Annotated in this window: 396 protein-coding genes, 2 tRNA genes, 1 other RNA gene, 10 pseudogenes and 2 riboswitches (2 of these 411 only partly in view); of the genes and pseudogenes, 188 read left to right on the forward strand and 221 right to left on the reverse strand. The window is 63.5% G+C overall.

Annotation, left to right across the window (positions count from 1 at the left end; translation table 11 throughout):
- Positions 1-48, reverse strand: the beginning of a protein-coding gene (locus OU800_RS05145) for a GGDEF domain-containing protein (protein ID WP_268181705.1). It extends 891 nt beyond the left edge of the window; the window shows 48 of its 939 coding nt (coding positions 1-48); its start codon is at positions 46-48; its stop codon lies beyond the left edge, outside the window.
- 231 nt (positions 49-279) lie between these two features.
- Positions 280-939 carry an alpha/beta hydrolase gene (locus tag OU800_RS05150; protein WP_268181707.1) on the reverse strand — a complete coding sequence of 220 codons (660 nt, stop codon included), beginning with the start codon at positions 937-939 and terminating at the stop codon, positions 280-282.
- Between the two features lie 469 nt (positions 940-1408).
- Between OU800_RS05150 and OU800_RS05155 the strand changes: the two genes are divergently transcribed.
- From OU800_RS05155 to OU800_RS05170, 4 genes are all read left to right on the forward strand, one after another.
- Entirely contained in the window at positions 1409-2437 is a 1029-nt protein-coding gene (locus OU800_RS05155; protein WP_268181709.1) for an amino acid ABC transporter substrate-binding protein, read from the forward strand.
- 67 nt (positions 2438-2504) lie between these two features.
- Positions 2505-3683, forward strand: a complete 1179-nt coding sequence (locus tag OU800_RS05160; RefSeq protein WP_268181711.1) for an amino acid ABC transporter permease — start codon at positions 2505-2507, stop codon at positions 3681-3683.
- 10 nt (positions 3684-3693) lie between these two features.
- On the forward strand, positions 3694-4794 hold the full coding sequence (locus tag OU800_RS05165) for an amino acid ABC transporter permease (RefSeq protein ID WP_268181712.1): 1101 nt from the start codon (positions 3694-3696) through the stop codon (positions 4792-4794).
- Positions 4795-4803: 9 nt separating this feature from the next.
- Positions 4804-5568: an amino acid ABC transporter ATP-binding protein gene (locus OU800_RS05170; RefSeq protein WP_268181713.1), complete on the forward strand. Its 765-nt coding sequence runs from the start codon at positions 4804-4806 to the stop codon at positions 5566-5568.
- Positions 5569-6492: 924 nt separating this feature from the next.
- Here OU800_RS05170 and OU800_RS05175 read toward each other — a convergent pair.
- Entirely contained in the window at positions 6493-7437 is a 945-nt protein-coding gene (locus tag OU800_RS05175) for a GlxA family transcriptional regulator (protein ID WP_268181715.1), read from the reverse strand.
- A 130-nt stretch (positions 7438-7567) separates the two neighbouring features.
- Here OU800_RS05175 and OU800_RS05180 point away from each other — a divergent pair, with 130 nt between their 5' ends.
- The 4 genes from OU800_RS05180 (at position 7568) to OU800_RS05195 (ending at position 10130) form a co-directional block, all read left to right on the forward strand.
- A complete protein-coding gene (locus OU800_RS05180; RefSeq protein WP_268181717.1) occupies positions 7568-8038 on the forward strand; it encodes a nuclear transport factor 2 family protein in 471 nt (156 codons plus the stop codon).
- Positions 8039-8137: 99 nt separating this feature from the next.
- Positions 8138-8857 carry a phosphatidylcholine synthase gene (gene pcsA / locus OU800_RS05185; protein ID WP_268181719.1) on the forward strand — a complete coding sequence of 240 codons (720 nt, stop codon included), beginning with the start codon at positions 8138-8140 and terminating at the stop codon, positions 8855-8857.
- A complete protein-coding gene (locus OU800_RS05190) occupies positions 8854-9135 on the forward strand; it encodes a GIY-YIG nuclease family protein (protein ID WP_268181721.1) in 282 nt (93 codons plus the stop codon). The genes pcsA and OU800_RS05190 overlap by 4 nt, the downstream gene beginning before the upstream one ends.
- A gap of 62 nt (positions 9136-9197) precedes the next feature.
- Positions 9198-10130: a glutathione S-transferase family protein gene (locus OU800_RS05195; RefSeq protein WP_268181723.1), complete on the forward strand. Its 933-nt coding sequence runs from the start codon at positions 9198-9200 to the stop codon at positions 10128-10130.
- 230 nt (positions 10131-10360) lie between these two features.
- Here the strand turns inward: OU800_RS05195 and eutC are convergent, their stop codons facing one another.
- From eutC to exaC, 4 genes are all read right to left on the reverse strand, one after another.
- Entirely contained in the window at positions 10361-11170 is an 810-nt protein-coding gene (gene eutC / locus OU800_RS05200; RefSeq protein ID WP_268181724.1) for an ethanolamine ammonia-lyase subunit EutC, read from the reverse strand.
- A gap of 15 nt (positions 11171-11185) precedes the next feature.
- A complete protein-coding gene (locus OU800_RS05205; protein WP_268181725.1) occupies positions 11186-12580 on the reverse strand; it encodes an ethanolamine ammonia-lyase subunit EutB in 1395 nt (464 codons plus the stop codon).
- A gap of 217 nt (positions 12581-12797) precedes the next feature.
- A complete protein-coding gene (gene eat / locus OU800_RS05210) occupies positions 12798-14246 on the reverse strand; it encodes an ethanolamine permease (protein ID WP_268181727.1) in 1449 nt (482 codons plus the stop codon).
- A gap of 63 nt (positions 14247-14309) precedes the next feature.
- Positions 14310-15830, reverse strand: a complete 1521-nt coding sequence (gene exaC, locus OU800_RS05215; protein ID WP_268181728.1) for an acetaldehyde dehydrogenase ExaC — start codon at positions 15828-15830, stop codon at positions 14310-14312.
- Positions 15831-16163: 333 nt separating this feature from the next.
- On the opposite strand from exaC, the gene qhpR (OU800_RS05220) reads away from it, so the two are divergent.
- Positions 16164-17243 carry an AraC-like transcriptional regulator QhpR gene (gene qhpR / locus OU800_RS05220; protein ID WP_268181730.1) on the forward strand — a complete coding sequence of 360 codons (1080 nt, stop codon included), beginning with the start codon at positions 16164-16166 and terminating at the stop codon, positions 17241-17243.
- Positions 17244-17245: 2 nt separating this feature from the next.
- Here the strand turns inward: qhpR (OU800_RS05220) and OU800_RS05225 are convergent, their stop codons facing one another.
- Genes OU800_RS05225 through yejK form a run of 3 tightly spaced genes read right to left on the reverse strand, consistent with a single transcriptional unit; the run spans position 17246 to position 19417 of the window.
- The gene (locus OU800_RS05225) at positions 17246-17566 is read right to left on the reverse strand and encodes a glutaredoxin family protein (RefSeq protein WP_268181732.1); all 321 of its coding nucleotides are present in this window, start codon (positions 17564-17566) and stop codon (positions 17246-17248) included.
- Complete coding sequence (locus tag OU800_RS05230; RefSeq protein ID WP_268181733.1) at positions 17563-18408, reverse strand: polyphosphate kinase 2 family protein; 846 nt, start codon at positions 18406-18408, stop codon at positions 17563-17565. The genes OU800_RS05225 and OU800_RS05230 overlap by 4 nt, the downstream gene beginning before the upstream one ends.
- 1 nt (position 18409) lies before the next feature.
- Positions 18410-19417, reverse strand: coding sequence for a nucleoid-associated protein YejK (gene yejK, locus OU800_RS05235; RefSeq protein ID WP_268181735.1), 1008 nt, complete (start codon positions 19415-19417; stop codon positions 18410-18412).
- A 337-nt stretch (positions 19418-19754) separates the two neighbouring features.
- Between yejK and OU800_RS05240 the strand changes: the two genes are divergently transcribed.
- Positions 19755-21365 (forward strand): M28 family metallopeptidase, encoded by a 1611-nt coding sequence (locus OU800_RS05240; protein ID WP_268181736.1) that lies wholly within the window; start codon positions 19755-19757, stop codon positions 21363-21365.
- 71 nt (positions 21366-21436) lie between these two features.
- On the opposite strand, the gene OU800_RS05245 is transcribed toward OU800_RS05240, so the two are convergent.
- Both OU800_RS05245 and yjeH read right to left on the reverse strand, forming a co-directional pair.
- Positions 21437-22810 carry a TAXI family TRAP transporter solute-binding subunit gene (locus OU800_RS05245; protein ID WP_268181738.1) on the reverse strand — a complete coding sequence of 458 codons (1374 nt, stop codon included), beginning with the start codon at positions 22808-22810 and terminating at the stop codon, positions 21437-21439.
- A gap of 111 nt (positions 22811-22921) precedes the next feature.
- Positions 22922-24175, reverse strand: coding sequence for an L-methionine/branched-chain amino acid transporter (yjeH, locus tag OU800_RS05250; protein WP_268181740.1), 1254 nt, complete (start codon positions 24173-24175; stop codon positions 22922-22924).
- 125 nt (positions 24176-24300) lie between these two features.
- Between yjeH and OU800_RS05255 the strand changes: the two genes are divergently transcribed.
- The 11 genes from OU800_RS05255 (at position 24301) to OU800_RS05305 (ending at position 36552) form a co-directional block, all read left to right on the forward strand.
- Complete coding sequence (locus tag OU800_RS05255; RefSeq protein WP_268181742.1) at positions 24301-24720, forward strand: Lrp/AsnC family transcriptional regulator; 420 nt, start codon at positions 24301-24303, stop codon at positions 24718-24720.
- Complete coding sequence (gene sbcD / locus OU800_RS05260) at positions 24717-25946, forward strand: exonuclease subunit SbcD (protein ID WP_268181744.1); 1230 nt, start codon at positions 24717-24719, stop codon at positions 25944-25946. The genes OU800_RS05255 and sbcD overlap by 4 nt, the downstream gene beginning before the upstream one ends.
- Positions 25947-26060: 114 nt before the next feature.
- Positions 26061-26705, forward strand: a complete 645-nt coding sequence (locus OU800_RS05265) for a hypothetical protein (protein WP_268181746.1) — start codon at positions 26061-26063, stop codon at positions 26703-26705.
- A 102-nt stretch (positions 26706-26807) separates the two neighbouring features.
- Complete coding sequence (locus OU800_RS05270) at positions 26808-27932, forward strand: DNA cytosine methyltransferase (protein WP_268181748.1); 1125 nt, start codon at positions 26808-26810, stop codon at positions 27930-27932.
- Positions 27933-28275: 343 nt separating this feature from the next.
- A complete protein-coding gene (locus OU800_RS05275; protein ID WP_268181750.1) occupies positions 28276-28839 on the forward strand; it encodes a GNAT family N-acetyltransferase in 564 nt (187 codons plus the stop codon).
- 45 nt (positions 28840-28884) lie between these two features.
- Positions 28885-29493 (forward strand): HD domain-containing protein, encoded by a 609-nt coding sequence (locus OU800_RS05280; protein WP_268181752.1) that lies wholly within the window; start codon positions 28885-28887, stop codon positions 29491-29493.
- A 128-nt stretch (positions 29494-29621) separates the two neighbouring features.
- A complete protein-coding gene (locus OU800_RS05285) occupies positions 29622-30704 on the forward strand; it encodes a GGDEF domain-containing protein (RefSeq protein WP_268184198.1) in 1083 nt (360 codons plus the stop codon).
- 79 nt (positions 30705-30783) lie between these two features.
- Positions 30784-31152, forward strand: coding sequence for a hypothetical protein (locus OU800_RS05290; protein WP_268181754.1), 369 nt, complete (start codon positions 30784-30786; stop codon positions 31150-31152).
- 53 nt (positions 31153-31205) lie between these two features.
- Positions 31206-34640, forward strand: a complete 3435-nt coding sequence (locus tag OU800_RS05295; protein ID WP_268181755.1) for an AAA family ATPase — start codon at positions 31206-31208, stop codon at positions 34638-34640.
- A 2-nt stretch (positions 34641-34642) separates the two neighbouring features.
- Positions 34643-35185: an isochorismatase family protein gene (locus OU800_RS05300; protein WP_268181757.1), complete on the forward strand. Its 543-nt coding sequence runs from the start codon at positions 34643-34645 to the stop codon at positions 35183-35185.
- Between the two features lie 122 nt (positions 35186-35307).
- Positions 35308-36552, forward strand: coding sequence for an SLC13 family permease (locus OU800_RS05305; protein WP_268181759.1), 1245 nt, complete (start codon positions 35308-35310; stop codon positions 36550-36552).
- A 4-nt stretch (positions 36553-36556) separates the two neighbouring features.
- On the opposite strand, the gene OU800_RS05310 is transcribed toward OU800_RS05305, so the two are convergent.
- Genes OU800_RS05310 through hmpA form a run of 3 tightly spaced genes read right to left on the reverse strand, consistent with a single transcriptional unit; the run spans position 36557 to position 39170 of the window.
- A complete protein-coding gene (locus tag OU800_RS05310) occupies positions 36557-37732 on the reverse strand; it encodes an NnrS family protein (RefSeq protein ID WP_268181761.1) in 1176 nt (391 codons plus the stop codon).
- Entirely contained in the window at positions 37719-37970 is a 252-nt protein-coding gene (locus OU800_RS05315; RefSeq protein WP_268181763.1) for a transmembrane sensor/regulator PpyR, read from the reverse strand. The genes OU800_RS05310 and OU800_RS05315 overlap by 14 nt, the downstream gene beginning before the upstream one ends.
- A gap of 18 nt (positions 37971-37988) precedes the next feature.
- A complete protein-coding gene (hmpA, locus tag OU800_RS05320) occupies positions 37989-39170 on the reverse strand; it encodes an NO-inducible flavohemoprotein (protein ID WP_268181764.1) in 1182 nt (393 codons plus the stop codon).
- 194 nt (positions 39171-39364) lie between these two features.
- Between hmpA and norR the strand changes: the two genes are divergently transcribed.
- A complete protein-coding gene (gene norR / locus OU800_RS05325; protein ID WP_268181766.1) occupies positions 39365-40915 on the forward strand; it encodes a nitric oxide reductase transcriptional regulator NorR in 1551 nt (516 codons plus the stop codon).
- Between the two features lie 125 nt (positions 40916-41040).
- On the opposite strand, the gene OU800_RS05330 is transcribed toward norR, so the two are convergent.
- Genes OU800_RS05330 through OU800_RS05340 form a run of 3 tightly spaced genes read right to left on the reverse strand, consistent with a single transcriptional unit; the run spans position 41041 to position 42722 of the window.
- Positions 41041-41967 (reverse strand): class I SAM-dependent methyltransferase, encoded by a 927-nt coding sequence (locus tag OU800_RS05330; protein ID WP_268181767.1) that lies wholly within the window; start codon positions 41965-41967, stop codon positions 41041-41043.
- A complete protein-coding gene (locus OU800_RS05335; RefSeq protein WP_268181769.1) occupies positions 41960-42298 on the reverse strand; it encodes an FKBP-type peptidyl-prolyl cis-trans isomerase in 339 nt (112 codons plus the stop codon). Before OU800_RS05335 ends, OU800_RS05330 begins: the two co-directional genes overlap by 8 nt.
- On the reverse strand, positions 42291-42722 hold the full coding sequence (locus OU800_RS05340; RefSeq protein WP_268181771.1) for a group II truncated hemoglobin: 432 nt from the start codon (positions 42720-42722) through the stop codon (positions 42291-42293). Before OU800_RS05340 ends, OU800_RS05335 begins: the two co-directional genes overlap by 8 nt.
- Positions 42723-42933: 211 nt before the next feature.
- On the opposite strand from OU800_RS05340, the gene OU800_RS05345 reads away from it, so the two are divergent.
- Complete coding sequence (locus tag OU800_RS05345; protein ID WP_268181773.1) at positions 42934-45297, forward strand: DNA polymerase II; 2364 nt, start codon at positions 42934-42936, stop codon at positions 45295-45297.
- A 406-nt stretch (positions 45298-45703) separates the two neighbouring features.
- Here the strand turns inward: OU800_RS05345 and OU800_RS05350 are convergent, their stop codons facing one another.
- The 11 genes from OU800_RS05350 to OU800_RS05400 form a co-directional block, all read right to left on the reverse strand.
- Complete coding sequence (locus OU800_RS05350; RefSeq protein ID WP_268181775.1) at positions 45704-46231, reverse strand: DUF2878 domain-containing protein; 528 nt, start codon at positions 46229-46231, stop codon at positions 45704-45706.
- Positions 46224-47498 carry an SAM-dependent methyltransferase gene (locus OU800_RS05355; protein WP_268181776.1) on the reverse strand — a complete coding sequence of 425 codons (1275 nt, stop codon included), beginning with the start codon at positions 47496-47498 and terminating at the stop codon, positions 46224-46226. The genes OU800_RS05350 and OU800_RS05355 overlap by 8 nt, the downstream gene beginning before the upstream one ends.
- On the reverse strand, positions 47485-48285 hold the full coding sequence (locus tag OU800_RS05360) for a DUF1365 domain-containing protein (RefSeq protein ID WP_268181778.1): 801 nt from the start codon (positions 48283-48285) through the stop codon (positions 47485-47487). The genes OU800_RS05355 and OU800_RS05360 overlap by 14 nt, the downstream gene beginning before the upstream one ends.
- Positions 48282-49529 (reverse strand): NAD(P)/FAD-dependent oxidoreductase, encoded by a 1248-nt coding sequence (locus OU800_RS05365; RefSeq protein WP_268181780.1) that lies wholly within the window; start codon positions 49527-49529, stop codon positions 48282-48284. Before OU800_RS05365 ends, OU800_RS05360 begins: the two co-directional genes overlap by 4 nt.
- Complete coding sequence (locus OU800_RS05370; protein WP_268181782.1) at positions 49526-50281, reverse strand: SDR family NAD(P)-dependent oxidoreductase; 756 nt, start codon at positions 50279-50281, stop codon at positions 49526-49528. Before OU800_RS05370 ends, OU800_RS05365 begins: the two co-directional genes overlap by 4 nt.
- A complete protein-coding gene (locus OU800_RS05375; RefSeq protein ID WP_268181784.1) occupies positions 50278-50700 on the reverse strand; it encodes a nuclear transport factor 2 family protein in 423 nt (140 codons plus the stop codon). Before OU800_RS05375 ends, OU800_RS05370 begins: the two co-directional genes overlap by 4 nt.
- On the reverse strand, positions 50697-52136 hold the full coding sequence (gene phrB, locus OU800_RS05380) for a deoxyribodipyrimidine photo-lyase (RefSeq protein ID WP_268181786.1): 1440 nt from the start codon (positions 52134-52136) through the stop codon (positions 50697-50699). Before phrB ends, OU800_RS05375 begins: the two co-directional genes overlap by 4 nt.
- On the reverse strand, positions 52124-53080 hold the full coding sequence (locus OU800_RS05385) for a MerR family transcriptional regulator (protein WP_268181788.1): 957 nt from the start codon (positions 53078-53080) through the stop codon (positions 52124-52126). The genes phrB and OU800_RS05385 overlap by 13 nt, the downstream gene beginning before the upstream one ends.
- Before the next feature lie 4 nt (positions 53081-53084).
- Positions 53085-54035 carry a YbgA family protein gene (locus OU800_RS05390; RefSeq protein WP_268181790.1) on the reverse strand — a complete coding sequence of 317 codons (951 nt, stop codon included), beginning with the start codon at positions 54033-54035 and terminating at the stop codon, positions 53085-53087.
- Positions 54036-54301: 266 nt separating this feature from the next.
- A complete protein-coding gene (locus OU800_RS05395; RefSeq protein ID WP_268181792.1) occupies positions 54302-54532 on the reverse strand; it encodes a TIGR02450 family Trp-rich protein in 231 nt (76 codons plus the stop codon).
- Positions 54529-55509 (reverse strand): NAD(P)/FAD-dependent oxidoreductase, encoded by a 981-nt coding sequence (locus OU800_RS05400; protein WP_268181794.1) that lies wholly within the window; start codon positions 55507-55509, stop codon positions 54529-54531. Before OU800_RS05400 ends, OU800_RS05395 begins: the two co-directional genes overlap by 4 nt.
- Positions 55510-55852: 343 nt before the next feature.
- Between OU800_RS05400 and OU800_RS05405 the strand changes: the two genes are divergently transcribed.
- Positions 55853-56752, forward strand: coding sequence for a TIGR01777 family oxidoreductase (locus OU800_RS05405; protein WP_268181796.1), 900 nt, complete (start codon positions 55853-55855; stop codon positions 56750-56752).
- Positions 56753-56773: 21 nt separating this feature from the next.
- Positions 56774-57796 carry a ferrochelatase gene (gene hemH / locus OU800_RS05410; RefSeq protein ID WP_268181797.1) on the forward strand — a complete coding sequence of 341 codons (1023 nt, stop codon included), beginning with the start codon at positions 56774-56776 and terminating at the stop codon, positions 57794-57796.
- Between the two features lie 459 nt (positions 57797-58255).
- Here hemH and OU800_RS05415 read toward each other — a convergent pair whose 3' ends face one another.
- Entirely contained in the window at positions 58256-59230 is a 975-nt protein-coding gene (locus OU800_RS05415; RefSeq protein ID WP_268179870.1) for an IS110 family transposase, read from the reverse strand.
- A gap of 751 nt (positions 59231-59981) precedes the next feature.
- Positions 59982-60332: a hypothetical protein gene (locus tag OU800_RS05420; RefSeq protein WP_268181799.1), complete on the reverse strand. Its 351-nt coding sequence runs from the start codon at positions 60330-60332 to the stop codon at positions 59982-59984.
- A 212-nt stretch (positions 60333-60544) separates the two neighbouring features.
- On the opposite strand from OU800_RS05420, the gene OU800_RS05425 reads away from it, so the two are divergent.
- Positions 60545-61297 (forward strand): hypothetical protein, encoded by a 753-nt coding sequence (locus OU800_RS05425; protein ID WP_268181800.1) that lies wholly within the window; start codon positions 60545-60547, stop codon positions 61295-61297.
- 3 nt (positions 61298-61300) lie between these two features.
- Here OU800_RS05425 and OU800_RS05430 read toward each other — a convergent pair whose 3' ends face one another.
- Both OU800_RS05430 and OU800_RS05435 read right to left on the reverse strand, forming a co-directional pair.
- The gene (locus tag OU800_RS05430) at positions 61301-62026 is read right to left on the reverse strand and encodes a substrate-binding periplasmic protein (protein WP_268181802.1); all 726 of its coding nucleotides are present in this window, start codon (positions 62024-62026) and stop codon (positions 61301-61303) included.
- A gap of 92 nt (positions 62027-62118) precedes the next feature.
- Complete coding sequence (locus tag OU800_RS05435; protein WP_268181804.1) at positions 62119-62460, reverse strand: zinc ribbon domain-containing protein YjdM; 342 nt, start codon at positions 62458-62460, stop codon at positions 62119-62121.
- A 445-nt stretch (positions 62461-62905) separates the two neighbouring features.
- On the opposite strand from OU800_RS05435, the gene OU800_RS05440 reads away from it, so the two are divergent.
- Complete coding sequence (locus OU800_RS05440) at positions 62906-63706, forward strand: gamma-glutamyl-gamma-aminobutyrate hydrolase family protein (RefSeq protein ID WP_268181805.1); 801 nt, start codon at positions 62906-62908, stop codon at positions 63704-63706.
- A 26-nt stretch (positions 63707-63732) separates the two neighbouring features.
- On the opposite strand, the gene OU800_RS05445 is transcribed toward OU800_RS05440, so the two are convergent.
- The 10 genes from OU800_RS05445 to OU800_RS05490 all read right to left on the reverse strand — a co-directional run bounded on the left by OU800_RS05445 (position 63733) and on the right by OU800_RS05490 (position 78206).
- Complete coding sequence (locus OU800_RS05445; protein WP_268181807.1) at positions 63733-64206, reverse strand: LEA type 2 family protein; 474 nt, start codon at positions 64204-64206, stop codon at positions 63733-63735.
- Positions 64207-64258: 52 nt separating this feature from the next.
- Positions 64259-65104, reverse strand: coding sequence for a DMT family transporter (locus tag OU800_RS05450; RefSeq protein WP_268181809.1), 846 nt, complete (start codon positions 65102-65104; stop codon positions 64259-64261).
- A gap of 108 nt (positions 65105-65212) precedes the next feature.
- On the reverse strand, positions 65213-66019 hold the full coding sequence (locus tag OU800_RS05455; RefSeq protein ID WP_268181810.1) for an outer membrane protein OmpK: 807 nt from the start codon (positions 66017-66019) through the stop codon (positions 65213-65215).
- A 314-nt stretch (positions 66020-66333) separates the two neighbouring features.
- A complete protein-coding gene (locus OU800_RS05460; RefSeq protein WP_268181812.1) occupies positions 66334-66699 on the reverse strand; it encodes a DUF5064 family protein in 366 nt (121 codons plus the stop codon).
- Between the two features lie 13 nt (positions 66700-66712).
- Positions 66713-67639 carry a carbamate kinase gene (gene arcC, locus OU800_RS05465; RefSeq protein WP_268181814.1) on the reverse strand — a complete coding sequence of 309 codons (927 nt, stop codon included), beginning with the start codon at positions 67637-67639 and terminating at the stop codon, positions 66713-66715.
- A 146-nt stretch (positions 67640-67785) separates the two neighbouring features.
- Positions 67786-68796 (reverse strand): ornithine carbamoyltransferase, encoded by a 1011-nt coding sequence (locus OU800_RS05470; RefSeq protein ID WP_268181815.1) that lies wholly within the window; start codon positions 68794-68796, stop codon positions 67786-67788.
- 63 nt (positions 68797-68859) lie between these two features.
- Positions 68860-70110: an arginine deiminase gene (gene arcA, locus OU800_RS05475; protein WP_268181816.1), complete on the reverse strand. Its 1251-nt coding sequence runs from the start codon at positions 70108-70110 to the stop codon at positions 68860-68862.
- 16 nt (positions 70111-70126) lie between these two features.
- Entirely contained in the window at positions 70127-71554 is a 1428-nt protein-coding gene (gene arcD / locus OU800_RS05480; RefSeq protein ID WP_268181817.1) for an arginine-ornithine antiporter, read from the reverse strand.
- A gap of 1313 nt (positions 71555-72867) precedes the next feature.
- Positions 72868-76803 carry a trifunctional transcriptional regulator/proline dehydrogenase/L-glutamate gamma-semialdehyde dehydrogenase gene (gene putA, locus OU800_RS05485; RefSeq protein WP_268181818.1) on the reverse strand — a complete coding sequence of 1312 codons (3936 nt, stop codon included), beginning with the start codon at positions 76801-76803 and terminating at the stop codon, positions 72868-72870.
- Positions 76804-77297: 494 nt separating this feature from the next.
- A complete protein-coding gene (locus OU800_RS05490; protein ID WP_268181820.1) occupies positions 77298-78206 on the reverse strand; it encodes a LysR family transcriptional regulator in 909 nt (302 codons plus the stop codon).
- 79 nt (positions 78207-78285) lie between these two features.
- On the opposite strand from OU800_RS05490, the gene OU800_RS05495 reads away from it, so the two are divergent.
- Entirely contained in the window at positions 78286-78849 is a 564-nt protein-coding gene (locus tag OU800_RS05495) for a lipocalin-like domain-containing protein (protein WP_268181822.1), read from the forward strand.
- A 9-nt stretch (positions 78850-78858) separates the two neighbouring features.
- Here the strand turns inward: OU800_RS05495 and OU800_RS05500 are convergent, their stop codons facing one another.
- Positions 78859-79461 (reverse strand): LysE/ArgO family amino acid transporter, encoded by a 603-nt coding sequence (locus OU800_RS05500; protein WP_268181824.1) that lies wholly within the window; start codon positions 79459-79461, stop codon positions 78859-78861.
- Entirely contained in the window at positions 79461-79874 is a 414-nt protein-coding gene (locus OU800_RS05505; RefSeq protein WP_268181826.1) for an ACT domain-containing protein, read from the reverse strand. Before OU800_RS05505 ends, OU800_RS05500 begins: the two co-directional genes overlap by 1 nt.
- Before the next feature lie 94 nt (positions 79875-79968).
- On the opposite strand from OU800_RS05505, the gene OU800_RS05510 reads away from it, so the two are divergent.
- Complete coding sequence (locus tag OU800_RS05510) at positions 79969-80862, forward strand: LysR family transcriptional regulator ArgP (RefSeq protein WP_268181828.1); 894 nt, start codon at positions 79969-79971, stop codon at positions 80860-80862.
- Between the two features lie 35 nt (positions 80863-80897).
- On the forward strand, positions 80898-81896 hold the full coding sequence (locus OU800_RS05515) for an NAD-dependent epimerase/dehydratase family protein (RefSeq protein WP_268181829.1): 999 nt from the start codon (positions 80898-80900) through the stop codon (positions 81894-81896).
- Here OU800_RS05515 and OU800_RS05520 read toward each other — a convergent pair.
- Complete coding sequence (locus OU800_RS05520; RefSeq protein ID WP_268184200.1) at positions 81887-82174, reverse strand: hypothetical protein; 288 nt, start codon at positions 82172-82174, stop codon at positions 81887-81889. The two genes, OU800_RS05515 and OU800_RS05520, sit on opposite strands and share 10 nt — an antisense overlap.
- A gap of 348 nt (positions 82175-82522) precedes the next feature.
- Between OU800_RS05520 and OU800_RS05525 the strand changes: the two genes are divergently transcribed.
- On the forward strand, positions 82523-83371 hold the full coding sequence (locus tag OU800_RS05525; RefSeq protein ID WP_268181830.1) for an ATPase: 849 nt from the start codon (positions 82523-82525) through the stop codon (positions 83369-83371).
- A gap of 158 nt (positions 83372-83529) precedes the next feature.
- Here OU800_RS05525 and OU800_RS05530 read toward each other — a convergent pair whose 3' ends face one another.
- Complete coding sequence (locus OU800_RS05530; protein WP_268181831.1) at positions 83530-84579, reverse strand: alkene reductase; 1050 nt, start codon at positions 84577-84579, stop codon at positions 83530-83532.
- 28 nt (positions 84580-84607) lie between these two features.
- Positions 84608-84910: an ArsR/SmtB family transcription factor gene (locus OU800_RS05535; RefSeq protein WP_268184202.1), complete on the reverse strand. Its 303-nt coding sequence runs from the start codon at positions 84908-84910 to the stop codon at positions 84608-84610.
- A 126-nt stretch (positions 84911-85036) separates the two neighbouring features.
- On the opposite strand from OU800_RS05535, the gene OU800_RS05540 reads away from it, so the two are divergent.
- Positions 85037-85624: an acyl carrier protein phosphodiesterase gene (locus OU800_RS05540; protein WP_268181832.1), complete on the forward strand. Its 588-nt coding sequence runs from the start codon at positions 85037-85039 to the stop codon at positions 85622-85624.
- 188 nt (positions 85625-85812) lie between these two features.
- On the opposite strand, the gene OU800_RS05545 is transcribed toward OU800_RS05540, so the two are convergent.
- Positions 85813-88530 carry a cation-transporting P-type ATPase gene (locus tag OU800_RS05545; RefSeq protein ID WP_268181833.1) on the reverse strand — a complete coding sequence of 906 codons (2718 nt, stop codon included), beginning with the start codon at positions 88528-88530 and terminating at the stop codon, positions 85813-85815.
- A 146-nt stretch (positions 88531-88676) separates the two neighbouring features.
- Between OU800_RS05545 and OU800_RS05550 the strand changes: the two genes are divergently transcribed.
- Positions 88677-89525, forward strand: coding sequence for a universal stress protein (locus OU800_RS05550; protein WP_268181835.1), 849 nt, complete (start codon positions 88677-88679; stop codon positions 89523-89525).
- 64 nt (positions 89526-89589) lie between these two features.
- Here OU800_RS05550 and OU800_RS05555 read toward each other — a convergent pair whose 3' ends face one another.
- Together OU800_RS05555 and olsB are read right to left on the reverse strand one after the other, a co-directional pair.
- The gene (locus OU800_RS05555; RefSeq protein ID WP_268181837.1) at positions 89590-90372 is read right to left on the reverse strand and encodes a lysophospholipid acyltransferase family protein; all 783 of its coding nucleotides are present in this window, start codon (positions 90370-90372) and stop codon (positions 89590-89592) included.
- Between the two features lie 82 nt (positions 90373-90454).
- Entirely contained in the window at positions 90455-91186 is a 732-nt protein-coding gene (gene olsB, locus OU800_RS05560; RefSeq protein WP_268181839.1) for an L-ornithine N(alpha)-acyltransferase, read from the reverse strand.
- A gap of 162 nt (positions 91187-91348) precedes the next feature.
- Here olsB and OU800_RS05565 point away from each other — a divergent pair, with 162 nt between their 5' ends.
- The 8 genes from OU800_RS05565 (at position 91349) to OU800_RS05600 (ending at position 102191) form a co-directional block, all read left to right on the forward strand.
- Positions 91349-92239, forward strand: coding sequence for an acyl-CoA dehydrogenase family protein (locus OU800_RS05565; RefSeq protein ID WP_268181841.1), 891 nt, complete (start codon positions 91349-91351; stop codon positions 92237-92239).
- A gap of 66 nt (positions 92240-92305) precedes the next feature.
- Positions 92306-93091, forward strand: coding sequence for an MBL fold metallo-hydrolase (locus OU800_RS05570; RefSeq protein ID WP_268181842.1), 786 nt, complete (start codon positions 92306-92308; stop codon positions 93089-93091).
- A gap of 74 nt (positions 93092-93165) precedes the next feature.
- Entirely contained in the window at positions 93166-94284 is a 1119-nt protein-coding gene (locus tag OU800_RS05575; RefSeq protein ID WP_268181843.1) for a serine hydrolase domain-containing protein, read from the forward strand.
- A complete protein-coding gene (locus OU800_RS05580) occupies positions 94281-94601 on the forward strand; it encodes an amidase (protein WP_268181844.1) in 321 nt (106 codons plus the stop codon). Before OU800_RS05575 ends, OU800_RS05580 begins: the two co-directional genes overlap by 4 nt.
- A 208-nt stretch (positions 94602-94809) precedes the next feature.
- Entirely contained in the window at positions 94810-95958 is a 1149-nt protein-coding gene (locus tag OU800_RS05585; RefSeq protein ID WP_268184204.1) for a phospholipase D-like domain-containing protein, read from the forward strand.
- Between the two features lie 269 nt (positions 95959-96227).
- Positions 96228-98021 (forward strand): DUF1302 domain-containing protein, encoded by a 1794-nt coding sequence (locus OU800_RS05590; protein WP_268181846.1) that lies wholly within the window; start codon positions 96228-96230, stop codon positions 98019-98021.
- A 25-nt stretch (positions 98022-98046) separates the two neighbouring features.
- Positions 98047-99414, forward strand: coding sequence for a DUF1329 domain-containing protein (locus tag OU800_RS05595; protein ID WP_268184205.1), 1368 nt, complete (start codon positions 98047-98049; stop codon positions 99412-99414).
- Positions 99415-99584: 170 nt separating this feature from the next.
- On the forward strand, positions 99585-102191 hold the full coding sequence (locus tag OU800_RS05600) for a LuxR C-terminal-related transcriptional regulator (protein ID WP_268181848.1): 2607 nt from the start codon (positions 99585-99587) through the stop codon (positions 102189-102191).
- 96 nt (positions 102192-102287) lie between these two features.
- Here OU800_RS05600 and OU800_RS05605 read toward each other — a convergent pair whose 3' ends face one another.
- From OU800_RS05605 to OU800_RS05620, 4 genes are all read right to left on the reverse strand, one after another.
- Positions 102288-103631, reverse strand: coding sequence for a short-chain fatty acid transporter (locus tag OU800_RS05605; protein WP_268181850.1), 1344 nt, complete (start codon positions 103629-103631; stop codon positions 102288-102290).
- A 239-nt stretch (positions 103632-103870) separates the two neighbouring features.
- Complete coding sequence (locus OU800_RS05610; RefSeq protein WP_268181852.1) at positions 103871-105049, reverse strand: acetyl-CoA C-acetyltransferase; 1179 nt, start codon at positions 105047-105049, stop codon at positions 103871-103873.
- A gap of 128 nt (positions 105050-105177) precedes the next feature.
- Positions 105178-105834: a CoA transferase subunit B gene (locus OU800_RS05615; protein ID WP_003241428.1), complete on the reverse strand. Its 657-nt coding sequence runs from the start codon at positions 105832-105834 to the stop codon at positions 105178-105180.
- Between the two features lie 11 nt (positions 105835-105845).
- Positions 105846-106544 carry a CoA transferase subunit A gene (locus OU800_RS05620; RefSeq protein WP_268181854.1) on the reverse strand — a complete coding sequence of 233 codons (699 nt, stop codon included), beginning with the start codon at positions 106542-106544 and terminating at the stop codon, positions 105846-105848.
- 105 nt (positions 106545-106649) lie between these two features.
- On the opposite strand from OU800_RS05620, the gene OU800_RS05625 reads away from it, so the two are divergent.
- On the forward strand, positions 106650-107531 hold the full coding sequence (locus OU800_RS05625; protein ID WP_268181855.1) for a LysR family transcriptional regulator: 882 nt from the start codon (positions 106650-106652) through the stop codon (positions 107529-107531).
- Here OU800_RS05625 and OU800_RS05630 read toward each other — a convergent pair.
- Positions 107525-108502: a phosphotransferase enzyme family protein gene (locus OU800_RS05630; protein ID WP_268181856.1), complete on the reverse strand. Its 978-nt coding sequence runs from the start codon at positions 108500-108502 to the stop codon at positions 107525-107527. The two genes, OU800_RS05625 and OU800_RS05630, sit on opposite strands and share 7 nt — an antisense overlap.
- Positions 108503-108715: 213 nt before the next feature.
- Here OU800_RS05630 and fabG point away from each other — a divergent pair, with 213 nt between their 5' ends.
- On the forward strand, positions 108716-109489 hold the full coding sequence (gene fabG, locus OU800_RS05635) for a 3-oxoacyl-ACP reductase FabG (RefSeq protein WP_268181857.1): 774 nt from the start codon (positions 108716-108718) through the stop codon (positions 109487-109489).
- A 14-nt stretch (positions 109490-109503) separates the two neighbouring features.
- Positions 109504-110814 carry an aspartate aminotransferase family protein gene (locus OU800_RS05640; protein ID WP_268181859.1) on the forward strand — a complete coding sequence of 437 codons (1311 nt, stop codon included), beginning with the start codon at positions 109504-109506 and terminating at the stop codon, positions 110812-110814.
- Position 110815: 1 nt separating this feature from the next.
- Here OU800_RS05640 and qhpR (OU800_RS05645) read toward each other — a convergent pair whose 3' ends face one another.
- The 3 genes from qhpR (OU800_RS05645) to OU800_RS05655 form a co-directional block, all read right to left on the reverse strand.
- Positions 110816-111862 (reverse strand): AraC-like transcriptional regulator QhpR, encoded by a 1047-nt coding sequence (qhpR, locus tag OU800_RS05645; protein ID WP_268181861.1) that lies wholly within the window; start codon positions 111860-111862, stop codon positions 110816-110818.
- A 146-nt stretch (positions 111863-112008) separates the two neighbouring features.
- On the reverse strand, positions 112009-112872 hold the full coding sequence (locus OU800_RS05650; RefSeq protein WP_268181862.1) for an SDR family oxidoreductase: 864 nt from the start codon (positions 112870-112872) through the stop codon (positions 112009-112011).
- A gap of 12 nt (positions 112873-112884) precedes the next feature.
- Complete coding sequence (locus OU800_RS05655; RefSeq protein ID WP_268181863.1) at positions 112885-114273, reverse strand: flavin-containing monooxygenase; 1389 nt, start codon at positions 114271-114273, stop codon at positions 112885-112887.
- Positions 114274-114426: 153 nt separating this feature from the next.
- Between OU800_RS05655 and OU800_RS05660 the strand changes: the two genes are divergently transcribed.
- Positions 114427-115476 (forward strand): AraC family transcriptional regulator, encoded by a 1050-nt coding sequence (locus tag OU800_RS05660; RefSeq protein ID WP_268181865.1) that lies wholly within the window; start codon positions 114427-114429, stop codon positions 115474-115476.
- On the forward strand, positions 115397-116065 hold the full coding sequence (locus OU800_RS05665; RefSeq protein WP_268181867.1) for a tyrosine-type recombinase/integrase: 669 nt from the start codon (positions 115397-115399) through the stop codon (positions 116063-116065). Before OU800_RS05660 ends, OU800_RS05665 begins: the two co-directional genes overlap by 80 nt.
- Here the strand turns inward: OU800_RS05665 and OU800_RS05670 are convergent.
- Positions 116040-116615, reverse strand: a complete 576-nt coding sequence (locus tag OU800_RS05670) for a hypothetical protein (RefSeq protein ID WP_268181869.1) — start codon at positions 116613-116615, stop codon at positions 116040-116042. The genes OU800_RS05665 and OU800_RS05670 overlap by 26 nt on opposite strands.
- 150 nt (positions 116616-116765) lie before the next feature.
- Positions 116766-117157, reverse strand: a transfer-messenger RNA (tmRNA) gene (gene ssrA, locus OU800_RS05675).
- 127 nt (positions 117158-117284) lie between these two features.
- Between ssrA and OU800_RS05680 the strand changes: the two genes are divergently transcribed.
- Positions 117285-120197, forward strand: coding sequence for a hybrid sensor histidine kinase/response regulator (locus OU800_RS05680; protein WP_268181871.1), 2913 nt, complete (start codon positions 117285-117287; stop codon positions 120195-120197).
- An 11-nt stretch (positions 120198-120208) separates the two neighbouring features.
- On the opposite strand, the gene rtcA is transcribed toward OU800_RS05680, so the two are convergent.
- The 6 genes from rtcA to OU800_RS05710 form a co-directional block, all read right to left on the reverse strand.
- Entirely contained in the window at positions 120209-121234 is a 1026-nt protein-coding gene (rtcA, locus tag OU800_RS05685; RefSeq protein WP_268181873.1) for an RNA 3'-terminal phosphate cyclase, read from the reverse strand.
- A gap of 120 nt (positions 121235-121354) precedes the next feature.
- A complete protein-coding gene (locus tag OU800_RS05690; protein ID WP_268181875.1) occupies positions 121355-122143 on the reverse strand; it encodes a nucleotidyltransferase domain-containing protein in 789 nt (262 codons plus the stop codon).
- Positions 122144-122158: 15 nt separating this feature from the next.
- A complete protein-coding gene (locus OU800_RS05695; RefSeq protein WP_268181877.1) occupies positions 122159-122737 on the reverse strand; it encodes a hypothetical protein in 579 nt (192 codons plus the stop codon).
- A 9-nt stretch (positions 122738-122746) separates the two neighbouring features.
- Complete coding sequence (locus OU800_RS05700; protein WP_268184208.1) at positions 122747-123973, reverse strand: RtcB family protein; 1227 nt, start codon at positions 123971-123973, stop codon at positions 122747-122749.
- Positions 123974-124356: 383 nt separating this feature from the next.
- Positions 124357-124415 (reverse strand) — tRNA-OTHER (locus OU800_RS05705).
- Between the two features lie 229 nt (positions 124416-124644).
- Positions 124645-126195 carry a TROVE domain-containing protein gene (locus OU800_RS05710; RefSeq protein ID WP_268181879.1) on the reverse strand — a complete coding sequence of 517 codons (1551 nt, stop codon included), beginning with the start codon at positions 126193-126195 and terminating at the stop codon, positions 124645-124647.
- A 227-nt stretch (positions 126196-126422) separates the two neighbouring features.
- Here OU800_RS05710 and rtcR point away from each other — a divergent pair, with 227 nt between their 5' ends.
- The gene (gene rtcR, locus OU800_RS05715; RefSeq protein ID WP_268181881.1) at positions 126423-128024 is read left to right on the forward strand and encodes an RNA repair transcriptional activator RtcR; all 1602 of its coding nucleotides are present in this window, start codon (positions 126423-126425) and stop codon (positions 128022-128024) included.
- Here the strand turns inward: rtcR and OU800_RS05720 are convergent.
- A complete protein-coding gene (locus OU800_RS05720) occupies positions 128018-129850 on the reverse strand; it encodes an Lnb N-terminal periplasmic domain-containing protein (protein WP_268181883.1) in 1833 nt (610 codons plus the stop codon). The genes rtcR and OU800_RS05720 overlap by 7 nt on opposite strands.
- A 164-nt stretch (positions 129851-130014) precedes the next feature.
- Here OU800_RS05720 and OU800_RS05725 point away from each other — a divergent pair, with 164 nt between their 5' ends.
- The gene (locus tag OU800_RS05725) at positions 130015-130326 is read left to right on the forward strand and encodes a TraR/DksA family transcriptional regulator (protein ID WP_268181885.1); all 312 of its coding nucleotides are present in this window, start codon (positions 130015-130017) and stop codon (positions 130324-130326) included.
- On the opposite strand, the gene OU800_RS05730 is transcribed toward OU800_RS05725, so the two are convergent.
- On the reverse strand, positions 130319-131953 hold the full coding sequence (locus OU800_RS05730; protein ID WP_268181887.1) for a cation:proton antiporter: 1635 nt from the start codon (positions 131951-131953) through the stop codon (positions 130319-130321). The genes OU800_RS05725 and OU800_RS05730 overlap by 8 nt on opposite strands.
- 184 nt (positions 131954-132137) lie before the next feature.
- Between OU800_RS05730 and OU800_RS05735 the strand changes: the two genes are divergently transcribed.
- From OU800_RS05735 to OU800_RS05765, 7 genes are all read left to right on the forward strand, one after another.
- Positions 132138-134612 carry a Lon protease family protein gene (locus tag OU800_RS05735; RefSeq protein WP_268181889.1) on the forward strand — a complete coding sequence of 825 codons (2475 nt, stop codon included), beginning with the start codon at positions 132138-132140 and terminating at the stop codon, positions 134610-134612.
- 165 nt (positions 134613-134777) lie between these two features.
- On the forward strand, positions 134778-135131 hold the full coding sequence (locus OU800_RS05740; protein WP_268181890.1) for a PA4575 family protein: 354 nt from the start codon (positions 134778-134780) through the stop codon (positions 135129-135131).
- A gap of 139 nt (positions 135132-135270) precedes the next feature.
- Positions 135271-135765, forward strand: coding sequence for a TIGR00645 family protein (locus tag OU800_RS05745; protein ID WP_268181892.1), 495 nt, complete (start codon positions 135271-135273; stop codon positions 135763-135765).
- Positions 135766-135906: 141 nt separating this feature from the next.
- Positions 135907-136209 carry a DUF6482 family protein gene (locus tag OU800_RS05750; RefSeq protein WP_268181893.1) on the forward strand — a complete coding sequence of 101 codons (303 nt, stop codon included), beginning with the start codon at positions 135907-135909 and terminating at the stop codon, positions 136207-136209.
- An 8-nt stretch (positions 136210-136217) separates the two neighbouring features.
- Positions 136218-137753, forward strand: coding sequence for a cryptochrome/photolyase family protein (locus OU800_RS05755; RefSeq protein WP_268181895.1), 1536 nt, complete (start codon positions 136218-136220; stop codon positions 137751-137753).
- Positions 137750-137887 carry a DUF2256 domain-containing protein gene (locus OU800_RS05760; protein WP_268181897.1) on the forward strand — a complete coding sequence of 46 codons (138 nt, stop codon included), beginning with the start codon at positions 137750-137752 and terminating at the stop codon, positions 137885-137887. Before OU800_RS05755 ends, OU800_RS05760 begins: the two co-directional genes overlap by 4 nt.
- A gap of 149 nt (positions 137888-138036) precedes the next feature.
- Positions 138037-138666 carry an FKBP-type peptidyl-prolyl cis-trans isomerase gene (locus OU800_RS05765; RefSeq protein ID WP_268181899.1) on the forward strand — a complete coding sequence of 210 codons (630 nt, stop codon included), beginning with the start codon at positions 138037-138039 and terminating at the stop codon, positions 138664-138666.
- 220 nt (positions 138667-138886) lie between these two features.
- On the opposite strand, the gene OU800_RS05770 is transcribed toward OU800_RS05765, so the two are convergent.
- From OU800_RS05770 to OU800_RS05785, 4 genes and pseudogenes are all read right to left on the reverse strand, one after another.
- Positions 138887-139117 (reverse strand): PA4570 family protein, encoded by a 231-nt coding sequence (locus OU800_RS05770; protein ID WP_268181901.1) that lies wholly within the window; start codon positions 139115-139117, stop codon positions 138887-138889.
- 171 nt (positions 139118-139288) lie between these two features.
- Entirely contained in the window at positions 139289-142348 is a 3060-nt protein-coding gene (locus tag OU800_RS05775) for a multidrug efflux RND transporter permease subunit (RefSeq protein WP_268181903.1), read from the reverse strand.
- Positions 142349-142408: 60 nt separating this feature from the next.
- Positions 142409-143551, reverse strand: coding sequence for an efflux RND transporter periplasmic adaptor subunit (locus OU800_RS05780; RefSeq protein ID WP_268181905.1), 1143 nt, complete (start codon positions 143549-143551; stop codon positions 142409-142411).
- Positions 143552-144759: 1208 nt separating this feature from the next.
- Positions 144760-145381: pseudogene (locus OU800_RS05785) on the reverse strand (IS110 family transposase).
- Between the two features lie 169 nt (positions 145382-145550).
- Here OU800_RS05785 and OU800_RS05790 point away from each other — a divergent pair.
- The 3 genes from OU800_RS05790 to OU800_RS05800 all read left to right on the forward strand — a co-directional run bounded on the left by OU800_RS05790 (position 145551) and on the right by OU800_RS05800 (position 147307).
- On the forward strand, positions 145551-146441 hold the full coding sequence (locus OU800_RS05790) for a hypothetical protein (RefSeq protein ID WP_268181906.1): 891 nt from the start codon (positions 145551-145553) through the stop codon (positions 146439-146441).
- 132 nt (positions 146442-146573) lie between these two features.
- Positions 146574-146783, forward strand: coding sequence for a DUF6434 domain-containing protein (locus OU800_RS05795; protein WP_268184211.1), 210 nt, complete (start codon positions 146574-146576; stop codon positions 146781-146783).
- A 2-nt stretch (positions 146784-146785) separates the two neighbouring features.
- A complete protein-coding gene (locus OU800_RS05800) occupies positions 146786-147307 on the forward strand; it encodes a GNAT family N-acetyltransferase (protein WP_268181908.1) in 522 nt (173 codons plus the stop codon).
- A gap of 9 nt (positions 147308-147316) precedes the next feature.
- Here OU800_RS05800 and OU800_RS05805 read toward each other — a convergent pair whose 3' ends face one another.
- Both OU800_RS05805 and OU800_RS05810 read right to left on the reverse strand, forming a co-directional pair.
- A complete protein-coding gene (locus OU800_RS05805) occupies positions 147317-148123 on the reverse strand; it encodes an alpha/beta fold hydrolase (RefSeq protein WP_268181910.1) in 807 nt (268 codons plus the stop codon).
- A gap of 71 nt (positions 148124-148194) precedes the next feature.
- Positions 148195-149163, reverse strand: a complete 969-nt coding sequence (locus OU800_RS05810; protein ID WP_268181911.1) for a helix-turn-helix domain-containing protein — start codon at positions 149161-149163, stop codon at positions 148195-148197.
- A 200-nt stretch (positions 149164-149363) separates the two neighbouring features.
- Between OU800_RS05810 and OU800_RS05815 the strand changes: the two genes are divergently transcribed.
- The 3 genes from OU800_RS05815 to OU800_RS05825 all read left to right on the forward strand — a co-directional run bounded on the left by OU800_RS05815 (position 149364) and on the right by OU800_RS05825 (position 152882).
- Positions 149364-150737, forward strand: coding sequence for an aspartate aminotransferase family protein (locus OU800_RS05815; protein ID WP_268181912.1), 1374 nt, complete (start codon positions 149364-149366; stop codon positions 150735-150737).
- A 27-nt stretch (positions 150738-150764) separates the two neighbouring features.
- Positions 150765-152219, forward strand: coding sequence for an aldehyde dehydrogenase family protein (locus tag OU800_RS05820; RefSeq protein WP_268181914.1), 1455 nt, complete (start codon positions 150765-150767; stop codon positions 152217-152219).
- A gap of 96 nt (positions 152220-152315) precedes the next feature.
- Positions 152316-152882, forward strand: a complete 567-nt coding sequence (locus tag OU800_RS05825; protein WP_268181916.1) for a cytochrome b — start codon at positions 152316-152318, stop codon at positions 152880-152882.
- Positions 152883-152937: 55 nt separating this feature from the next.
- On the opposite strand, the gene OU800_RS05830 is transcribed toward OU800_RS05825, so the two are convergent.
- The 5 genes and pseudogenes from OU800_RS05830 to OU800_RS24215 all read right to left on the reverse strand — a co-directional run.
- The gene (locus tag OU800_RS05830; RefSeq protein WP_268181917.1) at positions 152938-154041 is read right to left on the reverse strand and encodes a DUF1513 domain-containing protein; all 1104 of its coding nucleotides are present in this window, start codon (positions 154039-154041) and stop codon (positions 152938-152940) included.
- Between the two features lie 3 nt (positions 154042-154044).
- Positions 154045-155109 carry an imelysin family protein gene (locus OU800_RS05835; protein WP_268181918.1) on the reverse strand — a complete coding sequence of 355 codons (1065 nt, stop codon included), beginning with the start codon at positions 155107-155109 and terminating at the stop codon, positions 154045-154047.
- Between the two features lie 10 nt (positions 155110-155119).
- Entirely contained in the window at positions 155120-156529 is a 1410-nt protein-coding gene (locus OU800_RS05840; RefSeq protein WP_268181919.1) for a di-heme oxidoreductase family protein, read from the reverse strand.
- A 171-nt stretch (positions 156530-156700) separates the two neighbouring features.
- Positions 156701-157585, reverse strand: a complete 885-nt coding sequence (locus tag OU800_RS24210) for a methyl-accepting chemotaxis protein (RefSeq protein WP_442964762.1) — start codon at positions 157583-157585, stop codon at positions 156701-156703.
- Between the two features lie 21 nt (positions 157586-157606).
- A pseudogene (locus OU800_RS24215) lies at positions 157607-158662 on the reverse strand (methyl-accepting chemotaxis protein); the annotation flags it as partial.
- Positions 158663-159409: 747 nt separating this feature from the next.
- Between OU800_RS24215 and OU800_RS05850 the strand changes: the two are divergent.
- The 4 genes from OU800_RS05850 (at position 159410) to OU800_RS05865 (ending at position 165200) form a co-directional block, all read left to right on the forward strand.
- Positions 159410-160861 carry an APC family permease gene (locus OU800_RS05850; protein ID WP_268181922.1) on the forward strand — a complete coding sequence of 484 codons (1452 nt, stop codon included), beginning with the start codon at positions 159410-159412 and terminating at the stop codon, positions 160859-160861.
- 83 nt (positions 160862-160944) lie between these two features.
- Positions 160945-162369, forward strand: coding sequence for an aldehyde dehydrogenase family protein (locus OU800_RS05855; RefSeq protein ID WP_268181924.1), 1425 nt, complete (start codon positions 160945-160947; stop codon positions 162367-162369).
- A 116-nt stretch (positions 162370-162485) separates the two neighbouring features.
- Positions 162486-163787, forward strand: a complete 1302-nt coding sequence (locus tag OU800_RS05860; protein ID WP_268184213.1) for an aminotransferase class III-fold pyridoxal phosphate-dependent enzyme — start codon at positions 162486-162488, stop codon at positions 163785-163787.
- Positions 163788-163919: 132 nt separating this feature from the next.
- A complete protein-coding gene (locus tag OU800_RS05865; RefSeq protein ID WP_268184214.1) occupies positions 163920-165200 on the forward strand; it encodes an alginate export family protein in 1281 nt (426 codons plus the stop codon).
- A gap of 75 nt (positions 165201-165275) precedes the next feature.
- Here the strand turns inward: OU800_RS05865 and OU800_RS05870 are convergent, their stop codons facing one another.
- Together OU800_RS05870 and OU800_RS05875 are read right to left on the reverse strand one after the other, a co-directional pair.
- A complete protein-coding gene (locus OU800_RS05870; RefSeq protein WP_268181925.1) occupies positions 165276-166340 on the reverse strand; it encodes an ATP-binding protein in 1065 nt (354 codons plus the stop codon).
- The gene (locus OU800_RS05875; protein ID WP_268181927.1) at positions 166337-167071 is read right to left on the reverse strand and encodes a response regulator; all 735 of its coding nucleotides are present in this window, start codon (positions 167069-167071) and stop codon (positions 166337-166339) included. Before OU800_RS05875 ends, OU800_RS05870 begins: the two co-directional genes overlap by 4 nt.
- Before the next feature lie 160 nt (positions 167072-167231).
- Between OU800_RS05875 and OU800_RS05880 the strand changes: the two genes are divergently transcribed.
- From OU800_RS05880 to OU800_RS05895, 4 genes are read left to right on the forward strand one after another with little or no spacing between them, the layout of a single operon-like run.
- Positions 167232-168386 carry an efflux RND transporter periplasmic adaptor subunit gene (locus OU800_RS05880; RefSeq protein ID WP_268181929.1) on the forward strand — a complete coding sequence of 385 codons (1155 nt, stop codon included), beginning with the start codon at positions 167232-167234 and terminating at the stop codon, positions 168384-168386.
- Positions 168387-168402: 16 nt separating this feature from the next.
- The gene (locus tag OU800_RS05885; protein WP_268181930.1) at positions 168403-171540 is read left to right on the forward strand and encodes a multidrug efflux RND transporter permease subunit; all 3138 of its coding nucleotides are present in this window, start codon (positions 168403-168405) and stop codon (positions 171538-171540) included.
- Positions 171540-172976: an efflux transporter outer membrane subunit gene (locus OU800_RS05890; protein ID WP_268181932.1), complete on the forward strand. Its 1437-nt coding sequence runs from the start codon at positions 171540-171542 to the stop codon at positions 172974-172976. The genes OU800_RS05885 and OU800_RS05890 overlap by 1 nt, the downstream gene beginning before the upstream one ends.
- A gap of 31 nt (positions 172977-173007) precedes the next feature.
- The gene (locus OU800_RS05895; protein ID WP_268181934.1) at positions 173008-174519 is read left to right on the forward strand and encodes an MFS transporter; all 1512 of its coding nucleotides are present in this window, start codon (positions 173008-173010) and stop codon (positions 174517-174519) included.
- 408 nt (positions 174520-174927) lie between these two features.
- Here OU800_RS05895 and OU800_RS05900 read toward each other — a convergent pair whose 3' ends face one another.
- From OU800_RS05900 to OU800_RS05935, 8 genes are all read right to left on the reverse strand, one after another.
- A complete protein-coding gene (locus OU800_RS05900; RefSeq protein ID WP_268181936.1) occupies positions 174928-175722 on the reverse strand; it encodes a hypothetical protein in 795 nt (264 codons plus the stop codon).
- Positions 175723-175899: 177 nt separating this feature from the next.
- Positions 175900-176931, reverse strand: coding sequence for a hypothetical protein (locus OU800_RS05905; RefSeq protein WP_268181938.1), 1032 nt, complete (start codon positions 176929-176931; stop codon positions 175900-175902).
- 2 nt (positions 176932-176933) lie between these two features.
- Complete coding sequence (locus OU800_RS05910; RefSeq protein WP_268181940.1) at positions 176934-177965, reverse strand: hypothetical protein; 1032 nt, start codon at positions 177963-177965, stop codon at positions 176934-176936.
- Positions 177962-181831 carry a toxin VasX gene (locus OU800_RS05915; RefSeq protein ID WP_268181942.1) on the reverse strand — a complete coding sequence of 1290 codons (3870 nt, stop codon included), beginning with the start codon at positions 181829-181831 and terminating at the stop codon, positions 177962-177964. Before OU800_RS05915 ends, OU800_RS05910 begins: the two co-directional genes overlap by 4 nt.
- Entirely contained in the window at positions 181828-182625 is a 798-nt protein-coding gene (locus OU800_RS05920) for a DUF4123 domain-containing protein (protein WP_268181944.1), read from the reverse strand. Before OU800_RS05920 ends, OU800_RS05915 begins: the two co-directional genes overlap by 4 nt.
- A complete protein-coding gene (tssI, locus tag OU800_RS05925) occupies positions 182622-184703 on the reverse strand; it encodes a type VI secretion system Vgr family protein (protein WP_268181945.1) in 2082 nt (693 codons plus the stop codon). The genes OU800_RS05920 and tssI (OU800_RS05925) overlap by 4 nt, the downstream gene beginning before the upstream one ends.
- 381 nt (positions 184704-185084) lie before the next feature.
- Positions 185085-185603: an Hcp family type VI secretion system effector gene (locus OU800_RS05930; RefSeq protein ID WP_003241180.1), complete on the reverse strand. Its 519-nt coding sequence runs from the start codon at positions 185601-185603 to the stop codon at positions 185085-185087.
- 315 nt (positions 185604-185918) lie between these two features.
- Positions 185919-186686, reverse strand: coding sequence for an IclR family transcriptional regulator (locus OU800_RS05935; protein WP_268181947.1), 768 nt, complete (start codon positions 186684-186686; stop codon positions 185919-185921).
- Between the two features lie 212 nt (positions 186687-186898).
- Here OU800_RS05935 and OU800_RS05940 point away from each other — a divergent pair, with 212 nt between their 5' ends.
- The 10 genes from OU800_RS05940 to OU800_RS05985 are packed head-to-tail and all read left to right on the forward strand — an operon-like array spanning position 186899 to position 197120.
- Positions 186899-188443 carry an acetolactate synthase large subunit gene (locus OU800_RS05940; RefSeq protein ID WP_268181949.1) on the forward strand — a complete coding sequence of 515 codons (1545 nt, stop codon included), beginning with the start codon at positions 186899-186901 and terminating at the stop codon, positions 188441-188443.
- 3 nt (positions 188444-188446) lie between these two features.
- On the forward strand, positions 188447-189937 hold the full coding sequence (locus OU800_RS05945; RefSeq protein WP_268181950.1) for an aldehyde dehydrogenase family protein: 1491 nt from the start codon (positions 188447-188449) through the stop codon (positions 189935-189937).
- A 24-nt stretch (positions 189938-189961) separates the two neighbouring features.
- On the forward strand, positions 189962-190756 hold the full coding sequence (locus OU800_RS05950; protein ID WP_268181952.1) for an SDR family NAD(P)-dependent oxidoreductase: 795 nt from the start codon (positions 189962-189964) through the stop codon (positions 190754-190756).
- A gap of 13 nt (positions 190757-190769) precedes the next feature.
- Positions 190770-191810, forward strand: a complete 1041-nt coding sequence (locus OU800_RS05955; RefSeq protein WP_268181953.1) for a YCF48-related protein — start codon at positions 190770-190772, stop codon at positions 191808-191810.
- A gap of 11 nt (positions 191811-191821) precedes the next feature.
- Positions 191822-192271 (forward strand): VOC family protein, encoded by a 450-nt coding sequence (locus OU800_RS05960; RefSeq protein WP_268181955.1) that lies wholly within the window; start codon positions 191822-191824, stop codon positions 192269-192271.
- A gap of 10 nt (positions 192272-192281) precedes the next feature.
- Positions 192282-192884: an amino acid synthesis family protein gene (locus OU800_RS05965; protein ID WP_268181957.1), complete on the forward strand. Its 603-nt coding sequence runs from the start codon at positions 192282-192284 to the stop codon at positions 192882-192884.
- 14 nt (positions 192885-192898) lie between these two features.
- Positions 192899-193747, forward strand: coding sequence for an alpha/beta fold hydrolase (locus tag OU800_RS05970; protein ID WP_268181959.1), 849 nt, complete (start codon positions 192899-192901; stop codon positions 193745-193747).
- A gap of 18 nt (positions 193748-193765) precedes the next feature.
- Complete coding sequence (locus OU800_RS05975) at positions 193766-195370, forward strand: bifunctional 3-(3-hydroxy-phenyl)propionate/3-hydroxycinnamic acid hydroxylase (RefSeq protein ID WP_268181960.1); 1605 nt, start codon at positions 193766-193768, stop codon at positions 195368-195370.
- Positions 195367-196128, forward strand: coding sequence for a 2-keto-4-pentenoate hydratase (locus OU800_RS05980; RefSeq protein WP_268181962.1), 762 nt, complete (start codon positions 195367-195369; stop codon positions 196126-196128). Before OU800_RS05975 ends, OU800_RS05980 begins: the two co-directional genes overlap by 4 nt.
- Positions 196129-196175: 47 nt before the next feature.
- Positions 196176-197120 carry a helix-turn-helix domain-containing protein gene (locus OU800_RS05985; protein ID WP_268181964.1) on the forward strand — a complete coding sequence of 315 codons (945 nt, stop codon included), beginning with the start codon at positions 196176-196178 and terminating at the stop codon, positions 197118-197120.
- Between the two features lie 53 nt (positions 197121-197173).
- On the opposite strand, the gene OU800_RS05990 is transcribed toward OU800_RS05985, so the two are convergent.
- The 9 genes from OU800_RS05990 to OU800_RS06030 form a co-directional block, all read right to left on the reverse strand.
- Complete coding sequence (locus OU800_RS05990; protein ID WP_268181965.1) at positions 197174-199135, reverse strand: methyl-accepting chemotaxis protein; 1962 nt, start codon at positions 199133-199135, stop codon at positions 197174-197176.
- 346 nt (positions 199136-199481) lie between these two features.
- Entirely contained in the window at positions 199482-200252 is a 771-nt protein-coding gene (locus OU800_RS05995) for an IclR family transcriptional regulator (RefSeq protein WP_268181967.1), read from the reverse strand.
- A 94-nt stretch (positions 200253-200346) separates the two neighbouring features.
- Complete coding sequence (locus OU800_RS06000; RefSeq protein WP_268181968.1) at positions 200347-201021, reverse strand: sarcosine oxidase subunit gamma; 675 nt, start codon at positions 201019-201021, stop codon at positions 200347-200349.
- A gap of 1 nt (position 201022) precedes the next feature.
- Positions 201023-203920 carry a 2Fe-2S iron-sulfur cluster-binding protein gene (locus tag OU800_RS06005; RefSeq protein ID WP_268181969.1) on the reverse strand — a complete coding sequence of 966 codons (2898 nt, stop codon included), beginning with the start codon at positions 203918-203920 and terminating at the stop codon, positions 201023-201025.
- Complete coding sequence (locus OU800_RS06010; RefSeq protein WP_268181971.1) at positions 203917-204225, reverse strand: sarcosine oxidase subunit delta; 309 nt, start codon at positions 204223-204225, stop codon at positions 203917-203919. The genes OU800_RS06005 and OU800_RS06010 overlap by 4 nt, the downstream gene beginning before the upstream one ends.
- Before the next feature lie 165 nt (positions 204226-204390).
- Positions 204391-205629, reverse strand: coding sequence for an FAD-dependent oxidoreductase (locus OU800_RS06015; protein WP_268181973.1), 1239 nt, complete (start codon positions 205627-205629; stop codon positions 204391-204393).
- A 5-nt stretch (positions 205630-205634) separates the two neighbouring features.
- Positions 205635-206510 carry a bifunctional methylenetetrahydrofolate dehydrogenase/methenyltetrahydrofolate cyclohydrolase FolD gene (folD, locus tag OU800_RS06020; protein ID WP_268181975.1) on the reverse strand — a complete coding sequence of 292 codons (876 nt, stop codon included), beginning with the start codon at positions 206508-206510 and terminating at the stop codon, positions 205635-205637.
- A complete protein-coding gene (purU, locus tag OU800_RS06025) occupies positions 206507-207373 on the reverse strand; it encodes a formyltetrahydrofolate deformylase (protein ID WP_268181976.1) in 867 nt (288 codons plus the stop codon). The genes folD and purU (OU800_RS06025) overlap by 4 nt, the downstream gene beginning before the upstream one ends.
- Positions 207374-207650: 277 nt before the next feature.
- Positions 207651-208088, reverse strand: a complete 438-nt coding sequence (locus OU800_RS06030) for a winged helix-turn-helix transcriptional regulator (RefSeq protein WP_268181978.1) — start codon at positions 208086-208088, stop codon at positions 207651-207653.
- An 87-nt stretch (positions 208089-208175) separates the two neighbouring features.
- Here OU800_RS06030 and OU800_RS06035 point away from each other — a divergent pair, with 87 nt between their 5' ends.
- On the forward strand, positions 208176-209057 hold the full coding sequence (locus OU800_RS06035) for an SDR family oxidoreductase (protein ID WP_268181980.1): 882 nt from the start codon (positions 208176-208178) through the stop codon (positions 209055-209057).
- Here the strand turns inward: OU800_RS06035 and OU800_RS06040 are convergent.
- Positions 209042-210334: an NAD(P)/FAD-dependent oxidoreductase gene (locus OU800_RS06040; RefSeq protein ID WP_268181982.1), complete on the reverse strand. Its 1293-nt coding sequence runs from the start codon at positions 210332-210334 to the stop codon at positions 209042-209044. The genes OU800_RS06035 and OU800_RS06040 overlap by 16 nt on opposite strands.
- A gap of 127 nt (positions 210335-210461) precedes the next feature.
- Between OU800_RS06040 and OU800_RS06045 the strand changes: the two genes are divergently transcribed.
- Positions 210462-211232, forward strand: a complete 771-nt coding sequence (locus tag OU800_RS06045) for an IclR family transcriptional regulator (protein WP_268181983.1) — start codon at positions 210462-210464, stop codon at positions 211230-211232.
- Between the two features lie 13 nt (positions 211233-211245).
- Here OU800_RS06045 and OU800_RS06050 read toward each other — a convergent pair whose 3' ends face one another.
- The 3 genes from OU800_RS06050 to OU800_RS06060 form a co-directional block, all read right to left on the reverse strand.
- Positions 211246-211632 carry a carboxymuconolactone decarboxylase family protein gene (locus OU800_RS06050; protein WP_268181984.1) on the reverse strand — a complete coding sequence of 129 codons (387 nt, stop codon included), beginning with the start codon at positions 211630-211632 and terminating at the stop codon, positions 211246-211248.
- On the reverse strand, positions 211610-212035 hold the full coding sequence (locus OU800_RS06055) for a MerR family transcriptional regulator (RefSeq protein ID WP_268181985.1): 426 nt from the start codon (positions 212033-212035) through the stop codon (positions 211610-211612). Before OU800_RS06055 ends, OU800_RS06050 begins: the two co-directional genes overlap by 23 nt.
- A 109-nt stretch (positions 212036-212144) precedes the next feature.
- The gene (locus tag OU800_RS06060; protein ID WP_268181987.1) at positions 212145-214091 is read right to left on the reverse strand and encodes a sigma 54-interacting transcriptional regulator; all 1947 of its coding nucleotides are present in this window, start codon (positions 214089-214091) and stop codon (positions 212145-212147) included.
- A 222-nt stretch (positions 214092-214313) separates the two neighbouring features.
- Here OU800_RS06060 and OU800_RS06065 point away from each other — a divergent pair, with 222 nt between their 5' ends.
- The 7 genes from OU800_RS06065 to OU800_RS06095 are packed head-to-tail and all read left to right on the forward strand — an operon-like array spanning position 214314 to position 220127.
- Positions 214314-214796 (forward strand): MSMEG_0572/Sll0783 family nitrogen starvation response protein, encoded by a 483-nt coding sequence (locus OU800_RS06065; protein ID WP_003461629.1) that lies wholly within the window; start codon positions 214314-214316, stop codon positions 214794-214796.
- Positions 214797-214847: 51 nt separating this feature from the next.
- On the forward strand, positions 214848-215828 hold the full coding sequence (locus OU800_RS06070; protein ID WP_268181989.1) for a Nit6803 family nitrilase: 981 nt from the start codon (positions 214848-214850) through the stop codon (positions 215826-215828).
- Positions 215815-216915: an MSMEG_0568 family radical SAM protein gene (locus OU800_RS06075; protein WP_268181991.1), complete on the forward strand. Its 1101-nt coding sequence runs from the start codon at positions 215815-215817 to the stop codon at positions 216913-216915. Before OU800_RS06070 ends, OU800_RS06075 begins: the two co-directional genes overlap by 14 nt.
- Positions 216916-216926: 11 nt before the next feature.
- A complete protein-coding gene (locus OU800_RS06080; protein ID WP_268181993.1) occupies positions 216927-217487 on the forward strand; it encodes an MSMEG_0567/Sll0786 family nitrogen starvation N-acetyltransferase in 561 nt (186 codons plus the stop codon).
- Complete coding sequence (locus OU800_RS06085) at positions 217480-218502, forward strand: sll0787 family AIR synthase-like protein (protein WP_268181995.1); 1023 nt, start codon at positions 217480-217482, stop codon at positions 218500-218502. The genes OU800_RS06080 and OU800_RS06085 overlap by 8 nt, the downstream gene beginning before the upstream one ends.
- A gap of 1 nt (position 218503) precedes the next feature.
- Entirely contained in the window at positions 218504-218821 is a 318-nt protein-coding gene (locus tag OU800_RS06090) for an MSMEG_0570 family nitrogen starvation response protein (RefSeq protein ID WP_268181997.1), read from the forward strand.
- 40 nt (positions 218822-218861) lie between these two features.
- Positions 218862-220127, forward strand: a complete 1266-nt coding sequence (locus tag OU800_RS06095) for an MSMEG_0569 family flavin-dependent oxidoreductase (protein ID WP_268181999.1) — start codon at positions 218862-218864, stop codon at positions 220125-220127.
- A 16-nt stretch (positions 220128-220143) separates the two neighbouring features.
- On the opposite strand, the gene OU800_RS06100 is transcribed toward OU800_RS06095, so the two are convergent.
- Entirely contained in the window at positions 220144-221118 is a 975-nt protein-coding gene (locus tag OU800_RS06100; protein ID WP_268182001.1) for a GlxA family transcriptional regulator, read from the reverse strand.
- A 107-nt stretch (positions 221119-221225) separates the two neighbouring features.
- On the opposite strand from OU800_RS06100, the gene OU800_RS06105 reads away from it, so the two are divergent.
- A complete protein-coding gene (locus tag OU800_RS06105) occupies positions 221226-221768 on the forward strand; it encodes a thioesterase family protein (protein ID WP_268182003.1) in 543 nt (180 codons plus the stop codon).
- Between the two features lie 10 nt (positions 221769-221778).
- On the opposite strand, the gene OU800_RS06110 is transcribed toward OU800_RS06105, so the two are convergent.
- Complete coding sequence (locus OU800_RS06110; protein WP_096825832.1) at positions 221779-222378, reverse strand: helix-turn-helix domain-containing protein; 600 nt, start codon at positions 222376-222378, stop codon at positions 221779-221781.
- A 244-nt stretch (positions 222379-222622) separates the two neighbouring features.
- On the opposite strand from OU800_RS06110, the gene glnT reads away from it, so the two are divergent.
- The 4 genes from glnT to OU800_RS06130 all read left to right on the forward strand — a co-directional run bounded on the left by glnT (position 222623) and on the right by OU800_RS06130 (position 227246).
- Positions 222623-223957: a type III glutamate--ammonia ligase gene (gene glnT, locus OU800_RS06115; protein WP_268182008.1), complete on the forward strand. Its 1335-nt coding sequence runs from the start codon at positions 222623-222625 to the stop codon at positions 223955-223957.
- A 124-nt stretch (positions 223958-224081) separates the two neighbouring features.
- Positions 224082-224984, forward strand: a complete 903-nt coding sequence (locus OU800_RS06120) for a class II glutamine amidotransferase (protein WP_268182010.1) — start codon at positions 224082-224084, stop codon at positions 224982-224984.
- Between the two features lie 160 nt (positions 224985-225144).
- Positions 225145-225828, forward strand: coding sequence for a protein glxC (locus OU800_RS06125; protein ID WP_268182012.1), 684 nt, complete (start codon positions 225145-225147; stop codon positions 225826-225828).
- Between the two features lie 92 nt (positions 225829-225920).
- Positions 225921-227246, forward strand: a complete 1326-nt coding sequence (locus tag OU800_RS06130; protein ID WP_268182014.1) for an FMN-binding glutamate synthase family protein — start codon at positions 225921-225923, stop codon at positions 227244-227246.
- A 167-nt stretch (positions 227247-227413) separates the two neighbouring features.
- Here the strand turns inward: OU800_RS06130 and OU800_RS06135 are convergent, their stop codons facing one another.
- Positions 227414-227734 (reverse strand): hypothetical protein, encoded by a 321-nt coding sequence (locus tag OU800_RS06135; protein ID WP_268182016.1) that lies wholly within the window; start codon positions 227732-227734, stop codon positions 227414-227416.
- A gap of 337 nt (positions 227735-228071) precedes the next feature.
- On the opposite strand from OU800_RS06135, the gene OU800_RS06140 reads away from it, so the two are divergent.
- Positions 228072-229331, forward strand: a complete 1260-nt coding sequence (locus OU800_RS06140) for an MFS transporter (RefSeq protein ID WP_268182017.1) — start codon at positions 228072-228074, stop codon at positions 229329-229331.
- On the opposite strand, the gene OU800_RS06145 is transcribed toward OU800_RS06140, so the two are convergent.
- From OU800_RS06145 to OU800_RS06155, 4 genes and pseudogenes are all read right to left on the reverse strand, one after another.
- A complete protein-coding gene (locus OU800_RS06145) occupies positions 229328-229780 on the reverse strand; it encodes a GNAT family N-acetyltransferase (protein WP_268182019.1) in 453 nt (150 codons plus the stop codon). The two genes, OU800_RS06140 and OU800_RS06145, sit on opposite strands and share 4 nt — an antisense overlap.
- A gap of 72 nt (positions 229781-229852) precedes the next feature.
- Positions 229853-230719, reverse strand: coding sequence for a methyl-accepting chemotaxis protein (locus OU800_RS24220; protein ID WP_442964763.1), 867 nt, complete (start codon positions 230717-230719; stop codon positions 229853-229855).
- Between the two features lie 42 nt (positions 230720-230761).
- Positions 230762-231820, reverse strand: a pseudogene (locus tag OU800_RS24225) (nitrate- and nitrite sensing domain-containing protein); the annotation flags it as partial.
- A 456-nt stretch (positions 231821-232276) separates the two neighbouring features.
- On the reverse strand, positions 232277-233479 hold the full coding sequence (locus OU800_RS06155; protein WP_268182021.1) for a GGDEF domain-containing protein: 1203 nt from the start codon (positions 233477-233479) through the stop codon (positions 232277-232279).
- A 417-nt stretch (positions 233480-233896) separates the two neighbouring features.
- Here OU800_RS06155 and OU800_RS06160 point away from each other — a divergent pair, with 417 nt between their 5' ends.
- From OU800_RS06160 to OU800_RS06190, 7 genes are all read left to right on the forward strand, one after another.
- Positions 233897-235201: an ammonium transporter gene (locus OU800_RS06160; RefSeq protein ID WP_268182024.1), complete on the forward strand. Its 1305-nt coding sequence runs from the start codon at positions 233897-233899 to the stop codon at positions 235199-235201.
- A gap of 352 nt (positions 235202-235553) precedes the next feature.
- Complete coding sequence (locus OU800_RS06165) at positions 235554-236099, forward strand: dimethylamine monooxygenase subunit DmmA family protein (protein ID WP_268182026.1); 546 nt, start codon at positions 235554-235556, stop codon at positions 236097-236099.
- A complete protein-coding gene (locus OU800_RS06170; protein WP_268182028.1) occupies positions 236096-237040 on the forward strand; it encodes a PDR/VanB family oxidoreductase in 945 nt (314 codons plus the stop codon). The genes OU800_RS06165 and OU800_RS06170 overlap by 4 nt, the downstream gene beginning before the upstream one ends.
- 58 nt (positions 237041-237098) lie before the next feature.
- Complete coding sequence (locus OU800_RS06175) at positions 237099-238127, forward strand: heme-dependent oxidative N-demethylase family protein (protein WP_268182030.1); 1029 nt, start codon at positions 237099-237101, stop codon at positions 238125-238127.
- Positions 238128-238230: 103 nt separating this feature from the next.
- The gene (locus OU800_RS06180; protein ID WP_268182032.1) at positions 238231-239361 is read left to right on the forward strand and encodes an aminomethyltransferase family protein; all 1131 of its coding nucleotides are present in this window, start codon (positions 238231-238233) and stop codon (positions 239359-239361) included.
- A 105-nt stretch (positions 239362-239466) separates the two neighbouring features.
- The gene (locus OU800_RS06185; protein ID WP_268182034.1) at positions 239467-239808 is read left to right on the forward strand and encodes a DMT family transporter; all 342 of its coding nucleotides are present in this window, start codon (positions 239467-239469) and stop codon (positions 239806-239808) included.
- A 10-nt stretch (positions 239809-239818) separates the two neighbouring features.
- Complete coding sequence (locus tag OU800_RS06190; RefSeq protein WP_268182035.1) at positions 239819-240505, forward strand: type 1 glutamine amidotransferase; 687 nt, start codon at positions 239819-239821, stop codon at positions 240503-240505.
- Positions 240506-240542: 37 nt separating this feature from the next.
- On the opposite strand, the gene OU800_RS06195 is transcribed toward OU800_RS06190, so the two are convergent.
- From OU800_RS06195 to OU800_RS06230, 7 genes and pseudogenes are all read right to left on the reverse strand, one after another.
- Complete coding sequence (locus tag OU800_RS06195; protein WP_268184217.1) at positions 240543-242198, reverse strand: methyl-accepting chemotaxis protein; 1656 nt, start codon at positions 242196-242198, stop codon at positions 240543-240545.
- Positions 242199-242776: 578 nt separating this feature from the next.
- The gene (locus tag OU800_RS06200) at positions 242777-244570 is read right to left on the reverse strand and encodes a methyl-accepting chemotaxis protein (protein ID WP_268182036.1); all 1794 of its coding nucleotides are present in this window, start codon (positions 244568-244570) and stop codon (positions 242777-242779) included.
- A 135-nt stretch (positions 244571-244705) separates the two neighbouring features.
- A complete protein-coding gene (locus OU800_RS06205; protein WP_268182038.1) occupies positions 244706-244885 on the reverse strand; it encodes a hypothetical protein in 180 nt (59 codons plus the stop codon).
- A gap of 59 nt (positions 244886-244944) precedes the next feature.
- Positions 244945-246312: an ammonium transporter gene (locus OU800_RS06210; protein ID WP_268182040.1), complete on the reverse strand. Its 1368-nt coding sequence runs from the start codon at positions 246310-246312 to the stop codon at positions 244945-244947.
- Positions 246313-246571: 259 nt separating this feature from the next.
- Positions 246572-247543: pseudogene (locus tag OU800_RS24115) on the reverse strand (methyl-accepting chemotaxis protein); the annotation flags it as partial.
- 597 nt (positions 247544-248140) lie between these two features.
- Complete coding sequence (locus OU800_RS06225; RefSeq protein WP_268182042.1) at positions 248141-250486, reverse strand: DUF1989 domain-containing protein; 2346 nt, start codon at positions 250484-250486, stop codon at positions 248141-248143.
- Between the two features lie 69 nt (positions 250487-250555).
- Positions 250556-251926 carry an NAD(P)-binding domain-containing protein gene (locus tag OU800_RS06230; RefSeq protein ID WP_268182044.1) on the reverse strand — a complete coding sequence of 457 codons (1371 nt, stop codon included), beginning with the start codon at positions 251924-251926 and terminating at the stop codon, positions 250556-250558.
- Positions 251927-252226: 300 nt separating this feature from the next.
- Between OU800_RS06230 and OU800_RS06235 the strand changes: the two genes are divergently transcribed.
- From OU800_RS06235 to OU800_RS06245, 3 genes are read left to right on the forward strand one after another with little or no spacing between them, the layout of a single operon-like run.
- Positions 252227-253333, forward strand: a complete 1107-nt coding sequence (locus tag OU800_RS06235) for an ATP-binding protein (RefSeq protein WP_268182046.1) — start codon at positions 252227-252229, stop codon at positions 253331-253333.
- Positions 253330-253980: a response regulator gene (locus tag OU800_RS06240; RefSeq protein ID WP_268182048.1), complete on the forward strand. Its 651-nt coding sequence runs from the start codon at positions 253330-253332 to the stop codon at positions 253978-253980. Before OU800_RS06235 ends, OU800_RS06240 begins: the two co-directional genes overlap by 4 nt.
- Positions 253977-254750: a PAS domain-containing protein gene (locus OU800_RS06245; protein ID WP_268182050.1), complete on the forward strand. Its 774-nt coding sequence runs from the start codon at positions 253977-253979 to the stop codon at positions 254748-254750. Before OU800_RS06240 ends, OU800_RS06245 begins: the two co-directional genes overlap by 4 nt.
- 481 nt (positions 254751-255231) lie before the next feature.
- Here the strand turns inward: OU800_RS06245 and OU800_RS06250 are convergent, their stop codons facing one another.
- Together OU800_RS06250 and OU800_RS06255 are read right to left on the reverse strand one after the other, a co-directional pair.
- A complete protein-coding gene (locus OU800_RS06250) occupies positions 255232-256206 on the reverse strand; it encodes an IS110 family transposase (RefSeq protein ID WP_268179870.1) in 975 nt (324 codons plus the stop codon).
- A gap of 754 nt (positions 256207-256960) precedes the next feature.
- Positions 256961-258298 carry an imelysin family protein gene (locus OU800_RS06255; protein ID WP_268182052.1) on the reverse strand — a complete coding sequence of 446 codons (1338 nt, stop codon included), beginning with the start codon at positions 258296-258298 and terminating at the stop codon, positions 256961-256963.
- Positions 258299-258527: 229 nt separating this feature from the next.
- Here OU800_RS06255 and OU800_RS06260 point away from each other — a divergent pair, with 229 nt between their 5' ends.
- Both OU800_RS06260 and OU800_RS06265 read left to right on the forward strand, forming a co-directional pair.
- Positions 258528-259100 carry a LemA family protein gene (locus OU800_RS06260; RefSeq protein ID WP_268182054.1) on the forward strand — a complete coding sequence of 191 codons (573 nt, stop codon included), beginning with the start codon at positions 258528-258530 and terminating at the stop codon, positions 259098-259100.
- Positions 259101-259102: 2 nt separating this feature from the next.
- Positions 259103-260008 (forward strand): GIDE domain-containing protein, encoded by a 906-nt coding sequence (locus OU800_RS06265; RefSeq protein ID WP_268182056.1) that lies wholly within the window; start codon positions 259103-259105, stop codon positions 260006-260008.
- A 40-nt stretch (positions 260009-260048) separates the two neighbouring features.
- Here OU800_RS06265 and OU800_RS06270 read toward each other — a convergent pair whose 3' ends face one another.
- From OU800_RS06270 to OU800_RS06310, 9 genes are all read right to left on the reverse strand, one after another.
- Complete coding sequence (locus tag OU800_RS06270; RefSeq protein ID WP_268182058.1) at positions 260049-262103, reverse strand: putative bifunctional diguanylate cyclase/phosphodiesterase; 2055 nt, start codon at positions 262101-262103, stop codon at positions 260049-260051.
- A gap of 319 nt (positions 262104-262422) precedes the next feature.
- Complete coding sequence (locus OU800_RS06275) at positions 262423-263004, reverse strand: superoxide dismutase (protein ID WP_003462535.1); 582 nt, start codon at positions 263002-263004, stop codon at positions 262423-262425.
- Between the two features lie 220 nt (positions 263005-263224).
- Positions 263225-264556 carry a DUF58 domain-containing protein gene (locus tag OU800_RS06280; RefSeq protein ID WP_268182060.1) on the reverse strand — a complete coding sequence of 444 codons (1332 nt, stop codon included), beginning with the start codon at positions 264554-264556 and terminating at the stop codon, positions 263225-263227.
- Positions 264553-265593 (reverse strand): AAA family ATPase, encoded by a 1041-nt coding sequence (locus tag OU800_RS06285; RefSeq protein ID WP_268182062.1) that lies wholly within the window; start codon positions 265591-265593, stop codon positions 264553-264555. The genes OU800_RS06280 and OU800_RS06285 overlap by 4 nt, the downstream gene beginning before the upstream one ends.
- Positions 265590-266771 carry a DUF4350 domain-containing protein gene (locus tag OU800_RS06290; RefSeq protein WP_268182064.1) on the reverse strand — a complete coding sequence of 394 codons (1182 nt, stop codon included), beginning with the start codon at positions 266769-266771 and terminating at the stop codon, positions 265590-265592. The genes OU800_RS06285 and OU800_RS06290 overlap by 4 nt, the downstream gene beginning before the upstream one ends.
- On the reverse strand, positions 266768-268333 hold the full coding sequence (locus tag OU800_RS06295) for a DUF4129 domain-containing protein (protein ID WP_268182066.1): 1566 nt from the start codon (positions 268331-268333) through the stop codon (positions 266768-266770). Before OU800_RS06295 ends, OU800_RS06290 begins: the two co-directional genes overlap by 4 nt.
- Positions 268320-269300 carry a stage II sporulation protein M gene (locus OU800_RS06300; RefSeq protein ID WP_268182068.1) on the reverse strand — a complete coding sequence of 327 codons (981 nt, stop codon included), beginning with the start codon at positions 269298-269300 and terminating at the stop codon, positions 268320-268322. The genes OU800_RS06295 and OU800_RS06300 overlap by 14 nt, the downstream gene beginning before the upstream one ends.
- Positions 269297-270022 carry an RDD family protein gene (locus OU800_RS06305; RefSeq protein ID WP_268182070.1) on the reverse strand — a complete coding sequence of 242 codons (726 nt, stop codon included), beginning with the start codon at positions 270020-270022 and terminating at the stop codon, positions 269297-269299. The genes OU800_RS06300 and OU800_RS06305 overlap by 4 nt, the downstream gene beginning before the upstream one ends.
- An 86-nt stretch (positions 270023-270108) precedes the next feature.
- Positions 270109-270918 carry a hypothetical protein gene (locus tag OU800_RS06310; protein ID WP_268182072.1) on the reverse strand — a complete coding sequence of 270 codons (810 nt, stop codon included), beginning with the start codon at positions 270916-270918 and terminating at the stop codon, positions 270109-270111.
- A 160-nt stretch (positions 270919-271078) separates the two neighbouring features.
- Here OU800_RS06310 and sbcB point away from each other — a divergent pair, with 160 nt between their 5' ends.
- Complete coding sequence (gene sbcB, locus OU800_RS06315) at positions 271079-272518, forward strand: exodeoxyribonuclease I (RefSeq protein WP_268182074.1); 1440 nt, start codon at positions 271079-271081, stop codon at positions 272516-272518.
- A gap of 326 nt (positions 272519-272844) precedes the next feature.
- On the opposite strand, the gene mvaT is transcribed toward sbcB, so the two are convergent.
- The gene (gene mvaT, locus OU800_RS06320; RefSeq protein ID WP_268182076.1) at positions 272845-273216 is read right to left on the reverse strand and encodes a histone-like nucleoid-structuring protein MvaT; all 372 of its coding nucleotides are present in this window, start codon (positions 273214-273216) and stop codon (positions 272845-272847) included.
- Between the two features lie 406 nt (positions 273217-273622).
- On the opposite strand from mvaT, the gene purU (OU800_RS06325) reads away from it, so the two are divergent.
- The 4 genes from purU (OU800_RS06325) to OU800_RS06340 all read left to right on the forward strand — a co-directional run bounded on the left by purU (OU800_RS06325) (position 273623) and on the right by OU800_RS06340 (position 276718).
- On the forward strand, positions 273623-274474 hold the full coding sequence (purU, locus tag OU800_RS06325) for a formyltetrahydrofolate deformylase (RefSeq protein WP_268182078.1): 852 nt from the start codon (positions 273623-273625) through the stop codon (positions 274472-274474).
- Between the two features lie 42 nt (positions 274475-274516).
- Positions 274517-274942, forward strand: a complete 426-nt coding sequence (locus tag OU800_RS06330; RefSeq protein ID WP_268182079.1) for a CBS domain-containing protein — start codon at positions 274517-274519, stop codon at positions 274940-274942.
- A 15-nt stretch (positions 274943-274957) separates the two neighbouring features.
- Entirely contained in the window at positions 274958-275131 is a 174-nt protein-coding gene (locus tag OU800_RS06335) for a hypothetical protein (RefSeq protein WP_268182081.1), read from the forward strand.
- A gap of 105 nt (positions 275132-275236) precedes the next feature.
- On the forward strand, positions 275237-276718 hold the full coding sequence (locus tag OU800_RS06340; RefSeq protein ID WP_268182082.1) for a helicase HerA-like domain-containing protein: 1482 nt from the start codon (positions 275237-275239) through the stop codon (positions 276716-276718).
- A 132-nt stretch (positions 276719-276850) separates the two neighbouring features.
- On the opposite strand, the gene OU800_RS06345 is transcribed toward OU800_RS06340, so the two are convergent.
- Positions 276851-277069 (reverse strand): hypothetical protein, encoded by a 219-nt coding sequence (locus OU800_RS06345; RefSeq protein WP_268182084.1) that lies wholly within the window; start codon positions 277067-277069, stop codon positions 276851-276853.
- Positions 277070-277782: 713 nt separating this feature from the next.
- Between OU800_RS06345 and OU800_RS06350 the strand changes: the two genes are divergently transcribed.
- Positions 277783-278538 carry a FadR/GntR family transcriptional regulator gene (locus OU800_RS06350; protein WP_268182085.1) on the forward strand — a complete coding sequence of 252 codons (756 nt, stop codon included), beginning with the start codon at positions 277783-277785 and terminating at the stop codon, positions 278536-278538.
- Positions 278539-278566: 28 nt separating this feature from the next.
- Here OU800_RS06350 and OU800_RS06355 read toward each other — a convergent pair whose 3' ends face one another.
- The 6 genes from OU800_RS06355 to OU800_RS06380 all read right to left on the reverse strand — a co-directional run bounded on the left by OU800_RS06355 (position 278567) and on the right by OU800_RS06380 (position 284278).
- Entirely contained in the window at positions 278567-279469 is a 903-nt protein-coding gene (locus OU800_RS06355; RefSeq protein ID WP_268182087.1) for an EamA family transporter, read from the reverse strand.
- Between the two features lie 139 nt (positions 279470-279608).
- Positions 279609-280889, reverse strand: coding sequence for a TRAP transporter large permease (locus tag OU800_RS06360; protein ID WP_268182089.1), 1281 nt, complete (start codon positions 280887-280889; stop codon positions 279609-279611).
- On the reverse strand, positions 280889-281416 hold the full coding sequence (locus OU800_RS06365; RefSeq protein ID WP_268182091.1) for a TRAP transporter small permease: 528 nt from the start codon (positions 281414-281416) through the stop codon (positions 280889-280891). Before OU800_RS06365 ends, OU800_RS06360 begins: the two co-directional genes overlap by 1 nt.
- 57 nt (positions 281417-281473) lie before the next feature.
- The gene (locus tag OU800_RS06370; RefSeq protein ID WP_268182093.1) at positions 281474-282448 is read right to left on the reverse strand and encodes a TRAP transporter substrate-binding protein; all 975 of its coding nucleotides are present in this window, start codon (positions 282446-282448) and stop codon (positions 281474-281476) included.
- An 81-nt stretch (positions 282449-282529) separates the two neighbouring features.
- Complete coding sequence (locus OU800_RS06375; RefSeq protein ID WP_268182095.1) at positions 282530-283405, reverse strand: SMP-30/gluconolactonase/LRE family protein; 876 nt, start codon at positions 283403-283405, stop codon at positions 282530-282532.
- 45 nt (positions 283406-283450) lie between these two features.
- Positions 283451-284278 carry an NAD-dependent epimerase/dehydratase family protein gene (locus OU800_RS06380; RefSeq protein ID WP_268182097.1) on the reverse strand — a complete coding sequence of 276 codons (828 nt, stop codon included), beginning with the start codon at positions 284276-284278 and terminating at the stop codon, positions 283451-283453.
- 468 nt (positions 284279-284746) lie between these two features.
- On the opposite strand from OU800_RS06380, the gene OU800_RS06385 reads away from it, so the two are divergent.
- Positions 284747-285904, forward strand: coding sequence for an L-talarate/galactarate dehydratase (locus OU800_RS06385; protein WP_268182098.1), 1158 nt, complete (start codon positions 284747-284749; stop codon positions 285902-285904).
- 200 nt (positions 285905-286104) lie between these two features.
- Here the strand turns inward: OU800_RS06385 and OU800_RS24230 are convergent, their stop codons facing one another.
- The 4 genes from OU800_RS24230 to OU800_RS06400 all read right to left on the reverse strand — a co-directional run bounded on the left by OU800_RS24230 (position 286105) and on the right by OU800_RS06400 (position 290517).
- The gene (locus OU800_RS24230; protein ID WP_442964764.1) at positions 286105-286359 is read right to left on the reverse strand and encodes a Mov34/MPN/PAD-1 family protein; all 255 of its coding nucleotides are present in this window, start codon (positions 286357-286359) and stop codon (positions 286105-286107) included.
- Positions 286360-286564: 205 nt separating this feature from the next.
- Complete coding sequence (locus tag OU800_RS06390; RefSeq protein ID WP_268182099.1) at positions 286565-288235, reverse strand: ThiF family adenylyltransferase; 1671 nt, start codon at positions 288233-288235, stop codon at positions 286565-286567.
- Between the two features lie 37 nt (positions 288236-288272).
- Positions 288273-289481: a CBASS cGAMP synthase gene (locus OU800_RS06395; RefSeq protein WP_268182101.1), complete on the reverse strand. Its 1209-nt coding sequence runs from the start codon at positions 289479-289481 to the stop codon at positions 288273-288275.
- The gene (locus OU800_RS06400; RefSeq protein ID WP_268182102.1) at positions 289474-290517 is read right to left on the reverse strand and encodes a CBASS cGAMP-activated phospholipase; all 1044 of its coding nucleotides are present in this window, start codon (positions 290515-290517) and stop codon (positions 289474-289476) included. Before OU800_RS06400 ends, OU800_RS06395 begins: the two co-directional genes overlap by 8 nt.
- Before the next feature lie 207 nt (positions 290518-290724).
- Here OU800_RS06400 and OU800_RS06405 point away from each other — a divergent pair, with 207 nt between their 5' ends.
- Positions 290725-291402, forward strand: coding sequence for a response regulator transcription factor (locus OU800_RS06405; RefSeq protein ID WP_268182103.1), 678 nt, complete (start codon positions 290725-290727; stop codon positions 291400-291402).
- On the forward strand, positions 291390-293492 hold the full coding sequence (locus OU800_RS06410; protein ID WP_268182105.1) for a sensor histidine kinase: 2103 nt from the start codon (positions 291390-291392) through the stop codon (positions 293490-293492). The genes OU800_RS06405 and OU800_RS06410 overlap by 13 nt, the downstream gene beginning before the upstream one ends.
- Positions 293493-293726: 234 nt before the next feature.
- Here OU800_RS06410 and OU800_RS06415 read toward each other — a convergent pair whose 3' ends face one another.
- The 5 genes from OU800_RS06415 to OU800_RS06435 all read right to left on the reverse strand — a co-directional run bounded on the left by OU800_RS06415 (position 293727) and on the right by OU800_RS06435 (position 298459).
- Entirely contained in the window at positions 293727-295247 is a 1521-nt protein-coding gene (locus OU800_RS06415; protein WP_268182107.1) for a tripartite tricarboxylate transporter permease, read from the reverse strand.
- A 9-nt stretch (positions 295248-295256) separates the two neighbouring features.
- Positions 295257-295763 (reverse strand): tripartite tricarboxylate transporter TctB family protein, encoded by a 507-nt coding sequence (locus OU800_RS06420; protein ID WP_268182120.1) that lies wholly within the window; start codon positions 295761-295763, stop codon positions 295257-295259.
- 66 nt (positions 295764-295829) lie between these two features.
- On the reverse strand, positions 295830-296807 hold the full coding sequence (locus OU800_RS06425) for a tripartite tricarboxylate transporter substrate binding protein (protein ID WP_268182122.1): 978 nt from the start codon (positions 296805-296807) through the stop codon (positions 295830-295832).
- A gap of 36 nt (positions 296808-296843) precedes the next feature.
- The gene (locus OU800_RS06430) at positions 296844-298238 is read right to left on the reverse strand and encodes an enolase C-terminal domain-like protein (protein ID WP_268182123.1); all 1395 of its coding nucleotides are present in this window, start codon (positions 298236-298238) and stop codon (positions 296844-296846) included.
- A gap of 56 nt (positions 298239-298294) precedes the next feature.
- Positions 298295-298459 carry a hypothetical protein gene (locus tag OU800_RS06435; protein ID WP_268182124.1) on the reverse strand — a complete coding sequence of 55 codons (165 nt, stop codon included), beginning with the start codon at positions 298457-298459 and terminating at the stop codon, positions 298295-298297.
- Between the two features lie 329 nt (positions 298460-298788).
- On the opposite strand from OU800_RS06435, the gene kdgD reads away from it, so the two are divergent.
- The 8 genes from kdgD (at position 298789) to OU800_RS06475 (ending at position 308403) form a co-directional block, all read left to right on the forward strand.
- The gene (kdgD, locus tag OU800_RS06440) at positions 298789-299700 is read left to right on the forward strand and encodes a 5-dehydro-4-deoxyglucarate dehydratase (protein WP_268182125.1); all 912 of its coding nucleotides are present in this window, start codon (positions 298789-298791) and stop codon (positions 299698-299700) included.
- Positions 299701-299815: 115 nt separating this feature from the next.
- Positions 299816-301165 (forward strand): glucarate dehydratase, encoded by a 1350-nt coding sequence (gene gudD, locus OU800_RS06445; RefSeq protein WP_268182126.1) that lies wholly within the window; start codon positions 299816-299818, stop codon positions 301163-301165.
- Between the two features lie 56 nt (positions 301166-301221).
- Positions 301222-302547 carry an MFS transporter gene (locus tag OU800_RS06450; protein WP_268182127.1) on the forward strand — a complete coding sequence of 442 codons (1326 nt, stop codon included), beginning with the start codon at positions 301222-301224 and terminating at the stop codon, positions 302545-302547.
- A gap of 22 nt (positions 302548-302569) precedes the next feature.
- Entirely contained in the window at positions 302570-304126 is a 1557-nt protein-coding gene (garD, locus tag OU800_RS06455; protein ID WP_268182128.1) for a galactarate dehydratase, read from the forward strand.
- 1 nt (position 304127) lies between these two features.
- Positions 304128-305546: an FAD-binding oxidoreductase gene (locus OU800_RS06460; RefSeq protein ID WP_268182129.1), complete on the forward strand. Its 1419-nt coding sequence runs from the start codon at positions 304128-304130 to the stop codon at positions 305544-305546.
- Between the two features lie 26 nt (positions 305547-305572).
- Positions 305573-306514, forward strand: a complete 942-nt coding sequence (locus OU800_RS06465; protein WP_268182130.1) for a 2-hydroxyacid dehydrogenase — start codon at positions 305573-305575, stop codon at positions 306512-306514.
- A gap of 201 nt (positions 306515-306715) precedes the next feature.
- Positions 306716-307645, forward strand: coding sequence for an ABC transporter ATP-binding protein (locus OU800_RS06470; RefSeq protein ID WP_268182132.1), 930 nt, complete (start codon positions 306716-306718; stop codon positions 307643-307645).
- Complete coding sequence (locus tag OU800_RS06475) at positions 307642-308403, forward strand: ABC transporter permease (protein ID WP_264145852.1); 762 nt, start codon at positions 307642-307644, stop codon at positions 308401-308403. The genes OU800_RS06470 and OU800_RS06475 overlap by 4 nt, the downstream gene beginning before the upstream one ends.
- Before the next feature lie 280 nt (positions 308404-308683).
- On the opposite strand, the gene OU800_RS06480 is transcribed toward OU800_RS06475, so the two are convergent.
- From OU800_RS06480 to OU800_RS06490, 3 genes are all read right to left on the reverse strand, one after another.
- A complete protein-coding gene (locus OU800_RS06480; RefSeq protein WP_268182135.1) occupies positions 308684-309076 on the reverse strand; it encodes a protease inhibitor I42 family protein in 393 nt (130 codons plus the stop codon).
- A 140-nt stretch (positions 309077-309216) separates the two neighbouring features.
- Entirely contained in the window at positions 309217-311613 is a 2397-nt protein-coding gene (gene lon, locus OU800_RS06485; RefSeq protein WP_268182137.1) for an endopeptidase La, read from the reverse strand.
- Positions 311614-311686: 73 nt separating this feature from the next.
- Complete coding sequence (locus OU800_RS06490; RefSeq protein ID WP_268182139.1) at positions 311687-312391, reverse strand: hypothetical protein; 705 nt, start codon at positions 312389-312391, stop codon at positions 311687-311689.
- Positions 312392-312629: 238 nt separating this feature from the next.
- Between OU800_RS06490 and OU800_RS06495 the strand changes: the two genes are divergently transcribed.
- Positions 312630-313379, forward strand: a complete 750-nt coding sequence (locus OU800_RS06495; RefSeq protein ID WP_268182141.1) for a helix-turn-helix transcriptional regulator — start codon at positions 312630-312632, stop codon at positions 313377-313379.
- Between the two features lie 130 nt (positions 313380-313509).
- Here OU800_RS06495 and lpcA read toward each other — a convergent pair whose 3' ends face one another.
- The 12 genes from lpcA to minC all read right to left on the reverse strand — a co-directional run bounded on the left by lpcA (position 313510) and on the right by minC (position 325860).
- A complete protein-coding gene (gene lpcA, locus OU800_RS06500) occupies positions 313510-314097 on the reverse strand; it encodes a D-sedoheptulose 7-phosphate isomerase (RefSeq protein ID WP_268182143.1) in 588 nt (195 codons plus the stop codon).
- Between the two features lie 16 nt (positions 314098-314113).
- Positions 314114-315403 (reverse strand): M18 family aminopeptidase, encoded by a 1290-nt coding sequence (locus OU800_RS06505; protein ID WP_268182145.1) that lies wholly within the window; start codon positions 315401-315403, stop codon positions 314114-314116.
- Between the two features lie 179 nt (positions 315404-315582).
- Complete coding sequence (locus tag OU800_RS06510) at positions 315583-317058, reverse strand: outer membrane protein transport protein (RefSeq protein ID WP_268182147.1); 1476 nt, start codon at positions 317056-317058, stop codon at positions 315583-315585.
- Positions 317059-317156: 98 nt separating this feature from the next.
- Positions 317157-317675 (reverse strand): alkane oxidation protein activator PraB, encoded by a 519-nt coding sequence (gene praB / locus OU800_RS06515; RefSeq protein ID WP_268182149.1) that lies wholly within the window; start codon positions 317673-317675, stop codon positions 317157-317159.
- Positions 317676-318281: 606 nt separating this feature from the next.
- Positions 318282-319547: an efflux RND transporter periplasmic adaptor subunit gene (locus OU800_RS06520; RefSeq protein WP_268182151.1), complete on the reverse strand. Its 1266-nt coding sequence runs from the start codon at positions 319545-319547 to the stop codon at positions 318282-318284.
- Positions 319537-321021 carry a TolC family protein gene (locus OU800_RS06525; RefSeq protein WP_268182152.1) on the reverse strand — a complete coding sequence of 495 codons (1485 nt, stop codon included), beginning with the start codon at positions 321019-321021 and terminating at the stop codon, positions 319537-319539. The genes OU800_RS06520 and OU800_RS06525 overlap by 11 nt, the downstream gene beginning before the upstream one ends.
- The gene (locus tag OU800_RS06530) at positions 321014-322228 is read right to left on the reverse strand and encodes an ABC transporter permease (protein ID WP_268182154.1); all 1215 of its coding nucleotides are present in this window, start codon (positions 322226-322228) and stop codon (positions 321014-321016) included. Before OU800_RS06530 ends, OU800_RS06525 begins: the two co-directional genes overlap by 8 nt.
- A complete protein-coding gene (locus OU800_RS06535) occupies positions 322225-322929 on the reverse strand; it encodes an ABC transporter ATP-binding protein (protein ID WP_268182155.1) in 705 nt (234 codons plus the stop codon). Before OU800_RS06535 ends, OU800_RS06530 begins: the two co-directional genes overlap by 4 nt.
- A 257-nt stretch (positions 322930-323186) precedes the next feature.
- Positions 323187-323822 (reverse strand): RluA family pseudouridine synthase, encoded by a 636-nt coding sequence (locus tag OU800_RS06540; RefSeq protein WP_268182157.1) that lies wholly within the window; start codon positions 323820-323822, stop codon positions 323187-323189.
- Between the two features lie 142 nt (positions 323823-323964).
- Positions 323965-324219 carry a cell division topological specificity factor MinE gene (minE, locus tag OU800_RS06545; RefSeq protein WP_159970531.1) on the reverse strand — a complete coding sequence of 85 codons (255 nt, stop codon included), beginning with the start codon at positions 324217-324219 and terminating at the stop codon, positions 323965-323967.
- A complete protein-coding gene (gene minD, locus OU800_RS06550) occupies positions 324216-325031 on the reverse strand; it encodes a septum site-determining protein MinD (RefSeq protein WP_268182161.1) in 816 nt (271 codons plus the stop codon). The genes minE and minD overlap by 4 nt, the downstream gene beginning before the upstream one ends.
- 100 nt (positions 325032-325131) lie before the next feature.
- Positions 325132-325860: a septum site-determining protein MinC gene (gene minC / locus OU800_RS06555; protein WP_268182163.1), complete on the reverse strand. Its 729-nt coding sequence runs from the start codon at positions 325858-325860 to the stop codon at positions 325132-325134.
- Between the two features lie 502 nt (positions 325861-326362).
- On the opposite strand from minC, the gene OU800_RS06560 reads away from it, so the two are divergent.
- Positions 326363-327295: a lipid A biosynthesis lauroyl acyltransferase gene (locus OU800_RS06560; protein ID WP_268182165.1), complete on the forward strand. Its 933-nt coding sequence runs from the start codon at positions 326363-326365 to the stop codon at positions 327293-327295.
- Between the two features lie 35 nt (positions 327296-327330).
- A complete protein-coding gene (locus tag OU800_RS06565; RefSeq protein ID WP_268182167.1) occupies positions 327331-328506 on the forward strand; it encodes a patatin-like phospholipase family protein in 1176 nt (391 codons plus the stop codon).
- 3 nt (positions 328507-328509) lie between these two features.
- Here OU800_RS06565 and OU800_RS06570 read toward each other — a convergent pair whose 3' ends face one another.
- From OU800_RS06570 to OU800_RS06585, 4 genes are all read right to left on the reverse strand, one after another.
- Positions 328510-329364 (reverse strand): pirin family protein, encoded by an 855-nt coding sequence (locus tag OU800_RS06570; protein ID WP_268182169.1) that lies wholly within the window; start codon positions 329362-329364, stop codon positions 328510-328512.
- A gap of 113 nt (positions 329365-329477) precedes the next feature.
- Complete coding sequence (locus tag OU800_RS06575; RefSeq protein WP_268182171.1) at positions 329478-330248, reverse strand: MlaA family lipoprotein; 771 nt, start codon at positions 330246-330248, stop codon at positions 329478-329480.
- Positions 330241-331539: a serine/threonine protein kinase gene (locus OU800_RS06580; protein WP_268182173.1), complete on the reverse strand. Its 1299-nt coding sequence runs from the start codon at positions 331537-331539 to the stop codon at positions 330241-330243. The genes OU800_RS06575 and OU800_RS06580 overlap by 8 nt, the downstream gene beginning before the upstream one ends.
- A gap of 198 nt (positions 331540-331737) precedes the next feature.
- Complete coding sequence (locus OU800_RS06585) at positions 331738-331962, reverse strand: DUF2061 domain-containing protein (protein ID WP_268182175.1); 225 nt, start codon at positions 331960-331962, stop codon at positions 331738-331740.
- Between the two features lie 201 nt (positions 331963-332163).
- Here OU800_RS06585 and OU800_RS06590 point away from each other — a divergent pair, with 201 nt between their 5' ends.
- From OU800_RS06590 to OU800_RS06615, 6 genes are all read left to right on the forward strand, one after another.
- Entirely contained in the window at positions 332164-332538 is a 375-nt protein-coding gene (locus OU800_RS06590; RefSeq protein ID WP_268182177.1) for a DUF2784 domain-containing protein, read from the forward strand.
- A 99-nt stretch (positions 332539-332637) separates the two neighbouring features.
- Entirely contained in the window at positions 332638-333450 is an 813-nt protein-coding gene (locus OU800_RS06595) for an SDR family oxidoreductase (protein WP_268182178.1), read from the forward strand.
- 124 nt (positions 333451-333574) lie between these two features.
- The gene (locus tag OU800_RS06600; protein WP_268184219.1) at positions 333575-334714 is read left to right on the forward strand and encodes an MFS transporter; all 1140 of its coding nucleotides are present in this window, start codon (positions 333575-333577) and stop codon (positions 334712-334714) included.
- Positions 334715-334787: 73 nt separating this feature from the next.
- Positions 334788-335216, forward strand: coding sequence for a hypothetical protein (locus tag OU800_RS06605; RefSeq protein ID WP_268182179.1), 429 nt, complete (start codon positions 334788-334790; stop codon positions 335214-335216).
- Between the two features lie 6 nt (positions 335217-335222).
- Positions 335223-335555: a YnfA family protein gene (locus OU800_RS06610; RefSeq protein WP_268184221.1), complete on the forward strand. Its 333-nt coding sequence runs from the start codon at positions 335223-335225 to the stop codon at positions 335553-335555.
- A gap of 166 nt (positions 335556-335721) precedes the next feature.
- Entirely contained in the window at positions 335722-336975 is a 1254-nt protein-coding gene (locus tag OU800_RS06615; RefSeq protein WP_268182180.1) for an OprO/OprP family phosphate-selective porin, read from the forward strand.
- A gap of 422 nt (positions 336976-337397) precedes the next feature.
- On the opposite strand, the gene OU800_RS06620 is transcribed toward OU800_RS06615, so the two are convergent.
- From OU800_RS06620 to OU800_RS06635, 4 genes are all read right to left on the reverse strand, one after another.
- Positions 337398-339911, reverse strand: coding sequence for a penicillin acylase family protein (locus tag OU800_RS06620; protein WP_268182182.1), 2514 nt, complete (start codon positions 339909-339911; stop codon positions 337398-337400).
- A gap of 98 nt (positions 339912-340009) precedes the next feature.
- The gene (locus OU800_RS06625) at positions 340010-340474 is read right to left on the reverse strand and encodes a DUF2489 domain-containing protein (RefSeq protein WP_268182184.1); all 465 of its coding nucleotides are present in this window, start codon (positions 340472-340474) and stop codon (positions 340010-340012) included.
- Between the two features lie 7 nt (positions 340475-340481).
- Positions 340482-340676 carry an SEC-C metal-binding domain-containing protein gene (locus tag OU800_RS06630; RefSeq protein WP_268182186.1) on the reverse strand — a complete coding sequence of 65 codons (195 nt, stop codon included), beginning with the start codon at positions 340674-340676 and terminating at the stop codon, positions 340482-340484.
- Positions 340677-340680: 4 nt separating this feature from the next.
- Complete coding sequence (locus OU800_RS06635; protein ID WP_268182188.1) at positions 340681-341178, reverse strand: LEA type 2 family protein; 498 nt, start codon at positions 341176-341178, stop codon at positions 340681-340683.
- A gap of 229 nt (positions 341179-341407) precedes the next feature.
- On the opposite strand from OU800_RS06635, the gene OU800_RS06640 reads away from it, so the two are divergent.
- Positions 341408-341944, forward strand: a complete 537-nt coding sequence (locus tag OU800_RS06640) for a hypothetical protein (protein ID WP_268182190.1) — start codon at positions 341408-341410, stop codon at positions 341942-341944.
- Positions 341945-342049: 105 nt separating this feature from the next.
- Here the strand turns inward: OU800_RS06640 and OU800_RS06645 are convergent, their stop codons facing one another.
- The 3 genes from OU800_RS06645 to OU800_RS06655 all read right to left on the reverse strand — a co-directional run bounded on the left by OU800_RS06645 (position 342050) and on the right by OU800_RS06655 (position 344232).
- Complete coding sequence (locus OU800_RS06645; RefSeq protein WP_268182192.1) at positions 342050-343171, reverse strand: hypothetical protein; 1122 nt, start codon at positions 343169-343171, stop codon at positions 342050-342052.
- Positions 343172-343249: 78 nt separating this feature from the next.
- Complete coding sequence (locus tag OU800_RS06650) at positions 343250-343729, reverse strand: YchJ family protein (RefSeq protein ID WP_268182194.1); 480 nt, start codon at positions 343727-343729, stop codon at positions 343250-343252.
- A gap of 5 nt (positions 343730-343734) precedes the next feature.
- Entirely contained in the window at positions 343735-344232 is a 498-nt protein-coding gene (locus OU800_RS06655; protein WP_268182196.1) for a DUF6231 family protein, read from the reverse strand.
- A 490-nt stretch (positions 344233-344722) separates the two neighbouring features.
- Here OU800_RS06655 and OU800_RS06660 point away from each other — a divergent pair.
- The 3 genes and pseudogenes from OU800_RS06660 to OU800_RS06670 form a co-directional block, all read left to right on the forward strand.
- Positions 344723-345079 (forward strand): annotated as a pseudogene (locus tag OU800_RS06660) (OmpA family protein); the annotation flags it as partial.
- A gap of 162 nt (positions 345080-345241) precedes the next feature.
- A complete protein-coding gene (locus OU800_RS06665; RefSeq protein ID WP_268182200.1) occupies positions 345242-345550 on the forward strand; it encodes a DUF1145 domain-containing protein in 309 nt (102 codons plus the stop codon).
- Entirely contained in the window at positions 345543-346304 is a 762-nt protein-coding gene (locus OU800_RS06670) for a collagen-like protein (protein ID WP_268182202.1), read from the forward strand. Before OU800_RS06665 ends, OU800_RS06670 begins: the two co-directional genes overlap by 8 nt.
- 39 nt (positions 346305-346343) lie before the next feature.
- Here OU800_RS06670 and OU800_RS06675 read toward each other — a convergent pair whose 3' ends face one another.
- A complete protein-coding gene (locus tag OU800_RS06675) occupies positions 346344-346808 on the reverse strand; it encodes a CopD family protein (RefSeq protein ID WP_268182204.1) in 465 nt (154 codons plus the stop codon).
- 130 nt (positions 346809-346938) lie between these two features.
- Between OU800_RS06675 and dinG the strand changes: the two genes are divergently transcribed.
- From dinG to pdxH, 4 genes and pseudogenes are all read left to right on the forward strand, one after another.
- Positions 346939-349083: an ATP-dependent DNA helicase DinG gene (gene dinG / locus OU800_RS06680; protein ID WP_268182206.1), complete on the forward strand. Its 2145-nt coding sequence runs from the start codon at positions 346939-346941 to the stop codon at positions 349081-349083.
- 95 nt (positions 349084-349178) lie between these two features.
- Positions 349179-350324 (forward strand): serine hydrolase domain-containing protein, encoded by a 1146-nt coding sequence (locus OU800_RS06685; RefSeq protein ID WP_268182208.1) that lies wholly within the window; start codon positions 349179-349181, stop codon positions 350322-350324.
- A gap of 68 nt (positions 350325-350392) precedes the next feature.
- Positions 350393-351019, forward strand: a pseudogene (locus OU800_RS06690) (OmpA family protein); the annotation flags it as partial.
- A 61-nt stretch (positions 351020-351080) separates the two neighbouring features.
- Positions 351081-351728, forward strand: coding sequence for a pyridoxamine 5'-phosphate oxidase (gene pdxH, locus OU800_RS06695; RefSeq protein WP_268182211.1), 648 nt, complete (start codon positions 351081-351083; stop codon positions 351726-351728).
- Between the two features lie 162 nt (positions 351729-351890).
- Here the strand turns inward: pdxH and OU800_RS06700 are convergent, their stop codons facing one another.
- Together OU800_RS06700 and OU800_RS06705 are read right to left on the reverse strand one after the other, a co-directional pair.
- Complete coding sequence (locus OU800_RS06700) at positions 351891-352865, reverse strand: IS110 family transposase (RefSeq protein WP_268179870.1); 975 nt, start codon at positions 352863-352865, stop codon at positions 351891-351893.
- A 594-nt stretch (positions 352866-353459) separates the two neighbouring features.
- The gene (locus tag OU800_RS06705; protein ID WP_268182213.1) at positions 353460-353897 is read right to left on the reverse strand and encodes a DoxX family protein; all 438 of its coding nucleotides are present in this window, start codon (positions 353895-353897) and stop codon (positions 353460-353462) included.
- Positions 353898-354114: 217 nt separating this feature from the next.
- Between OU800_RS06705 and OU800_RS06710 the strand changes: the two genes are divergently transcribed.
- Genes OU800_RS06710 through OU800_RS06730 form a run of 5 tightly spaced genes read left to right on the forward strand, consistent with a single transcriptional unit; the run spans position 354115 to position 358785 of the window.
- Entirely contained in the window at positions 354115-354768 is a 654-nt protein-coding gene (locus OU800_RS06710; protein WP_268182215.1) for a hydrolase, read from the forward strand.
- 1 nt (position 354769) lies between these two features.
- A complete protein-coding gene (locus OU800_RS06715; RefSeq protein WP_268182217.1) occupies positions 354770-355198 on the forward strand; it encodes an organic hydroperoxide resistance protein in 429 nt (142 codons plus the stop codon).
- A gap of 14 nt (positions 355199-355212) precedes the next feature.
- A complete protein-coding gene (locus OU800_RS06720) occupies positions 355213-356226 on the forward strand; it encodes an alpha/beta hydrolase (protein WP_268182219.1) in 1014 nt (337 codons plus the stop codon).
- On the forward strand, positions 356223-356828 hold the full coding sequence (locus OU800_RS06725) for an antibiotic biosynthesis monooxygenase (protein ID WP_268182221.1): 606 nt from the start codon (positions 356223-356225) through the stop codon (positions 356826-356828). The genes OU800_RS06720 and OU800_RS06725 overlap by 4 nt, the downstream gene beginning before the upstream one ends.
- Positions 356821-358785 (forward strand): amidohydrolase, encoded by a 1965-nt coding sequence (locus tag OU800_RS06730; protein ID WP_268182223.1) that lies wholly within the window; start codon positions 356821-356823, stop codon positions 358783-358785. Before OU800_RS06725 ends, OU800_RS06730 begins: the two co-directional genes overlap by 8 nt.
- A 130-nt stretch (positions 358786-358915) precedes the next feature.
- On the opposite strand, the pseudogene OU800_RS06735 reads toward OU800_RS06730, so the two are convergent.
- Positions 358916-359080, reverse strand: a pseudogene (locus OU800_RS06735) (hypothetical protein); the annotation flags it as partial.
- A gap of 1 nt (position 359081) precedes the next feature.
- On the opposite strand from OU800_RS06735, the pseudogene OU800_RS06740 reads away from it, so the two are divergent.
- A pseudogene (locus tag OU800_RS06740) lies at positions 359082-359252 on the forward strand (AraC family transcriptional regulator); the annotation flags it as partial.
- A gap of 259 nt (positions 359253-359511) precedes the next feature.
- Here the strand turns inward: OU800_RS06740 and OU800_RS06745 are convergent.
- Positions 359512-359928: a nuclear transport factor 2 family protein gene (locus OU800_RS06745; RefSeq protein WP_268182225.1), complete on the reverse strand. Its 417-nt coding sequence runs from the start codon at positions 359926-359928 to the stop codon at positions 359512-359514.
- Positions 359929-359949: 21 nt separating this feature from the next.
- Positions 359950-360198 (reverse strand): DUF2790 domain-containing protein, encoded by a 249-nt coding sequence (locus OU800_RS06750; RefSeq protein WP_100548216.1) that lies wholly within the window; start codon positions 360196-360198, stop codon positions 359950-359952.
- A gap of 190 nt (positions 360199-360388) precedes the next feature.
- Between OU800_RS06750 and OU800_RS06755 the strand changes: the two genes are divergently transcribed.
- Both OU800_RS06755 and OU800_RS06760 read left to right on the forward strand, forming a co-directional pair.
- A complete protein-coding gene (locus OU800_RS06755; RefSeq protein WP_268184223.1) occupies positions 360389-360895 on the forward strand; it encodes a sigma-70 family RNA polymerase sigma factor in 507 nt (168 codons plus the stop codon).
- Positions 360892-361644, forward strand: coding sequence for an anti-sigma factor family protein (locus OU800_RS06760; protein ID WP_268182227.1), 753 nt, complete (start codon positions 360892-360894; stop codon positions 361642-361644). Before OU800_RS06755 ends, OU800_RS06760 begins: the two co-directional genes overlap by 4 nt.
- Before the next feature lie 340 nt (positions 361645-361984).
- On the opposite strand, the gene OU800_RS06765 is transcribed toward OU800_RS06760, so the two are convergent.
- On the reverse strand, positions 361985-363445 hold the full coding sequence (locus OU800_RS06765; protein ID WP_268182229.1) for a YncE family protein: 1461 nt from the start codon (positions 363443-363445) through the stop codon (positions 361985-361987).
- A 19-nt stretch (positions 363446-363464) separates the two neighbouring features.
- The gene (locus tag OU800_RS06770) at positions 363465-363914 is read right to left on the reverse strand and encodes a DUF305 domain-containing protein (RefSeq protein WP_268182231.1); all 450 of its coding nucleotides are present in this window, start codon (positions 363912-363914) and stop codon (positions 363465-363467) included.
- A gap of 45 nt (positions 363915-363959) precedes the next feature.
- On the opposite strand from OU800_RS06770, the gene OU800_RS06775 reads away from it, so the two are divergent.
- From OU800_RS06775 to OU800_RS06790, 4 genes are all read left to right on the forward strand, one after another.
- Positions 363960-364211: a DNA-3-methyladenine glycosylase I gene (locus OU800_RS06775; RefSeq protein WP_268182233.1), complete on the forward strand. Its 252-nt coding sequence runs from the start codon at positions 363960-363962 to the stop codon at positions 364209-364211.
- A 309-nt stretch (positions 364212-364520) separates the two neighbouring features.
- Positions 364521-365054, forward strand: a complete 534-nt coding sequence (locus tag OU800_RS06780) for a ProQ/FinO family protein (RefSeq protein ID WP_268182235.1) — start codon at positions 364521-364523, stop codon at positions 365052-365054.
- A gap of 78 nt (positions 365055-365132) precedes the next feature.
- Positions 365133-366086 carry a GlxA family transcriptional regulator gene (locus OU800_RS06785; RefSeq protein WP_268182237.1) on the forward strand — a complete coding sequence of 318 codons (954 nt, stop codon included), beginning with the start codon at positions 365133-365135 and terminating at the stop codon, positions 366084-366086.
- 157 nt (positions 366087-366243) lie between these two features.
- Positions 366244-366615, forward strand: a complete 372-nt coding sequence (locus OU800_RS06790; protein ID WP_268182239.1) for a helix-turn-helix domain-containing protein — start codon at positions 366244-366246, stop codon at positions 366613-366615.
- 45 nt (positions 366616-366660) lie between these two features.
- Here the strand turns inward: OU800_RS06790 and ycaC are convergent, their stop codons facing one another.
- Together ycaC and OU800_RS06800 are read right to left on the reverse strand one after the other, a co-directional pair.
- Complete coding sequence (gene ycaC, locus OU800_RS06795) at positions 366661-367284, reverse strand: isochorismate family cysteine hydrolase YcaC (protein ID WP_268182241.1); 624 nt, start codon at positions 367282-367284, stop codon at positions 366661-366663.
- A 27-nt stretch (positions 367285-367311) separates the two neighbouring features.
- The gene (locus OU800_RS06800) at positions 367312-368919 is read right to left on the reverse strand and encodes an MFS transporter (RefSeq protein ID WP_268182243.1); all 1608 of its coding nucleotides are present in this window, start codon (positions 368917-368919) and stop codon (positions 367312-367314) included.
- Between the two features lie 495 nt (positions 368920-369414).
- On the opposite strand from OU800_RS06800, the gene OU800_RS06805 reads away from it, so the two are divergent.
- The 8 genes from OU800_RS06805 (at position 369415) to OU800_RS06840 (ending at position 380805) form a co-directional block, all read left to right on the forward strand.
- On the forward strand, positions 369415-370164 hold the full coding sequence (locus OU800_RS06805) for a winged helix-turn-helix domain-containing protein (RefSeq protein WP_268182245.1): 750 nt from the start codon (positions 369415-369417) through the stop codon (positions 370162-370164).
- Positions 370082-370366 (forward strand): response regulator transcription factor, encoded by a 285-nt coding sequence (locus OU800_RS06810; RefSeq protein ID WP_268182247.1) that lies wholly within the window; start codon positions 370082-370084, stop codon positions 370364-370366. Before OU800_RS06805 ends, OU800_RS06810 begins: the two co-directional genes overlap by 83 nt.
- A 48-nt stretch (positions 370367-370414) precedes the next feature.
- The gene (locus OU800_RS06815; protein WP_268182249.1) at positions 370415-370780 is read left to right on the forward strand and encodes a response regulator transcription factor; all 366 of its coding nucleotides are present in this window, start codon (positions 370415-370417) and stop codon (positions 370778-370780) included.
- Positions 370777-376164, forward strand: coding sequence for an AAA family ATPase (locus OU800_RS06820; RefSeq protein WP_268182251.1), 5388 nt, complete (start codon positions 370777-370779; stop codon positions 376162-376164). The genes OU800_RS06815 and OU800_RS06820 overlap by 4 nt, the downstream gene beginning before the upstream one ends.
- Positions 376165-376249: 85 nt before the next feature.
- Entirely contained in the window at positions 376250-376798 is a 549-nt protein-coding gene (locus OU800_RS06825; RefSeq protein ID WP_268182253.1) for a helix-turn-helix domain-containing protein, read from the forward strand.
- Positions 376799-376884: 86 nt separating this feature from the next.
- Positions 376885-378000, forward strand: coding sequence for a sugar diacid recognition domain-containing protein (locus OU800_RS06830; protein ID WP_268182255.1), 1116 nt, complete (start codon positions 376885-376887; stop codon positions 377998-378000).
- A gap of 245 nt (positions 378001-378245) precedes the next feature.
- Positions 378246-379613 (forward strand): GntP family permease, encoded by a 1368-nt coding sequence (locus OU800_RS06835; protein WP_268182258.1) that lies wholly within the window; start codon positions 378246-378248, stop codon positions 379611-379613.
- A gap of 55 nt (positions 379614-379668) precedes the next feature.
- A complete protein-coding gene (locus tag OU800_RS06840) occupies positions 379669-380805 on the forward strand; it encodes a glycerate kinase (RefSeq protein ID WP_268184224.1) in 1137 nt (378 codons plus the stop codon).
- Here the strand turns inward: OU800_RS06840 and OU800_RS06845 are convergent.
- Complete coding sequence (locus OU800_RS06845; protein WP_268182259.1) at positions 380779-381039, reverse strand: hypothetical protein; 261 nt, start codon at positions 381037-381039, stop codon at positions 380779-380781. The genes OU800_RS06840 and OU800_RS06845 overlap by 27 nt on opposite strands.
- A gap of 139 nt (positions 381040-381178) precedes the next feature.
- Here OU800_RS06845 and OU800_RS06850 point away from each other — a divergent pair, with 139 nt between their 5' ends.
- The 9 genes from OU800_RS06850 to OU800_RS06890 all read left to right on the forward strand — a co-directional run bounded on the left by OU800_RS06850 (position 381179) and on the right by OU800_RS06890 (position 388217).
- A complete protein-coding gene (locus OU800_RS06850) occupies positions 381179-381640 on the forward strand; it encodes a hypothetical protein (protein WP_268182260.1) in 462 nt (153 codons plus the stop codon).
- 289 nt (positions 381641-381929) lie between these two features.
- A complete protein-coding gene (locus OU800_RS06855; RefSeq protein ID WP_268182262.1) occupies positions 381930-384722 on the forward strand; it encodes a monovalent cation/H+ antiporter subunit A in 2793 nt (930 codons plus the stop codon).
- A 1-nt stretch (position 384723) separates the two neighbouring features.
- The gene (locus OU800_RS06860) at positions 384724-385053 is read left to right on the forward strand and encodes a Na+/H+ antiporter subunit C (RefSeq protein ID WP_268182265.1); all 330 of its coding nucleotides are present in this window, start codon (positions 384724-384726) and stop codon (positions 385051-385053) included.
- Positions 385050-386555 (forward strand): monovalent cation/H+ antiporter subunit D, encoded by a 1506-nt coding sequence (locus OU800_RS06865; protein ID WP_268182268.1) that lies wholly within the window; start codon positions 385050-385052, stop codon positions 386553-386555. The genes OU800_RS06860 and OU800_RS06865 overlap by 4 nt, the downstream gene beginning before the upstream one ends.
- A complete protein-coding gene (locus tag OU800_RS06870) occupies positions 386552-387055 on the forward strand; it encodes a Na+/H+ antiporter subunit E (RefSeq protein ID WP_268182270.1) in 504 nt (167 codons plus the stop codon). Before OU800_RS06865 ends, OU800_RS06870 begins: the two co-directional genes overlap by 4 nt.
- A complete protein-coding gene (locus OU800_RS06875) occupies positions 387040-387309 on the forward strand; it encodes a K+/H+ antiporter subunit F (RefSeq protein WP_037049014.1) in 270 nt (89 codons plus the stop codon). The genes OU800_RS06870 and OU800_RS06875 overlap by 16 nt, the downstream gene beginning before the upstream one ends.
- A 146-nt stretch (positions 387310-387455) precedes the next feature.
- Positions 387456-387788, forward strand: coding sequence for a Na+/H+ antiporter subunit G (locus tag OU800_RS06880; protein ID WP_268182275.1), 333 nt, complete (start codon positions 387456-387458; stop codon positions 387786-387788).
- Between the two features lie 21 nt (positions 387789-387809).
- Positions 387810-387950 (forward strand): hypothetical protein, encoded by a 141-nt coding sequence (locus OU800_RS06885; RefSeq protein WP_268182277.1) that lies wholly within the window; start codon positions 387810-387812, stop codon positions 387948-387950.
- 57 nt (positions 387951-388007) lie between these two features.
- Positions 388008-388217 (forward strand): hypothetical protein, encoded by a 210-nt coding sequence (locus tag OU800_RS06890; RefSeq protein ID WP_268182279.1) that lies wholly within the window; start codon positions 388008-388010, stop codon positions 388215-388217.
- A 44-nt stretch (positions 388218-388261) separates the two neighbouring features.
- On the opposite strand, the gene OU800_RS06895 is transcribed toward OU800_RS06890, so the two are convergent.
- The 3 genes from OU800_RS06895 to OU800_RS06905 all read right to left on the reverse strand — a co-directional run bounded on the left by OU800_RS06895 (position 388262) and on the right by OU800_RS06905 (position 391804).
- Positions 388262-389869, reverse strand: a complete 1608-nt coding sequence (locus tag OU800_RS06895) for an NAD(P)/FAD-dependent oxidoreductase (protein ID WP_268182280.1) — start codon at positions 389867-389869, stop codon at positions 388262-388264.
- 163 nt (positions 389870-390032) lie between these two features.
- Complete coding sequence (gene gap / locus OU800_RS06900) at positions 390033-391040, reverse strand: type I glyceraldehyde-3-phosphate dehydrogenase (RefSeq protein ID WP_268182281.1); 1008 nt, start codon at positions 391038-391040, stop codon at positions 390033-390035.
- A gap of 101 nt (positions 391041-391141) precedes the next feature.
- Positions 391142-391804, reverse strand: a complete 663-nt coding sequence (locus OU800_RS06905; protein ID WP_268182283.1) for a COG3650 family protein — start codon at positions 391802-391804, stop codon at positions 391142-391144.
- A 122-nt stretch (positions 391805-391926) separates the two neighbouring features.
- Between OU800_RS06905 and OU800_RS06910 the strand changes: the two genes are divergently transcribed.
- From OU800_RS06910 to OU800_RS06945, 8 genes are all read left to right on the forward strand, one after another.
- Entirely contained in the window at positions 391927-392808 is an 882-nt protein-coding gene (locus tag OU800_RS06910) for an RluA family pseudouridine synthase (RefSeq protein ID WP_268182284.1), read from the forward strand.
- A gap of 109 nt (positions 392809-392917) precedes the next feature.
- Entirely contained in the window at positions 392918-395377 is a 2460-nt protein-coding gene (gene tssI / locus OU800_RS06915) for a type VI secretion system Vgr family protein (protein ID WP_268182286.1), read from the forward strand.
- A 12-nt stretch (positions 395378-395389) separates the two neighbouring features.
- Complete coding sequence (locus OU800_RS06920) at positions 395390-397585, forward strand: phospholipase D-like domain-containing protein (protein ID WP_268184458.1); 2196 nt, start codon at positions 395390-395392, stop codon at positions 397583-397585.
- 43 nt (positions 397586-397628) lie between these two features.
- Positions 397629-398438, forward strand: a complete 810-nt coding sequence (locus OU800_RS06925) for a tetratricopeptide repeat protein (RefSeq protein WP_268182288.1) — start codon at positions 397629-397631, stop codon at positions 398436-398438.
- 40 nt (positions 398439-398478) lie between these two features.
- Entirely contained in the window at positions 398479-398895 is a 417-nt protein-coding gene (locus OU800_RS06930) for a tetratricopeptide repeat protein (RefSeq protein ID WP_268182290.1), read from the forward strand.
- On the forward strand, positions 398861-399286 hold the full coding sequence (locus OU800_RS06935) for a hypothetical protein (protein WP_268182292.1): 426 nt from the start codon (positions 398861-398863) through the stop codon (positions 399284-399286). Before OU800_RS06930 ends, OU800_RS06935 begins: the two co-directional genes overlap by 35 nt.
- Before the next feature lie 32 nt (positions 399287-399318).
- Positions 399319-399534: a hypothetical protein gene (locus OU800_RS06940; protein ID WP_268182293.1), complete on the forward strand. Its 216-nt coding sequence runs from the start codon at positions 399319-399321 to the stop codon at positions 399532-399534.
- 10 nt (positions 399535-399544) lie between these two features.
- On the forward strand, positions 399545-399916 hold the full coding sequence (locus OU800_RS06945) for a hypothetical protein (protein ID WP_268182295.1): 372 nt from the start codon (positions 399545-399547) through the stop codon (positions 399914-399916).
- 59 nt (positions 399917-399975) lie between these two features.
- Here the strand turns inward: OU800_RS06945 and OU800_RS06950 are convergent, their stop codons facing one another.
- From OU800_RS06950 to OU800_RS07005, 12 genes are all read right to left on the reverse strand, one after another.
- Positions 399976-401448 (reverse strand): right-handed parallel beta-helix repeat-containing protein, encoded by a 1473-nt coding sequence (locus OU800_RS06950; RefSeq protein ID WP_268182297.1) that lies wholly within the window; start codon positions 401446-401448, stop codon positions 399976-399978.
- Positions 401449-401462: 14 nt separating this feature from the next.
- A complete protein-coding gene (locus OU800_RS06955; RefSeq protein ID WP_268182298.1) occupies positions 401463-402569 on the reverse strand; it encodes a polysaccharide lyase in 1107 nt (368 codons plus the stop codon).
- Positions 402560-403963: an alginate O-acetyltransferase AlgX-related protein gene (locus OU800_RS06960; RefSeq protein ID WP_268182300.1), complete on the reverse strand. Its 1404-nt coding sequence runs from the start codon at positions 403961-403963 to the stop codon at positions 402560-402562. Before OU800_RS06960 ends, OU800_RS06955 begins: the two co-directional genes overlap by 10 nt.
- 49 nt (positions 403964-404012) lie before the next feature.
- Positions 404013-404657: an alginate O-acetyltransferase AlgF gene (locus OU800_RS06965; RefSeq protein ID WP_268182303.1), complete on the reverse strand. Its 645-nt coding sequence runs from the start codon at positions 404655-404657 to the stop codon at positions 404013-404015.
- Between the two features lie 12 nt (positions 404658-404669).
- Positions 404670-405764 (reverse strand): alginate O-acetyltransferase, encoded by a 1095-nt coding sequence (locus OU800_RS06970; protein ID WP_268182306.1) that lies wholly within the window; start codon positions 405762-405764, stop codon positions 404670-404672.
- 9 nt (positions 405765-405773) lie between these two features.
- The gene (locus OU800_RS06975) at positions 405774-407213 is read right to left on the reverse strand and encodes an MBOAT family O-acyltransferase (RefSeq protein ID WP_268182309.1); all 1440 of its coding nucleotides are present in this window, start codon (positions 407211-407213) and stop codon (positions 405774-405776) included.
- 17 nt (positions 407214-407230) lie between these two features.
- Positions 407231-408646: an alginate export family protein gene (locus tag OU800_RS06980; RefSeq protein ID WP_268182311.1), complete on the reverse strand. Its 1416-nt coding sequence runs from the start codon at positions 408644-408646 to the stop codon at positions 407231-407233.
- The gene (locus tag OU800_RS06985; protein WP_268182312.1) at positions 408643-410118 is read right to left on the reverse strand and encodes a sel1 repeat family protein; all 1476 of its coding nucleotides are present in this window, start codon (positions 410116-410118) and stop codon (positions 408643-408645) included. Before OU800_RS06985 ends, OU800_RS06980 begins: the two co-directional genes overlap by 4 nt.
- A gap of 7 nt (positions 410119-410125) precedes the next feature.
- Positions 410126-411268: a PilZ domain-containing protein gene (locus OU800_RS06990; RefSeq protein WP_268182315.1), complete on the reverse strand. Its 1143-nt coding sequence runs from the start codon at positions 411266-411268 to the stop codon at positions 410126-410128.
- Positions 411269-411285: 17 nt separating this feature from the next.
- Positions 411286-412791: a glycosyltransferase family 2 protein gene (locus tag OU800_RS06995; protein ID WP_268182316.1), complete on the reverse strand. Its 1506-nt coding sequence runs from the start codon at positions 412789-412791 to the stop codon at positions 411286-411288.
- 63 nt (positions 412792-412854) lie between these two features.
- Entirely contained in the window at positions 412855-414282 is a 1428-nt protein-coding gene (locus tag OU800_RS07000; RefSeq protein WP_268182317.1) for a mannose-1-phosphate guanylyltransferase/mannose-6-phosphate isomerase, read from the reverse strand.
- Positions 414283-414394: 112 nt separating this feature from the next.
- Entirely contained in the window at positions 414395-415705 is a 1311-nt protein-coding gene (locus OU800_RS07005; protein WP_268182321.1) for a nucleotide sugar dehydrogenase, read from the reverse strand.
- Between the two features lie 565 nt (positions 415706-416270).
- Here OU800_RS07005 and OU800_RS07010 point away from each other — a divergent pair.
- Positions 416271-418145 carry an MFS transporter gene (locus tag OU800_RS07010; RefSeq protein WP_268182324.1) on the forward strand — a complete coding sequence of 625 codons (1875 nt, stop codon included), beginning with the start codon at positions 416271-416273 and terminating at the stop codon, positions 418143-418145.
- A 57-nt stretch (positions 418146-418202) separates the two neighbouring features.
- Here the strand turns inward: OU800_RS07010 and OU800_RS07015 are convergent, their stop codons facing one another.
- On the reverse strand, positions 418203-419144 hold the full coding sequence (locus tag OU800_RS07015) for a bile acid:sodium symporter family protein (RefSeq protein WP_268182325.1): 942 nt from the start codon (positions 419142-419144) through the stop codon (positions 418203-418205).
- 336 nt (positions 419145-419480) lie between these two features.
- On the opposite strand from OU800_RS07015, the pseudogene OU800_RS24235 reads away from it, so the two are divergent.
- The 5 genes and pseudogenes from OU800_RS24235 to OU800_RS07030 all read left to right on the forward strand — a co-directional run.
- A pseudogene (locus OU800_RS24235) lies at positions 419481-420395 on the forward strand (methyl-accepting chemotaxis protein); the annotation flags it as partial.
- 198 nt (positions 420396-420593) lie between these two features.
- Entirely contained in the window at positions 420594-421298 is a 705-nt protein-coding gene (locus tag OU800_RS24240) for a methyl-accepting chemotaxis protein (RefSeq protein WP_442964765.1), read from the forward strand.
- Positions 421299-421698: 400 nt separating this feature from the next.
- Positions 421699-422580, forward strand: a pseudogene (locus OU800_RS24245) (methyl-accepting chemotaxis protein); the annotation flags it as partial.
- Between the two features lie 198 nt (positions 422581-422778).
- Complete coding sequence (locus OU800_RS24250) at positions 422779-423483, forward strand: methyl-accepting chemotaxis protein (RefSeq protein WP_442964766.1); 705 nt, start codon at positions 422779-422781, stop codon at positions 423481-423483.
- Between the two features lie 120 nt (positions 423484-423603).
- Complete coding sequence (locus OU800_RS07030) at positions 423604-424137, forward strand: REP-associated tyrosine transposase (protein ID WP_268182334.1); 534 nt, start codon at positions 423604-423606, stop codon at positions 424135-424137.
- A gap of 186 nt (positions 424138-424323) precedes the next feature.
- Here the strand turns inward: OU800_RS07030 and ggpS are convergent, their stop codons facing one another.
- From ggpS to OU800_RS07060, 6 genes are all read right to left on the reverse strand, one after another.
- Positions 424324-426582, reverse strand: coding sequence for a glucosylglycerol-phosphate synthase (gene ggpS / locus OU800_RS07035; RefSeq protein WP_268182336.1), 2259 nt, complete (start codon positions 426580-426582; stop codon positions 424324-424326).
- Between the two features lie 116 nt (positions 426583-426698).
- Positions 426699-427961, reverse strand: coding sequence for an MFS transporter (locus OU800_RS07040; protein ID WP_268182338.1), 1263 nt, complete (start codon positions 427959-427961; stop codon positions 426699-426701).
- Positions 427962-428363: 402 nt separating this feature from the next.
- A complete protein-coding gene (gcvT, locus tag OU800_RS07045) occupies positions 428364-429488 on the reverse strand; it encodes a glycine cleavage system aminomethyltransferase GcvT (protein WP_268182340.1) in 1125 nt (374 codons plus the stop codon).
- Between the two features lie 195 nt (positions 429489-429683).
- Positions 429684-432536, reverse strand: coding sequence for an aminomethyl-transferring glycine dehydrogenase (gene gcvP, locus OU800_RS07050; RefSeq protein ID WP_268182342.1), 2853 nt, complete (start codon positions 432534-432536; stop codon positions 429684-429686).
- Positions 432537-432545: 9 nt separating this feature from the next.
- A complete protein-coding gene (gcvH, locus tag OU800_RS07055; RefSeq protein ID WP_268182344.1) occupies positions 432546-432923 on the reverse strand; it encodes a glycine cleavage system protein GcvH in 378 nt (125 codons plus the stop codon).
- A gap of 529 nt (positions 432924-433452) precedes the next feature.
- Positions 433453-434970 (reverse strand): sigma-54-dependent transcriptional regulator, encoded by a 1518-nt coding sequence (locus OU800_RS07060; protein ID WP_268182347.1) that lies wholly within the window; start codon positions 434968-434970, stop codon positions 433453-433455.
- A 73-nt stretch (positions 434971-435043) separates the two neighbouring features.
- Between OU800_RS07060 and OU800_RS07065 the strand changes: the two genes are divergently transcribed.
- The gene (locus OU800_RS07065; RefSeq protein WP_268182349.1) at positions 435044-435250 is read left to right on the forward strand and encodes a hypothetical protein; all 207 of its coding nucleotides are present in this window, start codon (positions 435044-435046) and stop codon (positions 435248-435250) included.
- Positions 435251-435399: 149 nt separating this feature from the next.
- Here OU800_RS07065 and OU800_RS07070 read toward each other — a convergent pair whose 3' ends face one another.
- From OU800_RS07070 to OU800_RS07135, 14 genes are all read right to left on the reverse strand, one after another.
- Positions 435400-436098, reverse strand: coding sequence for an endonuclease I family protein (locus OU800_RS07070; RefSeq protein WP_268182351.1), 699 nt, complete (start codon positions 436096-436098; stop codon positions 435400-435402).
- A 111-nt stretch (positions 436099-436209) separates the two neighbouring features.
- Positions 436210-437661 (reverse strand): sodium:solute symporter family protein, encoded by a 1452-nt coding sequence (locus OU800_RS07075; RefSeq protein WP_268182353.1) that lies wholly within the window; start codon positions 437659-437661, stop codon positions 436210-436212.
- A 521-nt stretch (positions 437662-438182) separates the two neighbouring features.
- Complete coding sequence (locus tag OU800_RS07080; protein WP_268182354.1) at positions 438183-439316, reverse strand: mechanosensitive ion channel family protein; 1134 nt, start codon at positions 439314-439316, stop codon at positions 438183-438185.
- 299 nt (positions 439317-439615) lie between these two features.
- Positions 439616-441766 (reverse strand): hypothetical protein, encoded by a 2151-nt coding sequence (locus tag OU800_RS07085; protein ID WP_268182357.1) that lies wholly within the window; start codon positions 441764-441766, stop codon positions 439616-439618.
- A gap of 2 nt (positions 441767-441768) precedes the next feature.
- Positions 441769-442440, reverse strand: coding sequence for a hypothetical protein (locus OU800_RS07090; RefSeq protein ID WP_268182359.1), 672 nt, complete (start codon positions 442438-442440; stop codon positions 441769-441771).
- A 211-nt stretch (positions 442441-442651) separates the two neighbouring features.
- Positions 442652-442725, reverse strand: a tRNA-Gly gene (locus OU800_RS07095).
- 71 nt (positions 442726-442796) lie between these two features.
- Positions 442797-443684, reverse strand: coding sequence for an alpha/beta fold hydrolase (locus tag OU800_RS07100; RefSeq protein WP_268182361.1), 888 nt, complete (start codon positions 443682-443684; stop codon positions 442797-442799).
- A gap of 382 nt (positions 443685-444066) precedes the next feature.
- Entirely contained in the window at positions 444067-444759 is a 693-nt protein-coding gene (locus OU800_RS07105; RefSeq protein WP_268182364.1) for a pseudouridine synthase, read from the reverse strand.
- Positions 444760-444762: 3 nt separating this feature from the next.
- Positions 444763-444969 carry a cysteine-rich CWC family protein gene (locus tag OU800_RS07110; RefSeq protein WP_268182366.1) on the reverse strand — a complete coding sequence of 69 codons (207 nt, stop codon included), beginning with the start codon at positions 444967-444969 and terminating at the stop codon, positions 444763-444765.
- Positions 444969-446435, reverse strand: coding sequence for a sensor domain-containing diguanylate cyclase (locus tag OU800_RS07115; RefSeq protein ID WP_268182367.1), 1467 nt, complete (start codon positions 446433-446435; stop codon positions 444969-444971). The genes OU800_RS07110 and OU800_RS07115 overlap by 1 nt, the downstream gene beginning before the upstream one ends.
- 150 nt (positions 446436-446585) lie before the next feature.
- Positions 446586-450317, reverse strand: coding sequence for a 5-oxoprolinase/urea amidolyase family protein (locus OU800_RS07120; protein WP_268182369.1), 3732 nt, complete (start codon positions 450315-450317; stop codon positions 446586-446588).
- A gap of 200 nt (positions 450318-450517) precedes the next feature.
- Positions 450518-451153: an urea amidolyase associated protein UAAP2 gene (locus tag OU800_RS07125; RefSeq protein WP_268182370.1), complete on the reverse strand. Its 636-nt coding sequence runs from the start codon at positions 451151-451153 to the stop codon at positions 450518-450520.
- 10 nt (positions 451154-451163) lie between these two features.
- Complete coding sequence (locus OU800_RS07130; RefSeq protein ID WP_268182372.1) at positions 451164-451892, reverse strand: urea amidolyase associated protein UAAP1; 729 nt, start codon at positions 451890-451892, stop codon at positions 451164-451166.
- 68 nt (positions 451893-451960) lie between these two features.
- The gene (locus OU800_RS07135; RefSeq protein ID WP_268182374.1) at positions 451961-453028 is read right to left on the reverse strand and encodes a putative urea ABC transporter substrate-binding protein; all 1068 of its coding nucleotides are present in this window, start codon (positions 453026-453028) and stop codon (positions 451961-451963) included.
- A 67-nt stretch (positions 453029-453095) separates the two neighbouring features.
- Positions 453096-453195, reverse strand: a riboswitch (guanidine-I (ykkC/yxkD leader).
- A gap of 333 nt (positions 453196-453528) precedes the next feature.
- Here OU800_RS07135 and OU800_RS07140 point away from each other — a divergent pair.
- Positions 453529-454554, forward strand: a complete 1026-nt coding sequence (locus OU800_RS07140) for an isopenicillin N synthase family dioxygenase (RefSeq protein WP_268182376.1) — start codon at positions 453529-453531, stop codon at positions 454552-454554.
- Positions 454551-455483 carry a hypothetical protein gene (locus OU800_RS07145; protein WP_268182378.1) on the forward strand — a complete coding sequence of 311 codons (933 nt, stop codon included), beginning with the start codon at positions 454551-454553 and terminating at the stop codon, positions 455481-455483. The genes OU800_RS07140 and OU800_RS07145 overlap by 4 nt, the downstream gene beginning before the upstream one ends.
- Before the next feature lie 351 nt (positions 455484-455834).
- Here OU800_RS07145 and OU800_RS07150 read toward each other — a convergent pair whose 3' ends face one another.
- Together OU800_RS07150 and OU800_RS07155 are read right to left on the reverse strand one after the other, a co-directional pair.
- The gene (locus OU800_RS07150; protein ID WP_268182380.1) at positions 455835-456638 is read right to left on the reverse strand and encodes an ABC transporter ATP-binding protein; all 804 of its coding nucleotides are present in this window, start codon (positions 456636-456638) and stop codon (positions 455835-455837) included.
- On the reverse strand, positions 456635-457450 hold the full coding sequence (locus OU800_RS07155; protein ID WP_268182382.1) for an ABC transporter permease: 816 nt from the start codon (positions 457448-457450) through the stop codon (positions 456635-456637). Before OU800_RS07155 ends, OU800_RS07150 begins: the two co-directional genes overlap by 4 nt.
- Positions 457451-457636: 186 nt before the next feature.
- Positions 457637-457737, reverse strand: a riboswitch (guanidine-I (ykkC/yxkD leader).
- A 264-nt stretch (positions 457738-458001) separates the two neighbouring features.
- Here OU800_RS07155 and OU800_RS07160 point away from each other — a divergent pair.
- Positions 458002-458247, forward strand: coding sequence for a DUF1145 domain-containing protein (locus OU800_RS07160; protein WP_268182384.1), 246 nt, complete (start codon positions 458002-458004; stop codon positions 458245-458247).
- A gap of 78 nt (positions 458248-458325) precedes the next feature.
- Here the strand turns inward: OU800_RS07160 and mmsB are convergent, their stop codons facing one another.
- Positions 458326-459194, reverse strand: the 3' portion of a protein-coding gene (gene mmsB, locus OU800_RS07165; protein ID WP_268182386.1) for a 3-hydroxyisobutyrate dehydrogenase. 19 nt of this gene lie beyond the right edge of the window; 869 of the gene's 888 nt are visible here — the last part of the coding sequence; its start codon lies off the right edge, out of view; it ends in the stop codon at positions 458326-458328.

The following is a 459194-nucleotide window of genomic DNA, read 5'->3' on the forward strand; positions in this document are numbered from 1 at the left end:
CAGATGTTTGATCTGCTGCAGGTCGACCTGCCAGTGTGCCAGTTTCATCGAGGCTTCTTGGGGCTGGCGGGAGCGCACGGCTGTAGAGCCGGGCGAACGCTCCCTGTTCTTCTGGTTTCTTGATGACTCGACAGTATGCTCGGGGCGCACCCCTGACAATGCTGGGCGAAACCTGGCCCGACCAGCGGTTGAAGATTATTTCAAGACTGTTAAGCAGTGCGCGTCATTGCAATTTTTCATGTTGTAAGGCCTGCGGCCAGTTGCCTTCTGCGGTGCATTTCAGGCAGCGAGACGCTGCATCAGCCACTGGGCGATGTCGCCGATCTCTTCCGGCACCACCTCGTGGCTCATCGGGTAATCGCGCCACTCGACCGGCACCTGGCAGGCCTGCAGGCGCTCGAAGGCGGCGCGGCCCATGTCGGGTGTCACTACGTCATCGAAGCGACCGTGCAGGCACAGCACCGGCAGGCGCTGCTGGGTCGCTGTCAGGCGCATGTCAGCGCTGAAGGTCGGGGCATAGGTGGAAAGCGCCAGGACACCGCCAAGTGGGCCGTCGTAGCGCAGGAAGGCGCTGTGCAGCACCACCGCTCCGCCCTGGGAGAAACCCGCCAGCACGATGCGTTCGGCGGCGATACCGCTGTCGAGCTCGGCTTCGATCAGGGCGATCACCTGGGCGGCGGACTCCTCCATCTGCGCCTGGTCGATGGCCCGCGCCGGGCTCATGGCGAGGATGTCGTACCAGCTCGGCATGCTCCAGCCACCATTGATGGTGACCGGGCGGGTGGGAGCCTGCGGCAGGATGAAGCGGGTGCTGGGCAGACGCTCCTGCAGCATTTCCGCCACCGGCAGGAAATCGTAGCGGTCGGCGCCCAGGCCATGCAGCCAGATGACGGTGGCATCTGGGGTTTGCGGTGGCTGCAGAATCATGGGTGGGGTCATTGGTAGCTCCAGTGTGGTGCGCACGCTCGAAATTGGGGCGTCGCCTTTTTCAAAGGACGTCTAATCTGTGAACAAGTTGTCGCACGGGTGCAAATTTTGCTCTTGACCCTGATTTGTCCGGGCCAATGTCCAGTGCTGGTACGAGGCTTGCTAAAGCTGACTCGGACTGAGCGCAGGGTGCGGTAACGGTAACACTGTGCCATTAGTGTCGCGCAACAGGCAGGAATCCGCGGTGTGGGGTTCCTTTCCAACCGTGAAGGGCGGTCGCCCCAGCGGTATAAGAATGCGTCTTTGGCCCGTTCAACCAATGGGCAGGGTGGAGTGGGTTGGCCAATAGAGGGATTGCCGACCGGATTCGCCCGACGTTCGCGCCTCTCGTCGATCTCGCTGCTTGCAGCGAATCGCATGCCCCATAAGGGTTCAGAGGCAGGATGGAGACGCCAACACAACAAGAGCACTGGAGGTTTTGATGAAGATGGTGAAATCCACCCTGGCTGCCGTGACCACCGCAGTCGTACTCGGTGTCAGCGGTTTTGCCCATGCAGGCGCCACGCTGGACGCAGTCAAGAAGAAAGGCTTCGTGCAATGTGGTGTCAGCGACGGTTTGCCGGGGTTCTCGGTACCGGATGCCAAGGGTAACTATCAGGGGATCGATGTGGATGTCTGCCGCGCCGTAGCGGCTGCCGTGTTCGGTGATGCGAGCAAGGTCAAGTACAGCCCACTGACCGCCAAGGAGCGCTTCACGGCCATTCAGTCCGGCGAAGTCGACATGCTCTCGCGCAACACCACCTGGACCAGCTCCCGCGATGGCGGCATGGGCCTGATGTTCACCGGCGTGACCTACTATGACGGCATCGGCTTTCTGGTCAACAAGAAGCTGGGCGTCGCCAGTGCCAAGGAGCTCGATGGCGCCACCATCTGCATCCAGGCCGGTACCACCACCGAGCTGAACGTTTCCGACTACTTCCGTGCCAACGGCCTGAAGTACACCCCCATCACCTTCGATACCTCCGACGAGAGCGCCAAATCGTTGGAAGCCGGTCGTTGCGACGTGCTGACCTCCGACCAGTCGCAGCTCTATGCCCAGCGCATCAAGCTGGCCGCGCCGGACGAGTGGGTGGTGCTGCCGGAAGTGATCTCCAAGGAGCCTCTGGGCCCGGTGGTTCGCCGTGGTGACGAGGAGTGGTTCACCATCGTCAAGTGGACCCTGTTCGGTATGCTCAATGCCGAAGAGCTGGGCGTGACCTCGAAGAACGTCGAGGCCATGGCCAAGGAAACCAAGAACCCGGACATCGCCCGTATGCTGGGTGCCGACGGTGAATACGGCAAGGATCTCAAGCTGCCCAACGACTGGCTGGTCAAGGTGGTCAAGCAGGTCGGTAACTACGGTGAGGTCTTCGACCGCAACGTTGGTGCCGGCAGCGAGCTGAAGATCGAGCGTGGCCTCAACGCTCTGTGGAACAAAGGTGGTCTGCATTACGCACCGCCCGTGCGCTGATTGACCGACTTGTCGCCCGGCAGCCTCTGCCGGGCGATTTTCGTTCCGATATACCTGGGGCATTCCCATGCAGAAAAACATTGGCGCACCGCAAGGGTTCTCCCTTAGCGATCCACGTGTGCGTGCCTGGCTATTCCAGATCATCACCGTCGCGGCCGTGGTCGCGCTGGGCTGGTTCCTGTTCCACAACACCCAGACCAACCTGCAGAACCGTGGCATCACCTCCGGTTTCGACTTTCTCGAACGCAGTGCCGGCTTCGGCATCGCCCAGCACCTGATCAGCTACACCGAGGCAGACAGCTACGCGCGGGTCTTCGTCATCGGCCTGCTCAACACGCTGCTGGTGTCCTTCATCGGCATCGTCCTGGCCACCGTGCTGGGCTTTCTCATCGGTATCGCGCGGCTTTCGCCGAACTGGATGCTGAGCAAGCTGGCCACCGTTTATATCGAGGTGTTCCGTAACATTCCGCCGCTGCTGCAGATTCTCTTCTGGTACTTCGCCGTGCTTCTGCCGTTGCCGGGGCCGCGCAACAGCATCAGCGTCAACGACGCGTTCTTTCTCAGCAACCGTGGCCTGAACATGCCGGCGGCCACTGCGGCCGAGGGTTTCTGGCCGTTCCTCATTGGCCTCGTTGTAACGCTTGTGGCCATCGTGCTGATGGTGCGCTGGGCCAATCGTCGCTTCGAGGCCACCGGCGTGCCCTTCCACAAGTTCTGGGTCGGCCTGGCCATGATCCTGGGCATTCCCACTCTGGTTGCCCTGGTGTTCGGCAGCCCAGTGCATTGGGAGCTGCCGGTACTCCAGGGCTTCAACTACAGGGGCGGCTGGGTGCTGATCCCCGAGTTGCTGGCACTGACCATCGCTCTGACGGTCTATACCGCGGCCTTCATCGCCGAGAACGTGCGCTCCGGGATCAAGGCCGTCAGTCACGGCCAGACCGAAGCAGCGCGCTCTCTGGGGCTCAATACCAGCGTCACGCTGCGCAAGGTGATCATTCCGCAGTCGATGCGCGTGATCATTCCGCCGCTGACCAGCCAGTACCTGAACCTGACGAAGAACTCGTCGCTGGCTGCCGGTATCGGCTACCCGGACATGGTGTCGCTGTTCGCCGGTACGGTGCTCAACCAGACCGGCCAGGCCATCGAGGTCATCGCCATCACCATGAGCGTCTACCTGGCCATCAGTATCAGCATTTCCCTGCTGATGAACTGGTACAACAAGCGCATTGCGCTGATCGAGCGGTGAGGGCTTGCGCATGAGCACTACGCATACGTTCAAACCGGATCTGCCACCGCCGAGCACCAGTGTCGGCCCTGTGGCGTGGATGCGGGCAAATCTGTTCTCCAACTGGCCGAACACCCTGCTGACCTTCTTCGCCCTGTACCTGATCTGGCTGACTATTCCGCCAGTTCTGCAATGGGCGTTCATCGATGCCAACTGGGTCGGTACGACCCGCGCCGACTGCACCAAGGAGGGCGCCTGCTGGGTGTTCATCCAGTCGCGCTTCAGCCAGTTCATGTACGGCTTCTACCCCAGCGAGCTGCGCTGGCGGGTCGATCTGACCGCCTTCCTGGCCATCATCGGTGCCGCGCCGCTGTTCATCAGCCGCTTTCCGCGCAAGGCGCACTATGGCATCGCCTTCCTGCTGATCTACCCGCTGGTGGCCTACTGGCTGCTGCATGGTGGCTTCTTCGGCCTGCAGAACGTGCCGACCAGCCGCTGGGGTGGCCTGATGCTGACCCTGGTGATCGCCGCCGTCGGCATCGCCGGCGCACTGCCGCTGGGCATTCTGCTGGCACTGGGGCGGCGCTCCAACATGCCGGCGGTGAAGGTGGTCTGCGTGACCTTCATCGAGTTCTGGCGTGGCGTGCCCTTGATCACCGTGCTGTTCATGTCTTCGGTGATGCTGCCGTTGTTCCTGCCCGAGGGCATGAGCTTCGACAAGCTGATGCGCGCGCTGATCGGGGTGATCCTGTTCCAGTCGGCCTACATCGCCGAGGTGGTGCGTGGCGGCCTGCAGGCCATTCCCAAGGGGCAGTACGAGGCTGCGGCGGCCATGGGCCTGGGCTACTGGCGGATGATGGGCCTGGTGATCCTGCCACAGGCGCTCAAGCTGGTGATTCCGGGCATCGTCAACACCTTCATCGCCCTGTTCAAGGACACCAGCCTGGTGATCATCATCGGCTTGTTCGACTTGCTCAACAGCGTCAAGCAGGCCGCCGCCGACCCGGCATGGCTGGGCATGGCGACCGAGGGGTACGCCTTCGCGGCCCTGATCTTCTGGATTTTCTGTTTCGGCATGTCCCGCTACTCCATGCACCTGGAGCGCAAGCTGGATACCGGCCACAAGCGTTGAGGACCCAACATGAAAGAAGCAAGCAAAGCCCCCGGCGCGGCTGAAGGCATCATCCAGCTTACCGGTGTGAACAAATGGTACGGGCAGTTCCACGTGCTCAAGGACATCAACCTGAACGTCACCCAGGGCGAGCGTATCGTGCTCTGTGGGCCGTCGGGCTCGGGCAAGTCCACCACCATCCGTTGCATCAACCGCCTGGAGGAGCATCAGGAAGGGCGCATCGTGGTCGATGGTACCGAGCTGACCCGTGACCTGAAGAACATCGAAACCGTGCGCCGCGAAGTGGGCATGGTGTTCCAGCACTTCAACCTGTTCCCGCACCTGACCGTGCTGCAGAACTGCACCCTGGCGCCGATGTGGGTACGCAAGATGCCCAAGCGCCAGGCCGAGGAAATCGCCATGCATTTCCTCGAACGCGTGCGCATCCCCGAGCAGGCGCACAAGTATCCGGGTCAGCTCTCCGGCGGTCAGCAACAGCGCGTGGCGATTGCCCGGGCGCTGTGCATGAAACCCAAGATCATGCTGTTCGACGAGCCTACTTCGGCGCTCGACCCGGAGATGGTCAAGGAAGTGCTCGACACCATGATCGGCCTGGCCGAAGACGGCATGACCATGCTCTGCGTGACCCACGAGATGGGCTTCGCCCGCACCGTGGCCAACCGGGTGATCTTCATGGACAAGGGCGAGATCGTCGAACAGGCCGACCCCGAGAGCTTCTTCACCAATCCGCAGAACGAGCGCACCAAGCTGTTCCTCAGCCAGATCCTTCATTGATTCTGTCTGTTGTGAAAAGGGGAGCCTGCGGGCTCCCTTTTTTCATTGTGTTGGGAACTGTTTGATTGAGACTGGATTGGCACGTTTGTTTGATTTTGTCGTCTTGCGTCGGTGTTCTGGACGCCGCCTTGGGTGTTCTCAGAAATTCCAGGTTTCGCCCCCTCGGGCGACTCACTTTTCTTTGAAATGCGCAAAGAAAAGTAAGCAAAAGAAACGCACCCCCGCCATCCGGAACTAGGCGTCCCCGTCATGCTTCGCTCGACTTCCCTCACTCCGGCATCGCTCCGGGGTCGGCTTACAAGGGCCATCCCTGGCCCTTTAAGCCTCTCGCGGCATCCATGCCGCTCGCCCCCTGCGCAATGCCTACGTTCGGCCTCCTGAAGGGGAAGTTAGCGCGCCTGAACGTACATCGGTTCCGGGCATGCCCGGCGTGCTCTGGTAGCTGTGGAGCCATGACGTGGCCGCCGGGTTAAACCAAAACTTTCATTCGCATAGTTTCATGCGTTGAACAGCTTGCCGGCTTTCAGGTCAGCCCTAAGGCTGACCCATGTTCAAGCACTCCCCGCTAATTCTGGGTTACCTAGGGTTCAGGCGCGTGCAGAGCCCGCCCAGGAGGGCGAACGGAGTCGTCGTGGAAGAGGTTGAGCGACATGGATGTCGCGAGAGCCGCGATGGGCCAGGGATGGCCCACCGCGGCGGGCCTCTGGAACGGCGATGGAGTGAGCGAACCCTGGCGAAGCCAGGGCCGGATGACCGGGCGGAGGGTTTTGGTTACTTTTGCCCGTCAAAAGTGACTCGCCTGGGAGGGCGAAACCAAAACATCAGCAAAAACGCGGCAATACGGAACAGACACCAGAACAACTCACACCGTATTGCCAGTTCGGTTCACGACCGACTTCCCCTCCAATCCGTAATGAACCATTTTCAACCGCTACGCTGCATACGCTTGCGAAAGGCCCCCGGTGTCTCCCCACAGAGCTGCTTGAAACGCTTGGCGAAGGTGGCGCGATCGGCGAAGCCCACTGCGCTGGCGATGCGTTCCACTGACTGCCGCGAGTCTGCCAGGGCCTGCTGGGCGCGGCTGATGCGCAGACGCTGCAGGTAGTCGTTGGGCGTCAGGCCGGTAGCCGCCTTGAAGCGGCGCAGCAGGGTTCGGGGCGAGCAATGGGCCTGTTGTGCCAGGCGCTCGAGGTCGATGGCCTCGCCATGATGCTCTTCCAGCCACTGCAGCAAGGGCGCCAGCGCACTGTCACCGAGCGTCGGCAGCAGCGGGGCGAAGCGCGTCTGCAGGCCGCGCTGGCGTTCCACCACCAGGGCGGCGGCCACCTGCTGCGCCAGCTCCTCGCCGGCATGCCGGGCCACCAGATGCAGGCACAGGTCGAGCCCGGCCTGGGCGCCACCGGAACAGAACAGCGGGCCATCCTCGGTGAGCAGGCGTTCGCTGTGCAGGTGCACGCCTGGGAAACGTCGGGCGAAGGCATCGGCCAGGGCCCAGTGGGTGGTAGCACGGCGCCCTTCGAGCAGGCCGGCGGCAGCGAGCAGGAAGGCGCTGCTGCACAGGCTGGCGACCTGCTGCTGGCGCCGCTGCGCCAACCAGGGCAGCAGCGCGGCGTTGGCCTCTAGCGTGCGGGCCACGGCGCTGCCGGTGGCCGGCAGGATCAGCAGGTCGGCCTGCTCGGCCAGTTCCATGCCACCATCGACCATGATCTGTGCGAAATCCAGGCGTACCGGCTGGCCATCGAGGCTGAAGCGCTGGAGCTGAAAGCGCGGCGCGCCGGCCAGGTGGTTGGCCAGGCCGAAGGTGTCCTGGGCCATGCTCAGGCTGGAGCAGACGGTTTGTGGGCAGACGTAGAGGGCGATGCGTAGCATGACGGCACCTGTGATATAGATTGGCGATTATTGACATAAAGTTGTCCGTGTCGCCAGTCGCCAGCCCCTGCGCTCGGGGGCAGACTGGTCGACATCGATCATCACCGCCTGCCATCACCAGGAGCCATGCATGAGCCACCCCAATGCCGACTTGATCACCCGTTTCTACACGGCTTTCCAGAATCGTGATGCCGAGGCCATGGCGGCTTGCTACGCCGAGAACGTGCGCTTCTCCGACCCCGTTTTCACCGATCTGCATGGCGCCGAGGCCGGGGACATGTGGCGCATGCTGTGCAGCCGTGCGCAGGATTTTTCCCTGACCTTCGATGCAGTGCATGCCGACGATCACGCCGGTAGCGCCCACTGGGTGGCGACCTACCGGTTCAACGCGACTGGCCGTCAGGTGGTCAACCATATCCAGGCGCGCTTCGTCTTTCGCGACGGCCTGATCGTCGAACACCGCGATCACTTCGACCTGTGGAGCTGGACGCGGCAGGCGCTGGGGGCCAAGGGTGTGCTGCTGGGCTGGCTGCCCCCCGTGCAGAACGCCATTCGTCGACAGGCGGCACGGGGTTTGGCGCAGTTTCGTGCGTCGCGCTGAGGCGGACGAATGAACGCAGTGGTAGGCTAGCCGGTCTCAGCTTTCAATGAAGAGTGCGCACATGGGGTGCCGTAACTCCACTGCCAATCGAGACCTGCCGTGACCCAACTCATCGTAGCCGTAAAACAGGCCAAGGCCTGGGGCGTTCATGCCGTTACCGCCAGTGGTGTGATCCTCGCGCTGCTGGCTTTGCTTGCCGTCCTAGACGGCCAACCCAAGCAATGCCTGCTCTGGCTCGGCCTGGCCCTGCTGGTCGATGGCCTGGACGGTTCGCTGGCGCGACGCTACGACGTCAAGGGCGTGTTGCCGCATTTCGACGGCTCGACTCTGGATTTGGTCATCGATTACCTCACCTACGTGTTCATCCCGGCGATCTTCCTCTACCGCTTCATTCCGCTGCCGGATTACACCCCCTTGTTCGCCGTGGGGTTGATCCTGCTGTCTTCGCTGTTCTGCTTCTGCAACCTGAACATGAAGAGCCAGGACAACTACTTCGTCGGCTTCCCGGCAGCCTGGAACGTGGTGGTGCTGTACTTCTACATCCTCGATATCCACCCCTGGATCACCCTGGGCATGATCGTGCTGCTGGCCGGCCTGACTCTGACCAAGATGAAGTTCCTGCACCCCTTCCGCGTGCGTCAGTTCATGCCGCTGAACATCGTCGTGACCTTCGTCTGGATGCTTTCCAGTGCGCTGCTGATCCTCAAGTACCCGCACAATTCCGTGTGGCAACTGGGGCTGTGGTTCGCCGCTTCGGCCTATTTCGTCGGCATGTGCCTGTGGCGCTCGGCGCGTGAGTGGTTCCCAGCACGCGGATGACGGCGGCAACGGACAAACCCTGGTTCGTCTATCTGGTTCGCGCCGCCAATGGCGCCCTTTACTGCGGCATCAGCGACGATCCGCAGCGGCGCTTCGCCCAGCACCAGGCAGGCAAGGGTGCGCGTTTCTTCCATACCAGCCCGGCGCTGGCGCTGGCCTACGTCGAAGCCTGTGCCGGCAAGGGCGATGCCCTGCGCCGCGAGCGGGCGATCAAGCGTCTGAGCAAGATGGCCAAGGAAGCGCTCATTCTGGCCGTTGATGGAGGAGCATCAGCCTGAGGCGGTGTGCGCCTGCCGCCGCTGCGGTTAAGCTGAACGCTCAATCTGCCCTGGAGCGCGCCATGCACGAGCTGATCCTGCACCACTACCCGACCTCGCCATTCGCCGAGAAGGCCCGCCTGCTGCTGGGCTTCAAGCAGTTGTCCTGGCGCTCGGTGATGATCCCGCCGGTGATGCCCAAGCCCGACCTCACCGCCCTCACCGGCGGTTACCGCAAGACGCCGGTGCTGCAGGTGGGGGCCGACATCTACTGCGACACCGCGCTGATCGCCCGCCGCCTGGAGGCCGAGAAGGCCACCCCGGCGCTGTATCCCGAGGCGCAGGCGTTCAATGTGGCCACCTTCGCCCAATGGGCCGATTCGGTGGTGTTCCAGCATGCGGTGGCGCTGGTCTTTGCCCCCGAATCCCTCGCCGTGCGCTTCGCCAAGTTGCCGCCGGAGTTCGTCAAGGCCTTCCTGGCCGACCGTGGCGCGCTATTCGCCGGTGGTAGTGCCAGCCGCCTGCCGTTGGAGCAGGCGCGGCATCAGTGGCCGGTGATCATGGGGCGTCTGCAGCAGCAACTGCGCAGCGGTGGTGATTTCCTGTTCGGCGAGGCGAGCATCGCCGACATCGCCCTGGCGCATCCATTGTGGTTCCTGCGTGGCACCCCGGTGACCGCGCCGCTGGTGGACGATTACCCGGAAGTGGCGGCCTGGCTGGCACGGGTACTGGACTTCGGTCACGGCTCGTTGAGCGAGATGAGCGGCGAGCAGGCCATCGCCGTGGCGCGCGAAGCGACGCCGGCAGCCTTGCCGGACGAGGCGTTTATCGACCCCAATGGCTTCCAGCCTGGCCAGGCGGTGAGCATTGCCGCCGTGGATTACGGCGTCGACCCGGTGGAGGGCGAGCTGCTGTTTGCTGGGCGCGAGGAACTGATCCTGCGTCGCGAAGATGAGCGCGCCGGCACCCTGCATGTGCACTTCCCGCGTTTGGGCTTCCGTATCGAGGCGCGTTGATGCCTGGAGGACGCTTTTTCCAGCCACCGCTGTCCTCGTCGCTTGGTGGACGGGTGAAGCGTCGTCCACCCTACCTTCCGTATCGAGGCGCGTTGTCCGTAGCCCGGATGCAATCCGGGGCGGCGTGCCAGGGCTTCCCGGATTACATCCGGGCTACGTGGGTGGTCAGTGTGTGGATGACGCTCTTTTCATCCACACACGGTGTTCACCCTATGCGCTGACCAACCGTCTCAACGCTTGTCCGGCAACAGGAAATTACCCGGCCCGGCGTTGTCCAGCGTCGGCACTTCGGCTTCGTCCTTGAGCTCGACCCCCGAGAGCTGGCGACGGCAGGCTTCGCGCATCAGGTACATCAGGCGGAAGGTGGCCATGCCATAGCTCAGGCCTTCCAGGCGCACGTTGGAGATGCAGTTGCGGTAGGCGTCGTTGAGGCCAACCTTCGGCCCATAGGTGAAGTACAGGCCCAGGCTGTCCGGCGAGCTGAGGCCAGGGCGTTCGCCAATCAGGATCACCGTCATCTTCGCGCCCAGGCGCTGCCCCACTTCGTCCGCCACCGCCACTCGGCCCTGTTCCACCAGGGTGATGGGCGCCAGCGACCAACCCTCTGCCTGCACCTGCTCCAGCAAGCGTTCGAGAAAGGGCAGGCTGTGCTTTTGTACGGCCAGGGATGACAAACCGTCGGCGATGACGATGGCCAGATCGTAGCCGCGGCCGTGCTCTGCGGCGTAGTCATCAAGCAGTTGTGCGGCATCTTCGTGCAGGCGCCGCCCCAGATCCGGGCGTTGCAGGTAGGTGTGGCGGTCGGCGGCGGCGCTGTGCAGTAGCAGTGTCGGTATCTGGCGGTCATGCAGCGCTTCGCGCAGCGCGGTGTGGTCGAACGGCAAATGCACGGCGTCACGCGCCTGGGCGTGGGCGAACTGGAAGTCCAGTTGCGCAGCGGTCGGCAGGCTGGTGCCGGCGCGGCCCAGGGCAATGCGTGCCGGCGTCAGTTGGCGCAGGTGCTGCCAGGGATTTGCGGTAGCGGGGGACTTTTCGCTCATGACGGCCTCGACTGATCAGGACAACTGGGCCAGGGCCTGGCGAAATGCCGGCGGCAGTTCCTCGCCCATGCGCAGTTGCCCGCCCTGTTGCTGGAAAATCCCCATGCGCGCCAGCCAGGCCTCGAATTCCGGCGCAGCGTGCAGGCCGAGCACCTTGCGTGCATACAAGGCGTCATGGAAGGAGGTGGTCTGGTAGTTGAGCATCACGTCATCCGAGCCGGGAATGCCCATGATGAAGTTGATGCCGGCGGTGCCGAGCAGGGTCAGCAGGGTATCCATGTCGTCCTGATCGGCCTCGGCGTGGTTGGTGTAGCAGATGTCGCAGCCCATGGGCACGCCGAGCAGCTTGCCGCAGAAGTGATCCTCCAGCCCGGCGCGGATGATCTGCTTGCCGTTGTACAGGTATTCCGGGCCGATGAAGCCGACCACGGTGTTGACCAGGAACGGGTTGAAGTGGCGGGCCACTGCATAGGCGCGGGTTTCGCAGGTCTGCTGGTCGACGCCATGGTTGGCGTTGGCCGACAGCGCGCTGCCCTGGCCGGTCTCGAAGTACATCAGGTTGTTGCCCAGGGTGCCGCGCTTGAGGCTAAGGCCGGCTTCGTAGCCTTCCTGCAGTACCTTGAGGCTGACGCCGAAGCTGGTGTTGGCCGCCTCGGTGCCGGCGATGGACTGGAACACCAGGTCCAGCGGCGCGCCACGCTCGATGGCGGCGATGGAGCTGGTGACGTGTGTGAGCACGCAGGACTGGGTGGGAATCTCGTAGCGCTGGATCACTGCATCGAGCATCTCCAGCAGGGTGCACACCGCGCTCATGCTGTCGGTGGCCGGGTTGATGCCGATCATGGCATCGCCGTTGCCGTAGAGCAGGCCGTCGACCACGCTGGCGGCGATGCCAGCCGGGTCGTCGGTCGGGTGATTGGGCTGCAGGCGGGTGGACATGCGCCCGCGCAGGCCCTGGGTGTTGCGAAAACGGGTGACCACGCGGGTCTTTTGCGCCACCAGCACCAGATCCTGAATGCGCATGATCTTCGACACCGCCGCGACCATCTCCGGCGTCAGGCCGGGGGCCAGCGCTTTGAGGCTGGCCTCATCGGCGGCATCGCTGAGCAGCCAGTCGCGAAACCCGCCTACCGTGAGGTGGCTGACCGGGGCGAAGGCCTGGGCGTTATGAGTGTCGATGATCAGGCGGGTGACTTCGTCGCTTTCATAGGGGATCAGTGCCTCCTGCAGGAAGTGCTTGAGCGGCACCTCGGCCAACGCCATCTGCGCGGCGGCGCGCTCGGCGTCGCTGCTGGCGGCGACCTCGGCCAAGTAGTCGCCGGAGCGCGCCGGCGTGGCCTTGGCCATCAACTCGCGCAGGCTGTCGAAGCGCCAGTTCAGGTTGCCGATAGTATGGGTGAAGCTAGCCATATCAATCCTCCCGGGCACCTCTAAAAACTACCTCGGCTTTGGCTTCCTGCGTCGCTCTACCTCCTGCATCCATGCAGTCGTGCGTTGTCATCGCCGCGTTGAAAACAACCTCAGAATGCTCATTTACAGCTCGTAAACTGCGCATCTTCGGCTGTTTTCGCCTTGCGCTGACTGCCTCGCCTACGTTTTTAAAGGCGCCCTCATTGTCGTGGGCCTTTCAGCGCAGGGAGCGTTCGGCGGCCTGGATGGCGGCGAACTCTTCCTCCGGTGTGCCGGACACCAGGTGGTGACGGCTGTACAAGGCGAAATAGGCGATGAACAGAGCGTAGATGACCGCCGCACCGATCACGACCCGTGGGTCGACCAGGAAGCCGGCGACCAGCGCCACCGCTGCCAGCACCAGGGCCACCGAGGAGGTCAGCACACCACCCGGAGTCCGGTACGGACGCGGCATGTCCGGGCGGCGGATGCGCAGGGTCACGTGGGCGGCCATCATCAGCACATAGGAAATGGTCGCACCGAACACCGCCACCAGGATCAGCAGGTCGCCCTGGCCGCTCAAGGACAAGCCAAAGCCGATAATCCCAGGCACGATCAGTGCCAACACCGGGGCTTTGTTACGGTTGGTCAGCGACAGGCTGCGTGGCAGGTAGCCGGCGCGCGACAGGGCGAAAATCTGCCGCGAGTAGGCGTAGATGATCGAGAAGAAGCTGGCGATCAGCCCGGCCAGGCCGACCAGGTTGACGAACTGGCTCATCCAGGTGGAGCCGCCGTAGACCTTGTCCAGCGCCTCGACCAGCGGGTTGCCCGAGGCCATCAGCGCCTGCGCACCGGCGCCGCCTGGGCCGACCAGCAGGATCAGGCCGGCGAAGGCCAGCAGCACCAACATGGCGCCGATCAGGCCGCGCGGCAGGTCACGCTTGGGATTCTTGGTTTCTTCAGCGGCCAGCGGCACACCCTCGACCGCGAGGAAGAACCAGATGGCGTAGGGCAGGGCGGCCCAGATACCCAGGTAGCCGAATGGCAGGAAGGCGCTGGCGCCGGTTGCGTCGGTGGCGGGAATGTCGAACAGGTTGGCCACATTGAAGTGCGGCACCATGGCGACGATGAACACGCCCAGGGCGATGGCCGCCACGGCGGTGATGACGAACATCAGCTTCAGCGCCTCGCCGGCACCGAGGATGTGGATGCTGATGAACACCACGTAGAAGATCAGGTAGATGACCCAGCCACCGATGCCGAACAGCGACTCGCAGTAGGCGCCGATGAAGCAGGCGATGGCGGCCGGGGCGATGGCGTATTCGATGAGGATCGCCGTGCCGGTGAGAAAACCACCCCAGGGGCCGAAGGCGGTGCGAGTGAAACCGTAGCCACCGCCAGCGGTGGGGATCATCGAGGACAACTCGGCCAGTGAAAAGCACATGCACAGGTACATGGTGGCCATCAGCAGGGTGGCGATGAACATGCCGCCCCAGCCGCCCTGGGCCAGGCCGAAGTTCCAGCCGGCGTAGTCGCCGGAAATCACGTAGGCCACGCCGAGGCCGATCAGCAGGATCCAGCCGGCGGCGCCCTGCTTCAACTGGCGGTTGGCGAAGTACTCGGCGCTCACCGTTTCCGTTTCCACGCCGCCTGCCGAAGCGTGCGTGGCGAGGGTGTCTTTGCTCATGGGGAAAACTCCTTCACACCTCGCGGCCAGGCCGCGAGATGCTGTTGTCAGGGGAATGGCAGATCAGAAGAACCCCAGCGGGTTGATGTCGTAGCTGACCAGCAGGTTCTTGGTCTGCTGGTAGTGGTCGAGCATCATCTTGTGGGTTTCACGCCCGACCCCGGACTTCTTGTAGCCGCCGAAGGCAGCATGCGCCGGGTACAGGTGGTAGCAGTTGGTCCACACACGACCAGCCTTGATGGCACGGCCCATGCGGTAGGCGACGTTCATGTCGCGGCTCCACACGCCGGCGCCGAGGCCGAACTCGGTGTCGTTGGCAATCGCCAGGGCTTCGGCTTCGTCCTTGAAGGTGGTCACGCCGATCACCGGACCGAAGATTTCTTCCTGGAACACGCGCATCTGGTTGGTGCCCTTGAGCAGTGTGGGCTGGATGTAATAACCGCTGGCCAGGTCGCCTTCGAGTTTTTCCGCCGCACCGCCGGTCAGCACCTGCGCGCCTTCCTGCTGGGCGATCTCCAGGTAGCTGAGGATCTTGTCGAACTGCTGCTGCGAAGCCTGGGCGCCGACCATGGTCTCGGTGTCCAGCGGGTTGCCACGCTTGATCTGCTTGACCTTCTTCATCACCTCGACCATGAAGGCGTCGTAGATCGACTCCTGCACCAGGGCGCGCGACGGGCAGGTGCACACCTCGCCCTGGTTGAAGAAGCCCAGCACCAGACCTTCGGCCGCCTTCTCGATGAAGGCCGGCTCGGCGTTCATGATGTCGGCGAAGAAGATATTCGGGCTCTTGCCGCCCAGCTCGACAGTGGACGGAATGATGTTCTCGGCCGCGCATTTCATGATGTGCGAGCCCACCGGGGTGGAGCCGGTGAAGGCGATCTTGGCGATGCGCTTGCTGGTGGCCAGCGCTTCACCGGCCTCGCGGCCGAAGCCCTGGACGATGTTGAGCACGCCCGGCGGCAGCAGGTCGCCGATGATTTCCACCAGCAGGGTGATGGACAGCGGCGTCTGCTCGGCCGGCTTGAGCACGATGGCGTTGCCGGCGGCCAGGGCCGGCGCGAGTTTCCAGGCGGCCATCAGCAGCGGGAAGTTCCACGGGATGATCTGCCCGACCACGCCCAACGGCTCGTGGAAGTGGTAGGCCACGGTGCCGTCGTTGATCTCGGCGGTGCTGCCTTCCTGAGCGCGGATGCAGCCGGCGAAGTAGCGGAAGTGATCGGCGGCCAGCGGCACGTCGGCGTTCAGCGTCTCGCGTACGGCCTTGCCGTTGTCCCAGGTTTCGGCCACGGCCAGCAGTTCGAGGTTGGCTTCGATGCGGTCGGCGATCTTCAGCAGGATGTGCGAACGCTCCTGCACGCTGGTACGGCCCCAGGCATCGGCGGCGGCATGGGCGGCGTCCAGTGCCTTGTCGACGTCGGCGGCATTGGAACGGGGGAATTCACCGATCACCGAAGCGTCGACCGGGCTGGTATTGGTGAAGTACTGGCCGCTGAGCGGGGCCACGAACTCGCCGCCGATGTAGTTGCCGTAGCGCGGCTTGAGGGTGACGACGGCACCTGGGGTACCGGGTTTGGCGTAAATCATGAGCGTTCTCCGAAACGATGTTGTTGTAGTTGTACGTAGCAGGTGAGCTGACGTTCAGCCTGGGTCGATCATGAGCCGATTTCATCAGCGCAACTTGACCGAGGGAGCGACACGCTGTCGTGCAAAGTCAACTTGCTGGAGCCGTGCGTCGGTTGTGTCGTAATGGGTCAAGTCGCTCGCATCGTTCTGGTGCGCATGTTTCAAAATGACTCACTCGTTGACGGCGGTGCTCGCTGCTGGAGCGCAGAGGCCCCGGAGAGTGGACTGCGCGCTGCATGACTGTGCGGGCGTGTTTCTTGCTTTCGCAAACGCACTGTCACGAAGGAGGACCTGATGAGTTCCTTTCTCTCTCAGGCCGGGGGTGCGCTCGGTGCCTCGCTTCTGTCCGGCGCTCCGGCCAATGCGGGGGTGCTGGCCGCGGCGGCGAGCGGCCTGTGCGGTTTCATCGAGAAGCATGGTGGTGATCCGGATCGTATCCTCGGCATATCCGGCATTGACCCCGAGTGCCTGCGCCACCCGACCCTGAGCCTGGCGCTGCCCAATTACTGTCAGGTGCTGGAAGAGGCCGCGCACCAGTCCGGCTGCGACAATTTCGGTTTGTACTATGGCCAGCAGTTCAAGCCCCAGGCGCTCGGCCTGCTGGGCTATATCGGCTTGTGCTCGGCGACCCTGGAGCAGGCGCTGATCAACTTCTCCCGCGCCTTCCCGTTGCACCAGCGCAACAGCCTGATCCGCCTGGTCGACGAGGGCGAGTGCTACCGCTTCGACTATCAGGTGCGCCACGGTGCCATCCTCAGCCGTCGCCAGGACGCCGAGTTGACCCTGGGCATGGCCCTCAATCTGGTGCGCCATGTACTCGGTCCGCAGTGGGCGCCGCGTGCGGTGCACTTCGAGCACCCACGTCCGGAACACTGGCACGAGCACTGTAAGGTGTTCGATGCGCCGGTGTACTTCGAGCAGCCGTGCAATTCACTGCTGATTCCCAAGCGCGGCCTCGACCGCGCCATGCCGGACAGCGACCCGGTGCTGTTGATGGTTATGCAGGACTCGCTGAACCAGATCAGCGCTCTGTGCGGGCGCGGTGAACGCGACATGGTCAACGACGTGCGCGAGCAGATCCGCCAGCGCCTGCTGTATGGCGAGCCAGCGCTGGAGGATGTTGCGGAAATGCTGGGCATGGCCAGTTGGTCGCTGCAGCGGCGCCTGCGCGAGCAGGGTCTGAGCTTCTCGCAACTGGTGGACAACGTGCGCCGCGAACTGGCCAACCGTTACCTGCGTCAACCGCAATTGCCCATCTCGCACCTGGCGCCGCTGCTCGGCTATTCGGAAACCAGTGCCTTCTCGCGCGCCTTCCGCCGCTGGTTCGGCGTCAGCCCACGGCAGTGGCGGCGCGAGGGTGGCTCGCTGAACTGAGATCAGTAGGCGGCGCGAATGGCCGTCGGGTCGTAGCCCTGAATGATCTGGCCGCGCATGTCGAGCACCGGGATGCCGCGGCCGCCGATGGCATCGTACTGCCGCCGGCCGATGGCGTCCTTCTCGATGTCCACCTCGCGGTAGGCGATGCCGTCACCCTGCAGCAGCTCGCGAGTCTTGGCGCAGTAGCCGCACCAACTGGTGGCATAGAGCACGATCTCGCCACTGGCGTTGCCGGCCTGCGGCGGGTTCAGCCAGCGGTCGAGCTTGCCCCAGTTCTGCCACAGGGCCAGGGCGGCGAGGATCAGCAGAATCTTCTTCATCGTATGGGATCCTTGTGCGCCGAAGCGGCTTGCAGTTCGGCCAGGCTGAAGGGGGCCGGGCGATCCGGCCAGTTCAGGTGGAGTCTTTCCAGTTCACGTGCCAGCAGGCTGGCGACCAGCAGATCGCGTAGCCAGCGCTTGTGCGCGGGGATTACATACCAGGGGGCGTCGGCCTTATGGCTGGCACTCAATAGCCTGCTCCAGCGTAGCTTGCGTTCGTCGAACTGGCGATGGGTGCGCAGGTCGCTGATCTTGAGCTTCCAGCGCTTTTCCGGCTGCTCCAGACGCTCGACCAGGCGCCGGTATTGTTCGGCCCGGTCGATCTGCAGATAGCACTTGAGCATGACGATGGAACGGGCAGGCAACTGATCCTCGAATGCTCTCAATTCGGCCAGGCGCGCCGGCAGTTCTTCCTCACTGCACAGACCATCGAGCGGATCGCAGATCAGCGCCTCGTAGTGGCTGCGGTTGAACACGCCGAGCATGCCTGCTGCCGGCAGGCGCTGGCGATAGCGCTGCAGGAAATGCTGCTGGCGTTCCTGGGCCGTGGGGGCCTGAAAACCGTGCACCGCGACGCCCTGTGGATCGAAGGCGCTGACCACATGGCTGATGACACTGTCCTTGCCACTGCAATCCGGCCCCTGTAGCACCAGCAACAGGGCCTGGCGCCGGTTGGCCCAGAGGCGCCGCTGTTGCTCCTGCAGCCAGGGTTTGAGCCGCGCCAGGCGCGCCTTGGCTGCATGCTTGTCGAGGCCGAAGGTACGCGCGGGGTCGCCGGCCAGCGGGGCATCTGGCTGGCAGAGGCAAGCATCGAGCCACTCGTCCGCCAGGCGCGTATCCATGTCAGTCCTGACGACGCTTGAGCTGATCCTTCAACTGGGTCGGCAACTGGCGAATGATCAGCATGTCGCGGCCCTCGTCGTACTCGATCTTCGAGCCCAGCAGGTGCGCCTCGAAACTGATCGACAGACCTTCGGCGCGACCGGTGAAGCGCTGGAACTGGCTCAGGGTACGTTTGTCCGCCGGAAATTCCGGGGCCATGCCGTAATCCTTGTTGCGGATGTGTTCGTAGAAGGCCTTGGGGCGTTCCTCGTCGATCAGCCCGGAGAGTTCTTCCAGGGTGATGGGTTCGCCCATCTTGGCCTGGCTACTGGCGTAGCCGACCAGGGTCTTGGTCTTCTCGCGGGCCTGCTCCTCGGGCAGATCCTCGCTCTCCACGAAATCGCTGAAGGCCTTGAGCAGAGTACGGGTCTCGCCTGGGCCGTCGACCCCTTCCTGGCAGCCGATGAAGTCGCGGAAGTAGTCCGAGACCTTCTTGCCGTTCTTGCCCTTGATGAAGGAGATGTACTGCTTGGACTGCTTGTTGTTCTGCCACTCGCTGATGTTGATGCGTGCGGCCAGGTGCAGTTGGCCGAGGTCGAGATGCTTGGCCGGAGTCACGTCCAGCGCGTCGGTCACCGCCACGCCCTCGCTGTGGTGCAGCAGGGCGATGGCCAGGTAGTCGGTCATGCCCTGCTGGTAGTGGGCGAAGAGCACATGGCCGCCGGTGGACAGGTTGGATTCTTCCATCAGCTTCTGCAGGTGTTCCACGGCCTGGCGGCTGAAGGCGGTGAAATCCTGCTCGTTATCGAGGTAGGCCTTGAGCCAGCCGCTGAAGGGGTAGGCGCCGGACTCCTCGTGGAACAGACCCCAGGCCTTGCCCTGCTTGGCGTTGTAGCTCTCGTTGAGATCGGCCAGCAGGTTTTCCATGGCTTGCGAGGTGGCCAGCTCGCTGTCGCGGGCGTGCAGCACGGCAGGGCTGCCGTCGGGCTTCTTGTCGATCAGGTGGACGATGCAGTGACGGATCGGCATGGGGTCTTCGGTCTTTGGCGGGTTCGCGATGGGGTTGGCGGCATGGCCGGGCGAGTGAGTGCTCGCGCCGCGGCTGCAGCGGTATGGGCGAAGTCTACCTGACATCGGCACGAGATGCCGGGGGGCGCTAGGGCTGGGTGAATCTTTGCTGGCTAATTGCCGTCATCTGCAGTGATAGATCTCTATTTTCTGCAAAAAATACGGTTTTGGATTCGCGTGATGGCGTAACTCGGGCTAGCGTCTTTCACGTCCACGCGACGCAGTAAAGGGACGCACCGCGGTGGCGCCACAAGCGTTGCCGCCTTTCTCGATCTCCAGATATGGATTGGAGGATTACATGCGCAACAAGACCCATAATCGCCGTCTACTGGGTGCCGCCTTGCTGGCGGCAATTTCCGGGCAGGCCACTGCGGCCAAGGGGCCCGATGTCACCGAGCTGTTCGATCAGTTCTGGAGCCCGACCCGGCCCGGGGCGGCGGAGTGTCGCTCGGGTGTGCTCAGTGCAACGCCGCTGTTGTTGCCGCGCTGCATGCAGGCGGCCAACAGCATGACCCACCTGCAGATGTTCAATGACATCGCCCTGGCCAACGGCGGCAACCGTGCTGCTGGCCTGCCCGGTTACCAGCGCTCGCTCGACTATGTGCAGGCGACGCTGGAAAGCGCCGGCTACCAGGTCAGCCGCCAGGCCTTCCCATTCAGCGCGTTCTACCCCCAGGGCCCCGGCGTGCTGCAGAGCCTGGCGCCGACCCCGGCGCAGTTCGAGTGGGAGGTGGACTTCACCTACCTGTCGCAGACCGATGCCGGCGACGTCAGCGCACCCGTGGTGGCGGTGGACATCGCCCTGGGCGAGGGCAACCAGTCCAGCAGTGGCTGCGAGGCAGAGGATTTCGCCGGCTTCCCGGCTGGCTCCATCGCCCTGCTGCAGCGCGGTACCTGCAACTTCCAGATCAAGGCCGAGAACGCCGCCGCCGCCGGTGCCGTTGGCGTGGTGATTTTCAACCAGGGCGACAACGAGGAGCGCAAGGGTCTGCTCAGCGCCACCCTGGGTGACGCCTATTCCGGCGGCATTCCGGTGCTGTTCAGCACCTATGACGTGGGCGTGAGCCTGGCGCAGACGGCCGAGCAGCAGGTGCGCATGGTCACCAACGTGTTGCGCGAGCGAACCCAGACCTACAACCTGGTGGCCGAGAGCAAGCGCGGCAACGCGGGCAACGTGGTGATGCTGGGCGCGCATCTGGATTCGGTGGCTGAGGGGGCCGGCATCAACGACAACGGCTCGGGCAGCGCTGCGCTGCTGGAGCTGGCCGTGCAGATGGCCAAGGCCAAGCCGAAGAACAAGCTGCGTTTCGCCTGGTGGGGCGCCGAGGAGTCGGGGTTGGTGGGTTCGACCTACTATGTCAACCAGTTGCCCGATGAGGAAAAGGCGAAGATCAAGGCGTATCTGAACTTCGACATGATCGCCTCACCGAACTTCGCCTATTTCGTCTATGACGGCGACGGTTCGGACTTCGGTCTGCAGGGCCCGCCCGGCTCGGCGGCGATCGAGCGTCTGTTCGGCGAGTATTACCGCCTGCGCGGTCTGCCGTTCGAGGGCGACGAGATCAGCTTCCGTTCCGACTATGCGCAGTTCTTTACCGATGGCATCGCCTTCGGCGGGCTGTTCACCGGGGCCGAGGTGGTCAAGTCCGAAGAGCAGGCCAGCCGTTATGGCGGCACTGCGGGCGAGGCCTTCGATCCGTGCTATCACGAAGCCTGCGATAACCTGAACAACCTCGATCTGCGTGCGCTGGAGGTCAACGGCGATGCCATGGCATTCGTCGCCAGTTGGCTGGCGCTGTCCACCAAGATCGTCGATGACGAGATCGCCGCTGCCCAGGACTCGCGCATGCTCAAGCGTAGCGTCCAGGCCTACGACATCACCCATTGGGGCAAGCACTGGGTCAAATAGCGTCGTTTGCCGTGCTGGGAAAGAAAGCCCGCGATCGATTCGCGGGCTTTTTCATGGTCGCTTGCCCGAAGCTAGCTGCGGTGGTCAGGGCTCGGCACCACCGAGGCGAAGGCTTCGTGGCCATCATCGCGCCGCTGCTGCAGGGCGCGCAGCCGCTCGATCACGTAGCGCACGTGCAAGTGCAGCTCGTAGAGCTGGTTGGAGTACGACAGCGGCACTTCCACCGCTGCCAGTTCGTCTTCCATCTTTTCCAGGCGCTCGATCTCGCTGTCCAGCTCGTCCGGCAGGGAGCCGGCGTGCAGCTTGCGGTCGATCTCGCGCAGGTACTTGTACCAGCGGTAGATGCGCGCGCGGATGCGCCACTGGTAGATCGGCCCGACGGCCTTGAACAGCGGGATCATCACCACGATCAGCGGGATCAACAGGATGATGTAGCGGTCGGCCAGCGAGGCGATGCGAAACGGCAGGTAGCGCTGCAGGATCGGCAGGCCCTTGGCGTAGTAATGCTCGGCATCCTTGTGCAGCTCGAAGGTGCGCGGCTCGGCGCTGGGGAAGGTGCCGGCGGCGTCGAGCAGGGTGCCGTTCTTCATCACCTCGCGGCTGGCATCGAGAAACAGCGGCACCAGGCCGGGGTTGAAGTCGTCGTTGACCACCAGGGTGGCCACCGGGGCCAGGGTGACGATATCGCGATCCGGCGCATTGCTGGCCAGGTCGAGCAGGCCTTCGCCGACCTTCACCTGATTGAAGAAGGGCAGGCGCGCCTCGTAGGCGGCGGCGCGGCGAAAGTGCGCCAGGGCGATATCCGGGTTGGCTGCCAGTTGCTGCACCAGGGCGTTTTCCGCCGGGCCGACGAAGAAGGCGGCGTCCAGCTCGCCGGCCATCAGCGCACGAGCGGCCTTGCCGCCGCCGAGGCTCTGCCAGGTGTCGGGATACTGCTCGGGAAGGATGGCGTTGGCGCCGAGAATGGCGTCGCTGGCCGCACGGGTGCCGCTGCCTGCGCCACCCAGGCCGAGGCGCAGCGGCAGCAGATCGGCGATACGATCCAGGCTGACAGCGCGGCGGTAGAACAACCACAAGGGCTCCTGATAGATCGCTCCCAGGCTCTGCAACTGGTGCTGCGCGTCGGGCGCCAACTGACGCTCCAGGCCGCTCTGTACCAGGGCGATCTGCACCTCGGGATCCTTGGCCAGCAGGCGTTGCAGGTTGTCGCGCGAGCCGGAGGTGGGCACCAGGTTCAGCTCGAAGCCTTCCTTGGCCAGCTCCTCCTTGAGGCGCTCGGCGAACTGCTGATAGGCGCCGCCCTGGGCGCCGGTGGCCATGCTGGCGCTCATCGGCGGTGGCGGTGCGACGAACTGGAACAGCGCCCAGACCAGGCCAGCCACCACCGGGACTATCCACAGGTTGGCCAGGATCATGATTTTCAGATCATTGAGTACGCGGCGCATGAGGCTTCCTTTCGGCGGGTTCCATGCAAGGATAGAACCCCACGCGCCTCCAGGTCATCCGTAGGGTGGATGACGCTCTTTCATCCACCATCAGGCTTGCGCGGAGGATCGTTACGCCAGCGCCTTGTGCCTGGCGCGCAGATGATCGATCAGCAGCAAGGCGCCGAGCAGCGCCACGGCATAGAGGGCATCGCTGCCGAGCATCGCCAGCACCGCTGCACAGAGCAGCGCACTGAGCCCGGCCAGCAGGCGCCAGACGCCACGCAACAGCACCCAGCCCGCCGCCATGCTGAGCAGGTAGATCAGCACGAAGTTGCCGTTGGCGTAGCGGATCAGGTCATCCACCGACAACTGTAAGGTGGCCGAGAGCACGGCGCACAGCGCGCAACTGAGCACCACCAGCAGCAGCGCCTTGCCGGGTACGCCCTGACGGTTGCGCACGGCCAGCGTTGCGGGCAGGCGACCTTCATCGGCCAGGCTCCAGATCAGCCGGGCGAAGCCCTGGATATACACGTTCATCGAAGCGAAACAGGCTAGGTAGCCCAGCACCGTCACCAGCACGCGCGCCTGCTCGCCCAGCAGTTGCTCGAACAGACGCGGCAGGGCGGTGGTGTCGCTGTGCACGTCACCGTAGGTGGCAAAACTCAGCACCGCCACCGAACAGGCCCAGTACACCAGGCCGGCCAGCAGCACACCGAGCAACAGTGCCAGAGGGAAGTCCCGTTCCGGGTGTTTGAATTCCTCGCCCAGGTGAGTGAAGGCCTCGATGCCGACGAAGCACCAGAACATCACCCCCAGCGCCGCTGGCAGCAAATGCCATTGGCTGTCCATTGCGGGCAATAGCGGCTGGTCGGCATGGGGCAGATCACCGATCCACCAGATCAGCGCCACGCTGGCGACGATGGCCACGGCGATCAACCCCTGCAGCAGGCCTGACGCCTTCGGCGGGCGCTGGCCGAGCAGGAGGATGGCGGCCAAGGTGGCCAGTTCTATGGCCAGCAGGCCGGCACGGTCGAGGTCGAACAGGGCCAACCAGAAGCCGCTGGCGATATGCAGCGCAGCAGGCAAACCGACGGGCAGCACGGCGAGAAACAGCAAGGCGCTGACGCTCTCCATGCGCAGGCCAAAGGCGCGGCCGATCAGGTGCGGTGCGCCACCGGCATGGGGGAAGCGCCTACCCAACTGGGCGAAGGTGAAGGCCACCGGCAGCACCAGAGCAATGAGGATCATCCAGGCCCATAGCGACGCCTCGCCTGCCGCCGTGGCCGCCAGGGCCGGCACCACGAAGATGCCAGTGCCGAGCAGCGAGGTGCTGAGCAGGGCGACGCCCTGCAGCAGGCCCAATTCCTTGTTCAGTCGACTCATGGGGTATGCTCTCGCCTTTGCAGAAGCCGCTATGGTAAGGCGCCGCCCGAGTGCAGGCCGTCGCCTTTCACCGACGAAATGGCGGTTCTTCCCGTCAACCCGATTGCCGCCCGAGAAACACCTCCGTGGACAAGTTCGATCGCCAGATCCTCGCCCTGCTGCGCAGCGACGCGCGCACCTCCGTCAGCCAGATCGCCCGTGAGGTCAACCTTTCCCGCTCGGCGGTCAGCGAGCGCATTCGCCACCTGGAGCAGAGCGGAGTGATTCGTGGTTATCACGCCCAGGTCGCAGTGCCGGGCGAGGGCGGGGTCAAGGCCTTCCTCGAGCTTTTCTACCAGAACGCCCGTTGCCAGGATTACGTTGAGCGCATGCGCGAATACCCGGAAATCCGCCACTGCAGCGGCATCAGCGGCGAGACCGACATGCTGGTGCTGGTGGAGGCGCCAAGCATGGCGCGCCTGAGCGAAGTACGCGCGGCCATCGAAGCCTTCCCGCAGATGCAGCGGGTCAAGACCCATATCGTCGTGCAGGAGTGGCCGCTATGACCCTGCGCGTCCTGCACAGCTCCGACTGGCACCTGGGCCAGCACTTCATGGGCAAGACCCGCCAGGCCGAGCACCAGGCCTTTTGCGCCTGGTTGCTGGAACAGGTACGGGTACATGAAGTAGACGTGCTGCTGATCGCCGGCGACGTATTCGATACCGGCGCGCCGCCCAGCTACGCCCGAGAGCAGTATTACCGTCTGGTCGTCGAGCTGCGCGACGCCGGCTGTGCTCTGGTGGTGCTCGGCGGCAACCACGATTCACCGGCGATGCTCGGCGAGAGCCGCAGCCTGCTGGCACAACTGGGCACCCAGGTGGTGCCGGGCGTGGGTGTCGATCTGGCCGATCAGGTGCTGGTGCTGAAGGATCGCGCAGATCAGCCAGGTGCCATCCTCTGTGCCATTCCCTTTATCCGCCCACGTGACGTTCTGGCAAGCCAGGCCGGGCAGAGCGCGCAGGACAAACAGCAATCGCTGCAGCAGGCCATTGCCGAGCACTACCGGGCGCTGCACGAGCTGGCGCTGCGCAAGCGCGAGGAACTGGGCCAGGCGCTGCCGATCATCGCCACCGGCCACCTCACCACCGTCGGCGCCAGCGCCAGCGAATCGGTACGGGAAATCTACGTCGGCAGCCTGGAGGCCTTCCCCACCAGCGCCTTCCCCCCAGCCGACTACATTGCCCTCGGGCATATCCACCGCCCGCAGAAGGTCGGCGGCCTGGAGTATATCCGCTACAGCGGCTCGCCCATTGCCCTGTCCTTCGATGAAGCACGCCAGCAGAAGGAAGTGCTGCTGCTGGAGTTCGGCACTGCTGCCTTGCAATCGATCACGCCACTGCCCGTACCGGTGTTCCAACCCATGGCCAGCCTGCGCGGCTCGCTCAAGGAACTGGCCGATGCCATCGCCGAGGTGGCCAAGCAGGGCACACCCGAACGGCCCGTATGGCTGGAAGTGCAAGTAAGCACTGACGACTACCTGAGCGATCTGCAAAGCCACATCAACGCCCTGTGCGAAGGGCACCCCGTCGAAGTGCTACGCATCCGCCGCGAGCGCGGCAACGCCACGGCCAGCCTGGCCAGCGAAGCACGGGAGACATTGGATGAGCTGAGCGTGGAGGACGTCTTCACCCGCCGCTTGCAGCAGGAGGCGTTGGAGGAAGAGGATTCGCTGCGTTTGCAGGGGTTGTATCGGCGGGTGTTGGAAAGACTGGGGGATCGAGGAGCAGGTTGAATGGCGAGCTGACCCCCGTTCAAGCAATATCATAGCGAGGCTTTACGTTGCCAGGCGCTGGTCGGTCGGGAAATTCTTAAAGGGAGAGTGGCGGTGCGAAGATTCATGAGGGGCATGCTGACGATTGATGCATTGGCACGTGAAGCCAATGCCTTTGCTGAAAGGGAGAGTATCTATGATGAGCCTTTGCTGTTCGGTATTACCGATGGCAAGGCTATAGGCACCTATATCGAGCATAAATTTACAAGTTACCTGGCGGAACATTACGACTATGAGATGGGCAACTCGGCTTCAGGTATCGATATCCCCGGGCTGAATGTCGATATCAAAGTGACCAGCGTAAGGCAGCCTCAATCATCCTGCCCTTTCAGATCTGCCTCTCAGAAGATCTATGGTCTGGGCTATCACCTTTTGATCTTCGTATACGCAAAGTGCGATGACCACCTCAACAAGACCGCACGCCTGGATATGCAGCATGTAGTTTTTGTCGAGCAGTCCCGGACAGCCGACTATCAGACGACCCGAGGCCTGTTGAACATTCTCGAACGAGGTGGCAACGAGGATGATATCGTGGCCTTCATTTTTGAGCGCAATCTGCCAGTGGAAGAAATAGAAGCCTATCGGTTGGCTGAGCAGATCATGCGCGAGCCTCCCGCTGAAGGTTCGTTGACCATTTCCAATGCCATGCAGTGGCGCTTGCAATATGGTCGGGTAATTCAGCAGGCGGGTGCTGTAGATGGCGTATGGCGGGTCAGATGACCGGGTAGGGCTGCGCTGGGTGGCTGTGCGACGACATGCAGGAGGCCAATCGTCGCCGAACTCCAAAGACGAATTGAAAACTGAAACGCCAGAGAGTGCGGGATGAAAGCTGTTGAGTTGTTTGCAGGTATAGGCGGATTCAGGATTGCCTGCGATGAATTAGGCCTGGAGACCGTCTGGGCGAACGATATCGACCCCAAGGCGTCACGGGTATACAGGGATAGATTCGGCCCCGAAGTGCACGTCGAGGGCGATATAGCAACGCTGGTGGACAGCGTACCGGATCATGATCTGCTGACGGCCGGCTTTCCCTGCCAGCCTTTCTCCAGCGCCGGGAAGAAACTGGGCATCGAGGATGTCAGGGGCACGTTGTTCGAGAAAATCGTCTGGGTGCTGAACAAGAAGAAGCCAAGATATTTTGTTTTGGAAAACGTCAAGCGCCTGCTCTCCATGGACAAGGGAGCGCACTTTGCAACCATTCTCGATGCGCTCTCTGATCTTGGTTATTTCGTCGAATGGCGTCTTCTCAATGCCGTCGATTTCAGTCTGCCACAGAATCGCGAGCGTATCGTGATCATTGGGCACCTGGACAAGGCGCCTCTCACCTATCTGTGCACCGAACAGGATCTTTCCGGGTTGACCGACAGGCAGATGGCACAGGTGGGTAACCCGGACAGGTGGAGTGACATACGCGACCATTCGGCGAAGTTCCTCAACTGGGGAATGGCCCTAGAGGGACGCTTCTGCCACGCCAATATCGAGTCTTTCTCCGAGAGCAAGCCTTTTGTGAAACTGGATTCGGTATTGGAAAGATCGCCCGACAGGAGTTTTTTCTTTACCGAGGACACTCTGGCTCGGATCAGGAACAGCGAAGTCGTCAATCGTTACTTCAATGGTGTCGAGATTCTCTATAACCAAAAAGGTGGGGCGCGCATGGGCTACTCGATTTTTGGTACCTCAGGTGTGGCACCTACTTTGACCTGCACGACCAGCCGGCACTACGAGCGTTACAAAGTGGGGAATGAATTCAGACGATTGACGAATGTGGAATATGCCAGGATCCAGGGTTTTCCCGATCATCATTGCCAGGGCATTACCCGCTACGATCAGTATTCTTTGTATGGCAATGCGGTGCCGCCGCAACTAGTCAAGTGGGTGATCGCAAGGCTGTTGCAGGGGGCCGGTCGCAGGCTGGACTCAAGGGCGCTCCAGTGTGAGTTGTTATAGTTCTGTCTGCAGGCCTTGGCAGTAGCGCCCAGAACCGAGTGTGTCAGGCCGGTGTAGCCTGGGTAGAGCGCAGCGAAACCCAGGGGAGATTCGATGGGTTTCGCGTTGCTCTACTCATCCTACGTTGCTTCATTTCTGCCAAGGCCGAGTCGCGTCAATATTTCATGCCAATAGTGATGTGGAAACCACGAGCACTGATCATGGCGCATGGTGAAATCATCAGGAATGGAGCCAGCGACTTCCTGGCTCTGTCATTCAAATGGCTGGCGTGAGCAGCCCGGTATCAAACCTAGTTAGTGGTTCCCAGGTTCGAGCAATATGTACAACTGCAAAGGAGTCGTCGATGTCACAGGACGTGTTTTTCCCCCGAGTGGAAACCGAGCGCTTGATACTCAAACCCTTGCTGCCATCTGACGCCCCAGGGCTGTTGGCGATCTTCTCCGATGCGGAGGTCATGCGTTATTGGAATACGGCCCCCTGGGCCGATGTTCAGGAGGCCATCGCATTCATCGAGAAGAGTAATGAGTCAATGCGAGGTCAACAGTCACTTGTGCTTGGAATATGGCTGAGGTCTACCGATGAACTGGCAGGGAAATGCATGTTGTTCAGCTACGATAAGGCCTCCAGACGTGCTGAGATAGGTTTCGGGTTGGCACGTTCTTGTTGGGGACGAGGCTATATCAGCGAGGCCGGAGAGGCGTTGATTCAGTATGGCTTCGATTCACTGGGGCTTCGCCGTATCGAGGCAGAGATCGACCCGGCGAACCAGGCTTCGGCAAAAGCGCTGGGGAAACTCGGCTTTTCCCACGAGGGCCTGTTGAGGCAGCGTTGGGAGGTCAATGGCGTCGTCTCTGACTCTGCAATCTATGGGCGACTGCTAAGTGATCATCCAGCGCGGCATGGTTAGGCAAAGCGCGTTACAGGCGCGTGATTGCAGCCTCGGGTAACCCCAATGAATCTTCTAACCTCCTCCTGGGCCCACGCCTGGTCAGATCTTGGCCTGCAGCCACCGCCAGGTCTGTTCGAGCAGCTCGTCCGTGCCTACGAGGAACCCCAGCGGCACTATCACTCGTTGCAGCACCTGCGCGAGTGCCTTGGCCACTTCGAGCAGGCTCGGCATCTGGCGCAGCAGCCGGGCGAGGTGGCTATCGCGCTCTGGTTTCACGATGCCATCTACGATGTGCGTGGCAAGGACAATGAGCGGCGTAGCGCGGACTGGGCCATCGAGACGCTGGCGGCTGCTCAGGCCGATCAGGCGACGCTCGCGCGGGTCGAGCAACTGATCATGGCCACCCGGCATGACGCAACACCAAGCGTCGCGGATGAGCAGTTGCTGGTGGATATCGACCTGGCCATTCTCGGGGCCGCGCCGGAGCAGTTTGCCGAATACGACGCCCAGGTGCGCGCCGAGTACGCCTGGGTGCCGGGCTGGGTGTACCGCATGAAGCGGCGCAGCGTGCTCAAGGGCTTTCTGGCGCGCCCTCGGCTATACAACACGCAGCATTTCAGGCAGCGCTATGAGGCACAGGCGCGAATCAACCTGGCAGGTGCTATCGGCTAAGCGCTACCGACACTGAGCAGGCCACTCCATGTGCAGCATGGCTTATAAAGGCTGAGAGCTCTCGCGCCAGGCGTTCTATGCTGTGATCGAGGGCTTTCTGATTGGGGAGCGAAAGTGCCGTGATCAATATGTTGGCGCGCTCGCTGGATCCGTTGCTGGGTGTACCTGAGGCGACACGACAGGCGTTCGAGGAGTGGTATCGGCAGGCCAAGATTGCGCAGATTCGTTACGTCGCTTTCCTGACCATGGTGCTGTACCTGATCTACGCCGGCATCGAGCAGAACGTGGAGAGCGATCAGCCGTTTGCGCGATTGCTCATCCATGCACTGCTGGTGCCCGGTGCGCTGCTGGCCATCGGCTTGCTGAGCTTTTACCCCAGGCGGCAGTCCTGGATGCTGGGCCTGCTGACGGTGGCTCCGATCGTGTCGGTGGTGGCCAATCTCTACTTCAACTTCGGTACGCCGCGCTTTGCCCTCTATGCGCCGGAAATCTATCTGAACCTGATGTGGACCTTCGCCATCTCGGGTTTGGCGCTGAAGCGGGCCATGGGCACCTCGCTGGTGTCGCTGGCAGCGATTCTGCTGGTCACCCTCGAGGACTCGCTCGCGCCTGGCCCACAGCGGTTGCACCTGATCTGGATACTGGCGTCGTTCTCCTTCGGCCTGCTCAGCGCCATCATGCTGGAGCGGGCACACAAGCTGATGTTCCTGCATCAGGGCAGCCTGGAGCGGAGTGCCAACCTCGACAGCTTGACCGGCTTGTGGAACCGCTCCTGCACGCAGCGCTTTCTGGCCGATGAGGTGGAGCGCGCCAATCGCTATGGCACTCGCTTTTCCGTGGTGCTGATCGATATCGATCACTTCAAGCAGGTCAACGATACCCATGGGCATGCCGTGGGTGACAAGGTGCTGTGCCAGTTCGCCGCCTTGCTGCGCGACAGCGTGCGGGTGGTGGACAGGGTCGGGCGGCTGGGCGGCGAGGAATTCCTCATCCTCTTGCCGGAGATCGGCGCACGTCAGGCGCAATTGGCGGTAAAGGCGTTGCAACGGCGTATCAATGGCTTCGAGTTCGATACCGTGCAGAGCAAGACGGCCAGCTTCGGCATCGCCGAGTATCGAGCGGGTGAAAGCGCCGATAACCTCATGCTGCGCGCCGATCAGGCCTTGTACCGCGCCAAGGCGGCAGGCCGTGATTGCATCGAGGTGCTGTGAATCCAGCGCAGAGCGATAGAACTCGGGTGCCGGGCCGACCTCGAACAGGCATAAGAAGCGTTATCGAGCAGAGGCTGCCATGCACTTACCTTCACTCAAGATTGCCATTTCCCTGACTGTGCTGCTGGCCTGCGCCGCATGCAGCGGCACGCCTGAGCGAACGACGGCAGGTGCTGTCACGGACGGATGGCTGGGCCGCTGGAGCGGGCCTGAAGGCACCTACCTGGAGATCACCGGTACGCCCGATGACTACCGTCTGACCATTGCCAACCTCGACGGCCCACGGCGTTTCGTCGGGCGTGCGCAGGGAGCGCAGATCGTCTTCGTGCGTGATGGCGTGGTCGAGACCCTCACGGCCACCGATGGCGAAGCCACCGGGATGAAATGGTTGCAGGACAAGCACAACTGCCTGACCGTGCGCAGCGGCGAGGGCTATTGCCGCGACTGAATCCTCGCTTGGATATGCCAGAATGACCGCCTTCAACGGCTTACGACCTGTGCATGAAAATCCTCAGCCTGCGCCTCAAGAACCTCAATTCCCTCAAGGGCGAATGGAAGATCGACTTCGCCGCCGAGCCCTTCGCCGGCAGCGGCCTGTTCGCCATCACCGGGCCGACTGGCGCCGGCAAGACCACCTTGCTCGACGCCATCTGCCTGGCCCTGTATCACCGCACGCCGCGCATGAGCACGCTGTCGGCCAGCGGCAACGAACTGATGACCCGGCACACCGCCGACTGCCTGGCGGAGGTCGAGTTCGAGGTGAAGGGGCAGGGCTACCGCGCCTTCTGGAGCCAGCGCCGCGCGCGCGACAAGATCGACGGCGCGCTGCAGGCGCCCAAGGTGGAGCTGGCGCGTATCGCCGATGGCGAAATCCTTACCGACAAGATCCGCGAGAAGGAACATCTCACCGCCGAGCTGACTGGCCTGGATTTCGAGCGCTTCACCAAGTCCATGCTGCTGGCCCAGGGCGGTTTCGCCGCCTTTCTCGAAGCCAATGCCAACCAGCGCGCCGAACTGCTGGAGGAACTGACCGGCACCGAGGTCTACGGGCAGATTTCCCAGCAGGTCTATGAGCGCACCAAGGCCGCCGAACAGGCACTGGGCCTGCTGAAAAGCCGCGCCCAGGGCATGGAGCTGCTGGACGAGGCGCAGCGCAGCGAATTGCAGGCCGAAGCCGAACGCCTGGCGCAGGAACAGGCACCGCTGCTTGCCGAGCAACAGGCGCTGCTGGCGCAGCAGCGCTGGCGGGAGGCGTTGCAGCGTGCCGAGCAGCAGGCCGCCGAGGCCACACAAGGGCTGGAGCGGGCCCAGCAGCGCCAGGCCGCTGCGGCCAATGATCTGCAGCGCCTGGCCGCCAGCGAGCCTGCCGCGCGCCTGCTGCCGCTGCACCAGGCCTGGCAGCAGGCGCAGCACGACAGTCAGCAGGCCGAGCGAGCTTTGCTTGAGCTGCGTGAGCAAATGCAGGCGTGCGCCGAGCGTGAACGCCAGGCGCTGTGGCAGGCCTGCCGTCATGCGGCGCACTGGCGTGAGCAGCGCCAGGTGGCGCTGACCCAGGTGCAGCACCAGCACGGCGAGGTGCAGGCATGGCTGAGTGAACGCAGCCAGCATGCACGCCTGGGCGGGTTGCTCAGCGGTTGGGACGAGCGCTTCACGCAACGGGCCAAGGCCGAGCAGGCACTGCAGACTGCGCAAGCGCGACTGGACGAATCCAGCGCGCAGCTCGCCACCTTGCAACGCCAGCGTGAGGAGCAGGGCGCGCGCCTGGCGCAGGCTCAGCAGCAGGTGCAGCAGGCGCGCGATGCCGAGGCGCGGCAGCAGGCAAGCATGCAAGACCTGTTGGGTGAGGCAGGAGAGGCCGGCTTGCGCCAGGACTGGCAGCGCCTGCAAGCACGCAGCCGAGTGTTCGACCGCCTGCAGCAATTGGCGCAGAGCCGTGAGGCTCTGAACGCCCAACTGGCCGAGCTGCCGCCGCGCCTGGCCGAGTTGCAGCGCCAGCAGGCGTACAAGAACACCGAGATCAACGCCCTGCGCGAGCGCTACAAGGCACTCAAGCAGCAGGTCACCGACAAGGAAAAGCTGCTGGAGCAGGAGCAGCGCATTCAGGATCTGGAGGCGTATCGTGCCCGTTTGCAACCGGGCGACGCCTGCCCCCTGTGCGGCTCGCACGAGCATCCGGCGATCAGTCAATACCAGGCGCTGAACGTCTCCGCCACCGAACAGGCCCTGGCGCAATGCCGCAGCGAACTGAGCGAGCTGGAGAACCAGGGTGCCAACCTGCGTGATGAGCTGACCCGCCTGGCCGCGCAGATCGAACAGGTGCAGCAGCAACAGGCTCAGGCCCAGGCGCAGTTGCAGCCGCTGGATCAGCAGTGGCAGCAGCAACTGCGCGAGCATGACATCCGCCTGCAAGGTGCCGCCGAACTGAGCCACCTGCAACAGCAGCACGAGCAGCAACTGGCCGCACTGCAAGCACGCCTGGAGGCCGTGCAGGCGCAGCAGACTGAGCTGCAGCGCATGGGCGAGCAGCGCCAGAGGGCCGAGCGCCAGCAGGCCGAGGCGCAACAGCAGCAGGCCTTGCTCGATCGCGATATCGCCAACACCCAGGCGCGCCTCACCGAGCAACAGGCGCATCTCGGCCAGCTCCAGGCCGAGCAGGCGCAGCAGGCCCAAGCGCTGCTGGCCAGCCTGGAGGGCTTCGCCAGCGAGCTGCCCGCCGATGGCGAGGGCTGGTTGGCGCAGCAGAAAGCCAACTGGCTGGCCTGGCAGAATGCGCAGGCGCGCCAGCAGCAGTTGCACGAGAGTGAACGCGAGGCGCAGCGGCAACTGGACGAAGCCCAGGCGCAGGCCGAGCAATGGCAGCAACGCTGGCAGGACGCAGGCGCACCGAGCCTGGAGGAACCCGCAGCGACGGCCAACCCACAGCAGGCTCTGGGCGAGGCAGCCGAGCGGCTGGCCGCGAGCCAGCGTGAACGCGACGGTCTGGCTGGCAGCGAGCAGGCTCAGGTGGCGTTGCTGGAACGCCTGCAGCTACGTCAGGAGGAGTGCCGGCAGGCCTGGCAGCAGGCGTTGACGAGCAGTCCCTTCGCCGATCAGGCGGCGTTCGAGGCTGCCGTGCTGAGCGAAGACGAACGCCAGCGGCTGACGGCGTTCAAGGCCGAACTGGAGCGCGCCCACACCCAGGCCACGACCTTGCTGGCCGCAGCTCAGGCCGAGGTGCAGCGCTTGCAGGCCGAACCGCAGACCCCCTTGGGCCTGGCCGAGCTGACCGAGCAGATTGAGGCCTTGCAGGCGCGTTTGCGCAGCCTGAGCGAACGCCAGGGCGAGCTGCGCGCGCAGTTGCAGGCCGACGATGCGCGGCGCAGCAGCCAGCAGGCGCTGTTCGCCGAGATCGATGCGCAGGCCGACGAACATGCCCTGTGGCAGCAGCTCAACGGATTGATCGGTTCGGCCGATGGCGCCAAGTTCCGCAAGTTCGCCCAGGGCCTGACCCTCGACCACCTGATCCACCTGGCCAACCGCCAACTGACGCGCCTGCATGGGCGCTACCAGTTGGCGCGCAAGGGCAGCGGCGAGCTGGAGCTGGAGGTACGCGACACCTGGCAGGCCGACGTGGCGCGCGACTGCCGCACGCTGTCCGGTGGCGAGAGCTTTCTGGTCAGCCTGGCGCTGGCCCTGGCGCTGTCGGATCTGGTCAGCCACAAGACCAGCATCGATTCGCTGTTTCTCGACGAAGGTTTCGGCACCCTCGATGGCGAAACGCTGGAGGTGGCGCTGGATGCCCTGGACAACCTCAATGCCAGTGGCAAGACCATCGGCGTGATCAGCCACGTCGAGGCGATGAAGGAACGTATTCCCGTACAGTTGCGGGTGCACAAGGGCGTCGGCCTCGGCTACAGCCGGCTCGATGCGCGTTTTGCGGTGAAGGAAGGAGCATGATCATGCTGATGCGAGCGAAGGATTCCACCCTGCTGCTGATCGATCTGCAGGAGCGTCTGCTGCCGGCCATCGACGGCGGCGCGGCGGTGGTCGAGCAGGCCGCCTGGCTGGTACAGGTGGCGCAGCGGCTCGACGTGCCGGTGATCGCCACCGAGCAGTACCCCAAGGGACTGGGCACCACCGCAGCGGAACTGCGCGCGCTGCTGCCGGACGTGGGGCTGCGCGAGAAGATTCATTTTGCCGCCACCGCAGGCGCTGGGGTGTTCGACCTGCCCGGCGGCGAGCGCCAGCAGTTCATCGTTTGCGGCACGGAAACCCACGTCTGCGTGCTGCAGACAGTGCTTGGTCTGCTGGCGGCGGGGCGCGAGGTGTTCGTGGTGGACGAGGCCGTTGGCTCGCGCCGCCTGCGCGACAAGGCTCTGGGCCTGGCGCGCATGGAGCGCGCCGGGGCAGTGATCGTGTCGCGTGAGATGGTCGCCTTCGAGTGGCTGGAGCAAGCCGGCACCGAGACGTTTCGCGAGGTCAGCCGGGCCTTTATCCGCTGAGCCGGACGTAGCCCGGATGAAATCCGGGGATACCCCAGCAAACGCGATGACGAACACCTGATTCCTCAGTGCTGGAACTAGCGCTAGAGTGCTGCCCTCCCATGCTTGTGGATATTTCCCCCATGACCTTCGCTGCCTGGCTGACCCTCGGCCTGTTCGTGCTCACCTATCTCGGCATGGCTGCCGGAGGCATCCGTGGCTTGCGTGTCGACCGTAGCTGGATCGCCTGCAGTGCCGCCGTGCTGCTGCTGGTCAGCGGCGCGCTGAGCATGCCGGAGGCTGCGCAGCACCTCGACCCCGGCGCGCTGTTGCTGCTGCTGGCGCTGATGCTGGTGTCCGCGCAGTTCGATTTCTCCGGCGTCTATGCCTGGCTCAATCGCTACCTCACCCGGCACGCCACGCGCCCGACCCTGTTGCTGGCCGGCGTGGTGCTGCTAGGCGGTCTGCTCTCGGCGATTCTGGTCAACGATATCGTCGCCTTCGCCCTGACCCCGCTGCTCTGCCGCAGCCTGCAGCAACGTGGGTTGGAGCCGCGGCCCTTCCTGCTGGCGCTGGCCTTGTCGTGCAATGCCGGCTCCGCCGCCAGCCTGATCGGCAACCCGCAGAACATCCTTATCGGTCAGGCCGGCGGCCTGGATTTCTGGGGCTACGTGGCCGTGGCCGGCCCGCCCGCGCTGGCCGCCATGGTCATCGTCCATGGGGTGATCTGGCTGCAGTGGCGGCGGCGCTGGGGGCAAGCCAAGCCCCTGACGGCGAGCGACATGCCGGTGGAGCAGGTCTATGGCGCGCACAGTTACCTCAAGCCGCTGCTGGCCAGCCTGGCCCTGCTGGCCCTGTTCGCCACCAGCATGCCGCGCGAGTTGTCGGCATTGCTGGTGGCGGTGCTGGTGATGGTGTCACGCCGAGTGGACAGCCGTGACTACGTGCACAAGGTGGACTGGAACCTGCTGCTGTTGTTCGTCGGCCTGTTCCTGGTCAGTGGCGCGGCGCTGCAACTGCCGCAGCTTGCCCAGGGGGCGGCGTGGCTGGCCGAACATGGCCTGTTGCCGCAGGGCGTGTGGTCGCTGGCCAGTGCTTCGTTGGTGGCGAGCAACCTGATCGGCAACGTGCCGTTCGTGGTGTTGCTGCTGGGGTTGATGCCGGAGCTGTCGCATTCGGTGCTGATCGGCCTGGCCGTGATGTCCACCCTGGCGGGCAACCTGCTGCTGATCGGCAGCGTGGTCAACCTGATCGTCGCCGAGGGGGCCAAGCGCCACGGCGTCAGCCTGGGCTTCGTCGACTATGCGCGCAGTGGCGTGCCAGTGACTTTGCTGAGCATGGCGCTGGCTGGGCTGTGGCTCGGGCTGGGTGGCTGGCTAGCCTGGTAGGCGTTCACCCGGGATGCCCGTCCACCCGCGCCTGGCACAGCATCGGCGCATAGCGCAGAGCGAACAGGGCGAAGGCCAGGCCCCAGCAGAGCGCCGCCAGCCATAACCAGCCGCCACCTGCTACGACCCGAATCAGCGCGCCCAGGTTGACCAGGGCGAAGGCCCAGGCCATGGCCTGGGGCGGCTGCAGGGCGCGCCCGGTATGGCCGAGGCTGACCCGCGCCATCATCGCCAGGATCAGCCCGCCCATCGCGCCCACCGCCAAGGCATGGCTGGCCAGGCTGGATTGCGCCAGCCAGCCCAGGTGCCAGGCGGCCATGCCCAGGGTGGCGAGCAGCAGCCAGGCATAGGCCAGATGCAGCGACCACAGCAGCGGCACGCGCCAGATGCCGGGCAGGTGCCAGCGCCACAGGCGCAGGCCGTGCAGCACCGCCAGCAGCATGAAGGGGATGGCCAGCCAGGGTCGGGGTTGCAGGTTGTGCCCGCTGGCGAACGCCGCTGCGACCAGCACACCACAGACCAGCAGCAGACGATCCAGCCAGGGATGGGCGGCGAAGGCTTCGACCCGGCCCAGGCCGCGCTGGGTGAAGAAGGGGATCACCCGCCCGCCGATCAGGCTCAGCAGCACGCCGATCAGCCACAACGCGGCCAGGGCGCCCCTGCGTTGCAGGCTGTCGTCGCCCTGCGCCAGACCGGTGAGAGTGAGCGTCTGGCACAGGGCGAGCAGGCTCAGCACCAGCAGGATGGGGTAGTTGTTGCGTTGTCGCGCAGCGATCAACTGGCGCGCCATCTGCACGATGAACAGGCCGACAAAGGCCAGTTGCAGGACGATCAGCAGGGCCAGCGGTACGGGGACGAACCAGGCCAGGCGCGCCGCCAGCCACAGCCCGCAGAGCAGTATCAAGGGGCGCCCGCTCAGGCCCGGACGGCCCGTCCAGTTCTGCACGGCGGTGAGCAGGAAGCCAGCGATGATCGCCAGACCGAAGCCGAAGGGCATCTCGTGGCGGTGCCAGGCCAGCATGCCACCGGGCACCGCTGGGCTCGCCAGCCCCTGCAGCACCGCCGCCCAGAGGGCGACGGCGAGCCCGGCGAACAGGGCGCCGGCGAGGAAGAACGGGCGAAAGCCCAGGCGCCAGAGCGGGGGGATGGCCAGTACCCGTTTGCGATCAAGCAATTGCATGCGCGCATGCCTCGTCTTTCAGGCGTTGCTGCGCGACCAGGCGCAGCACGTAGCCGATCTTCAAGATGCTGGGGCCGAGCAGCGTCAGACTGTGCGCCAGTACCAGCGTCGGCACGTTCAACTGCTTCTCCAGGCCATAGGCCGCGACCAGTCCCGCCAGCAGCAGGATCAGGCCGCCCCACAGCAACTGGCTGGACAAGTGCAGAATCTGCAGCGGTGGAAGATTCAGTGGGTACATGGTTCACCTCCTCATCGTTCAGCTATCCAGAGCCGAGGCCGGGCCGAAGAACTCGTAGCGGCTTTGTTCGGCGGGCACGCCCAGCGCCTGCAGGTGACGCTTGACCTGGGCCATAAAGGGTTTCGGGCCGAGGAAGTAGGCGTCCAGGTCGCGCTCGGCTGGCAGCCAGCGTTCCAGCAGATCGCGGCTGAGCAGGCCCGTGGCATCGGCCTGATCGGCCTCGTGCGGTTCGCTGTAGCAGACGTAATGACGAATCTGCGGGTGCGCGGCGGCCTGGGCCGCGACCCAATCGCGGAAAGCATGCACCTGGGCATTGCGTGCGCAGTGGATGAAGTGGATCGGTCGGCCGCTGTGTCGCGCCGCGTCGAGCATGGCCAGTGCCGGGGTGATGCCGACGCCAGCGCTGATCAACGCCAGTGGCTTGTTCGATTCGCTCAGGGTGAATTCGCCAGCCGGCGGGAACAGCTCCAGCTCGTCACCGACCTGCACCTCGTCATGCAAGTGATTGGACACCCGGCCACCGGGCTCGCGCTTGACGCTGATACGGTATTCGCGGCCGTTGGCCAGGGCCGACAGCGAATAGTTGCGGCGCACCTCCTCGCCATCCAGCAGCAGGCGTAGGCCGATGTACTGGCCGGGCTGATGGGCGAGCAGTGCGCCACCGTCCACCGGCTGCAGGTACAGGGACAGAATCTCGGCGCTTTCGCTCACCTTGCGCGCCACCCGGAAGGCCCGGGCGCCGCGCCAACCACCGGGCGCGGCAGCATTCTCGGCATACTGGCGCTCTTCGGCGCCGATGAGGATATCAGCCAGTTGCTGATAGGCCACGGCCCAGGCATCGATCACCGCGTCGGTGGCGATCTCGGCACCCAGCACTTCGCGAATCGCCCGCAGCAGGCAGGCGCCGACAATGGGGTAATGTTCGGGAAGAATCTGCAGCGATACGTGCTTGTTGACGATCTGCGCCACCAGCGGGCCGAGGGCCTCGAGGCGGTCGATATGCCTGGCATACATCAGTACGCCGTTAGCCAGCGCGCGCGGCTGGTCACCACTGGCCTGGTGCGCCTGGTTGAACAGCGGGCGTACCTCGGGGTACTCGCTGAGCATGATGCGATAGAAATGGGTGGTCAGCGTTTCGCCGCCGCTTTCCAGCAGGGGGACGGTGGCTTTGATCAGGTCGCGTTGAGCGTCGGTCAGCATTTGGGTTTCTCCGCAAGGCAAAATAAAAGGCGCCGGGGTGGCTCGTCTGGCCAGTTGTGGCGTGCTAGCGTTAGCGCGAGATACCTATCAGTAAGCGTGCCATTTAATTAGTCCTTAAATATCAATGGCTTAATTGTTTTGTTGTATTAATGACTCGTCTTGATTCTGGGTCATAAAGACAATGAGTAGTCGAAATGACCGCTAATCCGTTGTTGCAGACCCTGATCCCTCTGGTGGCTGATCTGTCCCGTGAGCTGGACGATGGTGAGCGCTATCGGCGCCTGCTTGCCGCTTTGCGCCAGTTGTTCCCTTGCGATGCCGTGGCCCTGCTGCGCCTCGATGGCGAGATGCTGGTGCCCTTGGCGGTCGAGGGGCTGAGCGCCGACACCCTGGGACGCCGCTTCAGGGTCAGCGAGCATCCACGTCTGGCGGCGCTGTTGGAGCATGCCGGGCCGACTCGCTTCGCCGCCGACTGCGGGCTGCCCGACCCCTACGACGGCCTGGTCGAGGGGCTGCATGGCCATCTGGAGGTGCACGATTGCCTGGGTTGCCCGCTGTATCTGGACGAGCAGCTCTGGGGCCTGCTGACCCTGGATTCGCTCGACCCGGCGCGCTTCGGCCAGGTCGATCTGGATGGGCTGGAGGCCTTCGCTAGCCTGGCCGCTGCCACGGTCAAGGTGAGCGAGCGTATCAGTGGTCTGGCGCGGCGGGTGGAGGCCGAGCGCCAGCTCAATGCGCTGTACCAGCAGGCCCGCCAGCAACCGCGCGAGCTGGTGGGACAGAGCGCGGCGCTGCGCAAGCTGCAGGGCGAAATCCGTTTGGTTGGCGACAGCCCGCTGACCGTGCTGATCACTGGCGAGACCGGCGTGGGCAAGGAACTGGTGGCCGAGGCCATCCACGCTGCGTCGCCGCGTGCGCAGCGGCCTTTGGTCAGCCTCAACTGCGCGGCGTTGCCGGATGCCCTGGTGGAGAGCGAGCTGTTCGGCCATGTGCGTGGCGCCTTTTCCGGGGCCATGAGCGAGCGCAGCGGCAAGTTCGAGCTGGCCGACGGCGGCAGCCTATTCCTCGACGAGGTGGGCGAGCTGCCGCTGGCGGTGCAGGCCAAGCTGTTGCGCGTGCTGCAGAGCGGCCAGTTGCAGCGGGTCGGCTCGGATCGCGAGCACCGCGTCGATGTGCGGGTGATCGCCGCCACCAACCGCGACCTGGCAGCCGAGGTGCGCGCCGGGCGCTTCCGTGCCGACCTCTATCACCGCCTCAGCGTCTACCCGTTGCCGGTGCCGCCATTGCGCGAACGGGGGCGCGATGTGCTGCTGCTGGCGGGGTATTTCCTCGAAGAGAATCGCGCCCGCCTCGGGCTGCGCAGCCTGCGCCTGAGTGCGGAGGCGCAGAAGGCGCTGCTGGGCCATGACTGGCCGGGCAACGTGCGTGAGTTGGAGCACCTGATCGGCCGCGCGGCGATCAAGGCATTGGCGCGCCATGACGAGCGTCCGCGCATTCTCAGCCTCGATGTGCAGGATCTGGACTTGCCGGCTGGCGAGGCGAGCACTGCTGTCGAGGCGGTTTTGGATTCCGATGAGCCCGTGCCGGCTGGCATGGAGCTACGCCCGGCGGTGGATGCCTTCCAGCGCCGCTTGATCGAGCAGTGCCTGGCGCGCCACCAGGGCAAATGGGCCGACGCCGCGCGCGAGCTGGGGGTGGATCGCGCCAACCTCAGCCGCTTGGCCAGGCGACTGGGCGTTCGGTAGGGTGCGCCGTGCGCACCGGATCTATCGGCGTTGGCAGGTGGTGCGCGCAGCGCACCCTACGCGGGAACACCAGGTGCGTAGCCCGGATGCAATCCGGGGCCCGCAATTCCCGGATTTCATCCGGGCTACAACTGGAACACCAGCGCCTTGAGGCCGCTCTCGGGCGAGATATCGGGAAACTCCGGCGGGTTGTCCAGGCGCTCGACGAAGCGCAACTGCGGCGCCTCGGCGGCCATGCCATCGACAAGAAAGCCCGGGCCGATATCCGGGTCATTGACGCAGGCCAGCACCGTGCCGTGCTCGCTGAGCAGCTCGGGCAGGCGCCGGAGAATCTTGGCGTAGTCCTGGGTGAGGGCGAAGCTGCCTTTCTGGAAGCTTGGCGGGTCGATGATCACCAGGTCATAAGGCCCACTCTTGCGCACCTTACCCCAGGACTTGAACAGCTCGTGGCCGAGAAACTCCACCCGGCCCAGGTCATGGCCGTTCAGGCGATGGTTCTCACGCCCTCGCGACAGTGCGGCGCGGGCCATATCCAGATTGACCACCCGCTCGGCACCGCCAGCGATGGCCGCCACGGAGAAACCGCAGGTATAGGCGAACAGGTTGAGCACGCGCTTGCCGGCGGCCTGCTGGCGCACCCACTGGCGGCCCAGGCGCATGTCGAGGAACAGACCGCTGTTCTGCTTGCTGCCCAGGTCGAGCAGGTAGTGCAGGCCGTCCTCGATGATCGGCCATTGCGTCTGCGCCTCGCCGGCCAGCCATTCGCTTTCGCTACCCTGCACATAACGGTGCTGCAGCAGCAGGCCACGGGCGCCGCTGGCCTGCCATTGCGGCGTCTGCAGTAGTTCCATCAGCAGCGGTCGCAGCGCTGGCGACGGCTCGCGAAACAGCATCACCAGAACGATGCCGGACAGCCAGTCGACGGTGATCTGCTCCAGAGCCGGCCAGCAGCGACCACGGCCATGAAACAGGCGGCGCGTCTCGCTGCCAGGGTGGTTTTCCAGCGCTTGTAGCAGGTGCTCGCGCAGGGTGACGAGGGCGGCGTCAGTCATCGCGGGTCAGCACTTCCAGCAGCTCGATCTCGAAGGTCAGGTCGGAATTGGGTGGAATCGAGCCCACGCTGTGTTCGCCATAACCGAGGTGCGCCGGCACCTGCAGCTTGCGCTTGCCGCCCACCTGCATGCCCATCAGGCCCTGATCCCAACCCTTGATCACCCGGCCGGTGCCGATCACGCACTGGAAGGGTTTGCCACGCGAGAAGGACGAGTCGAACTCCGTGCCGTCGGCCAGCCAGCCACGGTACTGGGTGGTGATCAGGGCACCCTTGACCACGGCCTTGCCGTCGCCCGGTTGCAGGTCTTCGATGATCAGTTGGTCAGTCATGTCGGGTTCCGTGTCGGTTATGGGCGGCCTGGAGGATGCGCTGCGCAGGCACGCGCAACTGGGTCAGCAGGTAGTCGGCGAAGGCTGGGTCATAGTCTTGCAGGGCGATGGCGCCGGCCATGCAGTCCAGCCAGGCTTGGGCGAGGGCGGCGTCCACCGGCCACTGGGCATGGAAGGCGGGGATGCTGATGCTGCCGTACTTCTCGGCGAACAGGCGCGGCCCGCCCAACCAGCCGCTCAAGAAGCACGCCAGCTTGTCGCGGGCGGCGCTCAGGTCGGCCGGGTGTAGCGCGCGCAGAGCGGCGGCCTCGGGGCGCTCGTCCATTAGCCGGTAGAAGTCGTCGACCAGCCGGCGCAGGCCATCGATGCCGCCAGCGGCCTGGTAGGAGGCATCGAGAGTGCCGTAGGGAGGGGTGTCGCTCATCGAGCCATCGTCCGGAAAAGGCGCCATTGTAACCGCTGGCGTAGAATGGCCGACCAGTTTGGTTCGAGGTAATGGGCAACTGCAGAGGCCGTTTCTCCCCTCTCCCATTTATGGGAGAGGGGCCGGGGGAGAGGGAGAAAAAATCACACCCTCTCCCCAGCCCTCTCCCGCAAGCGGGAGAGGGGGCAGGCCGTGCTTGTCTGAAACGATGATGACGCAACCCCAGCAAGGCTTCGTGCTCAGCCGCCATTGGCGCGACACACCGGAGGGCACCGAAGTGGCCTTCTGGCTGGCCACCGATGCCGGCCCGCGCCAGGTGCGCCTGCCGCCTCAGGAGTCGGTGGCCTTTATCCCCGCCGAGCAGCGCGCCTGGGCCGAACCGTTGCTGCGTAATGAGAAGGGTGTCGAGCTGCGCGAGCTTGGGTTGCGCGACTTCAAGCGCCGCCCGGTGCTGGGGCTGTACTGCCGCCAGTACCGTCAGTTGCTGCAGTTGGAGAAGAAGCTGCGCCAGGTCGGCGTCGACGTCTTTGAGGCCGATATCCGCCCGCCGGATCGCTACCTGATGGAGCGTTTCATCACCGCAACGGTGGCCTTCGAGGGCGTCGAACAGCAGGACGGCAGCCTGTCATGCAAGTCGCTCAAACCCGCCGCCGATTACCGCCCGGTGCTGCGCCTGGTGTCGCTGGATATCGAGACCAGCGCCCGTGGCGAGCTGTATTCCATCGCCCTGGAGGGCTGCGGCCAGCGCCAGGTGTACATGCTCGGCCCGGCCAATGGTGACGCCAGCGCCGTCGACTTCGACCTGGAGTACTGCGACAGCCGCAAGGCGCTGCTGGAGCGCCTGAATGCCTGGCTGGCTCAGTATGATCCCGATGCCGTCATCGGCTGGAACCTGGTGCAGTTCGACCTGCGCGTGCTGCGCGATCACGCCGAGCAGTTCAAGGTGCCGCTGCTGCTGGGGCGGGGTGGCGACGTGATGGGCTGGCGCCAGCACAACAGCAGCCAGCACTACTTCGCCGAGGCAGCCGGGCGGCTGATCATCGACGGCATCGAGGCGCTGCGTTCGGCCACCTGGAGTTTCTCCTCGTTCAGCCTCGAATCGGTAGCGCAGACCCTGCTCGGCGAGGGCAAGGCCATCGACACGCCCTATGCACGGATGGACGAGATCCAGCGCATGTTCGATGAGGACAAGCCGGCGCTGGCCCGCTACAACCTCAAGGACTGCGAGCTGGTCACGCGCATCTTCGCCCACACCGATCTGCTCGCCTTCCTCCTGGAGCGCTCCAGCGTCACCGGCCTGGCCGCTGACCGCAGCGGCGGCTCGGTGGCGGCTTTCACCCACCTGTACCTGCCGCCCATGCACCGCCTGGGCTTCGTCGCGCCCAATCTTGGCGACATTCGTGGCGAGAACAGCCCCGGCGGCTTCGTCATGGATTCGCGCCCTGGCCTCTACGACTCGGTGCTGGTGCTGGACTACAAGAGCCTGTACCCCTCGATCATCCGCAGCTTTCTGATCGACCCAGTAGGGCTGGTGGAAGGCTTGCACCAGCCAGATGATGAACACTCGGTGGAAGGTTTTCGCGGCGCACGCTTCTCCCGCACCCAGCATTGCCTGCCGGCCATCGTCGAGCGCGTCTGGCAGGGGCGCGAGGCGGCCAAGCGTGAAGGCAACCAGCCGCTTTCGCAGGCGTTGAAAATCATCATGAACGCCTTCTACGGCGTGCTCGGCTCCAGCGGCTGCCGCTTCTTCGACCCGCGCCTGGCCTCGTCCATCACCCTGCGCGGGCACCAGATCATGAAGCGCACCCGCGAGCTGATCGAGGCCGAAGGCCATGCGGTGATCTATGGCGATACCGATTCCACCTTCGTCTGGCTTGGCCGCGCCCATGACGAGGAGGAGGCGACGCGCATCGGTCGTGCGCTGGTAGCCCGTGTGAACGCCTGGTGGCGCGAGCATCTGCAAAGTGAGTACGGCCTGAACAGCGCCCTGGAACTGCAGTTCGAGACTCACTACCGGCGCTTTCTCATGCCCACCATTCGCGGCACCGAGGAGGGCAGCAAGAAGCGCTATGCCGGCCTGGTACGCACCGTCGATGGCAGCGAGCGCATGGTGTTCAAGGGCCTGGAGACGGTACGCACCGACTGGTCGCCACTGGCGCAGCGCTTCCAGCAGGAGCTGTACCGCCTGGTATTTGCCGGCCAGCCCTACGAGGACTATGTGCGCGACTACGTGAAGCGCACCCTGGCCGGCGAGCTGGACGAACTGCTGGTGTACCGCAAGCGTTTGCGCCGGCGCCTCGACGACTACCAACGCAATGTGCCGCCGCATGTGCGCGCCGCGCGCCTGGCCGACGAGCACAACCAGCGTCTGGGCCGGCCGCTGCAATACCAGCGCGGCGGCTGGATCAGCTACCTGATCACCACGGCCGGGCCGCAACCGCTGGAGCGCCTGCTGTCGCCGCTGGACTACGAGCACTACATCAGCCGCCAGCTCAAGCCGGTGGCCGATGCCATCCTGCCCTTCGTCGGGGGGGATTTCGAGCGTTTGCTGGATGGGCAGTTGGGGTTGTTCTGAGGGCTTATAGGCACTTCTGAAAGCGTGAACAGACTTGATAGCGGAGTGGCAGGTTTATGTTGTCGTTTCGGATGCTTGTTCCGAATTGCCGCGTTTTTGCTGATGTCTTTGGTTTCGCCCTCCCGGGCGAGTCACTTTTGCAGGGCAAAAGTAACCAAAAACCTCCGCCCTTTCATCCGGCCCTCGCTGCGCGAGGGTTCGCTCACTCCATCGCCGTTCCAGAGGCCCGCCGCGGTGGGCCATCCCTGGCCCATCGCGGCTCTCGCGGCATCCATGCCGCTCAACCTCTTCCACGGCGATTCCGTTCGCCCTCCTGGGCGGGCTCTGCACGCGCCTGAACGCGAGGTAACCCAGAATTAGCGTGGAGTGCTTGAACATTGGGGGTGAGCCCTATTTGTAGGCGCCCTCATGCGCCGCGTTGGCGGCGCAACTGGTCTTCGTACTGCGCCCGATACAACCTGGCAAAACCATGTAGCACCGGCATCACCGCCGCCCAGATCACCGCCAGCAGGGCCAGGGTCGGCCAGGTGCCCAGGGGCAGGCTGACGTCGGCGAGCTGCGCGCCGCCGTAGTAGGACAGCGGCGCACCGAGGGCGCCGAGCAGGCTGCCGCGCCACCAGGGTTGCGCCGTCCAGGCCAGGCAGTGGTTGAGGGTGGTCGCCAGCAGCAGCCAGAGCAGGGCCAGCCACAGCGGAATCAACTGGCGTGGCTCACCGAAGTCGAATACCCCGAGGTTGAGCAGAAAGCTGTCCAGCGCGCTGCCGGCGAGGAACACGCTGAGCAGCAGCTTGCCTTCCGCCGCCCAGCTACTTACCCACAGCAGGTGCACCGCCAACACCCCGGCCACCACCAGCAGCCAGAGGCCGTCACCGCCCAGCACGCAGGCGAGCCAGCCAAGCTGGAAGAGAAGGGCGTTGGCGATCAGTTTAGGCATCGAGGTTTCCTAGAAGGGGAGCAGGCCGCGCCGAGGGTTTGGCCAGCAGCAGTTGGGCGGTGCCAATGGTGCGTTCGAGGAAGCCCCCTTCGCAATAGCACAGGTAGAACTCCCACAGCCGGTAGAAATAATCGTCGTAACCCAGTTGCTCGAGGCGATGCCGCGCCTGGCGCAGGTTGTCGTGCCAGATACGCAGGGTGCGCGCGTAGTGCAGGCCGAAGTCTTCCATGTGGTGCAGGTTGAGGTCGGTATGCCGGCTGACCACGTCGAGCATCTTGTGCATCGACGGCAGCGCGCCGCCGGGGAAGATGTAGCGCTGGATGAAGTCGACGCTGCGCCGCGCCTGTTCGTAGCGCTGGTCGCGGATGGTGATGGCCTGCAGCAGCATCAGCCCATCGGGCTTGAGCAAGCGCGCGCACTGGGCGAAGTAGGTGGGCAGGAAGTGATGGCCGACGGCTTCGATCATTTCGATGGACACCAGTTTGTCGTACTGGCCGCTCAGGTCGCGGTAGTCCTCCAGCAGCAGGGTGATGCGATCTTCCAGGCCCAGCTCGCGAATGCGCTGCTGGGTATGGGCGTACTGTTCGCGTGACAGGGTGGTGGTGGTCACCCGGCAGCCGTAGCGGGTCGCGGCGTGGATGGCCATGCTGCCCCAGCCGGTGCCGATCTCCAGCAGGTGGTCGCTGCGCTTGAGATCGAGCTTCTGGCAGATGCGTTCGAGCTTGTTCAGCTGGGCCTGTAGCAGACTCTCGTCGTCGCTGCGGAACATCGCCGCCGAGTACATCATGGTGGGGTCGAGGAACTGCTCGAACAGCTCGTTGCCCAGGTCGTAGTGCGCGGCGATGTTGCGCCGCGAGCCGCTGCGGGTATTGCGGTTGAGCCAGTGCAGGCCCTGGATCAGCGGGCGCCCCAGGCGCGCCAGACCGCCCTCCATGGCATCGAGCACGTCGAGGTTGGCGACGAAGATGCGGATCACCGCGGTCAGATCCGGGGTGCTCCAGTAGCCGTGAATATAGGCCTCGCCCGAGCCGATCGAGCCGTTGCCGGCCACCAGACCCCAGACGGCCGGGTCGTGCACGTCGATCTCGGCGCGCAGACGCGCCTGCGGGTCGCCGAAGTGCAGGCTGTCGCCGGCTTCGTGGATGATCAGCAGGCCGTGGCGCAGATTCTGCAACTGGCGCAGTACGGCGCGGCGCAGCAGGCTGGCACCGATGCCGTTGCCGCTGCGCACCAGGTTCTTCGCGGAGTTCAGGCTAGAGCTTTTCATGGGGCATGTCCTTCGCTTGTGGGCGGGCGACGCGGAAGCTGCCTTCTGCGGGCCGGTGGTCAAAAATCGGGATGCGCTTGAGCAGCAGGCGCAGGGCCTGCCAATAGATGGCCAGCAGGGTCTTGCCGGCCATCCAGGGAAAACTCAGCAGATAGCGATGCAGGCTGGCGCGGGTCAGGGGTTGACGCTGCAAGGCCAGGTTGGCGTCGAACACCTTGGTGTCGCCCTGCCAGTCGGCCATGTGCACGCCCAGGCGCTCGCCCACTGGGCTGAGGCTCATGCGGTACTGCAGCTCGCGCGGCAGGAAGGGCGAGACGTGAAAGGCCTTGTCCACGCTGAAGCGCTGGCGCCCTTCGCCACTGGCCGGCAGCACGTAGTGATAACGCTCGCGCCAGGGCGTGTTGCTGACTTCGCAGAGCACCGCCATCAGCCGTTGTTCGGCGTCGTGGCAGTAGAAGAGGCTCACCGGGTTGAAGGCCAGGCCCCAGCTACGCGGCTGCGTCAGCACGCAGATGCGCCCCTGCGGGCGGATGCCGAGGGCCGCTTGCACGCGGTCGCGCACCGCCTCGTGCAAAGGCGTGCCCTGGCGTGTGGCCTCGGGCAGATAGTCGCTTTCGCGGAAGGCGAAGGGCGCCCAGCGACCGGCGCCGGCCAGACGCGACAGGGCGAACAGTTGCGCCTGTTCGCTCAGATCCAGATACAGCAGGCCCATGCGATAGCGGAAGGCATGCTTGCGCGGGGCGAAGCGACGGTGCTGCACCCAGCCGTTGTACAGGGCGCTGATCACCAGCTTTCCCCCAGCTCGCGGGCCACGCGCAGGGCGCTGACCACGCCATCCTCGTGGAAGCCATTGGCCCAGTAGGCGCCGCAGAAGTAGCTGTGCTGCGCACCGGCCAGTTCCTGCCAGCGTGCCTGCGCGGCGATGCCGGCCAGGCTGTACTGCGGGTGGGCGTACTGGAAGCGGCCGAGGATCTGGCGCGGGTCGATGGTGGCGGTCTGGTTGAGGCTGACGCAGAAGGTGGTTTCGCTGTCGATGCCCTGCAGGATGTTCATGTCGTAGGTCACGGCGGCTGGATGTTCGCTGGGGCCGCCGAGGCGATAGTTCCAGCTGGCCCAGGCCAGGGGGCGTTTGGGTAGCAGGCGGGTGTCGGTGTGCAGCACCACGTCGTTGTTGGCATAGGGCAGGGCGCCGAGGATGTCCCGTTCGGCCTGGCTGGGCTGGGCCAGCAGGGCCAGGGCCTGGTCGCTGTGGCAGGCGAACACCACCTTGTCGAAGCGTTCGCTACCGGCGGCGTTGTGCAGGGTCACACCGTCGGCGTCGCGCTCGACGCGCAGCACCGGGCAGTTGAGGCGGATACGCTCGGCGAAACTGGCGGTCAGCGGTGCCACGTAGCTGCGCGAGCCCCCTTCGATCACGTGCCATTGCGGGCGATCGCTCACCGACAGCAGGCCGTGGTTCTTGAAGAAGCGCACGAAGAACTGCAGCGGGAAGGCCAGCATGTCCACCAGCGACATCGACCAGATCGCCGCACCCATGGGCACGATGTAGTGCTCGATGAAGCGCCGGCCGTAACCGTTGCGGGTTAGGTAGTCACCCAGGGTCATGTCGGCGGCGATGCGGCCCTGGTCGAGGTCGTCCAGGGCCTTGCGGTTGAAGCGCAGGATGTCACGCACCATGCCCCAGAAGGCCGGCGATAGCAGGTTGCTGCGTTGGGCGAAGAGGGTATTGAGGTCGTGGCCGTTGTATTCCGTGCCGGTCACTGGGTCGCTGACCGAGAAACTCATCTCGGTGGGCTTGAAGGCCACGCCCAGCTCGTTCAGCAGGCGGATGAAGTTGGGGTAGGTCCAGTCATTGAAGACGATGAAGCCGGTGTCGATGGCGTAGGCGCGGCCATTCACCTCCACATCCACGGTATGGGTGTGGCCGCCGATCCAGTCACTGGCCTCGAACACCTGAATGTCATGGTTGCGCTGGAGCAGGTAGGCGCAGGTCAGGCCGGCGATGCCGCTGCCGACGATGGCGATTTTCATTGAGCGTCCTCGTTACGCGCCAGGCGCCGGCCGATGGCCAGTTGCAGGCGGCTGGGCAGGCTGCCGAGCAGTTTCAGTACGGCGATGAAGGGGGTGGGGAAGGCGATTTCGTGCGGGCGCTTGTCCAGGCGTTCGGCGATGTAGCGCGCGGCGCGCTCCACCGGCCAGCGCATGGGCATGGGGAAGTCGTTCTTCTGCGTCAGCGGCGTGTCGACGAAACCAGGGCTGACCAGGGTAACGTCGATGCCTTCGGCGGCCAGGTCTATGCGCAGGCTCTGCAGCAGGTAGCGCATGGCCGCCTTGGAGGCGCCATAGGCTTCGGAGCGCGGCAACGGCAGGTAGGTCACCGAGCTGCCAACACCGACCAGATGCGGACGTTGCCCCTCACGCAACAGGGGCAGTGCCGCCTCGATGCAATGGCTGGCGGAGAACAGGTTGGCGCTGACCACACGCTCGATCATCGCTGCCTCGAACTGGCGCACCTCGACGTATTCGCAGGTGCCGGCGTTGAGGATGGCGCAGTCCAGCGCACCCCAGGCCTGGGCGATGCGCTGGCCGATGGCGCGCACCTGCTCGGCATCGGTGAGATCCCCCGGTGCCACCAGAACCTGCTCGCCATAGCGTGCGGCCAGGGCCTGCAGCGGGCCGACGCTGCGCGCGCTGAGTGCGACTCGGTGGCCGGCGCGCAGTAGTTCTTCCGCCAGCGCCGCGCCGATGCCACTGCTGGCGCCGGTGAGCCAGATGCGTTTCATGCCAACCTCCGCTTCAGCCAGGCGATGACCCTGCCCATCAGGGGCAGGTGTTCGTAGAGCAGGGCACCGGCGTCGAAGTAGTCGCGGTGCTGGTAGACCTTGTCGCGCCAGCGCAGGTGCGAGCAGCCCTCCACGGCGATCTCGGCACCGCCGCGCAGGCGCGGATGGCGGTAGCGCATGGTCCAGCGCAGGTAGCCCTCGCCTTCGGCGACCTGATCGAAGCCGTGGAACTCGAACTGCAGGGCCTCGACATTGGCGTACAGCTCGGCGAAGTAGCGGCGCACGGCGCTCAGCCCATGCACCTCATGCAGTGGGTCGCGAAACGACACGTCATCGCTGTACAGCTCGCCGAGCAGGTCGAGGTTGTCCTTGTTCAGCGTAGCGAAGCGCTGGCCGAACTGGCGGAGAAAGTCGCTCATGCCAGGGCCTCTTCGCTGCCGGCCAGGTTCTTGAAGGCCGCCAGGGCGCGTTGCCGTGAGCGGGCCATGTCGACTATCGGACGCGGGTAGCCGGCCGGAGCGAACAGGCCGCCGAGTGCGGACGGGTCATGGATGTCGCGCTTGTTCAGGCCTGCCAGTTCCGGCACCCATTGGCGGATGAAGTGACCGTCCGGGTCGAATTTCTGCGACTGGCTGATGGGGTTGAAGATGCGGAAGTAGGGCGCGGCGTCGGTGCCGGTGGAGGCGCTCCACTGCCAGCCGCCATTGTTCGCCGCCAGGTCGCCGTCGATCAGCTGGCGCATGAAGAAGCGTTCGCCTGCGCGCCAGTCGATCAGCAGGTTCTTGGTCAGGAACATGGCGACGATCATGCGCAGGCGGTTGTGCATCCAGCCGGTTTCGCGCAACTGGCGCATGGCCGCGTCGATGATCGGCAGGCCGGTGCGCCCCTCCTGCCAGGCCGCCAGTTCCTCGGGCGCCTGACGCCAGGACACGGCTTCGGTCTCCAGGCGGAAGGCACGATGCATCGACACGCGCGGGTAGCCCACCAGGATGTGCTTGTAGAACTCGCGCCAGAGCAGCTCGTTGATCCAGGTGACGACGCCGGGGTTGCCGCTGTCGAATTCGCCTTTATTGGCCGCCAGCGCCGCATGCAGACACTGGCGTGGCGACAGCACGCCAGCGGCCAGGTAGGGAGATAGCTGGCTGGTGCCGGGCTTGGCGGGAAAATCGCGCTCGTCCTGGTAGTAGGCGACCTGCTCGTCGGCGAAGCGCGCCAGGCGTTGCTGGGCGACCTGTTCGCCGGCTGGCCAGAGGCTGCGTAGCAGATCACTGGGCGTGGCGAAACCTTCCACGGCAGTGGGCACCGGGTCGGCCGGCAGCGGCAGGGGCGCCTGCGGCCTGGGCGTGGGCTGCACGGCTGGGAGGCTCGCATGCAGGTGCTCGTAGCAGACCCGGCGGAACTGGCTGTAGACCTGGAAGTAGCCACCCGAGCGGGTCAGCACGCTACCGGGGCGGAAGAAGATCTGGTCGAGGTGGCTGTACCAGTCGATGGCCTGCTGGGCGAGATAGGCCGCGACGGTTCGATCACGCTGGCTTTCGTTGACGCCATATTCCTCGTTGACGTGCACGGCGCAGACCTCGTGCGCATGGCACAGCTCGGCGATTACCGCCGGGGCTGCCTGCCAGTCGTCGCAGCGGCGTATCAGCAGTGGCACGCCGAGGGCCGCCAGTGCCTGGCTTAGCTGAGCCAGGTTGCGCAGCCAGAAATCCACCTTGCACGGGGCGTCGTCATGGCGCTGCCATTGCCCAGGGGTGATCAGGTATAAGGCGATGCTCGGCCCGGCGCCCATGGCCTGGTTCAGGGCGCTGTTGTCCTGCACGCGCAGGTCGCTGCGAAACCAGATCAGTCGGCGCATGACGGAACCTCCTGAGGGCCTAGCAGGCCACTGCTGCAAAGCCAGGCGTGGGCCGCCAGCGGGTCGCTGGCCGAATTCAGCGCGACCAGGGCATCGCGATGGATATGGGTAGCGGGGCCGGCAATCAGCAGCGGTACTGGAGATTGCTCGGCCAGACGTGGCAACTGACGGTGCACCAGGCTGCCGTCGAGCGCCTGTTCGGCATACAGCAGCAGGGCGCGTGGAACCATCTGCTCCAGCACGCCGAGCAGCTCGTTGGGCGGCACCGGCCAGTCGAAGACTTCCACCGGGCAATCGCTGGCGCTGATCAGCCAGGCGCTGAGCCAGAGCCCGGGCTCCATCGGTGCGTCGCCGATGTTGACCAGCAGCAGCGGCGCTCCGTTGGCCTGCCGGTTGCTGTGGTAGACGCGGGTAGCCAGCTTGCTGCGCAGCCAGGAGAAGAAGAACACCTGTTCGGCGCGGTTGCCGAACTGGCCCTGCCAACGCAGGCGCAAATCCCCCAACAGGGGCCAGAGCAACTGCGCGGCCAGGGTGGCCGCCGGGTATAACGCCAGGCTGGCATTGAAGCGCTCGTCCAGGCGGCGTTCGTTGAACTGGACGATGCAGGTCAGCAGTTCGTTGCGCAGGCGCGACCAGTTGTCGGTGTTCGTCGGTTGCGGCACCTGCTCGTGGTCGAGCAGCGACTTGACCTGGCCCACGGCCACGCCTCTGGCCAGCCAGGCGAGGATGGCCTGGATGCGCGTGACGTTGGCGGGTGAGTAGAGGCGGTGGCCCTTGGGGGTGCGGTAGGGCACGATCAGGCCATAGCGGCGTTCCCAGGCACGCAGGGTCACGGCATTGACGCCGGTGCTGCGTGCCACTTCGCGAATCGGCAGGTAGCCCTCGTCGAGGGCCTGACGATAGTCGTTGCCGGTTTCGTGATCGACCAGGGTATCGGTATTCATCGGGTCACAACGCATTGCGCAGGCTGAGGGGTTCCGGGTGCGGTTGCAGGTAGGCCTGCTCCGCGATGTAGCGATCCGGATGGCGGCGGAAGTGGTGCTTGAGCAGGGTCAGCGGCACCACCAGCGGCACGATACCGTCGCGGTACTGGCCGATCAGTTGCTGCATTTCCTGTTTCTCGTCGGCGCTCAGGGCGCGTTTGAGGTAGCCGCTCAGATGCTGCAGCACGTTGCTGTGGGTGCCGCGGGTGGCGCACTTTTGCAACGCCTTCATCAGTTCGCTGAAGTATTGCGGCGCCAGGCTGTCGAGCTCGTGCTGGGCGAGGTTACCGAGCAGGCGGCCAAGGGATTTGTAGCGCAGCGGGTCGGTGGCCATCAGCAGGTACTTGTAGCGCGAGTGGAAGGCGATCAGCGCGCCACGGCTGAGCCCCTCACGCAGCAGTCGTCGCCATTCGGCATGGGCATAGACGCGGGTGATGAAGTTTTCGCGCAGCACCGGATCCATCAGCCGGCCGGCTTCTTCCACGGGCAGATCGGGGTGACGGGCGCAGAAGTGGGCGGCGAAGATTCCGCGTCCCGGTTCGCTGGGGCGACCGCCTTGCTGATACACCTTGACCCGATGCAGCCCGCAGGACGGGGACTGCTGCATGAAGATGAAGCCATCGATGTCGTTCAGCTCGTCGGCCATGCGCTCGCCGTAGGCGGCCAGTGCGTCGGTGACGTCCCGCGAAGGGTCGACCGTGCCGACCGCGCGTGGCGCTTGCGGATCACCCACCAGGCGAATGGGTTCGCGCGGCACGCTCATGCCGATGCCCACTTCCGGGCAGGTCTTGATGAAGTCGAAATGCCGATTCAGTTCGCGGCTGCACAGTTGCGAAAGCTTGTGCCCACCGTTGTAGCGCACTTCGTCGCCCATGAGGCAGGCGCTGATACCCAGCTTGGGTCTGCTCGCTTGCATCGATACTCCCCTCTGATCTTGTACATGGCTATTGCCATGTACAACTTAGGGGGAATCATAGGCACAGAATTGTACGTGCACAATGTTTTTGTACAGCTTCTGTATTGCTTTTTGTGAGGGTCTTAGCAGGCCGTTGAAAAACGTAGGCGAGGCAGGCAAGGCAAGGCAAAAACAGCCGAAAAAGCGCAGTTTACGTGTTGTAAATGAGCATTTTGAGGCTGTTTTTAACGCAGTATTGCCAACGCAGGTAGTTTTTCAACGGCCTGTTAGCGCCAGCCTTGTTGCCAGCGCTCCGTATCCAGCAATTGCTGCCAGTCGATGTGCTCGCTGCGCCCTGTGAGCACGGCCTGCAGCGCCACGGCGACGACCCGCTCCTGCTCGTCACGCAGTAGTTCTGTGACCAGGAAATGCCGCTCGCGATTCTGTGGACGGCTGGCCGTCCACTTCGAGAGCAGCAGCTTGGCGGGATTCAGCCGACGCTTGGGCGGTGCGTTCATGCCAGGTGTTCGAGCAGGCGGCGCGCGGCGTCCTGACCGCTGAGCCAGGCCCCTTCGACGCGGCCGGACAGGCACCAGTCGCCACAGGCATACAGGCCCAGGTCGGCATCGGCCAGGGCGCCCCACTGGTGGGCCTGGGCCGGGCGTGCGTAGAGCCAGCGGTGGGCGAGGGTGAAGCTGGGCGCCGGCACGGCGCAGCCGATCAGCTCGGCGAAGGCACCATGCAGGTGCTCGATCACCGCGTCCTTGGGCAGATCCACATGCTGCCGACTCCAGGCACTGCTGGCATGCAGCACCCAGGTGTCGGGCTGCTGCTCGCGACCCGGCTTGCTGCGGTTACGGGCCAGCCAGTCGAGGGGGCTGTCCTGCACGAAGCAACCTTCGAGGCGCGTGTCGAGCGGGGTGTCGAAAGCCAGGGCGACGGCCCAGGTCGGCTCCATCACCACGCTGGCCGCAGTGCCGGCCAGCTTCGGGGCGGCGGCCAGCAGGGCGCTGGCCTGGGGCGCGGGCGTGGCGACGATGACCTGGCTGAAGGGGCCATGGCTGGTGCCTTCGGCATCGAGCAGCGTCCAGTTCTGATCACCACGGAAGACCTCGGTGACGCGGCAGGAGAAATGCACCGGCAGGGCGCCGAGCAAGGCGCGGGTGATGGCGCTCATGCGTGGCGTGCCGACCCAGCGCACCTGTTCGTCCGGCGATGGGCTGAGTTGCCCGGACTGGCTGTTGTAGAGGCTTGGCAGCCACTGCGCGACCCAGCCACGGGCTTGCCACTGCTGTACCACCTCGACGAAGCGGCGATCCCGTGCGGTGAAGTACTGGGCCCCCAGATCCAGGCTGCCGACGTCGCTGCGCTTGCTGGCCATGCGCCCACCGCTGCCACGGCTCTTGTCGAACAGCTCCACGTCGTGGCCGGCTGCATGCAGTGTCTGGGCGGCGGACAATCCGGCGAGGCCGGTGCCAATGATGGCGATGGTCATAATTTACCTCTTCAGCGCTGAATGCTTTAGGGCACCTCTAAAAACTACCTGCGTTGCCATCGCGTCGTTAAAAACAGTCTCAAAATGCTCATTTACAGCACGTAAACTGCGCTTTTTCGCCTGTTTTTGCCTTGCGCTGGCTGCCTCGCCTACGTTTTTAGAGGTGCCCTTTACAGGCTAAGACTTGGACAAAAGCTATACAGGGATGTTTTCATGTACATGGCCTCGTACTTTGCTCCTATTCTAGGTTTAGGACAAACCTGGCAATGAATAAAGGCACCTGTCGCTTTGTCTGGGCAGGTGCTAGCGGCACACTCGAGTTTTGCCCAGCGAGGAGCAGACCATGCATATCCTGTTGACCGGCGGCACCGGCCTGATTGGCCGCAGTCTCTGTGCGTATTGGCACGAGCAGGGCCATCGTCTCACTGTCTGGAGCCGTGATCCAGCCAAGGTTGCGCGCCTGTGTGGCGAGGCGGTACGGGGTATCGCTGCGCTCGAAGAACTCGACGGCGAACCGCTCGATGCGGTGGTCAATCTGGCTGGCGCGCCCATTGCCGACCGGCCCTGGAGCCGCAAGCGCAAGGCGTTGCTGTGGGCCAGCCGCATCGACCTCACCGAGCAGTTGGTGACCTGGCTGGAGCGCCGTGAACAACGTCCGGCGGTGCTGCTCTCCGGCTCCGCCGTGGGCTGGTACGGCGACGGCGGGGATCAGGAACTGCGCGAGGACATGCAGCCGCTGGGCGATGACTTCGCCGCGCAGCTCTGTGGCGCCTGGGAGCAGGCCGCGCTGCGTGCGCAGAGCCTGGGCATGCGGGTGGTGCTGCTGCGCACGGGGCTGGTGCTGGCGCGCGATGGTGGCCTGCTGGCGCGGCTACGCCTGCCGTTTCGTCTGGGCCTGGGCGGTCGTCTCGGCGATGGGCGGCAGTGGATGCCGTGGATTCATATTGCCGATCAAATCGAGCTGATCGATTTTCTCTTGCAGCGGCCCGAGGCGCAGGGTCCTTATAATGCCTGCGCGCCGCTGCCGGTGCGCAATGCCGAATTCACCCAGGCGCTGGGGCAGGCACTGAGCCGGCCGACCTGGGTGCCGGTACCGGCCTTCGCCTTGCGTGCCGGCCTGGGTGAGATGGCCGAGCTGCTGCTCGGCGGTCAGCGTGCCTTGCCGAGTCGCTTGCTCGATGCCGGTTTCAGTTTTCGTTTCACCCATCTGGATGTCGCCCTGACGGATGTGCTGGGCCATTGACCTTTATCACTAGGATTTCGCATGACCGATCACGCATTGCTGCTGGTTAATCTGGGTTCGCCGGCGTCCACCGAGGTGGCCGATGTGCGCCGTTATCTCAACCAGTTCCTCATGGATCCTTATGTGGTCGACCTGCCCTGGCCGCTGCGCCGGTTGCTGGTGTCGCTGATTCTGATCAAGCGCCCGGCCGCCTCGGCGCACGCCTATGCGTCGATCTGGTGGGAGGAGGGCTCGCCGCTGATCGTGCTCAGCCGCCGTTTGCAGGAATCGATGAAGGCACACTGGACGCGCGGCCCGGTGGAGCTGGCCATGCGTTATGGCCAGCCGTCCATCGAGTCGACCCTGCTGCGCCTGGCCGAGCAGGGAATTACTGAGGTCACCCTGGCGCCGCTCTACCCGCAGTTCGCCGACAGCACCACCACCACGGTGATCGAGGAAGCCAAGCGGGTGGTGCGTGAGCATGGCCTGAAGATGCGTTTCTCCATCCTGCCGCCATTCTTCGAGCAACCCGAGTACCTCGACGCCCTGGTGGCCAGCGCCAAACCCTATCTGGATCAGGGCTTCGACCATCTGCTGCTGAGCTTCCATGGTCTGCCGGAGCGCCACCTGCGCAAGCTCGACCCCAGCGGCCACTGCTTGAAGGGAGCGGACTGCTGCCGCACGGCTTCGCCCGAAGTGTTAGCCAAGTGTTATCGCGCGCAATGCATGCGCAGCGCCGAGTTGTTCGCCGAGCGCATGGGGTTGGCGCCGGGGCAGTGGTCGGTGAGCTTCCAGTCGCGCCTGGGGCGTGACAAGTGGATCGAGCCCTACACCGAGAACCGCCTCGACGAACTGGCCGCGCAGGGGGTGAAGAAACTCCTGGTGATGTGCCCGGCTTTCGTCGCCGACTGCATCGAGACGCTGGAGGAAATCGGCGACCGTGGCCGCGAGCAGTTCGTCGAGGCCGGCGGTGAAAGCCTGCAACTGGTGCCTTGTCTGAACGATCATCCGCAGTGGGCCGCGGCGCTGCAGATCCTGTGCGAGCGGGCTCCGCAGGCCGTGTGAGGGTTTTGGCTGCAGGGGGGGCGGGAATGCTTGGGTGAGACCGGACTGGCAAGTTTGTGTGTTGGTTTCGGTTGTTTTCGGTGTTCAAGCTGCTTATCGGCGTTTAGCTGATATCTCCTATTTCGCCCCCCGGCGACCTTCTTTTGTCAAACGCCACAAAAGAAGGCAAAAAGGCTTGGCCCCGCCATCCGGCCCCGGCTTCGCCGGGGTTCGTTCGCTCCATCGCTGCTCCGAGGGTCGGCTTACAAGGGCCGTCCCTGGCCCTTTAAGCCTCTCGCGGCATCCATGCCGCTCGCCCCTCTGCGCAACGATTCCACTCACCCTCCTGAAGGGGCCATTCGCGCGCCTGAACGAGCTGGCATGCCATGGGCTGCCCGGCGTGTTCTGATAGCAGTGAAGTCGCGATGGGGCTATCGAGTTAAACCAAAACTTTCATTCGCGTAGATACCGTCTTACCCGTCATCTCGCAATGGCTAGCTGCGGGTCAAAGGGTTTGCCGGATTTGAGTACGCCGTAAGCGATGCAAAGCAGCTTGCGCATGGCCGCGCAGACGATCTGTTTGCCGGCCTTGCCTCGTGCCTTTAGCCGCTTGGCCATCGCTCGGATCGCGGCGTTGTGGGTCAGGGAGACTACTGCTGGCAGGTAAAGCCCTGCACGTAACACTGAAGAGCCCATCCGCGATATGCGCACATGCCCTTTGTGCTTCCCCGAGTCCTGCAGCTTAGGGTTCAAACCTGCAAAAGCCGTAACATCGCGACTGTCACCGAAACGTTGCATGTCGCCCAGCTCTGCCAGCAGCAACGTAGCGGTTCTGTCGGCAATGCCATCGATGCTTTTAAGCAAGTCGCGCTGGCCTCGTAGGTCATCGTTGTCATCGAAGTGCTGCTTGATCGCTTTCAGCGTCTCAGCGATCTGCTGGCGAATATGCTCAAGTACCGACCGAATCGACGCAGCGACTTTGACATCGCTGGTCACGTCCAGACGGTTCTGTTCCATGCGCTCCAACTCCTGAAGATCCTTCAGACGATGATTCAGGGCTTTGAGGCGCTTGATCTCCGGTTGCTCGGGCTTCCAGGCACGCAACTTATGCTGATGCAGATGGCCATAATCGGCAATCAGCTTGGCGTCCACCTTGTCGGTCTTCACGCGCTGCAACTGGCTGCGGGCATAAAGCGCAATCTGCGTCGGATTCAATACGCAGATCTTATAGTCATGCTCGTACAACCATTCAGCCAGCGCTTCGTGATAGATGCCGGTCGCCTCCATCACGATCCAAGCCTGCGGTTCAGCATGCTTGCCCAACCATTGCAGCAGAACTTTAAAGCCCTTCGGGTCGTTGCTCAGCTTGGCCTTGGTGCGATGCTTGCCATTGGCCTGAAGGGTCGCGATGTCGAAGGTGTGCTTGGCGATGTCGATACCCACAACTGTGCTCATCTCCTCCTCCTTTGGGTAGCTGATCGTCACTGCATCCGTCCAACCTTGTTTATGCGAGCTCGAGGCTCTGGATACCGTTCGGACTTACTGGATGAGTGCGGAGGAGCGCAGCGCAATCTACGTTACAGGCTCAAGGCTTCAGGGCGTACTCGGCTTGCAACTCCTCCCCCGATGATCAGTCGGGAACCATAGCCTCACTGAAAGGCTTTGGTCGAGATACAAGGGCGTACTCGCGAAGCAGTACGCCGTTGGTGGGAGTATTAGGCGTGAGCCTTGGTGCCGAACTTGGCATGGCCCGGCGGACTGTTCGCTTAGGCTCCTGAGTCCGCCCTACGGCTGCCCCCATCAAGCACTCCGCGCTGCTCTGGGTTACCTCGGGTTCAGGCGCGTGCAGAGCCCGCCCAGGAGGGCGAACGGAATCGTCGTGGAAGAGGTTGAGCGACATGGATGTCGCGAAAGCCACGATGGGCCATGGATGGCCCACCGTGGCGGGCCTCTGGAGCGGCGATGGAGTGAGCGAACCCTCGCGAAGCGAGGGCCGGATGACCGGGCGGAGGGTTTTGGTTACTTTTGCCCGTCAAAAGTGACTCGCCTGGGAAGGCGAAACCAAGAACATCAGCCAAAACGCGGCAATTCGGAACAAGCACCCAAAACACCCTGTCGCCAGTCCGCTATCAAGACAGATTTCCCGAGATTCCACGAAAAACCCAAGAAAGACCAGTATCCACGATACGGGCCTTTCGCATGCGTACTACCAGCGCCTGTCGCGCCGCCAGTAGGGTTCACGATAAGGGGGCGGTGGGTAAGGCCGGTAAGCCGGCACGACGACCACCCGCGTCGGCGGGTAGTAGTAACCCGGAGGCGGTGCATAGTAGGCCCGTGGTGCGTAATGCACCGGCTGCGCCGGGTAGTAATAGACCCGTGGCGGTGGCGGGCAATGAATCGGGGCGGGGCGGCTGGACGCGATCACGCCGCCGATGACCGCACCCGCCACCACACCGGCGATGGCAGCGTCACTGCGGCTCGACGCCTGGGCATTGCCCAGGCCGGCCAGCGTCAGGCTGGCAGCGATGGCGGCGATGAGTGGGACACGAGCTTGCATGGTGGCGACCTCCTGAGAATGCGCAGTGTCTTCGCGCAATGAATCAGACTGTCGCCGTTCGGCTTCGTTGTTCGGGCTTGTGTAAGGCTTGGGTAAAGGTGACGCGTTCGGCGAATCGCAGCGGCAAGACCCGGACGAGGGAATTTTACGCTTTACTGGATATCTGAACGGTGCCGCCTGTTGGCGGGATCGAGGCTGCTGGGGGCGGCGCGATGCGTTCGGAACGAGACCAGAGACGGGTACCTGCAAGCTGGCGGCGAGTGCTGCCGACACTGCTGTGCCTGGCATTGCTCGGTGGTTGCAGCGGGCGTCTGGACAACGACTCGATCATTCACAAGCGTAGCCCGGTCAAGCCCGCCGAGCTGTTGCAAACCGACGTCGACCGCATGGCGACCCTGGCCATGCGCAACAACCTCAACAGCCTGTACCGGCTGATGCACAAGCTCTACCAGCGCAACCCGCGAGAATGGCGCAAGAATGCCATGCCTGACAGTGCGAGCATGGAGCGGCAGATCCAGTACGCCATCGAGTACAATCAGGACTGGCCAAGCCTGGGTGGTCTGCGTGATGTGGCGGCCCTGGATTACGCCTTGAGTCCGGCGTTCCAGGGCGACCGGGTGGCTGCTTTCACCTATGCCATCGGCAGCATGCTGGTCACCGCGCACGGTGGTCGTACCGAGTTCTACCTGACCGACAGCTTCAATGCGCGGTTCATCTACAACGCCGCGCGCAACCTGGAGAAGGCCGCCTGGATGCTGGGCCAGCGCCGTGATGCCAGTGGTCGCCCCTTGCTGTTGTCCAACGAGGTGTCCGCGCAGGGCAGCAACCTCAGCTTCGCCGTGGAGTTCGGCAAGATGGTGGCGCGCCTCGATCTGTTGACGCACGTGCTGGAAGAACGCTACCGACGCATGGGCGCCAACTATGCACAGAGCCTGTTCCTGTTGAACTTCCTGCCCGTGCAGTAAGTGTCACTGCGTCCAGCGCTGCTCGATGCGCTGCAGCGTGCCATTTTCTCGCAATTTCACCAGCGCCTGAGAGAACTGCCGGGCGTGCTCGATATCGCCTTTGGCGAAGGCGACGAAGCGTGGCATCCGCACCAGCGGCCTGGGCAGAATGCGCACACGCTCCAGAGCATGCTGTTCACGCACGAAATACAGTAGCTGAGTGCGGTCGCCAACGATGAGGTCGATGCGCCCGGCCAGCAGCATCGACACCAGTTGACGCGGATTCTGCGCAGAGAGGTCGCGCATCAGAGCGGCCTGATCGAAGTCTTCCTCGTAGGCATAACCACGCACCTGGCCGATCACGTAGGGGCTCAGATCCTCCAGCGTCTGCCAGTCGTCGATGGCCGTCGTGGTTCGGGTCATGAAGACGGTGGTGCCACTGCGCAGTGGCCCGACCAGTTGGTATTGCGCCTGACGCTGCGCGGTTCCGGCGAACTGGAAGGCCATGTGTGCTTCGCCGCGGTCGAGCATGCGCTTGACCCGTTCCCAGGGATACAGACGGATGGCGTAGCTCACCTTGGCTTCCTGCAACACGGCGTCGACCAGTTCCACGTCCAGGCCAAGTGGCGTATCGCTTTCGCCAGTGATGAAGCTGTAGGGGGCGAATTGCTCGTCGCCCACCACGCGCCAGGTTTGCGCATGCAGCACGGGGCTGAGCAGAGCCAGCAGAAGTGGCAGCAGGTGGCGCATGGAGCGGTAATTCCGAGACTGTTCTGCCCTTGAGGCTAGCACCTGCTGGTGCCGCCTGCTGGGCAGAAGGTCACAGCGTCGAAGACGCGGCGTCAGACCTTGCGCACGAACTCGGACTTGAGTTTCATCGCGCCGATGCCGTCGATCTTGCAGTCGATGTCGTGATCGCCGTCGACCAGACGGATGTTCTTCACCTTGGTGCCGACCTTGACCACCAGCGACGAGCCCTTGACCTTGAGATCCTTGATCACGGTGATGGTGTCGCCGTCCTGCAGCAGGTTGCCCACCGAGTCCTTGATCACCCGCGCGTCGTCCTCGCTGGCGCTGGTTTCGCCAGCTTTCCACTCATGGGCGCACTCGGGGCAGACCAGTTGCTCACCGTCTTCGTAGGTGTATTCGGAGTTGCATTTGGGGCAGGGCGGCAGGGTGCTCAAGGGGCGTCCTCGGAGGTGGTTATAAACCGCATAGTGTATAGGGAATTAGCGCCCGATGCCCGCCTGGTAAGGCCGCGATGACACAGTATGTCAAAAATATTGGACTTCCAACATGACGCCTGAAGGCTTCCCTGATGTCCTGAGCAGCCTGTTTTTCTCCGCTATAGGTCAATCGCCTGATGTGGCGGCAAGAAAATAGATCGGTTAGATGTTTGACATATTTTACGGCTCGGGCACACTGGCGGCAGATTCCGCTACTGGTTCGGGTATCGGTTGCCGCATTGGGCAATCCTTTTCATGGAGCGAAAAGGCCTGGGTCATGTCGCCGTCGGAAGGTGGCCAGCGTGCAGGACGCTCGGTTGCGTGCGGAGTTAGCCAACCAGGTCGCGAGCATTTCGCCGGACCTGTACAGCAACGACAGGCCCGGCCTGTCCCAAGGTGACGTATGTCCGACAACAAGATCCGCAATACCCCGCGCAAACCCGTCGTGTTGATGTCTATGGGCGCTCAGGAGCGCAAGGGCCACGCCTATCAGGTCATGACCCACAAGTACATTCAGCCCCTGGTCGAGTTCTCTGGCTGCGTGCCGCTGTTGGTGCCCACCTGCTGTGGCAGCGACGATATCGAACAGTATCTGGACATGGCCGATGGTGTGTACCTGACCGGGGCCGGCAGCAACATCGACCCGGCGCTCTACGGCCAGGAAAACCAGACCCCGGAAAAGACCCAGGATCGCGATCGCGACCTGTTCGACCTGCCGCTGATCAAGGCAGCCATCGCCCGTGGCCTGCCGATCTTCGGCATCTGTCGTGGCATGCAGGAAATCAACGTGGCGTTGGGTGGCGACATCTACCAGAAGGTCTATGCCGAGCCCGGCTTCAACGATCACCGCGAGAACCCCGAGGATCCGGTCGATGTGCAGTACGCGCCGAGCCACGGCGTGAAGCCGGTGGCCGGTAGCTGGTTCGCCAAGTTGATGGGGCAGGAAGAGATTCGCGTCAACTCCCTGCACGGCCAGGCCATCCGTACCCTGGGCAAGGGGCTGGAAGTGCTGGCCACCGCCGAGGATGGCCTGATAGAGGCGATCCATGGGCCGAGCCTGTCGCCCTTCCTGTTCGCCGTGCAATGGCATCCGGAATGGCAGGCAGCGCAGAATCCGGACTCGGTGAAGATCTTCCAGGCCTTTGGTGAGGCCTGCCGCCAGCAGGTGGCGAGGCGTCGTGGCCAGCCGGCCTGCGCAGCCTGAGGCAGATCCGGCCGCCAGTTCCTGCTTCAGTAGGGGTTTGGCGGCTGCGGCCAGCTCAGGGTGCCGCTGTCGCTGAAGCGGCGCGTGCCGAACAGGCCGTCGGCCAGCTTGCCGCGCAGCTCATAAGACAGTTCCTGGCCGGGGTGATAACCGGCGGCGCCCCAGGCCTGGCGCACCATCGAAAATGCAGAAATGCTCAGCGGCACGCTGATCAGCGTCTCGCCGAAGCGCGGCACGTCGCCATGCTGGTCGCTCACGCCACTGGCCAGCGGCTGCCCGTTGACATCCAGATCCAGCGCCATGCCATTGAAGCTCACCGCACTGTCATTGGGGTTCTGCACCCGCAGCTTGGCGGCGAAGCGCACTTCCAGGCCCTGGCTGGGCAATGGCTCCAGGCCAACCAGGTCGACCCGTAGCGGATCGCGATTGCTCAGGCTGGCACAGGCGGCGAGGCTGGCCGCAAGCAGCGTGAGCAGGCAGAGGCGAAGCAGGCGAGGCATGGCGATTTCCCCAGGCGTTGTGGGCTCATGTAGAAGACCGCTGCCAGGGCCATTAGCTCCCGGCGCGTTGTCGACTGCCCAATACCAGAGCGATTCCGCCGAGGACCGCCGCGGCGCTGAGCAGCAAGCGCAGGCTCAGGGCTTCGCCAAGCAGCAGACTGCCGCCCAGTGCCGCGAGGATTGGCACGCTGAGTTGCACGGTGGCGGCCTGGCTGGCGCGCAGACCGGGCAAAGCGCTGTACCAGATGGCATAGCCGATGCCCGAGGTCAGTGCGCCGGAAAGCAACGCATAGAGCAGACCAGGCCCATCCCATTGCAACTGGTTCGATAGCGCCACGGCGAGCAGCACCGCCAGCGGCGTGGCACGCAGAAAGTTGCCGGCCGTTACCGCGAGCGGATCCCCTTGGCCGCGCCCCAGTAACGAATAGGCGCCCCAGGCGATGCCGGCGAGCAGCATCAGCAGCGCGGCGGAGAATGGTGGCGCGCTGGTGCCCGGCAACAGCAAGGCCAGCAGGCCGGCGCTGGCCAGCAGGGTGCCGAGCGTGGCGAGGGGGCTAAGGCGCTCACCGCGCAGTAGGCCCCAGAGCAGCATGCTCAGTTGCACGGCGCCGAACAGCAGCAGGGCACCGACACCGGCGTCCAGTTGCAGATAGGCGAAGGAGAAGGCGGCGGCGTAGAGGAACAGCGCCAATGCCCCCGGCCAGTTGCCGGCCATGGGCTGCCGGGTGTGCCGCAGTTGCAACAGTACCCACAGGGTGAGGGCGCCGCTGAGCAGACGTATGAAGGTGAAGCTGGCCGCGTCGATTTCGGTTTCCCGCAGCGCCAGGCGGCACAGCAGCGAGTTGCCGGCAAAGGCCAGCATGGCGAGAGCGGTGAGCAGCAGGGTGCGCGCTGACATCGTCCATCCTTGATGAAATCTGGTGATGTCCGGCAGCTAAGCACGTCAGGCTGGGCGAGGGCATTGGCAGAAGGTCGCAAATCCCTGCGACCCTGGTTCGTGCTGAGCTTAGAAGTGCACCTTGACCAGCAGACTGGCAGTGTTCTGGTTGGTGGGGCCGACGAAGTTGTCGCTGACGAAACCACCATCCCTGATGCCGTACTTGTGCTTCCAGTAGTCGTACTCGATGCCCACGTAGAGCTGCTTCTCGCCCCACTTCATGGCCTTGCCCAGGTCGTACTTGATCTGCGGGTTGAAGTGCAGGTTGGCGTGGTAGTCGCCACGGTGGTTCTCGTCGTTGTCCACCACCCAGTCCATGAAACCGTCAATGAGGATGTCCGAATCACCCACGGGAAGGGTGTAGCTCCATACCGGGGTGATCTGCCAGACGTTCTTGCCGGGGCGGTTGCTGTTGGGTTTGCGCAGATAGGTGTTGAGCTGGAAGTAGTCGAAGCCTGGGATGTCTAGGTCGACCGCCGGGCCGAGCAGGAAGGCGTCGACGTCCTTCTCGCCGAACTCGTAGGTGAAGGCCAGCAGCACGTCCTTGATCGGGCCGAAGGACAGGTCGGTACCGCTGATCTTGCCGAACGACAGGCGTGGGCTGAACTCGCCGTAGTAGGTGTGGCCGTCACCGTTGCCGTTCTGCGCCTCGCCGTTGTATTTGATCAGGTCGGTGAAGAAGAACAGGTCACCGAAGCTCCAGCCGCTGGCGTGCTCGAAGGTGATGGTCTGCTGGATTTCCGGGTCGACCTTGAAGTCGTGGCCATAGAGGTAGGTGAGGCTGTTGTTCTGCCACTGCAGCAGACCGCCGGCAACGGCCTGGCCGCCTGCCAGCAGACCGCTGGCGAGCACCAGCGAAGAAAGGGTGCGATTCATGGAGGCTCCTGAATGGTGTCGTGTCGTTATGGTTATGAACCTGTCCGAGTGGTCAGGATTCTGCTGCCATAGCAAAAACGGCGCCAATTCTCGTGATTGTGCTTATCCGTGGCAAATCAATTGGATAGCTGCCGTTTAGGATTTTTCAGGAGGGATGTTTTGCACTATTTTCTGACCAAAAGGACAAGGTTGGCCGTAAGTTGGTGCGCTGCCGCCTGGGGCGCGCGGCGCACCCTACGGATCAGGACTCTTCGTAAGCCATGTAGCCCGGATGCAATCCGGGGAAAGCGCCCCCGGATTGCATTCGAGCCAAGTCAGAGCACGTGATCGAGATTGACCGGCTCCCCCGGTTTGGCATGCAGCTTGGCGCGGATATCGGCGAAGACCCTGTCGTACTCGTCGTGCCCGCGCATCACCGGGCTGGCGCTGACGGGCAGACCATGGCGTGCGGCCACGCGGGTGGCCACGCTGGCGAAGTTGTAGGCGACATCGCGGTGCAGCTCGAACTCTTCCGCGAAGGGCCTGCCGTTCACCTCGCCGGCCAGGCGCATGTGCAGCATGGCGCCGTGCGCGGGATCCTGGCGCACCTCGTAGTAGAAGTCGACCGAGTAGGGCGGTGCGCGGCGCATGCCCTCGGGACGGCCGAGGTTGTCACGGTGCAGATGACCGGGGGTGAACATGAATGTTGCCCTCTCAGCGATAGACGATGCCGTTGCTTCCCAGGCTGATGCGTGTGCCGGAACGGCCCTGGACGATGGCCTCGATGTTCTCCAGCGAACCGATCACCGCGGTATTGCCGGTATTGCGCGCGAACTCGCAGGCAGCCTGCACCTTGGGCCCCATGGAGCCAGCGGCGAAGCCGAGCGCTTCGATCGCGTCGGGGTGGGCTTCGGCGATGCTCTTCTGGGTCGGCTGGCCCCAATCCACATAGGCGGCCTCGACATCGGTGGCGATCACCAGCAGGTCGGCGTTGAGCTGCTCGGCCAGCAGCGCCGAGCACAGATCCTTGTCGATCACTGCCTCGACGCCTTTCAACTGCTTGCCGTCGTACATGGTCGGGATGCCACCACCACCGGCGCAGATCACCACGCTGCCCTTTTCCAGTAGCCACTTGATCGGGCGGATCTCGAAGATGCGCTGTGGGCGCGGGCTGGCAACCACGCGGCGGAACTTGTCGCCGTCGGCAGCGATGCTCCAGCCTTTTTCGGTGGCCAGGCGTTCGGCCTCTTCCTTTGTATAGACTGGGCCGATGGGCTTGCTGGGGTGCTTGAAGGCCGGGTCGGCGCCATCCACTTCCACCTGAGTGAGGATGGTGGCGAAGGGCACCTCGAAGGGCAGCAGGTTGCCCAGCTCCTGCTCGATCATGTAGCCGATCATGCCTTCGGTCTCGGCGCCGAGCACGTCCAGCGGGTAGGGGTTGGCGGCATCATAGGCGTTGCCCTGCAGGGCCAGCAGGCCGACCTGCGGGCCATTGCCATGAGCGATCACCAGCTCGTTGCCGGGCGCCACCTTGGCGATCTGCTGGCAGGCGATACGCACGTTGTCACGCTGGTTTTCCGCGGTCATGGCTTCGCCGCGACGAAGCAGGGCGTTGCCGCCCAGGGCGATGACGAGTCGCATGGTGTTCTCCTTGGCGTTCGGATTGAATCCGGGGGCTGTGGTTTGGGGCTCGGCGTCGCCGGCCAGACCCTCTCCCCCGGCCCCTCTCCCATCAATGGGAGAGGGGAGACAAGCCCATCCCCGGATGACATCCGGGCTACGTGAACCTAGATATCCGCCAGGGTCGAAACCAAAATCGCCTTGATCGTGTGCATGCGGTTTTCCGCCTGCTCGAAGGCGATGTTCCACGGCGACTCGAACACCTCTTCGGTGACTTCGATGCCGTTGGCCAACTGTGGATACTGCTCGGCGATCTGCTTGCCCACCTTGGTTTCGCTGTTGTGGAAGGCTGGCAGGCAATGCATGAACTTCACCCTTGGGTTGCCGGCGGCCCGCATGATCTCGGCGTTGACCTGGTAGGGCAGCAGTTCCTGGATGCGTTCGCCCCAGGCTTCCACCGGCTCGCCCATGGACACCCAGACGTCGGTATGGACAAAGTCGACTCCTTTGACCGCTTCCTTGGCGTCTTCGGTGAGGGTGATGCGCGCGCCACTTTCCTCGGCGAATTGTTTGCAGGCGGTGATGTGTTCCTCGCTGGGCCACAGCGCCTTGGGCGCGGCGATGCGCACGTCCATGCCTAGCTTGGCGCCGATCAGCAGCAGCGAATTGCCCATGTTGTTGCGCGCGTCACCCAGGTAGGCATAGGCGATGTCATGCAACGGCTTGTCGCTGTGCTCGCGCATGGTCAGCACGTCGGCGAGCATCTGCGTCGGGTGGTATTCGTCGGTCAGGCCGTTGAACACCGGCACGCCGGCGTAGGTGGCCAGTTCCTCGACGATTTCCTGCTTGAAGCCACGGTATTCGATGGCGTCGTACATGCGCCCGAGCACGCGGGCGGTGTCCTTCATCGATTCCTTGTGGCCGATCTGCGACGAGTTGGGGTCGATGTAGGTGACGTTGGCGCCCTGGTCGTAGGCCGCCACCTCGAAGGCGCAGCGGGTGCGGGTGGAGGTCTTCTCGAAGATCAGCGCGATGTTCTTGCGCTTGAGGTGCTGTTGCTCGGTGCCGGTGTACTTGGCGCGTTTGAGGTCGCGCGACAGGTCGAGCAGGTAACGCAGCTCGCGGGTGCTGTGGTGCATCAGGCTGAGCAGGTTGCGGTTGTGCATGTTGAAGGCCATGGTTCTCTCTCCTCGTGGGCAGTGAAACACCCCGACGGCGGGTGGCCGACGGGGCTGGCTGAATCAGTAGTCGATGGGGTCGCGGATGATCGGGCAGGTCATGCAGTGGCCACCGCCACGACCGCGCCCCAGTTCGCTGGCGCTGATGGTGATGACCTCGACGCCGGCCTTGCGCAGCAGGGTGTTGGTGTAGGTGTTGCGGTCGTAGCCGATCACCACGCCCGGCTCCAGGCAGATCACGTTGTTGCCGTCATCCCATTGCTCGCGCTCGGCCTCGTAGGCGTCGCCGCCGGTTTCCACCACGCGCAGCTTCGGCAGGCCGAGCGCTTCGGCGACCACGTCGACGAAGGGTTTGTTTTCCTGGCGCACGTCGATGCCACCGGGGCGGCTCTCGTCCGGGCGCAGGGTGAAGGGCACGATGGAGTTGGCCACTTCCGGGAAGATGGTCACCAGGTCGCGGTCGCAGAAGCTGAACACCGTATCCAGATGCATGGCCGCGCGGGAACGATCGAGGCCGGCGACTATGATCTTCTCCGCCGCGCCCTTGGCGAACAGCGCGCGCGCCACCTGGCCGATGGCCTGGTGCGAGGTGCGTTCGCCCATACCGATCAGCACGGTGCCGTTGCCGATGGGCATGACGTCGCCACCCTCCAGGGTGGCCGCGCCGTGATCCTTGTCCGGGTCGCCGTACCAGATCTCGAAGGGCTCATTGGCAAAGTCCGGGTGGAACTTGTAAATGGCGCTGGCCAACAGGGTTTCCTGGCGGCGTGCCGGCCAGTACATGGGGTTCAAGGTGACACCACCGTAGATCCAGCAGGTGGTGTCGCGGGTGAACTGGGTGTTGGGCAGCGGCGGGAAGATGAAGCTGGCTTCGCCCAGGTAGGCGTTGAACATCTTTGCCGCCTCGGAGTCCTTGTGCCGCGCCAGGTCGGCGCCGGACACACCACCGATGAGAAACTCGGCGATGCGCCGGGGCTCCAGTCCCTCGACGAAATCGCGCACCTCCGTCAGCAGGCCAAGGCCGACGCTGTTGGCGGTGATCTTGCGGTCGAGGATCCACTTGAGGGCTTGCGGATCGCGCACCGTTTCTTCGAGCAGGTTATGCATCTCCACCACCTCGATGCCGCGCTCGCGCATCTTGGTCATGAAGTCGAAGTGGTCGCGTTTGGCCTGCGACACCCAGATCACGTCGTCGAACAGCAGTTCGTCGCAGTTGGCGGGGGTCAGGCGCAGGTGCGCCAGGCCCGGCGAGCAGACCATTACCTTGTGCAGTTTGCCGGCTTCGGAATGAACGCCGAGGGCTTTCTTGCTCATGAAAGAACTCCTTCTCCTAGAGACTCAGGAAACCGTCATACAGCCCGTAGGCCGCGATGGCGGCGCCTATCAGCACGGCCGCGAAAATCAGTTTTTCGATGCCGGTGAAAATGGTTTGCCCCAGCTCGTGCTTGGCCTTGGCGAAGAGGATCGCGCCAGGGGCATAGAGCAGCGCGGAGAGCAGCAGGTACTGGATGCCGGCGGCATAGACCAGCCAGACCGCGTAGAGAGTGGAAACCAGTGCGATCAGCAGATCCTTGTTGCGCTCGCCGGCGGCGTTCTCGTAGGTCTCGCCGCGCGCGGCCAGCAGCACCGCATAGGCGCTGGACCAGAAGTACGGCACCAGGATCATCGAGGTGGCCAGGTACAGCAGGCTCAGGTAAGTGGAGGCGTTGAACAGGGTGATGATCAGAAATAGCTGGATCAGCCCATTGGACAGCCACAGCGCGTTGGCTGGAACGTGATTGGCGTTCTCCTTGCGCAGGAACTCCGGCATGGTGTGGTCGCGGGCGCTGGCGAAGAGAATCTCGGCGCACAGCAGCGTCCACGACAGCAAGGCGCCGGCCAGCGAGACGATCAGGCCGATGGAGATGAGCTGCGCGCCCCAGGGGCCGACCACCTGCTCCAGCACACCGGCCATGGAAGGGTTCTTCAACCCGGCCAGTTCGGCCTGGGCGAGAATGCCCTGGCTGAGCACGTTGACCAGTACCAGCAGCAGGAGCACGCCGACGAAACCGATCACCGTGGCCTTGCCGACGTCGCTGCGTTTCTCGGCGCGAGCGGAGAAGATGCTCGCCCCCTCGATGCCGATGAACACCCAGACGGTAACCAGCATCATGTTGCGCACCTGATCCAGCACGCTGCCCAGTTCGGGGTTGCCAGCGCCCCAGAAGTCGCGGGTGAACACGTCGAGCTTGAAGGCGATGGCGGCGATGACGATGAACAGCGCCAGCGGCAGCATCTTAGCCACCGTGGTCACCGTGTTGATAAAGGCCGCCTCCTTGATCCCGCGCAGTACCAGAAAGTGCAGCAGCCACAGCAGGATCGAGGCGCCGATCACCGCTGGCAAGGTATTGCCTTCGCCGAATACCGGGAAGAAATAACCCAGGGTGGAGAACAGCAGCACCATGTAACTGACGTTGCCGATCCAGGCGCTGATCCAGTAACCCCAGGCCGAGGAAAAGCCCATGTAATCGCCGAAACCGGCCTTGGCATAGGCGTACACCCCGCCGTCGAGTTCGGGTTTGCGGTTGGCCAGGGTCTGGAACACGAAGGCCAGGGTCAGCATGCCGACGCCGGTGATCAGCCAGCCGATCAGGGTGGCTCCGGCGCTGGCGCTGGCCGCGATGTTCTGGGGAAGGGAGAAGATACCGCCGCCGACCATGGAGCCGACGACCAGCGCGACGAGCGCGCCGAGGTGGAGTTTTTGCGTCGAGTCAGACATCTCAATTACCTCTGTGTCACCAGGGGGACATGGGTATTGAGCGCGTTTGGCGAGCACTGCATCCTGACTTGAATCAATGGTCAGGTTTCGTCAACGCACATCCAGGTTGCAGGCGTTGTCGAGCACCTGAGAAGCATCAGGACTGCTGCTCTGGCTGGCGTATGGTACGTCAGTGCCAATACCATAGCCCTGAATTTCCGGGATGCAATGGTGGCTTTTTGCGATGGGGCGGGAGCGGGCGGGGCGGTTGGCCCCGCTCGACGCGCTGGCCGGGTAGGCTGGCGCAGACCCGAAGGTCAAAGGAAGGAGCACGACGCCGGGCGGGTAACCCCTGCAGGCAGTTGCGTCATGTGGGTACAGCATGCCGTGGGAAACTTTCAGCCAGCTTTCCGCGGCATGACAGTCCCTTTAAAAAGGTTCTGCGCGGAATCTCGGGAAAGTCAGTCTTGAGGCCGGACTGGCAATACGGTGTGAGTTGTTCTTGTGCCTGTTCCGAATTGCCGCGTTTTTGTTGATGTCTCTGGTTTCGCCCTCCCGGGCGAGTCACTTTTGACGGGCAAAAGTAACCAAAACCCTCCGCCCGGTCATCCGGCCCTGGCTTCGCCAGGGTTCGCTCACTCCATCGCCGCTCCAGAGGCCCGCCGCGGTGGGCCATCCATGGCCCATCGTGGCTTTCGCGACATCCATGTCGCTCAACCTCTTCCACGACGATTCCGTTCGCCCTCCTGGGCGGGCTCTGCGCGCGCCTGGAACTGCGGTAACCCAGAACTAGCGTGGAGTGCTTGAACATGAGGTCAGCCGTATGGCTGACCTGAATGCCGGCTGAAAGCCGGCAAGCTGTTCAACGCATGAAACTGAGCGAATGAAAGTTTTGGTTTAACTCGAGATTTCACAACCACTAGAACACGCCGAGCAACCTATGGAGTGCCCGTTCGTTCAGGCGCGCGAATGCCCCCTTCAGGAGGCCGAACGTAGGCATTGCGCAGGGGGACGAGTGGCCTGGACGGCCACGAGAGGCTTGATGGGCCATGGATGGCCCATGCAAGCCGGCCCCCGGAGCGATGCCGGAGTGAGGGGAGTCGAGCGCAGCGAGACCCGGATGGCGGGGGTGCGTTTCTTTTGCTTACTTTTCTTTGCGCACTTCAAAGAAAAGTGAGTCGCCCGAGGGGGCGAAACCCGGAATATCTGAAAACACCCAAAGCGGCGCCCAGAACACCAACGCAAGACGACAAGATCACACAAACTTGCCAGTCCGGTATCAACCAAACATCCTCCCCTTTTAAACGGACTGTCCTTGTTGATGACCCTGGCGCTTAACCAATGGTCATCAAACTGGCGTTACCACCAGCGGCTGCGGTATTGACGCTCAGGGCATGCTCGACCAGCAGGCGCTCCAGCGGGATATCGGTCTCGCCCTTGTTCAGACCGTGCACGCCGACGATGGCGCCCTTGCGTTGCGCCGCCTGCTCGCTGACCGCGCGCAACTGGTCGGAATCGCCGTGGTGCAGGATGGCGTCCAGCTCCACGTCGACGCCCTTCCAGTCGGCCACCAACTTGACGTGCTTCTGCACCTCTTTCGGCATCTCGCTGTACAGCGCGCGCTGGCTTTCCAGCCAGATCGCCTGGCTGCCGACGGCCAGGGTGGCGGCCAGTTGCGCCAGCAGGTCGCTGCGTTCGTCGGCCAGGTTCAGTACGTGCTCGCGCGGCAGCAGGGTGTAGCTGTTGCGCTCGCCAGTGGGGCCGGTGAGGCTGTGGCTGCTGTAGCTCTGCGACAGCGCGCGGTACTGCTCGAACAGCGCGGCGATGGCCGGCTCCTGCTTGCTCGCCCACTCGGCGAAGGCGCTGCGCACCTTGTCCAGCTCGCTCGGTACCGGCAGGGCCTGCACCTCGGCCTGTTGCAGGTGTTGAGCAACGGCTTCCTGCGGGCGGGTCGACAGCAGGCGATAGAGGTACAGCGGGCCACCGGCTTTCGGGCCGGTGCCGGACAGGCCTTCACCACCGAAGGGCTGCACGCCGACCACGGCGCCGACCATGTTGCGGTTCACATACAGGTTGCCGACCTTGGCGGTGCCAACCACCTGGGCGATGGTCTCGTCGATACGGGTGTGCACGCCGAGGGTCAGGCCGTAGCCGCTGTCGTTGATCTGTTGCAGCAACTTGCCCAGATTCGCGCGCTGGTAGCGCACCACGTGCAGCACTGGGCCGAAGATCTCGCGCTTCATCTCGTCGAAGCTGTCCAGCTCGATCAAAGTCGGTACGACGAAGGTGCCGCGCTTGATGTCGTCAGCGTTGACGCGCGCCAGTTGGGTGACCTTGCGGCCTTTTTCGCGCAGCTTGGCGATATGGGTTTCGATACCGGCCTTGGCTTCGGCGTCGATCACCGGGCCGATGTCGGTATTCAGGCGCTCCGGGTTGCCGAGGGTGTATTCGGCCATGGCGCCCTTGAGCATGGTCAGCACGCGGTCAGCCACGTCGTCCTGCACGCACAGCACGCGCAGCGCCGAGCAACGCTGGCCGGCGCTGTCGAAGGCGGAGGCGACCACGTCCATCACCACTTGCTCGGTCAGCGCCGAGGAGTCGACGATCATGGCGTTGAGGCCGCCGGTTTCGGCGATCAGCGGAATGGTGCGGCCCTGGGCGTCGAGGCGGCCGGCGATGTTGCGTTGGAGGATGCCGGCCACTTCGGTGGAACCGGTGAACATCACGCCACGCACGCGCTCGTCACCCACCAGGCGTGCGCCGACGGTTTCGCCACGGCCCGGCAGCAGTTGCACGGCGCCAGCGGGAACGCCGGCTTCGAGGAGGATGCGCACGCCTTGCGCGGCGATCAGCGGGGTCTGCTCGGCCGGCTTGGCCAGCACGGTGTTGCCAGCGGCCAGTGCGGCGGCGACCTGGCCGGTGAAGATCGCCAGGGGGAAGTTCCACGGGCTGATGCACACCACCGGGCCCAGCGGGCGGTGGCTGTCGTTGCCGAAGCTGCGCGCCTGGATCGCGTAATAGCGGAGGAAGTCCACCGCCTCGCGCACTTCGGCGATGGCATTGGCGAAGGTCTTGCCGGATTCGCGCACCAGCAGGCCCATCAGTTGTTGCAGCTCGGCTTCCATCAGGTCGGCAGCGCGTTCCAGCACGGCGGCGCGCTCGGCCGGCAGGGTGGATTGCCAGATCTGCCCGCTGGCCAGGGCGCAGAGGATGGCGCTGTCGACGTCGGCAATGCTGGCTTCGCGCACATGGCCGACCAGGTCGCGGTGATCGGCCGGGTTGCGCACCGGCTCCGGCTCGCCCGGATGGGCGCCCTCGCAACCGAGCATCGGCTCGGCCAGGTAGCTCTGGTTGACGCTCGACAGCAACGCCGAGGACAGCGAGCCGAGGCGATGTTCGTTGGCCAGATCCAGACCGGAAGAGTTGACCCGCTCCTGACCATAAAGGTCGCGCGGCAGCGGGATGCGCGGATGCGGCAGGCCGATGGCACCCTCCAGCGCAGCCATCTGCTCGACCTGCACGACCGGGTCGAGCACCAGATCCTTGAGCGAGATGCTGTGGTCGGCGATGCGGTTGACGAAGCTGGTGTTGGCGCCGTTCTCCAGCAGGCGGCGTACCAGGTAGGCCAGCAGGGTTTCGTGGCTGCCCACCGGCGCGTAGATGCGGCACGGACGGTTCAGCTTGCCATCCTTGAGCGCGCCCACCACCTGCTCGTACAGCGGTTCGCCCATGCCGTGCAGGCACTGGAACTCGTACTGACCCGGGTAGTAGTTCTGCCCGGCCAGGTGGTAAATGGCCGACAGCGAATGGGCGTTGTGGGTGGCGAACTGCGGGTAGATGGCTTCCGGCGCGGCCAGCAGCTTGCGCGCGCAGGCGATGTAGGCCACGTCGGTGTACGGCTTGCGGGTGTACACCGGGTAGCCTTCCAGGCCGTTCACCTGGGCCAGCTTGATCTCGCTGTCCCAGTAGGCGCCCTTGACCAGACGGATCATCAGGCGGTGGCGGCTGCGCTTGGCCAGGTCGATGACGTAGTCGATCACGTAGGGGCAACGCTTCTGGTAGGCCTGGATGACGAAGCCGATGCCGTTCCAGCCGGCCAGCGATGGCTCGAAGCACAGCCGCTCGAGCAGATCCAGCGACAGCTCCAGGCGGTCGGCTTCCTCGGCGTCGATGTTGATGCCGATGTCGTACTGCTTGGCCAGTTGGGTCAGGCTCAGCAGAGTCGGGTACAGCTCGTCCATCACCCGCTCGTACTGGGCGCGGCTATAGCGCGGGTGCAGGGCGGAGAGCTTGATGGAGATGCCCGGGCCTTCGTAGATGCCGCGGCCATGGGAGGCCTTGCCGATGGCATGGATGGCCTGCTGGTAGGAGGCCAGGTAGCGCTTGGCGTCTTCCTCGGTCAGTGCGGCCTCGCCGAGCATGTCGTAGGAATAGCGGAAGCCTTTGCTTTCCAGGGTGGCGACGTTGGCCAGGGCTTCGGCGATGGTTTCGCCGGTGACGAACTGCTCACCCATCAAGCGCATGGCCATGTCCACGCCCTTGCGGATCACCGGCTCGCCGCTCTTGCCGATGATGCGGTTGAGCGCCGAGGTCATGCCGGCCTCGGTGTGGGTGGACACCAGCTTGCCGGTGATCAGCAGGCCCCAGCTCGCCGCGTTGACGAACATCGACGGGCTCTGGCCGAGGTGCTGGCTCCAGTTGCCGTTGGCGATCTTGTCACGGATCAGCGCGTCGCGGGTGGCCTTGTCAGGGATGCGCAGCAGGGCTTCTGCCAGGCACATCAGCGCCACGCCTTCCTGCGATGACAGCGAGAATTCCTGCAGCAGGCCCTGCACCAGGCCCTGACGGCCGCTGGCGTTCTTCTGCTTGCGCAGCTTCTCGGCAATGCCCAGGGCCAGCTTTTGCGAGGCTTCGGCCTGCTCCGGGCTCAGGCGCGCCTGCTCCAGCAGCATCGGCACCACTTCGGTTTCCGGGCGGCGGTAGGCGCTGGTGATGGCGGCGCGCAGCACCGACTGCGGGAGGATGCTCTCGGCGAAGTCGAGGAACACCTGCAGACCCTGTTCGGTCAGCGATTCCAGGGCTTCCTCACCGGCGGCTGCGGCCAGGCCGGCATGCTCGGCGGGCGTCAGGCCACTCTCGACTTGCTCCAGATAATTGAAGATCGCCTGCTTGATCATCCAGTGCGGCGTGCGGTCGATCTGTGCAGCGGCCTTCTTCAAACGCTCGCGGGTGGCATCGTCGAGCTTTACGCCAAGAGTGGTGGTAGCCATGGGGGAGTCCTACTTATTGTCAGGTTATGCACGGTAAAAATTGCCTGGGCAATTTTATGTCGCTTGCGACGGCCCGAAGGGCTGCCGGCTTGGATGGCCGGCAGCAAAAGCTGCGGGAGAGTAAACCCGAGAATACGCAAGGTGCAACCAGGTGCAACCAATATTTTCTGCGCCCCGACGGATGTCCGGCTGATCCGATCTGTTGGCCTGATAGCGCCGGTTGCAGAGGAGTGGCAAGGCATTAGTCATGTCCGGTCGTTTGCCCGTGGGTGAAGTAGGCACTTTCGCGCCATCCGCTGCAGCGCCAGGCTGCGACAGCATGGTGCAACCCAGGCGCGTTGGGCTGCACTAGGCCTGTCGTTTCGACGCGACCATGCGCGAAACGACAACAGACCCTAAGCGGCGTGCCCCGTGCCGAGCGTTGGTGCGATTGCGGCGTACTTTTGCAGAATAGACCGGGCCAGTGAGCAGGCCTGGGTCTTCATCCGCCGGGATTAGGTGTTTTCACGGATGACGGCAATGAAGGCCTGCAGAGGCGCGGGAACATGGCGATAGCAGGAGTAGTAGAGGCACAGACCTGCCGAGGGTGGCGTCCAGTCTTCCAGCAGCAGGGTCAGCTTGCCGGCTTTCAGTGCCTTGCTGGCAAATGCCTGCGGAACGTAGGCGATCCCCAGAGCGGAGCAGGCCGCTTCGACCAACAGGTCGTTATCGTCCAGGCTCAGTGCACCCGGTACGTCGAGCGCGAGCTGTTGCGTGCCTCGCTGGAACTCCCAGCGATAGCGCTTGCCGCTGGGCAGGCGCTGGCGTATGCAACGGTGGGCGCGCAGATCGTCAGGCGTAGCGGGCCGGCCGAAGGTGGCGATGTAAGCCGGCGAGGCCACGGTGACGAAGCGCACGTCACCGCCGAAGGGCACGGCCACCATGTCCTTGGGCACCGACTCGGCCAGACGCACGCCGGCATCGAAGCCCTCGGCGACGATATCCACCAGCCTGCCCTCGCTGACCAGGTCGAGCTCCACATGTCGATGGCGCTGCAGGAAGGTCGGCACCACATGTTCGAGCAACCAGCGTGCGCCGCCCTTGTTGGCGTTGATGCGCAGCGTACCGGCGAGTTCCTCGGGGCCATGGCTGACTGCGTCCAGTGCTGCGTCCAGATCGCGAAGCAGGGGCGTCAGGTGTTGTAGCAACTGCTCCCCGGCTTGCGTCAAGGCCACGCTGCGGGTGGTGCGGTGCAGCAGGCGTACCCCCAGGCGTCGCTCTAGCCCCTTGAGCGCATGACTGACGGAGGAGCGCGAGATGCCCAGGGAGTCGGCGGCCTTCTGGAAGCTGCGCTGCTGGGCGACCAGGGTGAAAGCCTTGAGATCGGAGAGGTTGGCGTGGCTCATATGGTGAATATTCTTCACGAGGTCATTCGTATTGGTGCGTCTTATCATAGCTCCAACCGTCTCTTACCCTCGGCATGACCTACACAGGAGATTGCCGATGAAGATTGAGCCGAACGCACGAACCTCATCCAGGCCAGGCCTGATTTACAGAGCCAGCATGCTGTCACGGACGGCATGGGTGGCCGGCTTGCTGATCCTTTCTCTGACGGCCACGGCCAGCGAACGTGCGGCCGATGCAGGCAATCAGGTGCTGGGCACGTGGCGTATGGTTTCCGCGACCCTGAAGGAAAATGGCAGGGTCGAGCGCCCATACGGCGAAAACCCCCAGGGCATGCTGGTATTCACCCCCGATATGCATTTCGTCGAAGTGTTGACCGATGGTGATACGCCGCGCTTTCGATCTGATGCACGCGGTGGTGGTAGTGACGAGGAGAACCGTCGCGCCATGGCTTCGAGCATCGGCTTCTTCGGCACTTACAGCGTCGACGAGCAGGGGCGGTTTGCCGGTAACCGTGTTGAGGGCGCCACCTTCCCCAATTGGATCGGCGGCATACGCACGACGAAGGAGCTGCAGCTCAGAGTCGAAGGCGAGCGGATGTACGAGACCTTTACCCGTCCGGATGGTGGGCGCTTCAGTGCCGAGTTCGTGCGGGTCAGGTAAGGCTAGGGGCTAGTCTGCAGCGAAGATCAACTGCGCTGCCACGGCGAACATCATCACCGCTACCCCCAGATCGATCAGCCGCCAGGTCAGCGGCCGGGCCAGCCAGGGCGCAAGCCACGCGGCACCGAGCGCCAGGGCGCTGAACCAGAGCAACGAGGCGCTGGCGGCACCTGCGGCATAGGCGCCGGGCTCTGGTTGCTGGGCGCCGAGCGAGCCGATCAGCAGCACCGTATCCAGATACACATGCGGGTTGAGCAGGGTCACCGCTAGGGCCGCGAGCAGCACCGCGCGCCGTGAGCGTGGCTGGCTTTCGGTTGCCTGCAAGGCTTGCGGGCGTGTGGCGCGCAGCAGCGCCTGGCTGCCGTACCAGAGCAGAAAAGCGGCGCCGCCCCATCGGGCGATGGCTAGCAGGGTAGGGCTCTGCGCCAGCAGGTTGGCCAGGCCGAACACGCCCGCGCCCACCAGTAGTGCATCGCAGAGAATGCACAGCGCCGCCACCGGCAGATGATGTTCGCGGCGCAGGCTCTGCGCCAGAACGAAGGCGTTCTGCGCGCCAATGGCCATGATCAGGCCGATGGCCACCAGCAGGCCGTTGCTGTAGCTCTGCCACATCACACAGGCTCCGGCATGGACGCTGCCGATAGGGCGCGCAGGGTGGACAGTGCCCGTTCGGCGCGCTCGATGGGCACGAAAATATGGTCGTGATGGAAGCCGGCAACCACATTGCAACTGACGCCGGCCTGCGCCAGGGCGGCGGAGAAGGAGGCCGTCAGGCCCACGGCGGCCAGCGACGAATGCACCTGCAGGGTGATCCAGGCGGCGATGTAGTCGTAACTCAGGCCATGGGCATCGGCGACTTCACGCGCCAGCACCAGGCTCAGACCTTCGCCTTCACGCAGGCTGGCGATGGGTTGCAGGGCACTGCAGTCCTGCTCGGCGGTGACGCAGCAGAATACGTACTGGCCGGGGTTGAGCTGCGGCGTCATGTTTTGCAGCAGTCGTGCGAGATGGGTTTCGCCGGACATGGCGGGCTCCTGATGAGGCGGAATGCTGGCGAGTCTGCTGCCTGTGGATGTATAAGAAAAAACAATATTGCTGATGACTCATTAGGAAAAACGATTGTTCGACTACAAGCTTCTGGCCGCGCTGGCGGCGGTGGTGGAGCAGGCTGGCTTCGAGCGGGCGGCACAGGTGCTGGGGCTGTCACAGTCGGCGGTGTCGCAGCGCATCAAGCTGCTCGAGGCGCGGGTCGGCCAGCCGGTGCTGGTGCGCGCCACGCCGCCTGCACCTACCGACATAGGCCGGCGCCTGCTCAACCATGTGCAGCAGGTGCGCTTGCTCGAACGCGACCTGCAGGGGCAGGTGCCGGGGCTGGACGAGCAGGCCGCACCCGAGCGCTTGCGCATCGCCCTCAACGCCGACAGCCTGGCCACCTGGTGGGCAGCGGCGGTCGCCGGATTCTGCGCCGAGCAACGTTTGCTGCTGGAGCTGGTGGTGGAGGATCAGGAAGTCGGCCTCAAACGCATGCGTGCTGGCGAGGTGGCCGGTTGCGTGTGCGCCGCCGAGCGTCCGGTGGCGGGGGCGCGCAGCCTGCCACTGGGGGCGATGCGCTACCTGGCCGTGGCCAGCCCGGCCTTCATCGCTCGGCACTTTGCAGGCGGTGTCACGGCTGAGGCTCTGGCGCGCGCGCCGGCCATCGTCTATGGCCCGGACGATCAGTTGCAGCACCGCTACCTGGCCAGCCTGGGGGTGACGGGCAGCTTCGTCCACCACCTGTGCCCGTCTTCGGAAGGCTTCGTGCGCCTGACCGAAAGCGGCCTGGGCTGGGGGCTGGTGCCGCAGTTGCAGGTGGCGGCGGAGCTGGCCGGCGGTGCGCTGGTGGAGCTGCTGCCTGGACACATCATCGACGTGCCGCTGTACTGGCATCACTGGCGTAACGGCGGTGAGTTGCTGGCCGGCTTGACCGAGCATCTGCGCCGAGCGAGCGCTGGCGCACTGGTGCCGGTAGCCTGAGCATGGCAGGGGCACAACGAGATACAGGGGGACGGATGAAGATTCTGGTCACCGGCGCGAGCGGCTTCATCGGCGGGCGTTTCGCTCGCTTCGCTCTGGAGCAGGGCTTCGCGGTGCGCGTCAACGGGCGCCGTGCCGAGGGTGTGCAGCATCTGCTCAGCCGGGGTGCCGAGTTCATCCAGGGCGATCTGGCCGATGCCGAGCTGGTGCAGCACCTGTGCGAGGGTGTCGAGGCCGTGGTGCATTGCGCCGGCGCAGTCGGGGTGTGGGGCGACTACGCGTATTTTCACCGGGGCAACGTCACGCTCACCGAGCATGTGGTCGATGCCTGCCTGAAACAGAAGGTGCGGCGCCTGGTGCATCTGTCGTCGCCGTCGATCTATTTCGACGGGCGTGCCCATGTCGGTGTGCGGGAGGAGCAACTGCCACGGAGGTTCTCCGATCATTACGGGCGCACCAAGTACCTGGCCGAGCAACGGGTGTTCGCCGCCCAGCGCGAGGGGCTGGAGGTGATCGCCCTGCGTCCGCGCTTCGTCACCGGGGCGGGGGACACCAGCATCTTTCCACGGCTGATCGCCATGCAGCGCAAGGGGCGCCTGGCAATCATCGGCAATGGCCTGAACAAGGTCGACTTCACCAGCGTGCACAACCTCAACGCCGCGCTGCTCAGCGCGCTCAGGGTCGAGGGCGCCGCGCTGGGCAAACCCTACAACATCAGCAACGGCGAGCCGGTGCCGCTGTGGGACGTGGTCAATTACGTGCTGCGCCGGCTCGAGCTGCCGCCGGTCACCCGGCACCTGCCATTCGGCCTGGCCTACGGCGTGGCGGCAATCAACGAGAGTATCTGTCGCGTGCTACCCGGTAGGCCGGAACCGAGCCTGTTTCGCCTGGGCGTGGCGGTGATGGCGAGGGATTTTTCCCTCGACATCGGCCGCGCTCGCGAGTACCTCGACTACCAGCCGCAGGTGAGCCTGTGGCAGGCCCTGGATGAGTTCTGCGCCTGGTGGCAAGCGCAAACGCGGGCTCAGGCGTAGATACGCTGGCCGCGATAGATGCGTACCGAACCGCTGGGGCTGTCGGCTACGAGTTGCACTACCTGTTCGGGCTTGGGCGCCAGGTACTGTGGCTGATCGGAGAGTTGCGCCAGGCGTTGGCCCAGGCTGCGGATTTCTTCGTCGGTGGATTTCAAGCTGCCGTCGAGCAGGGCGTTGATCGCATCGACCTGGCTCAGGCGGATATCGATGGCCTGCTCCTCGCGCAAGCGGCGACGCAGGGTTTTCATGCAGTCGAGAATTTCCTTGTTCAGTTCCATTACCACTACCCCCTTTGCTTGAAGGGTCACGGGGCAGGCGTCCGTCGCCTTCCGTAACCGAACCAGCCTGGCGTCCAGCGGCTGGGAATGCATCTGTGTGCAATGCAGAACTCTCGTGCCGTCTGCTGGCTGTTTGCGACGCGCCCATGGCGCGTTCACGACAACTCAAAAAGCAAAGTGCGTACCAGTTCAAATTTTGCGGAACTGCTGGCCTGCAGCCAGGGTCGATGGCCGTGTCGCGCCCTTCGTCGGTGCGTTGCGCACCTGCTTGGCGCGACGCTGAAGGCATGATGGCGAATCGGTATACTGCGCGGCATTTCCTTACCCGTTCCAACCATAGGTTCAACCATGCGCAACGATGCCAACGATGAGCTCGACAACCTGCCCAGCCTGACACCTGAGCGCCGTGAGGAATTCGCCGAACCCGTGGACGAACCTGCACCGCGCCCGCTGCGTGCCGCCAGCGGCAAGGCTCCGGTGGCCAAAGGGGCCAGCACTGGCCCGCTGTGGGCTCTGGTTGGCGCGCTGAGCATCGCCCTGGCCGGTCTGGGCTGGTGGAGCCTGCAACAGATCACCCTGATGGAGCAGCGTCTGGTGGCCACTCAGGAGAGCTTCGCGCGCATCAGCGAAGAGGCTGCTGGGCGTATTCAGGACATCTCCGGCAAGGTGGTGGCCACCGAGTCGAACGTCACCAGTGACAGCGAGGCGCTCAAGCTGCAGGTCAAGCAACTGCAGGGGCAACTGGCCGAGCTGAACAAGCAGCAGCAACAGGGCGCCACGGCCCAGGCTGCGCTGGACAAGCGCGTCGAGCAACTGGGCGCGGAACTCAAGAGCGGTGTCGGTGCCAGCGCCGAACTGGACAAGCGCTTGCAGGCCCTGAGTAGCGAGCAGGCGGCGCTCAAGGCCGCGCAGAGCGACGCCAAGGCGACCCAGGCCGAGCTGGCCAAGCTCGATACGCGCATCAAGAGCCTCAGTGGTGATATCGACAAGCTGAAGAAGCAGGGCGATCAGAGCCAGGCCATTCGCAGCCTGGAGCAGGATCTGCTGGTGCTGCGCAGCGAACTGGACAACCGCCCGGCTGCCAACGCAGGCCCGGACACCGCCGAGTTCGATGCCTTCCGCGCGCAGGTCACGCGCAACATCAACACCCTGCAGAGCCAGGTGCGGAATCTGCAGCAACAGATCGACGCGCGCTGAGCCAGACGTCGGATGAACGAACGCCCCGCATTGCGGGGCGTTCTTTTATGGGGCGCGGCTAAAGTCCCTTCCACAGGCTGAGGCGTAGGGGGCGCTGGCGCACAGACATTGCTCGTCTCGCCCGGTTGGTGCGCGCAGCGCACCCTACGTCAGTTCCATCACAGGCGCGGGTAGTCGATATAGCCGACCGGGCCGGAACCATAGAAGGTTTCCGGGTGCGGCTCGTTCAGCGCAGCGTCCTGCTCCAGGCGTGCCGGCAGATCCGGGTTGGCGATGAAGGGGATGCCGAAGGCCACGGCATCGGCCTTGCCCTCGGCCAGCCAGGCATTGGCCTGATCCTTGGTGAAGCGCTCGTTGGCGATGAACACGCCACCGAACTCCTTCTTCAGTTGCGGTACCAGGCTGTCGTCGCCGGCCTTCTCGCGGGCGCAGATGAAGGCGATGCCACGCTTGCCCAGTTCGCGAGCCACGTAGCCGAAGGTCTCGGCGCGGTTGGCATCGCCCATGTCATGGGCATCGGCGCGTGGCGCCAGGTGCACGCCGACGCGGCCGGCACCCCAGACCGAGATGGCCGCATCGGTGACCTCCAGCAGCAGACGAGCGCGGTTCTCGACGCTGCCACCATATTGGTCGGTGCGCTGGTTGGTGCTGCTCTGCAGGAACTGGTCGAGCAGGTAGCCGTTGGCGCCGTGGATTTCCACGCCGTCGAAACCGGCAGCCTTGGCGTTCTCGGCGCCCTGGCGGTAGGCCTCGACGATCTCGGCGATCTCTTCGGTTTCCAGCGCGCGCGGGGTGACGAATTCCTTCATCGGGCGCACCAGGCTGACGTGGCCGGCTGGCTGGATGGCGCTCGGCGCCACCGGCAGTTCACCGTTGAGGTAGATGGGGTCGGAGATGCGCCCGACGTGCCAGAGCTGCAGGACGATCTTGCCGCCATTGGCATGCACGGCCTGGGTGACGTTGCTCCAGCCACGGATCTGCTCGTCCGACCAGATGCCGGGGGTATTCGGGTAGCCAACGCCCATCGGCGTGACGGCGGTGGCCTCGCTGATGATCAGGCCGGCCGAGGCGCGCTGCACGTAGTACTCGGCCATCAGCGCGTTGGGCACGCGGCCTTCGTCGGCGCGGCAGCGGGTCAGCGGCGCCATGATGATGCGGTTGTTCAGTTGCAGATCGCCGATCTGAATAGGGTCGAACAGGGTAGGCATGGTGAATCCTCCGGTTGTAGCTTCAGGTTCAGAGTTGCTGGCCGAGACGCTCGACGAAGGCCTGGATCAAGTCGTCGTTGCGTTTGAAGAAGTGCCACTGACCGACCTTGCGGCTGGTCACCAGGCCGGCGCGTTGCAGAGTCGTCAAATGGGCGGAAACGGTGGACTGCGACAGCCCGGTGCGCTGGTAGATCTTGCCGGCGCACACGCCGATCTCCAGCGGATGATCCTGCTCGGGGAAGTTGCGCTCGGGCTCCTTCAACCAGTCGAGGATGTCGCGGCGTACCGGGTGGGCGAGTGCCTTGATGATGGCGTCGAGGTCGATATCCATGGTGCGTTCGTCGTGTTTCGTCATGGGGCGAACCATATATCGTCTCTGAGCGATATACAGATCGTTTGTTCCGATACTCGTCATCAACGATTTCGATTCCAGCCCTGCTGCGAGTAAGCTCGACGCATGAACTATCTGGCTCATCTGCACCTGGGCGGTGACGCCCGGGCACAACTGCTCGGCAGCCTGTATGGCGACTTCGTCAAGGGGCCGCTGGACGGGCGTTGGCCGAGGGACATCGAAGCGGCCATCCGTCTGCATCGGCGTATCGATGCCTTTACCGACAGTCACCCCTTGCAGGCCCGTGCGCGGGCGCGTTTTCCCCTTGAGCGGCGGCGCATGGCCGGCATGCTGCTGGATCTGTTCTTCGACCATTGCCTGGCCCGCGACTGGGCCGCCTATGCCGCGCAGCCGCTGGAGCATTTCACCGATCGGGTGTACCGGGTGCTGGCCGCCGAGCCGGCCTTGCCGGGGCGCCTGGCGCTGATGGCGCCACGCATGGCAGCGCAGGATTGGCTGGGCAGTTATCGCGAGTTCGCGGTGCTGGAACAGGTGATTGCCGGCATGCAGCGGCGCCTGTCGCGGCCGCACCTGCTCGACGGCAGCCTGGCCGAGCTGGAGCGCTTGTACGCGCCGCTCAGCGAGGATTTCCGCGCCTTCTATCCCGAACTGATGGCCTTCGCCGAGGCCCAGCTAGCTGGTATGAAACCGTAGCCCGGATGCAATCCGGGAATGCCTGAGTGGTGGTGCGCGTGGCGCACCCTACGGGTGTTTCCCTGCATCCGTAGGGTGCGCTGTGCGCACCAGGAATATCGCCGCTGAAGTGCCTCCCACAGGGGGGCGGGCACCGTGGGAGGGGCTTTAGCTGCGACGACCACCGCTGCAGCCTTCCCACCCCTGTTTCAGGCCGCCTGCGGATGTAATCGATAACGCCGTACCAGCCATTTCTCCAGTTCTATCGTGCAGAACATCACCAGGCCTGCCAGCAACACCCGTAGCCATTCTTCCAGCGTCATGCCAACCGAGCCGAACACGCGCTGCAACGGCGCCGCATAGGTGAACAACAGTTGCAGCAGCATGCAGATGACGATGGTCAGCAGCACGGCGCGATTGCCCAGCAGGCCGTCGCGGCTGATTACCGAAGCGAACAGGCTGCGGCTGTTGAACAGGAAGAAGATTTCGCACATCACCACGGCGTTGACCGCGATGGTACGGGCGCTTTCCAGGCTGTTGCCGTGTTGCAGTTCCCAGAGAAACAGGCCGATACCGGCGCCGGCGATCAGCACCGAAACCATCGCGATGCGCCAGACGAAGAAGGCCGACAGCAAGGGCTCGCTCGGCGCCCGCGGGGTGCGCTTCATCAACCCGCGTTCGCTGGGCTCGAAGGCCAGCGCCAGGCCCAGGGTGCTGGAGGTGACCATATTGATCCACAGCACCTGCGCTGGGGTCAGCGGCAGCACCACTTGAAACAGGATGGCGAAGATCACGATCAACGCCTGGCCGCCGTTGGTAGGCAGGGCGAAAAGGATGAATTTCTTCAGGTTGTCGTAGATCGCCCGACCTTCGCGCACGGCGCCGGTGATGGTGGCGAAGTTGTCGTCGGCCAGCACCACTTCGGCGGCTTCCTTGGCCGCCTCGGTGCCCTTCAGGCCCATGGCCACGCCGACGTCGGCGCGCTTCAACGCTGGCGCGTCGTTGACCCCGTCGCCAGTCATCGCCACTACCTCGCCGCTGCACTGCATGGCCTGTACCAGGCGCAACTTGTGTTCGGGGCTGGCGCGGGCGAATACCTCGACGCCGGGCAGTACTTCGCGCAGACGGCGGTCGTCTAGCAGCTCCAGTTCGGCGCCGGTCAGCGCCGGCAGGTCGATGCCGATGCCCAGTTGCGCACCGATGGCGCGGGCGGTTTCGGCATGGTCGCCGGTGATCATCTTCACCCGGATGCCGGCACGTTGGCATTCGGCCACGGCGGCGATGGCCTCTGCACGTGGCGGATCGATGATGCCGACCAGTGCCAGCAGGGTCAGGCCGCTTTCCACGTCAGCGAAGTTGAGGTTGCGTTGCTCGGCTGCTGCCGGTTTGCTTGCCAGGGCCAGCAGACGCAGGCCTCGGGCAGCCAGGTCGGTGCTCTGGCGCCGCCAGTAGTCGGCATCCAGCGCCGTGCTGCCGCCATCGGCGCTGCGCTGGCTGGTGCACATCTCCAGCACCCGCTCGGGCGCGCCCTTGAGCAGAATCAGACCGTGCCCGGCGTGGTCGTGGTGCAGGGTGGCCATGAAACGATGTTCGGACTCGAACGGAATCGCGTCGCTGCGCGGCAACTGGGCCTGCAGGGATTGGATATCGACACCACTTTTCAGCGCCAGGGTCAGCAGTGCGCCTTCGGTCGGGTCGCCATGCAGCAGCCAGTGGCCGGCGTCGTCCTGTTGCAGGCGAGCGTCGTTGCACAGTTGCGCGGCGCGGGCGATCTCCAGCAGTTCGGCATCAGGTTCGCGCAACTGGCCATTCTCGTGGAAGGCGCCTTCGGGGGCGTAGCCAACGCCCGAGACATCGAGGATGCGGCTGGCGCTAACCACGCGCTGCACGGTCATTTCGTTACGGGTCAGGGTGCCGGTCTTGTCCGAGCAGATCACCGTCACCGAGCCTAGGGTTTCCACTGCGGGCAGGCGCCGCACGATGGCGTTCTGGCCAGCCATGCGGCGCACGCCGAGGGCGAGAATCACCGTCATGATCGCCGGCAACCCTTCGGGAATGGCCGAGGCGGTCAGCGCCACCACCATCATGAACATCTCGGCCGGATCCTGGCCGTGCCAGAGGATGCCGAGGACGAAGGTGGCCAGCGCCAGGATCAGGATGATCACCGCCAACCAGCGGCTGAACTGTTCGATCTGCCGCAGTAGCGGCGTGGACAGCGCCTGCACCTGCTGCAGCATGGCGCCGATGCGACCCAGTTCGGTGTTCGCGCCGGTGGCCACCACCAGGCCGGTGGCCTGGCCGCTGCTGACCAGGGTGCCGGAGTAGGCCATGCAGCGGCGGTCGCCGAGCGCCGCGTCGGGCTGACAGTGGGCTACGGATTTTTCCACCAGCAGCGATTCGCCGGTCAGCGCCGCTTCTTCGATCAGCAGGTTCTTCACGCTGAGCAGACGCAGGTCGGCCGGCACCTTGTCGCCGGACACCAGCAGCACCACGTCGCCGGGCACCAGCCGTTCGGCATCGATTTCGCGACGCTCGCCGCCGCGCAGCACCATGGCGTGGGGCGAGAGCAGATCACGGATGGCGTCGAGCGCGTTTTCCGCCTTGCCTTCCTGGACGAAGCCGATGATCACGTTGATCAGTACGGCGGCGAGGATCACCGAGGTGTCGACCCAATGGCCGAGCAGCGCAGTGATCATGGCAGCCGCCAGCATCAGGTACAGCAGCACGTTGTGGAACTGGTAGAGCAGGCGCAGCAGCGGGCCGCGACGGGGTGGCGCTGGCAGGCGGTTGCGACCGTGCCGGTGCAGGCGGTTCTCGGCCTCGTCGTCACCGAGGCCGCTCGCGTCACTGTGCTGGGCATCGAGTGCCTGTCGTGCAGTCAATCCGTGCCAGGTGTGGTCACTATGTACAGAGGGTGAACCGGGCATGGACGCATCTCCTTCGGCGAGCCGGGGCACGGGATTTCCCGACAACCCTAGAGCGCTTTGCGACGCTGTGCCTGACCTGCATCAAGGAGTGAACCGGCAGGAGGGGCTTGAATGTAACTCGGTGTGAATCCTATGGAGGAAACGAGATGATCAAGATTCTGGTGGCGACCGATCTGTCCGAGCGCTCAGCGCACGCCGTGCAGCGCGCCGTGCAATTGATCCGGCGCCAGGGTGGTGGCGAGTGGTGCTTGCTGCACGTGATCGATGATGACGCCCCTACCGAACATGTGCAGCGCCAGGTGCAGCAGGCCGAGACGCTGTTGCAGGCCCAGGCCGAGCGCCTGGCCGAGCAGGCTGGTAGCCGTCCGCGCGTGCTGGTCAATACTGGCGAGGTGCCGTCCATGGTGGTCGAGGCCGCCCAGGGCATGGGCGCCGATCTGCTGGTGGTGGGCGCGCACCGCAAATCCGCGCTGCGTGATTTCTTCGTCGGCACCACGCTCGAGCGGGTGGTGCGCAGCAGCCATCTGCCGGTGCTGCGGGTCAATGGGCCGGTCACTCATGAGTACCGTGAAGCGCTGCTGGCTGCCGACCTGTCGCGCACGTCGCAACAGGCCTGGGCCCAGGCCCGTGACCTGGGCTTGCTGGACGAGCAGCGTTGCGCCTTGGCCAGCGCCGTCGAGCCGCTGGCCAGTGGCATGGTGATGGATGCGGGGATCAGCGCCGAGGTGCTGGAGAACCAGTGCGAGCTGCTGAGCAAGCAGTTGACCGAGCGCTTCGCCGAGGTGGGCGTGCAGTTGACGCCTGAGCGCCTGTGGGTGCGGGTGGGGTCGCCGGAGGCAGTGGTCGGTGATGCCCTGCAACGCTTCAATGCCGACTTGCTGGTGCTCGGCACCCATGCCCGCGAGGGGTTGTCGCGCTTCGTGCTGGGCAGCGTGGCCATCCGCCTGCTGGCGTCGGTGGAGGTCGATGCGCTGATCGTGCCGCCAGCTGACTGAACGGCTACGAGCTATAGACTGGAGGCTATCCAGGGATCCCTGGCAAGCCCCCGTACGCTGTGGATCAGGCGGCTTCGGCTTCGGGCACAACCACTACTGGCGTTTCGAGCTGCAGGGCGCGGGCGATCATGGCCTGGCTGTGACGGGCCAGTTCGTTACGGCTGCGTGCCTCACAGGGAACCGGTTGCAGCAGGCGGATCTCCACCTCGCAGGCCGGGCTGGAAAGCAGGCGCAGCAGGTGCGAGAGCATGTCGTCGTCGCCGATGAAGGGTGATATCGGGCAGAGCTGGCCGTCGCGCAGATAACGAATGGCCACCGGCTGCAGGGGCACGTTGCTGTCGATGGCGCTGCTCAGCAGGCGGCCATGGAAGGTGCGCAGGGCGCGGCCGTCGGTGGTGGTGCCTTCGGGGAAGATCAGCAGGTGGCGGCCTTGCTGCAGATGACGGGTGAGCTGCTGACCGACCAGGTTGCTGTCGCCCGAACCACGGCGGATGAACAGGGTGCCGGCCTTGTGCGCCAGCCAGCCGGCCACCGGCCAGGTACGCACCTCGGCCTTGGACAGGAAGGAAATCGGCTGCAGGGCGCCGAGCAGTGGGATGTCCGTCCAGGACACGTGATTGGCGACCCACAGCATCGGCCGCTCGGGCAGTTCGCCTTCGACTCGCACGCGAAACGGCAGGGCGCCACCCAGGCGGGCCAGAAACCAGCGCGTGAGACGCTGACGCAAGGGCATCAGATCGTGCCGGACGACACGTTCGCAGAGGCTGACGATGCCAGCCAGCAGCGTGCCGAAGAGGATCACCAGGGCCAGGTGGGTGAGGCGCAGGGAAAGGCGCAGTTTGGCCATCGAGGTCTCCGCTTGAGGATGAGTGACGGCATTATCCATGGATAGCGTCGTTTGGCCATTATCGGGAATATGCCGTCTGGTCTCAGACTGCGGCCTTGAAGTGGCGGGCATAGCGCGGGCAGAGTTCGTCGCGCTTGAGCAGGATGAACACGTCGGCTACCTGGAAATCCTTGTCCCAGCAGGGCTCGCCGCAGATCTTCGCGCCCAGGCGCATGTAGGCCTTGAGCAGCGGCGGCATCTCGGCGATGACGTTGCCCGGCACATCGAGCTTGGGCAGCGGGTGCTTGGGCTCGGCGCGCAGGTGTTCGGTGCACAGGTAGCGTTCGCGCAGGCGCTGCATGATGGCCTGGGCCTGGATGCCGCCGTCCTGCATGGAGATGCTGGCGCAGCCCATCAGGTAGCGGTAACCGCCTTCGTTGAGCACCTCGGCCAGTTCGCCCCAGAGCACGGCGATGGTGGCGCCATTGCGGTAGGCGGGGTCGACGCAGGTGCGGCCGATTTCCAGTACCGGCCCTTCCAGCTTGGCCAGGCCATGCAGAGCGAATTCCTCTTCGCTGTAATAGCGGCCGAGGCCGGCAGCGGCCTGGTGGTCGAGCAGGCGAGTGGTGGCGACCAGCACGCCGCTGTTCATGTCGCGCACACCGATATGGCTGCAGTGAATGTCGTAATCGTCCATGTCCAGACCCAGTTCGGCGCCGTTGAGCTTGGCGTCGAACTCCGCGCTGAATACGCGATAGCGCAATGCCTGGGCTTCCTGTAGGGCAGCGGGGCCGTGCAAGCGTTCGGCCTGCAGTCTACGAGCGGTTTGAGTCATGCCGGATCCTCCGTGTGCCGGCTGGATACTTGCAGCCGGTCGATCTTGTTGGGCAAGCTCAGGCTAGGTCGAGGCAATGTCATCACTGTGACGATTATTTGATGCTTATATGACGGTGGCCCGGATGGGCACCTCTGAAAAATCTAGGTGAGGAGGTCTGCGATGCCCTGGTCGAGCCTGTATCAGCCCAGCGAACGCCTGTCGGCCGAGCACGGCCTGGAAGACTGGTACGCCCGCCTGCTGGCGCATCTGGGCGGCACGCCGCCGCCTTTCGAGCTGGCGCTGGCGGGCGGTTTACAGGCCGCGACGCCGGGGCTGGCCTTCCTCGCCGGTTACCAGGCCGCTTTGCGCATGTTGTGGCCGGCGGCGCCGTGGACGGCCGGTGCCCTGTGCGTGACGGAAAACCGCAGCACCCGTCCGGCGGACATGAGCACGCGCATCTACGGCTTGTACATCAGCGGTCGCAAGGATTTCGTCACCGCCGCCGAATGCGCTGACTGGCTGCTGGTGGCGGCGCGCGAGGAGCAGGCCGACGAAGCGCCGCGGCTGGCCCTGGGGGTGGTGCGCCAGGGGGCGCCAGGCGTTTGCATCGAGCCGCTGCCGGCACTGCCCTTGATGCCGGATATCGGCCATGCCCGACTGCATCTGGAACAGGCGCAGAGCGAGCGTCTGGCCGGTGACGGCTGGGACGACTACGTCAAACCCTTCCGCACCCTGGAAGACGTGCACGTGCTCACAGCGGTCTGTGCCTGGTTGTTCGGTATCGGCCGCGAAAGCGGCTGGCCGGAGTCCCTGCTGCTGCGCCTGCAGGGGCTACTCGCCGGTTGCGCCGAGGTGGCGCGGCAGGCGCCCAATGCGCCCACCACCCACCTGTTGCTGGCTGGGCTGTTCGCCCAGCAGCAGGCCCTGGCCGACGAGCTGGAGGCCGCCATGGCTGCGGGGCCGGCGCATTGGGCCGAATTGTGGCAGCGCGATCAGGGCCTGCTACGCATTGCCGAGGCGGCGCGCGGCAAACGCCTGGAGAAAGCGCGGCAGATTGTCGCCGCGCGTTGACCCATATCAGTACTGGCTGGCCCTCGTGCGCATAAGGTTGCCTGGCGATTCACCTGTGAGGTTTCCATGCGCCGCGAGCCCATCGTGCTGTTCGATAACGGCAGCCACCAATGCCTGATGTTCGATGACCTGGTCAGCGGCGAGGGCGTGCAATCCAACCAGTTCCTGATCACCGACAACGAGCAGTACCTGCTGCTCGATCCAGGTGGTGACCTGACCTATACGCCGCTGTCGCTGGAGCTGTCCAAGCACATCCCGGTGCAGGATCTGACCTACATCTTCGCCTCGCACCAGGATCCGGACATCATCGCCTCGCTGGACAAATGGCTGCTGCACACCCGCGCGCGGGTGATCTGTTCCAAATTATGGGCGCGCTTTCTGCCGCACCTGACCGCCAATTACCTGGCCCTGAGCCGGGGCATCAACACCTTCGACCGCATCATCGCCCTGCCGGATCGCGGCCAGAGCGTGCCGCTGGGCAAGTGCAACCTCAAGGCGGTGCCGGCGCATTTCCTGCATTCGGTGGGCAACTTCCAGCTCTATGACCCGGTGAGCAAGATCCTCTTCTCCGGCGACATGGGCGCGTCCATGGTCGATGACGCCACGCCGGTGCGCGACTTCGTCAACCATGTGCCGAACATGGAGGGCTTCCATCGCCGTTACATGGCCGGCAACAAGGCCTGTCGCCTGTGGGCGGCGATGGTGCGGCAGATGGACGTGGCGATGATCGTGCCGCAGCATGGCCGGCCCTTCGTCGGCGGCGAGATGATCAGCGCTTTCCTGCACTGGATCGAGAACCTCGAGTGCGGTCTCGACCTGATGGGCCCCGAGGATTACTGCCTGCCCAAATGAGTGTCGCGGCCGGCGCTTCAAGTCGTCATCGTCGGCATGCTAGGGTGCGCCTCGATTCCCCATCGAGGCCGCCCATGCCCACCTTCTCCCTTCGTCGTCTGAGCCTGACGCTCGGCCTCTGCCTGCTGTCCGGGTTCGTTCAGGCAGAAAATTGGCCGCAACCTGACTGGCAGAGCCAGGCTGCGCCACCGTCCGCCGCCATCGCCGAGCTGGAGGCTTATGCCTTCGCCCCGCGCGACGATGCCGAGCGCAAGGGCGTGCGCACTGACGCGCTGTTGGTGGTGCGCGATGGGCAGATCGTCTACGAGCGCTATGCCGCGCCGACCACGGCGCAGACGCCGCACCTGACCTGGTCGATGGCCAAGAGCCTGTTCGCCAGCGTGCTTGGCGTGGCCTATGGCGAAGGGCGCTTCAAGCTCGATGCACCGGTGGCGCAGTACTACCCGGCGATGGCCGAGCACCCGCAGATCAAGATGGGCCACCTGCTCAACTGGGCCTCGGGCCTGGACTGGCAGGAGGACTACGAATACGCCCCGCTGAAATCCTCGGTGATCGCCATGCTCTACACCCGTGGCCGGGGCGACATGGCCGCCTTTACCGCCGCGCACCCGGCCGATGCCGCGCCGGGCACGCGCTTTCGTTATTCCAGTGGCGACAGCAACCTGCTGGCGGCTGCGCTGCGTGGCATGGTCGGCGAGCAGGCCTACGCCGACTACCCCTGGACGGCGCTGTTCGAGCCGCTGGGCATCCACAGCGCGGTGTGGGAGCGTGACGCCAGCGGCACCTTCATCGCCTCGTCCTACGCCTACCTCAGTGCGCGCGATCTGGCCCGTGTCGGCCTGCTGATGCAGCGCGGCGGGCGCTGGGGCGAGCGGCAGTTGCTGCCGACCGCCTGGGTCGACTTCGTCTCCACACCCTTCGCCGCCTATCAGCCGCAGACTGCCAAGCCGGGCGATGCGGTACCAGGCGGGCAGTGGTGGCTCAATGCCGAACTGCCCGGCAGTTCGCGGCCCTGGCCGGATGCCCCGGCCGACACCATCGCCGCGTTGGGCCACTGGGGCCAGGGCCTGTATGTGATGCCGAAGGAGAAACTGGTGGTGGTGCGTTACGCCGATGACCGCGATGGCAGCTTCCAGCACAACGAACTGCTCAAGCGCGTGCAGGCGGCCTTCGCCCAGGAGGTGCAGCCATGATCCGCCGTCATCCGATTCTCAGCGTGCTGGTGGTGCTGCTCGTTGTGCTGCTGGCCTGGGCCTGGCCGAATCGTGTCTACCTGCAGGCCTTCCCCGACATCATCGGCGCCTACACGGCCAAGGAGTATTGCTCCTGCCGTTACGTCAGCGGTAATCCTGCGCCCTATTGCGCCGGCTACGTGAAGCAGTACGTGCCAATCAGCAGCCTGATCGACGACGAGAGCAGCAAACGCGTGACCGCCAGTGGCCTCGGTCGTACCCACAGCGCGGCCTGGCTGGGCGAGCGCCAGGGCTGTCAGTTGTTGCCCAACGAATAGCGCGAATCCGTGGCTGCTTGGTAAAACGCTCCCGGATTGCATCCGGGTTACTTCTTTCCGGGAGCGCCTGCCAGGCTTTGCAAGGCCGGGCTTGGGGGCTATTGTTGCCGGCTGGACAGGTCGTTCGCCGAGCCCTTATGCATCCTTCGCCTTTCGCACCGCTGCTGACTGCCGCCTTGCCCATCGTGATGGCGTGTTGAGCATGGCCGTGCGCGGCAGCATCTTCCCCTGGCGCGGTGGCAACCGCTTCGAGCTGCTGCTCGATGGGCCGGTATTCTTTCCGCGCATGCTGGCGGCCATCGAGGCGGCGCAGCACCAGGTGGAGCTGGAGTTGTACCTGATCGAGGATGGCCGCTGCAGCGAACGTCTGGTGCAGGCCCTGTGCCGTGCCGCTGCACGCGGGGTGAGCGTGCGTGGGTTGTTCGATGCCTATGGCGCAGCCGGTCTGGGCGCTGCCTTGCGCCAGCGGCTACTGGTGGCGGGCGTGCAACTGCGTTGGTACAACCCGGTGCGCTGGCGTCGGGGTATGCGCAACTTCCATCGCGATCACCGCAAGCTGCTGCTGGTGGACCGGCGCCTGGCCTATGTCGGCGGCACCGGTTCCACCGACGAATTCTGGCTGCCGGATGCGCCGCAGAGCGCCTGGCACGAGGCCATGGTGGAAATCGAAGGGCCGCTGGTGGACGACTGGCAGCAACTGTTCGAGCACCAGTGGCGCACGCGCTTCTCCTGGCGACCAAACCACACGCCCGAGCCTCTGCGTTTGCCGGAGCGCCCGGCGGCCGGGCTTGGTCTGGGGCGGGTGGCCTATGCCGATGCGGCGCAGCACCGTGACATCCTGCTGTCGCTGTTGCGCGCCCTGCGTGGCGCCAAGCAGCGTGTCTGGCTGGCCACGCCTTATTTCTTGCCCACCTGGAAGGTACGCCGCGCCCTGCGCCGCGCTGCCGCCCGTGGCGTGGAAGTGCGCCTGCTGCTGGCCGGGCGCCATACCGATCATCCGCCGGTACGCTTCGCCGGCCAGCGCTATTACCCCCGCCTGCTCAAGGCCGGGGTGCGCATCTTCGAGTATCAACCGCGCTTTCTGCACCTGAAGATGGTGCTGGTGGACGACTGGGTCAGCGTCGGCTCGTGCAACTTCGACCACTGGAACCTGCGCTTCAACCTCGACGCCAACGTCGAGGCACTCGACCCCGCGTTCACCCAGGCGGTGGCGAGCAGCTTCATCGCCGACTTCACCGCCAGCCGCGAGATCACCCTCGACGACTGGCGCCAGCGCCCCTGGTGGCGCCGCGTGCAGCAAAGGCTCTGGGGCTGGCTGGATCGTTTGGCGGTGAATCTGCTGGATCGCTGGCGCTAGGAACCGTCGCCGTTTCGCTGCGCCGGATTGCGGCAGGGCCGGGCGGTGATCCGCACGGTGATCCGCGCCCCCTACTGCCTGTGCTCCGATAGTTCCCCGCAGCCTTGATGACCCATCATTCAGCAAGCTGAGGTCGGCCCGTTTGCGCCCGTGTCAGGGCGCCATTCATCCTTTCGGGCGACAGGCGAAATCCCTCCTTGGTGCGCTTATCCGTCGTCTTCTGCCCGCCTAGGGTTGGCGTTGCCGTACCCAACACCTAGGAGACCCGCATGACAAGAACAACAGGGCCCGGACTATTCCAGCCACGCACCTTGGCTTTGGCTGTCACCGTCGGTTGCGCCGCGCCGGCGCAGGCCGTCACCTTCAACATCGGCGAGCTCGAAGGGCAGTTCGACAGCTCGCTGTCGGTCGGCGCCAGTTGGTCGACGCGCAGCCCGGATCGCGACCTGATCGGCCCCAACAACGGTGGTCAGGGCCAGGCGCAGACTGGTGACGACGGCCGCCTGAACTTCAAGAAGGGCGAGACCTTCTCGAAGATCTTCAAAGGCATCCACGACCTGGAGCTGCGCTACCGCGATACCGGCGTCTTCGTGCGCGGCAAGTACTGGTACGACTTCGAGCTCAAGGACGAAGGCCGCCGCTTCAAGGATATCGATGACCACAATCGCAAGGAGGGCGCCAAGTCATCGGGAGGGGAGATCCTCGATGCCTTCGTCTACCACAATTACGCCATCGGCGATCTGCCCGGTACGGTGCGGGTCGGCAAGCAGGTGGTGAGCTGGGGCGAGAGCACCTTCATCGGCAACAGCATCAACTCCATCAATCCCATCGACGTGGCTGCCTTCCGCCGCCCCGGTGCGGAGATCAAGGAGGGCCTGATTCCGGTGAACATGCTCTACCTGTCGCAGAGCCTCAGCGACCGTCTGAGCATGGAGGCCTTCTACCAACTGGAGTGGGATCAGACCATCCTCGACAACTGCGGCACCTTCTTCTCCACTGCCGATGTGGCCGCTGACGGCTGTGACGACGGCTATCACATCGGCTCGCCGGCCATCGCGCCGCTGCAGCCGGTCGCTGCCGCATTCGGCCAGGGCTTCCGGGTCGACCGCGAAGGGGTGATCCTGCCGCGTGGCGGTGATCGCGATGCCCGTGACAGCGGCCAGTGGGGCCTGGCCCTGCGCTGGCTGGGGGACGAAACCGAGTACGGTGCGTACTTCATGAACTATCACAGCCGCACGCCCATCGTCAGTACGCGCAACGCCGGCCTAGCGACCCTGGCCGCGCTGCCGGGAATCATCGGCACGGCCAATGGCATCGCCCCGGGTAGCGGCGCCGGCCTGGCGCAGAGTGTGATGCTCGGCAACGGCCGCTACTACCTGGATTACCCCGAAGACATCCGCCTCTACGGCCTGAGCTTTTCCACCACGCTGCCCACCGGCACTGCCTGGGCGGGGGAGATCAGCTATCGACCGAACCTGCCGCTGCAGATCAACACCACCGACATGACCCTGAGCCTGCTCAACCCCATCGCTCCCGGCACCGCGCCGGTCTCGGCAGGGCCAGGGCAGGACAACGTCGGTTACCGGCGCAAGGAAGTCACCCAGGTGCAGACCACCTTCACCCACTTCTTCGACCAGGTGATGGGGGCCGGGCGCTTCACCCTGGTGGGCGAGATCGGCATGGCCCATGTCGGCGGGCTGGAGAGCCGCGAGGATCTGCGTTACGGCCGTGACTCGTTGTTCGGTGCCTACGGTTTCCGTGGCGACACCCACGGCTTCGTTACCAGCACCTCCTGGGGTTACCGCGTGCGCGGCATCTGGGAGTACAGCAACGTGTTCGCCGGGGTGAACCTCAAGCCGAACCTCTCCTGGTCGCACGACGTCGACGGCTACGGCCCCAACGGCCTGTTCAACGAAGGCACCAAGGCCGTGAGCTTCGGCATCGATGCCGACTACCGCAATACCTACACAGCCAGCCTGTCTTACACCGATTTCTTCGGTGGCGACTACAACACCGCGGTCGACCGCGACTTCCTCGCGCTCAGCTTCGGCGTGAGCTTCTAAGACGTACAGGATCAGAGGCATGCAGATGAACACCACCCTGAAAATGATCGGCGCGCTTTCCCTCGGCCTGCTGGCCTTGAGTGTGCAGGCCGCAGTGAGCCCCGAGGAAGCGGCCAAGCTCGGTACCAGCCTGACCCCGCTGGGCGCCGAGATGGCCGGCAACGCCGCTGGCAGCATCCCGGCCTGGACCGGCGGCCTGCCGGTCGACGCCGGCGCCGTGGACGAGCGCGGCTTCCTGGCCGACCCCTACGCCAACGAACAGCCGCTGTTCACCATTACCGCGCAGAACCTGGAGCAATACCGCGAGCACCTCACCGCCGGGCAACTGGCCATGTTCAAGCGCTACCCGGACAGCTACCGCATGGCGATCTACCCGACTCACCGCAGCACAGCGGTGCCGGACGCGATCTACGCAGCGGCCAAGACCAGCGCCCTGAAGACCGGCTTGCGCGACGGTGGCAACGGCCTGACCGATTTCACCGAAAGCCGCTACTACGCCTTCCCGATTCCGCACAACGGCCTGGAAGTGGTATGGAACCACATCACCCGCTATCGCGGCGGCAACCTCAAGCGCAGCATCGTGCAGGCCTCGCCGCAGACCAACGGTGCCTATACTCTGGTGCATTTCGAGGACGAAGTGGCCTTCCCTGACAACGTGCCGGATCTCGACCCGGCCAAGGCCGAGAACACCCTGCTGCTGTTCAAGCAGCGGGTCACCGCGCCGTCGCGTCTGGCCGGCAACGTGCTGCTGGTGCACGACTCGCTCGACCAGGTCAAGGAGCCGCGCATGGCCTGGCTCTACAACGCCGGCCAGCGTCGTGTGCGTCGTGCTCCGCAGGTGGCCTACGATGGCCCAGGCACCGCCGCCGACGGCCTGCGCACTTCGGACAACTTCGACATGTTCAACGGCGCCCCGGATCGTTATGACTGGAAGCTGGTGGGCAAGCGCGAGGCCTTCATTCCCTACAACAACTTCCGCCTGGCCTCGCCGCAGGTGAAGTACAGCGACATCCTCAAGGCCGGCCACATCAACCAGGATCTGGCACGCTACGAACTGCACCGGGTCTGGGAGGTGGAGGCCACGCTCAAGGAGGGCGAGCGCAACATCTACGCCAAGCGTCGCTTCTTCGTCGACGAGGACTCCTGGCAGATCGCCCTGTCCGAGCACTACGACGGGCGTGGTCAGCTATGGCGAGTCGGTGAGGCCATGTTGTTCCAGCAGTACGACAAAGAGGTGCCGGTATACGCCCTGGAGGCGCTCTACGACATCATTGCCGGGCGTTATCTGGCCATCGGCATGGCCAACGAGGAGCGCAGCGCGATTCAGTACGGCACAGAGGCCTCGGCCAAGGACTTCACGCCAGCGGCCCTGCGGAACGCGGGCGTGCGCTGAACACTCAACAGCCTAAAGCAAGCCGGTACCGCCCTGTGCGTCGCCGGCTTTTTTGTGCGCACCTCGCTCGCGTGAATCTCACACCATAAGCACCAAGGGGTGGTGGTGCGAGGTGAGCGGGGTACCATCGCCAGGTGGTTCAACAATGACAAGCAGAGAGAACCGCTGCCATGCCGACCCTTGCCATCGCTCGCCCGAGTGCGCAGCAGGTGCAACCTGCCGACCTGCCACGGCTGCCGCCGTGCGTCGTTTCCCGCTCCACCTTGCTACAGCGCCTGCTCTGCAGCGAGTCGCGCCTGCGTTTGCTCTGTGCACCGGCCGGTACCGGCAAGAGTGTGTTGCTCGGTCAGTGCGCCCGGCAGACGCCCACGGCCATCGAGCGGGTCTGGCTCGACCTCGGCGGGCGTAGCCTGACGCCGCTGCAATTCTGCAAGCGACTGGCCAAGGCGCTGCAGGTGTCGCTGGACGACGCCGACGAAACGGCGCTGCTGGAGCGGCTGCATGAGCGCGCCGGGCGCCTGTGGATTTTCATCGACGACTACCCGCGCCAGGCCGATGACGCACTCGATGCCTGCTTCGACCGGCTGTTCGCCGCTGCGCCGGCAAGTGTCACCTGGTGGGTCGCCAGCCGCCGCACACCCGCCTGGAACCTGCCGCGCCTGTTGTTGCAGGGCGATCTGCTGGAGATCGAGGGCGGGGAACTGGCGTTGGACGAAGACAGGTTGAGCGAACTGCTGGCCGAGTTGCACATCGAGCTGGCCGATGACTGTCGACAACTGCTGCTGCAGCGCAGCGAGGGCTGGCTGGCGGCCATTCGCCTGCTGTTGCTCGATGCCGACGAGGCAGCACTGCGCCAGCGTCTGCAGGACGGTTGTCCGTTGCTGCGTGACTACGTGCAGCACGAAGTGCTGGCCGAGCTGGACGACGAACTGCGTAGCCACCTGCACGCCCTGGCCTTGCTACCACGTTTCTCCGCGGCGCTCTGCGAACATCTGTTGGAAGGAAGCGGCAATGACTTGCTGGCCAAGTTGCAACGACGCCAGTTGTTCGTACGCAGCCTCGACAGCAGCGGTACCTGGTTCCGTCTGTGGCGGCCGCTGGCCGAGGTGCTGCGGCGCTTGCCGGGGGCGCCGCTGCCCGCTGCGATCCATGTGCGCGCCTGCCAGTGGTTCGCCCAGCGGGGCGATATTCGTGAGGCCGTCGAACATGCCCTGCAGGCCGGGCAGGTGGAAGTCGCGGTCAACTACCTGCAGCGTTTCGATCAGGAGCAACTGCTGCAGGGGCATTCGGTCGCGCAACTGCTGCAATGGCGCGAAGAACTGCCGGCCTGGCTGTTCGGCAGTTCGCCACGGCTGATCGTGTTGCAGGCCTGGGCGCTGATCATCTGTGCCCGTTTCGACGAGGCTCGCACCTGCATGCAGGGGCTGGCGCACTTCATGCCGCAACCCGATGCCCGCCGCCAGCGCAAGCTGATCGCCCACTGGCAGGCCTTGATGGGGGTGCTGGCGCGCCAGTGCGGACGTCGCGATGCACGGCTGCATTGCCAGGAGGCGTTGCCAATGCTGGACGAGAGCAGTTGGTCGCAGCGTGTGCTCTGCTACCAGGCCCTGGCGCAGCAGCACATGGCCGAGCAGGCTTTGAGCCAGGCCAAGCAGGCGCTGGATCAGGGGCTGCATCTGGCGCGCCGTCATGGCAGCCTGATTTTCGAGGCATTGCTCAACACCGATCATTGCCTGCTGCTGCAGATGCTTGGCGAGACCGAGCGAGCCGCCGAGCTGGCCGAGCAGTCCCTGGCCTTTCTCCGCGAGCACTGCAACCACAGCCCGGTGCTCGGCCGTCTGCTCCTGCTGCGAGCCAGCCTGCTCGCCCGCCAGGGGCTGGACGAGGCGGCGCAGCAGGCCTATCGCCAAGGCCTGCAGGAAGCCGAACGTTGCGAGGACGCCTACACCATTTCCGGCTACCTGGGCCTGCTGGAACTGGCCGAGGTACGCGGCGATCTCGACGAGGCCCACCAGTGGCTGCAGAAGGCCGAGCGGGTCATGCAGTGGTCGCACGTGCCGGAGGTGCGTTACCGCGGCGTGCTGCAACTGCACGCCGGGCGTCTGCTGCTGCGCCAGGGGCAGAACGAACGGGCGCGCGAGCTGTTCGCCCAGACCCTGCAGCAATTGCAACAGCGCCAGCAACTGGCACCTTCGGAGTTCTACGACCTGCTGCCACGGCTGCGCCGCTATCTGGCGATCAGCGATCTGCTGCTCGGTCACCATGCGGCGGGCGAGCACGCGCTGCAGTTATTGCTGGAGGAGTGCCAGTTGGCCGGGCATCGCAGCATGGCGTGCGAGTGCCGCTTCGCGCTGGCCGAGGGGTTGTTGCTGCAGGGGCGACAGGAGCAGGCCGATGCCTTGCTGCAGCAGGCCCTGGGAGAGGCGCGGCAACTGCGCTTGCTGCGCCCCGTGGAAGAGCTGCGGCAACGCCAGGAGCACTGGCTCAAGCGCCTGCTGCCGGGCGAGGCTGCGCATGATTTGCATCGACGCCTGTTGCAGCCGGCGCCGGCGCTGGATGAGCCGGCCAGTGCCGGGACGGCGCTGCTCAGCTCGCGGGAGCTGGTGGTGCTGCAGTTGATCGCCCAGGGCTGCTCCAATCAGGAGATCGCCGATCGCCTGTTCATTTCGCTGCACACGGTCAAGACCCATGCACGGCGGATCAACGTCAAGCTCGGTGTGCAGCGGCGCACCCAGGCGGTGGCCATGGCCAAGGCGCAGGGGCTGATGGGGGGCTGAGTTCGGCCTGCTGCGCGTCGGCGCTGCTGCGTTAGAAGCAGGCTCGTATCGCTCTCGCTCGCGAGCCCTCCCGGTGCGTTGATCACGAGCGGGGATTCAGCCGAGCAAGTAGAACGCGCCGCAGATCACCACGCCCGAGTACAGCAGCATGATCAGGCAGTAGCCCATGATGTCGCGGGCGCCGAGGCCGACGATGCCGAGCAGTGGCAGCGCCCAGAATGGCTGGATCATGTTGGTCCAGGCGTCGCCCCAGGCAATCGCCATGGCGGTGACGGTGGGCGAGACGCCCAGTGCCTGAGCAGCCGGCAGCATGATCGGGCCTTGCACGGCCCACTGGCCGCCACCGGACGGCACGAACACGTTGACCACGCCTGCGCTGAGGAAGGCCAGCAGCGGGAAGGTGTCGGCCGACGACCAGGAAATGAACGCCTCGGTGATCTGCCGGCCGAGGGAGATGCCGTCGGCGTTGGCGCCCATCATCATGCCCATGATCCCGGCATAGAAGGGGAACAGCAGGACGATGCCGCCGATGCCGCGCACGCTTTCGTCCACCGCCCGCATATAGCGTTCCGGGGTGCCGTGCATCAGCAGGCCGCTGAACAGGAAGATGGCGATGACCACGTCCAGTCCGAGGACGAAGCCCTTGCTGGCGAAGTGGTTGAACAGGTAGATGCCGGCCATGGCCACCAGCGCCAGGCCGAGGATGCGGCTATCGTCCAGGCGCTGCGCCGGGGTATCACGGGCCGGCAGTTCGGCGCGTGATTCCACCAGCTTGGCGGCATCGGCCACCTTGGCGTGCTGCCGCGGGTGCATGGCGCGGTTGAGCAGCGGCAGGCCGATGGCCAGCAGGGCGACGATGGTCAGGTTGAGCGGGCTGAACAGGGTTTCGCTGATGCTCACCGGATCGGTCAGCACGCCTGCGGTGATGCGTGCCAGATCCGGGCCACCGGTGGCCATCGACAGCGGAATCGAGCCGGCCAGGCCGCCGTGCCAGACCAGAAAACCGGAGTAGGCCGAGGCTACCAGCAGCGGGTAGTCGACCCCATCGACCTTGCGCGCCAGAGCGCGGGCGAATACGGCGCCGATCACTAGGCCGAAGCCCCAGTTGACCCAGCAACCGACCAGCGCTACCAGGGTGACCATGATGATCGCCTGGCCCGGTGTGCGCGCCAGGCTGGCCAGACGGTCGAGTTGACGGTTGATGATCGGTGCGCTGGCCAGGGCGTGGCCGGTGACGAAGATCAGCGCCATCTGCATGGCGAAGCCGAGCAGCGTCCAGAAACCGCCGCTCCAGTGCTGCACCATGGCCGGCAGCGACTGGCCGGTAGAGAAGATACCGGCGAGCAGCACGCCCAGGGTGAGCAAGGCGGAGAAAACGAAGGGCGAGGGCAGGTACTTCTGTACCAGGCTCACGCTCATGCGGGTGAGGGTGTTGAACATGGGGGACGCCTCTTTCTTATGGTTGTGTGGCTTTGACCAGGCATTCTAGGTTGGCTGCGCCTGGCTGGTTGAAATGACAACGCCCGGCACCAGGCCGAGCGGTTCGACGTAGCCCGGATGCAATCCGGGAATTCCTTGCCAGGTTTCCCCGGATTGCATCCAGGCTACGGCAGTAGGGTGGATGTCGCTGTTTACATCCACCCAAGCGGTGGATCGATGAAGCGCGATCCACCCTACGGTCAACGCTCGATGGCCAGCGCCACGCCTTGGCCACCGCCGATGCACAGGGTGGCCAGACCCTTCCTGGCGTCGCGGCGGATCATCTCGTGCAGCAGGCTCACCAGCACGCGGCAGCCCGAGGCGCCGATGGGATGGCCCAAGGCGATGGCGCCGCCGTTGACGTTGACCTTGTCGGCATCCCAGCCCAGTTCCTGGCCCACGGCCAGCGCCTGGGCGGCGAAGGCTTCGTTGGCCTCGATCAGATCCAGTTCATCTAGGCTCCAGCCAGCCTTGTTCAGGCAGCGACGGGTGGCCGAGACAGGGCCGATGCCCATGATCGCCGGGTCGACACCGGCATTGGCGTAGCCGGCAATCCTGGCCAGCACCGGCAGACCGAGCGCTTGTGCCTTGGCTGCGCTCATCAGCAGTACGGCGGCGGCGCCGTCGTTGAGGCTGGAGGCGTTGCCGGCGGTGACGCTGCCGTCCTTCTTGAACGCCGGCTTGAGTTTGGCCAGGGATTCGGCAGTGGTGCCGGCACGCGGTTGCTCGTCACGGGCGAAGGCGATGGGGTCGCCCTTGCGCTGCGGGATCAACACCGGGGTGATCTCGGCGTCGAAGCGACCGGCCTCGATGGCCGTCACAGCCTTCTGCTGCGAGGCGGCGGCGAAGGCGTCCTGGGCTTCGCGGGAGATCCCATACTTCTCGACGAGATTCTCCGCCGTGATGCCCATATGGTAGTCATTGAAGGCGTCCCACAGGCCGTCGACGATCATGCTGTCGAGCATCTGCGCGTGGCCCATGCGCAGGCCGGTGCGGGCTTTCGGCAGCACGTAGGGCGACAGGCTCATATTCTCCATGCCGCCAGCGATCACCACCTCGGCATCGCCGCAGCGAATGGCCTGGGCCGCCAGGTGCAGGGCTTTCAAACCCGAGCCGCAGACCTTGTTCAGGGTCATGGCCGGCACGGCATGCGGCAGGCCGGCGCGGATAGCGGCCTGGCGTGCGGGGTTCTGACCACTGCCTGCGGTGAGCACCTGGCCGAGGAGCACTTCATCGACCTGGACGGCGTCGAGGCCGGTCTGCTCCAGCAGGCGCTTGATGACGATGGCGCCGAGTTCGGGCGCGGGAATCTCCGCCAGGCTGCCCTGGAAGCTGCCGATGGCGGTGCGGGTGGCGGCGACGATAACGACGTCTTGCATGGGGAATCCTCTTGGCTCGAAAGGCGGAAAAGCTTCGCGAATGAATTCGCTCCTACAGGGCAAGTGACCGATATAAAAACACCCCGCAAAACGCCAGGCGTGGTGGCGTTTGCGGGGCGGTAGGCAACTTAGAAGCTCATTTCCGGCACATGCTCCGGGACGATCAGCTTGCCGGCGGTCTTGGCGACGATCTCCTCTACGCTTACGCCCGGCGCGCGTTCGCGCAGGATGAAGGCGTTGTTCTCGATCTCCAGATAAGCCAGGTCGGTCAGCACCTTGCGGATGCAGCCGCAGCCGGTCAGCGGCAGGCTGCAATGCTCCAGCAGCTTGGATTCGCCGTCTTTCGAGGCGTGGGTCATGGTGACGATGATGTTGTCGGCACCGGCCACCAGATCCATGGCGCCGCCCATGCCCTTGACCAGCTTGCCGGGGATCATCCAGGAAGCGATGTTGCCGCGCACATCCACCTCGAAGGCGCCGAGCACGGTGAGGTCGACATGGCCGCCACGGATCATGGCGAAGGACTGCGACGAGTCGAAGATCGCCGCGCCCTTGATCGCGGTGACGGTCTGTTTGCCGGCGTTGATCATGTCGGCATCGACTTCTTCCTCGGTAGGGAAGGCGCCCATGCCGAGCAGGCCGTTCTCCGACTGCAGCATCACCTGCATGCCCTCGGGTACGTAGTTGGCCACCAGGGTCGGGATGCCGATACCGAGGTTGACGTAGAAGCCGTCCTGCAGTTCGCGGGCGACGCGCTGGGCCATTTGTTCACGGGTCAGTGCCATTCCGGTTTCTCCTAGGCGCGCAGGATGCGTTTTTCGATGCGTTTCTCGAAGCTGCCGCAGATCAGCCGGTCGACGTAGATGCCCGGGGTGTGAATCTGCGTGGGGTCGAGTTCACCGGGCTCGACGATCTCTTCGACCTCGACCACGGTGATGCGCCCGGCAGTAGCGACCACCGGGTTGAAGTTCTGCGCGGTGTGGCGGTAGACCACGTTGCCGAAGTGGTCGGCCTTCCAGCCTTTGACGATGGCGAAGTCGCCGGTGATGGCCGGTTCGAGGATGTAGTGGCGGCCATTGATCTCGCGCGCCTCCTTGCCTTCGGCAACCGGGGTGCCGTAGCCGGTGGCGGTGAAGAAGGCGGGGATGCCGGCACCGCCCGCGCGCAGCTTCTCGGCCAGGGTGCCTTGCGGGGTGAGTTCGACCTCTAGTTCGCCGGAGAGCAGTTGCTGCTCGAACAGGGCGTTCTCGCCGACGTAGGAGGCAATCATCTTGCGGATCTGCCGGTCTTCCAGCAGCACGCCGAGGCCGAAACCGTCGACGCCGCAGTTGTTGGACACCACGGTCAGGTCGCGCACGCCACGGCGGCGGATCTCATTGATCAGGTTCTCGGGGATGCCGCACAGGCCGAAACCGCCGGCCAGCACGGTCATGCCGTCCTGCAGGCCGTCCAGGGCTTCTGCGTAGCTGCCGACGCGTTTGTCGAGTCCGCTCATTCGAGGCTGCCTCTTTGTTGTTATCGGGTGTGAGGCCAAGCTTCTGCGCTGTGAGCTTATTTGTTAAGTTTGTTTTTCCTCTTGATTGATCAGGTAAATAAATCAATGACCGTCAAGCAGCTACGCGCCTTTCTCGCCGTGGCGCAGAGCCTGAGCTTCGCCCAGGCCTGCGAACGGCTGCATCTGTCGCAGCCGGCGCTGAGCCTGGCGATCAAGAACCTGGAGCAAGCGCTCGGTGGCCAGTTGCTGGTGCGCACCACCCGCAGCGTGGCGCTGACCCCCGAGGGCGAGACGCTGCTGCCGATTGCCGTGCGCCTGCTGGCCGACTGGGACAACGCCGAGGATCTGCTGCGCCAGCACTTCACCCTGCAGTTGGGCAAGGTAGCGGTGGCGGCCATGCCGTCGTTCGCCGGCAACCGTCTGCCGGCGGCGCTGCGCGCCTTTCGCGACGCCTACCCACGGGTCAATGTGGCGGTGCATGACGTGATCAACGAACAGGTGATGGAAATGGTGCGTGACGGTCGCGTCGAGCTGGGCATTGCCTTCGAGCCGGCGACCCTAGACGGGCTGCAATTCACACCGTTGTACGAGGACCGTTTCGTCGCCGTGGTGCCGGCTGCCAGTAACCTGGCTGAATACACAGCGCTGACCTGGGCGCAGTTGCTAGAGCAGCCCTTCATCACCCTGCAGCGGCCATCGGCGGTGCGCCTGCTACTGGAAGACAGCGTGATCGCCCGTCACGGCAAGCTGCCGGTGGCCTTCGAGAGCCATCAGTTGGTCACGGTCGGGCGCATGGTCGCCGAAGGCCTGGGCGTCAGCGCCGTGCCGCAACTGTGCCGGCAGCAGATGGAAGACCTCGGCGCGCGCTGCCTGCCGCTGAGCGAGCCGCAGGTGTCGCGTCGCGTCGGCCTGTTGCACCAGGCCGGGCGCCAGCTATCCAGTGCCGCGCAGGCCTTGAGCGAGGTGCTGTTGCGCCAGGCTCAGTAGAGGCGTAGCCGTCCTTCCAGGTAGGCCTCGCACAGCGGCAGGCAGCGGCTGGCCCAGTCCGACCCCAGCTCCTGCACGGTGCGGGTTTCGGCGTGGGTGCCGGTCCAGGCCAGCAGTTGCAGGCGGCGCTGCACGACGAAAGCCGGAATCATCGCCAGCTCGGCGTCGCTCAGGCCGTGCTCGCGGGTGTAGCCCTGCAGCCAGTGGCTGACCCAGCGCGGCACGTCTGGATGATCCTCGTGAAAGCTCAGGGCCGAGGCGAGGTCGTGCAGGTACCAACCGAAGCCGCAGTCGTCAAAGTCGATCACCCGCGTGCGCTCGCCCTGCACCAGCAGGTTGGCCAGGCGCAGGTCGGCGTGGATCAGGCCGAAGCGTTCGCTGCTCTGGCCATAGGCGGCCAGCTCCTCGGCCAGGCGCAGTAGCGTGGCCTCGATCAGTGGCTGCTGCGCCGCGCTCAGGTTGGGCGCCTGGCGCCAGTCGCCCCAGTGCCCATCGGCGCCGAGCATGCTGGCGTGATCCCAGCACAGGCGCTCGAAGCCGGCTGGCAAAGGCCAGTCGCGCGCCTGGCGATGCAGGCGGGCGTTGATCGCGCCCAGGCGCTCGAAGGAGGCCAGCAGATCCTGCCGGGGATCCGGTTCCGTGCCGTCGATCCACTCGAACAGTACGGCATGGCGTTCCTGGCCGGCCAGTTCGAGTTGCTGTAGGCATTCGCCATCCAGGCCGGGCAGGGCCTTGGGCACCTCCACACCCGATGCGCGCAGGGCATCGAGCCAGTGCAGTTCGCTGCGGATCGCCTGGGCGCTGTGGTAGGCCGGGCGGTGCAGGCGCAGCACATGACGCACGCCTACGCCGTGCACGGCGTAGGTGGCGTTCTCCGACAGGCAGAGCAACTGCAGACGGCCCCGGCATGACGCGGGGTAACGCGCGAGCATGGCCTGGGCTAGCTGATCGACGGTGGCGGCCTGAAGCATGGCGGGCGCTCCTGATGACTGACGATGAGGCCAGCATCGCCATGGCTCGCTCTGGCGGCTTGACCGTGCCTGGCGAAAACTTGACCGCTCGGCACAGACAGCGCCCCGGCAGGGGTGGATTTGATCGCTCGCCACGCAACTTGTGCTCTGCGGTCAAGTGTTCGGCGCGGGGCAGGGCGAGGATGGCGTCATCCATTCGATAAGGAGCCCTCCATGTTCACTTCCCTGCAAGGCAAGCGTGTACTGGTTACCGGCGGCAGTGCCGGCATTGGCCTGGGAATCGTTCGCGGCTTCGCCCGCGAAGGCGCACGCGTGGCGCTCAGCGCACGCAATGGCGAACGGCTCGCCGCCTGCGTCGAGGCCTTGCGCGAGGAGGGGCTGGACGTGCAGGGCTTCGTCGCCGACGTGGCCAGTGTCGCGTCGGTGCGTGGCCTGGTCGATGAGGTGGCGCAGGCCTTCGGCGGCCTCGATGTGCTGTGCTGCAATGCCGGGATCTTCCCCTCCGGCAGCCTCGACGAACTGAGCGAGGCGGACTGGGATCAGGTGCTGGCGACCAATGCCAAGGGTTCCTTCCTCTGCGTGCAGGCGGCGTTGCCTTATCTGCGCCAGGCCGAGTACGGGCGGGTGATCCTCACCTCGTCGATCACCGGGCCGGTCACCGGTTTTCCCGGCTGGGCCCATTACGGCGCGAGCAAGGCGGCGCAATTGGGCTTCATGCGCACCGCAGCCATCGAGCTGGCGCGCGACGGCATCACCATCAACGCCGTGCTGCCCGGCAACGTGCTCACCGAAGGGCTGCAGGAGATGGGCGCGGACTATGTGGCGAGCATGGCCGCCTCTGTGCCGCTGCGGCGCCTCGGCAGCGTCGATGACATCGCCGCTGGCGCGCTGTTCTTCGCCTCGCGCGAGGCGGGCTACATCACCGGGCAGAGCCTGATCATCGACGGTGGCCAGATCCTGCCCGAGTCGTTGCAGGCGCTGGGCTGAGACGGAGGCGCAGGATGCTCAAGGTCAATGCCTTCGAGAGTGAACAGATCGCCACTCTGGATGCTGCGCGCCAGCGCCTGGTGGAGCGGCGACAACGCCTGCTGGGGCCGGCTTACCAGTTGTTCTACGATCAGCCGCTGCATCTGGTGCGCGGGCGGGGCGCCGAGGTGTTCGACAGCGTCGGTCGCGCCTACCTGGATCTGTACAACAACGTCCCCTCGGTGGGGCATTGCCACCCGCACGTAGTGGCGGCCATGGCCAGCCAGGCGGGGGAGCTGAACATCCACACCCGCTATCTGCACGATGGCATCCTCGACTATGCCGAGCGCTTGCTGGCAACCCTGCCGGAGATGCCCGCGCACGTGATGTTCACCTGCACCGGCAGCGAGGCCAACGACCTGGCGCTGCGCATCGCTCGCGACCATAGCGGCGGTACGGGGGTGATCGTCACCCGCTACGCCTACCACGGCATTACCACGGCCATTGCCGAGCTGTCGCCGTCGATGGGCGAGTACGTGCCGCTGGCCGGCGACGCACGCCTGGTCGATGCGCCGCTGCACCGGCCACAGCAGCCCGAGCAGGTGGGCGCGCAGTTCGCCGCGCAGGTGCGCGCGGCACTGGCGGACATGCGCCGGCACGGCATTCGCCCGGCGGCTCTGCTGGTCGATACCCTGTTCACCAGCGACGGCGTGTTTGCCGATCCGCCGGGCTTTCTCGCCGAGGCGGCGGCCGCTGTGCGCGAGGCGGGCGGGCTGTTTATCGCCGATGAAGTGCAGCCCGGCTTCGGCCGCACCGGCAGCCACTTCTGGGGCTTTCAGCGGCATGGCCTGGTGCCGGATCTGGTGACCCTGGGCAAGCCGATGGGCAACGGTCACCCGCTGGCCGGGGTGATCTGCCAGCCGCATCTGGTCGAGCGCTTCGGCCAGTGTGCGGCCTACTTCAATACCTTCGGTGGCAACCCGGTGGCGGCGGCGGTGGGCCTGGCGGTGCTGGAGGTGATCGAGGCGGAAGGCTTGCAGGCCAATGCGGCGCGGGTCGGGGCGTTGCTCCAGGCCGGGCTTGGCAGCCTCGCCGCGCGTTATCCGCAGCTCGGCGAGGTGCGCGGCGCTGGTCTGTTCATCGGTGTCGATGTGCTCGATGACGAGGGGCGCGCCGATACTCGTGGCGCGCGGCGGCTGGTCAACGCCCTGCGTGACGAAGGCGTGCTGATCGGCGCTTCCGGGCCCGCCAGCAACGTGCTCAAGATCCGCCCGCCACTGTGCCTGAGCGCCGCTCAGGGCGAACGTTTCCTGGAAGCACTGGACGCCGTTCTCGCCCGAAGTTAGCTCAGTGTCCTGAATGGCGCGCCTGCTGCCACTGCCGTGGGCTGAGCCCATGCCAGCGGCGAAAGGCGCGGGAAAAGGCGCTCAGCTCGGAATAGCCGAGCAGGGCGGTGATCTCGGCCAGGGCGACACCCTGTTCCAGGTGCAGGCTGGCCAGCTCGCGGCGGGTCTGGTCGAGCAGGGTCGAGAAGTTCAGGCCTTCATCGTTGAGGCGACGTTGCAGCGTCCAGCTAGGCAGGCGCAGGCCGTCGGCCAGTTTCTCCAGGCTGGGTTCGCCGCTTTCCAGCAACAGACGAATCTGCCGCCTGGCCTCGTCCATCAGGCCGTGACGGGGTGCGCCTTCGACCGTACTGCTGGCAAGTTGGCGCAGGTTGTCGAACATCAGCGCCAGCAGGCGGGCGTCGCGCCCCGGCATCGGCTGCTCCAGCACGCTGCGCTGGAACACCAGGGCATTGCTCGGTTGATCGAAGAAGGCCGGTGCATCGAAGGCCTTGCAGTGCTCGTACCAGGCCTCCGGGCGGGCGTGCTCGAAGTGCACCTGCTCCGGTGCCCAGCGCGTGCCGAGGGCGTGGCGCATCAGGTTGAAGAACATGCCCAGCGACAGCTCGGCATCCTGGCGTTTGTGCAGGATGCTGCCGTGCTGCACCTGATAGTCCAGCCGGCACAGCGGGCCTTGCTCGTCGAGCCTGAGCAGGCTGCCCTGCTGGTGGTAGGGAAAGGCCCGTACCACGTTGCGCAGGGCGTCGCCGAGGGTGGCCGAACTCATGCCGATGTAGCCGAGCAGGCCGAGGGCATCGGGCTTGAACTGGCGCCCATAGCGCAGGCCGAAGTGCGCGTCGTGCGTCTGCCGTGCGGCCTCCTCGAACACTGCGCAATACTGGTGCAGATCGAGGCTCAGGGTCGGCTGGCTGAGGCATTCGGGGTCGATGCCGGCGCGCCCGAGAATACGATCCGGGTCACCCCCGGATTGCTGGATGAACGCCACCAGGCCCGTGGCTGCCGAGGCCAGAACGCCGACTCGGTAAGACCTGTCCGTTGCTGTGTAGGGCACCTTGATGCTCCGTTGGAACGCAGGTCTTTCACGGCATTCAAGAAGCGTTCCACGCACCAGCCAGCGCGTTGCGGCGTCTTCGACTGGCCGACAGCGGGCTGTAGAGGCCGAAGCAGGTAAACACCATCCCTGGCAAAACCCAGGCGTCAGTCGATGGCCTCGCCGATAAGCTGCCACTTGCCGTCCTTGCGCTCTGCCAGGCCGCGCGCCTCCAGGCCTTGCAGATAGCGCTGCAGACCACGCTCGCCACGGCTCTGAAACAACGGCAGCAGGCGCGGCAGCAGGTTGGGGAAGAGCATCACCAGCTTGGTCAGCCACAGTTCGCTGCGTTTCGGCGCACTCTCCAGGCTCGGCTTGTCGAGCATGCGCAGGATGTTGCTGGCCACCGCTTGCGGCGCTTGCGGCGGATCCATGAACTGCAGGGCATTGCCACCATCGATGGCTTCCTGGCGCAGCATGGGCGTGTCGGTGGCCGAGGGCAGCACGCAGCACACCTTGATGCCACGCGGCGCCAGCTCCAGGGCCAACGACAGCATGGCGCCACGCAGGCCGAACTTGCTGGCACTGTAGATGGGACTTTCGGCGGTGGGGAAGATACCCGCGATCGACACGGTGCTGACCACCCGCGCATTGCGTGAGGCTTCCAGCAGGCCGACCGCCTGGCGCGTCAGCAGCAACGGAGCCAGCAGGTTGATCTCCAGTTCGCGGCGGATGCTGGCATGACTGCGCGTGGCGAAGGGCTCGACATGGACGATGGCGGCGTTGTTGATCAGGGCATCGAGGCGGCCGAAGCGTTCGCCGATGAAGCTGATCAACGCCTCCACCTGCTGCTCGTCGGTGAGGTCGAGGGGGAAGGGCGTGGCCCGTTCGCCAAGGCTGGCGCATAGGCTTTGCAGGCGTGCGGCATCGCGATCGGCCAGGATCAACTGCACGTCGCGCTGGATCAATTGCCGGCACAGGCACTGGCCGATGCCACCTGCCGCGCCAGTGATGAGGATGACGTCGCTCATGGGGATTCTCGCTCAGGAGGCTCGTGACAGGGTGACGGCAACATAGCCAGGTTGCTGGCGCACGGGGGCGAAGTAGCCTTCGCTCAGGTCGCTCCAGTTCATGCGGTGGCGCAGCCGCTGCATATGCTTCTTCAGCGCGTGGACTTCCAGGTACACCTCGTGGCGCTGCGATTTGACGAACTGGATGCCGCCGGACAGATCGGGCTCGTCATGCTGAATCAGCTCCTCGAACTCCCGGGCCATGAGCGGGCGCTGAAGCTGGTCGGCCAGGTAGCAGGCGATCAGATGGGCCTCGTTGTCGAACAGCTTGTAGGCGCTGGAGTTGGTTTCCAGATAACCGATGCCGAACAGGTTATGGTGCTGCCGGCTGAAGATGGAGAGGTACATCTGCGGGCGCCCGCCTTTCCACTCGAAGTAGTCGGTGGCGTAGCGGCAGCTCCATTTGTAGCCGGTGGCGTAGAGCACCAGGTCGAGGGTTTCGCGGCTGCCATCCTTGAACACCACCTGGTCGCCTTCGTAGTGGGAGACGTCCGGGCGCACCTGGATATCGCCATGCTGCAGATGATGCAGCAACTGGCTGTTGAGCAGCGGGTGGCTCTCGAACAGCTTGTGATCCGGCTTGGGCAGGCCGAAGCGGGTGAGGTTGCCGTTGACCAGGCGCAGGATGCCGCCGAACAGCAGGCGCGTCAGCCACATCGGCAACTGCGGGCCTTTCTCACCGACTTCATCCGCCGGCAGGCCGAAGATGTGCTTGGGAATGAAGTGGTAGCCCCGGCGCAGGCTGATCAAGGCCTTGTCGGCGTTGGCGGCGGCGTCGCAGGCGATGTCGGCCCCGGAGTTGCCCGCGCCGATGATCATGACCCGCTTGCCCTTGAATTCCTCGGGGCGGCGGTAGGTCACCGAGTGGCGAATCTCGCCGCTGAAATGGCCCTTGATTTCCGGCATGTTCGGATCCCAGTTGCAGCCGGTGGCGCACACCAGTGCGCGGTAGCGACGGCGTTCGCCATTGCTCAGGGTGACGATCCAGCGGCCGTCCTCATCCTTGTCCACGCGCTCCACTGCAGTGTTGAAACGCACCTTGTCGTAGAGGCCGAAGGCCAGGGCGAAGGAGCGCAGATATTCGAGGATCTGCCGGTTGCTCGGGTAGTCCGGGAAGTGCTTGGGCATGGGGTAGTCGAGAAAGCCGGAGAGGTCGCGCGAGGAGATGAAATGCGCGGACTCGTACATCGGCGTGCCGGGGTTTTCCAGATCCCACACACCGCCGAAATCGCTGTGGCGCTCGAACTGCTGGTAATCCAGGCCCTGGCGCTTCAGGGCGCGGGCCATGCACAGGCCACCGGGGCCGCCGCCGATGATGCAGACGCTGTCGCCGCAATCCACATAAGGCACGTCGTTAGGCATGATCGCCTCCGTTATTGGAATCGTGGCGCTCACGTTATCCCCAGCCAGCCGCCTTGATCAGGTCGCTGACGGACAGCAAAGGGGGCCAGAACGGACAGCCTGATTGTCGTTTATCATCGGCCAGTCGCTCGACGTCACGAGGAACACATCGCCATGAAAGATATCGCCGATCCGCGCTTTTCCAACGCCTCGGCGCCCGCTCATGTCTCGCGCGCCTTGCTGCGCGTCGTGGCCGAACGCCAGGGCAACGCCGAGCGGGTTTGCCTGGGGCTGGGCTTCACCCCGACCGACCTGGCCAGGCCTGGCTTTCGTTTGTCGCATCGGCAGAGCTACCTGCTGGTGCGGCGGGTGATCGAGCAGGTCGGCGATAACGGCCTGGGCCTGCTCGTCGGTGGGCGGCAGAGCGCGGTATCCCTCGGTCTGGTCGGCCTTGGCATGCAGGCCTGCGCGACCCTTGGCGAGGCGCTGGAGCTGGGCCTGCAGTTCCAACGGCATGCCGGAGCGATGCTCGGCCATGATCTGGAGATCCAGGGCGACAGCGCACGCTTGCTGCTGACCCCGTTGTTCTACGAGCCGGACGTGCAGGCCTTCTACATGGAGGAAGCCTTCTCCAGCTCGCTCAGCATCGTGCGCCACCTCAGCGCTGCTCGGCTGAGGCCACGCCTGCTATGCCTGGACTACCCGCGTCCTGCCCATGCGGATCTGTACGAGGCGCTGTTCGAGTGCCCGGTGCGCTTTGGTGAGCAGATCAACGCCATCGAGTTCGATTCCGCCTGGCTGGACATGCCGCTGGCGACGCGGGACGACGCCGTGGCGGCCGAAGTGGTCGAACTGCTCAAGGAAGCACGCTGGCTTGATCAGGAGCGCTCGGAACTGATCGAAGGGCTGCAACGCGAAGTGCGCAAGCAACTGGACGCGCCGCCTTCCTTGGCGCAACTGGCGCGCCAGCTCAACATCAGCGAACGCACCTTGCGTCGGCGCATCGAGTCGGCGGGTTTGAGCTACCAGGGCATCATCGACGAAAGCCGCCGCGCCCGTGCTCTGGTTCTGCTCGGGCGTGATGATCTGTCCCTCGCCGAAGTGGCGGTGCAGACCGGCTTCAGCGACGTACGCAACTTCCGCCGTGCCTTCAAACGCTGGACCGGCCTGGCCCCACGCGAGGCGCGCAAGGGCTTGCTGCAGCAATTGGGGGAGATGGGGTAGGGCTTTCGGATATAGCTGCAAAGCAGTTGGTGGCAGTGCGCTCAAGGTTCAGGAGCGTGAGCTGTCCTGGCTGACCACCGAACAGATTGTCGAGCTGCTGGAAGAAATCTGGCGCGGCTGTGGCAACCCATACGTCGAGATAATCGCCCTGACCTGTCTGGCCACCGATGCTCGATGGTCAGAGGCGGAGAAGCTGAAACCGACCGGCCTGCGCAATGGCGTGATCACCTTCAGCGGAACCAAGAACGGTAAGGTTCGTTCGGTGCCGATCACTGCAGAGCTTGAAGCCAAGATCGTCAAGCACTGGAAGCAACACGGCCAGCCAAACTCGGCCATCATCCCGATCCGCCGCGCTCTGGCCAGGACGACCATCCGCCTACCAAAAGGCCAGGCCTCCCACGCCCTCCGCCACACTTTCGCCAGCCACTTCATGCAGAAGGGTGGGAACATCCTCACGCTACAGAAAATCCTGGGCCACTCCAGCTTGGCTATAACCATGCGTTATGCTCACCTTGCACCGGAGCATTTGGCCGAGGCGGTGAGGCTGAATCCGTTGGCTTCTGTCAGAGGATACGCTTTGGAGTCCTGAGCATATCGAAGGTTACTGGGTTGCCATCCAGATCGCTCACGCTCAACGTTATCCGATTGGGTTCGATCAAGTGCACTTGGAAGTGCTCAGGCGTGCCCTGGGGGATTTCTGCGAACTTCGGCGGTTCTCCCATCAGCTTGGTGTACTGGGCGCCGCTGACCTTTAGTTTGTCAGTCTCAACCATCTCCAGAGCGCTTTTTGAATCGCTCAGCTTGATGATTACTCGCTCATCGTTCCCGTCCCATTCTCCAGCGCTTGAGATTCTGTAGATGACCTGGCTTTTCACGTCAGGCAGCTTCACAGTCATTAGCCCGCTGTACCGAAACGTGCCGTTTTCTAGGTACTCCATTACCCCACGAATGTTCACTCTGCCTGGACCATTGGGGTATTCGTATTCGCTCAACCAGCGCCCATAGAATGCGGGGTTGTTCGTTTTCTCTGTCAGCCATGGGTGGAACTGCCAGTAGAATGTGATCGCTGCCGCTATCCCGCTGATCACAACGAGAGCTGTCTTCACGTGAGGCGCCAGTTGGCTGAGTTGGAGAGTCATGAACAAGTCCTTTTGAGTCCTGGGTGTGATGTTCCTGAGCATTGAGCAGGAATTGTGGCTCTTGTGACACTTTCGGGACATTCGCTGCCCCTGAAAAAACAAAACCCCTGAAATTCTCTAGGAAAATCAGGGGCTTATGCTTTCTTTAATTGGTGGAGCCGGGGGGATTTGAACCCCCGTCCGCCAGTTCTCCACTGTTGGTACTACATGCTTAGCCGTGTCTATTGAGTTAACCCTCAGCCGCCCGACGGGCAGGGTGCATTGGGCGAGTTGTGTAAGTTTTAGCCACTTCGTCCACAACGTACTACGCGGCGATCCTGTTCTGCATGACAATCACTTCGGGTTTACAGGCATCCCCTAGTGATCGCTGGAGCCGAAGCTACCAGAAGGACTAGTCGCGCCGCTTACGCAGCGAGAGCGTAGCCCTCGTAGTTTTCGTCATTGGCAACTATAGAAAGTTGCAACAGTTGATTTACGACTTCTGTTACCAAGTCGGCATGCACCTCGAGCTTCGCTACCGGCGTCGAATCCTAATCGGCCCCAAAGCTTTGCGGTTACAGATGTGACGAGAGTGTACGGCAAAGGTTCCATCGCGTCGACTGCGTATTCGGTTCAGGCCGGCTATGATGGCCCTCTGTGCCCCAAGTGGGCCAATCGAGGAATTGTCTCATGCCGAGTAGCGGTTACCCTCTGCGTCGATGGATTTGGCGGGCGTTCGTGCAGAGCGCGCTGATTCCGCTGATTCTGGTGGAGTCGGTGTTGATCGCGGTCTATCTGCTGAGCAACCAGGCGATTCGTGACGAGCAGATCGCCCATCTGCAAGAAGCGGCGGTACGTGACCTGACCTCCGCGGCGCAGCGCGAGGCACAGGTCATCGATGCTCGCCTGCGTTCGGTGGAGGTGCAGGTACCGGTGTTCCGCGACGCTGTGCTGCGGGCTTTGCTCGACAAGGGGTTCAAGCCCGACGACACCGAGCGCCAGCGTCATGCAGTGACGTCCAGTGGTGTGTTCTATACCCGTAGCGACGATGGCCGCGCCGCTTCCTTCTATGCCAACAGCACGCCCTTGGCCCAGCAGGATCATGACAAGGCGTTGCGCCTGTCGCAGGTCGATCCGCTGATGCGTTCGATCCACCAGGCCAACCCCATGGTGGCGGGGCTCTACTTCAACAGTTGGGACAGCTACAACCGCATCTACCCCTGGTTCGACACACCCGCCCAGTATCCCCATGACATGGTGATACCGGATTACAACTTCTATTACCTGGCCGATGCTCAGCACAATCCGCTGCGCGAGGTGGTCTGGACCGAGGTCTACCTCGACCCGGCAGGTCAGGGCTGGATGATTTCGGCCATCGCGCCGGTCTACCGTGACGATTTCCTCGAAGGCGTGGTCGGCTTCGACATCACCATCGACCAGATGCTGGGCGAGATCGAGGAGCTGAACGTGCCTTGGCATGGCTATGCCATGCTGGTCAGCCCGGACAATCGCATCATGGCGCTGCCCAGGGCGGGTGAGCAGGATTTCGCTCTGCGTGAGCTGACCCACTACTCCTACGACGAGGCGGTGCGCCGCGAAGTGCTCAAACCCGAGGACTTCAACCTGAGCAAGCACAACGGCATGGCGCCGTTGATAGCAGCCATGCAGGCGGCCACCAACGATGTGCAGGAGGTCGTGCTCGGTGGGCGTCAGCAACTGGTGGCCTGGAGCGAGATTCCGCAAACCGGCTGGCGTTTGATGCTGGTGGTCGACGAAGCGCAGATCTTCGAGGAAACCAATCTGCTGGCCGAGCATTATCTGCAGATCGGTTATCTGCTGATTGCCGGGCTGTTGTTCTTCTACCTGTTGTTCTTCGCGGGTATGTGGCTGCGTTCGCGCCAGCTCAGTGCTCAACTGGCGCGTCCGATCGATGGAGTCGTCGAGATGGCCGGCAGCCTCGGTCAGGGCGACTACCAGCCGACGGTACCGCAAACCCCGATACGCGAGGTCAGCCGTCTGGCAGCGGCGATGCAGCGTGCCGGTCTGCAACTGCAGGCCAGCGAGCGCAAGCGCCAGGAGACCCACGAGCTGCTGCAACTGGTGATCGACAGCACCACCGAAAGCCTCTGGCAGATCGACGTGTGCAGCCAGACCATCGAGCTGAGCGAGCGTTTCGTCGAGCGTTTTGGCCTCGGGGCTCGTCAATTGACCCTGAGCGAGTTCAACCGCCGGGTACACCCGGACGATCTCGAGCGCCTGCGCCATTTACGCCTGCTGTTCGCCGAGCAGGGCGAGGAGTACTTCGATGCCGAGTACCGCTACCTCGACCGCCACGGCGAGTACGCCTGGCTACTCAGCCGTGGGCGATTGCTGGCGCGCAACGAAAGTGGCTGGCCGCAGCGCATTGCCGGCACCCATGTGGATATCACCCGCCTCAAGCAGGTGCAGGAAGAACTACGCCGGGCCAGCCTCGAGGCCCATTCCGCCAGCCAGGCCAAGAGCCGATTCCTGTCGAGCATGAGCCATGAGCTGCGCACGCCACTCAACGCCATTCATGGTTTCGCCCAGTTGATCGAGATCGAGACACAGGACAAACCCGATGCAGCGCAGGAGGCCGATTATGCCCACGAGATCGTCAATGCCAGCCGCCACCTGACCTCGCTGGTGGACGACATCCTCGATCTCTCCAGCATCGAGAGTCGGCGTCAGCAACTGCAGTTGCAGCCCATCGAGATCACCACCTTGCTCAATGGCTGTGCCGAGCTGGTGCAGCCGGAGGTGCAGCAGAGGCAGTTACAGCTCCAAGTGATGGCGCCGGACGAGCCTTCGCTCTACGTGCAGGGCGATCCGCGCCGAGTGCGGCAGATCCTGCTCAACCTGCTGTCCAACGCCATCAAGTACAACAGCCCGCAAGGCATGATCCGTATGGGCTACGAGGTGCGTGCCGCATGCGTGCGTCTATGGGTCGAGGACACCGGGCCGGGCTTGTCCGACGAGCAACTGGAGCAACTGTTCCAGCCCTTTCAGCGTCTTGGCCGGGAAAGCTCGAACATCCCCGGTAGTGGCATCGGCCTGGTGCTCTGCCGTGAGCTGGCCAGCCTGATGCAGGGTGAAGTCGGGGTGCAGAGTGAGGTGGGGATAGGCAGTCGCTTCTGGCTCGATCTACCCAGCGCGGCGCGGCCCGATGAACCCATGCTGGGAGAGAAACTGCAGCCGGCACGCTTTGCGCCCAGCTTGGTGCAGGTGCTCTGCGTCGAAGATCACCCGGCCTGTCAGCGCATATTGCAGGAGGCATTGCGCGAGTTCGCCGAAGTGCGTGGCGTGAGCTCGCGGCAGAGTGCTCTGGCTGAGCTGCAGGGCAGCGTGCCGGCACTGGTGCTGCTGGACATCGATCTGCCCGATGGCAGCGGGCTGGAGGTGCTCGACGCGATGCGCGCCGAACCGCGCCTGCGCGAGGTGCCGGTCATGGTGATCAGCGCGGTGGCCGATACTCGGCTGTTCGAGGACGCGATGGCGCGTGGCGCTTCGCTCTGCCTGAGCAAACCCGTGGATTTGCAGGCCGTGCGCCAGGCAGCTCTGGGGTTGATCTACAGCGGCTATTGAGCCGCCTTAGATCAGCGCTGCTGCAGACTGATGTGCAGGTTGCCCGTTGCTCCCTGTTCAGCATGGATCGCCACATCCAGAAAGCGTTCGATCACCCGCATGTTGCTGCTCAGGTGCTCGCTCATGCGTGGCGTGCTGAAGCTGCCACTGCCGGCCATGGCCAGTGGCAGCAGCAGTTGGTCGGCCAGGTGCTCGGCCACGGCCGCGCCGCTGTGCAGCCATTCCCGTACCTGATCCACGGCCTGATCGGCGACCTGCTCGGCGCGCACGCGGCTCTGGCCGAAGCTGCTGAATACCTCGGTGAGGTGCTCGCAGGCGATCTCCAACAGCAACACGTTGCCCGGGCCGATCTGCTTGTCCAGCCAGACACCTCGTAGCGCCTGTTCCGGCCACTTCAGGCGTTTGCCGACACGTTCCAGCTCGCGTTCTGCCACATGGCCAGGTACGTCGGCCACCAGGGCGGTGGCCTGTTGGCCGTGAATGGTGCCTGGGGCCTGCAGATGCAAGGGGCTCAGTTGCGAGGGCACGACCCGCAGGACGATGGCTCCGCCGCCGGCTGGCGCGAAGCCATGGCGTAGCAGTTCGATATGCACTTGCGCGCCCATGCGCTTCAACAAGGGCAGCCAGGCGCGTTCGAGAAACTCGAAAGGAGGCGCCATCGGGTTGTGGGTACCGCCGCTGATATGCACCTGGCTGGGCTGATCGGCTCGCAGCAGGGCTGGTAGCAACGTTTGCAGCACCAGGCTGCAACTGCCTGCCGTACCGATGGCGAAGTCATGGTTGCCGCCCCGAATCGCCCCAGGGGCGAAGCTCAGGCTTTGCGCACCGAGCTGTGCGCCTTCGACCTGAGCCGAGCTGATCTGCGCTGCGGCCATTACGGCCGTGAGGTGCTGGCGCAGCAAACCTGGACGGCTGCGTTTGGCGCGGATGTTGTGAATGCGAAACGGCTTGCCAGTGATCATCGACAGGCTTAGCGCGCTGCGCAGTATCTGGCCACCGCCGATGGCGCCGTCCAGTTCGATAAGATCCTTGTTCATCGTGTGAATCCTTGATCCTTCCCGCGCTCCGCGTGGGAATGCTCCTCGGTTGGTGGCCTGGGTTGAGCAGGTGAAGATCACCCTGGGTATCGCTGTGCTCGACCCAGGTTACGGGGCGCCTCAAGCGTAACCTTTGACCATCTCGCGCAGGTAGGCGTCGAGCAGGCCGTTGTCCGCTCGCGTGCGCGGCAGGCTCGGCACCGGCCGCTCCAACTGCGCCTCGATAAACGCGTGCAGGGCTGGGCGGCGCGGGCTGTAGGCAGACTCGTCGGCGCTGCGCTTGAGGGCCAGCAGCTCGTTCACTTCGGCCAGCAGCGCTGGGGCATCCACCGTCTGTAACAGCTCGGCGAAGGTCATCGGAGGCCGGCCACGGCCCTGGTCGATCCACAGCACGGCGAGCAGCGGGCGCAGTACGTAGAAGTACTTCTTGAAGCGCACCGTCTCGCCTTGCAGGTAGCCGCGAAAGTTCTTTTTGGCCATCGACAGGTAGTGGTTGCGTGCTGCCGGCGGGCTGTAGAACAGCTCGGCCAGTTCGCGCAGGCGCGCCGTCGCCTCATCCTCCTGGCGGTACACCAGGGGCGAGTCGAGCCACTCCAGTAGCGTCGGGTTGGATTTGCGCAACAGCCCGAGGGTCTTGCGCAGCTCCCAGCCGCTGACGTCCAGCTCGTCGTCCAGCGGTCGCTCGATCACGTCGCGCGGTGTGTCGACCTGGACGAACCAGTCGGGCTTTTCCACATAAACGAAGCGCACGTCGTAGTCGCTATTGGTCGAAGCGAAGCCCCAGGCGCGGCTGCCCGACTCGCAGGCATAGAGCACCTTGACGTTGTGCTCGCGCTCGACTCGTTCCAGTTCCGTCAGTACCCGCGCGCGCATAGCGTCGCTGAGCGGGTGGCGTTGTTGCATGTCCATGTTTTTTATCCTTGTTCAGTCTGTCGCGCTGGCGGCCAGAGCAGACAATGTCCGGCGACGTGGGTTGTACAGGGTGAGGCACCAGATGCCCCACCATTCCTTGCCGTCCTCGAAGTAGTCGCTCCACGTGCTGCGCTGCGGCTCTGCGTCTGCATTGCCGACCCAGTCGAGCACCTGCATGCCTTCTTCCGGATACAGCCGTAGCATTTGCAGCCATTCGCGAAAATCCGCCACTTGCAATTGGGTGCCGTAGGGCGGGTCGCGGAAGGCGCGGCACAGCAGGCCTTCCTCGCTGGATAGCTCCCGAATGGCACCGGTCGTGAGCGGCTGAGAGCTTGCTTTAGTCAGGTCGGTAGTCCATTCGGGCCAGTGGCAGTTTGCATGGCGGGCATCCTGGGCAATCACCTTCTGCTGCCAGATTCGTGCGTGCTCTTGAATGCTTTCAAACAGCAACTCCAAGGCCTGCCGATGTTCTGCCTCTCCAGGCATGGTGCTCGGGTCGAGCGTCATCACCACGAAGTCGAACACGCAGCCCGCCGCTTCCAGGCGGGTGCGCAGTTCGTCGAGTCGTTGGCTTTGCATGGGTTGCAGCATGGCTTCCCCTCATCCTTTCACGCACACCACCTGACGCAGGGTGTGCATCACTTCCACCAGCTCGCGCTGGGCGTCCATGACCTGGTCGATGTCCTTGTAGGCCATCGGGATTTCGTCGATCACGTCGGCGTCCTTGCGGCATTCGACGTGGGCGGTGGCCTTGATCTGGTCGTCCACGGTGAACAGCTTCTTGGCCTTGGTGCGACTCATGGTGCGCCCGGCGCCGTGGCTGCAGGAGCAGAACGCTTCCTCGTTACCCAGGCCGCGCACGATATAGCTCTTGGCGCCCATGGAGCCGGGGATGATGCCCAGCTCGCCCTTCTTCGCCGACACCGCACCTTTACGGGTTACCAGCACCTCTTCACCGAAGTGGCGCTCCTTCTGCACGTAGTTGTGGTGGCAGTTCACTGCCTCCAGGGCAACCTCGAACGGCTTGGCGATCACCCCGCGCGCTGCTGCGATCACCGCGTGCATCATCAGCGCGCGGTTCTGCTTGGCGAAATCCTGCGCCCAGCCCACCGCTTCCACGTAGTCGGCGAAGTGCTGGCTGCCTTCCTCGAAGTAGGCCAGGTCGCGGTGCGGCAGATTGGCGATATGTTGGCGCATATCGGCCTGGGCCAGTTCGATGAACAGGTTGCCGATGGCGTTACCCACACCGCGTGATCCGCTGTGCAGCATGAACCAGACACGGTTCGCTTCGTCCAGGCACACCTCGATGAAGTGGTTGCCTGTTCCCAGGGTTCCCAGGTGCTTGCGATTGTTGGTCTTCTCCAGTCGCGGGTACTTGTCGGTGATCGCCTTGAAGCGGTCACTCAGCGCCGACCAGGCATGGTCAGCCTGCTCCGGCACGTTTTCCCAGGCGCCACGGTCGCGGCCACCGCGAGTGGTGCTGCGCCCATGGGGCACGGCTTTCTCGATGGCGGCGCGCAGTCCTGCCAGGTTATCCGGTAGGTCGTGGGCCATCAGCGAGGTACGCGCGGCGATCATGCCGCAACCGATATCCACCCCGACCGCTGCCGGGATGATCGCGCCCACCGTGGGAATCACGCTGCCGATGGTCGAACCCTTACCCAGGTGCACGTCCGGCATCACCGCCAGGTGCTTGAAGATGAAGGGCATCTTCGCGGTGTTCATCAACTGCTGCTTGGCGTCTTCCTCGACCGGAACGCCTTGCGTCCACAGCTTGATAGGCTTGCCGTTGGCGACTTCCAGCAGGTTGTAGGTCTTGGTTTGCATCATCATTCACTCGTATTCGGGCTGGCCGAACCAGCGGTTTCGTGCGGCGACAATCTGTGGTGAAACATGCGCGATGCTCTATCCAGTTGAGCTACCCGTTGCCGGGGCGGGAGTTGAACCCGCAACCTTCACGTCCTGTAGTTCCACCGGCATTCGCCGGGTCAATCGAAAAAGTGGAGGCAGGCCTCCGTGCAGCGACGAGGTGATGGGCACATTTGCTCTACCGACTGAGCTACAGCCTTGCGGCTGGCGGGACTCGAACCCGCGACCCAATGTGGTACCCGTGGCATTCGCTGCCGGCCCACCGTGGCGGGCCAAAAAAGATGCGACGACAAAGAGTGGTGAAACTCGCGCTCTGCCATTGAGCTACGGCCCCCCAGTGATGGAGCCGACGGGATTTGAACCCGCAACCTCGATCTTAAAAGGATGTAGTTCCACCGGCATTCGTCGCAAAACTCTGAATCAGGTGGCACGACAAGAGAAGTGACTGTTCCGTGTTGCCACGGGCCGGTATCGAAACCGGCTAGATCCATGTACAGCCACTGGCATTCGTGCCTTCGCGCGCAGTCGACAAGTTCGTGATGAGACGTCTTGGATGTAGTCCCATCGGCATTCGAGTGCGCTCGAAATCGTTGATCCGTGCGCCCAGCCCTCATTGGCCAGGCGCGTTTTCATATCTCCATCTTCTCGATGGCGTCGACCCAGTGACCGGCGCCGAAGCGGCCGCTGGCAAACTGCGCCAGCACATCGAACACCGCGTCGCTGAAGCCGCCGACATTCAGGATGTCCGCACGGTCCGGCGCTTGTGTGGTGCCGTAGGGTTGCAGGTCGATGCAGATCAGCCGCGCTTGCGGGTTGATGTGCTTGATCCGCTCCCACTGCCGCAGGGTTTCGCTGGCACCGTGGCGGCGGGCGTCGATCCAGGATTCGTTATCGGAAACCAGAATCAGCGTGTCCACCTTGGCCTTGGCGTCCGCTAACTGCTTGAGCGGGGCCGAGCAACTGGTGCCGCCGCCACCCACTGCTGCCAGCCGCGAAGCATTGCTCATCACGCTGTCACGCGGGTTGAGCGCCACCTTCACCACCTTGTTCTCGAACGGCAGCACCTGAGCACGCGGTTGCTTGCGCAGGATGGCCGCCGCCACCAGCGTCGCCACATCGATGCAGCGCACTGCCGTGGTCGCACCCTGGCGGTAACCGGTCACCGGGCTGTGCATCGAGCCGGACACGTCAGGGCACACCACCACATTACCGCTGAGCGCTGGCACATTGGTCAGCGACAGCTCCAGGGCGTCCTGCAGCGCTTCGCGCACCACCATTGGCACGCTCTCGCCAGCCATGCGGTAGACCGACAGCAACTGGTAGGGGTAAACCCGTGCCTTGGCTATCGCCGCGCCATCGGCCAGACGCTGCGCGACCTGCTCTGCGCAGCCGGCGACCTCGAATGCGCCGTGGCGCAGCAAGGTGTTGAGGTTCATGCGCAGCGCCTGCCAGCCCATGCGACCCGCCAGCTCCGCCCATTGCGCAGCGCTCAGCGTCTCGTTGCCGAGCAACTGGAACGGCACGTCCGGCAGCTCGCTGCTGGCACCGCTGCGAAACGCCAGCAGGGCGCGGGTCAGCGGCGGCAGGGCGGCGGCATCGGCCGGCTTGCCGATCAGCCAGGCGAAGAAGGCTTCGCGCCAGGCCTCGTTCGGCTTGGGGTGAGCCATCTTCACCACATCCGCCAGCGACGGCTGGTTGCCTATCGCAGCCTGCAGCAGTTGACGCTCGCTGGCGCTGTTCAGCCAGTTCTGCACCAGGCGCTTGGGCTGCGAGCCGAGCGATTTGCGACCGATCACACCGCTGCGCAGGATCTGCACGAAGGTGCGCAGCATCTTGCCGTTATCCACCACTTCGGCAAACAACGTCGGTACCAGACTCGAACGCTGCGCGGCCAGGGCTGCCAGCAACAGGGCCGGCATGTCCTTCATGTGGCCTTTCTTGCGGGCATATACCGCGGCCTTGGCCACGTAGCGGGCGTCCAGTTCGGCGACCAGCTTCAGCACCTCGGCCAACTGGGTTTCAGCATCGGCGTAGTAGGTGTTGTTCAGGCAACCGGTCACGGCCAACTGAGCCAGCTTGTGCTTGGGCTTGTAGGCATAGGCCGGCGCTTGCTGGTTGTTCAGCGTGTCGCTGGCCGGTAGCTGGGCTTCGCGGGTATTGAACAGTTTGAAGTTGGCCATCTTGGCATCTCGCTGTGTTGTCCGTCGTTGCCAGAACTACTGCAGCGGCTGTGCCAGCTTTCTGTTTTTGAGTGATATTTTTTATAAATATATGATTTATATTGGATTTATTTCTAATCGTGGTTCTCTTTCATACTTTCTAAAAAAGTAGGGTTAGACTTTTATTATCTGTTTGGATCGTGATTTATCTTTATGGATAATGTGCGTCCTGCTCAGGAGGATCGTACATGGCCCGCAAACGCACCGTCGCCATCGGTTTCATCGGCACCACCCTGGATCGGGTTGGCAAGGGCGCCAATCGCTGGAACAAATGGCGGCCCAGCATCGGCCTGTGCCAGCAGCAGGATTTGCTGATCGATCGTCTGGAGCTGATCCACGGCACCGACGGCCGTGACATCAGCCTGGCCGAACGCATCCGTGCCGATATCGAGCAGATTTCCCCGGAAACCGAGGTGCGCTTGCAGCAGATGCAACTGCGCAACCCCTGGGATTTCGAGGAGGTCTACGGTGCCCTGCATGACTTCACCAGTGGTTACGCCTTCGATACCGAACACGAGGACTACTTGGTGCACATCACCACCGGTACCCACGTGGCGCAGATCTGCTGGTTCCTGCTCACCGAGGCACGTTACCTGCCCGCGCGGCTGATACAGACTTCACCCACGCGCAGGCGCGCCGAGGTGGATCCGGTCACGGGCACCTATGCCTTGATCGACCTTGACCTGTCGCGCTACGACCGCATCGCCACCCGATTCCAGCATGAGCGGCTGGAGGGCCTGGCATTTCTCAAGTCCGGCATCGCCACGCGCAACGCGGCGTTCAACCGCTCCATCGAGCAGATCGAGCGGGTTGCCGTGCGTTCCTCCGCACCCATGTTGCTGATCGGCCCCACGGGGGCCGGCAAATCGTTCCTGGCCCGGCGCGTGTATGAGCTCAAGCGCAGTCGTCATCTGGTCGAGGGGCGTTTCGTCGAGGTCAACTGCGCCACCTTGCGTGGCGACGGCGCCATGTCGGCACTGTTCGGTCATACCAAGGGCGCTTTCACTGGCGCGCAGAATGCCCGTGACGGCCTGCTGCGCGCGGCCGATGGCGGCATGCTGTTTCTCGACGAGATCGGCGAGCTAGGCCTGGACGAGCAGGCCATGCTGCTCAAGGCCATCGAGGAAAAACGCTTCTTCCCCCTGGGGGCGGACAAGGAGGTCAGCAGCGACTTTCTGCTGGTCGCTGGTACCCACCGCGACCTGCGTGCGCGGGTGGCCGAAGGGTTGTTCCGTGAAGACCTTTACGCGCGGATCAATCTTTGGACATTCGAGCTGCCGGGCCTGGCCAGGCGGCGTGAGGACATCGAGCCGAACATCGATTTCGAGCTGGAGCGCCACGCCCGCGAGCAGGGGCGCATGGTGCGCTTCAACCTGGAGGCGCGGCGCCGCTACCTGGCCTTTGCCAGCTCCGGCGAGGCCGCCTGGCAGGGTAATTTTCGCGAGCTATCGGCCTCGATCACGCGCATGGCGACCCTGGCCGACAGCGGCCGTATCGACGAAGCCCAGGTGCAGGAAGAGATCGAACGCCTGCGTCGGGCCTGGGGGCAGGTGAACGAGGATGACGAGGTAAAGGCTCTGCTGGGCGAGGCAGCCGAAACGCTGGATCTGTTCGACCGTCTGCAATTGCAAGCGGTGCTCGCGGTGTGTCGCCAGGCCGATAGCCTGTCCGACGCCGGGCGCCGTCTGTATCAGGTATCACGCCTGTCCAAGGCGCAGCCCAACGATGCCGACCGCCTGCGCAAGTACCTGGCGCGCTTCGGTCTGGATTGGCAGGCGCTGCATCAGTAGTGATACCAGCGCAGCTCCAGTTTCACTTCGTTGACCGGGCTGGCCAGTTGGCTGAATTCGCGTTGGGCGCTCAGGCGCAGGCCGAGGTTGCGTGACACTTCCCATTGCTGGTTGAGCGACAGGCGCCGGCGTATTTCGCCGTTGTGGAAGTAGTCGCCCGCCGCCTCCAGGGTCATGTTGCCCAGCGGGTTGCGCCAGAGCAGGCCGGTGTTGAAGCCCAGGGCGGGGGAAACGACGGCGGCGAAGTCTTCGTTGTATTCCAGCCGTGCGGTGCCCATGGCGAAGCCGAGCAGGTGGTCGCTGAGTTGCCAACTGGCCCCGGCACCGCCGCTGATGTGCGCCACCAGTGGTGTTTCGCCATCCTTGCCGAGCACCCGTTCCAGGCCGCCGCCAACCTGCCAGGAGAGCGGCTGCAGCAGGGCGTTGCGCGGCGTCAGCGAGCGGATGTTGGCCAGATCCAGGCGCTGCAGTTGCCAATGGTTGTTTTCGTACTGGCGCAGCTTGATCTGGAGAATCTCGATCTGTGCGCCGAGGGGGAAGCCGTCGAGGTTGTCGTTGAGGTCGTGGTAGGCCATGCGCAGGCCGTACTCGGCGAAGGCGCGGTCGTCGCGGCTGCCGCCAGCCAGTTGCCAGGTGCGTGACTGGTGGCCTTCCTCTGGCAGTGGCGGGCGCTCTATGTCCAGTGCTGGCGGCGGGTTGCGGCTGATCGCGCCGAGCAACTGGAAGCTGCGCTGTGCGGTGACGCTGCGTTCGTTGTCGTTGGCGTGGTAGCGCACCAGGCGGAAGGCGGCGTCCTGGATCAGCGCGCGGCGCTCGCTGGGCAGGGCGGTGAACGCGGCATCGTGCAACTGCGCCGGGTCTTCGCTCAGGCGCAATACCCAGGCCTGCTCGTCGGCATCCAGCGGCTCGGCGCGGGCCATTAGTTCACGCTCGCGCGAGGGGCGGTAGTCGATGCGCTCGATCAGCCCAGCATCCTTCACCGCGCGCACGGTATCGGTGGGGATGGCGGTGAGTGGGAAGTGCTCGGTCAGCTCGATGCCGGGGCGGGCGATCTCCAGCAGCTCCAGTAGGCGGTAGGAGCAGTTCTCGTCGAAGAAGAAGTAGTCGAAGCGGATCTGCTTGAGCTCCCATACGTGCTCGACCATGCGTGCCGTCTCTTCCGGCGTCAGGTTCAGGCGGTATTCCCACAGGTCGCGGTTTTCCAGGCGGCTGTATTCGCTGAGCTTGTCATGGTAGGGCACCAGGGCGAACAGGCCCGGGTAGCCACCCATCAGGCCACGCCAGGCGTAGAGGATGCTGTTGTCGTTGCCTTCGATAAAGGCGCCGAAGTTCAGCGCGTAGCTCAGTAGCGCGGTGTTGTGGCTGTCGATATCGGGCTGGTCGATGCGCAGCAGGGTATGGCCGAACATCGACGAGGGGCTGTTCAGGTAGGCGGCCGGGAATACCAGCACCGTGCTGTGCGGGTTGATGTCGGTGATCCAGCGGCGGTATTCGGCGCAATCCGGGATCGGCAGGTCATTGAGCTGCAGTTGCGCCTTGAGCCAACGGGTACGCGCCGGGTAGATGCACTGCGGGTGGCGGTCACCCAGGTCGGCGGGTTGGTACAGCGCCTTCAGCGTGGCCTGGAGTTCGGCGGCCGGGTCATGGGCACCGTCTTCGGCGAGAAAGAAATCATCGTCGTCGACATAGCTGCGCCAGCCGCCGAGCTTGCCGGTTTCATAGTGGCCGAGGGCGATCCAGTAGGGGTCGTCGGCGAGTTGTTCCAGCGTGGCGGCGTGCAGGGGAAGGCTGAGGCTCAGGGCGAGGACGGTGACTATCCGTTTCAAGGTCGCTGTTCTTCTGTCTTGTGGCGATGGGCGAGCTTTGGCCAGTGGCGTGCCGGGTGTCAAGGCAGTGCAGCGGGGGATTTTCTGCAAGTACTGATCGGCGTCAGTCATGCACCTTGCGCGGCGCAGCACACTGGGTACCCGTTTATCCAAGGAGATCGCTCATGGCTCACCGTGATGTGTTGGATGCGCTGTTCCGTGACTATGCCACCCGCGCCGAGGCGATTCGCCGCGACCTGGCGCGCAGCCATTCGGCGGATTTCGCCGAACAGGCGCAGCAGCGGCAAAACGACGAGGTGCTCGAAGCCCTGCTGGCCGAGGCCGAACATGGCCTGCTGCTGGTGCAGCAGGCGCAGCAGCGCCTGGCCGATGGGCGCTACGGGCAGTGCCTGTGCTGCGGCGAGCCGATCGAGGCGGCGCGTCTGGCGGCCATGCCGGTCGCGCAATATTGCCTGAGCTGCGCGCAGTTCAACTGAGCGGCTGCGTGACCTCCTGCAGCAGGCGCCGGGCAGCCGAGTCGGCGGCATCGATGTAAGGTTGCAGAACGCTGGCAGCCCCCGCGCGGTTGAAGGCTTCCAGATCCCCCTCGCGAAAGGCGCTGAGGGTTACGCTGCCACGAAAGCCGGCGTGGCGCGCGGCGCGCAGCAGCAGGGCGTTGACCTCGCGCTGGGGGATGGTGCTGACCAGCGCGCGGGCCTGTTGCAGCGGCAGGTGGGCGATGAAGTCGGCGTCCTCGGCGTCGCCGTAGCACACGCCCAGCCCGGCCTGGCGGGAGCTGGCCAGGGCCTGTGGGTCGAAGTCCACGCCCAGCACGCGCAGGCCACCCTCCTGCAGACGCAGCGCCAATTGCCGGCCGTAGCGCCCCAGGCCGTAGACGATGACTTCCGGCTGCGTCTGGCTGGGGGCGTTGTCTTCGGCATTCTCGCGGTGGGCGACGCGCCGCTCGAAGATGCCGAGCCAGGGCGAAAGGCGCTCGAACAGCGGCTGCGAGTAGAGAATCAGGTAGGTGGACAGGGTGATGGTGATGATGCCTACCAGGGTCGTCAGCCCCAGTACCGCACCGCCGACGTGGCCCAGGCTGATGCCCATGGCGACGAAGATGATGGAGAACTCGCTGATCTGCGCCACCGTCAGCCCGGCCATGAAGCCGGTGCGCTTGCGATAACCCATTGCGCCCATGATGGCCATGACGATCAGCGGGTTGCCGATCAGCACGAACAGCGACAGCAGCACGGCGCTGCCGATCTGTTGGTGCAGGTAGGAAAAGTCCAGTTGAATGCCCAGGTGCAGGAAGAAGAACAGCAGGAGAAAGTCGCGCAGGCTGCTCAGACGGCTGGCGATGGCCTCGCGTAGGGGCGTGGAGGCCAGGCAGAAACCAGCGATGAAGGCCCCCAGCTCCTTGGACAGGCCCAGCGCCTCGGCACCACCGGCCAGCAGCGTGCCCCAGGCCACCGCCACCAGCATCAGCAACTCCGGCGAGCGGGCCATGGAGGCCAGCAGACGCGGCAGGGCGAAGCGCACCAACAAGAGCAGCAGCAAGCTGGCCAGCAAGGCGCCGATCAGCGTCAGTGGTGACAGCCCAGGCTTGCCATTGGCCGGCTGGTACAGGCTGATCACCAGCATGGCCAGCACCACGGCGATGTCCTGCACGATGAGAAAACCCATGGCGATGCGCCCGTGCAGGGAGTCGATCTCGCCTTTGTCCGAGAGCAGCTTGACGACGATGATGGTGCTGGAGAAAGTCAGCGCGACGGCCACGTAGCCGGCGCTCATCCAGTCCAGGCCGAGCAGGCGGCACAGCAGCAGGCCGAACAGTATGGTGAAGCTCAGTTGCCCCAAGCCAGTGGCCAGGGCGACGCTGCCCAGGGTGCGCACCAACTGCATGTCCAGCTTGAGGCCGACGACGAACAGCAGCACGGTGATGCCGATTTCCGCCAGCAGGCTGATCGAGCTGTGATCGCCCGACAGATTCATCACTGCCGGCCCGGCGAGGATGCCCACCAGGATGTAGGCGATGATCAGGGGTTGGCGCAACCTCACGGCGAGCATGCCCAGCACGGCGGACAGGCTGAGCAGGGCGGCAATTTCCTGGAAGGCACTCATGGGCAGGTCTCCTGGCGCTGGGGCTGCCTGTGATGGGTGCAGGCTCGATGGCGGATCGCCTGGCAGATTATCCCAGCCCCGATTTTGTGCATTGCCGTGAATCAAGCCTTGATCCTGTCGGCGACCCAGGCCCAGAATCAGCCCATGTTTTGCGGAACACTCCGCCCGCTAGTAAGGATCGCCAATGTCCAAGCGTAGCCTCGATGCACTGCGCCTTGCCCCCGAATCACTGACCCGCCCCTTCGCCCCCGAGCAGTTCAACTTCACCAGCACCGATGAACTCGAACCCTTCCGCGGCGTCCTGGGCCAGTCCCGTGCCGTGGAGGCGCTGCAGTTCGGTGTGGCCATGCCGCGCCCCGGTTATAACGTGTTCGTCATGGGCGAACCCGGCACCGGGCGCTTCTCCTTCGTCCAGCGTTACCTCAAGGCCGAAGCCAAGCGCATGGCCACGCCGGCCGACCGGGTGTACGTCAATCACTTCGACGAGCCGCGTGAGCCGCGTGCCCTGGAGCTGCCCGCCGGCACGGCAGGTGAGTTCATCGCCGATATCAACCAGTTGATCGACAACCTGCTGGCCACCTTCCCGGCGGTGTTCGAGACGCCCACCTATCAGCAGAAGAAGAGTGCCATCGACCGCGCCTTCAACAAGCGCTACGACCAGGCGCTGGACGTGATCGAGCGTCTGTCGCTGGAGAAGGGCATCGCTCTGTACCGCGACAGCACCAACATCGCCTTCACCCCCATGGCCGATGGCAAGGCGCTGGACGAGGCCGAATTCGCCCAGTTGCCGGAGGCCGAGCGCGAGCGCTTCCATGCCGATATCGCCGCTCTGGAGGAGCGCCTGAACGAAGAACTGGCCAGCCTGCCGCAGTGGAAGCGCGAGTCGAGCAACCAGTTGCGTCAGCTCAACGAGGAAACCATCACTGTCGCCCTGCAGCCGCTGCTGGCGCCGCTGTCGGAGAAGTACGCGGAGAACGCCGGCGTCTGCGCCTACCTACAGGCCATGCAGGTCAACCTGCTGAAAACCGTGGTCGAGCAACTGGTGGACGTGGACAAGGCCGACCCGCAACTGCGCAAGTTGCTGGAGGAGATCTACTGCCCGAGCCTGGTGGTCGGCCACCACGCCAACGGCGGCGCGCCGGTGGTGTTCGAGCCGCACCCGACCTACGACAACCTGTTCGGCCGTATCGAATACAACTCCGACCAGGGCGCGCTGTACACCAGCTACCGGCAGTTGCGCCCCGGCGCGCTGCACCGGGCCAACGGCGGCTACCTGGTGGTGGAGGCGGAAAAACTGCTCGGCGAGCCCTTCGTCTGGGAAGCACTCAAGCGCGCCCTGCATTCGCGCCAGTTGAAGATGGAATCGCCCCTGGGCGATCTTGGTCGCATCGCCACCGTCACCCTCAACCCGCAGGTCATCCCGCTGCAGCTCAAGGTCATCATCATCGGCTCACGCCAGCTCTATTACGCGCTGCAGGACGCCGATCCGGACTTCCAGGAGATGTTCCGCGTACTGGTGGACTTCGACGAGGATATCCCGCTGGCCGAGGAAAGCCTGGAGCAGTTCGCCCAGTTGATGAAGACGCGCACCTCGGAAGAGGGCCTGGCGCCGCTAACCGGTGCCGCCGTGGCACGTCTGGCCACCTACAGTGCGCGCCTGGCCGAGCATCAGGGGCGGCTGTCGGCACGCATCGGCGACCTGTTCCAACTGGTCAGCGAGGCCGATTTCATTCGCCAGCTCGCCGGCGAGCCCATCACCGATGCCGGCCATATCGAGCGCGCGCTCAAGGCCAAGGCCACCCGTACTGGCCGTGTGTCGGCACGGATCATCGATGACATGCTGGCCGGGATCATCCTCATCGATACCAGCGGCGCTGCCGTCGGCAAGTGCAATGGCCTCACCGTGCTGGAGGTGGGCGACTCCGCCTTCGGCGTGCCAGCGCGGATTTCCGCCACCGTCTATCCGGGCGGCAGCGGCATCGTCGACATCGAGCGTGAGGTCAGCCTCGGCCAGCCGATTCACTCCAAGGGCGTGATGATCCTCACCGGCTTTCTCGGCAGTCGTTACGCCCAGGAATTCCCCCTGGAGATTTCCGCCAGCATCGCCCTGGAGCAATCCTACGGTTACGTCGATGGCGACAGCGCCTCGCTCGGCGAGGTGTGCACGCTGATCTCGGCGTTGTCGCGCACGCCGCTCAAGCAGTGCTTCGCCATCACCGGCTCGATCAACCAGTTCGGCGAGGTGCAGGCGGTCGGCGGGGTCAACGAGAAGATCGAAGGCTTCTTCCGCCTGTGCGAGGCACGCGGCCTGACCGGAGAGCAAGGGGCGATCATCCCGCACTCCAACGTCGCCAACCTGATGCTCGACGAGCGTGTTTTGCAGGCGGTGAGGGCAGGGCTGTTCAACGTCTATGCCGTGCGTCATGTCGACGAAGCGCTGAGCCTGCTGGTGGGCGAGCCGGCCGGGCACCCGGACGAAAAAGGGCGTTTCCCCAAGGGCAGCATCAACGCCCGCGTGGTCGAACGCCTGCGCGAGATCGCCGAAATCGGCCTGGAGGAGGAGAGCAAACCAGCCGAAATCAAGGATAAGGCTGCCGAGGCGAGCAAACCGGCCCGCGCTCCGCGTCGCAAGAAAGCCGATGACGAGGCGACGAACTGATCAGTTCTTGCACGGCTGTCCCTGACCCGCAGGGGTAGCCGCACGGCGCCCGTTGCACACTTGTCATCAACAGAGTTATCCACAGCTTGCGTGGATAACTTTGGCTTTCCAGTTCGGGCATTCGGGGTGTAGGCTGATGCTTGGTTCTTGCGAGGGACAGCCGCCATGTCGCGCAGCCTCTGCCTTACTCGTCAATGCCTGGGACTCGTGACCCGCATCGAGTGCTCGATTCGCCCATTGGCCGGGGACAGTGGGCGCTGGACGTTGATCTGTGCGGCGGGTATGTCTGCCGCGCAACCCTCCGCCATCAAGGCGCAAGGCCCATTCTACGGGCCTCAGGCCGCTGAAGAGGTGCTTGCGGCCATCGTCGAGAGCCTGGCCGTGCAAGGTTATGAAAAGTGCGACGAACTGCCGATCTGGAGCCTGCACATCCAGGCTGAATTGCGTCGCCTCAATGACGCACAGCGTCGCTACCCTGGGCAGTATCGCTTCCGCCCGGATACCGACGGGCAGAGCTGAATTGCCCCCGCCCAGGTCTTGTCGGCCAGTACGAGCGGCATTCTGGCCACAAGGTTATCCACAATATCTCGCTGTGCTTTGTATGCCCGGCGCCGCTGGTTATACTCGCCGCCGTTTTTGCCATCTTCAGTGAGCCCCCATGGAACGCTTCGTTGAAAACGTGATGTATGCCTCGCGCTGGCTGCTGGCACCCATCTACTTCGGTTTGTCGCTGGCAGTGCTGGCGCTTTCGGTAAAATTCTTTCAAGAGCTCTATCACATCCTGCCGCAGATCTTTTCCCTTGCCGAAGCGGATGTGATCCTCAAGTTGTTGTCGCTGATCGATATGGCGCTGGTCGGTGGCTTGCTGGTGATGGTGATGCTCTCGGGCTACGAGAATTTCGTTTCCCGCCTGGATATTCATGAGGACACCGAGAAGCTTAGTTGGCTCGGCAAGATGGATTCCAGCTCACTGAAGATGAAAGTGGCGGCCTCCATCGTGGCGATTTCCTCCATTCATCTGCTCAAGGTGTTCATGGACGCCAAGAGCTACGATCTGCAATACCTCAAGTGGTACGTCATCATCCACCTGACCTTCGTTGGCTCCGCTTTCGCCATGGGCTATCTGGACAAGCTGACCAAGCACGACAACTGATCCGCCCGCCGCGCTTCACCGCCGCCCGTCCGTTGCAAAACGGACGGGCGGTTTCGTTTGGGCCTTGTGCTTTTGTTTTGCTGTACAAGAATTGTTTTTGTATAGGTTTTTGTATAGTTTTCGCGAAAACGAGGATATGCCATGAAGCTCAATGACCTTTCCACCCACGCCCAGGCCGGACGCATCGGTGAACTCAACCTGATCTCCCTGGAGGGCGGCATCTACCTGCTCGAGGCACGTATGGATGGCCATCCTCATCCGATTCGCGATGAGCAGGGCAGCATGCTCAATCTGCGCTCGGTCGAACATGCCCGCGACCTGTTGCAGGAGATGCCAGTAATGCCATTCTTTCTGGTGCACAGTTCGGTGCATGACGAGATGTGCGGCATGCCATCGGCTGACAACAGCCTGCGTGTGCCCATCGCCTTTCGTTCCGGTTGGTGACGGCCAAAGTGAGCGTGCGCCGCCTGATCCTGGTGCTGGGTGACCAGCTCACCCTTGGGCTCGGCGCGTTGCACGACGTTGATCCACAGCGTGATCGCATCCTGCTGGCCGAGGTGATGGAGGAGGCCAGCCATGTGCCCCATCACCCCAAGAAGATCGCCTTCATCTTCAGCGCCATGCGGCACTTCGCCGAGGCCCTGCGCGGGCAGGGCCTGCAGGTGCACTACGTGAAGCTGGACGATCCTGCCAACAGCGGCTCGCTGCCCGGTGAGTTGCAACGCTGGACGCAGCAGTTGAATCCGGCCGAGGTACATCTGACCGAGTGTGGCGATTGGCGCCTGGAACAGGCGCTACGCCATTGCGGCGTGCCGATTCACTGGCACCCGGACACACGCTTTCTCTGCTCGCGCGAGACCTTCGCCGCCTGGGCGCAGGGGCGCAAGCAATTGCGCATGGAGTTCTTCTACCGCGAGATGCGCCGCGTCAGCGGCCTGCTGCTGAACCCGGACGGCAGCCCCGAGGGCGGTGCCTGGAACTTCGATGCCGACAACCGCAAGGCATTACCCAAAGGCGTGCGGCCGCCGCCACCGTTGCAGATCGAGCCGGATGGCATCAGCCGTGAGGTGCTGGAGCTGGTGGCGCAGCGCTTCGCCCATCACTACGGTCGTCTGGACGGCTTCGACTACCCGGTGACCGCCGAGCAGGCCGAACGCCTGTGGCAGCATTTTCTCGCTCATGGCCTGGCCGACTTCGGCGATTACCAGGACGCCATGGCCGATGACGAACCCTTTCTCTTCCATTCACGCATCAGCGCCGCGCTGAACATCGGCTTACTCGACATGCGCAGGCTGTGCAGCGAGGTGCAGGCGGCCTATCGTGCGGGCGAGGTGCCGTTGAATGCTGCCGAAGGCTTCATCCGTCAGTTGATCGGCTGGCGCGAGTACGTGCGCGGTATCTACTGGCTGCGCATGCCGGAGTATGCCGAGGGCAACACCTTCAGCAATTCGCGGGCATTGCCGGAGTTCTACTGGACAGGTAACACGCGCATGAACTGCATGCGCCAGGCCGTCGGTCAGACCCTGGAATATGCCTACGCCCACCATATCCAGCGGCTGATGGTCACCGGCAACTTCGCCCTGCTCGCCGGTATCGCGCCCAAGGCCATCTGCGACTGGTACCTGGCCGTATACATGGATGCCTTCGACTGGGTCGAGCTGCCCAACACCCTGGGTATGGTGATGCACGCCGACGGCGGCTACCTGGGCTCCAAGCCCTATTGCGCCAGCGGGCAGTACATCAAGCGCATGTCCAACCATTGCCAGGGCTGCAGCTACAAGGTGGGTGAGAGCACCGGCGACTCCGCCTGCCCGTTCAATGCGTTGTACTGGCACTTCCTCATGCGCCATCGCGAGCGCCTGGAGCGCAACCCGCGCATCGGCATGGTCTACCGTAACCTGGCGCGCATGAGCGAGGCCAAGCAGCAGGCGTTGTGGAACTGGGGCGAGCGCCTGCTGGCCCGGCTCGATGCCGGACAGAGGCTATGAAGAAGAGCCAGTTGCCGGTGAAGACCTGCCTGGTCTGCGGCCTGCCGTTCACCTGGCGCAAGAAGTGGGCACGTTGTTGGGAGGAAGTGCGCTATTGCTCCGAGCGTTGTCGACGGGGGCGCAACGCCCTGTAGATACGGGTTGTCGCCGCTGAAGCGCCTCCCACGGAATCTGCTGTGGGAGGGGCTTTAGCCGCGACGGGCAAGGCACGCAGGCATGACCCTGCGCCCGGCTTCTGTGCTAGTCTGGCCGGCCTTTTTGCAGCCCCTAGCGGAGCCTTTTCATGTCCGAATTCACCTTCAGCCCCGATCTGTCCTCCGACGAGGGCCGCGTCAGCTACGGCATCGGCCGCCAGCTCGGTGGTCAACTGCGCGATAACCCGCCACCGGGCGTCGACCTGCAGGCCATCCTCGCCGGTCTGACCGATGCCTTCACTGGCCAGGCCAGCCGCGTTTCCGAGGCTGAACTGGGCGCCAGCTTCAAGGTCATCCGCGAAATCATGCAGGCCGAGGCCGCTGCCAAGGCCGAAGCCGCTGCGGGCGAAGGCCGCGCCTACCTGGCCGAGAATGCCAAGCGTGAAGGCGTGACCGTGCTGCCGTCCGGCCTGCAGTACGAAGTGCTGGTGGCGGGCGAGGGCAGCAAGCCCTCGGCGGACGACCAGGTGCGTACCCACTACCACGGCACCCTGATCGACGGCACCGTGTTCGACAGCTCCTACGAGCGCGGCCAGCCGGCGGAATTCCCGGTTGGCGGCGTGATCCCAGGCTGGGTCGAGGCCCTGCAACTGATGGGCACCGGCAGCAAGTGGCGCCTGCACGTGCCGAGCGAGCTGGCCTACGGCGCCCAGGGTGTTGGCAGCATCCCGCCGCACAGCGTGCTGGTGTTTGATGTCGAGCTGCTCGACATCCTGTAAGCCTTGAGCAGCTGGCCGTTGCTTCGGTGCGCACAGCGCACCCTACATGGCAGCCTGATCCAACGAAACGGGGCGCCCTGGTAACAGGGCGCCCCGTTTGTGTTTGCGCACCGAACAATTGCACACGCTGTTCTTGTACACCCTGGCGACGGTGGACGGGTGAAGCGTCGTCCACCCTACGATCGAGCGGCCCTCTGCATGGCAGGGGGGCCGCTTCGTTTCAGGACGGGCGCAAGGCCCGTGCATAGCAGAACAGGAACAGGCTGCGCACCAGCTCCTTGAGCACGCCGGGTTCGCAGGAGTTGAGTTCGTGCAGATCCAGGTCGCCCTGGTCGCGCAGCTCGTCCAGCGCGTCTTCTTCCAGCACAGCGCAGACTTCGCCAGTCTGGCGGTTGAGGATGCGCAGATAGGGATGTGGCCGATCCAGCCAGGCATCGATCAGGTAGGTCATGGCAATTCTCCTTGGCCGTCATTACGCAACTGAGAATAATTCCTATTACGTAAATAGCAAGAGTTAATTGCGACCTTTTGTCGTTTGGTCATCGTAGGGTGCGCCGTGCGCACCGTTCCCCATAAGTCGAGAGGCGGTGCGCACGGCGCACCCTACGGGTTAAGGCCCTGATCAGTGCGCGGGGGAGACCTCCGCCTGTTGTTGCGGCTCGGCGTCTGGCTTGGCTAGCAGGCTGTAGACGCAGGGCAGCACGAACAGGGTGAACAGCGTGCCGACACTCATGCCGGTGGCGATCACCAGGCCGATGTCGAAGCGGCTCACCGCACCGGCGCCGGTGGCGAGGATCAGCGGCACCATGCCGAAGACCATGGCGGCGGTGGTCATCAACACCGGGCGCAGGCGGATGGCGGCGGCTTCCTCGATGGCCTCGCGCACCTTCAGCCCCTTCTCGCGACGTAGCTGGTTGGCGAACTCGACGATGAGGATGCCGTGCTTGCTGATCAGGCCGATCAGCGTCACCAGGCCCACCTGGGTGTAGATGTTCATGGTGGAGAAACCGAGGAAGATCGGGATCAAGGCACCGCAGATCGACAGCGGCACGGTGACCAGGATCACCAGCGGGTCGCGGAAGCTCTCGAACTGTGCCGCCAGCACCAGGAAGATGATCGCCAGTGCCAGGCCGAAGGTGAGGAACAGCGCGCTGCCTTCCTGCACGTACTGGCGCGAGGCGCCGGCGTAGTCGTAGCTGTAGCCGCGTGGCGCTTCCTCACGGGCGATCTGGGTCACGGTGTCGATGGCGTCGCCCATGCTGACGATGGGGAAGCCTTGGATGATCGCCGAGTTGAGCTGCTGGAACTGATTGAGCTTGGTCGGCCGTGCGCGGTCGCTGATGCTGATCAGGGTGCCCAGTGGCACCATCTGGCCGCTCTCGCTGCGCACGTAGTAGCTGTCCAGCCAGCCCGGATTGTCACGGTAGGCACGCTCCACCTGGGCGATCACCTTGTAGCTGCGCCCGTCGATGGTGAAGCGGTTGATCTCGCCTTCGCCGAGCAGGCTGGCCAGGGTGGTGCCCAGATCCTGCATGGATACGCCCATCTGTGCGGCCTTCTCACGGTCGATGTCGACCACGATCTCCGGCTTGTCGAACGCCAGGTCGATATTGAGGAAGGCGAACTTGCCGGACTCCTGCGCGCGCGCCTTGATCCGCTCGGCCACCTGCAGCAGCGACTCGTAATCGTTCGGCGTGTTGACCACGAACTGGAACGGCAGGCCTTCGCCCGTGCCCGGCAGCGACGGCAGGTTGAAACCGAAGATCTGCAGGCCGGGAATCTTGTCGAGCTTGGCCTGCACCTCCGGAAGAATCTCCATCTGCGTGCGCGAACGCTGATCCCAGGGCTTGAGCAGGAAGCCGCCGATACCCGACTGCACGCCGTTGAAGCCATTGATCTGGAACGACGAGTAATACTCGGGGAAGGTCTTGAAGATCTCCACGAACTGGTCGGTGTAGGCGTTCATGTAGTCCAGGTTGGTGGGCTGTGGCGACTGGGTCATCATGAACACGATGCCCTGGTCTTCCTCGGGCGCCAGTTCGTTCTGCGAGAAACTGAGCAGCACCGGGATCAGCGCCATCACGATCAGGCCGAACACCACCACCACCGGGCGAGTGTTCAGGGTGCCGTGGAGCATCTTCTGATAACGCTGCTTGAGCTTGTCGAATAGCTGATCCAGGCGATGCGCCAGGCCCGAGGGGTTCTCCTCGTGGCGCAGCAGCTTGGCGCACATCATCGGCGACAGGGTCAGGGCGACGATGCCGGAGATGATCACCGCGCCGGCCAGGGTCAGGGCGAACTCCTTGAACAGCGCGCCGGTCAGTCCTTCGAGAAAGCCAATGGGCGCGTAAACCGCGGCCAGGGTGATGGTCATGGAGATCACCGGCATGGCGATCTCGCGCGCCCCTTCGATGGCGGCATCGAAGGGCGTCTTGCCCTCTTCGATATGGCGGTGGATGTTCTCCACCACCACGATGGCATCGTCCACCACCAGGCCGATGGCCAGCACCATGGCCAGCAGGGTGAGCAGGTTGATCGAATAGCCCATCAACTGCATGAAGAACAGCACACCGATCATCGACAGCGGAATGGTGACCACCGGGATCAGCACCGAGCGGAAGGCGCCGAGGAACAGGAATACCACGACTATGACGATCAGCACCGCTTCGCCCAGCGTCTTCACCACCTCGTCGATGGAGGCCTGGATGAACTCGGTGGCGTCGTAGGCGATGGCCACCTTGAGGTTCGGCGGCAACTGCGCTTCCAGGTCGGGCATGGCCGCGCGCACGTGCTTGATCACGTCCAGCGGGTTGGCGCTGGGCGTACCCTTGATGGCGATGTACACCGAGGGTATGCCGTCGAAGGAGCTGATCGCGTCGTAGCTGGCCGCGCCCATTTCCACCCGCGCGATATCACGCACCAGCACGCGGCTATCGCCCTGGGTCTTCACCGGAATGGAGCCGAAGGCCTCGGGTGATTTCAGATCGGTGCTGGCGTTGATACTGGTGACCACGTACTCGCCCTTCACCTCGCCGGCGGCAGAGAGGAAGTTGTACTTGCGCACGGCATCGTTGAGGTCGCCTGCGGTCACGCCGTAGGCGGCCATCTTCACCGGATCCAGCCACAGGCGCATGGCGAACACCTGGTTACCGAGGATCTGCGCCTCGGCCATGCCGGGCAGGGTGGCCAGCTTGGGCTGGATCACCCTTGAGAGGTAATCGGTGATCTGCGGGTTGGATAGCTCCTTGCTGTAGAAGCTGACATACATCAGCGCCGAGGCATCGGCTGCTTCCTTGCTCAGCACCGGGTCTTCGGCGTCCTGCGGCAACTGGTTCTTCACCTCGTTGGCCTTGGCCAGCAACTCGGTGAACAGGCGGTCGCTGTTGGCGCCGATGCGCGCGTAGATGGAGATGGTGGACAGGTTCTGCTGGCTCGACGAGGTCATGTAGTCGATGCCTTCGGCGCTGGCCAGGCTTTGCTGCAGTGGCTGGGTGATATAGCCCTGGATGGTCTCGGCATTGGCGCCGGGGTAGGCGGTGGTGACCGTGATCAGGGCGTTTTCCATCTGCGGGTACTGGCGGATGACCAGCTTGCCGAACGCCTGGATGCCGAGCAGGACGATCAGCAGGCTGACCACGGTGGCCAGCACGGGGCGACGGATGAAAGGATCGGTGAAAGCCATGATGGGTTCCTTGGCTGTTGCTGACCGTGGCCGCCTACATAGGGGCGGCCACGGGGCTCGTCAGTTGGCGCTCGGCTCGATGCTGGGCTGCACGGGATCATCCACGATGGCCACATGAGAACCGTTGTCCAGTTTCAACTGGCCGGAAATGACCACCTGCTGGCCGGCCTTCAAGCCTTCGAGGATCACCACGCTACCGTCACGCCGCTCGCCCGTGGTGACGAAATGGCGCTGCACCACCAGATAGGGCTTGCCGTCATCGGTCTTCACCGCCTCGCCCTTGTCGTCCTGCTTCTCGCTGATCAGGTACACCGAGTTGCCATACAGGGTGTAGGTGATGGCGGTTTCCGGCACGGTGATCCGGGCCTGGTCGGACGGCAACTCCACCTGCAGATTGGCGAACATACCGGGCAGCAGCTTCTCGTCCGGGTTGGCCAGGGTGGCGCGCACCTGCAGGTTGCGGGTGTCTTTCTCCACCTTGGGGTTGATGGCGCTGATGCTGCCGGCGAAGGTCTCGCCCGGGTAAGCGGCGACGCTGACCTGCACGCGTTGGCCGACGGCCAGTTTCGGCGCCTGCTGCTCGGGCAGGAAGAAGTCCACGTTCAGTTGCGACAGATCCTGCAGGGTGGCGATGGCCGCGCCTGGGGACAGGTAGGTGCCGGGGTCGACCTGGCGAATGCCAATGGTGCCGGAGAAGGGCGCGTTGATGCGCTTCTTGTCTAGCTGCGCCTTGAGTTGGGCGACGCTGGCGGTGGCCTTCTGCAGGGTCGAGGCCAGGCGGTCGAACTCGCTCTTGGAAATGTTCGAGCGGCTGACTAGGCTGCGTCCGCGTTCGTACTCGATCTGCGCCAGGCTGCGCTCGGCCTCGGCGGTGGCCAGGCTGGCGCGCTCCACCTCGCTGTCGAGCTGGATCAGCGCCTGACCGCGCTGAACTTTCTGCCCCGACTCGAACAGCACCTCACGCACGATCCCCTCGACCTCTGCGGACAAGTCCACGCCCTGATAGGCTTTGAGCGTACCGATGGCTGGCAAGCGGCCTTGCCACGGCTGCTCGATAGCGGTGGCGGCGGAAATATTGATGGCCGGCTGTGGCGCCGAGAACATCTGCACCTGTTTATAGATCGAGAAGCCTTTATAGGCGGCGAGGGCGAGCACCACGAGCAAGACGGCACCCAGCATGATCAGCATGCGGCGGAGCAACATATTCCGGTTCCTTGGCAGAGCGGGGTCGAGCCTGGAATAGGCAGGACTGAGCACGATAGTGCCGCTCGCTGACGATGTCAAAAAGCGCTCATTTGCAAGGTATTTAAGCGCTGAAAGCGGCATTTTGGCGGCTGCTGGTGCTTTGCGCCGTTGTCACGGGGGCGAGCGTTGTGGGCGTGGTTCGGCAGGAAAGGTTGGCTGCAATCCGTGGGCTTTTTGTCTATCCCATCGTAATTGAGGGGGCAAAAGCGGAGGTCAAGCGAATACGGCGTGCTGTGTCGGCGTAGGCGCAAAGATTTGATTTTCAAGATCTTTTTGAAGGCTTGTGAGCTGGATGGTGCAGAGTTATATGGAAGGCTCTACTATTGGATTAGTACCGCCTTCTATCTAATCACTGTTAGCTGCCGCCATGGAATGCTCAGTCCGCATCAACGACGAACTTATAAAAGCCCACATTCGGCCTGAATACAGCCGAAGCATCTTCTATTTCTGGAATCTAGAGAGCTCATCGTTATCTGAAAGCCAAATCAGAGAAGACGGTCCCCATATCAGCCTCTTTCTCTCACCTGGCGAGTTTTTATCGCTCGCCACCACCGGTACATGGCCAAAAGAAGACCAAATCACGCCACTCCGTATCTTTGGTCAAATCAGTGAGCGCGAAGGCCGCTCAGCATGTGAGTATGGCTCAATAATACGGTACATCGATAGCGTCGATTTCAACTCCTCCTTTGATGGCGAGTCTTTATCAATTGCAATCCACGGCTCTACTCTCCCCCCCTGAGCTGTACACCTCAAGATCACCAAGAGAAAGAGCACTATTATCCCGAACCAACTTTTCTATCAAAATTACCATGCCATCTGAAGAAATTAGCTCCTTTGTTAAAGACCTAACTACGCGAGAATCTCTTATGCGGTCACTACATGCGCAGCGTGTCAGCTAACAATGTATATGGACTACCCCCGCAAGTAGTGAGCAATAGCTTTTCGATCCTGTCGTCAGCGCGGTTGCATTCGTATATCCGGCCTGTTGTGGGCTCTTGCGCCCTGGCCATTCTGTATTTCGCACAGCGGGGGCCAAGCGTTCAATCGATCCCTGGGATCATCATTGTTATCGGCCTTGTTCCGCTGCAGGACTCGCCTGTTCCGACAGTTTCGCTATTCACCACAACCACAAGAAAACCATCACACCTTTCTGATTACCCCCGCCGTCAGGCGGGCTTTACGCTCTGCCAATTGCCACTGAACCGCTGCTCATGGCACCACACCGCCCAGCAGATCCGCACCAGCTTATTGGCCAGGGCCACTGCTGCTTTGTTGTGACCGATACGGGCTGCCGTCTCGACGGCCCATCGCTGTAACTGCGTCAGCTTTTCAGGTGTACGGGCCTGGCAGCGTTGTGCCGTCAGCCATGCCGCGCAGCAGGTTGATGCGCAGGGTGCGGCTCTTCTTCCAGGTTTCCCGCAGTCCATGCAATTGCTGGAGCTGTTGTTGATCGTGGCTCTTCACCGGCACGGGATGAATATCGGTGCAGCGCGCGGCTTCCAGCATGGCATCGCAGTCGTTGCGGTCGGTCTTGTTGCGCCGACGATAGGGCCGCACGTAACGCGGATGCAGCAGCCGGACCTGATGTCCCAGCGATTGCGCCAACCGTCCCCAGTAATGCGCTGTGCCGCAGGCTTCCATCACCCACTCGACCGGCTCGGCCTGCTCCTGTATATATCGCCTGAACGCCTCCCGGTTCAGCCGCTTGCGCTGCACCACCTGGCCGAAACGGACACTCTCGGCAACTTGGTAAACGGACTTGGCCAGATCAACGGCAATGCACTTCATAACAGCTCTCCCAATTTCAGCTACCACAGCACTCAGGTATAGAACTGTGGCGTTGGGGAGTCCATTACAGCATTCAAACCGTTTGCTTCGCTCACTGGGACGGGCTAAAGCCCGCCCCTTAACCAAACGTTAAGAGGCGTGTCTAGCGTAAACCAGATGGAAAGGACCAATGCAAAATAAATTTGGTACAATAAAAAACCCTTTATCCGTTATTGCTATTTTTGCTGGAATTGCTGAAATCAGTGGAGCAATGGTTCTGCCACACATAGCCCCAAATAATCAGGAGCTTTTTATATGGTTTCTCATGATTTTTCCCTTTACTTTGGTCATATTATTTTTCATAACTCTTAATTGGAATTACAAGGTTCTTTATGCTCCTTCAGATTTTCAAAATGAAGAGCACTTTGTAAACCTTCAAAAGGCCTCTGCATCAGAAATCTTCTTAAAGATGGAGAATGAATTGAACGATGATCTCCTAACGAACAATATTCAAGAGTTGGGTAATGACTCTGTGAATTCTGTTGACCTTGAGAAGGTAAAGGAGGCTGTAGTGGATTCAGAGATACGACTAAGCATGGGGAAAATTAGCACGTCAGAAGAAAGAGCTAAGCATTCTGAAATATTGAGAAGCATCAATAGACAAAGAATGAGGGAAGGAAGGTTGCTTGAAGATATTCTAATTGCCAAGTTAGAGAATGAGTTTGGTGAAACTATTGAGCGTGATATGAAGTTTCAAAATGACAGGTATAGATTTATTTTTGATGGGGTTATTCGAAAAGGAAGTAACATCACTGCCATTGAAATTAAACGTATGAACAAGAATACAATGAGTTCGTCCATGGTATCAGGTCTTGTTCATCGATTTCGAGCATTTTATGAATCACTAAATGAAGTCGAAAAGAAAGATTTTTCTTTAGTGTTTGCTATAGCTACAGATGAAAATGTAGAAGAAATGAAAGATTTTATAGATCGTATGCTGTCGCCTCTGGAGTTCAAATATTACACAAAAATATATGCTGTAGACGAACTAGTAAAAGAGGAAGTGAGAAATGTCTCTTAACAAGCCGCTCAAGTAAGTAGCCTGGGTTGAACGCAGCGATACCCAGGGGGCAGGGACATGATGGGTTTCGTTGTACTCAACCCATCCTACGAATGAGCAAGACCAGACCTAAATATCAAGGAGTGAGTGATGGTGGATTTTGACTGGCACAGCGGCCCGATCAGCGCCGAAACCCCGGTGACCGAAGGCTATCGGAATACCCAGAACGTGCGTCGATTCCTGACGGCGGCTTGTGGCCCTGGTTTCAAGTTCGATCGTGCGTTCATGGCCTGGATCAAGGATGGAAGGCCTAAGACCATGGGTGAAGTGGCAGCGCAGTGGCGGCTGCGCAATCGAGACTGAACATGGAGGCTCTGGTGCAATCCCGCGAGGTGTCACTTCAGCGCTGGCAATCGCTTTCTCCATCTCAGCAGGCTGCGGTCCTGACTCTGAGCGTTACGGCGCAGCAGATCGAGTTTGCCGGCACGGTGGAGCATTCGGTTCAGGTGTGCCAGGCGGATCAGGCTGATGAGATTGCCGGCCTGGCGATTATTGAAGCGGGCAGTGTGGTTGGCTTTCTACTGCTTAAACGTGGGGCCAGCGCACCGGCGTGGGCAGGGGTGACTGCTGTCGTTGTCAGCGCCATGCGCATCGATACCCTCCAGCAAGGCAAGGGGTTGGGGTCTGCCGCTTTGCGGGCTGTGCCTGGCTGGTTGGCTGAGCATTGGCCTGGGGCAACCGAACTTATCCTGTCCGTGGATGAAGAAAATCGGTTGGCGCGTAATGCTTACGCCAAGGCGGGTTTCGTTGATCTCGGCAAGAAGGAGGAAGGCCGCATTGGCTGGGTGCGCTATATGGCCAGGCCGCTTCGGGGCATCTCGAGTTAGCCATCCTGACTATGACAATAACCGGCATATCTCGGGTGCCGCCTTCTGCAGGCAGGAGTAATGGGACAAGCCTTCCATCCAGTGAGCCTGCACCTTGTCGGTCATGACGCGCGCCAGGTAGCGGCTCATGCCGGGTGGTGACCAGTTATCTGCGCTGCCATGCCAGAGATGAACAGGAGTCGCTTCGTCAAATATGCCCACCGACCATGGCCCCAGAAACTGCTCGATATCCCGCGCATAGCCGCCAATCCCCTCGGCAAAACACTCGGCCAGAATGCGTTGCATGCTCGCCTTGAACTCGGGCTGTTGCGCCAGCTCGGCGTCCACGCCCTGGGCGCTGGCAAATAGCATGCGGTGCAGAAGGCCAGGTGAGTGTCTGGCAAGAATGGACTGAAAGCGGCTGAGCAGACGGAAGAGGCCAGCATGGTCTCGGGCCAGTTTGAATACGGCTTTGCCTGCCATGGCTGGCAAAAAATCACCTCGATCGAGCGGCGCCACAGCCGAGACGAGGTGTAGGGCGTTCACCTGGCCAGGCAGATGGCGGCTGGTTTCCAGGGCGACATGGGTGCCCAGGGAAAAGCCGATGAAGTCGACTGGAGTATTCGAGCTAACGGCGTTGATGGCTTGGGCGAGATGTCGGTAGTAAGCCGCGCCCTGGAGGCGCTGGTCGATGGCGAACCTGTCGAGGCAGAGCACGCGCAAGCCGTGCTGCTTTGCCGGGGCGTCGAGCATGCGTGCTTCATTGGGGGAGCCCGGCGCACCATGGAAATAGACAACCGGTTTGCCGGTTGAATCTCCGTATTCCCTGACTTGCATCCCTGGCTCTCCAGCGAGTGCGTTGTGCATCCATGCAGCCGAAGATGCAGGAGGCCCCGAGCCAGCTCAGGTTATGGCGTGGCGGGAATGGCCGCGCGTGCGGTCTGTGAGGGGAGCTCGCCGAACAGTTCAAAGTATTCGGCGGCGAAATGACTGAGGTGGCTGAAGCCCCATTGTGCTGCGGCATCGCCTATCGACAGTTGTGTTGCCTGGGTGGATATCAGCGCCCGGCGCACGCCGTTGAGCCGCACCGAGCGCAGGTAGTTCAATGGGGTGGTCTCGGCAACCGCGTTGAAGCTGTTCTGCAAGGTGCGCCGGCTGACATGCAAGCGTTCGCACAGGTCGTTCACGCTGGGGCTTTGGGTCGTTTCCGCCGCCACCAGGCGGTGGCACTTCTCGACGATGAAGCTGCGCGTTGAGCTGGGCGCACGCTGTTGTTTGTCGCAGGCCGGATCGATCATCAATTGCAGCAGTTCATCGAGCATCGCCTGCTCCAGCGCCAGTTCGCGGGTTCTTTCCCAGGTGTCGGGTAGCGCTTCACTGCTCAGTGCCTGGGCGAACATCGACAACAGCCGGCGGCGAGTATCGGTGAAGCGCTGTTTGGATACTCGGATCACGGGCTGACGCAGCAGGGCGCCGATTTCCTTCGCCGAAGGGATTTGCGACAGGGCCTGCTCGAACATCTCGCGCTCGAAGGTGACCGACAGCAACTGCATGCCCGTGGGCATATGGAACATGAACTCTTCGCCGCCATGGAGAAAGAACAGACTGCGGTCATCCACATCTCGGCCTTGCATGCGAATCGATCCCGGCACGTTGATCGGCAGGGCGAAGCACATCTTGCTGCGGGGCGCCACGCCGTTCTGCACGACGCGTTGGTTGATCTGCTCGAGGAAGACGTGGCAGCGCTCGGTGGTCAGTTGCATCAGCGAGCTTTCGCTCGAGCCGGCGGTGAGCTGGCTGTAGTCCTGACACCACTGCTGCACGGTGGCGGCGTGAACATGTATGTCACTGAAATGACTGATGTTCTGACTTTTCATGGACGGTAAGGTCTCCACCCATTTTGTTGTTTTCAGGCCGTTATCGCAGCCGATGCTCGCACATGCCGACGATTCTGCCCACTGTTTGTAAACGACACTCGTGCTGAGTGGAACCTCTCAAGTGCCGATTTGGGATACCGACTGCCGAGGCGCTGGGGAGATGATCGATTCACCCTGAATCACATCTCCCAGAGGCCATCATGAGCGAAGCCAAACTCGAATCCCTGCACTTTGCGGATGCTCCGCAAATCGTCACCAGCACATTGCCCGGCCCGAAAACCAGTGAGGCGCTGGCCCTGTCGGCGCGCACCGAATCCATGGCGCGCGGCGGCGGCCGTATGCCCATCGCCATGGATCGTGCCTTCGGTGCGACCTTCAAGGATCCAGACGGCAATACCTATATCGACCTGTCGGCCGGGGTTGGCGTCAGCAGCGTCGGGCGCTGCCACCCGGAAGTGGTACAGGCGATTCGCGAACAGTCCGAAGTGCTCATGCACGCTCTGGAAATCAACAGCACCCGGCGTACCGAGCTGGCGGCCAAGATGTCCGAGATCGCCCCCGAGGGCTTGCGTGGTGATTGCATCACTTTTTTCACCCAGGGCGGCAGCGATGCACTGGAGGCGGCGATCAAGTTCGCCAAGCGCATCACCGGCCGGCATCAGATCGTTGCCTTCCACGGCGGCTACCACGGTGTGTGGCATGCCTCGGGTGCATTGACCACCGGCAATGCCTACCGCAAAGGCTACGGAGCACAGATGGGCGGCGTGATTCACGCACCCTACCCCTATGCCTATCGCTTTCCGTTCGACACCACCCACAAGAGTGCCGAGCAAATTGCCGGCGAATACGTGGACTACCTGCTCAATACGCCCTATACCGGCGCTGACGACGTGGCGGCGGTGATCGTCGAACCGGTGCAGGGGGAGGGGGGGTATGTGCCGCCATCGCCCGAGTTCCTGCAATTGCTGCGCAAGGCCTGCGACCGCAGCGGCACGCTGCTGATCGTCGACGAGGTGCAGGCGGGCGCCGGGCGTACCGGCAAGATGTGGGCCGTCGAGCACTCGGGCGTGAAGCCGGACATGCTCACCTTCGGCAAGGGCATCGGCAGCGATCTGCCCATGGCGGGGCTGATGATGCGCTCGGATCTGGCTGCGGCCATTCCCGATGGCTCCGTGCCCAACACCTTCGCCGCCAACTCGCTGTCCGCCACCGTGGCGCTGACCAACATCGCCATCCTGCAGGATCCGGAGCTCGATCTGCTCAACCGCGCTCACGCTCTGGGGTTGGAAGCGCAGGCGCGTATCCGTGGGTTCAACAGCCCTTGGGTGGGTGAGGTGCGCGGCCGTGGCCTGATGATCGGCATCGAATTGGTCGAGGATCAGGCCAGCAAGACGCCGCTGGAACGCGACAAGATCGGCCAGTTGATGGGCTACCTGATGAACCACGGTGTGCTGATGATCCCCTGCGGCCGCTACAGCAACGTCATGCGCCTCATGCCGTCGCTGACCATCTCGCGGGCGCTGTTCTTCAGGGGCCTGGACATCTTTGGCGATGCCCTGGCCTCGCTCAAGTAACCCATTGCGCAACTCAGGGATATGCCCATGACTCAGCACTTGAAACACTTCATCGCCGGCGCGGCCGTCGAGGCCTCGGACGGCCGCCATATCGATCTCGTCGACCCGGTGACCGAACAGCTTTATGGCAGTTCGGCACGCGGCACGCGTGAAGACGTCGATCGCGCGGTGGCGGCGGCGCATGCGCAGCTAGAAGAGGGCGCCTGGAGTCTGCTCGATGGTGCCCAGCGGGCTCGCTTGCTGACCAGGCTGGCCGATCTGGTCGAGCGTGACAGCGAGCTGCTGGCCGATATGGACGCCCAGGCCATCGGCCGTTCGCCCATGGAGCCACGGCGGATGGACTTGCCCAATGCCATCGCCCATTTGCGGGCCGCCTCGGGGTGGGCCAACCAGCTAGAGGGGCGCACCATTCCAAGCGGAGGGTATTTCGGCACCAAGACCCTGTCTTACACTGTGCGTGAACCAGTCGGCGTGGTCGGGGCTATCGTGCCCTGGAACTCGCCGTTGATGATCACCGTATGGAAGCTCGCTGCGCTGCTGGCGGCTGGTTGCACGGTGGTGATCAAACCTTCGGAAGAAACGCCACAATCGGCTCTGCATCTGGCGAAGTTGGCTCAGGAGGCGGGCTTCCCCGATGGCGTGATCAATGTGGTTACGGGTTATGGCGCCGAGGTGGGCCGTGCCCTGTGCGAGCACCCGAACGTGGCCAAGATCAGTTTCACCGGCAGCCCGGAGGCCGGCCGTGAGATCCAGCGCACTGCAGGTGTGCTGTTCAAGCGTGTGGCGCTGGAGCTGGGGGGCAAGAGCCCGCAGATCGTCTTCGACGATGCTGCGTTCGAGGATGCGCTGTTTGGCTGCTCGCTCGGCCTGTTCGCTAACCAGGGCCAGGTCTGCGCAGCAGGCTCGAGGATTCTGGTGCAACGCAGCATCGCCGAGCGTTTCGCAGCGGCGCTGGCCGAAGCGGCCAATTCGGTCAAGGTTGGTGACCCGCGGCAGCCGGACAACCAGATGGGGCCGGTGGCCAAGAAGGCCCAGTTCGAGCGGGTCAATCGCTACATCCAGCTCGGCATCGAGCAGGGCGCGACGCTGTTGGCTGGCGGTGTATCGAAGCCTGAGCGCGGCTTCTTCGTCCGTCCGACCATTTTCGCCAATGCCCGCAATGACATGACCATTGCCCGGGAGGAGATATTCGGCCCCGTCGGCACTGTGATCACCTTCGATACGGAAGAAGAAGCCATTGCAATGGCCAACGACTCCACCTATGGCCTGGCGGCCACGGTATGGACCAGCAACCTGACACGGGCTCACCGTGTAGCCGCAGCGCTGAAGGCTGGTGCGGTAGGCGTCAACTGCTGGAGCCCGCTGGACGCCAATCTGCCCTGGGGCGGCGTGAAGACCAGCGGCATCGGTCGCGAAGGTGGCTTCGGTGGGGCGCTTGCCTACACCGAAGAGAAAGTAGTCACCGTATTACTGCCCAGTTAAGCCCAAACACCGTGCTGCCGCGCCATCCCTCGATGCCAGGGGTGGCCGGTACGCCGGTATTTCCAACGCCTTGCTGATCAATGAAAAGGGGCTGCGATGAGTGCGATAGAGAAAGAACCCGTCGACCACTATCCGAGAACACTGTTGCTCCTGCACTGGGTGCGCGCAGTATTGATCATTGGCCTGCTCTGGGCGGGTTGGCACATGACTGGGATGAGTGACGAGGTAGAGAGCAAGTTCGTGCTCTATTACCCCTGGCACAAATCCTTCGGTGTACTGGCTTTCATTCTGGTAGTGCTGCAGATCGTCATACGGGTGAAAACGCCGGTATTGCCGAAACCTCCGAAAACTCTCGCCACACACGAGCGCTTCCTCGCGCAACTGGTGCAGCGAAGCATGTACGTGCTGTTGGTCGTGGTGCCGCTGATGGGGTATTCGATGTCGAGCACCTTTACCATGAGCGACGGCGTGTACTTCTTTGGTGTGGATCTACCCGAGTTGCTACCCAAGAACGATGATTGGTTCGTGGTCTTCCAGTGGTTGCACAAGGTTCTGGCCTACACCCTGCTTGGCCTGATCGTGCTGCATCTGCTGGGCACCATGAAGCATCGGTTGTTCGACAAGGATCCGCGTAACGACGTCATGCGCCGCATGCTGAAGTGACACGGCCAGTGGCAATGCGTCGGCGCATTGCCCGTCAATGGCCGGCTCCTGCGTTTCAGGCCAGGCGCAGGTGGTTGTCCCACAGGCCGGCGGGCAGTTGCAGGGCGCTGTTGGTGATGCGTTCGCTGCGGCAGTCGTACAGGCGGCAGCGGCCCTGACCGGAGGTGACGACGAAGCCGTCACGCACGGCGCCGACGCCGGCGCAGTCCGCCAGGGGCACGTCCAGGCGCACTTCGGTACTGTCCAGATCCCAGACGAAGAAGCGGTTGCCGCGCGGTGCGGTCATCGCCAGCAGGCGCAGCTCGTCGTGGATGGCGACGCTGGCGGTGTACTGGTTCATGGCCACGCGCTGCGCTTCGCCGAGGGGGAAGGGCTGGTAGGGTTGGCCGGGGCGTTTGATCGCCAGCAGCGGCACGGCATCGTGCATGTCGCCCATGTACTGTTGGCCGCTGACCACGGTGCCATCGCGGGCCACGGCGAGGTGGCGGATGCTGTTCTGCTGGTCGGCCAGGCGCTCCTGGCTGAGCAGGCTGCCGTCGCGCTTCATCAGCACCAGGCTGGCCTGCATGGCGTCGAGGTTCATCTCCACGCGGCTCTCGGCTTCGGTGCGGATACCGCCATTGGCCACCACCAGGGTTTCGCCGTCGGGCATCCACAGCAACTGGTGTGGGCCAACGCCGTGGGTGGAGTATTCGCCGGTGCGTTCCAGGCGCTGATCCTTGAGAGCATAGCTGCCGAGCACACCACGGCCGGGCTCGCTGGTGTCATTTTCGGTGGTGTACAGCCACTCGCCGCTGCCATGGAACACCGCATGGCCGTTGAAGTGACGGCCCTGCGGCGAGTGCAGCGTCTGCAGCAGGCGGCCGTCGCGAGTGTCGATCAGGTAGCTTTCAGTGCTCGGACGGCGACCGACGAACAGCGCCAGCGGCAGGCTGGGGTGCGGCACCACGTCGTGGCAGCGTTCGTTCACGGCGGTGGCGAAGGCGCGTTCGCCATCGAGGCGGTAGCCCACCGCATAGTGGCGGCCATCGGCGTCGTCGCGGGCCGACAGCAGCAGTGGCTGGCCGGCATTGCCGAACAGTGTCCAGCCGGCGAAGGCACCGGCGGTGCTGCCGACGCCGAGCAGGGCGGCGAGGCCGAGGAAGGTTCTGCGTTGCATCCATCAGTCCCCGTCGTGGGCGTTGAAGCCGATCTGTACGCCGAGGGCTTTGGCCAGGTCGCTTTCCTGCAGGCGATGCAGGCGGTTGAGGCTGTCGTACAGTTCGTTCAACTGGCTGCGGCCCTCTTCGTTGGCGAGCAGTTCGCTCAGCGGTAGGTCGAGGGCGGCCAGGCGCTGGCGGGTGTCGAGGTAGGCGGCGTCGATACGCTGGGCCAGTTCCGCCTGGTCGCTGCCCAGCAGCGCTTGCAGGCCATCCTTGTTGCTGCCGTGCCAGAGCAGTTCGGCGCTGGCCAGGGCCGAGGCGATGTTGGCCAGGCTGGCGCCACTGCGCCAGGCCTCGGCCTGGTAGGGCTGGGGAATGCCCTTGCTCTGGCGGCCGAGCGGTGCGCCGAGTTTCTTCTTCAGGCCGTCGATGCCGCTGACCTGCACGCGCAGCAGTTCGGCCACGGCTTCCTTGGCATCGGCATAGCGGTCATTGGGGAAGGTCTTGAGCTGGGCGGCCATGCCATTCTTGTCGGCTTGCCATTGCGCGACGATATCCGCGGCCAGGGCCTGCTGGTGTTGCCCGATGCCTTGCAACAGTGGGCAGTAGCGAGCTTTCTGTGCGTCCTGGCTGAGGTCGATGCCGTTGTCGAACAGCACGTATTCCGCAGCCGTCAGGCCTTGTACCACGACGCTGGCGCTGGCGAGGTCGGCCTGGTTCAGTTGCGGCTTGCTCTTGAGCAGGGCTTCCACCTGGCGCTGCACCAGGTTCTTCTTGTCCGGCCAGAACTGCACCTGCCAGGCGCGGTTGCCTTCGGCCATGGGGCCGATCATCAGGGGTTGTAGCGCCGACCAGGCGCTCATGGCACCGAGGAAGGCCTGGCGCGTGGCGGGCAGATCCGCCGTGCCGGCGCAGAAGGCCGCGCTGCGTTCGGCCAGTTGCCGATCGGCCTCCTGCCAACTGGTATAAGCCGGCAGCAGCACGCCGTCGGCGAGGGCGCCGGTGACCTTGGCGGTCTGATCCTGCTGGCCGCAGCCGACCAGGGCCAGGCCAAGCAGGGAGGCGATCAGGCTCTTGTGCAACATCTCGGGCTCCTTAGAGGGAATTGAGGAAGGCGAGCAGGGCGGCTCGCTCGTTGGCATCGAATTGCAGCACGCGCTGCTTGGCCGCTTCGGCCTCACCGCCGTGCCAGAGTATGGCCTCCAGCAGGTTGCGCGCGCGACCGTCATGCAGGAACTGGGTATGACCGTTGACCGCCTGGGTCAGGCCGATGCCCCACAGCGGTGGCGTGCGCCACTCGCGGCCAGTGGCGAGAAACTCCTCGCGACCATCGGCCAGGCCTTCGCCCATGTCGTGCAGCAGCAGGTCGCTGTAGGGGCGGATCAGCTGGTTGGCCAGCTCGGGTTCGGCGGCATCGGCGGCGGTGGTGAAGCTCGGCGTATGGCAACCCTGGCAGCCGGCCTGATGGAACAGGCCCTTGCCCTCGAGCACTTCGGGCGCATCGACATCGCGGCGTGCCGGTACACCCAGATTGCGGCTGTAGAACAGCACGCTGGCAAGGATGTTGTCGCTGACCTCGGGCACGCCGCCGTTGACCGTCGCCAGGCAGTCGGTCTGGGCCTGGGTGCAGTTGTCATGGGCAATCAAGGTGGTGGTCAGGCCCATGTCATTGGCGAAGGCCTCGGCGTTCTGCTGGTTGAGGCTGGGCTGGCCGGCCTTCCAGCCGAAGCGGCCGAGCACGGTGCGCTGCAGGGCGCGATCCCAGACCTGATTGGCACGACCGGAAATACCGTCGCCATTGGCGTCGTCCGGGTCGGCATTGGCCAGGATGTCGGCCTCGGGAATGGCCTCGAGCAAGCCCAGGCCGATCATCGGTGGGGCGACGCGGGCAGAAAAACGGGTGTCTGGGTGCATGGGGCCATAACCGAGCAGGCTGATCTGCAACTGCGGTTTGCGCAGTTGCACCTCGGTGCCATCGGCGAAGCGCACCGGCACGCTGCTGTAGCTCAGGCGCACCTTGCCTTCGGGAGCTATGCCCGGGTTGGCCATGTCCTGCAGTTGGCTGCCATAGGTCGGTTCGGGCACTACGCCCTGGTGCAGCAGCCGTTCGCCATCTTCTGCCGTGCCCGGAATCGACAGGCGCACCAGCATCGATGCCGCGCTGCTTGCATCGGCTTCCGGGGGATGACCCCGACCGTCCTTGATATGGCAGTTCTGGCAGGCGTTGGTGTTGAACAGCGGGCCGAGGCCATCGCGCGCGGTGGTGGAAGCGGGGGCCGGTACCCAGGGGTTGCGGAAGAAACTGTTGCCCACCGAAAAATCCAGGCGGCGGCTTGGCGCCAGGTTGGCCGAGGGCTGGGAAAAGGCGTTGTGATCGAACTTGCGTACCGTGGCGGCACCCGCCGAGAGCGCTTCTCCAGGCTCGGCGGCAGTGAAGCGGGGCTGCTGGTCGCAGGCGCTCAGCAGCAGGGCCAGCAGGGGAAACGGACGGAGGAAAGGCGGCATCGGTAACGCGATCCGGACGGGCGGGGCGTCAAGATTAGCAGGCTAACCTCATTTAAATAAGATCAATTTGCGTTAACCGCCAGGGCAAAAGGTCGCGCCAAGGGCGCCATGTTGTCGCGGTGAGGTTGCCAGGGCCGCGCGCCTGTGAGGTCGCGCGGCCGTTGTGGCGGGTCAGTTGATGCGAAAGCGCGCGACCTGTTGCTGCAGGTCGCTGCCCAGGCGCGCCAGGTCGACGCTGGCGGCGGAAGTCTCCTCGCTGGCGGCGGCCGATTGCTCGGCGATGTCGCGGATGCTGGAAACGCTGCGGTTGATCTCCTCGGCCACCGAACTCTGCTGCTCGGAGGCGGTGGCGATCTGCTGATTCATCTGCTGGATGCGTGACACCGCCTCGTCGATACGGGTCAGTGCGGTGCCGGCCTGGCGTGCCGCTTCCACGGTTTCCCCGGCCATGCCACGGCTTTGCGCCATCACGCCCACGGCGTTCTCGGCACCGCTTTGCAAGGTGACCACCAGTTGCTCGATCTGCTGGGTGGATTCCTGGGTGCGCCGTGCCAGGGCGCGGACTTCGTCGGCGACCACGGCGAAACCACGGCCTGCCTCACCGGCACGGGCCGCTTCGATGGCGGCGTTGAGGGCGAGCAGGTTGGTCTGTTCAGCGATGCTCTTGATCACGTCGAGCACGGTGCCGATGTTGGCGCTGTCGCCCTTGAGACGGGCGATGGCTTCGGCAGAGGCTTCCACGGTGCGCGCTAGCTGTTCGATACGGCTGACGGCCTGCTGCACGATGGTGCTGCCCTGGCGGGTCTGCTCTTCGGCGTCGGTGGCCGAGCTGGCTGCATTTTCGGCGTTGCGCGCAACGTCCTGTACCGTGGCGGCCATCTCGTGCATGGCCGTGGCCACCTGGTCGGTTTCCATGCGTTGCTGAGTGACGCCGGCACTGGTCTGCCCGGTGACGGTCGAGAGTTCCTCGGCCGCCGTGGCGAGCTGGGCGATGCCGGAGCCGAGCTTGCCGATCAGGTCGCGCAGGCTGAGAGTCATGGCCTGCATGGCTTGCATCAGTTGCCCCAGCTCGTCGCGGCGGTCACTCTGGATGTCTGTCGTCAGGTCGCCATCGGCCACCTGGCGGGCGATACCGACCACGCGCTGCAGCGGGCCGACGATGGCCTGGGTGATGAACAGCGCACAGGCGACGCCGAGGATGAACGCAACCACCGCTGCCAGCAGCAGGTTGCGCCTGGCCATGCTGGAGTCGTTCTGCATCAGGTCGCGTTGCATCTGCAGCGACTGCTGTGAGGCTGCGGCGACTTCGCGCGCGCGGTCGGTCATATCCTGCTCGCTCTGCCGCAGTTGGTTCAGGCTGTCCTGTAGTTGAGCGAATTGGCTGCGGTAGTTGGCCATTTGTTCGAGCGCATTCTGCACCTCGCTGCGGGCACTGCTGTTGCCGAGTTCGTCCAGCAGTTGCTGGCCTTTCGCTTCGATCTCGCTGAAGTGCGCTTCGAGTAGCTGTGCGTACTGGGCATCCTTGCGCAGCAGGAAGTCCTTTTCCCGGCGACGGGCTTCTAGCAGCTCCCGGGCCAGAGTGCTGGCCAGGTTGGCGCGATCGAGCATGGCAATACCGTTCTGGTCGCCAGTGCCCTGAATCTCCACCACGGCCTGCTGGCGCAGGGCGGTTTCCAGCTCGGTGAACATCTTGAGTGCCGCGCGGGCCGAGTTTTCCATGGCATGCATGGCATCGTTGCTGAGCTTGCCGGCGGCCTGGAGCTGCACCAGCTCGTTGCGGTAGCTGTCGGCGTCTTCCTGAATCTGGCGCATCAGCGCCTTGTTTTCCGGGCGGTCGAGTGTTGCCTCTTTCTCGGCCGCCTGTTGATGGAGTTGTTGCGATATCGACAGGGCATCCTGCAGCGCTTTTTCGTCCTGGCGTAGCAGGTAGTTTTTTTCCTGCTGACGAGCCATCAGCAGATTGGTATTGATTTCGCCGACACCCATCAGGCTGTCGATGCGTTCGAGCGTGGTATTGAGGCTGGAGCTGCCAATCCAGACGGTGGCAAGCGTGATGAGCAGAATCAGACCGAAGCCGCCGAGTAATTTCTTGCGCACACTCAGGTCGAGCAGGAGAGAAGTGAGGACGTTCATGATGCTTCCTTGTGCTGTCTGTCGTCTGGCAATTGCAAATTGTTTGGCGACATTCCCGGTGGGGATATCTCTGGGTGAGTGCCTCTTGTCGTTGCGATTGGGTTCTGAAGCGGATGTGACAGTGGTGTGATACCTAGGATCAGGATAGCAGTCGCCTTGTTACCAGCAATCCAGGCTCGTCTTTTTCGACAAATGGCACTCTGGTACGGACTAGGCCGGCACTGGCCATAGTCGGGCTATCGGGTCAGATTCGTAGCGGCCCTGGCCTCATCGACGGCCAGCTTTTGCCAGGTCGCCGACTTTCCAGCAGGTAGCTCTTACGCCTTTGCTCCGGGGTGAGCACCTGCAGCGGTGATTGCACGAGCAGCACCTGCAACTCTGCCGCTTTGCTCGGTAAGGGGGCACGCAATTGAGTGGCGCGAGCATTGCCCAGAACCTTGGTCGTTCCAGCTCATGGCCAGTCACCCGGATTGCCCTGGCGTGGTGCCCGCAGCGCCAGCCGTTGCAGGGGGCGGGGGATCTGTCGGTTCTTTCGAGCGAAGGCGTGGATCGCCTCGTCCCGGGGGCGCTGCCTCATCTCGGCGCATGGCTGTCGATGCTGCCGATTTGGGCTAACGCCTGGTTGGGGATGGGCCTAGGATCGAAGTCGCTAGCGTGACTACAACAACTATTTCGCTGGTTGGCATGAGAGGCCCTGCGCCGCTCTGCGCCCCACCAACGACTGCCTCATACAATAAGGTCAAGAGAATGAGCGTACCCATGAGTCCGGCTGTCAGCTCCAACGAGCTGCGGCGTGGCGCCCTCAGCGTCGGTTTCATCATCTTCTTCGTGGTGTCGGCGGCCAGCCCGCTGAGTGTGCTGGCAGGGGGATTCCCCATTGGTATCATGCTCGGCAACGGTGCCGGCACGCCGGTACTGCTGGGGCTGACCCTGCTGGTGCTGCTGGCCTTCTCGGTCGGCTACACCACCATGGCGCGCCATGTCACCAACGCCGGTGGCTTCTACGCCTTCTCGGCGCGTGGCCTCGGTGGGCTGGCTGGCGGCGCGGCAGGTGTGCTGGCGATGTTCGCCTACAACATCCTACAGATCGGTCTGTACGGCATGTTCGGTGGCGTAGCCGCTGGCACCATGGCCAGCGTGTTCGCCATCGACCTGCCATGGTGGGTCTATGCGCTGCTGGCGATGGTCAGCGTGGCCATTCTCGGGTATCGCAACATCGATCTTTCTGCCCGTGTGCTGTCGTTCATCGTCATTGCCGAATATCTGGCGATCCTCTTCCTGGATGTTGCCATCCTGCGTAGTGGCGGCGACCACGGTATCAACCTCGATTCCTTCAAGCCCGAGCACGTATTCAGTGGCAATCCGTCGATCGGCCTGCTGTTCTGCTTCGCCGCCTTCATCGGCTTCGAGGCCACCACCATCTATGGCGAGGAAGCGAAGGATCCGCAGCGCGCGATTCCCTTCGCCACCTATGCGTCGGTGCTGCTGATCGGCTGCTTCTACGGCCTGTCGATCTGGGCCATGGTGATCGGCGTGGGTTCCGACAAGATCGTGCCGCTGCTGCAATCGCTGGAAGATCCGACCACCTTTATCTATGGGCTGTCCGATCATTTCGTCGGTGCCGAGCTGACCCAGGTGATCCGCGTGCTGTTCCTGATCAGCATCTACGCTGGCCTGCTGGCCTTCCACAACTCAGCGGCGCGCTACTTCTATGCCACCGGCCGCGATGGCCTGCTGCATGGCCTGCTGGGCACCACCCACCGCATCCACCAGAGCCCGCACGTCGGTTCGTCGGTGCAAACCCTGATCTCCGCCGTGGTGGTACTGGTCTTCGCCGCTGCCGGAGCCGATCCGATCCTGCAACTGTTCGCCTGGTTCTCCAGCCTGGCCGCGTTGTCGCTGATCCTGCTGATGGCGCTGACGTCGGTAGCGGTGCTGGCCTACTTCCACAAGCATCCGGAGTTGGGTCTGGGCCTCGTGCGCCGCTTCATCCTGCCAGCGTTCTCCGGTATCGCGCTGCTCTTCGTGCTGGTGCTGGCGGTGGTGCACTTCGAGGTGCTGACCGGCTCGAGCCAACTGATCTCCTACGGCTTGTGCCTGCTGATTCCGCTCTCGCTGATGGTGGGCGTCATGCTCGCGGCGCGTTTGCGGCGCATTTCGCCCGAACGCTTCCGCGTGCTGGGCAGCCACAAGCTCTGAGTGGACTGCCGCACTTCATTCACTCAGTCACGACACCAAGCGCCGCGCGAGAACCCTGCTCGGCGGCCTGGGGGATGTTTTACATGAACGACTATCAACTGCTTATCGACGGTGCCCGGGTTGCCGGCCAGGGCGACCCCTTCGAGGTGATCAATCCTGCCACTGGCAAAGCCTTCGCCCTGTGCCCAGCCAGCAGCGTGGCGCAACTGGAGCTGGCCGTGGCGGCCGCTCAGCGCGCGTTCACGAGATGGGGTCGAAGCTCGTGTGGAGAACGTTGCGAACGCCTGCAACTGATCGCCAACGACATCGAGCGTGAAGCCGACGAGCTGGCCAGGCTGATCGTCCTGGAACAGGGCAAGCCGCTGGCGCTGGCTTTCTCCGAAGTCATGGGCGGAGTCGCCTGGACGCGCTACGCCGCCTCCCAGGAGCTGCCGGTGGAACTGGTCGAGGAGACCCCGACCCAGCGCGTCGAGCTGCACCGCAAACCGCTGGGCGTGGTGGCCTCGATCACCCCGTGGAACTGGCCGTTCATGATCGCCATCTGGCACATCATGCCGGCGCTGCGCGCGGGCAACTGCGTGATCAGCAAGCCGTCCAGCCTGACCCCGCTGAGCACCTTGCTCCTGGTGGAAATCATCGCCCGTCACGTCCCGGCCGGGGTCATCAACATCGTCACTGGCGAGCGCGGTTTTGGCAGCGCCATCGCCAGCCATCCAGGCATCCACAAGATCGTCTTCACCGGCTCCACCGAAACCGGCCAGCGCGTGATGCAGGCAGCGGCTGGCAACCTCAAGCGCCTGACCCTGGAACTGGGCGGCAACGACGCTGCCATCGTTCTGCCTGGTACGTCGGTGGATGCCGTGGCCGAAGACATCTTCCAGGCCGCCTTCCTCAACATGGGCCAGACCTGCGCCGCGCTCAAGCGCCTGTACGTGCACGAATCGCAGTACCAGGCCTTCGCCGAGGCGCTGGCCATCATCGCCAGGCGCCAGGTGGTCGGCGCTGGCCTGGAGGAGGGCGTCACTTTCGGCCCGGTGCAGAACCCCGAGCAATTGGCGTTGGTCGCCGAGCTGGTGGACGACGCTCGCGCCCAGGGTGGCCAGGTGTTGTGCGGTGGGGCGCAATTGCCGCGTGCCGGCTACTTCTACCCGCCCACTATCGTAACCAGCGTCAGCGACGGCCAGCGCCTGGTGGACGAGGAACAGTTCGGCCCGGTGCTGCCGCTGATCGCCTACCGCGACGTGGAGGACGCATTGCGCCGCGCCAACGCCAGCAGCATGGGGCTCGGCGGCTCTGTATGGGGGCCGGATACGGCTGCCGCGCAGGCCGTTGCGGCGCGCCTGGAAAGCGGCGTGGCCTGGGTCAACTGCCACGCCCAGATTCAACCCAACACCCCGTTCGGCGGCTGCAAGATGTCCGGTTTCGGCGTCGAGTTCGGCCAGGAAGGGCTGCTGGAATTCACCACTCAGCAACTGTTGTTCACCCGCAAGTCCGCGGTTCAGCAGTGAGGAGCACCACCATGTCGACCAATGCCATGTTCAAGCAGAGCCAAACCCCGCAAGCCACGCCGGGCGAAACCCCGTACGCGAAATACAAGACAGCGGAAAAGAAATTCTGGCACCCGATGAGCGCTTCGGCGCCGGCCAACCGGGCCAAGACCCTGATCATCGCCCGTGGTGACGGCAACTACATCACCGACATCGACGGCAATCGCCTGCTCGATGGCGTCGGCGGCCTGTGGAACGTCAACGTCGGCCACAACCGCGCGGAAGTGAAAGCCGCCATCGCCGCACAGCTCGACGAACTGGCCTACTACCAGACCTTCGACGGCATCGCCCACCCGCGCGTGTTCGACCTGGCCGAGCGCCTGACCTCAATGTTCGCCCAGGAAAAAATGGCCCGTGTGCTGTTCAACTCCGGCGGCTCCGATGCCGTGGAAACCGCGTTGAAGATGGCGCGCCAATACTGGATCGCCTCCGGTCAGCCGGGGCGTACCCGCTTCCTCTCGCTGCGCAACGGTTACCACGGCGTACACGTCGGTGGCACCTCGGTCGGTGGCAACGGCGTCTATCACTACAACCACGGCCAGTTGCTCGCCGGCTGCCACCTGCTCGACACCCCCTGGCTGTACCGCAACCCCTGGGATTGCGACGATGCCGAGCAACTGGTCGAGCACTGCATTCGCCAGTTGGAAGATCAGATCGCCTTCCTTGGCGCCGGCACCATCGCCGCCTTCATCGCCGAGCCGGTGCAGGGCGCGGGTGGCGTGATCGTGCCGCCGTCCGCCTACTGGCCGCGCCTGCGCGAAGTCTGCGACCGTCACGACATCCTGTTGATCGCCGATGAGGTGGTCACCGGTTTCGGCCGCAGTGGCTGCATGCTCGGCAGCCGTGGCTGGGGCGTGGCGCCGGACATCCTGTGTCTGGCCAAGGGTATCTCCGCCGGCTACATCCCGCTGGGCGCCACGGTGTTCAACCAGCGCATCGCCGATGCCATCGAGAACGCCCCCGGCTTCGCCAACGTGATCATGCATGGCTACACCTACAGCGGCCATCCGACCGCCTGCGCGGCCGCCCTGGCGGTGCTGGACATCGTCGAGAAGGAAGACCTGCCGGGTAACGCGGCCAAGGTCGGCGCGCACCTGATCGAGGGCCTGAAGCCGTTGAGCGAGCGTTTCGAGGTGGTCGGCGAAGTGCGCGGCAAGGGCCTGATGATCGCCCTCGACCTGATCGCTGACAAACGCACCCGCCAACCGCTCGATCCGGCCACGGGGCAGGCCCTGCGCATCGCGGAAACGGCGCGCGCACAAGGTGTGCTGGTACGCCCGATCGGCAACAAGATCGTCATTTCGCCGCCCCTTACCCTCACTTGCGGTGAAGCCGATCTGATTGTCGAGGCGCTGAGCAACGCCCTGAGCAAGCATTGAACCTGCCGCCCCGCGCCCACGGGCGCGGGCATTCATCCCAACTCTCCCGAAAACCAATAAGAACGACTGCCACAGCACCGAGGAGCTGCAATGAAGATGAACCTGCGTAACAACGGCACGTTCGCTCTGGCCATGGCGATCACCGCTACCCTGGCCGGACAGAGCCATGCCTACGAGCTGTATGCTGATGACGACACCCAGTTGAATGCCGACCTGCTCGCCGTGTTCGGCATGATGAACAGCCGCAAGAACTACGATGGCACCACGGGTGGTTCCACCTGGCGTGAGGGTTTCATCAAATACGGCCTCAGTGGCCAGCAAGGGCTGGGTAGTGCCGGCAGCCTGTATGGCGCCTTCAATCTGGTCAGTTCCGGCACCTGGGGCGATGGCGACCCGGCTGGCAACACCCTCGGCACCGAGCGCACCAGCAAGATCGAAGATGCCTACCTGGGGTGGCGCTCGGGGGAGCTGTTCCCCGTGCTGGGCAAGGATGGCGTGGACTTCTCCGCTGGGCGCCAGGTGGTCAAGCTGGGCCGTGGCTTTTTGATCAACGACGATGGCCCGAACCTGGGCAAGGGCCCGGCGGACGGTGCCCTCAATCGCGGCGGCGCCTACTACATCGCCGCGCGTCACGCCTTCGACCGCACCGCCGTGCTGCGCCTGGGGGGCGAGGACGGCGTGCATGGCTCGCTGGTCTGGCTCAAATCCGACAACCGTGCCCAGGCCGAAACCGAACTGGCCGCTGGCACCCTGGATTACACCAGCTACGCCGGTACCCTGGGGCTGACCTGGGTGCATGGCCTGGACGTCAACCAGCGCTGGGCCACGCCGATCCAGAGCGAGCGCGACAACCTGAACGTTTACAGCATCCGTGGCGAAGGCAGTGCCGGCATCGAGAATGCCAATTTCGCCTTCGAGTATGCCTGGCAGGATGTCGATACCGGGGTGGAGAAGGCCTGGTACGCCGAAGCGGGCTACACCTTCGCCGACGCGCCCTGGTCGCCGAACCTGACCTATCGCTACACCCGTTATTCGGGCGGCTGGGACTCGCTGTTTACTGGCCTCAGCAGCGGCTATGGCACCTGGGTTCAGGGTGAGGTGGCGGGCAACTACGCCGGCCCTTTCAACAGCAATACCGGCATTCATCATGTCGCCCTGAAGGCGTCACCGCTGGAGGGCCTCACCCTGGGGGCGTTGTACTTCGACTACAGCACCCTGCATGACCGCGACACTCTCAACCTGGATGCCCGCGAGCTGGATCTGTATGTGGAGTGGGCGGTCAGCGATCACCTGATCATCAGCCCGCTGGTGGGCTTGTATCAGCCGAAGCAGAGCGCCGATAACGGCGGTAATCAGGTCGGTGGCAATGGCACCAACGTCTACAGCCAGCTCATGGTAGTCGTGCCGTTCTGAGGTGGAGACCCTCCTGGTGCGACCGGGCCGTACGTGCCGGTCGCCTGTCCTGCAGCCGCCTTCGGGGGGCTGTTTTTATTGCTGCACCGGCCAGCTCAACACGAAGCAGCTACCGCCGTTCGCGGACGGCTGCCAGAACGCCCGTCCGCCATGGGCTTCGGCGATGGCCTTGACCACCGCCAGGCCCAGGCCGCTGCCGCCGCTCTTGCGCGAGCGCGAGGGGTCGCCACGGCGAAAGGCCTCGAAGATGTCGGCGGCCAGGGCGCTGTCGATGCCGGGGCCGTCGTCTTCCACGCTCAGCCGGCAGTCGCCGTCGGCCTGCTCAAGGCGTACCCGCAGCGTGCCAGGGTCGGCATGGCGCAGGGCATTTTCCAGCAGCGCCATCAGCGCCTGACGGATACGCATGGCATCGCACTCCACCAGCAGCCCGGCGTCCAGCTCCTGCTGCAGGTGAAAGCCTTTTTCCGCCAACGGCGTGGCGAAGGCCTGCAGCACGCTGCCCAGTTCATCGGCCAGGGGCACGCGGCTCCGTTGCACTTCCAGGTGGCCGCTGTCGTTGAGGCTGAGCACGCGCAGGTCTTCGATCAGGTGGTTGAGGCCCTCCACCTGGCGCAGCAGACCCTCGAACAGCTCGCTGCTGGGGCTGAACACGCCTTCGGCCAGGCCCTGCAGGCGGCCGCGCAGAATGGTCACCGGGGTGCGCAGTTCGTGAGCGATGGCGGCGTTCCAGAAGTCGCGCTCGCGGGTCATGCTCTGCAGGCGCTCGGCCATGGCGTTGAAGTCGCGCACCAGTTGCGCGGTTTCGCCCATGGCCTGTTCGTCCAGCGGTGCTCGCGCGTCGAGCCTGCCCTGGGCCACTTCACGCAGGCTGTGCGCCACCGAGTTCAACGGGGTGATCAGCCGTCGCGACAGGCGTACGGCGACGAACACCGCCATGCTCAGGGCGGCGATGGTGGTGCAGCCGATCCAGATCATCTCCACCCGCGAGGGCATCCAGGTTTCCGAGATGCTGCCCGGCAAGTAGGCCATCGCGATGGCGTAGAACACGTAGGAGCCGAACATCGCGATGAAGATGATGCTCAGCGCCATCACCGCCAGGGACTGGATGAACTGCCGGCGCAGGCCCGGAGTCGGCTTCATGATTCGGCGCCGAAGCGATAGCCCACGCCCCAGACACTGGCGGGCACGCCCTGAATGTCGAGGGCTTCGAGTTTCTTGCGCAGCTTGCTGACGTGGCTGTCCACGGTGCGCTCCTGGGTGTCGCCCTCGGGCAGGCAGCTCTCCAGCAATTCGGCGCGGCTGAATGCCCGTTTCGGCGCTCGCATCAGGCAGGCCAGCAGCTTGAACTCGGTCAGGGTCAGTTCCAATGTGTGCGGCTGGCCATCACGCAGCACGCTGGCCTCGTGGCTGTCCAGGTCGACCTGGAATGCACCGACGCGCAACACCTGGGTGGCTGCAGGTGCGCTGGCTCGCGTGCGCCGTAGCACCGCTTGCACCCGCGCCACCACCTCGGCCGGGTTGAAGGGTTTGACCACGTAATCGTCGGCGCCCAGGCGAAGGCCCATCAGCTTGTCGATGTCCTGATCGAGCGCGGTGAGCATGATCACCGGCGTGTCGCCCCGAGAGCGGATTTCGCTGAGCACCTTCCAGCCATCGACGACCGGCATCTGCACGTCGAGCAGTAGCAGATCCGGCTTGAGCGCCTGGTGCAGGGCCAGGGCCTGCTGGCCATCGCTGGCGTGCTGGGTACGCAGGCCGCTGCGTTGCAGGTAGGCGATGAGGATGTCGGCGATCTCGGCTTCATCCTCGGCGATCAGCACCAGTGCCGTGGCGGGGGAGGCAGGGCTGGTGCGCGCGTGGGGATCGGACATGGGCAGGCTCGCAGACGGTGGTTGCGAATGTTATCGCGGCCTCCATGCTTTCTCCACAAAGCCTCGAATCATTCGCAACAGCCGCGCTTCAGACTGCTGCCTCGATCAGCTCCGGCCGGTATCAGGTCATCGGAGCCCAGTGTTCAGTGAGGAGTGGGTCATGGGCAGTAAACAGCGGCATCTGGGCATCGTGCTCGCAGGGCTTGCCGTATTGGCACTGGCTGGGTGCGACGCGCAGCCCGAGCAACGCGAAGCAGCCGCGCCGCTGCAGGTTTCGGTGCTGACGCTCGAGGCGCACGAACTGGCGGTCAGCGAGGATCTGCCAGCGCGTGTGGCCGCCGTGCGCAGCGCCGAGATTCGCGCGCAGATCGGCGGCATCGTGCAGCGCCGCCTGTTCGAGCAGGGCGCCGAGATCGAGGCCGGTGCCGTGCTCTTCCAGATCAACCCGGCGCCGTTCAAGGCCGAGGTCGACAGTGCCGCTGCCGCCTTGCAGCGCGCCGATGCGACCCTGGCGCGGGCGCGCGTTCAGGCCGAGCGCCTGGCCCCGCTGGTGCAGGCCGAGGCGGTCAGCCGCCAGGTGTATGACGACGCCGTGGCGCAGCGCGAGCAGGCCGCCGCCGATGTGGCCCAGGCTCGTGCGACGCTGGCGCGGCGCAGGCTGGATCTGCAGTTCGCCAGCGTCGAGGCGCCGATTGCCGGGCGCATCGACCAGGCGCTGGTCAGCGAAGGCGCGCTGGTGTCGCCCACCGACGCCACGCCCCTGGCGCGCATCCAGCAGATCGACCAGGTGTACGTCGACGTGCGCCAGTCCGCCTCGGTGCTGGACGCGCTGCGTCAGCAGGCCGGCTCGGCGACACCGGAACTGAGCGTCGACATCCTAGGCAGCGACGGCAAGCCACTGGGCCTGCGCGGGCGCATCCTGTTCTCCGGCATCGAGGTGGATGCCGGCACCGGCGACGTGCTGCTGCGCGTGCTGGTGGACAACCCGCAACGCCGCCTGTTGCCTGGCCTCTATGTTCAGGCGCGGATTCCCCGTGCCCATTATTCCGCCGCACTGAGCGTGCCGCAGCAGGCAGTGACCCGCACGGCAGGCCAGGCCAGCGTGTGGGTGGTCGATGCCCGGGGCCAGGCACGGCCGGTGCCCGTCGAGCTCGGTGAGCTGGTCGAGCGCCATTACCGCGTGGTGTCCGGGCTCAGTGCCGGACAGCAGGTGGTGGTCGAGGGCATCGAGCGCCTGAGCCCTGACGCCCAGGTCGCCACGCGCCCTTGGCAGCCCGCCGCCAACGGCGAACGCCTCAGCGCCGTCGCGCGCTGAGTTCGGAGAGATCGTCATGCCGCAGTTCTTCATCAATCGCCCGGTGTTCGCCTGGGTCATCGCCCTGTTCATCGTGCTGGTCGGCGTCATCGCCATTCCGCAGTTGCCCATCGCCCGCTACCCGTCGGTAGCGCCGCCGTCGGTAACCCTTTACGCCACCTATCCGGGGGCCACCCCGCAGACGCTCAACGACTCGGTGGTGAGCCTGGTCGAACGTGAGCTGTCGGGGGTGAAGAACCTGCTGTACTTCGAGTCTTCGGTGGACACCTCGGGCACCGCGCAGATCACGGCCACCTTCAAGCCGGGCACCGACGCGGAGTTGGCCCAGGTGGACGTGCAGAACCGCATCAAGGCGGTGGAGCCGCGCCTGCCCCAGGCTGTGCGGCAGAACGGCCTGCAGGTGGAGTCCGCCGCCTCGGGCTTTCTGATGATGGTGGGCATGACCTCGCCCAACGGCCAGTTCGATGAAGTGGCGCTGAACGATTACCTGGCGCGCAACATCGTGCAGGAGCTGCGCCGCATCGATGGCGTCGGGCGCGTGCAACTGTTTGGCGCCGAGCAGGCCATGCGCGTCTGGGTCGACCCCAACAAGCTCACCGCCTACGGCCTGACCATGAACGAGCTGGCCCAGGCCATCGAGCAGCAGAACGCACAGATTGCCCCCGGCCGGGTCGGTGACGAGCCGACCATACCAGGCCAGCGCCTGACCGTGCCGTTGACCGTGCAGGGACAATTGAGCACGCCGGAACAGTTCGCCGCCATCGTCCTGCGCGCCGCTGCCGACGGTGCCAAGGTGGTGCTCGGCGACGTCGCGCGCATCGAGCTTGGGGCACAGTCCTACGCCTTTTCCAACCGCGAGAACGGCGTGGCGGCAACCAGTGCCGCGATCCAGCTATCGCCCGGTGCCAACGCCGTGCGTACCGCCTCGGCCGTGCGTGAGCGCCTGGCCGAGCTGGCGCCGAGCATGCCGGCGGGCATGGCCTACTCGGTGCCGTTCGATACCGCGCCTTTCGTCAAGGTGTCCATCGAGAAGGTGATCTACACCCTGTTCGAGGCCATGGTGCTGGTGTTCCTGGTGATGTTCCTGTTTCTGCAGAACCTGCGTTACACGCTGATCCCCGCCATCGTCGCGCCCATCGCGCTGCTCGGCACCTTCGCGGTGATGCTGCTGGCCGGTTTCTCGATCAACTCGCTGACCATGTTCGGCATGGTGCTGGCCATCGGCATCATCGTCGACGACGCCATCGTGGTGGTGGAGAACGTCGAGCGGCTGATGGCCACCCAGGGGCTGTCGCCGAAGGAGGCTACCGTGCAAGCGATGCGGGAAATCACCGGGGCGATCATCGGCATCACCCTGGTGCTCACCGCCGTGTTCATCCCCATGGCTTTCGGCAGTGGCTCTGTGGGGGTGATCTACCAGCAGTTCACCCTGTCGATGGCGGTGTCGATCCTGTTCTCGGCCTTCCTCGCCCTGAGCCTGACACCGGCGCTGTGCGCCACGCTGCTGCGCCCGGTGGGTGCCGAGCACCATGAAAAGCGCGGCTTCTTCGGCGCCTTCAACCGTGGCTTCGAGCGCCTCACAGCGAGCTACGGCGCGCAGGTGGCGCGCCTGGTCGGGCGCAGCGGGCGGATGATGGCGGCCTTCGCCGTGCTCTGCGCGGTGCTGGCCATCGCTGCTGCGCAGTTGCCCTCGTCCTTTTTGCCCGAGGAGGATCAGGGCTACTTCATGACCTCCATCCAGTTGCCCACCGGCGCCACCAGCGAACGCACGCTGGACGTGGTCAAGGCCTACGAGGCGCATGTCGCCTCGCGGCCCGGGCTGGACGCCAATCTGGTGGTGCTGGGCTTCAGCTTCGCCGGTTCCGGCCCCAACGCCGCGATTGCCTTCACCATGCTCAAGGACTGGGATCAGCGCGAGGGCGCCACGGCTGCCGAAGAAGCCGCGCTGGCGCAGCAGGCCATGGCGGGCAATGTCGAAGGCACGGTGATGAGCCTGATGCCGCCGGCCATCGACGAGTTGGGCACCTCCTCCGGTTTCACCCTGTTCCTGCAGGATCGCGCCAACCGTGGCGAGACCGCGCTGCTCGCCGCGCAGGCGCGTCTGTTGGAACTGGCGGCGCAGAGCGAGGTAGTCAGTGATGTCTACCCCGATGGCCTGCCGCCCGGCGAGAGCATCCGCCTGGAGATCGACCGGCAGAAGGCCGAGGCCATGGGCCTGTCCTTCGCGGCCGTGAGCAGCACGCTGTCGGCGGCCATGGGCTCGCTGTACGTCAACGACTTCCCCAATGCCGGGCGCATGCAGCAGGTGATCCTGCAGGCCGATGCGCCGGCGCGCATGCAACTGGACGACGTGCTCGGCCTGCGCCTGCGCAATGCCAGTGGTGGCATGGTGGCGCTGCGCGAAGTGGTAACGCCGGTGTGGAGCGAGTCGCCGCAGCAGATGATGCGCTTCCAGGGCTTTCCCGCCGTGCGCATCGCCGGGGGTGCCGCTGCCGGTGTGTCCAGCGGTGCGGCGATGGCCGAGATGGAGCGCCTGGTGGCGCAGTTACCGCAGGGCTTCGCACTGGCCTGGACCGGGCAGTCGCTGCAGGAGCGCCAATCGGCGGCGCAGGCGCCGCTGCTGATGCTGCTCTCGGCGCTAGTGGTGTTCCTGGTGCTGGCGGCGCTCTACGAGAGCTGGTCGATCCCGCTGTCGGTGATGCTGGTGGTGCCGTTGGGCCTGCTCGGTGCGGTGGCCGCGGTAATGCTGCGCGGCATGCCCAACGACGTGTTCTTCAAGGTTGGGATGATCACCATTATCGGCCTGTCGGCGAAGAACGCCATTCTCATCGTCGAGTTCGCCCGCCAGTTGCATGCCGAAGGGCGCTCGCTGATCGACGCCGCCGTGACCGCTGCGCGCCTGCGCCTGCGGCCGATCCTGATGACCTCGCTGGCCTTCACCCTCGGTGTGGTGCCGCTGATGCTGGCCTCCGGCGCCAGCGCCGAAACCCAGCACGCCATCGGCACCGGGGTGTTCGGCGGCATGCTCAGTGGCACCCTGCTGGCGGTGTTCTTCGTGCCGGCCTTCTTCGTCTTCGTCATCGGCACGCAGGAGCGCTTGAGCACCTGGCGTGCGCAGCGTGGCGCCACCGCGCTGACCCAGGAGAACCCCTGATGCGCCTATTGCTGACCCTGCCGCTGCTCGCCTGCCTGTGCGCCTGCTCGCTGACGCCGACCCTTGAGCGCCCGGCTGCACCGGTGCCGGCGAGCTTTCCCATGAATGCTGCCACGCCGGCCTCGGCGCTGCCGGCCAGTGCATTGGGCTGGCGTGCGATGTTCGGCGACCCGCGCCTGCAACGGCTGATCGACCTGGCACTGGCCAATAACCGCGACCTGCGCCTGGCAGCGTTGAACGTGGAAGCGACGCGAGCGATGTTCAATATCCAGCAGGCCGCACGCCTGCCCTCGGTGTCGCTCGATGCCAGCCATACCCGCGAACGGGCCCTGGCGCAGGGCAACAGCGACGAATCGCGCCGCGAGGTGAATCGCCAGGTCGGCGTGAACGTCGGCATAAGCGCTTTCGAGCTGGATCTGTTCGGCCGTGTACGGTCGCTGTCCGATGCGGCGCTGGCCCGTTACCTGGCCAGCGAGCAGGGCCGTGATGCGGCGCAGATCACCCTGATCGGCGCGGTGGCCGAGGCCTACTTCGCCCAGCGCCTGGCCGGCGAGCAACTGCAACTGGCCGAATGCACCCTGGCCGACTGGCAACAGTCGCTGGAGTTGGCGCGCCTGCTCAAGCAGGCCGAGCAGAACAGCAGCCTGGACGTGGCCCAGGCCGAGGGGCAGGTGGCTCTGGCCGAAGCCGACCTGGAAGCGCGCCGTCGCACCCTGGCACAGGCGGACAACGCCCTGCAGTTGTTGGTGGGCAGCGAGCTGCCGGGCGACCTGCCTGGCGGCTTGCCACTGGAGCGCCAGTCGGTTATTGCGCAACTACCGGCCGGGTTGCCAGCCGACCTGCTACTGAACCGGCCGGACCTGCGCCAGGCCGAGCAGATGCTGGTGGCCGCCAATGCCGATATCGGCGCGGCGCGGGCGGCGTTCTTCCCGCAGATTTCCCTGACCGCCTCCTTCGGTTACGCCAGCACCTCGCTCGCTGGCCTGTTCGACCCGAGCCGCCAGGTCTGGCGCTTTGCGCCGCAGATCTCGCAGCCACTGTTCCAGGGTGGGCGCCTGCGTGCCGAACTGCGCCTGGCCAAAGTGCGCAAATCCGAGGCGGTGGCCCAGTACGAACGCGCCATCCAGATCGCCTTCCGCGAGGTGGCCGATGCCCTGGCTGGTACGGCTACCTTCGAGCGCCAGATCGAGGCGCAACTGCGCGCGGTGACAGCGGCCGAACGGCGCCTGGCGCTGTCCGACCTGCGCTACCGCGCGGGCCTCGACGGCCGCCTGGAACTGCTCGACGCCCAGCGTCAGTTGCAGGCCGCACGGCAGGCGCTGCTGGAGCTGCGTCGTGCGGAAATCGCCAACCGGGTGGCGCTGTACAAGTCGCTGGGTGGCGGCCTGGATGAGCGCGACGTCACCAAGATTGCCGCTGTCACGGCGGCTCAGTAGAGTCCATTCGATTTTGCCCATGAGCCTTTCCATGCGTGCTGTCATTCCTCGTCGCTGGCTGATCCTGCTGGCCGTCATGCTGGCCTTCCTGCCGGTGGTCATCGACATGACCATCCTGCACATCGCCGTGCCCTCGCTGACCCTGGCGCTCGGCGCCTCGGCCACCGAGGTGCTGTGGATCATCGACATCTACCCGCTACTGATGGCGGGCCTGCTGGTGCCCATGGGCACCCTGGCCGACCGCATCGGCAACCGCCGCGTGCTGCTCAGCGGCCTGGTGGTGTTCGGCATCGCCTCGCTGCTGGCGGCCTTTGCGCCGACCCCGGCGCTGCTCATCGCGGCACGGGTACTGCTGGCCCTCGGCGGTTCGATGATCATGCCCTGCGTGCTGGGCATCATCCGCCGCACCTTCGACGATGACGACGAGCGCGCTATGGCCCTCGGGCTCTGGGGCATGGTCGGTGCGGCTGGCGCGGCGCTCGGGCCGCTGATCGGCGGGGCGCTGCTGGAGCACTTCTGGTGGGGCTCGGCCTTTCTGATCAACGTGCCGGTCATGCTGGTGGTTGCGCCGCTGGTGTTCCTCCTGCTGCCGCGCAGCGAAGAAACCACGCCCGGCACCTGGGCGCTGGGCCAGGCCCTGCTGCTGATCGCCGGCATGCTGGCGCTGGTGTATGGCATCAAGGCTGCCGTCGGCGCCACCCAGCCGCTGGGAGTGGCACTGCTGATGGCGCTGCTGGGGTTCGCGTTGCTGAGCTTCTTCGTGCGCCTGCAACTGCGCTCGGCGACGCCCATGCTCGACCTGTCGCTGTTCTCGCGTCCGGCGATCCTGGCCGGCATCATCATGGCGGTGGTGGCCATTGGCGCATTGGCCGGGGTCGAACTGACCCTGGCGCAGGAGCTGCAATACGTGCTGAGCAAGACGCCGCTTGAGGCCGGCATCTTCATGATCCCGATCATGGCCGCCGCTGCTGTCGGTGGCCCGCTGGCTGGTTACCTTTCCAACCTCTGCGGCCTGCGCCTGGTGGCCAGTGCGTCGCTGGGCCTGTCTGCCGTGGCCCTGGCCTTTCTGGCCCTGGCCGATTTCCACCAGCCGGGCTTCGCCGTGCCGGCGATGCTGGCGCTCCTGGGCCTGACCCTGAGCATCGGCCTGACGGCCTCGTCCATCGCCATCATGGGCTCGGTGGAGGCCAGCAAGGGCGGGGCAGCCGGCTCGCTGGAAGCCACCGCCTATGAGCTGGGCACGGGCCTGGGCATCACCTTCTTCGGCGTGTTCATGAACAGCGTGTTCCGCCACAGCATCGTGCTCGACGCCGAACTCGCCGCGCCGTTGGCCGAGCGCGCGGCACGCTCCATCGGCGACAGCTATCAGGTCGCCAAGGGCCTGGCCGAACCCCAGGCCAGCGCCCTGATCGAGTCGGCCAAGGTAGCGTTCTCGGCCACCCACTCGACCTTGCTGATGACCTCGGCGGCGATGGTCGGTGTGCTCGCGGTGGTGGTGTTCTTCATGCTCGGCGGGTACCGCAAGGCTGAACCTGTCGACTAGCTGGCGGTGTTTTCACCCGTGCCTGATGCTCTGCATGGCGCCCCAAAGCCAATACCTGTTATCCGGCAAGGACCATCGGATTGGGCGGCGCAGGGTGTCGAGATGGGGGAGTGTGCTCGTTCATTTGACTTCACGCGCCTTGGTCTTGAAGGCCGCTGCTATCCAGTAGCGTGGAGCGCGGCTAGTGAGTCAGTCATGGAGGCGGGATGGCGGTACTGTGCCAGATAAGGGATATCCGGCAGTGAGGGATGTCTGGTTATCTGGCAGGTTGCGGCTCGACATAGCACAGAAACATAAAGTGAACGGTTGAACTGATGGTGTTTTGATTAATTTCCTTCTTCCAACAGCGGTAGTGAACGATCCCGGTCAGCAATAAAAACCTATCTCAGCGTCTTCCCTAAGACGCCGTTACTGACGTTTCAAAAAGTCGTTGCAATCTTTGGGGATACTCATGTTTAGTGTTGAGCCAAACTCGAAAAGTTGTTCGTCGCGCCATTTGAATGCCCTTGATTTGATATCGGATTCATAGCTTGATACCTGTTCTTTATTGGTGAAGATATCACCCCTTTCGTATAGGATCATTTTTCTGTTTGGCTCGTCATGAACGATAGGGTTCAATCGAACTATCTGATCCTCCTGCTCACTGAAGAACCATCCCTCGCCAATGTAGCGGCTGTCGAAATGACCATAGAAGGGTTTCAGTTCCCAGGCAATGAAATCATCGGGCTCTCGGTAAGTAAGCGATTGTTCTGGTGGTGATCCATTTTCCACTGAAAAAAATATAACCGGGTTTTTGATGTTTTTTTGCATTCCAGATCGAGCGCTACCTGGATCACTTCGATTTTTTTCCTGCACGATGACTAGGCTGCCGTGTTTCGTCTTTGCTGACACCTGGCATTTGCCATCTTGAAATGATTCGACCTTGATGCCCTCAAAATTATCAGGAAGGACAGGATCGCTCTGAGTGACGCCGGTGCCCAGCCCAAATAGCAAATTAACATAGCTGCATTTGCCGTGAATATGCCGGGCTTTCATTTCGCAAAGCTGATAGCTCGAGCCTTCGATAATGGCTCCATTCTTACTGTAAGCAATCCATGTTGATGTTTTGGGCGAGAGTATGATTGCTGCAATTAATGATAATGCAAGTAGGATTTTTAAGATGTTGAGAGGGACTTTATGCCGTATGTTGATTTCTGTACTCATTGGCTGGCTGCTTCTTGCTCTGAGGTCTGCTTGGTAAGGGGGTTGATGGCCACTCAGAATGGTTTGTTTGGAGCCTGATGCTGAACTTTTCTTTATTTGCGATAACGCAAATTTCAGTGTGTCGCCAGTCACAAAACTAGCGGCCTCACTTAGTATCTATGCCGTGCAGCGATTATTTCATCCTAGGTACCTCACGTATTGGGCCATCAGATTGGGGCGGCTAAGTGCATCGAGCTGGTTGATACGATCCTGCATCGTCAGTATCGCGGCCTTGAAGGTGCGGTCGTTCATATCGCGCCAGTAGCGCGGATTGCGCCCGCTGCGGTGGTCGTGCTCGGCAGTCACTGGATCAAGGTGGCGGAACTCTTCCCACACCGGGATATCCGGCAGCGGCTTGCTGATATCCATATAGTTCTGCCACATGTCCCAGAGCGCCAAACTGTCCTTGTCTGAACTTTGCCGACCGATTACAGGCATAAAGTCGATGGTGACCGGGTGATAGCGATGTACCAGGTGCAGCGAATACAACGGAATGCCCTGGCGATCCGGCAGTACATGCACGGAAGCATCGAACTCGTAGAATGGGCGGACGAAGTTGCCATCGATACCGTACTGGCTGAACTGTCCCGGTTTGAGGGCAAAGATGGTCACCATGCCGGTTTGGCGATTGAGTTCCCAGAGCGGCCCCTTGGAAGGGGTAAATATCCAGTGGGAGGGTAGGCGGTGTACGACGATATGGCCGATTAGCCAGCAGGCAAGAGGCAATGGCAAGAGAAAAGAAGAGATTCCATATAAGTAATTAATCACTCGCTCAAGAGATTCGGCCCGTAATGCATAGAGGGGCATCATTATTAGGAAAGTAATTCCAAGCGCTATATAGGAGAATCCTCTCCCCAATCCCCATAGATAGACCCAGAACTGCGTCCAGCGTGAGGCATGGGCTCTCCGATAACAGACATGGTTGCAGGCATTGTGAAACTTCGCCTCGTCACGGGCTCGAGCCCCGGGGTTCTGGCGTTCGTGCTCTTCCTGCTCGCGTAGCCTGCTTGGCGCGTAATGCTCCATCAATGCATAAGGCGCCACATCCTGCGCCTCTCCCCAGGGCAAGGGCATGCAGAGCAGGCCAGCATGCTGGCGAATCTGCGGCGGTTGCTGGGGAATATGCCGGGAGTCATAGGCCTGGGGGCCGTAGGGCTGAATATTGGTCATCGTTAGAGATAGAGCACATGGCGGGCCATGATATTGGGCCGCGACAGTGTGTCGAGCTGTTGGACGCGCTGGGTCATGGAGGCCACGGCTTCCTTGTACTCGGCATCGTCCATATCGCGCCAGTAGCGCGGGTTCCTGCCGGTACGGCGGTCGTGCTCGGCGGTCACTGGGTCGAGGTGGCGGAACTCTTCCCATACGGGGATATCCGGCAGGGGCTTACTGGTGTCCATGTAGTTCTGCCACATGTCCCACAGTGCCAGGCAATCCTTGTCCGAGCGGCGCAGCCCCATCACTGCCTTGAAATCAATACGCACCGGTTGGTAGCGATGCACCAGATGCAGCGAATACCAGGGCAGTCCCTGACGGTCGGGTATGACGTGCACGAACGCATCGAATTCGTAGAAGGGGCGGACGAAGTCGCCATCGGCACCGTACTGGCTGAACTGGCCTGGTTTGCGAGCGAAGATGGTCACCATGCCGGTCTGGCGGTTGAGTTCCCAGAGCGGCCCCTTGGAAGGGGTAAATACCCAGTGGGAGGGTAGGCGGTGAACGACGATATGGCCTATTAGCCAACAGACAAGAGGAATAGGCAAAAGAACATATAGTGTATCAAGTAAGTCAGAAACTACTTGCGCAACCGAATTAGCGGTAAAAATACTAATCGGCAACATAATTATCAGTGAGAAACCTAGAGAAAAGTACGAGAACCCTCTACCCAATCCCCAAAGATAGACCCAGAAATGCGCCCAACGGGAGGCGTGGGCTCGCCGGTAGTAGATATGACTGCAGGCGTTATGAAACTTCGCTTCATTTCGGGCACGGGTGCCTGGCTGCTGGCGCTCCTGCTCTTCTTCCTCACGCAGGCTAGCCGGGTCGTAGTCGTCAAAGAACCCATAAGGCGCCACATCCTGCGCCTCTCCCCAGGGCAAGGGCATGCAGAGCAGGCCGGCATGCTGGCGAATCTGCGGCGGCTGCTGGGGAATGCGCCGGGAGTCGTAGGCCTGGGGGCCGTAGGGAGGGCTGGTATCGGTCATCGGTCGTTTCGCTTGTCGGCCTTGTAGGTTTGCTCATCGGCCCAGAAGGCCTGCCCGGTACTGCCGAAGTCAGGACGGGTATGGGCAGGGCGGTTGGGATCATAACGCAGCGGGTCGGTGGGCGCTGGTGCCGGGAAGTACCACTTACGTTTACCGTTATCGGCGATCAGTTGGGCGCGTACCGCCCAGCTATAGCGGTAATACAGGCCGACGCCGCCGTGGCGCTCGCTGGCGGGTGTGACGGGTTGCTCCATATAGAGTTCCAGCCCTTCGGGCGTCAGCACCTGGCGGGCCAAGCAGGGCGGCTTGCTGCCGGCCTGCTTGGCGCTGGTGTCGAGGTCGTATGCCTGGCCCCTTACTAGCTGGCTGTTCTCATAACTGCCATCCGGGCTGGAGTGGTTGGTATGCAGGCGCAGGCGGGTGCTTAGCTTGAGTTGGCTCTGCCCGAGCGCGCCGGCCAGGCCGGGCAGGTTGCTGCGCAGGCTGATGCGGATATTGGCCCGGCGCATGGCATGGAACCAGGCCTCCTCGCCAGGTGCCGGATAGCCTTGTAGTGCCTGCTGCTGATGAGGGTTGGCGGCAATCTCGATGCGAATACCGGCGAACAAACCGACCAGACGGTAGAAGGCCTCGTGCTCATCCAATAGGTGGGCGGGGCGCTCGCTGCTCATAAAGGGCAGGAGGCCGGGTTGATCCTTGCCAAAGGGACCGAGCTTGAGCCATTCCTCGACGGGGGTATCGTCCAGCCACCAGACCAGGCCCAGGCCGGCTAGGGTCAGGGCCAGGCCGATGGCCACGGCCCAGCCGCCCGGCCCCAGGGCGAGCAGAGGAGCGCCAGCAGCAGGGCCGGCCATAAATGCGCCAGCGAAAGCGCTAAGCCCCCCGGCGGCCATCAGCATATAGCCCCAGCCGGCCTCGTCCCCCAGAGCGAACTCATGCAGCGCGTCGGCCAGGCTGATTCCCGCGAACAGACCCGCAGCCCCAGCGCCCAGCAATATGCGCCCGGTCACATGGGTGGCCAGCAGCTTGCCCTGGCTGCCTGGAATCTTGAAAAGTTTGTGATCCAGCTTCTCGATTGCGGCCTGTACGATCCTTGTGTTTTCTGCTGAACGCTCAATTAGAAGCTCCAGAGCAATAGCTGCATCGAGAGCAGCGCTACCCATCCCAAAGTTTGCTCTTGACCTACTGCGCAGCCGTTCCGTTTTTTTGATGGCCTGCAACTCAGCCTTCACATTCCACCCTTCGACCATCAGCAGAAAAGCCGGCAATATCGGCGTATTGAGTGTGCGATAGACCTTCTGTCGCAGCGCCGAATGATTGACCACAAGAGGGTCGTTGCGCGCCTTGTCAAAGAGTGCCTTCTGCCGCTCCAGCTCGATTTCCGCCTGATATAGCTCGTTCAGTTGCTGCTCGAGTGCCAGCAGGCGCTGGGCAAGGGCATCGCGATTGGGTAGCACCACCAGCAGCATCTCCTGCTTTTCCAGCGCCATGCCGGCCGCGCGGGCCTGCCCGGCGCTGGTGGTGGCAACAGGGGTGTCGCCGTCGTGGAGGGTGCCGGTCATACGGGTGGCGCGCTGCTGGATGTCAAAGCCCAGTACCTCGGGACGGACGACCATCAGGTCGCGCTCATTGACTCGACCAGTACGAGCGAAGTGCAGGTTGCCCAGGGTGTCGGGCAGCATCGCACGGGCTTGCTGAATACTCCGAGCCCGGTAGGCATCGATACGTCCCAATTGTGCTTTGGAGCGCATTTCCCCTTGATCTCGAGCTGTCTCCTCGCGTTGCCTGGTCGTCTGTTCCTGCTGGTTTTTCACGCGGGCTTCTGTGAGCTGCGCTTCGGCCACGGCGTCCTCTGCCTTCTGAAGTACACCCAGTAAGGTGCCCAATACGCTCATGACGGCGTTGACCGTACTTTTCAGGCCCACCAAGGTATTGAAGGCTCCCTGCTCCGCCGCCGTGACGAGGGCGCGTGCCTCCAGCAGTTGCAGGGTGCCGGAGCCGACCAGAGCTTTTTTTTCCAGGGCCGCAAGCGCCAGAGGGCGGAAACGGCCATCGCCTTGGTTTTCCTCGGGCCCCTCCGGTTTACGGTAGGGTGCCATCACCGCCTGCTCGCTGGTCGGTGGCCAGAGCATGGCGTGCAGTGGTTGGCTGGGGGATTCGGCAATGGTCAGCATCAGTTGCTGCAAATCGCCGGAGCCGCGTCGGAAGCTGAGCCGTTGCGGATCGCTGGCGGGCTTGAGCATGGCCGCCAAGCACTGCCCGGTCAGGGCGAAGGCGCCAAGGTAGTCGAAGCCGTCCAGGCAGAACAGATCGCCAAGGGCTTGCTGATAGCGGGCACTCTCGAAGCACTTGCCAAGACTGCGCTGGGCCTTGCCATAACAGAGGCTAGCGTGGCGTGTCAGGGGTTCCGCCAGGGCATGGCGAATGCGCTGGTGGCCTTCCTGCTCCAGTACCTTGGAAAAGCGGCTCAGTGGGTTGGGGCGCCCCTCCATGCGCAGGGGCAGGATGAAGTTGCTGACGAGCAAGGCGCTGCCGTGGTGGCGTTGCATGCTGGCTCTTTCTGCAGCCAGGGTGATGACCTGCTGGGCGGCGTCGACCCGGTCGCGCAACTGGCGAAGCCGGTAGAGCGGATCTTCGACCAGTATGCCGGCGACCTGTCGCTGACGAGTCTCGGCCAGCGCATCATTGGCGGCCGGCTGGGCCTTCCAAGCTTGCTCGCTGTCGCTTTGACTTGCATCCACGGTCGTGCCACGCAGTTCCGCCAGCTTGCGGCTGAGGCCGAGGCTGAGTGGGTCGAGTTCGGGCGTTCCGCGCGGGTTGCCGTGCTCCCCGCGTTCGTAAGCATCGAGCAGCGCCTGGGCCTTGCGTTGGCAAGTGCTTGGATAATCACCCGCCAAGTTGTGCAAGTAGTGGCCGGGGTGCTCGAACTGTAACTCGTACAGAGGTTCCCTGGGGCGCTGTGCTGCGGCCAGAGCGAGGGGGAACGGGCGGCCTTCCAAGTTGCGGCGGCGCGCCTCGGCGCTGACAGCAGGTGCCATGGCGGCCTGGTTGTTGAGCACCATTGCACCCAATAGAGCTTGCAGTAAGGCACGACCATCCGGCCCTGCGGCCATTTCGCCAAAGCGCCGGGGTAGAGCCTGCATGTCGAAGGCCTGACAGCGTTGAGCTCTCAGCTCGGCATCCTGCTCCAGGCGAGCGAGACGTGGCGCGGGCAACTGGATTTCTGCATAGGCCAGTTCCACATCACGTACGGAGCGGTTGTTCCAGCTCGCGGGTAGCCAGATGTCCTGCAGTGCTTTACCACTGGCTTCGCGATGGCCCGCACGGAACCCATCGGCTTGTCGATAGGCCTTGATATCGATGTCATAGAAGGTGGTTTTGCCATCGGCCTGGCGAATTTCCAGTTCCCGCCAGAGCTTGCCGTGGTAGAAGACATAAACGTAACCGGGGCGTGCTAGCACGGGCACCCCTGGTGCCTTGTCATCGAGTACGCCACGCATTGAGGTCAGTGGGACGACTGGGACTATCTGATTCCACTGAGCCTCACCAGGCGCTTGGCGTGTTGTGGGGCGTATGCCTTCAAGCAGGGGAACGCGGATAGGCTTGCCGCGCTCGCTTTCGATTTCCAGCCAAAGATTGCGCTTGGGCTGCCCTTCCCAGTCCCACACATGCAATACGCTACTGAAGCTGTCGCTGGTCTGGATTTCCGGTTTGTCCTGCTGGGTCAGGCTGGTCAGCGGCGCATTGTTCTCATCGCAGATCACCAGTTTCTGCGTGGTCGGGTGATCCTTGCCCACTACCTGGACGATGAGCTTGCCGGCCTCGCAGGCGGCGCCTTTGCTCAGTGCGCATACGTTGTTGCTCATACGCTGCTTTCCTTGTCTGTCGTTTGGGTCAGGTGCCTGGCGAGTGCGTCGAGGCGTTCCTGATCGGTGCCGTGCGGTAGCGCAACTGGCGGTGTCGCGTGTGGGTTGGCGTGGCGCAGGTCGAGGTAGGCGCTCAGCGATTCAGCCGTCACGAAGCCGGTCTGCATACCGGCGCTCAGGTAGTCCCAGGCCGTTTGGAAGCCAATACCGCGTTGCTGTTCCCACCACTGGTAAAGAAAGTGCTCGCCCTGCTGGCGTTGCAGGGCTTGCTCCTGCATGGCGCTCAAGTGCAGCTCCTGTGCGCTGGCCGTTGGCTGCCAGCGGTTTGCCTGCTGGTTTTCGACATGCCGCCAGGCTGCCTGGCCATTCGCAAGCTCATGCCAGGTGCCGCCATACCAACTCAGGCGCTGTATGGGGCCGAGCCAGGTGGCAAGGCTTTCGGCGTCGCAGGCTGGGAAGAGGTAACTGGCCGTGCGAGGCCTCGAATAGCGCAGCACGCCTCGGCGCTCCTGATCGAAGCGGATGAACAGGATGTGGCGCAGGTGAGCCAGCAGCTCTTGCGTCGTTGCTGGGGTTTCCAGCAACAGGCCGGGCCAGGCGAGTGGTTCGCCCTGCACGGCAGCCAGCAATGAGGGATTGGCCTGCGCATGGATCAGCAGGGGGCTTTCTTCCTCACAGGCCGCTAGCTCGGTGTCGTCGAACAGGCGTACCGGATCAGGATCCTCCCCGAGCCGATAAAGTTCGGGGAGCAAATGCTCCGTACGCTCCAGCAGTAACCAGTGCTTGGTGCTCATGCGCTGGCTCCTGCGTTCATGGCCTTGCGGCAAGGGCAGTCGGAGAGTGGGCATTGCAGCGGCGTGCCGCCCTTGGGCTTCTGGCAGAGCTCGACGATGGGCAGCTCTTCACGCAGACGCTGCTTGAGCAACGCCCCCGGTACATCCGCATCCGCCGGCCTCACCGCTCCCGGCAGGATGGGCGCCGCCCCCGAGCCGTTGCCCGGCGCACCACCGGAGTTGACCTTGATCACCGGCCCCACCAGGGTCACGCCGCCGCCGTCGAGCTTGATGAAGCTGCCGCCGCCCTTGAGGGTCAGTTCGCTGCCGGCTTCGAGTACCACTTTCAGGCCGCTGGAGAGGTGGATTTCCTGGCCGGCTTCGATGAACTGGCCGTTGCCGAGCTTGATGTGCTGGCTGTCGCCGACGCTGAGGTGGTCGTTGGCCTTGATCTCGGTCTTGCGGTCGGCGTGGGTGGTGCGGTGTTCTTCGGCCTTGAAATGGCTATAGGTATTGGCTTCGACGGTGTCGTGGCGCTCGTTACCGACGCGGATCTTCTGGTCATGCTCGATGTTTTCGTCCCAGTCGCGCTGGGCGTGGACGTAGATCTGTTCGGCGCCCTTGCGGTCTTCGATGCGCAGTTCGTTGTAGCCACCGCCCCCAGGGCTGCTGAGGGTCTTGAACACGCTGCGGGTCTTGTTCGCCGGCAGGTCGTAGGGCACCACGTGTTCGGCGTGGTACAGGCAGCCGGTGACCAGCGGCTGGTCGGGGTCGCCTTCGAGGAAGGTGACCAGCACTTCCATACCGATGCGCGGGATGGTGATGGCGCCATAGCGGTCACCGGCCCAGCTAGAGCTGACGCGCAGCCAGCAACTGGTCTTGTCGTCGGCCTGGCCTTCACGATCCCAGAAGAATTGCACTTTCACGCGGCCATATTGGTCGCAGTGGATCTCTTCGCCGGCCGGGCCGGTGACCACGGCGCTCTGGCTGCCAAGCAGGCGCGGCTTGGGGTGGGCCAGCAGCGGGCGGAAGGGCACGTCCCACGGCGTGGCGGTAAAGCGGTTGCGGTAGCCCTGGGTGAAACCGTCGGCAGGCTGGGTGTCGCTGGTGACCGATTCTTCCAGCACCTGCGGCTGCTTGCCTTCGTGTTGCACTTCGGTAAGCAGCCAGAGCTGGTTCCACTCGCTGCGCGGGTGCTCGGTCAGTTCGAGAAAGTGGCCGCTGACCAGGGTCGGCGAGTCGCCGTCGCCCTCGGCCAGCTCGAAGTCGTGGCGGTGGCGCTCCAGGGCACGTTTGGCCAGGTGCTTGCCGCGCTCGCGGTCGGTGTAGCGGCCGGGGTAGTCGTAGTCTTCCAGCTTGGGCTGGACGTCACCGTCGGCCTTGGCCTCCAGTTGCAGGCGCGGCTTCTCGAAGTCGTAGTCGCGGCGGGTGACCTGGCTGGTGCGGGTTTCCACCCGGGCGCCGAAGTGCTTGATCACCGGGTCATCCGCCACCAGGCCGGTGTCCTGCTGGTAGGCCAGCGGTGCCAGGCGCGGAAACGGGGTCTGGTCATCGCCGAAGGTCAGTACATGCCCCTCGACGCTATGGCGGAAGTGGTAGTGGATACCTTCCTCTTCGCACAGACGCTGGACGAAGTGCAGATCCGTCTCGTCGTACTGCACGCAGTACTCGCGCTCGGGGTAGAGCGAACCGAGCTGGAATTGATAAGCGTCGGCCTGGATGCCGTGTTCCTCGAGCACCTGGCTGATGATCTTGTCCACCGTCAGGTGCTGGAAGATGCGTTGGTTGGTGCGGTGGGCCAGGTAGGCCAGTTGCGGCACCAGGGTCAGGTGGTAGCGCGTCATGCGCTGGCCGGACTCACCCTGGGCGATGCGGTGGATAAGGCCGTGGATGCCGGCGCCGTGTTGGTCGAAGGCGAGAAAGGCGCGCTGGTGCAGCAGGCTTTCCAGATCGAGGTCGGGGCGTTCGCTGATCAGCGCCACGCTGAAGGCGTAAGGCTGACTGATGGCTTCGCGCCCGCTGAATTCGAGCACCTGCAGGTCGTGTTCGACGCCTTCGATGCTCAGGCTGAAATGGGTCTGATTGGCCGGGGCGAACATTCTGTGTTCCTCTCGTTTCGATCCATGAAGGGCACCTCTAAAAACTACCTGCGTTGCCATCACTGCGTTAAAAACAAGCTCAAAATGCTCATTTACAACTCGTAAACTCCGCTTTTTCGCTTGTTTTTGCCTTGTGCTGACTGTCTCGCCTACGTTTTTAGAGGCGCCCTGGCGGCGCGGGCCATTCTAGGCAGGCAGCGCGACAAAGGCTGTGTTCGGGTTGGCGGTTGCGAATGATCAGGTGAAGGAAGCTAAACGGCTCGACGCATCGTGGCTAAAGCCCCTCCCACATAGATCAACCCCCATTCACACAAATCGTCGTAAACGCAACGGCCAGGACGATGCCTGGCCGCTGCGGTATTACACGAACTCGGCCAGGACTTAGGCAGAGATCGGCGTACGCCAGTCGTCGGAGCCGGAAGTGCCGGAGACTTCGTGAGTCCAGACGATCTTGCGGTAGGTGAAGTAGACGTCTTCCAGGTGAGTGAAGTGGGCCATGTTCGGGTCCTGGCAGTTCGGCATCCGCGACTGCACGTCGACGATCACGGCGTCTTCCAGCTCGATGGTGAAGTAGTGCTCCTGGGTACCGGTGGAGGAGGTGCGGTACCACTCCAGGCGGCACTTGTTCAGACGCTCACCGGAGGTCAGGGCGTTGAAGATCAGCGGCGAGGACTTGTCGAAGACCTTGGTGATCATCAGCGGCTTGTGCACGCGCTGGCCGGTGGGTTGGCCGGACTGCGGATCGCGGGGGATGATGACCTGGTGGTTGTAGGCTTGCACCAGAATCTGGTCTTCATGACCTTCCTGGAAGATGTTGCCGACCGAGTCTTCGGTGAAGGTGCCAGCGGTGATCAGACCTTGTTTGGTGCCTTCGAGGGACAGATACGCGGGTGTTGGCATGAGTGCTCTCCTTGCCTTGGGTCATGGATCGAAAGTGATCCGGGAGCCTGGTCTAAAGCGATCTGCGTGCCAACTTTTACAGCTCAATATAAATCAGGCACTTGGCGTGACCAATGAATGATATATGGTCATATTGCGTGCCAGGTCACGGAAAAGTGCGCAAGAAGTTGCGCAGTGCTGCGCAAGTTTTTGCGCAGCAACCTCAAGCCCTTTAACAGCGCGATCTACAGCAATTTGTCCACAGGGTTATACACAGTTTGCTGTGCAAGAAGTTGCGCAGTTGGCTGGCTGCTCCGTCGCCTGTGATGCGCCCTTTCAGACCTCTTTGCCCGTCTGCTGCGCCTGCATGTTGGCGGCGATGATGCGCGTGGTCTGGATCACCAGGTCGATGACGCGCTCCTGGCGCAGCAGTTTGAAGGTGTCGGTGCTGCCCACGGCCGAGATGCTGCCGACCACTTCCTTGCCATCGGTGACGATGATCGGCGCGGCGATGCCGGTCAGGCCCAGGTTCAGTTCGTCATGGGTGATGCAGTAGCCGTCCTTGCGAATCTTCTTTGCCGCGCGGGCGAACTCCGACCAACTGCGCTGGCTGTAGGGGTTGTCGGGATCCCTGGAAATCTGCTCCTCGAACAGTTTGAGCAGGCGCCGGCCCTTCTGGTAAGCCACCAGCACCTTCGATTGCGCACCGCGAAACAGCGGCAGGGGATGGCCACGGCCGAAGGCGAAGTGGTGCTGCTCGTTGGGGTCGGTGATGTAGGTGTTGATGATGTGGCCGTCGTAGAAAACGCTGGCGAACACCGCCAGGCCGGTTTCCTCGGCCAGGCGCTGCATGGGTTCACGACCGGCGATGAGGATGGGGTCGTACTGCCGCATCATCCAGTCCAGCTCGATGATGCGTGGGCCGAGGGCGTAGTTGCCGGCTCCGACACGGCTCAGCAGGCCGGCCTCACAGAGATCCTTGACGTAACGGTAGACCGTGGCGCGCGACAGCCCCATGCGCTCGGCGATGGTTTCCGGATCTAGCTGCAGTTGCTGCGGGCCGAACAGATCCAGCACCCCCAGGGTCTTGCTCAAGCTGCTCATGGTGTTCCTTTCAGGTTCGGCCCCGTGCGGAAGGGGGGATGGACGCGTGCCTCGAAGCATAGCTGGGAATTGCCTTGATTTTCGAGCGTATTTTTAGGTCAAAAAATCTCATTTATCTCGTATTTTGAGCTTTTTGATAAAAAATACTTGTTGGTATTGCGTTGCGATGCAATAAATCTCGCATTCGTCAACGCATGCCATGGGATCGTCAAATGAATGGTGCCGAATCGCTCATCAAGGCCGCTGTCGCCAGCGGTATCGAGTACTGCTTCGCCAACCCCGGAACCACCGAGATACCGCTGGTCGCGGCCATGGGCGCAGAGCCTGCGCTGAAACCTGTGCTGTCGATGTTCGAGGGCGTCTGCACCGGCGCCGCCGACGGCTATGGGCGTATCGCCGGCAAGCCGGCCATGACCCTGACTCATCTCGGCCCGGGCTTTGCCAACGGCATCGCCAACCTGCACAACGCGCGCCGCGCCAATACGCCGATCGTCAATGTGATCGGCGACCACGCCTCCTGGCACGTCAACTACGACCCGCCCCTGGCCAGCGATATCGACGCCCTGGCCGGCGCGGTGTCCGGCTGGGTGCGCACTTCGCGTCATGCGCAGCGCATCGGCGAGGATCTGCAATGCGCCGTGCAGGCGGCCTGGCAGCCGCGCGGGCAGATCGCCAGCCTGGTGCTGCCGATGGATCTGCAGGCCAACACGGTGGATGCCGAGGCGCTGCGTTTCGCTCCGCTACAGGCGCCGGTGCGGCGCTTCGCCGGTGACAAGGTGGAGCGCGTGGCGGCCGAACTCAAGGCTGGCAAGCGCCTGGTGTTCATCGTTGGTGATGACGGCCTGACGGCGGCTGGCCTGGAAGCGGCTGGGCGCCTGGCCCAGCTCGATGGCGTGCGTTTGTTCGCAGAAACCTTCCCGCGGGTCAGCCATCGCGGTGGCGGCCTGCCTGATCTGGATCGTCTGCCGTACTTCCCGGAAGTGGCCATCGAGATTCTCGACCAGTACGACCTGGTGGTGTGCGCCGGCGTGCCGGAGCCGATCAGCTATTTCGGTTACGAAGGCATCGCCTCGCGCCTGGCCGAGCGTGATCGCCTGCTGTCGCTGGCCGAGGTCGGCGACGATGTGACCGGTGCGCTCGCTGCTCTGGCCGATGCCCTCGAGGCCCCGGCGCATATTCCCTGCGAGCAGGGTATCGAGCTGCCGCCGGCCGACGAGGCGTTGACGCCGCAATCGGTCGGGCGCGTGCTGGCCGCCGCGCTGCCGCATGATTGCATCGTCTCCATCGAAGGCGGCACCTGCGGTTACCCCTTCTTCACCGCCTCGGCCGGTGCCGCCCGCCATCGCGTGCTGACCAACACCGGCGGTGCCATCGGTCAGGGCATCCCGGCCGGTTTCGGCGCGGCCCTGGCCGAGCCGGGCAATACGGTGTTCTGCCTGCAATCCGACGGCAGCGCGCAGTACACCATCCAGACCCTGTGGAGCATCGCCCGCGAGCAGTTGCCGGTGATCATCCTGATCGCCGCCAACCACCGCTACGCGATCCTGCAGAACGAGCTGCGCCGCTATGGCGTCACCGACTTCGGCCCGCAGGCGCTGGCATTGACCGAGCTGGATCGCCCACGCGTGGACTGGAAGGCCCTGGCCAAGGGCTACGGCGTGCCGGCCAGCAGCGTGCGCAGCAACCTCGAACTGCGTCAGGCGCTGGCGACTGCCATCGCCAGCGCCGCGCCCTGCCTGATCGAAATGGAGCTGTGAGCCATGAGCGAGATTCAACTGCTACCTGCCGTCCGTGAGTTTCTTGCCACCCCCAAACGTCTGTTCATCGGCGGCCAGTGGGTGGAGGCCGCCAGCGGCAAGCGCTTTGCGGTCGAGAACCCGGCCACCGCCACCCAGCTATGCGAAGTCGCCGAAGGCGAAGAGGCCGATGTCGACGCCGCCGTGGCAGCGGCCCGCACAGCATTCAAGGGGCCGTGGCGCTGGGAGACGCCGGCACGCCGCGGCTACCTGTTGTTCCGTCTGGCCGAGCTGATCGACGCCCATGCCGAAGAACTGGCGCAACTGATCACCCTGGAGAACGGCAAGACCCTCGCCGCCGCCCGTGGTGAGGCCGCCAGTGCCGCCAACATCATCCGTTACTTCGCCGGCTGGCCGACCAAGATCGAAGGCAGCACCGTGCCGGTTTCCCCGGCCAGCGGTGCTCCGATGCTCAATTACACCCTGCGCGAGCCGGTGGGTGTGTGCGCGCTGATCGTGCCGTGGAACTTCCCGCTCAACATGTGCGTGTGGAAGCTCGGCCCGGCTCTGGCCACCGGCTGTACCTCGGTGCTCAAGCCCGCCGAGCAGACGCCGTTGGTAGCGGTACGTCTGGTGCAACTGATCGAGCAGGCTGGCTTCCCCGCTGGCGTGGTCAACCTGCTCACCGGCTTCGGTGCCCGCACCGGCGCACCGCTGTCGCAGCACGCCGATGTCGACAAGATCGCCTTCACCGGCTCGACCCAGGTCGGTCGGCTGATCGCCCAGGCCGCCACCAGCAACATGAAGAAGGTGTCTCTGGAGCTGGGCGGCAAGTCGCCGAACATCATCCTGCCCGATGCCGACATCGCCCGCGCCGCCAAGGGCGCTGCCGACGGCATCTTCTACAACCAGGGCCAGGTGTGCACCGCTGCCTCGCGCCTGTACGTGCATGAACAGGTGCTCGACCAGGTGCTCGAGGAACTGCGCAAGCATGCTGCCGCACACGTCATCGGTTCCGGTCTGGACAGCCGCACCACTCTCGGGCCTCTGGTTTCCGAGCGCCAGCTGAGCACGGTCAACGGTTATCTGCAGCGTGGCGTGCAGGAAGGCGCTGAGCTGATCTGCGGCGGCAAGCGCCCGGAACACCTGGAACAGGGCCACTTCATCGAGCCTACGGTGTTCTTCGATCGCGCCGAGCAGGCCTGCGTGGCCCGCGAGGAAATCTTCGGCCCAGTGCTCACGGTGATGAGCTGGAGCGACGTCGACGAACTGGCCCAGCGCGCCAACGACTCGCCTTATGGCCTGGCCGCCGGCCTGTGGACCCGCGACCTGCGCTCGGCGCACCGCCTGGCCGCGCAGCTCAAGGCCGGTTCGGTGTGGATCAACTGCTGGAACGTGGTCGACCCGGCCTCGCCATTCGGTGGTTACAAGCAATCCGGCTGGGGCCGGGAAATGAGCAAGCACGTGATCGACGCCTACACCGAGACCAAGAGCGTCTACGTCGATCTCGCCTGACCTGACAAAACAAGAGGAAGAATCATGGATCTGCAACTGCAAGGCCGCGTGGCCATCGTCACTGGCGGCGGCATGGGCATCGGTAAGGAAGTGGCGCGCTTTCTCTCCCAGGAAGGCTGCAAGGTGGTGATCTGCGCGCGGCGCATGGAATACCTCAAGCAGGCCGCCGAAGAGATCAGCGCCGAGACCGGCAACGAAGTGCTGCCGCTGTTCTGTGACACCAATGACATGCAGGCCGTATCGACCATGGTGCAGCAGGCCGTCGAGCATTTCGGCCGCATCGACATCCTGGTCAACGGCGCTGCCGCGCCTTCCGGCGTGGTGCGCAACGACATCGAGCACGCCGGCGACGACGAGCTGCTGTCGGACATGAACACCAAGGTGATCGGCTACTTTCGCTGCGCCAAGGCCGTCACCCCACACATGAAGGCGCTGGGCTTCGGCCGCATCATCAACATCGGCGGCCTGACCGGGCGCGGCAGCAAGGTGCTGTCGGGCATGCGCAACCTGGCCATCGCGCACATGACCAAGACCCTGTCCGACCAGCTCGGCCCGGACGGCATCACCGTCAACCTGATCCACCCCGGCGTGGTCGACACCCCGCACATCCAGGAACTCTACGAGCGCGAAGGCGTGAAGCAGGGCAAGACCCCGCAACAGGTGGAGCAGGGCTATATCGATGCCACGCCGATCCGCCGCACCCTGCAGCCCATCGAGATGGGCTGGCTGATCGGTTTTCTCGCATCGCCCAAGGCTGGCGCCATCACTGGCGAGTCCATCGGCATCGATGGCGGCCTGACTCGCGGCATCTTCATCTGAGGAGCAAGCAGCTATGAGCAACGGAACCTTTCTGGTCGCCACCGTTGGCCAGGCCATCATCCGCAGCGCCGACAATGGCGCCACCTGGCACCGCCAGGGGCTAGGCCAGCCGCTGGAGTTCGATGCCATCACCCGTTCGCTGAGCCTCGATCCGCAGCGCCCGGAAGTGATCTACGCCGGCGCCGACATCGGCCTGATCGTCAGCCACGATGTGGGCAGCCACTGGCAACTGGTGGACTCGCCGTTCAACGGGCAGACGGTGTGGAAGGTGGCGGTCGATCCGCAGGATCCGCAGCGCATCTTCGTCGGCACCGGCGCGCCGTCGCGCGCGGTGCTGTGGCGCACCCTCGACGGCGGGCAGAGCTGGTACCGCGTGCCAGTGGAGATTCCCGAGTTCTGCGAGGGAGTGAGCAAGCCGCGCCTGCTGGCCTTCGCCTATGACCCGACCGACCGCAACCAAGTGTGGTTCGGCCTGGAGGAGGGCGGCCTGTTCCACAGCCGTGATGGCGGCGACAGCTTCACCCGCGTCGATGACCGCCTGCTGTGGGATTACAACTCGGACATCCACAACATCCTGGTCATGCCCAACCACGGCAGGAAAGTCATCGTGGTGGTGTGCGTCAACGCCATCTACCGCAGCGAGGACGAAGGCCTGACCTGGAGCGGGCAATTGGCCAGGGACGACTTCGGCCTGTACTACGTGCGCGCCATGAACGCGCCGCTGGGCAGCGAGGATACCCTCTACCTGAGTATTTCCGACGGCACGCCGGGCACCACCAGCAAGGTGCTGATCTCGCGCGATGCCGCCGCGACCTGGGAAGTGCTGCCACTGCCGCAGCAACCCAACTCCTGCGTCTGGGCCATCGGCATCAACCCGAGCAACCCACGGCAGATCATCGCCGGCACCAAGTACGGCCACCTGTTCACCTCGGAAAACGGCGGTGATGGCTGGCTCAAGCAGTGGCGCGACTTCAGCGAGATCGCCGACGTGCTGTGGACGCCCGCCGTGGCGCAGATCAAACCGGCGCATACCTCTGTCACCAGCAAGAAGTGAGGAGAACCGCGATGAAAGTCGAGATCGTGCGGACTCATCTGTCCCTGTTCGTCACCGACCCGGACGCCTCCGCGCTCTGGTATGCCGATGTGCTCGGCATGCACGAGAGCGCCCGTGGCGAGGCCTGGGTGATGATGGCCTTCGGCAGCAAGCACCACGATATCGCCCTGATCAAGGCCGCCCCCGGCGCCCATCAGGGCGGCCTGGGCCTGCAGCATTACGGCATGGAGATCGCAGGGGACATGACCACCCTGCGCCAGCTCTACGGCATGTTGCTGAGCAAGGGGGTGGAGATCGTCAAGATCACCGACCACGAAATCGGCAACGGCCTGTACTTCAACGACCCGGACGGCAACCGTCTGGAGTTCTTCCTCGAGACCGATCACGACGACGAGCGCGCCAAGGCCCGTTTCAAGGATGCCTGCGCGCCCAGTCGCAATATCACCCTCGACCCCCTCTAAGGACACGACCATGAAAGCGAGCAACTTCGCCAGCTATCACATCCGCAAGTGGTACAGCTTCACCGAGGAAACCCTGGCCAACGAGACCGGGCAACTGGCCGACGGTGAGCCGCTGTTCAAGTACGTCATCGCTGCTGCCGTGCACAACCCCTATGCCGGGCGTTTCAGCCAGGATCTGAGCCAGTTGATCGACGACTCACCGGCCCTGGGCGAGGAATTCGGCCGACGCATCCGCGAGCTGGCCGGCGAGCGCAAGATCATCAGCTACGGCAAGGCCTGCCTGGTCGGCGCCAACTGCGAGTACGAGCATGGCAACGCCTTCCTCACCAACCCGGCAGCCGATCCGGTACGCGTGGCTCTGGGCGGTGGCAAGTCCTGGGTGCCATCCACCGGCAAGCGTGGTGCGCCTGGCTGCACCATCGATGTGCCGCTGGCGCACAAGGATGCACTCTACGTGCGTGACCAGTACGACACCATCTCGGTGACCTTCGGCGATGGCCCGGCCCCGGACGAAGTGATCATCATCTGGGCCTTCGCCACCCGTGGTCGTCTGCATGCCCGCCTGGGCGGCTTGAAAGCCTCTGATATCAAGGGCGACAACGGCCTGACCTGACCGGGAGCTTCGCGATGACCGCGCACAGCCAGTTCTTCAACAACCGCAGCGGCTTGCGCCTGCATGTGCTGCGCTGGGGTAACCCGCAAGGCACGCCGCTGATCCTGCTGCACGGTCTGCGTGCCTACGCGCAGACCTGGGAGTCGCTGGCCAGCACGCTGGGTGATGACTTCTGCTGCTACGCCCTGGATCAGCGCGGGCGTGGTCTGAGCGACTGGGCCGAGAGCAGCAGCTACCACAGCGAATCCTATGTGCAGGATCTGCAAGATCTGGTCGCGCACCTGGGGCTGCAGCGCTTCGCCCTGGTCGGCCACTCGCTCGGTGGCGCCAATGCCCTGGAGTATGCGCGGCAACATCCTGGGCGCCTGCTGGCGCTGGTGATCGAGGACATCGGCCCCGGCTCGTCGAGCGTCGGTGACGGCGCCGAGCGCATCCGCCGTGAGATGCGCCAGACGCCACTGACGTTCGCCGACTGGGAGGCGGCGCGAGCCTTCTGGGTCAAGTCGCGTCCCGGTCTGTCGGAGCAGGGGGTGCAGTCGCGGCTGGCCCACTCCATGCAGGAGACCGCGCAGGGCATCGTCTGGCGCCATGACCAGCAGGGCATCGCTGCGGCACGCCTGAGCATCGAGCCGGTCGACCTGTGGCCCGCAGTTCGAGCGCTGGATTGCCCGACGTTGTTCGTTCGCGGGGGCAATTCGGACTTCCTGCCGCCCGCCACCCTGGCGGCGATGCAGGCGCAGAACCGCAACATCCGTACCGTGGAGATCGCCGGCGCGAGCCATTACGTGCACGATGACCAGAGCGACGCATTCAACCGCAGCGTTGCCGACTTTCTTCGGCAAGCGAGCAAGCCATCAGAATAAGAAACGGGTGAGCAAAAAATGAAACGGGAAACTACCCAGGTGGTGATAGTCGGTGGCGGCCCCAATGGCATCACCGCGGCGCATTACATGGGCCTTTACGGCATCGATTGCGTGGTGCTGGAGCTGGCCCAGGGCATCCTGCCGTATCCCCGCGCTGTGGGCATGGACGACGAAGCCCTGCGCGTATTGCAGACCGTGGGTGTGGCCGAGCGTGCGCACCGCGACATGATCGCCAACGTACCGCTGCGCTACTACAACGCGCGCGGCGTGTGCTTCGCCGAGGTCAAGCCGAGCGTCGCCGACTACGGCTGGCCGATGCGCAACATCTTCATGCAGCAGTTGCTCGAAGGCACCCTGCGCGAGGAACTGGTGCGCCACGAGGGCGTCGACCTGCGCGAGGGCCACGAGATGCTGGCGCTGGCGCAGGACGACGACGGCGTCACCCTGCAGGTGCGCGATACCGATGGCGAACCCTACGAACTGCGTGCGCGCTACGTGATCGGCGCCGACGGTGGCCGTTCCTGCGTGCGCAAGCAACTGGGCATTCCCCTGGTCGGTTTGACCCACCCGCGCAAATGGGTGGTGGTCGATGCCGCCAACGATACCCTGGATGCGCCCTATACCGCGTTGCATGCCGACCCGCAGCGACCGTTCGTGTGCATCTACCTGCCGTACCGCCAACGCCGCTGGGAGTTCATGCTGCTCGAAGGCGAGAGCGAGGAGGCCATGTGCGAGGAGGGCAATATCCGTCGCCTGATCCGTGGTCATATCGGCGAGGCCGTGGATCAGTTGGATATCGTCCGCATCCGTGCCTACACCCACAACTCGCGGGTGGCCGAGCGTTTCGTCAGCGGCCGCGTCGCGCTGATCGGTGACGCCGCGCACATCACCCCGCCGTGGGCCGGCCAGGGCCTCAACTCCGGCCTGCGTGACGTCGCCAACCTGTGCTGGAAGCTGGCGGCGGTGCTCAAGGGGCGGGCCAACCCGGCGATCATCGAAACCTACGACCAGGAGCGGCGTGGCCATGCCACCGATCTGATCGCCCTGGCCGACAACATGGGCGCCATGCTGGGCATGACCAACCCCCTGGTGGCCGGCGTGCGGGACTGGCTGTTCCAGGCGGTGAACACGGTGGACACCCTGCGTTCGCACCTCTCGGAATTCAAGTTCAAGCCCAGGGCCACACTGGCCAAGGGCCTGGTGCACCACGAGCGTCAGGATCTGCGCGAGGACGATCTGGTCGGCCAACTGTTCATCCAGCCGGACGTGGAAGACGCAACCGGCACCCGCATCCGTCTCGACCAGGTGCTCGGCCCCTGGTATGCGGTGCTGGGCTACCGCTGCAATCCGCTCGAACAATTGAGCGACGAAACCCAGGCCTTCTGGGCTGGCCTGGAAACCCGCTTCATCCAGGTCAACCGTTCGCGTAGCGGAGCGCGCAACCAGCCGCTCAGTACCGACGGCGTGATCAGTGTGGAAGACGTCGATAACCGCCTGGCCGAGTGGTTTTCCAAGGCCCGCGACAACGTCGTGGTGATCCGCCCGGATCGCTTCGTCGCTGCGCTCACCACTCCCGAACGTCTGGACGAGGTGCTGGGCAAGCTGGCCCGGCAACTGTCATGAGTGGCCTGAGCGAACTGCCTGCCGCGCTGCGCCAGGCGCTGCAGCAGGCCCAGCCGCTGCCTAGGCTGGAGCAGGCCGTGTCGCTGGTGGAGGGCTACCGCCTGCAGGGCGAGGCGCTGGCGCAGGCTGGCGTGGCCCTCGGCGGTTGGAAGGTGGCCCTGAGCGGTGCGCCAGCCCAGGCGCGCCTGGGCCTGAGCGAGCCGGTATATGGCTGGCTGAGCGCCGACATGCAGCGCGCGCCCGGCAGCCTGCTGCCGCTGGCGCGGCTGATCGCGCCCAAGCTGGAGGTGGAAGTGGCCTTCGAGCTGGGCCGCGACATCGCCCCCGGTGAGCATGATGACGTCAGCCTGCTGGCCGCCGTGAGCCGCATGGCGCCGGCCTTCGAGATCGCCGATTGCCGCTGGCAGGGCTGGCGCTTCGATGCCGGCGCCTTCCTGGCCGACGATGCGGCCGCCGGGTTGTACTGCCTTGGCCCCTGGCAGCGGTTCGACGCCCAGGCCTGCCGCCGCATCGAATGTCGCCTGATGCATGACGACGCCGTGCTCGGCAGCGCCGAGGCCGGCGAGATACCCGAACAGAACCTGCTCTGGCTGCTGCGCCGGCTGCTGGCCGATGGTCAGCCGCTGCGGGCTGGCCAGGTGATTCTGTCCGGGGCGCTGTTGGCACCGTTGGATATCCAGATGGGTGAGTACCGCGTACGGATGATGGGAGTAGAGCTGGCTCTAGGCTTCGGACAAGCAAACCAAGAAGGCGCCTAGCCGATCAGGGGACTCCAGGCGGAGAAGCGTGCAGAGAGGCGATGGTCATGTTCAGTGAAATCCGTTCCTTTTCCGACCCGCAGCAGCATGCCAGTGCCATCCAGGGCTGGCAGCAGGTCTACGACCAGCAAAGCTGCGGCAGCTTCTCCAGCGAACTGCGCCAGGTGGCGGCTGATCACTTCCAGATATTCCAGGAAAGCCTGGGCAAGCGCACCGTGCAGCATGGCCGTTCGCCCAAGGGGCGCCTGTGCATCGCCCTGTTGCTGAGTGCCGACCGTTCGCCGTTGGTGTCCGGGCAGAAGGTGGGGGCACACAACGTGGTGCTGCTGCGCGATGGCGAGGAGTTCCTCCTGCATTCGCCGGAGGGCCTGTGCTTTCTCGGTGCCAACGTCGACCTGGTGCGCTTCGCCAAGCTGGCGGCGCTGGAGCTGTCCTCGGACAAGCTCGAACTGCTCAGGTCGATGCCGCAAGTGTCGCTGGCCGAGCCAGTGCTGCTGCGTGTGCGCCAGCGTATCTACCCGATCTTCGAGCACTTGCTGCAACGCCGTGAGCCGGTCAATGCCGCCGTCGAGAAGATGCTCGAAGACACCCTGCTCGATGCCTTTCTCGACCTGTTCAGCCATGCCAGCGGAGAGGAGCGTGACCGGCGCGGCAGTTCCGCTGTGTGCGCCTACCTGGTCAAGCGCAGCCAGGAACTGGCAATGGAAGCGGGCAGCGAGTCACCCGTCAGCATCATCGACCTGTGCGAACGATTGCGGGTCAGCCGCCGCACGCTGCAGAACAGCTTCCAGGTGATCACCGGCACGCGCCCGGTGGAATACCTGCGCAACCTGCGCCTGAACGCGGTGCGTCGGCGCCTGATCGAGACCTCGGCAGCCGAGCTCAAGGTCGGTGAGGTGGCGGCGCAGATGGGCTTCTATCACCTCAGCCATTTCGCCAGCCACTACCGGGCATTGTTCGGTGAGTATCCGTCGGAAACCCACCGTGCTTGAGAGGGGCTTCGGGTAGGCCGCCTGAGGACAGAGCGCCACCTACCGGCCATGCTTCAGGCCACGCGGAAGCGACTGATCTGCTGCTGCAGGTCGCTGCCCAGACGGGCCAGGTCGACGCTGGAGGCGGAGGTTTCCTCGCTGGCGGCGGCCGACTGCTCGGCGATGTCGCGGATGCTGGAAACGCTGCGGTTGATCTCCTCGGCCACCGAGCTTTGCTGTTCGGAGGCGGTGGCGATCTGCTGGTTCATCTGCTGGATGCGTGACACTGCTTCGTCGATCTGCTCCAGTGCGGTGCCGGCCTGACGTGCCGCCTCCACGGTGTCGCTGGCCATGCCGCTGCTCCTGTCCATGACGCTTACGGCGCTTTCGGCACCGTTCTGCAGGGCGGCGATCAACTGTTCGATCTGCGCGGTGGACTCCTGCGTGCGCCGTGCCAGGGCGCGGACTTCGTCGGCGACCACGGCAAAACCACGGCCTGCCTCACCGGCACGGGCCGCTTCGATGGCGGCGTTGAGCGCCAGCAGGTTGGTCTGCTCGGCGATGCCCTTGATCACGTCGAGCACGGTGCCGATATTGGCGCTGTCGCCCTTGAGGCGGGTAATGGTTTCCACCGATTCCTCGACCGTTTGCGCCAGGCGTTCGATGCGCTCGATGGCCTGCTTCACCACGGCGCCACCCTGGCGGGTCTGGCCTTCGGCTTCGCTGGCCGAGTTGGCGGCGCTTTCGGCGTTGCGCGCGACGTCCAGTACCGTGGCAGTCATTTCGTTCATGGCGGTGGCGACCTGTTCGGTCTCCATGCGCTGCTGGGTGACGCCGGCGCTGGTCTGTTCGGTCACTGCCGAGAGTTCTTCTGCCGCCGTTGCGAGCTGGGTAATGCCAGCGCCGAGTGTGCCGATCAGGTCGCGCAGGCTGCTGGCCATCTCCTGCATGGCCTGCATCAACTGGCCGAGTTCATCGCGACGGTCGCTGGCGATGTTCATGGTCAGATCGCCAGCGGCTATCTGCCGGGCAATGCCAACGACCTTTTGCAGCGGGCCGACTATCACCTGGGTGATGCCCAGAGCGCAGAGCAGTCCAAGGATGATCGCCACCACGGCGGCGCCGATGAGCATGCTCTTGGCGTCGCTCGAGCCGCTTTCCAGCAATCCTCGCTGCAGAAGCATGGCCTGGCTGGAAGCCTTGGCCACCTTTTGCGCGCTCTCGTTCATTTCCTCTTCGGACTGGTCGAGTTCACTGATGGACTTGCGCAGTTCGGCGAAATGCTGGCGATAGTTGGCGAGTTGCGTGGAGGCTTCCTTCAGCAGTTGCTGGATGGAAGGCTCCGTGCTCATGCGCGCGAGATTCTGGATATCGCTCTGCATGGAGGTGTAGATCTCATCCAGTTGCTGGACGTAGCGCTCATCGGCACGCAGCAGGAAGTTCTTTTCCTGGCGTCTCGACTCCAGTACGGCCTCGACCAGGTCATGGGCCTTGTTGCTCTGCTCGAACAGCTCGGCGCTGCCCTGGTAGTTGCCTTGGTTGATCTGCTCGATGGTGGCCTGGCGTAGCGCCTGGTTCAAGGCTTCGAGGCGTTGCGTCGCGCCTCGGGCCGCTTCCTCCATGGCCTTCTGTGCGGTCTGGTTGAGCTCGGTGGCTTTCTGCAGGTCGAGCAACTGGTCGTGATAGTTCTTCACGTCCGTCTGCACCTGGCGCATCAGTTCCTTGTTCTGCGGTAATTGCAGGCGTATTTCGTTTTCCTGGGCCTGCTTGCCGACGTCCTCGGCAAACTGGACGGCCTTGTCCAGATACTGGTTGTTGCCGCGGATGATGTAATTCTTTTCCTGCTGTCGTGCCTGGCTCAGCGTTCTGTCCATGGCGTTGACGAATTGCAGGTTGTCCATGCGGCGCAGGCTGGTATCCATCGCCCAGTGGCCTACCCAGGCCATACACAGGGTAATCAGCATGAGAAGGCCGAAGCCGGTCATCAGTTTTTTACGGACGCTCAGGTCGAGCAAGGTTCGGGTCAGTGCATTCATGGTCTTTCCTGTTTTTATGGGGTTTTTTCGCGCGCAGGTGCGCAGGAAATGCCTCAGCACGCATGCAAGGCTTGGCTGGGCTGTATGAACGAAACGAGGGCAGCGAAGGGGACGGAGGCTGGGTGCTGATCGATGATCTGCCCAGCCGGGTGGGGGACTTGTGGGGCGGGAAAAGGCAAAGCCCTTGCAGACACCCTGCAAATGTTTTTGCCAGCAGAAAGACCTACTGACTCAGTCAGAATAACAGTCGAGCTAATGGTAGCAATATGCTTTCATGGATTTTGCGGAAATTGGCCAGTTATGACCTGAAATTGGCTTTTTACTGGAACATATGTCCAAAAAACCTTCATTTTTTTCCCAGCTCGAGCGAGATGGCGTCAGCACACTGCTGCAGGCTTTCCCGGTAGCGTTCACGTGCCACCGGGCTGTCCATCACTGCTTCCGGGCCTGACAGGTTGATCGCCGCCACCACGTCGCCACGATGATCGCGCACGGCGCAGGCGATGGCGGTGGAGTAGTCGGAACGGTGCATCACCCAGCCACGCTCGCGGTCGCGTTCGAGCAGTTGTTGCAGCTCGGGCAGGGTCTTCGGCGCGGGTGGCGGGTAGTCGTCCAGGCGCACGTGCTGGTAGAGCGTGTCCAGCTCCATGGGCGTCAGGCCGCTGAGCAGCATGCGGCCCATGGCCGTGCAGTGGCAGGGAATGCGCGTGCCGATGGGGATGTTCACCGACAGCCGTTGTGCGGCGAAGGCGCGGCCGATGTAAAGGCTGTCGGTCTGCTCGCGGATCGACAGGTGGCACGACAGCGAGGTGCGGTCGCGCAGGGCATTGAGGTGCGGCATGGCGATGTCCACCAGGTCGCGGCTGGCCAGGTAGGCGAAGCCGTCGCAGAGCACCTGCGGGCCCAGCTCGTAGCTGTTCTTGCCGAGCTTGCGCAGGTAGCCCATGTCGGTGAGCGTGACCAGGATGCGGTAGATGGCCGAGACGCTGACGCCGAGGCGCTCGGCGATGGTGTTGCTGCTCAGGCTGCGCTCGCTGGCGTTGAACATCTGCAGGATGCTCAGGCCGCGTTGCAGCGCGGGGACACGGTAGTCCAGTTCGTCTTCGTGGATGCCCATGATGCTTTCCTCGGTGGCGTTGGGGACGAGGTGCGCACGGCGCACCCTACGTGTGGCTCATGGCTGTAGGGTGCGCTGTGCGCACCGGCGGGGTTTAGGGCAGGGCGTCGATGCCGACCGGCTGGCCACCGAACTCCTGCATGGCATCGAGCATCACGCCCCAGAAGTAGTGCACCGAGGCGCGGTCGCAGAGGAGGTGCAGGCACGGCACTTCGCCCAACGGCAGGTTAGCGACTATGACGTTGACCCGCGCCGCCGAGGTCTGCGCCACCTGGCCGACGGCGAAGGCTTGCGGGCTGAGGTCGACGCCGCAGAGCTTGGCCATCACCTCGGCTCCGCAAGTGCCGCTGAGCACCAGCCAGGCGTGGCTGTCCTGACGTGGCAGCAGGTACTGGCCGGCACTGGCCTGCCATTGGCCTTCCTCGCGCTGCGCTTTGCTGCCGGCATCGTGCAGGCTGCCGAGCAGCAGGTACTCGGTCTGCGACAGGCGCAGCACATGGCCGCCATCGGCCTGGCTCAGTGCCTGGTTGGGCGCTTGCGGCAACCGGTAGCCCAGCGCGCCCAGGTACTCGGCGGCGGCCGGGCCGCGCAGGCCGTAGCGAGCGAGGTTGGTCAGGTCGAGCAGGGCGCAGTGGCCCAGCAGGGCGCTTTCGTCGCCCTGGCCGTAGGTGGTGACGATGCAGCTCTCGCCGAACGGGGCGAGAGTGGCGCCGGCCTGCAGGCGATAGAGCGGGCTGCGCGCTGCGAATTGATTGGCTTGGAGGGTCATCTCACAGCTCCTGGCGTTTGCTTTCAGGGTCATAGAAGGGCAGCTTCACCACCGTGGCCTGCACCACCTCGCCGCCTTCGACGCGGATCGGCAGGCGCTGGCCCGGCGCGGCCTGGTCGGGCGCGCAGTAGGCCAGGCCGATGATCTGGCCGAGGGTTTGCGAGTATTCGCAGGAGGTGACGTTGCCGCTGATGTCCGGCCCCTTGAGCACCAGATGGCCTTCCAGCGGCTGGCTGCTGCCCTTGGGCAAGGTGAAGCCGACCAGCTTGCGGATCGGCGGCTGCGCTTCGAGGATCTGCACCGAGCGTTTGCCGACGAAGAACGGCTTGCTGCGGGCGATGGCCCAGCCCATGTCGATCTCGGCCGGACTGGTCATGCCATCGGTGTCCTGGCCGATGATCACGTGGCCCTTCTCCAGGCGCAGCAGGCGCTGCGTCTCGACGCCGAAGGGGCGAATGTCGAACTCCCGACCGGCTTCCATCAGTGCATCCCACAGGGCTTCGCCGTAGCGCGCCGGGACGTGGATTTCGTAGCCCAGTTCACCGACGAAACCGACCCGCAGCAGGCGGGCGGGAATACCCGCGACTGTGCCCAGGCGCACCGCCAGGTAGGGGAAGCCCTCGGCGGACAGATCGACATCGCTGCACAGCTTGGCCAGCACCTTGCGCGAGTCCGGCCCGGCCAGGTTGACCGCGGCCAGCGCGGCGGTGACGTTGGTGATGTCGACGTTCAGGCGCCACTGCGCGTTCCACTTGAGCATCTGCTGGTAGACGCGGTCGACGCCGCTGGTGGTGGCGCTGACGTAGAAGTGCTCGTCTTTGAGGCGCGCGCAGACGCCGTCGTCGATCACCACGCCGTGCTCATTGGTCATCAGCGCATAGCGCGAGCGGCCCACCGGCTGCTTGGCGAAGGCGAAGGTGTAGAGGCGCTCTAGCAGCTCGGCGGCGTCCGGGCCGCGCACGTCGAGGCCGCCCAGGGTGGAGACGTCGATCAGGCCGACCTTCTCACGTACCTGGCGCGCCTCGGCCTGCATGCAGGCGTCGCGCTCCTCCGGCTTGCCGTAGTAGGCCGGGCGCTGCCAGATGCCGACGGGCATCATCTTCGCCCCCAGTTCCAGGTGCCGTGCGTGCATGGCGGTTTGCCGATACGGATCGAAGCCACGGCCGGCGACCTGCGCCAGGGTTTCCGGGCAGAACGGCGGGCGCGCGGTGGTCACCCCGGTTTCGCCGACGCTGCGCCCCGTGGCCTGGGCCACCAGGCGCGCGGTGGGCAGCGCCGAGTGGCGGCCCTGCGAGGGGCCCATACCGACGGTGGAGAAGCGCTTGACCAGCTGCACGTCGCGGTAACCGTGGCGGGTGGCATTGACGATATCGCGCACCTGCAGGTCTTCGTCGAAATCGACGAACTCCTTGCCCTTGGGATGGGGGAAGATCGGCCAGGGAAAGTTGACTTGCGGCTCGCTTGGCAGCTCGCGCAGCGGCTGACTGGCTTCCAAGCCGAGGGCGGCGAGTGCGCGGAGGGCGCCGTTGGTGGCATCGGCGAGCAGCGCGTCGAGGGCGTTGCGGCCGTTGACCGAGCCGACCACCTGCAACCCGCTCGGCAGGCCGGACAGGCTGAAGGCGGCGCTGGTGTCGTCGTAGGCCAGCTTGCCGCCGGCCTGGCACGGCAACTGGTAGACCGGCATGTAGCCGGCGGACATGCACAGCAGGTCGCAGTCGATGCGCAGGCCGCTGCCCGCCACCTTGCCCTGGCCGCTGATGCGGCGTACGTCCACGGCGTTCAGGTGCTTGTCGCCCAGCGCTTCGTAGACCGTGCTGCCGGTATGGCAGGCAACACCACGGGTTTGCAGGGCGATGGCCAGACTGGCGTCATTGGCGCGTTCGCGCATGTCCACCAGGGCGGCGACCTCGACGCCGGCATCGAGCAGGTCGAGGGCGGCCAGGTAGCCGTCGTCGTTGCCGGTCAGTACCACGGCACGCTGGCCCGGCTTGACCGCGTAGAGCTTGATCAGACGCTGCGCGGCGCTGGTCAGCAGCACGCCGGGCAGGTCGTTGTTGCGAAACACCACCGGCTGGTCGAAGGCGCCAGCCGCGACGATGCACTGGCGGGCGCGCACCTTGTACATGCGATTGCCCTGGATCACCGGCAGGTAGTGATCGGTGAACCAGGCGTTGCAGGTGGCTTCCTTGAGGATGCGGATATTGGCGTGGCCTTCGACGGCGGTCAGCAGTTCGGCGCGCAGCTCGGCGGCACGTTTGCCTTCGATGTCGAAGCGGGCCCAGGCCAGCGCGCCGCCGAGGTAGTTCTGCTGTTCGATCAGCAGCACCTTGGCGCCGGCGTTGGCAGCGCTCAGCGCCGCGCACAGGCCGGCCGGGCCAGCACCGATCACCGCCAGATCGGTGAACAGGAAGGCCTTGTCGTGGTACTGCGGCTGCAGCTTGAGGTTGAGCACACCGAGCCCGGCTTTCTTGCGGATCAAGGGTTCCCAGACCTTCCACATGCCCTTGGGCTTGTAGAACGAGCGGTAGTAGAAGCCCACCGGCATGAACCTGGAGAAGTGCCCGAGCAGGGCGTCTCGGTCCTTGTCCAGGCTGCCGTTGTAGTTCTGCGCGGTGACGTCGAGGCCAGCGGCCAGCGGCTGCATATCGGCCAGCACGTTGGGCTCGTCCGGCAGTTGCACCAGGGTGTTGGCGTCCTGCCCTGCCATCGACAGCGGGCCGCGCGGGCGGTGGTACTTGAACGAGCGCGACAGCAGCCAGCGCTGGTTGGCCAGCAGGGCACTGGCGATGCTGTCGCCGGCCAGGCCCTGGTAGGTGGTGCTCTCGAAGTCGAAGCTGACGGGGTGGTTGCGATCGATCAGCAGGCCCAGCGGGGCCGGCAGGCGGGCAGCGGCGCTCATGCGCTCACCTCCTGGAGTTTGGCAGGCGCGGCGAAATCGACGCGGCGGTCGAACAGTTCCTTGGGGTCGAAGGTGCGCAGGATCTCGTCGCTGACGGTGTGGCGTTCGGCCAGGAACCAGTAGCTGGAGGCGTTGTGCATCCACCACTCGGTGACGACGCCGGCGCGGTTCTCGCTGTTGAACACGTAGTCGGCCCATTCGGCGTCCGAGCAGGTGTTCGGATCGGGCATGCGCTTGAGTTCGCCGCCGTAGGTGAATTCGTTGATATTGCGAGGCCCGTTGAGCGGGCAGGGCATGATCTTCATGGTGATCCCCAGTCATTCAGCTTGCACAGCGGGTGGCGTCGGAACGTCCCCGAGCTTCGATCTGCTCCCTCTCCCATCTATGGGAGAGGGCTGGGGAGAGGGCGCTTTGAGTCAAGCAGCCCTCTCCCCCAACCCCTCTCCCGCAAGCGGGAGAGGGGAGTTCGTTCAGTGGCTCGCCGCCGTGGCGCCCATCTCGTTGACCTGGCGGAAGGTCGAGAAGCGCTCGAGGGCGAAGGGTTGGATCAGCGCCGGGGTCTTGCCGCTGGCGACCAACTCGGCCATGGTCCAGCCGCAGATCGGCGTGGCCTTGAAGCCCCAGGTGCCCCAGCCGGCGTCGAGGTAATAGTTGTCCAGCGGCGAGCGGCCCATGATCGGGCTGTAGTCCGGGGTCATGTCGGTGCTGCCGGCCCACTGGCGCATCAGCTTGGCGCCGGCCATGAAGGGGAACATCTCGATGGCGTGGGCCAGCAGGCTTTCCTTGAGGTCGAGTGTGGAGCGGGTGTTGTACAGCGGGTAAGGGTCGGAGCCGCCGCCGAAGACGATCTCGCCACGGCTGGTCTGCTGCACGTAGCAGTGCAGCGCCGAGGAGCTCACCAGCGGGTCGAGGAAGGGCTTGAACGGCTGGGTGACCATGGCCTGCAGCGGGTAGGTGTGGATCGGCGCCTTGATGTTCAGCTTGTTCATCAGCAGCGAGCTGGCGCCGGCTACCGCCTGCACCACGCAGCCGCAGCGCACGTCGCCACGGTTGGTGCGCACGGTGGTGACGCGACCGTTCTCGACGACGAAGTCCTGCACCTCGGTGAGCTGGTGAATCTCCACGCCACGCTTGGCCGCCTGCTTGGCGTAGCCCCAGGCCACGGCGTCATGGCGGGCGGTGGCACCGTCGATGTGCCAGAGCCCGGCAAGCACCGGCAGATGGCCGGGGTCGAGGTTCAGGCAGGGCACCAGTTCGCGGATCTGCTGGCGGTCGATCATCTCGGTGCGGCCACCGAAATGCTTGTTCACCTCGGCGCGCTGGCGGAAGGCGCGCACCGTGGCGTCGGTGTGCGCCAGGGTGAGCTGGCCACGCTCGGAATACATGATGTTGAAGTCGAACTCGTTGGAGAGATCCTTGAACATCCGCACCGACTCGGCATAGAAGCGCACGCCTTCGCTGGTGAGGTAGTTGGAGCGAATCACCGCCGTGTTGCGCGCGGTGTTGCCACCGCCGAGGTAGGACTTCTCCAGCACCGCGATGTTGGTCACGCCGTGGTACTTGGCCAGGTAATAGGCGGTGGCCAGGCCATGGCCGCCTCCACCGATGATGACCACGTCGTACGCCGGTTTGAGATCCTTCGGCGCAGGCAGGTCGACCTCCACCGGGTAGTCCGAGGACAGGCCGTACTTGATCAGGGCAAGGGGCATTGCGGTTACTCCTGGGCCGACAGGCCGTGTTGCTGGCGGGCGGCGAGCAAGGTGTTGTGCATCAGCATGGCGATGGTCATCGGGCCGACGCCGCCGGGCACCGGGGTGATGGCCGAGGCCACCGGCAGCACGGCGTCGAAGTCGACATCGCCGACCAGGCGCGAGCGGCCGTCCTCGTCGATGCGGTTGATGCCGACGTCGATCACCACCGCGCCGGGTTTGATCCAGTCGGCGCCGATCATCCGTGGCCGGCCGACGGCGGCGACCACGATGTCGGCCTGGCCGCAGAGCTTCTCCGGCTTGACGCTGCGCGAATGCAGCACGGTGACGCTGCAGTTGGCGGCCAGCAGCAGCGCCGCCATCGGCTTGCCGACGATGTTCGAGCGGCCGACCACCACGGCGTGTTTGCCGGACAGGTCGCCGAGGGTGTCGCGCAGCAGGCGCATGCAGCCGGCCGGGGTGCAGGGCGTGAGCACCGGGCGGCCCTGGCTGAGGCCGCCGACGTTCTCGCTGTGGAAGCCGTCGACGTCCTTGGCCGGGTCGATGGCCTGCAGCACGCGGGTCTCGTCGATATGCGCCGGCAGCGGCAACTGCACCAGAATGCCGTTGACCGTGGCGTCGGCATTGAGCGCGGCGACTACTTCCAGCACGGCTTCGGCGCTGGCGTCGGCACTCAGGCGGTATTCCAGCGAGCGGATGCCCACCTCGTTCGCGCGCAGCACCTTGTTGCGCACGTAGACCTGGCTGGCCGGGTCATCGCCGACCAGCACCACGGCCAGCGCCGGCTCGATGCCTTGGGCCTTGAGCACGGCCACGTCAGCGGCGATCTCGGCGAGCACGCGCGCGGCGGCGGCCTTGCCGTCGATCAGTTGCGCGCTCATCGGAAGATCACCGTCTTGTCGTGGTTGAGGAACACGCGGTGTTCGAGGTGGTACTTGACCGCCTTGGACAGGGCCACCGTCTCGGTGTCGCGACCCACCGCCACCAGGGCGTCGGGGGTGTAGTTGTGATCCACGCGCTGTACTTCCTGTTCGATGATCGGGCCTTCGTCGAGATCCGAGGTGACGTAGTGGGCGGTGGCGCCGATCAGCTTCACGCCACGCTCATAGGCCTGGTGATAGGGCTTGGCGCCCTTGAAGCCGGGCAGGAACGAGTGGTGGATGTTGATGGCACGGCCGGATAGCTGCTTGCACAGGTCGTCGGAGAGGATCTGCATGTAGCGCGCCAGCACCACCAACTCGGTCTTGGTCTCGTCGACGATCTTCAGCAGCTCGGCTTCCTGCTGGGCCTTGGTGTCTTTGGTCACCGGCAGGTAGATGAAGCGGATGCCCTCGCGCTCGGCCATCGGCCGCAGGTCAAGGTGGTTGGAGACGATGGCGGTGATCTTCATCTGCAGCTCGCCCTTCTGGTGGCGATAGAGCAGGTCAGCCAGGCAATGGTCGTACTTGCTCACCATCAGCAGCACGCGCATCGGCTCGGTGGCGTCGTACAGCTCCCAGCTCATCGCGAAGCGCTCGGCGACCTCGGCGAAGCCGTCCTCGATCTGCTGGATATCGCCGGCGAAACCTTCGTTGAAACGGAATACCGCGCGCATGAAGAAGGCACCACTGACCTCGTCGTCGAACTGCGCCATTTCGCTGATGTAGCAACCATGGTCGGCGAGGAAGGACGTTACGGCGGCGACGATGCCGGATGTAGCCGGGCAACTGATCTTGATCACGTATGGGTGCTTGGCGTGCTGCATGGCGAATCCTCTGCTGGGGGCGGCGGCAGGAAAAGCTTCATGAGTGAAATGGGTGTTCGCCTGTGAATTGAAATTACCTTGGCGAATCTATTTTTCTTGATGGTGATTTTTATAAGTGAATGAACATGGCGTGTCCATGCCTGTAAGGAATTTTTTTATCCTTACAGGAAATATATGGCGCGCGGAGATCGGCAACGGGCGTGATGTCTTCGCAAGGGCGAGGCGCCGTGAGGCTCAGGGCCGACGATTTCGGTACTGCGAGGGGAAGGAGCCTGGTTCAGGCCGTTTCTGGCTGCGTGACGTCATAACGGGCTCGAGCCTCGGTGATGGCGGCATGGCTGCGTTCGGCCCAGCCGACCAGATTGGCCAGCGGCACCAGCAGCGACTCGCCCAAGGCGGTCAGGCCGTATTCGACGCTGGGCGGCTTGGTGGGGTGGACGGTTCGCTTGATCAGGCCGTCGCGTTCCAGCTCGCGCAGGCTCTGGGTCAGCATGCGCTTGGAGATGTCCGGCACGGCGCGGCGCACATCGCTGAAGCGCAGCGAGCGATGGGCGAGGGCGATGAGGATCAGCGTCGTCCATTTGTCGCCGAGGTGGTCGAGCACGTCACGTACCGGGCAGCGGCCCTCGGCGAAGTTCATCGTGCTCCATGCCTGGAAGCGTTCGGCCAGCTCGATGCGCGCCTGGCTGGGGTTATCGCTAGGTAACCTGGTCACGAAAAACTGCCTCCTTCCGCATTCATTTTTTTGGTCTCAGAATAAGACCAGGTTGCAATTCTAGTCCAAGAGGTGAATGCGATGACAATGTCCGAAACCATTCTGATCACCGGTGCAGCCGGTCAACTGGGGCGCCTGGTGATTGCCGCCCTGCAACGCCGGGCGCCGGCGGCGAAACTCGTCGGCCTGGTACGTGACGCCAGCAGGGCCGGCGATCTGGCCGCCCAGGGCGTCGAACTGCGGGTAGCCGATTACCGTGACCCACAGGCACTGGCCAGCGCTCTGACGGGTATCGACAGGGTACTGCTGATCTCCTCCAGCGAAGTGGGCCAGCGCACCGCCCAGCACCGCAATGTGGTGGCAGCCGCAGTGGCAGCCGGGGTCAGGCTGATCGCCTACACCAGCCTGCTGCATGCCGACAGCAGCCCGATGGCCTTGGCCGTGGAGCATCGTGAAACCGAAGAGGCGATCCGTGGCAGCGGCCTGCCGTTCACCCTGCTGCGCAATGGCTGGTACAGCGAGAACTACACCCAGGGCGTGGCGGCAGCGCTGGAGCATGGCGTGGTGCTGGGCGCTGCGGCGGATGGAAAGCTCTCACTGGCCGCGCGCAGCGATTACGCCGAGGCTGCTGCCGTGGTGGTGGCGGGCGACGTGGCTGTGCATGCCGGCAAGGTCTACGAGTTGGCCGGTGACCAGGCCTGTACCCTGGCGGATTTTGCGGCTGAGATCAGCCGCCAATCCGGCAAACCGGTGCGCTATCAGGATCTGCCCGAGGCCGACTACAAGGCTGCATTGATCGGCGTAGGCCTGCCCGAAGGTTTCGCCGAACTGCTTGCCGAGAGCGATGCCAAGGCAGCTCAGGGCTCGCTGTTCGAGCCGGGCAAGGCACTGAGCCAGCTTATCGGTCGCCCGAGCACGCCGCTGAGCGAAACCGTGGCGGCCGCTCTTGCCGCTCAGAGCCTGTCGTAGGCGAAGGGTTTGGGATCGACCAGCGGTGTGCTGCCGTCGATCAGGTCGGCCAGCAGATGGCCGGCACCTGGCGCGATGCCGAAGCCATGGCCGGAATAGCCGGTGGACAGGAACAGCCCCGGTAGCTTCTCGACCGGGCCGATCACCGGAATGGCGTCCGGGGTGACGTCCATCACCCCGGCCCAGCTCTGCTCCACGCGAATCTGGCGGAAGAAGGGGAAGGCCGCTGCCAGGGCCTCGCGCGCTTCGCTCAGAATGGCCGAGGAAGGACGCGGGTCGAGCACGCGGCAGCGCTCGAAGGGGCTCTCGCTGTCCATCTTCCAATGTCGTGGCTGACGCAGTTCCTCCAGAAAGCGACCGTCCAGGCGCAGGCGCACTTCGCGGAACTGTTTGCTCAGTGCGGGCAGGAAATCGCCCAGATAACGGAAGCTGTCCGGCGTGATCGGCGCCAGGTTGCCATTGCGCTGGGCAATCGTATAACCGCCGTCGTAGCGTTTGCGAAAGGCGTAGCGGCTGGCGCCCACGGCCAGTTCCGGGCCACCGGCCATTGGCGCGGTGCGCAGCACCGAGGCCACCACCTTGAGTTGCGGCAGGCGCAGGCCAAGGTTGGCGCAGAACAGCGTCGACCAGGCGCCGCCCGCCAGCACCACGCTGCTGCAGTTCAGACGGCCATGTTCGCTGTACAAGCCGGTGACCTTGCCCGCCGCGATATCCAGGCCGCGCACGGCACAGCCGGTGACGATGCGCGCGCCCAGGCGTTGTGCGGCGCGGGCGATCACGGCACTGGCGCGGTGCGGTTCGGCGCGGCCATCGCTGGGTGTATGCAGCGCGCCGCTCCAGCCGGCAGCGGCGCCTTCGGGCATCACCCGCAGCAGCTCTTTGCCTTCCAGCAGCCGCGCGTGCACGCCATGGGCGCTGGCGGCCTGCAGCCAATCCGCCTGCTGTTGCAGTTGGCGCGGATTTTCGCAGGCGTAGAGTACGCCGCTACGGCGAAAGCCGAGGTCTTCGCCGAGCTGCGTCTGCCAGGTGTCCCACAGGTGCAGGCTGGCCATGGCCAGGGGAATTTCGGCCAGGTCGCGGCCCATGCTGCGGCACCAGCCCCAGTTGCGCGAGGACTGCTCGGCACCGATCAGGCCCTTTTCCAGCAGTGTCACGGCGATGCCTCGACGAGCCAGCCAGTAAGCCGTGCTGACGCCGATGATGCCGCCGCCGATGATGGCCACTTCGGTGCTTTCCGGCAGCCTGTCGCTGGCCACCTGTTCGATCTGCGGATACATGCACGCTCTCCGGTGTAGGGTGCGCCGCGCGCACCGAAGGAAGGTGCTGCGAGCATGCCCTGGCCGATGGGGCGTGCAATTTGCATCGCACTGGCCGGCCTTCCTTTATCAGCATGTGAGAAAAACCATGAGTGGCACCCAGAGCCTGGAGCGGGCCTTTCTGCTGTTGCGTGTGATCGCGGCGACCGGCCAGCAGGGCGCCAGCCTGGACGACCTGCGTGCGGCACTTGGCTGTTCGCAGGCCACCACCTACCGACTGCTGCAGTACCTGCGTCGCCAGGGCTTCGTGCGTGGCGCGCCGCAGCGCGGGCGCTACGTGTTGGGCTATGAGCTGTTCGCCCTCGGCGCTCAGGCCGGTAATGCCAGTGCGCTGCGCGAGCGGGCACGGCCGGTGCTGCTGCGTCTGGCGCAGCGCTTCGGCGATACCTTCTTTCTACTGGTGGCGGACGGTCATCAGGTGCTGTGCCTGGACATGTTGGCCGGCCAACTGCCAGTGCAGAGCTACAGCGGCGCGGTGGGCGGGCGCATCCCCATGGGCGTCGGCCAGGCCTCGCAGGTGCTGCTGGCCTGGCTCGGGCGCAGCGAGCGCAACGATATCCTCGCCCACAACGCTGCGACTCTGCGCCTGGACTATGGCCTGGAGGTCGAGCGCATTGCCGCCAGCCTGCCCAGCGTCAAACGCCTGGGCTACGCCAGCGGCCTGGTGGACAAACGCCTGCCGGGCTACACCGGCCTGGCGGTGCCCATCCTCGATGGCGATGGCCAGCCGCTGGGCGCCCTGAGCTGCGCACTGGCGCGCCCGCGCATGACCGATGCCCGACGGCAGGCGTTGGCGCAGGCCATGCAGGAAGAGGCGCAGCGCCTGGTAAGCGACGCGTTCGGCGCTGCCGGAAGCTGAGCCGGGGCTCGGGCTAGTGCGTCGCTTCGGCCTGGGCGAAGACTTCCTTGGCGGCAGCCAGGCCATTGAGGGCAGCGGGAAAGCCGGCATAGACCGCCATCTGCATGATGGTTTCGACGACTTCGGCGCGGCTCACGCCTACGTTGAGTGCGCCCTGGATATGCACCTTGAGTTGCGGGGCGGCATTGCCCAGTGCCGTGAGCGCCGCAACCACGGCGATTTCCCGGCTCTTCAGATCCAGGCCCGGACGGGAGTAGATGTCGCCGAAGGGGAATTCGATCAGGTAGCGGGCAAAGTCCGGAGCGATGTCGCTCAGACTCTCCAGCACGGCTTCACCGGCGTGGCCGTCTATCTCTCTGAGTTTTGCCAGCCCTCGTTCATAGCGGTCTTGGGGATTCATCGTCAGCTCCTTCAAGGGTGGGTGTGGGCGACGCCAGGGCTAGTTCCAGCGAGCGGTAATGCTCGATCTTTGCCTGCAAGGCCTGCGCGGCGCGGTGCATCGCCTCGATCTCGGCAAGCACATCCGTCAGATGGCCTTCCAGCATCAGGCGTCGCTCCTTCACCGTGGAGTCACCGGCGCCACGCAGTGCCGCGAAGGTCTGCATCTTGCCGATCGGCATGCGCGTGGTGCGCAAGCGCAACAGGAATTCGATCCAGGCCATGTCCGATGCCGCATAGCGTCGTTGCCCTCCAGCGGCTCGAGCGACCGCCGAGATCAGGCCGATGCGCTCGTAATAACGCAGGGTGTGGGCCGTCAGGCCGGTACGTCTGGCGACTTCGTCGATGCTCAGGTGCGATTCCATGAGGCGATCCTGGTGTCTGTTGAGGTTTTGCGCGCGGTCTGCGCCGAAACGCCAACAAACCCTAAAGGTTGGAGCGCGCTCTAAGTCAAGCGGTTTGGCTGCCTGGCGTTCATGTGTGCTGCCGTGGCCCGCTCTTCGCGGGGGCTGGCTGGCCGAGTTTCTTCAGCCTGGAGGCCAGGGTGGTGGGTTTGATACCGAGCAGCTCGGCCGCTCCACCCGGGCCGAACAAACGACCGCCAGCGGCATCGAGCGCGGCATGCAGGTTATCGATTTCCAGTTGGCGGATCTGTTGTTCGGTCATCACCCCTTCGGTTCTTCGAGGCTTGCTCTCCTGGTGGGGCACTTCCTCCGTCATGCTGCTCGGCGATGGTAGATCGATGCGCAGCAGGGGGCCGTTGGCGGTGATCAGCGCGCGCTCGATGACGTTCTGCAGCTCGCGGATGTTGCCCGGCCAGTGGTAGCCCTGCAGGCGTGCGATGTCGCCGTTGCTCAGGCGGCGCCCTGGGAGGTTCAGGCGCTGGCCGACCTGCTCGATGAAATGGCTGGCCAGCAAGGGGATGTCCTCGCGGCGCTCGCGCAAGGCCGGCGACTGCAGCGGGAAGACATTGAGGCGAAAATACAGATCCTCGCGAAAACGTTTGGCTTGCACCTCGGCACGCAGGTCGCGGTTGGTGGCGGCGATGATGCGCACGTCGACGCGCCGTGTGCGTTCCTCGCCAACCCGCTCGAACTGCCCCTCCTGCAGCACGCGCAGCAGCTTGCTCTGCAGCTCCAGGGGGATTTCACCGACCTCGTCGAGAAACAGCGTGCCGCCATCGGCCAGCTCGAAACGCCCGACCCGGTCGCGCAAGGCGCCGGTGAAGGCACCGCGCACGTGGCCGAAGAACTCGCTCTCGAACAGGTCGGCGGGAATGGCTGCGCAGTTGACCCGGATCAGCGGGTGCGCGGCGCGGCGGCTGGCCTGATGGATGGCGCGGGCGATCAGCTCCTTGCCGGTGCCGGATTCGCCATGGATCAGCACGCTGGCGTCGGTGGGGCCGACCACGTCGATCTGCCGCACGATCTTCAGGATGGGTTCGCTCTGCCCGACAATTTCGCGGTAGCTGTGCTCGATGCGGATTTCTTCCTGCAGGTATTCGTTCTGCTGTTCCAGGCGTTGCTTGAGTTCCTTGAGTTCCTCCAGCGCATCGTGCAGGCGCTGCTGGGTGCTCATGCGTTCGGTGATATCGCGAAACACCACCACCGAGCCGACGATGCGGCCGTCGGAGATCACCGGGGTGCTGGTGAATTCCACCGGAAACATGCTGCCGTCACGGCGCCAGAACACCTCCTGGCGACCTTCATGCACCAGGCCGTCGTGCACGGCCTTGTAGATCGGGCAGTCCTCCACCGGGTAGTGGCTGCCATCGGCGTGGCTGTGGTGGTGGATGCGGTGGATGTTCTTGCCGATCATCTCGTCCTGTTCCCAGCCGAGCATGCGCGCCGCCGCCGGGTTGACGTAGGTGGCCAGGCCCTCGCTGTCGATGCTGTAGATGCCATCGCCGACGGCGCTGAGCAGCAGGTGGTTGTCGCGCTCGGTTTCCTGGAACAGGTTGAGGATGTTGCGCCATTCCAGCAGGCCGCCGCGCATGGTGCGCTCGGTTTGCGCCTGGTCGAGCAGGTAACGCTGCTCGCTGCGTTCGCGCAGTACCAGGATCAGGTAGAGCACGCCCTTGAGGCGCAGCGTGGTGGCGGAGATTTCCAGCATCACACGTTCGCCATCCTTGCGCGTGCAACTGAGTTCGTCGCTCCAGCCCTTGCCGGTTTCCAGCACGGCCTGGGTGAACACGATCAGTTCGGGTAGCTGGTGGCCGAGCAGGCGGGTGACCGTCATGTTCAGCAACTCGTGCCGGGCATAACCGAACAGCTTGCTGGCGGCGATGTTCATGTCGACGAAGCGGTTGGCCACCGGATCGAACTGCACGATGGCCTCGCTGCAATGCTCGAACACCATGTGCCGGGAGGCGTAGGTCATGTCGGCCCAGCCGGCGAGATAGTCCGGTTCGCTCGTGCTCATGCTACGAAACCTCGTAATCGCCCCTACGAACTTTCGTTTTTATACGAGACTTCGTAGCCGTTGCATAGGTGCAGAACCGTCATTGAAAACCGGATCAGATAGCTAACTATTTGATCTTAAATGACAAAAAACAGAGCATCGAAAATTGGCACAGCCTTCGCTCTAGCTCGTTCACGCACGGTGACTTCCACCGTGGACACAAGCGAGAAGAGGAGAGCACCCATGCCGAGCGTCGATATCGCCCACTACAAGGACGGCGACTTCCTGGTCAACTACGAAGAGAAGGTTTTCGAGGACGTCAAGGCGGAACCGGGCGAGAAAGCCCTCATCACCTTCCACACCATCGCTTTCGAGGGCTCCATCGGCCTGGTCAACATGCTGCAGGCCAAACGCCTGCTGCGCAAAGGCTTCGAGACCAAGGTGCTGCTCTACGGGCCGGGCGTGCAGCTCGGCGTGCAGCGCGGTTTCCCCACGCTGGGCAACGAAGCCTTCCCCGGCCACTTGGCCGTCAACAACCAGATCAAGGCGTTCATCGAGGAAGGCGGTGAGGTCTATGCCTGCCGCTTCGCCCTGCAGGCCCTGTACGGGCAGACCGAGAAAGCGCTGATCGAAGGCATCCGCGCCATCAATCCGCTGGACGTGATGGATCTGCGTTTGCTGATGCGCCGCGAAGGCGCACTGATCATCGACACCTGGACTGCCTGATCCACTCCGCCCCTCCTGCGGGAGGGGCCACGTTCGTATAAGGAAACCGCCATGGCCATCGTCCGTGCCGCTGCCGTGCAGCTCTCGCCCGTGCTCTACAGCCGCGAGGGTACTGTCGAGAAGATCGTCCAGACCATCCTGCGCCTGGGCCGCGAGGGCGTGCAGTTCGCCGTCTTCCCGGAAACCGTGGTGCCTTATTACCCCTATTTTTCCTTCGTGCAGCCGCCATTCATGATGGGCAAGGAGCATCTGCGCCTGCTCGAGGAGTCGGTGCAGGTGCCTTCGGCGGCGACTGCCGCGATTGCCGAGGCCTGCCGCGAAGCGCGCATGGTGGTGTCGCTGGGCATCAACGAGCGTGACGCTGGCACGATCTACAACGCTCAACTGCTGTTCGATGCCGACGGCAGCCTGCTCCAGCATCGGCGCAAGATCACCCCCACCTACCATGAGCGCATGGTCTGGGGGCAGGGCGACGGCTCCGGTCTGCGTGCCGTGGCCAGCCAGGTCGGGCGCATCGGCTCGCTGGCCTGCTGGGAGCACTACAACCCGCTGGCGCGTTACGCGCTGATGGCCGATGGCGAGCAGATCCATGCGGCGATGTTTCCCGGTTCGCTGGTGGGGGAGATCTTCGCCGAGCAGATCGAGGTCAGCATCCGCCACCATGCGTTGGAGTCCGGCTGCTTCGTGGTCAACGCCACCGCCTGGCTGGAGCCGGAGCAGCAGCAGCGCATCATGGCCGACACCGGCTGTGCGCTGGGGCCGATTTCCGGCGGTTGCTTCACCGCCATCGTCAGCCCCGAAGGCAAGCTGCTGGGTGAGCCGCTGCGCAGTGGCGAGGGCGAGGTGATCGCCGATCTCGACCTGGCGCTGATCGACAAGCGCAAGCGCATGATGGATTCGGTGGGCCACTACAGCCGGCCGGAACTGCTCAGCCTGCTGATCGACCGCACCCCGACTGCCCACCTGCATGAGCGTGTCACGGCGCTGCCGGGGCGGCATGAAGCCGAGGAGGTCGAGCATGTCAGCCTCTGAACGCATCGCCGCGCTGGATCTGCTCAGCGAGCTGCAGTGCCATGGCGCGCGCTGGCAGGACGACGGCCACGGGCTGTCGCGCAAGGGCGGCGCCGGGCCGTCCGATCACAAGGCGCTGTCGCTGGACGGGCATACCGCCATGGTGCCGATGCTCAACCAGGCCTCGCTGCTATCGCCCTACGAGGTGCGTCCGCAGGGGGCGGGCGAGCTGGCGCTGATCTACCGCGACGGCCAACAGGTGGGCCAGGTGCAGGTGCCTGGGGTGCCGAGCTTCTACGCACGCAGCACCGCCGACGGCATCCCTTACTGGAAGATCGCCACCCTGCACAGCCATGACGTGCTGGCCACCACCCTGCTGCAGCACTGCATCCGCATGAACGATGCCGCCAGTGCCTGTCAGTTCTGCGCCATCGGCCAGTCCCTGGAAAGTGGCAAGACCATCGCGCGCAAGCGCCCGGCCCAGCTCGCCGAAGTGGCCAAGGCGGCGGTGGAGCTCGATGGCGTCAAGCACATGGTGATGACCACCGGCACGCCGCAGACCTCCGACCGCGGTGCGGCCATCCTCTGCGAGTCGGCAGCGGCCGTCACCGCCGCGGTGGCTCTGCCGATCCAGGCGCAGTGCGAGCCACCGGACGAGGACGCCTGGTTTCGCCGTCTGCACGACAGCGGCGTGGTCTCGCTGGGCATGCACCTGGAGGCGGTCACCGACGAAGTGCGCCGGCGGATCATGCCAGGCAAGGCGCAGGTGCCGCTGGCGCGTTATTTCTCGGCCTTCGCGGCGGCCGTCGAGGTCTTCGGACGTGGCCAGGTCAGCACCTACATCCTGGCCGGGCTGGGTGACAGCGAAGAGGCCATCGTGGCCATGGCAGAGCGCCTGGCGGCAATGGGCGTCTACCCCTTCGTGGTGCCTTTCGTGCCCATCGACGGCACGCCGCTGGCGGAGCACTCCAAGCCCGACAGCGCCTTCATGCAGCGCCTGTATCCGCGCATTGGCGCCAGCCTGCAGCGGCACGGGCTGCATTCCGCACAGATCAAGGCTGGCTGCGCCAAGTGCGGCGCCTGTTCGGCCCTGAAACGCCACGAGTGAGGGAAACGACCATGGCCGAACATGCCTTCGCCCTGAATGACGACAGCTTCCACGACTTTCTCACCGGCGACCTGCTGGTCAAGCCCGCCACCGAGCGCTGGGAACGGGAAGCCTACTATCGCTTGCGCCGTGCGGTCTTCGCCGACGAGCAGGGGCTGTTCGCCCAGGATCGGGATGCGCACGACTTCCAGGCCCTGCCTATCGTTGCCGTTGCCTACAACTGTGGCGTGGCCGACCGGGTGGTCGGTGCGGTACGCATCTACGAGCAGGCACCGGGGCAGTGGTATGGCGGCCGCCTGTGCGTGGAGCGCGACTATCGCCGTCACGGCATGATCGGCAAGGCGCTGGTCAACGAGGCCGTTTCACGGGCCATCGAACTGGGTTGCCATACCTTTCTGGCCACCGTGCAGGCGCATAACGAAGCCTGGTTCCACGGTCTGCATTGGCAGAGCCTGCGATCGTTGCAATTGCTCGAGCGCGAGCACGTGCTGATGCAGGCGAACCTGGCGCGCTATCCCTTCATGCCACGCGAGGTGTCGTTGCTGCCCCTCAAGGAGCGGCGTCATGGCTGAGGCATTGCGCAAGACCCCAGCCACGGGCCTGAGCGAACTGCTCGCGGCACTGCACGACACCCCGGCGATGCGCGCCAAGCAGGCCATTCAGCGACCGGCCCAGGGTTTTTCCGGCTCGCTGCCGCAGGGCGATGCCCGCTATGCGCTGCCCGGCGACGACACGGCGGCCATACGTTGCGGCGAGCATTACCAGTTGCTGGCCATCGAGGGCATGCTGCCGGCCTTCGTCGAGTCCAGCCCCTGGTTCGCCGGCTGGTCGGCGGTGATGGCCAATGTCAGCGATATCGCTGCCATGGGCGGGCGCCCCACGGCGGTGGTCAATGCCTACTGGCACCATGACGAGGGCAAGGCCGAGCAGTTGCTTCAGGGCATCCGCGAGGCCTGCCAGGCCTATGGCCTGCTGCTGGCGGGCGGGCATACCCATCAGGGCACCGATGCCCCTGCCGGCTTGGCGGTGGCCATAACCGGCATCGCTCACCGTCTGCTCTCCACCTTGCATGTCGCGCCCGGCCAGGTACTGGCGATGGCGGTCGATCTGGAGGGTCGCTGGCACCCCGGCGTGCCGTACTGGAAGGCCTTCGAGCAACGCTCTGGCGAGCGTCTGCGCAGCCAGCTCGATGTGCTGCCACGCCTGGCCGAAGGTGGCTTGCTGGCGGCGGCCAAGGACATCAGCAACGCCGGCCTGCTGGGCACCCTGCTGATGCTGCTGGAGCCGACCGGCTGTGGCGCAAGGCTTGAACTCGATGCACTGCCGCGCCCGGTCGACGGCGATTTGCTGCGCTGGCTGCAGGCGTTTCCCAGCTACGGCTTCCTGCTGACCCTGGAGGAAAGCGCCTGGGCCGACGTGCGCACCGCCTTCGCCCTGGAAGGGCTGACCTGTGCGCGCATCGGTCGGATCGACGACAGCGCCAGCCTGCAGGTGGAGCTGGGCGGCGAGGTCATGGAGTTCTGGAACCTCGGGCAACGCCCATTCACCGGTTTCACCCAATCAACCCCAGCGTGCGAGGACTGCTGAGATGCCTGCCGTCAACTTCAGGATGCGCTGGCCCGATGGCCAGGAAATGTCCGGTTATTCACCTTCCACCGTGATCTACGAACACCTCAGCCCGGGTGCCAGCTATGCGCTCGAGGACTTCATCCTGCGTGCCGAGAACGCCCTCAACGCCGCTTCCGAGCGGGTCAGGGAGGTCAAGGGTTTCTACTGCAGTTCGGCCATGGACACCATGGGCGCCCTGCGCCACCAGGCGCGCCGCTACGAGGGAGGCAGCGTACAGATTCTCGACATGCAAACGGCCCATGCCGGGCAGGTCAACAGCGGCTGGAACTCGTTCTAGCTGCCCCTTTCATCAGCACCCGTCACCCGTGGAGCGCCCAATGCCCAGTCATCTCAAATCCGTACAGGTTCCCCATCATCAGGTCATCATCGTCGGCGGCGGGCAGGCCGGTCTGTCGGCCAGCTACTACCTGCAGCAGCAAGGCATCGACCATCTGCTGCTGGAAAAGCACAGCCTCACCCATAGCTGGCGCACCCAGCGCTGGGATGCCTTCTGCCTGGTGACGCCGAACTGGCAGTGCGCGCTGCCGGGCTACCCCTATGCCGGGGACGACCCGCATGGGTTCATGAAGCGTGAGGAAATCATCGACTACCTCGACGGCTTCATTCGCAGCGTCGACGCTCCCGCCCGTGAGGGCGTCGTGGTACAGCGTGTCAGCCCGCGTCCGCAGGGCGGTTATGCGGTACAGACCAGTGTTGGCGAGTTCAGCGCCGATCAGGTCATCATCGCCTCTGGTGGTTATCACACGCCCATCATCCCGCGCCTGGCCGAGCGTTTGCCGGCGGATATCGTCCAGTTGCATTCCGAGCAGTACCGCAACCCGCAGGCGCTGCCCGAAGGCAATGTGCTGGTGGTGGGCTCGGGGCAATCCGGCGCGCAGATCGCCGAGGATCTGCACCTGGCCGGGCGCAAGGTCTACCTGGCGGTCGGTGATGCTCCGCGTTGCGCGCGCTTTTACCGTGGTCGCGACGTGGTCGACTGGCTGGCCGAGATGGGCTACTACGACATCGGGGTCGACCAGCATCCGCTACGCGAGGGCGTGCGCGACAATACCAACCACTACGTGACCGGCCGCGATGGCGGGCGTGATATCGACCTGCGCAGGTTCGCCCTGGAGGGCATGCAGTTGTACGGCCTGTTGCAGCGCCTCGACGGCGAGACCCTGAGCTTCAGCGACGATCTGCAAGCGAGGCTGGATGCCGCCGATGCGGTCTACAACCGGATCAACGCCAGCATCGATGCCTACATCGCCGAGAAGGGCATCGATGCACCGCCCGGTGAACCCTATGAACCGGTCTGGCGCCCGCAACAGGTGCCGACCGAGCTGCATCTGCGGCAGGCCGGCATCACCAGCGTCATCTGGTGCATCGGTTTCAGCCCGGATTTTTCCTGGGTCGATGCCGGGGTATTCAATGGCCGTGGGCATCCGGTGCATAACCGTGGCGTCACTGCGGTCTCCGGGCTGTATTTCCTCGGCCTGCCCTGGTTGCATACCTGGGGCTCGGGGCGTTTTTCCGGGGTTGCCCGCGACGCCGAATACCTGGTCAAGCGCATCGCCCAGCAGCGCAAGGCGATTGCCGGCTAGCAGCAGGTTCGATCTGTTACGGGGCGCCTGCCGGCATGCGCAGGAAGCGCTTGCGAAAGGCGGCCGGCGAGATCCCGACCCGTTGGCAGAACAGGCGGCGGAAGGAGTTGCTGTCCTCGTAGCCCACTCGGCTGGTGATGGTCTCGAAGCTCTGCCGGGTGGTTTCCAGCAGCTCCTTGGCCTTTTCCAGGCGCAAGGCCTGCAGATAGGCCAGCGGCGTGTGGCCGGTGGCCTCCTTGAAGCGGCGCTTGAAGTTGCGCACGCCGAAGCCGAAGCGTGCGGCCAGTTCGTCGATGCCGCAGGGCTCGGCGAAGTGCGCTTCCATCCAGTCCTGCACGCGCAGGATCGCCTCGTCGCCATGGCCTCGCGGCATCGACCAGCTTATGTAGACCGACTGCTCGCTACGCACGTTGTCGATCAGCAGGTAGCGGCTGCATTGCTGCGCCAGCTCGCGCGAGGCGAAGCGGCGGATCAGGTGCAGCAGCAGATCCATCGCCGCACTGGCGCCGGCGCTGGTGATCAGCCGGCCGTCCTCGCAGAGGATGCGTCGTTCGTCCACACGAACCCTGTGGTAACGGCGCCGCAGCAGGTCGGCGAAGGCCCAGTGGGTGGTCGCCTCGATATCGTCGAGCAGGCCTGCCTCGGCGAGCATGAAGGTGGCGGTGCACATCGAGGCGACGACCGCACCTTGCTCATGTTGACGGCGCAGCCAGTCGCGATAGTGCCCGAAGGCAGGTAGTGCCTCGCGCAGGCTGAACAGAAAGCCGGGGATCAGCACCAGGTCGGTGTGCTCTATGGCATCCAGCGCCATGTCCACCGGCATGGCGCGGCCCTGTGCGCTGGTAACCGGCTGGCCATCCAGCGAGGCCAGGCTGAGGGTGAAGGGCGGGGCGGCCGGCAGGGCGAAGCGATTGGCCGCATCCAGCACTTCCAGGGCCAGGGCGGCACTGGCCAGCGAGCTGTGTTCGGCCAGAATCAGGGTGATGTGCATGAAGGCTCTCTTGCGTAAACCGCATGCTATTAGTCATTTCTGCACCTACTCTACTGCACAAGCCCTACTTAGAGTGCGGCACTCTCATTCAAACAGGTGTTTGTCGCATGAACCTATGGTTTCGCCTTCTGCTGATGTTGCTGCGCCGCCCCTGGCGCAGGCCGGTTCCAGGGCTCGCCACCACCGTGGTGCGCATGCGGGTCTGGCCGCTGGATCTGGACTTCAACCGGCACGTCACCAATGGCCGTTACTTCACCCTGGCCGATGTCGGGCGCATGGATTACGTGCTGCGCAGCGGCGCCTTTCGCGTAGCCCTGCGCCATCGCGCGCTGCCCATAGTCGGTGACGTATGGGGCAAGTTTCGCCGTGAGCTGAAGCTGTTCGAGCGTTTCGAGATTCACACGCGCATGCTGGGCTGGGACGACAAGTGGAGCTTCGTCGAGCACCGCTTCGTCAAGGATCAGCGGGTGATCGCCGTGGTGGTCATGCGCGGGCTGTTCCGTGGACCGAAGGGCAATGTCGCGCCTGCCGAGTTCGCTCGTGAGCTGGGCCTGGACGAACAGTCGCCACCCTTGCCGCAATGGCTGCAGCAATGGTCGAGCAGTTGCGACGGGCTGAGCCAGCAGCTACGGGAAACCGAGCGCCCATAAACGGCGGCGCTCAATCCGCCCCGTAGTTCATGATCGACAGCAGGCGGATCGGCACCTTCACCAGCTTTTCCGGGCCGTGGGGCACTTCGCCGTCGAAGGTCAGGCTGTCGCCGGCCTGCATCGGGTAGAGCTGGTTGCCGTGGCGGTACACCAGTTCCCCCTCCAGCAGGTGCAGGAACTCGGTGCCGGGATGGGCGAAGGTGGGGAACTCCTCGCTGGCGTCGTCCATGCTCACCATGTAGGCCTCGAAGCTCTTCTTCGGCCCACGGGTGTGGTTGAGCAGGTGATAGGTGTGGCCCTTGTCGGTGCCGCGACGCACCACTTCGAGGCCTTCGCCGCCCTTCACCAGCAGGGCGCCACCGCCTTGCTGGTCGTACTGGCTGAACAGCTTGGACATGGGCATGCCTAGCACGTCGCAAAGGCGGCTGAGAGTATCGAGGCTGGTGGACACCTGGGCATTCTCGATCTTGCTCAGCATGCCCTGGCTGATCCCGGCGATGCGCGCCACATCGGCGATTTTCAGTTCCTGGGCCTGGCGCTGGCGGCGAATCTGCATGCCCAGGTATTGCTCGAGCTTGAGGCGGGGAGGCGTTTCCGGCGTGGTCGTCATACAGGCTTATTTCTTCTATGAATAAAAAATTCGCACCAGGAATGTGCGGGCTGCCTTGCTTCGGTGCGTTTTTTGATCGCGACTTTCCTCGTATGAAAGCATTTTTCCTCGGCAGATAGAAGAAAGACGCGGGTTTCCGGTAGGTACGGTCCTGGCATATCCAGTTGGCAAGCTGCTTGCATTTCTTTTGGGGAAATTAAAATTCCCCAGCGGAATAATGGCGACGCCAGCGGAGGCCCAAACCATGTTGCCCAGTGAAACCCAGAAAATAATCGACCAGCACGGCATCAAGTACGTGCTGGCCCAGTTCGTCGATATCCACGGTGCGGCCAAGACCAAGTCGGTGCCGGTCGCGGGCCTTGAGGCGGTGGCCGAGGAGGGCGCCGGCTTCGCCGGGTTCGCCATCTGGGGCATGGGCATGGAGCCGCACGGCCCGGATTTCATGGCCCGTGGCGACCTCTCCACGTTGATGCCGGTGCCCTGGCAGCCGGGCTACGGTCGCGTTGTGTGCATCGGCCATGTCCATGGCCAGCCCTGGCCCTACGACACCCGCTACGTGTTGCAGCAGCAGGTGGCGCGCCTGAGCGAGCGTGGCTGGACGCTGAATACCGGGCTGGAGCCGGAATTCAGCCTGTTTCGCCGCGATGCCGCGGGCAAACTGTGCCCGGTGGATGCCAGCGACAAGCTGGAGAAGCCCTGTTATGACTACAAGGGCCTGTCGCGTTCGCGCGCCTTTCTGGAAAAACTCACCGAGTCGCTGCAGCCGGTGGGCTTCGATATCTACCAGATCGACCACGAGGACGCCTGCGGCCAGTTCGAGATCAACTACACCTACAGCGATGCCATGGAGTCGGCGGATCGCTTCACCTTCTTCCGCATGGCTGCCGGCGAGATCGCCAACGACCTGGGCATGATCTGCTCGTTCATGCCCAAGCCGGATCCGCGCCGCGCCGGCAACGGCATGCACTTTCACCTGTCGATCGGCAATGGCACCAGCAAGAACCTCTTCCATGACGCCAGCGACCCCAGCGGCATGGGCCTGTCCAGGCTGGCCTATCATTTCCTTGCCGGCCTGTTGGCCCATGGCCCGGCGCTGTGCGCCTTCGCCGCGCCGACGGTGAATTCCTACAAGCGCCTGGTCGTCGGTCGCTCGCTGTCCGGTGCGACCTGGGCGCCGGCCTTCATCGCCTACGGCGACAACAACCGCTCGGCGATGCTGCGCATCCCTTACGGGCGCATCGAGTTCCGCCTGCCGGACGCCGGCTGCAATCCCTACCTGGTCACCGCCGCGATCATCGCCGCCGGCCTCGACGGCATCGACCGCCAGCTCGAACCGGGTGCTCCCTGCAACGAGAATCTCTACAACCTGAGCCTGGACGAGATCGCCGCGCGCGGCATCAAGACCCTGCCGCAGTCGCTCAAGGAAGCCTGTGACGCGCTGGAGGCCGACCCGCTGTTCCGTGAGGTGCTGGGCGCGGAGGTGGTCGACGAGTTCCTCAAGCTCAAGCGCATGGAATGGGTCGAGTACAGCCGCCACGTCTCCGATTGGGAGATCGAGCGTTACACCGAATTTTTCTGAAGCGCCAAGCCACAAGCTTCGAGCCGTAAGCAAAGCGGTGCGAAGCCTGGCACGGCGTCCGTATCAACTCGGTCAGCTTGCCGCTTGAGGCTTGCAGCTACCGAACGCAGTGAGGACTGCTCTTATGTGTGGAATCGTAGGTTTGTATCTGAAGAATCCGGCGCTGGAAAGCCAGCTCGGCGCACTCTTCGAGCCCATGTTGCTGGCCATGACCGACCGTGGCCCGGACAGCGCCGGCTTCGCCATCTACGGCGACGAGGTGAGCGACGGCTGGATCAAGCTGACCCTGCAAAGCACCAGCGCCGGCTATGACTTCAAGGCCCTGATGGGCGAGCTGGAGGGGCGTCTGGGCTGCTCGCTGGACTGGTTCCAGAACGCCAGCGCCGCCGTGCTCAAGACCAATGCTGACGAGGCGGACGTGCGCGCCGTGCTCGCCGAACTGGCACCGAGCGTGCGTGTGATGAGCGTCGGCCAGAGCATCGAGATCCTCAAGGGTATGGGCCTGCCCAAGGAAATCGCCGAGCGCTTCTCGCTGGCCAGGATGAAGGGTAGCCACATCATCGGCCACACCCGCATGGCCACCGAGAGCGCGGTGACCATGGAGGGCAGCCACCCGTTCTCCACCGGCCAGGATCTGTGCCTGGTGCACAACGGCTCGCTGTCCAACCACTTCCGTCTGCGCCAGGAACTGCGCCGCCACGGCATCGAGTTCGAGACCGAGAACGACACCGAGGTGGCCGCCGGCTACCTGACCTGGCGCCTGCGCCAGGGCGATTCGCTCAAGGAAGCGCTCGACCATTCGCTGGAGGATCTCGACGGCTTCTTCACCTTCGCCATCGGCACTCGTGATGGCTTCGCGGTGATCCGCGACCCCATCGCCTGCAAGCCGGCGATCCTCGCCGAGACCGACGACTACGTGGCCATGGCCTCCGAATACCAGGCGTTGTCGACCCTGCCGGGTATCGACAAGGCCAAGGTGTGGGAGCCGGAGCCGGCCACCATGTACATCTGGGAACGCAGCGCTTGAGTCGCTCCAGGCCTGCTGCGCACACCGATTGCTGCGTCAGATCCTCGCGATCCGCTCGCCGTACTACTCGTACTGTCTCGCGGATCGCTGCGGTTCTTCCTTGCCCACGGTGCGCTCGCGACGGCCTGAATTCGACTTTCTAATTTTGGGAGACACGCACATGAAAACCATCGACCTTTCCAGCGCCACCGTGCGCGACCTGAATCAGGCGCTGCACGAGCAGGCCAAGACCCTCACCGAGCGCGAGTGGGTGGTGAGCAACCCGGGCGGCAAGCACAACCTCGCTGTGGGCCTGAACGAAGCGCTGAGCGTGGAGATCGACGGCCACGCCGGCTACTACTGCGCCGGCATGAACCAGAAGGCCAGCGTCACCGTGCATGGCAACGTCGGTGTCGGCGTGGCCGAGAACATGATGAGCGGCATGGTGCGCATCAAGGGCAGCGCCTCGCAGTCGGCCGGCGCTACCGCCCATGGCGGCTTGCTGGTGATCGAGGGCGACGCTGGCGCGCGCTGTGGCATCTCGATGAAGGGTGTAGACATCGTGGTCGGCGGCAATATCGGCCATATGAGCTGCTTCATGGGCCAGGCCGGACGTTTGGTGGTGTGCGGCGATGCCGGCGATGCGCTGGGCGATTCGCTCTACGAGACGCGCATCTACGTCAAGGGCAGGGTCAAGTCGCTGGGTTCGGATTGCATCGAGAAGGAGATGCGCCCCGAGCACTTGGAAGAACTGGCCGAACTGCTCAACCGCGCCGGCTTCGACGAAAATCCGGCCAGCTTCAAGCGTTACGGCTCGGCCCGCCAGTTGTACAACTTCAAGGTGGACAACGCCTCGGCGTACTGATCCCGCAGCGTCCGGTGCGCGCAGCGCACCCTACCGATTACCGAGGCCCGTAGGGTGCGCTATGCGCACCATCGCCCGAAGAGGAATTTGCAATGAGCGAAAAAATCACCCCGGTGCTGCGCGAGTCCGCCACCTTCGACCGCCTGACCATCCAGGAAATCCAGCGTGCCGCCGAGACCGGCATCTATGACATCCGCGGCGGTGGCACCAAGCGCAAGCTGCCGCACTTCGATGACCTGCTGCTGCTCGGCGCCTCCATGTCGCGCTACCCGCTGGAAGGCTATCGGGAGAAATGTGGCACCGACGTGGTGCTCGGCACCCGCTTCGCCAAGAAGCCGATTCACCTGAAGATTCCGGTGACCATCGCCGGCATGAGCTTCGGCGCGCTGTCGGCCCAGGCCAAGGAAGCCCTCGGCCGTGGCGCCAGCATCGCCGGCACCAGCACCACCACCGGCGACGGCGGCATGACCCCGGAAGAACGCGGCCAGTCGCAGCATCTGGTCTACCAGTACCTGCCATCGCGCTACGGCATGAACCCGGACGACCTGCGCAAGGCCGATGCCATCGAGATCGTCCTCGGCCAGGGCGCCAAACCGGGCGGCGGCGGCATGCTGCTGGGCATGAAGGTCACCGAGCGCGTGGCCGGTATGCGCACCCTGCCGATCGGCGTCGACCAGCGCAGCGCCTGTCGCCACCCGGACTGGACCGGCCCGGACGACCTGGCGATCAAGATCGCCGAGCTGCGCGAGATCACCGACTGGGAAAAACCCATCTACGTGAAGATCGGCGCCAGTCGCCCGTACTACGACGTCAAGCTGGCGGTGAAGTCCGGTGCTGACGTGATCGTCCTCGACGGCATGCAGGGCGGTACTGCCGCGACCCAGGAAGTGTTCATCGAGCACGTCGGCATCCCCATTCTCTCGGCCATACCGCAGGCCGTGCAGGCCTTGCAGGAGATGGACATGCACCGCAAGGTGCAACTGATCGTCTCCGGCGGCATCCGCACCGGCGCTGACGTGGCCAAGGCCATGGCCATGGGCGCGGATGCCGTGGCCATTGGCACCGCTGCGCTGATTGCCCTCGGTGACAACCACCCACGCCTTGACGAGGAGCTGAAGGCCATCGGTTCGGCTGCCGGCTACTACGACGACTGGCAGAACGGTCGCGACCCAGCCGGTATCACCACCCAGGATCCGGAACTGTCCAAGCGTCTCGATCCGGTCGCCGCCGGTCGTCGCCTGGCCAACTACCTGCGGGTGCTGGTGCTGGAGGCGCAGACCATGGCGCGCGCCTGTGGCAAGTCGCACCTGCACAACCTTGATCCCGAGGATCTGGTGGCCCTCACCGTGGAGGCCGCCGCCATGGCCCGCGTGCCGCTGGCCGGCACCAACTGGGTACCGGGGCAACTGCAGTACTGAGCCGCTCAGCAAGATGAAAAAGGGCCGCAACGCTTGGCGTTGCGGCCCTTTTTCGTCAGTGCGTCAGTCAGCCGTTGCTCACCGTAGCGGCAAAGGTTCGCCGTCTGCTGGCCAATCGCTGCCATCGAGCGGCGGATCCATGCCGTTATGCGCACAGCTTGGGTCGCTCAGGCCTGTGCTGCGATGTTGCTCTTCTGGAACTTCATCAGAGCGTCGAGCGCGCGTTGCAGGCCGGCGATGCTGTTGGTTTCGTTACGCGAGCGTGCGCCTTCCATGCTCGCCTTGATGTGCTCGAAGACGTTCATTGGCACATCGCCGTTTTCCAGCGGTAGCCCGTCATAGTCGACCTTGAGCAAGGGCGACGAACCCATGAAACCCAGCAGCGAGGTGGTGTCGTCGAGCGTGAGGTCACCGCTGTGGATCAGGCCGTTCACCGTTTCGAGCAACTCGTTGCGTGACATATGGGTGAAGTCGTACTTCTTGCTCACATCGCTTTCGCCGGTTGTGGCGGAAGCCGACTTGCCGGCTGCTGCCTGCAACTTTTCCGCGAGGATGCTGGCGAACGAGCTCGACTGGCCGCCACTTCTGTTGGCGTGAGTTTGCGTACTTTGGCTACTGAAGAGGTTCGTGGCTCCAGTTTCGACTTTCATGTTGCCTCCCAGGCAGGTCGTGTCGGATCAACGCTGAGCAAATTCGGTGCCGTTCGTCTGGCTTGCTGGGCGATCACGCAAAATTCGCGGCAGGCACGGCACTGCAGTGGGGGATTCGACTCTATGGATGATTCCTTACCGCTTCGTCCAACTCCTGCCATGCGAGCGTCTTCAATTGGATAACAACCATCACGACCGGCGTAATGCCCTCTCTCTGGACTGGCTGAATTTCTTCCTCGCCGATGTGCGCGACGGCCTGGGGCCATACCTGGCGATTTACCTGTTGGCCGTGCACAACTGGGAGCCGGCCAGCATCGGTCTGGTGATGAGCCTGGCCGGTGTCAGCGCGCTGCTGATGCAGACTCCGGCCGGTGCCCTGGTCGACAGAACGAAGGCGAAAAGGGCAGTTGTGGCTGCCGCCGCGCTGGTGGTGACCGGCAGTTGCCTGCTGTTGCCTTGGCTGACCAGCTTCGGCTGGGTGGCCGTGACCCAGACCATCAGCGCCATCGCTGGTTCGGTGTTCGCCCCGGCCATCGCCGCGATTTCCCTGGGCATCACCGGGCCGCGTGCTTTCACCGGCCGCATCGGGCGCAACGAGAGCTTCAACCATGCCGGCAATGCCTTTGCCGCGCTGCTGGCCGGCGGTTTTGCCTATCTGTTCGGCCCGGTGGCGGTGTTCTATCTGATGGCGGTGATGACGGTCGGCAGCATCATCGCCGTCAGCCGAGTGTCGGCCAGCGCCATCGACCATGACGTTGCGCGTGGTTTCGTGCCGGCCTTGCCCCACGAGCAGGCCTCCGGCTGGCGCGTGCTACTGGGCAACCGGCCATTGCTGATATTCGCATTGTGCTGCGCGCTGTTTCACCTGGCCAACGCTGCCATGCTGCCGCTGGTCAGCCAGAAGCTGTCGGAGGTCAATATGCAGATGGCCACGCCGCTGACCTCCGCCTGCATCGTCGCGGCGCAACTGGTGATGGTGCCGATGGCCATGCTGGTGGGGCTCAAGGCTGATCGTTGGGGGCGCAAGCCGCTATTGCTGGCAGGCTTTCTGATCCTGCCGCTGCGCGGTGCGCTCTATACCCTGTCCGATGATCCCTACTGGCTGGTGGCCGTGCAGTTGCTCGACGGCATCGGCGCCGGCCTGTTCGGCGCGCTGTTGCCCATCGTGGTCAAGGATCTGACCCAGGGCACCGGGCGTTTCAACGTCAGCCTGGGCGCGCTGTCGACGGCGTTCGGCCTCGGCGCCGCGCTGAGTCCCGGCTTGGCCGGGTTGGTGGTGCAGGGCGCCGGCTACGATGCGGCGTTCCTGACCCTGGCCGGTATCGCCGCGCTGGCTTTCCTGCTGCTGTGGCTGGCCATGCCGGAAACCCGTGGGGCGAGAGCCATAGCCGACCAGGTGGAGCCCGCTGTGGTTCCAGGCGAGGCCCTCGGCTAGCCGAGCTGGCGGGCCATGATCAGAATGCGCTCGTCGCCTTCGAGCACTTCCCGTTGCAGCACGAAGCCAAGGTGCCGGTAGAAGCCCTGGGCGGTCAACGAGGCGGGCACGCGCAACTCGGTGATGCCTTGCGCGCGGGCGAGCCGTTCGAGCGCGGCCATTAGCGCTTGGCCGACGCCCTGGCCTTGCGCGCTCGGGGTGACGAAGACGGATCTGACCACATGCCCATCCAGGCTGGCGGTGCCGAGCAATTGCCGCGCCTGCTCGGCGACCAGCACCCGACGCGTAGCGATCAGTTGCGCGACGCGCTCGGCGGTGAAGTTCTTCTCCACCTGGGCGATCACGTGCGCGGCGTAATCCCTGGCGTTGCTGATGCGCAGGGTTTCGACTATCACCCGGCTGATTGCTGGAGCATCGTCTGGCTGTGCGGCGCGTATCTCGACGCTCATGGTCTGGCTCGATCCTGAAGGCGATGAATCGCAGAGGCTGCCGGCTCGTCGAGAGCCGGCAGCGAATGCCTGTCAGCCTACCTTGAAGCGCCCCACCAACTGCTGCTGATGATCGGCCAGGCTGGCCAGCTCGCGGCTGGTCACGGCGGTCTGTTCGGCGGCGGCGCTGACCTGGATGACCAGGTCGTTGATGTCGTTGACGTTGCGGTTGATCTCTTCCGACACCAGGCTCTGCTCCTCGGCGGCAGAGGCCACCTGGATGTTGCGGTCGCTGATGCTGGCGATGCCGTCGGCGATCTGCACCAGCAGTTCGCCGGCCTTGACCACGTTGCCGGCGCTGGCCTGCGCCTTGTCGAGGGTTTCCTGCATGGAGCTGGCAGCGCGATCCGAGCCACTCTGCAGGTTGCTGATCATCTGCTGGATGCTGACGGTGGAGTCCTGGGTCTTCTGCGCCAGTTGCCGTACTTCGTCGGCGACCACGGCAAAACCTCGGCCTTGTTCGCCGGCACGGGCCGCTTCGATGGCTGCGTTCAGGGCCAGCAGGTTGGTCTGTTCGGCAACGCCACGGATAACGTCGAGCACCGAGGAGATGGCATCGCTCTCTTTCTTCAGCTCGACGATGATCCGTGCGGTCTGCTCGGCCTGGGTCGACAGGGCCTGCACCAGGCGCACGGTGTTCTCGATCTCGCGCTTGCCCTGCAAGGTATCGTCGTTGACCTGGCGCGACATCTCGGCCGCTTCGGTGGTGCTGCGGGCCACGTCTCTGACCGTGGCGCTCATCTCGTTGATGGCGGTGGCCACCTGATCGGTGCCCTGGCGCTGCTGGGCCACGTTCTGGCTGGTCTGCAGGGCCGCAGTCGAGGACTCTTCGGCAGCGGTGGCCACCTGTGCGGCGGTACCGCCGATTTCCTGGATCACGTCCTTGATCTGCTGCGCCATGTTGTCGAGGTTATGGGCGATCACACCGAACTCGTCGCGGCCATCGTAATGGGTATGGGCAGTGAGGTCGCGTTTCGACAAGGCGACCAGGGTGTCGTTGAGGTCGCTGACGGCCGATCTGATATTGCGGATGATCAGGTAGGCCAGCAGCACCACTGCAGCCAGTACCCCGAGTATGGCGCCGATGGTCAGCCACAGGCTGCGTGCGGCTTCCTCATAGGCGTGCGTGGCGAGAGCGCCGACGCTCTGGCTCAGCGCGTTTTCCACCTGCACCATGAGGTCGATGCGCGCGGTGGAGAGCTTGAACCAGTCTGCTGGTTTGACGTTCAGCGCTTCACCCAGGGGCGTTTCCAGTGCCGTGCTGCGCATACCGATGGCGGCCTGCGCGTCGGGTTGCTGCAGGGCCTCGTCGAGCTGGCGCTTGAGCTCCGCTGCCGCCCTGCGCTGGAAAGCATCCTGATAGGCCATGAACTCGCCGATGTTGTGGCTCAGGCGTGAGAGCAGCTCGGCATCGATCTGGTTGCGGCTGTAGGCCAGTCCCAGCAAGGCGCGTTCGCGGCCGGCACGCTCCTTCATTTCCACGAACTGGTTGAGTGCGCCGAGGGCGCGCAGGATCTGCGGCTCGCTGACACTGGCCTCCAGCGACTGGGTGTAGCCGATCAGTGCTTTGATCAGCGCGGTATAGCGGGCGCCGGATTCGCTATTGTCGATCGACTGACCATCGACCTGCTGGCGCAAGGCACCGATCGCAGCGAGGTCTTTCATGACCTGTTCCAGGCCTTCGCTGGCATCTGCCGGTAGCCCTTGCATCTGCTTGGCTGCAGCATCGCTGTCGAGGCGAAACTGCTTCAGCGCGTCGGCCATGGCTGTCCCTTTGCTGCCCAGGAACACGCCGCTGGCACCGCGCTCGCGCTGCAGGGCGGTAACCACGTTGCTGATTTTCTGCGCGGTCTCGATGGCGAGCACGGTATGTTTCATCTCGCTCAGCGTCTGGTATTTGCCGGCGAGGTACACGGCAGAGAAGGCCAGGAAGCCGAACAAGGGAAATATGAGTATGAGCAGGAGTTTCACGCTCAACGGGGCATTCTTGACCATCTTCATGAACCTATCATCTGGATTGAGGTGTAGCGGGCGAGCGTAGGGCGACTAGCGCAGGCCAAGGGCTCGCGGCCATGCGGGGCGTGTGCGCCTTTGCCAGGGGAAGTGTTGCTGTGCTGGGTTGCATCTGCTTTCGACATGGGGTCATCGGTCGTCCTGACGTGCGCCTGGTTCAGGCGCCTCCCGAGGCGCGGGTGCGTTCTCGAGTCTCTCGTATGAACAGCTCATCGTGCGCTGAGCGGGTTTCTTTAGCGAAGCCTGCCCAGCGGTTTGGCAGACAACAATCGTGCAAAGGTCGAATGAGCCGGTCGCTCCAGGGCGAGGCATCCGTTCCGATTGCCGACATGCTCAAGGGAAAGCTTAGACAGAATCGCCCAGTGTGCCTTGACGAGGGGCAATGAAGCGTCGTTCTGCCGTAAATCTCAGGAGGCCTTCGGGCATCTGTGTCGCGCGCTGAACTCAGCCGACCTGAGCCTCCGCCGGTACCTGCACGCAGACACGGTTGCGCCCCTGTTGCTTGGCCCGGTAGAGCAAGTGGTCGCACTGTGCGAAGAGATCTTCAACCTGTTGTACATCAGGTGAGTGAGTGGGGCAGGCGCCGATGCTGATGGTCAGGTGCATCAGGGCGTCGGGGCGGTGTAGATGCTCGATGGCGAGGTTGGCCACCTGCTCGCGCAAGCGCTCGGCCAGGGCGAGGAGTTCCTCGGCATTGGCTATCTGCAGGAGGACGACGAACTCTTCGCCACCGTAGCGGAACACCTCGCCCTGGCCATGGCGCAGGCTGGCACTGATGCAGCCGGCGACCTGGCGCAGGCTCTGATCGCCGATCTGATGGCCATAGTGATCGTTGAAGGGCTTGAAGAAGTCGATGTCCAGCAACAGCAGGGAGAAGGGGCGACCGTTGCATTGCATCTGCTGCCAGTGCTGCGCCAGAGTGCGATCGAAGGCACGGCGGTTGCCTACGCCGGTCAGCGCATCGGTATTGGCCAGCTCCGCCAGGCGCAGGTTGAGCGAAGCCAGTTCGTCGCGCTGGCGCTGTTTTTCCTGATCTTCGAGAAAGGCTCGGCGCACGCCGTTGATGTTGGTCCAACTGATGAACAGGCTGAACAGCAGCACCGGCAGGTAGGCGATGCTGAACACCAGCACCGGCTTGCTCTGGCCGTCATGCAACAGCCACAGGTTATACAGAATGATCGCCGAGATGGCGCTTGAGCAGGCCAGGATGCCCCGGAAGCTGTAGCGTGCACCGAGGTTGGCGAGGATGATGAAGACCACCGAGGCGTAGACGAAGGTGGGCACGTCGGGTGAGCTGCTGCGCTTGAGCAGCTCGAACCAGGCGATGGTGGAGATGATGTCGTGGATCGGCATCAGCATGTCCATCAGCAGCACCTTGCGGATGCGCCAGAACACCAGATAGATGTTGAACAGGCCGATGAGACTCAGGCCGCTGCGCAGCAGCAGGGACTCCAGCGCCATGTCGGGAATCAGCAGGGCATCGGCGAAGACGTACAGGTCATAGGCGAACATGGCGATGAAATTGATCGCCAGCAGGAAGCGGCCATGCTGCTGGACGACGTAGCGCTCGTACGCTGTCCGCTGCCGGGGCGGTATCGCACGACCCGTTTGCCTGACGGACACGCTGCCTGGCTCGAAGGCGCTCATCGTGGCGGATTCCTGTTTTTCTTCATGACACGTTCTGGTGAAGGCAATTGTATTCCGATGCCGAAATGATGGCGCTTTGATGCTTGCTTGCAATGATGCGCCATTATTACGCCGCTACTCCCGCATGGCGAGGGGGCAGCATTTTTTACAGGTCTGAACCGCCGTTTTCGTTTCCTGCACCAAGACGGTGAGGCTTGTTGCTAGCGAATCTCCGAGTGAGTCAGTGTGCCTTGCTCAACCTTATGATTTTGTTTCACTTATTTTATTTGTAATTGGGTGTTTCCAATTGGCAAGAGGATTGCTATGCCTGTGGGGAAATAAAAATTCCTGTCAGGATATGTTGTCCGGCAGGGTCTCGCATGCCGATGCCGCGCGATAGGTCGCGCTGGACGGCTCCCTGATTGGAGGCTGTAGTCGATGATCCGTAGTCGTGTTGCGTTGGGGGTTATTCCGTTGTTGGGCAGTGCCGTCGCGCAGGCGGCCGAGACGCCCGTGATCAACAGTGGCGATACGGCGTTCGTGGCGCTCTGCTCGCTGGTGGTGTTGCTGATGACGCTGCCTGGCCTGGCGCTGTTCTATGGCGGCATGGCGCGTGGCAAGAACGTGCTGTCGATCCTCATGCAGGTGTTTTGCACCGCATCGCTGATGTCGGTGCTCTTCGCCATCTATGGCTACAGCCTGTGCTTCACCGACGGGGGGGCCTGGCAGTCGCTGATCGGCGGGCTGGACAAGCTGTTCCTCAAGGGCGTGGGCACCGACTCTGTGGTCGGCACCATTCCTGAATACCTGTACTTCCTGTTCATGCTGCTGTTCGCCGCGATCACCCCGGCGATCATCGTCGGCGCCTTCGCCGAGCGCATGAAGTTCTCGGCGGTGATGCTGTTCATGGCGGTCTGGCTGACGCTCAACTACATCCCCATGGCACACATGGCCTGGGGCGGTGGCTGGGTGTTCAACCTCGGCGTGCAGGATTTCGCCGGTGGCAACGTGGTGCACCTGAACGTGGGTATCGCCTCGCTGGTCGGCGCCTGGCTGATTGGTCGGCGGCGTGACTACGGCACGTCGGCGGTGGCCCCGCACAACATGACCATGACCTTCATCGGCGGCGGCCTGCTGTGGGTCGGCTGGCTCGGCTTCTGCGCCGGTTGCGCCCTGGCGGCCAGTGGTTTCGCCATGCTGGTGATGGTCAACACCATGCTGGCTAGCTGCGCCGGGGCACTGGCCTGGATGCTGATCGAGGGCGTGCACCGTGGCAAACCGAGCCTGTTCGGTGCGGTGTCCGGGGCCATCGCCGGGCTGGTGGCGATCACCCCGGCCTGTGGCTACGTCGGCCCCATGGGCGCCATCGTGCTGGGTCTGATCGCTGCGCCGGTGTGCGTCTGGGCGGTGGAGAAACTCAAGCCCGCCATGGGCCTGGACGATGCCTTCGACGTGTTCTGCGTGCATGGTGTGGCCGGTATCCTCGGTGGTTTGCTGACCCCGGTGTTCGCCCTGAGCGAATTGGGCGGGCAGGGTTTTACTGGCGAGCGTGGGCTGTTCGATCAATTGCAGGTCAACGCTGGCGTACTGCTGTTCAGCATCCTCTTCTCGGCACTGACCAGTTGGCTGGCATTCAAGATCGCGGCGCTGTTCTGCGGGGGGCTGCGCGTGGATGAAGAGCAGGAGATCGACGGTCTGGATCTCGCCGCGCATGGCGAGGTGGGCTACAAGTACTCCAGTTGACCTTGCCCGGGGCTGTTGCCGTTTCGTGCGGCAACAGGCCCTGAAGAACGACGCCGGCGCATGGGGCCGGCGTTGTCGTTTCTGCGTGGCGCCTGCTGTGGCCACCTTTTCTTCACCCTTCAAGTCCCGTTTTCAAAAAACGTCCCCATGCGCCGCAGTGGCGCGCATTGCCCCGCCCTTGTGCAGCGTTCGCCAGCCTGCAGTGGGGCTGATCGGGTCTGCCCCAGCGCTGGCGCGGGGTGACGGAAATGGCACAGTCCATGCTTTCTTGTTGAGAACAAAAAGTTCTCCAAGGGAATTTTCTCTGGAGGCAAACCGACCATCGCCTTGCTCTCACCCGGGAGGATTTCCGATGACAGCATCCAGTACCGAACCCCTGTTCAGTACCCCACGTTATGCCAGCGAGGCGTCCAGGCAGCCGGCCAGCCGCCGGATCGTGGTGGCACAGCAGGCGAACCTGGCCGCCAGGTTGCTCGACCACCCGACACCGACGCTGCTGCTGTGCCTGGGCGAGACGCTGCCAGGCAGTGTCGAGCAGGAAAGTCTGCCCAGCAGCGAAGCGCTGTACCTGCGTTTGCAGATGCTGCTGGAGCAGGCCCAGGCCGGCACCCGGCTGTATGTCTGTGGCGATGAAAGCTTTCTCTGGCACATCCACAGCCTGGCGCGGCAGGCCGGCCTGCTCGGTGACGAGATCGAGCTGTTCAAACGCGGCACACGGCGCCGCCTGTATTGCGTGCACTGCGGGCATTTCCAGGACATCGGCAACGAAGGCGAGTGCACCTGTGGCCAGTGCCGGGTCAGGCTGTTCGTGCGCGAACATTTCTCCCAGCGCCTTGGCGCCTACATGGGCGTGTGCCTCGACCCGGACAACCCCCTTGCGCCGGAGGTGCGGCCATGAGCGCGATGATCGAGGTGCAGGTCACCGAGGTGCGTCAACTGACCCCGGTGGTGCGCGAGTTCAGCTTCCGCGCTGTCGACGGCACGCTGCCGGGCTTTTCCTGTGGCAGCCACGTGCAGGTGATATTGCCCACCGGGGGGCGCACGCTGCGCAATGCCTATTCGCTGTTGGGCGACCCGCGCGACAGTGGTGTGTACCGCATCGCCGTGCGCCTGCAGGAGGCCTCGCGTGGCGGTTCGCGCTACCTGCACGAGCAGGTCAGGGTGGGCGATCGTCTGCAGATCGGCGCGCCAAGCAACCTGTTCGCCCTGCATTCGCAGGCCCGCCATCACATTCTGGTGGCCGGTGGCATCGGCATCACCCCCTTCATGGCCTATCTGGCTGAGCTCGAGGCGCAAGGCGCTTCGTTTGAACTGCACTACGCCTACCGCAGCGGCCTGACCGACGCCTACGCCAGCGAGCTGCGCGAGCGCCTGGGCGAGCGCTTCCATGGCTACGACGCCGCTACCGGCGAGCGCCTGGACTGCACCAGCCTGTTCGCAGGCAAGCCGCTTGGCAGTCACCTCTACGTCTGTGGGCCGCAGCGCCTGCTCGACGAGCTCAAGGTGCTGGCCGCCGCTCATGGCTGGTCGGCCGGGCGCCTGCACTGGGAAGCCTTCGCCGCGCCCGAGCCGGGCCAGCCGTTCACCGTCGAGCTGGCGCGCAGTGGCCAGCGCCTGCAGGTGCCGGGCGACCACAGCCTGCTCGAAGCGCTGGAGGCGGCGGGAGTGGAGGTGCCCAACCTGTGCCGGGGCGGGGTGTGCGGGCAATGCACCACGCGCTACCTGAGCGGTGAGGTGGAGCACCGCGATCACTACCTGGACGAGCAACAGCGCGGCGCAGCGCTGATGCCCTGTGTTTCCCGTGGCGGCTGCTCCGGCACGCTGCTGCTCGATCTCTAGGGGCACATGCCCCAACGCTTGCTCATGGTGCGCATAGCGCACCCTACAGGAGAGAGTCATGCCCGTCGTGATGAAACCGCTGGAAACCTACCGGGACGATTTCACCTTCAGCAACAGCCCGCAGGCCATCGCCCGTTTTCCCTTCCCGTTTCCCGAGGACAGCTACATGTACTCGGTCAACCTCGAACCGGCCACGCCGCGCGAGCCGGGTTCGGTGTTCGAGCACTGGTTCGATATCGACGAGCACTACGTCTCGGAGATGGCCGAGCGTGCCTGCGTGCTGGAGAAGGACCCGGAGCGCTGCCTGGTGATGCCGCACATGGCCCAGGCCGCCTGGGACACCCTGGAAATGCTGATGGAGCACCTGGCCGCTGACTACCCCGAGCATTTCGCCCTGGAGCGAGACGGTGATCAGTGGCTGTGGATCAACCGCCCGCTGGGCATCGAGCAGCGTTTCACCTTTGGTGATGCCAGCACCCTGCCGTTCGAGCCACTGGAGTACATCACCCGCCAGGTGCAGGGCGACTTCGCCGTGCTCGACCAGCGCGACGGCGATCTGTTCATGGACGCCGGCATGGTCACCTGCCCGGCGGACTGGTCGATCAAGTTCGACGCCGGCATGAGCTTCAAGCAGTGGCACGCGCCGGTGCCGGGCGTGGCGCATCAGCTCGGCGTGTTCGACCGCGCGCTGAAGTACCTGCTGAACATCCAGGTTGGCCAGCCGGTGCGCCGCCTGAACTGGACCATGACCATCAACCCGCGCCTGGATACCTCCTCGGAAACCTTCCACCAATGGGGCCATGAGCGCGGCCTGGTGACGCCGGAGAACGTCGCCCGCCTGGTGCACCTGCGCGTCGAGCTGCAGTTCATGCCGCGCCTGCCACGCAGCAATGCGCTGCTGTTCGGCATCCGCACCTACCTGATCAGCCTCGAGGAACTGGCCAGCAACCCGGCCTGGGCCTGCCGCCTGCACCGCGTATTGCGCGACCTGCCGGACGAGATCGCCGACTACAAGGGCCTGACCCGCTACCGGCAGACCGTGGTGGACTGGCTGCGCCAGTTCGACCCCCAGGCCCACGCCGCCTGAGCGTCTCCGAGTTTCCTCTACCCAGCCCCTCTCCCACAGGTGGAAGAGGGGAGACAGAACCCTGCCTGCGCAGGCTCAACGACGAACAACAGGAGAAACTGACATGGCCAATTCCTGGCGTATTTCCGCCCTTGCCGAGCGTCACCGTGCACTGGGTTCCAAGCTCGAGGACTGGAGCGGCATGGGCACCGCCTGGACCTATGCCAGCGACCTGGCCGACGAGCACGAGGCGATTCGCACCCGGGCCGGGCTGATGGACGTGTCCGGGCTGAAGAAGGTGCACTATGTCGGCCCGCATGCCGAGAGCCTGCTGGATCAGGCCACCACCCGCGACATTTCCAAGGTCTACCCGGGCAAGAGCGTCTACGCCTGCATGCTCAACGAGGCTGGCAAGTTCGTCGATGACTGCATCGTCTACCGCACTGGCCCCAACGCCTTCATGGTGGTGCACGGCTCTGGCAGCGGCCACGAGATGCTGGTGCGTTCGGCCCAGGGCCGGCAGGTGGCAGTGCTGTTCGACGACGACCTGCACGACCTGTCGCTGCAAGGCCCGCTGGCGGTGGACTTTCTCGCCGAGCACGTGCCGGGCATTCGCGAACTGCCGTACTTCCATCACCTGCAGACCAGGCTGTTCGAGCGCCCGGTGATGATCTCGCGCACCGGCTACACCGGCGAACGCGGCTACGAGATCTTCTGCAAGGCCGCCGACGCGCCAGCCATCTGGGACAGCATCCTGGAGAAGGGCAAGGGCCTGGGCATCATCCCCTGTGCCTTCACCGCGCTGGACTGGCTGCGGGTGGAGAGCTACTTGCTGTTCTTCCCCTACGACAACTCGGAGATGTACCCCTTTGCCGATCAGCCGGCCGGCGACACGCTCTGGGAGCTGGGTCTGGACTTCACGGTGTCGCCAGGCAAGCAGGGCTTCCGTGGGGCCAACGAACATTACCGCCTGCAGGGCAAGGAACGCTTCAAGATCTTCGGCGTGCTGCTCGAAGGCGACAAGGCTGCCGAGGCCGGCGACACCCTGTGGGCCGATGGCAAGCAGGTGGGGGTGATCACCTGCGCCATGTACTCGCGGTTGTCCGGCAAATCCATGGCCATCGCGCGTATGGAGGTGCCCTATGCCGAGCAGGGCGCAGCGCTGGAAGTCAAAGGCAGCCTGACGGTCAACGCCATCGCCCATACCCTGCCGTTCGATGACCCGGAGAAGAAGAAACGTACGGCCAAGGGCTGAGTGTCAGATCCTGCGACCGGGAGTCGTCGCGGGTAAGGAGTTCCTGGGGCAAGGGAACAGGGCCATAAGGATGTGGCCCGATTTGCCTCGAATTGGGGGGGCGTCATGGCCTGGTTGAACGGTTGGGGGTTTCTGCTGCTGGCCGGTATCTGCGAGGTGTTCTATGCCTCGATCATCCCGCGTACCGACGGTTTCACACGGCTGTGGCCGAGCCTGTACTGCGCGTTTTTCCTGGCGCTGAGCATCTACCTGCTGAGCTTGTCTGTTCGCGTGCTGCCGCTCGGGCTGGCCTATGCGGTGTGGGTCGGTATCGGCACCCTCGGCACGGTAGCCTACGGCGCACTGTTTCTCGGCGAAAGCCTGAACCTGCTGCGCAGCCTGTGCCTGCTGATGATCATTGGCGGCATCGTCGGCCTCAAGCTATTCACGCCTGATCCCCTGACCTGAGGAGCCGTCCATGCATGTGCAGGTATTGCAGCACGTACCCTTCGAGGATGTCGGCAGCATGGCCGACTGGTTCCAGGTGCGGGGCGCCGAATTGCACTACACCCGTTTCTTCGAGGCGGATGCGCGCTTGCCCGACCCAGGTCGCTGCGACCTGATCGTCGCCATGGGCGGGCCGATGAGCGTCAACGACGAAGCAGAGCTGCCCTGGCTGATCGAAGAGAAGGCTTTCCTGAGGCAGGCCATCGAGGCAGGTGTGCCGGTGCTCGGCATCTGCCTGGGCGCGCAGTTGATTGCCACTGCACTGGGGGCCCGCGTGCAGCCCAACGCGCTGGCGGAGATCGGCTGGTTCCCGGTGTGGCGGGCCGAATCGGTTGGCGAGGGCTGCTTCGTCTTTCCCGACCGTATCGAGTTGCTGCACTGGCACGGGGAAACCTACGCCCTGCCCGAGGGCGCCAGACTGCTGGCCTCCAGCGAGGCGTGCCGGCACCAGGCGTTCCAGATCGGACGTCGGGTGATCGGCCTGCAATGTCACCCGGAGATGACCCCGCAGATCGTCGCCGACCTGCTGAACGAATGCGCCGACGAACTCAGGCCGGGCCCCTGGGTACAGACTCCCGAGCAACTGGCAGCAGAACCAAGGCGCTATGTGCCGGGCAACGCGCTGATGGCGCGGCTGCTGGATTACCTGCTGGGCTGAGCGCTGCGCGGCCTGATGAGCCGCGCAGCTGAGTTGCTCACAGACGGAAGTGAGCGATGTTGCCGCGCAGGGCTTCGCTGGTGCGTGCCAGGCTCTCGCTCTCCTGCTGCGCATGCTGGAAGGCGTCGGCGGATTGCTCCGTGCTGTCGCGTACCGAGACAATGCCACGGCTGATCTCTTCGGCCACTGCACTCTGCTGCTCGGCCGCCGTGGCGATCTGCTGGTTCATGCCATTGATACGCTCGATCATGCTGACGATGCGGGCCACCGCCTCACCGGCTTCGGAAACCCCGGAAACCGATTGCGAACTGGAGCTCTGGCAGCGCTCCATGTAGCGCGCGGTTTCGTCGGCGATGCGTTGCAGGTTGGCGATCAGCCCCTCGATCTCGGTGGTGGCCTCCTGGGTGCGCCGGGCCAGGCTGCGCACTTCATCGGCAACCACGGCAAATCCACGGCCGGCCTCGCCGGCACGGGCTGCTTCGATGGCGGCGTTGAGCGCCAGCAGGTTGGTCTGATCGGCCACCGACTTGATCACGTCGAGCACGCTGCCAATGTTGCTGCTTTCGGTCTTCAGACGTCCCATGGCCTCGCTGGAGCTGTCGATCACCTGGGCCAGTTCGCTGATCAGGCTCACCGCATGGCCGGCCTTCTGCTGACTTTGCGCGGCGGCCTGGTCGGCCTCGCTGGCGGCCTGCGCGGCGGACTCGGCATTGCGTGCCACGTCCTGCACGGTCGCCGCCATTTCGTGCACGGCGGTGACGATCTGCTCCACTTCGCGCTGAGCTTGAGCCACGCTTTCGGCGTTGCGCAGGCTCGACTCGCTCAGCTCCTGGCTGGAATGGGCCACGGTGCGCGAGGAGCTGTCGATGTCCTGGGTCACCTGGCGCAGGTTCTGCTGCATGCGCTGCAGCGCAGCGAGCACGCTGTTCTCGGCGCTGTTCAGGCTTTTTTCCATCGTGCGCAGGTCGCCTTCGGCCACGCGTTGGGCGATCTGGTTGAGGTCGCTCGGCTCGGCGCCCAGTGCGCGCAGCAGGTAACGGCTGATCAGATGGCCCAGCAGGGCGGCGAGCAGGAAGCTGATGACGGTGATGGCGATGAGGATGTTGCGTTGTTGCAGCGCGTGCGCCTCGTTCGCCAGAACGTGCTGTTTGCCTTGCTCGATAGCGTGCTCGAGGTATTGCTCGATGGTGCCGGTCAACTCCTCGAGCAAGGGGGTGCACTGCTCCTTGACCATGCGTTTCGCTTCGACATCCTCACCATTGAACAGGTGCTCGGCAATTTCATGGGCGACCTTGCTATAGCGTGCCTCTAGCTGTTCGATGCGGGAAAACAACTCACGCCCTGGGCTCGACACGTCGCTGTGCGTGGTCATCGCCTGGCGCAGGGCTGCGAGCTTGTCGACGACATCCTTTTCGTGCCGAGCGATGAAGTCACGCTTTGCCCCACGCTCGGCCGGTTCGCTGTTGAGTGCCAGATTACGCAGTGCGACAGCCCTGTCCTTGACGGCATTGCTGAGCTGGTTGGCCAGCCGTGTACGGGTTTCGATCCCGTTGATGTAGTCGGCGAAGTCCCTGTCCGCTGCTGTGATGTTGTAGAACGAGACGCCCGCTATCAGCAGCAGCAGTGCCAGGAGGCAGCCATAGCTGGCATACAGTAGCGTTCGGATGGAAAAGCGAGTGTTCTGGGACGACATAAGGGCACCTGCCATGAACATGTTTCTTATGGGCGGATTGTTCTGATGCACGCAAGAACAAGGGCCGCAGCCTATTCATGCATCCTGCGTCCATCCGCACGCCCTCGAGCGGGGCTGTCGTGTGAAGTGAGGCTCCTGGATCGATCGCCAGGCGATCGGTCGCGTTCGTTGGCATGGCCTTGAACGCGGAGTAAGAAATGGAGTTGGGAGTCCGGGGCAAAAGGCAGGAGGGCTCTGAGGTTCGTATGGCTGTGCGCCAATCGAACTCGGGCTTTCCTGACATGCCGCTTTCCAAGTAAGCGGTCATCCTTGAAATCGAGTCTAGAACAGATATCGCAATGGCGCTTCGCTACTTTTGTATAGCGATATGCCATCCTCATTGAACATGCTGTGCAAGATGTTACCGAGCGGTGCAGGTGGGCGCCCGAAGGTGTGTATGCAGGCCAGGAGATCAAGCCTGGGTAACATGCCACCGCCATGGCATGGCAGCCGCTGGTGGCGTCTGCGCAGAGGCTGAGGCCCACCGCTGGCTTGTTGGCGGGCCTTTCGACGAAGCGGACATGGCCCTGATGAGGTCATCAGGCACGGGCCAGGCTGCGTGCATCATGAATGCCAGCGGCGAAGCGCCATTGGCTGTCGTCATAGACCTTGCCCAACCAGCGTTGCACCAATTCGCGATAGGCCGGTTGTTTACGGTAGTGGGCGATGAACTGGTCGATGCTGCTCAGCAGCGCGGCATTGCTCGGCTGATTGGCCACGGCGGCGGAGTAGTACCACAGACTGGGGCTGAGGTTACCTGGCAGGATCTCCAGGCGCCCGCGCCAGGGGCTGCGTTCGCCCTGGCAGGCCCAGTGGTAGATCGGCAGATCGACGGCGAAAGCGTCCACCGTGCCGTTGGCCAGACATTCATGGATCAGGCTCTGGTCGCTGTAGGCCAACAGATTGGCCAGTTCGACCTTGCCGCCCGGTTTGAGCCGGTTGGCCTGCCAGCGCAGGCCACGTTCTTCCAGGGTGGCCATGGCGGCTGGGTCGTTGATGCAGCCGAGCACCTTGTCGGCCAGATCCTCGACGCCCTGGATGCGCGTGTCGCCGGCGCGCTTGGCCAGCACATAAGGCAGGAACACGTAGGGCATGGAGAAGGCCACTCGGTCATAGCCGGGCATCGGTGGCATGGCGCTCCATACCAGGTCAGCCTCGCTCTCGCGGCGTTGGGCACCGGCCTCCAGCAGTTGCAGGCAGCGATCCCAGGGGTGTTCGATGAAGCGGCACTTGACCCCCAGCCAGCGCGCGAAGGCCCGCGCCAGTTCGGCATCCAGCCCTTGTAGTTCGGCACCTGGCTCGCTGCGGAAGGACAGACCCTTGAAAGCGGGTTCGATGGCCACGCGCAGTTCGCCGCGGGCGCGGATGTCGGCCAGGCGATCGTAGTCTGGGTCGAGTTGCAGGCGCTCCTCGTGCAGCAGGCGTTGCAGGCCTTGCTTGGGCTGCGTGCTGGCGTATACCGAGCTGAGGTCGCTGAGCAGGGCGCGGCTCCAGTTGCTGCGCCCGCGCAGTTGCGCATCGGTACTCATGCCGAGTTGCACGCCGGCGGCGATGACGCGATTGTTGCCCTCTATCTCATCGAGGCGCCCAGCCATCTGGCCGAACAGGTCATGCAGGCTGCTCAACGAAGTGCCGACCTGGCCGCTGAGCTGTTGTAGCTGCGCCTCGGCACTTTCGAGCAGGGTCGCCAGGCGTGCGCTGAGTTGCGACATGTCGATCTGCTCGAAGGCCTGGCGGGTGTTGGCCTGGGTGCGCAAGGCCAGGTCGCGAATTTCCGTGGCGACCACGGCGAAGCCACGCCCGGCATCGCCAGCGTGCGCCGCTTCGATGGCGGCATTGATCGACAGCAGTTGCACGGTGCGGCCGATCTCGTCGATGGCGCGGATCACCTGATGCGAGGCACTGGTGCGCTCCTCGATGGCTTGTTGCAGTTCGGCGAACTGGCTGGCGAAGAACCGTTGGGTATTGTCCAGCTCGCAGGCCAGCTTGCCGCGCAGTTCATCGGCGCTTTGGCTGCTGTGCTGAAGAAAGCCACGGGTATGGTCGAGGTAGGTCAGTTGCTCGCCACTGCGTGCGGCAATCTCGCCCAGGTTGTTTTCGCTCTGCTCGATGGCCTGCAGGGTGTGTCGTTGCAGCGCTTCGAGACGCCCACAAAGCAGGCCGAGGGCGCGCCCGTCGCTGACGGGTGGGTCGCTCAGGCCGCGTTCGAGGCAACTCCGCAAGCGTTCGGGCAAGCTGCTATCGTCCTGCGCGAGGGCCGTTTCGATATCACCAGCGAGCAAGGCTCGCTGCCAGTCCGACAGAGTGGGGGCGGGGGGCTTGAACCAGGCCATGGACTACTTCCTCGATGTCCCAGGGCCAGGTCGTATTCGACCTGGGCGCTGTTGCATAAAGAGCGTTGCGCAGTGTGCATGCCCGGCAGGCGCAACGCCTGGAAGGGCCGGCGGCCCTTGCCGCCGGCAGTGGGCTTACTTGAGTTTGGGTAGCTTTTCGTCCGGCAGGGCGTAGCTGTGCTTTTCGTGGATCATGGTGGCGATCAGCGCATAGAGGCTGACGCCCGCCACCAGCAGGCTGATGACCATCAGGATGGTCGGCTTGTCGGCGAAGGTGAATACGGCGCTGGCGCCTTCGTAAGTGGTGATGCTCATGGCGATGCTCCTTTGCTTCGGGTTGACCCACCGCTTGATGACGGCGGGGCGCTCGTTGGTCAGGCGGGTTTGGTTTCGCCAACCAGCGCTGCCGGCTCACTGCCGCCGACGCTGTTGCTCTGGCCGTACATTGATGACCATTCCGGGTAGGCCTGGGCCGGTACTTCGGTCAGATCCAGACCACGCTCCTCGGCATGCGCCGGTACGCGCAGCAGGTCGGCTTTCTTCAGGGCATAGGAAATCAGGTAGCCCGGCACGAAGCCCAGCGCTGCCATGACCAGGGCGCCGCCCAGTTGGCCGAGGAAGCTGATCTCCGGCATGCCGTTCACGTTCGGGTAGCCGGCCAGGAAGATGCCGCTGATGACGATGCCGGCGAAACCGCCGAAGCCATGCACGGCGAAGGCGCCGACGGCGTCGTCGAGGCGGAACTTGAGCAGCAAGTTGTTGACCAGCGGCGCAGTGGCGGATACGCCCATGCCGATCAGATAAGCCAGGCCGGGGTGGTAGAGATCCAGGCCCGGCGCGACCGAGATGATGCCTACCAGACCGCCGGACATCATCCAGAACGGCTCGCGGGTGGTCAGGTAGGCGCCGATCAGGCCGCCGGCGAAGCCCATCAGGGTGTTGAAGGCGAAGGCCGAGAGGTTGGTGGGAGCACCGTAGATGTTGATCCACTGCGCGCCCGAGTTGTAGATGATGCAACCACCGAGGAAGCCGAAGAAGCCGACGATGATCATCATCAGACCGACCACGCTCATCGGCATGCTGTGGCCGACGATGGCGTTGGCACTGCCGTCGGCGTTGAAGCGGCCGATACGCGCGCCGAGGTTGATCACCACCGCCAGGGTGAAGAAGCCGGCGATCATGTGCACGCAGCCGGCGGCGCCGACGTCATGGAAGCCCCATTTGACGGTGAGCCAGCCTTGCGGGTGCCAGCCCCAGGACGCCGCCACCAGCCAGAGGAAGCCGCCGAGGAAGATGGTCATGATGATGAAGGCGCTCATCCGTGTACGTTCGATCAGCGCACCGGAGAGGATCGAGCCGGTGGTGGCGGCGAACATGGCGAAGGCGGCCCAGAAAATGCCGGTGGCGTTATCGCTGATGTTCGGCCCCATGGACTGGCTCCACGGCATGCCGGCGAGGATGGCGTCCATGCGCGGCACGATGCCGTCCGGAAAGCCGTTGTAGACCGCCCAGCCGAGCAGGAACACGCTGGGGACGATGAAGCCGAAGGCGAGGATGTTCTTCACGCCAGCGGCCAGCGCGTTCTTCAGGCGCGACGCGCCGATTTCGTAGGACAGGAAACCGGCGTGAATCATGATCATCAGGGCGACACACCACCAGTAGAATATTTCCATATTCAGGGTGTTGGTCATCTCTATCAGAGCTTGTAGCTCCTCCAGAGTGGGTATCTTCTGCTCTTCCATCTTTCAATCCTCGATGCTGTTCTTGGAATGTCTGTCGGTCTTGGCAGTGGGACTTCAGGTAGATGCCGTTCAGGTCGTTATTTATCTGTAGTTATAAAAAGTTCCCTGTGTGAATAGGCAATCCTTGTGCCAGAAGTCCATCTGCTGGCACGGCCCTGTGGCCGCGCGTCTCGGAAACATCTGGTTTAAAAATGCCCTCTTTGTGTTCATCGAGTGGGCACCACGCCTGAAAATGGGTCGTGCCTCAGGGGTTCTTCTGCAACATGCTTTGAATCTGCTGCACCGACTCCTGGGTGCGTCGTGCCAGGTTGCGCACCTCGTCGGCGACCACGGCGAAACCACGGCCTTGCTCGCCGGCGCGGGCGGCCTCGATGGCGGCGTTGAGGGCCAGTAGGTTGGTTTGCTCGGCGATGCCCTTGATCACCCCGGCGACCTGAGCGATCTGCCCATAGGTGGCCTGGATGCTCGCCTGTTCGCGTTCCTGCAGGCTGGCGGCGGCCTTCTCGTCGCTGATCTCGCGCACCGCGCCGGTGACGTAAAGCAGCTTGCCCTGGGCATCGCGCAGGCAGCGGCCACGCTCGCGAAACCAGACTTCGCCACGGCGCTTGTGGCGCATGCGGTATTCCACGGCGTAGAAACCATCGCCGCTCTTGTCCACCATCGAGGCGTTGAAGGCCTGCATCACCGCCTTGAGGTCATCCGGGTTGACCACCTGGAAGTAACTGTCCCAACCATCGGGAAACTCGGCGTGGCTGTAGCCGATCAGCTCGCGGAACTGCTCGGACCAGCGGATCAGGTTCTGTGGGTGGTCGGGGTCGCCGTCCACCACGTTCATCGCCCAGCAACCTTCGGTCAGGGTGCGCTTGGTCAGCTCCCAGACCTGGCGCTCCTCCTCCCAATGCGCCTGTTCGGCCGCCAAACTATGGTTCTGTGCCTGGCTGGCGCGCAGCTCATCTGCGAGCTGCGCGCATTGTCGTTCGGTCAGGGTCAGGCGCTGTTGCAGCGCGGCATATTCTGCGGCAGTACAGGGGACTGGCGGCTGTTGCTCACTGTGCTGGCGAATACGCTGCAGTTCCTCCCAGTCACGCTGCAGGCGCTCCAGGCTGCCGAGCAACTGCGGCTGTCGCTGCAGGTGCGGGCGTTCGTTGGCTGGCTGGCGCTGGCTGAGCAGGTGTTCGAGCCATTGGTTGAGTTCGCTGACCAGGTTTCCGGTGGTATTGCTGAACCACATCGGCCGATCCTCCTTGGACGTTGACTAGGGCACTGCTTGCTTGCCTAGCAATTCCTTGTCCAATTCCGCTCGGTGCCCTCCACGCGGGTGCGCCGTGCGCACCGAACGCCGTTGCAGTGAAGCGTCCGTGGTGCGCGTAGCGCACCCTACAGTGCGGTCGGTGCCTTCACGCGTAGGGTGCGCTGTGCGCACCGAACGCCGTTGCAGCGAAGTGTTCATGGTGCGCGTAGCGCACCCTACAGTGCGGTCGGTGCCTTCACGCGTAGGGTGCGCCGTGCGCACCGAAGGTCGTTGCAGTGAAGCGTCCATGGTGCGCGCAGCGCACCCTACAGTGCGGCCGATGCCTTCACGCGTAGGGTGCGCCGTGCGCACCGAACCTCGTTGCAGCGAAGCGTCCGTGGTGCGCGCAGCGCACCCTACAGTGCGGTCGGTGCCATCACACCGTAGGGTGCGCTGTGCGCACCGAAAGCCGTTGCAGCGAAGTGTTCATGGTGCGCGTAGCGCACCCTACAGTGCGGCCGGTGCCTTCACGCGTAGGGTGCGCCGTGCGCACCGAAGGTCGTTGCAGTGAAGCGTCCATGGTGCGCACCCAGGGCATCAGGCCCTGACCCGGCTCTTGTCCGGGTCATAGGCCACGGTGCCGGTGGCGACCGTGGCACCGATGCGCTTCTGCTGACCGTCGAGCTTGCCGACTTCCACGCGGGTGCCGGGCGTGCAGTAGTCCACCGCCAGGCGGCACAGGGCGATGTTCTTGCCCAGCACAGGGGAGCGCGTGGCGCTGGTGATCACGCCGACCTGGGCGCGGCCGACATGCACGCAGTCGCCGTGGGCGGCCGGCTCGTTGCCGTCCAGCGCCAGGCCGACCAGTTGCTGCATTGGGTGCTCCTTGCGCCGCAGCAGGGCGTCGCGACCGATGAAGTCGTCCTGCTTGCTCTTGAGCGGTACGCAGAAACCGATGCCCGCCTCGAACGGATCGGTCTGGTCGTCGAACTCGTAGCCGGCGAAGATCAGCCCGGCCTCGATGCGCAGCATGTCCAGCGCATGCAGGCCGAGCGGCGCCAGGCCCAGCGGCTCGCCCAGTTGCCAGAGGCGCTGCCAGACCTTCATCGCATCGTTCGGGTGGCACCAGATCTCATAGCCCAGTTCGCCGGTGTAGCCGGTGCGCGAGACCATCAGCGGCGCGCCGTCGTAGCCGTCCAGCCGGCCGATGAGAAAACGGAACCAGCCCAGCTCCTCCAGCCTGGGCTGAGTGCCCGGCGTCCAGATCATCTGCTTGAGCAATTCGCGCGATAGCGGGCCTTGCACGGCGATATTGTTGATCTGCTCGGAGGCGGACTTGATCCACACCTTCATGCCCAGCTTCTCGGCCTGCTGGCGTAGCCAGTCGCCGCCGAAGTCCTCGCCGCCGATCCAGCGGAAGGCGTCGGAGCCGAGGCGCAGCAGCGTGCCGTCGTCAAGCATGCCGCCGTGCTCATAGCACATGGCGCTGTACACCACCTGGCCAACCGCCAGCTTGCGCACGTCGCGGGTCAGGCAATGGTTGAGCAGGGCCTCGGCATCCGGGCCGAGCACCTCGAACTTGCGCAGGGCGGATAGGTCCATCACCGCCACCCGCTCGCGGCAGGCGTGGTATTCGGCCAGGGTGCCGTAGCCGTCGAACTGGGTGGGCGTCCACCAGCCGCGATAGTCGACGAACTGGCGGGTGAGGGCGGATGTGCCCGGGTGAAAGCCGCTTTCGCGGGTCAGCACCGGGTCGGCGTCGGGCGTCTTGCGGTTGGCCATGGCGATACTGAAGCGCTCCTTGTCGGCATACACGCGGATATGGATGTCGGTCGGCTGCCAGCCGTTGGCCGGGTCGATGTCGTCCGGGCAGGAACTGTTGGCGCACACCAGCTCACGCTGTGCGCGCAGCAGCACATAGTCGCCGGGGCGCGACCAGGGCTCATCCAGCGTAAGCTGCTGGTGCGCATCGACCCCGGTGTTGAAGAAGAAGTTGATTGCCGGCCAGCCGCGCCGCCCCTGCACGCCATGGGCGGCGAGGGCACGGCTGAGGTTGTCGCTGCAGTTGGCGTGGCCGAAATAGCCCTGCGCCTCGTAGTAGCGCGCCGTGCAGGCCAGGGCGAAGGTGTCGTGGCGGCCCACCGTGTCGCGTACCACCTCCAACATCGGTTGCAGGTCGCGATCATAGAAGCGGCTGAACAGGCCCGGGCCGGGGTAGGCGTTGCCATTCAGGGTACGGGTGACGGTGGGGTCGAGGTCGATCTCGCGGCCGGCATCGAGGCCGCGCCGGTCGAAGGCGACGAAGTCCGAGCACTGCCGGCCGGCGACGTCGATCACCTGGATGTACTGGCCGGCCGCGACCACATAGTCGCGTGCCGTGCCGGGGGCGATGGTGAACTCGTCGAGCACTTCGCCGAGGGGCGCTGGCAGGGTGGGGATCAGCAGGCTCGACGGGTTGGCGCGCTGAATGATCAGGCGCAGCTCGCTGGCGCGCTGCTGGCTGTCCACCGCTGTCTGTCCGCCTGGGGCGGCAACGACCACCAGCAAGGCTGCGTCAGCGGTGAGGCTGCGAGTGAAACCGGCGGGTGTACCCGCCTGCCAGAGGCGCGCGGCCATGGGCAGGTGGCGGCAGTCGATGTGGCGTTTGAGCAGACCACTGGCGACCTGTTGTGATTCGCGGCTGCCATCGCTGAGCAGGCGCGCGATGAAATCGGCGCTGGGGCTGCTTGGCAGGCCGAGGGCAGCGAGCGCCTCGCGACCCGTTTCGTCGAAGGCCAGTAGCTCGGCCAACTGGTCGCCCTCCAGATCGATCACCTCGAGGTGGTCACCCGGCTCCAGGGCGATCACCGTCAGGCCGCCAGGGGCGACGCGGTGGCGCTCCAGGCCGGGGGCACGGGCGAACAGAGCCGGCTCGTATGGCCGGGAAATCACGGGCATCTGCATGCAAGGCACCTGGGTTCTTATGGATGGCTGCCGGTGCGCACGGCGCACCCTACGGGGCGTGCGCGGCGCTCAGCCCACGGCCTTGATGGCTGTCTGCGGCGAGTCGGCCAGGTAGGCTTCGAGGGAATCATCCAGCGCCTCCAGCCAGGGGGTGTGATGGGGCGTGGCCAGGGTGCCGGTCATCAGCGAGCGGTGGCACTTGTTGCGGTAGCCCATGATGTCCTCGTACTTGTCGTGCTTCCAGTCGAGGAAGGTGCGGTTCACCGCGGCGATGTCGAAGCTGGGGTAGTCGGTGGCGTCGATCAGGGTCTGGATGTACTTGCCCTGGAACTCGAACATTTCCTGGGCGTTCTTCAGGGTCAGTTCCTCTTCGCGCCAGGCCTGGTCTTCGGCGTGCATGGCGGCGTGGTCGGGCAGGGCGATGCGCCCGAGGATCACGTCGCGGGCGTACCAGGCCTGGGCGTCGAACATGTTGAAGCTGTACCACTGATCCTGCATACCGAGGTAGATCAGCTTGGGGTTGTCCTCCCAGAACACGCCCTTGTACAGATTCAGCGGCCACAGGCGGTTGTCGGTCTTCAGGCGCAGGTTCTCGGCCAGGAAGGGGAAGTGGTGCTTGTAGCCGGTACACAGGACGATGGCATCGACGTGCTTGCTGGTGCCGTCGGCAAAGAACGCAGTGCTGCCTTTGACGTGGCTCAGCAGCGGTTTTTCCTCCCAGTTTTCCGGCCACTTGTAGCCCATCGGCGCGCTGCGGTAGCAACTGGTGATCGAGCGGGCGCCGTACTTGTAGCACTGCGAGCCGATGTCCTCGGCCGAGTAGCTGGAACCGACGATGAGCACATCCTTGCCCTTGAATTCCAGCGCATCGCGAAAATCATGGGCATGCAGTACGCGCCCGGCGAAGCTCTCGAAACCCTCGAAGTAAGGCACATTGGGGGTGGAGAAGTGGCCGCTGGCGACCACCACGTAGTCGAAGCGCTCGGTACGGGTGAGGTCGTGGTCGTAGCTGTGCACGGTGACCTCGAACTGGCCGCTGGCTTCGTCGAAGACCACCCCGCGCACGGTGCTGTTGAACTGGATGTACTTGCGCACGCCGGCCTTTTCGACGCGGCCCTTGATGTAGTCCCACAGCACTTCGCGCGGCGGGTAGGAGCCCATCGGGCGACCGAAGTGCTCGTCGAAGGTGTAGTCGGCGAACTCCAGGCATTCCTTCGGCCCGTTCGACCACAGGTAGCGGTACATGCTGCCGTGTACCGGCTCGCCGTGTTCGTCGAGACCGGTGCGCCAGGTGTAGTTCCACATGCCACCCCAGTCGCTCTGCTTTTCGAAGCAGACCAGTTCGGGAATCTCCGCCCCCTTGGCAGCGGCGGACTGGAAGGCGCGAAGCTGGGCCAGGCCGCAGGGGCCGGCGCCGATGATGGCGATGCGAGTGGTCATGGAAGCTCTCCCGTGCGGATCGTTTTGATGATTGTCAGGAATTGAAATTTCCTCGTGAGAATTACCTTACGGGCTCAGCACCCCATCGCAATTCGCCCGTTGGGGATACCTCCTTGGGGGTAATCGAAGCAGGGGCGCTGCCCTGATCGGAGGCGCGCTGGCGTCGGATTGGTGCAGATGCAGGTAGGTGGATAAATTCCTATAGAGAATTTTTCTTTCTTTCAGTGTGATCTGTTCCGTGCGGATGGGGCATGGAACTTGCTGAAGCCTGCTGAGAATCCCCGCTCGAACGGAGGCTGGATGTTCCAGGCGTTGTTGCGTTCCCTGCTCACCGTGCACCCGGCCAGGCCGGTCGAGACGGCATTGCCTGCCTATCGCCAGGCGCTGCTGGAGCTGCCGTTGCGCGCCCTGCAGCAGGGCAGCATCGAAGCCCCCCTGCGTGCCTTGCTGCCACTGCTGGAGGACGCCCTGCAGGCCACACAGGTCAGCCTGTTGCTGCCGCAGGCGGGAGTGCTGGGTTGGCGTCTGTTGGGCGAGCCGTTGCCTTGCACCGATGGCGTTCATGACCTGGCGGGTGTGTCGCCGGGGTCGCTGCAGCTATGCGGGCGCTGTCTGGAGCAGGGACGCTTTCTCGCCCTGTGCGGTTTGCACCTGGAACAGCAGCGCGTCGCCTCGCTGCAGGTGGCATTCGCCCGGCGCCCCGATGCCCGTCAGCGCGAGTGTCTGCGCCTGATCGGCCGGCAACTGGCCGAGGTGCTGCAGGCCTTCGCCGAGGAACGCCGTTTGCGCCGCAGCGAGCTGAGTGCCGAGCGTGGCGTGCTGGCGCGCGAGCTGCACGATTCGGTGGCGCAACAGCTCGGTTACCTGCAGATTCGCAGCAGCCGCCTGCAGCAGGTGCTGGCCGATCCGCAGCAACGCGAACAGGCCGATGCCATGCTCGACGATCTGCGCGACACCCTGCGCACCCTGCAACGCCAGGTGCGCGAACTGATCAGCAGCGCGCGCCTGACCATGGATGGCCGCACCTTGCGCCAGGCCCTGGAGGCGTCTGTCGCCGAGTTCGCCCGTAGCAGCAGTTGCGTGTTCAGCCTGGACAATCGCCTCCCTGGGCACTGCCTGCCGGCCGAGAGCGAACTGCAGGTGCTGCAGATCGTCCGCGAGGCACTGGCCAACGTGGTGCGCCACTCCCATGCCCGGCAGGTATGGATTCGCCTGTGGCCGAGCGCCGACGGTGGCGCCGTCGAGGTGTGCGACGACGGTGTCGGCCTGCCGCAGCAGTTGCCGCCGACGGGGCATTTCGGCCTGCACATCATGCGTGAGCGTGCCGCCGCCATTGGCGCCGAGTTGCGCATCGAGTCGGCACCGACGGGCGGCACGCGCGTGCTGTTGCGCTGGGGGGTGGCATGAACGCGCCTTTCGACCTGCTGCTGATCGACGATCACCCCATGCTGCGCCGTGGCCTGGCCGAGCTGTTCGAGAGTAGCGGCGAGTTTCGCGTGGTTGGCAGCGTGTCCACTGGCCGCGAGGGCATCGCCCTGGCACGCGCGCTGAACCCGGCGCTGATCCTGCTCGACCTGCACATGCCGGGGCAGGGTGGCCTGGAGACCCTTGAGTGCCTCAAGCGCGACCAGCCGGAAATCAGCGTCATGGTGCTCAGCGCCTCGGCAGCGCGCGAGGATGTGCTGCCGGCATTGCGGGCAGGCGCCGACGGCTACCTGCTCAAGGACAGCGAGCCGGAAGAGCTGCTGGCGGCGGTCAGTGCCTGTGCTCATGGCCAGAGCCGGCTTGACCCGGCCCTTTCACGACTGCTCGCCAGCAGCCTCGGCGAGCGCGACGCCGCTGCCCCAGTGGCGCGTATCGAACTCACCGAGCGCGAGCGGCAGACCCTGGCGCTGATCGCCGAAGGTTTCAGCAACAAGCTGATCGGCCGCCAGCTCGGTATCAGCGATGGCACCGTGAAGGTCTACGTCAAGCACCTGCTGAGCAAGCTCAACCTGCGCTCGCGCCTGGAGCTGGCGGCCTGGGTGCATCGTCATTCGGGGGAATTTCCATGAAGGGGTTGCTGCATTGGCTGGTGGCCCGGCTACCCTGGCCGGGCGCCGACGAATTGCCCCTGGCGCTGATCCAGCTCGACGGGCAAGGGCGGCTGTGCCGGGTCAATCGTGGCTGGGAGACCTTCAGCGGCTATCGCGCTGGCGAGTGCATTGGGCGTGAGCACGAGGCCTTTCTGCATCTGGAGGATCACGTCGCCTGGCAGCTTGGCCTGCATGGCCTGACCCCGACGCAACCCCTCTGGAGCGGTTGCCTGCGCTATACCACACGGGCCGGCGAACTGCGCTGGGCCGATGTACGTGCACGGCGCTGTGCCACGGATCATCTGCTCACCTTGAGCGACGTCAGCGCGCAGATGCCGCAGCGCGAACGGTTGCTGGCGCGCCATCGCAGCCTGAGCAATCTGCTCGACGGCCTGCCGGCCATGGTCTATCGCTGCCGCAACAACCGCCACTGGAGCATGGAGTACGTCAGTGCCGGTTGCCTGGAGCTGACCGGCTACTCGGCCGAGCGGCTGATCGACAGCCAGGATCTGACCTACAACGGGCTGATCCATCCGCACGACCGCGAACAGGTCTGGCGTGGCGTGCAGGATGGCTTGCGGGCACGGCGGCCCTTCGTGCTCGAATATCGCCTGCTGTGCGCCGATGGGCGGGAGAAGTGGGTCAGTGAGCGGGGCTGTGGGGTGTATTCGGATCTGGGGGAGGTGTTGGGATTGGAGGGCGTGGTGATGGAGCGTGGGGTGGAGGTGGTGAGGCAGATGGTGGTTTAGTCTTGTTTTCGGGCATCGCCCTCTGACATACAGCAACCAAAACTCCCGTAGCTTGTTCTGAATTGCCGCGTTTTTGTTGATGTATTTGGCTTCGCCCTCCCGGGCGGGTGTTCTAACGCCGCTATGGTATGTTCAGATAGTTCGGGTTTCGCCCCCTCGGGCGACTCACTTTTCTTTGAAATCGGAATGCCGCCCAGCGCAAAGAAAAGTAAGCAAAAGAAACGCACCCCCGCCATCCGGAACTAGGCGTCCCCGTCATTCTTCGCTCGACTCCCCTCACTCCGGCACCGCTCCGGGGTCGGCGTACATGGGCCGTCCCTGGCCCATTACGCGGGGCCGCCATCGGTATCTCGCGGCATCCATGCCGCTCGCCCCCTGCGCAGTGCCTACGTTCGGCCTCCTGAAGGGGGAATTTGCGCGCCTGAACGAACCGGCATTCCACAGGCTGCTCGGTGTGTTCTAGTAGATACCGTCTTACCCGTCATCTCGCAATGGCTAGCTGCGGGTCAAAGGGTTTGCCGGATTTGAGTACGCCGTAAGCGATGCAAAGCAGCTTGCGCATGGCCGCGCAGACGATCTGTTTGCCGGCCTTGCCTCGTGCCTTTAGCCGCTTGGCCATCGCTCGGATCGCGGCGTTGTGGGTCAGGGAGACTACTGCTGGCAGGTAAAGCCCTGCACGTAACACTGAAGAGCCCATCCGCGATATGCGCACATGCCCTTTGTGCTTCCCCGAGTCCTGCAGCTTAGGGTTCAAACCTGCAAAAGCCGTAACATCGCGACTGTCACCGAAACGTTGCATGTCGCCCAGCTCTGCCAGCAGCAACGTAGCGGTTCTGTCGGCAATGCCATCGATGCTTTTAAGCAAGTCGCGCTGGCCTCGTAGGTCATCGTTGTCATCGAAGTGCTGCTTGATCGCTTTCAGCGTCTCAGCGATCTGCTGGCGAATATGCTCAAGTACCGACCGAATCGACGCAGCGACTTTGACATCGCTGGTCACGTCCAGACGGTTCTGTTCCATGCGCTCCAACTCCTGAAGATCCTTCAGACGATGATTCAGGGCTTTGAGGCGCTTGATCTCCGGTTGCTCGGGCTTCCAGGCACGCAACTTATGCTGATGCAGATGGCCATAATCGGCAATCAGCTTGGCGTCCACCTTGTCGGTCTTCACGCGCTGCAACTGGCTGCGGGCATAAAGCGCAATCTGCGTCGGATTCAATACGCAGATCTTATAGTCATGCTCGTACAACCATTCAGCCAGCGCTTCGTGATAGATGCCGGTCGCCTCCATCACGATCCAAGCCTGCGGTTCAGCATGCTTGCCCAACCATTGCAGCAGAACTTTAAAGCCCTTCGGGTCGTTGCTCAGCTTGGCCTTGGTGCGATGCTTGCCATTGGCCTGAAGGGTCGCGATGTCGAAGGTGTGCTTGGCGATGTCGATACCCACAACTGTGCTCATCTCCTCCTCCTTTGGGTAGCTGATCGTCACTGCATCCGTCCAACCTTGTTTATGCGAGCTCGAGGCTCTGGATACCGTTCGGACTTACTGGATGAGTGCGGAGGAGCGCAGCGCAATCTACGTTACAGGCTCAAGGCTTCAGGGCGTACTCGGCTTGCAACTCCTCCCCCGATGATCAGTCGGGAACCATAGCCTCACTGAAAGGCTTTGGTCGAGATACAAGGGCGTACTCGCGAAGCAGTACGCCGTTGGTGGGAGTATTAGGCGTGAGCCTTGGTGCCGAACTTGGCATGGCCCGGCGGACTGTTCGCTGGCGCTCCTGAGTCCGCCCTACGGCTGACCTGATGCTAAAGCACTCCGCGCTACTTCTGGGTTACCGCAGGTTCAGGCGCGTGCAGAGCCCGCCCAGGAGGGCGAACGGAGTCGTCGTGGAAGAGGTTGAGCGGCATGGATGCCGCGAAAGCCACGATGGGCCAGGGATGGCCCACCGTGGCGGGCCTCTGGAGCGGCGATGGAGTGAGCGAACCCTCGCGCAGCGAGGGCCGGATGACCGGGCGGAGGGTTTTGGTTACTTTTGCCCGTCAAAAGTGACTCGCCCGGGAGGGCGAAACCAAGAACATCAGCAAAAACGCGGTAATTCGGAACAGACACACAGAACAGCCAACACCGAATTGCCAGTTCGGCCCCCCCATAACCCACAAACAAAAACGGCCCGCCCCCAAGAGGGCGAGCCGTTGCGTCACGCACGGATCGATCAGAACTGGTGATCGGCGGTATCCGGGTTCAGGTCGGCGATGCCGAGCTTGGCCGAGGCCTGCTCGATGGCGCCGGTCTGCTTGACCAGCGCAGCGATGGCACCACGCACCAGGGCCTGGCCCTCGGCGTTGTCGGCGGCGATCAGTTGATCGAAATGCACGTTGTCCTTCTCGGCGCTGTCCACCAGCTTCTGCAGTTCGGCCTGGGTGGCGTCGAGGTCGGCCTTGAGGGTGGTGTCGGTCTGCGGATCGACCTTGGCCACCAGCTCCGACAGGCTCGGGCCGGTCAGGGTGCTGCCGTCGACCTTCTTGTACTCGCCCAGGTAGACGTTGCGGATGCCCAGGCCATTGTAGAAGTGCGAGTTGTGGGTGTTGTCGCTGAAGCAGTCATGCTCGTCTTCGGTGGAGTTGGCTTCCAGCGCGACTTTCATGCGCTCGCCAGCCAGCTCGCCGAGGGACAGGCTGCCCATGCCGAACAGCATCTTGCGCAGGCCATTCTCGCCGGAGTCGGCCACCAGCTCGCTGCGGTAGTTGCCTTCGACGCCGGGCTTCCACTGCTCGACCATGTCGTTGAGATCCTTGACCAGCAGGTCGGTGGCGGCCTTCAGGTAGGCACGGCGACGCTCGTTGTGGCCGCCGGTGGCGCCTTCACCCACTACATAATCGGTGTACGGACGCTCGCCAGCGCCGGGCTTGGTGCCGTTGAGATCCTGGCCCCAGAGGAGGAATTCGATGGCGTGGTAGCCGGTGGCGACGTTGGCTTCGGAGCCGCCCAGCTCGTTCAGGCTGGCCAGCAGATCGCCTGTGATGTTGCTGACGTCGATCTTGTCTTCGCCGACCTGGATCTCGGTGTTGGCGATGATGTTGGCCTGCGCGCCCGGGTTACCCAGCGCATGCTGGTAGTCGGGGGCGACGTAGTCGATCAGGCCTTCATCCAGCGGCCAGGCGTTGAGCTGGCCTTCCCAGTCGTCCACCACCGGGTTGCCGAAGCGGAACACTTCGCTCTGCATGTAGGGCACGCGCGCGGCCAGCCAGGCCTGGCGGGCAGCTTTCAGGGTTTCTTCGCTGGGGTTGGCGAGCAGGGCGTCGACGGCGCTTTGCAGCGCCTTGCCGGTGCTGGCGGCGTCGCTGAACACGGCCAGGGCCAGATCCGCGTAGTGATTCACCACGGCCTTGGCGGCGGCTTCGTCCACCTTGCTGGCGGTGGCTGCCGGAGCGGCGCTCTCGCTGGCGGCCGGAGCGGCGGCTTGGCTGGCCGGTGCTTTGTCGTCACCGCAACCGGCTAGAGAAATGGCGATGGCCAGGAGGCTGGCCGAGGCCAGGGGCATACGAATCATGGCGGAGTCCTTTGCGTGTGCGGGTTGTGATAGATGCGCGAGCGTATCTGCGAAACCCCGACATAATGCAAATGTTTCGCATTATGTGTAAAGGCCATTATGCGAAGCTGTGCGGAACCTCTCTGCTGGTGGCGCTGGGCCGACTGCCGTTTCGTTGCGGCCGTGCGCGAAACGGCAACAGACCCTAGAATGCCCGCTCCGTTGCGCAGTTCTACATGGAGATAACTGCATGAGCCTGACCGCTGTGATTCTGCTCGTCGTCGCCGTACTGCTGGGAGCCTATGCGGTTTCCCTCTACAACGGCCTGGTGCGCCTCAAGCATGGCGTGAGCAAGGCCTGGTCGAACATCGACGTGTTGCTCAAGCAGCGCCACGACGAGTTGCCCAAGTTGGTGGAAACCTGCAAGCAGTACATGCAGTACGAGGGCGCTACCCTGGAGCGGGTGATCGCCGCCCGCAGCGCCGTGGCCAGCGCCCGTGAGCAACAGGACGTGGGCGCCCTGGGCAAGGCCGAAAGCGGTCTGCGCGCCGGGCTCGGTCAGCTCTTCGCCCTGGCCGAGAACTATCCGCAGCTCAAGGCCAACGATAGCTTCCAGCATCTGCAGCAGCGCATCAGCGGTCTGGAGAATGGCATCGCCGACCGCCGCGAGCTGTACAACGAGGCGGTGAACCTCAACAACGTGCGCATCGAACAGTTCCCGGACGTGATCCTGGCGCGGATGTTCAATTTCCAGGCTGCCGAGCTGCTGGTATTCAGCGAGGCGGAGAAGGCCGACGTCGACCTCAAGTCGCTGTTCAACTGACCATGATGCAGGGTGATCCCTTGGGCTTCTTCGTCACCCTGGCTTTCACCCTCGGCACCTGTCTGAGCGGTGCCTGGTGGTGCCTGCGGCGATGGTCGCAGGCGCGCCATCTGCTGGATACCCCCACCTCGAAGATCCGTTCGGCGGCGCAGGGTTATGTCGAGTTGTATGGCGTGTTGCACGAGTTGCCTGGAGCCGAGGTGCGCGGCCCGCTGACCGGCAAACCCTGCCTGTGGTGGCGCTATCGCATCGAGGAATACCAGTCCAGCGACAACAAGAGCACCTGGCGGGTGGTCGAGCGCGGTAGCAGCGAGGCCTGGTTGCGTCTGGATGACGGCACCGGCGAGTGCCTGATCGACCCGCGCGGCGCCGAGGTGCGCCCGGTGGTGCGCGATAGCTGGGAGGGCAACCTGCGCCATCCGTTGGGGCCGGTAAAGACCGGGTTCTGGCGCTTTCTGAGCAGTGGCAGGCGCTACCGCTACGTCGAGGAACGCCTGCATGCCGGCCAGCCGCTGTATGCCATCGGCGATTTTCGCACTCAGGGTGCGGCGCAGCAGGGCTTCGATCCGACGGCGGCGCAGGGCGCGGTGATACGCGAATGGAAGGGCGACTTCGCCGGCCTGCTGCGTCGCTTCGACAGCGACGGCAACGGTCAACTGGATGAGCGGGAATGGGATCGGGTGCGTCTGGCTGCGCGGCTGGAGGCCGAGGATCGCCAGCGCCTGCGCGCGCAGGAGCCGGCCCACAATCAGATGGCCAGGCCGAGGGAGGCACAGCCCTTCATTCTGGCCAACGCCGGGGAGGACGAACTGGCGCGCGGTTTCTATTGGCAGGCGGCGGCTGGTGCCGTGCTGTGTCTGGTCGGTGCACTGGCCACGGCCTGGGTGCTGGGTGTGCAGAACTGGTGAGACACCTGCCACGCCGCCGCGACTGAGTGCGGCGTGCTGGTTACAGCGTGGCGGCGGAGTTCAGGCGCTGGGATTGCTTGAGGAACAGGGTCAGCTCACGCGCCGGCAGCGGCTTGCTGTAGAGGTAGCCCTGCCCCTCATGGCAGCCCTGGGCGATGATGTAGGCCTCCTGCTCGGCGGTTTCCACGCCTTCGGCGATGACCTGCATGCCCAGGCTCTTGCCGAGCTGGATGATGGCGCGAACGATGGTGGCGTCGTCCTCGTCTTCGAGCAGATCCTGCACGAAGCTCTTGTCGATCTTGATCTTGTCCAGTGGCAGGCTCTTGAGATAGCTCAGCGAGGAATAGCCGGTTCCGAAGTCGTCGATGGCGATCATCGCCCCCGAGCGGCGCAGGCTGAGCAGGTGCTGGGCGGCGGTGCTGATGTCTTCCATCAGGCCGGTTTCGGTGACTTCCAGCTCCAGGCTCTTGGGCGGCAGGCGGTAGACCTGCATCAGGTTGTTGACCACCCGTGGCAGCTCGGAGTGGTGCAACTGCACGGTGGACAGGTTGATGGCCATGCGCAGGTCGCTGAACCCCTGGTCGTGCCATTCGCGCAGTTGCCGGCAGGTCTGGTCGAGCACCCATTCGCCGATGGGGATGATGGTGCCGTTCTGCTCGGCCAGCGGGATGAACAGATCCGGCGCGACGAAACCGTGCTGCGGATGCTGCCAGCGCAGCAGGGCCTCGACGCCGACCACGCGATGGTCACGGTAGTCCACCTGCGGCTGATAGACCAGGTGCAACTGGTTCTGCGCCAGGGCGTCGCGCAAGTCCTTTTCCAGTTCGCGACGGCGGCGCATCTCGCTGTCGACGCTGGCGATGTAGAACTGATAGCGGTTGCGCGAGCGGCTCTTGGCCAGGGTCATGGTCTGCTCGGCTTTCTGCAGCAGTTTCTCGGTGCTGTCGCCATCTTCCGGGAACAGGGTGATGCCGATGGTGGCGCGCAGGCGCACCTCCTGCTGGTCGAGCATGAAGGGCAGTTCCAGGTCGTCCAGCACGCTCTGCGCCAACTCGGCGGCTTCGTAGGGTTGTTCGATGTCGGCCTGCACCAGGGCGAACTGGTCGCCACCCAGGCGGGCCAGGGCGTCGAGGCGGCCACTGTGGCTGCGCAGGCGGTCGGAGAGGGCCAGGAGCAACTGGTCGCCACTCTGGTAGCTGAACTGTTCGTTGATGCCCTTGAAGTCGTCGAGGCCGACACAGAGCACGGCGACACGGCGTTGCAGACGACCGGCATCCTCGAGAATCTGGTCGAGCTGCTGTTGCAGTTGTTGGCGATTGGGCAGGCCGGTGAGGAAGTCGAACTGGGCCATGCGCAGCAGGCTGTTCTCCGCTTCACGGCGCAGTTGCGTGTTGCGCTCGATGGAGGCGAGCAACTGGTTGGCGGTGTTGATCCATAGGCCCAGCTCGTTCTTCTCGTTGCCCGGAAGCATGGGCAGCTTGTGCTCGCTGGGGCGGTCGGGGTTGATATTGGTCAGGTGCTCGATGATCTTCGCCAGCGGTTTGGTCAGCAGCCAGTGGTAGACCAGGTAGAGCACCAGGCCCATGGCCATGGCCCGCAGCACGCCGGAAATGAAGATGATCACCGAGTTGGTGACGAAGTTCTCTCCATAGGGCGCGGTGTCGAGGATGATGGTGAGATCGCCGTAGTATTCGCTGTAGGGGCCGCGACCAACCAGCTTGATTGAGAACTGCTGCTCCTGGCCGAGGATCGGATCGGTGAGCATGCGCGTGGGAATCTGCGCCAGATCCCGTGAACGCTCGGCCAGCATGGGTTCGTTGGGGTGACCGATGGACGCGTAGCGCACCGATTCGTGCTGGAACAGGCCTTCGATCACCTGCATGCCCATTTCCCGATCCAGGCTGTAAACCGCCTGGGTCGAGGGGTCGCGGAACATGCCGAGGATGCGGTGCGCGTCGTTGGCCACTGCCTGGCGCGTCTTGTAGGCGTCGAAGACGATCTGCGCACAACTCAATACGACGCCGACCACGAATGCTGAAAGCAGCACTACGCGGAGCAACTTGAGTGACAAGCTGTTCTTCAATTCCAGCTTCAACGTCAATTCCTTGTGTCAGTGCAGCAGCGTCATCGGGCAAGTATTGGCAATCTCGCCCTGGCCGTCAAAGGGCCACCATGGATGTATGCATTTTTCGTGCGTGAGTCCGCAGAGCGGGCCGCGCCGTCTCGATGAGGTTGTCGGTGAAGAAGGCTAGGACTTTAGTGCCATGTGCTGACAGAAAGTTGATACTGGATCGTCGTCGAGCCGACTGCAAGCATTTGCTCGGGGCGCTCGAAGTGTCTTTGTTTCGTGACTTTCGAGGGCTGAAAAAAGAACCCGGCTGCAGGGCCGGGTTCTTGTCTTACCTTGCCTGGGTTCAGGCCGCGTAGTTCTGGGCGACGAAGTCCCAGTTGACCAGGTTCCAGAACGCCTCGACGTACTTCGGACGCAGGTTGCGGTAGTCGATGTAGTAGGCGTGCTCCCAGACGTCGCAGGTCAGCAGCGGGGTATCGCCGGAAGTCAGCGGGCAGCCAGCGCCGATGGTGCTGGCCAGGGCCAGGGAGCCGTCAGCCTTCTTCACCAGCCAGCCCCAGCCGGAACCGAAGGTGCCGATGGAAACCTTGCTGAACTCTTCCTTGAACTTGTCGAAGGAACCGAAAGCGGCGTTGATGGCGTCAGCCAGGGCGCCGGTGGGCTGGCCACCGCCGTTGGGCGACAGGCAGTTCCAGTAGAAGGTGTGGTTCCACACCTGGGCGGCGTTGTTGAAGATGCCGCCCGAGGAGGTCTTGACGATCTCTTCCAGGCTCTTGCCTTCGAACTCGGTGCCCGGCACCAGGTTGTTCAGGTTCACCACGTAGGTGTTGTGGTGCTTGTCGTGGTGGAATTCCAGGGTCTCGGCGGAAATGTGCGGCTCGAGGGCATTCTTTTCGTAAGGCAGCGGCGGCAATTCAAAAGCCATGGTCTATCTCCTACTCAGGTCGTGTGCGGTATGCGCATGAGGCCGATCACGGGCGGCCCTGAAGGCAGGCTGATCCCAGCCTGCGAGCGGCGTGGAGTTTGTACTCCTTGCGCCACAGACTCGGAATCATAGCACCCAGCCTCGGCCATAACCACGCAACATCTGTGTGGGAAAGCCGGTGCCAGGGCCTCTGCGTCGATATTTCGACCGCCTTGCGGGGTCAAAGTGCACCCGCTTTCTTCCAGGCCAGGTAGCTGCTGACCAGCTCCGGCCCCAGCTCGCCTGGGCGGGCATCGAGCACCGGCACGTCATGCGCGGCCAGGCGCTCGTGCAGCCCGGCGCGAGCGTTGAGGTAATCCAGTGTGCCGCAGTAGGCCAGGGCCTGCTCGTAGCCCGTCACGGGCTCCTGGCGGAGCTGGTCGAGCACCTCTTCGCGCAGGCTGGCGACCAGCACGCGATGCTGGCGCGACAGGCGCCTGACCGCGGCGAGCAGATCCTGGTCATCCTCGTCGCGCAGGTTGCTCACCAGCACCACCAGGGCGCGGCGGCGCTGGCGGGACAGGAGCAGGTCGGCGGCGGCGCTGAAGTCGGCCGGCTGCTGGCTGGTCTGCAGGTCGTAGACGGCGCCCAGCAGGCTGTTGAGCTGCGCCTGGCCCTTGACCGGGGCCAGGTAGCGCTGGTGATTGCCGGCGAAGGTCGCCAGGCCCACCGCGTCGCCCTGGCGCAGGGCCACGTAGCTGAGCAGCAGGCAGGCATTGAGGGCGTGATCGAAGTGCGATAGCTCGTCGTCCTGGCTGCGCATGCGCCGGCCACAGTCGAGCAGGAAGACGATCTGCTGGTCACGCTCGTCCTGGTATTCGCGGGCGATGGGCGTGCGCTTGCGCGCGGTGGCCTTCCAGTCGATCTGGCGCAGGGTGTCGCCGTCGCGAAACTCGCGTAGCTGATGGAATTCCAGACCCAGACCACGGCGCGGGCGTTGACGCACGCCAAGCTGGCTGAGCCAGTCGTCCACGGCTTTCAACTGGGCGCCGTAGAGGCGGGCGAAGTCGGGGAACACACGGCTCTCGCCAGGCATGTCGAGCAGGCGGCGGCCCTGCCACAGGCGTAACGGGCTGGGCAGCAGGAGTTCGCAGCGGGCGAAGGCGAAGTGTCCGCGTTGCTGGGGTTTGAGGCGGTAGCTCGATTGCGTCTGCTGGCCCGGATGCAGGTCGATGCGCAGTGGCATGCCCTCGAAGGCCATGCCGGCCGGGACATGGTCGAACAGTTCGAGCTGCACCGCGTTCGAGAAGTCATGATGCACCTGCAACTGCACGTCGCTCCAGCGCCCCAGTGGCAGGTTGCCCGGCAAGGTGCGCTGCACCCGTGGCGTGGGCAGGCGGCGCAGCCATAGGGCATCGCTGGCCGCGACCAGCAACAGGGCGACGAGCATGCCCCAACTCAAGGGTTGCAGGCTGGCCGGCAGCGCGATGCCGAACAGTGGCAGGGCGCCGAGCAGTACGGCGATTGCCAGCAGCGCTGCGAGCAGGGCAAGGAGCAGGCGCGAAGGCTTCATAGACGCGGTGCCGGTACCTGGTCGAGCAGTTGTTGCAGCACCTGATCCACCGACAGGCCTTCGATGTCCAGTTCGGGGGCCAGGCGTACGCGATGGCGCAGCACGGCCAGGGCGCAGCCCTTGATGTCATCGGGCAGCACGAAGTCGCCGCCACGCAGCAGGGCACGGGCGCGGGCGCCACGCACCAGGGCGATCGAGGCGCGCGGCCCGGCGCCCATGGCCAGACCCGGCCAGGCGCGGCTGGCCCGGGCCAGACGCACGGCGTAGTCGAGCACCTGGTCATCGATGGGCAGATCGCTGGCGATCTTCTGCAGGGCCAGCACGTCCTTGGCTTGCAGCAGGGTGCGTAGCGGGTTGACTTCGAGCATGTCGGCCTTGGCCGAACGGGTCACCTGACGCACCATGCTCAGCTCCTCGTCCGGCTCAGGGTAGTCCATGCGCAGCTTGAGCATGAAGCGATCGAGCTCGGCTTCCGGCAGCGGGTAGGTACCTTCCTGTTCGATGGGGTTCTGCGTGGCCAGCACCATGAACGGCAGTGGCACGGCCAGGGCGCGACCTTCCAGGGTCACCTGGCGCTCCTGCATCACTTCCAGCAGGGCAGCCTGGGTCTTGGCCGGGGCACGGTTGATCTCGTCGGCCAGCAGCAGGTTGGTGAAGATAGGCCCCTTGCGCAGCTTGAACTGCTCGCTTTGCAGGTCGTACACGGCGTGGCCGGTGATGTCGCTGGGCATCAGATCCGGGGTGAACTGGATGCGCGCGAAGTCGCCGCCGAAGCAGCGCGCCAGGGCGCGCACCAGCAGGGTCTTGCCCAGGCCGGGTACGCCTTCGACCAGCACGTGGCCACCGGCGATCAGCGCCGTGAGCACGTCGTCGATCACCGCGTTCTGGCCGATCACGGCCTTGCGCAATTCGCTGCGCAGGGCCTGGGCCAGGGCGCTGGCGCGCTGGCGCTGCTGGGCCTGTGGATTGACCGGGGCGGCAGCCGCTGCATCGGCAGCCGGCAGGTTTTCGGTATCAGGCGTCTGTTCGCTCGTCATAGGGCATTCCTGAGGGTTTGCAGGTGGGCGACCTGGCGGGTGAAGTCACTGGCCGATAGGCGCTGCTTGGGCAGCGGGCGCATGGCTTGGCTGATCGCCTTGCTGGGCAGGCGGGTCAGGCGGCCAAGTACCTGCCACTGTTCGGCGACCCCGAGTTTCTCGAAGCCGGGGTAGCGGCGCCTGGCGCGGCGTTTGATGTCCTGCTGGAGGATGTGCAGCAGGCTGTGCTGGCCGCTGCGGCGCAGCAGGAAGTCGGCGCTGGCGCGCAGGTGTTCCGCCAGTTGCCGGCGCGCGCGGCTGGCTGGCGCCAGCAGCGGGCCATGGCGCATGCCGGCGTGCCACAGGGCGGCGGCGATCAGCAGGGCCAGCACCACCAGCGCCAGTGGGAAGTGGCGCAGCAGCAAGGTGAACAGGTCATCGTGGTCGGCACGGTAGAGCAGGGTGACGACGCTGTCCTGGCTGAGGTACCAGAGCAGCCAGGCATTGTCGTATTCGCCGATGGCCTGGTTCTGCCAGATCCACGGATCGCTCATCACGGTGATCAGACCGTCGCCGTGATAGAGCTGCAGCAGGTGGGTGGCCTGGGCGCTGTTGGCCCAGGCATGGGCACGGTTCTGCGCGTCGTAGAGGTGGAAGGCGGTGTCGAAGGCGATGTAGGCCGGGGCGTCTTCGTTCTGCAGGTACAGCTTGGTCAGATCCGGGTAGGCGTCTTCGCTCTGCGCGTCGGCCGGCTCGCCTTCGGCTTCGTCGTCGTCGAGGTCGTCGCTCATGTACTGCTCGATGTCCAGCAGGTCAAGGAGCAGATCGCCGCTCTTGCCTTCGTCCGCGTCCCACAGGCGCTCGGCGATCAGCAGCAGGTGGCCGCCATTGGCCGTCCATTGCAGCACGTGCTCGGCCTGGCGTGGCGTCATGTTGCCGCGGTCGGCCAGCAGCATCAGGGTCTGCCCCTGGCTCGGCAGGGTGCTGAGGACTTCCAGATTGTCGGCACGCTGCACGGCGATGCCTTGCTGGCGCAGGAAGTGTTCGGCGGCCAGGTAAGGGTTGGCGTCCACTTCTGGGGCGGGGCCGTGTTCGAGGGTTTCCTGGTAGGGCTGCAGGCGCCCCAGCAGATAGATGGCCAGCAGCCCCAGGGCCAGCAGCACGGCCATGGCCGTGAGGAATCCGGCGCGGCGGCTCATGCGCGAACCTGCTGACCGAACAGCTCACGCCAGCTCTGGCAGAGGTGCTGGGCCTGTTCGGCTGGCGGTTGGCGATGACCGTAGGCGAGCGCCTGCCAATGGCCGGTGAGCTGTTCGCTGTAGTGCTGCAGGGCTTGCTGCTGCAGGGTGGCGACCAGGTGCAGGACTTCGCCCTCGGTGTGCGAGGCCTTCAGTGGCAGATGATGATCGTGCAGCAGGCGGCTGAGCAGCGCGCGATAGAGCAGGCTCAAGGCCGCGCGTGGATCCTGATCCCACAACCGTTGCGCTTCGCTGGCCACGTCCTCGGGCAGGCTTTGCGGGGCCACTTCCAGGCCGAACAATTGCGTGGGCGCCACCACCGTGCGGCGTTGCGGCAGGCCGACGCGCTCGCCGAAGGTCTGCAGCCAGTCGCGGTAGCGCCAGAGGATGAACGCCAGCAGAGCGAACAGGCTGCCCCAGAGCAACACCTCGAAGACCTGGGCCATGGTATCCAAGCTTTTCCAGAGCTGCCCGAGCTTTTCCAGCAGGTCAAGGAAGCCCGTGGGCTCGACTGGTTCCTCTTTCTCTTCTGCAGACTCGTCGCCCAGGCGCCAGCGCGTGACGGTTTCCCGATTCTGGAACGGCGGCTCGTCGAGCAGGCGGGTGATGCTTTCGTGCGCGGCCTGGCTGTTTAGAGATTGCTCCAGCAAGCGTGGTGCCTGCGGGCCCAGCGGGTCGTTCTGTGGCGCCGTGGCTGCCTCGTCGGCCCAGGCCGTGCTGGCCGGCTGGCCCAGCAGCAGGGCGCAGCCGAGCAACAGGGCGTAGGCCGTGCCGATCAGGCGTTGGCGCAGGCGGCGGAACACCAGCTCGATGTCCCAGGCCTCCAGTTCGGTGCGGCGGTTGAGGTAGAGCGTGAAACCACAGGCGACGTAGACCGGCTCCCAGACGATCAGCAGCAGGGCGTAGCCGAGGTTGGACAGGTGCTCGAGCCATAGCCATTGGCTGCCGTCCGCGGCGATCAGGCTCTGCCAGCTCCAGTCCAGTTCGATCTGCTGTGGCAGCATCAGGTAGAAGAGGGTGCTCAGGCCCAGCAGCAGGGCGCTTTCCAGGTGCACGCCGACCACCGTGAGCCAGGTCGCCGCGCCGCTGCCGCGCTGTGACAGTACGATCAGACGCTGGCTGCGCGCCTGTCCGGAAAGCCCTTCGAGCTGCAGCACCGGCAGGTCGAAGCTGCGCGTGAGGCTCAGTCGGCGCCAGGTCAGGCTGGCCAGCAGTTGCGGTTTCAGCAGCCTGGGCCAGGCCTTCAGTGCCTGCTTGAGCGTCGGCGTGTTGCCGAACAATGCCTGCGACAGGATGTACAGCGGCAGGCGTTCATAGGCTGGCTTCAACCACCAGAACAGCAGGATGGCTGCACCCGGATACTCCCAGAGCAGAGCGCAGAGCAGCGCGAAGATCGGCAGGGTGACCAGCGCCCAACTGGCCATCAGCAGGCCGGCGTGGCGCTGAGCCATGAGCACGCCCAGATCCAGCGCTTCCCAGGCCGTGCGTGGGCGGATGGCCAGGCTGGCTTCAGTCAGGCGCATGTTGCCTCCGCCCGGCCAGGGTCAGGTAGCTCAGCACGAGGATCCAGAGCAGGGCACCGACGGCATATTTGACCTGGGGCGTGGCCACTGTGGTGGACGACCAGAAGGCCTCGATGAAGGCGGCCAGCAGCAGGAACAGGACGACCCCGGCCACTAGCTGGATGGCCTGGCTGGCGGCCTGGCGCAGCGCTTCGCCACGGCGCAGGCGGCCGGGGGCGAGCAGCGCCCAGCCCAGCTTGAGCCCGGCGGCGCCAGCCAGAGCGATGGCGGTCAGCTCGAAGGCACCATGGCCGATGACGAAGGACCAGAAGGTTTCGCCGTAGCCGATGCGGCTCAGGTGGCCGGCCACGGCACCGATCATCAGGCCATTGAAGAGCAGGAAGAACAGGCTGCCCAGGCCCAGTAGCAGGCCGCCGGCGAAGGTCTGAAAGGCGATGCCGATGTTGTTCATGATGTAGAAGCCGAACATCATCCAGTCGTCGCCGGCATCACGCTCACCGAAGCGGCCGATGCGCCGGGCATCCGGGTCGTACATGCGCTCCATCTCGCTGACCTGATCCGGCGCCACCAGGCTGTAGATCAGCTCGGGAAACAGGTAGGTGAGCACCCCCATCAACGCCAGGGTGCCGAAGAACAATAGGCTGGCTGAGCACACCAGGCGCCATTCGCGACGCACCAGGCGCGGAAAACCGCCGAGCAAAAAGCGAATCGACTGCGCGCCGAGGGTACTGCGGTGACGGTAGAACTGCTGGTGGCCGCGCATGGCCAGTTGCTGCAACTGGTCGATCAGGTGGCTGCTGTAACCGCGCGCCTGGGCCAGGGCCAGGTGCTGGCAGAGCTGCCGGTAATCGGCGGCGAAGCGCGTGCAGGCTTCGCCCTGGGCCTTGCCCTGTTCGAGCGCGGCGAGTTGCTGGGCGAAGCTGTCCCACTCGCGTTGGTGACGCGTCTCGAACAGGCTCTGTTTCATGGCGCAGCTCCCAGCAGCCCACGGGCGATGCCATTGAGCCGCGCTTCGGCCTGTTCGGCTGGAACCTGCAGCGGCTCGGCCAACAGGGCGGCCAGTTCGGCGCGCCGCGCACTGGAGAGCTGCCCGCCGCGCTCGGCGAAACCGAGCAAGGCACGCTGCTCGCTCAGCGTCAGCGGGAAGGGGGCTGGCAGCGGCTCGGCATCCGGCAGCTCGGGGCGGCTCGGGGCGACCTCGCGATAGACCACCAGGGTGCCGGCGGCGATATCGCCGAGGCGCTTGAAAGCCGGATGATTGAGGCAACTGAGGATGCCGAAGGTGTAACCGAATGGCAGCAGATCGACGAAGCGCAGCAGGTTGCGCGTCAGCGACGCAGCCCAGCCGATGGGCGTGCCGTCGTCATGCACCACACGCAGGCCGAGCAACTGCTTGCCGGGGGAGCGGCCCTGGTTGAGCACCTCGAACAGCACCATGTACCACCAGGTCACGAGAAACAGCAGGATGGTGGCCAGGCCCAAGCCGAACTGCCCGAGCAGGCCCAGCACCACGTAGGCCACGCCGAGAATCAGGCCACGTATGGCCAGATCGATGGCGAATGCCAGGGCACGTGGCACCAGACTGGCGGGGCGCAGATGCAGGTCGATGCCTTCCGGGGTTTCCACTTGATAGTGGGTATCCAGGGCCGGGGTATCGGCAGTGGCGCGTGTGCTTGTGGTCAGGGGCATCGGCGGTCTGTCTGGGCGAAAGCCCGATGCTAGCGAGCAGCGGGACACGAACGCAACCGGGCCGAAGGATGGGCCCGGCATGGGACTCAGGCAGCAGGCGCCGGCAGAACACCGAAGATGCGGTTGTACAGCTCACCTATCATCACGATGAACATCGGCATGGTCCAGATCAGGCCGATACCGAATGGCAGCGCGCTGATCAAGAGCAAGATGCCCATGCTCAGCATCAGGAAGAACACCTTGAACCAGTGACGATTTATGGCTTTGCAGGACACCACGATCGCTTGCCAGGCCGAGAGCTTGCGCTCGACCACCAGTGGGATGGTGAGCAGCAGTGCGACTTGCAGATAGATGCCGGGAAGAATCAGCAGCATGTAGCCGATGTTGGTTGCAATCACGATCAGTAGACCAGCGACGAACAGTGGCAAGGTACGCCCGAAGTGGCTGAATATTTCCGCGAAGCGCAGGGGCTGGCCTGCTGCCTGACGAATGCCGATCATGTTGAGACCGGCCAGGAAGGGGTACATCAATGCCACGACCGCGACCGAGCTGATCAGGATGAAGCCGAACAGACCGAAGGCTCCGGCTACGGCCATTCCGCCTTCAGAGCCGCTCAGGGCGCCGAGGCCGATAAAGCCGATGCCGAAGATCATGGCGACGATGTACAGGACGATCTGCGCCATGAACAGCGCACCCATCATGACCAGAAAACCGCCCCAGATCAGGCCCTTGGTGCCACTGGTCTTGCGCCAGGCGGTGGCGAGCAGCTCGCCGATGGAGAAGTCGTAACCACGCGCCAGTGCCAGGTGCGGATCGGCGCTGACCTGGTCGCTGCTGATGGGGTTGAGATCGCTGCTGGGGGCAGAGTACGGATTGAGTACGCTGGTTTCACTCACGGTTGCGTCCTTGTAGGGAGTGGCGGGAAACGGCATCGTAGTGGCTTGCGCCGCGTCACTCAATGGCAGTCTGCAAGCATTGGCTGCAATGAGTGCTCGTTCACGTTTCTCGACGGCAACGGCAGAGCCCGCTGTCGTCATCGCTTGGAAGGAATAGGTTTTGAGCCGCAGCATCTTCTGGTACGACTACGAGACCACCGGCATCAACCCACGCTGTGACCGACCGATTCAGGTGGCCGGTATCCGCACTGACGAGGCGCTCAACGAGATCGACGAGCCGCTGAATCTCTATTGCCGTCTGAGTGACGACATCCTGCCGCACCCGGCTGCCTGCCTGGTCACCGGCATCGACCCACAGCGCCTGGCGCAGCAGGGGCTCGACGAAGGTGAGTTCATCACCCGCGTGCATGCGCAGTTGGCGCAGCCTGGCACCTGCAGCGCCGGTTACAACACCCTGCGTTTCGATGACGAGGTCACGCGCTACAGCCTGTACCGCAATTTCTTCGACCCCTATGCCCGTGAATGGCAGGGTGGTAACAGCCGTTGGGATCTGATCGATCTGGTACGCACCGCCTATGCGCTGCGCCCCGAAGGCATCGAATGGCCGCAGGAGGACGGGCGCGTCAGTCTCAAGCTGGAGCGTCTGACCCAGGCCAACGGCATCGACCACGGGCAGGCGCACGATGCGCTGTCCGACGTGCGCGCCACCATCGGCCTGGCGCGCCTGCTGCGTGAGCGCCAGCCACGGCTGTACGACTTCATCTACCAGTTGCGCAGCAAGCAGCGCGTGCTCGACCAGATTCGCCTGTTGCAACCGCTGCTGCACATTTCCGGCCGTTTTTCGGCGGCGCGCCATTATCTGGCGCCGGTGCTGCCGCTGGCCTGGCATCCGCGCAACCGCAACGCGCTGATCGTGGTCGACCTGCAGGCCGACCCGGCGCCGCTGCTGGAGCTGGACGCCGAAACCCTGCGCAGTCGCCTGTACACCCGCCACGATGAGCTGGGTGAGGGGCAGGCGCCGGTACCCTTGAAGCTGTTGCACATCAATCGTTGCCCGGTGGTGGCGCCGCTTTCGGTGCTGCGCGAGGAGGATCGCCAGCGTCTGGCCCTGGACTGGTCGCAATGCGAGCGGCATGCCGCGCTGCTGCGCGACAACCTCGCGGCCTGGCAGGACAAGCTGGCTTCGATCTATCGCGAGGAAGCCTTCGCCGCCAGTCTCGATCCTGAACAGCAGCTATACGATGGTTTCATCGGTGACCGTGACCGCCGGCTGTGCGAGCAGGTACGGCGGGCGCAACCTGAAGAGCTGACCAATCAGTCACTTTCTTTCGACGATATTCGTTTACCGGAATTGCTCTTTCGTTATCGCGCGCGCAACTTCGCGCAGACACTTTCGGCGGATGAGCAACAGCGCTGGTTCGATTTCTGCCGACAACGCCTGAGCCAGCCTGAATTCGGTGCTCCCAATACCCTTGAGCAATTCAAGCTAGCGCTGGAGAAGTTACGCGGTGAATGTTCCGCCGAGCAGGGGCAACTTCTTGCGCAATGGCTCAGCTATGCCCAGGCACTGGAAAGCCGCTATGGGCTCGGCAATTCCTGAGTTGGGGGCCGCGCCCAATAGTGGTGCGGTCGCTAGCGTGAACATGAGAGCGTTCAGCCATCGCCCGTAGGGCACCTCTGAAGACGTGGGCAGTCAGCGCAATAGCGATGGCGACCCGACAAAGACAGGTGAAAAAGCACTGGGCTCATCGTTGTAAATGAGCATGTTGAGCCGCAACGCAGGTAGTTCTTAGAGGGGGCTCCAGGCAAGACGCTGACGCCAGATTCATGACACACGGCTACAGCAGGATTGCGGCATGGTTGGAGCCATTTAGCTCGCATAAAAAACGCCAGCAAGGCTGGCGTTTTGTCTGCGCTGTGCTTGGATCAGCCCAGCAGAGTGGCCCAACTTTCTACGGTGTCGGCGCCCCACTTGGCTTTCCACTCTTTCAGCGTCTTGTGGTTGCCGCCTTTGGTTTCGATGACTTCACCCGTGTTCGGGTTCTTGTACTGCTTGACCTTGCGCGCACGCTTGGTAGCAGGCTTGGCGCTGCGCGGAGCCTTGACCGACTTGGCCTCCGGGTCGAGCAGGGCGATGATGTCGCGCAGCGACTTCTGATACTCACCCATCAGGCTGCGCAGCTTGCCCTCGAACTCGAGTTCTTTTTTCAGTTTGTCGTCTTGCGACAGATTCTTCAGGCGCTCTTGCAGTTCCTTGATGTTCTCTTCGAGCGAGCGGTATTCGGTGATCAGCGACATGGAATTTACCTTATGATTTGGATTTACGGCGACCAGTGGGCCAATAATAGTCATGCGTTCAAAACAAGTAAACACTGAAATAAAAACTTCTGCTTGCGCTCTGCAACCGATTGTATCTGCCAGACAATAGTGAACCAAGATTGTTCGTTTAGTTCATGATTCGCTTTTCATCCTGAAGTACCGAAGCGTTGTCGGCGTGTGTTTTGTATTTCGCGCCTGCTGCATGAGGTGAAAAGCCTCGCTGTCAGACAAGTTGAGGCTGCGGATATTGCGGGTGAATACCAGGATGCTGCGCGTCAGGGCCGCCGTCTGGAATGCACGGCGGTGCGCTCGTCTGCGCTCGACGGTTTTTTCTGCAAACCCTAGAATGGCGCACTTTTGCGCTGTTACCTGGGGTCAAAACTTCATGCGTACGTTCAGACTGGTCATTTCCTGCCCAGACCGTGTCGGCATCGTTGCCAAAGTCAGTAATTTCCTGGCCACCTATAACGGCTGGATCACCGAAGCCAGCCATCACTCCGATACCCAGAGTGGCTGGTTCTTCATGCGTCACGAAATCCGTGCCGATTCCTTGCCATTCGATCTGGAGGGCTTCAAGCAGGCCTTCGCGCCCATCGCCCGTGAATTTTCCATGGAGTGGCGCATCACCGATTCGGCGAAGAAAAAGCGTGTGGTGCTGATGGCCAGTCGTGAGTCGCACTGCCTGGCCGATCTGCTGCACCGTTGGCACAGCAACGAGCTCGATTGCGAGATCCCCTGCGTGATCGCCAACCATGACGATCTGCGGCGCATGGTGGAGTGGCATGGCATCCCTTACTTCCATGTGCCGGTCGACCCCAAGGACAAGGCACCGGCCTTCGCCGAGGTGGAGCGACTGGTCAAGGAGCACCAGGCCGATGTCATCGTCCTGGCGCGCTACATGCAAATCCTGCCGCCGGCGTTGTGCGCCGAGTATGCACAGCGGGTGATCAACATTCACCACAGCTTCCTGCCGTCGTTCGTCGGTGCCAAGCCCTATCACCAGGCCTCGCTGCGCGGCGTGAAGCTGATTGGCGCGACCTCGCACTACGTTACCGAAGAGCTGGACGCCGGCCCGATCATCGAGCAGGACGTGGTACGCGTGACCCATCGCGACGATATCGAGGAGATGGTGCGCCTCGGCAAGGACGTGGAAAAGATGGTATTGGCTCGTGGGCTACGCTATCACTTGGAAGACCGGGTTCTGGTGCACGACAACAAGACGGTGGTATTCGACTGATCCGTCGTCGGGGCCGAACCCCCACTGTGGAGGACGCTGCCCATGCTCAAATCCATCAAGGTGCGCGACTACATGACCCGCCGCCTGGTGACCTTCAGATCCGACACCGATCTGTTCACCGCCATCAACCGTCTGCTGGAGCACCGTATTTCCGGGGCTCCGGTGGTCGATACCCAGGGCCATCTGATTGGCATGCTGTCGGAGGGCGACTGCCTGCGCGGCATTCTCTCCGGTGCCTATTACGAGGGCACTGGTGGTTGCGTCAGTGCCTACATGACCACCGATGTCGAGGCGATAGGCCCGGACGTCGATGTCATCGAGCTGTCCGAACGTTTTCTCAACGGTCGACATGGCCGTCTGCCGGTGGTCGAGGACGGTCGTCTGGTGGGCCAGGTCAGTCGGCATGATGTGTTGCGCGCGGTGAAGGAATTCGCCCAGCACGATCCCGGTCATGTCGAGGCGAACTGAGCGGAGACTGTATTCATGAGCGATCCACTGGACAAGGCGACATCCAGCGCACCCCCGACCCTGGGCGAGGGCTGTGTGCGGCGCTACGATCCCGAGGCCTTGAGCGAAGAGGATGGCACCGACTTCGCAGGGGCCGCCGAGCTGTGGCAGCAATTGCAGGACGAAGCGGACGAAGCGGATCCCACCTGAGGGGCACTTGCCCAGGCTGCCTGGCGTATTCGCAGCGACGGTGGCGGATGGCGCAGATCCGAGGTGCACGAAACAGCGACAGACTCCAACTCAGAGGACGGCAAGATGCCTGCAAGTTCCCAGTTCATCATCGGCGCCGGTAGCCAGGGGCAGCCGGTGGGCCAGCCGCTGCGCCTGGCCAACCGTCACGGCCTGATCGCCGGGGCCACCGGTACCGGCAAGACCGTGACACTGCAACGCTTGATCGAAACCTTCAGCGATGCCGGCGTGGCGGTATTCGCCGCTGACGTCAAGGGCGACCTATGCGGCCTGGGAGCCATGGGCGCACCACAGGGCAAGGTGGCCGAGCGCATCGCCAGCATGCCCTGGTTGGAGCATCGGCCGCAGGCTTATCCGCTGACGCTGTGGGATGTGCATGGCCTCAGCGGTCACCCGTTGCGTACCACGCTCAGCGAGATGGGGCCGTTGCTGCTCGGCGCCCTGCTGGAGTTGACCGACAGCCAGCAGGCGGCGCTCTACGCGGCGTTCAAGGTGGCCGACCGCGAAGGGCTGTTACTGCTCGATCTCAAGGATCTCAAGGCTCTGCTCGGCTACCTCAAGGACAACCCGCAGGTGCTCGGCGATGACGCCGCGCTGTTCACCAATACCTCGGCGCAGGCGCTGTTGCGGCGTCTGGCCGGGCTGGAGCAGCAGGGCGCCGAGGCCCTGTTCGGCGAGCCGGCCTTGCAGCTCGAAGACCTGCTGCACCCGGATCGCGATGGCCGCGGACGGATACATCTGCTCGATGCCAGCCGCCTGGTGCACGAGGCGCCCAAGGTCTATGCCACTTTCCTGCTCTGGCTGCTGGCCGAATTGTTCGAGCAACTGCCGGAGCGCGGCGATGCCGACAAGCCGGTACTGGCGCTGTTCTTCGACGAGGCGCACCTGCTCTTCCAGGGGACGCCCAAGGCCCTGCAGGAGCGCCTGGAACAGGTGGTGCGGCTGATTCGTTCCAAGGGCGTGGGGGTTTACTTCGTTACCCAGTCGCCCAGTGATCTGCCCGATGAGGTGCTGGCGCAACTGGGCTTGCGTATTCAGCACGGCTTGCGCGCCTTCACCACCAAGGAGCAGAAAGCGTTGCGGGCAGTGGCCGAAGGCTTCCGTCCCAACCCTGCCTTCGACAGCCTGACGGTGCTGACCGAACTGGGGATCGGCGAGGCGTTGGTTGCCACCCTGGAGGACAAGGGTACCCCGGCCATGGTGCAGCGTGTGGCTGTGGCGCCGCCGCAGTCGCGCATCGGCCCCTTGAGTGCAGGCGAGCGCGCAGCGCTGGTGCGCCAGTCGCCTTTGGCCGGGCGTTATGACAAACCCATCGACCGCGAATCGGCCTACGAGCGGTTGCTGGCTCGGGCAACCCAGACCGCCGATGCTGACAAGGCTGCCAAGGCAACGGCAGAGGCGCCGGGGCTGGGACAGATGGCCGGCGAGTTTCTTGGTGGCATTGCCGGGCAAGCCCTCAAGTCCGCCGTGCGCCAGGCAGCCAATCAACTTGGCCGGCAACTGGTGCGCGGTCTGATGGGCTCGCTGTTGGGTAGCAAGAAACGCTGAATGTCGAAGAACCGAGGGCGCAGCTAATGAGCGCGCGGGCACGACTTGTCGTGGCCGCGCGTTGGTTCATGCGGCAGTACAAGCTCGTTAGTTATTCGAGATATCTTCGAGGAAATGACGACAGCGGCGAACTTAGCCGAGTTCTTCTGCCGCTTCCTGTTTCTCTCTGCGTTCTTTTTCGATCTTCTCGATTTCTTTATCGAAGGCCTGATCGAGCAGGCTTGGGCGTTTGCGCCAGGGTTTGCGGTCGGGATCCGGTTGAGCGGCGTAGGTGATGACTTCCCCGCCGTATACGTCCTTGTAACGCTGCGCCTGGCGCTCGAGCTCGGCGCGCAGTTCGTCTTTCGTCACTTGGCTTTCCTATTTTTCTTCAATGATTTCAGGTGGCACGTGAAGCATCGACTTCACTGTTGCGGCCATCCTCTGATTCGGTAGTTCTGAACCGGCCATGCTGGCCCGGCAGTACCTTGGAGCGTGATTTTCCCGTTTAGTTACAGTGGAGATGTAACTTGCTATCTGCAGCGCTCGAAACAGTGCGCGCCATTATCGCCAAAAGTTCTCGACTGTCCAGCGTCGTCATGCCATCCACGCCTGGGATTGCAATTCGTAGCGCAATTGGCAAGTTGCGCCGGGCTGCAATAATTCGAGTCCCGCCCGGCCTGGCAAATGGTGCCTATTGACCGGATGGCTGACGGGCTCGAAGCAGAAGAAGGGGCGCTCGGGCGGGCAGAACAGCAGGTAGATCGAGCTGTCCTGTGTTCGGCCGTGCAATTGATAACTGAATGATGCGCGCCTCACCGGACCAATCGGTAAAGGTATTGTCCAGCGGCTCGGACGGTAATGCTCGCGCAACGTAGAAATCCCATTGCGCAACAATGGCGACCTGTTCGCGGGACAGTTTGTCTACATCGCACAGCCATATCCGCTGCGCTGGCGCCCTGCAGCCGGGTGAGGCTGTCTTGCAGCGGCAGCACTGGACAGGGTCGAGGTCGCAATTGATAGTGTCATCGTACAACTGCTGGGCTATGATTGGTGCTGACCGTAAGCCGAGAATCGCCATCGATATGGACAATATCCCTGCCCAACCCCGCACCCCTCGCAAGCAACGCAGCCTGGCCCAGGAACTGGTGGCCGAGCTGTCGCAGCGTATTCGCGATGGTGTGATCAAACGCGGTGAAAAGCTGCCGACCGAGTCGGCGATCATGGCGGAGCAGGGCGTCAGTCGTACCGTGGTGCGTGAGGCCTTGTCGCGCCTGCAGGCCGCCGGCCTGGTGGAGACCCGCCACGGCATCGGCACCTTCGTGCTCGATACGCCCAGCGCCAGCGGTTTTCGCATCGACCCGGCGACCATCGTCACCCTGCGTGACGTGCTGGCCATTCTCGAGCTGCGCATCAGCCTGGAGGTGGAGTCTGCCGGCATGGCTGCACAGCGCCGCAGTGACACCCAACTCCAGGCCATTCGCGAGGCGCTGGATGCGATCAACGAGAGCACGGCCAACTCCAGCGATGCCGTGTCTTCGGACTTCCAGTTCCACCTGCGTATCGCCGAAGCCACCGGCAACCGCTATTTCACCGACATTCTCAGCCACCTGGGCACCAGCATCATCCCGCGTACCCGGGTCAATTCCGCGCGTCTGGCGCATGACGATCAGACGCACTACATGGCGCGCCTGGAGCGCGAGCACGAGCAGATCTTCGAGGCCATCGCCCGCCAGGATGCCGAAGCGGCGCGGGCGGCCATGCGTCTGCACCTGACCAACAGCCGTGAACGTCTGCGCCAGGCCCACGAAGCCGCCGAGGCCGAGGCGCTGCACGGCTGACAAGGACAAAGGCGGGCTGCTCATTCCTTCAACGGCGGTAGGCCAGGGCGACGATGCCGCCGACCACGATCAGCCCGCCCAGCACCTGCAACCCGCCCAGCAACTGACCCAGGATCAGCCAGCCGAAGAACATGCCGGCCACGGGTTCCATGTTCATCACCGGCGCGTTGCGTGCGATATCCAGCCGGGGCATGAGAATGAACAGCAGGGAAAAGGCCGTGCCGTAGAGCAGCACCAGCACCGCCAGGGCCATCCAGCCTGTGATGGCGTTGGGTAGGCCCAGGCCCCCGGGCAGCGCGCCGCTGAGGCCAGCGAGGGTGGAGGCGCTGAACACCACGGCCATGGTCAGCATGCTGCGTACTCGTCCGGGCATGCGTGATAGCCGGTGCTCGGTGATCCACAGGGCCACGGCGAATACGCCCGCGGCGGTCAGGCTGAACAGCACGCCCTGCAGCCAGTGGGCGTCGATGCTGGTTGCGCCGCTCAGGCGCGCCGGCACGTCCAGCACCAGCACCAGGCCGAACAGGATCACGCCCATGATCGCCGCGGCACGGCCGGTCGGTGCCGGCCCGCCGAGCAGCCAGGTCAGCAGCGCCAGAAGAATGGGCGAGAGGTTCACCACCAATAGCGCCAGGCCCACCGGGATGCGTGCCACGGCGGAGTAGATGCAGAAGCTCTGAACCGCGATCAGCAGCCCCAGCATCAGTTGCCAGCCCCAGGTACTGCGGTTCAGCCGCAGCGAATCGCGTTGCCACAGCACCAGTGCGCTGAGTACCAGGAAGGTCACTCCCGAACGGCAGAGAATGGCCAGCAGCAGGCCTGCTTCATGATCGAAAGCGATCCGCGCGGCGATATGGTTGCCGGCGAAGGCGCAGGCCAGGGTGGCGAGAATCAGCGCGGCGACATGCCGGGGGAAGGGAACGGCTGACATGAAGGGGCGTTGTGTCCTTGTGAAGCGAGGCGCCGCCAGGCGACTCGGGTTGCGCCGGTGCATAGCTGTCGGCGTGAAGACATGCGTGATCTTCGAGGTGAGCACGCATGAGTTCGTTCCCGCATCAGCCGCCTGGTGATCAGAGCACGACGCTCGGCAACCACAGCGAGATGGCCGGGATGTAGGTGACCGCCATCAACACCGCGAACAGCGCGGCATAGAAGGGCAGCAGGGCCTTGACCGTACTCTCGATGCTGACCTTGCCGACGGCAGCGCCGACGAACAGCACCGCGCCCACTGGTGGCGTGATCAGGCCGATACCCAGGTTGACCAGCATGATCATGCCGAAGTGTACCGGGTCGACGCCGAAGGAGGTGACCACCGGCAACAGGATCGGCGTGAGAATCAGGATCAGCGGCGCCATGTCCATCAGCGTGCCCAGTGCCAGCAGCATGAAGTTGATGCACATGAGGATCACGTAGCGGTTGTCCGACAGGGCCAGGAAGGCGGCGGTGATCTTCGAGGGAATCTGCATCAGCGTCATGATGTAGCCGAACGCGGCGGCGAAGGCGATGAGGATCATCACGATCGACAGCGTGCGCACGGTGCGGTGCAGCATCTTCGGCAGTTCGCTCCACTTGTAGTCGCGGTAGATGAACAGGGTCACGAAGAACGCCCAGACCACCGCCACGGCTGCCGATTCGGTGGCGGTGAACACGCCGCTGAGGATACCGCCGAGGATGATGACCATGGTCATCAGGCCCCACAGCGCTTCGACGCAGATCTTCAGCGCCTGGCGCAGCGCAATCACCTCGCCCTTGGGGTAGTTGCGCTTCCTGGCGAACCATAGGCACAGCGCGGCCATGCTCAAGCTCAGCAGCAGGCCCGGGCCGATACCGGCGACGAACAGCGCGGCGATGGACACCGTGCCGCCAGCGGCCAGTGAGTAGATCACCGAGTTGTGGCTGGGTGGCGTCAGCAGCGCCTGCACCGAGCCGGAGACGGTGACCGCCGTGGAAAACTCGCGCGGGTAGCCTTGCTTTTCCATCTCCGGGATCAGCACCGAACCGACCGAGGCGGTATCAGCCAGGGACGAACCGGAGATGGCGCCGAAGAAGGTCGAGGCGGTGATATTGACCAGCGACAGGCCGCCGCGGACGAAGCCCACCAGCACCCCGGCGAAGGCTACCAGGCGCCGCGCCATGCCGCCTTCGGCCATGATCGCGCCGGCCAGCACGAAGAACGGAATGGCCAGCAGGGAGAATTTGTTCACGCCGCCGGTAATCTGGATCATCACCGCGTGCAGCGGAATGTCGATCCACCAGGCGCCGATCAGGGCAGAGATACCCAGAGCGTAAGCTACCGGTACGCGCAGCAGGATCAGGGCGATGAAGCTGCCCAGCAGGATCAAGGCGTCCATTACACGGCCTCCTTGGAGTCGGCGCAGTTTTCGTAATCGACGGCGCGGCGTTGGTGCTGATCGCCGTACAGCAGTTGCTCGATGACGAACAGCAGGGTGATGAAGCCGCCTAGCGGAATGGGGGCGTAGCTGATGCCGACGCGCATCCAGGTCAGGGTGCTGAGGTATTGGTTCCAGGTCGCCACGCACAGCTTGTAGCCCCAGATCAGCATGAACAGGCTGATCGCCCCCATCGCCAGGCGCACGAACAGCGTGAGAAAGGGCTGAGCCATAGCGGGCAGACGGTCACTCAACACCTGCACGGCCATGTGCGCACCGGCGCGATAGCTGGCAGCGGCGCCGACGAAGGTGAACAGCACCATCAGCAGGATGGCCACCGGTTCCGGCCAGCCCAGACCTTGGCCAAGCACATAGCGACTGAATACACCCCAGGGGATGATCAGGGCCATGATCGTGATCGCCAACCCGGCAACTGCGATGCAGGCCCGGTAGATGATGTCATTGATGCTCAGTACCAGGTTTTTCATGAGGCTTCACCACAGGTGGCGCCTTTCAGCGCCACGTCGTTGTTCAGAAGTCGGGCGTTACTTGACCGCTTCGATGCGCTCGATCAGGTCGGCGAACTGCGCGCCGTACTTCGCACGAACCGGGGCGGTGGCGTCGTAGAAGGGTTTGCTGTCGACTTCGATGAACTCGACGCCTGCGGCCTTGAGTTTCTCGTCGCTGGCCTTCTCCTTCGCGGCCCACAGCGCCCGCTCTTCCTGCTGGGCCTCCTTGGCCAGCTTCTTGACCAGAGCCTGCTGCTCGGGGGTGAGCGCGTTCCAGGTGGTCTTGGACATCAAAAGCGGCTCGGGGAGGATCAGGTGGTGGGTCTGGGTGTAGTACTTGGCCGCGCGAAAATGGTTGTGCTCGAGCAGGGTCGGCGAGTTGTTCTCAGCGCCGTCGATCACGCCGCTCTGCAGGGCGCTGAAGATTTCCCCGGTGTCCATGGCGATGCCGTTGGCGCCCATGGCATTGAGGGTGTCGATGAACAACGGGTTGCCGATCACGCGGATCTTCATGCCCTTGAGGTCTTCGATCTTGCGCACCGGCTTCTTGGTGTAGAGGCTGCGGCTGCCGGCCTCCATCCACGCCAGGCCGACCATGTTGAAGTCGGAGTCGGTGATGGCGTCGAGGATTTCCTGGCCGATCTCACCGTCGACCACCTTGCGCATGTGCTCGACGTCGCGGAACACGAACGGCATGTTGAACACGTTGGTGGCGGGCACCACCGGGCCGACCGAGCCGAGACTGACGCGAGTCAGTTGCACGGCGCCGATCTGGGTCTGCTCGATGACTTCCTTCTCCGAGCCGAGCACACCGCCGGCGAACATGCGCGACTTGATCTCGCCGTTGGTGGCTTCTTCGAGTTTCTGACCCAGGTGCTCCATGGCCACCACCGTGGGGTAGCCGGCTGGATGGATCTCGGCGATCTTCAGCGTCACCTCGGCCTGAGCGAAGGAAGAGAGGCCGAGGGCTAGCGGAAGTGTGGCGAGAAGCAGCTTGCGTTTGAGGTTCATGCGGAAAGCTCCATCTTGTTGTTGTTGGAGAGAACAGCAGTGCAAGTCCGGCGCCGCCAGGTGGCCCGGAGTGAAGCGAGTTCAGGGGCGGTAGCTCGGCTCCTCGAGGCCGCGCACGCCGGGGTTCAGAGCAAATACGCCGCCTGCCAGGGGCTGGTCGGAGAGATCGCCAGCCGGGCGGATCGAGGTGACGAACAGGGTGTCCATGCTGGCGCCGCCGAAGGCGCACATGGCCGGTTTCTTCACCGGCACGGCGAGCGAGCGGTCGAGGCGGCCATCGGGGGTGAAACGGTGGATCAGGCCGGCATCGTTGGCGCAGATCCAGTAGCAGCCATCGATGTCCACGGCCGCTCCGTCCGGCCGGCCGGGATGCTGCTTCATGTCGATGAACAGGCGGCGATCGTGCGGCGTGCCGCTGTCCGTGTCGTAATCGAAGGCCCATACCGCCTGCACCGACGGGTGCGAGTCGGACAGGTACATCCTGCGGCCATCCGGGCTGAAGGCCAGGCCGTTGGGCACGATCAGGTCATCCAGTACCTGCTGCAGTTGGCCGTCGTAGCGATACAGCGCACCGGCCCGCGTGCCGGCCGCTATGTCCAGCAGCATGCTGCCAGCCCAGAAGCGGCCCTGACGGTCGCAACGCCCGTCGTTGAAACGCATCTGTGGGCGGGCATGCTCGACTGGCGTCAAACGCTCGGCTTGCAGGCTGCCGTCGTCTTGAGGGCGCAGATGGAAGAGGCCGCTCTGCATGCCGGCCAGCCAACCACCGGCCGGGTGCATGGCCAGACAGGCGAGCATTTCATCGGCTTGCCAGACATGCGTTTGGCCATCGGCGGCGGACCAGCGGTGCAGGCGGGCGGCGGGGATGTCGACCCAGTAAAGCGCCTGTTCGACAGCATTCCATACGGGGCTTTCACCCGTGGCGTTGCGCGCATCGACGATCAGTTCGGCAGTCATGGCTGAAGCGCTCTGGTTATGGCTTGAGTCGGGGCGTTGTGCGGCTCAATCGTCGCCGAACGGGCCGGCGGCCACGAAGGCGCCCCCCTGATAGATGCGTACCGGGTCGTCGGCCGCCGGCATCGGCTGTGCCTCCACCTTGGCGCGGAACACTTCCGAGCTGTCCTTGGGTTGGAAGCCCAGATGCGCGGCCTTGCCGTTGTCCCACCACACCTCGCGGTTATCCGACACGCCGTAGACCAGGGTATGGCCGACCTCGGGGGTGTAGAGGCTGCGCTCGATCAGTTGGGTGAGATCGTCGTAGCTCAACCAGGTGCTCAGCATGCGGCGGTTGGCCGGCTCAGGGAACGACGAGCCGATACGGATGCTGACGGTCTCGATGCCATGGCGGTCGAAGTAGAAGCTGGCCATGTCCTCGCCGTAGGACTTGGACAGGCCGTAGTAGCCGTCCGGGCGGCGCGGGGAGTGGGCGTCGAGCTTTTCGTCCTGCTTGTAGAAGCCGATCACATGGTTGGAGCTGGCGAACACCACGCGCTTCACGCCATGGCGACGGGCCGCTTCGTAGATATGGAACACGCCGCAGATATTGGCGCCGAGGATTTCCTCGAAGGGGCGTTCCACCGATACGCCACCGAAGTGAATGATGGCGTCGACGCCTTCGACCAACCGATGCACGGCGTGCTTGTCGGCCAGATCGCAACGCACGACTTCTTCGTGCGGGCCGGCGGGCGGAGCCATCTCGGCGATGTCGGACAGGCGCAGAACATTGGCGTAGGGGAGCAGACGTTCGCGCAGTACCTGGCCCAGGCCGCCGGCAGCGCCGGTCAGTAGCAGGCGATTGAAAGGACGGAGCGCGCTGGAGGTGCTTGTCATGGCGGTGCCTGAACTCCGGTTGCTTGTTGTTATCGATTTGTCATACGTTGTCATATGACATGGCATTGATGTCAGCACCTGATTTGCCGGATGTCAACGCGAACCTGTTCAGGCGTTGCCAGGCCATGGTCGCGTTCGGGCTCGGCCAAAGGTCTTGCGAGACCTCGGAGCAAGGCTGCTTGAAAGCGCTTTCAAGGCTCTAGATCGGGCCTCTTGCCTGCTCTTGGTCGATCAACGGCAGGGCCTGCGCAGGGGGCTCGGTGACAGGCAGTGGGCTCAGGCTGTATACGACTAATGTTGTATGACAACGCTGGCGCGATTTGTCTCAGTAACGGGGAGGCATGCATGGGGCGAAGCAATTCTCTGGCGTGTTCCGCTCGGGCGCCGACCCTGGTCGTAGCCTGAAGCGGGTTGCCCTGTTTCGGCGACCTGGTTGGGTCGTCGATTGTCCATCCCGAGGAGGTTTGTATGAACGATCGATCCGCCCCTGTCTGCGCCGATGACGACCGCATCGCCTGGCTGAGCTTGCGCTCGGTGGCGCTGCCGCTGGCCAATCCGATCAGTGATGCCAAGGTGCTCACCGGCCGGCAGAAGCCGATGACCGAAATCGCCATTCTGATCGCCGAGATCGAGACCCGTGACGGGCACCGCGGCCTGGGTTTCAGCTATTCCAAGCGTGCCGGTGGCCTGGGGCAGTTCGCCCATGCCCTGGAAGTGGCGCCGAACCTGATCGGCGAAAATCCCAGCGATATCGCCAAGCTGTGGGACAAGCTGTGCTGGGCCGGCGCCTCGGTTGGCCGTAGCGGCCTGGCGACTCAGGCCATTGGCGCCTTCGACGTCGCCCTGTGGGATCTCAAGGCACGTCGCAGTGGTCTGTCGCTGGCGCGTTTGCTTGGCAGTCATCGCGATTCGGTGCGTTGCTACAACACCTCCGGCGGCTTCCTGCATACGCCGCTCGACCAGTTGCTGAAGAACACCGACAGCTCCCGCGAGAAGGGCATCGGCGGCATCAAGCTCAAGGTCGGTCAGCCCGACTGGGCCCTGGATATCCACCGCGTCAGCACGGTGCGTGAACATCTGGGCGAGAGCTTTCCGCTGATGGTCGATGCCAATCAGCAGTGGGATCGCCCGACCGCACGGCGCATGTGCCGACGCCTGGAGCCTTTCGACCTGATCTGGATCGAGGAGCCGCTGGACTGCTACGACGCCGAGGGGCATGCCGAGCTGGTGCGCCTGTTCGATACACCGATCGCCACCGGCGAGATGCTCACCAGCCCGGCCGAGCACTGGGAGTTCATCCGCCAGCGCGGTGCCGATTTCCTGATGCCCGATGCACCGCGCGTGGGCGGCATCACGCCGTATCTTCGCGTGCAGAGCCTGGCCGAGCAGGCCGGCATGACCCTGGCGCCGCACTTCGCCATGGAACTGCATGTGCATCTGGCTGCCAGCCATACGCGCGAGCCCTGGGTCGAGCATTTCGAGTGGCTGGAGCCGCTGTTCAACGAGCGTATGGAAATCCGCGACGGGCGCATGCTGGTGCCGACCCGCCCGGGTCTGGGCCTGAGCCTGAGTGAGCAGGTCGCTGGGTGGACGGTGCAGCAGGCCGAGGTGGGGCGGCGAGACTGATAGGGAAGGTTCTTCGGAACCTATGGTGAACCGATGGATATGCCCCGCCTGGAGTCGGGGCATGTGGCCAGGTCGCATCAGGAGACTTTCGGCGCATTGCGGGCTGCTACGTCCGGCTGCCATCGGCCAGGAGCGGACTGGGCCGAATTGGTTTACAAACTGCCGCTGACGCTTAGGGTATCTACAAAAGCAGTGGCGATTCAGCCCTTCGTCAGTTGAAGAATCTCTTGCAGGCTCGCTCCGCAACCAAGCCATAAGCTATTGCCTGACGAACCTACGATGGCGAATAAGTGCAAGCTCGACAGTACCTTTGTCAGCTTCTTCCACTCCACATGGTCTTTGGATGAGGGGGTAGGGACGCTCTGCGGGTGCGTATGCCAATCTCCCACATAGTCGACAGTACCTTCGCTACTTGCCCAAGCATCACGTGCAGCTTTTTGATGGCCAGTATCCAGGCGATCGAATCGAAGTCTTGCTCTCTTGTCGTTCGGGAGGGGCCGGTTGCCGAGATTATGTGAATATGGCCACCGGCTCTATGGCCCAAAAGGATGCCTCCAGCTTCAGTCGAATTGGATTTTGTCTGGGCATGCGACATCAGAAGATCCCAAACATGTCCTTCGATCAGGACGTACCGCCCGGAACCGTCTGGCCAAGAAAAGACTATCTCGTTGCGCATGCGGGACAGCCAACTAGCGGCCTGATGTTCTGGTTTTTAACCTTGAAAACATCGGCTGTTTCGACCGATCTGGTTCTGAAGCGGGGGCTTGGGTCATCTGACCTCAACCAGTCGACAATCAGATCCATCGCGAGTGCAACAGCAGAAATTGGGGCGGATACTGCGTATGGTGTGTAGTGTTGGCAGGCTCTGTATGACTTCTCAGGGGCTTCTTTGAGTACCCGGTATCGTTCCTGCATATGGTTCTCACCGTTGGATCGCAGGCATCTGAAGCACCCAAACTCTTGGCTATCAGTCCATAACACCTGAACAGTTTCTCCATTGCCTTTGATCCAGACATGGAGAATCGGTGGAAAGCAGTGTTCGGCGTTGATTTGGGCTTCGTTCAGCATCTCGGCAACTGGTTCCTCGCCTGTCGCGTTCACGACCAAGTCAAAGTCCTTCAAGGAGTTTGGCGAGCGCATTTCGAGATCATGAGCCTCGATATTGATGCCTGGTAGCTGCAGATGAGCCTCATCTTTCAGGGCCTCCGCTTTACTTTTGAACAGATATTTAAAGCCGAGCGCATGCCGGCCTAGGTTTTCAGGCATGAGAATCTGGGGGTCGAACAGCTCTAGCTTGCCTTCTCCGTGGCCTGCTCCCAGGCGTATGAGTGCCTGAGCCAAGTAGCCGCCTATGGCGCCGCAGCCAATCAATGCCACTTTTCGCCCGGACAAAGCTGCCCCTAGTGATGACGTCAGGTTTCTTGAGCCGATGAAGCTATGACTGAGATCCTGCACTCGCAGCCTGCTGATCTTTTCACCGCCGCCATAAGTGAGCAGAAATTGAAATAGCGCTTGTCCGCGGTACTTGCCTCCGCGCGACAGGGCGAGCCTTTTGAGGATCGTTGAGTCGATGGAAAATCTGAATCCCACCCAGCCGACTGGGCAGTCAATCAGGAAGTAAGCGAATCCAATGTCTAGGAATTTCTTGTCGGTCTCAATGATTGTTTGGCATCTCTTGTAAAGAGAGATGTCCCATTCCTTCAGCCACTGGAGTGTTTGTTTAATTGTCCAGGGGAGGGCATCCGTGACCGGTGGTTGAGAAGCGCTTTGAAAGACCCAGCAGTAAGTCTTGGTTTCTTCGTTGGCTTGCTCCCCCCACACTGCAGCCATCTTAGAGGTGGAATCGGCGTCCGTGGAGATGACCCTTCTGAGCCGATCTCCAGGTACAAAGGAGTAGACCGGTGCTGACTGGGCTGAGGCTGACATGTTGCCTACGCCCACATGCAAGACTGTGCCTTTGCTCGGAGCCGTCCAGTAAGCCTGAAACTCGGCTTGGAAGTCACTGAGGTTTCTTGCGGGGTTAGCAATGAGGTCGTTGAGTAACCCGGTGGCTTGATTTAGGCAGCGCAGAATGGAGCCAGCGGGGTTGTAGCGATCAAGGATGACTTCGCCTTTGGCCATGTAGCAGAACGAGCCATCGGTTACATGGTGGGCCATCCGTTTCGGCAAAAAATCCGGCTGTCCCAAGATACGGATCTTGGGGTAGTCGACGAAGTCCCAGTCTGAAACGCTCAGCTCTATGCTGACCTCACCTGCATTACAGGTGAGGTCTCCGACAAAGCGCCGGTAACCGCCCTTGATGGGCAATGCACGAAAGTTCAGGTCGTGCATTAACCGGAGAACATCCCCAACTCGTTTGGCGTCCATATCAGCCCGCCGAAGTGTTGGGAACGTAGGGAGTCGCGACGATGGCCGGCGATGCACTGCGCACGATGTTTGCCGGTGCCTCCTCTTGAATCAACTCAGGGGAGAAGGGAATGCGATCGCCGAGCACCGCGCGTAGCGAATGAAGCGCGCTCGAGCCCTGATGAGAGGGGGCGTTTCTTGAGCTACGTAGACTCGTTACAAGGCGATCAGCAGCACGCCCGGCTTCGATACGCTTGTCGTGCTTGAGTCTGTTAAAGTCTTCTGCGCTCTCATCAATGCCATGCTCATAGATATCACCGCGCACCGCTTGGGCAACCACCGCAGCGGCCTGCTCGAGGGCGATGTCGTCACGACCTCTTTTGCCTTCAAAGCCCTGGGCGATGGCAATCATCAACGAGACAGAGGTGGGACCTCCATTCTTCCAGTTGAAGTCCCTCCACGCTTTCATATAGCGGCAGACCCGGAGGAATTGCTCTCCCAGCTCGCCAAACCGCGTGATTTGATCACGAAACCACTTGGCAACGCTTTCAGGGTCTGAGGCGATCCATTTCCCGGTTCTCGATGCCATCATGATTTGATCAAGGTCATCCCAGGTTTGGGCATTGGCATAGACCGAGTCCATCGACTCCATCGATTCCCACATCATGCCGAAGTGAACCGAGTTCACCGCCCTGGCTTCTGCCTTCAGCATGGCAGTCTTCTCTACCACCTTCTCAAAGTCCGCGGCCGGAGCTGCGTACAGCGGTATGTCGATGTGTGCCCAGCTCGCAACATCGATGCGAATACAGGTGTCTTTCGCATCGTCGCCCGTGACGAGCGTCCATCCTTCCTGAAGGCAGAGTATCTGGAGCAGCGATTCGACCAGATCAAAGTAAGCCTTTGCCATCTCTGCCGGCGGGCCGTTCTCCTGCCAGACATCCACCGGGAGGTACACCCCGTAGTCGAGGTCCATTTCTTGGTCGAGCGTGTGTGCAGGTTGGATGCACGTGCTGTAGGCCCAAGAGCCTTGCGTGCGGAAGCGGGGCTGCACCTGTTTTTGCATGCCCAGCACGTGAACCGTGGCATTAGCAATCGCAGGCTTCAAGTAGTCCTTAATTTTCGTCCTGCAGGACCGCAGAAATGCCCGTTGCTCATCATCCGGAAGGAGTGCGCCGTGCAGATGCTCAGCATCTGCGGAGGAGGAGTAGAAGATCTTGGTGAGATTAAGCATGGCATTCCTCCTGAGATTGAGCATGTGCGCCGTAATAGAACTTCGGTTTTGCCGCTTTGTGAGCAAACAGGCTCATGAATTTGGGATCGCCCAGGCAGCTTTTGGCTTTCTCCAGTCCCGCCCCACGTAGCACCTCCTGTGCATCCTTGTCGGCCTTATCCAATGCGACGGCTTTTGAGCGATCGTCTGTCAGATCCTCATCAATGTGGGTGTATCGACCTCCTAGCCTATGCATCAGCATGAAGTCGCAGAGAGATTCTTGGACCGAGATCGACAGGCCGAAGAGGCGCTGGGCTGCCTTGAAGGGGTTGCCTCCGCCCCAGTCGACCGCGCCGCCATTACGGTTGTTTTTAGGGTTCACCGTGAACTTGGAGGACATCGTGCCAATAGAAAGAAGCTTCAATTGGGAAACGTCGGCGCCAAGGAACGTTTCGGCTTCATGGACAGCCAGAAGACCAGGGGCGTTTGCGAAGAGACCTCCGTCGACGTACTGGTTGTGTTGAAAGAAATGGCGCGGGAAATAAGTGGGAGCAGCACTGGTTGCTAGCCCGATGTCTACCATCTTGTGGAGATGGTCGCGGCGGAAATTCTCGTTGTGAGGTGTCTTGAATAGGACGGGCTTACCAGTTGAGTAGTTGATGGTGGGAATGATGACTGGATGCAGAGCATCACCCAGCAGCCGCTCCCCCAGCATGTCTTCAGCTGAGATGACCTTCTTCAGTTCCTCACTGCTGAAGGACGACTTGAAAATAGGCATGCGGGCCCTGGGTTTGAAGATATCCCGACCTTTCTTAACAAACATCTCCACTAAATTGCTGGCGGGAATTTCGTTGGCAATCGCTAGGGCCAGAATTCCACCGATAGAGGTACCTGCAATGAGGTCGAAATGCTGAGCTATGGGGCCGCCCAGCTCACGCTCAATTTCAGCCAAGATCGTTGCGGTATAGAGGCCGCGGTATCCACCACCGGATAGCGCGAGAATTTGAAAGCTTTCACGAGACATGAACAATTTCCTTCTGATGATGATCAGAGTCATGGGAAGGAATCTACGCATGCAACCGTGAGGAAAAAACGCGGTTAGCGGATGGCTTTGATCATGAAACTGAGGCGTCGCATCGACAGCGCGGTAAACGCTGCGGGATGTGATGAAAAGCAGGTGAACGTGAGGATTTCCTCATGCGGAGGCTCTTGCGCTAGGGCCTGCAAAGGAAAATCATATCGGTAATAGAGTGAGGATAGGTTCATGTACAAGATTGCCGTGATCGAAGATGTTCAAGAAGTGAACGAATCGCTGGCAGAATATTGCAGACAGCTAGCAGAAAATGTGAAAGTTGATCAGTTCCTAGATCGAGAATCGGCTGAAGAGGCTATCGTAAAAAACAATTACTCTCTGATTGTGCTGGATATTGAGCTGGCCCCGGATAGGAACGCAGGCTTCGGTATCGTTAAGGTTAATAGTAAGAATTTCAATAGCCCAGTCATTGTTGTTTCGGGATTAGATCACTTGGTTTACAAGTCAATAATGCTGGAGCTGGATGTTTGGGATTACCTAGTTAAACCAGTGACTGAGCCTAGAGAGTTTATTGATTCGGCGCTGCGTGTCCTGCATCGAGCATCTAAGACCAAGCAGGAGTCAAATGATGCTGTTGCGGATTTCTATATAAACCAGGAGACCGGAAAGGCTTATTATAAGGATAAGGCACTAAATATACCTCATACGGCGAAAATGATTCTTCAAAAAATATATAGCGCCCAGGGTGCGGTCGTGGCTTATGATGATCTATACGGTCTTGTTAAGAGCGGGCGTAATCCCCAAGGACTGCAGCAGCACTTCCGAACTATACGAGTGGCCTTGCAGGAGGTGGCCGCGGACGGAAATATAGATGTGGTGCGAATGAAGGGCGCAAGATGGCAGGGGTAGCTATTGATCTTGCAAAGATTCGCATCAATCTTGCCAAAGCTAAAATTCGCGTATCGATCTATGGGGCAATTTTTCTCATTTTTATCGTAGTCTCGGTAGGTACCAAATTTACACTGGACTTGAGCTTCAACTCTATCGCCTCTCAGTATGAAGCACATATCGACAGGACTCTTGAGAGAATTGCGTACGAGTACGACTCGCTTGATGGGCGTATTTCGCTTTTGAATATCAGCGCCCCTTCCGCTGGTATGCAAGGTATACCGCCGTATGTTCTGCCCATAGAATACGTGTCTGTGATGCCTGGCCATACGGAAGAGCTTAAGGCGCTGCCAAGCTGTAGCTACTCTCTCGACTCCTCCAACAGAAATCGAGTCTGTGTTGGCGTGCTCAATAATAAGGAACCAGGGGCTATAGCCTATATCCGCGGCTCGTTCTCCACGAGCGATACGCTGGTTTCGCCGAGGTATGTGGATAATCCTGCAACTGGTCATAGATTTATTGTGTCCATTAGTTCGCGGGGAAGGGTGGACGACTACACCATAACCTTCGATCCCTTGTTGAGAAACCTGAAGGCGCCAGTACCCTATCTCTCCGAGGCTTGGAGCCTCACGGGTTTCAAGACTGGAAAGTCCAGGAACTTAGCATATGCCAGGGAGCCCGAAATTAGAGGCCGAGTGCTCAAGGCCGAAAGATCGGGCGACTCTTCGGGGGATTACGAATTTATTTTTCAGGTTCCGTTATCTTCGTTCTTAGATGATGCATATCGCGCGAACAAAGACTCGAGTCGTCCCTGGCCGCCCGAGGATATCTACGAGGCGAGAATAACGGTCTCCCTGCATAGACCTGGCGCAGGGGCAGAAGAGAAGATATTTGACTCAACCCAATTTCAGTCTGATCCAATATTCTCCCTTGATAATGCGCGCCGATATTTATCGCGTGGAGAGCAGCTATCTTTTCGATCTAAGGGTGGTGAGGTGTACTCTGTCTTTCCTGATGTTACTGGGTATGCGGAGTCGGAAAAGGGAATACTCCAAGAGCTCTATGCCAAGGTTACCAACTGGTTTATTAATTTTCTTGTTTCATCTCCGGTGGTCACCAAGGAATCAGTCATTGATGGTGGAGCAACTATCAGCATACAAGGGGATGCATCGAATGTGCTGACGGGGTGGAGAGAGGCCGCTGGTGCCAGTATTGCTTTCGCTTTCGTGCTATTTGCGCTCTTGATAGCTGTGCTGGTCTATCTGCAAATTTTTATTCTGTCGCCACTATACAAGGTCAGGAAGAATACGCTTTTTATGCGGGAAAAGTTTAGCGACAAAGATCGCAGAGATCCGCCTTACTCCATAAGTTCAAGTAAAAGTGAGATTGGTGTTCTTTGGGAGAATATCCAGGAACTTCATCAAGCCTTAACGTCAGCGAATGAGATCTCGACGGAGAAAGCGAATAGGGAGAGAGAGCTTATGCTGTCGCTTGGACACGAGATCAGGTCGCCGCTGCAGAGCCTCATATCGCGGCATCCGGATGCGAGGGACGCTGACCGGAGGGATATAGACCGGATTTCATTTGCGTTGGAAACTCTGTCCGGAGCTTATGCTGAGAGCGATGCTGGCGGCGGACTCAAACGACATCCGAAGGATATCTTTGCAAGCTTACCTGCAAACACCACTAGCGAGAACGTCACAGAGTATCTAGTGAATGCCGCCGAGTCTCATCATATAGGAGGGATTGTATATGATGGTTCTGAAGAACCAGTCTATGCCCTGGCAAATGGGGATATGCTAGAGTCGGTGTTGGATGCTGTTATAAATAATGCAAATGATTTTAGAGATCCAGGTACGCCTATTGTGCTCTCTGTCGGGGTGGAGAATACGCACGTTGCAATTATAGTGGCCAATCAAGGTCCACCTATACCGGAAAATAAATTAGAGGAAATATTCAATTATGGTGTTTCCCTAAGAGCAGGCCCGGGGGGTCACTTGGGGCAGGGGCTTAACATGGTGCGGAGCTATGTCGCGAGCATGCAGGGAAAGGTTTCTGCTTTAAACGTCGGAAATGGGGTTGAGTTTAGAATTCGCCTCCTGAAAACCTGAGGCGGACTGGGGGCTGTGGTCAACGAAAACTGGATTAAATCGCCCCTAATTTCAGAGACATATCCGAGCGGCTGCTTCTGGCCGTTTTCTGCCGCAGCAAAGGTTGCCAGCGAGCCATGCAGCCAAGGGATGCTGAAAGGTACCGTAGCTGCGTAGCCAAGCGAGTCTGCAAGTAATCAAGCAAAAGGCCCCGCCAACCGATTAGCTGGCGGGGCCTTTTGCTTGCCGTCTGGCTCAGGTACGCAGAATCTCGTTGATCGCGCTGGGCTTGGGGCGCAGCGCGCTGAACACCTGCCAGAGCACGAAGGCCAGGGCCAGACCCAGGAAGGTGCCGGCGATGGGGTTGGTGAAGAAGTCGGCGAAGTTGCCATCCGACAGCATCAGGCCGCGACGCAGGTTGGTTTCCGCCATCGGCCCGAGGATGAAGCCGATGATGAACGGCGCCGCCGGCATACCGGCCTTGACGAAGCCATAGCCGAGCAGGCCGAACAGCAGGATCGACCAGACGTCGAACAAGCGGCTGGACAGGCCGAAGGCACCGACCACGCACAGCACCAGGATGATCGGCAGGAGGATGTGCTTGGGCACGTCGAGCAGCTTGATGAACAGGCGCAGGCCGTAGAATTCCATGAACAACATCATGACGGTGGCGACGATCAGCGCGGCGAAGATGGTGTACACCAGCGGGCCCTGGCTGATGAACAGCAGCGGGCCGGGTTGGATGCCGTGGATCAGGAAGCCACCGAGCATGATCGCGGTGACGGTGTCGCCAGGGATGCCCAGGGTCATCAGCGGCAGCATGGCGCCACCGATGCCGGCGTTGTTGGCCGTTTCGCTGGCTACCACGCCACCGATGTTGCCCTTGCCGTAGGTGTGGCCGTCCTTCGCACGCTTCTTGGCGATGATGTAGGACACCAGGTTGGAGGTGCCGGCACCGATGCCCGGGAGGATGCCGATGCCCAGGCCGATCAGCCCGGAGCGGCCGGCGTTGGGCAGTTGTTCGCGGAACTCCTTGAGCGAGAAGCCGAAGCCCTTGATGTTCTTCATGCTCACCGACTTGGCCTTGCCCTGTACGGCATGACGGCCGGTTTCGGCTACCTTGATGATCTCGGCCACGGCAAACATGCCGATCATCACCGTGAGCATGGAGAAGCCGCCGTTCAGCTCGCTGAAGTCGAAGGTGAAGCGGCGGATGGCCTCCACCGGTGCGATGCCGACGGTGGACACGGCAATCCCCAGCGCACCGGCGAACAGCCCCTTGACCATGGAGCCGGCCGACAGGGTGGCGATCAGGGTCAGGGAGAACACGGCGATGGCAAAGTATTCATGCGGGCCGAAGCTCAGGGCCACCTTGGCCAGTTGCGGGGCGAGGAACATCAGCGCGACGATGCTGAAGATGGTGCCCAGGAAGGAGAAGACGATCCCTATACCCAGTGCCTTGACCCCATGGCCCTGTTCCATCAGTGGGCCGCCGTCGAACACCGTGGCGATGGAGGAGGGCGTACCGGGAATCTTCAACAGAATCGCCGAGATCAGACCGCCGGAGGTGGCACCGATGAACAGCGCCACCAGCAGCGACAGGCCCGCCTGCGGGCCCATGGTGAACGTCAGCGGCAGGCACAGGGCTACCGCCATGGTGGCGGACAGGCCGGGTACGGCGCCGAACACGATGCCCACGGCTACGCCGATGGCCATCAGCAGCATGATATGGATGGAGAAGACAGCACCGAAGCCTTGCTGCAGTAATTCGAGCATGGTCGATCCTCAGAGGAAGTCGTTCAGCAGGCCAGCGGGCAGCAACAGGTCGAAGGCCTCGCGGAACAGCAGGAAGATGACGGCCGAGCTGATCACGGCGATCAGGGCGTAGGTCAGGTGACGGACTTTCTGGTTCACCGGCGTCAGCACGATGAACTGCAGGTACAGGTACAGCGCGGTCATGATCGGGAAACCCACCGGGCCGAGCAGGGCCATGTAAGCGAGGATCAGGCCCAGCGTCTTGAACACCGTCCTGGGTTCGACGATCGCGGGAGCAGCGGTTTCGCTGCTGTCATCCTGGCTGGGGGCTTCGTTGTTCACTGCCGTCTTGCTGGCAAAGGCGCCGAGCACCTGCATCACGCCTAATAGCAGAAGCAGGCCGGAGAGCAGGACGGGAAGGGTGGCGGCGTCGACGCCGGCGTGCCCGGGCAGTTGGTAACTCATCGCCATGTAGCCGATGCTGGCGACCAGCATGGCGACGCCGATGATCAGTTCTTTCTTGTTCAGGGTGCTCATCGCATGCCTCGATGTTCTGAGGTGCGATGCGGGCCAGCCTGATGCCAGCCCGCATCACTTGAGGGCTTACTTGGCCTTGCGCAGCTCATCCTTGAACTGCATGAAATCGTCGCGGGTCTTGGCCAGGATGGCCTTGGCTTCTTCGGTGGGATAGAAGGCGACCGGCTGCTTGAACTTCTTCAGATCCTCGGCGTACTCGGGCACTTCGGTGATCTGCTTCATCAGGTCGGACATCTTCTTGACGATGGCTGGGTCGGTGCCCTTCGGGAAGGCCACGATGTAGGGCTTGTCCATGGTGATGTCCAGGCCCTGTTCCTTGAGGGTCGGTACATCGCCAATCATGGGGTTACGCTCGGCGTTGGGCTGGCCCAGTGCGACCATCTGCCCGCCCTGGACATAGTCCTGCACCGAGCCATAGGTGATGGCGCCCATGTCCAGGCGACCGCCGAGCATGCCGACCACGCGGTCGGATACGGTGCCGCCGTCGACCATCTTCAGCTTGATGCCGGCGAGTTTTTCCAGCATCAGGCCCTGCAGGTGGGAGAAGCTGCCCATCTCGGTGCCATAGGTGATGCTGCCCGGATTGGCCTTGGACTTGTCGATCAGGTCTTGCATGTTGGTCACGCCGGATTGCTTGGAGGCGACGAACACGGTGCTCTTGTCGACGCCGGCGATGCAGGACACGTCGAAGGTCTCATAGCTGTCTTCGGTCAGCCCGGCGACCTCGTTGACGATCATTTGGCCCGGATGGGTAAAGAGAATGGTGTTGCCATCCGGCGCTGCGCCCTTGACCTGTTCGGCCGCCAGGGTGCCACCGCCACCAGCGACGTTGGTCACCACCATGGTCTTGCCGGTGATCTGGTTGAAGTACTTGGCCATCATGCGGGCGTTGAAGTCGGTATCGCCGCCGGGGTTGGCGATGACCACCACCTGGATCGGGCGGGTCGGCCAGTTGACCTCATCGGCGAAGGTGGCCGCATGGCTGACCAGGGCACCGATGCCGACGACGGCAGAAAGAAGGGAGGCGCGGAATGTTTTTTTCATTGGAATGCTCCGGATGGTGAATCGAAGTCGCGTGAGTCAGTCGCGACCGAGGCTGGGACGTTTCGGGTGGTATTGCCAACCCGGAACCAGGTATTGCATGGCCATGGCGTCGTCACGCGCGCCGTTGGCCACCTTCTTGTAAAGCTCGTGAGCGGCCATGATCCGCTCCATGTCCGGCTCGATGCCGAGGCCGGGCTTGTCGGTTACCCGCACCTGGCCGCCGATGATCTGCAGCGGCTCGCGGGTCAGGCGCTCGGTGCCTTCCTGCCAGATCCAGTGGGTGTCGATGGCGGTGACGCGACCCGGCACGGCTGCGGCGGCATGGGTGAACATGGCCAGGGAAATGTCGAAGTGGTTGTTGGAGTGCGAACCCCAGGTCAGGCCGAATTCTTCGCACACCTGGCCGAGGCGTACTGCACCCTGCATGGTCCAGAAGTGCGGGTCGGCCAGGGGGATGTCGACAGCTTCCAGGCGCAGCGAGTGGCCCATCTGCCGCCAGTCGGTGGCGACCATGTTGGTGGCGGTGGGGATGCCGGTGGCGCGCTTGAACTCGGCCATCACCTCGCGGCCCGAGTAGCCGTTCTCCGGGCCGCAGGGATCCTCGGCGTAGGCCAGCACATGGCCTTGTCCCTGACACAGGGCGATGGCTTCATCCAGTGACCAGGCGCCATTGGGGTCGAGGGTGACGCGAGCCTCCGGGAAGCACGCCTTGATCGCGCGGATCGCGTCCATTTCCTCGGCGCCGCGCATCACCCCGCCCTTGAGCTTGAAGTCGTTGAAGCCATAGCGCGCATGCGCCGCTTCGGCCAGGCGGGCGATGGCTTCCGGGGCCATCGCAGCCTGGTGGCGCAGGTGGTACCAGTCATCCGCCGAGCCTTTGCCGGCGAGGTAGGGCAGGTCGGTACGCTGACGATCACCTATATAGAAGAGGTAGGCGAGCATCGGAACGCTATCGCGTTGCTGGCCGCTGCCAAGCAGTTCGCAGGCAGGTACGCCCAGGTGCTGGCCGAGCAGATCGAGCAGCGCGGCTTCGATAGCAGTGATCACGTTATCCAGGCGCAGGTTGATCTCGTGCGGTTGCTTGAGCACGCGTGCTTCGGCTTCCGAGGTGACCTGGTGCCGGGTGGTCTGCGGCCCCTTGGCCGGCCCGGCGATGGCCTGGCGCAGGCTGTTGAGAATGCTGTTGTAGCGGCCGAGCGGCTGGCCGATCACCCGTTCGCGGCAGCGCTCCAGTGCCTGACGAATACCTTCACCACCTGGCACTTCACCGCAACCCGTGTTACCGGCGCTGTCCTTGAGCAGTACCAGATTGCGGGTGAAGTAGGGGGCATGGGCGCCACACAGATTGAGCAGCATGCTGTCATGGCCGGCGACCGGGATGACCTGCATGTCGACGATCTGTGGCGTGCTGTGGCGGGAGGCTTCGTACATCTTGGCTGGGGCTCCGAAACTGGCGCGGCCCTTGGCCGCAATGGCGAAGGTACGGTTCAGTCGTGCGCCGGGGTCGGCAGGCGATCCTCGCGGCGGCAAGTGAGAGCATGGGCATGGACGGCAACGAAGCCTGTACGGATTGCGCTGTTCGGGCGGCTGCTGGCGTCGGTGCAATGACCAGCACGATGGCAGGGCAGGGCGGCAATGAAGGTCTGTGACATGACCTGGGCCTCGCTTGTTTTTATTGGTTTGTCATAGGTTGTCGTATGACTTGGCGAAATTAGTACCAGTCCGATCCTGACCTGTCAACGCTGTTTTGCTTGCTGATGATAACCCTGCTGCTGCTCGAGAGGCGTGTTGAGCGCATCCTCTGTATCTGAATTTCCTTGATAACACGGGGCCGTGCGTTGAAAGTTGAGGGATGCGAGGAAGCGCTACGACGAACGGTGAATGGAAAAACTGGTGTTTTTTTATTTGTTGTACGATAACGTATCTCTACAGCCGAGGCTGACGCCATTTCTCACAACTCGCATTACAGGGTGTTCGCACAATGAATCCACAAGAACTCAAGTCCATCCTCTCTTCCGGTCTGCTGTCTTTCCCGGTGACCGACTTCGATGCTGCCGGTAATTTCAACCAGGCTGGCTATGTCCGCCGCCTCGAGTGGCTGGCACCTTACGGCGCCTCCGCCCTGTTCGCAGCCGGCGGTACGGGCGAGTTCTTCTCCCTGGCGCCGGACGAATACAGCGCCGTGATCAAGACCGCCGTGGACACCTGCGAGAAGTCCGTGCCCATCCTGGCTGGCGTTGGTGGCCCGACCCGCGTGGCCATCCAGATGGCGCAGGAAGCCGAGCGCCTGGGCGCCAAGGGCCTGCTGCTGCTGCCGCATTACCTGACCGAAGCCTCGCAGGACGGCGTTGCCGCGCATGTCGAGCAGGTGTGCAAATCGGTGAAGATCGGTGTGGTGGTCTACAACCGCAATGTTTGCCGTCTCAACGCCAGCCTGCTGGAGCAGGTCGCCGAGCGTTGCCCGAACCTGATCGGCTACAAGGACGGCCTGGGCGATATCGAGCTGATGGTGTCGATCCGTCGTCGTCTGGGTGAGCGCCTGACCTACCTCGGTGGCCTGCCGACTGCCGAAGTTTACGCCGCGGCCTACAAGGCTTTGGGTGTACCGGTATATTCCTCGGCCGTGTTCAACTTCATCCCGAAAACCGCCATGGCCTTCTACAAGGCCATCTCCGCCGACGATCACGCCACCGTTGGCAAACTGATCGACGATTTCTTCCTGCCGTACCTGGACATCCGTAACCGCAAGGCCGGTTATGCGGTGAGCATCGTCAAGGCCGGTGCCAAGATCGTCGGTTACGATGCCGGCCCGGTACGTGCACCGCTGACCGATCTGCTGCCGGACGAGTACGAAGCCCTGGCCAAGCTGATCGAAGCGCAAGGCGCGCAGTAATACCGCTATCGGTTCCTCATGCCTTGAGCGACCACTAGCCTTGGCGCCGCGCCCGTTTACGGGCGCGGCCGCGTTGAATGATCATCCAACCCATAAGAACAACAGGGTAACGCTCATGAATTCACAGACCCCTGCCGCTGTCGGTACTCCGCTGATCACCGAGCTGCAAGTCGTACCGGTCGCCGGCCAGGACAGCATGCTGCTCAACCTGAGCGGTGCCCACGGCCCTTACTTCACTCGCAACATCCTCATTCTCAAGGACAGCGCCGGCCACGTCGGTGTCGGCGAAGTCCCCGGCGGCGAGGGCATTCGCAAGACCCTCGAAGACGCCCGCTCGATCCTCGTCGGCCAGCCGGTCGGCAACTACAACGCATTGCTCAATCAGGTGCGCCGCGCCTTCGCTGATCGCGATTCCGGCGGCCGTGGTCTGCAGACCTTCGACCTGCGCATCACCATCCATGCCGTCACCGCCCTGGAGTCGGCGTTGCTCGACCTGCTCGGCCAGCACCTCGGTGTGCCGGTCGCCGCGCTGCTTGGCGAAGGCCAGCAACGCGACGCGGTGGAGATGCTCGGCTATCTGTTCTTCATCGCCGACAAGGACAAGACCGATCTCGGCTACCGCGATGAGCGCGACGCCGACGACGCCTGGGAGCGCGTGCGCAACCAGACCGCGCTGACTCCCGAGGCCATCGTCCGTCAGGCCGAGGCCGCCCATGCCCGTTATGGCTTCAACGACTTCAAGCTCAAGGGCGGCGTGCTGCATGGCGAGGCCGAAGTCGAGGCGATCCGTGCCCTGGCCGCGCGCTTCCCGAATGCTCGTGTGACGCTCGACCCCAATGGTGGCTGGTCGCTGGATCAGGCCATTGCCCTGTGCCGTGACCTGCATGGCGTGCTGGCCTATGCCGAAGACCCCTGCGGCGCCGAGAACGGTTACTCAGGTCGCGAGGTGATGGCCGAGTTCCGCCGTGCCACCGGTCTGCCCACCGCGACCAACATGATCGCTACCGATTGGCGGCAGATGGGCCACACCATCTCCCTGCAATCGGTGGACATCCCGCTGGCCGACCCGCATTTCTGGACCATGGCCGGTTCCGTGCGGGTGGCGCAGATGTGCAACGACTGGGGCCTGACCTGGGGCTCGCACTCGAACAACCACTTCGACATTTCCCTGGCCATGTTCACTCACGTCGCCGCCGCCGCGCCGGGGCGTGTGACCGCCATCGACACCCACTGGATCTGGCAGGACGGCCAGTACCTGACGCGCAACCCGCTGCGCATTGAAGGTGGTCTGGTGCAGGTGCCGAAAACCCCAGGCTTGGGCGTCGAGCTGGACTGGGATGCGCTGGCCAAGGCGCACGAGCTGTACCGGGCCAAGGGCCTGGGCGCGCGCGACGACGCGGTGGCCATGCAGTACCTGATTCCGGGCTGGACCTTCAATAACAAGAAGCCCTGCCTGGTACGCTGAGTCAGGTCGCCCGGCGCCGTGCGCCGGGCCCTTCGTTCCCCGCGCGAGTTCCCCTGATGCCAGCCGCCAAACCCGGTCATGTGCGCTACAGCATCCTGCTGATGCTGTTTCTGGTCACCACCATCACCTTCGCCGATCGCTCCAGTCTGTCGGTCGCCGGTTCGGCGATGCAGGCCGGTTTGGGCATCGACGCGGTGACCCTCGGCTATATCTTCTCGGCGTTCGGCTGGGCCTACGTGATCGGGCAGATTCCCGGCGGTTGGCTGTTCGACCGTTTTGGCACCAAGCCGGTGTATACCCTGGCGCTGTTTATCTGGTCGGCGTTGACCCTGCTGCAGGGCTTCGTCGGTTGGCTGCCGACCACCTGGGTGGTGACCTCGATGTTCCTGCTGCGGCTGCTGGTGGGCTTTGCCAGTGCGCCGTGCTTTCCCGGCAATGCGCGCATCATCGCCTCCTGGTTTCCCACCGCCGAGCGCGCCACCGCCACGGCCATCTCCAGCTCGGCGCAGTACGCCGCCACGGCATTGTTTGCGCCGTTGATGGGCTGGGTGGTGCAGGTGATGGGCTGGCAGTCGGTATTTATCGTGCTCGGCTGCCTGGGGCTGGTGTTGTCGTTCGTCTGGCTGCAGCAACTGCATGGGCCACGTGCGCACCCGCGGATCGAGGTGGCCGAGTTGCACTATCTCGATCAGGGCGGCGCGCTGATCGATCTGGAAGGGCAGCGCGGCAGCGCCGGCGGCTCGCAGTGGCGATACCTGGGCCTGCTGCTGCGCCAGCGCACGATGATCGGCATTTACCTTGGCCAGTACTGCAACAACGCCATTACCTACTTCTTTCTCACCTGGTTTCCGGTCTACCTGGTGCAGGCGCGCGGTATGAGTATTCTCGGGGCCGGTTTTGCCGCCGCCTTGCCGGCCATCAGCGGTTGCGTCGGTGGTGTGCTCGGCGGGCTGCTGTCCGATGGCATGCTGCGCCGTGGCCACTCGCTGACCCTGGCGCGCAAGCTGCCGATGGTGCTCGGCCTGATGCTGTCGAGCGCCGTGTTGCTGTGCATTTTCGTCGAGAGCGACACGGCCGTGGTGGCGCTGATGGCCCTGGCTTTCTTCGGCAAGGGCCTCGGTTCGCTGGGCTGGACGCTGGTGGCCGACACCTCGCCACGGCAGATACTTGGCCTGTCCGGCGGGCTGTTCAACACCTTTGGCAACCTGGCGGCGATCACCACCCCCATCGTCATCGGCTACCTGGTCAGTCATACCGGTTCTTTTGATGGGGCATTGGTCTATGTCGGCCTCAATGCCCTGCTGGCGGTCGTCAGCTTCGGCCTGATCGTCGGCCGTATTCACAGGGTCGAGCTGGACGCCACGTCCGGCTCGGCATCCTGAGCGCACAACAGGAGCACGCAGCATGCAGTTGATTCCCCATCAGGATTCGCCCCGCTATATCCGCCTGCACCCAACCGACAACGTTGGTGTGGTGGTCAATGACCAGGGCGTTGCCGCAGGCGGTCAGTTCGACGATGGTCTGACGGCTATCGAAGGCATTCCACAGAGCCACAAGGTGGCGCTGGTGGATATCGCCGAAGGGCAAGAAGTAGTGCGCTATGGCGAGGTCATCGGCTATGCGCTCAAATCCATCGACGCCGGCAGCTGGGTCACCGAGCAGGTGCTGCGCATGCCCGAGCCGCCGGTTCTGGACAACCTGCCCAAGGCGACCATCAAGACCGCACCCGGCGAGCCACTGGAGGGCTACAGCTTCGAGGGCTTCCGCAACCCGGACGGCAGCGTCGGCACCCGTAACATCCTTGGCGTGACCACCACCGTGCAGTGCGTGGTCGGCGTGCTCGATCATGTGGTCGAGCGCGTGCGCAAGGAAGTCCTGCCCAGATACCCCAATGTCGATGATGTGGTGGCGCTGTCGCACAGCTACGGTTGCGGCGTGGCGATCAACGCACCGGACGCCGTGGTGCCGATCCGCACCTTGTACAACATCAGCCGCAACCCCAATCTGGGTGGCCAGGCACTGGTGATCAGCCTCGGCTGCGAGAAGCTGCAGGCCAACCAGTTGATGGATGGCGACGCACTTACCAATGGCATGGATGAAGAGGACTGGCTGTTCCGCCTGCAGGACTCCGGCACTGGCTTCACCGGCATGGTCGAGCAGATCATGGGCATGATCGAGGAGCGCCTGAAGGTGCTCGATCTGCGTCGTCGCGAGACCGTGCCGGCGTCTGAGCTGGTGGTTGGTATGCAGTGCGGCGGTAGCGATGCCTTCTCCGGCATCACCGCCAACCCGGCCCTCGGTGTGGCCGCCGACCTGCTGGTGCGCGCTGGCGCCACCGTGATGTTCTCCGAGAACACCGAGGTGCGTGACGGCATTCACCTGCTCACGCCGCGTGCCGCCAGTGTCGAAGTGGCCGATGCGCTGATCCGCGAGATGGACTGGTACGACCGCTACCTGGCGCGCGGCATGGCTGACCGCAGTGCCAACACCACGCCGGGCAACAAGAAGGGCGGGCTGAACAACATCGTCGAGAAGGCCATGGGCTCCATCGCCAAGTCCGGCAACGGCACCATCGCCGGAGTGGTCGCGCCGGGCGAGCGCATCCGTGGCAAGGGCCTGTGGTTTTGCGCCACGCCGGCCAGCGACTTCATCTGCGGCACCCTGCAACTGGCGGCGGGCATGAACCTGCACATCTTCACCACCGGGCGTGGCACACCCTATGGCCTGGCCATGGTGCCGGTGATCAAGGTGGCCACGCGCAGTCAACTGGCCGAGCGCTGGCCGGATCTGATCGACGTCGACGCCGGTCAGATCCTCTCCGGGCGCATGAGCCTGGAAGAAATGGGCTGGCATATCTTCCAGCTCTATCTGGACGTGGCCAGCGGTCGTAAGCAGACCTGCGCCGAACGGCTGCGTCTGCATAACGATCTGGTGCTGTTCAACCCGGCGCCGGTGACCTGAGATGAGTGGCCTGCCGGATGATCTGCTCCAGGCGCTGCGCGAGGCGGTCGGCGAGGCTGGCCTGATCACTGACGCCGAGCGCATGCAGAGCTACCTGAGCGACTGGCGCGGCGCCTACCGTGGCCAGGCGGCTGCCGTGCTGCGCCCGGCCTCGACCGAGGAGGTTGCCGCCGTGGTGCGCCTGTGTGTAAAGGCCGGCGTCGCCCTGGTGCCACAAGGCGGCAATACCGGCCTGTGTGGCGGCTCGATTCCGGACGACTCCGGAGCGCAGGTCGTGCTGTCGCTGACGCGCATGAAGCGCATCCGCACAGTGGACGTGGCCAACGCCACCATCACCGTCGAGGCCGGGGTGATCCTGCAGCAACTGCAGGAGGCCGCCGCCGAAGTCGGCCGGCTGTTCCCGCTGTCGCTGGGCGCCGAGGGCAGTTGCACGGTCGGTGGCAACCTGGCGACCAATGCCGGCGGTACCGCGGTGCTGCGCTACGGCAATATGCGCGACCTGACCCTGGGTCTGGAAGTGGTGCTGCCCGATGGGCGCATCTGGGACGGCCTGCGCGGGTTGCGCAAGGACAATACCGGCTACGATCTCAAGCACCTGTTCATCGGCAGCGAGGGAACCCTGGGTATCATCACCGCCGCCGTGCTCAAGTTGTTCCCCGCCGTGCGCAGCCTGACCACCGCCTGGGTGGCGCTGCCCAGCCCGCAGGCAGCCGTCGAGTTGATCGGGCAGATGCGCGGGCTGTGTGGTGATCGCCTGACCGGCTTCGAGCTGATGTCGCGGCAAAGCGTCGAGTTCGTCCTGCGTCATGTCGCCGGTGTCAGCGACCCTTTTGCCGAAGCGCATCCCTGGTACGTGCTGATCGAACTGAGTGACACCCAGCCCAACGCGCTCTTGAACGAACTGCTCGAACAGGGCCTCGGCGCCGCCTTCGAGCAAGGCGTGGTGCTGGATGCCGTGGTTGCCGCCAGCGACGCCCAGGTGCGCGCGTTGTGGGCGCTGCGCGAGGGCATCTCGGAGGCGCAGAACCATGAAGGGCCGAGCCTCAAGCACGACATCAGCGTGCCGGTCAGCCGTATTCCCGACTTTATCGCGCGTACCGACCGGGCGCTGCAGCAGGCGTTTCCCGGTGTGCGCATCGTGGCCTACGGGCACGTCGGCGACGGCAACCTGCATTACAACATCAGCAAGCCAATCGGCGCCGAGGATGCCGCGTTCAAGGCGCAGGCCGAAGCGATCATGCGGGTGATCTACGACTCGACCCTGGAAGATGCCGGTAGCATTAGCGCCGAACATGGTTTGGGCCAATCCAAGCGCATGGCTGCGCAGCACTACAAGGCGCCGCTGGAGCTGGAGTTGATGACCCGCATCAAGCAGGTGCTGGATCCGGCCGGGCTGATGAATCCGGGCAAATTATTGTGAGCCTTACAACTGAGACAGGAGGCCCCATGAGCAAACCCAAGGTGCTGCAGATCGGCCCGCTGAGCGAGCGTTTCAACCGCGAGCTGGCCGAGGAATACGAGGTCAGTGCACTGTGGCAGCAGGTCGAGCCGCTGGCGTTCCTGCGCGAGCAGGGCGAGCAGTTCATTTACATGGTGTCCTCGGCACGTTTCGGCTGCACGGCTGACCAGCTTGCGCTGCTGCCGAATCTGCGCGCCATCTGCAGTTTCGGCGTCGGCTACGACCCCTATCCGCTGGAGCTGCTGCGTGATCGCGGCATCGTCCTCAGCACCACGCCGGACGTGCTCAATGATTGCGTGGCGGACCTGGCCATGGGCCTGATGATCGACAGCGCTCGGCGTCTGTCCGAGGCTGATCGATTCGTGCGTAGTGGCGCCTGGAACAGCACCACGGGTTTCCCGCTGGCGCGTCGGGTCAGCGGCAAGCGCCTGGGTATCGTCGGCCTCGGCCGCATTGGCGAGGCGGTGGCCCTGCGCGCCTCGGGTTTCTCCATGCCGGTGCGTTACCACAATCGCCGTGCGGTCGAAGGCAGCCCTTACCAGCATGAGCCGGATCTGCTGGCGCTGGCGCGCTGGGCGGATTTCCTCGTGCTGACCTGCCCGGGCGGCAAGGCCACCCATCATCTGATCAACGGCGAGGTGCTCGAAGCGCTGGGGCCTGATGGTTTTCTGATCAATGTGGCACGTGGCTCGGTGGTCGATGAGGCCGCACTGATCACGGCGTTGCAGCAGAAGGTGATCGCTGGCGCCGGGCTGGACGTTTTCGAGCGTGAACCCCAGGTGCCGACGGCGCTGCGCGAACTGGACAACGTGGTGCTGTTGCCGCACGTCGGCAGCGCCAGTGTCGAGACGCGCCAGCAGATGGCGGATCTGGTGCTGGACAACCTGCGCGCTTTCATCGCCACCGGCAAGCTGCTGACGCCGCTCTGATCCCGCTCGCCAGCGAATACGCCGGGCGGTGCCTGCCGCCTGGCCTATGGTTGCATCGCCACAAGCGCTGTAATCGTTTTCTACCTCACCTGCAGCATCCCCGGCGCACCACAAGTGCGCCGTTTTTTCTCCTATGCGCTGATGTCGCCGCCTCATGCCCTGTAAACTGTGGCGTTTTCCGCAGGCAAGGGGCCATCCACCGTGCAGTCGGTCATTTCCATTCAGCAATTGAACAAGGTCTATGCGTCCGGGCATCCGGCGCTGCAGGGCATCGACCTGGACATTCGCCAGGGCGAGATCTTCGCCTTGCTGGGCCCCAATGGCGCCGGCAAGACCACCCTCATCAGCATCATCTGCGGCATCGTCAATCCGGGCGAAGGCAAGGTGCTGGTCGGCGGCAAGGACATCGTCCACGACTACCGCGCGGCCCGCTCGCAGATTGGCCTGGTGCCGCAGGAGCTGGTCAGTGACGTGTTCGAGACGGTCTGGGCCACGGTCAAGTTCAGCCGCGGCCTGTTCGGCAAGAAGCCCGATACGGCTTATCTGGAGCAACTGCTCAAGGATCTGTCGCTGTGGGACAAGCGCAATGCCAAGATCATGGAGCTGTCCGGCGGCATGAAGCGCCGGGTGATGATCGCCAAGGCGCTCTCCCATGAGCCGCAGATTCTCTTTCTCGACGAACCCACCGCAGGCGTTGACGTCGAGCTGCGCCGCGATATGTGGAACATGGTGCGGCGCCTGCGCGAGCGGGGCGTAACCATCATCCTGACCACCCACTACATCGAAGAGGCCGAGGAAATGGCCGATCGCATCGGGGTGATCAGCAAGGGCCGCATCATCCTGGTAGAGGACAAGCAGGTGCTGATGCACAAGCTGGGCAAGAAGCAACTGACGCTGCAGTTGCAGCAGCCGCTGTCCTGCGTGCCGGCCGAGCTGGCGCACTATGGTCTGGAACTGGCCGATCAGGGCCATGCCCTGGTGTTCACCTTCGATGCCCAGCACGAGAACACCGGTATCGCCGAACTGCTGCGTGATCTGGCCCAGCACGGCATCGACTTCAAGGACCTGCAGTCGAGCCAGAGTTCGCTGGAAGAGATTTTCGTATCCCTGCTCAAGGAGTCGCGCGCATGAACCTGTATGCCATCAAGGCCATCTACCTGTTCGAGCTGGCACGTACCTGGCGCACCCTGCTGCAGAGCATCGCCACCCCGGTGATCAGCACCTCGTTGTACTTCGTGGTGTTCGGCTCGGCCATCGGTTCGAGCATGACCCAGGTACAGGGCGTGAGCTACGGCGCCTTCATCATTCCCGGGCTGATCATGCTGGCGCTGCTGACCGAGAGCATTTCCAACGCCTCGTTCGGCATCTACATGCCCAAGTACTCGGGGAGCATCTACGAGATTCTTTCGGCGCCGGTGTCCTATCTGGAAATTTTGATCGGTTATGTCGGTGCGGCGGCGACCAAGTCGGTGATTCTCGGCATCATCATCCTGCTCACCGCAAGGCTATTCGTCGACTTCGAGATCCAGCATCCGCTGTGGATGGCGGCGTTCCTGGTGCTGACTGCGCTGACCTTCAGCCTGTTCGGCTTCATCATCGGCGTCTGGGCCGATGGCTGGGAGAAACTGCAGATCGTCCCGGCGTTGATCGTCACGCCGCTGACCTTCCTCGGCGGGGCCTTCTATTCCATCAGCATGCTGCCGCCGGCCTGGCAGACGGTGACCCTGTTCAACCCGGTGGTGTACCTGATCAGCGCCTTCCGCTGGAGCTTCTACGGCGTGTCCGACGTCAACGTCGGCGTCAGCCTGGCGATGGTGCTGGGCTTTCTGGCGCTATGCATTCTGCTGGTGGGGTGGATCTTCAAGACCGGCTACCGGCTCAAGAGCTGAACCTGGCAGGGATTTGTGGGAGGCGCTTTAGCAGGCTGTTGAAAAACTACCTGCGTTGCCATTGCTGCGTTAAAAACAGGCTCAAAATGCTCATTTACAACTCGTAAACTGCGCTTTTTCGCCTGTTTTTGCCTTGCACTGGCTGCCTCGGCTCGGGCTTCCTGCTTCGCTCTACCTCCTGCATCCATGCAGTCGTCGCCTACGTTTTTCAACGGCCTGTTAGCGGCGACTGATTTTGAGTCGTCGTGGCTAAAGCCCCTCCCCACAGAAGCAGTTCTGTTCATTTCACCCGCAATTCGCACTCGAAGGTTTCAGCCGGTGGCACGTCTGTCTCCCAGGGGCGCTGGTAGGTCAGCAGCAGGCGGCCTTCGCCACGTTCCTGGGCGGTGAAACGCCAGGTGGAGATGCCGCCAGCACCGACCAGGCCGGGATCTTCGGGGTTGCTGTAGACCTCGGGGCCGAGGCTTTGCAGCACGCTCTCGGCGCCATCGCGCACCTCCCAGCGAAAGCCGGTGGTGGGGTTGCTGGGCAGACTGAGGATCAGCAGTTGACCCTTGTCCAGGGTCAGTGGACATTGCCGCTGCTGGCTCAACTCCAGTGTGCCGGACTGGTGGGCGCAAGCGCTGAGCAAGGCCAGGGCGGGCAGTGTGAGCAGGCGCAAGGTGGCGTGCATGTTGAACTCCAGTCAATAAAACCTGGCCCAGCATAGCCTTACCGGCAAGCCACAAGCCACAAGCCACAAGCCACAAGTTGCAAGCGACAAGCCGAAGCGGCCGCCGCTCCTTCTTGCGGCTTGAAGCTTGCCGCTTGCGGCTATTCAAAAAGTACCTTTGCTACATCCCCATAGCGTTTGGCGAAGTGCACGGTCAGGCCTTCCTTGAGGTAGTCCGGCAACTCCTCGTAACTGCCGCGGTTGGCCTCCGGTAGGATCAGCTCGAAGATCTTCTGCCGGCGCGCCGCGATCACCTTCTCGCGCACGCCGCCGATGGGCAGCACCTGGCCGGTGAGGGTCAGCTCGCCGGTCATGGCCACGCCTTTCTTCGGCGCCTGGTTGCGTGCGAGCGAAAGCAGGGCGCTGGCCATGGTGATGCCGGCGCTGGGGCCGTCCTTGGGCGTGGCGCCTTCCGGCACGTGCAGGTGGACGAAGGCCTGGTCGAAGAAGGTCGGGTCGCCGCCGAACCGTTTGAGGTGCGAACTGACGTAGCTGTAGGCGATCTCCGCCGACTCCTTCATCACCTCACCGAGCTGGCCGGTAAGCTTGAAGCCGCGGTTGAGCGTGTGGATGCGCGTCGCCTCGATCGGCAAGGTGGCGCCACCCATGCTGGTCCAGGCCAGGCCGGTGATCACGCCGACGCCGGCCAGCACCCGCTCGTTGCGGAACACCGGCATGCCGAGGGCTTCCTCGAGATCCTTGGCGCCAATGCGGATCTTCGCCTCGGGATCTTCCAGCAGCTTTACCACCGATTTGCGCACCAGCTTGCCTAGCTGTTTCTCAAGCTGACGGACGCCGGCCTCGCGGGCATAGCCTTCGATCACCGCGCGCAGCGCCGCATCGCTGATGGACAGGCGCGCCTTCGGCACGCCGGCTTTTTCCAGTTGTTTGGGCCACAGGTGGCGCTTGGCGATGGCCAGCTTTTCCTCGGTGATGTAGCCGGACAGGCGGATCACTTCCATGCGGTCGAGCAGTGGCCCGGGGATGGAGTCGAGGGTGTTGGCGGTGCAGACGAACAGCACCTTGGACAGGTCCAGGCGCAGATCCAGGTAATGGTCGAGGAATTCGACGTTCTGCTCCGGATCGAGGGTTTCCAGTAGCGCCGAGGCCGGGTCGCCCTGGTAGCTGGTGCCCATCTTGTCGATCTCATCGAGCATGATCACCGGGTTCATCACCTCGGCTTCCTTCAGCGCCTGCACCAGCTTGCCGGGCATGGCGCCGATGTAAGTGCGGCGATGGCCCTTGATCTCCGCCTCGTCACGCATACCGCCCACCGAGAAACGGTAGAACGGCCGGCCGAGTGATTCGGCGATGGATTTGCCGATGCTGGTCTTGCCCACGCCGGGCGGGCCGACCAGCAGCACGATGGAGCCGGCGATCTCGCCCTTGAAGGCGCCGACGGCGAGGAACTCGGTGATGCGCTGCTTGATGTCGTCCATGCCGGCGTGGTGCTTGTCCAACACCTTGCGCGCGCGGCCAAGGTCGAGCTTGTCCTCGCCGTTGACGCCCCAGGGCAGGGCGGTGGCCCAGTCCAGGTAATTGCGCGTGACGGCGTATTCCGGCGAGCCGGTTTCCAGGATCGACAGCTTGTTCAGTTCTTCGTCTATGCGCTTCTGTGCGGGGGCTGGCAGGGTCTTGCCTTCGAGGCGGGCGAGAAATTCCTCGCGGTCGGCGCTCTTGTCGTCCTTGCTGATGCCCAGCTCCTGCTGGATCAGCTTGAGCTGTTCCTTGAGGAAGAATTCGCGCTGGCGCTCGCCGATCTGCTTGTTCACCTCGGCCGACAACTCTTTCTGCAGGCGGCCGACCTCCACCTCCTTGCGCAGCAGCGGCAACACCTTCTCCATGCGCTTGAGCATAGGCACGGTATCCAGCACTTCCTGCAGCTCACGGCCTGGGGCGGTGGTCAGCGCGGCGGCGAAGTCGGTGAGTGGCGACGGGTCGTTGGGGCTGAAGCGATTGAGGTAGTTCTTCAGCTCCTCGCTGTACAGCGGGTTGAGCGGCAGCAGCTCCTTGATCGCATTGATCAGCGCCATGCCGTAGGCCTTGACCTCATCACGCGGGTCGGCCGGGGCTTGTGGATATTCCACTTCGGCCAGGTACGGGCCGCGGCGGCTGAGCCAGCCGCGGATGCGCACGCGGGTCAGGCCCTGGGCGACGAACTGCAGCTTGCCACCTTCCTCGCTGACATGGTGTACGCGCACCAGGGTGCCGTGCTCGGGCAGGCTGGCCAGATCGAACTCGCCGTGCTCGTCCGGCGGGGTGTCAACGAAGAACACCGCCATGCACTTGTGCTCGGTGTTGCCGACGCGCGTCAGGGTGCGGCCCCAGGGCTGCTGATTGACGATCACGGGCAGCACCTGCGCCGGGAAGAACGGGCGGTTGTGGATGGGAATGATGTAGAGCTTGTCCGGGAACTGCTGCGCAGGCAGTACCAGGCCAGTACTGCTGGCTTGGACGTGAACTTCGACAGCTTCCGGGGTGTTGTCCTGATCGTTCATGGAGCACCTTTGCGTATGCGTTGGATGCTACATGGGGAGAGGGCTCGGGCTTTTCAACGGCTGCCATGCCGCTTCATGACCACTTCTGACGGATGCGTTGCAGGCGTCGTTCCAGAAGTGGCGTGAACAGGGCGAAGCACTCGCCCGGGGTGATGCGAACCTGGGGAGCATCAATCAAGTCCTCGCGCAGGCGTTCGAGCAGGGCAGGCAACTCGGACTCATCGTCTTCGATATGCAGATGTGAGCAGAGAAACTCCAGTTGTACCCTTAGTCCGGATGGGCAGCGCCCATGATAGGCGGCGCGTACTGCCAGGCCACGCAGGCGAGCGAGATTTTCCTGGGCTCGGCAGGCTTCGCCCAGGCCGCGAATGTCCAGGTGTTGTCTTTGATAGAGGCGATCCTCGAGCTGTTCGAGCACTTCCAGCAGGGCTTCTATCTGGCGACAGTGGCCGTCGAAGTCGTGCGGGTTGCGCCTTAGCATCGGCCATTGCTCGTGCAGCGCTGGTAATTGCAGGTCGGCGCCTGGCCAGTCCTGCCAGAGCTGATCGAGCTCGTCGGCTACCGCATGGCGCTGGGTGATACCCGTGGCATCATGCAGAGCGCCCAGGCCCCGGTGTTTCTGCATCGCCTGGAGCAGATCCAGGCAATGGCGGATGAGCTGGTTGTCCAGTTGCCAGCGCATCTGCTCGCGTCGCGGGGAAGGGTGTCTGCCCAGTACGAACGCAAGGGTTAGCAGTGCCAGCACCAGGGCAAGCATGGTCAAGGGTTCATTGAGCATAAGGCCCGCTTCTTGGGGTGGGCTGAGTAAGGCGGCGTGTCATGGCATGCATGACCGCGTGTCGGCAGTCTAATACATGGGATTGGGCTGAGTGCTCCAATTCTCCAGTTGTAGAGAAATTCGAGGTTTTGAATTGCTTGGGTTGCTATAGGTGCAACTTTTGTTTTTTAGGGTTGCGGCGTTTTTTGTCGAAAGGGAGTAAAGTTGCAACCTTCGCTCCACGTCGCAAGTCCTAGCCATGCTGCAAGCCCGAGTGATTCGCCTGGACGAACAGGCCCATGAACATGCCCATGATCATCATCAGTTGGTGATGTCGCTGGCAGGCCGCGCCGAGTTCGAGGTCGGTGGACGCGGCGGTGAGGTTTGCCGGATGCGCGCCTGCCTGGTGCCGGGTGATGAGGCTCACCAGTTCGCCGGTATGGGTGACAATCGCATGCTGATTCTCGATCTGGATGAACAGGACACGCCCGGCGAAGACCTGGAGCTGCTGCAGCGGCTGTTCGAGAAGCCCTGTTACCCGGCCCTGGATGCAGATTTCCAGAACCTGCTGAGCTACGCCGGCGCTGAGCTGGAGCGCTATGGTAGCGACTCGATCCTGGCGCGTTCCATTGGCGGCGTGCTGTTGCGGGCCTTGCACCTGCGCCTGTTCGGTGAACAGCAGCGGGCGCCGCAGGGAGCCCTGGATCTGCAGCGGCTGGATGGCTATATCGACGAGCATCTGGCACGGCGCATCAGCGTGGCCGAACTGGCCCAGGTGATGTGCCTGAGCCCCAGTCATTTCCATGCCCAGTTCAAGGACAGCGTAGGGCTCACGCCCCATCAATACCTGCTCAAGACTCGTCTCGACCGCGCCGCGCGCATGCTGCGCGAAAGCAATCTGCCGCTGGTGCGGATCGCCGAGGAATGCGGCTTTTCCAGCCAGAGCGCCTTGACCACGGCCATGCGCCGCTACCTGGGCCTGACCCCGAAACGCCTGCGCGTCGCCTGAGTCGATACCGCTGTCGTAGGAGCAAGCTTTGCACGCGAAGCCTTTGCCGCTGCTGTTCACGAGCACAGGAAAGTAGGGTGCGCTGTGCGCACCGCCTCGAGGTGGCCCGGATGCAATCCGGGCTACGTGTTCAGGCGTAGTTCTGCGGGCTCAGCTTACGCTCGATCAGCTCGATGAGGATATGCAGCGTCTTGATGTGCAACTCCTGCACGCGGTCGGCGAAGTCGCCGCCCGGGGCGCAGATGCACACGTCGGCCAGGCTTTCCAGCAGCGAGCCCGGCTTGCCGGTCAGGGCGATGACCTTCACGCCCAGGGCCTTGGCCGCTTCGGCGGCCTTGACCACGTTGGGGCTCTTGCCGCTGGTGCTGAGGGCGATCAGCACGTCACCTTCGCGACCGTGCGACTCGATGTAGCGCGAGAAGATGAAGTCATAACCGAAGTCGTTGGCCACGCAGCTAATGTGGCTGGGGTCGCTGATCGACACGGCGGCGATGCCGGGGCGGTTCTTGCGGTAGCGCCCGGTCAGCTCCTCGGCGAAGTGCATGGCGTCGCACATCGAGCCGCCGTTGCCGCAGGAAAAGGCCTTGCCCTTGTGCTCGAAGCTCTCGATCAGCAGCTCGGCGGCCTTCTGGATGTTGCCCAGCGTCTGTTCGTTGGCGAGGAAGGCCTCAAGCGCACGCTGGGCTTCCTGCAGGCTGTTGCGGATATGTTCGATCATGGCAGGTCTCAGAACCTCAGGGGAGTTCGGGGCTGGAGTAGAAGGCCGTCAGCACCTTCACCAGGTGTTCCAGGTCATGGCTGCCGGCCAGTTCGCGGATCGAGTGCATGGCGAAGGTGGGCAGGCCGATATCGACCGTGCGCACGCCGAGCTGGCTGGCGGTGATCGGGCCGATGGTGGAGCCGCAGGCCATGTCGCTGCGCACCACGAAGCTCTGCACCGGCACTTCGTTCTCCAGGCACAGATGGCGAAAGAAGCCGGCAGTCTCGCTGTTGGTGGCGTAGCGCTGGTTGCTGTTGATCTTGATCACCGGGCCGGCATTGAGCTTGGGCCCGTGGTTGCCGTCGTGCTTGTCGGCGTAGTTCGGGTGCACGCCGTGGGCGTTGTCAGCCGACACCAGCAGCGAGCGCTGGATGCTGCGCACGAAGTCGTCACCCTCGGGCAGCACGCGGCGCAGTACCTGCTCGAGGAAGGGGCCATCGGCGCCGCAGGCGGAGCAGGAGCCCACTTCTTCGTGGTCGGTGCAGACCAGCACGCAGGTCTCTTCGTCGTCCGAGTCGATCAGTGCCTGCAGGCCGGCGTAACAGGACAGCAGGTTGTCCAGGCGCGCACTGGCGATGAAGTCCTGGTTGAGGCCGACGATGGCGGCGCTCTGGGTGTCGTAGAAGCTCAGCTCGTAATCCAGCACCGCATCCGGGTTGAAGTCGTGCTCCATGGCTAGCTGTTCGGCGAGCAGGGCGCGGAAATCGGCGGTTTCGCTGCTGGCCAGTTGTGCCAGGATCGGCGGCAGCTCGTTCTGCGGGTTGATCGCCCAGCCCTGGTTGGCCTCGCGGTTGAGATGAATGGCCAGGCTGGGGATCACGGCGATGGGCTGGTAGAAGTCGATCAGCTGGCTCTCCACCTTGCCGTCGCGGCGGTAGGTCACACGACCAGCCAGCGACAGGTCACGGTCGAACCAGGGCGCAAGCAGGGCGCCACCATAGACTTCCACGCCGAGCTGGAAGAAGCCCTGGCGTTGCAGTTCGGGGCTTGGCTTGACGCGCAGGCAGGGGCTGTCGGTATGCGCGCCAACCAGGCGAATGCCGCCCTCGACGGCCGGGCGTTTGCCCAGTTTGAAGGCAATGAGCGAGGAGTCGTTGCGGGTCACGTAGTAGCGGCCACCGGCCTCGAGGTGCCAGGGCGCGCGTTCGTCCAGATGACGATAGCCAGCGGCTTCCAGGCGCATGGCCAGGCTGCTGGTGGCATGAAAGGGGGTCGGCGAGGCGTTGAGAAAATCGAGCAGGCCTTGGATCAGTTCTTCGCGCATAGGGACTCCGGACAACGATGGCGCGAGTGTAACGCTTTTGCCTTTTCTTGGCAGAACGCTGCATGCATCGAGCGGATAGCTTGTGGCGATCAGGCTAGGTGAGGCGGAACCAAAGGGAGAAAAAACGGATACCGACAGCCCTTCAATCTGCCGGTATCCGCAGTGGCCAAGATGGCCAATCAGAACTTATAGGTAGCGGAGAGGCTGAATACATCCCCCCTGGCTTTCACTTCGCCATCCATGCGTGCGCCGCCCAGGCGATCCTGGTTGACGGTGCGCAGGCGTGCCTTGTCGACGAACTGGCGGGAATAGGCCGCGTCGATGCTCAGGTTAGGCTCGGAAGCGAAACGGTAGCTGCCACCGAAGGAGACGAAGGTGCGGTCACCGTCGGGAATACGCGCATCGCGGGTGGAGTTGCGTGTCGGCGTCTGATCCAGGGCCACACCTGCACGCAGGGTAAGCTGATCGGTGGCGCGGTAGTCGCCACCAATCGCATACATCCAGCTATCTCTGTAGTTATAGGGGATGGCCACCAGGGTGTTGCCGTTGGATTTCAGTTTGAGATCCTTGAACGATGACCACTCGGTCCAGGTGATGCTCGCTCCCAGGGAGAGGCGGTCATTGAACTCATGTACCCAGTCCAGTGTGGCGCTGGCAGGTACATCCAGACGGGATTTTGCATTGGCGCCATTTGAATTCAGGCTCAGGCCGGGAAAGGCCTGCTCGACGGCTGTCTGGTCGCTCCCAAAGAACGGATCGTCCATGAGGGATTGGGAGAACTCATCTGCATAGAAGCTGTACTTGCCCTCCAGCTTGTTGCGAATGCGGGCATGGTAATTGAGGCCCAGCGTATCGCGATCGGTGGGCTTCCAGGCGACGCCGGTAAACCAGCCAAAGGAGGTATTGTCCACCTTGATACGGATCAGGGCATCGCTGAGACCTGAGGGAAGGGGCAGATTCAGCTGTGACGTGGGTGTGCCTGCGGCGGCCAGAATATCGATGTTCTGACTGATGAAGCCTTTGGTGTTCTGAACGATGATGCCACCACCGACCGCGAAGGTGTCGTTGACCTTGAACGACAACGAGCCGGTCAGACCAACCGTTTCGACCTTGGTATCGACGGCGAAATCCTGGCCTTTCCAGTCGCGATCCCAGGTCGTTCTGGCCCCCATGGGCACGACCTGGCTCAAGCCGAAGCTCAGCCGGTCATTGATCGGCATGACCAGGAAACTGGTGGGCAGCACTGCTGCGAAACCGCCTTGGCCACCGTCATTGGTAATGGCGCCATTATCGATGATGCCGCCTGTCGGATTGCCAGCCGCATCACGCTCAAAATCCCGATCCGAGCGCAAGCCGCCTTGATAGTCATAAACATTGCCTTTGAACTTCAAACTAACACGTGCGTGGTGCACGGATACCTGGGCAATGTTCTGATTGATAAAGGCCATGGCGGCTGGATTGTTGAAGGCAGCGCTGGGATCGTTCTTCCACATCGAACCACCCGCGAATGCACGGCCCCAGCCAGGGGTGCCGTAAGTCGGTACGCCGAATGCGCCGGCATGGGCTTGTGAAGTGATAATTAGCGAGCCGGCCAGAGTTGCCAGGCAGAGGGCTCGATGGGGTATGGCAGGAAGTGCTTTATTGTTGTTTCGCATGGCTGATCTCTAATAAGGAGAACTTATTGTTCGATAACCCGCGCGCTCGTCGAATATTCTAATAAGCGCGCGGGTTATTACTTCTTTCGGCTACTCGATCAGTTGACCGAAATGCCCGGTGCCGTGACGTTCAGCGAGCGCAGAGTGCAGCCCCCGGCCAGGGACTGGGCGGAGGTGATGCGCAGGGTGGTGCTGGAGTTGATCCATTGCGCGTTGATGGTGCTTGGGCCCGCGCAGTTGGATGCCGGGATAAAGGGCGGAGCACCGGCAATGGTGAAGCCGACGCCGGAAACGGTGCCGGCCCAGGTATTACCGCCATCGGAACTGGTGGTCGGGGTCAGCGTCCAGGGCAGGCCAGTGATGTTCGCCTGGGCGCACAGCGAGCTGCCGCTGACGCTGACGCCGGTGATGCTGGCGGTGGCACCGCCAGCATCCACGCTGCCATTGAAGGTGACGTTGCAGTTCACCGTGGCACCGAAAGACGACGGCCCGGAAACGGCAATGGTGCCAGTCGCGGTGAAGCTGGAGCCGGTGATGGTGGCAGCCGAGGCCGCGCTCGATACACCCAGGCCGATTACCAGGGCACCCATAGCGCTAAGCAGTTTATGGTTTTTCATTGTTTCCTCACTAACAGAGAGTTGTTGTATGTCTGGCTGTTACGAGATGCACAACAAAAATTCGACTTTCTCTATACAGCCCTGTATTACCCCGATGATTGCACTCGTGGTTCAAGTCAGTCATGGGGCGTACAGTTCATTGAATGCGGGTGGCACCCTGTTAACAGGGATATACCGTTATGCAGGCAATGAACTGTCTTGCAGGCAAGCGGTGAGCTGCCTAATCCCTATATCGAGTAGTGTGTTGTTATTTCTTCAGCGGCGACTGGCCGAAGAAATAAATGGATGACCTGTGCGCAGCACGAAGAAATATCGGCTCGACAGGAAATGGGAAAGGATGAAAAGTTTGTCGGTGAGCAAGTCCATCTGATTCAAGCTCCATGATGTGGCAGTTGAGTCGAGGCAGTTCAAAGAGCGCAGATCGAATATCTGCGGATGAGCTGTTTCGATATCTGCTATCTAAGGTAATCCTCTCAGGCGAAAGGAAACCCCAGCCAAGGATGGGAGGGACTCTGATCGTTCGGTCAAATATGGGAATTTGGGAAGAACGTACTCATTCGCTGTTTCCTTGCCATACCAATGGATGGGGGGCGGGGCTTTGTGCCATCAGTCCGGCACTCGGACATAGCCAGGTTCCAGACCGAAAACCTCCACGCCCTCGGGCATCGAGCGGCCAGTTTCGACTTCGACCTGCCTCATGGGCTGCTGCGGCGTGCTCCGGTAGTCGATGCGCCAGTGTTGTCCGTCTTGCTGCAAAGCAGCGGCCGGCACCACCAGCGCTTTGGCGTTACGGTAGGTGAGGATGCTCAGCTTGGCGCTCATCCCGAGTCTGACGCGACGCATCTGCGCTTCATTCAGGGCGGGAATGGCTACTACCACCTCGAATTGCGAACTGCCGCTGGAGGCGCCGCTGAGCGCCTGCCCGCCCACCACCTTGACGCTGCCGTGCAACTGCTGACCCTCGAAGCCGTCGCCGGTGACCTCCACCGCCTGGCTTTCCTGGAGCTGGTTGACGTCGAGTTCGGCGACACGCGCAATAACGCTCAGCCCCTCGATACTGGCTAGACCGAACAGCGGTTGCCCCTGGCTGACGCGGCTGCCAACCTGCAGTGGGCCTCTGGCTGCTTCTTCGGCGCTGATGCCTGGGGCTTGCACGACGATGCCGGAAAACGGCGCCCTTATTTCACGTGCTGCCAGTTGTTGCTTGAGGGCCTGATGCTTGACCTCGGCATTGGTCAATTCCATTTCGGCGATCTGCCGGTACTCGCCTTGGCCACGCTGGAGCGCGCTTTCCAGCTCGGCTTGTGCCGCGCGCAGGTCGAGGCGTTGGAGACGGGTCTGGCGCAGCAGGTCTTCCAGCTCGTTACGAGGCACGATGCCCTTTTCGTGCAGGGCCTGGGTTTCCTTGAGTTTCTGCTCGTTGCCGTCCAGGCTCATCTGCACGCTGCGCAACGCGCGGCGGGCGCGACTGACTTCCTGGCCGTTTTCCCAGTCCTGCAGTTCTCGCACGTTGCGGCGTGCCTTGAGCAAGGTGGACAGGGCGTCGCGTACCTGCATTTCCAACTCGCTGGCATCCATTTCCAGCAAGCGCTCGCCTTTGGCCACGCGCTGCCCCGGTTCGACGAAGAGGTTCGCGACATTGCCGTTGAAGGGGGCGCTGATGGTGAGAGTTCGTTCTGGCTCGATGCGTCCGACCAGGCCGATGCGATGTTCCAGAAGACTGGGTTGTACCGCCAGCCAGTGGCCGGAGCTGGGTTCGGCGCTAGCGCCTGAGCGAGGTTGAAAGAAAAAGGTAGCGGCCGTGCCGAGCAGCAAGGCTAGGGCGGCCAACGCCAGGCGCAGCCCGCGCCGGTGCGTCAGTTCAATGGTCATTGATGATGATCTCCCAGCTTTCCAGCGTCATGCCCAGGGTCAGATCCAGTTGCGTCTGTGCGTTGAGGTAGGCGATCAGGGCGTTGAGACGGGCGTTCTCGGCGCTCTGCAGGTCGTTCTCGAAACTGAGTACCTGAAAGTTGCTGGAACGTCCGGCGGCCAGCTTGTCCCGTTCGATCGCCAGTTTGCGCTGGGACAGCTCCACGCCGCGCTGGGCGATCTCGTATTGCCGCCAGCGCGTGCCGAGGTCACGCACCACATCCTTGACGTTGCGGATCAGTGCTTGCCGAGCCTCCTCGAGTTGCAGTTGCTGATCCTCGACGTTGACCCGCGCACTGACTTCGCCCTGGCGTCGGCTCAGGTCGCCGATGGGAATGTCCAGGCGCAGCCCGGCATAGCTATCCCAGCTTCTCTGGGCACCGTTGTCGTAGGGGGAGCCATAACGGTCGCGTGCCTGACTGGCGCCAATCTCGACGGAGAGATCCCACTTGCTCTGATCCTTGGCGAGCAGCAGGTTGATGTCCGCCTGCTGGCGCTGGATCAGTTGGCGTAAATAGTCGGGTTGCTGATGTTCGGCCAGGCGTATGGCCTGCTCGGGGTCGATCTCTATCGCCTCTGCCTGCAGGGTGTCGGTCGCCCGCACGGGCGAGGAGAGATCCAGCGCGAGCAGGCGCAACAGTTCGAGCCGGCTGGTGTCCACCAGGTTAGCCGCCTCTTCCACGCCGAGTTCCTGGCTGGCCAGGCTGGCTTCGGTCTGCACGGCATCGAACTCTGCCATGCGTCCGGCCTGGATCATGGCGCGGTTGACCTCCAGCAACTCCCGCGAGCGCTGCAAGGCGGCCTTGGCGATGCGCAGTTGCTCCTGAGCACGTAGCAGGTCGCGATAGGCATAGATGATCGCTGAGACGGTCTGCGCAATGCTGGCCTTGAGCCCGAGACGATTGGCCTGCTCGGTGAGGCGGGCGAGCCGCAGCGGGGCCGTGGTGACCTCTCGTCCACCGCCGCGTAACAGTGGCTGGATGATGCTGAAGTCGACGCCGTCGTTGCGCCGCCAGCCAGCCATGTCGGCTTCGCTGTGGTACTTGTTCCAGCCAAGGCTGATGCGCGTGCCGTACTCGCCCAGCAGCGTGGTTGTCGCGCCGAGCTGAGCGCTGCGCTCACGATCATCATGGCCGCGAGCAGCGCGGTAGCTGCTGGACAGATATAGCTTGGGGCTGAAGGCGTCTTCAGCTACCCGCAGGTCGAACTTGTCGGCGATCCGCCACAGATAGGCGCTCTTGATCGAGCGGTTGTTACGCAGCCCGAGAAAGACGGCATCGAGCAGGGACAAGTCCGCCATTTGCTCGCTGAGCAGAACCGGGCTTGCTGGGGCCGGCATGCTGGGGGCCGAAGGGCTCAGCGGTTGCTCTCGTGCTGCCTGGGACGGAACGCATGCCATGACCAGGAGCACGGCAACTACCAGCCGTTCATTCATCACGCAAGGCCTCCACCGGTTGCAGGCGTGAGGCGGTCATCGCCGGATGCAGGCCGAAGAACAGGCCGACCAGCAGGGTGCTGCCGAGCCCCAGTGGTAGCGCTCCCGGTTCCAGCGAGAATGCCCAACCCGAGACTTGGGCGTAGCCCCATGCGCCCGCCACCCCCAGCGTGGCACCGAACAGCGCGCCGATGCTGGTCAGTGCTAGCGCTTCGACCAGGAACAGGTTGCGGATGTCGCGTTGGCGTGCCCCCAAGGCCAGGCGTATGCCGATCTCCCGGCGGCGCTCGTTGACGTTCATGAGCATCACGTTCATCACCCCCACTCCACCACCCAGCAGGGAAACCAGGCCAAGGGCGGCGAGCAGGTAGGTGAAGGTTCTGCTTTGCTGCTGCATGCCTTCGAGAATCTGCTGTGCATAGGAAAGAGTGGGTTGGCTGCTCCCCACAAGGCGGCGAGTGACCGCTGCACTTAGCTGCTCCCCGGCCAGCGGCACCTGTTCGGCGCTCTTGGCGCGGGCCACCACATGGCTCAGGTGCGCATGGGGGTCGAGGCGTGGCATGCCTTCGAGTGGAATGAAAAGGGTTTCGTTGGCATTGAACGGCAGCAACAGGCCAGGGGCTTCCTGCTTGAGTATGCCGACGATCTGAAACTGATAGGCATGCAGGCGCAAGCGGTCGCCAAGCCCGAGTGGAGCGTTGGGCTGGCTCAGCGCCTGGGCCAGCGATGCACCGATCACGGCATAGGTTTCTCGGCGATCGAAGCTCGACAGTGCGCGACCTGCCTCGATGGGCAGGCGTGCCGCCTCGAACAGCTCAGGGGTGGTGGCGATGATGTTGGCATTGCTTTGCTGGCCATTGAATATCGCAGGGGCACCGTAGCTCATCAGCGGCGCCAGGCTGGCGATGGCAGGCGTTTCCTGGCGCAGCGTGTCGACATCCAGGCGCAGGGGCAGGCCGTCTTGCCCCTGCGCCTGTGGGGGTAATTGCAAGATCAGGGTGTTGCTGCCCAGGTTGCGGAAGATCGCCAGCGATTGTGTCGCGGCATTGCCACCGATATTGAGCAGGGCGACCACCGAACAACTGCCCATGACGATACCCAGCAGGGCCAGCAAGGCGCGTTTGCCCAGTGTGCGCAGGCTGCCAATGGCTTCGAGCAGGATCTGCCTGACAGTCGGGCCGCCCGTTTCCGGTATCACGGCGATCATCGCTGGGTCGACTCGTATAGCTGCCCTTGGCGCACTTCGATCTGACGTGCCAGGCGGCTGGCGATATCCGGGTCATGGGTGACCACGATCAGCGTGACACCCTGACGGCTGTTGAGGTCAATCAGCAGCTTCATGATCTCCTGGGCTGTGGCGGCATCCAGGTTGCCGGTCGGCTCGTCGGCGAGGATCAGCGCGGGATTGCCGATCAGCGCACGGGCGATGGCGACGCGCTGCCGTTGGCCGCCCGACAGGCTGGCGGGGCGGTGGTCGCCGCGTTCTGCCAGGCCGACCTGTTCGAGCATGGCATGTGCCTGCACACGTGCCTGCTTTGGCGGGATACCGCGATAGGTGAGGGGCAGGGCGACGTTATCCAGCGCACTGAGCCGAGGCAGCAGATTGAAGCTCTGGAACACGAAACCGATCAGGCGGTTGCGCAGCGCAGCCAGGTCGTCCGTGCTGGCCTGGGCGATGTCCGTGCCATTGATGTGGTAACTCCCTGTATCGGGACGGTCGAGCAAGCCCAGAACGTTGAGCAGGGTGCTCTTGCCCGAGCCGGAGCGGCCGATTAGGGCGCAGCTTTCTCCCCGTTCGATGACCAGGTTGACGTCTTGCAGGATCGGCAGCGTCCTGTCGGCCAGCCGATAGCACCTGCCGATGTGCTGCAACTGGATGAGCCGCGCTTCATCGTTGTTCTCGAACATCCCTATGCACTACCTGCGTCCACGTCGATGTACCGGCTGGCATCGTCTCTTCAGGCCTGCAGCGCCTATACGGCAGCCTGCCAAAGGTTGGTCAGGCTTCTCCAAGGAGTGGAGGAACCAGCCGTGCCAACTTTCAGGATTGGCAGTGCTGGCTGACCTGGGTAGCCAACTTTCTTCTGGTTTGCGGGGTAGGTGTTACCGACGCCCACACAATCCTGATGAGGTGGGTGGGCAATGCTCTGGAGTAATCGGGAGGATCAGAACGGTGCCGGGCACTCGAAGCGCAGGCGCTCACCCGTTTGCGGGTGGGTCAGGGCGAGCATGCTGGCGTGCAGGCACAGACGCTCATGTGCGGCCAGGGCCTGGTCATAGGCATAGAGGCGATCGCCCAGCAACGGATGGCCGATGGACAGCATATGCACGCGCAACTGGTGCGAACGGCCGGTGATGGGGGTAAGTTCGACCCGGCACCAGTCGCCGTAGCGTTCGATGATGCGCCAGTGGGTCAGGGCGTGCTTGCCCAGTTCGTGATCGACCACGTGGCGTGGCTTGGTCGGCGGGTCGTAGCGCAGCGGCAGGTCGATGCTGCCGCTATCGGCCTGTGGCTGACCCCAGCACAGCGCGGTGTAGGCCTTCTCGGTTTCGCGGTCGTGGAACTGCCGGGACAGCTCGCGGTGGCTGTCGGCGTCGCGGGCGAGGACGATGATGCCGGAGGTTTCCCAGTCCAGCCGATGGACGATGCGCGCTTCGGGGTAGCCATTTTCCTGCAGGCGGGTGACCAGGCAATCCTTGTTGTCATCGGCGCGGCCGGGCACCGACAGCAGCAGGGTGGGTTTGTTGATCACCAGCAGGGCGGCGTCCTGGTGGAGTATTTCGATCTGGCTCAGCGGCATGGTGTGTGGGCTGGTGTAGGAGCGAATTCATTCGCGATGCTTTTGGCCTGTAGACGCTTCGCGGAGGAATCCGCTCCTACAGGTGCGTGTTGCTACAAACGAACACGGCGGCCGAAGCCGCCGTGAGCGTCACCCTGCTCGATCAGCGATCGGGCAGGGTGATGTTGAGTTCCAGAATCGAGCAACTGCCCTGATCTTCCAGTGCCACCTGCACGTCCTTCTGATCGATGTTGACGTACTTGCGAATCACCTCGACCAGTTCCTTCTGCAGGGCTGGCAGGTAATCCGGCTGGGTGCGCTGGCCACGCTCGTGGGCGACGATGATCTGCAGGCGTTCCTTGGCGATGGATGCGGTAGTTTCCTTCTTGCGCGAACGCAAGAAGTCGAAAATATTCATTCTCGACCTCCAAACAGGCGTTGCAGGAAGCCCTGTTTCTTCACATCCAGGAAGCGGTGTGGCATGTCCTTGCCGAGCAGGCGGTCGACGGCATCGCTGTAGGCCTGGCCGGCATCGCTCTGGTCATCAAGGATGACCGGAATGCCCTGGTTGGAGGCCTTGAGCACGGCCTGGGATTCGGGGATCACGCCGAGCAGGCGTATGGCGAGGATTTCCTCGACGTCTTCGACGCCGAGCATCTCGCCCTTGGTGACGCGCTCGGGGTTGTAGCGGGTCAGCAGCAGGTGTTCCTTGATCGGCTCGCCGCCCTGTTCGGCGCGGCGCGACTTGCTGGCCAGCAGGCCGAGCATGCGGTCGGAGTCACGTACCGAAGACACTTCCGGGTTGGTCACGACGATGGCCTCGTCGGCGAAGTACATGGCCAGGTGCGCGCCTTTCTCGATACCGGCCGGCGAGTCGCAGACCACGTACTCGAAGTTTTGCGACAGCTCATTGATGACCTTCTCGACACCTTCCTGGGTCAGGGCGTCCTTGTCGCGGGTCTGGCTGGCGGCCAGTACGTAGAGGTTCTCCAGGCGTTTGTCCTTGATCAGGGCCTGGGTCAGGGTGGCTTCGCCGTTGACCACATTGACGAAGTCGTACACCACGCGGCGTTCGCAGCCCATGATCAGGTCGAGGTTACGCAAGCCGACGTCGAAGTCGACAATGACGGTCTTGTGCCCGCGCAGGGCGAGACCGGTACCGATGGCAGCGCTGGTGGTGGTTTTACCGACGCCACCCTTGCCGGAAGTGACTACGAGGATCTTGGCCAAGGTGATTCACCCCAAAAAATGAATAAAACGCGGGAATCCGAGGCCAACCAAGGCCTCCAGATGCCCTTTTTATGTCCGTAAAAAGTGGCGGAAGTATCCGTTAAAGACGGGTGATGTTCAACACGTCCCCTGACAGGCTGACCTGTACCCTATCGCCCCATAGCGGGTCGCGGCGCAGATCTTCGGCGACCTTGTAGTGGCCGGCGATCGAGAGCATCTCGGCGCCCATCTGCTGGCAGAAGATACGTGCCTGGGCGTTGCCTTTGACTCCCGCCAGGGCACGGCCGCGCATGGGGGCGTAAACATGGATGTTGCCATCGGCGAGAAGTTCCGCCCCAGCGCTGACCGGCGCCAGCACGATCAGGTCGCCGCCCTGGGCATAGACCTGCTGGCCACCGCGTACCGGGGTGGTGATGATGCGGCTGGGCCGATGCACGGGCTCGGCCGGTTTCTCCGGGGCTTTGGGCGGCGTCGGATCGATGGGTCGTTCGCGCGCGCCGGAAGGCGGCAGTACCGGCAGGTCCATGGCCTCGGCGGCGGCGATGTCGCTCTCGCGCGCGGCGCGGATGGCCAGGGTGCGCAGGCCGTGGCGACGGCAGACGGCCATCAGTTCGGCCAGGTCAAGTTCACCTTCGCCTTCGGGTAGCTTGTCCAGCGCCAGCACCAGCGGTGTGTTGCTGAAGAAGGCCGGGGCCTGGGCGACCTTTTCCGTCAGTTGCGCGTCGAGGCGCTCGAGATCGTTGTGCGCCAGTTCCATCACGGTGATGGCGAGCATGCTGCCCTTGAGCTGGAATACGGGGTCTTGGGCGAGGAGGTCGGTTTGGCTCATGGTGAGGCGATGGGCCTTCTGGCGATGCGAAAGATGCCGGACTTATAGCGATTCGAGCTGCAGGCCGCAACCAGCACGGCGCCTGCTGGCCAATGGAGATCATGGGGATGACGAGCGATTCGGGCGTTGCCGCGCCATGTGCGCGGGCCATGCACCAGGCCGGGTGTCCGAGCTGGTGGGAAAACTGCGTTAGCAGGCCGTTGAAAAACGTAGGCGACGACTGCATGGATGCAGGAGGTAGAGCGAAGCAGGAAGCCCGAGCCGAGGCAGGCAGTGCAATACCGATGGCGGCCCCGCAAAAACAGCCGCAACGACCAGCGGGAGTAACAGTCGAAGGCTGACCCGAAGGGCGAACGCAGTGAGTCAAAAAGGACTGGGCCCGCACTCGAGTTTACGTGCTGTAAATGAGCATTTTGATGTTTTAAACGCAGTATTGCCAACGCAGGTAGTTTTTCAACAGCCTGTTAGAATGCGCGGCCTTGCTCGTAACTGGAACCCCTTCATGGATCGCCCCCGCTTTCGTCCCTACTTCCTTCATCCGCGCTTCTGGCCGCTGTGGCTGGGCTTCGCGCTGCTGTGGCTGGTGGTGCAGTTGCCCTATGGCCTGCAACTGAAGCTGGGACGTGCACTGGGAGCCTTGATGTATCGCACGGCGGGTTCGCGTCGGCGTATCGCCACCCGCAACCTGGAGTTGTGCTTTCCCGACATGAGCGCTGCCGAGCGCGAGCGCTTGCTGCGCGAGAACTTCGCCTCCACCGGTATCGCCTTCTTCGAGATGGCCATGAGCTGGTGGTGGCCCAAGGCGCGTCTGGCCCGACTGGCGCACGTCGAAGGTCTCGAACACCTGCAGCAGGCTCAGGCCGAGGGGCAGGGGGTGATCCTCATGGCTGTGCACTTCACCACCCTGGAGATCGGCGCCGCGTTGCTCGGGCAGTTGCATACCATCGATGGCATGTACCGTGAGCATAAGAACCCGCTGTTCGATTACATCCAGCGTCGTGGCCGTGAGCGACACAATCTCGATGCCAGCGCTATCGAGCGTGAGGACATCCGCGCCATGCTCAAGGTGCTGCGCGCCGGCCGCGCCATCTGGTACGCACCGGATCAGGATTACGGACGCAAGCAGAGCATTTTCGTCCCGCTGTTCGGTATCCAGGCAGCCACCGTCACCGCCACCAGCAAGTTCGCCCGCCTGGGCAAGGCGCGCGTGGTGCCTTTTACCCAGCGCCGCCTGGACGATGGCAGCGGTTATCGTCTGGTGATCCATCCGCCGCTGGCGAATTTTCCGGGTGAGAGCGAAGAGGACGACTGCCTGCGCATCAATCAGTGGGTCGAGCAGGTGGTCAGTGCTTGCCCCGAGCAATACCTGTGGGCACACCGTCGTTTCAAGACGCGTCCCGAGGGTGAACCGAAGCTTTACGGAAAGCGCCGTTAGTCACTCTATACTCAAACAAAAAAACAGGATCGCCCATGACCGTCATAGCCCGTCCGCATGAGCCCGTCACGGGGCTGATCCTGTCCGGTGGCGGTGCCCGTGCGGCCTATCAGGTCGGGGTGCTGGCCGCCATCGCCGACCTGCTGCCAGACGCGTCGCACAATCCCTTTCCAGTAATCGTCGGCACTTCTGCCGGGGCGATCAACGCCGTCAGCCTGGCCTGTGGCGCCTTGCAGTTTGGTGAGGCTGTGCGGCGCCTGACCATGGTGTGGCAGCGCTTTCATACTCATCAGGTGTATCGCAGCGACTGGCCCGGCGTATTGCGTCAGGCTTCGCGCTTCATCGCCCACAGCTTGCTCGGTCTGGGGCGTGACACGCCGGTGGCATTGCTCGACAGCTCGCCACTGCGTGATCTGTTGCAGCAGGAGCTGGATTTCTCCGGAATCGCCGCGGCGGTGCGCCAGCGCAAACTGCGCGCCGTGGCGGTGACGGCCTTCGGCTACGACAGTGGCCAGGCGGTGACCTTCTATCAGGGGCGGGCGACCATCGATCCCTGGTTCCGCCATCGTCGTCTGGGTATCCCCACACGCCTGGCGCTCGACCACCTGCTGGCCAGTGCCTCGATTCCGTTGATATTTCCGCCCATGAGAATCGGTCGCGAGTATTTCGGCGATGGTGCGGTGCGTCAGTCGGCACCGATCAGCCCGGCCCTGCACCTGGGCGCCAGCCGGGTGCTGGTGATCGGGGTCAGTGGTAATGGCCAGGCTGCCGAGCCGCCGAGCAGGGGTGCCGGTCTGCGGCCACCGACCCTGGCGCAGATCGGTGGGCACATGCTCAACAGCACCTTCATCGATAGTCTGGAAAGCGATATCGAGCTGCTCAACCGGATCAATCAACTGAGCACCATGCTGCCTGGCGAGTCACGCCCGCACGGCCTCGGGCTGAAGCCCGTGGAGGTGCTGGTGGTGGCGCCGAGCCGGCCGCTGGATCAGATTGCCGCCCGCCATCGGCGGGAAATGCCCAGAGCATTGCGCCTGTTCCTGCGTGGCCCAGGCGCGACCAAGGCTGGTGGTGCCGGCGTGCTCAGTTACCTGTTGTTCGAGCCGGGCTACTGTAACGAGCTGATCGAGCTGGGTTACCAGGACGCCATGGCGCGTAAGGCGGAGCTCTGCGCTTTTCTCGGGCTGGCCGAAGTGGTGCAGATGGCCTGATAGTCAGGCCAGCACGCCATCGCGAAAATCGCGCAGGGCCTGTTCGATCTCTTCACGGCTGTTCATCACGAACGGGCCGTACTGCACGATGGGTTCGTGCAGTGGCTTGCCGGCGATCAGCAGCACGCCGGCGCCCTGGCTGCTAGCCAGGTGCAGCGCGCCTTCGTCCGACAGGCGCACCAGACGACCTGCCTTGATCGGCTCCGGGCTCGCATCCGGCAGGTTCAGCTCACCTTGGTAGACGTAGAGCATCACTCGATGTCCATCCGGCAGCTTGGGCGCTATGGCGCTGTCGGCTGGCAGGCGCAGGTCGAACAATTGTGGCTCGGTATGCGGGCGTTGCACGGCGCCAGTCTGACGAATCTCGCCATCGTCGAATTCGCCAGCGATCACCACTGCTTCCACACCCTTTGCCGTCGTTAGGCGAGGAATATCCGTAGCGGGAATGTCGCGATAACCGGCTTCTCCCAGCTTGTCCTTGGCGGGCAGGTTGAGCCAGAGCTGGAAGCCGCGCATGGCGCCGGACTCCTGCTCGGGCATCTCGCTGTGGATGATGCCGCGCGCGGCGGTCATCCATTGCACGCCGCCGCTGCCGAGCAGGCCGACATTGCCCAGATGGTCTTCATGGCGCATGCGTCCTTCGAGCATGTAGGTCACCGTCTCGAAGCCGCGATGCGGGTGCGGCGGGAAGCCGGCGATGTAATCGTCGGGGTTGTCGGTGGAAAACTCGTCGAGCATCAGGAAGGGATCGAAGCGTTCCAGGCCCGAGCCGCCGATCACGCGGTTGAGGCGCACGCCAGCGCCATCGGAGGCGGGTTGGCCGGGCTGGATGCTGAGAATGCGGCGTTGCGTGGTCATGGCAGGCTCCTGAAAAGGTGGCATGACGTCATGCTAGGCCGATTGAATCGATATTTGGGTGAAAAAATTTCGGCTCATGTATCGAATGGTTCGATGCATGAGCCGGTAGCCGGTCAATCGGCGATCTGCAGTTTGCGCGATTCGGTGTACAGGTAGCGCAGCTTTTCGTACTCGAACGGCGAGTTGAACTGGCCATAACGGAAGCTGGTGTTGGCACGTTGGTCGATGCCGCGCAAGACGCTGAGACCGGGGTTTTCGCTGCTGGCATCGGTGTAGTCCAGGTAGTTCACCGCGTTCTCCAAGCCGTAATCCACCACCAGGCCACTGGTGTCACGCAGGTTGGAAGGCCCCAGCAGCGGCAGCATCAGATAGGGGCCAGCCGGCACGCCGTAATGGCCGAGCGTCTGGCCGAAGTCCTCGCGGTACTGGGGCAGGCCCATGGCGGTGGCCGGATCCCAGATGCCGCCGATGCCGATGATGGTGTTGAACAGCAGGCGCGCGGTGCTGTTCATCGCGCGTTTGCCTTTGAGCTGCAGCAGGCTGTTGGCCAGGCTGGGGATTTCGCCGAGGTTGCTGAAGAAATTGTGCACGCCTGTTTGCAGCAAATCCGGCGTGACGTATTGGTAGCCCGCGACCACCGGCAGGAAGACCCACTGATCGAAGCGATAGTTGAAGTGGTAGACCCGCCGGTTCCAGGGTTCCCAGGGGTCGGGCACCTGCAGGGCGTCGCTGGAGGCGCGCTCGAACTCCTGCTGATCCAGCCCAGGGTTGAACTTGAGGTACTGCAGCGGATTGGTGAAGCCGTCGGCATCGACTCGGCGCTCGGCCATGACTTGCCCGCTGGCCAGCAGCAGGGCGACGATGAGAATGCTGTGCTTAGCCACGGAAGAACTCCAGCATGGCGTCGGCGTTGACGCGGTAGTTGAGATTGCCGCAGTGCCCGCCACGCGGGTAGAGGGTCAGGCGGTCACCAAAGGTGCGACGCAGAAAACCGATGTCACCCGGGCCGAGAATCAGGTCGTCGGCGTTGTGCATCACGGCGATCTTGTCGCTGCTCTTGAGGTAGTCCTCCAGGGCGTAGAGGCTGGTCTGCTGCACGAGCTGGTTGAGGCTGCCGCCGTCGTAGCGGGCGCGCCACATGGGCAGCAGTTGTTCGGTCATGTAGCAATCGAAATCACAGCGCAGGGACATCTGGAAGAAGGGGGTGAGGCTGGTGCTTTCGGTGATGTGGTAACCACGTGGGGTGATCAGACCGCGGCGGTTGAGCAGGTCGGAGGTGAAGACAATGTCGGCGGCGGAGAAGCGAAACGAGGTGCCGATGAGCATGGCCATCTGCTCGTTGGTGAGGTGCTCCCTGGACTTCTGGAAGTCGTAGAGCATGGCTTCGTTGATATCGAAACCGCCCTTGTCGTTGAAGTAGCGGGTCAGCTTGCCCAGCACCAGCTCATAGAAGTTGGTGCTGTTATTGATGCCCTGTACGCGGGTCTGCACCAGTTTGTCGAGGTTGCTGATGGAGGTGTAGAGGTTCACCGGCGGGTTGAGCATCAGCACGCGCTTGAAGTTGAAGGCACGGCGGGTTTCGTCGAGATGGCTGACGAAGGCCGCATGCAGGGCACCCAGGCTGTAGCCGGTAAGAAGAAACTCGCTGACCTCGAGATTGGGATGCTGGGCGCGTACCGCCTGCATGGCGCGGTACAGATCTTCAGCATCATCCGGGCTGTAACCCGGTGTGGCGAAGCGTGAGGCCGAGGCCATGAAGTCATAGCTGGTGGGAGAGGAGAGCTGTACGACGTGGAAACCCGCACCGTAGAACAGCTTCTTCAGGTATTCGGTGGTGTTGCTGGCGTAGCTGGCGCCGGTGCCGGAGATGATGAAGATCAGCGGTGCGCGGCCTTTCTGCCTGGCGAGGCGGTAATGCATGCGTGTGACCGGCCAGAAATTCTCCGACAGCTCGAATTCGCGTTCGGGGCGCAGGCGTATCGAATAGTCGCTCTGGTCGATATCGGCGTCATCCGGCAGGGTGGGGCGCAGTGCCGGTGGCGTGGTGGTAATGGTGGCCTCGAAAGGATTGGCCAGCGGGTAGCCGTAGCTCTGCACGTCGATATCGGCGGCAACGGCGGATACACAGAACAGCAGGCCACCCAACCAGGTGGTCAGTCGTGCAAGGCTGGACATGAAGGATAAGTCCCTTTGCGAAGAGATCGTTGGATTAAGCAGCGGGTTTATGACAACGCCAAGTCGGGCAAAGTGCCATGGCGTTCGCTTTGCCTGCCAATGAGCCGGGGTTATCTAGCGTTTACGAACGAGGCACGGCATGACGATAGCTTCGATCCTGGCGCCGAGTATGCCGCGCAGGAGGTGGGGGCTGGCAAGTCAGGCGTGGTGATGCAACCAGGCATGCTTGGGCCGTTCCTGCGGGGCCTGGCGACGTTTCTCGAAGCGCTGCCAGATCTTCTCGTGAAAATAGAAACCGACCGAGTTGCACAGCGGCTCGACCGCAGCCACCAGGCCACTGACCGCGATGCTGCCCGTCAGTAGGTAGGCGACGCCGAAAGCGATGCAGAAATGCATGATGGTGAAGGTCAGGGTCTTGAGCATGGCACACCTCGATGAGAATCATTTACCGATGTGGCCAGGCTAGTGCTCTGGAGGCGCGAAATGAAATTCGGCCTTTGCATGGTGTCGATAGTCTTGTTGAATCGATAGCTTTTCATCGAAAGGTATCGCCTATTGTTCATGGGGTCTTGGTACCGGGGTATCTTTGTCGAAACCTGGATACCCTTCACCGAGGAGATGGGAATGCTTCTGCGCCTGGCGGCCGATGCAGTGGTGCTGCTGCACCTGATGTTCATCCTGTTCGTGATGCTTGGCGGGCTGCTGGTCTGGCGCTGGCCACGGCTGTGCTGGTTGCACCTGCCGGCCGTGGCCTGGGGCATAGTGGTCGAGGCTTTTCAGCTAATCTGCCCGCTGACTCCCTGGGAAAACCAGCTCCGCCATGCTGCTGGTGATGCCGGGTATTCCGGCAGTTTCGTCGAGTATTACCTGTTGCCGGTGATTTACCCCAGTGGGCTGACCCCGCAGATTCAGCTAGGGCTCGCGGTGCTGGTGGTCGCGGTCAATGGGGTTGTCTATGCGGGCCTGGTCTGGCGTCACCGCAAGCGCTCTGCACACTGATTTGCCTGCTTCATTCATGAGGCTGATGGAGGCGCGGAGAGGTGTGCACCTTGGCTACACTGCCAGCCATTGCAACCGAACATTCAAAGGCAGGCCGCTATGCAAAACCGCATGATGATCACTGGCGCAGGCTCCGGGCTGGGGCGTGAAATCGCCCTGCGCTGGGCGCGTGATGGCTGGAAGCTGGCGTTGGCCGATGTCAACGAGGCCGGCCTGGCGGAAACCCTCGCGCTGGTGCGGCAGGCTGGTGGCGATGGCTTCGTGCAGCGTTGCGACGTGCGCGATTACAGTCAATTGACCGCCCTGGCCCAAGCCTGCGAGGAGAAGTTCGGCGGCATCGACGTGATCGTCAACAATGCCGGTGTGGCCTCTGGTGGTTTCTTCGGTGAACTGTCGCTGGAGGACTGGGACTGGCAGATATCCATCAACCTGATGGGCGTGGTCAAGGGCTGCAAGGCGTTCCTGCCGTTGCTGGAAAAGAGCCAGGGGCGGATCGTCAATATCGCCTCCATGGCGGCGCTGATGCAGGGGCCGGCTATGAGCAACTACAACGTGGCCAAGGCCGGTGTGGTGGCATTGTCGGAAAGCCTGCTGGTGGAGCTGCGTGAGCAGGGAGTCGGCGTGCACGTGGTGTGCCCATCGTTCTTCCAGACCAACCTGCTCGACTCCTTCCGTGGCCCGACTCCGGCGATGAAGGCGCAGGTGGGCAAGCTGCTGGAAAGCTCGCCGATCAGCGCAGCCGATATCGCCGACTACATTCATGCGGAAATGGCCAAGGGCAGCTTCCTCATTCTGCCGCACGAGATGGGACGCATGGCCTGGGCTCTGAAGCAGAAGAACCCGCAGGCGTTGTACGACGAAATGGCCAGCATGGCCGAGAAGATGCGCAGCAAGGCGCGTTCGATGAGTTGATCGGTCAGTCAGTTTTCCTGGCTGACAGGCTTGCCTCATCGGGGCTTCGGGGGTAGGGTGGCGCCCCCCGGCCTGCCGGCCGACTGAGTGTGGAGCCTTCGTGACTGCCTTTTCTCGGGGCCTGATGTTGCTGGCCCTGATACTGGCGGCGATCAACCTGCGCCCCGGTATCACTTCCCTCGCGCCGCTGATCGAGCGCATCGCCACCGAGCTTTCCCTGAGCCGTGGCTTCATCAGCCTGACCACCGCCCTGCCGGTGCTGTGCATGGGGCTGCTCGCGCCGCTGGCGCCACGTCTGGCCCAGCGCTGGGGGTTGGAGCGCACCATCATGCTGTGCCTGGCCTCCATCACCCTGGCGCTGGCGCTGCGTCTGGCCGCCCGGCAGAGCAGCCTGCTGATCGGCAGCGCGATCCTGCTCGGTGCGGCCATTGCCGTGGCCGGGCCACTGCTGTCGGGCTTCATCAAGCGCCATTTCGCCGACCAGGTCGGCCGTGTGGTGGGTTGGTACTCGCTGGGCATGGCCATCGGTGGCGGCGCTGGTGCGGTGCTCACCGCACCCTTGACCCAGCTATTCGGCGATGCCTGGGATCTGGGGCTGGCGAGTTGGGCAGTCCCGGCGTTGATCGCGACAGCCTTGTGGATAAGCCTGCCTAACCGGATGAGCAGTACGGCGGACGGCGAAGCTGCCGGCTTGCCCTGGCGTGTGCCCAAGGCCTGGCTGGTGAGCGCTTTCTTCACCTTGCAGGCCGGGCTGTTCTATGCCATCGCCACCTGGATAGTCGCGCGTTATCACGAGGCGGGCCTGAGCATGCTGCACAGCAACTCGCTGCTCAGCATCATCATGCTCATGGGCATGCCCAGTTCCTTCCTGCTGCCCTGGCTGGCCCAGCGCTTCGATGCGCGCTACGGCCTGTTGATGGCATGCGGCCTGAGCACCTGCCTGTGCCTGAGCATGATTACCTTCATGCCGAGCCTGATGCCGGAGGTCTGGGCATTCGCCATGGGCTTCTCGCTGGGCGGTTCCTTCTCGCTGTCGCTGGTGTTGCCACTCTATGAAGCCGGTTCGCCACTGGCGGTCAGTCGCTGGACGGCGATGATGCTGTTCACTGGCTACAGCCTGGGCAGCCTGACGCCTATCCTGACCGGGCTGGCGCGTGATCTCTCCGGTAGTTACCGCTTGCCGTTCGCGGTACTGAGTACAATGGCGCTGGTCATGGTGGGCCTGGCCTGGCGCCTGGGGCGCAGGCAGCCTGCACGTCGCTGATTATCGGCGGCAGTTCCTTTCGTGCGCTGGCGGCCTGTGTTAGAAGGCTGTCTGTTTTTTCTGGAGTGCCGGTATGGAGTCCGAATCCATCGTCTATGGCTGTATCCGCGATTGGCCGTCGGATGACCCCGAGCAGCGTCACCTGCGCCGCGAAAGCAACCGCAGCGTCCTGGCCGAGCTGCCGGCCGGGGAGTTGTGGCCCTTCCTCGGTCGGGAAATGTTCTCTTTCTGCGAGCTGCCCGGGGCGGGGCTGTACCAGACCCAGGTGATTCACTTCGGCGCCAGCTATGGCAGCGTCGAATACGAATGGAACCTGTGGATCGAGGCCTTCGAGACGTTGCTCAAGCGCCTGTACTGGGCCAGCGCCGTGGTGCATCTGGAGACCGAACTCAACGGCATGCATACCTTCCGCTGGGAGTCCGATAGTGGCTTTCACAGCCCCCAGGAAGGCGCCTTGCGCGTGCGCTGTGCCTGGGAGCGCGAAGGCAGTCTGCGCGGCTAAGAGATGATGCTCAACTACCTGCTGTTCCTGCTCGCCGCCCTGTTCGAGATCGCTGGTTGCTACGCCTTCTGGATGTGGCTGCGCCTCGACCGCAGTGCGTGGTGGATCCTGCCCGGCCTGCTCAGTCTGACCCTGTTCGCGCTGCTCCTGACACGGGTGGAGGCTGCCTTTGCCGGGCGCGCCTACGCGGCTTACGGCGGCGTCTACATCGTTGCCTCACTGGGTTGGCTGGCCTGGGTGGAGAAGAGCCGGCCGCTGGTCAGCGACTGGCTGGGCGCTGTGCTATGCCTGGTCGGTGCCGGCATCATCCTGTTCGGGCCACGACTGCAGGCATCGTGAATCTGGCTATATGCCTTATAAGCAAGCGGATTAAAAAGTTCCGCTGTAACCAAATCTTTATATATCGGCAACTGCGCTGAAATAACCCCTCGCCAAGATTCCCCCCAACACGAACGAGCCATTGCTCGGGTGTTTTCAACACTTAAAGTCAACAGGGGAATCCTCGATGATCCGTAAGCACTTCGCCGGTTTCGCAGCCAGCGCTCTGGCTCTGGCCGTCTCCGCCCAGGCTTTCGCCGGTACCGTTACCACTGACGGCGCCGATATCGTGATCAAGACCAAAGGCGGCTTTGAAGCTTCGACCACCGACAAGCAGTTTGGCTTCAAGCTGGGCGGTCGTCTGCAAGCTGACTACGACCAGTTCGATGGCATTTACACGAAGAACGGCAAGACTGCCAACGAAGCCTACTTCCGTCGTGCAATCCTCGAGATCTCCGGTGTCGCCTACACCGACTGGAAATATGCCTTCAACGTCGACTTCGGCGAGAGCGGCAGCAGCAAGTGGGATGAAGCCTCCATCACCTACACTGGCTTCAAGCCGGTCAACGTGAAGATCGGTCGTTTCGATCCGGACTTCGGCCTGGAAAAAGCCACCAGCTCCAAGTGGATCACCGCCATCGAGCGTTCTGCCATCTATGACCTGGCTGACTGGGTCAACGACAAGCAGGACGGTATGGGCATGCAGGTCAGCGGCGTAGCTGGCGACATGTTCTACGGTTCGGCCGGCTTCAATCGCGCCAAGGGCAATGAAGACGTAAACGGCAAGAACAACAATACCTACAACCTGCGTGCGGTCTTCGCACCGATGGCTGAGGCCGGCAACGTGCTGCACTTCGGCGTAGACTATGCCAAGCGCAGCACCGAGGACTTCGATGGTCGAGTCCGTTCCCGTATGGGGGTTCGTGGTACCACCGAGGATAGCGTCAACGGCAACCGCCCGGATTTCGCTCCTGCTGTGACTGGCCAGTTCGATGCTGACAGCGCCTGGGGCTTGGAAGCAGCTTTCGCTGCCGGCCCGTTCTCGGTGCAGAGTGAATACCTTAAGCGTGATATCGACGCCAAGTCGGGTTCCGTCCGTAATGATCGCGAAGCGACTGGCTACAACGTGCAAGTGGCTTACACCCTGACCGGCGAAGCTCGTGGCTACAAGCTTGACGGCGGCAAGTTCGACAGCATCAAGCCGAACGACAAGCAGATGGGTGCCTGGGAAGTCTTCTACCGCTACGACAACATCAAGGCTGAAGAGTCGGACTTCGTCGACACCAAGGCCAAGATTCACACCGTCGGTGTCAACTGGTACGCCAACGAGGCTGTGAAGGTATCGGCGAACTACCTGAAAGCATCTACTGACAAGGTCACCAACAGCAACCGTGATGATGACGGTGATGCAGTTAGCATGCGTCTGCAGTACGTGTTCTAAGCCGCTTCACGAGTAGTAGCTCCTGTTGAGCCCCGCCATTGGCGGGGCTTTTTTATGGTGGGGTGTAAAAGGGTTCTTCTTGGATGCCTGGGAAAAGCAGTCCGGTATCACGGTTTACATCCAGCCAGGAGGCTCTTGATACCCGTACCAGATGGGGCTTGTAGCGCAATCACGCTTGCCACGGTGATGATGAGCCGACTGGCTATAGGCTGGATGTCTTCTGCATACCCCGGCTTGGGGCGCGTGGGCCGTGCCGTGAGTCTGAAGAAGCTCCTTGTGGGCCAGACTGCCAGATCAGAAAGGCACGGAATGCAGGCAAAAGAAAAGGCGCCAGAGGCGCCTCAAAGATGATCTATGGAGTAAGTCGATTATTCAGAGTGGGGCGCTGAGCTAAAGGTTCAGCGCTGCCCGACGAACGGTCATCATTTGCCTGGCACCAGCAGCAAACGCTGGTTGCCGTAGACCTTGTCGAGATTCTCCGCCTTGAACGGGAAACTCATGTAGCCGCCCTTGAGCCAGGCCTTGATACCGTCGGCATAGTGCGGGCTGGCCGGGTTGCCGGACTGGCCCGAACTGTTGACGCCGATTAGCGGCTCCTCAGCAGAGAAGTCGACGACGATGCGCATGGCCGGGATCAGGAAGGTGTCGAAGTTCTCGCCCCAGGGATAGCCCGAGACGTTCAGCGTGCTGTAGTCGCCACCGGCCGGGTAGGGGCCGCGATCCAGGTAGCCTTTCAGCGCGTTGATGCTGGTGCGCTGGCTGGCGCTCATGTACGGCGCCAGGCGGGTGGTGTCGGTGACCCATTGGTAGGTGTGCAGCTTGCCCCATTGCCAGTTTCGCCGTTCGTTGCCCAGGCGGCTTTCCAGCAGGTCGATGCTGGCGGCCAGGCTGCGCGCCAGGATGGCGGGCTTGTCTTCTTTCTGCGGGGTGCGGATGTCGTCCCAGAATGGACTGTCAGGGCGACCGAGCAGGTGATCGGCCTGCGCCGAGTAGGAAGTATTGGCGGTTTCCACCAGGGCTTTCCAGGCCGGGCTGGTTTCCGGGCCGAGTTCGTCGAGGAAGGTCTGCCGCGCGCTTTCCTGCAGGAAGGCTCCGTAGATGGCAGCATCGGCCGAGCTGGCAGCCAGCTTGCCGTCGAAGGCCATCAGACGCTTCAAAGCTTCATCGGCGCGTTCGCGCTGGCCGGCGGGCAGGGCGGCGATAGCCTGGCGCAGCGCCTCGTGCATGGTCGGGTCATTGAACATGGCCTGCAGCTTGGCGACGAAGGTGGAGGTCTGGTCGTATTGCATGGCGATCATGCTGCGCTGGTCATGACGGCCATTGCCGGCCAGCTCGGCGATGCGCTCGGCGCGCTCCGGGTAGTACCAGGAGCTGGAAAGCTGCATGCCGTAACCTGGTGGCACGCTGCGCTGGTTGGCGGTGCCCAGCCAGCCTTGCGGCGGATCCTGGTCATAAGGGTGCAGCATGGGGTCGGCGAAACCGTCCCAGGCGTAGCGCTCGTCCCAGCCAGGTGACGGCAGCAGGCCACGGCCTTCGCGACGGTTGGGATAGCGCCCGGTGACTTGCCAGCCGATGTGCTGAGCGTCGGCGAAGACGATGTTCAGCGGCATGGCGCGGATTTCCCGCGCGGCCTCGAAGGCTTCGTCCACCGACTGCGCGCGGGACAGCTCGAAGAAGGCGTCGAGGCTCTTGTCACGCTCGAATTGGGTGGTTTTCAGCGCCAGGCCATAGCTGCTCTGCAGGGGCAGTGGTTGCAGCATGTGCTTGCGCTCGCCCAGTACCGTATTGAGCAGTGGGCCATTGCGGGTCTCGTAGAGGGTCTCGCGGATCGGGCGCTCGCCCTTGATGAAGAAGGTTTCCTGGCGCTCTTGCAGCGGCAACCACTTGCCGTCGGCCTGGTACATCAGGCGGCTGCCCTCGCGCTTGATGCGCTCGAGGAAAATGTCCTGGTTGTCGCCCATGACCATGGTCATGCCCCAGGCCAGCTTGCCGTTGTAGCCAGCGACCACGGCCGGTACGCCGGCCAGGGAAACGCCTGCGGCCTGATACCTGGGCGAGCGAATCTGCACGAAGTTCCACAGTGAGGGCATGCTCAGTGGCAGGTGGGTGTCGTTGGCCAGCAGGCTCCTGCCGCCGCGGCTGCGCTCGGGGGCGATGGCCCAGTTATTCGAGGCAGCGACGCCAAGCATGTGCTGGTCGGCGATCTGCGCGGCGCTGCGGGCAATCGCCTGCAGGTCCGGCAACTGGCCCTTGAGGTCGAGGCCGGCGAGTTTTTCCGCCTCGGCGAAGGGCAGGGGCTCGTCCGGGTAGATCGGCAGCAGCCAGGGCAGTTTGTCGACGCCGACTTGCTGGGCCATGGTCAGCGCAGCGATCTCTTCCTGCAGGTTCACCGACAGGCCGAAATTCAGCAGGCAGAACAGCAGCACCGAATCCTCTGGCTTCCAGTACTCTGGGCGATAACCGGACTCGGCCAGCTCCATCGGCAGGCGGTCTTTGTAGCGGAACAGGTAGGCATTGACGCCGCGTGCGTAGACCTCGAAGAAGCGCTTCAGGCGCGGCGAGGCGTCGGCGTAGAGAATCTCGGCGCTCTTCTTCAAGTTCACCGCGCGCATGAAGCGATCCATCTCCAGCACGCCGGGGCCGGCCATTTCTGCCAGGCGGCCCTGGGCTAGCAGGCGCATGCCGACCATCTGGCTGAGGCGGTCACCGGCGTGCACGTAACCCAGGGTGAACAGGGCGTCGTGGAAGGTGCTCGATTCGATCAGCGGCATGCCGAGGGCGTTGCGCCTGACCGATGCACTTTCGGCCACGCCCTTGACCCGCTCCACGCCTCGGGTGGGCGGCACGCTGTCGGCGTAGCGGCTGTTGAGCAGGGATTGGCAGCCGGCGAGGCTGATCAGGGAGGCGGCAAGCGTCAGGCGGGCCAGCGTGCGCATGGCGAGGTTCCTTGGTGTGCGGAGGGTGAAGCCGATCATGCGATGACTGGCCACAAAGGCGCCAAGGTAAAGAGGCCGAGGTTGCCTGGCAAGAGGGCTCAGACGTTTGCCTGAGGCCCTTTGAGCCCTTCGTCCAGCAACCAGCGTGCGGCAGTACGCGCGGCAGCCTTGTGCTGCAGTTCCAGGACGTTGAAGCGCTGCTCGAAGCGCCGCCGTTCGGCCTTGTCCAGCGCTTTCCAGGCCGCATGGGTGGGCACGTCGGCGGTGGCCTCGAAGAGCTGATGGAAGACCAGGCAGCGGCTGTCGTTGCTCAGGTCGCTGTCGTAGTTGTCCAGCAGCACCTTGATGCGGATGGCGCCTTCGATCAGCGGGAGCTGTTCATCCAGCAGGCTGCTGGCGAGGATCTGCAGGTCGCCACCGAGCCGCTGCAGGCGTTCGCGCTGAGCCTGGAACTGGGCGTTCTGCCGTGCCCAGACGCGCCGCCAGAGGTACCAGGCGTAAGTGGCCAGGCCCGCGATCAGCAGCAGGCCCAGAACCAGCAGCGTCAGGCCGAGCGTACTCATGCCCGAGTCAGGCACCGTGGCACTTCTTGAATTTCTTCTGGCTGCCGCAGGGGCAGGGGTCGTTGCGGCCGACATCCTTCAGGGCGTTGCGCACCGGCTCCTGATGGCCGTGGTTGCAATGTGGGCCATGCACATGGCCGTGCTCCTGATGATCGTGGTCGTGGTTGCAGTCAGGGCCGTGAACGTGGGGTGTGTTGCTCATGAGGTCACTCCGGGATGAAATCGCCGGGGATTATCTCGCCATTGCGCCTCATGTGCACGCTGCGACCGAACAACATGCCGGTCTTCACCTCGCCCCTGAGGCTATAGCGGATGGGCTGGTCGGGTTTTTCCAGCATCTTCACCACCTGGCGCACGTGCCGCCACAGGTTGGTGCGCACGGGCACCTCGAAGCTGTGGTGACCATGGGCGGGCACGGTGAACCATTCGTTGGAAACACCCTCGGCCAGAGGTATGTCATTGAGCGTGATGTCGTATACCAGCCCGCGCACTGGCAGGCTGACGCCATTGGGGTTGTCGATGCGAAAGCGCAGGCGAAACTCCTGTTCGAGCAGCCTGGCCTTGATCACATCCACCTTGATGAGTTGGACGTCCGGGTCCTTGAAACCACCTGTCATCCAGGTGGAGCATCCAGCGAGGCCGCTGGCGAGGCCCACAAACATCATTAGGCTGATAATTCTTATCGTTTGCGCCTGATAAAACATTTCATACCCCCGATGCGCTCCAGTGTAACAAGCAACTGCTTGGCTGCAACCTGGATGGGCGTCAATTATTTTCCGCCTGTGTCGATCACTGTGTCAGGGCCTTCAAGTGGCTGCCCAGACGGTGTCCGGGCACAGCGAGAGACTCGACATGGGCAAGCTGAGATGGCGTCGCTGTGAGGCGGTAAAAAGCTGCGCCATACTGAGCGGCGAATAGGACAGGAGTGTGACCATGAGTCGCTACGAGATCGCCTTTTCCGGGCAACTGGTGCCGGGTGCCGATCCAGAGACGGTGAAGGCCAATCTGGCCCGGTTGTTCCAGGCTGACGCCCAGCGCATCGCCCAGTTGTTTTCCGGGCGCCGTATCGTGATCAAGAACAACCTCGACGCCACCGCTGCCGAGAAGTACCGGTCGACACTGGAGCGTGCCGGGGCCCTGGTCGAGGTGCTCGACATGGATATGCCCATCGAGGAGGTGGAGCTGGCCCCGCCGCCTGCCGAGGTCGCGCCAGGCGCTGCAACGAGGCCTGGGCGCTTGCAGGTGGCGCCGCGCGATGAATACATGGCCGCCTTCAGCGAGGTGGATGCGCCGGATTTCGGCATCGCCCCGGTGGGCAGCGATCTGCAGGAGGCCAAGGCCGAGCCGCTGGCGCCTGCCGTGGATCTGTCGCAGTTCAGCCTGGCGCCAGTGGGCAGCGATATGGGCCAGGCCAAGGCCGATGCGGCAGCTCCGCCACCCGATACTTCCCACCTCAAGCTGCAGGAATGAAGTGCTCTGACCTGGCCCGGAGGCAATCCGGGGCCAGGTTGAGCAAAGCTCCCGGATTGCGTCCAGGCTACGCTGTGCCACGACCTTTTACCCGGTCGCGGTCTGCTAGCCTGCCTGGCTCTTGCACTTGGCTTCGGCGTCTTGCGGTTTTAGCTTGCGAACCGTGACGTAGAACAGCTCACAGGTCTGCAACTTGTCCGTCACCTGCCATTTCTGCGTGCACGCGCTGAGGGTCTGCTGGGCATTACCCGATGGGTTCTGGCCCATGCCGGCCTGCCAGCAGGCGGCGCTGAGATCCTGCCCCATGACCTTGATGCCGGTGGCGTCGGCCTTGGCCTGGCTGCCCCCATTATTGGCCGGGTCGGCTGCATACCAGATGTAGCTGGGGTGGTTGGCGCCGAGCACTGCGACCTGCTGACCGGGTGCTGCGTCGATCTGACCCAGGCCGAGTACTGCCAGGGACACGCCATACTGCTGCTTGACCCAGTCACGCACCGGGCTGCCGAAGGCGACCATGGGCAGACTGGTGCCACCCTTGCCCGCACTGAGTTCGCTGACCATGCGCTGCTGGTAGGTGTTGAAGTAACTGTAGACGCCCTCCAGGGTGCTACCGGCGCTGGCCGGCGCGGCGATGGGGGCGATGTCGACGATGGTCTGATAGGCAGGTGTCTGGGCCAACGGGATGCCGTTGTAGCCGAGCAAGGACGCCCAGCGATCCGTGGTGCTGGAGCGTAGATAATCCTGCGCCTGGGTCAGGGAATAATCCGGTGGGAAGTGCAGCAGCTCGACGCTCTTGCGGTTTTCCAGGGCCATGCCCAGCGGCAGGAAGAAATACCAGTTGTACTGCCACTTGCCGTCGCGGTTCAGTTGGCTGGCGCCCTGGTAGGCCAGGTCACCGGAATCGAGCAACTGCTTGAGCGGCTTGCCGTAGTCTGGGGGGACGCCGGTGAAATGGGCATGGATGCGTTCGCCTTCGTGCTTCACCTCGACTCTGGCCTGTGGATAGCCGTCGCGTTCGAGGCTCTGCTCGAGGTAGTGCTCGACGGTCTGTTCCAGTGTCCAGTCGCGGTAGCAGATGACGTTGCAATTGTTGGGGTAGGCGAACAGCCGCGTGACGCGCTGGCTGTCGCCGAGATCGACGTATTGCCCGGCGTGTTCTCCGGGGCCACTGGCGCAACCGGCCAGCAGGCTGGCCAGAATGAGGCTGAGGGCGCTTTGCTTGTGCATGTGCTTCTCCTTGTTGGGCCGGTGGTTGGCACACCCGGCTCGTTCAACTCAAGCAGAAGCGCTGAGACTTGTCAGGAATCAACTCAGATAGGCGCTGCAGCATTTCTTGAATTTCTGCCCGCTGCCACATGGGCACGGGTCGTTACGCCCGTGCTTGAGTGGCACGGTCGGGTCGAGAAAATACCAGTGCCCAGCGTGCTGCACGAAAGAAGAGCACTCTCGATGACTGTGCTCTCCCTTGGTGTCATGCCAGCGGGCAGTGAAGCTGACCTGGGCATGCTCGGGTTGGCCGCCGAACACCTCGCTGCCATGCACCTCGAGGCCGAGCCAGGTGCTTTGCGCGCTCCAGGCCGCCATGGCGTCACGAGCCAGCCTGGACTGCTGGGCGGGTAGCGTGGTGGCGATCAGATAGTCCACCAGACCCAGCACGTAGGCGCTGTAGCGCGAGCGCATCAGTTGCTCGGCGCAGGGCGCTGGGGTGCCCTGGTGATAGCGACCGCAGCACTGCTCGAGCGGGTTGCCACTGCCGCACGGGCAGCTTGGAAGGGAATTGCTCATCGGGTTCACCACCAGTACTTGCCGAAATTTTCCGGGTTGGCCCAGAACTTTGCGTTCAACCAGTCGGGAACTTGCTTGTAATCGAGCAGATCATAGGTAAACAGATGTAGCATTTGGCCTTCACGTTTGAACTGCTCGCTGGCCTGCATGGCCAGGGCGAAGAAATCGGTTTCCTGCCAGTCGCAGTCCGCCAGATCCACCAGCGCGGCGACGCGGCTGGCATTGAGATTGCGTATGCCTGCGAGCAACTCCAGGCCCTGGCGCTTGGGCAGATGCTCGAGGCAATCGACCAGCAGGGCGAGGTCGAAACGCTTGCCACTGAGCTCGGTCGCGAGCGGGGCTGCTGGGGCGATGTCTATTCGGCACCCTGGGTGTGCCGCTTGAAAGGCACTGACGGCGGGCAGGCTGCTGGCGCCAACCAGCAGCAGCGTTTGCGGGGCGTAGCGGTCGAGCAGCGCCGCCAAGGCCTGCTGCGGTGTACGGGAAGATGGGCGGCTGGTCATCGGGCGTCCTCGTGTGTGGAATTAAAGGCTAACTCAGAGCCAGGCAATGGCCTAGGTTAATGGCCGACAGGTTCGTGACGATGAGGGCGTCGTGAACGCGTTCGTGGTTGCGTACATCAGCGTTGAGTAGATGGATAACTGGCGGAGAGAGTGAGAGCCGTCTTTACTGAGTTGTTATCGGTTATGGGCCGATGAACATTGGAGACCTAAAACTATGAGTATCACAAGGAACGCTGTACCCCTGGTTCTGGCCAGTACCCTGTTGACCGGTTGCGCTGGCTTGCAGAAAACCGACTGGCCCACCTGTGCTGCCGTTGGCGGTGTTGGTGGCGCTGCGCTGGGGGCGATCGAAAGTTCTACCTGGGCGGGTGGTGGCGCACTGGTGGGTGCCGGTATGGGTGCTGCTTATTGCTGGGTGCATGGCGCCGACGAGCAGCAGGTGGCAGTGGTCGAGGAAGAAGTGATCGTCGAAGAGCCGGTCGCGCCGGAGCCGATGGAAGTCGTGCGCGTCGAACTGGACGTGAAGTTCGACTTCGACAAGGCGCAGGTCAAGCCGGAAAGCTATGGCGATATCAAGGCGCTGGCTGACTTCATGAAGCAGTACCCGTCCACCACCACCGTGGTCGAAGGTCATACCGACTCCGTTGGCAGCGATGCCTACAACCAGAAGCTGTCCGAGCGTCGCGCCAATGCGGTGCGTGACGTACTGGTCAAGCAGTACGGCGTAGAAGGCAACCGCGTGGATGCGGTGGGCTATGGCGAAACCCGTCCGGTGGCCGATAACGCCACGGCAGAAGGTCGCGCCATCAACCGTCGCGTCGAAGCGGGTGTCGAAGCGCGTCCCTGATAGCAGTGGATGATGGTCAGGCCCCGTCTGATTTCGGTCAGACGGGGCCTCGTCATTTCTGGGGGTGCAGAAAATCCCGGAAAACTGCCCGCCTGCTCTGGTGGTTGCGCGCATGACCCGTTAACTTGCGCACCATTAGAACAATGCTTACCGAGGGCGGGGATGAAGGGGTTGATGATTGGCGGCAAGGCATTGTCCTTGGCGTTCTGGTTGCTGTCGCTGAGCACGCTGGCGGGTTGGTGGGACAGCCCGTTTGAGCAACTGATCCTGCTCTTGGCGGTCTCGATGGCGCTGTTGCACGGCCTGCAGCTATGGCTGTTCTCGAGCCTGCTGGCAACGGCTGGCAATGGCGGGGGAGCACGCCTGCAGGTGTTGCTGTTCGGCATCTTCCACCTCTATTCGCTGAAGCCGGTGCAGAACGAGCCCGCCAGCCCGAGCGCTTGCGCTGAGCAGGAGGCTGCCCATGCGTAGCCTGGCCTTGACGTTATGCTTGTGTGTCACTCCGGTGCTGGCCGCCTCGCAGATCGAGGTGCCGTCCAATAGCCTGATGCGCTTGCCGGCAGGCCATGCCTCGCTGCAGTTGCAGCGGGTCGAGGTGGCCGATCACGCCACCTTGCTGATCCCCCCTGGCGTGACCGAGCTGCGCATTGGCGAGCTGAAGATGGGCCGCGAGGCACGCATCGGGGTCGCACCCAGCCAGCAGCCACTGCGCCTGGTGGTGCAGAACGCCGATGTCGGGCCTGGCGCCTGGATCAGCGCCAAGGGCGCGCCTGGCACTCATGAGCATCCGGCGACTCCCGGGCGAGAAATCAGCATCAAGATGCATGACCTGACGCTCGAGTCGCTGACCCTGGACGTGCGCGGTGGCCGCGGCAGGCCGGGCTATGACGGCCTCGATGGCGCCCATGGGCAGCCCGGCGGCTGTACCTGGGGCAGTGCCAGTGCGGGCTACGATGGCCAGGACGGCAGCGACGGGCATCCCGGGGCGCCAGGTGGCAAGGTCACGCTGGAGGTGCCCTACCATGTCGAGGTCGAGCGTGTGCAGGTACTGCTCGATGGCGGCGATGGCGGCCCGGCCGGTACGGCTGGCAAGGGTGGGCGCGGTGGTGCGGCCAAGGATTGCTGGCTGTATGGCGTCAAGGGTGCGCCGGATGGCCGCCCAGGCGAGCCGGGGCGGGAAGGCAGTGCCGGGCCCGAGGGCGCAATGCAGGTGCTGCGTTTCTGAGCCTGTGCGCCGGGTGCTATCCGGCGCACATCAGCCCATTCAGAACGACGGGCGCATGGCCACCAGTGCGATCAGCACCAGGCCGATCAGCAGGTTGCTGCCCACCACCCGACGGATGCGCCCCAGCACTTCGCCCCCGGCTGGCCAGTTCTCCGCTTCCACCGCGCGACGCAGCTCCGGCAGTTGCAGCGCCTGTATGCGCAGAAACAGCGCCAGCATCACCAGATACAGCCCTATCATGATGTGTACGTAGCGCGGTGCGCCCTCGAAGCCCGAGTAGCCAGCGTGCAGCATGCCCATGCCGGTCACCGGCAACACCAGTACCGCGATCCAGACCCAGACGAAGAAGCGTTTGAACACGCTCAACCACAGGCGCAGGCGGGCGGGGGCTTCCAGCACCTCGACGGCGGCGGGGCGCAGGATCGTCCAGGCGAAGAACATGCCGCCGACCCAGATCAGGGCGGCCAGCAGGTGCAGGGTGTAGAGCGGTGCGTAGAAGGTCATCGGGCCTCTCCTGTCGGTTCTTGGCGCAATCGTTCGGCACAGGGTTCTGCGCCGGATCGATTGGCGCGTTATGATAGCGGCCGCTCCGCGAATACTGAAAATTTATCCAGCCTTTTTCGTTACGGAATCCATGCTCAGCAGCGAACTCAAGTCCCAGATCCAGGGCGCCTATTCCCGCTTCCTCGAGGCCAAGTCACTCAAGCCTCGCTACGGCCAGCGGTTGATGATCGCCGAGATCGCCAAGGTGCTCGGCACCATCAAGAGCGATGGCGAGGGCAAGCGCCTGGGCGACCCTGCCGTGGTGGCGGTAGAGGCCGGCACCGGCACCGGCAAGACAGTTGCCTACAGCTTGGCCACCATCCCCACGGCCAAGGCTGCTGGCAAGCGCCTGGTGATCGCCACCGCTACCGTGGCCCTGCAGGAGCAGATCGTGCACAAGGATCTGCCGGATCTTTTACGCAACAGCGGGCTGAACTTCAGCTTCGCCCTGGCCAAGGGCCGTGGCCGCTACCTGTGCCTGTCCAAGCTCGACAACCTGCTGCAGGACGGCGCCGCGCAGAGCGCCACGGCGCAGATGTTCGAGGACGAAGGCTTCAAGCTCGACGTCGACGAACAGGGGCAGAAGCTGTTCACCGCGATGATCGAAAAACTCGCCGGCAACAAGTGGGACGGCGACCGCGACAGTTGGCCAGAAGAGCTGGAAGACAGCCGCTGGTCGCAACTGACCACCGACCACAGCCAGTGCACCAACCGCCACTGCCCGAACTTCCAGCAATGTGCCTTCTACAAGGCACGCGAAGGCATGAGCAAGGTGGACGTGATCGTCACCAACCACGACATGGTGCTGGCCGACCTTGCCCTCGGCGGCGGCGCGGTGCTGCCGGATCCGCGCGAAACCATCTACGTGTTCGACGAGGGCCATCACCTGCCGGACAAGGCCATCGGCCACTTCGCCCACTTCACCCGCTTGCGCAGTACCTCCGAGTGGCTGACTCAGATCGACAAGAACCTGACCAAGCTGCTGGCGCAGAACCCGCTGCCAGGCGATGTCGGCCGCCTGATCGAACAGGTGCCGGAGCTGGCACGCGAGCTCAAGACCCAGCAGCAGTTCATGTTCACGGCCTGCGAAGAGATTGCCGACTTCAAGGCCGGCGAGGACATGGAAGGGCGTGAGCGTCCGCGCCATCGCTTCGTTGGCGGCTTGGTGCCGGAGCACCTGCGCGAACTGGGGCTGGAGCTGAAGAAGGGCTTCTCCAAGCTCAATGACCTGTTCACCGGCGTCACCGAGCTGCTCAAGGAGGCGATGGACGGCGAGGGCGCGGTGGGCATCGCCAGCCACCAGGCCGAGGAGTGGTACCCGCTGTTCGGCAGCCTGATGGCACGGGCCAAGGGCAACTGGGAACTGTGGCTGGCCTTCACCGCCGAAGACCCGGAGGAAAGCCCGCCGATGGCGCGCTGGCTGACCCTGGCCGAGAGCGGCGCCTTGTTCGACATCGAGGTCAACGCCAGCCCCATCCTCGCCGCCGAGACCCTGCGGCGCAACCTGTGGAACGTTGCTCATGGTTGCCTAGTAACCTCCGCCACACTCACCGCCCTGGGCACCTTCGACCGTTACCGCATGCGCGCCGGCTTGCCCAAGGTGGCCGTCACCGCCATCGTGCCGAGCCCTTTCCACCATGCCGATGCTGGTGTGCTGCGGGTGCCCGATCTCAAGGCCGACCCACGCGATGCCACCGCGCACACCGCTGCGATCATCCGCGAACTGCCAGCGCTGGTCGCCGGCAGCCGGGGCACGTTGGTGCTGTTCTCCTCGCGCCGGCAGATGCAGGACGTGTTCGACGGCCTCGACCGTGACTGGCGCAAGCGCGTGTTCATCCAGGGCAACCTGTCCAAGCAGGAGACGCTGAACAAGCACAAGGCGCGCGTCGATTCCGGCGAGGAGAGCGTGCTGTTCGGCCTGGCCAGTTTCGCCGAGGGCGTCGACCTGCCCGGTGCCTACTGCGAGCACGTGGTGATCGCCAAGATCCCCTTCGCCGTACCGGACGACCCGGTGGAAGCGGCGCTGGCCGAATGGATCGAGGCACGTGGCGGCAACCCCTTCATGGAAATCGCTGTGCCCGACGCCTCGCTGCGTCTGGTGCAGGCCTGTGGGCGACTGCTGCGCACCGAGGCCGATCGCGGCAGCATCACCCTGCTGGATCGGCGCGTGGTCACACAGCGCTACGGCAAGGCGATTCTCAACGCACTGCCGCCCTTTCGTCGGGAAATTCACTGAAGCGCCCGTGACACGGGCGTTTTGTCGATTGGTAACGGTTCCCAACCCGCGCATTGACTGAAACAATGCGCGCAATTTGGTCAAAGGAGTCAAACGTGCAGGTTCAGGGCTATTTCGACTTGCGCTTCGAGGCGGTGAAGGAAACCTTCGCCAGCCTGTTCGACGATCCCCAGGAGCGTGGCGCTGCGCTCTGCATCCAGATCGGCGGGGAAACCGTGGTGGATGTCTGGGCCGGCGTGATGGACAAGGACGGCCAGCAGGCCTGGCACAGCGACACCATCGCCAACCTGTTCTCCTGCACCAAACCCTTTGCCGCCGTGGTGGCCCTGCAACTGGTGGGCGAAGGCAAGCTCGAACTCGACGCCCCGGTAGCCCGCTACTGGCCCGAGTTCGCTGCCGCCGGCAAGGAGCGCATCACCCTGCGTCACCTGCTTTGCCATCAGGCCGGTTTGCCGGCGCTGCGCGAGCTGCTGCCGGCTGAAGCCCTTTATGACTGGTCGACCATGACCGCCGCGCTGGCTGCCGAGGCCCCTTGGTGGCCGCTTGGCGACGGCCAGGGTTATGCGCCCATCACCTATGGCTGGCTGGTCGGCGAACTGATCCGCCGCGTCGAAGGCCGTGGCCCCGGTGAGAGCATCGCCGCCCGAATCGCCAAACCCCTGGGGCTGGACTTCCATGTCGGCCTGCCGGATAGCGAATTCGACCGTGTGGCACATATCGGCCGTGGCAAGGGCAACCTCGGCGATACCGCCGCGCAACGCCTGCTCAAGGTGATGATGAGCGACGCCAGTGCCATGAGCACGCGCTCGTTCACCAACCCGCCATCGATCATGACCAGCACCAACAAGCCCGAATGGCGGCGCATGCAGCAGCCGGCGGCGAATGGCCATGGCAACGCTCGCAGCCTGGCCGGCTTCTACGCCGGCCTGCTCGACGGCCGCCTGCTGGAAAGCGAACTGCTCGCCGAGATGACCCGCGAACACGGCGTCGGCGAGGACAAGACCCTGCTGACCCGCACCCGTTTCGGCCTCGGCTGCATGCTCGATCAAGCCGAGGTGGCCAACGCCACCTACGGCCTGGGCTGCAATGCCTTCGGCCATCCAGGGGCGGGCGGCTCCAGCGGCTTTGCCGACCCCGAGCGCGATGTCGCGTTCGGTTTCGTCATCAACAATCTGGGGCCCTATGTGCTGATGGATCCGCGTGCGCAAAAAATAGCGCGCGTGCTGGCCCAATGCTTGTAACTGCCTGGCCATACTGCCTGGCAGTCGTACTTTCAATAACACGAATCGACTGAGACCCTGGGGGCTTCATGCGTAACACCATCATCGCCTTGAGCTGCTGCCTGCTCTTCGCTGGCTGCTCCAACACCGACAAGAAAGAAGAAGTGGCCAAACAGGCCGTCATGCCGCCGCCGCAGGTCACCCGCGCCTGGCTCGACGAGTACGAACCCAAGGTGCGTGAAGCCGTCAAGGGCAGCAACTTCGAGTTCGAGCGCCGCGACAACCTGCTGGTGGTCACCGCGCCGGTGCAAGGCTCGTTCAACCCGGATCGCCCGCAGATGCTGCTGCCGGCCAGCCTCGGCCCGATCGCCCGTGTGGCCAAGCTGCTCGAAACCGACAACGACATCGCCGTGGTGGTGCTCGGCCATGCCGACAGCAGCGGCGACGCCGCCGCCAACCGCGACCTGAGCCAGCAGCGCGCCCGCGCCGTGACCTCCATCTTCCGCCTCAGCGGCCTCAAGCAGAACCGCCTGCAGGTCATGGGGCTGGGCTCCGACGCCCCGCGCGCCGCCAACGACAGCGCCGCTGGCCGTGCCCTCAACCGCCGTGTGGAAATCCTCCTCACCTCGCGTGACACCATGCAGGGCCTGATCGCCAAGTACAGCCATCCAGCCAAGGCCGAACTGAAAGACGCGCCCAAGGTAGCTGCCGTAGATCAAGGAAAACAAAGCAAGTCGGAGTAAGCTTGGGGCATTTCCAAAGGACTGAGGAAACGTCATGACCCAAACCTTGGCCGACATGCGCCGTGACTACACCCGCGATGGCCTGAGCGAGATTCAGGCCCCGCTGGAGCCCCTTTCCCTGTTTCGCCAATGGTTCGAGGACGCGGTGAAGACCGAGCAACCGCCGGTCGAACCGAACGCCATGACCCTGGCCACCGTCGACGACGACGGCCGCCCGCACTGCCGTGTGCTGCTGCTCAAGGGCCTCGACGAGCGCGGCTTCACCTTCTTCAGCAACTACGACAGCGCCAAGGGGCGTCAGCTCGCCGTGCGTCCATTCGCCGCCATGACCTTCTTCTGGCCCAGCCTGGAACGTCAGGTGCGTATCGAAGGGCGTGTGGAGCAGGTCACCCCGGCCGAATCCGACGGCTACTTCCAGGTGCGCCCGCTGGGCAGCCGCATCGGCGCCTGGGCCTCGCCGCAGAGCCGCGTGATCCGCGACCGCGCCGAGCTGGAGAGCCTGTTGGCGGAAACCGAAAAACGCTTCCTCAACCAGACCCCGCACTGCCCACCACACTGGGGTGGCTACCGCCTGCTGCCCGAGCGCATCGAGTTCTGGCAAGGCCGCCCCAGCCGCCTGCACGACCGCCTCAACTACCGCCTCAAGGGTGAGGCCTGGATACGTGAGCGGCTGGCGCCTTGATAGGTTGACCTATCGGTGGATGTCAGGCTTCTGGGGGGAATAGCAATCCGCGTGCGGCACTCTTGAAGGGGCGGTTAGAAGTAGCGTGCGGGATAAATATCGTGGACTCTGTCCCCCGGTTCTCCTAGCAAGTACACGGCGCTGTAGATACCGTCTTACCCGTCATCTCGCAATGGCTAGCTGCGGGTCAAAGGGTTTGCCGGATTTGAGTACGCCGTAAGCGATGCAAAGCAGCTTGCGCATGGCCGCGCAGACGATCTGTTTGCCGGCCTTGCCTCGTGCCTTTAGCCGCTTGGCCATCGCTCGGATCGCGGCGTTGTGGGTCAGGGAGACTACTGCTGGCAGGTAAAGCCCTGCACGTAACACTGAAGAGCCCATCCGCGATATGCGCACATGCCCTTTGTGCTTCCCCGAGTCCTGCAGCTTAGGGTTCAAACCTGCAAAAGCCGTAACATCGCGACTGTCACCGAAACGTTGCATGTCGCCCAGCTCTGCCAGCAGCAACGTAGCGGTTCTGTCGGCAATGCCATCGATGCTTTTAAGCAAGTCGCGCTGGCCTCGTAGGTCATCGTTGTCATCGAAGTGCTGCTTGATCGCTTTCAGCGTCTCAGCGATCTGCTGGCGAATATGCTCAAGTACCGACCGAATCGACGCAGCGACTTTGACATCGCTGGTCACGTCCAGACGGTTCTGTTCCATGCGCTCCAACTCCTGAAGATCCTTCAGACGATGATTCAGGGCTTTGAGGCGCTTGATCTCCGGTTGCTCGGGCTTCCAGGCACGCAACTTATGCTGATGCAGATGGCCATAATCGGCAATCAGCTTGGCGTCCACCTTGTCGGTCTTCACGCGCTGCAACTGGCTGCGGGCATAAAGCGCAATCTGCGTCGGATTCAATACGCAGATCTTATAGTCATGCTCGTACAACCATTCAGCCAGCGCTTCGTGATAGATGCCGGTCGCCTCCATCACGATCCAAGCCTGCGGTTCAGCATGCTTGCCCAACCATTGCAGCAGAACTTTAAAGCCCTTCGGGTCGTTGCTCAGCTTGGCCTTGGTGCGATGCTTGCCATTGGCCTGAAGGGTCGCGATGTCGAAGGTGTGCTTGGCGATGTCGATACCCACAACTGTGCTCATCTCCTCCTCCTTTGGGTAGCTGATCGTCACTGCATCCGTCCAACCTTGTTTATGCGAGCTCGAGGCTCTGGATACCGTTCGGACTTACTGGATGAGTGCGGAGGAGCGCAGCGCAATCTACGTTACAGGCTCAAGGCTTCAGGGCGTACTCGGCTTGCAACTCCTCCCCCGATGATCAGTCGGGAACCATAGCCTCACTGAAAGGCTTTGGTCGAGATACAAGGGCGTACTCGGCTTTGGCTGGTGGACTGTTCGCTTGCGTTCCTGAGTCCACCCTACGCGCTGCGAACAGCACTGCGCCAGTAGGCTATGGGCGCCATCCGAATCGGTTGAGGACGGCTGGGCCAAATTTGAACATTAGTGTGTGGCCTCATCTGATCCGGCTGGCCTGGGGCGACCGACTGCTTGTTGAAACCAGCAAGTAGTCCGGACAACCGCCGCAAATGGTGGATGAAAAAAACGTCATCCACCCTACGTCGAAATACCCCCCGCGTAGGGTGGACAACGCGAAGCTTGTCCACCCTGGTTCAGGTCACACCACCGCTCAAGGATGAGCCGTTATGCCCAATTGCCGGGCGTAACCTCGCGCCCCCATCAGCCCGATCGCTGCGCCTCGCGCTGACGCTCCAGTTGCCGCCAAGGCAACGGCAGTCGATAAGGCCCTGGCCCGGTCAGGGCCAGGCTGGCGAAAATCACCAGCATCCACCAGGCGAACTGGCCTTGCTCCAGCGTCCAGTCGGGGTGCACCAGTACCAGTGCTACCAGCAGCACGGCGATGATTGGCAGGCAGGCCAGGCGCGCGTAGAGCCCGGCGATCAGCAGCAAGGGGCAGAGCACTTCGGCGAATATGGCCAGGCTCAGGGTCAGCGTTGCGCCCAGCCCCAGCGGGTCTTCGATATGTTGCAGGGCGCCCTGCCAGTGCAGCAATTTGGGCAAGCCATGCACCTGTAGCAGCAGAAGGGCGGCGGCCACGCGCAGGAAGAGCAGGCCCCAGGCGAGCGGTGCGGGCAGTGGTGGGGTGGCGGGTGTCATGAATGGCTCCGATTCGTTGGATGGATGCCATCAGCTTGTGCGTCTCGGCGCGCCAAGGCTTGCATGCCTGTGCTCAGTTTGTAGCGCTGCGCCATGAGCCGAGTGCGAGCGCCGCAATAAAGCCACACATCCTTTCAAAGCGAGCACGCCGCTTCAATTTTTCGCCGTTGCGCTGGCGGAAGCTGAGGGTTCCCTGATTCTGTTTTGGAGAACCACCATGGCTACTGCTGTTGCCGCTCCCGGCAAGACCCTGCTCGATGCGCACAACCACACCCTGATCATGATCGACCACCAGTCGCAGATGTCCTTCGCGACCAAGTCGATCGACGCCGTCACCCTGCGCAACAACGCCGCGCTGGTGTCCAAGGCCGCCTGCGAGTTCGGCGTGTCGACCATCCTCACCACCGTTGCCGAGAAGAGCTTTTCCGGCCCGATCTTTGACGAGATCAAGTCGGTATTCCCGGATCATCAAGCGATCGACCGCACCACCATGAACACCTGGGAAGACCCGCGCATCGCCGTGGAAGTGAACCGTATCGGCAAGCCGAAGATCGTCCTCGCCGGCCTGTGGACGTCCGTGTGCATCGTTGGCCCGGCGCTGTCGGCGCTGGATCAGGGTTTCGAGGTGTACGTGATCACCGACGCCTGCGGCGACGTATCCACCGAAGCTCATGAAATGGCGATCCAGCGCATGCTGCAACTGGGCGCGCGCCCCATGACCTCCCTGCAATATCTGCTCGAACTGCAGCGTGACTGGGCTCGTGGCGAAACCTACGAGCAGACCGTGAAGACTGCCATCGAGAATGGCGGCGCCTATGGCCTGGGCCTGATCTACGCCAAGACCATGTTCAACGCCTCGGAAGGCCACTGAGATGAGCATCGAAAAGGTTCTCTACCGCGCCTACGCCGAAGCCACGGGCGGGCGTGACGGCCGCGCCATTTCCAGCGACGGCGTGCTCGACGTGGCCCTGACCACACCGCGCGAGCTGGGTGGTGCCGGCGGCGCCGGTACCAACCCGGAGCAGTTGTTCGCTGCTGGTTACTCGGCCTGCTTCCTCGGCGCGATGAAGTTCGTCGCCGCGCGCGACAAGCTGGCCATCCCGGCTGACGTGTCGATCGAGGGCGTGGTTGGCATCGGCGCCATCCCCACCGGTTTCGGCATCGAGGTGGAGTTGCGTATCAGCCTGCCCGGGCTCGATGCCGAAGCGGCTAACACCCTGGTGGAGCGGGCGCACATCGTCTGCCCGTATTCCAACGCCACGCGCGACAACATCGACGTGACCCTCACCCTGGTCGATTGAAAGGAGCAGACGACATGCCCCGTATTGCCTTGCTGAGTGCAGTGATCGCCCTGGCCATCGGCCAGGTGCACGCCGCTGATTACAGCGGTGTGGAAAGCAACACCCGAACCTTCCTCGAAGCACTGGAAAAGGGCGGCGGCAAGCCGCTGGAAAGCCTCAGCCCGCAGGACGCCCGCGCCGTGCTGGTGGGCGCGCAGAGCTCGGTGAAGGTCGACCTCTCCGGCGTCAAGGTCGAGGACAAGACCATCCAGGTCGGTGGCCAGCCGCTGAAGCTGACCGTCGTGCGCCCCGAAGGCGTCAAGGGCACGCCGCCGGTGTTCATGTTCTTCCATGGCGGCGGCTGGGTGCTGGGTGACTACCCGACGCATGCCCGCCTGATCCGCGACCTGGTGGTTAACTCTGGCGCGGTGGCGGTCTACGTCGGCTATTCGCCGTCGCCGGAAGCGCACTATCCCACCGCCATCGACCAGGCCTACGCGGCGACCCGCTGGGTAGCCGAGCACGGCAAGGAACTCGGCGTGGACGCCAGCCGTCTGGCCGTGGCCGGCAACAGTGTCGGCGGCAACATGGCCGCTGTGGTCGCGCTCAAGGCCAAGGAAGCGGGCACGCCGAAACTGCGTTTCCAACTGCTGCTGTGGCCGGTGACCGACGCCAGCTTCGATAACGCGTCCTACAGTCAGTTCGCCCAGGGCTACTTCCTCACCAAACCGATGATGGAGTGGTTCTGGGACAACTACACCACCGATGCCGCCCAGCGTGCCGACATCCATGCCTCGCCACTGCGCGCCAGCAGCGAACAGCTCAAGGGCCTGCCACCGGCACTGGTGCAGACCGCCGAGTTCGACGTGCTGCGTGACGAGGGCGAAGCCTATGCACGCAAGCTGGATGCGGCAGGCGTCGAGGTCACCGCCGTGCGCTACAACGGCATGATCCACGACTACGGCCTGCTCAACCCGCTGGCTCATGTGCCCACCGTGCACAGTGCGATGCGCCAGGCTGGGGTCGAGCTGAAGCGGCATCTGCAATGAGTGCCCTCCGGCCTGATGAAGGGCAGGGGGGCGACGAGCCGGTCACCCTGCTGATCCGCCATCGCGTGCGGCCCGCCCAGGCGGCGCTGTATGAGGCCTGGTTGCGCCGCATCGTCGGCGTGGCGCAGGACTATCCGGGGCATCTCGGGGTGGATGTGATCCGCAGCCACGAACAGGGCGCGCCGCTGTTCACCAGTGTGCTGCGCTTTACCGGGCCAGAGCGTCTGCAGGATTGGCTGGGCTCCGAGGTGCGGCGGCAACTGGTGGCGGAGGTCGCGCCGCTGTTGCTGGAGGACGAAGCCCTGGAGCTGAACCCGATGCGTGAGTTCTGGTTCGCCCCGGCCAGCCCGCAGCAGCCCCAGCCACCGCGCTGGAAGCAGGCCTGCGTCAGCTTTCTGGTGATCCTGCCGCTGAGCCTGCTGGTGCCGCAGTTGTGGCACCCGGCATTCGTCGCCTGGCCCTGGCTGGGCGGCTGGTTGCCGAGCAACGTGGTGATCACCCTGAGCATCGTCCTGCTGGTGGTCTACCTGTTCATGCCGCGCGTCACCCGCTGGCTCGCGCCCTGGCTGGAGGCCGGCGACAAAGGAGAACGCCATGACTGACGACAGCCCTTCCAACAGTCGGCGACGCTTTCTCGCCGCCTCGTCCATTCTCGGCGCCGCTGGTGCGCTATGGCCGGCGTTGCCGATCTTCGGTGGCGAACGGCAAGGAGATTCTTCCATGCATCCCGATCTGATTCTGTTCAACGGCCGTCTGCACACGGTCGACCGTGAAAACCCTCAGGCCACGGCAGTGGCCATCCAGGACGGGCGTTTCGTTGCCGTCGGCAGCGACGCCGAGGTCATGCCCCTGCGCGGCGCCGGCACCCAGGTCATCGACCTGCAGCGCCGCACCGTGATCCCCGGCCTCAACGACTCGCACCTGCACCTGATCCGTGGCGGTCTCAACTACAACCTGGAGCTACGCTGGGAAGGCGTGCCCTCGCTGGCCGATGCCCTGCGCATGCTCAAGACCCAGGCCGAGCGCACCCCGGCGCCGCAGTGGGTGCGCGTGGTCGGTGGCTGGAACGAATTCCAGTTCGCCGAAAAGCGCATGCCCACCCTGGAGGAAATCAACCAGGCGGCGCCGGACACCCCGGTGTTCATCCTCCACCTCTACGACCGTGCGCTGCTCAACCGCGCGGCGCTGCGGGTGGTCGGCTATGACCGCAACACGCCCAACCCGCCCGGCGGCGAGATCGTCCGCGATGCCAACGGTGAGCCTACCGGCATGCTGGTAGCGCGGCCCAACGCGATGATCCTCTACGCCACCCTGGCCAAGGGGCCGAAGCTGCCGCTGGAGTACCAGGTCAACTCCACCCGCCAGTTCATGCGCGAGCTCAACCGCCTCGGCGTGACCAGCGCCATCGACGCGGGCGGCGGTTTCCAGAACTACCCGGACGACTACCAGGTGATCGAGCAACTGGCCAAGGAGGGCCAGCTCAGCGTGCGCATTGCCTACAACCTGTTCACCCAGAAGCCCAAGGAAGAGCTGGCTGACTTCCAGAACTGGAGCAGGATCGTCAAACCGGGGCAGGGCAGCGACTTCTTCCGCCACAACGGCGCTGGCGAGATGCTGGTGTTCTCCGCCGCCGATTTCGAGGACTTCCTCGAACCGCGTCCGGATCTGGCCGCCAGCATGGAAGCCGAACTGGAGCCGGTGGTGCGCCACCTGGTCGAACAGCGCTGGCCGTTCCGCCTGCACGCCACCTATGACGAGTCCATCTCGCGCATGCTCGACGTGTTCGAGAAGGTCGACCGCGACATTCCCTTCAATGGCCTGCCGTGGTTCTTCGACCACGCCGAGACCATCAGCCCGCGTAATATCGAGCGCGTTCGCGCCCTCGGCGGCGGCATCGCCATCCAGGATCGCATGGCCTTCCAGGGTGAATACTTCGTCGACCGCTACGGCGCCAAGGCTGCCGAACAGACCCCGCCGATCCAGCGCATGCTGGCCGAGGGCGTGCCGGTCGGCGCCGGCACCGATGCCACCCGCGTCTCCAGCTACAACCCCTGGACGTCGCTGTACTGGCTGGTCAGCGGCAAGACCGTTGGTGGCCTGGAGCTGTACCCGCAGGGCCTGCCGCGCGCCACCGCGCTGCAACTGTTCACCCATGGCAGCGCCTGGTTCTCCAGCGAGCAGGGCAAGAAGGGGCAGATCAAGGTCGGCCAACTGGCGGATCTGGTTGCCTTGTCAGCGGACTTCTTCGCCATCGAGGACGAGCAGATCAAGTGGCTGGAATCGGTGCTCACCGTGGTCGACGGCAAGGTGGTCTACGCCGCAGCCGAATTCGACAAACTTGGCCCGCCCGCGCTGCCGGTGATGCCCGACTGGTCACCGGTGGCCCTGGTGCCCGGCCACTGGCGGCAGAACGCACCGTTGGTGGCCCAGGTACACCAGTGCGTGGGCTCCTGCGCTGTACACGCCCACAACCACGAACGCGCTCGCCTCTCCAACGCTCCAGTCAGTGACTTCCAAGGTTTCTGGGGCGCCTTCGGCTGCTCCTGCTTCGCCTTCTAAGACAGAGCCTCGCATCGTCTCTAGGCGATGCGGGGCTCTTTTGTGAAGTGGCTAGGGTGATTGGTGTTCGGAAGGGAGACTGGCAGCTATCGGCTAAAAGCGGCCATTGGATACGAGTGAGGGCGAAGCTCTAATAATCGGTGATGGTCGTCCCGGCTATGGTCTCGGCGAAGCCGATACCGAGCACCCTTGCCGGCGTTTCAAAGCCGGCTCGTCGTGTACCACCCAGCAGTCGACGTGCTGCCTCCACTGCGGCCAACGGTGTATAGCTGTAGCCGTTCACGGTCTCGATCAATGCAGGTTTCTCGGTCGCTCCGCTCACATCTGATCTGATGGATGCCTGGGTACGCCTGTTGCGTTTGATGAATCGACCGGAAGAGTTTGCAGCCCTGGCGCCCGTCTACGAACGTGAGACTCTTTTTCGGGTTCTGCAAGGGCCTCATGGCTGGATGCTGCGTGACATCGCGCACAAAAGCTGGGGCGATTCAGACCGATCGCGCTGCCGGTGTTGTTGCACGATTGGCATGTGTGTAGGAGCGAATTTAGCGATTAAAGGCTGGGCTATCCCTTCGCACTTGCAGGGATAGCCCAGCGCTATACAACCGCTCACCGACTATAGTGGAGCGCATGGAAGCCTACTTCAGTGGCCACGGTTGCGAACCCCAGTTCCGCCATCAGCGATTCTAAAAATAGCGAAGGAAGACCAGTGACGCGGGCTGGGCATATCTAGGAAGAGGGAACGACCTGCCAGACCTCTTCAGCGATGCGACCGTTACGGTAAACAAGCACATAGCGCACATGGAGGGGCTGCCGGCCTGCGAAATATACCGTCGCAGTCACGGTAGAACCTTTCGGGTTTGAAGCTTCTTCCAGATTCTCGATTTTTAGCTGTAGCGGCCCCTGCGAGTCTGTGAATTTATGCCATACGGGCATGATCGCGGCGGTACCTACGTAGCTGCCATCGAGTGGGCCGCCGATCCAGGTGAGATGAGCATCTTTTTCATAGTTGTTGATGAGCGCCGCAAGATCGTTTGTGGCGATTGCCTTGAAATGCGCCTCCGCTGCATCACTGGTGGTGCTCGCCTGGGCGTTACCGATGGCGAGTGAGAGCATGGTTAGAAGGATCTGTGGTTTGAGTGTCATGTTGTTGTCCTGATGAGTGGGTTAGTTCTCGTTGCTGCACTGGCCCGCTACCTGGTACTCGAGCAGGTGAACGTTCCCCGCGTGGTCGAGGTATTTGAGTTGCGCCGGTTGAATGCCGCAGAAGCTCGTGAGGTCCGTGCTCTCGAGGATTTTGTCGATGTCCAGATGCAGATAGGTTCCGGTTCGGTCGATGATTGGCGGTGGCTGGCCATCGGCAAGCAGAGGCATCGAAACGGCGAGAAGGGATAGGCTGAATAGTTGTCGGCGCATGCTTGTAAGCTCTGAAGGGGTGATAGGGGACCTGTCGAATCGCTCGGCAGGACATTGGTAATACGCCGGACACCGCGCTTTATTCCCGCGCTCAAAATATTCTGCTGCTCCTGGAATAATCCGCGCACCCATGCGTCTTACCGTTGCTACTGGCCAATCGAGCCGGTCAAGTCGGTGGATGCAGATGAGTTTGGAAATGACGGATGAGCAGTTGCGTGAGTTGTTGCCGCGCCTGCGACGTTTCGCGCTTTGGCTGACCCGCCACAGTGCGAGTGCGGACGATCTGGTTCAGTCCGCCCTTGAGCGGGCGCTGAGCCGCAGCGCCAGCAAGCAGGCCGAGGGCGACTTGCGGGCGTGGCTGTTCACCATTCTCTATCGGTTGTTCCTCGACGGGCAGCGGCGCAGCCGTCGCTATGCCCGTATTCTGCAGTTCTTCACTGGCGACGAGCCGCAAGCGGCATCGGCCGAAGAGGTGACGATAGCCCGCTCGACGCTCGATGCCTTTGCTGCACTGACCACGGAGCAACGCGCGCTCCTGCTGCTGGTGGGCGTCGAGGGGTTAAGCTATCGCGAAGTTGCCGAAACACTCGATGTGCCAATAGGCACCGTCATGTCGCGACTGTCCCGGGCGCGTAAAGCGCTACGTGAGGCCAGCGAAGGGCAGATCACTCAACCTCCGTTGCGGTTAATCAAATGAAGTCCAATTACCCCAGTGAAGACGAACTGCAGGCCTATGTGGACGGGCAGCTAGACGCCATGCGGCACGCCGAGATCAAGGCTTTTGCCGCCGCGGACGCTGGTCTGGCCGGCTGGATCGATCGGCTGCACGTGGAGAATCAGCAGCTTCGCGCAGCGCTGGCCAGCTTGCCGCCACTGAAGCCCGAACCTCGGCTGGACCCGGCCGCGATACGCCGTGGCCTGGCACGTCGCCGGCAGACGCGCCTGGCGGTCGCTGCTTCGGTTCTCTTGGCCTTCGGGCTGGGTAGTTTGGGCGGTTGGCAGGGGCACGGCATGGTCATGCAATCGACTAGCCTGCCAATGGCCGATGCAGTGCAGGCCTATCGGCTGTTCAGCGAGAGCGGCAACCCGGTAGTCGACATCGCCGCCGGCGAGCCGGGAAAACTGCAAAACTGGCTGGATATGCACTTCGTCCACGCGGCACCGATGCCCGACCTCAGGAGCTACGGTTTCTACCCGGTGGGCGGTCGTCTGATGGCCACAGAGCAGGGCGCCGCGGCGATGGTGCTGTACCGGGATGATCGCGGTGAAACCGTGCTCTTCTACATCCGCCCGCCGGGCCATTCCGTCATTGGCCGCGGCAGCCGGCGCGAAGGCGACCTGCTTGCCCAGTACTGGGCCGATCAGGGCTATCACTACGCGGTGGTAAGCACGGGCAGCAGTCCGCGCGCGGCCGCGGTGCAACGGGCACTCGACCCACTGATCTAGCCTGTGTCTGCCTCTGAGCAGCGCAACCAGAAGCGCTTCAGTGCCGGCGAGACAAAGACCAGCAGCTAAAGACCAGCAGCTGGTCATCGAGCCAGGGTTCGGCGAGTAGTTGCCGCATGTGGCAGGGGCCTCGATCAGCCCCATATCGATTTTAGAGGCGGCAACCTGCTGTGCGATCAACGGCTGTTGCCGGGCGATACGTTCAGCCTGGTTTGCGGCACGGCCTCAAGCTCATTCAGCGCAGCGCTGGTGGCCGATCGCGACAAAGCGATGGTTGCGGCCGCCGCACTGTCCGATGAGCCCCTGCCCGGGAAGGCAGGGGGTTAAGCGCAGCGAATGCTTACAGCGCCTGGAGTTGGATCGGCTTACCCGGTGCTTCGGCAGTGCCCGGGGCAATGACCAGGTAACGCCGCTGGGTTTGGTCCTCATGCCGGACAATCTGCCGGATCGCCCCGACAGCGTTGACGATTGCCGCACCCGCTGGATTGGCCATGAACGACGCCAGCGGCTCGAGTTTGCCTTGACCGTCTGGCTGGCTGGCCAGCGCAAGTACATAGGGTTGCTTCGGCGTGAGGCCGGTTACCGAGGCCTGCAACACTTGCGACAAACCCTGATCGAACAGCGTCACGCTGGTGGGGGCTGGGTTCTGCGTGTTGCCATCGGTCGCCAGCAGGCGCAATTGCGTCGTCTGCCCGGCTTCACCCAGGGGCTGAAGATTAGCCAGGCCGTCGCCGCTGGGCACGGCATTGGGTACGTACACCACCGCCTGTGGCGCTTGGCCGATGGGGATAGTGGTTACTAGCGTATTACTCACAGTATCGATGGCGGCCAAGGCATCGGCGTTTTCGAGGCCGACGTAGATGCGCGTGCCGTCGCCTGACGGCCAAAGCCCGTGGGGCAGCTTATCCACGTCGATGGTAGCGACCTGCTCGAAATTGTCGGTGCGGAACACCTTCACCTGATTTAGCCCACCGACGGTGACATACGCGAAGGTGCCGTTTTTGTTGTGGACGATGTTGACGTGGTTGGTAATCGGGCCGGTGTCCAGCGTCTTGATCGGCTTGAAGGGAGGGCGTGCATCGAATACCTGAACCTTGCCGATATCCTTGAGTGTCAGCCAGACCTGTTTGCCATCTGGTGTCGCGGCAATATCGGGGCAGAAGGGGCTGGCCTGCTTCATGGTGCCGACCACCTTATGATCGCTGACCGAGATGACCGTGGTTTCCGGATTGAAGGAAGAGCAGATGTAACCGTACTGACCGTCTGGCGAGAAGATCTGCATGCCGGGGCCGGCCGGAACCTTGATGCGGCGCGTTTCCGTGTAGGTCTTGCCATCCAGTACGGCAATGTAATCTTCGCCTCGCACCGTCACCCAGACCTCCTTGCCATCTGGCGTGAAGAAGGCTTCGTGAGGTGCGCGGCCGACGTAGGTAACCTGCTTGACCGCGTTGCTCGCGGTGTCGATGAAGCTCACGGAGTTGGAGCCGATGGAAACCACCGCCAGAGTGCGATGATCGGGCGAAAAGCCCATGCCATGAACCAGTACCTGGCCCTTGTACAGCGGGCTGAAGTTATCGGGTTGCGGGGAGCCCAAGCGGATCACGCCGAGCAGCGTGTTGCTTGCGGGGTCAGTGACCGAAACGGTATTGGAGAACTGCTCGGCAGCATATACCCGGTCGCGATGGCTGATGGGGATGTCCGGGGCGTCAAGGGGCCCCGGTACTTGCCCGGCCCAGGTCGACGCGGAGAGAGCGAGCAAGCCTGCGGTGAGCAGGTCGAGACTGTAGCGAGTGACTTTCATAGGTATCTCCGAGCGGATGTTAGGGATGGCCAGCGGAATGCGCTGAATGGCCACCGACCTGGGTTGGTGCCGGTTGTGCGGGTGGTAACGGGTCACCGATGGCCAGTCGCATCGCGACGATCTCTTGCTGCTGGGTAACGATGATTTCCTGGGCCAGACGTTTGAGTTGCTCATTCTTGCCGTGGCGCAGCACCGCCAGGGCCATATCGATTGCACCCTGGTGATGCGGCACCATCATCTCGACGAAGTCTCGGTCGATGTCGCCGGTCGGTTCGACTGTCATGGCCGACATCATCCGGGCCATGGCCAGGTCGTTCTCGGCAAGAAAAGCGGCTTCGGCGGGCGTTTTTGCAGGGCCTGATGAGTGCTGGAAAGCTTCATGCGCCAGCGCAGCGGTTGCTGTCGCAAGGCCGAGTACGCCGGCGACGAGCGCGACGCGGGATAATGCATGGATAGGAATAGGTTTCACCTGACCTCCTGAGACGCGTTATGGGTGCGCTCTCAAGACGAACAGATGGGCCACTTATTCCCTGAACCGACTTCTGTATCTCCGTCTCGTGCGCCGGCCGGAGTCAAAGGCAGCGCCTCGTCATCTGCCGAATCGGTGGCGCTGTCCAAGGAGCTGAAGCGTCGAGGCTGGAAGTTCGTGAAGCCTACGACTGTCTATGCGTTCCTGCAGGCCAAGGGGCTGTTCAACGACCATGCAACCGAATGTGCGATCAGGGCAGAAACTGAATGTGCGCGGCAATCCTTCAATAAGCCTTAGCTGTGGATTGATCTTCGCAACCGGGAAGCGTCAGCTAGCGGCCAGGAGCAGACACTTGCCTGGTGTAGCTTCCCCTCAAGCTGACGCTTGAAACTGTTAACGACCGCCTCTGGTCGCAACCAAGATCCGCTGCAACCCTTCTTGGTCAAATCAGACCTTGTGCACCTCTTTCCTTTGCTAGCCAATGAGCAGGCTGCCGAGCCTGCCAATTTCTACCGCTGAGCATTCCAACCATCGATAAGGCTGTATGAAAGCTGCGTATCGGATACCCTTGCGCGACGAATCAATCAGGATGCTGTGAACTGAACCATGGGTTTCAAACAACTAGCTGAGCTACGTGACCGCCTGCGGGCTGAAAAAGGCCAGGCCAAGGCCGAGAGCGTGAAAGAGCGCGTCAAGACCGAGGGCACGAAGCCGCAGAAGCGCAAGACGCCGCAGAAGACCAAGCAACGCGAGCAGGATCCGGCCGTCGAGGCGATCTGGCGGCTGCAGAAGCATTTCCCCCTGGCCTTCCCGGTCAATCCGGCGCCCAAGGTGCCGCTCAAGGAAGGCATCCTCAAGGATGCCGAGCAGCATCTGGAGCTGCTGGGCATCACTCTGGAGCAGCTCAAGCTGGGTATCGCGGCCTGGTGCCGGGGCGGGCGTTACTGGGCGGCGATGACCGAGAATGCGCCGCGCCTGGATCTGCAGGGCCAGCCCGTTGGCGTGGTGACGGCGCCGCAGGCGCTGCATGCCAAGCAGCAGGCCCGGCGCCAGCGCATGGAGGCGCGGCGTCAGGCCAAGCCGAAAGCGGATGCTGAAACCAAGGCCGTCGAGAATGCCGAGCCGCAGAGCGCGGAGTAAGGTCTAGCGCGTTGCCATGGTGAAAGTGCCGAGCCGTGCTAATGGCACTATCGCCTGGCAACGCTAGACTTCGCTGTCATGACCGACGTAGCCATCCTGCTGTTTCCCGATGTGCTGCTCTTGGACGTGGCGGGGCCGGTGGAGGCGTTTTCCATCGCCAACCGCTACCTGCCCGCCGAGCAGCACTACCGTATCCGTACCCTTGCTCTGGGCGAACCTCTGGTGCGTGCCTCCTGTGGTTTGCAGATGGTCGCCGACGAGTTGATCGGCGAGGCGCCTGCCGTCGCTCATGATCTGCTGCTGGTTCCCGGCGGGCCGGGGGCCTACGACGCGGATCACAGTGCCTTTCGTCCCTGGCTGATCGCGGCGGCGGCTGCGGCCAGGCGTTTTGGTTCGATCTGCACCGGGGCCTTCGTTCTCGGCGACGCCGGGCTGCTCGACGGGCGCCGGGTGACCACCCACTGGAACTACACCGAGCGGCTGGCCCGACGCTACCCACAGGCGCAGGTGCTGAGCGAGCAGATCTACCTGGCCGACGGCAATCTCTACACCTCGGGTGGTATCACCGCTGGCATCGACATGGCGCTGGGCATCATTGCCGAGGATCACGGCAAGGCGGTGGCCGTCTCGGTGGCCAAGGTGCTGCTGGTGGCGAAGACGCGCCAGGGCGGACAGGCCCAGTTCAGCCCCTTGCTGGCCGAAGTGGCGCGCGAGGATACGCCTGTGGCGCGTGCCCAGCGCCATGTGCTGGAGCACCTGGCCGAAGACCTTGGCGTCGAGGCGCTGGCGGCTGTGGTGGGGCTCAGCGCTCGGCATTTCACCCGCCTGTTCAGCCGCGAAGTGGGCATGACCCCAACCGAGTTCGTCCACGACGCGCGTATCGATCATGCTCGGCAATTGCTCGAGACCACCGACCTGCCACTGAAGACCATCGCCTTTCGCAGCGGCTTCGGCAGCGTGCGCTGCATGCGTACGCTGTTCACCGATCGCCTGGGGCTGACTCCTGCGCAGTACCGTCACCAGTTCAGTTGATGTCCGAATTATGCTCCATGATGTCCGCCAGGCTCCCCACGCTGGCGTTCTAGCCTGGCAAAGGCGGCGGCATCATCCCTCCCATGATCCAGCACGCATCGACCTCCGCCTCGCGCGGAGGCCGGGGCGTTGGTGCAACCGGGAGGGAGGAACGCCGATGGATACCGGTAACGCGCAGGGTGATCTACCTGCGATCCGCCTGTCGGCCTGGCAATTGCGCCGGGCCAAGCAACTGATCGAGGCGCACCTCGACGAGCCGTTGAGCATCGCCTGGCTGGCGCGTGAGTGCAGCCTGTCACGCAGTCATTTTTCCTGCGCCTTTCATGGCAGCACGGGGATGTCGCCGCACCAGTGGCTGACCCGCGCGCGGTTGGCGCGGGCGCGCAACCTGCTGCTTGCGGGCAATAGCGTGGCGGCGGTGGCCTGTGCCTGCGGCTTCAACGACCAGGCACATTTCGCCCGGGTGTTCTCGCGCTGGCAGGGCCTGGCGCCGAGCCGCTGGCGCTCTGCGCAGCAGCTAGACGCCTGAGCGCCCAGCGGCGGGGAAGGCCCGCAGCAGGGCGTAGGCGGATGCTTACTTGCCCATCAAGGTGAAGTAGCTGGTCATCAGGTTGCGGTAGTTGGGGATGTGCTCGGAGAGCAGGCTACCGAGACCTTCGATGTCGTTGCGCCAGTCGCGGTGCAGTTCGCAGGCGACGCTGAACCAGTTCATCAATTGCACGCCGGCGGCGTTCATGCGCGCCCAGGCAGCCTGCTGCACGGTCTTGTCGAAGGTGCCCGAGGCATCGGTGACGACGAACACGTCGAAGCCTTCGGCGATGGCCGACAGCGCCGGGAAGGCCACGCACACGTCGGTGACCACGCCGGCGATGATCAGTTGCTTGCGCCCGGTCTTCTTCACCGCCGCGACGAAGTCGTCGTTGTCCCAGGCATTGATCTGGCCGGGACGGGCGATATAGGGCGCGTCCGGGAACTGCGCTTTCAGCTCTGGCACCAGCGGGCCGTTGGGGCCTTGCTCGAAGCTGGTGGTGAGGATGGTCGGCAGGCCGAAGAACTTGGCGACATCGCCCAAGGCCAGCACGTTGTTCTTGAAGTCGCTGGGGGTGAAGTCCTGCACCAGCGAAATCAGACCGGACTGGTGGTCGATCAGCAGTACGGCGGCGTCGTCTTTGTTCAGGCGGTTGTAGGGCTTGCTCATGGTGTAGCTCCTCGTGGGGTGAATGTTTCAGTGACGCGGCGCGGCGAGCAGATGGCGGATGCGGATCGGCTCGTCGGGCATCTGGTAGCGCCGCGCGCGCGCTTCGATGCGCTGCTCGGCGCGGGTGACGCGGTCGTGGTGGCGCAGGTGCTCCAGCCAGGACTCGTCGAAGAAGAATTCCTGCCAGCGGCTGGGATCCTCGGCGTCCTGCACCAGGCCCCAGGAGAAGGCGCCGTTGCGCCGGCGCATGTGCCGCACGTCCTGCATCGCAGCACGGAAGGCGTCGCTGTCGGCGGCGGCGATGCGGTAATCGAGGGTCACCAGCAGCGGGCCGCGATCGCGATCCAGGGCATCGTCGAGAATCGGCGCTGGCCAGTGCAGCGAGGGCGCCAGGTCATCGGCCTCACTGACCGGTAGAGGGAAACGCCAGCCTGCCAGCAGGCCAAGCACCAGCAGGGTGGCGCTGCCCGCGAAGGCGGCGCTCAGCGACAGGCCACTGGCGAGGGCGCCCCAGGCCAGGCCACCAGCCGCCGAGCAGCCGAAGAACGCCAGGATGTACAGTGACAGCGCACACGCCCGCACCCAGGCCGGCACGGCGGTCTGCGCCGATAGTTGCAGGCTGGACAACGCTGCGATCCAGGCCATGCCGCTGAGCAGCATCACGGGTACCAGTGCGGGCATGCTGCGCAGCATGGCGAGCCCTGCCAGTACCAGGGCATAGACCAGGCTGGCGCCGGCCAGCAGGCGGTCGTTGCCGTAGCGTGTGCGCAAGCGCGGCAGCAGGGTGGCACCGACGACTGCACCGAGGCCGACGCAGCCGAGCAGGATGCCGTAATCCAGCGCGCTGCCGTCGATCTCGCGGCGCACCAGTACCGGCAGCAGTGACATGCCGGCCGAGGCGCCGATGAAGAAGGCGGCGGTGCGTACCAGCACCGCCTGCAGCGAGCGGCTGCTGCGGGCGTAGCGCAGGCCCACGCGCAGCGCACCGAACAGACGTTCGGCCGGCAGCACGCTCTGGCTTGGTGTGCGCTTCCAGCTCGCCAGGGCGACGATCACGGCGAGGAACGAGGCGGCGTTGAGGGCGAAGGTCAGCCAGGGGCCGCTGAGGCTGACGAGGATGCCGGCCAGCGCCGGGCCGATGGCACGCGCGACGTTCACACCGAGGCTCGACAGCGCCACGGCTGCCGGCAGTTCGGCGCGCCCGACCACTTCTGGCAGCATGGCCGACCAGGCCGGCATCATCAGCGCCGTGCCGACACCCATGGCGAAGGTCAGGCCGAGCAGCAGCTCGACGCTCATCCTGTCGGAGGCCGTGAGCAGGGCCAGGGTCATGGCCACGGCGGCCATCCAGCACTGCACGATGAGCAGTGAACGGCGCTTGTCGACGATATCGGCGAGGGCGCCAGCCGGTAGCGCCAGGAGGAAGATCGGCAGGGCGCCTGCCACCTGCACGGCAGCCACGGCCAAGGGGCTGGCCGACAGCGAGGTCATCAGCCAACCGGCGCCGACCTCGTGCATCCAGGTGCCGATGTTGGAGGCGATGCTGGCCAGCCACAGTGCCAGGAACAGCCGGCTACGCAGTGGCTGCCAGGGCGAGGCAGCGATGGCGGGCTTGGCGGGGGTGGGGTTTGGCATCGGCTGAGATCCTTGAAGGCAGGCAGATCGGCAGATGGCACTATCGGATGGCGGCGGGCGCCTGGCTTGTATCGGTGTGCTCGATTGCGCTGTGAGGCGCGTGGGCTGGGGCGGGAAGACAGCAGTTGGCGCGTTATTCAAGCAGCCTGGCAACGCTCTGGCTTGTACGTTTGTTCGAGTTTTAGCCTGACGAGGCGAATGCTTGAGATGGGAATTGGTTTCAACTAGCTTGACTTTACCAGCGAGTCGGCGGGCATCGATATCTGGCTCCCATAGTCGATCTCCAGGCTAGAAAGAGGGCGATATTCATGACTTTTGGTCAGGACTCTTTTGCCCGTAAGTACCTGTTTGTCTTGCTGGTACGACCCTTAATCTGTCGCCTTACTGGTCGGAGACTTTCATGTGTAAAGGTTCGCTCATTCTGATGGTCTGTCTGGCCGCAACCAGCTTGAACCCGATGTTTGCCCGAGCAAACCGGAACGTGAGCCGCTCGATATGATCCGCCTGGGTGACGCCTGGATTTCACTGGAACGCAGGGAGGCCTTCCGCGACGGCGCGCCGGTGCGTCTGGGCGGCCGTGCCTTCGATGTGCTGGCCGCGCTGCTGGCTGCGCCCGGACGCTTGCTGACCAAAGCCGAGCTGCTACAGGCTGCCTGGCCCGGCGTGGTGGTCGAGGAGAACAACCTGCAGGTGCAGATTTCCACCCTGCGCCGGCAATTGGCGCTGGATGCACGCCTGCTGGAAACCGTGCCGCGCCGGGGCTATCGCCTCAATCTTGAGGTGCCGGTGCAGGCCGAGCGTCTCAGTCTGGTGGCCAATGCTCCGGCGCCCGCCGTCGAGGTGCATGTGATCGACGACGAGCCAGCGGTGCGTACGGCGCTGGTGCGCCAGTTGCGCGCCGCCGGTATCGAGGCGCGTGGTTATGCCTCGGCCGGGGAATTTCTCGACTGCCGCCCCTATGATCGCCCCGGTTGCCTGCTGCTCGATGTGCGCCTGCGTGAAGGCAGCGGCTTCGACCTGCAGGCGCAGCTAGTGCGCTGCGGCGCTCCCTTGCCCATCGTGTTCATGAGCGGTGTCGGTACGGGCGATGAAGGCCGGCGCCGAGAGCTTCCTGACCAAGCCGGTCGAGGAGGCGCAACTGCTGGCTGCCGTTGGCGAGGCCATGGCCCGCGCCACCGTGCAGCACCAGCAGAGCAGCGCACGCCAGGCGATCCAGGCGCGCTACGCCAGCCTCACGCCACGTGAGCGCGACGTCTTCGCCCTGCTGCTGGAGGGCCAGCAAAACCGGCAGATCGCCCAGCGTCTTGGCCTGCAGGACGTGACGGTGAAGATGCACAAAAAGCACGTGATGACAAAACTCGGGGCCAGCAACCTGATACACCTGTTCGTGGCTGGACGTGCGTTGGGCATGCTCCCCCAGCTCGATGCGGTCGCCGAACCGGCCTGAGCCGCATGCGCCATTCACCTTCTGCCCAACCGTTGCCAAGGGCTTGCCATGAAGGTCGTGTGCGTCGTCGACGACGAACCCCAGGTTCGCAAGAGCCTCGCCAATCTGCTGCGCTCCGCCGGGTACCAGGCCGTGTGCTTCGCTTCGGGGGAAGGCTTTCTCGCCTCGGAGTGGTGCTCGCGTGCCATGGCGCTGGTGCTCGATCTGCACATGCCGGGCCTGCAGGGGGCGGACGTGCAGTGCCGTCTGAAGGAGGCCGGATTTTCCCTGCCGGTGATCTGCATGTCCGCCGACAATAGCCGGGAGGTTGCCCTGCAGGCCCTGCAGGACGGCGCCCGGGCCTTTCTGGCCAAGCCGTTCAGCGCCGAAGCCTTGTTGACGCTGTTGGCCGGCCTGTCGGGAGCCGAGGCATGAGCGCCCAACCTTTCGCCTTGCCGCTGCAAGCAGCCGAGCCCTTGGCGCAATGTTTCGACGCGCACTGGATGGCAAACCTGGACTGGCAGCCGCTGGATCATTGCGCTGGCGTCAGCCGTTGGCGGGTTGACGATGCGCGCGCCGGACGTAAGTGGCTGGTGGTGCGAGCCGATGCTCAGGCCACGCGCTGGGAGCAGGCCGGGCTGGATCATGAATATGCCCTGGCGCCGCGCCTTGCGCCTGACTGGGCACTGTTGCCGGTGGCGCGCCTCGGCTGTGCCGAAGGCACCCTGCTGGTGCTCGATGACGAAGCCGGCGTGCCGCTGTCGACGCTGAGCCAGGCGCCCCTGTCGGTGCCGCGCTTCCTGCAACTGGCGCTGGCCAGCGCGCGGGCGTTGGCCGGCCTGCATCGAGCGGGCCTGGTGCACCGCAACCTGTGCCCGGAAAACCTCATTCTCGACCCGCAGGGTGGTGTGCGCCTGACCGGCTTCTGCCGTGCTGCCGTGGGTGACGAGGCAAGCCTGACACTGCCGCCCGTGGCCTGCCTGGCCTACCTGCCGCCGGATCAGGCAGGCAAGCCCAGTGCCGATCTCTATGCGCTGGGTGTGTGCTTCTTCCTCTGGCTGACCGGACGCCATCCCTTCGAGGCGCAGGATGTCGTCGAATGGCAGCACCGGCACGCCGCCGTTGCCGCGCCGCTGCCGTCTTCGCTGCGGCCGGGGCTACCGGGCTATCTGGATGCCCTGGTGAGCTGGATGCTGGCCAAGCAGGGTGGGGCCAGGCCGCAACAGGCCGAGCAGGTGGAGGCGACCTTGCAGCGCTGCCTGCAGGCCTGGCGTGAGGGCCCCAGCCTACATCGTGTGGCACCAGCTACGCCCCGCCTGATCGGACGCGAGGCGGAACTGGCGGTGTTGCGCGAGGCCTGTCAGGGTTTGCTGCGGGGGCAAGGTAGCGTTTTGTTGCTGGAAGGCGAGGCGGGCATCGGCAAAACCTCGCTGGTGCGGCGCATGCGCCAGGAGGAGGGCGAGGGGCCCTTGTTGTTCGCCAGTGCCAAGTGTGAGCTGAGCCGCCGAGGCCGGCCATATGAAACCCTCGAAGCGCTGTTCGCCGAACTCTGCGAGCGCCTGCTGGCCGAACCGCCCGAGCAGGTCGAGCACTGGCGCTGGCTGTTGCAGGCTCAGGTGGCTGCGCATGGTGCGCATCTGGTACGCCTGATCCCGGCACTGGCGCCGCTGCTCGGCGAGGTTGCCGACGCGGGATGCGAGTTGTTGCCGAGCGAGGCAAGACGCTATCTGTGCGGTTTGTTGCAACGCTTGCTACTGACCCTGGCCCAGCCGGGCCAGCCGCTCTTGCTGTTCATCGACGATGTGCAGTGGATCGACAAGGAGAGCAGTGACTTTCTCGCCGAGTTGCCCGAGACGGCGTTCGATCACTTGTTGCTGATCCTGGCCTGTCGCCCATGTCCGGAGGCGCAGGCGGCGCGCAGGCTGCTCGAGACTTGCCGCGCCCTGGGGGCGCGTTATCGGGCGTTGCCCCTGCAGCCGCTGGATGCCAGAGGCTTGGCCGAGTGGCTGGAGCCGGATGCCTGGCAGGCTTCGGCGATACCTGTGGAGCTGGCCGCGCGGTTGCAGCGCCACGGCTCGGTCAGTCCGCTGTTCCTGCAACAGTTCGATGCGCTCTGGCGGGAGCGGGGCGCGATAGCCGGGGATGACCTCGATAGCCTGTTGGCTGCACGCCTGCAATGCCTGCCCCTGGCCACCTGTGAGGTGCTGCAGGTGCTGGCCCTGCTGGGCAACCAGACACGCCTGGAGGAGCTCGCCGGAGCCTGCAGTCTGCCGCTGTCGCGGGTGACCACTTGCCTGGTGCCGGCACTGGAAGCCGGGTTGGTCATCGAGCACGGCGAGGCACTGATGTTCGTTCATGACAGCGTGCAGGAGGCCGTGCATGCCAGCCTGTCGTCGGATCAGGCCGCCTGCCTGCAGGCCTGGTTGGTGGACAATCTGATGGCCGGTCTGTCCGAATTCGCTGTCGGTGAAGCGCTGACGCGCGTGGCGGAACAGGCTTTGCGGCTACAGCCCGAAGCCCTGAGTATGGAGCAGCGACTGGCCGTCATCGACCTGCTGGTGCAGGCGGCCGGCCAAGCAATCGATGTGGCCGCAGCAGGGCTGACGCTGGCTTATCTGCGTCAGGCGGAGTCGTTGTTGATCGGCCTCGATCAACCGCAGCGACGTGATCGGGTGAATCTGCACCTGGTGCGTGGGCTGATCCTCGATGCCGATTACGCTGGCGCCGAGCAGGGCATCGCACGTTGCCTGGCCAGCAGACTGCCGGCTACGCAGCGGGTCGAACTGCAGCGCCTGCAGGTGGAAACCCTGTCCCTGCAGGGGCGTTATCGTGCTGCGCTGGCATGTGCCGTCGAGGCACTGGCCGAGCTTGGCCTGGGCTTCCCGAGCGAGCCTGATCAGCAGCAAGCCGAGGCTGCCTGGCAGGCCCTGCTGGATGAGTTGGGCGAGCGGCCGCCCTGTCTGTTCGTGACCCTGCCGCCCGCCGAGGAGGTCAGGGTGCTGTCGGTCATGGGCCTGTTGACGGCCCTGATGATTCCGGGCTCGTTCGTTCAGCCGCATCTGATGTTGCTGGCGAGCTGCCGGATCGCCCTGCTGGCGCTGCACCATGGCCTGAGTGCAACGGCGGTGCAGGCGCTGGCCTGGCTCGGCGTGGCGGCCGCCGAGCGCTTCGAGTGTCATGGCCTGGGGTTCGCCTTCGCCGCCGTGGCCCGGCAACTGGCCGAGCGGCCGGAGTATGCCGCCAGCCGCATGTCTGTGTTGCTGGCGCTGGATCAGGTCAGCGTCTGGACGCAATCGCTCCCCTATGCCCTGGAGTGCGCCGAACAGGCTTATCGCGCCAGCCTGTCGCAGGGGGCACCGAGTTTCGCCTGCTATGCCAATAACCACATCGTTTCGGATCTGTTGGTGTTGGGCGCGCCCATCGAGCGCATGCTGCAGCAGATCGACACGGGCCTGGCGCTGGCGTGCAACCTGGAGTTCCGCGATGCGCAGAGCATCCTGCACATCCAGGCGCGCTACATTCGCCGCCTTGCCGGGGATACCGCGACACGCTGGCCGATACCGGACAAGGCCACCCTGCAGGCGCGCGTAGAGGGCAGCGACATGGGGCCGCTGCGTTTCTGGTGGTGGCTGTTTGAAGGGCTGCTGGCCTTCCTCGAAGGCGACTTCGCCGTCGCTGCCCAGTACATGGATCGTGCCTGGAAGCTGACCTGGTCGGCACCCGTGCATATCCAGCAGATCGACCTGGCGATGTTCAGTGTGCTCAACCGTGCCGCTCTGCAGGGCAGCACCGGCCAGGTACAGGATTACGCCGAGCCCCTGCGCCGCTTGCGCCTGTGGGCCGAGCTCAATCCGCGTTACTTCAAGGATCGCCTGGCCCTGGCCGAGGCCGAGGTGGCGCGGGTCGAGGGCGACCTGCTCGGGGCGCTGCGCCTCTACGAACAAGCCATCGAGTATGCCGAGAGCGCCGGGGCCGTGCATATCAAGGGCCTGGGCCACGAGCTGGCTGCCCGTTGCCATGGCGAGTTGCAACTGCGGGTCAGTGCTCGTGAACACCTGCGCCGTGCCCACGCTGCGTGGCGGCGTTGGGGGGCGCATACCCTGGCCAGGCAACTGGAACAGGCCCATGGTTTTCTCAGCGAACGGGACGGCGACTTGCAGGACCTGCCGTCGATGGCACAGCAGGTGGATCGACTGTCGATCACCCGCGCCTGCCAGGCTCTGTCGCGCGAGATCGAGCCCGACGCGCTGATCGAAAGCCTGTTGGCCAATGCCGCCATGTACGCCAACGCCGGCTACGTGGTGCTGGTTCTGGCCGAGCAACAGCACCTGCGCGTGGCCGCCTGTGGCCAGTCGGACAGCGCTGGTGTGCGCGTGCGCCTGGCCCCGCAGGAGCCTATCGAGCAATTGTTGCCCCTGCTGCTGGTGCGTCAGGCGATGGCCGGTGGCGGGCCGCTGTTGGTGGAAGGGCGCTATGCCTTGCGCCGTTATACCGACGATCCCTATCTGCGCCAGCTAGACACCGGCTCGGTACTCTGTCTGCCGCTGCTCAAGCAGCGCGAGGTCATTGGTGCGCTGTACCTGGAGAATCGTCTCACCACGGGGGCCATCGATCCGAGCCGTGTCGATTTACTGGCCTTGCTCGCGGCGCAGGCGGCGATTTCCCTCAGCCATGCGCGGCTGTACGCTGATTTGCTGGCAGAGAACCAGCGGCGCCGGGAAAGCCAGGGCAACCTGCGGCGTACTCAGGCGCTGCTGGCGCTGGGGCAGGAGGTGAGTCGCTATGGCACCTTCATCTGGCGCCTGCGGACCGAACCATCGTTCTGGTCGGCGACGCTGCTGGCGGAGCTGGGACTGAGCCCGGGGGCGGGCGACGACTACCTGCAGCATCCTGCTGCTCTGGTGCATGAGGATGATCGCGTACGCTTCGAGCAGACCCTGGCAGCAGCGCTGGAGGCACGGCGCGGCATGCGCCTGGAGTTTCGCTGCGTTTCGGTTGAGGCCACCCCGCGCTACCTGGAGTTGCTGCTCGAACCGACCGACCTCTATACCCTGATCGGTGTGGTCAGCGACATTAGCGAGCGGCGCCGTACCGAGGCCGAGCTGCATGCGGCGCGCAGCGAACTGGAGCGCACTGCCCAGGCGGCGATCCTCGGCGAACTGACGGCGTCGATCTCCCACGAGATCAATCAGCCGCTGGCGTCCATCCTCTCCAATGCCGCGGCCAGCGTGCGTTGGCTGGAGCGTGAGCAGCCCTCGGTCGGCGACGCGCTCGAAGGGCTGCAGGACATTCTCTCGGAGTGCCGTCGTGCCGCTGAGATCATCCGCGCGACCCGCGCGCTCGCATGCCAGGCGCCAGGCGAATGCCAGCCACTCGATCCGGCCCAGATGATCCGCCAGGTGCTGGCCATCACCCAGGCGGAGATCGACGACAAGCACATCGAGCTGAGCCTGCACCTGCAAGGTGGCTTGCTGGTGGCAGGTGATGCCGTGCAACTGCAGCAGGTGGTGCGTAACCTGCTGCAGAACGCTATCGAGGCCATGAGCGTCCTACCAACCAGTAATCGCCGCCTGCGCCTGCAATGCGCTCGCCAGGGCGAAGAGCTGCTGGTGCTGGTCGAGGACAGTGGGCCGGGCGTACCCGAGGCGCTGCAGGGGCAGGTTTTCCAGGCCTTCTTCAGTACCAAGTCCAGCGGTATGGGCATGGGGCTGGCCATCTGCCGTTCGATCATCTCAAACCATGGTGGCGTGCTCGGCGCGACCCTCGGGCGCAACGACGAAAGCCTGTTCTTCTTTACCTTGCCTGTGTATCGCGGCTGAAGGACTTTCAGGGTTTTTCAGCCTTGCTCAAGGACACTTGAAGCCCCTGGCCGCGACGCTTGCCTCATTGTCGAGGAGAGCGATCATGAGCGCATTGGGACTGGCCAGGCAGGTGACGCTGGATGCCGAAGCCTATCGATTGACGCAGGGACTGCAGGCGCTTCTGCAGTCGTCGGCCGCCGATGATGAGCGGCTGTTCTCACTGAGCCGGCAGTTGTGCGACTACCTGCTGGGGCGCGATCAGGGCGCCTGCGAACGTAAGCAGCAGAATGCGCGCCTGGCGCCCTGGCAGGAGCGCCGGGCCAAGGAGCTGCTGGCCGGCAGCCTGTCCGGGCGCCTGTACATCGCCGAGGTGGCGCAGCAGTGCGCGATGTCGCGCAGCCATTTTTCCCGCGCGTTCAAGCGGAGCACCGGGCTGTCGCCGCAGGAGTGGGTGATCAATCTGCGCATCGAGACGGCGCAGCGCATGCTCAGTCAGAGCCGTCGTTCGCTGACCGAAATTGGCCAGGATTGCGGGTTCTGCGACCAGGCGCATTTCACCCGCACCTTCAATCGTCGGGTGGGCATGTCACCCAATCGCTGGCGCCAGGCCAGTCGAACTGAGCATGCTTCAGGGATATCACCGCAGGGATAGGTCGCTCTGTGCGAGGATGCAGCGCAGCATCGTGAATCGCGCTGGATGCTCCTACAATGGCGGCCTTACTCGCGAGGCCGCTTGCCATGCTCGAACTCGATTCCACCCTGGCGCAGCATATCGTCGACCGTGCCATGGCCATCCTGCCGCATAACATCAATGTGATGGATGCGCAGGGCATGATCATCGGCAGTGGCGATCCCAGCCGTCTGCACACTCGTCACGAGGGCGCGCAACTGGTGCTGGCCAACCGTCGCGTGGTGGAGATCGACGCGCAGGCGGCGGCCTGCCTGCGTGGGGTCAAGCCGGGGGTGAATCTGCCACTGCTGCATGCCGACCAGTTGATCGGCGTGCTCGGTATTACCGGCGACCCGGAAACCGTGCGGCCATACGCCGAGCTGGTGCGCATGGCCGCCGAGATGCTCGTCGAGCACCGCGTGTTGCAAGCCGAGCGACACTGGCAGCGGCACCAGCAAGAAGCCTGGCTGCGCCACCTGCTCGACCCGCAGCAGGGCCTGGCCGGGCTGGCATCCGAGGCTGAACGCCTGGGCTTGCATCTGAGCTGGCCGCGGCAGATGTGTTTGCTGCGCTTGAGCGAGGAGGGCGACCCGCTGCCGCGTCAGGCCCGCCTGCTGACGGCGCTGGGCGGCAAGAGCGAGCATCTGCTGGCGCCCTTGGGCCGTCTCGAAGTGCTCTGGTGTCGGCCCTACAGCGCCTCGCGGGACGATCAGGCCTGGCTGGCCCAGGCCGACGAGCGTGAGTGGGGCGTGCAGTGCCTGGCGCTCAGCGATCCGTTGGCCGATCTGGCCGAGTTGCGCCAGGCCAGCCTGGTACTGCGTGATCTGCAGGCCTATGGCCGGGCGCGCTTTCCCGAGCGCCGTGTGTTGCGCCTGGATGAGCTGCGATTGCCCACGCTGCTCTATGCCCAGCGCCACAACTGGTTGTTGCAAGGATGGCTGGCGCCGCTGCGTCGGGTGCTGGCGCAGGACACCCAGGGCAGCCTGCGTGAAACCCTGGAGGCCTGGTGTGCCCATGACGGCCAGGCGCAGGCCTGTGCCCAGGCGCTGGGCATTCATCGCAATACCCTGCGTTATCGCCTGGAGCGTATCAGTGAGCTCAGTGGCCTGGATCTCGGTCGCTTCGACCAGCGCCTGCAGCTATCCCTGGGGCTCGGGCTGCTGGAGCCGGATGCTCAGGGGTGAGCGGTAGGAGCGGATTTATCCGCGATCTGCTCGTGCAGGGCGCCAATCCCAGTCGCGGATAAATCCGCTCCCACAAGAATGAGGGGGACTTTGTGCGGGTGCACAGGGCGATGCGCCATCATGTCGGTGCTGTTGGTGCCTGCGCACAGAGCGGTGTGGGCATGAGCTGAGCCACAATGGAGTGCCTGTTCGGCATTCCCAAGCGGATGTGGCGTCCGCTCATAACAACAATGAGGAGACTGGTCATGGGCCTGGTCCTGATTCTGGTGGCGCTTATCGCGTTCATCGTGCTGTCCACCACCCGTTTGAAACTGCACCCCTTTCTCGCCTTGCTCGGTGCCGCGCTGATCGCCGGCTTCGCCTATCAACTGCCCAGCGGCGAAATCATCAAGACCATCACTGCCGGCTTCGGCGGGATTCTCGGTTACATCGGCATCGTCATCGTGCTCGGCACCATCATCGGCGTGATCCTCGAGCGCAGCGGCGCCGCCATCACCATGGCCGAGACGGTGATCCGTGTGCTGGGCCAGCGTTTTCCCACGCTGACCATGTCGATCATCGGTTATCTGGTGTCGATCCCGGTGTTCTGCGACTCCGGCTACGTCATCCTCAACTCGTTGAAGAACGCCCTGGCCGCACGCATGAAAGTCTCCGTGGTGGCCATGAGCGTGGCCCTGGCCACCGGCCTCTACGCCACCCACACCTTCGTGCCGCCGACGCCGGGGCCGATTGCCGCTGCCGGTAACCTGGGCCTCGACGCCTCGCTGGGCCTGGTAATTCTGGTGGGTCTGGTGGTCGCCGCTACAACCGCCTTCGCCGGCATGCTCTGGGCCAACCGTTACCTCAAGCAGGATGACAACCAGTTGCTGGAGGAAGCCCCCAGCGAACTGCTGGCCGAAAACCTCGATTTCGATGCGCTGCGCGCCCGTTACGGCAAACTGCCGAACGCCTGGCAGGCCTTCGCGCCGATCTTCGTACCCATCGCCCTGATCTGTCTGGGGTCGATTGCCGCCTTCCCGAGCAAGCCATTCGGCAGCGAAGGCCTGTTCACGGTGCTGAGCTTTCTCGGCCAGCCAGTCGCTGCGCTGCTGGTAGGGCTGGCACTGGCTTGCAGCCTGCTCAAGGGCAAGGACAAGCGTAAGCAATTCCATGACTTCGTCGCCGACGGCCTCAAGGATGCCGCGCCGATCCTGCTGATCACCGGTGCCGGTGGCGCCTTCGGTGCAGTACTCAAGGCCACGGCGCTGACCGGCTACCTGGGCGACACCCTGTCGGCGCTGGGCATTGGCCTGTTCATGCCGTTCCTGGTGGCGGCGGCGCTGAAAAGTGCGCAGGGCTCGTCCACCGTGGCGCTGGTCACCACCTCGGCCATGGTCGCGCCGCTGCTGGGCAATCTGGGCCTGGACAGCGAGATGGGCCGCGTGCTGACCGTGATGGCCATTGGCGCTGGCGCCATGACCGTGTCCCACGCCAACGACAGCTTCTTCTGGGTGGTCACCCAGTTCAGCCGCATGAAAGTGGCCACAGCCTATCGCGCTCAGACTCTGGCGACCCTGGTTCAGGGCATCGCCGGCATGCTCACCGTGTGGCTGCTCAGCCTGGTGCTGCTGTAATCCGCTCCAACGGCGGACGGCCATGGCGCCGTTCGCCCCTGCCGAGGTACCCGAGATGAAAATCGTCATCGCCCCCGACTCCTTCAAGGAGAGTCTCAGTGCGCCCGATGTGGCGGCTGCCATCGCTCGTGGCTGGCAGCAGGTGTTCCCCGAGGCCGAGTGCCTGTTGCGGCCAATGGCCGATGGCGGCGAGGGCACGGTCGACGCCTTGCTCGCAGCCGTGGGGGGCGAGCGCCGCGAATGCCAGGTGCGCGGCCCCATGGGCACGCCCGTGCAGGCGCACTGGGGCTGGCTGGGCGACGCGACGGCGGTGATCGAGATGGCAGCCGCCAGCGGGCTGCACTGGGTGCCGCGTGAGCAGCGCGACGCCTGCCTGGCCAGCAGCTACGGCACTGGGGAGTTGATCCGCCAGGCGCTGGATGCCGGCGCGAAGCGCATCATTCTCGGCCTTGGCGGCAGCGCCACCAACGATGGTGGCGCCGGTTTGCTGCAGGCTCTGGGCCTGCGTCTACTTGATGAGCAGGGACGTGAACTGCCACCCGGCGGTGCGGCGCTGGCTGGGCTGGATCAGCTCGATCTCAGCGGCCTGGACGCGCGTTTGCTGTCGGTGCAGGTGGAGGTGGCAGCCGACGTCGACAACCCCCTGTGCGGCCCGCGTGGTGCCTCCGCGGTGTTCGGTCCGCAGAAGGGCGCGACCCCCGCGCAGGTCGAGCAACTGGATGCTGCCCTCGGGCGCTTCGCGCGCATCGCTGCCGCGACGCTGGGGGAGGATCACGCCGGTTTTCCGGGTGTCGGCGCAGCTGGTGGTCTCGGTTTTGCCGCGCGTGCCTTCTTGAAGGCCAGCTTCCGCCCTGGCATCGCCCTGGTGGCTGAGCTTTCTGGCCTGGCCGAAGCCGTGGCGGGCGCCGATCTGGTGATCACCGGGGAAGGGCGGATGGATGCGCAGACCCTGCACGGCAAGACGCCGATGGGCGTGGCCAAAGTGGCGCAGGTGGCGGGCGTGCCGGTGATCGCTCTGGCCGGTAGCCTCGGCGACGGCTATCAGGCGCTTTACGACGCCGGCATCGAGGCGGCCTTCAGTCTTGCGCCGGGGCCGCTGAGCCTGGAGCAGGCGATGGCGGGCGCGGCTGCTGAGCTGGAGGCACGGGCGGTGGATATCGCGCGGCTATGGCGCCTGGCCGGGCGTGGCTGAGCTGCCGTCATAGTCCTGCGCTGCCTGTTCGAGAAATGCCGACAACTGCTTGCGCGGCAGCTTTTGCCGACGGGCAACTTCCAGGCGTTCGAGCATGAAGCTACGCTTGTCTGCATCGGTACCGGCCAGGGAGAGCGCCAGGTCACGATCCACCCAGCGCCTTATGCGCAGGTACAGCCAGCCATGGAAGATCAGGCCGGCGAGGGTGGTGACCAGAATGATGAAATAGTCCATGCAGTACTCTGATGCCTCGATTCACAGCGCATTCTAGCTGTCGGGCGGCTGTACGGGGCTGTGTCTTTACGTCGCGTCGAGTGACACTTTGCCGCCAGGGCTGTCTAATGGTTCAACTGATCAACGGAGGAAGTCCACCATGCGTAAGCCTGCAGTATTGACTGTGTTCGTTGCCGCGACTCTGACCCTGGGCGGTTGTGCGTCTAGCCTGACTGGCGACACCTACAGCCGTGACGAGGCTCGTCAGGTTCAGACGGTGCGCATGGGTACCATCGAATCCCTGCGCCCGGTGAAGATCGAAGGCACCAAGACCCCGATAGGCGCCGGTGCTGGTGCGGTCATCGGTGGTGTTGGCGGCAGTGGTCTGGGTGGCGGTCGCGGCAGCGCGGTAATGGCAGTGATCGGCGCAGTGGCCGGTGGCCTGCTGGGCGCGGCGGCCGAAGAGGGCCTGACCCGTACCCAGGGTGTGGAGATCACTGTGCGTGAGGACGACGGCACCATGCGCGCCTACGTGCAGGAAGTCGAGCCCAACCAGATTTTCCGCGTCGGTGAGCGTGTACGCATCATGACGGTGAATGGCACCAGTCGCGTCACTCACTGAATAGTGGATGGAAGAACCGGAGCGGTCGTGGACTGCTCCGGTTTTTTTATGCGTGCGGCTCATCTATCGCTCGATAGATAGATTCGCTTATTCAGGTGTCGGTGCGTTTAGTAATAATTCAATGCATGACGATCCGCCGATAGGTATGGATAATCGGTGGTTATTCTTGTCACGACAACGACTTAGCTGATTCGTTGTGGTGCGGGGTTCGTCACCGTCAGGGAGTTGCGACTCCAGTTCTCGTCGTCGGTCGTGGTCGGCCGGCGTGCTTGCATAAGGGGTTTTGCTGATGGCGCTTGCGTTGATCGTCGCCTTGCCATTTCTGGGGCTGTTGCTTCCGGTGCTCGCCGAGCGCCTGGGGCGTTCGGCCTGTGCCGTCGCGGCTGCACTGCCGCCGTTGATCGCGCTGGTGCTGTTGTTCAGTTTGCAGCCGGGGGTATTTGCCGGTGAGGTGCTGCGGGTCAGGCTGGAGTGGTTGCCGCAACTGGGTTTCAACCTCAGCTTGCGCCTCGACGGCCTGGGGTTTCTCTTCGCCCTGCTGATTCTCGGCATCGGCCTGCTGGTGATCCTCTACGCCCGCTACTACCTGTCCAAGAGCGAGCCGATGGGGCGCTTCTTCGCCTTCCTGCTGCTGTTCATGGGCGCCATGCTTGGCGTGGTGCTGTCGGAAAACCTGCTGCTGATGCTGGTGTTCTGGGAGCTGACCAGCCTCTCGTCGTTCTTGCTGATCGGCTTCTGGGGTTCGCGCTCCGATGCCCGCAAGGGCGCGCGCATGGCCCTGGCGATCACCGGTGGCGGCGGCCTGGCGCTGCTGGCCGGCATCCTGCTGATCGGTCATATCGCCGGCAGCTTCGAGCTGTCGCAGGTGCTCGCCGCCGGCTATGCGATCCGTGCCCATGAACTGTACCCGCTGGCGCTGGTGCTGGTGCTGCTGGGGGTGTTCACCAAGTCGGCGCAGTTTCCCTTCCATTTCTGGCTGCCGCATGCAATGGCGGCGCCGACGCCGGTGTCGGCCTATCTGCACTCGGCGACCATGGTCAAGGCCGGTGTCTTCCTGCTGGCCCGTCTGTACCCGGCGCTGGCCGGTTCCGAGTGGTGGTTCTATCTGGTCAGCCTGACCGGCCTGGCCACGCTGTTGATCGGCGCGACCCTGGCGCTGTTCCAGCATGACCTCAAGGGCCTGCTGGCTTACTCGACCATCAGCCACCTGGGCCTGATCACCCTGTTGTTCGGCCTCGATACGCGCCTGGCGGCAGTCGCCGCGGTGTTCCACATCATCAACCACGCCACCTTCAAGGCCTCGCTGTTCATGGCCGCTGGCATCATCGACCACGAAACCGGCAGCCGTGACATGCGGCGTATCAACGGCATGTGGAAGTACATGCCGCACACGGCGATGCTGGCCATGGTGGCGGCCTCGGCGATGGCCGGGGTGCCACTGCTCAACGGCTTTTTGAGCAAGGAAATGTTCTTCACCGAAACCCTGCACCAGCACCTGCTGGGCAGCTTCAATTGGGTGATTCCGGCAGCGGCGACTCTGGCCGGGGTGTTCTCGGTGGCCTATTCGCTGCGCTTCATCCACGACGTGTTCTTCAACGGCGAGCCCATCGATCTGCCGAAATACCCGCCGCACGAGCCGCCGCGTTACATGAAGGTGCCGGTGGAGGTGCTGGTGTTCCTGTGCCTGCTGGTGGGCATCGTGCCGGCCTACACCGTGGCGCCGCTGCTGGCTGCCGCAGCTTCGGCAACCTTGGGGGGCAACCTGCCGGAGTACAGCCTGTCGATCTGGCATGGCGTCAACCTGCCGCTGATCATGAGCCTGGTCGCACTGATCGGCGGTGTGTTGGTCTACGCCCTGCGCAAGCCGCTGTTCCGCTGGTACGCCGGGATGCCCAGCGTGGATGCCAAGCTGGTGTTCGAGCGCATGGTGGTGAGCCTGTTCATCAGTGCATCGGCGCTGACCCGCCGCTTGGACAATGCATCGCTGCAGCGCTACATCGCCTACCTGCTGGGGTCGGCCATCGTCGTGGTGGTGATGGCGCTGGGGCCGCTGCCGGAGTTGGGTGGTTCGGTGCCGCTCAGTCCGATCGACGGCATTACCGCGCTGGGGCTGGGTATTCTGACTCTCGCTGCGCTGGTCACGGTGATCTTCCACCGTCAGCGTCTGGTGGCGCTGTTGATGCTCAGCGTGGTCGGGCTGATGGTGGCGCTGGCCTTTGCCCGTTTCTCGGCGCCGGATCTGGCGCTGACGCAGCTATCGGTCGAGGTGGTGACCATCATCCTGCTGATGCTGGCGCTGTTCTTCCTGCCGGCGCAGACGCGGGTGGAGTCCAGCAGCATGCGCGCCCTGCGTGACTTCAGCCTGGCCATCGGCAGCGGGGTGATGGTGTCGATGCTGGCCTTCGCCGTGCTCACTCGCCCCTACGACAGCATTGCCGGCTACTTCTTGGCCAACAGCGTTTCCGGTGGCGGTGGCACCAACGTGGTCAACGTCATTCTGGTGGACTTCCGTGGCTTCGATACCCTGGGCGAGATCAGCGTGCTGGCCATCGCCGGTGTCGGCATCTACGCCATGCTCGATGGCCTGCGCCTGTTCCAGCCCAATGCCGACGCCGAGGGCCGTAGCTGGGCGCGGGATCGCCACCCGCTGATCCTCGCTACCCTGTCGCGCGTGCTGTTGCCGATGGCGCTGCTGATTTCGGTGTTCATCTTCCTGCGCGGTCACAACCTGCCGGGTGGCGGCTTCATCGCTGGCCTGGTCACCGCCGTGGCGCTGATCCTGCAATACGTGGCCAGCGGGGTGCAGTGGACGCAATCGCGTCTGCCGCTCAACTACCACCGCCTGGCGGGCAGCGGCGTAATGATCGCAACCGCCACGGGGTTGGGTAGTTGGTTGTTCGAGCGCCCTTTCCTGACTTCGGCGTTCGGTCATTTCCACATCCCCCTGGTGGGGGAGATCGAGCTGGCCACGGCCATGCTCTTCGACCTGGGCGTTTACCTGACGGTAGTCGGGTCGACCCTGCTCATTCTCGCTAACCTGGGCAAGTTGACCCAGGAAAAGCCCGGCCAGGAGGTACTCTGACATGGAGGCGCTATTTGCCGTCGCGCTTGGCATTCTGACCTCGAGCGGCGTGTATCTGCTACTGCGAGCCCGCACCTTCCCGGTGGTGATGGGCCTGACCCTGATTTCCTATGCGGTCAACCTGTTCCTCTTCGCCATGGGGCGCCTGCAGACCGGCGCTTCCACTGTGATCGGGCTTGGCTCGCGCTACGTCGACCCGCTGCCGCAGGCGCTGGTGCTGACCGCCATCGTCATCGGCTTCGCCATGACCGCCTTCGTCGTGGTGCTGGCACTGCGCAGCGTCGGTGAGCTGAGCACCGACCACGTCGATGGCCGGGAGCAGCATCGATGAACCATGCGTTGATCCTTCCTCTGCTCCTGCCCATGTTGGCAGGCAGCCTGCTACTGGTAGCCGCGCGCCGCGACATGCCGTTCAAGCGGCTCGTTTCCGTCGCTGCCACGGCCTTGCTCGTACCGCTGAGCCTGTGGCTGCTGCTACAGGCCGACCAGGGCGTGATTCAGGTCTATGCCCTGGGCAACTGGCAGCCGCCGTTCGGCATCGTGCTGGTGCTCGACCGTCTCAGCGCGCTGATGCTGGTCGTGACCTCGGTGTTGGCGTTGTTCGCCGTGCTCTATGCCATGCGTGGCGACGACGAGCGCGGGCGCAACTTCCACGCCCTGTTCCAGTTCCAGTTGCTGGGTATCAACGGTGCCTTTCTCACCGGCGACCTGTTCAACCTGTTCGTCTTCTTCGAGATCCTGCTGATCGCCTCCTACTCGCTGCTGCTGCATGGCGGTGGCAAGGATCGGGTGCGGGCGGGTCTGCACTATGTGGTGCTCAACCTGGTCGGCTCGGCCTTCTTCCTGATTGCCGTGGGCACGCTGTATGGCGTTACCGGCACGCTGAACATGGCCGACATGTCGGTACGCGTCGCTGCCGCCGGTGCCGATCATGCACCGCTGATCGCTGCCGCGGCCATGTTGTTGCTGGTGGTGTTCGGCCTCAAGGCGGCGTTCCTGCCGCTGTACTTCTGGCTGCCGCGCGCCTATGCCGCGGCCACCGCGCCGGTGGCGGCGCTGTTCGCCATCATGACCAAGGTCGGCCTGTATTCGATCCTGCGGGTCTACACCCTGGTGTTCGGCGACGAAGCCGGCAACCTCTCGCACATGGTGCAGGAGTGGCTGTGGCCGCTGGCCCTGCTGACCCTGGCGCTGGGTGCCATCGGTGCCTTCGCCTCGGTCACCCTGCAAGGCATGCTTGCCTATCTGGTGGTGCTGTCGGTGGGTACCTTGCTCGCCGGCATGGCACTGGGTACGCCCGAGGCGCTGCAGGCCGCGCTGTTCTACCTGATTCACAGCACCTGGGTGGCGGGGGCGCTGTTCCTCATCGCCGACCTGATCAGCCGCCAGCGCGGCATCAAGGTGGGCCAACTGATCCAGGGGCCGGCGCTGCAGAACCCGCATATTCTCGGCGCGCTGTTCTTCGCCGGCGCCATTGCCGTGGCCGGGTTGCCGCCACTGTCCGGTTTCTTCGGCAAGGTGCTGCTGCTCAAGGCAGTCGGGACGGGTTGGGAGGCCGCGCTGCTGTGGCCAGTGGTACTGATTGGTGGCCTGGTGACCCTGATCAGCCTCAGCCGCGCCGGCAGCACGCTGTTCTGGCGCGTCGGCCTGAGCCAACTGGACAGTGCCGAACTCGATACTGGCCGCCTGCTCGCGGCTATCGGCCTGCTGCTGATGAGCTCGCTGCTGGTGGCCTGTGCCGCGCCGGCACTGGATTATCTGGCCGCCACGGTGGCGCAGCTGCATGACCTGGAGAGTTACCACATGATCCTGCACAGCGGAGGTGGCGCATGAGCGCACGTCGCTGGTTGCCACATCCGCTGCTGAGCCTGTGCCTGCTCGGCGTCTGGCTGTTGTTGGTGAACGATTTCAGTTTTGGCCAATGGTTGCTGGGGGCATTCCTCGGCTGGCTGATCCCCCTGGTCAGCCAGGTGTTCTGGATCAACCCGCCGCAGATCCGCAAGCCGCTCAAGCTGTGCCTGTTCCTGCTGCGTGTGCTGGGCGACATCGTGGTGGCCAATCTGGAAGTGGCCAAACTCATCCTCGGCCCGACCAGTCGCCTGCGCCCGGCTTTCGTCGAGGTTCCGGTACAACTGGACGACGAGTTGGCGCTGACCATGCTCGCCAGCATCGTGTCGCTGACGCCGGGCACCGTCTCGGCCGACCTCAGCGATGACAAGCGCACGCTGCTGATCCACAGCCTCAACGTGGATGACGAGGCAGAGCTGGTGCGCACCATCCAGACCCGTTACGAAGCCCCGCTGCTGGAGGTATTCGCATGCTCGCGTACGTGATCCCGATCTGCCTGGCCATCATGGGCCTGGCACTGGTGCTGACCCTGGCCCGGCTGATCAAGGGCCCGGACATGCCCGACCGCATCCTGGCGCTCGATACCCTGTACATCAACGCCATCGCCCTGCTGGTATTGTTCGGCATCTGGCTGGGCTCGGATCTGTATTTCGAGGCGGCGCTGCTGATCGCGGTGATGGGCTTCATCGGTACCGTTGCAGTCGCCAAGTATCTGCTGCGCGGCGACATCATCGAATAAGAACGATCTGCTGCGCGTCGGCCCTGCTGCGTTAAAAACAGGCTCGGAATGCTCATGTACAAAAGTACACTCCGCTTCCTCACCTGTTTTTGCCTTGCATGGCGCTAGCTCGCGAGATCGTTGAATCGTTCTACGGAGATTGCTGTATGCAAACTTGGATCGAAGGCCTGGTCGCCCTGTTTCTGCTAGTCGGCAGCCTGTTCGCCCTGGTGGGCGCCATCGGCCTGTATCGTCTGCCGGATTTCTTCATGCGCCTGCATGGCCCGACCAAGGCCACCACCATGGGCGTGGGCGGCATGGTCATCGCTTCGCTGATCTACTTCGGCACGCGCGGCAATGGCATCAGCCTGCACGAGCTGTTGATCACCCTGTTCCTGTTCATCACCGCGCCGGTCAGTGCACACATGCTGGCCAAGGCTGCATTGCAGCAGAAGCTGCCGCTGAACGAGCGGACGCGTGGGCGCCCCTGGGAGCAGTGAGGGTGTAGTCGCAGCGAACGCATGATGATCAAGCGTCTGGCTGCGATTACCTTACTGGCTGTGCTGCAGCCATTGCTGGCACTGGCGCTCTACAACAGTGCTTTCGGTGCTTATCGGCAGATAGTTGGCAGCATCCGTCGTGATATCAGCTACGGCCTGTAGCTGCATCATTCGCTCTATGTATTTGTCATTCTGGCGCTGGCCAATGCGATCTGGCTGATGAGTTGCCGCAGTCGACGCAGCGGCCTGATCGGCTGCTGCATCTGCCTGGCGCTGTGGACGCTGTACTGGGCCAATTGCTTCACCAGCATGCCGCTGCGCAGCGTGCTGGTGGTCGGCGTGGGTGTACTGGTTCTGGCGTTGCCGGCAGCGCTGTTGCCACTACGTTTCCGCCACGGTTCGCAGCTCGATGCCGTATATCCGCGATAGGGCCTGGGGATGGTCAATCCATCAGCGCCAGCAGGAGCCTGGAGCTAGCGAGCGAGCATGTCCTTGATCACTGCCTCGGCCACGCGAATGCCATCGACGCCTGCAGAGAGAATGCCGCCGGCATAGCCCGCGCCTTCACCGGCTGGGTACAGGCCCTTGAGGTTCAGGCTCTGCAGGTCGTCGCCACGTGTGATGCGTACCGGCGAGGAGGTGCGCGTCTCGATACCAGTGAGCACCGCATCAGCCAGATCGAAGCCCTTGATCTGCTTGGCGAAGGCCGGGATCGCCTCGCGGATGGCTTCGATGGCGAAGTCCGGCAGCGACGGCGCCAGGTCGCCCAGTTTCACCCCTGGTTTGTAGGATGGCTGCACTTCGCCCAGTGCGGTGGACGGCGTGCCCTTGATGAAGTCGCCGACCAGTTGTCCCGGCGCTTCGTAGTTGCGTCCGCCGAGCACGTAGGCGTGCGATTCCAAGCGCTCCTGCAGCTCCACACCGGCCAACGGGCCGCCGGGATAGTCCTGCTCGGGGGTGATGCCGACGACGATGCCGGCGTTGGCGTTGCGCTCGTTGCGCGAATACTGGCTCATGCCATTGGTGACCACGCGCTCCGGCTCGGAGGTGGCAGCGACCACGGTGCCGCCCGGGCACATGCAGAAGCTGTAGACCGAGCGACCGTTGCTGGCGTGGTGCACCAGCTTGTAGTCGGCGGCGCCGAGTTTCGGGTGGCCGGCATACTTGCCCAGGCGCGCGCGGTCGATCAGCGACTGCGGGTGCTCGATGCGAAAGCCCACCGAGAAGGGCTTGGCCTCCAGGTACACGTCACGGGCATGCAGCATGCGGAAGGTATCGCGCGAGCTGTGGCCGAGGGCGAGGATCACGTGGCGGCTGTTGAGCTGCTCGCCGCTTTCCAGCACCACGCCGGTAAGTTGGCCGTCTTCCATGAGCAGGTCGCTGACGCGCTGCTGGAAGCGTACTTCACCGCCGAGGGTCTTGATCTCCTCGCGCATGGTGGCGACCACGCCGGTCAGGCGGAAGGTGCCGATGTGTGGCTTGCTGACATAGAGAATCTCGTCTGGCGCGCCGGCCTTGACGAACTCTTCCAGCACCTTGCGCCCGTAATGGTTGGGATCCTTGATCTGGCTGTACAGCTTGCCGTCGGAGAAGGTGCCGGCGCCACCTTCGCCGAACTGCACGTTGGAGGTGGGGTCGAGCACGTTCTTGCGCCACAGGCCCCAGGTGTCCTTGGTGCGCTGGCGCACTTCCTTGCCGCGCTCCAGCACGATGGGGCGCAGGCCGGCCTGGGCCAGGATCAGCGCGGCGAAGATGCCACAGGGGCCGAAGCCGACCACGATGGGGCGCTCGTCCAGCGGTGCCGTGGCCTTGCCCACCGGCTTGTAGCGGATGTCCGGCGCTGGGCCGACGTGCTTGTCGTCTGCCAGGCGCGCCAGCAGCGCCGCTTCGTCTTTCACTTCGCAATCGAGGGTGTAGATGAACGGCATGTCGCCGTACTTCTTGCGCGCATCGTAGCTGCGCTTGAACACGCTGAAGGCGATCAGCTCGGCGTCCTCGAGGCCCAGACGCTGGACGATGGCCGGGCGCAGGGCCTCCTCGGGATGGTCGAGGGGCAGTTTCAGTTCGGTCAGGCGAATCATGGCGAATATCCCGCTGGGCCGGTGGTGATCCGGCAAGATCAAGAAGGGCGGCGATTGTACAGGATCGCCGCCTTGCGGTCGTCGCCTGCAGGGCATGGATCGATCGACGTAGCCCGGATGCAATCCGAGGTACCGGGCATAGCTGCCCTGGATTGCATGCGGGCTACTGACGGGTCAGATGATGCCAGTGCAGCAGCACATCGAGCATGCGGTTGGCGAAGGCCCATTCGTTGTCGTACCAGGCCAGCACCTTGACCAGATCCTCCTGCACGCGGGTGTGGTTGAGGTCGACCACGCAGGACACCGGGTGGGCGTTGAAGTCGCTGGACACCAGCGGCAGCTCGTTGCATTCCATCACCCCCGGCAACAGGCCCAGGGCGCCGGCTTGCAGAGCAGCGTTGATGGCGTTGCGACTGGCTGGGCGCTCGGCGCTGAAGGTCAGGTCGAGCAATGACACGTTGGGCGTCGGCACGCGTACCGACAGGCCGTCGAGACGGCCGGCCAGCTCCGGCAGCACCAGGCCGATGGTTTTTGCCGCGCCAGTGCTGGTGGGAATCATCGACAGCGCGGCGGCGCGGGCGCGGTAGAGGTCGTCATGGGCCTTGTCCAGCAGGTTCTGGTCGTTGGTGTAAGCGTGCACGGTGTTGACCAGGCCCTGACGGATGCCCACCGCCTCATGCAGCACCTTGGCCAGCGGTGCCAGGCAGTTGGTGGTGCAGGAGGCATTGGAGACGATCTGCTGGGTCTTCAGCAGGTCATGGTTGACGCCGTACACCACGGTCAGGTCGGCGCTTTCCAGCGGGTGCGAAAGCAGCACGCGCTGCGCGCCGGCGGTCAGGTGCTGCTCGACCTGCTCGCGCTGCTTGAACTTGCCCGAGCATTCCAGCACCAGATCCACCCCCAGATCACGCCAGGGCAGATTGACGGCTTCTCGCTCGCTGAGCAGGTGGATCGCTTGGCCACCGAGGTGCAACTGATCGCCGTGCAGATCGACCTGGCCGGGGAAGCGGCCGAAGGTGGAGTCGAAGCGGGTCAGATGGGTGAGGGTGGTGTAATTGCCGAGGTCGTTGATCGCGAGCAGGCGGATGCGTTGCTGCAGATCTCGTTGCACCAGGGCGCGCACCAGGGCGCGACCGATGCGCCCGTATCCGTTCAGGGCTATGCGTAACATGGCGGTCTCCTTCCATCATTGGCTCTTTCAGCTTAGGTGGTGGAAGGAGGCCCTGCGCGAAAACCGAGCGCGTGTCGGCAATCTGCGCTGTCAATCCCTGTTCAGTTGCGCATGCCACCGAAATGGGCGCAGCCGCGCAGCACCTGGCCGTCGAGACGCAGCTCGGCACTGAGGTGATTGAGCGTGCCGCTCATGGCGTCGACGCAACGCTGCGGCGCGACCCACAGCTCCAGGCGCTGACCATTGGCCTCGCTGCTGAAGCTGATGCGCTCGTCCGGCAGTTGTTCTTCCAGATAGGGCAGGGCCAGGGGGGGCTGATTCGAGCGATTGAGCACCAGACCCTTGCTGCCGACTTCCACCTGCCAGGCCGGCTCGTTGCCGCTGGCACGTAGCACCAGGCGCTTGAAGTTGAGGTCGTCGCAGCCATGGCCTTCGGCCTGCAGGCGATACACCCGGCTGACCTCGAAGCGGCCATCGCTGCCCTGGCCCTGACTGCCGCCCAGCTCTCCGGCCAGATCGGCGAACAGGCTGCCATGGCCGTCGGCCAGCAGGTTTATGGCCTCGCGCTCGATGCCGCTACCGCTGAGGCTGAAGTGGCGTTGTTCCTGGCAGGGGGTGAACAACAGGGCGCCGTTCTGCACTTGCACCTCACCTTGCAGGCGCGTGGCTGGGGGCGGGCCTTCGGGCTTGCCGGTATAGACCTGGCAGGCGGTCACGAGGGGGAGCAGGGCGAGGGTGGCGAGCAGGCTGCGGGTGATGGACATGGGGGCCTCCGAAGGAAGCCGCCACCATAGCCACAGCGTGGCCTCGGCTCAAGTCGTTCGCTTTGACGCAGCGCGCCGGCTGCGGCCTAATGCGCCGGTTGATTGCGTTCGGTTCGTTCTCCATGTCCAATTCCGCCATGCGTCCCAGCACCCTCCATCTGCCGCAGGGCGACTGGGCCACGGTGCTCGACTGCCTGTGCGAGCACTTCCCGGCCATCGACCGAGCCACCTGGCTCGAACGCATGTCACGCGGACGGGTACTGGATGCCGATGGCACGCCCATCGGTGCGGCGCATCCCTACCGCGCTGGCCTCAAGGTGCGTTACTTCCGCGAGGTGCCAGCGGAAACGCCTATCCCCTTCGAGGAACAGGTGCTGTGGCAGGACGAACACTTGCTGGTGGTGGACAAACCGCACTTCCTGCCGGTGATGCCGGCTGGCGAGTACGTCGAGCAAACCCTGCTGGCGCGCCTGGTCAGGCGTACCGGCAACCCGGATCTGGTGCCGATCCATCGTATCGACCGACTCACCGCCGGGCTGGTGCTGTTCTCCTGCCAGCCGAACACGCGCGGTGCGTACCAGGCGTTATTCCGCCAGCGTGAGGTGCACAAGCGTTACGAGGCCATCGCCCCGGCCTTGCCGCAGCTCGAATTTCCCCATGTGCACCGCTCGCGCATGGTGGAGGGCGAGCCATTCTTCCGCATGCAGGAGGTGGCGGGGGAGGCCAATAGCGAGACGCATATCGAGGTGCTGGAGCGCCGTGGCCAGTGGTGGCGCTACGGCTTGTCGCCGGTGACCGGGCGCAAGCACCAGTTGCGCGTGCACCTGGCGGGGCTCGGCGCGCCAATCCAGGGCGACGACTTCTATCCGCAGCTCAGCAGCTACCGCAATCAGCCCGACGATTACACCAGGCCGCTCAAGCTGCTGGCCCGTGGCCTGCGCTTCGTCGACCCGCTCAGCGGCCAGGTACGCGAGTTCCACAGCGCCTTGCAGCTCGCATGGTGAGTGCTCGCATAGCGTGACCCACATCATGCTATCGCCCCGCCAGCATTGAATTGCCGCCTCGCTGCGTGCAGTCTGCTGGGCACTCACTTCACGGAGGAAGGATGACGGCATGTTCAACCCGGCCAACGAAACCCATTTCAGCCTGAACATCGAGGGTGTCGAGCACGACCTGCAGGTGCTCGAATTCAGCGGGCGAGAGGCCGTCAGCCAGCTCTACCGCTTCGACGTGGAACTGATCAGCGAGCGCCCCGACCTCGACCTCAAGGCCCTGCTACAACAGCGCGCCTTTCTCGCCTTCAGCCCCAATGGCGACGGCATCCACGGCATCATCCACCGCGCCGAGCAGGGCGAGTCTGGCAAGCGCCTGACCCGCTATCGCCTGAGCCTCGTGCCGCAGCTCAAGCTGCTCGAATACCGCATCAACCAGCGCATCTTCCAGCATCTGAGCGTGCCGCAGATCGTCGCCCAGGTGCTGGAAGAGCACGGCATCGTCCAGGGTGGCTACGAATTCCAGCTCGGCCCCACCGTCTACCCCGAACGCGACTACTGCGTGCAGTACGACGAGAGCGACCTGCACTTCATCCAGCGCCTGTGCGAAGAGGAAGGCATCCACTACCACTTCCGCCACAGCGAAAGCGGCCATGTGCTGGTGTTCGGCGACGACCAGAGCGCCTTCGCCAAGCTTGGCCGGCCCACTCCCTACGTTCAGGACAGCGGCATGACCGCCGACGACCCGGTGCTCAAGCGCCTGGCCTTGCGCCTGGAAACCCGCACCCGGCGCACCACGCGCCGCGACTACGACTTCGAGCAACCGCGCCTGTTGCTGGAAGCCACCTACCAGGGCGATAAGGCCGGCGAGCTCGATCACCTGCCCGCCCTCGAAGATTACGACTACCCTGGCCGCTACACCGACCGCACCCGCGGCAAGCACCTGGCCAAACGTGCCCTGGAACGCCACCGCAGCGACTACCAGCAACTGCAAGGCAAGAGCGACCAACCGCGCCTGGTCAGCGGCCACCTGCTGGAGATCTCCGAACACCCGCAGCGCGAATGGAACGCCCTGTGGCTGCTCACCGAAGTGCAGCACCAAGGCAAGCAACCGCAAGTCTTGGAAGAGTCCATCACCAGTGATTCAGCCCTACGCCGAACGGCTCCCTCGCCCCTTTGGGGAGACGACTACAGGGATGTAGGAGGTAGAGCGACGCAGGATGCCAAAGCCGAGGGGGACAAGAGCGACACCGACTTTACCCAGGGCTACCGCAACCGCTTCCTCGCCACCCCCTGGGACGTGCCCTTCCGCCCACCGCTGAAACACCCCAAACCCAAGGTACTGGGCAGCCAGACCGCCGTGGTCACCGGCCCTGTCGGCGAAGAAATCCACTGCGACCAGTATGGCCGGGTGAAGGTGCAGTTCTTCTGGGATCGCGAAGGCCAGGCCGACGACAAGACAAGCTGCTGGCTGCGCGTCAGTTCGAGCTGGGCGGGTGATCACTACGGCGCCATCACCATCCCCCGTATCGGCATGGAGGTACTGGTCACCTTCCTCGAAGGCGACCCCGACCAACCGCTGGTCACCGGCTGCCTGTACCACGCCGAACACGTCGTGCCCTACGACCTGCCGGCGAACAAGACCCGCAGCGTGTTCAAGACCCTCAGCAGCCCGGGTGGTGGCGGCTATAACGAACTGCGCATCGAAGACCGCAAGGGCGCCGAGCAGATCTACCTGCACGCCCAGCGCGACTGGGACGAAAACATCGAGCACGACCAGAAGATCCGCGTCGGCAACGAGCGCCACGACACCGTGGAGAAGAACAGCTACACCGAGCTGCTGGCCGAGGAACACCTCACCGTCACCGCCGAGCGCAAGGTGGAAGTCAAACCGCAGGATCACCTTACGGTAGGCACCGACCAGCACATCAAACTCGGCACCGCGCAACTGACCAAAGCCGGCCGCGAGATTCACCTCAAGGCCGGGCAGAAAATGGTCATCGAAGCCGGCATCGAACTGACCATCAAGGCCGGCGGCAGCTTCATCAAACTCGACCCTGGCGGCATCACCATCAGTGGCCCACTGGCCCGCCTCAATGCCGGTGGTTCGCCGGGCAAGGGCTCGGGGCTCAAGATCAAGCCCCCTGTGCTGCCAGGCGCAGCCGATAGTGACAAGGCGGGGAGTTTGTTGGAGCAGGCCGTTGGTAATGCCGTTGAGCCACGCCCTAACCAGCTAGCGGTTCGTCTGGCTCCATTGCCTAATTTGCCGGGCTATGCGGACGAGCCTTATCAGCTTTTCGCCGACGGTGCGTTGCTGGAGAAAGGTTTCTCCGATGCGCAAGGCTATGTGCGCTTCGAGCATCGCCCCGGCACGCAGGCTTATGTGATCGAAACCGTCAACGGGCATCGTTTCACCCTGGCCGTGAAAGAACAGCCCGATGCTCAGAGTCGCTCGCTGAGCGAACGACTGGGGCGCCAGGGATATCGTGACTACCCTGCGCAAGCGGCCTCACTGGAGCCTCTTCGAGATATTGCCGATTTCCGTCGACTGTTGGCGGGACAGCACAAGGATACCGAGTAAAAGGACTTAGACATGACCTACCTCGATCAGAATCTCAGCCTGTCTCTGGACGACCGTAGCGCCACGGTGACACTGGACTGGTTCGCCCACCTCAAGAACCCGCTGAGTCCACCACGGCCAGCCGGCAACGTCGTGACGCCGCTCGTCTGCGGCGAGGAAGCCTTCGCCAAGGTGTATGAGTGCATCGAAAAGGCTCGGCACAGCGTCGATATCATCAGTTGGGGCTTCGACCCGGCGATGCGTCTCAAGCGCGATGATCCGAACGCACTGCCCCTGGGCGATCTGCTCAAGCGCAAGGCTGAACAAGGCGTGGAAGTGCGTGTGCTGATCTGGAACAACAAGCTCGCCCAGCTCGGGGAAAACTCCGTAATCGGCGAGGGTATGAGTGGCCAGGGCGGCACTTGGCTGGGCTCGGGTCAGAGCGAAGGCCAGCCAGTGGATACTGCCGCGCGTGAACGCAAGCGCCAGGAACTGTTGCTGGAGCAGGAAGAAGAACGCCAGAAGTTGGCAGAGCTGGGGCCGAACGAAGAGGTTAAGAGACGCGCCAGCCGGGATCGGCTCAACAGCATTCAAGGCAAGCTGGATGCCCTGGACAGCGGCTATACCAAGGGCAGCGACTCAGGCGGAACCGCACATGATCCAGATGCCCAGGTCTACACCCGCAACTGGTTTCGCTGGGTACACAGCGGCCAGGTACGCAATATCGAATTCAGGACTAGGGACTTTGATCTCGTCGGCAGCCTGACCTATCACGACGATGTTGGTTTCAGGCTTCATCGGGGGCGCATTCTGATCCTGGGTAGGCTACTGCGGAAGGATCTTTTTCAAGGCACCGAACTGACGGGGTTGCAGATACTGTTGCTCAGCCTGTTCCCCAGCCACCACCAGAAGACCTTGGTCACTGACTACCAGCACCCCGAGTTGGCCGAGGGCTTCGTGATGGGGCACAACCTGCACCGCAACTACTGGGATACCACCGCTCACCTGTATGACGACAAGGCCGCCAACCGTGATATCGGTTTCGGCCCTTGGCAGGACTTGTCCCTGCATGTCAAAGGTCCGGTGCTGTTCGACCTCAACCACAACTTCTGCAATGCCTGGGACAGTGGCACCAGCTGGATCAGACGAATCTTCCAGGGGTCGTTGGCCAGCCAACGGCGCACGACCACGCCGCTCAGCTATATCCAGAACGGCGGCGAGCCAGCGCAGATATGTCGTACTCATCCGAAGGAAGGGCCGGAAGAGGCCATCCTTGAAGTTTATGAGAAGGCGCTGGGTAACGTGCACCAGTACGCCTACATGGAAAACCAGTACTTCCGCTACAAGCCCCTGGCCGAGCGCCTCAAGAACACCGCTGCAGCACGTAAGGCTGCAGGGGCCTTGCATGATCTGCATCTGTTCGTGGTGACCAACAACCCGGAAAGTGGTCACTTTTCCAGCACCTCCTACGACATGATGGAGAGCCTGGGCCAGGCCGAGCTGATGCCATTGGCCCACCGCGACAATCTCTACGATCAGCGCCAGTTGGCCTATCGGGAACGCGAACTCAGCGCACGCCCCGCATCACCTGAGCGTGATCGCGAATTGCAACAGGTACGCAGCAAGATGCGCCAACAGAACATCGACGAGGCGCGTGCCGATGAACTGATCGCGGACGACCCCAACGCCCACTACAACAAGGCTGTCGCTCGCGAGCTGGAACCGGAAATGCTGCCCCCCGAAGGCATGAAGGTCATCGTAGCCACCTTGGTCAGTTGTGACGGCGGCAACTCCGCCTCACCCGTCGCGAAAACCCAAGGCGAACGCCAGACCGAGCAGCAGATCACCGAAACCCTCGGCCCCGAGCAAGGTACGGCGAAATACAAGGCCATCTACGTGCACAGCAAACTGCTGCTGGTGGACGACCTGTTCTTCACCCTGGGCTCAGCCAATATCAACGCCCGCAGCCTGCTTAGTGACTCCGAACTGAATATCGCCATGCCCAGTCCAAAGACCACCAGATTGTGGCGGGAGCGGTTGTGGGAGATGCATTCGAGTGTTTCGGTAACAGCAAATAAGAGCGGCATCAAGAATGTTAAGGCTGATTTCAATATTTGGAATGACGTGATAAGTAAAAACTGGGAATTTCAAAAGAAAAATCGTCCTTTGGTGGGTAATATCGTCAGATTCTGGGATGTGGTGACACCTTATGCGACAGCTGTGGATTAAAGCGCTACTTACTATCACGCTAATTTTTTTAGGATCACAGGGGATGGCTTACGAATTTAAGTGTGTGCACGAAAAGGATACGGCCCCACAGCTTGATAAAGAGGCTGACGGCTGGTTTCAGCAGGCCAGAAATATAAGCAAGGAGCGCTTGCCAGACTGGGCGAAAGTCGCCCAGCTTTATCAGCGAGCTGTTGATAAAGAGCATTGGAAAGCCATGCATAATCTTGCAGAGCTTTATCTGCGCGGTAAGGGGGTGCACAAGGACACTAACAAGGCCATTGATCTTTATCAGCGCATGGTCGAATTGAATGTGCCACTTGGCTATTACGACATGAGTGTTATGGTACAGCGCGGTGTTGGGGTGGTGCAGTCTGACAAGGAGGCTATGCTTTTCCTGATAAAAGCGGCCGACATGGGCAGCCCCCACGCCCAGACTCGAATTGGCTACATATATATATATGATAAAAATCAAGATCCCACTGGATTGGATTACTTGAAGTGTGCGGCCAAACAAGGCTTTGCTGATGCAAATTACAAGCTTGCTACCTATTATGAAGGCATTGACGTCAACTATCCTGTAGCAATGCACTATTATCAGAATGCAGCGGCTTTGGGGGAATCAAAAGGTGCAATGAACATCGAGAGAGTATTCAGAGAGGGGCGGTTCGGTTATGAGCGAAACGAGGAAATCGCCAGCGCCTACGAAAAAATATATGACCAAATAGACGATAATCCCGATGCTCGTTTTCCTAACTTAGCCAAAGACCATCCACTTCCTCCACACCCTGTCCAGGGCTACCATGCCGACAAGGATATCAACTGGAAGCCTACTGGCCGTGCGGACGATTATTAAGGCGGTCACTCTCAGTTTTTTCTGTGCGATGGCGCCAGCCGTGGCTTACGAGTTCAAGTGCGTACACGAAAAGGATACGGCGCCACAATTTGATAAAGAGGCTGATGGCTGGTTTCAACAAGCCAGAAAGATAAGCAAGGAACGCTTGCCAGATTGGGTGAAAGTAGCCCATCTGTATCAACAAGCTGTTGACAAAGATCATTGGAAGGCCATGCATAATCTTGCAGAGCTTTATTTGCGTGGTAAGGGCGTATCCAAGGACACAAATAAAGCCATTGATCTCTATCAGAGAATGGTCGATTTGAATGTGCCGCTTGGCTACTACGATATGAGTGTTATGGTACAGCGGGGCGTGGGGGTGGTGCAGTCTGACAGGGACGCTATGCTTTTTCTGCTAAAGGCCGCAGACCTAGGAAGCCCGCATGCGCAAACTCGAATTGGATACATATATATATGATAAACATCAAGATGCGACAGGGCTAGATTACTTGAGGTGCGCGGCCATGCAGGATTTCGCTGATGCCAATTATAAGCTAGCTAGCTACAACAAGAATATTGATGCAAATTATCCTGTTGCTATGCACTACTATCAGCGAGCAGCGGCTTTGGGAGATCCCAAAGCCGCCATGGTAATTGAGGATGCCTTTCGAAATGGTCTGTTCGAGTACAAAGTTGATGTAATTCTTGCTGAAGACTACAGAAATGTATATAGAAAGCTGAAGGCTGATCCCGATGCTCGTTTCCCTAACTTGGCTAAAGATCACCCGCTTCCTCCACACCCTATCCAAGGCTACCACGCCGACAAGGATATCAACTGGAAGCCTACTGGCCGTGCGGACGATTATTGAATGTCGCATTCAATGTCATGGAAGAAAAACCAATGAAAGCATTCATGATCATTTGTATGTTGCTTTTTGGCGTTCTGGCTTTGCTTTCGGCGCTGTTATGGATGGGAGGCGTGGCAGGTGCGGTGACAGGGGGCGGTAGAGGAACCGATGACCTTGACTATCTGTTGACCTTGTCTGCGGTTTTCCTCGGCTTGGCGTGCATCAGTGGTGTCACCACTTTGGCAGTGCTGTGTAAGAAAAAAACCTAACGCAGCCCTGATGAATACTTGGCTTGCTGGGTTGAAGGTTTTCTGGGCCGTGCTCTCGGGGCTGGCCATGCCCGTTAGCCTGACTGTCGTACCGGTGATGACCGGGAGTGTGCCTTTCTTTGTCGCAGCAGGCTGCTTTTCACTGGCCGGTTGTATCCCTTTTATCAAGCAGCTCTCGATCATTGCGCGGTTCTGTCTGATCATCGCTGTCATCGGCACAGGTCTTATCCATGGTGACCCTCATCGCTGGCCAGATGGTCTATTGCTGACCTTCGGTGTACCGGTGATCCTGTACTTCATGCTGCGAGGTGCATCCAAGAGGCTGAAAAAACTCGGCACTGCGATGCGCAGCTCACAAGAAAAAGCGATGGGCAGAGGTTGAACTCGATCTCCCCATGCTTGCTCGCCCGCTCACAGCCCGCCGCTGTCCACCTCATCCTCTCAGTTACTGCAGGGCTGCCCGGTGCTGGCGCTGTTTGGGCTTTGCGTGATCAGCATGTGGCAATGACGGCGCACTGTGCTGTCGAGGATCTGGCTCTGCAGCGGCAGCAGGTCGCCGATCAGCAGGTTTTGCAGCAGCGGGTTGGCGCGGAACTGGTTGTCGCCGAGCACGGTATTCTGCATGCCTTCCACGCGGATCATGGCCTTGCCGATGTTTTCCAGGGTGTTGCCGCTGATCACCAGCTCGCCGGCGGCCGGCTGGTCGTTGCGCAGGCTGATGGCGTATTCGGGGGTGGAGCTGATGCGATTGCCAAGAATCCAGGCGCCATTGATCTCGCCAGCATCGATGGCGCTCAGGCGGCTGTTGGCGATCAGGTTGTCTTCGATCAGCAGTTGGCTGCCGTCCTTAATCTGGCGCAGCATCATGCCGTAGCCCTGGGAGGCGCCCATGAGATTGCCGCGGATCAGCAGGGCGCCGCTTTGTTCGTTGACTTCGATGGCGCTCTTGCCGGTGTGCAGGATCAGGTTGTCGCGAATGCGCCCGCTGCTGCTGCCGCCGATACGGATGCCGCTGTTGTGCTTGACCCCGTCGATGCGGTTGTCGGCGATGAGGAAGCGACTGTTGCTGATGTCGATGGCGTATTGCTGTAGCTGGTTGAAGCGGTTGTCACGGATCAGCGCGTCGCTGTGGCGCAGTTCCAGGGCGCTGGACATGTTGTCGAACTGGCTGTTGCTGATGAGGATGCGCGCAGGTGGCTGGCTGGGCGCTTGCTGGGTGCTCAGGCCACTGCTGATGCCACGGGAGAAGTTGGCGTTGTAGCCGATCTTCACCAGATGGGCGTTGTCCAGGCGCAGGCGACTGCCGGCCCAGTTCATGATGAAGGGGCGGGTGGGGCGATCGGTGCTGAGTGCGCGACCGTCGCTCCAGCTTTCCAGGCGTGAGTTGCGTACCTGCAGCAGGCCCTGGTTGATCAGCGCTGTGCCGGAGGGGCCGAACAGATAGAGCACCTGGTCATCGATCAGCAGGGCGGCGTCTTCGCCAATCATCAGCGGGTAGCTGAGCAGATAACCGTCCTGGTGGCGACGCAACACCTTGGGGTCGTTCAGTTGCGCTTGCAGTTGCGCCAGGGTGATGGCACCGCCACGAATAACCACGGCCCGTGGATGTTGCGCCTGGTAGCTGGCAACCGCGCGGAACAGGCCGTTGTGCACGAAGGGCTCGAACGGCCAGCTACCGGCCTGGGCCGAGTACATGGGCTCCAGGTGGGCGCTGCCACGCTGGTTGGGCACTGACAGATGCATGGCTGGCGGTTGGCTGTGCTGGAGAATCTGCCGGCGTGGGAGTTGCTGCTGTTGCTCCTGCCACTGGGGATCGAGGGTGCGCAGGGCAGCCGGAGCTGCCTGGGCGAGCAGTGGGCAGGTCATGCAGCTCAGCAGGAGCAGTGCGCGGGAGAGGGGCAGTGCCTGGGGCATGGCGGCGTCCTGTGTCAGTTGAGGCGAGGGTAGAGTGGTTTGAGATCACCACCCACCTGGCTGTAGCCATTGATGTCTTGGCCATATGCCTGGTAGAGGCGTCTGGCCCATGCATGCTGCGGATAGCGGTTGAGAAACGGCAGCAGCCAGACCATCTTGTGCGTGCCGACTTCGGCCTGGCGCTGGGTCAGCTCGGGCAGGGCCTTGGGTTCCAGCACGGCGCGCGCGGCGAAGTTGGCCAGGGCGGCGAACTTGCTGCGCTCCTCTGCGGTGAGCGGCCGGCCATTGGTTTCTGCCGTTTCCACCAGCAAGGTCAGTGGCACCATGGCGTAGTGCGTATAGTCGGCGGCCAGGCGGCCACGGGCGACTTCCAGTGGCAGGTAGGCGTAATCGCCCTGGCCGGCGGTGATCTGGCCGATGGCGCGGCGCAGGGCGACATCGGCCCAGGCCAGGGCGCGGTCGTCGTTGCGCAGCATGGCGCTGGCCGCCACGGCCCAGGCCGCCCAGTAGTCATGGTTGTTGAAGTAGATGCCGGGGTCGTGGCGACGCGGCTCGTATTCGGCCATCACCTTGGCCGAGAGCTGGCCGAGCCAACGCTGCTGCACGCTGCTCAACTGGTAGCGCTGGTCGCTAAGGGCGCGCACCTTGAGCAGGGTGGTGGCGATGGCGGCCAACGCCCATTTGCGTGCGGCCACGCCGGTCTTGCTGGCATCGTCGCTGAGCAGGGCCGATTGGCTGCCCCAGGCGTCGAGCCATTGGCTCAGACAACCCAGAGCGACGTTGGCTTCTTCGGCCTTCTTCGCGCGCTGGAACACTTCACCGGCCTTGATCAGGCCACTGATGTAGTACTGCACCTGCTGGCGAACACGCTGGGTGTCCTTGCTCTGCTTGGCCGTCAGGCGTGACTTGCTGCTGTCGCTCTGGTCGTACTTGCTGTCGAGCTGCAGGTGGCCGGTGTAGGCCGGCGGTGGCGTTTTCGGGCAGCGCTGGTGGCGGTAGTCGTCCACCAGTGCGGATGCCGGCGTGGCCTGGCTGACCCAGATCGATTGCGTGGCGTTGGCACTCAGGGGGCCGAGCAGCAGGACGGTGGCCAGCCACCTGATCGAGGGGGTCACAGGCATAGCTTGGTCTCGATCTGCAGGGGTTGCTCGATGATCTGGGTCGGTTCGAGGAAGACGGACAGCAGGTTGGCGTCGCGGAATTCGGCGGCGCGGCTCAGCTCCAGGTAGTACTGCCCGCTGTTGACGATGGCCTCGCGGCGGAACCACACCTTGTCGCGGGTGCCGTTGTCGTAATAGGTGATGATGTAGAAGTTCTTCAGGTTGGGGTCACTGATGCGGATGTCCAGTACGCCGTCGCGACCTTTGAGATCCTTGCGTTGTGCCCCGGCATTGCTGAGCAGTTCGATGCGATCGTTGAGTTGCAGGCCAGGACGCTCGACGCGTGCCTCGAGTTCGCTGGGGCTGGCCTTGCAGCCGCCGTTGACCGCTGGCACCAGTTGCCGGTAGGTGATGTCGCCATCGAGGCGGTAGTTGGCCGGCAGTTCCCAGATGATCAGCTTGGGCGCCTTGTCCGGCGCATAGTTGTCGGACAGCAGGTATTGCAGCAACGAGCCATCCTGGCCGGCGCCGGGCAGGGCGTAGTTGACCAGGTCGCTGCTCAGGTATTGCTTGAGGAAGCCGTCGAAGTTGAACTGCTTGGTTTCGTCTTCACGGGCGGCGGAGTTACTGGTACCGACCAGGACGATCTCGGGCTCGGGCTGTTCCTCGAACAGCAGGGCGGCGTCGTTGCTTTCCGGGACGGTCTGGTAGCCCGGTACGAATTGATTGCCGTAGCGGTTGCCGCAGATCGCGTTGAGGCCGAGGTTGAGGGTGCCGTCCTTGAACAGGGTCATGTTCTGCTCGGTCTTGTAGCCCTTGTGTGCGAGCTGGGCGTAGACCGGCTGTTGACGGATGGTGTCGGCGGTGACCCTGGCGATGGCCTCGGCGCCCACCGGGGTCCAGTGGTGGTCGCGGCGGAAGAAGAAGTCCTTGGGGGGCTGCTGCACCAGGCCCATGATGTCCGGCACTATGGCGCCTGCGTCGCGCATCTGCTGCAGGAAGTTGCGCAGGTTGCCGCTGGCGCGGGCGTAATCGAAACCGTGCGCTTGCCCCGGCAGAAGCTGGGCGCGATGCATCAGGCCACGGGTCGGTTGTACCGCCATCACCACCTGGGTGCCATGGCTGGCGAAGGCGCGCATCAGGCGGGCGAACTCCGGCTGCATGGCGGCCGGAATGCCGAAGTCGTTGGTCAGATCCACTTCGGAACGGAACAGCCAGTGGTCACGGCCCGGCACGAGCTGCTTGAGCGCCTTCATGTTGCCCTGGGCGTATTCCTCGGGTGCACTCAGTTGCGGGCAGATCAGGCATTGCAGATCCGCGCAGTCATCGGCCTGGCTCGCCGGCGCCGCGGCGAAGCTGGCCTGCATGCCGCCCACCAGCAGGCTGCCGATGGCCAGGGAAAGGTAGTGTTTCATCTTCGTCGGGATCATCGTCCGCTTACTCGTAGGGCCTGCTGGTCGGAATTCATTCGGTGGCGTCGATGCTGTTGGCCAGGGTGATGGCGCGGTAGCCATTGCCTGCCGGCAGCAGGGCATAGCTGTAGGAACGGCCCTTTTTCAGGAACAGTTCGTCGAAGCTGGCCAGCTTGTCGTTGTCGGCGTAGGCGGCGAAGGCGATCTTCAGCTCGTTGACCATGCGGCTGCCGGTCTGGTCGCGTTGCAGGGTGTCGACCACCACATGTTGGCCATCGACGGTCTTCAGCGCGGCGGGCTTGTCGGTGAAGTTGTAGAAGGCGATCTGCGCCTTGCGCGGTTCGTCGACGAACTTGTCGGTCAGCAGCAGCAACTTGCCGTCGCGGTAGATCACGGTGCTGGCCGTGTTGGCCTTGAGCTCGCTCTCCAGGGTCTGCCCGTCGGCGCTGATGATCTGCTTGCCCGGTGCGACGAAACGATAGCCACCGAATTGCCCGCTGTTGACGAGCTGGGGCTTGTTCTTGCCGCTCAAGCCGACTTCGATGTTGCGCTCGCTCAGGTTCAGCACCCGGACGAAAGCCGAGTTGGCCGGTGCCACCGGGTCATAGAGGTCGGCATTGCCGTCCTGGGCCGCCTGGGCAGCGGTGCAGCCGATGATCAGCAGCATGAACAGGGCGCGAAGCGGGGAGATGGGCATGAAGCACCTCTTCTATTGTTGGGCGATGGGGGAGGGGAGTTGGCGTTGCGCGAGCAGGGTGCGCAGGGGGAATTCCCAGACGACGGTGTGCACGTCGCCGCTGGCGGCTGCCGGGCTGGCGAGAAAGGCGTTCATGGCCTCGAACGGGCCGCGTGCTTCCAGGGCCACGCTGATCAGATCACGCTGCAGCGCCTGCTTGAGAAAGCCGGTGAAATTCCAGTCATCGATGCGCGTATAGCTGGTGCCGACCACGGCCAGGGATACCGCCTCGTCGGCGAACAGGCTGTCGCCGATGTCCTTGGGCGAGCCTTTGAGGGTTTCGTGCAGGGCGATGTGCACTGGCGCGAAGTAGCTGGGGGCGAAGCGAGGGTCGAACTTGAGGTAGTTGAGCAGATCCCCGGGCACCTGTTTCTCGCCCACCGTCTGGGTGACGTAAGCCGTAGTGCCGGCCAGCTCGGGGAACTGCCGGGCCAGTGTGCGTGCGGCCAGGTCGGCGCCCTGTGGTGTCCAGTGGGTATCGTTGCGCAGGAACAGGGGCAGGGCGGCGGCTGCCTCGTTGTAGGCACCACGCAGATCCGCCGAGGCGATGCCGCGCTCGCTCAGGCGTGCGCGAAAGTCCTCGTACAAACCGCTGAGCTGCGCGCTGGGTGCCAGGCGTGAATGCTCGGCGTAGGTGTCCAGCTTCATCGGAATGGGCAACAGGATCAGTCGTGTGCCCTTGGCCGCCAGTTGTTCGCGGGCCTTGTCGATCAGCGTCAGTTGCTTGTCCAGGTTCTCTTCCAGATCACCGGGCAGCAGGTACTCTTGATTGGTGAACAGCCAGCCGTCACGACCCAGCACCACGCCACTGGCGCCTTCGCGGAACAGCGCATATTGAATATCGGCCCACAGCTCGATGGATGGGTCACGCAGGAACAGGCTCTTGTCGTAGTAATGCTCGAACTTGCGCACCAGCTTGCCATCGAAGAACAGCGCCATGGCCTGGCCGGCGTTCTGCTGGCTGGCAAAGCCGAACACCAGCGGCAGGGAATACAGACACATGCCGCACAGCAGCACGATGAAGAGGATGCCGTTGATCTTGCTGGCCGAACTCATCACGGGAAACATGCGCGCTCCTCAGAACTGGAAGTACAGGAAAGGGGAGAAGGAGTTGGCTGCCAGACGGCTCAGCGTCAGCAGGAAGACGGCCCACAGCAGCAGGGTGTTGAGGCCGTCGACGTGTTGCATGAAGTACGGCTGCTGCTTGTTGCCGGCGTAATAGCGCTGGTTGATCGTGCCGGCGACGACGAGCCAAAGCACGGCGAGCAGGGTAAAGCTCAGGGTCATGGCCGAGGTGCCGAGCCAGTAAGGTTGCAGCGAGCCGAAACCGTTGAAACCGAGCATGGCCTGATAGACCTGCAGGCTGTGCGGCAGATTGCCGGTGAAGAACAGCGGCATGGAGCACAGCAGCAGCAACAGGCAGCGCATGTTGCGCCAGAAGTGATAGGGCGTGGTGATCTTGGTGGCGATGCCCAGCTTGCGTTCGATCACCATGCCGACCCCGAAGAACAGCCCCCAGCAGATGAAGGCGAAGCTCGGGCCATGCCACAGGCCCGACAGCAGCATGGTCACCACCAGCCCGGTGAGCATGCCCACCAGGCGCTTGCGCACCAGCGGCATGTACACGTAGTCGCGCAGGAAGTCGGCCAGGGTCATGTGCCAGCGTTGCCAGAACTCGGTGATGCTCTGCGCGATGTAGGGCTGGTTGAAGTTCTCGGCGAAGCGAAAACCCATCATCATGCCCAGGCCGATGGCCATGTCGCTGTAGCCGGAAAAGTCGAAATACAGTTGCAGGGCGGAAATCAGCAGGCCGAACCAGGCATCGACCATCTGCAGCTCGCCGGCGCTGCCGCCACTGATGAACAGCACGTTCATCGGCGCCAGGGAGTCGGCGATCAGCACCTTCTTGATGAAACCGAGCATGAAACGGCAGGCGCCCAGGGAGAACAGCTCCAGCGAATGGGTGCGCTGCTTCAACTGCTTGTCGATCAGGCTGTAGCGCAGGATCGGCCCGGCGATCAGTTGCGGGAAGATGGCGATGTAGGCGGCGAAGTCGACGAAGCGCTCGGTGGGTTCGGCGTTGCGCCGGTAGATGTCGACGATGTAACTCAGGGCCTGGAACACGTAGAAGGAAATACCCAGTGGCAGGATGATGTGTTCCAGGGTGAAGGTGTTGATGCCCAGCGGCTCCAGTATCGCCACCAGCACGTCGGCGCCGAAGTTGGCGTACTTGAAGTAACCCAGGGTGGCCAGGTTGCCGACCACGCCGATGGTCAGCAGGCGGAAGGCGATTTTCTTCTCGCCGGCATCCATGCGCGCCTTGATGCGCAGGCCGAACCAGTAGTTCCAGTAGGAAATGGCGACGAACAGCAGGAGGAAGTCCGGGCGCCACCAGGCATAGAACAGGTAGCTGCCAAGCACGATTACGTACGAACGCCAGTGCTCCCTGGCCAGGTAATAGCAGAGCAGAAATACCGGCAGGAAGAGAAACAGGAAGACGTTGGAGGCGAAGATCATGCTGGCACTACTCTCGGTCAGTACGTCAGGGTGATACCCAGCGTCAGCTGGTAGTCGTCACCGATTTCCAGGGCGCTGCCGGCGCGGAAGTAACTCAGGCTGGTCAGGTTGTTGAGCTGGATGCGCTTGCCTTCATAGGCCAGCGGGAACATGCGCCAGTAATGGGTGATGTCCAGCACCTGACCCAGGTGGGTGGACGAGCCGCTGTCGCGCACGGTGCCTTCGTTGGTGGTGCGCAGCGGCAGTTGCGCGGAGGCGTTGCGCAGGCGCAGGTCGCTCAGGCGGATGTCCAGTTGGCTGCGGTCGGTGGGCTGGGTTTCCAGGGTCACGCCATAGAACGCCAGGTTGCTAAGGTTGACGCTGACCAGGTTGCTGATCAGGCGGCTGCTGTAGCTGAACGGGTCGTTGCGCCGATCCGACTGGATGCGGTTGAGGCTGAAGCCATCGTTGCCGCTGTCGTCCGGGCGGTCGGTGAGGCCAGCGGTGAGGCCGACACGTGGCGTCCAGGGCAGATCCTCGAAGCGTTTGCCGATATCGCCGACCAGCGCCCAGCCCTCTTTGTCGCTGCGATCACGCAGGCCGTTGCGCTGGGTGATTTCCTGATTGCCGTCGAGGCGCACCAACTCCAGTTGGTAATCGCTGATCAGCGAGGTCAACTGGCGGGTATCGCCACGCAGGAACAGGCCATAGCGCAGGCCATCGAAATCCTGGCGGTCATCGATGGCGCTACCGGAGTGGTCGTCCTCGTGCAGCAGGCGCACCCCGACCCAGTGGTCGGCATACCAGCGCCAGGCATACTCGGCCATCAGGTAGCGGATGTTCTTGTCACGCGGGTCGAGGCGATTGTCGTCCGAGTTGTAGTAGTAGAACTTTTCGGCGACGGCGACGAAGCCATTGGCGAAGCTGTCGTTGTAGTCCAGGCGCAGGGCTTCGATGCTGTCGTCCCACCAGATGCCGAAGCGGTCGGTGAAGCGCTGGCGGCCGAAGGTGGCGGAGAAGCGTGGATCGTCGCCGAGCAGGTTGCGCCGCACGTAGAACTCGCGTGCCTCACTGTAGGCGTGGCGCCGCCGCGACAGGTCGTCGTTGTCGCCCTCGATGGTCTGCAGGGCGTTGGGATCGGTGTCGTAGTTGAGCCACAGGCGGCCGAAGGCTTCCCACTTGGCCCAGCGTTGCTCGGGGGAATACCAGCGGTACGAGGGTTCGTAGCGCAGGCTGAAGAAGGCCCGACGATCTTCGCCCAGACGCGTTTCGTCCGGGCCATAGCCGCTGCGCAGAAAGAGCTTTTGCGTCAGCAACGAGGTGACGGGCTCGAGTTCGGGTGACAGGTTGCTGGGCTCTGCCACTGGTTCGTCAGGTTCCTCGGCCTGCACCAGAGTGAGGGGCAGGCAGGCGAGCAGCAGGGCGGCATGACGCAAGACATGGGTGCGGATCACAGGATGGATTCCTCGATGAGACGGTTGCCTTCACGGGTGGCGGCGGCGCGCTGTTCGGGGGTGAGCCTGGAGCCCAGCGCTTCCACCAGCGACAGGGCGCGTTGATCACCCAGTTCCTGGGCGGCGTAGGCGAAGGTGTAAGCCTTGATGTCGTCGCGGCAGATGGAACGGCCGTAGCTGTACAGGCGGGCAATGCGCATCAGGGCGTTGAGCGAGCCGCTCTGGACTTCCTTCATGTACAGCGCGATGGCGTGTTGCTGGTCAGGCTCGTCCAGCACGCCCTGGCTGTACATGTCGCCTTCGAGCAGCGTGGCCTCGGGGTAGTGCTCGGCTTGCAGCTCGGCGATCAGGCGTTGGCTCAGCTGTGGGTCGAGCGTGCGCCAGACCACCATGTGCAGGCTGGCGCGCAGGGCCTTGATGCGCTGCGGGGTGATCGGATCCTGGCGCTCGGCCATGCTCAGGCTGAGGTTCTGCCCCTGGCGTTGTTCCAGGCGCTGGATCAGCTCGACCACCGGCTCCGGGCCATAGCGATCCGGCGCGGTCATCAGGAAGTAGGCCTTGCTCAGCATGGCCGGGCCGAAGTCACGGGCGATGGCGTTGTCCAGCCACTGCAGCACTTCACGGTCGATCTGTTCGATCAGGCTGGCTTGCGCCTGGGCTTTGCGCTCGCGCTCGGCTTTTTCTTCGTCGGTCTGCGCGCGGGTCAGCGGGCGGTTGTTGTTATAGGCGCCGATCTCGGCGTTGCGCACTGCGGTCAGTTGCTGGGCGATGCTCTGCACCAGATCCACCGGCAGGCTGTTCATGCGCTCTGCCAGGCGTATGGCGAAGGCACGGAACAGTTCGTTGCGCTTTGCACCGAGAAAGGCGTAATAACGGTTCACCGCGCGTGGGTCGCTTTCCACCGCCAGCTCGAACCATTTCTCGGCCTCGGCGCGCTCGCCATAGCGCGTCGCGGCTACCGCCCGGTACAGCGGGGCGTGGCAATAGATCAGGCAGGCGCGGTCATACAGCTCGATCAGGCGCATCGTCTCGGCCTGGTCGAACAGCTCCGGGTAGACCAGGAAGACTTCCAGGCGCGTATCCACGCTGATGAAGTCGCGCCCGGTGGCGAACTGCGTCAGGGCCTGGCGCATGAAGTCGCGGTTGGCCTCACGCCAGCGCGGCTTGTAGTCCACCAGGCGCGCCAGGGGGATCAGCGCGCCGATATCGCCACGGCCATCGGCGAAGGCCTGCTTGAACAGCGCGATGGCTTGCGCGGTATTGGCTGGGCTGCGGCTGGCCAGCACTTCGCCGAGCAGGCGGGCGGCTGCCAGATCACCGCGCTGCGACAGCAGGCGCAGGTCGTCCTCGACCGCCGCCTGGTTGTCCTGGAACAGCGCGTAGCGCACCTGATCGAGGCTACGCTCGGCCTGTGCCGCGCCGCTGAGCGCCAGGGTCAGGGCGCTCGTGCAAAGGATGAATCTGAGCGACATGGCGACCTCAGAATGTCCAGTGTGTGGGCAGGCCGAGCCTGAAGTCGACCGCGACAGGCAACTGGTAGTCGTTGCGCGGCAGTGCCTGATCCGGCTTGATGGTCAGCTCGACCATCTGCTGCTGTTCGTCCACGCGGCTGCCGACGATCTCGCCGGTGAAGACCTGATCGCTACCCAGCACGCGCATCTCGACGCCACGCACGCGCTCGAGCTTGTTCATCTGCGCGAAGGGAATGCTGGCCTTGACGTCCAGTGGTTGATCCAGCGGCAACAGGTGTACCAGCGCGTCCTGCTTGTAGGCGAAGCCGTCCTGACGCGGTTTGGGGTAGTACAGGCTGCAGTTGCAGGGGCTGGCGATCACCGTTTCCACGGTCACGCGGCCGAGCAGGGCGGCACTGTCCTGTTCCGAGAGGTTGGCCAGGGCGGCGATGTCCGCCGGGCTGGTCAGGCTGCTGGCCAGCTGGGTGGAAACGCTGGCCAGTGGCTGACCGACGCTGACTTCCGTTTGTCCGGGGGCGATCAGGTACTTGAGGTTGCCGTTTTCCGGCATGCTGACGATGTAGGCGTTGGCGCCGACCACGGCCTGCGCCGCCTGCATGTGGAAGAACAGCAGATAACTCTTGTAAACGATGAGCGCGAGGGCCGCGAGGCCGACGGCGAGGAACAGCAGCGAGCCGAACAGAGCCCGCAGACGCTCGCCGAAGGTGCGTGATTCGGCGGTCTTGTGCTTGCGTTCCTTGATATAGTTCTCGCGCTGCATCACGTTGAACAGGCCGTTGATATCGGCGATGTCACCGGACATGTAGGACGAGATGATGTAGCGCAGGATGTCGCTCTTCTGCCGATCCAGGTCGACGAATTCGGCGCCCACCTCATGGTTGCGCTGGGAGACGATCTTCAGCTTGGTCTCGATGTTCAGGTCGATCTTGTTCAGCTTCAGCTTGATCGAGGCATTGAACAGGCTGCCGATGGTCATGGGCTGTGCCAGCGACAGGCCGATACCGCCCAGGGACAGATCCAGTATTTCGCATTCCAGGCCCTTGATCCCGTTCCCCTCGAGGGTGACACGGGCAGGAATCTTGGCGCGAACGAACTGACGCTCGTCGATCGCCTCGTGAACGATGTTTCCGGGTAAGACAGTGCTACTCATGGTCTTCGCGCCTTTGCTTAGTGTTGCGTGAGTTCGAGCAGGATCGAAATGACCCCGAAAAAGATGGCGATCGAGGAGAACAACATGCCCTTCGAGGTCCATCGGTTGAGGGCCGCATCGAAAGCGACGCTGCCATTGCTGAGCGTGGTTTTCTGTCGCGTCCAGCTCTGCTGGTTCATGTGGAACATGGCGTACACCTTCATCAACGAACCCATGATCTGGTTGTAATAGAGAACGAAGGGGTAGAGCGGGTCGACCGGGTGCTTGCTGAAGACGAACAGCAGCGTTACCAGCGAGCGCGACAGCAGCACCCAGAAGAGGTACAGCAGCAGGTACTGGATGCCGAACAGCAGGCCGGCCACCAGCGAGGCGCTCAGCCCCATCAGGCAGGTCCACATGGACACGCGCTGGTCGTACAAGACGTACATGGTGAACAGCCCCAGGCGACCGAAGCCCAGCAGCCGAGTGGTGCGGAAGTTCTGCCGTAGCGAGTTGCCGTACCAGCGGTACATCAGTTGCCGGGTGGCCTGGAGGAAGCTGCTGCTGGGCGGGTGCTCGATGGTCAGGGTGTGGCTGTCGGGCACGTAGAAGGTGTCCCAGCCGGCGCGCATCAGGCTGAACCAGGAGGACTTGTCGTCGCCAGTGAGGAACTGGAAACGCCCTAGGCGCCAGTGATCGAGGAAATCGGCTTCCACGTCCTGAATGAACGTAGGGTCGGTCATCACGCTGGCGCGAAAGAACGACAGGCGCCCGGTCATGGTCAGCACGCGCTTGGAAAGCGCCATCGAACACATGTTGATGTGCCGCTGGACGAAGCGCAGGGTGTGCCATTCGCGCATCAGGCGGCTGCCTTTGACCTCGCAGAACTCGTTGGTGGTGATGCCGCCGACGCTGGGCAGGTAGGCGAACAGGCTCACCGCGCGCTCGACGCAACCCGGCAGCATCAGGGTGTCGCCGTCGACCACGCCGACCACCGAGTTCTCCAGCGGCATGCGCCGTGACAGGGCGCGGAAGGCGTGGGCCAGGCCGTCTCGCTTGCCAGTGCCGCGGGCCCGCACGATGACCAGCTTGATGTCGTCACGTTCGCGCACTTCCTGGCGCATGATGTCCTTGATGAAGTGCTCGTCGCTCTTTTCCACGATCGAGGCGATCACCGTGCAGGGCACGGGCAGGCGCTGCACCTCCTGGAAGACCGACTGGTAGACCTGGTAGGTGGTCTGCGTGGGAATGCGGAAACTGGTGACCACCATGAACAGGTGCTCCGGCAGAGCCGCCGCGCCCATACGGTCGACCGCCTTGCGGATACGCGGGAAGCGCCAGTGCAGGAAGTACATGCCGCGCAGGTAATGCATCACGGCATTGCCATAGCGCCACATGCCCAGTACGCCGATCAGGAAGATGAACTTCTGATGCGACGGATCGAGGTAGGCGGGATCGATCATTTCCGAGGCGAGCAGGATCAGGGCGATGAGGCAGGCCCAGCCCAAGAACTTGTTCAACCTGTCTGCAAAGGATCTTTGCATTTGACGTGCTTCCTTCATTGATGAACGCTGCTGCCGGCGAAACGGCAGCAAGCGCTTTCCTGGCTAGCTGAGTACGTTGTCGCTGCGCCCGTAGACGTCCTCGAAGCGCTCGATGTCGTCCTCGCCGAGATAACCGCCGGACTGCACCTCGATGATCTCCAGGGGGATCTTTCCGGGGTTGGCGAGGCGGTGTACGGCGGCGATGGGAATGTAGGTGGACTGGTTTTCCCAGAGCAGGAAGGTCTTGTCGTCGCAGGTCACCCGCGCGGTGCCGGAGACCACGATCCAGTGCTCGGCACGGTGGTGGTGCTTCTGCAGCGAAAGCTGCGCGCCGGGCTTGACCACGATGCGCTTGACCTGGAAGCGATTGCCGTTGTCGATGGAGTCGTAGCTGCCCCATGGGCGATAGACCTGGCAGTGGTTGAGCGCCTCGCTGCGGCCTTCGCGGGTCATGGCGTTGACCAGTTGCTTGACGTCCTGCACGCGATCCTTTTGCGCGACCATCACCGCGTCCTTGGTTTCCACCACCACCACGTCCTGCAGGCCGACCAGGGTGACCAGCTTGCTCTGGCTGTGGGCCAGGCAGTCGTGGCTGTCATGCACCAGCACGTCACCCGACAGACTGTTGCCATTGGCGTCCTTGTTGCGCACGTCCCACAGGGCCGACCAGGAGCCGACATCGCTCCAGCCGGCGGCCAGTGGTACCACGCAGGCGCGCTCGGTCTTCTCCATCACCGCGTAGTCGATGGAGTTGTCCGGGCAGCAGGCGAAGGAGCTGGGGTCTATGCGGATGAACTGCAGATCGCTCTTGCTGCGGCTCAGCGCCAACTGGCAGGTGTCGTAGATATCCGGGTCGTGCCGTTGCAGTTCCTCCAGATAACGGCTGCAACGGAACAGGAACATGCCGCTGTTCCAGAAGTAATCGCCCTGCGCCACGAAGCTCTGCGCCGTGGCCAGGTCGGGCTTCTCGACGAAGCGCTCCACCGGCAGCACACCGTCGGGAAGCTCGTCGCCCATGGGGCTGGTCTTGATGTAGCCGTAACCGGTTTCGGCGCGTTCGGCAGGTACGCCGAACAGCACCATCTCGCCTTGTTCGGCAGCCTTGCGAGCCACCTCGAGCGCCTGGTGGAACACTGCGCGGTCTTCGATCACATGGTCGGCAGGCAGCACCAGCAGCAGTTCGTCGCGGCCGCTGGCAAGCAGATGCATGGCGGCAATGGCCACGGCTGGCGCGGTGTTGCGGCCGAAGGGCTCGAGCAGGATGCTGTGCGCCTCGCAGCCGATGGCGGCGAGTTGTTCATTGACGATGAAACGGTGCTCCTCGTTGCACACCACGATGGGCTTGTGCATGCCTTCCGGGGCCAGGCGCTGCAGGGTCTGCTGCAGCATGGTGGCCGAGCCGGTCAGGGGCAGGAACTGTTTCGGGTAAAGCTTGCGCGACAGCGGCCAGAGCCGCGAGCCGCTACCGCCGGACAAGATCAGAGGGATCATTTCGTCACTCCTGGACAAACACCGATTGGCAACCTATTGGCAGTGCAAAGGCCATTGGCCTCGACCTGTCCCGTGGCAGCGTGCACATGCCGCTGCCATTCGGGCTGTGCGCTTACCAGCAGATGCCTTCCCTGTTCGCCTGAGTGCTGTGCTCCATGAACCCGACCAGATCGACCACCTGCTTGTCGCTGCTCAGGTTCTGCAGGACTTCAGCGAAACGTGGTTCGTTGTTGCCGAGGATCAGCACGTCGGAGGCCTCGACCACTTCCTCCAGCTCCTTGCACAGCAGCGAGGAGACATGTGGGATCTTGGATTCGATGTATTCCTTGTTGGCGCCGAAGACCCGGGCATACTCGACGTTGCTGTCATAGATGCGCAGCTCGAAGCCCTTGCCGATGAGCATTTCCGCCAGCTCAACCAGCGGGCTTTCGCGCAGGTCGTCGGTGCCGGCCTTGAAGCTCAGGCCCAGCAGGCCGACGCGGCGCTTGTCATAGGTGGCGACGATGTCGTAGGCGCGCTGCACCTGGGCACGGTTGCTCGGCATGATCGAAGCCAGCAACGGATGCTCGACATCCAGTTGCCCGGCGCGGTAGGTGAGGGCGCGTACGTCCTTGGGCAGGCAGGAGCCGCCGAAGGCGTAACCAGGGCGCAGGTAGTAGCGCGACAGGTTGAGCTTGTGATCCTGGCAGACCACGTCCATCACCTCGCGGCCGTCGACGCCGCAGGCCTTGGCAATGTTGCCAATCTCGTTGGCGAAGCTGACCTTGGTGGCGTGCCAGACGTTGCAGGTGTACTTGATCATTTCCGCGACTTCGATGGTCTTGCGGATGATCGGCGCGTCCAGTTCGCTGTACAGTTCCTGCAGCAGATCGCCGGATTGCTTGTCCAGCTCGCCGATGACGGTCATGGCCGGAAAGTCGTAATCCTTGATCGCCGTGCTTTCACGGAGGAACTCGGGGTTGGTGGCCACGCCGAAGTCGACGCCGGCTTTCTTGCCGGACTCCCTTTCGATCAGCGGAATCACCACGTTCTTCACCGTGCCCGGCAGTACCGTGCTGCGCACCACCACGGTATGGCGCTCGTGCTTGTCGCGCAGCGCCACACCGATCTGCTTGCACACCGACTCCATATAGCCGAGATCCAGGTCGCCGTTGCGTTTGCTCGGCGTACCTACGGCTATGAAGGACAGGTCACTGGCCAGTACGGCCGCGCCGACATCGGTGGTGCCGCGCAGCAGGCCAGCGTTGACGCCCGCTTCGAGCAGTTCGGCAAGGCCCGGCTCGACGATCGGGGATTTGCCCTGATTGATCAGATCGATCTTGGTTTGCGAGACATCGACACCGATCACTTCATGGCCGCGCGCCGACAGGCAACCTGCGCAGACTGCTCCAACATAACCCAGTCCAAAGATACTGATTCTCATCACTCCATCCCTCAATACTAAGTTGTTGGCTAAATCTTCTGCACTTATTCCAGGCACAAATACGCCCTGACTGCGCATGTGCTATCGCGCAATCTCTGCCGTTCTGTTTGATGGCTTTATGCAATTAGCGCGGATACTAGGGTGGCTTTTTTTTTATTTCAAGCACTCAAAGTTAGCTTGTTGTGGTTTTTTTAATTTAAGTTTGAATTTTTTAAAAAATTCAATAAAAACAATAACTTATAATTTGTGTTATTTCCAGCGTCAAAAAATAGTTTGCGTGTTTTTTGGTGTTTTTTTGGCGTCATCAAGTCGGCACTGGTCGTGCTTCATTATGTTTCGTGGTTCTTTTTCTTGCTCTAAAGTTGTGCGTTACTTGTTTTGTTATTGCTTGATTGCGCTCTTTTTAAATTTCCGTGACTGTGCCGCAGTGGCGGCGAGAGAGGGCAGGAGGCTTGTCGCGACTGTATGGGGGGAGGTGTTTGCAGGGCATTGCCTGTGGCTTTCTGGCGGCGATTTCAGTCAAATGCTCGTGCGGGCAAACCCGACCCCGCGAGGACCATGGACGATGACCCAACAATCGCAATTCGCCCTGCTCGGCAAGAGACGGTTTCTGCCGTTTTTCGTGACGCAATTGCTCGGCGCCTTCAACGACAACATCTACAAGCAGTCGCTGATTCTCGCCATCCTCTTCAAGCTCAATACGGGCGCCGACCGTGATGTGCTGGTCAATCTCTGCGCCTTGCTGTTCATCCTGCCGTTCTTTCTGTTTTCCGCGCTTGGCGGGCAGTTTGGTGAGAAGTTCGCCAAGGACGCCCTGATCCGCAAGATCAAGTTGGCCGAGATCTTCATCATGCTCGCCGGTGCCGCAGGTGTGCTGCTGAACAATCTGCCGCTGATGTTGGTGGTACTGTTCGCCATGGGCACGCAGTCAGCCTTGTTCGGCCCGGTCAAGTATTCGATCCTGCCGCAGCATCTGCAGGAGAAGGAGTTGGTCGGCGGTAACGCCCTGGTGGAAATGGGCACCTTCCTGGCCATTCTCGCCGGCACCATCGGCGCGGGCATCATGATGGCCAGCAGCAGTTATGCCGCCATCGTCGCCGCTTCGGTGGTGAGTGTGGCGGCGCTGGGTTATCTGGCCAGTTGCGGCATTCCGCGTGCGGCAGCGGCCATGCCCACGCTCAAGCTGGACTGGAACATCCTGCGCCAATCCTGGGTGACCATGAAGCTGGGCCTCGGCCAGCGGCCGGCCGTGTCGCGCTCGCTGGTGGGCAACTCCTGGTTCTGGTTTCTCGGTGCCATCTACCTGACGCAGATTCCCGCCTACTCCAAGGAGTGGCTGCACGGTGACGAGAGCGTGGTGACGCTGATCCTCACCGTGTTCTCGCTAGGGATAGGCCTGGGTTCGATGCTCTGCGAGCGCATGAGTGGGCACAAGGTGGAGATCGGTCTGGTGCCGTTCGGCTCCATCGGCCTGACCGTCTTCGGCATTCTGCTGTGGTGGTTTTCCGGTGGCTTTCCCGAGGGCGCCGCACCGCACGATTGGCTGGCGCTGCTCGGTCATGGCCAGGCCTGGTGGATTCTCGGCTGCATTCTCGGCATAGGTCTGTTCGGCGGCTTCTATATCGTGCCCTTGTATGCGTTGATCCAATCGCGCACCGTCGAATACGAGCGGGCGCGGGTGATCGCTGCCAACAACATCCTCAATGCCTTGTTCATGGTGGTCTCGGCCATCGTCGCGATCCTTTTCCTTGGTGTCGCCGGGCTGAGCATCCCGCAATTGTTCCTGGTGGCCTCGCTGATGAACGTTGCGGTCAGCAGTTACATCTTCAAGGTCGTCCCCGAATTCAGCATGCGCTTTCTCATCTGGCTGCTGGGGCACTCGATGTATCGCGTCGAGCACAAGGGGCTGCAGGCCATTCCCGAAGAGGGGGCGGCGGTGCTGGTGTGCAACCACGTTTCCTTCGTCGATGCCTTGCTGATCGGTGGCGCCATTCGCCGCCCGGTACGCTTCGTCATGTACTACAAGATCTACGACCTGCCGGTGCTCAACTTCGTCTTCCGCACCGCTGGCGCCGTGCCGATCGCCGGACGCAACGAGGATCTACTGATCTACGACGCGGCGTTCAAGAAGATCGCCGAATACCTGCGCAACGGTGAGCTGGTGTGTATCTTCCCCGAGGGCAAGCTGACCCGCGACGGCGAGATCGACGAATTCAAGGGTGGGGTGCAGCGCATTCTCGAAGAGAATCCGGTGCCGGTGATTCCCATGGCCTTGCAGGGCCTGTGGGGCAGCTTCTTCAGCTACGACCCGAACAAGGGCTTGTTCAGGCGCCTGTGGTCGCGAGTGACCCTGGTGGCGGGCGAGGCCATCGCCCCCGAACAGGCCAGCCGTGAGGTGCTGCAGGCACGTGTGGCTGCGCTACGGAGCGACTGGCGCTGATGACGGTGCGCGCGGCACACCCTACGCTTCGTAGGGTGCGCTGCGCGCACCAGCTTTTCAGTCGACGCGCTTTTGCGCACCCAACCGGCGATAGAGCGTTGCCAGCAGCGCACCGGACAGGTTGTGCCAGACGCTGAACAGCGCACTGGGTACCGCTGCCAGTGGGCTGAAATGGGCGCTGGCCAAGGCGGCGCCGAGGCCGGAGTTCTGCATGCCGACCTCGATCGACAGCGTCTTGCGCTGCGCCAGCGGCATGCCGAACAGGCGTCCGGCCAGATAGCCCAGGGTCAGGCCGATGGCGTTGTGCAGCACCACCACCGCCATGATCAGCAGGCCGGATTCGGCGATCTTGCCCTGGCTGGCCGCTACCACTGCCGCGACGATGGCGACGATGCTCACCACGGAAATCAGCGGCAATACCTGCACTGCCGTCTTCACTCGCGTACCGAGCAGGCGCTGCACCACCAGGCCGAGCACGATGGGTAGCAGCACCATCTTGAGTATCGAAACGAACATCGCGCTGAACGACACCGGCAGCCATTGCGAGGCCAGCAGCCAGATCAGCGCTGGCGTCACCAGCGGGGCGAGCAGGGTGGTCACCGAAGTGATCGCCACCGACAGGGCCAGGTCGCCACGGGCGAACCAGGTGATGACATTGGAGGCGGTGCCGCCTGGGCAGCAACCGACCAGGATCACCCCGACGGCGATTTCTGTCGGCAGGCCGAAGAGCTGGCACAGCAGCCAGGCCGTCAGCGGCATGATGGTGAACTGCGCCAGCACGCCGAGCAGCACGGCCTGGGGCCGAAGCAGCACGTCACGGAAATCCTCGGCCTTGAGGGTCAGGCCCATGCCGAACATGATCAAGCCCAGCAGCGGCACGATCCAGGTGGTGACGGGCAGGAACCAGGCCGGTTGCAGGAAGGCCAGAACGGCGAACAGCAACACCCAGAGGGCGAAGGTATTACCGACGAAGCGGCTGAAGGCGATCAGAGCGCGCATATGGGGTGATCCAGGCAGGCGTTGGGGCGGCAAGCCTAGCAGAGGTGGCGCGTGGGGGTGATGGGTCTGCGTGCCGTCTGGCGGGTGATATAGATGAATGAATGATTAAAAGCTGGCGTCATGATATTGTCGCCGCGCCTTCGCTGTCTAAACTGTGCCGAGTCTCTGTGCTGGCCATAAGAACAACTCTCCAGCGTTTGCGTATTCCTGTATCTCATGCCGGAGAACTTCATGAACAAATGGTTCGGCAACCTCAGCGTAACCCTGAAACTGGCCATCGGCTTCGGTCTGGTGCTGGCCCTGACCCTGATACTGGCTGTCGTTGCCTGGAACGGCATGCGGCAACTGGTGGAGCGTGGCGAGCGCTTGACCGATATCACCCAGCTCGATAACCGCCTCGACGACCTGCGGGTCAAACGCCTGAGCTACGAGATCAGTAACGGCAACGAGGCGCTGGGCGAGGCCTTTCAAAAAGCCCTGGATGAATACCTGCAAGCCCATCAGGCTGTGCGCGTCAACTTTACCCGGCCGGAAAACGTACGGCTGTTCGAGGCGCAGCGAACCCAGCTAGATCTTTACCAGGCCAGCCTGACCAAGATGCGTGAAGCTTACCGGCAATCGGCTGCCGCACGTGGTGAGATGGGGCGCCTGGCCAAGGAAGCTTTTGCCCAGCTCGATGAGGTAGAAACGGCCGTGGCGCGTATGCCGGAGAGCGACCCGCAATATCCGTCACGTTATCGTGCCCTGCGTGACGCCCGTGAGGGCTGGCAACTGATGCGCTACGAGGTGCGTGGCTACACCGCTAACCCCAATGCCGACACCGAAGCAGCGGTGCTGCGCCAGTACGAGCGCACGCAGCAAAGCTTGGCCAACCTGCAACAGGCGATGGGCAGTGACATGGCTGCGCAGACCCGCGCCCTGGTGGTTGGCTCCAGCGCTTACCAGGAAGCTGTGAAGACTTTCCAGCAGCTCAACTCGGCGATCATCCAGGCGCGCGAAGAGATCGGGCAACAGGGCCAGGAGATCACCTCCTTGAGCCAGAAGATGATCGACGGGCAGATCGCACTGCGTGACGCCGATATCGCCTCGGCCGAGCTGGCCGAACTGCTCACCACCGTCCTGGCGCTGCTGCTGGGGGCCTGTTCGGCCTGGATCATTACCCGTCAGATCACCCAGCCGCTGGGCCATACCCTGAAAGTGGTCGAGCGCATTGCCGCAGGTGACCTCAGCGCAATACCTTCGACCTCCCGACGTGACGAGATCGGTGCGTTGCAGCAGGGTGTACAGCGCATGGGCAATACCTTGCGTGAGTTGATCGGGGGGATTCGCGACGGCGTCAGCCAGATCGCCAGTGCGGCCGAGCAGCTTTCGGCAGTGACCGAGCAGACCAGTGCCGGGGTCAACAATCAGAAGCTGGAGACGGATCAGGTGGCCACGGCCATGCAGGAAATGTCCGCCACCGTGCAGGAGGTGGCGCGCAATGCCGCCGAGGCTTCGCAGGCTGCCGTGGATGCCGATGGCGAGGCGCGCCAGGGTGACCGCATCGTCAGTGACGTGGTTGCCCGCATCGAAGCCTTGGCTGGGGAAATGACTCGCTCCACCGATGCCATGAGCAGTTTGCAGCAGGAGAGCGACAAGATCGGCAGCGTGATGGACGTGATCAAGGCGGTTGCCGACCAGACCAACCTGCTGGCGCTCAACGCCGCCATCGAAGCGGCGCGTGCCGGTGAGGCCGGACGGGGTTTCGCCGTCGTCGCCGATGAGGTGCGTAACCTGGCCCGGCGTACCCAGCAGTCCACCGAGGAAATCGAAAGCCTGATCGCGGCTCTGCAGCGTGGCACCGATCAGGTCGCCGGCGTCCTGCAGGAAAGCCGCAGCCTGACCGACGATAGCGTTGCCCTGGCGCGCCAGGCCGGCGATGCGCTGGAGGTGATCAATCAGAAGGTGGCCAATATCCAGTCGATGAATCAGCAGATCGCCGCTGCTGCCGAGCAGCAGGGGGCGGTAGCCGAGGAAATCGGTCGCAGCGTGCTCAACGTGCGTGACGTGTCTGAGCAGACTGCGGCGGCCAGCGAGGAAACCGCAGCCAGCTCGGTGGAACTCGCGCGTCTGGGCAACCATCTGCAAACCCTGGTCAGTCGCTTCCAGCTCTGACCGTGCTTCACGGGCCTGACGACCTCGCGTCGCCAGGCCTGCCTCTCTGCTGAGCGGCTGACACCAGCCCTTACAACTTGGCTGCGCATTCTGTCGGCTACGTCACACTTGCTTGTGTCTCGTGTCATCGGCTTTGCGTCAGCAGCACCTTAGTATCTCGGCGCTTTGCTCACCGTCGCCAGACCCTATTGCTGGTTCCAAGAAGAACAAGTCTCCAGCTAAACCTTAATACCTATATTGCCTTGCTCAAGGTTGGAGATTCTTCATGCACGCCTGGTTCGCGAACCTCAACGTCACCCGCAAGCTCGCGCTTGGCTTCGGCCTGGTACTGGCACTCACCCTGGCTCTGGCCTGGGTCGCCTGGACCAGCCTCGGCAGCGTCATTCAGCGCAGCACCTGGATGAGCGAGATCGCTCATCTCAACAACACCCTCACCACCCTGCGCATAGCGCGTCTGCAACTGATGCTGGCCAAGGGCGATGCCGCCAGCACCGAGCGCCTGCTCGGCAGTCTGGACATCTACCTGCAGCAGCAGAGGAAGCTGATGGCCACCTTCGTCAATCCGGTCAACGTCAAGTTGCTCAAGGAACAGGACGGCTACAACCAGGCCTATCAGAAGTCCCTGGCCGGCATGCGCGCCGCCTACGCCGCAGCCGGTGAGGCTCGTCTGCGCGTGGCCAACGAGGCCCAGCAACTGAACGAGCTGATGGCGGGGCTGCTGCGTGGCGTTGTGCAACTGCCGTCATACGATGACCAACGTTTCAACCAATTGCAGGCGCTGAACCTGACGCAGAACGAGCTGCTCAGCGTGCGTTACCTGCTCGAGCGCTACGACAACATGGCCGACACTCAAACCGAACAGGCCCTGGCTGGCCGCCTGGCCGCCGCGCGTAACAGCCTGGCTAGCCTGCGTGAGGCCTTCGCTGCCCAGGGTGATGTCGCCAGCCGTATCGACGCGTTGCTGGGCAGCTACGAGCAGGCCATGCTGGCACTCAAGCAAGCGACCCAGGACATCGCCCGTACCCGTCAGGAAATGACCGCGCAACAGGCCGAGATCGTGCGTATCAGCGATACCCTGTACCAGTTCCAGATCGAGCGCCTGGGCATCGAGAGCCAGCAGGCGCGCACCTGGCAGATCGTTGCCGTGCTTCTGGCGTTGCTTATCGGCGTGCTGGCGGCCTGGCTGATCACTCGCCAGATCACCCGTCCGCTGCAAGACACCCTGGGCGCCGTGCAGCGCATTGCCGACGGCGATCTGACCGATGCGCCGCGCGTCACCCGCCGCGACGAGCTGGGCCGGCTGCAGCAAGGCATCGCGCAGATGGCCGGCACCCTGCGTGAACTGATCAGCGGCATCCGTGATGGCGTGGCGCAGATTGCCAGCGCCGCCGAGCAACTATCGGCCGTGACCGAGCAGACCAGCGCCGGTGCCAACCATCAGCGTCAGGAAACCGATCAGGTGGCTACCGCCATGCACGAAATGTCGGCCACGGTGCAGGAAGTGGCGCAAAACGCCGAGCAGGCTTCCCACGCCGCCACGGCCGCCGATGGCGAAGCGCGTCAGGGGGATCGGGTGGTAGCGCAGGTGATCGCGCAGATCGAGCGTCTGGCCGCCGAAGTGGGGCGTTCCTCCGAGGCCATGACCGGGTTGCAACAGGAAAGCGACAAGATCGGCAGCGTGATGGACGTGATCAAGTCCGTGGCCGAACAGACCAACCTGCTGGCGCTCAACGCCGCCATCGAAGCGGCGCGGGCCGGTGAGGCCGGCCGTGGCTTCGCGGTGGTCGCCGACGAAGTGCGTGGCCTGGCCCAGCGCACGCAGAAATCCACCGAGGAAATCGAAGCGCTGATCGCCGGTTTGCAGAGTGGCACCCAGCAGGTGGCGGCGGCGATGCGCGCCAGCCGCGACATCACCGACAGCAGTGTCGAGCTGAGCCGCAAGGCCGGCACCTCCCTGGCCAGCATCACCCAGGCAGTCTCCAACATCCAGTCGATGAACCAGCAGATCGCCGCCGCCGCCGAAGAGCAGAGCGCCGTGGCCGAAGAAATCAGCCGCAGTGTGATCAGCGTGCGCGACATCTCCGAGCAGACCGCCAGCGCCAGCGAAGAGACCGCCGCCTCCAGCGCCGAACTGGCCCGCCTGGGCGGTCATTTGCAGTCCCTGGTCAGCCGCTTCCGCGTCTAGATCCAGTAGTGCGCGGTGCGCACGGCGCACCCTACGCCGGCATTTCGGGCTCCACGTAGGGTGCGCTGCGCGCACCAGCGTCTATGCTGCATGCATGCGTAACGATTCAGGAGACAGGGAATGTCCCAATATCGCCGTGCTCGGGAAGCTGGTGCGAGCTACTTCTTCACGCTGGTCACCCATCAGCGCCGTCCCATCCTGACCGAGGCCACATCGCGTGCCGCGCTGCGCCAGGCCATCGAACAGGTTCGTCTGCGTTATCCCTTTTGCATTGAAGGCTGGGTATTGCTGCCCGACCATTTGCACTGCATCTGGCGTCTACCGCCAGGCGATGCAAATTTCAGTGTGCGTTGGTCGCTGATCAAACGCCTGACTTCGCAGCAGCTCGTGACGCCTGCTGCAGTCACTCTCAGCCGGCGGCTGCGTCGGGAGTCCGGCTTGTGGCAGCGGCGTTTCTGGGAGCATTGCATTCGTGACGATGAGGACTACCAGCGCCATATGGATTATCTGCATTTCAATCCGGTGCGACATGGGCTCGTGAGGCGTGTGCTGGACTGGCCCTGGTCGAGTTTCCACCGCTTGGTGAGAGCGGGGATGTATCCGGCCGATTGGGGCGGCGAGGGTGTGCGGGAGAGTGGTGGCTTCGGTGAGTAGTGCCGGTGCGCGCAGCACACCCTACGTGTTTCCACCGCTTGGTGAGGGTGGGGGTATATCCGGCCGATTGGGGCGGAGAGGGTGTGCGGGCGAGTGTTGGCTTCGGCGAGTAGTGTCAGTGCGCGTAGCGCACCCTACGTCGGAGTCCCGCTCGTAGGGTGCGCTGCGCGCACCGCCTGCCCTAACCTAGCTGACCAGGGTCAGCGACGGTTGCTCTTCGGAGGGCGCCACGCCGGCGAGGAAGTCCTCGCCCCAGCGGCGGATATCGTTGTAGCAGACGATGTCGAACAACTCGCGCAAACGCGCCTGGGCCTCGCTCCTGGGCAGGTTCAGCGCCAGGTAGCAGGTATGGGCCAGGTCGGCTGGGTCGTGCGGGTTGGTCAGCAGGGCGCCCTTGAGCTCGGCCGCGGCGCCGGCGAATTCCGACAGCACCAGCACGCCGCGCCCACCGAGCAGGCCTTGGGCGGCGACGAACTCCTTGGCCACCAGGTTGAGGCCGTCACGCAGCGGGGTAATCCACATGACGTCGGCCATGGCGTACCAGGCGCTGACCTCCTCGAACGGCAGGCTGCGGAAGAAGAACTGCAGCGGCGTCCAGCCGATGCGGGCGAAGCGCCCGTTGATCCGGCCCACGGCCTGTTCGATCTGCGTCTGCAGCTCGTCGTAGACGGTCATCTCGCGGGCCGCCGGCACGCAGACGGTGACCAGGGTGACCTTGCCGATCAGCTCGGGGTTGTCGGCCAGCAGGCGTTCGTAGGCGTTGAGCTTTTCCAGGATGCCCTTGGTGTAGTCGAGGCGCTCCACGGCGAGAATCAGCTTCACGCCTTTCATCTCTTCGCGCAGTTGCGCCATCAGTTCCTGAATCTTCGGCGCCTCCAGGGCGTTGCGCACGCGTTCGATGTCCAGCCCCACCGGGTGAGCGCCGAGCCTGACCTGACGCGTGCCGGTGTCCAGCGCGGTGGTCATGCGCTCCAGGCCCACGGCGCAGCCGTAGGTGATGAAGCGCGGCGCGCAGCTCTGCCGCTCCAGGGTCTTGAGCGGGAACACCCCACGGGCGACGTCGACGAAGTTCTCCACCTGACGCGGAATATGAAAACCGATGTAGTCGCACTGCAGCAGGCTGCCGACGATCTGTCGGCGCCAGGGCAGCACGTTGAACACGTCGGCCGAAGGGAAGTAAGTGTGGTGGAAGAAGGCGATGCGCAGATCCGGGCGCAGCTCGCGCAGGTAGGCCGGCACCATCCACAGGTTGTAGTCGTGCAGCCAGACGATGGCGCCTTCGGCGGCCTCCAGCGCCGTGCGTTCGGCAAAGGCGCGGTTGACCTTGAGGAACACCTGCCAGTCGTCCTCGTTGAATATCGCGCGTTCCCAGAACGTATGCAGGGTCGGCCAGAAGGCTTCCTTGGAGAAGCGCTTGTAGAAGATGTCGACTTCTTCCTTGCTCAGCTTGACCCGCGCGGCGGTGAGCTTGGGATAGCGCTCGGCGTCCACTGTGGTGTGGCTGTCGAACGGCTCGTCGTCATCCTCGTGTACGGCCCAGGCCACCCAGGAGCCGGGGCGGCCGTCACCGAAGAAGCTCAGCAGGGTGGGGATGATGCCGTTGGGCGAGGTGGGGCGGCGGCGTTGCAGCTTGCCGGCGGCATTGCGGTATTCCTCATAGGGCAGGCGGTGGTAGACCATCACCAGTTCGGCCTTGCCCGGCTGCGCGGCCTGGCGCCGTTCGGCGGCGATGCCGTGTTCGCCGAGGAAGCCGAAATGGGCGAAGGCTTCGAGGATGCCACCACAGCCTGGGCGATTGGCGTGCAGGGTGCGCGAGTGGCTGCGCGTGGCTTCCAGCAGCGCGCTTTCCGACTGGCCGACGCACACGCCGTGGAAGCTGGCGCTGAGCATGGACAGGTCATTGAGCGTATCGCCGGCCGCCAGCACCTGGTCGTGATCCAGCTCCAGCCAGTCGGCCAGGGCCTGCAGGCTGCTGCCCTTGTTCACCCCCTTGGGCAGAAAGTCCAGGTACAGCTCGGCGGAGTAGAGCAGGTCACAGCCCAGCTCGTCGGCGACCTTGCGCAATTCCGGGTTGGCTGCCTGTTCGGGCGTGCAGAAGTAGGAGCAGCGGCGCGCCTGCGGCACGTCCTGGCGTTCCAGGCCGAACGCTTCGATGGCGCTGGCCACCTGGGTTTCGCCAGGCCAGCGGGCATCCACCGCGCTTTGCAGCGGCTGGATCGGGTGCAGGCTGTCGCCATGTACCAGGGTCGCGCCGACGTCGGCGATGATGTAGTCCGGCTGCGGCAGGGTCGGGTCGGCCAGCAGCGGTAGCACCGCCTCCAGGCTGCGCCCGGTGACGTAGGCGAGCTTGATCTCCGGGTGGGCGGCGATGGTCTGGTAGAGGCTCAGGCGATCTTCGGGATCGCCGGCGAGAAAGGTTCCATCCAGGTCGGTGGCTAATAGCATCGTTGTTTCTCCAGAAGTGGCCGGACGGCTTCGCTCAGGCGTGAGCGGCCGATGGGCCGGGTTTCTGGCTGCTTGGGGTAGGCTCGGGGCCTTGCCGAAACAGCCGGTTCACGTCTTCAGGACGCAGGGTTCGGGTTGTCCTCCATCGGTTCGTGCTCTTGCGTCGGCGCATCGGGCATCAGCTCCAGCACCGTGGGGCTGGTACGCAGCATGGGCACGAAGTGCGCGGCGTCGCCGCTGACCAGGTCGCTGACATGGCGCAGCCGGTAAAGGGTGTAGGCAGCCAGCAGGCCGAGGGTACAGGCGAAGTACAGCGGTAGCGCGCGGGCGCCCAGTTGTTCCATCAGCACGCCGGCCAGCAGCGGGCCGCACACCGAGCCTATGCCGTTGACCATCAGCAGGCTGGCGGAGCCGGAGAGGATTTCGTCGCTGCGCAACTGGTCGATCAGTTGCGCCACGGCGATGGGGTAGATGGCGAAGGCCAGGCCGCCCCAGAGGAAGATGGCGCCGAGCAGCAGCGGGCCGGCCGGCAACAGGCTCATGACCAGCGCCAGGGCCACCGCCAGTACCACTATCCAGAACAGCACCTGACGGCGGTCGTGGCTGTCGGAATAGATGCCGATGGGCCATTGCAGCAGCGCGCCGCCGAGAATGGTGGCAGTCATCAGCAGGCCCACGCCGGGCGTATCGAAACCGGCCAGGCTGGCGTACACCGGTGCCATGCCCCAGAAACCGCCCATCGCCAGGCCGGCAAGGCCCGCTGCAATGATCGCCAGCGGTGCGATGTGCCACAGTTGGCGCAGGTTGGACGGAGGTGTTTCCGGCAGGCTCGGCTGTGCCTGGCGGGTCAGGGTAATGGGCATCAGCGCCGCGCTGATGAGGATGGCGGCGATGACGAACAGGGTGAACTGCACCGGGTCGGCCAGGTGCAGCAGTTGCTGGGCCAGGGCCAGGGCGCCGAGGTTGACCGCCATGTACAGGGCGAACACCTGGCCGCGCTTCTCGTTCGGCGCCTGGGCGTTGAGCCAGCTCTCGATGACCATGTACAGCGTCACCAGGGCCAGGCCGTAGAGCACACGCAGCAGCAGCCAGACCCACGGATCGATCAGCAGCAGATGGAGCAGGGCGGCGATGGCCGCCAGGGCGGCGCAACAGGCGAATGCACGGATGTGCCCGATGCGTCTGACCAGCGGAGTCGCCAGCCAGGTGCCGAGAAGGAACCCGACGAAGTACCCGGACATGATCAGCCCGAGCATCGTGGTGGAGTAGCCTTCGGCGACGCCACGCAGGGTTAGTAAGGTATTGAGCAGACCATTGCCGAGCAGGAGCAAAGCCACGCCGCTCAGCAATGAGCTGATGGGGGCAATGAGAGACCGCATGCGAACTACCCTAGGGAACTATGCCAGTGATGGCAAGCACGAAGCAGGCCAGGGTGCAGCGATTGCTTTGTTTAACTACTTGTTATTAAAAGAATTTTTTTACTGACGAACGGTTGTGTGAATTTTATGCGTAGCGCCGCTGCCCCATGGGCGTGCGCAAATAGCCCAGGATGCACTCTGGCCGTCGAAGACAGACGTAGCCCGGATGCATCCAGGGAGACCGTGAAAAGCTCCTGGATTGCATCCGGGCTACGGGCACCTCTAAAAACGTAGGCGAGGCAGTCAGCGCAAGGCAAAAACAGGCGAAGAGGCGCAGTTTACGTGTTGTAAATGAGCATTCTGAGCCTGTTTTTAACGCCGCGATGGCAACGGAGGTAGTTTTTAGAGGTGCCCCTAAGGGGATCAACCGCGATAGTAGCGCTGCGGTACGAACGGCGTCTTGGCCACCTTCATCGGCACGCGCTTGCCACGCACCACGGCCCAGACGTCGCTGTCGATGGCAGTGTGGCTGGCATTGACGTAACCCATCGCCACCGGTGCGCCGAGGCTCGGGCCGAAGCCGCCGCTGCATACCTGGCCGATCACGGTGCCGTCGGCGTCGACGATTTCCGCGCCCTCACGTACCGGTACGCGCTCCTGGGGCAGTAGGCCGACGCGCTTGCGTGCTACGCCTTTTTGCTGTTGCTCGAACACGCGCTCAGCGCCGGGGAAGTTGCCGGCGCGTTCGCCATCTGCGCGGCGCACCTTGGAGATGGCCCACAGCAAGCTGGCTTCGATCGGCGAGGTGGCGCTGCTCATGTCGTGGCCATACAGGCACAGGCCGGCTTCCAGGCGCAGCGAGTCACGCGCACCCAGGCCGATGGCCTCGACTTCCGCCTCGGCCAGCAGGCTGCGCGCCAGGGTTTCGGCCTGGTCGACGGCGACGGAAATCTCGAAGCCGTCTTCGCCGGTGTAGCCGCTGCGGCTGACGATGCATTCGCTACCCAGCAGGCGCACGCGAGCCACCTGCATGAAGGTCATCTTGCTCACCTCCGGGGCCAGGCGGGCCAGTACGTCGACTGCTTTCGGCCCTTGCAGGGCGAGCAGGGCGCGTTCCTCGAACAGGCACTCGATCTGGCATTGCTCGCCGATGTGCTTGTTCAGGTGGGCCAGATCCTGATGTTTGCAGGCGGCGTTGACCACCAGATACAGGGTGTCGTCACCCAGGTTGGCCACCATCAGGTCGTCGAGGATGCCGCCCTGGGCGTCAGTGAACATGGCATAGCGCTGGGTGCCCACCGGCAGGTCGATGATGTCCACCGGCACCAGGCTTTCCAGGGCGCGCGCGGCGTGTTCGCCACGCAGCAGGATCTGGCCCATGTGCGACACGTCGAACAGGCCGGCAGCGTCGCGGGTGTGCAGGTGTTCCTTCATCACGCCCAGCGGGTACTGCACGGGCATGTCATAGCCGGCGAACGGCACCATGCGTGCGCCGAGTTCGAGGTGCAGGGCGTGCAGCGGCGTCTTGGCGAGGGTTTCGGTGGTCATGAGAAATTCCTTCAGAAGGCCCGGCGCGATGGCGCGGGGCGTTTCGCGAGTCGTAGCCCGGATTGCAGCCGGGCTACGGGCTGGACGCTGAACAGTCCCCTCTCCCCTCGGGGAGAGGGTTAGGGAGAGGGGGCGGCGGATGCAACCCTCTCCCCCGGCCCCTCTCCCGCAAGCGGGAGAGGGGAGACAAGCGCCTTACGCGTCCTGATACGCCTCGATGGACGGGCAGGCGCAGACCAGGTTGCGGTCACCGTAGACGTTGTCCACGCGGCCAACCGGCGGCCAGTACTTGGCCTCGATCAGGCTCGCCAGCGGGTACACCGCCTGTTCACGGCTGTAGGCGTGGTTCCACTCGCCCACCAGCTCCAGGGCAGTGTGCGGGGCGTTCTTCAGCGGGTTGTCGTCCTTGTCCAGACGGCCCTGCTCCACCGCGCGGATTTCCTCGCGGATGGCGATCATGGCGTCGCAGAAGCGATCCAGCTCTTCCTTGGACTCGCTCTCGGTCGGCTCGATCATCAGGGTGCCGGCCACCGGGAAGGACATGGTCGGGGCGTGGAAGCCGAAGTCGATCAGGCGCTTGGCCACGTCGTCGACGCTGATGCCGCTGCTGTCCTTGAGCGGACGGATGTCGAGGATGCACTCGTGCGCCACCAGGCCGCCTTCGCCGGAGTACAGCACCGGGTAGTGCTCTTCCAGGCGACGGGCAATGTAGTTGGCGTTGAGGATGGCCATCTGCGACGCGCGCTTGAGGCCGTTGCCGCCCATCATGCTGATGTACATCCAGGTGATCGGCAGGATGCTGGCGCTACCGAACGGCGCGGCGCTGACTGCACCTTCCTTGCGTGCCATGTGAGCATGGCCTGGCAGGAAGGGCGCCAGGTGCGACTTGACGCCGATCGGGCCGACGCCCGGGCCGCCGCCGCCGTGCGGGATGCAGAAGGTCTTGTGCAGGTTCAGGTGGGAGACGTCGCCGCCGAACTGGCCCGGCGCGCAGAGGCCGACCATGGCGTTCATGTTGGCGCCGTCGATGTAAACCTGGCCGCCGTTGGCGTGGATGATCTCGCAGATCTCGCGGATGCCTTCCTCGAACACACCGTGGGTGGACGGGTAGGTGATCATGATCGCGGCCAGGCGATCCTTGTGCTCTTCGGCCTTGGCCTTGAGATCGGCGATGTCGACGTTGCCGCGGGCGTCACAGGCGGTGACCACCACGCGCATACCGGCCATGGAGGCGGTCGCCGGGTTGGTGCCGTGGGCCGATTGCGGAATCAGGCAGATGTCGCGCTGATTGTCGCCACGGCTCTGGTGGTAGGCGCGGATGGCCAGCAGGCCGGCGTACTCGCCCTGGGAGCCGGCGTTGGGCTGCAGCGACACGGCGTCGTAGCCGGTGGCGGCGCAGAGCATGGCTTCCAGCTCAGTGGTCAGCTGGGTGTAGCCGACGGCCTGCTCGACCGGAGCGAAGGGGTGCAGGTTGCCGAATTCCGGCCAGGTCACCGGGATCATCTCGCTGGCGGCGTTGAGCTTCATGGTGCAGGAGCCCAGCGGGATCATGCTGCGATCCAGAGCCAGGTCCTTGTCCGCCAGCTTGCGCAGGTAGCGCATCAGCTCGGTTTCGCTGTGGTAGCGGTTGAACACTTCGTGCTGCAGGATCGCCGATTGGCGCAGCAGACCTTGCGGCAGGCGGCTGGCGATCTGTGCTGCCAGGTCGGCGACGGCAGGTGCGGCCTGGTCAGCGGCAAACAGGTTCAGCAGCGCCTCGACGGCGGCCTGGTCGGTGGTTTCGTCCAGCGACAGACCCAGACGCTCGGCGTCGATCTCGCGCAGGTTGATGCCGGCAGCACGGGCCTTGGCATGCAGCTCGGCGGTCTTGGCGCCGGTCTTGATGCTCAGGGTGTCGAAGAAGTGCTGCTGCTCGACGCTGTGGCCCAGCTTGGTCAGGCCCAGGGCGAGGATGGCGGTGAAGCTGTGCACGCGCTGCGCGATGGCGGTCAGGCCTTTCGGGCCGTGGTACACGGCGTACATGCTGGCGATATTGGCCAGCAGCACCTGGGCGGTACAGATGTTACTGGTGGCCTTCTCGCGGCGGATGTGCTGCTCGCGGGTCTGCATGGCCAGGCGCAGGGCCGGCTTGCCGAAACGGTCCACCGACATGCCCACCAGGCGGCCCGGCATGTCGCGCTTGAACGCGTCGCGGGTGGCGAAGTAGGCGGCGTGCGGGCCACCGAAGCCCAGCGGCACACCGAAGCGCTGGGCGCTGCCCAGGGCGACGTCGGCACCGAACTCGCCCGGCGGGGTGAGCAGGGTCAGGGCCAGCAGGTCGGCTGCCACGGCCACCAGGGCATTGGCGGCGTGGAAACGCTCCACCAGGGCGCGGTAGTCGAAGATGTCACCGTTGCTCGCCGGATACTGCAGCAGCGCGCCGAAGTAGGCGCTGGCGTCGCTGATGGCCGCTTCGTCGCCCACTTCCACTTCGATGCCCAGCGGCTCGGCACGGGTGCGCAGTACGTCGAGGGTCTGCGGGTGACAGTGCTGGGAGGCGAAGAAGGTGTTGCTGGCCTTGTTCTTCGACAGACGCTTGCAGAAGGTCATGGCCTCGGCGGCAGCGGTAGCTTCATCCAGCAGCGATGCGTTGGCGATCTGCATGCCGGTGAGGTCGCTGATCAGGGTCTGGAAGTTCAGCAGCGCTTCCAGGCGGCCCTGGGAAATCTCCGGTTGGTACGGGGTGTAGGCGGTGTACCAGGCCGGGTTTTCCAGCAGGTTGCGCAGGATCGGGCTCGGCGTGTGGGTGCCGTAGTAACCCTGGCCGATGTAGTTCTTGAACTGCTGGTTCTTCGCGGCGATGGCCTTGATCTTGGCCAGGGCGTCGGCTTCCGACAGGCCCGGTTGCGCGTCGAGGATGCTGGTGCCCTTGATGCTCTCGGGGATCACCGCATTGGTCAGGGCGTCCACCGAGTCGTAGCCGAGCAGTTCGAGCATGGCGGCGGTGTCGGCCTCGCGCGGGCCTATGTGGCGGGCGATGAATTCGTTCTGGGTATCGAGCTGGGTCATGGCGGTCACTCAGGCGTTGGCATTCAACAGACGATCATAGCCAGCCTTGTCCAGCAGGTCGGCGAGCACGGCGTTGTCGGCCAGGCGCATGCGGAAGAACCAGGCCTTGTCCAGCGGCGACTCGTTGACCAGCTCCGGGCTGCCTTCCAGGTCGGCGTTGACCTCGACGATCTCGCCATCCAGCGGCATGACGATGTTGCTGGCGGCCTTCACCGACTCCAGCACGGCCACTTCCTCGCCCTGGGCGTAGGCCTTCACTTCCGGTAGTTGTACGTACACCACGTCGCCGAGTGCGTCCTGGGCGTAATGGGTGATGCCGACGGTCACTAGACCATCGTTGTCCAGACGCAGCCATTCGTGATCGGCGGTGAAACGCAACTCGCTCATGTGAACTCCTCAAGGGGCAAAGGTGGCCTGCTTCTGCGGCAGGCAACGGGTAACCCGCAACAGGCGGGTCGAATTGCCGGGTCTAGAGCAAGCTTGGTGCCATCGACATTAAATTCAATAAAATCAATGACTTAACTGTTTTAAGTGTGACTACCAAAATCATGCCGGAACGATATCGTTCCAAAACGATGCGTCGTTTTTAGCAAAGTCGAGGTCGCACCTGCGGGAATCGGGCTTTGCCCGCGTCGTTACGTAATCATTACAGTGGAACGATTTAGCTACGGAAGGGTGGCAGGCCTTGTCCCGCCTGGCTTGTAGCCCGGATGCAATCCGGGAGGATCGTGCAGGCACCCCGGATTTCATCCGGACTACGGGTTCGTCATGGCATGTAGGGTGGGTTAGCGGCGCTGGCGGCGAGCGTGCTGACGACTCGGTGGTGATGCGCCGTGTAACCCACCGGGCGATTCTGCATGTTGCACCGCCGCCCTATGGCTGTACCGGGGGGCTAAGCCCACGCAAACGAGCGTTGCTACACCTTGCCGATGCCGTACTTGCGCAGGCGCTTGGCGATGGCGGTGTGCGAGGTGCCGAGGCGGGCGGCGAGCAGGCGGCTGGAGGGGTGGCTGGCATAGAGCTTTTCCAGCAGCGCCTTCTCGTACTCGTCCATGGCCTGCTCCAGGCTGCCGATTTCGCCCTCGACCCGTGGCGCCACCTCGGTCACGGCGATATCCAGATCGTCCATCTCTACCCAGTTGCTGTCGCAGATGGCGGCGGCGCGGAAGATCACGTTCTGCAACTGGCGCACGTTGCCCGGCCAGCGCCCGGCCAGCAGCGCCGGAAAGGTGGTCGGCGCCAGGCGGCAGGGCAGGCGCTGGATTTGCGCGCAGGCTTGAGCCATGAAGTGTTGGGCCAGCAGCAGGATGTCCTGGCCGCGCTCGCGCAGTGGCGGCACTTCCAGGTTGAGCACGTTGAGGCGATAGAACAGATCCTCGCGGAAGCTGCCTTCGGCCACCATCTGTTCCAGATTGCGGTGGGTGGCGCTGAGGATGCGCACGTCCACCTTCACCTCGCGGTCGCCACCCACGCGGCGGAAGCTGCCATCGCTCAAGAAACGCAGCAGCTTGGCCTGCAGGTAGGGCGACATCTCGCCGATCTCATCGAGGAACACCGTGCCCTGGTTGGCCAGCTCCAGCAGCCCCGGCTTGCCGCCGCGCTGGGCGCCGGTAAAGGCGCCGGGGGCATAGCCGAACAGCTCGCTCTCGGCCAGGTTCTCCGGCAGGGCGGCGCAGTTCAGCGCCAGGAAGGGTGCATTGCGGCGCACGCTGACGGTATGGCAGGCGCGTGCCACCAGTTCCTTGCCGGTGCCGGTTTCGCCGTGGATCAACAGTGGCGCATCGAGCGACGCCACGCGCAGGGCGCGGGCCTTGAGCGCACGAATCGGTGCCGACTCGCCGAGCAGCGAGTCGAAGCCCTCGGCATGGTCATGATGCAGCGCGGCCAGGCGCTGGCCCATGCGGCTCGGTGCATAGAGGGTGAGCAGGCCGCCGGTGAGGCGACCGTCCTCGGTAATCGGTTGGGCATCGAGCAGCAGCGGCTGGCCGGTGAAATGCACCTCACGCAGCGGCTGGTGGAAGCCGGCTTTGAGCAGCGATTGCTGCAACGGCTCATCGGCGAACAGCGCGGCGATGCTCAGGCCCTCGGGAGCGCGGCCGTAGAGGTCGATCAACGCCGGGTTGGCCAGCAGCACTGTGGCGCGGTCATCCACCGCCAGCACCGGGTCGGGCATGGCGGCGAGCAGGGCATCGAGCTGCAGACGGCGGCGCTGGCCTGGCAGAATGTCCACCACCTCCACGCTCTGCACGCCATGCACCTGCAGCAGCGCGCCGCGCAGTTCCTCTAGAACCTCGGCGCTCAGGGTCGGTGCGTCGATATAGACGTTTGGCGGTACCATCTCCACCGCATCGAGGTTCAGATTGCGCCCGCCGAGCAGCGCCAGGACTTCCTGGGTGATGCCGACGCGGTCGATGAAGCTGACGTGGATGCGCATTGAGGATGGTCGAAATGGGCGAACAGGCGGCGATTATGCCTGCTCTGCTCGGCATGAGGAAAAGGGCAACATCGTGAGCACAGAAAAACCGAGCCGTGCCGACTACCATCGCGAACACCAGGCCCGCGCCGAAGCCGAGGCGCAGCGCCTGCTGGCGCGCAAGGCCGAGTTGCAGGGGAGTTGGTTACCCTGGGTGGCGCAGGAGCTGTACCAGCTCAGCCCGCCGGAGTTCGCCAACATGGTGCGCCGCGAGCTGCAGCGGTTGACGAGCTCTTCGTAGGGTGCGCCGTGCGCACCGCCCCACGGTTGCCGGCGAACACCAGGCCCGCTACCTGCATCTAGGCTGTGGGAGGGGCTTTAGCCGCGACCCATGATCGCTGGCCAATTCCTGCAATTACCGTTTTGCTCGGTGCGCACGGCGCACCCTACTTATCCACGCCCCCGCGTGCACCGGCTCATATCCACCTTACCCACGTACGGATTGCCCCAACCCATCACGCAGGCCACCTGCTGGTTGCGCTGGCGCTCCCAGGGCTCGACCGGGTAGGCCTTGCTCCAGGCCTCGTAGAGCCGGCGATCCTGCTTCGACAGGCGCAGCTTGTAGCGATCGGACATGTAGAAATAGGTGCGTGCGATCATCCCGCGGATGGTCGGGCGTGGCATCACCTTGCGCGCCTTGAAGTCCACCACCGTCTGGCACTGGCCGTATTGGTGCGGCTTCTGTGGCAGCCAGGCGAAGCTGTAGTTGCTGCGGTCGCCGTTCACCTCGCCGATGCTCGGCACCAGGTTGTGCAGGTCGGCCTCGGCCTTGCGGAACTGCGTATCGTTGGCCGAGCAGTTCTTGCGGCCACCTTTCTGCCAGCACTGGCGCTGATGGCCGATCACCCAGGCCGGGACGATGTGTTCCCACTCGATGCGCTGGGCACGGTTGGCGTTCTTGCGTGGCGTGTAGCCACAGGAGCGCAGGTCGACCCGATTGCCGCTGTACTTGCAGCCGCAATAGAACTCGGTGGATTGCTTGGCATACAGCGGCCAGGCCAGGCGCTTGGCCTCGGCGAAGGTGGCGGGTGCAGCATGCAGGGACAGGGCTGTGAAACAGCAGAGCAGGGGCAGTAGAGGTCGAATCATGGGGCGGCAGAGTAGCCGTCACCGCCGCGCTTGTGAAGCAGGAAAATTCAGGTTTTTCAATGGCTTATATGATGGCAAAGCGCCCTTCTCGAAGGAGAAGGGCGCCTGTACTCAGGCGTTGGCCGAGGCGGTGATGGCTTGCACGCTTTCGCCGCGATGACGGCTGAACTGTGGCAGCAGCGAGCCGATCAGCATGCCCGCCAGGCTGATCAACAGGCCGGCCAGTTGCGGCGGCCAGAAGTCGCTTTCCTGGTAGGTCAGCTCCAGGGCGACCCAACTCGACAGGCCGAGGATGATGGCGAATAGCGCGCCCTGAGTGGTCGCACGTTTCCAGAACAGACCGGCGAACAGCGGTACCACGGCGGCTACCAGCGTCACCTTGTAGGCGTTACCGACCATCTCGTAGATGCTCGCCGTGGAGTGCAGGGCGAATACCGAAGTCGCGATGGTCATGACCACCACGCTCACGCGCATGGCCAGCAGGAACTGGCGGTCGCTCATCACTGGCACGAAGTTCTTCAGGATGTTCTCGGTAAAGGTCACCGACGGCGCGAGCAACGTGCCCGAGGCGGTGGACATGATCGCCGACAGCAGCGCACCGAAGAACATCACCTGGGCGAACAGGGGCGTGCGTTCCATGATCAGGTGCGGCAGGATCATCTGCGCGTCCTCGGCCAGCCACTTCTGCACCATCGCCGGATCGATCAGCGAGGCCGCGTAGGTGAGGAAGATCGGCAGCATGCAGAACGACAGGTAGAACACCGCGCCGGCCATCGAGGCACGCGCGGCGATGTTCTCGGTCTTGGCCGACATCACCCGTGCGTACACATCCTGCTGCGGGATGGAGCCGAGCATCAGCGTCACCGCCGCAGCGATGAAGGCGACGATATCCCGTGGCTCGAAGGCATGCATGAAGGTGAACTTGCCCTCGGCTGCGGCGTGGCTGATCACCACGTCGGCGCCGCCGGCCATGTCGCCGATCAGCCAGGTCAGGTAACCCAGGCCGGCGACGATGATGATCATCTGCATGAAGTCGGTCAGCGCCACCGACCACATGCCGCCGAACAGGGTATAGAGCAGCACGATGGCGGTGCCGATCAGCATGCCCTGAGTGGTGGTGATCGAGCCGTCGGAGAGCACGTTGAACACCACACCCAGCGCAGTCAGCTGCGCCGCTACCCAGCCCAGATAGGAGCCGATGATTACCAGGCTGGTGAAGATCTCCACGTGCGGGCCGTAGCGCTTGCGGAAGAAGTCGCCGATGGTCAGCAGGTTCATGCGGTACAGCGGCCGGGCGAAGATCAGACCCACCAGCATCAGGCAGCCGAAGGAGCCGAACGGGTCCTCGATGATGCCGGCGAAACCTTCCTCGATGAAGGTGGCCGGGATGCCCAGCACCGCCTCCGAGCCGAACCAGGTGGCAAACACCATGGCTGCGACCAGTGGGAAGGACATGCTCCTGCCGCCAGCGGCGAAATCCTTGGAGTTCTTGACGCGAGTGGATGCATAGACGCCGACACCGACGGTGAACAGCAGGTAGATCGCAACAAACCAGATCAGCATTGGATGAATACCAGTGGCTCGCCCGTCGTCCGGCGTGGGCAATGCCCGCTAGGCCGCCTGGACAGACAGAATTGTTGTTTTCATGGCGCGTCACAATTGGCGAGCGATACCCCGCAGGCGCTCACCATGCCGGGTTCGCGGCCACCTGCCGCAACGGGCCAGCAGTCTGCCAAAGCCGTAAAATATGTCAAACATATACAGCGTGCATGACGTAAAAAAGCGACAGGCGAGCCTCGGCAAAATCACTAAGCGTCTGATAAGCAATGCGTTGGCAGGGCGTCTTGAAACAGGCTGTTCTGGATATTTTACGGGGATTTGGCGGGCATCCTTGCCTTGCAGTAGCGCTAGAGGCGCAAGGCTGGCCTGAGCTAACGCCGCACGGGCTGTCGCGCTGGCATGGCACCAGCCATAGAGCGGATCGCATGGGTGGAGTCTGCTGTGCGCCCACCCTGTCGTTGTGCCATGCGCAGATATACCGCATGCAGTCGCAGCTTTGTTGCGCAAAGCGCGCGAGTCAGGGGCTAACTGAACCTCGGCAGACGCTGATCCTGCTCGCCGCCTTCGGCCTCCACCTGTTGCGGCAGGCCGGCGACCTTGAGCACCGGCGTTCTCTCACCCACCAGGCGCAGGTCGCGGCGCGGCAGGGCGAAGCGCACGTCCAGTTCGCGCAGGGCATCGAGCAGTTGCAGGTTGATCTCCTGCTGGATGTCCATGTACTGGTTGTAGTCCGAAGTCAGCACGATATACACCACCTCGAAGGTCAACTGGCTTTCGTCGAAGCCGAGGAAGTGCGCGCGGTCGAAACGGGTCTTGGGTGTGGCGCGGATGATATCGCCGACCTTCTCCGACACCTGGCGCACCTTGTCGCTGGGGGTGTCATAGCTGATGCCGAACTTGAAGACGATGCGCCGGGTGTCCATGCGTTTGTAGTTGTGCACCACCTGGCGCAGCAGATCGGCGTTGGCGCAGACCACCTGCTCGCCGCTGAGGCTGCGGATACGTGTGGTCTTCAGACCGATATGCTCGATGGTGCCGGCCACCTCGCCGAACACCACGAAGTCGCCGATCTCGAAGGGCTTGTCGACACCGATGGACAGCGAGGCGAACACATCGCTGAGCACCGTCTGCACCGCCAGCGCCACGGCGATACCGCCCACACCCAGGCTGGCCACCAGCGCGGTGATATCCACGCCGAGGTTGGCCAGGATCGACAGCAGCATCACCGACCACACCACGATCAGGATCATGATGCTCATGATGGTGGTCATCACCGGGTTGTAGTTGGCGCCGCTCTTGCCCATCACCAGGCTGCGCGACCACAGGCGCACGCCGCTATCGACCCATAGCGCCACCTGCAAGGCCAGCGCGACGAACCAGGTGTGGCTCAACGCGCTCTGCCAACTGTCGGGCAGATCCGGCAAACGCAACGCCAGCAGCAGGGAAAAAGCCAGCAGCAACAACCGGCTGGTGCGGCCGATCACCACGGCGACGAAATGCTGCCAACTGCCATCCTGATCCTTCGACCAGGCCGTCAACCGCTTGTGCAGTGCGCCGACCACGGCCCGCAGCACGCTGTAGATCAGCGCCGTGGCGACCAGCACGATCGCCACGTTGAGCCAGATATCGCGGTTAAGCCAGATATTCCACTGTTCCATCGCCAGGGGCCTCCAGAAAAGGACATATAGGGTTCTGTGGGCTTTGGAGGGCAGAAGTTCCGGGCAATAGCCGGGTGGTCTCAAATAAATCCCCCTAGGCGGTGCGTATGGAAAGCAGGGCGGGGAAAGTTACATGATGCGATAAAGCGCGAGAAAGCTAAATTTAAGAGTTATAAGTGAAACTCCGGGCTAGGAGATCTGATTTGCTCAAAGTTTGCATTTGAGTTGAATAATTAGAGGTTGATTAAAAACCCTGCAGAAGCAGGGTTGTAATTCAGGTTGATTGAGCTGTCTTGATATTATTTCTTTATATTGATACTGGCGAATATTATGTCTTGGAAGATTAATTTTGTTGATTCGTTGTCTGCGTCTAGGAGTGGCATGAGGTTTTTTATTCTAATTAATGGTGCAGGTCGACCATGCATGGCCTTTCCTTCCTTGATTTCAAGGCGTTCATGCTTTTGTAGGACTTCTTTTATTATTGGCCAGTATGTGTCTTTAAGTAAAAGTACGCGCTCGTCATCTTCAGAATCTCGCAAATAGCCAAAGCGTAAAAGTTTCCTGACTATGCGCTCGAGCAGTTTTATTGCGGGATGGTCTTTTGTGGTGTCATTGGTGTTAATACTTTTGTGATTGTCAATGAACTGTAGGATTGCCTCTTTGGAACGAATTGTTTGTGGGTCGCTTCCGCGAATATCTAACGCTTGGAAATCCGGTAAGCTGTTACCAAACTTTGTTAGATCGTCGACTACCAAAGTGCCTATGTTGACCTTTTCAAATGTGACGCCAGATATGTCGGCGCCGCATATGTCTAACCTGCTTATTTCTGCATCATGTATAATTCCGGTCGGAGAACCACCTGCGAAGGTAGCGTCATTTGTTCTTATGTAATCAATTCGCTCAATAAGATCTAAAGAGAAAGCAAGAATTACGATAGCGCCCGCGTTTGTCGGCAGGCTGTCGTTTGAGTTGTCAGAGTTGAGGCTTGAATAAAGATACTTAATAGCTTCGCTGGCATTTTTTTCTGATGAAATTACTTCTGAGAAGACGTCTAGGTGTTCTGAGCTTAGTATGGTTCTTCTTAGTATATTAGGAATTGTGCGCTTGGATAATAGTTCTAATAAGGCTTTGCCGAGGAAGTAATATTGAACTTCTGTATGCGGGAATTTTCTTTTTTCTTTTTCTTCAGAAACCTCCAAAAGGGCCGTGCTTCCAGATTTGTGGGTTAGTTTCTTTATGGTTGCATCATTTGCCAATCCTTCCAGGCAAAAGCCCATTAAGAAAGATAGGTGCTCAATTTCTATGAGGTTGTTTTCTCTTTCTGCCATTTCTAATGCTATCTCTTGAAAGAGATTGATCAGCGCAGATGAAATTGTGGCGTGGTCAGTATCCTTAATGCCTTTGGAGATTATTGTGGCTTCGCGTGCAAGAAGGTTTTTTACTAAATAAGTTCTGAAACCTTGTTCCTCAATGTCGTTCCAGCCCTTAGCTTCTCTTAGTAAGTTTAGGAAAAATGGCCGGAGAGCATAGCTGCCTTCAAATAGAATATCTGAGGTTATATCTGATTCGATGTCTTCTTTCGACCACTGAGGGGAATTGGATAGGAATTTGATGGCGTCTTCTATGTTAACTGGGTGTATGTGTCCCATAGAGAGCGTGATATGCTCTCTGCTGACTTCTATTCGTGACAGAAGTTCCTGCTCGTCGAGGAAGGTGTCGCGAGCTGCTAAAAGAATTAATCCTCCTTGGCGTACCTCTTCGATAAAATCTTTTAGTGCTTTCCAAGAGTCTTCGTAGCCGTCAGCGTCAACAAGCTCATCGAATCCGTCGACTGCAGCAATTAATAGGCCATGCCTGACTAATATTGGAACTTGCTTGCCATTAAAGCATGCAGCCATATCTTGAGTTGTAGCTGCTAAAACGTCTTTGAAATTTGAAAGCCTTCTGCCGCCGCTGCTAATATGAAGTACAGGCGGCGTTGAGGAGTCGGATACGCATTTTTCGCATTGGAATTTGGCTAGCTGGCGGATTTGGAATGTTTTCCCTACTCCCGCTGGGCCATCGAGAAGAGTAAGAGAGACTTTTTCGTTGTGCGTTTCTAGGCTATTGGCTAAAGATTGTGCTGAAACTCGCTTACCATTAAGAGTTATGTCTGAAGGAATAGTTGGGCTTTGAGTTGTTCGCTCAAATAGCCTTTTCTGAGTTTCTGCAAATCGTTTTATGTCCGCAAATTCTTGAGAGGCTAGAAGAGATTTTATATTTGAAAATTCTCCTCGTCGGTGACGTGAAGAAATGCGCCCGCTGGTGGTGTCTATATCAAAAGATAAATTTCTAGCATTTCTAATTATATCTACTCTTTTCTTTCCTGCAAGACCTTTAACTTTAGGGTCGGTGAAAGGATCGCAAAATGCATAGATATCATTTATGATATCATTTATGTTGATGTCCATTTTTATATCCTGTGTATCATTCCGTCGGTGTTTATATGTTTGCTGTCGAAGCTTCTGGAAATCCTATATACATATATGGGGAGTCCCCAGGCTTCAGCCACAAATGCGCCAGGCAGAAGATCATCATCATCGCCAATGACAATTGCCATTGATGCTGGTTTTTCGTCCCTTCGGAAGTTTCTACTTTCTGTTCGGCTGTAACTCAGTAGGTCGGCAACTAATGCGGTATCAACCATTTTTTGTTGGTATTCTTTTGGATCTTGCTTTCTAGCGGGTTTGCGTTCCCTTTCTCGTAGAGTGTTGTATATTGGTACTCTATTTCCTTTGCATAAAAGCTCATTCCCAAATTCAATGTCAGGAAGGTAGGAGATGCTGCCTCTTATAATTGTACGGAATGAAGGTTTTAGATTTTCCCATGCGATTCTATGTCTGGTTGCGGTTGTGCCCATATGCCAGCCATGGTAGAGGCGAGTTTTTGTTATTTTTAGACGGTCATTTCCTATAAGTTCTTGTGTCTTTTCTATGACCCTTTCTCTTAACATGGAATAGGTGTTATTGATTTCTCGCTCGATTATGGGTAATGGTAAGTCGTTATTTTTTAATTTGCTTTCGTTTGTGATTCTGCTGGCGCTATCCCAGTCAATAAATAAATTTGCCGTCAAAATCCGTGACATTGTAATTTCGCTTTTTTATCAGAAGTTTTGCTTTTGTATTCTGAGGGTTGAAATAATGGAAAAAGTCGGAAAATTTATTTTTCAACTAGTGCCTTTATTCTGCTTGATTGCAAAGCCTCATTTTTACCGTTCAAACCCTAGCACTCAAGCCCTTCAACCGCCAGAAACGAAAAAGCCCCGTCAGTGATGACGGGGCTTTTGCTTGGCTGTCTGGAGCGGGTGATGGGAATCGAACCCACGGCTCTAGCTTGGGAAGCTAGGGTATTACCATTATACGACACCCGCAGCGGGTGCCTTTATACCGGAAGCCAGCGCAGAAATGAAGCGCAAAGCGTATCCGCTCCGCGCTTGCACCCTCACACCGCGATGGCCTGCAGCTCCTGCAGCTCGCCACGCAGCGGCTGGTGCAGGCGCTTGCTGGGGGCGTTGAAGAAGTCCAGCAGCACGCGCTGTGTCTGCAGCCAGGCGGCCTTATGCTCCATGTCGAGAAAGTGGCCGGCGTCGTCGATCACGGCGAACTGGGCGTGGTCGATGTGCTGGGCGAACAGGCAGGCGTCTTCCACCGAGGTGTATTCGTCACGGTCGCCGTTGACGAACAGCAGGGGGATGTCGATGGCCTGCAGGCATTCCTTGCGGCAGTGCGCTTCCATATTGAGGATCTGCTTGATGTGGGCGTACATCTGCAGGTACTCGTGTTCGTCCAGGGTGCTAATGTGCTTGTGGTTGAAGCGCTTGAACAGCGACGGCAGGTGTTTGCCGATGGTGCTGTTGACCAGCAGGGCGACGTTGTCGCGATCGATGGCATTGAGAAAGCGCAGGCCCTTGTGCAGGTAGTCGAGCATCGGCACGTTGAGGATCGGTGAGAAGGAGCAGATGGCGGCCTTCTCCAGCGTCGCCGGGCGTTGGGCCAGGGCGAGCAGGGAGGCGACACCGCCCCAGGAGAAGGACATCAGGTAGTTGGCGCCGTAGTGGTCGATCAGCTTGAGCAGGATGGCCGCTTCGTCTTCCTTGCTGATGAGGGTGAAGTCTGTGTTGTACGGCTTCGACTGGCCGGCATAGGGCAGGTCGAAGGCCACGACGTTGTACTGCGGTTGCAGATACTTGACCGTTTGCGCGAACGAGGCGGTGGTCGCCAGAGAGCCATTGACCAGGATGATGGTCTTGCTTGCTGCCGGGTTGCCGTAGAACTCCGTGTGTACCTTGTGCTTCCTGTTGATCTCGACGACTGCGGTTTCTGGCCTCATGTCGTTTCCTCCTGGCGCAAGTAGGTCAAGGCGAGCGGCTGGCCGTTCGCGTTGGTTTGAGCAGTAAGAAAAGCGCCTGAGCGTGACAGCTTCATGTCAGGCTGGAGATTTTTATAAGTTTAGGAATTTCAAGCAGTTAGGATCGAAACAGGCGGGCGCTCCAGGCATTTTCAGGGCCGGGAGAGAGCGGTGTTACCAGGCAGGAATCCAGTCGGTGCAGAGCACCAGCAACCGAAGAATCTTTTCGTTCGTCCCGCTGTGACTGATTGGTCACGCAAAGACTTATGGTTCGATTCAAGCAGTTACCTTGCAGCCACGCAAGGGCGAGTCACATCTTTATGGACGATTGTGCTAACCGTTGGTCGGGTCGTCAGGAAAACCGTCAGACGCTGGCGATTTCCGCATCCGTCAGGGCACGGTACTGGCCGGGAGCCAGCTGTGGGTCGAGAGCGATCTCGCCCATGCTTTCGCGGTGCAGGGCGACGACACGGTTGCGGAAGTGGCCGAACATGCGCTTGACCTGGTGATAGCGACCCTCGAACAGGGTCAGGCGGGCGTGGTGGCTGTCCAGCACCTCGAGCTGGGCGGGCAGGGTGGTGAGATTCTCGAAGGCGAAGTACAGGCCACGGGCGAAGACTTCGGCGTATTCGTCGGTGATCGGCTGCTCGGTGGTGACGTGGTAGACCTTGGGCTTGCGTTGCTGTGGCTGGGTGATGCGCCGCGACCAGCGCCCGTCGTTGGTGATCAGCAGCAGGCCGCTGGTGTTCAGATCGAGGCGGCCGGCCAGGTGCAGGTCGTGCTTGTCCGGCTCGTTCAGCAGGTCGAGTACGGTGCGGTGTTCGTCATGTTCGGTGGCGCTGACCACGCCCACTGGTTTGTGCAGCATCCAGTAGCGGGCGCTGCGCCCGGCCTGCAGCAGTTCGTCGTCCAGCTCGACGCGCTGGAAGTCGCGGATTTCATGGCGCGGGTCGCGGACGGTCTGGCCGTCCACGCGTAGGCGGCCGGCGCTGATCAGCAGGCGACTGTCCTGGCGGCTGAAGCGGGGGAAGTTGCTCAGGAAACGATCCAGGCGCATGGCTCAGTCGCGCTCGCGGCGTTCGATGGCATCCAGCGCGCCGGCGCAGGCCGGGCACAGGCAGGCCTGGTCGCGTTGCTCGGGCGTCAGGCGCTGCAGCGCGGCCGGGTCGATCTGAGCGTCGAAGCACCAGCAGGGTTCGTCGCTGCGGCCTGCCGCGACGCTGCACTGGTTGGGCTTGCCGCACAGGGGGCAGCGTTCGCTATCCATCAAGGCTCTTCACAGACGCGGTCGCGCCCGGCCTGTTTGGCGCGATACAGGGCGCGGTCGGTGCGGCCGAGCAGGGTGTGCAGGCTCTCGCCCGCTTGCCACTGGCTGAGGCCGAGGCTGACGGTGACCTGCAGCCTTTCGCCGTCCACCGGGTAGCGCTGTTCGGCGCAGTGCTGGCGCAATTTTTCGGCCAGCTCATGGGCGGTCTGATGCTCGGTGTTCTTCAGCAGCAGGATGAATTCCTCACCACCCCAGCGGCAGAGGATATCGGACTGGCGCAGCGCGCCGCGCAACTGCTCGGCGAAGCGGCGCAGCACCTCGTCACCGGCCAGGTGGCCATGCTGGTCGTTGATCTGCTTGAAGTTGTCCAGATCCAGCAGCACCGCGCACAGCGGGCTGTTGTCGAGTTGCGCCTCCTGCAGGGCCTTTTCGGCGAGGATGTCGAAGCCACGACGGTTGGGCAGCTCGGTGAGGGCGTCGGTGGTGGCCAGGGCGGCGATGCGTTGCTGGTAGCGGCGGATCACCAGGCTCACCAGGGTGAGCACGATGACGGTGACCAGCAGGCACAGCAGCAGGTTGAGGTAGAGCCCCTGGCGGATGCCGACCAGGGCCTTGTCGTGCTTGTCGACGAACAGGTACCACTCCAGTTCGGGAATGTAGCGCACGTTGAGAAAATGCTCGCGGCCATGCTCCTGATACTCGAAGCGGCCGCTCTGCGGTGTCGGTAGCTTTTCCATCAGGCCAGCCAGGCCAGGGATATCCGCCAGCGATTCGCCGACCTTGGCGCCCAGCGGCCCACCCTGGGCGCCGGTGAGGGTGATGCGCCCTGTGGTGTCGACGAAGTAGACGCTGCGCTCGTAGCGCTGCTGGTATTCGTCGATCAGCTTGACCACGGCGTCGACGGCCAGGCCGACGCCAGTGGCGCCGATGAAGTTGCCGTCGTAGTCGAGCACCTTGTAGTTGATGAAGATGGTCAGGCGGTCGGCGTTGGCCATGTCGACGTCGACGTTGATCTCGTAGGGTTCCGGCTGCATGCGCAGGCGGTAGTACCAGACGTCGCGCGGCTCGCTCGGCTTGACCTGTTTCAGCACGCCCTTGGATTGGTAGTAGGTGCTGGTTCTGTCGGAAACGAAGAAGCTGGTGAAGGCGCCGTAGTGTTCCTGCACTTCGCGCAGGTAGCGGGTCATCTGCTCGCTGTCCTGCTCGCCGGCCAGCACCCAGTCGCGCAGGAAGGTGTCGCGGGCCATCATCGAGGAGATGAGAATGGGGCGTACCAGATCCTTCTGGATTTCCGAGTAGACGGTGTCGGAGGTCAGCGGCAGCTCGGTGTTGATGATGCTGTCGCGGATCGAGTCACGCGAGGCGTAGTAGCTGAGCAAGGACGTGGTGAGAAAGCCACTGCCGAGCAGAAACAGGAGCAGCAGCACCAGCGAGGTTTGCGTGTGCCGTTTGGAGCGCAGCAGCATCGTTGAGTCCGTCAACGGGGAATGGCGTGATGCTAGCTTGTCAGGCAGGCCAAGCGCCAGTTGTGATCACAATTTATGGCCGTCATGTAGCCCGGATGCAATCCGGGAGGTGCTTCCCGGATTGCATCCCGGCTTCCCTGTAGCCGTGCTTCAGGCTTCTTCCAGTATCACCACGCGCTGCCCGGCGCGTACGGGCGAGCCCGGTTGCACGCGCACTTCGCGCACGGTGCCGGCCATGGGCGCGGTGAGTGGAATCTCCATCTTCATCGACTCGAGGATCACCAGCACGTCGCCAGCCTGCACCTGGGCGCCGGCTTCCACCTGCACTTGCCAGAGGTTGCCGGCCACATGGCTTTCGATGGCGTGCTGGCCGGCCGCGAGCGGGGCGTCTTCGCCTTGTTCGGGGGCGGCTTCCTCCACCTCGAAATGTGCCTGGCCACTGTCGATCCAGCGTTGGCGTTCGGCATCGAAGGCCGCGCGCTGCTGCTGGCGGAAGGCAGCGATGCCATCGGCTTCGTCATCGAGGAACTGCTGGTAGTCGGTCAGGGCCAGCTCGCTGTGTTCGATGCGCAATGGGTAGCGGCCCAGCGGGAAGTCGCGGCGGATGCGCAGCAGTTCCTCTGCCGATACCGGGTAGAAACGAATCTGGTCGAAGAAGCGCAGCAACCAGGGTTTGCCATCGAAGGCCTCCACTTCGCGGTAGCGGTTCCACATCTGCAGGGTGCGGCCAACGAACTGGTAGCCACCCGGGCCTTCCATGCCGTACACGCACATGTAGGCGCCGCCGATGCCGACGGAGTTCTCCGCCGTCCAGGTGCGCGCCGGGTTGTACTTGGTGGTGACCAGGCGGTGGCGCGGGTCGAGCGGCGTGGCTACCGGCGCGCCGAGGTAGACGTCGCCCAGGCCCATGACCAGGTAGCTGGCGTCGAACACCGTGCGGTACACCTCGTCCAGATTCGGCAGGTCGTTGATGCGGCGGATGAACTCCAGGTTGCTCGGGCACCAGGGCGCGTCCTTGCGCACTGTGGTCATGTACTTGTCGATGGCTAGCTGGCAGGCCGGGTCGCCCCAGGACAACGGCAGGTGGACGATACGCGACGGCACCTTGAGGTCGCGCGCGGCGCAGACGGCATCCCACTCGCCGGCGACGATATCGAGCAGCGTCTGCAGGGCCAGGGTTTCCGGTTGGTAGTGCACCTGCAGCGAGCGGATGCCGGGGGTGAGGTCGATCACGCCGTCCAGTTGCTTGGCCTCCAGCGCCTGCATCAGCGCATGGCCACGGAAGCGCAGCACCAGGTCGAGTTCCGGCTGGCCGATTTCCAGCAGCAGGTGGGTGTCGCCGGACAGGCGCGCCACCAGGCGGGTGTCGGCTTGGCCGATATCCAGCACGATGGGGGAAGCCAACGCCGAACGGCTCCCTCTCCCATTTATGGGAGAGGGTTGGGGAGAGGGGCTTTGGGCGTTTTCAAGAACCCTCTCCCCCGGCCCCTCGGCTTGAGCGTCCTGCGTCGCCCTACCTCCTGCATCCATGCAGTCGTCTCCCGCAAGCGGGAGAGGGGAGACAAGCGCGAGTTCGGTGTATTCGCGTGCATCGCTTTGCGCCAATTCCCGCGCCTTGGCGATATCCACCGGCACGAAGCGCACCTTGTCGCCGGCCTTGAGTTGGCCGAGCTGCCACAGGTCGGCCTCGATGATGGTCACCAGGCAGACGAAGCCGCCGAGGCTGGGGCCATCCGGGCCGAGGATCACCGGCATGTCGCCGGTAAAATCCACCGCGCCGATGGCGTAGGGGTTGTCGTGGATATTGGAGGGGTGCAGGCCGGCTTCGCCGCCGCTGTCGCGCACCCATTCCGGTTTCGGCCCGATCAAACGCACGCCGGTGCGGCTGGAGTTGAAGTGCACCTCCCAGTCGGTGGTGAGGAAGCTGTCGACATAGCCGGGCGTGAAGTATTCCGGCGCACCATGCGGGCCGTAGATCACCCGCAGTTCGCGTACCGCCGGCAGGGCCGGGCAAAGCTCGGCGGGCAGTTGCGCGCCGCTGCTGGTATCGCTCAGCGGCAGCAGGTGCAGCACATCCCCGGCGCGCAGGGCGCGGCCGCCATGGCCACCGAATTGGCCGAGGGTGAAGGTGCTCTTGCTGCCCAGGTAGTCCGGCACCTGGATGCCGCCGCGAACGCTCAGGTAGCTGCGTGCGCCGGCACCATTGATGGTGCCGAGTGCCAGGGTGCTGCCGGCTGCGATCAGCAGCGCGGTATTCAGCGGCTGGGCGACGCCATCGAGGCTGACGGGTATCTCGGCGCCGGTAACAGCGACCACGGCGTCGGTGTTGAAGCGCAGCGTGGGGCCGCTCATGGTGATTTCCAGGCCGGCGGCGCCCTCTTCATTGCCGAGCAGACGGTTGCCCAGGCGCAGGGCGCGGTCGTCCATCGGCCCGGACGGCGGCACGCCCACTGCCCAGTAACCGAGGCGGCCGGGGTAGTCCTGCACGGTGGTCTGGGTGCCGGCACTCAGTACCTCGAAGGTGGTCGCCTGGTAGACGAGATTTTCCAGGCAGCGCGTCCAGGGATGGCCGCAGGCGAAGGGGGCATCGGCCAGGATCTGGCGCAGGTAGTCGCGGTTGCATTCCACGCCGTACAGCAGCGAGTCGGCCAGGGCCTTGTCCAGTGCGGCGCTGGCCTGCTCGCGGGTTGGTGCCCAGGTGATCAGCTTGGCGATCATCGGGTCGAAGTAGGGCGGAATCTCGCAGCCTGCTTCGACCCAGGTGTCGATACGCAGGGCCTTGCCGTCGGCTTCGGGAAACTGCACGGCGGTGAGCAGGCCGGGGCTGGGTTGGAAATCACGGCCCGGATCTTCGGCGTATAGCCGTGCCTGGATGGCATGACCGCTGGGTTGCAGGGTGACAGCCAGTTCGCTTAGCGGCGCCAGGTCGCCGGCGGCCAGTTCGATCATCCAGCGCACCAGGTCGACGCCCCAGACCTGTTCGGTAACGCCGTGCTCGACCTGCAGGCGGGTGTTCACTTCGAGGAAGTAGAAGCGCTGCGCCTCGCTGTCATAGACGAACTCGACGGTGCCGGCGCTGCGGTAATTCACCGCCTTGGCCAGTTTGATCGCCGCGGCGCAGAGTTCGTCGGCCATGCCGGCGGGCAGGTTGGGTGCCGGGGTTTCTTCCAGCACCTTCTGGTTGCGCCGTTGTACCGAGCAGTCGCGCACGCCGAGGGCGAGCACTTCGCCCTGGCCGTCGCCGAACACCTGTACTTCCAGATGGCGGGCACGCTGGATGTACTTCTCGATAAATACGCCGCTGTCGCTGAAGTTGTTCTGCCCCAGGCGCTTGACTGCCTCGAAGGCTTCGCTCAGTTCCGCTGCCGAACGGCATACACGCATGCCGATGCCGCCGCCACCCGCGGTGCTTTTCAGCATCACCGGGTAGCCGACCTGTTCGCCTGCGACCAGCGCGGCGTTGAGGTTTTCCAGCAGCTCGGTGCCTTCGAGCATGGGCACGCCATGCTGCTTGGCCAGGGCGCGGGCGGTGTGCTTGAGGCCGAACACGCGCAACTGCTCGGGCGTCGGGCCGACGAAGGCGATGCCGGCCGCTTCGCAGGCTTCGGCGAAGGCGGCGTTTTCGGAGAGAAAGCCGTAGCCGGGGTGGATGGCTTTTGCGCCGGCCTGTTTGGCGGCGGCGAGGATCTTGTCGACCACCAGATAGGTCTGTGCAGCCGGGCCGTCGCCGAGGGAGAAGGCTTCATCAGCTTGCTGGATATGCAGGCTGGCCACGTCCGCTTCGGAATACACGGCCACGCCGCCGACGTTCAGTTCACGCAGGGTGCGCAGGATGCGGCAGGCAATGGCGCCACGGTTGGCGATCAGGAGTTTGTCGAACATCTTCATTGACCCTCGAAGGGCGTGGCGGGCCGTCCCGCCGTCATTCGTCGTGTGCCACGGTCGTCCGCAGCGAGCGGCAAGCCTCAAGCTACAAGCGGCAAGAGGGTTGCGTGTGTAGAAGCGGCCGGGCGCCGTACCGCTTGCAGCTTGTGGCTTGCAGCTTGTGGCTTGCAGCTTGTGGCTTGCAGCTTGCGGCTGCTCTATTTCCACACCAGCACTTCGGCCGGAGTCGGGTTCCAGCCGTTGCAGGGGTTGTTCAGTTGCGGGCAGTTGGAGATCAGCACGATCACGTCGACCTCGGCTTTGAGCTCCACATACTTGCCTGGCGCGGAGATGCCGTCCTCGAAGGTCAGGCCGCCCTCCGGAGTTACGGGAACGTTCATGAAGAAGTTGATGTTGGCGCCGATGTCGCGCTTGCTCAGGCGGCCGTCGTGCAGGCTGGCGCGCAGGAAGTTGTCGCGGCAGCTATGCATGTAGCGCTTGTCCAGGGCATAGCGCACGGTGTTGCTCTCCTGCGCGCAGGCGCCGCCCAGGGTGTCGTGGCGGCCGCAGGTGTCGGCGACTATGGTCAGCAGCGGGTTGCCGAGGTTGGAGTAGAGCACCGTGCCGGTGGTCAGGTAGACCTTGTTCTGCTTGCGCAGGGTGCGCTGCGGGTCGAAGCGCTCGCGTGGGTTCCTGGCGGCGAAGAACAGGGTGTCGATCGCCTGGTTGCCTTCCAGGTCATGCAGGCGCAGGTTCTGCCCGGCCTTGACCTCGAACAGGTAGGGCTCGCCCGCCGGGATGGTGTGGCGGAATGCGGCGGTTTCGGGGTGCAGGTTGCTTGCGGTCAGGCTCATGTCGGCATCCTCACAGGTACTGGCGTTCGGTGTTGTGGAAGGCGCGGCCGTTTTCCGGGCGCGAAGTGCGGCACAGCACGCTGATGCCGTCGCTGTCGACCCTGCTCCAGCGCAGGTGCACCGGCTTGGGCGCGTACTGCGGGTTGGGATCCATCGGGTGCTGCAGGGCGGTGAGCACCACCAGGCAGTCCATCGGCGCGTACAGTTCGATGTAGTCGCCGGCCTTGCTGTTATCCGGCTGGAAGTGGAAGGTGCCGTCGGCGTCCACATCCACACGGCTGAACAGGTTGAGGTTCATCAGCAGATCCTGCAGGTTCAGGTTCCACTTGCCCATTTCCACCAGCAGGTTGTCCATGCCGTTGCGGAAGAAGCCGTTGCGCAATTCCTGATAGCGGCCCTGGCCGTACTTCTCCAGCACCTCTTCGGCATTGAGCACGCCGCCGAAGCTGTCGTGCCAGCCGCAGGTGTCGGCGGTGATGGCGGCCAGTACCTTGCCCATGTCCGAGTACAGGCAGTGGCCGACGGTGAGCTTGGCGGTGTGCTGGCCCTTGAGGGTGTCCGGCAGGTTCAGGCGCTCGCTTTTCTCAGCCGCGTTGAACAACAGCAGGCTGACGTTGGCGCCGCCTTCGATATCGGTGATGCGCAGCAACTGGCCACGCTTGAGCACGAAGGAGGTGTGGCCGCCGCCGGGGACGGTTTCTTCGTACAGGGTTGGGCGCAGGGTGAGGGCAGTTGTCATGGGGACCTCGGGTCAACAGGTGTGCGTCGGGCTCTGGCAGGGAGCCCGATAGTGATTTCTCTTGGGATTCAGAGCTTGCCGTCGACGGCCATCTGCACGTAGCTCGGGTCGAAGCGCAGCTTGATATTGGCGGCATCGCCGGTGCTCACACCGCCTGCGAAGGTCATGCCGATGGCGTCGGCACTGCGCGCGCCTTCACCGAGGATGCCGTGCTCGAAGCTGAAGTTGGCCACCTTGCTCATGGTCTCGGGCAGGGCCGGGCTGGTGACGAAGTCCAGGGTTTCCTTGGGCGTGTAGAACAGCTTGGTGGTTGCCAGTTGCGCCTGGAAGCCGGTCAGGTCGGTGCCGGAGGCCTTGGCCATTTCAGTCAGGGCTTCGCTGGCTTCGGGCGTGCCGGATTGCATCAGGTCGAGAATCTCGAACCAGGCGCCGACCAGGGCTTTGCCGAAGTCCGGGTTGTCCTTGAGGGTCTGGGTGTTGACCACCATCATGTCGAGGATCTCGCCGGGGATCTTCGAGGAGTCGAACACCTCGGTGCTGCCCGGCTGGGCCTTGATCTCCGCGAGCATGGGGTTCCAGGTGGCGGCAGCCTGCACGCTGGGGGTGGAGTAGGCGGCGATGATGTCGGCGTCGGAGGTGTTCACCACGGTCACGTCACGCTCGCTCAGGCCGGCGGTTTCCAGGGCGCGGGCGAGGAAGTAGTGGGACACCGACAGCTCCACCAGGTTGACGCGCATACCCTTGATATCGGCCAGGGTCTTGCCTTCGCCCTTGATCAGCAGGCCGTCGTTGCCGTTGGAGTAATCGCCGACGATCAGCGCGGTGCTGTCCACGCCACCGGCGGCGGGGATGGTCAGGGCATCCATGTTGGTCATGGTGCAGCCGTCGAACTGGCCGACGCTGTACTGGTTGATGGATTCGACGTAGTCGTTGAGCTGCACCACATCGATGTCGATGCCGTACTTCTTCGCCCATTTGTCGATGATGCCGGAGGTGCTGGCATGGCCCCAGGGCATCCAGCCGGCGTAGAGCGTCCAGCAGACGCTGAAGCTGTCTTTCTTCTCGGCGTGAGCGCTGAAGCTGAGCACCGCGGCCAGGCCGGCGGCGGCGAAGGAGAGCAGACGGTACTTGCGCATTGGAACCTCCAGTCGTGATGAGTGCGGGCAGGAGTCGCGGCACGTTCCGAATGGTGCGGAAGGCGCGTTCTCCCGGGCTTTTATCCCGCCGTGTAACCTCACTGGAGGTCGATGACTCTCGGACCAGTCACCCGCCTGCGCGGATCGGAACCCTAGTCATCCATTTCGCAAATTGTGGTGCCGCGATTCCGGGAAGACCCGGCTAAAACCTGCACGCTCAGGTCTTAGCGAATTGCGTGCCAGCTCGTCACAGCCCATGAATGGGAGGCTTGGCAAGGGTGTCGGGGGAATTCGTGCCGCCTGATGGGGCCTTTGAGGTGCGTATTGCACCGTTCGGGGGCGATTCTTCGCTGTGGCAGGGGCTCTGGGGGCGTCATGGCGGTGGCATGGAAATCGCTATCCACCCTGTTGCAGAGGCGGCCTTGCTGCCGCCCTCGGGACGACCCGACCCGCTGCTCGTCTGGACGACCAGGTAACTCACTTGTTCAAGGGAGATTGCCATGGCGCATACCCATTTCACTTCCATTCCCCTGATCAACGTCTCCGGGCTTTATGCCGATAGCCTCGCCGAGCGCCAGCGCGTTGCCGACGCGCTGGGCCGCGCCGCGCGTGAGGTCGGTTTTCTGCAGATCACCGGGCACGGCATTTCCCGCGAGCTACGCGATGGCCTGATCGAGCAGGCGCGGCGCTTCTTCGCGCGGCCGCTGGAGCAGAAGATGCGCTTCTATATCGGCCAGTCGAGCAACCACAGCGGCTACGTGCCGGAGGGCGAGGAGCAGTTCGCCGGTGGCAGCAAGGATTTGAAGGAAGCCTACGACGTCAATTACGACTACACCGAGGCGACCCAGGTCTATCCGCTGCTGGGGCCGACGCAGTGGCCGGACTCGGCGGACTTCAAGCGCGCGGTCAGTGCCTATTACCGGGCGGCGCTGGCACTGGGTGACACCCTGTTCCGTGGCTTTGCCCTGGCGCTAGGGCTGGCCGAGGACACCTTCGCCGCCATTACCCGGCGACCCACCAGTCAGTTGCGCATGATTCATTACCCGCTCGACCCCGACCCGGTGGCCGACCGCCCTGGCATCGGTGCGCACACCGACTACGAGTGCTTCACCATCCTCTTGCCCACCGCCGAAGGCTTGCAGGTGCTCAATGGCGACGGCCAGTGGATCGATGTGCCGCTGCTGGAGGACGCTTTCGTGATCAACATAGGCGACATGCTCGAGGTGCTCAGCAACGGGCATTTCGTCGCCACCTCGCACCGCGTGCGCAAGGTCAGCGAGGAGCGTTTCGCCTTCCCGCTGTTCTGCGCCTGTGACTACCCGACGCGCATCGCGCCGATTGCCGGCCTGCCGGCGCGTGGTGAACGTGAGTACGAGCCTGTGATCTGCGGTGATCACCTGTTCGCGCAGACGGCCCAGACCTTTCGCTATCTGCGCCAGCGCCTGGAGGATGGCTCGCTGCAACTGCCCGACGGTACGCTGGGGCTGTCCAGCTTCGGTCAGGGGCGCCGGGAGGTGACGGCATGAACCTGCTGCAACTGGCGAGCCGTTACCCGCACCGCGCCGAGGGCGGCGTGCCGGACTGGATGCTCGGGCACTTCCGTCGGCGCACCATCAGCTTCGCCGATGGCCGCAGCGATGAGCGCACTCAGGTGCACTGGTTGCAGAGCCGCACCTTCACCATCGACCTGCGCCTGCCGGACGCGCCCGCGCTGCCCGTCCGTGCCTGGCAGGATTACGACGCCGCCGAGCTGCGCCAACTGGCCAACCACGAGGGCTGGGTAGCCGACAGCATCTGGCAGAACGGCTATCTGAGCTGGCACGGCGGTGTGAGCCTGCAACTGCACAACCGCTGGCCGGAACCGGCGCAACTGCGGCGCATCGGCAACTGCATGATCGAGTTCGGCACCAGCGGCGCTTACGTCGAAGACTGGCGTTTGCAGGCCAGCAGCGGGCCCTTGATCGGCCTGCGCCTGCTGCAGGAGTGTGATGCGCACAGCGGCGAGGTGCTGCAGCGGGGTGGTGGCCTGATTCTCTGTGGCGACCGACTCGGCTGGGTTCAGGGGCGAGCCGTGGAGCCGGGCGAATCGTCGCTGCAACTGCGCGAGCGAGTCGAACAGGCGCGTGGTGATGGCCAGGCCCTGGCTGCGCTGTTCGACTTCGAGACCTCACTGGCCCACGTCGATGCGCAGGGGCATTATCGGGTGGTGCTGTCCACCTTGCCGGCACGAGTGGGGCAGGCCGTTTCGCTGGAGGGCTTCGAGGTGCCGGAGGCAGGCAGTCTGTGCCAGCGCCTGCAGCAGCCGGATGGCCGCGATGTGGTGCGCACCTTCCTCATCGACACGTTGGAGCCGGATTGGCGGGCAGAGCTGGCCACGCCCTGCACCGAGGAGGCGCAGCGCTGGTTCGCCGCCGAGAGGGAAACCCTGTCGCGGTATCTGCAGGTGTTGAGCTAGGCAGCGGGGCTGGATTCATAGCTGCAAAGCTCGCCGCTGAAGCGCGACATTCTTTGTAGGAGCGCGCGTCGATTTGTAGGGTGCGCCGTGCGCACCGAAACGGCGGCCCTGTAGCCGGATGCAATCCGGGAAATACACTCGCCGCTGAAGCGCCTCCCACAGTAGCCCGGCTCCATGCGATTCGTGGGAGGGGCTTTCGGCTCGGGCATCCTGCTTCGCTCTGCCTCCTGCATCCATGCAGTCATAGCCGCGACGATGCAGCAGCAGAGGTGGTGCGCATGGCGCACCCTACGGTTATCGCGCGGTCTGCCTGCGTAGGGTGCGCTGCGCGCACCGAAACAGCCGCTGCTATCAACGGGCAGCAATCCGCTCGGCCAGTTCGCTGGGCAGTTGCACGTGCGCCCGGCGTGCCTCGTTCAGCGGCAGGTCGTAGGTGATGCGCGCGCCATAGGCGCCAGGTGCCTGCGGGTCGTGGCGTACCTTGTCGAATACCAGCAGGCGGGTGCCGAGGCTGAAGCCTTCGGACAGGTCGTGGGTGACCATGAACACCGTCAACCGGGTTTCCTGCCACAGCTCCAGCAGCAGCGTGTGCATGTCCTTGCGGATACCGGGATCGAGGGCGCCGAAGGGTTCGTCGAGCAGCAGCACCCGTGGCTGCATGATCAATGCCTGGGCGATGGCCAGACGCTGCTGCATACCACCGGAGAGGGCGCTGGGGTACTTGTCCAGAGCATGACCGAGGCCGACCCGGGTGAGGATGCTGGCGGCACGCTCGCGGGCTTCGCGTTTGGCCGCGCCGAGCAGGCGCCCGAGCAGTCGCGACTGGCGCAGCTCCAGGCCGAGGGCGACGTTGTCCAGCACGCTCAGGTGCGGGAACACCGAATAGCGCTGAAACACCACGCCACGGCTGGGATCGGGCTCGGCCATCAGCGGCTCACCGCCGAGCAGAATCTGCCCACGACTGGGGCGCTCCTGGCCGAGCAGCAGGCGCAGGAAGGTGGACTTGCCGCAGCCCGAGGCGCCCACCAGGGCGCAGAACTCGCCTTCGGCGATGCTCAGGTCGAGGCGCTCCAGCACGGTCTGGTCGCCGTATTGCTGCCAGACATTCTTCACTTCGATGAAGGCGCCTGCTGCGCTGCTTTTCTTGTCGCTCATGCCTTGGCTCCTTCATACCAGGGGAAGCACAGCCGGGTGAGCTGGCGCAGGCCCAGATCCAGGGCCCAGGCCAGCAGGGTGATCCAGGCCACGTAGGGCAGGATGATGTCCATGGCCATGTAGCGACGCACGAGGAAGATGCGGTAGCCCAGGCCGTCGGTGGAGGCGATGGCTTCGGCGGCGATCAGGAACAGCCAGGCCGAACCGAGCACCAGGCGCAGGGAGATGAGCAGGCGTGGCAAGAGTTGCGGCAATACCAGGCGCAGGATCAGCGTCCAGGTGTTGGCACCGAGGGTCTGCGCCTTGATCAGCAGTTCGCTGGGAATTTCCCGGGCGCGTTGTTCCAGGTCACGGGCCAGCATCGGGGTGACGCCGATGACGATGAGCATGACCTTGGACAGTTCACCGAGGCCGAAGACGATGAACAGGATCGGCAGGATGGCCAGGGGCGGAATCATCGACAGCACCGTCAGCAGCGGCGATAGCGGCGCGCCCAGCAGCGGCAGGGTGCCGGCGGCGATGCCCAGCGTCAGGCCCAGCAGCGCGGCGATGCCCAGGCCAAGGCCGAGACGTTGCAGGCTGGAGGCGGTGTCCTGCCAGAACAGGTACTGGCCGCTGCGTTTGTCTTCGTTGAAGGCCAGGCGGTTCATGGAGTCGGCCATCTGCCCGGCACTGGGCAGCAGTTTGTCGTTGGGGTTCTCGGCCAGACGGCTGGTCGAGGCGCTGAAGTAAATGAACAGCAGCAGGGCGAAGGGCAGCAGGATCAGCAGCAGGCGTCCGCTGCGATCCGGGTGACGGTTGATCAGGCGCATGGAGAATCCTCTTCGGCCCAGGAACGAAAGGCGTGCGCAGCTAGCGGACGCAAGGGGATACGAACGTCAGGCCTGTGGAGAGGACGGCTGACAGCCGTTGATGCGAGTGGGGCATACCCATGGTGATCCTCCAATTCGAGACGGGGCGGGCAGGAGTTCGCGGCGGTTCCCCACGGATGGGGCGCGTTCTCCCGGGCTTTTGTCCCGCCGTGTAACCTCGCTGGAGGTCGCCAGCTCTCGGACCAGTCGCTCGCCTGGGGCGAGCCGGAACCCTAGCCGGCTATTGGCAAATTGTGGTGCCGCGTGCCCGGTGTACCGGGGCATTTCCTGCACGCTCTGGCTAAAGCGAACATCGTGCCAGGCGCCAACCATCGCACTTTGCGTGACAGGAATGCGGCTCGGTGCGCCGTGCTGGTGCGTTGCGTTGATGCGGTGCTGTCTGATGGGGCATCTGGCCGAGGATCTGCGCAGTGTGACGCCCGTCTAAAGAGAGGCGGTGGAGTTGTGCGGGCCTCGGCACACTCTGCAGGTCACTTTTCAGGAGATTCTCGATGCATCTGTTGTCCTTCCTCAAGGGCGCGCTGGCCATGTTCTGGCTGGTGGCGCTGCTCAATCTGCTCTATCCCTTCGCCACGCCACTGGGCGCCTGGGTGAACTGGGCCGCGTTGTTCCTGCTGCTGGCGCATGCCGGTGAGCTGCTGCTGTTCCGCTCGCGTCTGGAGGGCATGCCGGGGCTGTGGTGGCAGCGCCTGCAGGTGCTGGCGTTCGGCATGCTGCACCTGCAAACGCTGCGCTGATCGGACGCGCTCAGCTCACATGCATGCCCATAGGCGCTAGCTTGCTGGCGATCCGCCTTGGGGCATGCAAGGCGATATCTACTGCTCGACGAACAACTGCTGCACCACGGAAAAATCCTGCTTGCCCTTGCCCTGCTTGAGCAGCAGGCGATAGAGCTGCAGCGCCAGGGCGCCCATTGGCGCGCTGTTGCCGTGGTGGCTGGCGGTTTCCTGAGCCAGGCCGAGATCCTTGGCCATCAGCTCGGCCATGAAACCACCGCTGTAGCCCTTGGATGCCGGTGCGTTCTCCATCACCCCGGGCCAGGGGTTGTACTTTTCCAGCGTCCAGTTGCCGCCGGAACTCTGCCGCATGATCTCGGCCAGCACCGCCGGCTCCAGACCGTTGGCCACGCCCATGGCCATGGCTTCGGCGGTGGCGATCATTTGCACGGCGAGCACCTGGTTATTGCACACCTTGGCCACCTGGCCGGCGCCATCCGGACCGGCGTGGAAGATGTTGCGGCCCATGGCGGCGAGAATCGGCTGGGCCTTCTCCAGCGCCTCGGCTTCACCGCCGACCATGAAAGTCAGGGTAGCGGCCGCCGCTCCGCCGGTGCCGCCTGAAACGGGCGCATCGAGCAGGGCGATGCCACGTTCACGGGCGGCGGCATGCACCTTGCGCGCGGACTCCGGGGCGATGGTGGAGCACTCGATCACCAGGGTGCCGGCTGCGAGCCGATCGAGCAGGCCGTCGTCTCCCAGATACAACGCCTCCACATGGCGGCTGGCGGGCAGCATGCTGATCACCACCTGCGCCTGATCGATGGCGTCAGCGGCGCTGGCGGCCGCCACCGCGCCTTCGCCGGCCAGGGTGTCGACGGCGCTGCGCACCAGGTCGAAGACTTTCAGCGGGTAACCCGCCTTGAGCAGGTTGCGAGCCATGGGCAGGCCCATGTGGCCTAGGCCGA

The sequence above is a fragment of the Pseudomonas sp. GOM7 genome (assembly GCF_026723825.1).
GTDB lineage: Bacteria > Pseudomonadota > Gammaproteobacteria > Pseudomonadales > Pseudomonadaceae > Aquipseudomonas.

Coding starts and splice junctions, on each gene's coding strand:
- OU800_RS05150 (WP_268181707.1), bottom strand. CDS start 939: ATGACCCCACCCATGATTCTGCAGCCACCGCAAACCCCAGATGCCACC.
- OU800_RS05155 (WP_268181709.1), top strand. CDS start 1,409: ATGAAGATGGTGAAATCCACCCTGGCTGCCGTGACCACCGCAGTCGTA.
- OU800_RS05160 (WP_268181711.1), top strand. CDS start 2,505: ATGCAGAAAAACATTGGCGCACCGCAAGGGTTCTCCCTTAGCGATCCA.
- OU800_RS05165 (WP_268181712.1), top strand. CDS start 3,694: ATGAGCACTACGCATACGTTCAAACCGGATCTGCCACCGCCGAGCACC.
- OU800_RS05170 (WP_268181713.1), top strand. CDS start 4,804: ATGAAAGAAGCAAGCAAAGCCCCCGGCGCGGCTGAAGGCATCATCCAG.
- OU800_RS05175 (WP_268181715.1), bottom strand. CDS start 7,437: ATGCTACGCATCGCCCTCTACGTCTGCCCACAAACCGTCTGCTCCAGC.
- OU800_RS05180 (WP_268181717.1), top strand. CDS start 7,568: ATGAGCCACCCCAATGCCGACTTGATCACCCGTTTCTACACGGCTTTC.
- OU800_RS05190 (WP_268181721.1), top strand. CDS start 8,854: ATGACGGCGGCAACGGACAAACCCTGGTTCGTCTATCTGGTTCGCGCC.
- OU800_RS05195 (WP_268181723.1), top strand. CDS start 9,198: ATGCACGAGCTGATCCTGCACCACTACCCGACCTCGCCATTCGCCGAG.
- eutC (WP_268181724.1), bottom strand. CDS start 11,170: ATGAGCGAAAAGTCCCCCGCTACCGCAAATCCCTGGCAGCACCTGCGC.
- OU800_RS05205 (WP_268181725.1), bottom strand. CDS start 12,580: ATGGCTAGCTTCACCCATACTATCGGCAACCTGAACTGGCGCTTCGAC.
- eat (WP_268181727.1), bottom strand. CDS start 14,246: ATGAGCAAAGACACCCTCGCCACGCACGCTTCGGCAGGCGGCGTGGAA.
- exaC (WP_268181728.1), bottom strand. CDS start 15,830: ATGATTTACGCCAAACCCGGTACCCCAGGTGCCGTCGTCACCCTCAAG.
- qhpR (WP_268181730.1), top strand. CDS start 16,164: ATGAGTTCCTTTCTCTCTCAGGCCGGGGGTGCGCTCGGTGCCTCGCTT.
- OU800_RS05225 (WP_268181732.1), bottom strand. CDS start 17,566: ATGAAGAAGATTCTGCTGATCCTCGCCGCCCTGGCCCTGTGGCAGAAC.
- OU800_RS05230 (WP_268181733.1), bottom strand. CDS start 18,408: ATGGATACGCGCCTGGCGGACGAGTGGCTCGATGCTTGCCTCTGCCAG.
- yejK (WP_268181735.1), bottom strand. CDS start 19,417: ATGCCGATCCGTCACTGCATCGTCCACCTGATCGACAAGAAGCCCGAC.
- OU800_RS05240 (WP_268181736.1), top strand. CDS start 19,755: ATGCGCAACAAGACCCATAATCGCCGTCTACTGGGTGCCGCCTTGCTG.
- OU800_RS05245 (WP_268181738.1), bottom strand. CDS start 22,810: ATGCGCCGCGTACTCAATGATCTGAAAATCATGATCCTGGCCAACCTG.
- yjeH (WP_268181740.1), bottom strand. CDS start 24,175: ATGAGTCGACTGAACAAGGAATTGGGCCTGCTGCAGGGCGTCGCCCTG.
- sbcD (WP_268181744.1), top strand. CDS start 24,717: ATGACCCTGCGCGTCCTGCACAGCTCCGACTGGCACCTGGGCCAGCAC.
- OU800_RS05265 (WP_268181746.1), top strand. CDS start 26,061: ATGCTGACGATTGATGCATTGGCACGTGAAGCCAATGCCTTTGCTGAA.
- OU800_RS05270 (WP_268181748.1), top strand. CDS start 26,808: ATGAAAGCTGTTGAGTTGTTTGCAGGTATAGGCGGATTCAGGATTGCC.
- OU800_RS05275 (WP_268181750.1), top strand. CDS start 28,276: ATGTCACAGGACGTGTTTTTCCCCCGAGTGGAAACCGAGCGCTTGATA.
- OU800_RS05280 (WP_268181752.1), top strand. CDS start 28,885: ATGAATCTTCTAACCTCCTCCTGGGCCCACGCCTGGTCAGATCTTGGC.
- OU800_RS05285 (WP_268184198.1), top strand. CDS start 29,622: ATGTTGGCGCGCTCGCTGGATCCGTTGCTGGGTGTACCTGAGGCGACA.
- OU800_RS05290 (WP_268181754.1), top strand. CDS start 30,784: ATGCACTTACCTTCACTCAAGATTGCCATTTCCCTGACTGTGCTGCTG.
- OU800_RS05295 (WP_268181755.1), top strand. CDS start 31,206: ATGAAAATCCTCAGCCTGCGCCTCAAGAACCTCAATTCCCTCAAGGGC.
- OU800_RS05300 (WP_268181757.1), top strand. CDS start 34,643: ATGCTGATGCGAGCGAAGGATTCCACCCTGCTGCTGATCGATCTGCAG.
- OU800_RS05305 (WP_268181759.1), top strand. CDS start 35,308: ATGACCTTCGCTGCCTGGCTGACCCTCGGCCTGTTCGTGCTCACCTAT.
- OU800_RS05310 (WP_268181761.1), bottom strand. CDS start 37,732: ATGCAATTGCTTGATCGCAAACGGGTACTGGCCATCCCCCCGCTCTGG.
- OU800_RS05315 (WP_268181763.1), bottom strand. CDS start 37,970: ATGTACCCACTGAATCTTCCACCGCTGCAGATTCTGCACTTGTCCAGC.
- hmpA (WP_268181764.1), bottom strand. CDS start 39,170: ATGCTGACCGACGCTCAACGCGACCTGATCAAAGCCACCGTCCCCCTG.
- norR (WP_268181766.1), top strand. CDS start 39,365: ATGACCGCTAATCCGTTGTTGCAGACCCTGATCCCTCTGGTGGCTGAT.
- OU800_RS05330 (WP_268181767.1), bottom strand. CDS start 41,967: ATGACTGACGCCGCCCTCGTCACCCTGCGCGAGCACCTGCTACAAGCG.
- OU800_RS05335 (WP_268181769.1), bottom strand. CDS start 42,298: ATGACTGACCAACTGATCATCGAAGACCTGCAACCGGGCGACGGCAAG.
- OU800_RS05340 (WP_268181771.1), bottom strand. CDS start 42,722: ATGAGCGACACCCCTCCCTACGGCACTCTCGATGCCTCCTACCAGGCC.
- OU800_RS05345 (WP_268181773.1), top strand. CDS start 42,934: ATGACGCAACCCCAGCAAGGCTTCGTGCTCAGCCGCCATTGGCGCGAC.
- OU800_RS05350 (WP_268181775.1), bottom strand. CDS start 46,231: ATGCCTAAACTGATCGCCAACGCCCTTCTCTTCCAGCTTGGCTGGCTC.
- OU800_RS05355 (WP_268181776.1), bottom strand. CDS start 47,498: ATGAAAAGCTCTAGCCTGAACTCCGCGAAGAACCTGGTGCGCAGCGGC.
- OU800_RS05365 (WP_268181780.1), bottom strand. CDS start 49,529: ATGAAAATCGCCATCGTCGGCAGCGGCATCGCCGGCCTGACCTGCGCC.
- OU800_RS05370 (WP_268181782.1), bottom strand. CDS start 50,281: ATGAAACGCATCTGGCTCACCGGCGCCAGCAGTGGCATCGGCGCGGCG.
- OU800_RS05375 (WP_268181784.1), bottom strand. CDS start 50,700: ATGAGCGACTTTCTCCGCCAGTTCGGCCAGCGCTTCGCTACGCTGAAC.
- phrB (WP_268181786.1), bottom strand. CDS start 52,136: ATGCGCCGACTGATCTGGTTTCGCAGCGACCTGCGCGTGCAGGACAAC.
- OU800_RS05385 (WP_268181788.1), bottom strand. CDS start 53,080: ATGAATACCGATACCCTGGTCGATCACGAAACCGGCAACGACTATCGT.
- OU800_RS05390 (WP_268181790.1), bottom strand. CDS start 54,035: ATGCAAGCGAGCAGACCCAAGCTGGGTATCAGCGCCTGCCTCATGGGC.
- OU800_RS05395 (WP_268181792.1), bottom strand. CDS start 54,532: ATGAACGCACCGCCCAAGCGTCGGCTGAATCCCGCCAAGCTGCTGCTC.
- OU800_RS05400 (WP_268181794.1), bottom strand. CDS start 55,509: ATGACCATCGCCATCATTGGCACCGGCCTCGCCGGATTGTCCGCCGCC.
- OU800_RS05405 (WP_268181796.1), top strand. CDS start 55,853: ATGCATATCCTGTTGACCGGCGGCACCGGCCTGATTGGCCGCAGTCTC.
- hemH (WP_268181797.1), top strand. CDS start 56,774: ATGACCGATCACGCATTGCTGCTGGTTAATCTGGGTTCGCCGGCGTCC.
- OU800_RS05415 (WP_268179870.1), bottom strand. CDS start 59,230: ATGAGCACAGTTGTGGGTATCGACATCGCCAAGCACACCTTCGACATC.
- OU800_RS05420 (WP_268181799.1), bottom strand. CDS start 60,332: ATGCAAGCTCGTGTCCCACTCATCGCCGCCATCGCTGCCAGCCTGACG.
- OU800_RS05425 (WP_268181800.1), top strand. CDS start 60,545: ATGCGTTCGGAACGAGACCAGAGACGGGTACCTGCAAGCTGGCGGCGA.
- OU800_RS05430 (WP_268181802.1), bottom strand. CDS start 62,026: ATGCGCCACCTGCTGCCACTTCTGCTGGCTCTGCTCAGCCCCGTGCTG.
- OU800_RS05440 (WP_268181805.1), top strand. CDS start 62,906: ATGTCCGACAACAAGATCCGCAATACCCCGCGCAAACCCGTCGTGTTG.
- OU800_RS05445 (WP_268181807.1), bottom strand. CDS start 64,206: ATGCCTCGCCTGCTTCGCCTCTGCCTGCTCACGCTGCTTGCGGCCAGC.
- OU800_RS05450 (WP_268181809.1), bottom strand. CDS start 65,104: ATGTCAGCGCGCACCCTGCTGCTCACCGCTCTCGCCATGCTGGCCTTT.
- OU800_RS05455 (WP_268181810.1), bottom strand. CDS start 66,019: ATGAATCGCACCCTTTCTTCGCTGGTGCTCGCCAGCGGTCTGCTGGCA.
- OU800_RS05460 (WP_268181812.1), bottom strand. CDS start 66,699: ATGTTCACCCCCGGTCATCTGCACCGTGACAACCTCGGCCGTCCCGAG.
- arcC (WP_268181814.1), bottom strand. CDS start 67,639: ATGCGACTCGTCATCGCCCTGGGCGGCAACGCCCTGCTTCGTCGCGGC.
- OU800_RS05470 (WP_268181815.1), bottom strand. CDS start 68,796: ATGGCCTTCAACATGCACAACCGCAACCTGCTCAGCCTGATGCACCAC.
- arcA (WP_268181816.1), bottom strand. CDS start 70,110: ATGAGCAAGAAAGCCCTCGGCGTTCATTCCGAAGCCGGCAAACTGCAC.
- arcD (WP_268181817.1), bottom strand. CDS start 71,554: ATGTCTGACTCGACGCAAAAACTCCACCTCGGCGCGCTCGTCGCGCTG.
- putA (WP_268181818.1), bottom strand. CDS start 76,803: ATGGCTACCACCACTCTTGGCGTAAAGCTCGACGATGCCACCCGCGAG.
- OU800_RS05495 (WP_268181822.1), top strand. CDS start 78,286: ATGAAGATTGAGCCGAACGCACGAACCTCATCCAGGCCAGGCCTGATT.
- OU800_RS05500 (WP_268181824.1), bottom strand. CDS start 79,461: ATGTGGCAGAGCTACAGCAACGGCCTGCTGGTGGCCATCGGCCTGATC.
- OU800_RS05505 (WP_268181826.1), bottom strand. CDS start 79,874: ATGTCCGGCGAAACCCATCTCGCACGACTGCTGCAAAACATGACGCCG.
- OU800_RS05515 (WP_268181829.1), top strand. CDS start 80,898: ATGAAGATTCTGGTCACCGGCGCGAGCGGCTTCATCGGCGGGCGTTTC.
- OU800_RS05520 (WP_268184200.1), bottom strand. CDS start 82,174: ATGGAACTGAACAAGGAAATTCTCGACTGCATGAAAACCCTGCGTCGC.
- OU800_RS05525 (WP_268181830.1), top strand. CDS start 82,523: ATGCGCAACGATGCCAACGATGAGCTCGACAACCTGCCCAGCCTGACA.
- OU800_RS05530 (WP_268181831.1), bottom strand. CDS start 84,579: ATGCCTACCCTGTTCGACCCTATTCAGATCGGCGATCTGCAACTGAAC.
- OU800_RS05535 (WP_268184202.1), bottom strand. CDS start 84,910: ATGGATATCGACCTCGACGCCATCATCAAGGCACTCGCCCACCCGGTA.
- OU800_RS05540 (WP_268181832.1), top strand. CDS start 85,037: ATGAACTATCTGGCTCATCTGCACCTGGGCGGTGACGCCCGGGCACAA.
- OU800_RS05545 (WP_268181833.1), bottom strand. CDS start 88,530: ATGCCCGGTTCACCCTCTGTACATAGTGACCACACCTGGCACGGATTG.
- OU800_RS05550 (WP_268181835.1), top strand. CDS start 88,677: ATGATCAAGATTCTGGTGGCGACCGATCTGTCCGAGCGCTCAGCGCAC.
- OU800_RS05555 (WP_268181837.1), bottom strand. CDS start 90,372: ATGGCCAAACTGCGCCTTTCCCTGCGCCTCACCCACCTGGCCCTGGTG.
- olsB (WP_268181839.1), bottom strand. CDS start 91,186: ATGACTCAAACCGCTCGTAGACTGCAGGCCGAACGCTTGCACGGCCCC.
- OU800_RS05565 (WP_268181841.1), top strand. CDS start 91,349: ATGCCCTGGTCGAGCCTGTATCAGCCCAGCGAACGCCTGTCGGCCGAG.
- OU800_RS05570 (WP_268181842.1), top strand. CDS start 92,306: ATGCGCCGCGAGCCCATCGTGCTGTTCGATAACGGCAGCCACCAATGC.
- OU800_RS05575 (WP_268181843.1), top strand. CDS start 93,166: ATGCCCACCTTCTCCCTTCGTCGTCTGAGCCTGACGCTCGGCCTCTGC.
- OU800_RS05580 (WP_268181844.1), top strand. CDS start 94,281: ATGATCCGCCGTCATCCGATTCTCAGCGTGCTGGTGGTGCTGCTCGTT.
- OU800_RS05590 (WP_268181846.1), top strand. CDS start 96,228: ATGACAAGAACAACAGGGCCCGGACTATTCCAGCCACGCACCTTGGCT.
- OU800_RS05595 (WP_268184205.1), top strand. CDS start 98,047: ATGAACACCACCCTGAAAATGATCGGCGCGCTTTCCCTCGGCCTGCTG.
- OU800_RS05600 (WP_268181848.1), top strand. CDS start 99,585: ATGCCGACCCTTGCCATCGCTCGCCCGAGTGCGCAGCAGGTGCAACCT.
- OU800_RS05605 (WP_268181850.1), bottom strand. CDS start 103,631: ATGTTCAACACCCTCACCCGCATGAGCGTGAGCCTGGTACAGAAGTAC.
- OU800_RS05610 (WP_268181852.1), bottom strand. CDS start 105,049: ATGCAAGACGTCGTTATCGTCGCCGCCACCCGCACCGCCATCGGCAGC.
- OU800_RS05615 (WP_003241428.1), bottom strand. CDS start 105,834: ATGGCACTGACCCGTGAACAAATGGCCCAGCGCGTCGCCCGCGAACTG.
- OU800_RS05620 (WP_268181854.1), bottom strand. CDS start 106,544: ATGAGCGGACTCGACAAACGCGTCGGCAGCTACGCAGAAGCCCTGGAC.
- OU800_RS05625 (WP_268181855.1), top strand. CDS start 106,650: ATGACCGTCAAGCAGCTACGCGCCTTTCTCGCCGTGGCGCAGAGCCTG.
- OU800_RS05630 (WP_268181856.1), bottom strand. CDS start 108,502: ATGCTTCAGGCCGCCACCGTCGATCAGCTAGCCCAGGCCATGCTCGCG.
- fabG (WP_268181857.1), top strand. CDS start 108,716: ATGTTCACTTCCCTGCAAGGCAAGCGTGTACTGGTTACCGGCGGCAGT.
- OU800_RS05640 (WP_268181859.1), top strand. CDS start 109,504: ATGCTCAAGGTCAATGCCTTCGAGAGTGAACAGATCGCCACTCTGGAT.
- OU800_RS05650 (WP_268181862.1), bottom strand. CDS start 112,872: ATGAGCGACGTCATCCTCATCACTGGCGCGGCAGGTGGCATCGGCCAG.
- OU800_RS05655 (WP_268181863.1), bottom strand. CDS start 114,273: ATGCCTAACGACGTGCCTTATGTGGATTGCGGCGACAGCGTCTGCATC.
- OU800_RS05660 (WP_268181865.1), top strand. CDS start 114,427: ATGAAAGATATCGCCGATCCGCGCTTTTCCAACGCCTCGGCGCCCGCT.
- OU800_RS05670 (WP_268181869.1), bottom strand. CDS start 116,615: ATGACTCTCCAACTCAGCCAACTGGCGCCTCACGTGAAGACAGCTCTC.
- OU800_RS05680 (WP_268181871.1), top strand. CDS start 117,285: ATGCCGAGTAGCGGTTACCCTCTGCGTCGATGGATTTGGCGGGCGTTC.
- rtcA (WP_268181873.1), bottom strand. CDS start 121,234: ATGAACAAGGATCTTATCGAACTGGACGGCGCCATCGGCGGTGGCCAG.
- OU800_RS05690 (WP_268181875.1), bottom strand. CDS start 122,143: ATGGACATGCAACAACGCCACCCGCTCAGCGACGCTATGCGCGCGCGG.
- OU800_RS05695 (WP_268181877.1), bottom strand. CDS start 122,737: ATGCTGCAACCCATGCAAAGCCAACGACTCGACGAACTGCGCACCCGC.
- OU800_RS05700 (WP_268184208.1), bottom strand. CDS start 123,973: ATGCAAACCAAGACCTACAACCTGCTGGAAGTCGCCAACGGCAAGCCT.
- OU800_RS05710 (WP_268181879.1), bottom strand. CDS start 126,195: ATGGCCAACTTCAAACTGTTCAATACCCGCGAAGCCCAGCTACCGGCC.
- rtcR (WP_268181881.1), top strand. CDS start 126,423: ATGGCCCGCAAACGCACCGTCGCCATCGGTTTCATCGGCACCACCCTG.
- OU800_RS05725 (WP_268181885.1), top strand. CDS start 130,015: ATGGCTCACCGTGATGTGTTGGATGCGCTGTTCCGTGACTATGCCACC.
- OU800_RS05730 (WP_268181887.1), bottom strand. CDS start 131,953: ATGAGTGCCTTCCAGGAAATTGCCGCCCTGCTCAGCCTGTCCGCCGTG.
- OU800_RS05735 (WP_268181889.1), top strand. CDS start 132,138: ATGTCCAAGCGTAGCCTCGATGCACTGCGCCTTGCCCCCGAATCACTG.
- OU800_RS05740 (WP_268181890.1), top strand. CDS start 134,778: ATGTCGCGCAGCCTCTGCCTTACTCGTCAATGCCTGGGACTCGTGACC.
- OU800_RS05745 (WP_268181892.1), top strand. CDS start 135,271: ATGGAACGCTTCGTTGAAAACGTGATGTATGCCTCGCGCTGGCTGCTG.
- OU800_RS05750 (WP_268181893.1), top strand. CDS start 135,907: ATGAAGCTCAATGACCTTTCCACCCACGCCCAGGCCGGACGCATCGGT.
- OU800_RS05760 (WP_268181897.1), top strand. CDS start 137,750: ATGAAGAAGAGCCAGTTGCCGGTGAAGACCTGCCTGGTCTGCGGCCTG.
- OU800_RS05765 (WP_268181899.1), top strand. CDS start 138,037: ATGTCCGAATTCACCTTCAGCCCCGATCTGTCCTCCGACGAGGGCCGC.
- OU800_RS05770 (WP_268181901.1), bottom strand. CDS start 139,117: ATGACCTACCTGATCGATGCCTGGCTGGATCGGCCACATCCCTATCTG.
- OU800_RS05775 (WP_268181903.1), bottom strand. CDS start 142,348: ATGGCTTTCACCGATCCTTTCATCCGTCGCCCCGTGCTGGCCACCGTG.
- OU800_RS05780 (WP_268181905.1), bottom strand. CDS start 143,551: ATGTTGCTCCGCCGCATGCTGATCATGCTGGGTGCCGTCTTGCTCGTG.
- OU800_RS05790 (WP_268181906.1), top strand. CDS start 145,551: ATGCAAAATAAATTTGGTACAATAAAAAACCCTTTATCCGTTATTGCT.
- OU800_RS05800 (WP_268181908.1), top strand. CDS start 146,786: ATGGAGGCTCTGGTGCAATCCCGCGAGGTGTCACTTCAGCGCTGGCAA.
- OU800_RS05805 (WP_268181910.1), bottom strand. CDS start 148,123: ATGCAAGTCAGGGAATACGGAGATTCAACCGGCAAACCGGTTGTCTAT.
- OU800_RS05810 (WP_268181911.1), bottom strand. CDS start 149,163: ATGAAAAGTCAGAACATCAGTCATTTCAGTGACATACATGTTCACGCC.
- OU800_RS05815 (WP_268181912.1), top strand. CDS start 149,364: ATGAGCGAAGCCAAACTCGAATCCCTGCACTTTGCGGATGCTCCGCAA.
- OU800_RS05820 (WP_268181914.1), top strand. CDS start 150,765: ATGACTCAGCACTTGAAACACTTCATCGCCGGCGCGGCCGTCGAGGCC.
- OU800_RS05825 (WP_268181916.1), top strand. CDS start 152,316: ATGAGTGCGATAGAGAAAGAACCCGTCGACCACTATCCGAGAACACTG.
- OU800_RS05830 (WP_268181917.1), bottom strand. CDS start 154,041: ATGCAACGCAGAACCTTCCTCGGCCTCGCCGCCCTGCTCGGCGTCGGC.
- OU800_RS05835 (WP_268181918.1), bottom strand. CDS start 155,109: ATGTTGCACAAGAGCCTGATCGCCTCCCTGCTTGGCCTGGCCCTGGTC.
- OU800_RS05840 (WP_268181919.1), bottom strand. CDS start 156,529: ATGCCGCCTTTCCTCCGTCCGTTTCCCCTGCTGGCCCTGCTGCTGAGC.
- OU800_RS24210 (WP_442964762.1), bottom strand. CDS start 157,585: ATGCAAGCCATGCAGGCCATGACTCTCAGCCTGCGCGACCTGATCGGC.
- OU800_RS05850 (WP_268181922.1), top strand. CDS start 159,410: ATGAGCGTACCCATGAGTCCGGCTGTCAGCTCCAACGAGCTGCGGCGT.
- OU800_RS05855 (WP_268181924.1), top strand. CDS start 160,945: ATGAACGACTATCAACTGCTTATCGACGGTGCCCGGGTTGCCGGCCAG.
- OU800_RS05860 (WP_268184213.1), top strand. CDS start 162,486: ATGAGCGCTTCGGCGCCGGCCAACCGGGCCAAGACCCTGATCATCGCC.
- OU800_RS05865 (WP_268184214.1), top strand. CDS start 163,920: ATGGCGATCACCGCTACCCTGGCCGGACAGAGCCATGCCTACGAGCTG.
- OU800_RS05870 (WP_268181925.1), bottom strand. CDS start 166,340: ATGAAGCCGACTCCGGGCCTGCGCCGGCAGTTCATCCAGTCCCTGGCG.
- OU800_RS05875 (WP_268181927.1), bottom strand. CDS start 167,071: ATGTCCGATCCCCACGCGCGCACCAGCCCTGCCTCCCCCGCCACGGCA.
- OU800_RS05880 (WP_268181929.1), top strand. CDS start 167,232: ATGGGCAGTAAACAGCGGCATCTGGGCATCGTGCTCGCAGGGCTTGCC.
- OU800_RS05885 (WP_268181930.1), top strand. CDS start 168,403: ATGCCGCAGTTCTTCATCAATCGCCCGGTGTTCGCCTGGGTCATCGCC.
- OU800_RS05890 (WP_268181932.1), top strand. CDS start 171,540: ATGCGCCTATTGCTGACCCTGCCGCTGCTCGCCTGCCTGTGCGCCTGC.
- OU800_RS05895 (WP_268181934.1), top strand. CDS start 173,008: ATGCGTGCTGTCATTCCTCGTCGCTGGCTGATCCTGCTGGCCGTCATG.
- OU800_RS05900 (WP_268181936.1), bottom strand. CDS start 175,722: ATGAGTACAGAAATCAACATACGGCATAAAGTCCCTCTCAACATCTTA.
- OU800_RS05905 (WP_268181938.1), bottom strand. CDS start 176,931: ATGACCAATATTCAGCCCTACGGCCCCCAGGCCTATGACTCCCGGCAT.
- OU800_RS05910 (WP_268181940.1), bottom strand. CDS start 177,965: ATGACCGATACCAGCCCTCCCTACGGCCCCCAGGCCTACGACTCCCGG.
- OU800_RS05915 (WP_268181942.1), bottom strand. CDS start 181,831: ATGAGCAACAACGTATGCGCACTGAGCAAAGGCGCCGCCTGCGAGGCC.
- OU800_RS05920 (WP_268181944.1), bottom strand. CDS start 182,625: ATGAGCACCAAGCACTGGTTACTGCTGGAGCGTACGGAGCATTTGCTC.
- tssI (WP_268181945.1), bottom strand. CDS start 184,703: ATGTTCGCCCCGGCCAATCAGACCCATTTCAGCCTGAGCATCGAAGGC.
- OU800_RS05930 (WP_003241180.1), bottom strand. CDS start 185,603: ATGCCAACACCCGCGTATCTGTCCCTCGAAGGCACCAAACAAGGTCTG.
- OU800_RS05935 (WP_268181947.1), bottom strand. CDS start 186,686: ATGAGCAGCTTGAGCAAGACCCTGGGGGTGCTGGATCTGTTCGGCCCG.
- OU800_RS05940 (WP_268181949.1), top strand. CDS start 186,899: ATGAATGGTGCCGAATCGCTCATCAAGGCCGCTGTCGCCAGCGGTATC.
- OU800_RS05945 (WP_268181950.1), top strand. CDS start 188,447: ATGAGCGAGATTCAACTGCTACCTGCCGTCCGTGAGTTTCTTGCCACC.
- OU800_RS05950 (WP_268181952.1), top strand. CDS start 189,962: ATGGATCTGCAACTGCAAGGCCGCGTGGCCATCGTCACTGGCGGCGGC.
- OU800_RS05955 (WP_268181953.1), top strand. CDS start 190,770: ATGAGCAACGGAACCTTTCTGGTCGCCACCGTTGGCCAGGCCATCATC.
- OU800_RS05960 (WP_268181955.1), top strand. CDS start 191,822: ATGAAAGTCGAGATCGTGCGGACTCATCTGTCCCTGTTCGTCACCGAC.
- OU800_RS05965 (WP_268181957.1), top strand. CDS start 192,282: ATGAAAGCGAGCAACTTCGCCAGCTATCACATCCGCAAGTGGTACAGC.
- OU800_RS05970 (WP_268181959.1), top strand. CDS start 192,899: ATGACCGCGCACAGCCAGTTCTTCAACAACCGCAGCGGCTTGCGCCTG.
- OU800_RS05975 (WP_268181960.1), top strand. CDS start 193,766: ATGAAACGGGAAACTACCCAGGTGGTGATAGTCGGTGGCGGCCCCAAT.
- OU800_RS05980 (WP_268181962.1), top strand. CDS start 195,367: ATGAGTGGCCTGAGCGAACTGCCTGCCGCGCTGCGCCAGGCGCTGCAG.
- OU800_RS05985 (WP_268181964.1), top strand. CDS start 196,176: ATGTTCAGTGAAATCCGTTCCTTTTCCGACCCGCAGCAGCATGCCAGT.
- OU800_RS05990 (WP_268181965.1), bottom strand. CDS start 199,135: ATGAATGCACTGACCCGAACCTTGCTCGACCTGAGCGTCCGTAAAAAA.
- OU800_RS05995 (WP_268181967.1), bottom strand. CDS start 200,252: ATGGGCATCCACGAAGACGAACTGGACTACCGTGTCCCCGCGCTGCAA.
- OU800_RS06000 (WP_268181968.1), bottom strand. CDS start 201,021: ATGACCCTCCAAGCCAATCAATTCGCAGCGCGCAGCCCGCTCTATCGC.
- OU800_RS06005 (WP_268181969.1), bottom strand. CDS start 203,920: ATGAGCGCCGCTGCCCGCCTGCCGGCCCCGCTGGGCCTGCTGATCGAT.
- OU800_RS06010 (WP_268181971.1), bottom strand. CDS start 204,225: ATGAAGATCATGCCCTGCCCGCTCAACGGGCCTCGCAATATCAACGAA.
- OU800_RS06015 (WP_268181973.1), bottom strand. CDS start 205,629: ATGCCCCTTGCCCTGATCAAGTACGGCCTGTCCTCGGACTACCCGGTG.
- folD (WP_268181975.1), bottom strand. CDS start 206,510: ATGAGCGCGCAACTGATCGACGGCAAGGCCGCCGCCGCGCGCGTGCTC.
- purU (WP_268181976.1), bottom strand. CDS start 207,373: ATGCAGCACGCCAAGCACCCATACGTGATCAAGATCAGTTGCCCGGCT.
- OU800_RS06035 (WP_268181980.1), top strand. CDS start 208,176: ATGTCCGAAACCATTCTGATCACCGGTGCAGCCGGTCAACTGGGGCGC.
- OU800_RS06040 (WP_268181982.1), bottom strand. CDS start 210,334: ATGTATCCGCAGATCGAACAGGTGGCCAGCGACAGGCTGCCGGAAAGC.
- OU800_RS06045 (WP_268181983.1), top strand. CDS start 210,462: ATGAGTGGCACCCAGAGCCTGGAGCGGGCCTTTCTGCTGTTGCGTGTG.
- OU800_RS06050 (WP_268181984.1), bottom strand. CDS start 211,632: ATGAATCCCCAAGACCGCTATGAACGAGGGCTGGCAAAACTCAGAGAG.
- OU800_RS06055 (WP_268181985.1), bottom strand. CDS start 212,035: ATGGAATCGCACCTGAGCATCGACGAAGTCGCCAGACGTACCGGCCTG.
- OU800_RS06060 (WP_268181987.1), bottom strand. CDS start 214,091: ATGAGCACGAGCGAACCGGACTATCTCGCCGGCTGGGCCGACATGACC.
- OU800_RS06065 (WP_003461629.1), top strand. CDS start 214,314: ATGCCGAGCGTCGATATCGCCCACTACAAGGACGGCGACTTCCTGGTC.
- OU800_RS06070 (WP_268181989.1), top strand. CDS start 214,848: ATGGCCATCGTCCGTGCCGCTGCCGTGCAGCTCTCGCCCGTGCTCTAC.
- OU800_RS06075 (WP_268181991.1), top strand. CDS start 215,815: ATGTCAGCCTCTGAACGCATCGCCGCGCTGGATCTGCTCAGCGAGCTG.
- OU800_RS06080 (WP_268181993.1), top strand. CDS start 216,927: ATGGCCGAACATGCCTTCGCCCTGAATGACGACAGCTTCCACGACTTT.
- OU800_RS06085 (WP_268181995.1), top strand. CDS start 217,480: ATGGCTGAGGCATTGCGCAAGACCCCAGCCACGGGCCTGAGCGAACTG.
- OU800_RS06090 (WP_268181997.1), top strand. CDS start 218,504: ATGCCTGCCGTCAACTTCAGGATGCGCTGGCCCGATGGCCAGGAAATG.
- OU800_RS06095 (WP_268181999.1), top strand. CDS start 218,862: ATGCCCAGTCATCTCAAATCCGTACAGGTTCCCCATCATCAGGTCATC.
- OU800_RS06100 (WP_268182001.1), bottom strand. CDS start 221,118: ATGCACATCACCCTGATTCTGGCCGAACACAGCTCGCTGGCCAGTGCC.
- OU800_RS06105 (WP_268182003.1), top strand. CDS start 221,226: ATGAACCTATGGTTTCGCCTTCTGCTGATGTTGCTGCGCCGCCCCTGG.
- OU800_RS06110 (WP_096825832.1), bottom strand. CDS start 222,378: ATGACGACCACGCCGGAAACGCCTCCCCGCCTCAAGCTCGAGCAATAC.
- glnT (WP_268182008.1), top strand. CDS start 222,623: ATGTTGCCCAGTGAAACCCAGAAAATAATCGACCAGCACGGCATCAAG.
- OU800_RS06120 (WP_268182010.1), top strand. CDS start 224,082: ATGTGTGGAATCGTAGGTTTGTATCTGAAGAATCCGGCGCTGGAAAGC.
- OU800_RS06125 (WP_268182012.1), top strand. CDS start 225,145: ATGAAAACCATCGACCTTTCCAGCGCCACCGTGCGCGACCTGAATCAG.
- OU800_RS06130 (WP_268182014.1), top strand. CDS start 225,921: ATGAGCGAAAAAATCACCCCGGTGCTGCGCGAGTCCGCCACCTTCGAC.
- OU800_RS06145 (WP_268182019.1), bottom strand. CDS start 229,780: ATGAGCGTCGAGATACGCGCCGCACAGCCAGACGATGCTCCAGCAATC.
- OU800_RS24220 (WP_442964763.1), bottom strand. CDS start 230,719: ATGGCGCAGCAGATCAAGGACGTGATCCAGGAAATCGGCGGTACCGCC.
- OU800_RS06155 (WP_268182021.1), bottom strand. CDS start 233,479: ATGAGCGCCTTCGAGCCAGGCAGCGTGTCCGTCAGGCAAACGGGTCGT.
- OU800_RS06160 (WP_268182024.1), top strand. CDS start 233,897: ATGATCCGTAGTCGTGTTGCGTTGGGGGTTATTCCGTTGTTGGGCAGT.
- OU800_RS06165 (WP_268182026.1), top strand. CDS start 235,554: ATGACAGCATCCAGTACCGAACCCCTGTTCAGTACCCCACGTTATGCC.
- OU800_RS06170 (WP_268182028.1), top strand. CDS start 236,096: ATGAGCGCGATGATCGAGGTGCAGGTCACCGAGGTGCGTCAACTGACC.
- OU800_RS06175 (WP_268182030.1), top strand. CDS start 237,099: ATGCCCGTCGTGATGAAACCGCTGGAAACCTACCGGGACGATTTCACC.
- OU800_RS06180 (WP_268182032.1), top strand. CDS start 238,231: ATGGCCAATTCCTGGCGTATTTCCGCCCTTGCCGAGCGTCACCGTGCA.
- OU800_RS06185 (WP_268182034.1), top strand. CDS start 239,467: ATGGCCTGGTTGAACGGTTGGGGGTTTCTGCTGCTGGCCGGTATCTGC.
- OU800_RS06190 (WP_268182035.1), top strand. CDS start 239,819: ATGCATGTGCAGGTATTGCAGCACGTACCCTTCGAGGATGTCGGCAGC.
- OU800_RS06195 (WP_268184217.1), bottom strand. CDS start 242,198: ATGTCGTCCCAGAACACTCGCTTTTCCATCCGAACGCTACTGTATGCC.
- OU800_RS06200 (WP_268182036.1), bottom strand. CDS start 244,570: ATGGCCTGGTTCAAGCCCCCCGCCCCCACTCTGTCGGACTGGCAGCGA.
- OU800_RS06205 (WP_268182038.1), bottom strand. CDS start 244,885: ATGAGCATCACCACTTACGAAGGCGCCAGCGCCGTATTCACCTTCGCC.
- OU800_RS06210 (WP_268182040.1), bottom strand. CDS start 246,312: ATGGAAGAGCAGAAGATACCCACTCTGGAGGAGCTACAAGCTCTGATA.
- OU800_RS06225 (WP_268182042.1), bottom strand. CDS start 250,486: ATGCAGATGCCCGTGATTTCCCGGCCATACGAGCCGGCTCTGTTCGCC.
- OU800_RS06230 (WP_268182044.1), bottom strand. CDS start 251,926: ATGACCACTCGCATCGCCATCATCGGCGCCGGCCCCTGCGGCCTGGCC.
- OU800_RS06235 (WP_268182046.1), top strand. CDS start 252,227: ATGTTCCAGGCGTTGTTGCGTTCCCTGCTCACCGTGCACCCGGCCAGG.
- OU800_RS06240 (WP_268182048.1), top strand. CDS start 253,330: ATGAACGCGCCTTTCGACCTGCTGCTGATCGACGATCACCCCATGCTG.
- OU800_RS06245 (WP_268182050.1), top strand. CDS start 253,977: ATGAAGGGGTTGCTGCATTGGCTGGTGGCCCGGCTACCCTGGCCGGGC.
- OU800_RS06250 (WP_268179870.1), bottom strand. CDS start 256,206: ATGAGCACAGTTGTGGGTATCGACATCGCCAAGCACACCTTCGACATC.
- OU800_RS06255 (WP_268182052.1), bottom strand. CDS start 258,298: ATGATTCGTATGCCCCTGGCCTCGGCCAGCCTCCTGGCCATCGCCATT.
- OU800_RS06260 (WP_268182054.1), top strand. CDS start 258,528: ATGAGCCTGACCGCTGTGATTCTGCTCGTCGTCGCCGTACTGCTGGGA.
- OU800_RS06265 (WP_268182056.1), top strand. CDS start 259,103: ATGATGCAGGGTGATCCCTTGGGCTTCTTCGTCACCCTGGCTTTCACC.
- OU800_RS06275 (WP_003462535.1), bottom strand. CDS start 263,004: ATGGCTTTTGAATTGCCGCCGCTGCCTTACGAAAAGAATGCCCTCGAG.
- OU800_RS06280 (WP_268182060.1), bottom strand. CDS start 264,556: ATGAAGCCTTCGCGCCTGCTCCTTGCCCTGCTCGCAGCGCTGCTGGCA.
- OU800_RS06285 (WP_268182062.1), bottom strand. CDS start 265,593: ATGACGAGCGAACAGACGCCTGATACCGAAAACCTGCCGGCTGCCGAT.
- OU800_RS06290 (WP_268182064.1), bottom strand. CDS start 266,771: ATGAGCCGCCGCGCCGGATTCCTCACGGCCATGGCCGTGCTGCTGGCC.
- OU800_RS06295 (WP_268182066.1), bottom strand. CDS start 268,333: ATGCGCCTGACTGAAGCCAGCCTGGCCATCCGCCCACGCACGGCCTGG.
- OU800_RS06300 (WP_268182068.1), bottom strand. CDS start 269,300: ATGAAACAGAGCCTGTTCGAGACGCGTCACCAACGCGAGTGGGACAGC.
- OU800_RS06305 (WP_268182070.1), bottom strand. CDS start 270,022: ATGCCCCTGACCACAAGCACACGCGCCACTGCCGATACCCCGGCCCTG.
- mvaT (WP_268182076.1), bottom strand. CDS start 273,216: ATGTCGCTGATCACCGAATACCGCTCGCTCGAAGAGAACATCAAGGAA.
- purU (WP_268182078.1), top strand. CDS start 273,623: ATGCGTACGTTCAGACTGGTCATTTCCTGCCCAGACCGTGTCGGCATC.
- OU800_RS06330 (WP_268182079.1), top strand. CDS start 274,517: ATGCTCAAATCCATCAAGGTGCGCGACTACATGACCCGCCGCCTGGTG.
- OU800_RS06335 (WP_268182081.1), top strand. CDS start 274,958: ATGAGCGATCCACTGGACAAGGCGACATCCAGCGCACCCCCGACCCTG.
- OU800_RS06340 (WP_268182082.1), top strand. CDS start 275,237: ATGCCTGCAAGTTCCCAGTTCATCATCGGCGCCGGTAGCCAGGGGCAG.
- OU800_RS06350 (WP_268182085.1), top strand. CDS start 277,783: ATGGACAATATCCCTGCCCAACCCCGCACCCCTCGCAAGCAACGCAGC.
- OU800_RS06355 (WP_268182087.1), bottom strand. CDS start 279,469: ATGTCAGCCGTTCCCTTCCCCCGGCATGTCGCCGCGCTGATTCTCGCC.
- OU800_RS06360 (WP_268182089.1), bottom strand. CDS start 280,889: ATGGACGCCTTGATCCTGCTGGGCAGCTTCATCGCCCTGATCCTGCTG.
- OU800_RS06365 (WP_268182091.1), bottom strand. CDS start 281,416: ATGAAAAACCTGGTACTGAGCATCAATGACATCATCTACCGGGCCTGC.
- OU800_RS06370 (WP_268182093.1), bottom strand. CDS start 282,448: ATGAACCTCAAACGCAAGCTGCTTCTCGCCACACTTCCGCTAGCCCTC.
- OU800_RS06375 (WP_268182095.1), bottom strand. CDS start 283,405: ATGACTGCCGAACTGATCGTCGATGCGCGCAACGCCACGGGTGAAAGC.
- OU800_RS06380 (WP_268182097.1), bottom strand. CDS start 284,278: ATGACAAGCACCTCCAGCGCGCTCCGTCCTTTCAATCGCCTGCTACTG.
- OU800_RS06385 (WP_268182098.1), top strand. CDS start 284,747: ATGAACGATCGATCCGCCCCTGTCTGCGCCGATGACGACCGCATCGCC.
- OU800_RS06390 (WP_268182099.1), bottom strand. CDS start 288,235: ATGCACGACCTGAACTTTCGTGCATTGCCCATCAAGGGCGGTTACCGG.
- OU800_RS06395 (WP_268182101.1), bottom strand. CDS start 289,481: ATGCTTAATCTCACCAAGATCTTCTACTCCTCCTCCGCAGATGCTGAG.
- OU800_RS06400 (WP_268182102.1), bottom strand. CDS start 290,517: ATGACTCTGATCATCATCAGAAGGAAATTGTTCATGTCTCGTGAAAGC.
- OU800_RS06405 (WP_268182103.1), top strand. CDS start 290,725: ATGTACAAGATTGCCGTGATCGAAGATGTTCAAGAAGTGAACGAATCG.
- OU800_RS06410 (WP_268182105.1), top strand. CDS start 291,390: ATGGCAGGGGTAGCTATTGATCTTGCAAAGATTCGCATCAATCTTGCC.
- OU800_RS06415 (WP_268182107.1), bottom strand. CDS start 295,247: ATGCTCGAATTACTGCAGCAAGGCTTCGGTGCTGTCTTCTCCATCCAT.
- OU800_RS06420 (WP_268182120.1), bottom strand. CDS start 295,763: ATGAGCACCCTGAACAAGAAAGAACTGATCATCGGCGTCGCCATGCTG.
- OU800_RS06425 (WP_268182122.1), bottom strand. CDS start 296,807: ATGAAAAAAACATTCCGCGCCTCCCTTCTTTCTGCCGTCGTCGGCATC.
- OU800_RS06430 (WP_268182123.1), bottom strand. CDS start 298,238: ATGTACGAAGCCTCCCGCCACAGCACGCCACAGATCGTCGACATGCAG.
- OU800_RS06435 (WP_268182124.1), bottom strand. CDS start 298,459: ATGTCACAGACCTTCATTGCCGCCCTGCCCTGCCATCGTGCTGGTCAT.
- kdgD (WP_268182125.1), top strand. CDS start 298,789: ATGAATCCACAAGAACTCAAGTCCATCCTCTCTTCCGGTCTGCTGTCT.
- gudD (WP_268182126.1), top strand. CDS start 299,816: ATGAATTCACAGACCCCTGCCGCTGTCGGTACTCCGCTGATCACCGAG.
- OU800_RS06450 (WP_268182127.1), top strand. CDS start 301,222: ATGCCAGCCGCCAAACCCGGTCATGTGCGCTACAGCATCCTGCTGATG.
- garD (WP_268182128.1), top strand. CDS start 302,570: ATGCAGTTGATTCCCCATCAGGATTCGCCCCGCTATATCCGCCTGCAC.
- OU800_RS06460 (WP_268182129.1), top strand. CDS start 304,128: ATGAGTGGCCTGCCGGATGATCTGCTCCAGGCGCTGCGCGAGGCGGTC.
- OU800_RS06465 (WP_268182130.1), top strand. CDS start 305,573: ATGAGCAAACCCAAGGTGCTGCAGATCGGCCCGCTGAGCGAGCGTTTC.
- OU800_RS06475 (WP_264145852.1), top strand. CDS start 307,642: ATGAACCTGTATGCCATCAAGGCCATCTACCTGTTCGAGCTGGCACGT.
- OU800_RS06480 (WP_268182135.1), bottom strand. CDS start 309,076: ATGCACGCCACCTTGCGCCTGCTCACACTGCCCGCCCTGGCCTTGCTC.
- lon (WP_268182137.1), bottom strand. CDS start 311,613: ATGAACGATCAGGACAACACCCCGGAAGCTGTCGAAGTTCACGTCCAA.
- OU800_RS06490 (WP_268182139.1), bottom strand. CDS start 312,391: ATGCTCAATGAACCCTTGACCATGCTTGCCCTGGTGCTGGCACTGCTA.
- OU800_RS06495 (WP_268182141.1), top strand. CDS start 312,630: ATGCTGCAAGCCCGAGTGATTCGCCTGGACGAACAGGCCCATGAACAT.
- lpcA (WP_268182143.1), bottom strand. CDS start 314,097: ATGATCGAACATATCCGCAACAGCCTGCAGGAAGCCCAGCGTGCGCTT.
- OU800_RS06505 (WP_268182145.1), bottom strand. CDS start 315,403: ATGCGCGAAGAACTGATCCAAGGCCTGCTCGATTTTCTCAACGCCTCG.
- OU800_RS06510 (WP_268182147.1), bottom strand. CDS start 317,058: ATGCGAAACAACAATAAAGCACTTCCTGCCATACCCCATCGAGCCCTC.
- praB (WP_268182149.1), bottom strand. CDS start 317,675: ATGAAAAACCATAAACTGCTTAGCGCTATGGGTGCCCTGGTAATCGGC.
- OU800_RS06520 (WP_268182151.1), bottom strand. CDS start 319,547: ATGACCATTGAACTGACGCACCGGCGCGGGCTGCGCCTGGCGTTGGCC.
- OU800_RS06525 (WP_268182152.1), bottom strand. CDS start 321,021: ATGAATGAACGGCTGGTAGTTGCCGTGCTCCTGGTCATGGCATGCGTT.
- OU800_RS06530 (WP_268182154.1), bottom strand. CDS start 322,228: ATGATCGCCGTGATACCGGAAACGGGCGGCCCGACTGTCAGGCAGATC.
- OU800_RS06535 (WP_268182155.1), bottom strand. CDS start 322,929: ATGTTCGAGAACAACGATGAAGCGCGGCTCATCCAGTTGCAGCACATC.
- OU800_RS06540 (WP_268182157.1), bottom strand. CDS start 323,822: ATGCCGCTGAGCCAGATCGAAATACTCCACCAGGACGCCGCCCTGCTG.
- minE (WP_159970531.1), bottom strand. CDS start 324,219: ATGAATATTTTCGACTTCTTGCGTTCGCGCAAGAAGGAAACTACCGCA.
- minC (WP_268182163.1), bottom strand. CDS start 325,860: ATGAGCCAAACCGACCTCCTCGCCCAAGACCCCGTATTCCAGCTCAAG.
- OU800_RS06560 (WP_268182165.1), top strand. CDS start 326,363: ATGGATCGCCCCCGCTTTCGTCCCTACTTCCTTCATCCGCGCTTCTGG.
- OU800_RS06565 (WP_268182167.1), top strand. CDS start 327,331: ATGACCGTCATAGCCCGTCCGCATGAGCCCGTCACGGGGCTGATCCTG.
- OU800_RS06570 (WP_268182169.1), bottom strand. CDS start 329,364: ATGACCACGCAACGCCGCATTCTCAGCATCCAGCCCGGCCAACCCGCC.
- OU800_RS06580 (WP_268182173.1), bottom strand. CDS start 331,539: ATGTCCAGCCTTGCACGACTGACCACCTGGTTGGGTGGCCTGCTGTTC.
- OU800_RS06585 (WP_268182175.1), bottom strand. CDS start 331,962: ATGCTCAAGACCCTGACCTTCACCATCATGCATTTCTGCATCGCTTTC.
- OU800_RS06590 (WP_268182177.1), top strand. CDS start 332,164: ATGCTTCTGCGCCTGGCGGCCGATGCAGTGGTGCTGCTGCACCTGATG.
- OU800_RS06595 (WP_268182178.1), top strand. CDS start 332,638: ATGCAAAACCGCATGATGATCACTGGCGCAGGCTCCGGGCTGGGGCGT.
- OU800_RS06600 (WP_268184219.1), top strand. CDS start 333,575: ATGTTGCTGGCCCTGATACTGGCGGCGATCAACCTGCGCCCCGGTATC.
- OU800_RS06605 (WP_268182179.1), top strand. CDS start 334,788: ATGGAGTCCGAATCCATCGTCTATGGCTGTATCCGCGATTGGCCGTCG.
- OU800_RS06610 (WP_268184221.1), top strand. CDS start 335,223: ATGCTCAACTACCTGCTGTTCCTGCTCGCCGCCCTGTTCGAGATCGCT.
- OU800_RS06615 (WP_268182180.1), top strand. CDS start 335,722: ATGATCCGTAAGCACTTCGCCGGTTTCGCAGCCAGCGCTCTGGCTCTG.
- OU800_RS06620 (WP_268182182.1), bottom strand. CDS start 339,911: ATGCGCACGCTGGCCCGCCTGACGCTTGCCGCCTCCCTGATCAGCCTC.
- OU800_RS06625 (WP_268182184.1), bottom strand. CDS start 340,474: ATGAGTACGCTCGGCCTGACGCTGCTGGTTCTGGGCCTGCTGCTGATC.
- OU800_RS06630 (WP_268182186.1), bottom strand. CDS start 340,676: ATGAGCAACACACCCCACGTTCACGGCCCTGACTGCAACCACGACCAC.
- OU800_RS06635 (WP_268182188.1), bottom strand. CDS start 341,178: ATGTTTTATCAGGCGCAAACGATAAGAATTATCAGCCTAATGATGTTT.
- OU800_RS06640 (WP_268182190.1), top strand. CDS start 341,408: ATGAGTCGCTACGAGATCGCCTTTTCCGGGCAACTGGTGCCGGGTGCC.
- OU800_RS06645 (WP_268182192.1), bottom strand. CDS start 343,171: ATGCACAAGCAAAGCGCCCTCAGCCTCATTCTGGCCAGCCTGCTGGCC.
- OU800_RS06650 (WP_268182194.1), bottom strand. CDS start 343,729: ATGAGCAATTCCCTTCCAAGCTGCCCGTGCGGCAGTGGCAACCCGCTC.
- OU800_RS06655 (WP_268182196.1), bottom strand. CDS start 344,232: ATGACCAGCCGCCCATCTTCCCGTACACCGCAGCAGGCCTTGGCGGCG.
- OU800_RS06665 (WP_268182200.1), top strand. CDS start 345,242: ATGAAGGGGTTGATGATTGGCGGCAAGGCATTGTCCTTGGCGTTCTGG.
- OU800_RS06670 (WP_268182202.1), top strand. CDS start 345,543: ATGCGTAGCCTGGCCTTGACGTTATGCTTGTGTGTCACTCCGGTGCTG.
- OU800_RS06675 (WP_268182204.1), bottom strand. CDS start 346,808: ATGACCTTCTACGCACCGCTCTACACCCTGCACCTGCTGGCCGCCCTG.
- dinG (WP_268182206.1), top strand. CDS start 346,939: ATGCTCAGCAGCGAACTCAAGTCCCAGATCCAGGGCGCCTATTCCCGC.
- pdxH (WP_268182211.1), top strand. CDS start 351,081: ATGACCCAAACCTTGGCCGACATGCGCCGTGACTACACCCGCGATGGC.
- OU800_RS06700 (WP_268179870.1), bottom strand. CDS start 352,865: ATGAGCACAGTTGTGGGTATCGACATCGCCAAGCACACCTTCGACATC.
- OU800_RS06705 (WP_268182213.1), bottom strand. CDS start 353,897: ATGACACCCGCCACCCCACCACTGCCCGCACCGCTCGCCTGGGGCCTG.
- OU800_RS06710 (WP_268182215.1), top strand. CDS start 354,115: ATGGCTACTGCTGTTGCCGCTCCCGGCAAGACCCTGCTCGATGCGCAC.
- OU800_RS06715 (WP_268182217.1), top strand. CDS start 354,770: ATGAGCATCGAAAAGGTTCTCTACCGCGCCTACGCCGAAGCCACGGGC.
- OU800_RS06720 (WP_268182219.1), top strand. CDS start 355,213: ATGCCCCGTATTGCCTTGCTGAGTGCAGTGATCGCCCTGGCCATCGGC.
- OU800_RS06725 (WP_268182221.1), top strand. CDS start 356,223: ATGAGTGCCCTCCGGCCTGATGAAGGGCAGGGGGGCGACGAGCCGGTC.
- OU800_RS06730 (WP_268182223.1), top strand. CDS start 356,821: ATGACTGACGACAGCCCTTCCAACAGTCGGCGACGCTTTCTCGCCGCC.
- OU800_RS06745 (WP_268182225.1), bottom strand. CDS start 359,928: ATGACACTCAAACCACAGATCCTTCTAACCATGCTCTCACTCGCCATC.
- OU800_RS06750 (WP_100548216.1), bottom strand. CDS start 360,198: ATGCGCCGACAACTATTCAGCCTATCCCTTCTCGCCGTTTCGATGCCT.
- OU800_RS06760 (WP_268182227.1), top strand. CDS start 360,892: ATGAAGTCCAATTACCCCAGTGAAGACGAACTGCAGGCCTATGTGGAC.
- OU800_RS06765 (WP_268182229.1), bottom strand. CDS start 363,445: ATGAAAGTCACTCGCTACAGTCTCGACCTGCTCACCGCAGGCTTGCTC.
- OU800_RS06775 (WP_268182233.1), top strand. CDS start 363,960: ATGGGCCACTTATTCCCTGAACCGACTTCTGTATCTCCGTCTCGTGCG.
- OU800_RS06780 (WP_268182235.1), top strand. CDS start 364,521: ATGGGTTTCAAACAACTAGCTGAGCTACGTGACCGCCTGCGGGCTGAA.
- OU800_RS06785 (WP_268182237.1), top strand. CDS start 365,133: ATGACCGACGTAGCCATCCTGCTGTTTCCCGATGTGCTGCTCTTGGAC.
- OU800_RS06790 (WP_268182239.1), top strand. CDS start 366,244: ATGGATACCGGTAACGCGCAGGGTGATCTACCTGCGATCCGCCTGTCG.
- ycaC (WP_268182241.1), bottom strand. CDS start 367,284: ATGAGCAAGCCCTACAACCGCCTGAACAAAGACGACGCCGCCGTACTG.
- OU800_RS06800 (WP_268182243.1), bottom strand. CDS start 368,919: ATGCCAAACCCCACCCCCGCCAAGCCCGCCATCGCTGCCTCGCCCTGG.
- OU800_RS06805 (WP_268182245.1), top strand. CDS start 369,415: ATGATCCGCCTGGGTGACGCCTGGATTTCACTGGAACGCAGGGAGGCC.
- OU800_RS06810 (WP_268182247.1), top strand. CDS start 370,082: ATGGCCCGCGCCACCGTGCAGCACCAGCAGAGCAGCGCACGCCAGGCG.
- OU800_RS06815 (WP_268182249.1), top strand. CDS start 370,415: ATGAAGGTCGTGTGCGTCGTCGACGACGAACCCCAGGTTCGCAAGAGC.
- OU800_RS06820 (WP_268182251.1), top strand. CDS start 370,777: ATGAGCGCCCAACCTTTCGCCTTGCCGCTGCAAGCAGCCGAGCCCTTG.
- OU800_RS06825 (WP_268182253.1), top strand. CDS start 376,250: ATGAGCGCATTGGGACTGGCCAGGCAGGTGACGCTGGATGCCGAAGCC.
- OU800_RS06830 (WP_268182255.1), top strand. CDS start 376,885: ATGCTCGAACTCGATTCCACCCTGGCGCAGCATATCGTCGACCGTGCC.
- OU800_RS06835 (WP_268182258.1), top strand. CDS start 378,246: ATGGGCCTGGTCCTGATTCTGGTGGCGCTTATCGCGTTCATCGTGCTG.
- OU800_RS06840 (WP_268184224.1), top strand. CDS start 379,669: ATGAAAATCGTCATCGCCCCCGACTCCTTCAAGGAGAGTCTCAGTGCG.
- OU800_RS06845 (WP_268182259.1), bottom strand. CDS start 381,039: ATGGACTATTTCATCATTCTGGTCACCACCCTCGCCGGCCTGATCTTC.
- OU800_RS06850 (WP_268182260.1), top strand. CDS start 381,179: ATGCGTAAGCCTGCAGTATTGACTGTGTTCGTTGCCGCGACTCTGACC.
- OU800_RS06855 (WP_268182262.1), top strand. CDS start 381,930: ATGGCGCTTGCGTTGATCGTCGCCTTGCCATTTCTGGGGCTGTTGCTT.
- OU800_RS06860 (WP_268182265.1), top strand. CDS start 384,724: ATGGAGGCGCTATTTGCCGTCGCGCTTGGCATTCTGACCTCGAGCGGC.
- OU800_RS06865 (WP_268182268.1), top strand. CDS start 385,050: ATGAACCATGCGTTGATCCTTCCTCTGCTCCTGCCCATGTTGGCAGGC.
- OU800_RS06870 (WP_268182270.1), top strand. CDS start 386,552: ATGAGCGCACGTCGCTGGTTGCCACATCCGCTGCTGAGCCTGTGCCTG.
- OU800_RS06875 (WP_037049014.1), top strand. CDS start 387,040: ATGCTCGCGTACGTGATCCCGATCTGCCTGGCCATCATGGGCCTGGCA.
- OU800_RS06880 (WP_268182275.1), top strand. CDS start 387,456: ATGCAAACTTGGATCGAAGGCCTGGTCGCCCTGTTTCTGCTAGTCGGC.
- OU800_RS06885 (WP_268182277.1), top strand. CDS start 387,810: ATGATGATCAAGCGTCTGGCTGCGATTACCTTACTGGCTGTGCTGCAG.
- OU800_RS06890 (WP_268182279.1), top strand. CDS start 388,008: ATGAGTTGCCGCAGTCGACGCAGCGGCCTGATCGGCTGCTGCATCTGC.
- OU800_RS06895 (WP_268182280.1), bottom strand. CDS start 389,869: ATGATTCGCCTGACCGAACTGAAACTGCCCCTCGACCATCCCGAGGAG.
- gap (WP_268182281.1), bottom strand. CDS start 391,040: ATGTTACGCATAGCCCTGAACGGATACGGGCGCATCGGTCGCGCCCTG.
- OU800_RS06905 (WP_268182283.1), bottom strand. CDS start 391,804: ATGTCCATCACCCGCAGCCTGCTCGCCACCCTCGCCCTGCTCCCCCTC.
- OU800_RS06910 (WP_268182284.1), top strand. CDS start 391,927: ATGTCCAATTCCGCCATGCGTCCCAGCACCCTCCATCTGCCGCAGGGC.
- tssI (WP_268182286.1), top strand. CDS start 392,918: ATGTTCAACCCGGCCAACGAAACCCATTTCAGCCTGAACATCGAGGGT.
- OU800_RS06920 (WP_268184458.1), top strand. CDS start 395,390: ATGACCTACCTCGATCAGAATCTCAGCCTGTCTCTGGACGACCGTAGC.
- OU800_RS06925 (WP_268182288.1), top strand. CDS start 397,629: ATGGCTTACGAATTTAAGTGTGTGCACGAAAAGGATACGGCCCCACAG.
- OU800_RS06935 (WP_268182292.1), top strand. CDS start 398,861: ATGCGCAAACTCGAATTGGATACATATATATATGATAAACATCAAGAT.
- OU800_RS06940 (WP_268182293.1), top strand. CDS start 399,319: ATGAAAGCATTCATGATCATTTGTATGTTGCTTTTTGGCGTTCTGGCT.
- OU800_RS06945 (WP_268182295.1), top strand. CDS start 399,545: ATGAATACTTGGCTTGCTGGGTTGAAGGTTTTCTGGGCCGTGCTCTCG.
- OU800_RS06950 (WP_268182297.1), bottom strand. CDS start 401,448: ATGCCCCAGGCACTGCCCCTCTCCCGCGCACTGCTCCTGCTGAGCTGC.
- OU800_RS06955 (WP_268182298.1), bottom strand. CDS start 402,569: ATGCCTGTGACCCCCTCGATCAGGTGGCTGGCCACCGTCCTGCTGCTC.
- OU800_RS06960 (WP_268182300.1), bottom strand. CDS start 403,963: ATGAAACACTACCTTTCCCTGGCCATCGGCAGCCTGCTGGTGGGCGGC.
- OU800_RS06965 (WP_268182303.1), bottom strand. CDS start 404,657: ATGCCCATCTCCCCGCTTCGCGCCCTGTTCATGCTGCTGATCATCGGC.
- OU800_RS06970 (WP_268182306.1), bottom strand. CDS start 405,764: ATGTTTCCCGTGATGAGTTCGGCCAGCAAGATCAACGGCATCCTCTTC.
- OU800_RS06975 (WP_268182309.1), bottom strand. CDS start 407,213: ATGATCTTCGCCTCCAACGTCTTCCTGTTTCTCTTCCTGCCGGTATTT.
- OU800_RS06985 (WP_268182312.1), bottom strand. CDS start 410,118: ATGTCGCTCAGATTCATCCTTTGCACGAGCGCCCTGACCCTGGCGCTC.
- OU800_RS06990 (WP_268182315.1), bottom strand. CDS start 411,268: ATGAGTAGCACTGTCTTACCCGGAAACATCGTTCACGAGGCGATCGAC.
- OU800_RS06995 (WP_268182316.1), bottom strand. CDS start 412,791: ATGCAAAGATCCTTTGCAGACAGGTTGAACAAGTTCTTGGGCTGGGCC.
- OU800_RS07000 (WP_268182317.1), bottom strand. CDS start 414,282: ATGATCCCTCTGATCTTGTCCGGCGGTAGCGGCTCGCGGCTCTGGCCG.
- OU800_RS07005 (WP_268182321.1), bottom strand. CDS start 415,705: ATGAGAATCAGTATCTTTGGACTGGGTTATGTTGGAGCAGTCTGCGCA.
- OU800_RS07010 (WP_268182324.1), top strand. CDS start 416,271: ATGACCCAACAATCGCAATTCGCCCTGCTCGGCAAGAGACGGTTTCTG.
- OU800_RS07015 (WP_268182325.1), bottom strand. CDS start 419,144: ATGCGCGCTCTGATCGCCTTCAGCCGCTTCGTCGGTAATACCTTCGCC.
- OU800_RS24240 (WP_442964765.1), top strand. CDS start 420,594: ATGTCCGCCACCGTGCAGGAGGTGGCGCGCAATGCCGCCGAGGCTTCG.
- OU800_RS24250 (WP_442964766.1), top strand. CDS start 422,779: ATGTCGGCCACGGTGCAGGAAGTGGCGCAAAACGCCGAGCAGGCTTCC.
- OU800_RS07030 (WP_268182334.1), top strand. CDS start 423,604: ATGTCCCAATATCGCCGTGCTCGGGAAGCTGGTGCGAGCTACTTCTTC.
- ggpS (WP_268182336.1), bottom strand. CDS start 426,582: ATGCTATTAGCCACCGACCTGGATGGAACCTTTCTCGCCGGCGATCCC.
- OU800_RS07040 (WP_268182338.1), bottom strand. CDS start 427,961: ATGCGGTCTCTCATTGCCCCCATCAGCTCATTGCTGAGCGGCGTGGCT.
- gcvT (WP_268182340.1), bottom strand. CDS start 429,488: ATGACCACCGAAACCCTCGCCAAGACGCCGCTGCACGCCCTGCACCTC.
- gcvP (WP_268182342.1), bottom strand. CDS start 432,536: ATGACCCAGCTCGATACCCAGAACGAATTCATCGCCCGCCACATAGGC.
- gcvH (WP_268182344.1), bottom strand. CDS start 432,923: ATGAGCGAGTTGCGTTTCACCGCCGATCACGAATGGCTGCGTCTGGAC.
- OU800_RS07060 (WP_268182347.1), bottom strand. CDS start 434,970: ATGCGCATCCACGTCAGCTTCATCGACCGCGTCGGCATCACCCAGGAA.
- OU800_RS07070 (WP_268182351.1), bottom strand. CDS start 436,098: ATGATTCGACCTCTACTGCCCCTGCTCTGCTGTTTCACAGCCCTGTCC.
- OU800_RS07075 (WP_268182353.1), bottom strand. CDS start 437,661: ATGCTGATCTGGTTTGTTGCGATCTACCTGCTGTTCACCGTCGGTGTC.
- OU800_RS07080 (WP_268182354.1), bottom strand. CDS start 439,316: ATGGAACAGTGGAATATCTGGCTTAACCGCGATATCTGGCTCAACGTG.
- OU800_RS07085 (WP_268182357.1), bottom strand. CDS start 441,766: ATGGACATCAACATAAATGATATCATAAATGATATCTATGCATTTTGC.
- OU800_RS07090 (WP_268182359.1), bottom strand. CDS start 442,440: ATGTCACGGATTTTGACGGCAAATTTATTTATTGACTGGGATAGCGCC.
- OU800_RS07100 (WP_268182361.1), bottom strand. CDS start 443,684: ATGAGGCCAGAAACCGCAGTCGTCGAGATCAACAGGAAGCACAAGGTA.
- OU800_RS07105 (WP_268182364.1), bottom strand. CDS start 444,759: ATGCGCCTGGATCGTTTCCTGAGCAACTTCCCCCGCTTCAGCCGCCAG.
- OU800_RS07110 (WP_268182366.1), bottom strand. CDS start 444,969: ATGGATAGCGAACGCTGCCCCCTGTGCGGCAAGCCCAACCAGTGCAGC.
- OU800_RS07115 (WP_268182367.1), bottom strand. CDS start 446,435: ATGCTGCTGCGCTCCAAACGGCACACGCAAACCTCGCTGGTGCTGCTG.
- OU800_RS07120 (WP_268182369.1), bottom strand. CDS start 450,317: ATGTTCGACAAACTCCTGATCGCCAACCGTGGCGCCATTGCCTGCCGC.
- OU800_RS07125 (WP_268182370.1), bottom strand. CDS start 451,153: ATGAGCCTGACCGCAAGCAACCTGCACCCCGAAACCGCCGCATTCCGC.
- OU800_RS07130 (WP_268182372.1), bottom strand. CDS start 451,892: ATGACAACTGCCCTCACCCTGCGCCCAACCCTGTACGAAGAAACCGTC.
- OU800_RS07135 (WP_268182374.1), bottom strand. CDS start 453,028: ATGCGCAAGTACCGTCTGCTCTCCTTCGCCGCCGCCGGCCTGGCCGCG.
- OU800_RS07140 (WP_268182376.1), top strand. CDS start 453,529: ATGGCGCATACCCATTTCACTTCCATTCCCCTGATCAACGTCTCCGGG.
- OU800_RS07145 (WP_268182378.1), top strand. CDS start 454,551: ATGAACCTGCTGCAACTGGCGAGCCGTTACCCGCACCGCGCCGAGGGC.
- OU800_RS07150 (WP_268182380.1), bottom strand. CDS start 456,638: ATGAGCGACAAGAAAAGCAGCGCAGCAGGCGCCTTCATCGAAGTGAAG.
- OU800_RS07155 (WP_268182382.1), bottom strand. CDS start 457,450: ATGCGCCTGATCAACCGTCACCCGGATCGCAGCGGACGCCTGCTGCTG.
- OU800_RS07160 (WP_268182384.1), top strand. CDS start 458,002: ATGCATCTGTTGTCCTTCCTCAAGGGCGCGCTGGCCATGTTCTGGCTG.